This window comes from Leifsonia sp. McL0627, assembly GCF_058244615.1.
In genome coordinates, this window is the sequence record NZ_JBZCGM010000006.1 from 1 (window position 1) to 458027 (window position 458027).

Genomic DNA, 458027 nt, shown 5'->3' on the forward strand with positions numbered 1-458027 from the left:
CGAACAGGGCGGGGATGCGCGACGCGAACGCGATCACGAGGCCGACGACCACGACGGTCAGCGCGGCGGCGGTCAGGTAGACCGGTCGGCGCCTGTCCGGGCCGACCCTGCGCATCCACAGGGCGAAGCCGAGGACGACGGCGGTCGCCAGGAGGGCCACGATGACGGTGGAGGAGCGGGTGAGCGCGAGCGCCAGCACCGCGATCACCAGCCGGGTGATGCCCGTGCCCCTCCGCACGGTGCGGTCGGCGAGCTGGATGCCGAACACGATCAGCGCCAGCAGCGCCACCATCGCCAGCAGGTTGCTGTTCGTCGACGTGTTCGATTGCCCGCCGTGAAGAGCAGCCCCCTGCTCCAATAGAACGCGGACGGTTGCTTGCCCGGCGGGTAATGCGCCCAGAACGGCAGCACCGGGTGCCGCACGAACGCGGCCACGATGAACTCGAACAGCAGTGCGAGGCCGAGGATCCAGCGGAACGCGTTCGGGCGCGAGCGCGCAGCCACTGCGGCCAGTCGAGGCGGAGCGCCAGGAACACTGCGCCGATGGTCGTCGCGTGGCGGAGCGCGGCGCGCTCGCCCAGGATATGCCGACCACGCGATCGACACGGTCGCCAGCAGCAGGAAGAGGGCGAGCATCCTGGGCAGCCTGCGCCAGTGGAACGCCGGGCGCGTGCGCACCAGGATCACGATGCTGCCCGCCGCGAGCAGCCCGGCGAGCACGAAGTACCCTGGCCAGCTGATCAGGTTGCGCCAGAAGTCGCCGGCGAACAGCGTGAACAGCAGCAGCGTTGCGAACGCCGCGACACCCGACCCGGACGCAGCGGCGGCCACACGAGCCCTGATCGACGGAGCGGAAAGTGCAGGTCTGGTTTCGGAAGACTAGCGGACCGATATTCAGGCATTCGGTGTGGCGACGAACACGGTTCCGTCCCCGGAGATCGTGACCGCGGCCTCGTCGGGGGTGATCGAGAGCCCCCGACTGTCCGCGCCCGAGCGTCAGGCCGGCGTGTGCACCGGTCAGCTCCACCGAGCCGGCCGTGCAGATCGCGATGGCCGCCCCCGGCAGTTGGATGCTCGTGGTCGGGATCGCGGCTGTGGCCGCGCCGCCGACCGTGGCGTGGTCGAGGGCGAAGTCGGGCACGTCCGGACGGAACACGTCGACGCCGGGCGCAGGGTGCTCCGCGGCCATCGGTGTGGCCACGATGGGGCGGAAGTCCAGGATGCTCACCAGCTCCGGCACGTCGATGCGCTTCGGCGTCAGGCCGCCGCGCAGCACGTTGTCGGACGCGGCCATGAGCTCGATGCCGAGGCCGCGCAGATAGGCGTGGATGTTCCCGGCGGGCAGGTAGAGCACTTCGCCCGGTCGCAGGGTCGCCCGGTTGAGGAGCAGCGCGAGCACGATGCCGGGGTCGCCGGGGAACGCTTCTGCGAGCATTCGCACCGTGTCGGCGGCGACGGCGAGGTCGTCGCCCACTCCGGGTCCGGCTCGATGGCGATGGCCGTGGCGACGACGGCGCCGACGAGTTCGCCGACGGTCGGGTCGCCGCCGAGCAGCCACTCGGTCGCGCGACGCAAAACAGCGGTCGGCTCCCGGTCAGGGTCTCGGCGAAGGCGGAGACGACAGCGCGCTCGCCGTCGGCGGCGGTCTCCGCCAGCGCGGAGAACAGGGCGGCGCTGCGCTCGACGTCGCGGAACCCGCACAGCGCATCGAAGGTGTCGCTGAGCGCGTAGATGAGCTCCGGCTTGTGGAAGGGGTCCTTGTAGTTGGTTCTGGGGAGTCGAGCGGGATGCCGGCGGCGTTCTCCCTGGCGAACCCTGCTGCGGCCTGCTCCGACGACGGGTGCGCCTGCAGGGACAGCGGTCCGGCGGCGGCCAGCACCTTCAACAGGTAGGGGAGGTGCGCATCCGGTCGCCCGAGCGACGCCTGCGGGTCGGCGGCCGTCCAGGCGGCCAGGTCGGCCGCCCCTCCGGTCTGCGACGGATCGGCGATCACCGACGGCGAACCGGGATGAGCGCCGAGCCACAGCTCAGCCTCCGGCTTCCCGCTCGGTTCGGTGCCGAGAAGCCCGGCGATGGCGGTGGTGGAACCCCAGGCGTAGTCGCGGGGGGTATTGCCGATGCGCACAAACATCCGTCGTGGTCCCTTTCGATTCGTTAGACCAAACTACCAATCGCTTTTGCCCGCCCCGCCCGGCTGCTTAGGCTGGCGCTGGTCGCCCGCCGACCGTCACCCCGCCGTCCGACGCAATGGAGCAGCTATGGCCTTCGAGTCCCTCGCCAGCGATTTCTACGGATATGAGGACCTTCTCAGTACCCAGGAGAAGGACTTCATCGCGAACCTCCGTGCCTACCTCGAGGCCGAGGTGAAGCCGATCGTCAACGAGCACTGGGAGCGCGCGGAGTTCCCGCACCAGATCATCGAGGGCCTGCACAAGACGGGCACCATCGGCCTCGGCTTCCCCGACGGCCCAGTTCGAGAACTCGGCCGTGTTCCGCGGCTGGGTGGCGCTCGAGCTCGCCCGCATCGACGCCTCCGTCAGCACGTACGTCGGTGTGCAGAACGGCCTGGCGCTCGGCGCCGTCGGCGTGTGCGGCTCGGACGAGCAGCGCGCCGAGTGGCTGCCGAAGCTCGCCAGCGGAGAGGTCCTCGGCGCGTTCGGGCTGACCGAGCCGCTCTCCGGCTCCGACTCCCGCGCAGGGCCTCCGCACGATCGCCACCCGCGACGGCGACAACTGGGTACTCAACGGCTCCAAGCGCTGGATCGGCAACGCGACGTTCAGCGACATCACCATCATCTGGGCGAAGAGCGCTGAGGACGGCCAGGTCAAGGGCTTCATCGTCCCGACCTCCACCCCCGGATACACGGCGACGAAGATCGAGGGCAAGCAGTCCCTCCGCATGGTGCAGAACGCCGACATCACGCTGGAGAACGTGGTGGTCCCCGAGTCGCTGCGCTTGCAGAACGCGAACTCGTTCAAGGACACCGCCGCTGTGCTGCGGCTCAGCCGCCGAGGTCGCCTGGGCGGCGGTCGGCGTCGCCGTCGGCGCGTACGAGGCAGCGGTGAAGTACTCGAAGGAGCGCATCCAGTTCGGCAAGCCCTTGGGGTCCCACCAGCTCATCCAGGATCTGCTGGTCAAGTCGCTCGGCAACATCACCGCCTCGATCGCCCTCTGCACGCGGGTGTCGACGATGCTCGACGACGGCAAGCAGCGCGACGAGCACTCCGCGCTCGCCAAGGCGTTCGCCACCTCCCGGATGCGCGAGACCGTCGCGTGGTGCCGCGAGATCCTCGGCGGCAACGGCATCGTGCTCGATTACGACGTCATCCGCTTCTTCGCCGACGCCGAGGCCCTCTACTCGAACGAGGGCACCCGCGAGATGAACACCCTCATCGTCGGCCGCTCCATCACCGGCCAGGCCGCCTTCGTCTAGCCGGCCTTCGTCCAGCCCGACCCCTCCCGCCGCTCCCTGATGGCGTTGGCGGGGCCGATAGGCTGGGCGTTCGGCAGGACGACGCAGCCGAGCAGACGAGCGTATGAGGAGGACCGCGTGGCGTGGTTGGTGACCGGAGGAGCTGGATACATCGGCTCGCACATCGTGCGGGCCTTCCGTTCGGAGGGCATCGACGTCGTCGTGGTCGACGACCTGTCGAGCGGGCATGAGGAGTTCGTCCCTTCCGGCGTTCCGTTCTACCGCGGGACCATCCTCGACGGCGCGCTGCTCCAGCAGATCCTCGCCGAGAACAACGTCACCGGCGTCGTGCATGTCGCCGGCTTCAAGTACGCGGGCGTTTCCGTGCAGCGTCCGCTGCACACCTACGAGCAGAACGTGACGGCCACCGCCGTGCTGCTGGCCGCCATGCAGGAGGCCGGCGTCGACGCGATGGTCTTCTCGTCGTCCGCCGCCGTTTACGGCACCCCGGATGTGGACATCGTCACCGAGGGGACGCCCAAGAACCCCGAGTCGCCATACGGGGAGTCCAAGCTGATCGGGGAGTGGCTGCTGCGCGACCAGGGTGTCGCCGCCGCACTCCGACACACCAGCCTGCGCTACTTCAACGTCGTCGGCTCCGGCGACCCCGCGCTCCGCGACACCAGCCCGCACAACCTGTTCCCCCTGGTGTTCGACGCTCTGGCCGCAGGACGCACCCCGCGCATCAACGGCGTGGACTACCCGACGCCGGACGGCACCTGCGTCCGCGACTACATCCACGTCGCCGATCTGGCCGCCTCGCACGTCGCGGCGGCGAAACGACTGGATGCGGGGGAGGACATCGAGCCCGTCTACAACCTGGGCAGCGGCGACGGCGTCTCGGTCGGCGAGATCATGACGACCGTCGCGTCGGTGACCGGTATCGAGTTCACCCCAGAAGTGGGGCCGCGCCGCGCGGGAGATCCTGCCAGGATCGTCGCATCCGGTGAACTCGCCGCCCGGGATCTGGACTGGAGAATGCGCCACACCCTGGACGAGATGGTTCGCAGCGCCTGGGAAGCCCGCCAAGCGGCCTCCTGACCGCACTGCCAACCGTCGAACGGGGGTAGAACGGCCGGGCGTGTCGGGATTGTTGTCGACCGTCGGCGCGTCGCGAAGTCTCGACCTGGACTCAAGGCTTTACGATTTGCGACTTGACTCTTGGGAATGACAACGGTGTAATTATTCCAACACGTTGTCTGGCGTGTGCTTAGCAGTTAATGGGTGGGAGTCCGATATGACAGTTCCTGAATATCGCTCTGGAGTACCCGACGACTGGTTCATCGATCCGGTCAAACTCGGGGTTCCGGGAGTCCGGCCGAGTGTCGACGACGACAATCCGCTGGCCTGGCAGTCCGATTCGCTCTGCGCACAGACCGATCCCGAGGCGTTCTTCCCGGAAAAGGGCGGTTCGACCCGCGACGCCAAGAGGATCTGCACCTCGTGCGAAGTGCGCTCGCAGTGCCTCGAATACGCTCTCGCAAACGACGAGCGCTTCGGCATCTGGGGTGGTCTCTCCGAGCGCGAGCGTCGCAAACTCCGCAAGCGCGCCAGCTGACGATTCCTCGGTCTCTCGGCAGCTTTCTGCGCCGGTTTCCCCGCCCACGATCAGCGTGAACCCACCCGACTCCCAGGGCCGGTCGTGAATTCGCGCCGCGCCCGATCTGCCTCCACGAATCGACGCGACGCCAACCTAGGCTGACTCCCGATGTATCCGAGAGTCACTGCCATCGTCGTCGCCCAGGCCGGCGGCCCCCACCTTCAGCGCACTCTCGACGCCATCGCGGCCCAGACGAGACAACCGGACGCCGTGATCGCCGTCGATTGCGCGTCGACGGACGACGCCGCCAAGCTCTTCGCCGACTTCCATCCGACCCAGATCCTCTCCGTACAGGAGCGGCTGCCGTTCGGGGCCGCCGTCGCGACCGGCGTGCGGGTGACCGCGCCGCCGACGTCCGACCACGAGTGGCTCTGGCTGCTCGCGCAGGACACGGCTCCGGAGCCCGGCGCCCTCGAAGCGCTGCTCGGCGCCGTCGAGGTGTCGCCGTCCGTCGCGGTCGCCGGACCCAAGCTGGTCGACTGGGAGGACGCGTCGTTCATCCGCGAGTTCGGTGTGGCGATGACGCCGCTCGGCGCCGCGGTGCCACTGGTCGAGAACGAGATGGACCAGGCGCAGCACGACGGCCTCACCGACGTCCTTGGCGTCTCTTCCGCCGGCATGATCGTGCGCCAGACTGTCTGGGACAAGCTCGGCGGGTTCGACCCGGCGCTGCCGACCGCCGACGACGGCCTCGACTTCTGCACCAGGGTGCGCCTCGCCGGCTACCGGGTCTCGCTCGTCGCCCAGGCCAGGGTGGCGATCGCCGGGGACGGCATCGCGGGCCCCAATCTCTCACGCAAGTGGACCGTGCGCCGCCGCCTCACCAAGGAGCGTCGCGCAGCGCAGCTGCACCGCCGGATGGTCTACGCGCCGGCAGCGGCCGTGCCGTTCCACTGGCTCAGCCTGGTGCCGCTCGCGATCCTCCGCTCCCTCGGTCGCATCCTGCGCAAGGAGCCCGGCTCCGTCGGCGGCGAACTCGCCGCAGGATTCCGCGTCGCGTTCTCCGGGATGAAGGTGAGCAACGCGCGCAAGACGCTCGCCACGAACAAGACGGTCGGCTGGGCCGCCGTCGCGCCCCTGCGCATCCCGTTGGACGAGGTGCGGCGTGCGCGTGCGCTGAAACGCGAGGCGGCGCAGGTCGGCCAGCAGGGCGAACGCCAGGAGCTCGACTTCTTCGGAACGGGTGGAGGCTGGACGGTGCTCGCCGCGCTGGTCGTCGGCGTCGCGCTGTTCTTCCCGCTGTTCGGCAGCAGCGCGCTCACCGGGGGAGGGCTGCTTCCGCTGACCTCGTCGGTCGGGCAGCTCTGGGCGAACCTCGGCTACGGCTGGCGCGACATCGGGCTGGGCTTCACCGGGGCCGCCGACCCGTTCTCCGCCGTGCTGGCGGTGCTCGGTACGCTGACATTCTGGCAGCCGTCCATCGCCATCGTCGGGCTGTACTTCCTCGCGATCCCGCTCGCCGCTCTCGGCGCGTGGCTCGCCGCCGCCAGGCTCACCGCCAAGACGACGCTCCGCGTGTTCGCCGGGCTCGCGTACGCGTTCGCGCCGACCTTGCTGGTCGCGCTGCAGGGCGGCCGCCCGTCGGCCGTGATCGCGCACGTGCTGCTCCCGTGGCTGTTCTTCGCCGGGCTCGCGGCTCGCCGGTCGTGGGCGGCCAGCGCCGTCACCGCCCTCCTCGCCGCGGCGACGGCCGCCTGCGCCCCCGTCCTCATCCCGGCCCTCCTGGTGGCCTGGATCGCGGCCATCGCGTTCGGTGGACGAAGGGCGGCGCGCATCGCGTTCATCCCGTTGCCCGCCGTCGTGCTGTTCGCCCCGCTGGTCTGGCAGCAGATCAGCCGCGGGGCGTGGCTGTCGATCTTCGCCGACCCCGGAGTCGCACTGGATGCGCGCCAGACGCCCGCCTGGCAGCTCGCCCTGGGCTTCCCCGACGGAACGCTCGGCGGCTGGCACGACCTCGGCTCGGTGCTCTCGTTCCCGCTGCCGGAGGCGGCCCCGAACATCATCGTCCCGATCCTGCTCGCCCCGCTCGGCGTCCTCGCGATCCTCGCCCTGTTCCTCAAAGGGTCGAGCAGGGCCATCGTCGCGCTGCTCGTCGCCCTGGTCGGCTTCCTCACTGCTGTGGCGTCGCTGCACGTGCAGGTCGCCGTCGCCGGTTCGACCGTGGTCCCGATCTGGCCTGGCACGGCCGTCAGCCTGTACTGGCTCGGTCTGATCGGCGCCGCCGTCCTCGCTCTCTCCGCCATTGGACGCGCCGCGGTGTACCCGGCCTGGGTCGCGATCCTCACGCTCGCCATCGCCACCGTGCCGTCGGCCATCGGCATGCTCGACGGCCAGACGGACGTCGTCCAGAGCGACGGGCGCACGATGCCGGCGGTCGTCACGGCGAAGGCGGCGACGCAGCCGCGCACGGGGACCTTGCGGATCACCGCGCAGCCGAACGGCGGGATCGCGGCCGAACTCGTCCGTGGCTCCGGCCAGACCCTCGACGTGCAGAGCACGCTGAGTTCGACGGAGCGCACGCTCTCGCAGCAGCAGAAAGAGCTGGCGACGCTCGCGGGCAACCTGTCGTCGCAGAGCGGCTACGACGGCTCCGCCACCATGAAGAAGCTCGGCATCGACTTCGTGCTGCTCGCACCGGCCGCCAGACAGCTCGACCAGAAGTCCACGGAGCCTCTGCCGGTCAGCGAACCGGCGAAGGTCAGCAGGGTGCGTGCATCCACTGCACTCGACGCCAACCCGCTGCTCGCACCGGTCGGAGCGACCGTGAGCGGCCAGCTGTGGGCGTTCGACCGTGGCACTGCCGCAGAACCTGCTGCCGCGATCGTCCCGGCGGACGCCGGAGGGATTTGGCGCCCGATCGTGCTGCTGGTCCAGGGCATCATCGTCGGCATCGCGCTGCTGATGGCCATCCCGACCACGCGGTCGGCCGACCGCGTCGCCGAGCTGAACTCGCGTCGGCCCAAGCGCCGCCACGGCGAGGACGACGACGGCGTCGTGACGCCGGACGACGAGCCGGATCAGCCGAAGGACGGCGAGGAGAACGTGGCCGACGAGACGCTCTCGGAATACGAGGCGGAGCCGGACGACGAAGCGTCGGTTGAATCCACGGAGGAGGACGCCCAGGAGTCAGAGCCTGCGGTCGAGCCTGCGCCGGACGCCGAACCGGCGGACGAGCCTGCACCGGAGCCGGAGCCGGAGCCGGAGCCGGAACCCGAGCCCGCGCCGGAACCCGAGCCCGCACCCGAACCTGCACCGGAACCGGCCCAGGAGCCTGCTCCAGAACCAGAACCAGAACCAGAGCCCCAGAACCCCGAACCAGTGCAGGAGCCGCAGCCGAAGCCCGAGGACGTCCTCGTCCCTGCGACGCCGACCACCCTCGAGGAAGGCCTCGAAGAGACGATCATCCGCCCGCGTCGCGGAACGGAAGGAGGCGACCGTGGCTGATAAGCGTGGAATCGCCAGAGTCAGCATCCGCGTCGTCGCGGGCGTCGTCGGCCTGGGTGTGGCCGGCATCGCCATCGCCGGTGCATCGTTGCTTCCCATCCCGTCGTTCCAGATCTCCGCACCGGCTTCGACAGTGAAGCCCGTGCCCGCCGATCAGCAGCGCGTCTGCCCTGGGCCGCTGCTTGCACTCGCGGCGGACGCCACCGCGGCGACCACCGCTTCCCCCTTCGCCGCGCCGACCTCGACGTACGGGACGGACGGCGGCAGCATCCAGACCAGATCGCTGAAACCGGACTCCGACGGCTCTGACCCCTCCAAGGCTCCGCAGACGCTCACCGTCGCGACGCCGCCGGGCGCGAACACCCCTCCGCTCATCGCCGGCGCCCAGTCCCAGAACGCGACGACGGCCGACCTCGCCGGGCTGGCGACGACGGCCTGCGGCGAGGCGAACGCCGACAGCTGGCTCGTCGCCGGTTCCACGGCGCTCGGCCAGACCAGCCTGGTCATGCTCTCCAACCCGACCTCCGTGCAGGCGACCGTCAATCTCACGATCTTCGCCGAGACCGGTCCAGTGGATGCGCCGGGCGCGGCGGGCATCGTCGTTCCGGCCGGCACGCAGAAGGTGATCCCGCTCGCCGGGCTCGCGCCGTCGGTCGCAGCCCCCGTCGTCCATGTGCAGAGCACGGGCGGCCAGGTGCTCGCCTCGCTGCAGCAGAGCTTCGAGCAGGGCATCGACCCGCGCGGTGCCGAACTGACCGGTGCGACAGGGTCTCCGTCGCGCGTGCAGGTGATCTCCGGAATGACCATCGCCAACCTCGCCGCCATCGAGGGCGCGCAATCCGGTGAGAGCTACAGCTTCGGACCTGCCGGCCGTCCGGATCTTCGTGCCGGGCAGCACCGACGCCGACATCACGGTCGGCGCCGTCGGCGAGAACGGCACGGCCGCCGGCAACTCCTATGCCCAGACCGTCAAGGCCGGTGTCGTCGCCGAGATCCCGCTCGATCACCTGAAGGACGGCAACTACACCGTCACCGTGCGGTCGTCCGTCCCCGTCGTCGCCGCGGCGCGCACCTCGGTCGCCGGGGCGAAGTCGCAGGACTTCAGCTGGTTCGGATCGTCGCAGCCGATGGGCGACACGTTCCTCGCCGCCGTGCCGTCCGCTCCCGGCCCGATGGTGCACTTCGCCAACCCGGGCACCAAAGACCAGAAGGTGACCATCAAGGGCCGCTCCGGGGCTCCGGCGACCTTGACCATCCCCGCTGAGGGGGCGGCGAACGTCAAGGTCGGCGGCGGGATGTACACCGTCACGGGCGGCCACGGACTCTACGTGAGCGTCAGCTTCTCCGCCGATGGTCTGGCGAGCTCGTTCCCGCTCAACCCGCCTGGCCCGCTGGCCGCGCCGATCGAGGTGTACCCGCGCTAGCGCAGCGTCGGACCGTCAGAAGTGACGGTACCGATCCGGCGCCAGGTCCCACGGGTCTTTCCCCAGCAGCTCCGCGACGGCGCGGAACACGCAGCCCTCCACGAACATCCTGCGGTGCAGGTCGTCGTTGCGGTGCAGCTTCGTGAGGCGCTGGATGGGCACCCGGTAGAGCACGATGCGGCGCTGCGCGTGGTCGACGTGCCAGCGGTCGACGCCGTCGCTTCCCGTGTTGCCGATCGGTGTCGCCGCGACCTCGAAGTGCACGTCGGCGAGCTCGTTCGGCCAGACGCCTTTGAGGTAGTCGGCCGTGGAGGCGACGGTCATGTCGAAGAAGTCGATGCGGTTGTTCAGCATCGGCAGGTGCGGACCGGTGACGGGGCCTCTGGCTCCGCGCCCGTGCCTGCTGCGCCACCGGGAGGTGGCAGGCGGCTGGCTGCTTGAGCGGCGGTTGCGGGGCATGTCGCAATCCTACGTCGCCTGTGCTCGGGTATCCTGAGGCCGATGTTGAGCCGCCCGTGTTCCCGCGTGGCGTGTCCACGCGATGCTGTGGCCACGCTCACATACGTGTACGCGGATTCGATGGCCGTGCTCGGCCCGCTGAGCCTGAGCCACGAGCCGCACTCCTACGATCTCTGCGCCATCCACGCCGAGCGGATGTCCGCTCCGCAGGGCTGGCAGGTTGTGCGGCATCAGGTGTTCGGTGAAGTAGGTTATGGGGCGTGAGCACCAACACCGATACTCCGCACAACTCCTCGCTCGACGCCGTCGTGAAGACGTATGACATCCGTGGCCTCGTTGGCAAGGATCTGACCGAGGAGGTCGTCACCGCCATCGCGGCCGGCTTCGTCGACGAGGTCGGGGCTGCTGGGCAGGACGTCATCGTCGGACACGACATGCGCGACTCGTCTCCCACGTTCGCGGCCGCGTTCGCACGTGGTGCACAGGCCAGGGGAGCCAACGTCGTGTCGATCGGCCTGTGCTCGACGGACGAGTCGTATTTCGCATCCGGTGCGTGGGCGTCGGCCGCGGCCATGTTCACCGCGAGCCACAATCCCGCCACCTACAACGGCATCAAGCTCTCCCGCGCCGGCGCGCAGGGGCTCAGCATGAACACCGGGCTCGCCGGTGTGCGCGACCGCGCGGCCGTCTACCTGCACGACGGCGTCGACGCCGTGGACGAGCCGGGCGGCTTCCGCGAGGAGGACGTGCTCGCCGCGTACTCCGCCTACCTGCGTTCGCTGGTCGACCTCTCCGGCATCCGCCCGATCACCGTCGTGGTGGATGCGGGCAACGGCATGGGCGGACTGACCGTTCCCGCCGTGCTCGGCGAGGCGGCGGGCCTTCCCGCCCTTCCGCTCACGATCATCCCGATGTACTTCGAGCTCGACGGCACATTCCCCAACCACGAGGCCAACCCGCTCGACCCGAAGAACCTGGTCGACCTGCAGCGCGCCGTCGTGGAGCACGGGGCGGACATCGGCCTCGCCTTCGACGGCGACGCCGACCGCTGCTTCGTCGTGGACGAGAACGGGGACGCCGTCACGCCGTCCGCCGTCGCCGCGATCGTCGCGCTGCGCGAGATCGCGCGCGCCAGACGCGAGGACCCGGACGCCGAGATCACGGTCATCCACAACCTGATCACCTCCAACGTGGTCCCGGAGACGATCGAGGCGGCGGGAGCCACGCCGCTGCGCACCCGCGTCGGCCACACCCTCATCAAAGACGCGATGCGCGAATCCGGCGCCGTCTTCGGCGGAGAGCACTCCGCGCACTACTACTTCCGCGATTTCTGGAGTGCGGACAACGGGATGCTCGCCGCCATGCACCTGCTCGCCGAGTTCGGCGCCCAGGACCGGCCGCTGTCCGAGCTATCCGCCCGGTTCACCCCGTATCCGATGTCCGGAGAGATCAACTCGACGGTCGACGACGTCCCCTCCGCGTTCACGCGCGTGGTCGAGGCGTTCACCGGCCGGGCGGAGTTCGACGAGCTCGATGGGCTGACCGTCACCGGCTACGTCGGAGGCGACGAGCCGTTCTGGTGGTTCTCCGTCCGCCCGTCGAACACCGAGCCGCTGCTGCGGCTCAATGTCGAGGCGGCCGACCGGCCGACGATGGAGCGCATCCGCGACGAAGTGCTGGCGCTCATCCGCGCCTGACAGCGGGCATCCCGTCACACGACTGTGCGACGCGGGCACCGGATGCGACAATGGGGCAATGGCCACAACCACCGTCGCTGAATCCACCTCCACTCTTCCGTTCAAGGTCGCAGACCTCTCCCTCGCAGAGGCGGGGCGCCACCAGATCCGTCTGGCAGAGAACGAGATGCCCGGTCTCATGTCGCTCCGTGAGGAGTTCGGGGCGTCGAAGCCCCTGGCGGGCGCTCGCATCGCCGGCTCGCTGCACATGACCGTGCAGACCGCCGTGCTGATCGAGACACTTGTCGCTCTCGGCGCGCAGGTGCGCTGGGCCAGCTGCAACATCTTCTCGACCCAGGACGACGCGGCTGCGGCCATCGCCGTTGGCCCGAACGGCACAGTGGATGCGCCGGCCGGTGTCCCCGTGTTCGCCTGGAAGGGCGAGTCTCTGGAGGAGTACTGGTGGTGCACCCAGCAGATCTTCGACTGGACGACAGAGGCCTCGGCGGTCGGCGCCGACTGGACCGGCCCGAACCTGATCCTCGACGACGGCGGCGACGCCACCCTCCTCGTGCACAAGGGCCGCGAGTTCGAGCTCGCAGGTGCAGTGCCGGACGACGCGGCAGGCGACAGCCACGAATACCGCGTGATCCTCGCAGCGCTCCGCGCCTCCATCGCCGAGTCCGCCGACCGCTGGACCCGCGTGGCAGCCGACCTCCTCGGCGTCACGGAGGAGACCACCACCGGTGTCCACCGCCTCTATGAGCTCGCTCGCGACGGCCAGCTGCTCTTCCCGGCCATCAACGTCAACGACTCGGTGACCAAGAGCAAGTTCGACAACAAGTACGGCATCCGCCACTCCCTCCCGGACGGCCTCAACCGCGCCACCGACGTGCTCATCGGCGGCAAGATCGCCTTCGTCGCGGGCTACGGCGACGTGGGCAAGGGGGCGGCGGAGGCGCTGCGCGGCCAGGGCGCCCGTGTGATCGTCAGCGAAGTCGACCCGATCAACGCCCTCCAGGCGGCGATGGACGGCTATCAGGTGGCGCGCATCGAGTCCGTCGTCGACCAGGTCGACATCTTCATCACCGGCACCGGCAACCTCAACGTGATCACACTCGACCACATCCTGGCGATGAAGCATCAGGCGATCGTGGCGAACGTCGGCCACTTCGACAACGAGATCGACATGGCGGGCCTCGAATCGCTCGCGGGCGCCGAGAAGGTCGAGATCAAGCCGCAGGTGCACGAGTGGCGCCTGCCGAGCGGCCGCAGCGTCCTGGTGCTGTCGGAGGGCCGTCTGATGAACCTCGGCAACGCCACCGGCCACCCGAGCTTCGTGATGAGCAACTCGTTCACCAACCAGGTGCTCGCGCAGCTGGAGCTGTACGTCTCGCCGGAGAACTACCCGATCGGCGTCTACGTGCTCCCCAAGCACCTCGACGAGAAGGTCGCACGCCTCCACCTGGATGCGCTCGGCGTGGAGCTGACGACCCTGACCGACGAGCAGGCCGCATACATCGGCGTCAGCGTCGACGGGCCGTACAAGGTCGATCACTACCGATACTGATGACACTCACCTTCACCGACCGCGAGTTGCCGGGCGGCCTCACCCTGCGCGTGCGCAGGCCTGAGGACGCCCCGGCGCTCGCGGCAGCATACGTCGCCAACCGGGGCCACCTCGCTCCGTGGGAGCCGACCCGCACCGACGAGTTCTTCACCGCGGAGGCGCAGCGCAGGCACATCGAGAGGGCGCTTGCGCTCTACGGTGCAGGCACGGCCGTCCCGCTCATCATCGTGGACGGCGACGACGTCGCCGGGGGCTTCGACCTCAGCAGCATCGTGCACGGAGCCTTCGAGAGCGCGATGATCGGCTACTGGCTCGATCGCGCGCACACCAAGCAGGGGCTCGCCTCCGCCGCTCTCGGCGTCATCGTCGAGACGGCCCGCGACGACTTCGGGCTGCACCGCATCCAGGCCGCGACGCTGCTGCACAACCAGGCGTCGCAGTCCGTCCTGACGCGCTCCGGCTTCGAGCGCATCGGCGTCGCCCCGAACTACCTCAACATCGCTGGCCGCTGGCAGGACCACGTGCTCTTCCAGCGCATCCTGCACGACTGAGCCGCCTCCACCGCGCCCCACCAATCGAGTGGTCCCGAATCGCCGCAGCGCACACGTTGCGCACGGCAATTCGGGACCACTCGTTGCGTTAAGCCTCCGTGTCAGACCTCCGCGTATGCACGCACGGGGAACGTGCCGAAGGCCTCGACGGCAGGCGGGGCGGCCGTGAAGCGTGCGCCGCGCGCCGGAACGGACCCGAGGTTCGTCAGGTGCTCGACAACGTGGATGCCCGCCGCGAGCAGCAGGGAGTGCGCCGGGCGTTCGCCGCCGGACTCGGTGTCGTCGATGTTGAGAGAGTCGATGCCGACCAGGGTGACGCCCGCATCCACCAGGTGCTGTGCTCCAGCCTCGGTGAGGAACGGCGCTCCGTGCGCGTATTCCGGTCGGCCGAAGCGGGCATCCCAGCCGGTGTGCAGCAGCACGGCCGTCCCGGCCAGCGTGCGGTCGTGGAACACCGTCGCCGGGATGCCGCGCTCGCCCAGGTCGGTCAGGTGGAAGACCTCGGCTGGGAGGCCGACGAGCGTCGACAGGTCGAGCGACGCGAGGTCGCCGCCGTCCGCGTAGCGGTGGAACGGGCTGTCGAGGTAGGTGCCCGTGTTGCCGATCATGGTGATGATGTCCATTGCGAACTGGGTGCCGGGGGCGTACCTCGCAACGGAGTCCTCACGGGTCAGGTGCGGTGTGATCGTCGGCGCTGGCAGCCCGGGGTATGTGACGAGCCCGGCCCGGATGCGGTGACTCAGGTCGACGAGGCGCGCACGCTCCTGCACCGGCGCGGTCGACGGCTCCGGGCTGATCCCTCTGCTGCCCCTGTGCTGCTCCTCCACGATGGTGAGGCCGGACAGCCGCACCTCGCCGACGAGCGCGAGGCCGAGGTGCCGCACGAACAGTTCGGCGATCTCCTCCTCCGACTCGGCTGCGTCCGGCAGGTCGAGCCGGAAACCGTTGGTCTGCAGGCTGCCGCCGTTGACGAACGTCACCGTCGCATCGAAGTGGGCGCGGTATTCGGTCATAGTGCTCCTAGCGGATCGGGCTCAGCGGATCGGCCGAACGGGATGGGCTCGGCCGGATGTGCTCAGCGGTCGGGGAAGTCGTGCGGCAGCCCGTCGAGCAGCGGTTCGAGCCGTTGGAGGCGTTCCTGTTCGATGGCGAGGCCGGTGGCGTCGCGCTGACGGCGCAGCAGGGCGACGGCCACCAGGAACGTCTCCGCGTCGACAGGAGGGAGGGGGAGACGTACGCGGACGCCTCGGCCGCCAGCTCGGCACTCAGTCCGGCACGCGCGGTCGCCGTGAGCTGCGGCGCCTGGCGCACGAACTGGGCGATCCGGCGGGCGAGCCTGTCCGGCAGCTTCGCGACGTCCGCCGTGGCGGCCCAGCCGGCCAGATGCGGCGCGAGGAAGAGGGGGAGGGGGTCGGCCTTCGGCGCTCGCTCGTACTGGCTGTACGTGCCCGCCAGGAGGTCGCCGAGACGCTTCGACCTCGCGTTCAGGAGTCCGGTGAGGGCCGCAACGCCGCCGACGGTCATGAAGATCTCCAGCACGCCGACGAGCGCCCGGATGAACGCGTGCCGGAAGCCGATGGCGCCGCCGTCGTCGCGGACGATGCGCGCCCCGACCGCGAGCTTCCCGAGCGACTTGCCGTGACTCGCGAGCTCAACGGTCGTCGGGAGCACCACCATCCCGAATACCAGGATGAGCACGACGAGCGCCCGGCCCGCCGCCGCATCCAGCCCGCCACCCGTTGCGACGAGCAGCAGGATGCAGCCGAGCATGACGAGCATGTACGTCAGCCAGTCGATGGCGGTTCCTGCGGCACGGAGGATGTAACTGGCCGGTTTGACGTCGAGCGCGACGGCCTCGCCGGTGACGAGTTCGCGTTCGTCGTGGCCGGAGTACGTCTGCGCCGGTGCCGTCATGGCTATCATTCAAGCAGATGGATCTCGACGCATACACGGCAGCGCGCAGCGCGGACTGGGACAGACTCGCCCAGCTGGCAAAACGACGCCGTCTCGACGGCAAAGAGGCCGACGAACTGATCGACCTGTATCAGTCCGGTGCGTCCGACCTGTCGGCCATCAAGACCATCGCAGGATCCACGGCGACGGGCGACAGGCTCTCCCTCGCGCTCGCCTCCGCGCGCCTCAAATTCACCGGGGCGGGCGCGAACCTGTTCTCGATGCTTCCGCGGTTCTTCGTCTACCAGCTTCCCGCCGCCCTGTACCGCATCCGGTGGGTCGTGCTCGGCGTCGCCGTCGCGACCGTCGTGGTCGCGACGCTGTACGCGGTCTGGATCACGGGCAACCCGCAGGTGCTCGCCAACTTCGGCAGCGACGCGCAGCTCCGCCGCTATGTCGAGCACGACTTCATCGACTACTACTCGAACAACCCGGCGGCGTCGTTCTCCGGGCAGGTGTGGACCAACAACGCCTGGATCGCCGCCCAGTGCATCGCGTTCGGCATCACCGGCCTCTACGTGCCGTACGTGCTGCTGCAGAACGCCATCGGCGTCGGAACGGCGGCCGGGGTCATGTTCGCCTACGGGCGCGGCGACGTGATGTTCTCGTACATCCTCCCGCACGGGATGCTCGAACTCACGAGCGTGTTCGTGGCGGCGGCAGCGGGGCTGCGCATCTTCTGGGCCTGGATAGCACCGGGAGCCCGGACGCGCGCCCAGGCGCTCGCCGAGGACGGCCGTGCGCTGTTCACCGTGGCGGTCGGCTGCGCGATCTCGCTCTTCGTCTCCGGGCTCATCGAGGGCTTCGTGACGCCGTCGTCGCTGCCCGTTTGGGCGAAAATCGCGATCGGGGCGCTCGCGCTCGCCGCGTTCCTCGCGTACATGCTCGTCCTCGGCCGCCGCGCGGTGCGGCTGGGCGAGACCGGCGACCTGACCGAGTACGAGTCCGGCTCCCGTCGCGTGGTCGCTGGCTAGCAGCGTCGTCGCCGGCTAGCAGCGCCGTCGCCGGTCAGAGACGCCCGGCCGCCTTCAGCGCCAGGTACACGTCGCTGAGCGCCGGCGGAAGATCCTCCGGCGACCCCGTCACCACATCGGCCCCCAGCCGCTGGATGGCGGCGGTCACCCGGCTCACATCGAGGAGCGAGCGTTCGGCGGCGGCGGCACGGTACACCTCGTCGCGATTCCTCCGCTGTCCAGTCGCCTCGATGGTCTCCGGGTCGGTCACCGACGCCACCACCACGAGGTGCTTCTTCGTCAGCTGCGGCAGCACCGAGAGCAGCCCTCTGGATGCGCCGGGCGCCTCCACCGAGGTCAGGAGCACGACCAGAGAGCGCTGGCTGGTCACGGCGGCCACCTGAGCGGGGACGGCTGACCAGTCCATCTCGATCAGCGCGGGCTCGATGCCGGCCATCGCATCCACCATCCTGGACAGCAGTTCGGGGCCGCTCGCGCCCTGCACCCTGCCGCGCACTGCTCGGTCGTAGGCCAGCAGGTCGACCCGGTCTCCCGCCCGCGTCGCGAGGGCCGCCAGCAGCAGCGACGATTCGAACGCGGTGTCGATGCGCGGCTCGTCGCCGATCCTGGCCGCCGAGGTGCGTGCCGTGTCGATGACGATGACCACGCGCCTGTCGCGTTCTGGACGCCAGGTGCGCACCATCACGCGGGCACCCCGGCCGCTGTTCGGGTCGTGGCGCCTGGCCGTCGCCCGCCAGTCGATCGAGCGGACGTCGTCTCCGCGCACGTACTCGCGCAGCGAGTCGAACTCGGTGCCCTGTCCGCGCAGCATCACGCTGGTCATGCCGTCGAGCTCGCGCAGCCTCGCCAGCCGGGATGGCAGGTGCTTGCGGGCGTTGAATGGCGGCAGCACCCGGATGCGCCCCGGGGCGTCGAGCGTCGCCTGCCTGGCCCACAGGTGCAGCGGCCCCCACGAGCGAACGGTCACCTGGGCGACGCGGCGCTCGCCGCGGCGCCACGGGGTCAGCGTCGCCGTGATGCGCCGGCGCTCCCCGGCCGGGACGGAGACGCGCGTGCGGGACCTGTCGAGGCCTGCAGACGGCTCCCAGGCGTCTCTGACCGTTCCGTGGATGGCCCGGCGACCCGTGTTGGTCACGAGCAGCTCGCTCGTCGCCTCCGTTCCGAGCCTGACCCGCGATGGCAGCACCCTGCCGAGTGCGACGCGGCGCGGGGAGCCGGCGATCAGGAGGTCGAGCACGCCGAGGAGCACACAGAGCAGCAGCCAGCAGCCGAGCGCGAGGTAGGACGCGCCCTCTGCCGCGCCGAGCAGCACGACGGGGATCGCCCCGAGCGCGAGCAGGGCGACGAAACGTCCGGATACGGTCACGCGGCGGCCTAGATCGGAACCTGGACCTGCTGCACGATCGAGCGCAGGATCGCGTCGACGCCAACGCCCTCCAGCTCCGCCTCCGGGCGCAGCTGCACGCGGTGACGCCAGACGGGGAGGAGCATCGCCTGCACATGGTCCGGGGTGATCGAGTCGTAGCCGGAGAGCCAGGCCCACGCCTTCGAGGCCGCCAGCAGTGCCGTCGTGCCTCGCGGGCTCACGCCGAGCTTCACCGACGGGCTGATGCGTGTGGCGCGGGCGAGGTCGACGATGTAAGCGAGCACGTCGCCCGTCGCGCCGACGGCTCCCGCTGCGGCCCGCGCAGCGTGCAGTTCGGCGGCGCTCAGCGTCGGCGTCACCCCGGCGGCGGCGAGGTCGCGCGGGTTGAATCCCGCTGCGTGCCTGCGCAGCACCTCGACCTCGGTGTCGCGCGGTGGCACATCCAGGGTCAGTTTGAGCAGGAAGCGGTCGAGCTGCGCCTCGGGCAGTGCGTATGTTCCCTCGTATTCGATCGGGTTCTGCGTCGCGGCGACGATGAACGGGTCCGGCAGCTGGCGGCTGACGCCGTCGACGCTGACCTGGCGCTCTTCCATCGCCTCCAGCAGTGCGGACTGGGTCTTCGGGGGCGTCCTGTTGATCTCGTCGGCGAGCAGGATGTTCGTGAACACCGGTCCCTCGCGGAACTCGAAACCGCCGGTGCGTCCGTCGTAGACCAGCGAACCCGTCACGTCGCCAGGCATGAGGTCCGGCGTGAACTGGATGCGCTTCGTGTCGAGGCTGAGCGCCTCACTGAGCGCGCGCACCAGCAGCGTCTTCGCAACGCCGGGCACGCCCTCCAGGAGCACGTGACCTCGCGCGAGAAGCGCGATGATGAGCCCGGTGACGGCGCCGTCCTGGCCGACCACCGCCTTGCCGACCTCGGTGCGCACCCGTGCCAGGGCGTGCCGCAGGGCGGCGGAGTCCGCGGGAGCCTGCTGGACGGTCGGCTGCTGGAAGGCGGGCGGGGCCGCTGCCGTCTGCGGCGCAGCGGCGTGTGCTCCCGCGGGCTCGTTGCTGGGGATGGGCGCTCCGCTCGATCCTGTCGTGACGTCGGTCATGCATCCATTCTTCCGGTCGGCCCCGACGCTGCGGGGGTGACTGCTGCGGCGGTCGCTCGTTCGAGCGCCGCCAGGTCGTCGGACAGGGTGATCAGCTCGGCGTCCGTGCGGGGCACGGCGTCGATCAGTATCGTGCGTACGGTTGCTCTGTCGAGTCCCGTGACGGCGGCGACGGCGTCCGCGATCTCGGCAGCGGTCGCGGCGCGCGGCAAGCCGGCAAGCGTCGCCAGACGCCCGATGGCGCCGATCCGCAGCGCGTCCGCCGCACGAAGCCTGGCGGACGAACGCTGGTAGAGGCGCGCACGGCCTTCGCGGGTCTCGCCGGCGCGGACCACGACGGGCAGGTTCTCGACCACGAGCGGTCCGAAACGCCGCCCCCGCCAGAACGCGGCGGCGATGAACACGAGCAGGAGCAGGATCACGACCGGCGTGACCCACCCCGGCGTGAGCGCGCCGATGTCCGGCGGCCCGGTGACGGGACGGTCGGCGAGACTCGGGAGATACCAGACGAGCGTGTGGTGACCACCGAGCACGTTGAGGGCGAGCGCGGCGTTGCCGCCCCGGTCGATCCCGTCGTTCATCAGGATGCTCGCCGAGCCGATCAGGTAGACGGTCCGGCCGTCCGACGCCGACTTCACGAACGAGAACCGCTGGCCGCTCGTCTCGAAGCATCCGACGGCCGGGCTGCCTTCGATGTGGAACGAGCCTGCGACGCTCACATCGGACGTGGTGGACGTCGGGCGCGGGTCGATCCGCTCGGCGCGCACGGCCGCGGGAACGGAGCATCCCGCGGCGATCGGACCCTTCGCCGCCGGCGACCCTGCAGCCGACACACCGGGCGCGAGCCTGTTCAGCGCATCGAAGTCAGGCTCGACCAGGACGACGGTGCTCGCGACCGAGGTCAGCTCGTCGTATCCACTGGCGTCGAGGTTGCCGCTCGGATCGTAGACGAGCACGGTGGTGTCGTCGCTCGCCGCATCCTGCACCTGAGTCAGCGTGCTCGCGGTCCGAACGTCGACGCCCTGCCCGCGGAGCACCTGCGCCACCGCCTTTCCGCCGATCGGGCCGGCGTTCGCCGCATCCATCGGGATTCCGGCGGCCGAGTTCCGTCCGCTGAGGAGGGCACCGAGCAGCGCGATGACGACGGCGATGACCGCCAGCACGATCCACGGGATGCTGCGCCGGCCGACCTGACGGACGCCCGGGGAGACGGCGACGGCATCCTGCACGCCCGATGGCGTCCCGGGTTCCGATGGCTTCTGGGGTTCGAGCCCGCGCTCGAGCGTCTGCTGCGTCACCGCACGACCTCGTTCTGCGCGAAGGCCGGAGGACGCGCATCCTGAAGCTGCTGGTCGAGAGCCACGAGCTGCTGATAGTGCGCCTCGGTGCCGGGGCGTTCGAGGTAGCGCACGTCGTCGAACGCGCGGGCGGCGGAGAGGAGACGCTCCCGCTCCGCGGGCACAGCGCTCGCTGCACGGTGGGCGAACTCGGTCGCGGTCGTTCCAGGGCTCACCGTGATGAGCGTCCGCTCGTCGAGGCCCTGCGCGATGGCCCTGAACTGTTCCTCGATGGCGACGACCCAGTCGCCGGAGGCGGCGGCGGACGCCGCCGACCGCCGCAGCTCGGCCGCGGTGCGGGTGTCGTCGTCGCCGAACAGGGAGCGGCGGCCATCGGCCGTCCTCCTGTTGATGCGCGGCCGGCCGAAGATGAAGAACGCCGCGACGATCAGTCCGGCGATCACCAGCACGACGGCGAGCAGGAGCACAGGACCGGCGTTGCCCCCAGGACCCTGGAACAGCGAGGCGAGCCAGTCCTGGACTGCTTTCGACGCGAGGTCGAACCAGGTCGGTTTCGCGGTCTGGTATTCGGGCTTGGCGAGCTCATCCCCGATCCACTGCTTGGCGTCCGGCGAACTGGGGTCGACAGGGACGTCGGCGCGCAGCAGTGAGAGCACAGCGCCTGTCATGCGCCCGGCGGGGGAGGAGGGTACGAACCGGGAGGCGGATACGAGCCGGGCGCAGGCGGGTACGGAGCGGACGGCTGAGCGAAGACCGGAGCCGACAGGTACGGGTCCGGGGCGTCCTGGCCGGTCTGGCGCGCCTCCACGAAGCGGACGAGCTGCAGGTCGAGGCCCTCTTTGCGCATCCGGAGGTCGATGTAGATGAGAGCGACGACGGAGGTCTGCACCACGGCGAGGATCGCGCCGATGATGGCGCCGACGACGCTCCCGAGCAGATTCACGCCGATCTGGCTGGCGAACACCTGACTGAAGTCCGAGGCGTCCTGGGTCGACAGCGATGTCGGCGCGAAGAGCCCGCCGACGATGCCGCCGATGATGCCGAACGGGATCGAGATGACCTGTGCCACCGCGTAGACGATCACGGCGATCAGGGCGACGGTGCCGAAGGTCTTCCAGAAATAGCCGGCCGTGAGCCCCCACGAGCGTGCCATCGCGCGACGGATCGGGAGGCGTTCGAGCACGATCGCGCTCGGCACCAGGATGAGCTTGGTGTTCAGCCAGATGGCGAGGAACGCGAGGGCGAACAGGCCGACGATGATCACCAGGATCCCGCCGACAACGCCGGCGTTACCAGACAGGGCGAACAGCACGGCGGCGATCACGGCGACTAGGGAGACGGCGATCACCCAGGCGAGCGTGACGAGGAAGGTCCAGCCGATCAGTGCTCCGACGCGTCCGCGCACGATCTGCCAGATGCCGCGGAAGGTCAGTTTCTCTCCGACGGTGCCACGGGCGACCTCGCCGACGATCACGCCCTGCAGCAGCGCGCCGGAGATCGCATCGACGACCACGGAGACCAGACCGAGCACGATCGCGCCGCCGACGGCGCCAGCGGTGAGCGCGCTCCTGTCGCCGGCCGACGCGTTGATCGCCCTCTCCATCAGCAGGAAGATGCCGCCGAAGACGAGAACGCTCACGACGATCGACGGGATGCCCCGCAACAGCAGGGCGGCGCCGACGGTGATCTTGGGGTTGCGTCGCAGCGTCTGGAACGGCGCGCCGATGAGCGTGCCGAAGCCGAGCGGCCGCAGCGGGATGAGGCCTGGCTTGGGCGGGGGAGTCCAGCCGGGCTGCTGCTGGTAGCCGGGCGGCTGCTGGCCGTACGCGAAACCGGGCTGGCCCGGCTGCTGCTGCGCCCAGCCCGGCTGAGCGGGAGGCTGCTGACCCCATCCGGGCGGCTGCTGGCCGGATGGCGGCGGTCCCGGCGGCTGCTGCCCGTACGGCGGCTGCTGCGGCGGCTGCTGGCCGTACCCGGGCGCGTACTCGCCGTAGCGCGGTGCCTGCGGCTGCTCGCCGCCGCCCCCTGCGCCACCCTGCGACCCCGGTGCCTGCCAGTTCTGCTCGTCGGTCACGCGGTGCCCCTCTTTCCCGTGCGTAAGTCCGTGACCATGCTGGCACATCCGCGGCGCGAGCACTGCCCCGCCCACAGGGCACGTTCGGCTGGCTTTCACGGGTGACGCAGCAGTCTCGACTACGCTTGCACAGAGACTTCAGCGGTTACGGCCGCCCGAGAATGGTTGTGGGAAACTTCCGACATGAACAGTCGCATCCTGGTGGTCGACGACGACACCGCCCTCGCCGAGATGATCGGCATCGTGCTGCGCACCGAGGGATTCGACCCTGTCTTCTGTGAAGACGGCTCGCTGGCCGTCGACACGTTCCGCTCGTCCAAGCCCGATCTGGTGCTTCTCGACCTCATGCTGCCAGGACTCGACGGCATCGAGGTGTGCAGCCGCATCCGTGCGGAGTCCGGCACGCCCGTCATCATGCTCACAGCCAAGTCGGACACCGCGGATGTGGTCAAGGGGCTCGAATCGGGCGCGGACGACTACATGGTCAAACCGTTCAACCCGAAAGAACTCGTCGCTCGCATCAAGACCAGGCTGCGTCCCGCGTCCGCCGTCCCCGCCGCCGAGCAGTTGCGAATCGGCGACCTCGTCGTCGACGTCGCAGGCCACGAGGTCAAGCGCGGGGACACCCGCATCAACCTCACCCCGCTCGAATTCGACCTGCTCCTCGCGCTCGCGTCGAAGCCGCAGCAGGTGTTCACCCGCAAGATGCTGCTCGAACAGGTCTGGGGATACCACTACAAGGCAGACACCCGGCTGGTGAACGTGCACGTTCAGCGGTTGAGGGCGAAGGTCGAGCAGGACCCTGACAACCCCAAGATCGTGATGACCGTGCGCGGCGTCGGCTACCGCGCCGGCGCCGTCACCTAGCGCCGCACCGGCGGCCCGGATGCGCTACAGGTGGATGGACGGGCGGTGGTGGCGGGAGCTTCCATCGCAGGTCGTCGGCGTGTGGCGGCGCTCGCTGCAGGTCCGCACCGTCGCCATCACCCTGCTGCTGACCGGCATCGCGATCCTGGTGACCGGCATCTACATGGCGCTCAGCATCAGCAACGACCTCTACCAGTCGCGCCTCGACCAAGCGCTCCGTGACTCGAGCAGGGCCACGACCTCCGCGCAGTCGACGCTGAACGCCTCCGACGTCTCGGCGTCCGACTCCGGCAAGAACCTCCTGAACTCCACCCTGCAGACCGTGCAGGGGGCGACGTCGAGCAGGCTCATCGCCGCATACCGGGTGCCGGGGCAGGACGTCTCCGTCCCCGCTCCTCCCGACAGAGCCAGCCCCGGCCTGAACGGGGTGATCTCCGACCAGCTGCGCGCGCAGGTGCAGAACGGAGGGACGAAGCAGTTCTACCAGTCGGTCGCCCTCCCCGCCGGGAACGGGACGACGGACCCGGGAATCGTCGTCGGCACCCAGCTCACTCTGCCGAGTTACGGGCACTACGAGCTTTACATCGGCTACAACCTGCGCGACTCGGAGAACACGCTGGTGTTCGTGCAGAGCACGCTGCTGCTCGCCGGGTTCGCGCTCATCCTTCTTATCGGCGCGATCACCTGGGTGATCGTCCGGTTCGCCGTGCAGCCGATCAGGGTCGCGGCGGAGACCAGCGAACGGCTCGCCGCAGGCGACCTCGCCGTGCGTATCCCGGAACACGGGGAGGACGTGTTCGCGTCGCTGGCGCGCTCCTTCAACGGGATGGCGGACAGCCTGCAGAGTCAGATCAACCAGCTGGCGACGCTGTCGCAGCTCCAGCAGCGGTTCGTCTCCGACGTCTCGCACGAACTCCGGACCCCGCTCACCACCATCCGGCTCGCCGGTGACGTGATCTACGACCAGCGGGAGTCGTTCCCTCCGGCGACCGAGCGCACCGCCGAACTGCTGCACACCCAGATCGAGCGCTTCGACAGGTTGTTGTCGGACCTGCTCGAGATCAGCAGATACGACGCCGGCTCCGTCGCGCTCGAACCGGAGCCGACCAACCTGGTGCGGCTCGCCGACGATGTGGTGGACGAGTTGCGCACGCTGGCCGAGCAGAACGGCTCCGAGCTCCGATTGGATGCGCCGGGCGGCTACTTCGACGTCGGCATGGACCCGAGGCGCATCCGGCGGGTCGTGCGCAACCTCATCGGCAACGCCATCGAGCACGGAGACGGCAAACCGGTCGTCGTCACCGTCGACAGCAACGAGTCCGCCGTCGCCCTCACGGTGCGCGACTACGGGATCGGCATGAGCCAGCAGGACGTCAACCACGTGTTCGACAGGTTCTGGCGTGCAGACCCGTCGCGCAAGCGCACCATCGGAGGCACGGGTCTCGGCCTCGCGATCTCGCTGGAAGACACCACGCTGCACTCCGGCTGGCTGCAGGTCTGGTCGGCTCCGGGCTCCGGCTCGTGCTTCCGGCTGACACTGCCGCGCGTTCCTGGCAAGGAGATCGCGTCATCGCCGCTGCCGCTGCCGCCGACGGACGCCGGAGCGACGGATGCGGTGCGGACGGTTGCGGTGCCGGCCCCCGAGCTCACAGACAAGGGGGCGACAGCATGAGCGCCAGCAGCCCGATTCGCCGCGTTCTCACCGGAGTCGTCGCGGTGGTCGTCCTCTGTGTGCTCGCCGCCTGTGCGAGCATCCCGAGCTCGGGCCCCGTCCGCCAGGGCGGCCCCGTCGCGCAGGTGAACGATTCCCTCGACCTCGACTTCAACCCGTCTCCGCCGGAGAAGGGCGCGACCCAGCAGCGCATCGTCCAGGGCTTCATCGACGCGGCGTCCAGCCCCAAGAACAACTTCGACATCGCGAGGAAATACCTCACCAGGTCCATGTCGGCCAAGTGGAACCCTGATGAGTCCGTGACGGTCGACGACGGCCGCAACCGCACATACGACCACGAACTCAACCAGTGGAGCGTGTCGGTCAACCCCGTCGCGAACGTCGACAGCACCGGCGCGTACCATCCCGTGTCGAGCACGGCCCCCGTCGGGTTGCGCTACGAACTGCAGAAGCAGGACGGCGAGTGGCGCATCGCCGTCGCGCCGAACGGCGTCGTCATCGACGACCCGACGTTCCGCTCCGTGTACTCGCAGCAGCCGGTCTATTTCTTCAGCCCCGACTACGGCTACCTGGTTCCGGATGCGCGGTGGTTCCCCGCCCGCGTCGCCACGGCGGCGACCAGGGTCGCGAGCGCAGTGCTGGCCGGCCCATCCAAATGGTTGAGCGGCGCGGTGACGAGCGCGTTCCCGCAGGGGACCCAGCTGGCGCTGCCGTCGGTGACCACCTCCGGAGGCGTCGCGCGCGTCGACCTCAGTTCGGAGGCAGGGACGGCGGACACCCTCGCCTTGCAACGGATGCAGCTCGAACTGGAGCAGAGCCTCGGCAGTCTCGCGCAGAGCGTCGAGATCTCCATCGAGGGCAACCAGCAGCAGATCCCGCCGCTGAGCGATGCGAACGCGCCCATGCAGGATCCTCCCCTCGATTCGCACGCCATCGTCTACCGGCAGAACACGTTCGGCCTGCTGAGCGGTTCGAGCGTCACGGAGCTGAGCGGGATGAGCGACAAGATCGTCGCGCTGCAGCCGACCTCCGTCGCCCTCACGCCCGCCCGCGACGTGGCGGCCGTGCAGTCCCACGGGGCGGCGTACGCGGTCAAGAAGACCGCGGTGCCGCTGAAGGTGGATGTGCGCCCAGGGCTGATCGCCCCGGCCATCGACGCGGGCGGCTGGGTCTGGTCGGTGCCGCAGGCGACCCCCGGCGCGCTCGTGGCGTACGGCCAGGATGGGCAGGCGCACCCCGTCAAGACGGAGTGGCCGTCGGCGACGGCGATCATCTCCCTCGCGCTCTCCCGCGACGGGACGCGCGTGGTCGCGCTGCTCAGGAACGGCACGCAGACCCTCGTCGTCGCCGCCGGTGTCGTGCGCGGGGAGGCAGGAGTCCCTGTCAGCCTCACCGAGCCGATCGAGCTGGCGGTCGGTCAGGGCACGGCGCGCTCCATCGCCTGGACGGGCGAGCTGACCGTCGCCGTGCTCGGCAACACCACCGGGGATGCGACGTCGATCACGGAGCAAACGATCGGCGGAACGTCGACGACCACCGCTGGACCGGGCGGGGGGACGACCATCGTCGGTGCAGGCGGACTGTCCCGCTATCTCGTTCTCACGGCCGACGGATCGTTGCAGGCCCCGACCGGCACGGGCTGGCAGGCGCAGACGGACAAGGTCGGGGCTGTCGCCGTGCAGCTCGGCCAGCCCTGACGTACATCGCGTCGCGCGTCGCGTCGCGCAGCGCGCCCCTCCACAGCCGCGCCGACGCAGGCGTTCTCCACCGATTCGAGACGACGCGGCCGCCGCGGCTGCGGCAACGGCAGGCTCGACGCATGACATCGACACACCTGATCCGAGAATCCATCCTCGACGCGGCCGCGGTGCTGCTGCCGGTGCGCTGCAGCGGCTGCGGGCGTCCGGACAGGGGTGTGTGCGCGGAGTGCGCACGCGCGTTGCGTCCGGAGACGGTCGTCGCGGACGGGTCCGGGCTGCCGCTGTTCGCCGCCCTCGTCTACGAGGGGGTCGTGCGGCGGGTCCTGCTGGCGTTCAAGGACGGAGGGCGTACGGACGCTGCGGCCGCCCTTTCCGTCGCGTTGGGCGAGGCCGTCGTGGCCGCGCAGGCGAACGTCGCGCCGGACACGCGCTCCGCGCTCGTCCCCGTCCTCGTGCCGTCCACTCGCGCCGCTTTCCGGCGGCGGGGCTACCACCCGACCGCGCTCATCCTCCGGAGGTCGCGCATCCTGGTCCCCCCGCTCTGGCGTGCATTGCGTCTCACCAGGCAGACCGAGGATCAGGCGGGGCTCAACGCCCGCGAGCGTGCGGACAACAGACGGGGCAGCCTGATCGCGTCCGGCCGGCTGCGTCAGAGGGATTGCCTGATCGTCGACGACATCGTCACGACAGGCTCCACGGTGCGGGAGGCGGCCCGCGCGATCGACGCGGTGGGAGGTCGCGTGGTGGGCGCAGTAGCAGTCGCGCGCACGCCGCTGCGAGCCGCCTCGCCGACGTTGCCCTGATGCTCGGAGACCACACGGGAACTCTTCGGCAGATCGAGTACCTCTACCTGTTCACTTCCGAGGCGGACGGCACTACGGTGGTCGAAAAGGTGTGGATGACCCGCCCTTCGTGATCCGGGCGGACGGCACGCCGGAACAGGGAGGTCTCCATGGACATCAACATCATCGGACGCAACCTGGGTATCACCGATCGTTTCCGTGAATACGCGACTGAGAAGGCGGAAAAGGTCTCGCACCTCGCCGAACGCGCGATCTCGTTCGAGATCAAGGTCAGCCGCCACAACGAGAAGGTGGGAACCCAGAACGGCGATGATCGCGTCGAACTGACCCTCGTCGGCCCGAAGGCCGTCGTGCGGTCGGAGGCGACCGGGACCGACAAATACGCGGCGTTCGACATCGCCCTCGGCAAGCTCCTGGAACGGGTGCGCAGGGCGAAGGACCGTCGCAAGGTGCATCGCGGCCAGCACAGGCCCACGTCGCTCCGAGAGGCGAGCACGGACGGTTTCAGCACCGTCGGACTCGCAGCGGCCCCCGTCGCGGTACTCGATCAGGTGAGGACGGGCAGCGTTCCCGTCGTCTCCGATGATGCGGAGGGGGCGGCCGAGGCCGAGGACGACTACTGTCCCGTCGTGATCCGCAAGAAGGTGTTCGCTTCCGTCCCGATGACCGTCGACGACGCTCTGTATTACATGGAGCTCGTCGGCCACGACTTCTACCTGTTCATCGATCAGGAGAATCAGCGTCCGAGCGTCGTCTACCGTCGCAAAGGCTGGGACTACGGTGTGATCGCGTTGGACGACGACGCCGAAGAACTGCAGGAGGTCGCGACGGCCAGTCGCAAGCTCGGCGGCTGAGCCTCCGGCTCCAGCACCCCCGATCAGCGCCGATGGTGGCGGCCCAGGCGGCCGTCGCCATCGGCGCCTCGCTGTTCCGGAGGGCCCTCACAGGAACTACCCGTCGAACCCAACGGTGAAACAAGTACGATATGTCTAGCGTCGGCCGCGGCCGGCGGTTCGACGTGCGCCCGACTGGGCGACAGGCGACACCAGCCTGAACAATCAAAGTGGAGTGCATACGTGGCCTCAGTATTGGAAAAGGTCCTCAGGGTCGGCGAGGGTCGCACCCTTCGCCGTCTGGAGGCATACGCCAAAGCGGTGAACGCGCTCGAAGACGACTTCAGCGAACTCACCGACGAAGAGCTCATGCACGAGACCGTCGAGTTGCGGGAGCGGTACAGCAACGGAGAGTCGCTCGACGACCTCCTTCCCGAGGCGTTCGCCGCGGTCCGCGAAGCGGCGAAGCGCACGCTCGGGATGCGCCACTTCGACGTTCAGATCATGGGCGGCGCTGCGCTGCACCTCGGCAACATCGCCGAGATGAAGACCGGTGAGGGCAAGACGCTCGTCGCGACGACGGCCGCCTACCTCAACGCGATCTCCAGCCGTGGCGTCCACGTCATCACGGTCAACGACTACCTCGCCAGCTACCAGTCGGAGCTGATGGGGCGCGTGTTCCGTGCACTCGGCATGTCCACCGGCGTCATCCTCGCCGGCCAGACGCCGGAAGAGCGCCGCGAGCAGTACGCGGCAGACATCACGTACGGCACCAACAACGAGTTCGGCTTCGACTACCTGCGCGACAACATGGCGTGGCAGGCGAGCGACATGGTGCAGCGCGGTCACTTCTTCGCGATCGTCGACGAGGTCGACTCGATCCTCATCGACGAGGCGCGCACCCCGCTGATCATCTCGGGACCGTCGTCCGGTGAGGCGAACCGCTGGTTCAACGAGTTCGCCAACCTCGCCAAGAGGCTCGAAGCCGAGGTCGACTACGAGATCGACGAGAAGAAGCGCACCGTCGGTGTGCTCGAGCCCGGCATCGAGAAGGTCGAGGACTACCTCGGCATCGACAACCTCTACGAGTCGGCCAACACCCCGCTCATCTCGTTCCTCAACAACGCGATCAAGGCGAACGCCCTGTTCAAGCGCGACAAGGACTACGTCGTGATGAACGGCGAGGTGCTCATCGTCGACGAGCACACCGGCCGCATCCTGATGGGCCGCCGGTACAACGAGGGCATCCACCAGGCCATCGAGGCCAAGGAGGGCGTCGAGGTCAAGGCCGAGAACCAGACTCTCGCGACGGTGACCCTGCAGAACTACTTCCGCCTCTACAAGAAGCTGTCCGGCATGACCGGTACCGCCGAGACAGAGGCGGCCGAGTTCATGAGCACCTACAAGCTCGGCGTCGTCCCCATCCCGACGAACAAGCCGATGCAGCGGATCGACCAGTCCGACCTCGTCTACAAGAACGAGGAGGCGAAGTTCGCTCAGGTCGTCGAAGACATCGCGAAGCGCCACGAGAAGGGCCAGCCCGTCCTCGTCGGGACGACGAGCGTCGAGAAGAGCGAGTACCTGTCCAGGCTGCTCGCCAAGAAGGGCGTCCGCCACGAGGTCCTGAACGCGAAGAACCACGCCCGAGAGGCAGCGATCGTCGCGCAGGCCGGCCAGCTCGGCGCCGTCACTGTCGCCACCAACATGGCCGGACGTGGAACGGACATCATGCTCGGCGGCAACGCCGAGTTCATCGCCGTGGCCGAGATGAACTCCCGCGGCCTGTCGCCCGTCGACACCCCCGAGGAGTACGAGGCCGCCTGGGACGAGGTGTTCAACTCGGTGAAGGAGAAGGTCCAGACCGAGGCGGACAAGGTCGTCGACGCCGGCGGGCTCTACGTGCTCGGCACGGAGCGTCACGAGTCGCGCCGCATCGACAACCAGCTGCGCGGTCGTTCCGGCCGTCAGGGCGACCCGGGCGAGAGCCGCTTCTACCTGTCGCTGACCGACGACCTGATGCGCCTGTTCAACGCGGGCGCCGCCGAGTCGCTGATGGGCAGGGGCAACGTCCCGGACGACCTGGCGATCGAGTCCAAGGTGGTCAGCAGGGCCATCCGCAGCGCGCAGTCGCAGGTCGAGGCCCGCAACGCCGAGATCCGCAAGAACGTCCTCAAGTACGATGACGTCCTCAACCGCCAGCGTGAGGCGATCTACGGAGACCGCCGCCACATCCTCGAGGGCGACGACCTGCACGAGCGCACGCAGCAGTTCCTCACCGAGGTGATCGACGACATCCTCGACCAGCACACGGGCGAGGGCAACGGCGACGACTGGGACTTCGACGCCCTCTGGGCCGAGCTGAAGACGCTCTACCCCGTCGGCGTGACGATCGACGAGGTCATCACCGAAGCGGGCAACAAGGGCAAGATCAACCGCGACTTCATGCGCCGCGAGATCCTCTCGGACGCCCGGATCGCCTACCAGAAGCGCGAGGAGTCGCTCGGTTCGCCGGCGATGCGCGAGCTGGAGCGTCGCGTGGTGCTGTCGGTGATCGACCGCCGCTGGCGCGACCACCTCTACGAGATGGACTACCTGAAAGACGGCATCGGTCTGCGTGCCATGGCGCAGCGCGACCCGCTGGTCGAGTACCAGCGCGAGGGTTACGCGATGTTCCAGCAGATGATGGGCTCCATCCGTGAGGAGACCGTCGGCTTCCTGTTCAACCTGGAGGTAGAGGTCAACGAGGCCCCCGGTGAGGTCGAGGTTCCGACCGTCGCCGCCAAGGGCCTCGGTCGTGGCCAAGAGGACCCGCGCCTCAGCTACTCCGCGCCGAGCGACGACGGCGGCGTGGAGGTGCGCAACCAGCGCGGCCAGATCGAGCAGAGCGCCACGGCTCGCGCTCAGCGCACCCAGGCGCAGCTGAACGAGGCGTCCGCGCCGCCGGCGCAGGGAGCGACGCAGCGCGGAGCGTTCGGCCAGCGCGTCAGCGACAGCGACGAGCCGGCTCCGAGCAATCGCGCAGAGCGCCGCGCCCAGGGCAAGAAGGGCTGACACCCTCCCGTTCGCACGATGGCCGTCCCTTCGGGGGCGGCCATTCGCGCATCCGGTGCTCACAGCACGCTGAGGGCGCTCGCCCGCCAGCGCACCCCCACCGCGTCGAGCCGGATGGCGACGGCGCGGGAACGGTCGGGCTGATGGACCATCACCACCGCCTCGACGACACCCGCGCTCGGCCTGGCGATGATCGGTTCGCCCACCCAGACCCGTGGGCGTTGCACGGAGACGCCGCTGATGCGTCTGGTCTGCGCGGCGATCGTGGCGCGGCGGAGCAGGTGCACGAACACGGAATCGTTCACCCACCGGCCCAGCTGGTCGAGGTCTCGTGCGCCCGCCAGGACCTCGACGACGCAGAGCGCGAGGTTGGCCGCGAGCGGCGCCGGGTCCGGGAGTTCACCCTCGCCCGCGGCGGTCATCAGGTCGACGACAGGATGCGGGGTCGCCGAATGCCCGCGCAGGCGCTCGGTGGTGCTCTGCAGGACCCCCGTCGGTGCGACAGGCGTCGGGCCTGCGCGGTGGTGGTGGTCGAGTACGGTGCTCACAGGGATTCCCCTCATCGGTGGGCGCGGTTGCGCGGTGACTTCTTCGGCCGCGACGACGGGGGACCCTCCCCGCTCCGGCTTGTGCGTGGGTGACACTCAAGCAGGAGCATCCACCGGGAGTCCAGGGCTCCAACACGGGCTGTGGATAACATCCGTGATCGCATCCGGGGGATGCCTAGACTAGAGCCGTGTCGACGCTCAGTGATCTCGTGCAAGCCCATGGCCGCTCCTCGGAGGCCGATGTCGATTGGCTGCACGGCCTCGTCGGGGACTGGCAGCTCCTCGCCGACCTCGCCTTCGCCGACATCGTGCTGTGGGTGCCCACCACCGACGACGACTTCGTCGCCGTCGCGCACGCTCGCCCGTCGAGCGCCGCCACCCTCTTCTACCGCGACTTCGTCGGTCAGCGGATCAAGCCGGAGTGGCGGCAGCAGGTCACGGACGCGTTCCAGACCAAGAGGATCATCGACACCAACGCGCCGGACTGGTTCGAGGAGACACCCACCCGCGTGCTCGCGGTGCCCGTCATCCGCCGACTGAGCGTCAACTCCCCTCAAACGGCGGAGCAGCCCGTCGCCGTCATCACCAGGCACTCCAACCTCAGCGACGCACGCACTCCTGGCCGCCAGGAACTCACGTTCAACGCCTGCGCGAACGACCTCTTCAACATGATCGCCACCGGCGACTTCCCCGACCTCGGGGCGCCGAGCGGCCCGCGTCGTGGCGCGCCCCGCGCCTCCGATGGACTGATCAGGCTCGATGTGGACGGTGTGACCACCTTCGCCAGCCCGAACGCGCTCAGCGCCTTCAACAGGATGGGATTCACGGAGGAGCTGGAGGGGGAGTCGCTCGCCACGGTCACGACCAAGCTGCTGTCCGGCCGGATGACCGTCGACGAGTCGTTGCCGCTGGTCGTCACGGGGCGTGCCCCCTGGCGCACCGACATCGAGGCGCGGGGCGTCACGGTGTCTCTCCGGGCGATCCCGATCCGCAACAGGGGAGAGCGGATCGGTGCGATCGTGCTCTGCCGCGACGTGTCGGAGCTGCGCCACCAGGAGCGGGAGCTGATCACCAAGGACGCGACCATCCGCGAGATCCACCACCGGGTCAAGAACAACCTGCAGACCGTGGCGTCCCTACTGCGCATCCAGGCGCGCCGCACGCACTCGGAGGAGGCACGCGAGGCGCTCAGTCAGGCGATGCGCAGGGTCGCGGCCATCGCCGTCGTGCACGACACCCTCTCCACCGGGCTCAACCAGATCGTCGACTTCGACGAGGTGTTCGCCCGCGTGCTGCTGCTCGTCGCCGAGGTCGCCTCCAGCCACAACACGACCGTGCACCCCAAGTCCTCCGGCAGCTTCGGTTCGCTCCCCAGCGAGTACGCCACCCCGCTCGCCCTCGCGCTCACCGAACTCGTCACGAACGCCGTCGAGCACGGTCTCGCCGGGCGCGAAGGCCAGGTGGAGATCATCGCCGACCGCTCCGACGACACGCTCACAGTGAGGGTGGTCGACAACGGCTCCGGGCTCCCGGAGGGCAAGGTCGGAAGCGGGCTCGGAACGCAGATCGTCCGCACCCTCATCCAGGGCGAGCTCGGCGGCACCATCGACTGGCACACGATGATGGGCCAGGGCACCGAGGTGACCATCGAGGTGCCGCTCCGCTACCTCACGAAGTCATAGCGTCCCGCTTGCCGGCCCTGCGCATCCATTTGTCGCGCCGAAATGCGGGCAAAGGACGAAACGTTCTGCGGAATCGGCGTTTCTCGCGAGAAGTGCCATCGCGCCCGGGCGGAATGCGTCTCGACTGGACGGATCGCGCGCCCGTTTGACAGGGGCCGGGGCACTCGGGGCAGAATGGTCCGCCGTGACCGCCTCCACTCAGAACCCGCTCGCCTCCGCCCCGATCGACGGAAAGTTCTTCGACATGATCTCGTCGACGGCGAGTGACGTCGCCGACGGTGCTCCGACGCGCTTCCTCTACCGCGAGGAGGCCGGGGTGCTCTGGGGCGAGTACGTCGGGGACACGGTCGCCGTCGGGCGCTTCGTGGGGCGCAGGGAGGACGACGTGCTGCACGTGTCGTTCGTGCACCACGGGATCGACGGCAGCACCACGCAGGGGAGTGCGACGTCCACGATGTCCACGGACGACGACGGCAGGCTCCTCCTCACCGAGGAGTTCGCGACGCCGGACGGCGCGCAGCACGTCTCCGTGTGCCGCGAGGTCGTCTGACCGACTGGTCGGGGCGTCAGCGTCGCCGGCGGGGATCGGGGGTCGATCGCTCCGCCCGCTGGTCGCTCGTCCGCACGAATCTGGTCATTCCGTAGCGTTCCCCCGAGGTCTGCAGCGCATCCGATGTGTCCTTGGGCATGCGGAGCGACACCCTGGTCGCCTGTTCGTCCATCAGGAAAACCGTGACGGTCGCCTTGATCGACGGCCACTGCGCGAGCTTGGTCGCGACGAGGTTGTGGATGGCGGACACGCCGCTCGCCCTCACCAGGAGCATCGCGTCGTGCTCGCCGGTCATCACGGTGAAGTATTCCAGCTCCGGCAGCGTCTCCAGTCTGCTGCGGAAGTCGGCCCACTGACTCTGGCGCAGGGTGACGAAGACGAGGGCGGAGACGCTCAGACCGACGGCGGCAGGGTCGATGTCCGCGTGCACTCCGCGGATCACTCGGTTCTTCACGAGTGCTTCGTATCTGGCGTACGCGTTGGACCGCGAGATGCCGAGTTCCTCGGCCAGCGCGGCGATGGAGGTGCGCCCGTCTTCCCGCAAAAGTTCCAACATCCGGATATGCGTCTCGTCGAGTTCCATGCGCCCTCACATTCGTCCTCTGACCGGGCGAAATGCCCCGCGTGATGGAGATAATATGCCGTTTGTGCGGAAAGCGCAGCACTTTCGTCCGACATTTCGCGGCAAAGTTGACACACATTCATGGATGACAGTAATTTCGCAGCTAACCTTCCAACCAACTCAAAGGGGTCATCCGTGTCCCATTCCCTGCGTCGTGCCGCACTCGTCGGCATCGCAGTCGCCAGTGCTCTCGTCCTGAGCGCCTGCGGCGGCACCTCCAACAGCTCATCGTCGTCCGGCGGGAAGTCGATCGTGGTCGACGCCTCGTTCGACCTCAAGACCGCCGACCCCAACCGCGAGTACGAGACGACCGGCGGCATGGTCGCCCACGCGCTCTACCAGACCCTCCTCACCTTCAACGGCAGCGATGTCTCGAAGCCGGTCGACGGGCTCGCCAGCTACTCGATGTCGGCCGACAACAAGGTCCTGACCCTCACCATGAAGGGCGACTCGACCTTCTCGGACGGCTCCAAGGTCACCGTCGACGACGCCGTGTTCTCGCTGCAGCGCGTGCTCGGCATCAAGGGCAACCCGTCGTTCCTGCTCGATGGCATCACCGTGGCGAAGGCGTCGGACACGACGCTCACCCTCACCTCGGCCGAGCCGAACCCCGCCCTCCCGTACATCCTTCCGAACCCGGCGCTCGGCGTCGTGAACAAGAAGGTCGTCGAGAAGAACGGCGGAGCGGCGACCGCCGACGACAAGGCGGAGTCCTTCCTCAACAAGACCTCGGCGGGCTCCGGCCCGTACATGCTGGAGTCGTTCGACGCCGCCTCGCAGGTGGTGCTGAAGAAGAACCCGAAGTACGTGGGCACCGCCCCCGCCTACGACCGCGTCGTGCTGCGCAACGTGCAGGGTCCGACCCAGAAGCTGAACGTTGAGGCGGGCGACTCGCAGATCGCGCTCGACCTCAACCCCGACCAGGTCGCGGCGATCGACGCCTCCAAGGTCACCGTCATCTCGGCGGCGTCACGGTACACGATCTTCCTCCTGCTCAACCAGGACAAGGCGGTCGACCCATTCACGAGCAACCCCGACTTCCTCGACGCCGTCAAGAAGGGGATCGACTACGACAAGATCCTCGACCTGGCCGGCAAGGGCTCGGAGCGTCCGGGCGGCGTGATCCCGTCGATCTTCATCGGTGCGCTCAAGGCGTCGGACGGCAACCAGTTCGACCTCGCCGGCGCGAAGGCGGCGCTCGCGAAGTCCGGGTACAAGGGCGAGACCGTCAAGCTCAACTTCCCGAACGACATCACCGTGCAGGGACTGTCGCTGCAGTCGGTCGCCGAGTCCATCCAGGCGCAGCTGAAGACCGTCGGCGTCACCGTCCAGCTCGCACCTGCCCCTGTCGCCACCGAGCTGGATGCGTACCGCAACGGCAAGGAGCCCATGGGCCTCTGGTACTGGGGCCCGGACTTCCCTGACCCCTCGAACTACCTGGCGTTCACCCCCGGTGAACTGGTCGGCCTCCGCGCCGGCTGGGCGGCAGGCGCCGACCCGACCGTGAGCGACCTGGCAGCGAAGGCCACGGCCGCGACCGGCACGGAAGCGCGCACCGCTGCCTACCAGGCGCTGCAGAAGGCGCAGAACGCCTCAGGGCCGTTCATCCCGCTGCTGCAGCCTGCGCAGAACGTCGTGACGGCGAAGAGCGTCACGTCCCTGTCGCTCAACCCGCTCTGGACGATCGACTTTGCGGGCATCAAGTAAGACGCCTCCGGGCGAGCGCGAGAGGAACGCGCCGGCGGGGGTCCCCCCGCTGGCGCGTTACCTCGCGGTCAGGCTCGGCATCACCGTCCTGCTCATGTTCGGCGTGACGCTCGTCACGTTCACACTGACCAATCTCGTCCCCGCAGACCCCGTGCAGGCGGCGCTCGGCGAGCAGGCAGCGGCCGACCCGGCCATCGTGCAGCAGTTCCGCGAGGCCCAGGGTCTCGACAAGCCCCTGCCCGTCCAGTACCTCACCTATCTCGGCAACGTGCTCCACGGCAACCTCGGCACGTCGACGCAGACGCGCAACGCCGTCGCGTCCGACCTGTCCCGCGCATTTCCCGCCACGATCGAACTCGCGGTGACCGCGATCGTCATCTCGATCGTCCTGGGCATCGGTCTCGGTCTCATCGCTGCGCTCAAACGCCGCACCTTCTGGGATCAGCTCATCCGGGTGATCAGCCTCATCGGCGTCTCGATGCCGGCGTTCTGGCTGGCGCTCGTCGTCTATTTCGTCTTCTTCTACCAGCTGCACCTGTTCCCCGGATCGGGGCGGCTGGCTCCGACGGCCATCGCGCCGCCTCAGGTGACGGGCCTCTACACCGTGGATTCGCTGCTCGCGGGTGACCTCCCGACCTTCTGGGATGCGGTCTACCACCTCATCCTGCCCGCCTCCGTCCTCGCGCTGTACACGATCGGCCTGCTCACCAGGTTCGCGCGGTCCGCGGTGCTGGAGGTCCTGGACCTCGACTACGTGCGCGCCGCCCGCGCCAAGGGGCTGCCGGCGCACACCGTGGTGTTCCGCTATGTCCTCCGTGGCGCGCTGGTTCCGATCATCACCGTGGTCGGGCTCGCGTTCGGCTCGCTGTTGTCGGGAACCGTGCTCGTGGAGAAGATCTACTCCTGGCATGGGCTCGGCGAGTACGCGTTCTCCGCGGCGACCAAGCTCGATCTGCCGGCGATCATGGGCGTCGGCCTCGTGGTCGGCTTCGTCTACATCGGGCTGAACCTCGTCGTCGACATCGCGTACGGCCTCATCGACCCGAGAGTGAGGGCGGCATGACCCAGGACGTCCTGACCAGAGGCCTCCGGCGCCCGTTGCGCGCCAGATTGAACGTGCCTCGCGCGATGCGGACGCCGCTCGCCGTCACCGGGGGAGCGATCGTGCTCGTCTGGCTGTTCGTCGCGATCTTCGCGCCTTGGATCGCGCCATACGACCCGCTCGCCCAGAGTTTCACCAAGCTGCTCGCGCCGAACGCCGTCAACTGGTTCGGAACGGACGAGGTGGGCAGGGATGTGCTGTCCCGCGTCATCGCCGGATCGCGCGTCTCCATCCTGCTCGCGCTCCTGCTGGTGGCGTCGTCGCTCGTCATCGGCACGATCCTCGGAGCCATCGCCGGCTACATCGGCAAGGCGGCCGACGAGATCATCATGCGTATCGCCGACCTGGTGTTCGCGTTCCCGACGATCATCCTCGCCATGGTGATCGCCGCCTCCCTCGGGCCGAGCCTGACCAACGCGGTGATCGCCATGCTGATCGTGTCGTGGCCCGCATACGCCCGCGTCACCCGCTCGCTGGTCCTCGGCGCTCGCACGAGCGAATACGTGATCGCCGGGCGGCTACTGGGCAACAGCGCGGCGGTGTCGCTGTCGAAGGACATCCTGCCGAACATCATCGCCCCGGTCTTCGTGCTCGCGACCCTGGATGTGGGAACGGCGATCCTGCTCCTCTCCGGGCTGTCGTTCCTCGGCCTGGGCGCCGTGCCACCGACGCCGGACTGGGGTGCGATGGTCTCGTCCGGCGTCCTCAACTTCTCGTCCTGGTGGATCGCGGTGTTCCCGGGGCTCGCGATCCTGACGGTCGTGCTGGCGTTCAACTTCCTCGGGGACGCGCTGCGCGACTCTCTGGACCCGCGCACGGCCGAGAGCGTTCAGGGGAGGGCCCTGTGAGCGGGTTGAGCATCCGGAACCTGACGATGTCGATCGGCACGGGGGAGTCGGCCAAGCACATCCTGCGCGACATCGACCTCGAGGTGCCTGCAGGCCGCATCACGGGCCTGGCCGGCGAGTCCGGCTCCGGCAAGACGATGACGGGGCTCGCGGCCCTCGGGCTGCTGCCGGCCGGGTCGCGGACGGGTGGGACGATCGAGTTCGAGGGGCGCAACCTGCTTGACCTCCGCGGTCGGGCGCTGAACGAACTGCGCGGGTCCCGGGTCGCAATGGTGTTCCAGGACCCGACCGCGAGCCTGCACCCGATGCTGACGATCGAAGGGCAGCTCACCGACCATCTCCGCTCGCACCGCCGCCTCTCCAAGAAGGACGCCGTCGCGCGGGCCATCGAAACCCTCGAACTGGTCAAGGTGCCCGACCCGGCGGGGGCGTTGAAGAAGTATCCGCACCAGTTCTCCGGCGGCCAGCTGCAGCGCATCGCCATCGCGATGGCGATCATCTGCGGCCCGTCGGTGCTCGTCGCCGACGAGCCCACCACGGCGTTGGATGTGACGGTCCAGGCGGGCATCCTGAGACTGCTGCGCACGCTCTGCGACGAGCTGGACCTCGCCGTGCTGCTGGTCACCCACGACCTCGGAGTGATGTCTGCGCTGGCGGACACCGTCGCGGTGATGCGTCATGGCGAGATCGTGGAGCACGGCGACCGGTTCCAGATCATCACCGACCCGCAGAACGAGTACACGCGTGCGCTGATCGCTGCGCTGCCGAGCGCTGACCGCATTGACGGCACCGAAAGCGCCGACCGCACCGACCTGGAGGGCGAGGGCGTATGAGTCTCCTCGACATCGAAGACCTCGTTGTCACCTACAAACAGCCGGGGCGCGGACGGCTCACCGCTGTCGACGGCGTCAGCCTGCGGCTCGACACCGGTCAGGTGCTCGGCCTGGTCGGCGAATCCGGCTGCGGGAAGTCCACGATCGCCCGCGCGGTCTGCGGCCTCGAGCCGGTGCAGCACGGAAGCATCCACTTCGCCGGGCAGCCCGTGCGCCGGCTAGGACTGCGCAAGCGCGACAGAGCGCAGTTGCGCATCCAGATGGTGTTCCAGAACCCGTACGCCTCGCTGAATCCGCGGCGCACGATCGGGAGTCAGCTCACCGACGGCCTGCGCATCAACCCGGACCGGTCGGCGTGGACCGTGGCGTCGCTGCTGGAAGCCGTCGAACTGGATGCGTCGGCGGCGACCAAGCACCCGCACGCGTTCTCCGGGGGCCAGCGTCAGCGCATCGCCATCGCACGTGCCATCGCGACAGGCCCGGACCTGCTCATCGGCGACGAGCCGATCGCGTCGCTCGACGCGTCGCTGCAGGCCAGAGTCGCCGGGATGATGCGGACGCTCGCGATCGAGACCGGCGCCGCGCTCCTGTTCATCAGCCACGACCTCGCGATCGTGCGCGAGATCGCCGACGATGTCGCGGTGATGAGCGCCGGACGCATCGTCGAGCGCGGACCCGTCGCCCAGGTCTGGAACGACCCGCAGGCGAGCTATACGAAGCGGCTGCTCAGCGCCATCCCGAAGGTGGACGGTCTGGGCACACTGCCGGGCTGAGGCAGCCAGAACGGACGCAGTCCGAACAGAAGAAAGCCGAGGCCGCTCCCTCTACTGCTAGGTGTGTGAGGGAGCGCCTCGGCGGCGCCTCGTGTGGAGTGCGGTACTAAGAAGCCCGGCGGGCACGGGCGGCGCGGCGCTTGAGGGCGCGACGCTCGTCTTCGGAGAGGCCGCCCCAGACGCCGGAGTCCTGTCCGGTCTCGAGGGCGTACTGAAGGCAGATCTCCGTCACGGTGCAGCGAGCGCACACAGACTTGGCCTTGTCGATCTGATCGACGGCGGGCCCGGTGTTGCCGACGGGGAAGAAAAGCTCGGGGTCCGCGGTGAGGCAGGCAGCTTTGTCGCGCCAGTCCATGAAGATGTGCTCCTTGTTTGCTGAGTGTTCCCCGGCCGTGACGGCCTAGGATGCTTGTTTAAACAGCCGAGCTACAGGGTGATTGATCCATTGGGGGAAAGACCTGCCCACGACCCTGTGAGCGTTAACTCGACCTCGAATATGCTCCCATAGCGCATAATCTGAATCAATAGTTTTGTATGAGATAACGCTGTGAACACAAGCGAGAAATGAATGAGTGCTAGAGTTCCGCCCCCGGATGGGGACCAGTCCAACCGTTCCACCGGGCCCGTGAGCGAGGGCCCTGCAGGCGTCGGTTCCGCAGTCCAGCAACGCCCCCGGATGCTCATCGTGCTCGCCGTGCTGCTCTTCCTGGAGGCGGCGCTCGTTCATCGGAGTGGCCGTGTGGCTGCTCGTCGAGTTGCTCACCGAGACCCCGCGGTCGTTCGCGTCGGCCGTCGCCATCGTGGTGCTCGTCGTGCTCGCCGCGATCTGGGTCGTCGCGACCGCGATCGGGGCGCTCCGGGCTCAGAACTGGTCTCGCGCCTCCGCCGTGACCATCCAGATCCTGCAGATCGCGATCGCCATCGGGTCGTTCCAGGGGCTGTACGCCCGTCCGGACCTGGGCTGGGCGCTGCTCGTCCCCGCGGTGGTCGGGATCGTGCTCGCGGTGTCGCCGTCTGTCGTGAAGGCGACGACGCGCAACACGGCGCAACACGAATAGCGCGAAGGCGGGAACAAGTCGCACACTCGGATTGTTATGCCCGACATCGTGACTGAAACCTCCAGTGCCCCCCTCGCCTCCGCATCCACCATCGACGAAGCCCGTTCCGGCCACCAGGCGTGGCGGGAGTCGCGCCTCGCGTCCGTCGCATCGCCGACAGGCAATCTGAGCCTCATCGAGACCAGGTGGCTGCCGCAGGGCGACGAGACCACCGCTCAGGATGCACTGGCAGGCCTGCCGGAGACGGTCACCGCGACGGAGCTCACCCGCAGCAACCTCGACACAGGGGAGCCGGAGCGCGGCATCCGCCTCTGGGACGCGAACTCGCCGGCGATCCAGGCGTTCGAGACCGTCACGGCCTTCCCGTTCGACCCCGCGTGGGTCATCGAGGCCACGTTCACCCCTGTGGATGGCGCCCGCACCGTGCCGTTCGAGCACATCCGCGACAACGGAGGAACGCGCGACCTCGTCGTGCCCGGCGACATCACGTTCAGCAAAGACGGCGTCGAGTACACGCTGAGCGCGTTCGACGACGGCGGAACGCTGCTGCTCGTCTTCGGCGACCCGACCAACGGTGCAGAGGGCGAAGACGGCACATACGGCTCCGGCCGGTTCCTGTTCGTCCTGCATGACGGCGACAGGGCCGTCCTCGACTTCAACCGCGCATTCGTTCCGCCGTGCGGTTTCTCGGACCAGTACAACTGTCCGCTCCCTCCGCGCAACAACCGCTTCGGCGTCCCCGTGCGCGCTGGCGAGAAGGTCGTCGTGTTCCGCGGCGGCACGGCGCACTAGCAACACAGCGCACCAGCAACACAGCGCACCAGCAACACAGCGCACCAGCAACACAGCAACCGCAGTCCTGCATCCCTCCAACCCCCAGGAGAACTCCGTTGAGAAAGAAATCCCTTCTCGTCGTGCTCGCGACGACCGTCGCCGCCACGCTGGCGCTCGCCGGCTGCTCCGGTGCGTCGTCGTCGACCGGCGCTGACGCATCCATCGCCATCGGCTCGCTCTACGAGCCGGTCAACCTCGACAACACCGCAGGCGGCGGCCAGGGTGTGACGGAGGCCCTGAACGGCAACGTCTACGAGGGCCTGTTCAAGCTCACCGACGACGGCAAGGTCGAGCCGCTGCTCGCCACCAAGTACACCGCGAGCCAGGACGGGCTGACGTACACCTTCACGCTGCGCGACGGCGTGAAGTTCCACTCCGGCAAGCCGCTCACCAGTGCAGCCGTCAAGAGCAGCATCGAGCGCGTCACCGCGGCCGACTCGCAGTCGGCGCGCAAGTCGCAGCTCGCCGTCATCTCGAAGATCGACACCCCGGACGCCAAGACCGTCGTGATCTCGCTGAAGTCGCGCTCCATCTCGCTGCCGTACAACCTCAGCTACATCTGGATCTACGGCCCGGGCACCACGAACTACAAGACGGCGGAGGACGGCACAGGCCCGTACACGCTCGGCACCTGGAAGCGCGGCAGCTCGCTCAGCCTCGAGCGCTCGGCCGACTACTGGGGAACCAAGGCCAAGAACAAAGAGGTCGTCTACGACTACTTCACCGACGCCACCGCGCTCTCCAACGCGCTCCTGACCAACCAGGTGGATGTGGTCACCAGCATTCAGAGCCCGGATGCGCTGACCCAGTTCGAGGGCAACAAGGACTACACGATCACCAACGGCAAGTCGACCACGAAGGAGCTCCTCGCCTTCAACGACAAGGTCGCGCCGTTCAACAAGGCCGAGGTCCGTAAGGCCGTCTACTCCGCGATCGACACCAAGAAGCTGCTGAGCTCCATCTGGGGCAAGTACGGCACGCTGATCGGCTCGATGGTCCCGCCGAGCGACCCCTGGTACGAAGACCTCACGAAGGTGAACCCGTACGACGTCACGCTCGCCAAGAAGGAGCTGGCAGAGGCAGGCTTGCCGAACGGCTTCACGTTCACGCTCGACACCCCGACTTACGACCCGCACCCCGCTGTCGCCGAGTTCCTCAAGAGCGAGCTCGCCAAGGTCGGGATCACGGTGAACATCAACTCCATCTCGGCCGACCAGTGGTACACGAAGGTGTTCAAGAACCACGACTTCACGGCAACACTGCAGGAGCACGTCAACGACCGTGACGTGGTCTGGTACGGAAACCCGGACTTCTACTGGGGCTACGACAACCCGCAGGTCACCCAGTGGGTGAACGAGGCGGAGCAGGCCACCACCACGGCCGACCAGACCGCGAAGCTGAAGCTCGTCAACGAGCAGATCGCGAAGGACGCGGCCAGCGCCTGGCTGTACCTCTACCCGCAGATCGTCGTGGCGTCGAGCTCCGTGAGCGGCTACCCGGTCAACGGGCTCAACTCACAGTTCTACGCATACGACATCGTCAAGAAGTAGACAGGCGAGAGTTATCCACAGGATGCTCGGGGTGCCGTTCCGCGGCGCCCCGAGCATCTACCCTTGAAAACGTCATGGCCGTCTATCTTCTGCGTCGCTTCGCCTTCCTGGTGGTGTCGCTGCTGCTTGCCATGGTGGTCCTCTTCCTGCTGCTGAGGGTGCTGCCTGGCGACCCGTCCAACGCGCTGCTGTCCGTCAACGCAACGCCGGACCAGATCAAGGCCGCCCAGGAGCAGGTCGGCAGCGACCAGCCGCTGCTGCAGCAGTTCGTCACCTGGTTCGGTCAGATGCTGACGCTGAACCTGGGCCAGTCGTTCATCACGTCGCTGCCCGTCGCACCGGAGATCGCCTCCCGGCTGGCGGTGACCATTCCGCTCACGCTCATCTCGTTCGTGATCGCGCTGGCGCTCGCCCTCGTGATCGGCTTCGTCGCTGCATGGAAGTCGGACACCTGGTACGGCATCTCGCTGTCGGCCATCTCACAGCTCGGGATCGCGGTGCCCGTCTTCTGGGTGGGCATCCTGCTGGTCAGCGCGTTCTCGATCAACCTGCGCTGGTTCCCGTCCGGTGGCTTCCCACGCGACGACTGGGCCGACCCGGCCGCCGCGCTGTCGTCGCTCGCGCTTCCCGTGATCACGATCGCGGTGGTGATGAGCGCATCCATCGCCCGGTATGTGCGGAGTGCGACGCTCGACGTGATCGGCAGCGACTACCTGCGCAACTCGCGTGCCCTCGGCTCCAGCTTCGGGCAGGCGATGCGCAGGCACGGGATCCGCAACGGTGCGGTGCCCGTCATCTCGATCCTCGGCATCGAACTGGCCACGACCTTCCTCGGGGCGGTGGTGGTCGAGAGCGTCTTCACCCTGCCGGGGCTCGGGAGCATGCTGCTGCGCGCCATCCAGCAGCACGACTACCCGAACATCCAGGGCATCCTGTTCGTGAGCACCCTCGCCGTGCTGCTGATCGGCTTCGCGGCCGACCTCGTGCAGCGTCTCATCGACCCGCGCCTGCGGCAGAGCATCTCGGGCAACCGATGAGCGCGATCGTCGACCAGACCGCCGGGCACGCCGGTGAGAGCGGACCGGAGGTGCAGCAGCGGGAGCGCGTGCGGCGTCGCCGGTCGGCGACGCTCACGATCGGCATCGTGCTGGTCGGCATCGTGGTGCTGGTGGCGGTCGTGTCGTTCTTCTGGCTCCCGTACGCCCCGAGCGACACCTCGGGAGGCCGGCTGGAGAACCCGGATGCGTCGCACTGGCTCGGCACGGACAAGCTCGGCCGCGATCTCCTGTCGCAGCTGATGGTCGGCGCGCGCATCGCGCTCGCCGTCGGGATCGGCTCCGTCGCCATCGGCGCGCTGATCGGCATCACCCTCGGACTGCTCGCGGCGTTCGCGACCACCTGGGTGGACGACACGATCTCCGCGGCGCTCGACATCCTGATCGCCTTCCCCACCCTGCTGCTGGCGATGCTGATCGTCGCCGCCCAGGGCGCGTCGCTCGGCACGGCCATCCTGGCGATCGGGCTCGCCATGTCCGCCGTCGTCGCCAGGCTCACCCGCGTGCTGGCCAAGCGCGTGCTCTCGCAGCAGTACGTCACCGCGGCGCGCACGTCAGGCACGAGCTGGCTCGGCGTGGTCGGCAAGCACATCCTGCCCAACATCTGGCCGACGCTCAGCGTCAACCTCGCCCTGCAGTTCGGCGTCGCCGTGCTGGCCGAAGCGAGCCTGTCCTACCTTGGCCTCGGGGCTCCGCCGCCGAACGCCTCCTGGGGCCGACTGCTGCAGGAGGCGCAGGGCACAGTGGCCACCGCGCCGGTCGGGGCCATCGCGCCCGGTGTGGCGCTGGTCATCCTGGTGATCGGCGTGAACCTGGTCGCCGACGGTCTGCGCGACGTCGCTGACCCCACGAGGAGGCGATCGCGATGAGCGACGACGTGAAGCCCATTCTCGACGTGCGCGGGCTTGGCGTGGCCTCCGCCGACGGCACGCCGCTGGTGCAGGACGTGTCGTTCAGCGTCGCCGCCGGGGAGCGGCTGAGCCTGATCGGCGAGTCAGGCTCCGGAAAGTCGCTCACCTCGTTCGCGGTGAGCGGCCTGCTGCCGGCAGGGCTCGTCGCCTCCGGCAGCGCTGTGCTCGGCGGCGTCGAGGTGGTCGGAGCGAAGGAGCGCGACCTGGTGGCGCTGCGCGGCAGCGTCGCCTCGGTGGTCTTCCAGGAGCCGCTGACAGCACTCGACCCGCTGATGCGGCTCGGCAAGCAGGTCGCCGAACCGTTGCGCCGCCACCTCGGCCTGCGCGGGAAAGACCTCGATCGCGCCGTGCTCGACGCGCTCGCCGAGGTGCGCCTGCCGGAACCGGAGCGGATCGCCCGCGCATACCCGCACGAGATCTCGGGAGGGCAGCGTCAGCGCGTCGCCATCGCCGCCGCCCTCGCCTGCCGCCCGCAGTTATTGATCGCCGACGAGCCGACCACGGCGCTCGACGTCACCGTGCAGGAGGAGATCCTCGCGCTGATCGACGCGCTCGTCGCGGAGCGGCGCATGGCGCTCGTGTTCGTCAGCCACGACCTCGCCGTCGTCTCCCGGATGACCGAGCGCTCGCTCGTCCTCCGGGCCGGCCGCGTGGTCGAGACCGGAACCATCCGTCAGCTGCTCACAGCCCCGAGCGACCCGTACACGGTCGAACTCGTCGCCAGCGCACGCGAACTCGACCGAGCGCTGGAGGTGTCGTGAGCGCCATCCTGGAGCTTCGTGACGCGGGTTTCCGCTACCGCCGCGCATCCACTGCCGCGCTGGACGCCGTGTCGTTCGCCGTCGAGCCCGGCCGCAACGTCGGGCTCGTCGGCGAGTCCGGCGCCGGCAAGACCACCGCGCTGTCGCTCCTGCTCGGGCTGAGCAGCCCGACGAGCGGCGAACTGCTGTTCGACGGCGTCCCCCTCGACCGGCGCGACCGCAGCAGGATGCGCGCGTTCCGCCGCAGTGTGCAGACCGTCTTCCAGGACCCGTACTCGTCGCTCGACCCGCGCCAGAGCGTCGGGCGCATCATCGCGGAGCCGCTGACCAGCCTGAAGGTCGCCTCCGGTCAGGATGCGCGCGACCGCGTGGCGGACGCACTCGCCGCCGTCGGCCTCCCGGCGGAGGCGGCCGGTCGATACCCGCACGAGTTCTCCGGCGGTCAGCGGCAGCGCATCGCCATCGCGCGCGCCGTGGTCTCCCGGCCCCGGGTGCTGCTCGCGGACGAGCCGGTGAGCGCGCTCGACGTGACCACCCGCATCCAGATCATCGAGCTGCTCGGCGAATTGAGCGAACGCGATGGCATGACGGTGGTGATGGTGTCGCACGACCTCGGCGTCGTCGCGTCGCTCTGCGAGCAGACCGTCGTGCTCCGCAACGGCACGGTGGTCGAGCAGGGCGCGACCCGCGCCGTCCTCGGCAACCCGCAGAACGCGTACACGCAGCGACTCCTCGCCTCGGTCCCGCGCCTCCCCGCCTGACGCGCCGCTGGCGCTGCGCCGACCGCACCGGACCGCACCGGACCACTCGTGCGAAAGGTGCGGTGCGCGCGTCCCGCACCGCACCTTTCGCACGAGTCGCGGTGCGCCGGCCGCCGCGCGGGCGTGGCCGCGCCACACGGTACACGCCGCGCGCGGCGGCCGGAGTCGGTGGGGTCGCGCGTCAGCCGCGCGGCCAGACGGGCAGCACGTCGCGCTTCCAGGTGGCGTTCGTGACGCCGGCCCAGGAGGTGTACAGCGCTGTGAGGCCGGTCGCGAGGCCGAGCCAGCCGCCGAAGCGCGTTGCGGCTTCCGCTCCGGCGAGGTCGCCGATGGCGAGGGCGGCGAACGTGATCGTGAGGAGCACGAACACGGCGAGCGTCGCACCGTTGGTCTTGGCGGCGGCGACCGTCATGAGCGCCGTGAACAGCGTCCAGGCAAGCAGATAGGCGCCGACGCCGGCCGAGCCTGCGCGCTCGGCGACGTCCGGGTTGGTCTGCAGCCACCAGAACGAGAGCCAGAACGCCCCGTACGCAGTGAACGCCGTCGCCCCGAAGGTGTTGCCGCGGGCGAACTCCCAGAGTCCTGCCGCCGCCTGCGTGAGACCGCCGAAGAACAGGGCCATGCTCACCGCCGTCGCCCCCGCCTCGGGGAGCACACCGGCGTTCGCGAGGCTCAGCAGCAGCGTCGTGAGCGCGAACGCGGCAAGGCCGAGTGGCCCCGGGTCCGCAACCTCGACCCGCCCAGTGGGAAGGGGCGCAGGCGCAGCGGCAACAGGCGCAGTGGATGCGGTGGCCGGCTCGGCGGTGGGACTCATCGGGGACACTCCTTCGTGCGGGATGCGGAGCGTGGGCACCGCATCCCGACTCTAGAGTGCAGAATCAAGAATTGTAAATATTTGCAAACCTAGTCGAGACCGAGCTTCTTGCGGAGCATGGCGACGTGGCCCGTCGCCTTCACGTTGTAGAGCGGCAGCCGCACACTGCCGTCCGGGTCGACGACGAACGTCGAGCGGATGACGCCGGTGACGGTCTTGCCGTAGAGCTTCTTCTCGCCGTACGCGCCGTATGCCTGGTGCACGGCCAGGTCTTCGTCGCTCAGCAGCGGGAAGTTGAGGCCCTCCTGCTCCTGGAACTGCTTGTTCTTCGCCGGGGCGTCCTTGGAGATACCGATGACCTGGTAGCCGGCGGAGGCCAGCGAGTTGAGGTTGTCGCGGAAGTCGCACGCCTCCGTGGTGCAGCCGGGGGTCATCGCTGCCGGGTAGAAGTACACGATCACGTTCTTGCCCGCGTAGTCGCCGAGCGAGACGGTGGTGCCGTCCTGGTCGGTCAGGGTGAACGCCGGGGCTGCTTGGCCCGCTTCGAGTCGCACGTCAGTCATGCGACTATTCTCCCGCACGGTCGCCGCCGACGCGCGGGGCGAACGTGGCGAGGAGGCGCTGGAGCGAGTCCAGTCTGGAGCGGCCCGCCTCGCCGAGCGCTCCGGCCTCGACCGCTTCGATGATCGCGCAGTCCGGTGCGTCGGGCAGGTGCGTGCATCCACGGGGGCAGTCCTCCGCGAGTTCGGCCAGGTCGGTGAACGACTTGAGGATACTGTCCGTGTTGATGTGGCCGAGCCCGAACGAGCGGACGCCGGGGGTGTCGATGACCCAGCCGTAGCCCTCCGCGTTCTCCACACGCAGCGACACGGTCGACGACGAGGTGTGACGGCCGCGGCCGGTGACCACGTTGACGTGGCCGGTCGCCCGCATCGCGCCGGGCACGATCTCGTTGACCAGCGTCGACTTGCCGACACCCGAGTGCCCGACCACCACCGTGTCGTGCCCGACGAGCGCGGTTTTGATCGCATCCACCGGGATGTGGTCCTCGCGGCTCGTGAACACCGGCAGGTCGAGCCCGGCGAAGTTCTCCAGGAACGGCCCGGGGTCGGCGAGGTCGATCTTGGTCACGCACAGCATCGGCGAGATGCCAGCGTCGTAGGCGGCGACCAGGTAGCGGTCGACCAGGCGGGTGCGCGGCTCCGGGTTGGCGGCGGCCACCACGATGAGCATCTGGTCGGCGTTGGCGACGATCACGCGCTCGACCTCGTCGGTGTCGTCGGCGCTCCTGCGCAGCAGGGTGGTGCGCGGCTCGATGCGGACGATCCGGCCGAGCGTGCCGTCCTCGCCGGTCGTGTCGCCGACCACGGCCACCCGGTCGCCGGTCACGATGGCGTGCTTGCGCAACTCGCTGGCGCGGGCCGCCGTCAGCCGCCGCTCCTCCGGGGTGTTCTCGTCGAGGAGGACGGTGTATCTGCCGCGGTCGACGCCGAGGACCCTGGCGATCTGCGCGTCCTCGTGCTCTGGCCTGGTCTTGGTGCGCGGCCGGTTGCCTTTGGGGTTGGGACGGCTCCGGATGCTCGACTCGTCGAAGTCGGCGTACTCGTCGTCCTCATCGTCGTCGACGTCCCACCAGGATCCCGTGTTCTCCGTCACGCTGGGGCGGCGCCTTCCTCGACCAGGCGCGTCCACAGCTGGGTGAACTGGGGGAGCGTCTTCGCCGTGGTCGCCACGTTCTCGATCTCGACGCCGGGGACGACGAGGCCGATGATGGCTCCGGCCGTCGCCATCCTGTGGTCCTCGTAGCTGCGCCACACGCCGCCCGTGAGTGGGCGCGGCTCGATGCGCAGGCCGTCCTCCAGCTCGGTGACCGCGCCGCCGAGCCCGTTGATCTCCGCGAGGAGTGCCGCCAGCCTGTCCGTCTCGTGGTGCCGGATGTGCCCGATGCCGGTGATCTCGCTCGGGCCGTCGGCCAGGGCCGCGATGGCGACCAGCGCTGGGGCGAGCTCGCCGCCCGTCGTCAGGTCGAGCGTGACGCCCGGGATGCGCTCGCCGCCGGTGACCGTCAGCCGGTCGCCGTCGAGCGTGACCGTCGCGCCGAACAGGGCAGAAGCTCGGCGAGGCCGGCCCCGACCTGCGTGGTCTGCTCCGGCCATCCGGTGAACGTCACGGAGCCGCCGGTGACGACTGCCGCTGCCAGGAAGGGGGCGGCGTTCGAGAGGTCCGGCTCGATGTCGACGTCGCGCGCGGCGATCGTGCCCGGTGCGACGACCCAGCGGCCGACCTCTGGCGACTCGACGGTGACACCGCGAGCCGCGAGGGTCTCGATGGTCATCTCGATGTGCGGGAGGCTGGGCAGACGCTCGCCCGAGTGCGTGAGGTCCAGGCCATCGTCGAAGCGGCTGGCGGAGAGGAGCAGCGCGCTCACGAACTGGCTGGACGACGACGCGTCGATGGTGATCGCGCCGCCCGCCACTCTTCCCGTGCCGTGGACGGTGAACGGCAGGGAGCCGCGGCCGTCGTCGTTGATGTCGACGCCGAGGTCGCGCAGCGACGAGATGATGGACGACATCGGCCGGCCGCGCGCGGAGTCGTCCGCGTCGAACATCGTCGGGCCGAGTGCGAGGCCGGCGATCGGCGGCACGAAGCGCATCACCGTGCCCGCCTGACCGCAGTCGATGGTCGTGCTGCCGAGCAGTTCCTCCGCCGGTGTCACGAGCAGGTCGTCGCCGAACTCGCTCGCACCTTTCTTCGCCTCGATGCCGACGCCGAGCGAACGCAGCGCCTCGACCATGTTCTCGCTGTCGCGCGAGTGCAGCGGCGCGCGCAGCAGCGATGGCCCGTCTGCGAGGGCGGAGAGCACCAGCTCGCGAGCCGTCAGCGATTTGGAGCCGGGCAACGACACGGACGCGGTCAGCGGGCCGCGCGCGACGGGCGCAGGCCAGAGCGTGTTCGGCTCGTCGGCACGGTTGTCGCCGTACGGATCGAACTCGGGCGCGGAATATTTCGAGATCAGCATTGTTGACCAGATTATCCGCGTTTTCGATCGAAGGAAGGAAAGTCTGTGGCACTCGCGAGCACTGTCCTCGACTCTCCAAGCGTCTTCACACGCTCGGAACTAGACTTGCCCGTGATGACCACCGCAACTGACGACCTCGGTCCGCTCTTCGAAGAGCAGGCGCTGCAGTACATGGACCAGCTCTATGCTGCTGCCCTCCGCATGACCAGAAACCCGGCCGACGCGCAGGACCTGGTGCAGGAGACCTTCGTCAAAGCGTACGCGGCGTTCAACCAGTTCCAGCAGGGCACCAACCTGAAGGCCTGGCTGTACCGCATCCTCACCAACACCTTCATCAACACGTACCGCAAGAAGCAGCGCGAGCCGTACCAGGGCACCATCGACGAGCTCGAGGACTGGCAGCTCGGCGGCGCGGAGTCGACCACCGCATCCTCCAGCCGTTCGGCGGAGGCCGAGGCGATCGACCACCTGCCGGACAGCGCGGTCAAAGACGCGCTGCAGGCCATCCCGGAAGACTTCCGGATGGCCGTGTACTTCGCCGATGTCGAGGGCTTCTCCTACCAGGAGATCGCCGACATCATGAAGACCCCGATCGGCACCGTGATGAGCCGCCTCCACCGCGGCCGCCGGATGTTGAGGGAGCTTCTCGCCGACTACGCGCACGAGCGGGGACTCTCCGCCGTGCAATCACCCAGGAGCACGAAATGACCGACTGCGGCTGCGACAAGGCCAAACAAGACCTCGAGGAATACCTGCGCAACGAACTCCGCAGCGAAGATGCTGCAGACATCCGCGAGCACCTCGCCACCTGCACAGGATGCGCGGACGAAGCGCACCTGAGCGTCGTGCTCACCGAGGTGGTGCAGCGGGCGTGCAAGGAGACGGCGCCGGAGACCCTGCGCGCCGAGGTGCTGCTGCGCATCCGGAGCATCCAGGCCACTCACTGAGCCTGGGGCCCGCTTGTTCGGGGCTACGCCTCCTGCTGCACCTGGTGCAACAGGAACAGCCCGCCCAGCGGGTCGGTGACCTGCGCGAACCGGCCGAAGTCGCTGTCCCACGGGTCCCGGATCACGGTGCCGCCGAGTTCGACGACCCGCGCACACGACGCTTCGGCGTCGGTGACGCCGAAGTACACGACCCAGTGCGACGGGATGCCTTCCGGCAGCATCTTGTCCGCGTCGTAGACGCCGCCGGCCGGTGAGCCGTCCGGGCCGAACGTCGCGTACCGGAAGTCCGCGGTGTCCCCGAGTACCTGCGTCTGCCAGTTGAAGACCTTCGTGTAGAAGTCGACCTGCGCCGCGTAGCTGCGGGCGTAGAGCTCGTGCCAGGCCGGTCCGCCGACGTCGGCGACCAGCTCGAAGCCGCGGTGCGCCCCTGGCTGCCAGAGTCCGACCGCCGCGCCTCCCGGATCGGCGACCACGGCCATCCTGCCTTGGTCGCCCACGGTCATGGCGGGGGAGTACACCTCGGCGCCCGCCTCGACGGCGGCGCGTTCCAACGCATCCACGTCTTCGACGAGCAGGTAGGTGAGCCAGGTGTTCGGCTGCTCATCGCCCATCACGGCGCCGAGACCTGCGACGGCGTGGCCGTCTCTGCGGAAGGTGATGTACCCGCCGTACTCGCCGCCGCCCTCTTCCGCCGTCCAGCCGAACAGCGTGGAGTAGAAGTCTCTGGCCCGTGGGACGTCCGAGCTGGTGTAGTCGACCCAGCATGGTTCCCCGAGGCGGTGCGTCGTCACGACAGTCATGTCGTCAGCGTACGCGCGGCCGCCGCAAACGGCGAGGGGCGCCTCGCTCGCGCGAGACGCCCCTCCACAGGATCCGGGATGCGGTTACAGCGAGAGTGCCCGCTGGATCAGGATGCTCTGCTCCTGGGCGTGACGCTTGGCCGAACCGGCGGCGGGGGAGGCCGATGCCGCCCGCGAGATGACGCCGAGCGGGCGCGGGCCCAGCTTGGAGGTCTCGAGGATCATGTACGGCCAGGCGCCCTGGTTCTCCGGCTCGTCCTGCACCCACACCAGTTCGGCGTTGGGGTAGGAGTCGACGACCGCCTTGAGCTCGTCGGCGGGCAGCGGGTAGTACTGCTCGACGCGCACGAGTGCGATCTCCGGGTTGGGGTTCTTCTGCAGTTCGTTGGCGAGGTCGTAGTAGAGCTTGCCCGCCATCAGCAGGACGCGCTTGACGGCGCCCTTGTCGGTGATCCGTGCGTCGTCGATCACCGGCTCGAACTTGCCCTGGGTGAAGTCGCCGACCTCGCTCGACGCTCCACGCAGTCGCAGCATCGCCTTCGGGGTGAAGACGACGAGCGGCCGGCGCGGGCGGGCGTATGCCTGGCGGCGCAGCAGGTGGAAGTACGACGCCGGCGTCGACGGACGCGCGACGGTCATGTTGTTCTCCGCGCACAGCTGCAGGAAGCGTTCGATGCGAGCGCTCGAGTGGTCGGGGCCCTGACCCTCGTAACCGTGCGGGAGCAGCAGGACGAGCGAGGAGCGCTGGCCCCACTTCTGCTCCGCCGACGACACGAATTCGTCGATGATCGTCTGCGCGCCGTTCGAGAAGTCGCCGAACTGCGCCTCCCACAGCACCAGAGCGTCAGCACGCTCCACGGAGTATCCGTATTCGAAGCCCATGGCTGCGTACTCGCTGAGCAGCGAGTCGTAGATCCAGAACTTGGCCTGGTTGTCGCTGAGGTTCGCCAGCGGCAGCCATTCCTGGCCGTTCGTGCGGTCGTGGAACACCGCGTGACGCTGCACGAAGGTGCCGCGCCTGGTGTCCTGGCCCGCCATGCGAACCGGGGTGCCTTCGAGCAGCAGGGAGCCGAGGGCGAGCAGCTCGCCGAAGCCCCAGTCGATGCTGCCGTTGCGGCTCATGTCGCCGCGCTTGGCGAGGAGCTGCTGCAGCTTCGGGTGCACGCTGAACCCGGCGGGCGGGTTGTTGAACGCGTCGCCGATGAGCTGGATGACCTGGTCGGTGACCGCGGTCGTCTCTGGCTCCCCGACGTTGTCCTCCTGCTGGGCGGCGAGGGGTTCGAGGTCGGCGCCGGTGATGACCGGCGTGGAGTTGGTCTGCGCTGCGTGCGTCTCCATGAAGGCGCGCTCCAGGCGCTCCTGGAAGTCGCGGTGCGCCTGCTCGTACTCCTCCTCGGTGATGTCGCCGCGGCCGACGAGGGCCTCGGTGTACAGGCGGCGCACGGAGCGCTTGGCCTCGATGAGGTTGTACATCAGCGGCTGGGTCATCGAGGGGTCGTCGCCCTCGTTGTGACCGCGACGGCGGTAGCAGATGAGGTCGATGACCACGTCGCGCTTGAACTCCTGGCGGTACTCGAACGCCAGCTGGGCGACGCGCACGACGGCCTCAGGGTCGTCGCCGTTCACGTGGAAGATCGGCGCCTGGATGGTCTTCGCGACATCGGTCGAGTACACCGACGAGCGGGACTCGGCTGGCGGCGTGGTGAAGCCGACCTGGTTGTTGATGTTCACGTGGATGGTGCCGCCGGTGCGATATGCACGCAGCTGCGACATCTGCAGCGTCTCGGCCACGATGCCCTGGCCGGCCATCGCGGCGTCGCCGTGGATGACGACGGGCAGCGTGAGGAAGGTCATCGGCGGGCGACGGTCCTGCTTGGCGCGGACGATGCCCTCCAGGACGCCGTCGACGGCCTCCAGGTGCGACGGGTTCGCGGCGAGGTAGACCGGGATCTCTTCGCCGTTGGCCCCGCGGAAGGTGCCCTCGGTGCCGAGGTGGTACTTGACGTCGCCGGACCCCTGCACGGTGCGGGGGTCCTGGGTTCCCTCGAACTCGCGGAAGATCTGACCGTATGTCTTGCCTGCGATGTTGGTGAGCACGTTGAGGCGGCCGCGGTGCGCCATGGCGATGGCGACCTCGTCGAGGTTCTCCGTGGCCGCACCCTCGAGGATCGCATCCAGCAGCGCGATGGTGGACTCGCCGCCCTCCAGGCTGAACCGCTTCTGCCCGACGTACTTGGTCTGCAGGAAGGTCTCGAACGCCTCGGCCTCGTTCAGCTTGCCGAGGATGCGCAGCTGCTCGTCGTGCGACGGCTTCTCGTAGCCGCGCTCGACCTTGTTCTGGATCCACTTGCGCTGGGCCGGGTCCTGGATGTGCATGTACTCGATGCCGACCGTGCGGCAGTACGAGTCGCGCAGCACGCCCAGGATGTCGCGGAGCAGCATCTTGCGCTTGTCGCCGCCGAACTGGCCGGTGACGAACTCGCGGTCGAGGTCCCAGAAGGTGAGGCCGTGGCTGGCGATGTCGAGGTCGGGGTGCGTGCGCTGCACGTACTCGAGCGGGTCGATGTCGGCCATCAGGTGACCGCGGACGCGGAAGGCGTTGATCAGCTCCTGCACGCGGGCCGTCTTGTCGACGGCGCTCGCCAGGTCGACGCTGATGTCCGGAGCCCAGCGGATGGGCTCGTACGGGATGCGCAGCGCGGCGAAGATGTCCTCGTAGAAGGTGCGCTTGCCGATCAGCATCTCGTGCACGATCTTGAGGTACTCGCCGGAACCTGCGCCCTGGATGACGCGGTGGTCGTAGGTGCTGGTGAGTGTGATCGTCTTACCGATCGCGAGACCGGCGAGCGTCTTCTCGCTCGATCCCTGGAACTCGGCGGGGTATTCGAGGGCGCCGGCGCCGATGATCGCGCCCTGCCCCTTCATCAGACGGGGGACCGAGTGCACGGTGCCGATGCCGCCCGGGTTGGTCAGCGAGATGGTCGTCCCGGCGAAGTCGGCGGCGGTCAGCTTGTTGTTGCGAGCACGGACCACGAGGTCTTCGTACGCGGCGAGGTATTCGCCGAAGCCCATCGTGTCTGCACGCTTGATGCTCGGCACGAGGAGGGCGCGGGTGCCGTCCGGCTTCGGCAGGTCGATGGCGATGCCGAGGTTGACGTGCGCTGGAGCGACGACCGACGGCTTGCCGTCGACCTCGTCGTAGAAGACGTTCTGGCTCGGGAACTCCTTGAGCGCCTGGATGAGCGCCCAGCCGATCAGGTGCGTGAACGAGACCTTGCCACCTCGTGCGCGCTTGAGGTGGTTGTTGATGACGATGCGGTTGTCGATCATCAGCTTGGCCGGGATGGTGCGCACGCTGGTCGCGGTCGGGACCGTGAGCGACGCATCCATGTTGGTGGCGAGCGTCTTGGACATGCCGCGCAGCGGCGTGACCTTGTCCTGCGGCTCCGGGGCGCCGTCGTCGCCGGCGACGACCGTCTGCGGTGCCGTCACGGGGGCGTCGGCCGGAACGGGCTGCGGCTTCGGGGCGATGGAGGTGGTGCGGGCGACGGGCTGGGCGCCGATGACCGGGATGGGGGCCGTGACGGGGTGCGCTTCGCCGGCCGGGGTGGCCGGCTCTGCTGGGGTCGGGGCGGTGGGCTCCGCCGGAGTCGGAACCGTGGGTTCCGTCGGGGTTGGCGCCGTGGGTTCCGCGGGCGTCGGGGCGGGGGTCTCGCTGGGGGTGGGCGTCGAGGCCTCGGTGTCGTCTTTGACGGTCGGCTGGTAACTCTCGAGGATCGGCCACCATGACTTGTCGACCGAATTCTTGTCGACGATGAACTGCTCGTACAGTTCGTCGACGAGCCACTCATTGGCTCCGAATTCGCCCGACGATCCGTCGTCGGTTCCCACTCCTGTCAGTTGGCTCGACACAGCCGCTCGCCCACTCTCTCCATTGATTCTCGGTGCACAGGCAGCACGGTCACCGCCCGTTTCCATCCAGTCGTCAAGCCTAATCCCTTCGGGCAGCGGGTGCGGGCGTTCACCGGGGAGGGATACCGTTATTCCCATGCAGTTTTATGGAACGACCCCGCGCCACGATCTGACGTACTCCGACGTGTTCCTGGTGCCGTCGAGATCGAACGTGACGAGCCGCCTGGACGTGTCCCTCGCACCCAACGACGGGACGGGGGCGACCATCCCGATCGTGTCGGCCAACATGAACTCGGTGACGGGCAAGCGCCTCGCCGCCACCCTCGCCAGGCGCGGTGGACTCGGGGTGCTCCCGCAGGACATGCACCTGCAAGATCTGGACGACGCGATCCGCTGGGTCAAGGCCCAGCCCGTCGCCTTCGACACCCCATACTCCGCCTCACCGGAGGAGACGGTCGCCGACGCGCTTCAGCGGGTTCCCGCCGTCGAGGGCCACGGCATCGTCATCCACGGCGCGGACGGCGCATACCTCGGCTGCCTCGCGGCCACTCAGCTGGGCTCAGCGCTTCCGGATGCGCGCCTCGGCGACCTCCTGCACGGAGCCATCACCTCGCTCGACGCCGAAGACCTGCCGGACGGCCGCGCCGCCTTCGACGTGATGAGCGCTGCTGGACTCGAATTCGCCCCCGTGCTCGACCACGGCCGCATCGTCGGGACGCTCAGCAGGAAGTCCGCGATGCGCTCCACCATCTACCAGCCGGCGCTCGACGCGCACGGACGCCTGCGTGTCGCCGCCGCCGTCGGCATCAACGGCGACGTGGCGAGCAAGGCCAAGGCGCTCGCAGCCGCCGGGGTCGACGTGCTCGTCATCGACACGGCGCACGGCGACCAGGACGGGATGCGCCGCGCCATCCACACGGTCAAGGGGCTCGGTCTGGGACTGCCGATCGTCGCGGGCAACGTCGTCACCGAGCAGGCCGTGCGCGACCTCGTCGCCGCGGGAGCCGACATCCTGAAGGTGGGCGTCGGACCGGGCGCGATGTGCACCACGCGCATGATGACCGCCGTCGGCCGCCCGCAGTTCTCCGCTGTGCTGGAGACGTCCGAGGCGGCGAGGGAGCTCGGCGCCCACGTCTGGGCGGACGGCGGCGTCCGCTACCCCCGCGACGTGGCCCTCGCGCTCGCCGCGGGAGGGGCGTCGGTGATGATCGGCTCCTGGTTCGCCGGGACGATCGAGGCGCCGGGCCTCCTCGACAGGGATGCGAACGGCGGCCTCTTCAAGGAGAGCTGGGGGATGGCCAGCACGAAGGCGGTCAAGGGACGCTTCGAGCGTCTCGACGCGTACGAGCTGGCCAGGAAGACCCTCTTCGCGGAGGGCATCTCCAGCTCGCGCATCTACCTCGACCCGCTTCGGCCGTCCGTGGAAGACCTGCTCGACATGATCACGACGGGGGTGCGCAGCTCGTTCACCTACGCAGGCGCACGCTCGGTGCCGGAGTTCCACGAGCGCGCGCTGGTCGGCATCCAGTCGGCGGCGGGGTACGAGGAGGGCAAGGCCCTCCCCGTCTCCTGGTAGGTCAGCCGTCGCCCGCTACTGGCCGCTTCCTGACTGACCGCTGCCTGACTGACCGCTGCCGGATTGGCCGCTGCCGGACTGACCGCCGTTCTGGCCGAACCCGTTGCCGTTGCCGAACTGGCGGGGCACGAAGTTCTGCCCTGTGCCGGTTCCGAAGCCGGTGCGTCCGTGGTCGACGGCGTTCGCGGTGAAGAACCCGGCGAAGAACACGATGACGAGCACGGCCACCGCCCCGACGATCACGGCGGTGTTCTGCGCCCAGCGCGGCCACCGGTGAAGCACGTATCCGGATGCGCGCGCCGGCTGCTGCGGAGGCTGCGGCGCCTGCTGGTACGGCGGCTGCGGCGCCTGCTGGTACGGCGGCTGCGGCGCCTGCTGGTACGGCGGCTGCGGGGGAACAGGGGACTGCTGCGGGGGAACGGGCGGCCCGGGCTGCCAGGGCTGGCCGTTCGGTGCTCCGTACTCGGGGGAGGCTGAGGTCATGATGCTGTCCTTCTCGTCGTGCTTCTGTCCAGACGGAGCTGGACGTTCAGACCGGAGTGTGGACCTCGGCGCTCGGCGACCGCTATGAACGGATTATGGACGTGCTGGGAGCGCTGAGAACCCCGCGCACACACCGCTTTCCCGGAAACCCCGCCGGTATACTGAGCGGGAAATGGACGACCCTCCTTCTGCCAGCCCATTCGCCCCGGCGAGTTCCTTGACCTCGCCGCCCACCCGCGGTCTCCGACCCGAGCGGGGTGACCGCCGTGCTCTCTGAGTGGATCATGCTCGGCGTCGGTCTCCTGCTGACCGTCGGCACCGGCCTCTTCGTCGCGAGCGAGTTCGCGCTGGTCAACCTCGACCGCGGAGACCTGGAGGCACGCCGTGAGCGCGGCGAGTCCAGGCTCACGATGACCATCGCAGCGCTGAAGATCACCTCGACGCACCTGTCGAGTGCTCAGCTCGGCATCACGCTCACCACCCTGCTCACCGGTTACACGATGGAGCCGGCGATCAGCACGCTCCTGAATGGGCCGCTCACCTCGACCGGTCTACCAGAGGGCGCCGTCGCGCCGATCGCGACCACGGTGGCGATCGTCGTCGCGACGCTGCTGTCGATGATCCTCGGCGAGCTCGTGCCGAAGAACTTCGCCCTCGCCCTCCCGCGGGCGACCGCCAAAATCGTCATCCCGTTCCAGACGGTGTTCACCGCGATCTTCCGGCCGTTCATCGTGCTGCTCAACGGCACGGCCAACGGCGTCCTCCGCCTGTTCGGCATCGAGCCGAAGGAGGAACTCTCCGGGGCGCGCACGGCGGAGGAGCTGTCGTCGCTGGTGCGACGCTCGGCCAGCGCCGGTCTGCTCGAAGCGGACACAGCGACGCTGCTGAGCCGCACGCTCGCTTTCTCAAAGCACACCGCCTCCGACGTGATGACGCCGCGACCCCGCATCGCGACCGTGCAGCGCAGCGAGCCGGCGCAGGCCGTGCTCGACCTCGCGCGGGCGACCGGGTTCTCCCGGTTCCCCGTCGTCGACGACGACATCGACGACGTGGTCGGGTTCGTGCACGTCAAGCAGGCCGTCGCCGTTCCGCGCACGCGGAGAGAGCGCGTCCCCGTCTCCGCACTGCAGACGGATGCGCTGCGCGTGCCGGAGACCATGAACCTCGACACGCTCCTCGGCGAGCTTCGTGGCCGCGGCTACCAGATGGCCGTGGTCGTGGACGAGTACGGAGGCACGTCCGGGATCGCGACGCTCGAAGACCTGGTCGAGGAGATCGTCGGCGAGGTGGCCGACGAGCACGACCGCACCCGCGCGGGCGTCGTCCGCGGCACGGACTCGTTGACCTTCCCCGGCATCCTCCGCCCGGACGAGCTCCTCGAACGCGCGGGAGTGACAGTTTCGGACGACGGCCCGTACGAGACGGTCGCCGGCTTCGTGATGAACGAGCTCGGCCGCCTGCCGAAGGTGGGCGACGAGGTGCTGATCGACGGCGGGACCCTCCGGGTCGAACGACTGGAGGGCCGACGGGTGGACCGCATCCGGTACACGCCCGATCCTGTGCTCCCCGGCGAGGAGGTGAACGGCCATGAGTGATTGGGCCGGAATCGCCTGGCTGGTGGTGCTGTTGGCGATCAACGCATTCTTCGTCGGCGCCGAGTTCGCTGTCATCTCCGCCAGAAGGTCGCAGATCGAGCCGCTCGCCGAACGGGGCAAGCGCAGCGCCAAGACCGCGCTGTACGCCATGGAGCACGCGACGCTGATGCTCGCCACGACGCAGCTCGGCATCACCGTCTGCTCGCTGCTGATCCTGAACGTCTCCGAGCCCGCGATCCACCACCTGCTCGAAGTGCCGCTGCACGCGACGGGATGGTCGGACGACGTGATCGGAACGGTCGCTTTCATCGTGACGCTCGTGCTCGTGTCGTTCCTGCACGTGGTGTTCGGCGAGATGGTCCCGAAGAACATCTCGTTCTCGATGCCGGACAAGGCCGCGCTGCTGCTCGCTCCGCCGCTGGTCGCGATCGGCCGTGTCGTCAAGCCGATCATCGTCGCGCTCAACGCGACCGCGAACAGCGTGCTCCGGCTGTTCGGCGTCGAGCCCAAGGACGAGGCGGCGAGCACGTTCACACTCGACGAGGTGGCGAACATCGTCAACCAGTCGACCAGGGAGGGCGTGCTCACCGACAGGACCGGCGCGCTGACCGCCGCGTTCGAGTTCACCGAGAAGAAGGTGCGCGACGTCGCCCTCGGCCTCGACAAGCTCGTCGCGCTGCCCGCCCAGCCGACCCCGGCCGACGTCGAGAAGGCCGTGTCGAAGAATGGCTTCTCCCGGTACGTGGTGCTCGACGAGTCCGGTGAGCCGACCGGTTACCTGCACCTCAAGGACGTGCTCGACCTGGAGGAGACCGGGTTCGAGCTCCCGGTGCCGGCCAAGCGCATCCGGAGGCTGGTGACCGTGTTCGCGGAGAGTGACCTGGAGGATGCCCTGGCGACGATGCGACGCTCCGGCAGCCACTTGGCGCGGGTGGTGGACGCGGAGGGCCGCACGGTCGGGGTGTTGTTCCTGGAGGACATCATCGAGGAGCTCGTCGGCGAGGTGCAGGACGCGACCAGGCGTTCCTGATCGCTGCGGCCGGTAGAACCGCTCTTCCAGTTCCGGCGGCCGAACCGACGCGAGTAGCGTGACGAGCGGGAGTGGAAGAGAAGAGGAACACTCATGTTGGAGTCGTTGGCAACGTACTCCGTCCTTCCCGCCTCGAACCTGCAGCGTGCCACGGAATGGTTCCGCGACAAGCTCGAGCTCGAACCGGAGGAGACGGGCGAAGGAAGTGTCGTCTACGGCACAGGAACCGGCGCCAAGATCCAGGTCTACGAGACCGCGAACGCAGGCACCGCGCAGAACACCGCGATGGGCTGGATGGTCGACGACATCGAAGCGGCGGTCGACCATCTCCGCGGACGCGGCGTCGTGTTCGAGGAGTACGACTTCCCCGGACTGAAGACCGAGAACGGCATCGCGACCAACCCGACCGACCGGGCGGCGTGGTTCAAGGACAGCGAGGGCAACATCCTCTGCATCTCGCAGCACAATTGACGTTCGCCTGATCGCGCCCGACAGCGGCCGCTGCTACTCTTTTCCGAGACCGGACGAGAGCAAGAGGAGGTGGTACCTGTGAACGAAACGACGTGGGTGCTCCTCGCAGAGGTCACGGTCGGGCGATAGGTCGTCCGGGAGGGCCGCATCAGCGCACTCCCGAAAGGCACGACCATGAACATCACCTTCATCAACGAAAAGCGCATCGACGGCGACGTCCTCGAGCGCGAATTCACCATCGGCGACATCCCCGGCATCCTCTGGACTCCGGCGTCGGCCACTGACGCGACGCCTGTCCCACTGATCCTGCTCGGGCATCCGGGCGGACTGTCGATGATGCGGCAGCGCGTCACGGGACGGGCTCTCGCCTCGGCGGAGAACGGCTTCGCCTCCGCCACGATCGAGCTGCCCGGCAGCGGGGATCGGCCCCGCTCGGCGGACGCCGAGCAGGCCCGCGCCGACCTGCGCAGCGCCATTACGGCGGGGGAGCCGGTGGACGAGATCGTCGACCGACTCATCGTCCCGCTGGTCGAGAAGGCCGTGCCGGAGTGGCAGACCACTCTGGACGAACTCCTCGCGCTGCCGGAGATCGGCGGACCCGTCGGGTTCTCCGGTGGAGCGATCGCCATCCCCGTCCGGCTGGCGTCCGTCGACCCCCGGATCGTGGCCGCCGGCCTGTTCGCAGGCAGCTATCTGCCCCGCTCGATGTTCGACGAGGCTCGGCAGCTCACGATCCCGGTGCATATGCTGCTGCAGTGGGACGACCAGGGGAACGACAGGCAGCTGGCGCTCGACCTGTTCGACGCCTTCGGCTCCAGCGAGAAGACGCTCCAGGCCAACCTGGGCGGCCACACCGGCGTCCCGCCGTGGGCGGGGGAGGACGCGGCGAGGTTCTTCGTCCGCCACCTGAGCTGAGAGCCGGCCGGGCAGCCGGGCTCTCTCGACTGCCTGGCCAACGCTAGCGCCGCCGCGCTATCTCCGCCGCCGTGCTACCTCCGCCATTGGGCGCGGAGGTACTGCGGCGGCCAGTAGCCGATGTCGTAGCCGAGTTCGTGTGCGGCCCGCAGGGGGAAGTGCGGGTCGCGCAGGAGCTCGCGCGCCAGCATGACGGCGTCGGCGTGACCGTTCTCCACGATCTCGGCAGCCTGTTCCGGTGTGGTGATGAGCCCGACGGCGCTCACCTCGACTTCGGCGGATGAGCGGACGTGTTCGGCGAACGGCACCTGGTAGCCCGGCTGCAACGGGATGCGGATGCCGGTCTGGATGCCTCCGCTGGAGATGTCGAAGAAGTCGGCTCCCGCATCCTCGGCCCAGCCGGCGACGGTCGCCGTCTGCTGCTCGTCCCAGCCGCCCGGCGTCCAGTCGCTGCCGGAGAACCGCACGAACAGCGGGACGCCGTCGCCGATCTCTGCGCGCACGGCCTCCACGATGCGCAGGAGCAGCCGCGCCCGGTTCTCGAGGCTGCCGCCGTATTCGTCGCCGCGCTGGTTGGCGATGGGGGAGAGGAACTGGTGCACCAGGTAGCCGTGGGCCGCGTGCACTTCGAGCACCCGGAATCCGGCGTCGATCGCGCGGCGGGCGCCGGCGCGGAAGTCGTCGACGATCGCGTCGATGCCTGCGTGATCGAGCTCGGCAGGCGTCTCCAGATCGCCGAACGCGACAGGGGACGGCGCGACGGTCGGCCAGCCGCCCTCGCTGACGGGGACGCTGCCGCTGCGGTCTTCGTATCCCCAGGCCGGCCAGCTCGACGCTTTGCGGCCTGCGTGCCCGAGTTGCATGCCGGCGACGGCTCCCTGCGACTCGATGAACGCGACGATGGGCTTCCAGGCGTCGCGCTGTTCGTCGTTCCAGATGCCGGTGTCGCGGGGGGGAGATGCGCGCGGCGGGGCTCACCGCAGTGGCCTCGGTGAAGACCAGCCCGCTGCCTCCCGTGGCGAACGAGCCGAGATGCACGAGCTGCCAGGTCTGCGGGACGCCGGAGGCGTCGAGCACGGAGTACTGGCACATCGGGGAGGTCCAGATGCGGTTGCGCAGCGTCACGTCGCGCAGGGTCAGGGGGTCGAAAAGTGTTGCCATGCTGGTTCTAAGCCGCCAATGCCTCGAGATATGCCCGCAGGTCCGAGCCGGTGGTGAAGACGTGGCCGGCGATGCCGAGGTCTTCTGCCCCGCGCACGTTGACCTCTTTGTTGTCGATGAACACCATCTCGGCCGGGCCGATGCCCAGTTCGCGCATGACGTGCTCGAAGATGTCGGCGCTCGGTTTGATGGTGCCGAGCTCTCCACTGACGAACACCTGCTCGAACAGATCGCCGAGAGTGCCGTGCCGGAAGTATGAGCCGAAGTCGCGTCCCGCGTTCGACAGCAGCGCCATGCGGGTGCCGCCGTCGTGCAGGTCGACCAGCACATCCAGTGTGTCGTGATCGATGCTCAGCCAGCTGCGGAAGTCGGCCAGCCACAACCGGTGGATCTTCGCATCCCCCCACTGCTCGCCCAGCTCGCGCTCGATGCCGCGCCAGTATTGCTGGATGGTCATGGTGCCCTGGTCGAGGGCGTCCCTGTGCCGCCAGTACGCCGGCCAGAACACCTCGGCGTCACCGCCCGCCAGACCGGCGAGCACCTCCCTGTCCGCCTCGGACGGCGAGGTGGAGATGACCTCGCCGTAGTCGAACACGATGACCTTGCCGGGGATGCTGATGCCCATGAAACCGCCCTCTTTCCTTGCTCTTCAACCTATCGTGGAGTGAGCACGCGGTCGGCGGAGAGCGGAGGAACGGTGGATAACTGGCAGAGCTGGGGAGCTGTGGAGAGCGCGCGCTGGATCGCTGTCCCCGGCGACACGAGCGACAAGTACACGCGTGGGGTGCTCGGCGTCGTCACCGGCTCGGACCTGTATCCGGGCGCCGCCGTGCTCGGCGTCGAGGCCGCCGCCCGCACCGGGCTCGGGATGATCAGATACCTCGGTGCGCCGGGAGCGGCGGCCGAGGTCTTGCGCAGACGCCCGGAAGCCGTGACAGCGCCGGGCAGGGTGCAGGCGTGGCTGATCGGGTCGGGGATGGATGCGACGCAGCGACCGGCGGACGACGCCCACCGGCTCGCGGCGGCGCTCGCCGATGGCGCCCCGCTTGCGATCGACGCGGGGGCGCTCGACCTGGTCGGCAGAGCGAAGGGTCCCGTGGTCATCACGCCGCACTACCGCGAGCTCGCGGGCGTGCTCGCCAAGGTTGCCGACGACGACCCGGATGCGGTCACGGCCGACGACATCGCCGCCGACCCTGCTGGCTGGGCGGTGCGCGCCGCCGAGAGCCTCGGCGTCACCGTGCTGCTCAAGGGCCATACCACCCACGTCGCCGCACCGGGCGGGGCCAGGTACGCGGTGACGGCCGGTCCGTCGTGGCTGGCGACCGCCGGAAGCGGCGACGTGCTCGGCGGGGTGCTCGGTACGCTGCTCGCGACGCACGCCGACGAGATCGCGGCCGACGGGGCCGCCAGGCCCGCCGCAGACGGCGCATCCACGATGGCGTCCCTGGCCGCGACAGCGGCGTACCTGCACGGGAGGGCGGGCGCGCTCGCGTCGCGGGGCGGCCCGATCGTGGCGCTCGACATCGCCGAAGCGCTCCCGGAGGCGGTGCGCGAGCTGCTCGGCGGCGCGTCGGACCGTTAACCGGGGACGCCCCCGTGCCCGCTACGATGACCGCATGGGGATCGAGGCAGCACAGGCTCCGGCTCCGGCGTCCCCGACCACGGTCCAGCGCGTCGCCGCCAGTCCGCTGAGCCTGTGGATCGCCTTCCTGGTCGTGCACCTCGTGCTCGGCGGTCTCGCCCTCTCCGCCAACGGGATGGGGCTCGGCGACGTGTTCCTCGTCTACAAGCCGTGGGCGCAGCTCGCGGCGCAGGGCACCGACATCGTCGGGGTGCAGTCCGATTGGGTGTATCCGTTCGCCGCCCTCGTGCCGATCATGCTCCCGCTGCTCTTCGGGGCCGACAACTATGTGGGCGGTTGGCTCACGCTGGTGCTGCTGATGGATGCGGCGGCGTTCGCCGTGCTGATCGGCGGCAGGGAGCGTCGCCGGCTGGCCGCGGGATGGTGGTGGCTCGCCTTCCTCCTGCTGCTCGGACCGATCGCCGTCGGCCGGCTCGACGCGGTCTCCGTCTCGCTCGCCATCGTGGGAATGCTGTGGCTGATGCTGCACGAGCGCGCCGCTGTCGTCACCCTCACCATCGCCACCTGGATCAAGGTCTGGCCCGCCGCGCTCCTCGTCGCCGCCGTCATCGCGCTCCGCAGCCGGTGGCGCATCCTGGTAACGGGTGCTGTGACCAGCCTGCTGATCGTGATCGTCCCGCTCATCTTCGGTGCAGGGATGCACGTGTTCAGCTTCATCACGATGCAGACCGGTCGCGGACTCCAGATCGAGGCGCCGATCAGCACGATCTGGATGTGGCAGGCGGCGCTGCACGTGCCGGATGCGGTCGTGTACTACGACAGGAACATCCTCACCTTCCAGGTCACCGGAGCGGGCAGCGTCACGGCCGCCTCGCTGATGAACCCGCTGCTCGCCGTCTGCGCCGTCGTCGTCGCGCTGATCGGGGTGCGCTCGGTGCGGCGGGGGACGCCGGTGACGCGCATCCTGCCCGAACTGTCGCTCGCCCTGGTCAGCGCGTTCATCGCGTTCAACAAGGTCGGCTCGCCGCAGTACGTCGCCTGGCTGGCCGTGCCCGTGATCATCGGACTCGTCTACCAGGGCCGGGGGTTCCGCATCCCGGCCATCCTGGTCATGGTGACGGCCGCGTTCACCCAGCTGTTCTACCCGTACCTCTACGACTTCCTGCTAAGCGTGCAGCCGGCGATGGTCGCGGTGCTCACCGTGCGCAACCTCCTGTACTTCGTGCTGCTCGGCTGGGCGATCTGGGCACTGTGGCGGGGGCCGCGCGGCGGGGAGGCCGACGGGGACTCCGTGCCGGCGCACGCGTGGCCATTCAGGGAGAAGACGCAGGAGCCGGCGGACGACTCGGTGGCTAGGCTGTAGACGCGGCGCGAGGACGACGTCGCCGCGCGAGGAGGAATCATGCTGGTCGCGTTCTCGGTCGCACCGAGCGGGGGAGAGGGAGCGGACGCCTCCGTGCACGACGCGGTGGCTGCGGCCGTGCGGATCGTGCGTGAGTCCGGCCTGCCGAACCACACGGATGCGATGTTCACCACCATCGAGGGCGAGTGGGACGAGGTCTTCGATGTCGTCCGGCGCGCGACGGACGCCGTCGGTGTGTTCGGCACCAGGGTCTCGCTCGTGCTGAAGGCCGACATCCGGCCGGGGCACACCGGGGAGTTGACCGGCAAGGTCGAGCGGCTCGAAGCCGCCCTCGACCGCGAGGCGTGACGCCGTGACCATCTCCGACTGGGTGCTGTCGGTCTTCGTGGCGTTCTACCTGTACTGGCCCGTGGTCGCCGTCGCCGCGATCCTGATCATCGGTCCGCTGCTCGGGTTCGTGATCGTTGCAGTGGTCGGCGCGATCCGCACCGGTGTCGCCGGCCAGGAGGAGGACGATCAGGAGGCGACGGACGAGCTGTTCAGCGAGTTCGAGGGGCTGCGGGACGAGTTCGTTCCCGGCCGTACATCTGATCGAAACGATTCGATATAAACTATCCGGGTGAAGCAGACCCCCTCCGGAACCCGCGCGTGAGCGCCGCCGACGCCACGAAGACCTCCACGCCCGTCCTGACCCCTGCGCGCACGCGCCTCGCGCTGCTGGCGCTCGCCCTCGGCGGCTTCGGCATCGGCTCGACCGAGTTCGTGGCCATGGGGTTGCTGCCCAACATCGCGCACGACCTCCTGCCCGCCGTCTACGCGGCATCGCCCGCCGAGGCGAACGCGCAGGCCGGGTGGGCGATCTCCGCCTATGCGCTCGGCGTCGTGGTGGGGGCGCCGACCATCGCCGCGTTCGCCGCCCGGCTGCCGCGCAAGCAGCTGTTGCTCTGGCTGCTGGTCGCCTTCACGCTCGGCACGGTGGCGTCTGCGCTCGCGCCCACTTTCCAGCTGGTGCTCGTCGCCCGCTTCCTCAGCGCCCTGCCGCACGGCGCATACTTCGGGATCGCCTCCCTGGTCGCCGCCTCTCTGATGGGGCCGGGCAAGCGCGGGCAGGGTGTGGCGTTCGTGCTCTCCGGCCTGACCATCGCGAACGTGATCGGCGTCCCCCTCATCACCTGGCTCGGGCAGACGCAGGGCTGGCGTTCGGCCTACCTCGTCGTCGCGGCGATCTTCGCGCTCACCTTCCTGGCGGTCGCGATGCTGGTGCCGTGGCAGCCGGGCAACCCGAAGGCCACGATGGCCAACGAGCTGAAGGCGTTCAGCCGCCTGCAGGTGTGGCTGGCGCTTCTGATCGGCGCGATCGGCTTCGGCGGGTTCTTCGCCGTGTACACCTACGTGGCGCCGATGGTCACCACGGTCACCGGGCTCAGCGCGTCCTCTGTGCCGCTCGTCCTCATCTTGATCGGCCTCGGTATGACCGTCGGCAACCTCGTCGGCGGACGCGTCGCCGACCGCGCCCTCAAGCGCGGGATGCTCTCCTTCTTCGTCATCCTGCTGTTCGGGCTCGGCGCGCTGTACGTCACCGCGTCGAACGTGGTCGGCCTGCTCGTCTCGCTGTTCGTGATCGCCGCCGCCTGCAGCGCGATGTCCCCGACCATCCAGACCAGGCTGATGGATGTGGCGCACGAGAGCCAGTCGATCGCCGCCGCCCTCAACCACTCGGCGCTCAACATCGCGAACGCGGCGGGTGCATACCTCGGCGGCCTCACCATCGCGGCCGGGTTCGGCTACCTGTCGCCGATCGTGGTCGGCGCGATCCTCTGCGTCGCCGGCATCGCACTCGCGGTCGTGTCGTTCTCGATCGACCGCTCCAGGGAGCGACGCGGCGTCGACACCGGCGTCGTGCACGCTCAGCACCCGGACCCAGTGCCCGTCGACTGACCGGCGCGGGGCGCCGGGCGCGGGGCGCCGCGCGCAGGACGCGTCAGGCCGGGGCGCCCTCTGTTCGGCGCACGATCTCCGCGATCCAGAGCGGAGCGAACGGCGACGTGCAGCCCGGCGGCGTTGGATAGTCCTTGAGCACTTCGAGTCGTTCGCCGATCGCGATGGCGCGTGCGCGCAGCTCCGGCCGGTGGATGCCGATGGTCGCCAGAACCCCGTTCATATCCCATTGCAGCCGGTCGGGGGCGTCCACCAGCTCCGCCTCCACCGTGTCGAGGAGGCCGGGGAGGTCGAGGCCGTCCGGAGCGGTCGCCACCCGGTCGCTCGTGAGCTTCCAGCCGGCGCTCGCCACAACAGGATCGTCGTCTGAGAACCAGCTGACGCGCAGCTCTTCGACGTGCGGACTCTTCTTGACGACGTAGGAGAGGAGCCAGTCGTGCACCTTCGGCACGCGCGCGTCCCTGAGCATCGCATCCAGATCGGCCGCGGTGTATTCGCGCGGGCGGCCGATCAGGATGGCGACGAGCCTGGCAGGGGTCTCCCCGGTGTCCCAGAGTTCGCCGGAGAGCTCCTGGTCGGCCCCGACGCGTTTCGCGACGGCGCGCAGCTTCGTGAGGTTGACCCCGTGGTCGTCGCCGTGACGCTCGTTGACCGCCCTGACCTTCGGGTCTTCGAGCGCCGCTAGCTCGGCCAGCACATCGCCGACGGTGGCGGAGGTGGACGAACGTGACATGACCGAGATCCTATCCCGGTCACCTGCCGCGCGATTCGTGCCGAAAGTGCGGTCGCAGGCCAGCGCACCGCACTTTTTGCACGAGCGGTGCCCCCGTCAGGGGAACAGGAGCTAGTCGTTCTGCAGCAGGATGCCGTCTTGGATGGCGCGCTTGCGCAGGGCGACCTTGGTGCCGACGTCGTAGCCGGCGACGCGGTACTTCTCCCTGATGCGCTTGAGGTAGCTCTTCGCCGTCTCGTCGGAGATGCCGAGCTGGAACGCGACGGCCTTCACCGGCTCGCCTGCGCCGTACAGCGCCATGACGCGGCGCTCCTGGGCGCTCAGCTTCGGGGCGCCGCCGACCTCGCCGGAGTTCAGCGCGAGGTCGAGCTCGGCCGAGATGAACGACTCTCCCTTGCGTGCGGCGCGGATCGCCTCGACGATCATCTCCGCGTCCTCGCTCTTGACGAGGTAGCCGAGCGCGCCGGCCGCGATGGCCTCGCGTACGACGGCCGGCTCGGAGTACGTGCTCATGAGAACGGTGCGGACACCGGTCGTCTTCAGTGTCGACAGCTTCAGCGACACGGGGATGTTGTCTTTGAGATCGAGGTCGAGCAGGACGACGTCGACAGGGAACTCGGGATGTGTGAGCAGCTCCGGCCAGCTGGCGACGGCCGCGACCATGCGGATGTCGTCTGCGGCGCTCCGGATCCATTCGGTGAGTGCCCCGAGCAGCATCTTGTGATCGTCGACGATCGCGATTCTGATGGGAGGTGCCTCGGTCACGGGCTGCCTTTCTTGACGGTTAGGGGGGAACCGACGGAGTTACGGTCAGACGAGATCGGCGGAACTGTCACTCACGCTGGTGATCTCGACGCGCAGCGTCGAGCCCGAGAAGGTCTCGACGTACCGGCCCACCTTACGGATAGCTTGCCACGTGGCAGGGTCTACCCCGTTTCGCGGCACACCGGTGGTCGAGATCACGATGGATATTCTGGCACCCGGAGGGGGGTCGCCGTGTTCTGGCGCGCTGGGACGGTTCAGGTCGAGTGTCAGACTGCGCGGCTGCGACGCACCCTGGCGCACAGGGTCGCTGATCAGGAGCCACACCGCGGTGAGCAGTCCGTCGCGCTGATCGCGGGTCAGGCCGGCGGCGAGCCCGTCGCTGTCGGTCAGGGTCACGGCCGGTCCGAGCAGGGCGGACTCCGTCACGGCGTGGTAAAGCCAGGTCTCCTTGCGGCCCTGGATGAGGTGCAGACGCAGCTCCGTCGCGATGCTCGCGGCCGTCGAGGCTGTCTCCTCGTCCAGCGGGAGGGGCGTGCGACCGCTGGCGACGCCGTCGAGGAGCCGCTCGGCCGCGAGGTCGAGTCTGGCGAGCTCTTCCGATGCCAGCATTCCCACTGCGTAGCCGGGGGAGGAGACCGTGCTCTGCACCTGCACGAGGTCGAGCTCCAACTGAATGAGGGTGCGCAGGGAGCGCACGATCTGAACCCCGAGCAGCGGAGGGGCGACACTCAGTGCGATGGTGACGAACGCCGGTCCGAGCGCGGACAGGTCGTGCTGCCCGCGGAGGACGAACGCGGCAGCGAGCACGACGCCCAGGCAGATGGAGGCGATGACGATGTCCGCTGGGGGACGCGCCGCGACGCAGAGCAGCAACGCGGAGCCGACGGCGACGGCCGCGGTCGGCTGAGCGCCGGAGTCGCCTGGCCCCCACGTGCCGACGAGGTCGAGGAGCACCACCGCAGCCCAGACCCCGATGGCGGAGTAGAACATCCAATTGGGGAGCTCGTCCGGCAGCCGGGGGCGGACGGCGACGGCCACCACGAGCGTTGCGAGGAGACCGGCCCAGGCGATCAGGCTGAGCGGCAGGTTGGCGTATGCGCTCGTGTTCATCAGCATCACGGCGAGCTGGTACGCGATGAGTGCGAAGGCGGCGACGTTGAAGCCGATGTCGAGCCTGGCGCGACCGAGTGCGTCGCGCTCGCTGTCGCTTCCGACTCGGCGGGGGACCGTCTGTTCTGCCACGCGGCTCATTTCGGCACCTCGAGGACCACGGTCGTTCCGCTGCCGGGGGAGGAGAAGAGCCGGGCATTGCCTCCAACGTCGCGCAGCCTGGCGACGATCGACTCGGTGAAGCCGAGCCTGCCCTGCTCGATGCTCGTCACGTCGAAGCCCTTGCCTGCGTCGGTCACCATCGCACGCACGGTCGTCTCGTCGTCCGTGATCGTGACGTGAGCCTCGTTGACGCCGGAGTGCCTGCGCACATTCTCCAGACATTCGCCGAGGGCGAGCAGGAAGGCATCCAGGACGTCGCTCGGCAGGAGCACCTGGCCGGAGCCGTGCCAGTTCACTTCGAGACCCATCCGGCGGAAGCGCTGCTTGACCGATTCGAGCGTGTTGCCGAGCGTCGACTCCTCGACCGGTTTGAGTTTGTAGTCGCCGGAGCGCGTCGGGTCTGGGGTGAAGCCGAGCCGCAGCTGCCGCAGCAGCGCCGCATCCTCTCCTGCCTGCTCGCGGAGCGCGCTCGCGCTGACGCCGACCCCGGAGTGCGCGAGCAGGGTGAGGGTCGCCAGCACCGTGTCGTGCAGGAGTCTCGCTCCCTGGCGGCGGCGCGCCTCGGTTTCGCTCGCCTGGCGTTCCACCCGGTATGCGCGGCTCATCGTCGAGATGCGCGTCAGTGTCCTCGGAACGGTGCGGGACAGCCACACGCCCGTCGCCGTCAGCGCGACCCAGCCGGCGACCGTGAACAGGAGAGGCTCGGACAGCTGCGAGCCGCTCAGGACGAGGGTGGCCGACTCGGCGACGAGGGTGACGACGGAGGCGGCGATCAGCAGTCCGACGCGTGGGCGCGACGTCACCGTCGGGATCGCGACGCTCGCCACCGCTGCGCCGGCCAGCATTCCGACCGCGCTGAGCGCCGCAGGGCCGAGTGGAGCATCCGGGAGCAGGTTGAGCAGCACGATGGCGGCGCCCGCGATGACGATCACCGTCACCCAGAGCGTCGTGCGCGCGAGCGTCACGAGCTGGAACTGGGCGTAAGCCAGACAGGCGAGCAACACCACGGCCGCGAGATACAGCGGCAGCGGCAGCGTGCCGGGAACGCTCAGGCAGAACAGGGAGGTCGCGGTCGCCGTGAGGCCGACGTTCCTCGCCGTGATTGCGAGGAGTCGATCACGCTCCTTCTGGATGCGCGACATTCTCCTCCGTTCGGCTCAGGCGGCGAAGAGCCTGCGCAGCTGCTCGCTGACGGCATCGTCCTCGATGAGAAAACCGTCATGCCCGAAGTCCGACTCTATTACGACCGGCTCTGTTCCGTCGATGGTGGACGGGAGGTACGCGGCGATCTTCTCCTGGCCTTCGACGGGGAACAGCCGGTCGCTGTCGATGCCGACCACCAGCGTGCGGGCGGTGACGCGGGAAAGCGCTGCCGCCAATCCTCCTCGGCCGCGGGCGACATCGTGCGAGTTCATCGCCTGCACGAGCACGATGTAGCTGTTCGCGTCGAACCGCCTGGTGAACTTGTTGCCGTGGAAGTCGAGGTACGACTCGACGGCGAAGCGCCCGTTGTCGCCGAGCGGGCTGATCTCACTCTGCCAGGTGCGCTCGAACCGCGCGTTGAGCTCCGACGGGCTGCGGTAGTTGATCAGCGCCATCCGGCGGGCGAGCGCGAGCCCCTGGTGCGGGCCGTTCCCGTCGCCGGCGTCGTAGTAGAGGCCCCCGCGGAACAGCGGGTCCGTGCGCACCGCCTCGATCTGCACGGAGTTGAGCGCGACCTGGTCGGCCGTCGAGAACGGCGGGGCGGCGATCACCGCGAGCCGCTCGACGCGCTCCGGGTAGCTGACCGCCCACTCCAGGGCCTGCATCCCGCCCATCGAGCCGCCGACCACGCCTGCCCAGCGGTCGATGCCGAGCTCGTCCGCGAATGCGGCCTGCGCGTTCACCTGATCCCGGATGCTCGTGAACGGGAACCGCGGACCCCACTCCGTGCCGTCCGGAGCGATGGAGGCAGGCCCGGTCGTCCCCTGGCAGCCCCCCAGCATGTTGGGCGCGACGACGAAGAACCGGTCCGTGTCGATCGCCTTGCCAGGACCGATGATGCCCTGCCACCACCCGGCGGTCGGGTGTCCAGGTCCGGAGCTGCCCACCGCGTGGCTGTCGCCGGTGAGGGCGTGCAGCACCAGCACGGCGTTGTCCCGTTCCGCTGAGAGCGTGCCCCAGGTCTCGTAGGCGATCCGCACATACGGGATGCTCTCGCCGCTCTCGAAGGTGAACTCGCCGATCCCTGCGAACGACCGCGAACCGGCCGGATCGGATTCCTTCCAGGCGCCGCTCGCCGGCGGCTTGCCGAGGAGCGACCTCGCTTGGGCGTCCGTGATGAAACTCGACGGGGCCGTATCGGCGGATGTCTGCCACTCCATGTCTCCATACTGGCCGACCGGACCGGGAGCGCGGTCTGTGTTACGCGGGCGGCACGTGGTCCGGGTCCGCCTCGGGTTCATGGCGGCGGTCGCGGCCGTTCTCGTGGTCATCGTGCGCACCAGGCGGACGGAGACGCTGCGACTGCTCGGTGATGTACGAGACGATCGTCGCGCTCGCCGTACCGACGATCGCCACGCCGCCGAGCATCAGGATCACGGCCAGGATGCGGCCGGGCACCGTGATGGGGACGAAGTCGCCGTAGCCGACCGTTGCCATCGTGACGCAGGCCCACCACACCGCGTCGCCGAAGCTGACGATCGTGGCGTGCGGCGCATCCCGTTCCACCTGATACACCGCGAGGGCGATCACGTAGACGAACAGCACGACGGAGGAGCCGGCAACGATCAGCACACGCCTGCGCACGTGCGACGGCGACCGGCCGCGCAGCAACGGGATGCGGTGCAGCTCCCGGAGCAGCCGGAACGGCCGGGCGACGGGGAACAGCACGGACGCCAGATCGATCGGGTTCTTCCTGACGAACAGCCACTTCCTGCTGCTGAGGCTCAGCCGCACGACGTAGTCGACGAAGAACGCCGTCCAGACGACGAACAGCACGACGTCGAGCGTCGTCGCCAGCCAGGCCGGGCTCTTCGGCTCCAGGATCGACCACGAGTACGCGATCAGGAACAGGACGCTGGCGACGAGAAGCGGCCACGCCGTCCTGTTCTCCCAGCGGGTCCGCCGTTCGTCGCCGGTCATGTCAGTCGCCGCTGACCCGCAGCTCGCCCTTGTGGAATCGGTACGGCGCGGCCTGCGCAACCGGTTTGATCACGATCAGGTCGAGGTCGACGTGCCTGGGTCTCTCCAGGGCATCCACGATGGTCGCCGCGACGTCCTCCGCGGTCAGCGGCTCCGGAACGTCCGCATAGACCGCATCCCGTTTCTCCTTGTCTCCGCCGAACCGGACGAGGGAGAACTCCTCCGTCGCCACCATGCCGGGGGCGACCTCGATCACGCGGATGGGCTCGCCGTTCAGTTCGAGCCGCAGCACCTCGGTGAGGGCGTGCTCGGCGAACTTGGCCGCGTTGTAGCCGCCGCCGCCCACGTAGGCGGTGTGCCCGGCGATCGAGGTGAGGTTCAGGATGTCCGCGTGCCCTGTCGCCGCCGCCCCCGCACGCAGCAGGGGGAGCAGCGCGGTGATGACCCGTTTGGTCGCGATGACGTTGATCTCGTACATCCATACCCAGTCGTCGATGGACGACTTCTCGACGGAGTCGAGCCCGAGGGCGCCCCCGGCGTTGTTGACGAGGGCGTGGATGGGGCCGGTCGCCTCCAGGTGCGCGCGGAGCGCATCCACGTCGTCCTGCTTGGTGAGGTCGGCGGCGAACACCTCGGCCCCGGTCTCGGCGGCGATGGCGGCGAGCCGGTCGGCGCGGCGCGCGACCCCGACCACCTCCCAGCCGTTCGCCCTGAACAGCCGCACGGCGGCCTCCCCGATCCCCGAACTGGCACCCGTCACAACGACCCGTCTCGCACTCATGCGCCTATTCTTCACGGATTACGGCATGTTGCACGCGCGTTGCCCGCTGGGCGCGGCGCATCTAGCCTGTATTCGACGGCGGTGGCAGACCGCTCGACACCCATCCACCCGAAGGAGTGAGCCATGACCGACGCCGCCGACTGGCAGTTCGAGACCAAGCAGATCCACACCGGAGCAGCTCCGGACCCGGTGACGAACGCCCGCGCCACCCCGATCTACCAGACCACGTCGTACGTGTTCAACAACGCTGAGCACGCCAAGAACCTGTTCGCGCTCGCCGAGTTCGGCAACATCTACACGCGCATCCAGAACCCGACGCAGGCTGTCGTCGAGGAGCGCGTCGCAGCGCTCGAAGGCGGAACGGGCGCGCTGCTCGTCGCCTCCGGTCAGGCCGCTTCCACGTTCGCCATCCTGAACATCGCGCAGGCGGGGGACCACATCGTCTCCTCCAGCTCGATCTACGGTGGAACGTACAACCTCTTCAAGTACACGCTCGCCAAGCTCGGCATCGAGACGACCTTCGTGGAGAACCAGGACGACGCCGACGAGTGGCGTCGCGCCGTCCGCCCGAACACGAAGCTGTTCTTCGCGGAGACCATCGGGAACCCGAAGATCAACATCCTCGACATCGCCCTCGTCGCCGATGTCGCGCACGAGTCCGGCGTTCCGCTGATCGTGGACAACACCATCGCGACCCCGTACCTCATCCGCCCGTTCGAGCACGGTGCGGACATCGTCGTGCACTCGGCCACCAAGTTCCTCGGCGGTCACGGAACGGTCATCGGCGGCGTGGTCGTCGACGGCGGCAAGTTCGACTGGTCCGGAAACGCCGAGAAGTTCCCCGGCCTCACCCAGCCGGACCCGTCGTACCACGGCGCGGTCTACACGGCGGCGGTCGGTGACGGTCTCGCGTACATCATCAAGGCGCGCGTCCAGCTGCTCCGCGACCTCGGCGCCGCCATCGCGCCGGCCAGCGCCTGGCAGCTCATCCAGGGCATCGAGACGCTTTCGCTGCGTGTCGAGCGCCACGTGCAGAACGCGCAGGAGATCGCTGAGTTCCTCGAGAACCACCCGGATGTGGCCACGGTCAACTACTCCGGACTGCCCACCAGCCCCTGGTATGCGGCCGCCAACAAGTACGCCCCCAAGGGCGTCGGCGCCGTGCTGTCGTTCGAGCTCAAGGGCGGTGTGGATGCGGGCCGCGCCCTCGTCGACAACCTCACCCTGTTCAGCCACCTCGCCAACATCGGCGACGTGCGCAGCCTGGTCATCCACCCGGCGTCGACCACGCACTCGCAGCTCACCCCGGAGCAGCAGCTCACCGCCGGTGTCACGCCGGGCCTCGTGCGCCTCTCGGTCGGCCTCGAGAACATCGACGACCTGAAGGCGGACCTGCAGGCCGGCCTGACCGCCGCCCGCTCGGTCGTGGAGGCCGCGCGCGCGTAGTCTGCGCCACCCCGCGTATCCCGCTGTCCCAGCTTCCAGAATCGAGTGGTCCCGAATGGCCGCGTGCACAAAGTGCGCACGGCAATTCGGGACCACTCGTTTGTGACGGGACAGGCGTGGCGGAACCGGGCGGCCGCGACGGGACGGGAGGCGCGTCTCAGGCGCGCGCCGCGTCGACGCAGGCGCGGAGGAGTGCGACGGCCTGGAGCGCGTCGGCAACGACGAAGCGCTGACGGTCGCCCGCGCGGTCGAGCACGGCCCTGCGCAGCAGGTCGGCGTGCTCCGGCCAGCGCTCGGCGGCGAACGCGGCGGCGGCGGTCTTCGAGATGATCTCGCCGGTCTGCACGGTCGCGACCAGGCGCGCGGGTCCGAGCGCCACCCAGCGCACCGTCTCGGATCGCACGGGGGAGTCCGGCGCGCGCCCCGCCAGTTCGGCGACGACGCGGTCGCCGAACGGCTCCCAGTATTCGAGCAGGTTGGCTCGGGAGAACGCGATGGAGCCGGCTGCGGCATCCGGATGCCGGTCGGCGACGGGCGACCAGATCACGTCCCCTCCATCCGGGACGCCCTGCACCCCGTACTCGAGCTCACGCCAGGTCACCCAGCTGAGCTGAGCCCCGGCCTGCGCCGACACGAGCACGCCCTCGATCACCTGGGGCGCGGTCTCCAGCGAGTCCGGCCCGCGCGCGATCTCCGACTCGGTGAGGTAGACGCCGTCGATGTGGGGCTGGGAGGCGGCGTGCAGTCCGGCGAGCAGGTCCAGCTCGGGGAGCGGGTCGCGGGTGACGACGAAGACCACGTCGATGTCGCTCACGCCGTCGTGCCAGTCGTCTGTCACGGCCGATCCGGTGACGACCGCGCGGCTCACCAGCCCCGGCGCGATCGTGGCCTGTTCGAGGAGGAAGCGGGTGAGCGCTTCCGAAACGGTCGGGGGGAGGTGTGCATCCATGTCAGACCACCGGTGACTCCGCGGCGATGATTTCGGGGGTGCCCGCATCCGTTTCGGTGTCCGCGAACGCGAGCTTGGGGACGAAGAAGAGCAGCACGGCCGCGACGATGGCGCCGACTCCGCAGATCGTCCAGACGAGCATGTAGCCGAACAGGCTGGCGGCCGTCGCGGTGACGGTCGCCGCTCCGGTCAGCAGCACGACGCCGAACACGGCGGAGGCGAACGAGCCTCCGATGGTCTTCGTCGTGTTGGTGAGGGCGGTCGCGATCCCGGTCTGGCCGCGAGGAGCGGCAGCGGCGGCAGCGGCGGGGAGCGCCCCGACCAGTGCGCCGGAGCCGATGCCCGCGATGGCCATGTTGGTGAACACCTGCCACGTCTCGAAGTGGAACGGCAGGAACAGCAGGTAGCCGATGCCCACCAGGAAGGCGGCCACGATCAGCGTCACCCGCGGCGTCAGCCACGACGACACGATCGGGAACAGCACGGCGCCGACGATCATCGAGATCAGGTAAGCGCCGATCAGGATGCTGCGCTGACCGGCCGAGAGACCGAGCCCGTATCCGTTGACGGGGTCGGTTCCGGCGAACGTGCTGAGCGGCGCCTGGGCGCCCAGCAGGCTGATGCCGATGAGCCCGGCCGTAAGCTGCACCGGCCACATGTTGGGGCGCCGCAGCACGCGCAGGTCGATGGCGGGGTCGTCCTGCTTGAGCTCCCACCGGCCGAACGGGATGAACGTGAGGATGCCGACGGCGATCAGCGCCCACACCCACCAGGTGCCGACGCCGTTGAGGCGCAGGAACGTGAGGCCGGAGGTGATGAGCAGCAGGCCGAGAGTCAGGATGGTGAAGCCCACCGCATCCAATCGGCGGCCGGGGACGGACTCGGATTCCGGCACGCCGAACAGGATGGCGAAGAAGACGAGCGTCACCGCGATGGCGGGGACGATCAGCGTCAGTGTCACGTTGCCGCCGAACGCCTCGAAGAGCAGCCCCGCGCCGATCGCGCCGACGATCGCCCCGGCCTCCAGGGCGACGACGAGCAGCCCTGCCGCCCTGCGGGTCTGCGAGGCGGCTGTCCCCGTGCGGCGGCCGCGATCGAAGATCAGTGCGACCTCCAACGGAAGCCAGACGACGTAGAAGCCTTGCAGCGCGAACGCGATCAGGAAGGTGGTGAAGTTGCTGGAGAAGGCGAGCGCCCAGGTCGACAGTGCGGTGAGCACCGTGGCGATCAACAGGATGCGCTTGTGCCCGAACATGTCGCCGAGCTTCGCGAGCACCGGCACCACAAGCGCGGACAGCAGCAGTTGGGCCGCCTCGAACCAGTTGTAGTCGGCGTCGTGGATGCCGAGGTGCTCGACCACGTCGGAGATCAGCGGGACGTAGTATCCCTGCAGAATTCCGCTGGTCACCTCGACGAACGCCAGCCAGCCGATCAGCCCCGCCGTCACGCCGATCGCAACGGCGCCGCGGCGCCCCGTCCCTGTCCTCACCGACTCCATTTCTGGATGCTAACAGCGGGGCTGGCCGCTACGGTAGAAGGATGGCAGGCGAACTCGACGACTCAGGATCAGCCGTACTCCAGGAGACGGAACGGGAGGTTCTCGGCTGGCTCGAATTCGGTGAAGCCTCCCGGCATTTGGCGGGTGAGGTCGTCGAGTCGGGTTTCGAGCCGGATCTGGTCGTCGCGATCGCCCGCGGCGGCCTTCTTCTTGCCGGGGCGATGTCCTACGCGCTCGGCATCAAGTCGTGCGGCGCGCTGAACGTCGAGTTCTACACCGGGGTCGACGAGCGGCTGCCGGAGCCCGTCGTGCTGCCGCCGATGCTCGACCAGAGCGCACTGAACTCCAAGCGCGTCCTGCTCGTCGACGACGTGTCGGACTCCGGGAGGACGCTCGCCATGGTCGTCGACCTGATCGCCGCCTCCGGCGCCGAGGTGCGCACCGTGTGCCTGTACTCGAAGCCGCGCACCGTGCTCGACCCCGACTTCGTCTGGCGGCGAACCGACCGGTGGATCACCTTCCCGTGGTCGGCCCTGCCGCCCGTCACGGCCGGCGCCTGAGCGCCGCATCCTGAGCGCCGCATCCTGGGTGGACGTGCCGAAGTCGCTCGCCGAGCTGGCCGCCGACGGATCCATGGATCCCGGCTGGTCGGCCGCGCTCGCTCCGGTGGCCGACCGCATCGCCGCGATGGGCTCGTTCCTGCGCGCCGAGGTCGCCGCCGGGCGTCCGTACCTGCCGTCCGGAGACAACGTGCTGCGCGCGTTCCGCGCTCCGCTGTCGGAAGTTCGCGTGCTGATAGTCGGGCAGGACCCGTATCCGACGCCCGGGCATCCGATCGGCCTCTCGTTCGCGGTCGAGCGTCACGTTCGCCCGATCCCGCGCAGTCTGCAGAACATCTACCGCGAGTTGCGCGACGACCTCGGCGTCACCCCTCCGCCGCACGGCGACCTGAGCGCCTGGTCCGAGCACGGCGTGATGCTGCTCAACAGGGTGCTGACGGTGCGGCCGGGGGAGCCCGCGTCGCATCGCGGGAAGGGCTGGGAGGCGGTCACCGAGCACGCCATCCGTTGCCTGGTGGAGCGGGGGACGCCGCTCGTGTCCATCCTGTGGGGCAACGATGCGCGCACGTTGACGCCGCTGCTCGGCGGCAACCCGTCGATCGTGTCTGCGCATCCGAGCCCGCTGTCCGCGTCGCGCGGGTTCTTCGGCTCCCGTCCGTTCTCGCGGGCGAACGCGGAACTCGTGCAGCGCGGTGTTCAGCCCGTCGACTGGTCGCTCGAACAGTAGCCAGGCTGTAACGCACACGAAATGCAGCGCGCGTAGGCTTGTTCCGTGCTTGAAGAGGAATACCAGCCGCGCAGGGAGCTGCCGCGGCACCTGAGGAAGACGGAGCCCGCCGAGGCGCCGTTCGACTATGCGATCCGGGATGCGGTCCCCGCCGATCTTCCCTGGGTCCGCGAGATCTATAACCACTACGTCGCCAACAGCACGGTCACGTTCGACGAGGACGCGATGACGCTGCGCGAGTGGAAGAGCAAATTCGCCTACCTGCACAAGCTGAACATGCCGTTCATCGTCGCCGTCTCCCCGAACGGCCAGATCCTCGGCTATGCGCTCGTGTCCCCGTGGAAGCAGAAGCGGGCGTACCGGTTCACGGTCGAGAACTCGATCTACCTGGGCGCCGCCTCCACAGGCAAGGGCCTCGGACCTGTGTTGATGCAGGAGCTCATCGACCGCTCGAAGGCGGCAGGGCTCAAGGAGATGATCGCCGTCATCGCCGACAAGGGCGCGGAGGCGTCGATCAAGATGCACGAGAACTTCGGCTTCACCGAGATCGGCCGGATGGGCAGGGTCGGCTACAAGTTCGACAGGTGGCTCGGCACGGTGCTGATGCAGCGGTCGCTCAAATAACGGTTCTGCATCCACCAGGGCAGGAAGCGACTCCGCGCTGTACGCTGACCGCAGCGCCTCACGCGCTCGCATACTCCGGGGGGAATATATGAAGAAATCGTCGGCGTCCATCCTGATCGTCGCCGTCGCAGCGGCTCTGGCCATCACACTCACCGGATGCGCGCAACCAGCGCCGGCAGCGCCGCAGACCACGGCGATCGCGACACCGACGCCGTCGCCGACCGCGACGACGGCAGCCGTGCCGAGTGTCCGCGTGCAGACCACCTGCGATGCGCTCACGACGCAGGCGCTGCTGGACCAGTCTGCAGGCACGCACCTGCCCGTATCCTCGTTCGCGCCGGGCGCGAGCCCAACGAGTTACGCCGATGAGCGGATGGGCGTCCTCACCTGCACGTGGTCGACGGACGACCCGACCACCTACCAAGGACCGGCCGTGACGATCTCCGTCGTCCCCGGCGCCACCGAGGCCGGGTTCCAGGCCTATCGCACCGGTGAGGCCGTCGGGTCGCAGGACACCGCGTCGGCGGTCGGTCCTGAGGCGTACACGACCTGTCAGGGCGACCCCGTCATCCTGTGCGGCTTCCACGCGCTGCTGCCGGGGTATGGACTCGTCGGGACGGTCCACAGCAGCACCGCATCGACCGACGCGGTGCGGTCGGCCGTGGATGCGATGCTCGCCCAGAGCTACGCGGTGGTCGCGGCGCTCCCCGCGCCCGCGCCGGTTTGGCAACCGCCGAGCCCCGCGCTCCGTGGCGCTACGACCTGCGACGGGCTCGCGACGACGGCGCAGCTGTCGTCGACGACCGGCGTCGGCACTACCCACGTGGCGAAATCGGACGACGGTGAGTACTCGGGTTCGACCTTCGACATCGGCCACCAGGTCGGGTCGTACTGGTGTGACTGGGTCGAGGACGGCGGAGACACGAGCATCTCCATCGGCGTGCTCCCCGGCGGTGCGACCTATCTGCAGCACCTGCGCGGCAGTGATGCCTCCGCGCAGTCCGGCGTCGGCCAGGCCGCGTTCTGGGCGCCGAACGGTGCGCTCAACGTGGTGACCGACTCCGGTTGGCTTCAGGTCGGCGCGGGGGCAGACACGAACGGTGCCGCTCCGACCAAGGTCCAGCTCGTCGCGCTCGCCAAGCAGGTGATCGCCAACCTCGGCACCAGCTGACGGTCGGCCTGATGGCCGGCTACGCGTTCGACAGGTGGCTCGGCACTGTGCCGACGCGGCTGCCGCGCTCTGAGGGGTCCGCCTCGGCGCCGAGACCCACCTGCAGGGTGAACCGGGTGGAGAGTTCCGACCCGGCCTCCACGACCAACGGACCGAGCGCTTCGCCGTCCGGCCAGTACTCACGGCTGGCCGGTTCGATCGCGAAGCCGGACACGGCGCCCCACCACGGGAAGTGCTCCGTGCGGTGCTCCTGCCAGACGTGCGCGAACGGGAACAGCTCCGGATCCCAGTCGAGGCGGGCGAACGCCCCCGTCTCCGGGTTGTGCACGACCGCGGAGCCGAGTGCGCCGGACGGCTCCGTGCGGAAGCCGCCGCCGGAGACGCCGTCGGCGGGGAAGTCGAGGTCGAGGCGTCGGCCGGCGAGGTCCACCGTGGTCGCGGGGGAGACGAACACCTCGCCGAGCACCGGATGCTCCGTCCAGGTGATGCTCACCGGGACGGGGGAGACGTTGACGGCCGTCTGTTCCACTGTCAACGCGCCGTCGACGAGCGTGAACGTGCGCGTCACAGCCAGGGGGACGGTGCGCAGCAGCACGCCCAGCCTGCACGAGTTCTCGTCCGCCGCCTCGACGCGCCAGCGTCGCCAGGCGGCTTCGCCGTGGAACGGGTGGGCGACGCCGCCGCTCTCCCTGCCCTCTCCCGCGTTCGGGAGGAGGGTGTGCCAGCCGCCAGGGTATCGCCGGTGCCAGGTCTCGGAGGTCGACGGCGACGGATGGTCGTCCGTCCAGTCCTCGTCGGCCCACGGCGTGCGCAGGAGGTAGTCGGTCTCTGTCGCCCTGTCGGCCAGGGTGAGCACGGCGGCTCCCAGGACGCCGATCACGGCCCGGGTCGTGGCGGAGGTCAGCGTCACCACGGACGCGGTCCCGTCATCGATCGCACCGAGGGGGCGAAGGAGCCGTGGAAGATCGAGGACGCCGCACCGATCGCTCCGGCCGTGTCCTCCAGCACCGAGAGTTCGACGGCGACGTGGCGAGCACTGCGGGCGGTCGGAACACTGTTGACGGCCGCATCCAGGGCCGTCAGCACGATGTCGCGGAGCTCCGGCTCGAATGCCGGACCGCCGACCACCATGAGCGGCAGGTCGAGGAGGTCGATCAGCCCGACGGCGCCGCGCGCGATCACGTCGGCGACCCGGTGCGCGGCCGCCACAGCCTCCGGAACGCCGCGGCCGACCTCGCGGCACATCTCCGCATACGTCCTGGCCGGACCGCCGTAGCCGAGCTCCAGCGCGATCTCCGGGATGGCCGTGGTCGGATTGCACTCGCGCACCAGTGTCGGCCGGCCGAGGTCGTCGAGCTGGCCGATCTGGATGGCGGCGAGCTGGCCGAACTCGCCCGCGTTGGAACTGGTGCCGCGATAGATGTCGCCGTTCAGCACGAGCCCGGAGCCGATGCCGGTGCCGAAGTAGAGGTAGACGAAGTCGCTCGCCCTGCTGTTCTGCCCGATCCAGCGCTCGCCGATGGCGGCGGCCTCGCCGTCTTTCTGGACAATGACCCCGCAGTGCAGTCGCTCGGCCAGCATCCGGCGCAGGGGGACGTTCCGCCAGGCGCGTGAGAGCGGCAGTTCGAGCAGGTCGCCGCCGTTGGTGATCGGTCCCGGCGTCGCGACGCCCAGTCCGAGGAACGTGCTCCTGTCGATGCCGGAGGCCGTGACCATGTCTTCGACGTGCGCGCCGATGATCTCGACCAGCGCCTCGGGGGAGACCTGGCCGTCGAAATCCTCCGAGCGCCGCTCCACCACGGTGCCGTCGAGTTCGGCGAGCACGCAGGTGAGCCGCTCGGGGTCGACCAGCACCCCGGCCGCATGGGCGGCCTCCGGGCGCAGCCGTACAGGGGTGCGTGGCTTCCCGACCTTCTCGCTGCGGAGCTGCTCGCCCTCGGCCAGCAGCCCCCGCTCGATGAGGGTGCGCAGGATGCGCGACACCGACTGCTGCGTCAGACCGGTTCGCTCGGAGATCTCGGTGCGGCTGATCGAACCCGCCTGCCGGATGGTCTCGATGATCGTCGCCTCGTTGAACGTGCCGAGGTCGTATTGGTTGGCGCCGGGCCGCGGCCCAGCCCCCGAGTTCTGGATGCGGGTGCGCTGCGGGGAGCGCCCCGTGGATGTCGCTCCGTCGAGCAGGTCGGTCACGGGGCCTCCAGGGCGCCGTCAGGACGACGCACGCCCGCCGCCCACGCGTCGTGGCCGGACAGCTCGGCCGGATAGCGCGCCGCAGCGGCCTCGTCGAGGTCGATGCCCCACCCAGGAGCGTCGTTGGGAGTGAGCCATCCGTTCACGATTCGAAGCGTACCCGGGAACACCTCGTGCGTGCGCTCGTTGTAGACGTGGCCCTCCTGGATCCCGAACGCCGGGGAGACGACGTCGAGTGTGACGTTGGCGGCCGCGCCGATCGGCGAGGTGTCGCCTGGTCCGTGCCAGGCGGTGCGCACGCCGAAGATCTCCGCCAGGTCCGCGAGCTTCTTGGCGGGGGTGAGGCCGCCGATGTCGGAGACGTGGCTGCGGATCAGGTCGACCCCTCCTCCGCTGATCAGTCGGGCGGCGTCGGTGAACGACGTCGTCAGCTCGCCCACCGCGATCGGCAGCGGGGAGGCTGCGCGCACCTCCGGCAGACGGTCCCAGTGCTCGGGCGGCAGCACATCCTCCAGGAAGAACAGGCGATACGGCTCGAGGGCGCGCGCCAGCCAGATCGCGTCCTTCGGGGTCAGCCGGGAGTGCACGTCGTGCAGCAGCTCGATGTTCGCGGGGAGGCGGTCCCTGGCCGCCTCGAACAGCGCAGGAGTGCGGCGCAGATAGTCGCGGGCGCTCCAGCCGTTCTTGTACGGCGCATCCGGATACTCGGTCGGCACGCTGGGCGCGCCGTACCCGCCGCCGCCCGGTGTGGACTGCTGGAGCCGCACGAAGCGCTGGCCTGCCTCGATCAGTCGCTCCGCGTCGTCCAGGGTCTCGTCGATCGTGCGGCCGGACGCGTGCAGGTAGGTGTCGGCCGCGGCGCGGACCTTGCCGCCGAGCAGTTCGTACACGGGCATCCCCGCCCGTTTGCCCGCGATGTCCCAGAGCGCCTGGTCGACACCGGACACCGCGTTGTTGGTCACGGGGCCGCCGCGCCAGTACCCGGTGAACGAGATCAGCCGGGTGAGGTCGCCGATATCGCCGGGATACCGGCCGATCAGGAGGCGGGCGACGTGGTCGTTCACGAACGTCTCCACCGCCTTCCAGCGCTGGGTGAACGTCGCGCAGCCGAGGCCGTAGAGCCCCGGCACGTTGGTCTCCACCTTCACGACGACGAGCGCCGTGCCCTCCGGAGCTGTTGTGATGGCGCGCACAGAGGTGATGCGGATGTCTTCGCGCGGGGTCCAGGGGTTGGCGAAGGTGTCGGTCACGGTGGGCTCCAAGTCGTCGGGGGCGGTGGTCACTGGGGGTCGGGAAGGTCGAGTGTCGGCAGGTCGAGTTCGTGCTCGGCGCGGAAGCCGATCGTCCGCTCGGCGGTGGTGAGGTCGATCGGGACCTCCCGCCCGGCGAACGCGCGCGTGCGCAGCAGTCCGGGGGCGTACCGGTCGAGCAGGTCGTCCGTGCGGTACGGCACGATGGTGGTCGGCGCCGCCAGATAGAAGGCGTGGGCGCCGTGCACGTCGGCGGCGAGCCCCTGCCCGATGGCGGCGGCGGCGTCCCGCACGTCGAGGTACGACCATCCCTCGGTGAGAGAAGGACGCGGGTCGTCGGCGAGCTGCGCCGCCATCCGTTCGAGCACCTCCCGTGTGTTGGTGTGGGGGAGGCGCAGGGTGACCACATCCATGCCCCAGCGCCGCCACACCATGCGCGACGTGTTCTCGTCGTTGAGCTTCGAGAGCGAGTACCAGTCGGAGACGTCGGTGGGGATGTCCGTGTCCAGCGGCAGGTAGGCGGGCAACGCGCCGGAGTCGATGCCCTGCGGCAGCCCGTACCTGTTGATGCTCCCGGCGACGACCGCCCGCCGGATCCCGCGCTCCGCCGCCTGCGTCAGCACGGCGAAGGTCGAGACGACGTTGGTGCTGTACACGTCGTATGCGGGGGCGATGTCGCGGTGCGCCAGCGCGGCCAGGTGCACCACCGCATCCACGTCGGCGAGCGCTCGTGCGACGTCGTCCGGCGAGCGGGTGTCCCCGGCGACCACCCGGTCGGCGCCTTCCACGGCGTCGCCGTCCAGGGACATCGCCGTCACGGCGGCGCCGAGACCGGCCAGGTGCGCCGTCGCGACCCTGCCGATCCTGCCGGCCGCCCCCGTGATCAGGATGCGGCGGCCGTTCAGCGCGCTCATCCTTTGAGCCCGGAGGCGGAGCTGACCCCGCGCAGGAACTGCTTCTGGAAGATCACGAACAGGATGACCGGGATGATGATCGTCAGGAACACCGCCGCCATCTGCACCGAGAACGGCATCGCGCCGTTCGGCATGTTCGCGAGCGTCACAGACACTGGTTGCAGGTTCGGGGACGACAGCACGAGCATCGGCCACAGGTAGTCCTTCCACGACGCGACGATCGTCAGCAGCGCGACCACGCCGATGATCGGCCGGGAGAGCGGGATGATCAGCGTCGTGAAGACGCGGATCCCGCCGGCGCCGTCGATCTTGGCCGCCTCGATCAGCTCGCGCGGGATCGAGTCGAAGAACCGTTTGAGAACGATCACGTTGAACGCGCTCGCCCCGGCCGGGAGCCAGACTCCCCAGAAGGTGTTCTGCAGGTTCACGCCGATGACCGGCATCTTCAGGATGGTCAGGTACAGCGGCACGAGCGAGATCACGCCGGGCAGGAACAGCGTGGCGAGAACGGCTCCGGAGAGGATCGGCGCCCACTTCGGCCGCAGCGTGCTCAACAGGTACGCACCCGTCATGCTGACGAAGAGCGTCGCGACGGTGCTGCCCACCGCCACGATGACCGTGTTGCCGAGCGACGAGCCGATCTGGGCGCCGTCCCAGGCCTGGCCGATGTTGCCCCATTGGAAGGGCTTCAGCCAGATGCCCATCGGATCGCGCAGGATGTCCTGACTGGTGGAGACCGACGCGCGCGCCGACCAGGCCAGCGGCCCGAGCCCGGCGAACAGCAGGCCGATGAGCATGACGATCTGCAGCACCCACAGCCAGACGCGGACGGAGGGACGCTTGCGGTCGGTCACCGAGATCGCGCCGCGCTCGCGTTCCTCCCGCACCTTCGTCTTGCCTCGCCTGCGCGGGCGTACCGCCGCCGGCTGGTCGTCGATGGGGTCGACGATGACCCCCGTTCCTATGACGCTCATGATGGGCTCCACCTCTTGGTGACGTAGTAGTAGACGACCGACAGCAGGCAGAGGAAGAGTGCGAGGAGCACGCTCAATGCCGTCGCAGACCCGTAGTCGCCGTTCACGAAGGCGTACTTGTAGATCTTCAGCATCACGGTCTGGGTGGCGTTGTTCGGGCCGCCTCCGGTGAACAGGAACGGCTCTGTGAAGAGCTGGAACGTCCCGATCAGCTGGAGCAGCATCATGATGAAGATGATGTTGCGAAGCTGGGGGAGCGTGACGTGCCACAGTCGCGACCAGATGCCGGAGCCGTCGATCTCGGCCGCCTCGTACAGTTCGGTGTTGATGCCGCCGATCGCCGCCAGATAGATGATGGCGGTCGCGCCCGCCCCTGCCCAGGTCGTGTACAGCACCAGCGACGGCATCGCCATCGCCTCCGAGTTCAGCCAGGGGAACGGGCCCAGCCCGACCCAGCTCAGGATCGAGTTGAAGATGCCCTCGGAGGACGGGTCGTAGAAGAACTTCCACAACAGGATGCCCGCGACAGGAGGCACGACAGCCGGCAGATACGCCAGCAGGTTGTACGCCCAGCTGCCGCGGCGGAGCTCGTTGATGAACACCGCCAGGATGATCGGAACGGGGAAGCCGAGCACCAGGCCGAGTGCTGCGTAGTAGACCGTGTTGAGCGCGGCCTGCGGGAGCTCTGGATCGGTGAGCACGAACTGGAAGTTGTTCAGGCCGACCCAGCTGGCCACCGTCACGAGGTTCGTCTTCTGGAAGCTCATCACCAGGCCGCTGATCACAGGACCCCAGCTGAAGTAGAGGAACGTCAAGACGATCGGGACGGCGAAGAGCACGGCCACGAGCCCGCCGGAGCGGTACCAGCCGGTGAAGGTCATCCGGCGTCTGCGCCGGGGGAGACGGCCGGGGGCCGGTGACCCGGTGGCCGGTCGTTCGAGTGTCTGTGTCATTGTGTCGCTCGCTTTCGTTGGGGCGGCGGGGCGGAGCACGGCTCCGCCCCGCCGCCACGGCTCAGCGCTGCTGAGCCAGGTTCCTGTCGATCGCGGTCGATGCGCCGGACACGAGCTGCTTGATGTCGGCGTTCTGGTCGGTGAGGACCTTCTGCACCAGCGGGTCGAGGGTCGCGTAGGTGTTCTGCGCGTCCGCCGGCTCGGGGATGAGCTTCAGCTTCGAGTCGATGTACCCGGTGAACTGGTCGCGCGGCACGTTGATCTGGTCCTTGATCCAGCCGAGGTAGGTGTCGTAGACCGACTGGCTGACCGGCGGGAGGCCCGGCGTCCCCACCGCGGTGTTCGACGCGGCGTCCGCCGTGGCCGATGCGATGGCGAAGTCCTTGTCGAAGTACTTCTGGAAATTCATGTACTCGACCCAGCGCGCGGCGGCCAGCAGTTCGTTCGGCGATGCCTTGGCGTTGAACATGGCGATCGTGCCGCCTGTGAGCGTGCCGTGCTCGCCGTCCGCCTGCGGGAGGGCGCCCTGACCGTAGTCGGCCGGCTTCATCCCGTAGTTGTGGATGGCCTGGTCGAACGCATCCGGTGCCTGCATCACCATGCCGATCTTGCCGGCGGCGAACGCCTTGCGGACGTCGTCCTGGTTGTAGAGGAACTGACTGCCCATGGAGTTGTCCTTCCAGCGCATGTCGTGCAGCAGCTGGAGGGCGTTCTCGGTGGGCGCTCCCATCGTGGTCTTCTTGCCTGCGCTGTCGGTGACTGTGCCGCCCATGCTGTACGTCATCGTGGTGAGCATCCAGCCGCCGGTGTTGTTGGTGGTGAGCTGGGCGTAGCCCGCGACGTTCGGCACTTTCTCCGCGATGGTCTTGGCGTCCTGCCTGACCTCGTCCCAGGTGGTCGGCGGCTTGTCCGGATCGAGGCCGGCCTGCTGGAAGATCGCCCGGTTGTATGCGATGCCGACGGAGAACAGTCCGTATGGCACGGTGTACACGTCGCCCTTGTCGTTCTTCACGTTCTCGAGCGCGAGCGGGTTGAGCTTGTCGAGCAGGCCGATCTGCTTGAGGTACGGCGTCATGTTCGGCAGCTGCCCGTTGGCGATGAGCTGCTTGCTGTACGTGAGCGAGACGTTCATCGTCGTGGGGAGCGTGCCTCCGGCGAGCTTGGCCTGGAAGGTCTGCGCCTGCCAGTACTCGGTGGACGGCTTGACGGTGATGTTCGGGTAGAGCTTCTGGAACTCGTCGACCTTCTTGAGGAAGTTCTCCCTGTCCGCCTTCTTGTCCGCCGTCGGCTCGTCGCCGACCGTGATGGTGACCTTGGCTTTCGGGTCCGCTGTCGCGGACGCCCCTTCTGTGCCGCCGCTGGAGCAGCCGGCGAGTGCGATCAGGGCGGTCGCCGCTGTCACGGCGAGCCCGGCCCTCAGTACATGTTTCTTCATTGAAACCCCTAGTCGTGTGCTGTGCCGCCCAGGTCGACGGCTCGGTCGGGCCGCCACGTGCTGTCTCATCTGTGCGACCACGATCCCGCCGGGAGGGCGGGTGCTGTAAATATAAAACTCAGAGAGTTATTAATCAATGGGTGTGATCCGACGAAAGTTTTCGCGTTCCCGTGACACGCGGACGGACGCCGCACAGCCCCTTCGGTCGCACCCGTGACTAGGGTGTTTTCCGTGACCACCGTGACTCCGGACAACGGCCGCGTCGCCTCCGCCGCACCAGCGACGCCCGCGAACCTGCCGCTTCGCCAACGCCCCGTCGACATCTTCTTCCTGGTGATGTTCTCGCTGTTCATCGTGACCTGCATCATCAGCGACGCCATCCCGACGCTCGGCATCCCGCAGACGTCGACCACTCACAACCTGTTCGCGCAGTGGAACTACACGTACTCGTCGCAGTACGACCCGCTGTACCAGAACCCGCCGATCTGGCTGCGGTTCATCACCGGCACCTCGGCGTTCATCTACCTGCCGTTCTACGTGCTGCTCGTCGTCTGCCTGGTCAAGGGCTACAACTGGATCCAGCTGTACTGCGTGATCTACGCGACCATGATCATCAGCCTCACGGGCATCCCGATCTTCGGTGTCGAGTTCTTCGGCGACGCGGCCCAGCGCACGCCGCAGCCGCTCATCTTCCTGCTCTACAACGGCCCGTATGTGCTGGTTCCGCTGCTGCTGCTGATCAGGATGCGGAAGCCCCTGCCGTTCACGCGGAAGTTCTAGCCCCGCCCAGCTCCAGCAGGCCGACGCCGCCGATCACCAGCACGATCCCGGCGATCTGCACCCAGGTCAGCGACTCCTTAAAGAACACCCACGAGATGATCACGATCGCGACGACGCCCACCGCCGACCAGATCGCGTACGCGATCCCGAGCGGGACGCCGCGGCCGAGCGACAGCGAGAGGGCGAAGAACGAGGCGACGTACCCGACCACGACGATGACGTATGCCCACCAGCGGGGGTTGTCTCCCGACGTGAATTTGAGGAAGGTCGTCGCGACCACTTCCGTGGCGATCGCGATGCCGAGGTACAGGTAGCCGAGCACGAGACCCAACGTAGCGGGAGGACGGCCCGCTGGACCAGGTGATCAGCTCTTCGGCGTCGCCCTGCTGATGATGAAGTAGCCTGACACCGCCGCCAGCGCCGTCGGCACGAGCAGCCATGCCGCCACGCCGGTCGGCCCTGCCTCCGCGAACCAGGTCCCGACCGCCGGCCAGCTACCGGTGAGGGTGATGAGGGCGACGGCTCCGACGATGATCAGCACGAGCACCGCTCCGGCGACGAGCACGCCGTTCATCCGCCAGCGCATGTACAGCGTGCCGCTGCCCGAGCCGATGAAGAAGAAGAACAGCATCGAGGCGAACACGATGAACAGGCGGGCGAAGAACCCTCCTCCACCGAAGTAGACCGACGTGAACAGGTGGCCGCCGAGACCCCAGCCTCCGGTCGCCTCCTCCAACGATGACAGGATGGTGAACCCGATGGCGTACCCGGCGGCCAGCAGGATGAAGGTCAGCGCAGTGCCCAGATAGAAGTCGCGCCTGGTCACGCTGTAGCCGAGTGCGAACGGGAAGGTCATCGCGATCACCTGGATGCCGACCACGAGCATGTAGACGAAGATGTAGAACCCTCCGCCGCTCCACTGCGTCCCCTCCAGCGCGTGCGCGCGCTCTGCCGGGGCGGTCGCTGCCCAGATGATCCACCAGATCAGGTAGTTCACCAGCCAGATGAAGCCCATGATCATCACGGGCACCCAGATGGTGGTCCACTTGTTGACCAGATTCAGCTTCACCACTCGCCAGATGCGGTGGGCGGACGCGGGGGCGGTGCGGAGGTTCGCTGCCTCTGGTGCGATGGCGGTCATGCGCTCTGCTCGAATTCTGTCGCGGTGACGTTGGTCTTGCGGACGATGAGTTGCTGGAGGGACACCGGGCTCAACTCGAGCCCCGCCGCGGCGGCCTGAGCGCGCTCGGCCGGTGAGAGGCCGGCGACCGTGACCGAGGCGAGGCCGCCGATCCCGTCGCGGTGGAGGACGTCGCGTCCGGTGACGAACTGCTCGACGGCGCTGCGCTGGCCGACGACCGTGCTGGCCGATCCGCGCATCTCTTCGGCGTCCTCGTCGATCAGGATGCGCCCCTGGTCGATCACGATGACGTGTTCTAGCAGGTTGGCGACCTCGTCGATGAGGTGCGTGGACAGGATGACCGTGCGCGGGTGCTCCGCGTAGTCCTCGAGGAGGCGGTCGTAGAAGATCTGCCTGGCGACCGCATCCAAGCCGAGGTACGGCTCGTCGAAGAAGGTCAGCGGCGCCCGGGAGGCGAGGCCGACGATCACGCCGACGGCCGAGAGCTGCCCGCGGGAGAGCTTCTTGATGCGGCGGTCCACCGGAAGGCGGAAGTCGGCGATCAGCTGTTCGGCGAAGTCCGCATCCCAGTTCTCGAAGAACCAGGGTGCGCTGCGGAAGACGTGCTTCGGCTGGAAGTCGTCGGGGTAGCGCTGGCTCTCCTTGATGAAGCAGAGGTTCTGCAGCACCCTGGCGTTCTCCACCGGGCTCTCGCCGAACACCTGGATGTCGCCGGCGGTGGCGAAGTCCTGGCCGGTGAGGAGTTGCATGATGGTGGTCTTGCCTGCACCGTTGCGGCCGAGGAGGCCGTAGATCTTGTTGGGCTTGACCGTGAAGCTGATGTCGTCGATCGCGGTGAACGATCCGAAGCGCTTGGTGAGGCCGTCGACGTGCACGGCGGGCGCAATGGAGGTCGGTGTTGCTGTGGCGGTCATGCGCTGACTCCTTCCGTGGTGATCATGGCGGTGAGCTGGTCTGGTCCGATCCCGAGCTTCGCCGCTTCGGCGAGCAGGGGGCGGAGGTATTCGTCGCGGAACGCGTCGCGCCGCTTGGCGATGAGGCGCTCGCGGGCGCCGTCGGCAACGAACATGCCGATTCCTCTCTTCTTGTAGAGAATCCCGTCGTCCACCAGGATGTTGACGCCTTTTCCTGCGGTGGCGGGGTTGATGCGGTAGAACGCCGCGAACTCGTTGGTCGACGGCACTTGTGTCTCCTGCGGGTACACGCCGTCGAGGATGTCGTTCTCGATCTGCTCGGCGATCTGAACGAAGATCGGCTTTCCCTCTTCGATCATGTGTGCCTCCGACTTCTCTAACCTCATGGGTTAGTTACTGATGTAACTAACCAACCAGGCCTGCCCGGATCTGTCAAGACATTTCTTCCCTCGGGCGTCAACCCGAACGGGATAGCCTCGATGCATGGCCGAACTGCACGAGCTCACCGCTCTCGCCCTCTGGCAGGAACTGCAGAGCGGACGGGTCTCGCCTCGTGACCTCGCCGCGCACTACCTCGACCGCATCGACAGGCTCAACCCGCAGCTCGGCGCGTTCGTCACGGTCACCCGCGAGCAGGCGCTCGCCAGGGCGGACCGCGTGGCCGCCGAGGTGCCGAAGACCGCACCGCTCTGGGGTCTGCCATCCGGAGACAAAGACCTGTGGATGCGCGCCGGCGTCCGCACCGGGTTCGGCTCGCGCCTGATGGCCGACTTCGTGCCGGAGACCTCGGACGAGATCGTCGAGACCCTGGATGCGGCGGGCGCCGTCAGCCTCGGCAAGACGAACGCCCCCGAGTTCGGCCTGCCCGCATACACCGAATCGCTCGCCGCGCCTCCCGCCAGGAACCCGTGGGACCCGACACTCGGCTCCGGCGGTTCGAGCGGGGGAGCGGCGGTCGCGGTCGCGAGCGGGATGCTCCCGTTCGCGCCTGGCTCGGACGGCGGCGGATCGGTGCGCATCCCGGCGGCGGCCTGCGGGCTGGTCGGGCTGAAGCCGTCCAGGGGGCTCGTGCCCGCCGGAAGCGGCATCGACTCGCTCGCCGGCCTCGTGGTCGACGGCCCGCTCGCGCGGACAACGGCCGACGCTGCACTGCTCCTCGACGGCATGATCGCGAGACGTGACGGCCGCATCGACCACCACTACACGCTGCGCGCCCCATACGACGACGACGGCCCATTCCTCGGAACGGCCGTGCGCGGGGAGGGCCGCTTCCAGCTCGGCGTCATGACGACCTCGGCCTGGGATGACGCGTACGACATCACCATCGCGCCGGAGGCCACGGCGGCACTCGACGCCGCCGTGCAGGCGTTCAGCGCGATGGGTCACGGGATGGAGGAGACAGCGCTGGTCTCAGACCCCACCTATGCCCCGGCGTTCCGCACGATCTGGCAGGCCGGGGCCGCGCGCATCCCGGCAGAGGGGGAGGCGGAGGAACTTCTCGAACCACTGACGAAATGGCTGATGCACCGGGGGCGCGCGATCAGTGCAAGGGAGCTGAGCGAGGCGCTGTCCGCGCTGACCGCGTACGAGCGCTCCCTCATCCGGCAGCTGTCGAGCTTCGACGCCGTGCTCACCCCCGCGATGGCCATGACCCCGCGCCCCGTCGGCTGGTACGACCAGGAGGACGGCGAGCGGAATTTCGCCCAGCAGGTGCAGTACACGCCGTTCACCTCGATGCTGAACGTGTCGGGGCTGCCCGCCATCGTGCTGCCTGTCTCGCAGACGGCCGACGGCCTCCCGATGGGCGTCCAGCTGATCGGGCGGCCGGGCGGAGAGCGCACCCTGCTCTCCCTCGCCGCCCAGCTCGAACGCGCAGTGCGCTGGACCCTCCGCCGCCCGCCACTCTGGTGACGAAGCACTGGGAGGGCTGGGGGACGATTAGGTGACGGGGCCGGTGTACTTCTCGCCAGGGCCCTTGCCGATGGGGTCGGGGATGGGGGAGGCCTCGCGGAAGGCGAGCTGGAGGGAGCGCAGGCCGTCGCGCAGGCTGCGCGCGTGCTGGTCGCCGAGGTGCGCTGCGCTCGCCGTGACCAGGCCGGCGAGGGCGTCGATGAGCTTGCGGGCCTCGTCGAGGTCGGTCTGCGCATCCGGGTCGTCGGCCAGGCCGCATTTGACCGCCGCAGCGCTCATCAGGTGCACCGCGGTGGTCGTGATGACCTCGACCGCCGGGACTTCGGAGATATCGCGGGTGGCCGCGCTGATGTCGTCGGTGGGGTCGTCACTGAGGCCGTCGCCGGCGCCGAAGACATGGGATGTGTCGCTCACTGCTTTCCTCTGTTAGAATCGTTCGGGCTCCGGGACTTCTGTCCCGGTACGAAAGTGGAGATTCCTCCCACCCGCGCTTGACCGCTTCACTAGGTTACCGGGTTGTTGCACTCCGCCAACGCGCGCAAGCGCGGGGGTAGTCAGGGTGCTGTACCAGGCCTGCGAGAAATCGCAGGAATGCGTTGGTGCGTGGAAAATCCTCTTTCGCCGGTGTCGTCACCCGACGGGATCGTGGCCGCGAAGTATCGCTTGATCAGAGGAGAAAAGCATCAGCGATCCCCGTACCAATGACCGTATCCGCGTCCCGGAAGTTCGACTTGTCGGCCCCAGCGGAGAGCAGGTCGGCGTCGTCAAAATCGAGGTCGCCCTCCGTCTCGCGCAGGAAGCAGACCTGGATCTGGTTGAGGTTGCTCCCAACTCCAAGCCGCCTGTCGCGAAGATCATGGACTACGGCAAGTTCAAGTACGAGGCTGCGCAGAAGGCGAAGGAAGCCCGGCGCAACCAGGCGAACACCATCCTCAAAGAGGTGCGTTTCCGCCTCAAGATCGACAAGCACGACTACGAGACCAAGCGCAAGCGCGCCGAAGGCTTCCTGAAGGCCGGCGACAAGGTGAAGGCCATGATCCTGTTCAGGGGTCGCGAGCAGTCGCGTCCCGACCAGGGTGTCCGCCTTCTCCAGCGCTTCGCAGAAGATGTCGCCGAGTTCGGCTCGGTGGAATCCACCCCGACCATCGACGGTCGAAACATGGTTATGGTCATCGGCCCTCTGAAGAACAAGTCAGAGGCCAAGGCCGAGGCCAACGCACAACGTGCCGCCACGAAGGCGCGGGCTCAGGGCCGCGACTCCGAGGAGGTTGCTGACGCAGACGACTCTGCTCAGTCCGATGAGAGTTCGCCCGCCGAGGCGACGAACGAGGAGAAATAATGCCCAAGCAGAAGACACACTCCGGGGCCAAGAAGCGTTTCAAGATCACCGGTAGCGGCAAGGTCATGAAGCAGCAGGCCGGGATGCGCCACAACCTGGAGGTCAAGTCCAGCGACCGCAAGCGTCGCCTGAACCAGGACCAGGTCGTTCCCGAGGTGGACGCGAAGGTCGTCCGCCGCATGCTCGGCAAGTAACCCCACCCCGTCTTTAAGGAAGTAAAGAAGACATGGCAAGAGTAAAAAGGGCGGTCAACGCTCACAAGAAGCGTCGGGTCATCCTCGAGCGCGCAGAGGGCTACCGCGGACAGCGTTCGCGCCTCTACCGCAAGGCCAAGGAGCAGGTCACTCACTCGCTGGTCTACAGCTACCGTGACCGCCGTGCCCGCAAGGGTGACTTCCGTCGCCTGTGGATCCAGCGCATCAACGCTGCGAGCCGCGCGAACGGCCTCACATACAACCGTCTGATCCAGGGCCTGGGTCTCGCGGGTGTCGAGGTCGACCGTCGCATCCTCGCCGAGCTGGCCGTCAACGAGCCCGCCACGTTCGCGGCGCTGGTCCAGACCGCCAAGAAGGCTCTTCCCGCCGACACTTCGGCGCCGAAGGCTGCTGCCTAACCCGCACCACTTCCCGAGAACCCGGTCGACCTCCGTCGGCCGGGTTTTCGCATTCCCGGCTCCCCTCATCATCGAGCCGGGACTTATGTACGCGACACGCCGCTGCGAGCGTGCATAAGTCCCGACTCGATGATGTGGGGAGTGTGGGGAGTGTGGGGAGTGTGGGGAGTGTGGGGAGTCCGGGGCGGTGACCTCTAAGCTGGTGACATGCTTGACAACCCGCGCTCACCGCGCGTTCGCGCCGTTGCCAAACTCGCGAAGCGACCGGCCAGGTCGGAGACCGGACTATTCCTCCTCGAAGGCCCGCAGGCCGTCGCGGAGGCGCTCTCGTACCGCCCGGAGCTCGTGGTCGAGTTGTACGCGACGCCCACCGCGCTCGAACGCTACAGCGACATCGCCCAGACGGCGGTCGACGCGGGCGTCGACGTCGAGTTCGTCACCGAGCAGGTCCTGGATGCGATGGCCGACACGGTCACGCCGCAGGGCTTCATCGCCGTGTGCCGCCAGTTCCCCACCTCGGTGAAGGACATCTTCGCCGGGGAGCCGCGCCTCGTCGCGATCCTCGAAGAGGTGCGCGACCCGGGCAACGCCGGAACGATCATCCGCGCCGCGGACTCTGCGGGCGCCGACGCCGTCGTGCTCACCGGGCGCACCGTCGACCTCTACAACCCGAAGGTCGTCCGTTCGACCACCGGGTCGCTGTTCCATGTGCCTGTCGCCGTCGGTGCCAGCCTGGACGACGTCGTGCAGCGTGCGCACGCAGCGGGACTGCAGGTGCTCGCCGCCGACATCAAGGGCGAGGACCTCCTCGAAGCGCGCACCGACGGGCAGCTCGCCCGACCGACCGCCTGGGTCTTCGGCAACGAGGCCCATGGTCTGGCCGAGGAGGAGCTGCAGCTGGTCGACCGCGTCGTCACCGTGCCGATCTATGGCCGTGCGGAGTCGATGAACTTGGCGACCGCTGCGAGCGTCTGCCTGTACGAGTCGGCGTTCGCGCAGCGCTCGGCCGCCACCGACTGAGTCTTGATTAAAGCTTGCGTTATATAACGCAGACCTGATACGTTCGCGTCATGGACGCACTCGAAGCCATCGGAGACCCTGTCCGCCGGCGATTCGTCGAACTGCTCGCCCGCGGGGAGCAGCCCGCCGGGCACCTGGCCGAGCTGGCCTCCGGCGAGTTCGGGATCAGCCAGCCCGCCGCCTCCAGACACCTGCGGGTGCTGAGGGAGACGGGACTCGTCGTCGCGCGCGTGCAGGGAAAGCAGCGCGTCTACGCCCTGGACCCGGCAGGGATCGACGCCGCCGCCGCGTGGTTCGACGGCGTTCGCGCATTCTGGGATCAGCGGCTGGACGCCCTGGACACCGAGCTGGCGCGCGGACGGGCGGCGGCGCGAACGGACGGAAGGCAGGCATCATGACCATCTGGGGAGACATCGCGCTCGACGGCGCACGACGCACGGTGACGATCGAGCGCGAGTTCGCGGCGACCGTCCCTGGCCTCTGGAGCGCGCTCACCGAGCCGGCCAGGCTCCGCCGCTGGATCGGCGAACTCGAGCAGACCGACGACCGCTTCCTGCTCAGGATGGGCGGCCCCGACGCGGAGGCGGTGGCCACCGGCCGGGTGCTCGCCTGCGAACCGCAGCGGCGCATCCTGGTCGGCTGGCGGTTCAGTGGCGATGGCGGGACCGAGGCGGACACCGAGCTGGAGGCGACACTGGAGGCGGTGAGCCAGGACCGCTCGCGGCTCACCCTGCGGCACGCGCGGGTGCAGGCGCTGACGGCCGCGGACTACGGGGCCGGCTGGGAGGACATGCTCACGCACCTCGCGCGGGCTGTCGGGGAGGAGGCGTCGCCCGTGGGCGAGCGTCCGTATCTCGGCGAGGCGGCCGACGCCGCCGCATACGGGGCAGCGCTGGAGGAGTACCGCCGTGCAGAGGCTGCGCTTGTCCCTGCGACGATGCTTCGCGAGGGCGGCCGCTCCGGCGTGCACCTGGAAAGGCTGCTGGATGCGCCGATCGCCGAAGTCTGGGATGCGCTCACCCTGCCGCATCGGATCGGCCGCTGGCTCTGGCCGGTCGTGGCGTGGCCGGACGACCCGGAGCGCGTGCGCAGGCTCCGCCTCGGCGACGAGTTCCGGCTCGGCGACGAGAACGTTCCGGACGGCGTGCACGCTATGGAGGTGCTGGACTTCGACGAGGGACGCCTGCTCGGGTTCACCTGGGGGCCCGACCGGTCGGCCGTGCGCATCCGGTTGTCGGAGAGCGGCGACGGAACGCTGCTGGTGCTCGATCAGGAGGCGATCCCCGACGTGTTCGGTGCAGGCCGGATGCGCTCCGCCCCCGATTTCGCGGCGGGCTGGCACGCGCTCGTCGACGGTCTGACGCTGCTGCTCGCCGGGCTGACCGTGCCGCAGCAGGCCGGTCTGTGGGATGCGGCGTACGCCGTGTACGCGGAGGCGGACGCGCCCGAGTCCTGAAAGGTCAGGGCTCCGACGCGCCCGCCAGGCGCAGCGACTCAGGTGCGGTGACTCAGTGCGCGACGACCGGCTCGCTGTCCACCGGTGCGTCCGCCGACGTTCCGGATGCGCCGGTCGGGTTGCCGAGCGACGCCCCGTGTCCGCGGCGCCGGTAGAGCAGTCCGGAGAGCACCGCGCCGACCACGAAGAACCCTGCGCCCCACCAGTACGCGGTGGCGTAGCTGTGCACGGCGGCCTCAGCGGCGACCGACGGCGTGAGCGGGAGGTGCGAGGCCACGTAGTTGGTCGCTGCGGTCGCCGCGAGGGTGTTGAGCAGCGCCGTTCCGATCGACCCTCCGACCTGCTGGCTGGTGTTCACCATCGCGGAGGCGACGCCGGCGAAGTGCCTGTCGACCCCGAGCGTCGCCGTCTGGATCGCCGCCGGCATGATCGTGCCCATGCCGGTGCCGAGGATCATCAGCGCGGGGAGCACATCCGTCGCGTAGTTGGCGGTGACGCCGAGGTGGGTGAGGTAGACCATGCCGATGGCTGCGATGGTCATGCCGATCGGCACCATGACCTTCGGACCGAACCGGGGGACGAAGATGTTGGTCGACAGCTGCGCGGCCAGCACCAGCATCAGGATCATCGGCAGGAAGCCGAGCCCGGTCTGGATCGGGGTGAACTTCAGCGTGGTCTGCAGGTAGTAGGTGACGAAGAGGAAGATGCCGAACATCCCGACGCCCGCGATCAGGATCGAGCTGTACGACGCCCCGCGGTTGCGGTCGAGCACGATCGAGAGCGGGAGCAATGGATGCGCGGCCCTCCGCTGCCAGAGCACGAACGCGATCAGCAGCACAGCCGAGGCGGTGAGCAGCCCCCAGCTCTGCACCGAGTCCCAGCCGTCGGTCTCGGCGTTCGAGAAGCCGTAGACGAGGGAGAACAGTGCGGCCGAGACGAGGATCGTGCCCGGCACGTCGAGCTTGGGTCGCGGGCCGGTGCGCGCGACGGTGCTGACGAAGATGCTCGCGCCGATGATCGCGATGATCGCGATGAAGACGTTGATGTAGAGGTTCCAGCGCCAGTCGAACTGCTCGGTGAGGAATCCGCCGAGCAGGAGGCCGACCGCTCCTCCCGCTCCGGCGATGGCACCGAAGATGCCGAATGCGCGCGCACGCTCCTTCGGGATCGTGAACGTCGTGGTGAGCACGGCGAGGGCGGTCGGGGCGAGGAGCGCGCCGAACGCCCCCTGGAGTGCGCGGGCGCCCACGAGCATCCCGAAGGTGCCGGCCGCTCCGCCGAGCGCTGACGCGCCCGCGAAGCCGATGAGGCCGATGATGAACGCGCGTTTGCGTCCGATGAGGTCGGAGAGCCTGCCGCCGAACAGCAGCAGGCTGCCGAAGGCGAGGGAGTAAGCGGTGACGATCCACTGGCGGTCGGCGTTGCTGAAGCCGAGGTCGGCTTGGGCCGAGGGGAGTGCGATGTTCACGACGGTGGAGTCGAGGACCACCATGAGCTGCGCCAGGGCGACGGTGACGAGCGTCCACCAGCGGCGGGTCGAAACGGGAGGGGGAGTCTGGGACATGGAGGTCAGCATATACGAAACTAACCAGTTCCGGATCTCCTAAGTTCTAAAATTAACCTTACAATGGTCTGGATGGAAAGCAACATGACGAAGGAAGCCGCAATGACGCAGCTCGACACCGTTGAAGAGACGCAACAACCGCCCGCCAAGCTCGGCAGGAAGCGCGACCACACCCGCGACCCCGAAATCCTCGCCGCAGCGCTCGACGTGCTCGCCGAGACCGGCTACGAGCGGATGACCATGGACATGGTCGCGGCCCGCGCCAAGGCCGGAAAGGCCACGGTCTACCGCCGCTGGGGGTCCAAGGCGGAGCTGGTCATCGAGGCCGTCGCCTGCATGAAGCAGGCCGATGTCGACCTGACCGCGTTGCCGGACACCGGGACGCTGCGCGGGGACATGATCGCGATGATCAAGCCGCACAACCTCGTGGATGCGGAGAAGAAGCTCCGGGTGATGGCCGGGCTCATCTCCATGCTGGCCCAGGACCCCGACCTCGCCGAGGCGGTGAACGCCGCGATCGTCGAGCCCCGCGCCTCCGTCAACCGGTTCTTCATGCGCAGGGCGATCGAGCGCGGGGAGATCCCCGCAGACTGCGACATCGAGACGCTCGCGCTCGTCTCGCCGTCGATGGCGTCGTACCGCACGCTCATCCTGCACAAGCCGGTGAACAGGGAGTTCCTGATCGGGCTGATCGACGGCGTGCTGCTTCCCGCTGTCGGGCTTGGCCGTCATCCGGAATAGCTGGCCGGCCGGTTGGACTTAGCTGGCTAAACTTGGGTCTCGTGTCTGAAACCTCCGAAATCTCCGAAGCCTCTGTCGAGGCGGCGGTCGCGTCGGCTCTCGCTGCGATCGACGCAGCGGCCGACTCTGCGGCGCTCAAGGTCGTGCGCGCAGAGCACACGGCCGAAGGCTCGCCGCTCGCGCGACTGAACGCCGCCATCCGCTCCATCCCCAACGAGCAGAAGGCGTCCGCCGGCAAGCTCGTCGGTCAGGCGAGGGGCACGGTCAGCCAGGCGTTCGCCGCCAAAGAGGCGCAGATCGAGCGCGACGAGAACGAGGCACGGCTCGCGGAGGAGGCGCTTGACGTCACCGCCCTCCCCTCGCGCTGGACGCCGGGGGCCAGGCACCCGCTGTCGCTGCTGCAGGAGCGCATCGCCGACGTCTTCGTCGGCATGGGCTGGGAGCTGGCGGAGGGCCCGGAGCTCGAGAGCGAGTGGTACAACTTCGACGCCCTCAACTTCGACGAGGACCACCCGGCCCGGGCCATGCAGGACACCTTCTTCGTCGAGCCGACGAACGCGCACCTCGTGATGCGCACCCACACGTCTCCCGTGCAGCTGCGCGCGCTCCTCGGCAACGAGCTGCCGGTCTACCGGATCGCGCCTGGACGCGTGTTCCGCACCGACGAGTTCGATGCGACGCACCTTCCCGTGTTCCACCAGACGGAGGGCATCGCGGTCGACAAGGGGCTCACCATGGCGCACCTGCGCGGCACCCTCGACCACTTCGTGAAGACGCTGTTCGGCGACGAGGCCAAGGTGCGCCTGCGCCCCAACTACTTCCCGTTCACCGAGCCGAGTGCCGAGCTCGACCTCTGGCACCCCACCTTCAAGGGCGGAGCGCGCTGGATCGAGTGGGGCGGCTGCGGCATGGTCAACCCCAACGTGCTGCGCTCGGCGGGGATCGACCCAGAGGTGTACTCGGGCTTCGCGTTCGGGATGGGCGTCGAGCGGGCGCTGATGTTCCGCAACGACGTCAAAGACATGCGTGACATGGCCGAGGGCGATGTCCGGTTCTCTCAGCAGTTCGGAATGGTGGTCTGATGCGCGTCCCCCTGAGTTGGCTCGGCGAGTACGTCGACCTCGAGCCGGGAACGACGGCGGAGGACGTCCACGCCGCCCTCGTCTCCGTCGGGCTCGAAGAGGAGGAGATCCACTCGTTCGAGATTTCCGGTCCCGTGGTGGTCGGCGAGGTCCTCGACTTCATCGAGGAGCCGCAGAGCAACGGCAAGACCATCCGCTGGTGCCAGGTGCGTGTCGCGCCGGACGGTGAGCAGGCGGCGGACGGCGGCGACGCCGTGCACGGCATCGTCTGCGGTGCAGGCAACTTCTTCCCCGGAGACAAGGTCGTCGTGACCCTGCCGGGGTCCGTGCTGCCCGGACCGTTCCCGATCGCCGCGCGCAAGACCTACGGTCACATCTCCGACGGCATGATCGCTTCGGCTCGCGAACTGGGTCTCGGCGACGAGCACGACGGCATCCTGCGGCTGGCGACGCTCGGACTCGACCCGGAGGTCGGCTCCGACGCGATCGCGCTGCTCGGCCTCGACGACACCGCTGTCGAGGTCAACGTGACCCCTGACCGCGGATACGCGTTCTCCATCCGCGGCATCGCCCGCGAGTACTCGCACGCCACCGGAGCAGCGTTCCGCGACCCGGCGGACGCGGCGGGCATCCTGCCGTCCGGTGCGCACGCGCACGGGTTCAGCGTCGCCATCGACGACCGCGCCCCCATCCGCGGCCGCTCCGGCGCGTCGGTGTTCGTGACCAGGGTGGTCCGCGACGTGGACGGCTCCCGCCCGACACCGGCGTGGATGATCGCCAGGCTCAAGCTCGCCGGCATCCGGTCCATCTCGCTCGTCGTCGACATCACCAACTATGTGATGCTCGAACTCGGCCAGCCGATCCACGGCTACGACCTCGACAAGCTGCGCGGCGGCATCGTCGTGCGCAGGGCGCACGTGGGCGAGACGCTGGTGACGCTGGACGACCAGACCAGGACGCTCGACGAGGAAGACCTCGTCATCACCGACGAGTCCGGTCCGATCGGCCTCGCCGGGGTGATGGGCGGCGCCTCCACCGAGATCGGCGCGGACACCACGAACGTGCTGGTCGAGGCGGCCAACTTCGACCCGGTCTCGATCGCCCGCACCGCCCGCAGGCACAAGCTGCCGAGCGAGGCGTCCAAGCGCTTCGAGCGCGGCGTCGACCCGCGCGTCGCCGTCGCGGCGGCCGGTCGCGTCGTTCAGCTGCTCGAACAGCTCGCCGGCGGCCACGCCGACGAGCTCGGCTCCGTGCTCGACGCAGCGGAGGCGCCGGAGGCGATCCGTCTGCCCGGCCGGTACATCGCCTCGCTCGTCGGGGTCGAGTTCACCGACGACGAGGTGCGCGGAGCGCTCGCCGAGATCGGCGGAGCCGTCTCGCCGTCCGGCGACGATCTGCTCGTCGTGCCGCCCACCTGGCGGCCCGACCTCCGCGACAAGTCCGACCTCGCGGAGGAGGTGGCGCGCATCGTCGGCTACGACCGCATCCCGTCGGAGCTGCCCGTCGCGCCTCCCGGCCGCGGTCTCAGCCGCGAGCAGAAGCTGCGCCGCGCCGTCGCGCAGACGCTCGCCGACAACGGCGCAACCGAGATCCTGTCGTTCCCGTTCCTCAGCGAGAAGGCGAACGACCTGTTCGGCTCGCCCGTCGCGGGCGGCGTGCCGGCGGTCAAGCTGGCCAACGCTCTGGATGCGACGGCCCCGTACCTGCGCACGGCTCTGCTGCCGGGTCTGGTCGACGTGGCGAAGCGCAACCTCGCCCGCGGCCTGGTCGACCTGACCATCTACGAGCTCGGAACGGTCTTCCGGCCGTCCGGCGCGGCCATCGGCAGCGAGACGCTGCCTCCGGGCGCCGCGCTCCCGTCCGACGAGATCCTGGCCGGGCTGAACGCGGGCATCCCCGCGCAGCCGCGTCACCTCGCGGGGCTGGTGCTCGGGCACCCGGTGCTCAAGGGTCCGGGTCAGGAAGCGATTCCGGCCGGTGTCGCCGACGCGCTCACGATGGTCGCGCAGACCGCCGCGGCCGTCGGGCTCACGGTCGACCCCGTGCAGGGTACGCACCAGGCGATGCACCCCGGCCGCACCGCGCAGCTGATCGCGCGCGGTCGAGACGGAGAGGGAGTGCCCGTCGGCTATGCGGGCGAGCTGCTGCCCGCGCTGGCTGAGGACCTCGACCTGCCCCGCGTCGTGGCCGTGTTCGAGCTCGACCTGGATGCGCTGATCGCCGTGGCGCCCGCCGACATCGTCGCGGGCACCATCGCCGGGTTCCCCGCTGCGACGCAGGACCTGTCGCTCGTCGTCCCGGCCGAGACCCCGGCCGGTGACGTCAAGCGCGCGGTGCAGGACGGTGCAGGCGCGCTGCTCGAGCACATCCGGTTGGTGGACGACTACCGTGGTCACGGCGTTCCGGAGGGGCACAAGTCGCTGACGTTCGCCCTGCGTTTCCGCGCGGACGACCGCACGCTCACCGCGGCAGAGGCTTCCGAGGCCAAGCTCGCGGGCGCAGCGCGCGCCGCCGAGCTGCTCGGAGCGCACATCCGCGACTGACGCCCCGTGCAAAAGCGCGGCGCGATCCTCGTGCGAAAAGCGCGGTCCCACACGCTGGGACCGCGCTTTTTGCACGAATCGTGCGCGAGCCGGGCGCGGGGTGGCGAAGGTGAGTGCAACCGTGGGCAGCGGGATTGGTGCGGGGCGCCACGCTGACGATAGGGTTGGCGCATGCTTTCGGGTCTGCGCACTGACGACACGCGGCCGGCTCTTGCCGCCCGCGCCATGCGCCGACGCCTGCGCGACCGCCGAATCTAGGCGGCGCTGACCCGACCCTTCACGAGGGCCGACGTGGGTGCCGCCTTCACCGAGGCCCCCTGTCGTCCACTCAATAAGGTAGAAGCATGACTTTCCAGGTAGCCGTGGCCGGAGCATCCGGATACGCGGGCGGAGAGCTCCTCCGGATTCTCGCCGGTCACCCCGACTTCGAGATCCGCACTGTCACGGCGCATCAGAATGCCGGGCAGCCGCTCATCGCACACCAGCCCCACCTCCGTTCCCTCAGCCACCTCACCCTCGTCGAGTCGACGGCGGAGAACCTCGCCGGTCACGACGTGGTCTTCCTGGCCCTCCCGCACGGCAAGTCCGGCGAGATCGCCGCCCAGCTGCCCGCCGATACCCTCGTGGTCGACTGCGGCGCCGACCACCGCCTCGAGAGCCCGGAGTCGTGGGCCGCCTTCTACGGCGGCGAGCACTACGGCTCCTGGGCGTACGGCGTGCCTGAGCTGCCCGTCGGCGACGGCAAGCAACGGGATGCGCTGGCCGGTGCCAAGCGCATCGCCGCTCCCGGGTGCAACGCCAGCGCCGTCTCCCTCGCGCTCGCCCCCGGCATCGCCGCCGGGCTGATCGAGGAGGAGGACATCGTCGCGGTCCTCGCCGTCGGGCCGTCCGGAGCTGGCAAGAGCCTCAAGACCATGTACCTGGCCAGCGAGATCCTTGGCTCCGCCAACCCGTATGCGGTCGGCGGCACGCACAGGCACATCCCGGAGATCCAGCAGAACCTCCGCAAAGCGGGGGCCGCGCAGCCCACTGTCTCGTTCACCCCGGTGCTCGTGCCGATGTCGCGGGGCATCCTCGCCACCTCGACCGCCCGCCTCAAGCCCGGCGTCACGCCGGAGCAGGTGCAGAGCGCGTGGGAGGCCGCCTACGACGGCGAGCCGTTCGTGCAGGTGCTGCCCGCAGGTTCCGTGCCGCGCACAGCGGACGTGCTTGGCGCGAACACGGCGCTGATCGGCGTCGCGGTCGACCAGGGCACCGGCCGGGTCGTCACCGTTCTCGCGCTCGACAACCTTTACAAGGGAACGGCTGGCGCAGCCATCCAGTCCGCCAACATCGCCCTCGGTCTCGACGAGACCGCCGGCCTGACCGTGAACGGAGTGGCACCGTGAGCGTCACAGCAGCAGCCGGATTCGCCGCAGCGGGCGTCGCAGCCGGCCTCAAGGCCAGCGGCAAGCGCGACCTCGCGATCGTGCAGAACCTCGGACCGCTCACCGCGGCGGCGACGGTGTTCACCACCAACAGGTGCAAGGCCAACCCGGTCCTCTGGAGCGAGCAGGTCATCCAAGACGGCGTGGTCTCCGCCATCGTCCTCAACTCCGGCGGCGCCAACTGTTACACCGGCGCGCAGGGCTTCCAGACCACGCACGCGACCGCGGAGGCCGTCGCCGAGCAGCTCGGCGTCTCTGCCGGAGACGTGCTCGTCTGCTCGACCGGCCTGATCGGCGACCAGCTCGACCTCGGCAAGCTGACCGCCGGCGTCGTGGAGGCGAGCAGCGCGCTCGCTTCCGACGCGGGCCTCGCAGCGGCCGAGGCGATCATGACCACTGACACCAAGCCCAAGCAGGCCGAGCACCGCTCGCCCGCCGGGTGGACCCTCGGCGGCATGGCCAAGGGCGCAGGGATGCTCGCGCCCGGCCTCGCGACGATGCTCGTCGTGATCACCACCGACGCCGTGCTCGACTCCGCCCAGCTGGATGTGGCACTCCGGGCCGCCACGCGGGTCACCTTCGACCGGCTCGACTCCGACGGCTGCATGTCCACCAACGACACGGTCGCCCTGCTCGGGTCCGGCGCGAGCGGCGTCGCCGCGGACGAAGCCGAATTCGCTGAAGCGCTCACCGACGTGTGCCGCAACCTGGCCGAGCAGTTGCAGGCCGACGCCGAGGGCGCCTCCCACGACATCGCCATCGAGGTCGTCAACGCCGCGAACGAGGATGACGCCGTGATCGTCGGACGCGCCGTCTCGCGCAGCAACCTGTTCAAGGCCGCGATCTTCGGCAACGACCCCAACTGGGGACGCGTGCTCGCCGCGGTCGGAACGACGGATGCCGCCTTCGACCCGTACGGCATCGACGTCGCCATCAACGGCATCCAGATCTGCACGGCGGGGGAGCCGGACCAGCCCCGCGAGCTGGTCGACCTCACGCCGCGCGCCGTGCACATCCTGATCGACCTGCACGCGGGCGACGCGACGGCGACGATCCTCACCAACGACCTCACGCACGACTATGTGCATGAGAACAGCGCGTACGCCAGCTGATGACCGACTCAACGAATCCAGAGTCCGACGCGGCCGAGGCCGAGGAACGGCGGAGCGCATCCGCCAAGGCCGAGACGCTCATCGAGTCGCTTCCGTGGCTGAAACGCTTCCACGACCAGATCATCGTTGTGAAGTTCGGCGGGAACGCGATGGTCAGTGAGGAGCTGCAGCAGGCGTTCGCCGAGGACATGGTCTACCTCCGCTACGCGGGCATCCGCCCGGTCGTGGTGCACGGGGGAGGCCCGCAGATCTCCGCGATGCTCGACAGGCTCGGCATCGAGTCCGAGTTCCGCGGCGGCTACCGGGTGACGACGCCCGAGGCGATGGATGTGGTGCGTATGGTCCTCACCGGCCAGATCAATCGCGACCTCGTCAGCAACATCAACAAGCACGGTCCGCTCGCCGCCGGGATCTCCGGAGAGGACGCCGGGCTGTTCCAGGGCCGCAAGCGCGGAACGGTCGTCGACGGCGTCGAGGTGGATCTCGGGCTCGTCGGCGACGTGATCGGCGTGAACCCGGAGTCGGTGCACGCGCAGGTGGAGGCCGGGCGCATCCCGGTCGTGTCGTCCATCGCGCCGGACATCGACGACCCCGGGCACTCGCTCAACGTGAACGCCGATGCGGCCGCAGCGGCCCTCGCCGTCGCCCTCGGGGCGGCCAAGCTCGTCATCCTCACCGATGTCGCCGGGCTCTACAGCGACTGGCCGAACCGCGACTCCCTCCTGTCGAAGATCGACGCCGCCGAGCTGCGCGAACTGCTGCCGTCGCTCGAATCGGGCATGATCCCCAAGATGTCCGCCTGCCTCGACGCGGTCGACGGCGGTGTCGCGAAAGCGGCGATCATCGACGGGCGCATCCCGCACTCGATCCTGCTCGAAGTGTTCACCCAATCGGGGATCGGAACGGAGGTGGTGCCGTCATGAGCACCAGCACGACGACCGGCTGGACCGACCGGTTCGGCCACACCATGATGCGCACGCTCGCCACGCCCAAGCTGATGCTGGCGCGCGGAGATGGCTGCCGCGTCTGGGACGTGGACGGCAACGAATACCTCGACTTCCTCGCCGGGATCGCCGTCAACTCGCTCGGCCACGCGCATCCGGTGCTGGTGGATGCGGTGAGCCGCCAGATCGCGACCCTCGCGCACGTCTCCAACTACTTCGCCACCCCGCCGCAGCTGGAGCTCGCCGAGCGCCTGACCAGGATCACCGGTGCGGGCGACAAAGGCCGCGTGTACTTCTGCAACTCGGGCGCCGAGGCGAACGAGGCCGCCTTCAAGCTGGCCAGGCTCAACAAGTCGGGCGGTCACCGCACCCGCGTGCTCGCCCTGAACAACGCGTTCCACGGCCGCACGATGGGCTCGCTCGCGCTCACCGGCAAGCCGCCGATGCGCGAGGCGTTCGAGCCGCTTCCCGCCGGGGTCGAGCACATCGACACGACGATCGAGGCCCTCGAAGCCGCGATCGACGACAGGGTCGCCGCACTGTTCATCGAGCCGATCAAGGGCGAGGCCGGCGTGATCGACCTGCCGGACGGCTTCCTGAAGCGCGCCCGCGAGCTGACAGAGCAGCACGGCGCCCTGTTGGTCATCGACGAGATCCAGACCGGCGTCGGCCGCACGGGGCGCTGGTTCGCGTACGAGCACGCCGACATCCTGCCGGACGCCGTGACGGTAGCCAAGGGCATCGCAGGCGGCGTGCCCATCGGTGCGCTCGTCACGTTCGGCTGGGCGTCCGAGCTGTTCTCGCAGGGCCAGCACGGTTCGACCTTCGGCGGCAACCCGCTCGCCACCGCGGCAGGCAACGCCGTGCTCGGCGAGATCGAGCGCGCCGACCTCGTCGGTAATGCCGAGCGCCGCGGCGAGGAACTGCGGGCGATCATCCGCGGCTACGACTCCCCGCTGATCGGCGAGGTGCGCGGCCAGGGACTCCTGATCGGCATCGGGCTGACCGAGGGGGATGCGCACCGGCTGTCGGATGCGGCGCTCGCCAACGGCCTGATCATCAACGCCCCCAACGAGTCGAGCATCAGGCTCGCACCGCCTCTGATCGTCGGCGACGAGGAGCTCGCCGAGTTCCGCGAGCGTTTCGGCCGAGCCCTCGCCTCCATCCACACCACAGGAAAGAAATCATGACCAGGCATTTTCTGCGCGACGACGACATCACTCCCGCCGAGCAGGCCGAGATCCTCGACCTCGCGGTCCAGCTCAAGCAGGACCGCTTCGGCAGCAAGCCGCTCGCCGGCCCGCAGACCGTCGCGGTGATCTTCGACAAGTCGTCGACCCGCACGCGCGTCTCGTTCGCCGTCGGCATCGCCGACCTCGGCGGCAGCCCGCTGATCATCTCCACCGCGAACAGCCAGCTCGGCGGCAAGGAGACCCCGTCGGACACCGCCCGCGTCCTGGAGCGCATGGTGTCGGCGATCGTCTGGCGCACCTATGCGCAGTCCGGCCTCGAGGAGATGGCGAAGGGGACCACCGTTCCCGTCGTCAACGCCCTCTCCGACGACTTCCACCCGTGCCAGATCCTCGCCGACCTGCTCACCATCCAGGAGAAGCGCGGTGCGCTCGCCGGGCTCACCCTCACCTTCTTCGGCGACGGGGCGAGCAACATGGGCCAGTCCTATCTGCTCGGCGGTGTGACGGCCGGGATGCACGTGCGCGTCGCAGCCCCCGCCGGTTACCAGCCGAGCGCGGAGGTCGTCGCGGACGCGGAGGCCATCGCGGCGCAGACCGGCGGGTCTGTCGCGCTGTTCACCGACCCGGCCGAGGCGGCAGCGGGCTCCGATGTGATGATCACCGACACCTGGGTGTCGATGGGCAAAGAGGACGAGAAGGCGGAGCGCATCGCCGTCTTCGGCGGCTACCGCGTGGACGCCGCGCTGATGGCGCTGGCGAAGCCGGACGCCCTGTTCATGCACTGTCTTCCCGCCGACCGTGGCTACGAGGTCACGGCCGATGTGATCGACGGCCCCCAGTCGGTCATCTGGGACGAGGCGGAGAACCGCCTCCACGCCCAGAAGGCCCTGCTGGTCTGGCTGCTCGCGAAGAACGCCGCATAAGCGGCACTCCCTAGAATCTTTTACGAACCACAAGCTGAAGGAGAATCATGGCGGAACGTGTTGTTCTCGCGTACTCGGGCGGTCTCGACACCTCGGTCGGCATCGGCTGGCTGAAGGACGCGACCGGTAAAGAGGTCGTGGCCCTGGCGGTCGACGTCGGGCAGGGCGGAGAGGACATGGACGCCATCCGTCAGCGCGCGCTCGACTGCGGCGCCGTCGAGTCCATCGTCGTCGACGCGAAGGACGAGTTCGCCGACGACTACATCATGCCGGCGCTCAAGGCCAACGCGCTCTACCAGAAGCGCTACCCGCTGGTCTCCGCGCTCAGCCGTCCGGTGATCGCCAAGCACCTCGCGCAGACCGCGAAGGCGCTCGGCGCCGACAGCGTGGCCCACGGATGCACGGGCAAGGGCAACGACCAGGTCCGGTTCGAGGCTGCGGTCGCCGCCCTCGCCCCCGACCTCACGTCGCTCGCCCCGGTGCGCGACTTCGCGCTCACCCGCGACAAGGCCATCGTCTACGCGGCGGAGCACAACCTCCCGATCGAGCAGTCGAAGAAGTCGCCGTACTCCATCGACCAGAACGTGTGGGGCCGCGCGGTCGAGACCGGCTTCCTCGAAGACCCGTGGAACGCCCCGATCGAAGACCTGTACACCTACACCCAGGACCCGACGGTCACCCGCCAGCCGACCGAGGTCGTCATCTCGTTCAGCGAGGGCATCCCGGTCGCGATCGACGGCAAGCCGGTCACCCCGCTGCAGGCCGTTCAGCTGATGAACGAGGTCGCAGGCGGCCAGGGCGTCGGCCGCATCGACATCGTCGAGGACCGCCTGGTCGGCATCAAGAGCCGCGAGGTCTACGAGTCGCCTGCCGGCATCGCGCTGATCGCCGCCCACGAAGAGCTCGAGAACATGACCGTCGAGCGCGACGTGGCCCGCTACAAGCGCACGGTCGAGGCCAAGTGGTCGGAGCTCGTCTACGACGGCCTCTGGTTCTCCGGACTCAAGCGTGCCCTCGACGTCTTCATCGACGAGACGCAGAAGTACGTCACCGGCGACATCCGCCTCAAGCTGCACGCAGGGTCCGCGGTCGTCACCGGCCGCCGCAGCGACACCAGCCTGTACGACTTCAACCTCGCCACCTACGACACCGGAGACACCTTCGACCAGTCGCTGGCGAAGGGCTTCATCGAGCTGTGGTCGCTGCCGAGCAAGATCTCGGCCCGTCGCGACCAGGCTCTGTAAGGAGTACGGTGTCCGATCAGAACGATCAGCCGGCCGCAGGCAATCGCGCCGGCGAGGCGGGAGCCCTCTGGGGCGGCCGCTTCGCCGGCGGGCCGTCGCCGGAGCTCGCAGCGCTGAGCAAGTCCACCCAGTTCGACTGGCAGCTCGCCGCGTACGACATCGCCGGTTCGCGTGCGCACGCCCGTGCCCTCGCGGCGGCGGGCTATCTCGTGCCGGAAGAGCTCGACGGGATGCTCGATGCGCTCGACCGGCTGGATGCGGACGTCGCCTCCGGCGCGTTCGCGGCGCTCGAATCGGACGAGGACGTGCACTCCGCCCTGGAGCGCGGCCTGATCGAGCGCGCCGGAACGGAGCTCGGCGGCAAGCTGCGCGCCGGACGCAGCCGCAACGACCAGATCGCGACCCTCGTGCGGCTCTACCTGCGTGACCACGCCGGTGTCGTCGCCGAACGCCTGATCGCCTTGATCGACGCCATCGCCGCGCAGGCGGACGCGCATCCATCGGCCATCCTGCCAGGGCGCACGCACCTGCAGCACGCCCAGCCCGTTCTGCTCGCCCACCATCTGCTCGCGCACTGCTGGCCGCTGGTCCGCGACCTGGAGCGTCTGGCCGACTGGGACAAGCGCGCGAACGTCTCGCCGTACGGCTCCGGCGCCCTCGCCGGTTCGACACTCGGGCTCGACCCGCTGCTGGTCGCGCGCGACCTCGGTTTCGCCGCCAGCTCGGAGAACTCGATCGACGGAACGGCCGCCAGGGATGTGGTGGCCGAGTTCGCGTTCGTCTGCGCCCAGATCGGCGTCGACCTGTCCCGATTCGCCGAGGAGATCATCCTCTGGAACACGCGCGAGTTCGGCTTCGTCACCCTCGACGATTCGTACTCGACCGGTTCGTCGATCATGCCGCAGAAGAAGAACCCGGACATCGCCGAGCTCACCCGCGGCAAGGCCGGGCGTCTGATCGGCAACCTGACCGGCCTGCTCACCACGCTCAAGGGCCTCCCGCTCGCGTACAACCGTGATCTGCAGGAGGACAAGGAGCCGGTCTTCGACTCCGTCACGACGCTCGAAGTGGTGCTGCCGGCGTTCACCGGCATGGTGGCGACGCTGCACTTCCACACCGACCGGATGGCGGAGCTCGCGCCGCAGGGCTTCTCGCTCGCGACCGACGTGGCCGAGTGGCTGGTCAAGCAGCACATCCCGTTCCGGGACGCACACGAGATCACGGGCAACCTGGTCAAGTACGCCGAGGAGCGCGGCCTGGAGTTGAGCGACGTCGACGACGCCGGTCTCGCCTCCGTGTCGCCGCTGCTGACACCGGATGTGCGTGCAGTGCTGACCATCGACGGCTCCGTCGCCAGCCGCGACAACGTCGGCGGCACCGCCCCCGTGCGCGTCGCCGAGCAGCTCGCTGCGCTCACCGAGCGGGTGCGAACGCTGACCTCCGCCTTCGTCGCGGCCAGAAGGGATCTCGGCTGATGAGCGGGTCTCGACCGGACAAGAAGTCGCCGAAGTATCCGTGGATCATCCCGGCGATCGTCGTGGTCGCCGTGCTGGTGATCGTGGTCGGCCTCATCGTGACGGTCGTGGCCGGCGGCCGGATCTTCTGAGCGGCACTCTGTGATGACGGAGGGCGGCGACGCCGGGCTCTTCCGGCCGGACCGGGAGTTCTTCCTGGCGTCGTCGCTCGATGTCGCCCCCAGACTGCTCGGCGCCGTGCTGCGGCACGAGACGCAGGAAGGCACTGTCGGCCTGCGGATCACCGAGGTCGAGGCGTACATCGGCGACGGCCTCGACCCCGGCTCGCACGCCTTCCGCGGCCGCACCAAGCGCAACGCCGTGATGTACGGCGAGCCCGGCCACCTCTACGCGTACTTCACCTACGGGATGCACGTGTGCGCAAACGTCGTCTGCTCGCCGCCCGGTGAGGCATCGGCCGTGCTGCTGCGCGGGGCGGAAGTGGTGGAGGGCGACGAGCTCGCCGCCCTTCGCCGTTCCGGGCCCTCCGGCCGCGTCGTGCCCCGGCGCGACCTGGGGCGTGGACCTGCCAGGCTCGTCGTCGCCGCGGGGATCACGCTTGCCGACGACGGCGCCGACCTGTACGCCGCGCCGTTCTCGCTGCTGCTGCCGCGCATCCCGTTGCCGTTCGAGACGGGGCCGCGCACCGGGGTGTCAGGGGCCGGTGGGGGAGCGGCATTCCCGTGGCGCTATTGGCTGCCGGGCGAGCCGACGGTGTCTGCGTACAAGCGGCACCCGAAGTCGCACGACTAGAAGGGTCGCCGCCTCAGCCGGCCGCGACCCGGAACAGCACCGCGCACACGCACGCCCAGACCAGGCTGGTCAGCGTGCCGATGATGAACCGTTCCCGCGACTCGGCCACGTCCAGTTCGGTGAAGCGGCCGACGCCTTTGATGGCGACGAGCACGGCGATGGCCTCCGGGAAGCCGGCCATGATCGCGCCGGTCGTCGCGAAGCGTTCCAGGAAGCCGATGGTCGTGCCGCCGCGGAGCACCTCGCGAGTGCTGTCGATGCCGTCGAGGCGTTCGGGGACGACGATGCCGCCGTGCACCCCTTCGACCGTGGCCCGGGAGGCGAGGGCGAGCACGACCTGCGAGGCCGGTCCGCCTCCCGCCACGCTGAGGGCGATCGCGACGATGCCGATGAGCACCTGGAAGAGCAGGGGAGCGTGCTGGCCGGGCAGGAGCACGAACACGACGGCCAGGGCGAGCAGCCCGGAGGCGACGTAGACGAGCGGGCGTCGTGGCGAGCGGAGGGTCGCGACCATGCAGCACAGGGAGGCGATGGCCAGCACGAGAGTGGCCGACCAGGCGGCGATCGGTCCGATCACCCCGAACAGGGAGTGGATGGGGATGGTCGTCACGCTCTCTCCGTTCTCCGGCTGGACACGTCTGGCGCGGACACGGCGGTGTCGTCGGCGCGCTCGACCAGCCTAGTCAGCGCCGGGACGGCGGCCAGTTCGACACGGAGGTTCGCCGCGCGCGCCCTGTCATTGGCCGACTGCGGCGTGATGCCGAGCCTGGCGCCGGCTTCCGCCTGGGTGAGACCCGTCACGAGCAGGTCGTAGAGCTCCCAGCCTGCCTCCGATCGCCCGGCCCGGATGGTCAGGAGGAGGTTCAGCACGGCCTCGACATCGGCGGCCGATTGCTGGTCCGTGACCGATTCCGCTGCGAAGCGGGTGGTTGCGCGTTTCGCCCTGGTGACGGCCTCCCTGGCCGCGACGAACGCGTCCCCCGCCGCTTCGCGCGTCTCGGCCGGAAGCGGGGTGCGCACGGCGCCGATACCGAGGCCGACGCTCCACGCTCCGTGCCTGGTCAGCTCCAGGGTGAGGTCGACGGCGGCGTCCGGCGACGCCGTGAGGGCCTGGAGTTCGTCTCCGGCGTTGCGGTCGACGGGGAGTTCGAGGCGGCCGGTATATCGGTCGTTGAGGTCGTTCAAGGTCTGGGCGACGATGTCCTGGCGGTTTCTGCTGTCCACCTGGTCGGCGGTGATGACGTACATGCAGCGCTCCTTCCCATCAGGCCTGAGAACCTGATTCTGATAATATCAGGCCCACAGACCTGATTCAACCCTCATCAGGCCCACAGCCCTGATCCCGGTGGAGTCCGGCCCTCTCATCCCGCTGATAATCTGAGTGCGTGTCCGACTCCGAAACGCTCAACGCACAGACCAACGACCCGTCCTTCGACGACGTCTGGGATGAGCTGAAGTGGCGAGGGCTCATCCACGTCTCCACGGATGAAGCAGCGCTCAAACAGCTCCTCGCTGGCGAGCCGATCACCTACTACTGCGGGTTCGACCCCACGGCGCCCAGCCTGCACCTCGGCAACCTGGTGCAGTTGCTCACCATGCGCAGGATGCAGCTGGCCGGCCACCGGCCCCTCGGCCTCGTCGGCGGCTCCACCGGCCTGATCGGCGACCCGCGGCCGAGCGCGGAGCGCACGCTGAACACCAAGGAGACCGTCGCCGAGTGGGTCGGCTACCTGCAGGGGCAGGTCTCCCGCTTCCTCAGCTCCGAGGGCGACAACGCCGTGCGCCTGGTCAACAACCTCGACTGGACGGCCCCGCTGTCCGCGATCGACTTCCTCCGCGACATCGGCAAGCACTTCCGGGTCGGCACCATGCTCAAGAAGGACGCCGTCGCCACACGCCTCAGCTCCGACGAGGGCATCAGCTACACCGAGTTCAGCTACCAGATCCTGCAGGGCATGGACTTCCTGGAGCTGTACCGCGCATACGACTGCGTGCTGCAGACCGGCGGAAGCGACCAGTGGGGCAACCTCACCAGCGGAACCGACCTGGTCCGCCGCGTCGAGCACGTGCCCGTCCACGCCATCGGCACCCCGCTGATCCTCAACAGCGACGGCACCAAGTTCGGCAAGAGCGAGGGCAACGCCATCTGGCTGGATGCGTCGCTCACCAGCCCGTACGCCATGTACCAGTTCTGGCTGAACACCGACGACGCCGACGTGATCGACCGCCTCAAGGTGTTCACCTTCCTCAGCCGCGACGAGATCGCACGACTCGCAACGGCCGTCGCCGACGAGCCGTTCCGGCGAGAGGCGCAGCGCACGCTCGCATACGCGGTCACCAGCCTGGTGCACGGCGCTGCGTTGACGGACGCCGCCATCGCGGCCGCGCAGGCGCTCTTCGGCCAGGGCGAGCTGACGGCTCTGGATGCGGTGACGCTCGAGTCCGCGCTGCGCGAACTGCCGAACACCACCACCGCCCCGTCGGCGACCGTGACCCAGTCGCTGGTCGACACCGGACTCACCGCGAGCCTCGGCGAGGCCCGCCGCGCCATCGCGCAGGGCGGCGTCTACGTGAACAACGTGAAGGTCGAAGACGGGGAGACGCCGGTCGGCGACCTCGTGCTCCCCGGCAACGTCATCGTCCTCCGCCGCGGCAAGAAGACCCTCGCCGGCCTGTTCGTCGAGTAGCGGAGCGGGTCATTCCCGCGCGGGCGCACCGGCTCCCGTCGGCGTGTGCTCGCGCCCCCACGTCGCGAACGTGCCGTTCAGTTCGTACTCGCCGATGCTGCGCGCCCGCTGGCGTGCCGGGTTGTGCGAGGCGAGCGTGCGCGCGTTGCGCCAGTGCCTGTCGAGCCCGAAGCCGAGCCCGACGGCGCTCGCCCCTCCCACCTCGAACAGTTCCGTCGTCGCTTCCAGCACGATGCCCGGCAGGATCTGCTGCACCCGGAACACCCCCAGCGCCGCCTCCCGGAACGCCGCCCGCCGCGTCTCCAAACGAGTTGTCCCGAATTGCCGTGCGCGCACGTCGGCTTGCGGCAATTCGGGACCACTCGCTGCGCGGAGGACGTCGAGCTCGCGCGCAGCGGAGAGCACCAGGCGGCGGGCGGCATCCGCCGCGCTGCTGAGCTGTCCGACGACCTGCTGCACCAATGCGTCGTGGCGGGGGAGCGCCTCCCCGGCGAAGCCGAAGATGCGCCGCCTCGGCCGCACGAACTCGACGGTGTCGCGGAGGGCGGCCGCGGCGATGCCCGCCTGCACGGCGAGTAGCGTGAGCTGGAACACCGCGGCCACGTATTCGCCTGCTCCGTCGTCCTCGTCGCTCCAGCCGGCCACGTCGGCCTCGTCGATCGGCACAGACGCGAACACGGTGGTGCCGCTGCCGGTGAGCGGCTGCCCGAACCCGTCCCAGTCGTCGACGCTGGTGACCCCGGGATGCGACGCGTCGGCGAGCACGTTCACCCTGTCGTCGCCGAGACGGGCAGTCAGCAGGATCCAGTCGGAGTAGATGCTCCCGGTCGTGTAGTACTTCGTGCCAGACAACCGCAGACCGTCCGGTGTCCGTTCGACCTCCGTCGCGACCTCAGCGGTGTCGCTCCGTTCCGACTGTGCGTTGCCCACCAGGATCCCGGATGCGCTCCTCGCCAGCCACTGGTCGGCCCACGCGCGGTTGTCGTCCACGTGGAGGCTCTCGACGAAGCCGATGTGCCCCCGGAACACGTGCGCCAGGTTGGGGTCGATGGAGGCGAGGTGGACGAGCCGCTCGAACACGTCTTCCAGCGAGCCGCCTGCACCGCCGTGTTCGACCGGCACTCGGAGTGCCCCGAACCCCGCGTCGACCAGCCGCCGCACGGGCTCGTGCAGCAGCACGCGGTCGCGTTCGCGCTGCAGGGTCGTGCCGGTGAGCTCGGCGGTGAGGTCGTCGATCGCGGCGTCAAGCGCATCCACTGGACGGGTGAAGCCGACGCGCGATAGAGCGGGGACGGACAGGGCGGGGAGGGTGCTGGTAGCTGCCATGGACGGGGACGTTACGCACGGCCGGACCGCTGCGTCACGCGCCGTCGTCACGAAGCGTAAGGAACGTCACAAACCGCAATCCGGGCTCGACCGGCGCTCGGGGGCGCCGCGATAGTCGTCGCTCGTACCCCTCCCTGAAAGGACGACCGATGGCAACCTCGCCCCTCGAGACCCTCGGCGCACGAGCGCTGAGCCGACGCAACTTCTTGGCGGCGACCGCCATCGGCATCGCCAGCGCGACCATCCTGGCCGGCTGCGCCGCCGACGGGACGCCCGTCGTGGCGGGCTCGCGCGGCGGCACCCTGACCTACCTCGACCCGGAGATCCCGACCTCGGCGCAGGTGCAGGAGTCCGGCACCTGGCAGACCCGCGACCTCATCCAGAACCTGGCCGACCGGCTGATCAACCGCAACCCCAAGACATTCGAGCTCGAACCGTGGATCGCGGAGAGCTGGACGCAGTCGGCCGACGGTCGCGATTACACGTTCGTGATCCGTGAGGGCGTCACATACTCGGACGGCACGCCGCTCGACGTCGCCAGTGTGAAGAAGAACCTCGAATGGCAGGTGAACGGCGACAGCAAGAACGGCGTCTCGGCGAACAGCCAGTTCCCGCGCGCCATCGCCGTGACGACCGACCCGGTCAAGCGCGAGGTGCGCGTGCACCTCGACACCCCGTACGCGCCGTTCCTCAACGTCCTCACCTCGTGGAGTTCCGGTCTTGTGGCGAACGCGACCATCGACGCCCCGCACGACCAGCAGGTGAAGTACGTCAAGCTGGTCGGAAGCGGCCCGTTCCGTGTCTCGTCCGAGACATACGGCAAGCAGTACGTGCTCGAACGCCGCTCCGACTACGCCTGGGCTCCGGCGAGCGCGAAGAACCAGGGCGAGTCGAAGCTGCAGAAGATCGTCTGGGTGCCCACAGAGGACGACGCGGTCAGGCTCGGCGCTGTGCAGTCCGGGCAGGCGGGCATCCTGCGCTATGTCGAGCCGAAGGACGAGATCGCGCTCGCCAAGCAGAAGTACACGATCGTGGCGAAGTCGGGCGTCGGCCTGTCGAACCAGTGGTTCCTGCGCACGACCACCCCACCGCTCGACGACCTCCGGGTGCGCCAGGCGCTCTCGCACGCGATCGACCGCGAGCAGCTCCTGAAGGACATCTACACGAGCAGCTGGAGCGCGGCCACCAGCGTGCTCTCCCCGCACACCTTCGGGTACAAGGATGTCTCCGACTCGTTCGCGTACGACCCGACGACGGCGGAGCAGCTGCTCACACAGGCCGGCTGGACGGGCAAGGATTCGGCGGGCTACCGCACCAAGAACGGCACGCGCCTGCACCTCAAGACGTACATCGACGTGTACGACAACACCGGCAACGCGTTGTTCCAGGCCGTGCAGTCGCAGTTCAAGGAGCTCGGCATCGAGCTGGACCTGAACAAGCTCGACTACTCCAGCTACTGGGCAAAGGCGTTCGCCGACAAGGAGGTGGGCTTCCTGCGGGTCGGCTGGCCGCATCCCGACCCGACGGTCGGACTCGTCGAGTACTACAGCAAGGGCGGCTCCGACCTGTTGGGGCTGAAAGGTACGGACGCGACGCTGGAGAAGCTGCTCGCAGACCAGCTCGTCGCCGTGGACGACGCGCAGCGGTCGAGCCTCCTGCAGCAGACCCAGGACCACCTGATCACCGAGAAGGCGTATGTCATCCCCATCCTGAACGACAGCCAGGTGTTCGTGGTGCGGCCGGGGATCACGGGGTTCGAGCTCTCGGACGGTGCCCTGCCGCTGTTCTCGAACGTGAGCGTGCCGAGCTGATCATGCCATCCACCGGATATGTGCTGAGACGGGTCGGTCAGTCCGTCGTCGTCATCGCGATCGTGTATGCGCTCACGTTCGTCGCGCTCTTCGTCCTGCCGGGCGACCCGATCGACAACAAGATCAACAACCCGGTGAACCCGCTGCCGCAGTCGACAGCAGATGGGCTTCGCGCTTACTACAACACCGACAAGCCGGTGGTCGTGCAGTTCTTCCTGTCGGTGGCGCGGCTGCTCCGCGGCGACCTCGGCTACTCGCTCACCAACGGCAAGTCGGTCGCCGACCTGATCGGGCAGGCGCTCGGCCAGACCCTCCCGCTCGCGGCCCTCGCGCTGCTGTTCACCGTGGTGCTTTCGCTCGGCATCGCCCTGGCGGCGACGCTCGCGCCGTGGAAGCCGGTCAGGGATGCGGCCCGCGCGGTTCCCGTGCTGTCCATCTCCGCGCCGAGCTTCCTGGTCGGCTACGTGCTGATCGTGGTCTTCTCGTTCCAGCTCGGCTGGGTGTCGTCGATCACCGACCAGGGGTTCGTCTCGCTCATCCTCCCGGCGATCACCCTCGCGTTCGCGTCGAGCGGCGCGCTCAGCCAGGTGCTCATCCAGGGACTCGGGGATGCGGCGGCCCAGCCGTTCGTGACCGTGCTGACGGCGAAGGGGGTGTCGCAGGGCGGGATCGTGTTCCGGCACGTGCTCAAGAACGGCGCCATCCCGTCGATCACGCTGCTGGCGCTGATCGTCGGCGACGTGCTCGCAGGGTCGGTCATCGTCGAGACCGTGTTCAACAGAACGGGGCTCGGCTACTTCACATACACGAGCGTGCGGGACCAGGACACCCCGACCATCGAGGCCATCGTGCTCATCGTCTCGGCCGTGTACCTGTCCATCAACCTGATCACCGATCTCGTCTACCCGGCACTCGATCCGCGGATCGGACAGGGCGTCGCCGGACGGCCTGGTGCCGCACGACGCACGACGACCACGAACACGGAGGTGGCGGCATGACCGCGGAAGCGACCGTCACGACCACGAGGGCCGGGCGCGACGGACGCCGGTCCGCCGCCGCTGCCGGCCGGCTGCGCAGGATCGCCGCGCGCCTCGGCTGGGTCGACTGGATCGCCGTCGCGCTGCTGGTCGCGCTGCTCATCGCGCTGGTCGTGCCCGGGATACTCGCGCACGACGACCCGCTCGCTGCCGACCAGTCCAGCGTCCTCGCAGCGCCGAGCCCGCAGCACTGGCTCGGCACCGACTACCTCGGCCGCGATCTCTGGTCGCGCATCGTCTTCGGCACGGGCAGGACGCTGCTGGGGTCGGCGGTCGCAGTGATCGTCGGCCTCGGCGTCGGCACTCTTCTCGGGCTCGTCGCCGCGTCGGCCGGAGGATTCACCGACGCCGTGATCAGCCGCATCGTCGACGCGCTCCTGTCGATCCCCGGTCTGCTGCTGGCGATGGTGATCGTCGTCTCGCTGGGCTTCGGCAGCCTCAACGCCGCCATCGCTGTCGGGATCTCGTCGGTCGCGACGTTCACCAGGGTGATGCGGTCGCAGGTGCTGACGGTCAAGAACCTGCCCTTCGTCGAAGCGTCGGCACACATCGGGGGACGTCCGGCCTCCGTGCTCTGGCGGCACGTGTTCCCGAACTCGTTCTCGGCGGTGCTCTCGCTCGCCGCCCTGCAGTTCGGCACGGCCATCCTGTGGATCTCGGCGCTCAGCTTCCTCGGCTACGGCGCCCCGCCTCCCGAACCGGAGTGGGGACTGCTCGTCTCCGAGGGGCGCCAGTACATCACGTCGTCTCCGTGGCTCGTGGTGTTCCCCAGCATCGCCATCGCACTGACCGTGTGGGCGATCAACCAGCTCAGCAACACCGCGAGGAACGGACGGAACCGTGGCTGAACACGACAACACGCCTCTGCTGGAGGTGACCGACCTGCGCATCTCGTATCGCACGGGGCGCGCGGACGCCGAGGTCGTGCACGGCGTGACCTTCGCCTTGGCCAGAGGCGAGACGCTCGCCCTCGTCGGTCAGTCCGGCTCGGGCAAGACGACCATCGCCAGAGCCGTCTCCGGGCTTTTGCCGGACGCCGGGCTCGTCACCGGCGGCACGGTCGTCTTGAACGGCACGGACGTCACCGGGTTCCGGCGACGGGACTGGCGGCCGCTGCGCGGCACCACGATCGGCTACGTGCCGCAGGACCCGCTGAGCTCCCTCGACCCCCTCCAGAGGATCGGCGGGCAGCTGGCCGAAGCGATCCGCGTCGGCAGGCCGGGCATCCAGCGCGCCGAGGTCCGGGCGAGGGCAGTCGCGCTCCTCGACCGCGTCGGCATCCCCGATCCGGATGCGCGAATCGCGTCGTATCCGCACGAACTGTCCGGCGGTCAGCTGCAGCGCGTCCTCATCGCCATCGCCATAGCGGCCGACCCCGCCTTCCTGATCGCGGACGAGCCGACGAGCGCCCTCGACGTGACGGTGCAGAAGCGCATCCTCGACCTCATCGACGAACTGCGCACGGAGCGCGGCCTCGGCGTGCTGTTCATCACGCACGACCTGGCGCTCGCCTCCGAACGCAGCGACCACGTCGCCGTCCTGAACGGCGGCGAGCTGCTCGAACACCGCAGGGTCGAGCACCTGCTGACCGGCGCTCAGCACGAGTACACGCAGCGCCTGTTCGCGGACGTGCCTGCCGCGACACCGGACAAGTACGCGCACCTGCGGCTGGTCGGCCGGGACGAGCATCCACCGGTCATCAGCCTGCGCGACCTGGGCAAGGTGTTCCCGGCGCGCACGGCGAAGGGGACGGGTTCGGGCGGCGTGACCGCGCTCGACAGCGTGACCCTCGACGTCGCGGCCGGCGCCGTGCACGCGATCGTGGGGGAGTCCGGCTCCGGCAAGACGACGCTCGCACGGATCGTCGCCGGCCTCACCCCGTATTCGTCCGGCACGGTGACGGTGCACGGACGTGAGCTGCCGCGCGCGGCCTCCAGGTTCAACGAGCGGCCAGAGGATCTGCTGCTCGTCTACCAGAATGCGCTCGCCGCGGTCGACCCCCGGTACACGGTGGAGCAGATCATCGCGGAGCCGCTCCGGATCACGCGGACAGGCTCGGCGCGCACGCGTCGCACCCGCGTGCAGGAGGCGCTCGACTCCGTCGCGCTCCCGCAGACGGTGCTCGGCCGACGGGCGAACGAACTGTCCGGCGGGCAGCGGCAGCGCGTGGCCCTCGCGCGCAGCCTGGTCGTCGCCCCGCGCATCCTGGTGCTGGACGAGCCGACCTCCGCGCTCGACGTGAGCGTGCAGTCCCAGATCGTCGACCTGTTGTTCGCGCTGCGGACCGAACACGACCTGACCTACCTGTTCATCTCGCACGACCTCGGCCTGGTGGAGCAGATCGCCGACCACGTCTCCGTGCTGAGCAGGGGGAACTCGTCGAGTCCGGCCCGGCCGCCGAGGTGCTGGCCGACCCGCAGCATCCGTACACGCAGGAGCTCCTGGCCGCTGTGCCGGGGCGGGAGATCTTCGAACGGAGCGCCGTCGCGTACCGTTGAGGCTATGGATGCGACAGACAGGGGTGAGGACGGGCTCGTCTCGCGCCTCACCGTGATCGAGGAGCAGGCGCTGACCGCGCGGGCAGAGGCGTACGCGCAGGTGCACGACGAACTGCGCGATCAGCTCGAGGGCGGCGACGTGCAGCGCCATGGCTGAGTCCCGTCTCGATGTCGCGCTGGCGGCCAGGGGTATCGCGCGGTCCCGCACGCACGCGGCGACGATCATCGCAGGGGGACTGGTGACCGTTGACGGCAAGCCGGTGACGCGCGCCTCCCAGAAGGTGCGCGACGACCAGGTGGTCGCGGTCGCCGGGGCCGATCACTACGTCAGCAGGGGCGCCCACAAGCTCATCGGGGCACTGGAGGCGTTCGGCATCCCGGTCGAGGGACGCGTCGCGCTCGACGCTGGCGCCTCCACAGGCGGGTTCAGTCAGGTGCTGCTGGAGCGCGGCGCCGCCAGGGTGATCGCCGTCGATGTCGGCCACGGCCAGCTCTCACCGGTCGTCGCCGCCGACGAACGGCTCTCCTCGTTCGAGGGCATCAACGTGCGCGGGCTCACCGCGAGCAGCCTCGCCGGGCTGCTCGGAGAAGACCTCCGGCCGGATCTCGTCGTCGGCGACCTCTCGTTCATCTCGCTGACGCAGGTGCTTCCAGCGCTCGTCGAGACTGCGGAGGACGGCGCCGACTTCGTGCTGCTCGTCAAACCGCAGTTCGAGGTGGGCCGCACCGGCATCAAGGAGGGCATCGTGCGCGACGCCGCCCTGCGCTCCGACGCCGTCACCTCCGTGCTCTGGGCGGCATTCGACGTCGGACTCGGGACCGCCGGCTTCGTCGCGTCGCCGATCGCCGGCAGCCAGGGCAACCGCGAATACCTGGTCTGGCTGAACGCCTCCGGCGCCAACCCGACCGAGTGGCTCGCCGAGGTGCAGGCGGTCACCGCGCACTGAACAGCTGGTTCTCCACAGCTGAAAGCTTTCCCCAACCTGTCCCGCGCTCACACAGCCGGAGCGAAAACCGACAGAATGGGAAGACCGGTTTCCACCACCAGAACGGAGCGTGACGCGTATGGATGCACCCACCAGGTACATCCTCGTCGTCGCGCACACCGGTCGCCAAGATTCTCTCGAAGCAGGGGTGCAGGTCTGCTCCCAGCTGATCGAGGCCGGGGTCGTCCCCGTGCTCAGCGAAGACGAGCGCCGCGACGTCCTCGCGGCCAAGCCGAGCTTCGACGACGTGGCCGTGCTCGGTGTCGACGTGCAGCCGAGCGAGCTGGAGCTCGTCATCGTGCTGGGAGGCGACGGCACCATCCTGCGCGCGGCCGAACTGATCCGGGGGTGCTCCGCCCCGCTCCTCGGCGTCAACCTCGGTCATGTCGGCTTCCTCGCCGAGAGTGAGAGGGACGATCTGGCGCTCGCCGTGGCGCGCGGTCTCGCCAAGGACTACGAGGTCGAGGAGCGCATGACGCTCTCCGCGCGCGTCAAGCTCGGCAAAGAGGTCGTCTACGAGAGCTGGGCCCTCAACGAGGCCACAGTCGAGAAAGCCAGCCGCGAGCGGATGCTCGAAGTGGTCATCGAGGTCGACGGACGCCCGATGTCGAGCTTCGGCTGCGACGGCGTCGTGATGTCGACCCCGACCGGCTCGACGGCGTATTCGTTCTCCGCTGGCGGTCCTGTCGTCTGGCCGGGCGTCGCCGCCCTGCTGCTCGTGCCGCTCAGCGCGCACGCCCTCTTCTCCCGTCCCCTGGTGGTCGACGCCGACTCCTCGCTCGCGGTCGAACTGCTCGACCGGACAGACGGCGCCGGCATCCTCTGGTGCGACGGCCGCCGCGCGTTCGACCTCCCGCCCGGAGCGCGCGTCGTCGTGCGCCGGTCGCCCATCCCGGTGCGTCTCGCCCGGCTCCACCCCGGTCCGTTCACCGACCGGCTGGTGCACAAGTTCAACCTTCCCGTCACGGGATGGAGGGGACCGGCCGACCGTGACTGAGAACCGCGGAGGGATCGAGGAGATCTCGATCAGAGACCTGGGCGTCATCGCCGATGCCTCGCTGCCGCTCGGGCCGGGATTCACAGCGATCACCGGCGAGACCGGCGCAGGAAAGACGATGGTGGTGTCCGCGCTCGGGCTGCTGCTCGGCGAGCGTGCTGACACCGGAGCCGTGCGGCTCGGCAGTGCGCAGGCGTGGGTCGAGGGGCGCTGGCGGATCGCGGAGGACAGCGACGTCGTCGAGCGCGTCCGGGATGCCGGAGGGGACGTCGATCCTCTGGGCGCGGGCGGTGCAGAGCTGGTGCTCACGCGCTCGGTGTCGTCGGAGGGCCGGTCGCGGGCGATCGTCGGAGGGCGCAGCGCGCCGGTGAGCGTGCTCACCGAGCTGGGCGGCCAGCTGGTCGTCGTGCACGGTCAGTCCGACCAGATCCGGCTGCGGTCCGCCGTCGCCCAGCGCGAGGCGCTCGACCGGTTCGCCGGTCCGGAGTTCGCCGCAGCGGTCGACGCGTACGCACAGGTCTTCCACCGCTGGCGCGACAACAGCACCGAGCTAGGCGAGCTCGTCGCCGACCAGGAGCGACGCGCCAGGGAGGCGGAAGACCTCCGGATCGCGATGGCCGAGATCGAAGCCGTCGCACCGCAGGCGGGGGAGGACGACGAACTCGCCGAGCGCGCCGAACGGCTCTCCAACCTCGAAGAGCTGCGGCTGGCGGCGGCCGGTGCGCGCGAGCTGCTCTCTGCGGAGGAGTCGGAGGGCGTCGACGCGCTCGGAATCCTCGACAACGCCAGGCGGCAGCTGGAGCGCGTCTCCGAGCACGACAGCGCGCTCGTCGCCGTCGCCGAGTCCGTCGCGAACGCCAACTACCTGATCTCCGACGTCGCAGCCCAGCTCTCGACCTACCTGGCGACGCTCGACACAGACGGTGCGCGCGAGCTCGAACTGGTGCAGGATCGGCGCGCAGAGCTCGCGACCCTCGTGCGGAAATACGGCCCGACCCTCGACGACGTGATCGGCGCGCTCGACACCGGCAGCGCCAGGCTCCTCGAACTCGACGGAGACTCGGACAGGATCGAGGAGCTGCGCGCGGAGGTCGAGGCCGACGCCTCGCTCGCCGAGCAGCTCGCCGACGACCTCGGTGCGCGCAGGAGGGCGGCGGCCGAGCTGCTGAGCCGCGCCGTGTCCGACGAGCTGACCGCACTGGCGATGCCGGATGCGCAGGTCGTGGTCGACGTCACCAGGCGCGACGAGTTCACGGCGGCCGGTCGCGACCAGGTCACGATCCTGCTGCAGCCGCACTCGGGAGCCGAACCCCGGCCGCTCGGCAAGGGCGCGTCCGGCGGAGAGCTCTCCCGCGTGATGCTGGCGATCGAGGTCGTCATCGCGGGAACGGACCCGGTCCCCACCTTCATCTTCGACGAGATCGACGCAGGCGTCGGCGGAGCCGCCGCCATCGAGATCGGCCGCAGGCTGGCCAAACTGGCGGAGAGTTCCCAGGTGATCGTCGTCACGCACCTCGCGCAGGTCGCGGCGTTCGCCGGCAACCACCTCACCGTGGTGAAGGGCAGTGACGGCTCTGTCACCGCATCCAGTGTGCGGCAGCTGGGCGGAGACGAGCGGATCGCCGAGATGGCCCGCCTGCTCTCCGGCCTGCCGGACTCCGAGAGTGGACTGGCGCACGCGCGCGAACTGGTGGAGATGGCCGGGGCGTCGCGGTGAGATGCGCACCGAACATGCCGACCGTGGTGATAGCATAAAAGCCCGTGGTGGATAAAACAGACGCGGGCATTTCGAACGGCATTACCAAACACATTTTTGTGACGGGTGGTGTCGTTTCTTCGTTGGGCAAGGGCCTCACAGCGGCCAGCCTCGGCAACCTTCTCACTGCTCGCGGCCTCCGTGTCGTGATGCAGAAACTCGATCCGTACCTCAACGTGGATCCTGGAACGATGAACCCGTTCCAGCACGGCGAGGTCTTCGTGACGGACGACGGCGCAGAGACCGACCTCGACATCGGTCACTACGAGCGCTTCCTCGACATCAACCTCGGGCAGTCGGCCAACGTGACCACGGGGCAGATCTACTCCAACGTCATCGCCAAGGAGCGCCGAGGCGAATACCTCGGCGACACCGTGCAGGTCATCCCGCACATCACCGACGAGATCAAGCGCCGGATGCGCCTCCAGGCTCAGCCTGGACCGGACGGCGAGCCCGCCCCCGACGTGATCATCACCGAGATCGGCGGAACGGTCGGCGACATCGAGTCGCAGCCGTTCATCGAGTCAGCCCGTCAGGTGCGGCACGAGCTCGGCCGCAAGAACTGCTTCTTCGTGCACGTCTCCCTGGTGCCGTACATGAACGCCTCCGGCGAGCAGAAGACCAAGCCGACCCAGCACTCCGTCGCGGCCCTCCGCTCCATCGGCATCCAGCCGGACGCCCTCGTGCTCCGAAGCGACCGCCCCGTCTCCGAGTCCAACAAGCGCAAGATCGCGCTGATGTGCGACGTCGACGAGTCGGCTGTGGTGAACGCGATCGACGTGCCGAGCATCTACGACATCCCCACGATGCTGCACGACCAGGGCCTCGACGCGTACATCATCGACCAGCTCGGCCTCGACAAGGCCAACGACGTCGACTGGGACGGCTGGAGCGACCTGCTCGACGCCGTCCACGACCCGAAGCACGAGGTCACCATCGGCCTGGTCGGCAAGTACATCGACCTCCCGGATGCGTACCTCTCGGTCACCGAGGCGCTGCGAGCGGGCGGTTTCGCGCACAACACCAAGGTGCACCTCAAGTGGATCGCCTCCGACGAGTGCCAGACTCCGGAGGGCGCCGCGGCCCAGCTGAGCGACGTCGACGCGATCTGCGTGCCGGGCGGCTTCGGCGTCCGCGGCATCGAGGGCAAGCTCGGCGCGCTGCGGCTGGCCCGCGAGAACGGCATCCCGGCTCTCGGCCTGTGCCTCGGCCTGCAGTGCATGGTCATCGAATACGCCCGCCACGAGGCCGGCCTCGCCGGTGCGTCGTCGTCGGAGTTCGATCCGGACACCGAGTTCCCGGTCATCGCCACGATGGCCGAGCAGGTGGAGATCATCGCAGGTGGCGACCTCGGCGGCACCATGCGCCTCGGCCTCTACCCCGCGCTGCTCGCCGAAGGCTCGATCGTCTCCGAGCTCTACGGAGCGCCCGAGGCGTCGGAGCGTCACCGTCACCGCTACGAGGTGAACAACAACTATCGTGAGCAGATCGCCGACGCCGGCCTCTGGTTCTCCGGCACGTCGCCGGACGGCCACCTGGTCGAATACGTCGAGCTGCCGCGCGACGTGCACCCGTTCTACGTCGGCACGCAGGCCCACCCGGAGCTTCGGTCGCGGCCGAACCGCGCGCACCCGCTGTTCCGCGGGCTCGTCGGCGCCGCCCTCGACCGGCAGAAGGCCAGCATGTTGTTCGAAGTGGCCGCGGACGCCTGATGACGGCGGAGCCGACCGCGCAGGACCAGCTCACCGACGACCCGTTCTCCCCGGAGATCGTGGCGTCGGAGACGGTGTTCACCGGGCGCGTCTGGAATGTGCGGCACGAGACGTTCCGCTACAACGGCCAGGAGATCGGCCGTGACTTCGTCGACCACACCGGCGCTGTCGCGATCCTCGCGCTCGACGACCAGGACAGGGTGCTGCTGATCAAGCAGTACCGGCATCCTGTGCGCTACCGCGACTGGGAGATCCCGGCCGGTCTGCTCGACGTGCGCGGCGAGCATCCACTGGAGGCGGCCAAGCGCGAGCTGGCGGAAGAGGCGGACGTCGAGGCCGACGAGTGGAATGTGCTGTCCGAGTTCTACACGAGCCCCGGCGGAAGCGACGAGGCGATCAGGATCTACCTCGCCAGGGGGCTGCGGCCGACGGCCGAGGCGTTCCAGCGCGTCGACGAGGAGGCCGACATCGAGGTGCGCTGGGTGCCGCTCGACGAGGTGGTGGATGCGGTGCTCGCGCGCCGCGTCCAGAACCCGTCGCTGACGATCGGCGTGATGGCGGCGCACCTCGGCAGGCAGCGCGACTGGGCGCAGCTCGGGGCCGGCGACCTGCCGTGGCCGCGGCACCCGAAGCTCGGGGCATGACCGTCGAGACGGCCGCCGACTCCTATCTGCGGCACGTCTCGATCGAGCGCGGCCTGTCGGCGAACACCGTCGCCGCCTACCGTCGCGACCTCGGCGTGTACACGTCCTGGCTGACCTCCCGCGAGGTCACGTCACCGTCGGAGATCACAACACCGCTGATCTCCGAGTTCACCGTGCACCTCGGCTCGCGGGCGGAGTCTCCGCTGACCGCGTCGTCGCTGGCCAGGATGCTCTCGACCGTCCGCGGCTTCCACCGGTTCCTCCTCGACGAGGGCATCGTGGAGAGGGACGTCGCCCACGAGCTCAAGCCGCCGAAGCTCGCCAGCCGTCTGCCGAAGGCGATCAGCGTCGACCAGGTGTCGGCGCTGCTCGCCGCGACGGACGGCGACGACATCGCGTCGCTGCGCGACAAGGCGCTGCTCGAACTGCTGTATGCGACCGGCGCGCGCGTCAGCGAGGCCGTGAACCTCAACGTTGACGATGTCATCGACGACGACATCGTGCGGCTGACCGGCAAGGGCAGCAAGCAGCGCATCGTGCCGCTCGGCAGCTACGCCAGGACGGCTATCGACACCTACCTGGTGCGCGCTCGGCCAGCGCTGTCGCTGAAGGGCAGGGCGACGCCCGCTCTCTTCCTCGGGATGCGCGGCGCCAGGCTCTCCCGTCAGAACGCCTGGCTGATCATCCGGTCGGCGGCGGAGCGCGCGCAGCTCGGCGTCGAGGTCTCGCCGCACACACTCCGCCACTCGTTCGCCACGCACCTCCTGGCCGGGGGCGCTGACGTCCGCGTCGTGCAGGAGCTCCTGGGGCATTCGTCGGTCGCGACCACGCAGCTCTACACGCTGGTCACCGCCGACACGCTCCGCGACGTCTACACGTCGGCGCACCCCCGCGCGCGCTGAGCGCGCGATTCGTGCGAAACGTGCGGTGCACGCCGCGCGCACCGCACCTTTGGCACGAGCGGACAGCGGCGGTGCGGCCCGCGAGATGGGGGTTGCGTCGGTAGGATGGGCAACTGACGCAGGACGGCGACAAAGGGAACGAGGAACACGCAGGTGACGCGCAACGACGAGGTCAGAACCCAGCTTCCGGGCATGGATGACACGTCCATCGCCGTGGCCCTCGGACCGACGGGCCGCCCGCTGCGGCCGTTCCCGATCCCTCCGGTGCTGAAGGGCCACGGCCCGGCGCGCATCGTCGCGCTGTGCAACCAGAAGGGCGGCGTCGGCAAGACGACGACCAGCATCAACCTGGGCGCGACGCTCGCCGAATACGGCCGCCGCGTGCTCGCCATCGACTTCGACCCGCAGGGCGCGCTGTCCGCCGGGCTCGGGGCGCAGACGCACGACGTCACCACCATCTACGACCTCCTGCTGTCGCGCTCGAAAGACCCGGCAGAGGCCATCCAGAAGACCGGCGTGACCGGGCTCGACATCATCCCGGCCAACATCGACCTGTCCGCGGCCGAGGTGCACCTCGTCAACGAGGTCGCCCGCGAGCAGATCCTCGCGAGCGTGCTGCGCAAGGTGAGCGCCGACTACGACGTGATCCTGATCGACTGCCAGCCGTCGCTCGGCATCCTCACGGTGAACGCGCTGACCGCAGCGCACGGCGTGCTGATCCCGCTCGAGTGCGAGTATTTCGCACTGCGCGGCGTCGCCCTGCTGATCGAGACCATCGACAAGGTGCGCGAGCGTCTCAACCCGGCGATCGAGTTGGACGGCATCCTGGCCACCATGTACGACTCCCGCACGCTGCACTCGCGCGAGGTGCTCGAACGGGTCGTCGACGCGTTCGGCGACCAGGTGCTCGAGACGGTGATCTCCCGCACGGTGAAGTTCCCGGATGCGTCGGTCGCCGCCACCCCGATCACCCAGTTCGCGCCAGAGCACGCGGCGGCGGAGGCGTACCGCCAGCTGGCGAGGGAACTGATCGCGCGTGGCGCCGTCGCCTAGGTCCGCCGGCAGCGAGCACGAGGCGGACGCCGCCGACATCCGGGTGACCGCCGAGATCAGCGTCGCCGACGCCATCCCGTCGGCCGAGCCTGCCGCGCCGGCCGACCCGGCCGCTCCGGCGACGTTCCGCGTCGCCCTCGGCTCCTTCGAGGGGCCGTTCGACCTGTTGCTGTCGCTCATCGCCAAGCATGAACTTGACATCACCGAGATCTCGCTCAGCCGGGTCACCGACGAGTTCATCGCCTACCTGCGCGCGCTCGACTCGGAGGACAGCCTGGACGAGGCGAGCGAGTTCCTGCTTGTCGCCGCGACGCTGCTCGACCTCAAGGTGGCGGGGCTGCTGCCGCAGGGCGAGCTGGTGGACGCGGAGGACGTCGCCATGCTCGAAGCCCGCGACCTGCTCTTCGCCCGGCTGTTGCAATATCGCGCGTTCAAGGAGGCGTCCGCCTGGTTCCAGGCTGGGATGGAGGCGGAGGCCACCCGCCACACGCGCACCGTCCGGCTGGAGGACAAGTACCGGCAGCGCACGCCGGAGCTGGTGTGGACGCTGTCCGCCGACGACTTCGCCGCCATCGCGACCTTCGCGCTCACCCCGCGCGAGATCCCGGTGGTCGGGCTCGACCACCTGCACGCGCCGCTCATCAGCATCCGGGAGCAGGCTGCCTTCGTGGTCGGGATGCTGCGGTCGGGGGAGACCGTGTCGTTCCGGCAGCTGGTGGCCGGCGCCGACCTCAAGGGGGTCGTGATCGCCCGCTTTCTGGCGGTCCTGGAGCTGTACCGGCACGCGGCGATCGCGTTCGAGCAGCTCGAACCACTCGGTGAGTTGACGCTCCGCTGGACGGCGGAGCACTGGTCGGAGGAGAATCTGTCGAATTTGGGAGCGGACTATGACGGTTGAAGATACGGCGCAGGTGACCGAGGAGTCCCGTCCCGCCCTGCCGGACGGCGTCGCCGTCGAGCGTGCCATCGAGGCCATCCTGATGGTCGCCGACGAGCCGATGAGCGTCGTCGCCATCGCCACCGCCGTCTCCGTGCCGGTCAAGCGCGTCCGGGCGGCAGTGGATGCGCTGGTCGCCGACTTCGACGGAGCGGACGGCGGCGTGCGGCGCGGTTTCGAGCTGCGCGAGGTCGGCGGCGGCTGGCGCATCTATGTGCGCCCGGAGTTCGACCCGGTCGTCGCGGACTACGTCCTCGCCCAGAACCCCACGAAGCTGTCGCAGGCCGCGCTGGAGACGCTCGCCGTGATCGCGTACAAGCAGCCGATCAGCCGCGGAGCCATCGCGTCCATCCGTGCGGTCAACGTCGACTCGGTGGTGCGCACCCTGCTGGGTCGCGGCCTCATCACGGAGATGTTCACCGACAGCGAGACCGGCGCCATCAACTACGGCACCACAGACCTCCTGCTCTCCCAGCTCGGCATCAATTCGATCGACGAGCTGCCCAAGATCTCCCCGCTGCTGGCGGACGGAACGGATGGATTCGACGGCGATGTCCGATAGAGACCGCAACAACGCATACGCACAGCAGGCAGACGGAAGCCCGGAGGGCGAGCGGCTGCAGAAGGTCATGGCCGCCGCGGGCGTCGCCTCCCGCCGTGTCTCCGAAGACCTGATCTCGGCCGGCCGGGTGACCGTGAACGGCGAGGTCGTCACCGAGCTCGGCCGCAGGATCGACCCGCTCACCGATCTGGTGGCCGTCGACGGCTCCGCCGTGCAGCTCGACACCTCGCGCCGCTATGTGATGCTGAACAAGCCGGTCGGCGTGGTCAGCTCGATGCGCGACGAGCAGGGCAGGCCGGACCTGTCGCGCTTCACCGCTGACTTCCCCGAGCGCCTGTTCAACGTCGGGCGACTGGATGCGGAGACCTCGGGCCTCCTGATCCTCACGAACGACGGCGAGCTCGCGCACGTTCTCGCACACCCGAGCTTCGGCGTGACGAAGACGTACATCGCGCGGGTGCGCGGCGTCGTCACCCCGCAGACCATCGCAACGCTCACCCGCGGGGTGGAGCTGGAGGACGGCCCGATCGCCGCCGACAAGGCGCGCCTGCTGGAACGCAGCTCGGCGAGCAAGGACAGCCTCGTCGAATTGACCCTGCACTCCGGCCGCAACCGGATCGTGCGGCGCATGATGGCCGAGGTGGGACATCCGGTGATCGAGCTGGTCAGGCGTCAGTTCGGCCCGCTGCACCTCGGAACGCTGCGGGTGGGTCAGATGCGCGACCTGACTAAGGTGGAACTCGGCCAGCTCCTGACCATCTCGCGCCAGAAAGACACCGAGTGAACGACACCTCCTCCCGGCTCAGCGGGCCTGTCCGCGTGGTCGGCGCCGGGCTCCTCGGCGCGTCCGTCGGGCTGAGCCTCCGCGCCAACGGTGTGGATGTGCTGCTCGCCGATGCCTCTCCCGCCCACCTCCGGCTCGCCGCCGACTACGGTGCTGGGCGCGCGGACGACGGCACGACGACGCCGGCGCTGATCGTCGTGGCCGTGCCGCCGGACCTCGTGGCGCAGGTGGTGCTGGCCGAGCTGGCCGCGCATCCGGACGCGGTGGTCACCGATGTCGCGAGCGTTAAGGTCGCTCCGCTGTCCGAACTCGAAGCGTCGGGCGTCGACCTGTCCAGGTACGTCGGATCGCACCCGCTTGCCGGGAGGGAGCGCGGCGGCCCGAGCTCCGCGCGCGCCGACCTGTTCGTCGGTCGCCCGTGGGTGGTCTGCGCCAGGCCGGAGAATGACAGGGCCGCAGTCTCCCTGGTCGAGTCGCTCATCCTGGATCTCGGCGCGACGCCGATCGAGATGGGGCCGACCGAGCACGACGCCGCCGTCGCGCTCGTCTCGCACACCCCGCAACTCGTCGCGAGCCTGATGGCCAAGCGCCTCTCCGGCGCGACAGACGCCTCTCTCGCGCTCGCCGGTCAGGGCCTGCGCGACGTGACGCGCATCGCGGGCAGCGAACCCGAACTCTGGGTGCAGATCCTCGGAGCGAACGCGCCCGCCGTCGTGGAGATCCTGCACGCGTACCGCGACGACCTCGACAGGGTGCTCGTCGCGCTCGGCGACATCGACGCGTCCGGTGCCAGGCGCACCATCGCGGAGGAGATCGCCGGAGGCAACCTCGGCGTCTCCCGGCTGCCGGGCAAGCACGGCCAGGACAAGCGGTACTCCTCGATCGTCGTCATGGTCGACGACCGGCCGGGGGAGCTCGCCAGACTGCTCACCGAGCTCGGCGAGATCGGGGTGAACCTCGAAGACCTTCGACTGGAGCACTCGCCGGGAGCGCAGGTCGGTCTCGCAGAGATCGCCGTCCTGCCCGAGGTGCTGCAGCGCACGATCGACGACCTGACGGACAGAGGATGGAGGTTCGCCGGATGACAGCGACCCACGACACGACGGCAAGCGACAACGACCGGATCCCCACCGTCGTCGCCGTCGACGGCCCGGCCGGCAGCGGCAAGTCGAGCGTCAGCAAGGCCGCGGCCCGCTCCCTCGGCTTCGCCTACCTCGACACCGGAGCCGCCTACCGCGCGCTGAGCTGGTTCGTCGTCGCCCGCGAGCTCGACCCGACAGACTCGGACGCGGTGGTCGATGCGCTGCCGGACTTCGACTACCGCATCGGAACCGACCCGGACACCTACCAGGTGTTCGTCGGCGACCACGACGTCACCGACGCGATCCGGGAGCCGGAGGTGACCGCCGTCGTGAGCGCCATCGCCCGCGTTCCGGAGGTGCGGAGCTTCCTCACCGACCTGTTCCGACGCACCATGCGGCAGACCGAGAAGCCGGGCATCGTGGTGGAGGGTCGGGACATCACGACGGTGGTGGCGCCGGATGCTCCGGTGCGCATCCTGCTGACTGCCAGCGAAGCGGCTAGAATAGCCAGGCGTTCCGCGGAACTCGTCGGCCACTCCGCCGCCCATGTCGGTGAGCAGCTGCACCGCCGCGACCTGGCTGACTCCCGGGTCGTCGACTTCATGAACGCCGCCGACGGTGTGACCACCGTCGATTCAACCGATCTCGACTTCGAGCAGACCGTGGCCGCGGTCATCGACGTCGTACAGACCGAAATCCGGAAAGGCGCCTGACGCGCATGTCTGACAAAGAACTTGAGGAGCCCCAGGGCGCCGACGACCTCGTCGAGCGACTCTCGGAGCTCGACGAGGAGCTGGCAACGCAGCGCGCCGCCGCCCTCCGCACCGGGCTGGACGACTACGAGCTGGACGAGGGCGACCTCGACATCCTCGAGACCGTCAGCGAAGACCCCGACGCGATCACCTACCTCCCCGCCCTTCCGGTGCTCGCCATCGTGGGACGCCCCAACGTGGGCAAGTCGGCGCTGGTCAACCGCATCCTGGGCCGCCGCGAGGCCGTCGTTGAGGACACCCCCGGTGTCACCCGCGACCGCGTCTCGTACCAGGCGGAGTGGAACGGCCGCCGGTTCACGATCGTGGACACCGGTGGCTGGGAGCCGGACGCCAAGGGCATCGACGCCTCCGTCGCCGCCCAGGCAGAGATCGCGATCGACCTCGCGGACGCCGTGCTGTTCGTCGTCGACGCGAACGTCGGAGCGACGGCGACCGACGAGCATGTCGTGCGGATGCTCCGCAAGAGCGACAAGCCGGTCTTCCTCGCCGCCAACAAGGTAGACGACCTGCGCCAGGAGCCGCATGCGACCGAGCTCTGGTCGCTCGGCCTCGGCGAGCCGCGCCCGGTCTCCGCGCTGCACGGCCGCGGCGTCGCCGACCTGCTCGACGACATCCTGAAGAAGCTGCCGGAGGTCTCCGCCGTCGCCAAGCAGGAGGTCGGCGGTCCGCGCCGTGTCGCGATCGTCGGGCGACCGAACGTCGGCAAGTCGTCGCTGCTCAACAAGGCGGCCGGCGAGGAGCGCGTTGTCGTCAACGAGCTCGCGGGCACCACCCGCGACCCGGTGGACGAGCAGGTCGAGCTGGCGGGCAAGGTGTGGCGTTTCGTCGACACCGCCGGCATCCGCCGCCGCGTGCACCTGCAGCAGGGTGCTGACTTCTACGCGTCACTGCGCACCTCCACCGCGCTGGAGAAGGCGGAGGTCGCCGTCGTCGTGCTCGACGTGTCCGAGCCGATCAGCGAGCAGGACGTCCGCATCATCGACCTCGTCCTCGAATCGGGCCGCGCGCTCGTGCTCGCCTTCAACAAGTGGGACCTCCTGGACGACGACCGTCGCCGCTACCTGGAGCGCGAGATCGAGCAGGACCTCGCCCACGTGTCGTGGGCGCCCCGCGTCAATATCTCCGCGCGCACCGGTCGCCACCTGGAGAAGCTGGTGCCGGCACTGGAGCTCGCGCTCGAGTCGTGGGACACCCGCATCCCGACCGGCAAGTTCAACGCGTTCCTGGCCGAGCTCACGGCGGCGCACCCGCACCCCGTGCGCGGTGGCAAGCAGCCGCGCATCCTGTTCGGCACCCAGGCGTCGAGCCGCCCGCCGACATTCGTGGTCTTCACCACCGGCTTCCTCGACCCCGGATACCGTCGATACATCGTCCGCAGGCTGCGGGAGATCTACGGCTTCGAGGGCACGCCGATCACGCTCAACATGCGCGTGCGCGAGAAGCGCAAACGCTAAAGAACGTCGCTGACGGCGAAGCGGCCCGCTGCGGCCGCTTCGCCCAACGCCTCGAAGTCGGCGAGCGACTGGTCGGCGTACGCCATCGACCACGCGGTCATGGCCGCGGGCAGCACGTCTCCCTGCCCGATGTATCCGGCGATGAACGCGGCGGCCGGGCTGCGTGAGTGCGCCCTGGCGAGGATCGTCGCGCAGGTGCGCGAGTAGTCGAGGAACGGCACGTCGCCCATTCCCGGGATGTCGAACGACGCGTTCCTGTCGCGGAACTGCCGGACATAGAACCCGAAGCCCTCGAAATTCACGTAGCCGAGGAACGGGTCGGAGACCGCCTGCAGGATGCGCTGGCTCGCGGTGACGCGGTAGCCGTGGTGCCCGGCCAGCTTCGACCTGTCGATCCCGGCGACGTCCACGTGGGCCACGCCGCCGAACTGGTGCAGGACCGATTCCGTCGCCTCCTTCACCTGCAGCACGAGCGGTTCGCCGCGTGGACCGGTGAGCACCACGATGAAGCACCGGGTGCCGACACTGCCGACGCCGACGACGCGGCGGGCGATGTCGGTGACGGTGTACTGGTCGAGCAGCAGCGCGATGTCGGGGGAGACCGTCTCGCTGTAGAGCGCGAGCACCTCTCCGACGCTCTCCTCGATCTCGGCGGGGACGTGGGTGAGCCTGGGTGGGTTCTCCACGATCCGCCGAGAGCCGTCCTCCGCCAGCTCGGTGATGCGCGACACGACGTGCGCCGAGGTGCGCTTCTCCGTCTGCGCGACTGTCTTCTTCACCAGCTGCTGCGTCGCCTTGCCGTACTGGCGTCCACCGTGGATGGTGGCCGCTTCGAAGAAGCGCTGCGTCACGTCGAGCGCCAGCGAGGCGCGCAGCCCGTCCCGGTAGCTGGCCGCGGCGAGCAGGGCGGCCTCCTCGGCAGCGCCCTCCGTCGCGCCGCGGCCGCGGGCGGCGATGACGACGCTCGTGACGAGTCTCTTCAGGTCCCACTCCCATGGCGCGACGGTCGCCTCGTCGAAGTCGTTCAGGTCGAACACCAGGCGGCGCTCGGGGGAGGCGAAGATGCCGAAGTTGGCGATGTGCGCATCCCCGCAGGCCACGACGTTGGCGCCGGAGACGGCCCCACCCGCCAGGTCGGCGGCCTGCAGCGCAGCGGTGCCTCGGTAGAACGCGAACGGGTCCTGGAGCATCCTGGCCGTGCGCAGCGGGATGAGTCCTGGCAGGCGGACCGAGTTCTGCTGCTCGAGGATCGCGAGCGGGTCACGCCGCGCATCCGGGACGTACTCGGCGTGCGCTGACCGCGGAACGCGGTTCCTGGCATCCCGGCCGAGCTGATACTGATCCCGGTCGCTGGCGACCGGCTCATGGTCGTACCGCAGACGACCGGCGACGCTGTCCATTTCGTAACCATAGCGCTGTGCGCACGACATGACCACAAAGGGGGGTTTGTACCCCGGCTTGTCCTCACTATTGTGGACAGTGAGAGCTACCCGACCGCGCGACCCGAAAGCGCGGGCTCTCTACCTTTCAAGGACGCATACCCGATCATGAGTTCTACAAGTTCATACACCCCTGCCCGAAAACGCCAGTGGGGCGCAGAGCGCCGCACCGAACCACTGCCGACCGTCCACCCGAAACCCTCCGACCGCAAGGTCACCTGGAGCCGTGTCGCCATCGTCGCGACCGTGCTGTTCTGGGCGATCTACGTCGTCACCACCATCATCCGGCAGTTCCTCGTGCTCGGCACGCAGGACTTCCGGTTCACGATGGAGGCGATCGGTTACCTGATCGTCGTCACCTTCCTGACGTTCTCCGCACTGCTCTACCTGGTCGCCCGCCAGGGAGCGCTGCAGCGGTTCCAGAAGCACGTGCGGGTTCCCCGCGCCGAGCTGGACCGGCACTTCGCCGAGAACCAGCCCTCCATCACGGTCCTCGTGCCCTCCTATGCGGAGGAGCCAGAGGTGGTGCGGATGACGCTGCTCTCCGCCGCGCTGCAGGAGTTCCCGTCGATGCGCGTCGTGCTGCTGGTCGACGACAACCCCAACCCGAAAGACCAGGAGGTCGCGTCCAAACTCGCGGCCACCCGGAACCTCGGCACGGAGATCGCCGCGCAGCTCGCCGAGCCGCGCACCCGCTTCAGCGACGCCCTGCTGCACTACGAGCTGACCGAGAACGGCGCGTTCGCGACCGCCTCCGACGCGCTCGACCTCGCTGATCACTACGTCTGGGCGGCCGAATGGCTGCACGCCCAGGCGGACGCGCACGGCATCGAGGACCACGTCGACCTGTTCTTCGCCGACCAGGTGCTCCGCGCCCTCGGCGACGAGCTCGTGCTCACCGCCCAGGCGGTCGAAGCCGCCGTCGAGGAGGGCGCGTCCCTCAGCTCGGAGCGCATCGCGCAGCTCTACCGTCGCCTGGCGTGGACCTTCGACGCCGAGCTCGATGTGTTCGAGCGCAAGCAGTGGGCCTCCCTGTCGCACGAGGCCAACAAGGCGATGAACCTGAACGCGTACATCGGCCTGATGGGCGGGACGTACCGCCGCGAGGAGACGCCGGACGGCCCCATCCTGACTCCGGTCAGCTCGCGTCGCCCCGGCGACATCGTCATCCCGGACAGCGACTTCCTGCTGACCCTCGACGCCGACTCGATCCTGCTCCGCGAGTACTGCCTGCGCCTCACCTACCTGCTGCAGCAGCCGGACAACGCCAGCGTCGCCGTCACACAGACGCCGTACTCGTCCTTCCGTGGAGCGGGCACCCGCATCGAGCGTCTCGCCGGTGCGACCACCGACATCCAGCACATCCTGCACCAGGGGATGAGCTTCTACGGAGCCAGCTTCTGGGTGGGGGCGAACGCCGTCATCCGCAAGCGTGCACTCGAAGACATCGTCGAGACAGAGTTCGTCGGCGGGTTCGAGGTGCGCCGCTACATCCAGGACCGCACGGTCATCGAGGACACCGAGTCGAGCATCGACCTCGGCACCCATGGATGGACGCTCGTCAACTACCCGGAGCGCCTCAGCTACTCCGCCACGCCTCCCGACTTCGGCTCGCTCATCGTGCAGCGCCGGCGCTGGGCGAACGGCGGTCTGCTGATCCTTCCGAAGCTGTGGCGCCAGGTCCGTGAGCGCAAGCGTCGCGGCGAGGTCATCTCCCGCACCGAGCTCATGCTGCGCATCAACTACATGGCGTCGATCGCCTGGGCGAGCTTCGGCCTGATCTTCCTGCTGGCGTACCCGTACGACGGCCGTCTGCTCAGCCCGGTGGTCCTGCTCGCTGCCCTGCCGTACTTCATCGCGATGGCCAGCGACCTGCGCTACGCCGGCTACAAGGCGTCCGACGTCTTCCGGATCTACGGCTTCAACCTGATCCTGCTCCCGGTGAACCTCGCGGGCGTGCTCAAGTCGATCCAGCAGTCGCTAACCGGCAAGAAGATCCCGTTCGTCCGCACCCCGAAGGTGAAGAACCGCACGGCGTCGCCGCTGCTCTATGTCGTCACGCCGTTCCTCATCGTCGCGTTCTCGCTGTTCACGCTGTGGCGTGACGTCAACGCGCAGAACTGGGGCAACGCCGCGTTCGCCGCGTTCAACGCGACCCTCGCCATCTGGGCCATCGTCAGCTACATCGGCATCGGCAACGCGATCGTGGACATCTGGCTCGGTCTGACCAAGCCGCTCTACGTCGACAGGAACCGTAAGCGCGAAGACGCTGCCCCGGTCGAGGTGGCGGACGTGATCGACTGGCGTTCGGTGCTCTACCACGGCCACACCGGCGGAGACCTGCCGCACGTTGAGCGCGTCGCGCTCCCCGTCGGCGACAGCGAGAAGCAGGCCGCCTGATGTCGAAGAAGAGCACGCAGCTCAACCAGCAGCAAACAGCCCAGGATGCGCAGGCTCCCGCCGGTGGCAACACCGACGGCGGCCGCCGCCTCTCTCCTCTCCGCGTGATCGGTGCGGCGCTCGTCGCCGCGGTGGTCGTCAGCGTCGGCGTCGTCGGCTTCCAGTGGTGGAGCGCGAAGGCCGCCGTGGAGGCCCAGCCGTGGTTCGCGTCGTACGTCGACGTGACCGCCACCCCGCGGTTCGCGTTCGAGAACCTCGGCACCACCAAGACCAAGGACGCCGTCCTCTCTTTCATCGTCTCCGACTCCGCGTCGGCGTGCACCCCGTCGTGGGGCAACGCGTACACGATGGACCAGGCGCGCGGCTCCCTCGACCTCGACCGCCGCATCGCCAGGCTGCAGCAGCAGGGCGGCACGGTCGCCGTGTCGTTCGGCGGCCAGCTGAACGACGAGCTGTCCGTCGCATGCACCGACCCCGTGAAGCTGAAGGCCGCGTACGCGTCCGTCGTCGACCGGTACAAGGTCGGCACGATCGACCTCGACCTGGAGGGCGAAGGCCTCTCGGACGCCGACGCGAACGCGCGCCGCGCCTCCACCATCGCCGCTCTGCAGAAGGAGCGGAGGGCGGAGGGCAAGTCGCTCGCCGTCTGGCTGACGCTCCCCGTCGCCCCGAGCGGGCTGACCAGCCAGGGCACCGACGCGATCGCCGCCATGCTCAAGGCCAAGGTCGACATCGCCGGCGTCAACGTGATGACCATGGACTACGGGGCGGGCAAGCCGGCCTCGCAGTCGATGGCGTCCGCCGCTCAGGACGCGCTCACCGCCACCCAGCGTCAGCTCGGCATCCTGTACGACCGTGCCAAGTTGCACCAGAGCGACCCGAGCCTGTGGTCGAAGCTCGGCGCCACCCCGATGATCGGCCAGAACGACGTCGAGAAGGAGGTCTTCTCGCTCGCGGACGCCAAGACGCTCAACGCGTGGGCGGTCTCCAAGGGCGTCGGCCGGATATCGATGTGGTCGGCGAACCGCGACAAGACCTGCGGGTCGAACTACGTGGACACCACCGTCGTCTCCGACGCGTGCAGTGGCGTGAAGCAGGGCAAGCAGACCTTCGCTGGCCTGCTGTCCACAGGCTTCAACGGTCACATCTCGCTCGGCGAATCGGCCGTCACCACCCCCGAGCCCGTTTCGACCGCGACCAAGGACGACCCGGCGTCGTCCCCATACGCGATCTGGACCACGACCAACTCGTACCTCAAGGGCACGAAGGTGGTCTGGCACCACAACGTCTACGTCGCCAAGTGGTGGACGAAGGGCGATGTGCCGGACAACCCCGTTCTGAACGCCTGGGAGACCCCGTGGGACCTCGTCGGCCCCGTGCTCCCCGGCGAGACGCCCATCCCGCAGCCGACCGTGCCCGCCGGGACGTATCCGGAGTGGACCGGCGCCGCCCAGTTCGACAAGGGCGCGCGCGTCCTGTTCGACGGCGTCCCGTTCGAGGCCAAGTGGTGGACGCAGGGCGACAGCCCGGAGGCCGCCAGCTCCAACCCGGACGCGTCGCCGTGGGCCCCGCTCACGCAGGACGAGATCGACACCATTCTGGGCGGCGCCACCGCCGCTCAGTGAGACTCGGCGGCGGGATGCAGATTCCCCCCTGAACGCATCCCGTCGCCGACCAGACCCGGACCCCCGCTGCGGGGCGGAGGTTCTGGGCATCCAGTGGACACGGCACACTGTCGGGTCGTGTCCGCTGGCGAGAGTGCCGGTGCGAGCCGGGCGGACTTTCGGGTAGCGAGCCCGTGAGTGACCGCCGGCACTCTCGCATCCACCGCGGTGGGTACTGTTGAGGCGGGAAGGAGAGCGACGTGGGTCGTGTGACGATCTCGGGCCTCGCCGCCCAGTTGAAGCTGTCGAAGGCGTCGGTCTCCTATGCGCTCAACGGGCAGCCCGGCGTGAGCGACGAGACGCGCAAGCGCGTGCTCGATCTCGCCGCCGACCTGGGCTGGCATCCGAGCGCGAGCGCCCGCGCGCTGTCGCGGTCCCGCACCGACGCGATCGGCATCGTGCTGCGCCGCGATCCGAGCCTGCTGGGAACGGAGCCGTTCTACATGAGCCTGCTCGCCGGGGTGGAGAGCGTGCTCGCCGAGACCGACCAGGCGCTGCTGCTTCGGATGGTCGGAACCGGCGTCGGCCAGGACCTCGACACCTACCGGCGCTGGAGCGCGCAGGGCAGGGTGGACGGCGTGATGCTGTTCGACATCACGATCGACGACCCCCGGCCGGCCCTTCTCGACCAGCTCGGCCTCGACTTCGTGCTGCACGGCAACCGCGCAGACGTCGCGCCGGGCAGGGTGCTGCTCTACGACGCCCGGGGAGACTCCGCCCTGATGATCGGCGACCTTGCGCGGCTGGGGCACCGCAGGGTGCTGCACATCGCTGGCCCGCTCGAGTTCGAGCACGAGCTCGACCGGCGCAGCTCCATCGAGGCCGAGGCGTTCGCGCGCGGCATCAGCACGGTGTTCGCCTCCTCCGACTACTCGGTGGAGGCGGGGGAGCGCATCGTGGTCGAGCGGCTCGCCGCTGACGAGACCATCACCGCGGTCATCACCTCGAACGACATGCTCGCCCTCGGAGCCGCGACCGGCTTCGAGCGCATCGGCCGGCCGGACATCGCACTGATCAGCTGGGACGACTCGCTGGTCTGCCGCCTCGGCTCCCGCCCGATCACCGCGCTGGCCCGTTTTCCGGAGGAGCAGGGCAGGCGCAGCACGCGGATGCTGCTGGATGCGCTGGCCGGTGCCCCGTCCACCGTCACCACCGCGGCGCCGAGCGAACTCGTGGTCCGCTCCACGAGCATCCCGGCCACGTTGTAGCGGATCAGACGATGCAGAATCGTTTCTCGAACCCCCTTGACAACTGAACCGGTTCAGTTAGCGTAGTGGTCGTGGTGTGTGGCCACGACCAAGAGACAAGGGAGTCACTATGAAGAAACGCGCCATTCTCGCGGGCGCCATCGCCGCGGCCGTCGCGCTCATCGCGGCCGGCTGCAGCAGCTCAGGATCAGGCAGCTCGGCCAGCGGCTCGACCATCACATACTGGGCCAGCAACCAGGGGACCAGCCTCGACAACGACAAGCAGGTCCTCACCCCGGTGCTCGACGACTTCACCAAGAAGACCGGCATCAAGGTCAAGCTCGAAGTGATCGGCTGGAACGACCTGCAGACCCGCATCCAGACCGCCGTCACCAGCGGGCAGGGCCCTGACGTGCTCAACATCGGCAACACCTGGGCGGCATCGCTGCAGGCGACCGGCGCGTTCATGCCGTTCGACGACGCGAACATGAAGGCCATCGGCGGCTCCGACAAGTTCGTCAAGACCGCCCTCGAAACCGGTGGCGCACCGGGCAAGACCGTCACGAGCGTCCCGCTCTACGGCCTCGCATACGGCCTGTACTACAACAAGAAGATGTTCACCGACGCCGGCATCCAGGCTCCGACCAACTGGGAAGACCTCGTCACCGACGCCAAGAAGCTGACCACCGGCTCCACTTACGGCTTCTCCCTCGCAGCGGGCAGCTACACGGAGAACGCGCACTTCGCGTTCATCACCGCCGCGCAGAACGGCGCAGAGTTCTTCGACTCCAAGGGCAACCCGACGTTCACCTCGACGGGCGCGGTCGACGGCATCAAGCGCTACCTCGACCTGATGCAGACCGACAAGGTCGTCAACACCTCCAACGCGCAGTACGACAACGGCGTCCAGGCGGTGAACGACTTCGCGACGGGCAAGGTCGCGATGATCCTCAGCCAGAACAACGCCGACTCGTCGATCAACGCCAATGGCATGAAGACCGACGCATACGGTGTCGTCCCGTTCCCGACCCCCGCGGGCGGCAAGGACGTCGCCAGCCACGTCGCCGGCATCAACCTCTCCATCATGAAGAACACCAAGAACAAGGATGCGGCCCTCCAGTTCGTCAAGTACATGACGAGCGAGTCCGTCCAGACCACTCTGGGCAAGCCGTACGCCACCCTCCCGGTGCTCAACGGGGCGAAGGCCAACTTCACCGACAACGCCGAAGAGGCCGCCACCTTCCAGAAGATCTACAACACCATGTCCAAGCCGCTGCCGCTGGTTCCGGCAGAGGACCAGTTCGAGAACACGGTCGGCAAGGCCATGAACGACATGTTCGCGAAGATCGCCACCGGCGGCACCGTCTCCGACAGCGACATCAAGTCCGCGCTGCAGTCCGCGCAGGACCAGGTGAAGCAGTCGATGGGCGGCTAGGCACCTGACACCGGCACCCGGTGCGGGATGCGCGTGCACTGAGCCGCGCATCCCGCACCGGTTGCTCACCCCCAGCATCCACAGACCATCCTCCTGACCAGACAGAGGTCACCATGTCGACGACGACATCAGCAGACAGCCCGCGCGGCACGGGAGTGCTCGGAACGGCCGCGGCGCCAACCACGGCACCACCTCCCAAGCCCAAGCGCAAGCGCAACAAGGGGTGGTGGATCCCGCTCGCCCTGCTCGCGCCCGCCATCATCTTCGAGATCCTCATCCACGTCATCCCAATGATCACCGGCATCTGGATCAGCTTCGTGCAGCTCACGAAGTTCTACATCGCCGACTGGAGCGCCGCTCCGTTCGTCGGCTTCAAGAATTACGCGGTCGCCCTCGACTTCAACGGCTCGGTCGGCGCGGCCCTGCTCCAGTCGTTCCTGGTCACCTGCGGGTTCACCATCCTGGTGGTCGGCATCTCCTGGTCGCTCGGGATGTCCGCCGCCGTCGCCCTGCAGCGCAAGTTCTGGGGCCGAGGCTTCTTCCGCACCCTTTTCCTGGTGCCGTATGCGCTGCCGATGTACGCCGGCATCATCGCCTGGAAGTTCATGCTCCAGAAGGACACCGGAGCGGTGAACCACTTCCTCTACGACAATCTCGGCCTGCCAGGCGACAAGCCGTTCTGGCTGATCGGCGGCAACGCGTTCTGGTCGATCGTGATCGTCGCCATCTGGCGGCTCTGGCCGTTCGCGTTCCTCATGCTGATGGCCGGGCTGCAGTCCATCCCGGAGGAGGTGTACGAGGCCTCGGCGGTCGACGGCGCCAAGCCGGGCAGGCAGTGGGGTGCGATCACCCTGCCGATGCTGCGCCCGGTGAACACCGTGCTGCTGCTCGTGATGTTCTTGTGGACGTTCAACGACTTCAACACTCCGTATGTGCTGTTCGGCAATGCCCAACCCGCGGCGGGCGACCTCATCTCCTTCCACATCTACAACGCCTCATTCCTCACCTGGAACTTCGGCTCCGGGGCCGCGATGAGCGTCCTGCTGCTGATCTTCCTGCTGATCGTGACCGGCGCATATCTGCTCGTGCTGAACCGGAGGTCCCGTCGTGCGTGAGACAACATCCTCGAAAGCCTTCCGCTGGGTGGTCCTCGTCATCCTCACGATCTTCACCGCCGTGCCGGTCTACGTGATGATCACCTCCTCGATGAAGTCGCTGGCCGACGTGCAGGGCGCCTTCACCTGGTGGCCGACCCAGATCACCTTCCAGCCGTTCATCGACATGTGGTCGACGGTTCCGCTCGCGTCGTACTTCGTGAACAGCCTGATCGTCGCGGGCTCTGCGACCCTCCTGAGCCTCGTCATCGCGGTGTTCGCGGCGTACGCCGTCTCCCGCTACCGGTTCAAGGGCCGCAGCGTCTTCACCACCACTGTGCTGTCCACCCAGATGTTCCCCGGGGTGCTGTTCCTGCTCCCGCTGTTCCTCATCTTCGTGAACATCAACCAGGCCGTCGGCGTCCAGCTGGTCGGCACCCGGTTCGGCCTCGTGATCACCTACCTGACCTTCGCCCTCCCGTTCTCGATCTGGATGCTCGCCGGCTACTTCGACGGCATCCCGCGCGACCTCGACGAGGCCGCGATGGTCGACGGCAGCGGTCCGATGGGCGCCCTCTGGCACGTCGTGCTCCCCGCGGCGCGCCCCGGCCTGATCGCCGTCGCCATCTACTCGTTCATGACGAGCTGGGGCGAGGTGCTGTTCGCCTCTGTGATGACGACCGACGAGAACAGGACGCTCGCGGTCGGCTTGCAGCTCTACTCGACCCAGACGAACGTCTACTGGAACCAGATCATGGCCGCCTCGCTCGTGGTGAGCATCCCGGTCGTGGTGGCGTTCCTGCTGCTGCAGCGCTCGTTCGTCGCCGGGCTGACGGCGGGCGCCGTGAAGTAGCCGCCCGCGCATCCTGCACTTCTCGCTCGTCGCTCACTCTCCGTTCGTTTCGGAAGGAATCATGGAACGCCATTCCCCCCTGCTCACTGTCGACGGTGCGCCGGCCATCTGGCTCGGGGCCAACTTCTGGTCCAGGTCCGGCGGCCCGCTGATGTGGACCAGATACGACCCGGCCGTCGTGCGCTCCGAGCTCGCCGTCCTCGCCGAGCACGGCCTGAACATGACCAGGTCGTTCTTCTACTGGCCTGACTTCCATCCCACCCCGGACACCCTCGACGAGCAGTGCATCGCCAACTTCCACGACTTCCTGGATGCGCACGTCGCCGCGGGCATGACCACCGTGCCCACGTTCCTCGTCGGCCACATGTCCGGCGAGAACTGGGACCCAGCCTGGCGCGACGGCCGCGACCTCTACAGCGACATCTGGTTCGTCGGACGCCAAGCCTGGTACGTCCGCGAGCTGACCGCCCGCTTCGCCGAGCATCCGGCTGTCGCGGGCTGGCTGCTCACCAATGAGGTCCCGATCTACGGGGGAGAGGCGCCGCGCCCGATCGTGGACGCGTGGGCGTCGCTCCTGGTGGATGCGGTGCGCGCCGGGGAGGGACGCAGCCGGTCTCCGTCGGCGATGGAGCCTGGGGCATCGAGACCACCGGCCACGACAACGGCTTCTCCACCACCGACCTCGCCGCCTTCACCGACTTCGTCGGACCGCACGTCTACCGGATGGAGTCCGACCAGACCCGTCAGCACCTCAAGGCCGCATACATCGCCGAGCTCTGCCACATCGCCGGCCTCCCGGTGATCATGGAGGAGTTCGGCCTGACCAGCGACTTCGTCTCCCCATCCGGTGCTGCGTCGTACTACCGCCAGCTCCTCTACAACACGCTGCTGGCCGGGGCGACCGGTTGGATCGCCTGGAACAACACCGACTACGACGACCTGATCGCCCAGCGCCCCTACTCCCACCATCCCTTCGAGCTGCACTTCGGCATCACCGACTCGACCGGAGCCCCCAAGCCCCCGCTGCTGGAACTGGCCTCCTTCGCCGCCGACCTCGCCGCCATCGACGTCGCCTCCGTCACCCGCTCCCCAGTGGATGCGGCCATCGTCGTCCCCTCGCACCTCGCGGCCGACTACCCCTTCACCCAGGAGCCGGAGCGCGCCCTCATCGTGGCGACCGGCGAGCAGGCCTACGTCGCCGCCCACGAGGCGCACGTCCCCGTCGCCGTCGTGCGCGAGGCGGAAGACGGCGGCATCCCGTCCGGCTACGGCCTGTACCTGCTGCCGAGCGTGAAGCAGCTCTGCGGCCCCACCTGGAAGCAGCTGATCACTCTCGCCTCCGAGGGAGCGACCGTCTACGCCTCATACTGCGTCGGCGACATCGGCGTGCAGCGCGGCCCCTGGTGGGCATACACCGAGGAGCTGTTCGGCGTGCAGCGCGATTCGGCATACGGCCTCGTCTCCCCGGTGACCGACGACACGGTGACGGTGCGCTTCGTCGCCCCGTTCGGCACTCTTGAGCCCGGCACTGAGCTGACGTTCGCCGCAGCGGGCAACGCCCACTCCCGCTCCTTCCTCCCGGTGACCCCGACCACCGGAACTGTGATCGCCGTGGATGCGCACGACCGCCCGGTCATCGTCTCCCAGCCCCACGGAGCAGGCCACGCCATCCTCTCGACCTACCCGCTGGAGTACTTCGCCTCCGAACTCCCCGGCGTGAACCCCGAAGACACCTGGCGTCTCTACGACGCCCTCGCCGACGTCGCCGACGTCGAACGCGACGTCCGCCTCGACGACCCCCAGATCTTCACCGACACCCTCATCCACGCCGACGGCCGCCGCTTCGTCTTCTTCGTCTCCCAGCACCCCGACGAGGTCACGGTCACCCCACGCGTGGCCGGAACGCTGAACACCCTGTCCGGCGATCCCGCCGCGTCCGTGACGCTCCCCGCCTACGGTGTGGAGGTGCGCGAGCTGGTCTTCGAGTAGGTGGCGCTGGCACCCTGCGGGACACGCTAGTATGGACAAGTTGCTTTGGGGCTCCACCCTCAAAGCGACATTCGGGCTGTGGCGCAGCTTGGTAGCGCACTTGACTGGGGGTCAAGGGGTCGCAGGTTCAAATCCTGTCAGCCCGACCGGCAGGTCTTCGTGAAACTGTTCATGAAATCCACTCGAGAGAAAACCGCTCCGGAGATCCGGAGCGGTTTTCTCGTTTTCTAAGCGGAAGAGCAGACGCTCCGTCGATCGACTGCCAGTTTCAGTCGCTCAGGTTCGTGTTCTGTGCAGGTTCGCGCCGTCGTTACGGGTGGGTTGCGCCCTCTTGGACAGTAGTGAGGCGGCTGTGAGATCAGCGCCGCGAGGGCGGGCTGCTTGTCTTCAGGCGCCGCGACGAGGCTTTGCGTCAGGCGGCAGGGGCACGCCTTCTGGGTAGGTGTTGATGTCAGCGTGCGCAATCTGTCGTCCCGGGCTCGCGACTTCGTCGCCTTCGGCCGGGCGCCGCGGTGTGGAGATGGTCGCGTATGAAGGTGGCCACTTTGTCGAGGTGGAATGCGGTGATCACCATCGTCATCATTAGCTAGGCACCGGCGAGGCCGCGGACGCGGCGTCGATAGGAGCCCTCGAGGTCGTGCGTTACGCCGCGCGGTGTCGACGCGCTAGTCCGGATCGACATCAGTCCATCTGAGGTCGGCGATTCTCTAAAGTACGACCACAGTGGACTGCGAATGCGGCAGCGTACCTCTAGTACATGCAAGACGTTGTTCAGACGTGGGTCTGATGCATTTGATCGGCGGGTCGCCTCCAAACAAGTGTTGCTTGGCTGTCACGATTGGCTCATTCGCACGGACCGATGATCGTCGGGAAATGGAGAACGAGTGAGCCGCGCACGCAGCAAGCTGGCCCTCGGGCTTCAGGTCCTGTTGGGACTGGTTTTCGTCCTCGTCATCGTCGGACTCACCCTGCTCGCTGTCAACGCTTTCCCCTGGACGGTGACATGGGACCTCTGGACCGTCCTGACAGCGATCGGCACTGTAGGCGCGACCGTGGTCGCCACGGTTCTCGCTTTGCGTAGCTGGGAGCAAGAGAAGGACGCGACCGCGCGTTTCAGCTCAGCCTGGGTGACGGAAGAGTATCAATCGCGTGAGGACGGATCTGCGTACAAGCGACTAGTGCACCTGCACATCGCGAACGAGTCGAATGAACCGGTCTTCAATGCGATGGTCAACGTGCACATTGGGCGCGAGAGGACACCGCTCGGGCCGTTGGCTGCTCCGACACCGATCAGTGTGATTCCGCCCCGGCGGGAACTGACGTTCGACATTTCCGTACCGCTCCTCGCTCACTCGGATAGTTGGTACCCGAGAGCGACGCTCACATTCACCGACCCAAAAGGTCGACGCTGGCTTCGAGGACTCGACGGTGAACTGCGAGACGTCAGCACGCAACGGGTTCGTTGGTCCAAGGCGAGTAGGCCAGCCGACACAAAACAACTGGGCGCCCAGGAGAGCCTCTTCAACCCGATGTTCGTGGCGATGACCTTCCTTGGGGGCCTTCAGGACGGCGACACCAAGGTGGAGGACCTCTTCATTTTGCTCGCGCCCGAAGCTCCAGGCTGGGCAAATATCGACTGGGACAATATGCGAGCGGACTTGCTGAACTATCAGCCGACTTCAATGGTCGACTACCCTGCTCCGCGGATCGCGCGCGTAAAGTTATCTGGCGACAAGGCCCTTGAAGGGAAGCGAGTCGAGGGCAACGGAAAACCCCTCGAACTCGCCAACTACATTTTCCTTACCTTGACTCTGGACCCACATGTCGGATGGCGAATCTTCGGAGTCGGAGGAAACGTTCCACCTGACGCGATCTACTTCGGCGGAACGCTGTCCGAGGAGGTCACTCCATATGGAACAGTTGTTCCGCAAGCGGGGTTGTCGAATACGTCGGGTGTGTGCGATTCGCGGTAATAGCCTCATACTCGAAGGCATCCTGACGCTGGCGCGTCAGTGCGATGGCGCTCAACCTGCGCGCGTATCGGCTCGGGTGTTTTCGACTGGACCTACGGCACGCTTGCCAAGCAGCGTTCGATGGCTGGCTCCCGGCACGTTGAGCCTGGCTCCGATCTTCGCGCTGAGTCGTCGAGCCTGCTTACCCAAGTCATGAGCGATATGCGGGGCCGCGGCCAGGGGTTGTCGAGCTTGCTCGCCTTTCTCGAGGTGCGTGCACAGGACGGCCAAGACCTGATGCTCGGCATCGTGACGTTCGCCATTCAGGGCGACGGTGTTGGCCGTTAGCGAAGTACCACTGAGCTTCGGGATGCCTCGCTCGCGCCTGTCGCTGACCTCAATGCGCGGCACGGATCTCGCTGAGCGCACGCGGAGCCGACGCACGCTCTGAATCCCGTTCAGCCCGCGACGTCGGCTGTCGAGCGTGTCCTTGAAATGACTCTCGGCCGGATCCATCGTCCCGAACTGGGGTAAACCCTTTGTCCGGACGACCGGTATCGTTTGGATTCGAGGGACGCTCATTGCGGGATCTGCCACGTACGTATGGCTTCCTTTACTGAAAGCGGCCACGAAAAAATGACCGCGCGTGACCGACAAGCTTTGGGTGTCCTTTGAACGGTGTTCGGGATGGGTCCAGATAGGAGAGTAGTGACTCTTAGTGACGATCTAGCGGACTGGTTGGCGACGCGTCCGGATTGGCAGAAAGACGTTGCGGCGCGCTTCTGCCGCAGCGAGTCGTTGTCCGCTGAGGACGCATCCAACATTGCGGATCAACTGATTGCGGCAAGCTACCCCGTGGCCGCAAACATCGGGGTTGCCGACATTCCTGGCTCAACGACAGCGGGCGATCCCGTGAGCATGGTCAAGGTCACGGACGTTGAGGGTGTCAATGCGCTCGCCGGAGGCCAAACCCTCTCATTTGGTGCCGCCGGTCTTACCATCGTTTTCGGCAACAACGCCAGCGGGAAGTCTGGCTACGCTCGACTCATCCGTGAAGCCGTCACCGCTCGCGTCAAGACTGACCACCTCCTTGGTGACGTCTTCTCGGATGTTGACATCGCCCAGACGGCGAAAATCGTCTACCAGGTCGGTGCTGACGCAAAGAGCTGGAAGCTCGGTGAGACACAAACCGTCGAGTTGTCCCGGATCCGGTTCTACGACGAGGACTGCGGCGAGGCATATGTCACGGCGGCGTCGGAAGTCACCTACCGACCATCAGCACTTACGATTTTGGATCGACTATCCGATGCGTGCGAGACAGTTGCCGCTGAATTGAATCGCCGGCTTGGTGTCAACCAGACCGAGCGACCGCAGCTTCCCGTCCTCCATCCAGGAACTGCGGCCTCTGCGTTTCTGTCAGACATCTCGGCCACCACCTCTAAGGAGGCGATCGCGGAGGCTACCAATCTGGCTGAGGATCACGACGAGCAGCTTGTGAAGCAGTTAGCGGAGGAGGCGCGACTCAAGGGGAGTGACCCAAACAAGGAGAAGGAACGACTCGCGGCACTCGGACGCGACTGGTCGACGGTCGAGGTACACGCTAGGACGGTGGAAGACGCACTCGGTGATGAGGGGCAGCGCGCACTGAGAGATCTCCACCAGAAGACGATTCAGCTTCAGGAAGCTGCACGCATTGCATCAGCACGAACCTTCGACTCTGAGCCACTCTCCAGCGTCGGCTCGGAGACCTGGCGTTCGCTCTGGGAGGCTGCGCGCAAGTTTTCTCTGAGCGACGCGTACCATGAACACGCCTTCCCAGTCACGGACGGTGGCGCTGTTTGTGTGCTCTGCCAGCAGCCCTTGAGTGAGCAGGCCGCTGATCGACTCTCTCGCTTCGAGGCGTTCGTGGCAGACACAGCGTCACGTGACGCGGACGCGTTCGCCAAGGCACTCGCGATCTACAGAGCTAACTTCGCCGACCTTCAGACGCTTCCGGTCGCGGTCTCTGCTGCAATGAATCGACTGCAGGACGGTGGCGAGGCTGTCCAATCCGTGCTCGATTGGTTCGAAACCGGAACTCGCGCAGCTGCGGCGGCGGTTTCATGGCTGGATGGCAAAGAGGGCATAAGTCTTCTTGCGCTCACAGACCCGATCAGCGGTCGGGCGAACACGCGGGCACACGCACTGACGACGGAGGCGCGAGACATTGACGCGTCGACTTTTGCTCAAACGCTCAGCATGACGAGCAAGACGGTTGTCGAACTGCACGACGCAAAGACCCTCAGCGAGGCGAGAGCGGTCATCGAGGCCGAGGTGACACGGCTCACCCAGCGCAAAGTGATCGAAGACGTTCGTCGCCTCACCGCGACGAACGCGATTACGAACAAGCGCGGAGAACTGACCGAGACGTATGTGACCGCGGAGGTCCGGGATCATTTCACCCGAGAGACCGAGGGCTTGGACCTGCGCCGCGTCACCCTCAACCGAACCGGACGAGGTCGTAACTCCGCACTCGAACATCAGCCGAGGCTGCTCGGTTCGCGACGCAATGCAGATGTCGACCAGGTGCTTAGTGAAGGAGAGCAGACGGCGCTCGGCCTGGCGGGATTTCTTACCGAAGTCGAACTTGACGAGTCGCGCTCCAGCGTTGTCTTTGACGATCCTGTATCGTCCCTAGACGCGGAGCGGCGATCGAAAGTCGCTCGGCGCCTTGTCGAGCTGGCGAGCCAGCGACAGGTGATCGTATTCACGCACGAAATCACCTTCGTACACGCGTTGATCAAGGCGGCAAAGAGCAAGTCCGTCCCAGTAGCAATGCGGTCGATCCAACGCATGGGAGGGGCTCAGCCTGGTCTTGTCGTTGACCAGCTCCCCTGGGCCGCGAAGGACATCCCTGAACGCATCAACAAGCTTGAGGCAGACCTCGCCCAACTGAAGCGAGAGCGAGAGGGCCTGTCAGAGGACGACTACACGGAGCGGACGGCCCAGATCGCGGGACGACTGTCGGAGACCCTTGAGCGTGCGGTGAATCTGCATATCGTGAACGAACTCGTTGACCGTGGGACCAACGAGGTGCGCCCGACGATGCTTAAAATTCTTCCTCTTTTCACGCAGGAGGATCACGATGAGTTCCAGTCCACTTACGCGAAGACATCGAGCTGGGCAGCGCGACACGACAACGCGCCAGAAGAGAACTACGTCGCGCCGACTGTCGACGAACTTTGCGACGAAGTCTCTGGGCTCAAGGGATGGCACGCTCGGATCAAGCAGTACACGAGATGATGCCGAAGCCCCGGACCACGCGAATCTCGCGTGGTCCGGGGCTTTTTCTTTTGCCTGACGCTCTCGTTCGCCATCGTGCCCGTCGACGCGCGCGACAGCACACTACATCGCGGCGCTCATTCAACGCACAACGGCAGCGGCAGGATCCTTCGTTCCGCCCCGGCGATTGAGCGCCTCCAGGTCGCCTTCGCTCAGTCGCACCCTCGCCGCCGCCACGTTCTCCTCCAGATGCCCGATATCCCCGGTCCCAGGAATGGCCAGCACATTCGGCGCACGATGCAGCGACCACGCGAGTCTCACCTGCGCCGGCGAGAGTCCGAGGCGCCTGCCCACCAACTCGACCTCCGGGCTCTCACCTGCAATGGCCCCGCGCTCCCGCCCTTCCCCGGCGATCGCGAAGTACGGCACGAACGCGATCCCGAGCCGCGTGCACTCCGCGAGCAGTGCCTCCGATTCCGGTGTGGTGTTGCCGAGGCCGAATCGTGCCTGCACGCTGACGACCGGAGCGATCGTGCGCGCCTCCGCGAGTTGGTCCAGCGTCACGGTTGAAACGCCGAGCTCGCCGATCAGACCCTCCTCGCGCATCCCTGCCAGCGCTTCATAGTGTTCGCCGATCGACTTTTCCCCATAGACGCGGAGGGTGACGAGGTCGAGCCGGTCGAGGCCGAGCTGGCGCAGATTCTCTTCGACCTGGCCGCGCAACTGGTCGGGGGTGGCCCAGTCCAGCCAGTCGCCCGACGGCACCCGGCCCGGCCCGACCTTGGTGCCGATGACGAGTCCGGCACGGTAGGGGGCGAGCGCGGTGTTGATCAGTTCGTTCGCCGAGCGCAGTCGCGAGAAGTAGAACGACGCCGTGTCGATGTGGTTCACACCGAGTTCGATCGCGCGTTGCAGCACCGCGATCGACGAGGCGCGCGACCGAGGCTCGCCCAGGTCGAACGCCGCCGTGCCGGTGACGCGCATCGCGCCGAATCCGAGCCGGTTGACCGTGAATTGTCCGAGCTGCCAGGTTCCCGCCGCCGCCGCGGGCGCATCGTTCGTCGTCACCTCGGGATCGTATCGGCACGCCACGCCTCACGAGCCCACCGCCACCCAGCCCACAACGAAAGCCCCGGATGCACGCCGCCTTCCGCGCGCCTCCGGGGCCTCCCGATCGTGGTGCCGCCTACTCCGTCAGATCGACCACAGCCGCGCTCGGCGCGTTCGTCTGCACGGACTCGATCCCGTTCTTCGCTGAGGCCTTCGACTTGTAGCCTTCGGACACCGCGATGATCTCGCCGTTGCCTGCCTTCAGCCGGAAACGGTATTCGCCGTTGCTGGACTGGTAGATCTCAAACTTCCCGGCCATTGTTCGTCTCCTTCGTCGCCGCAGCGTCGGTGCTGTCAGACGAGCACACCCTATCGACGCCTGGGTGCCGCGTCGAGGCCCTATTTCCCGGTCAGCTGATCGACTCGTCCGGTCCAAACATCTCAACGTCACCCTCGCATCCCGAGCGCTAACGATATATCGTTGACTATCGTTACCGACCCGATTCGGAGGACATCATGAGTGCATCGTTCCCATCCGGAGGTTTCAACCCCGGCGCATCCGCGGACAATCTGTGGCAGACGCTCGAGCAGCTCCGCTCCGCGTTCGAGAAGCGCGTCACCACGCGCATGGGCCGCGGCGACGTCCGCGCCGCCGTGCTCGCTCTGCTCGCCGAGAAACCGATGCACGGATATCAGATCATCCGTGAGATCGAGGAGCGCAGCGGCGGCAGCTGGAAGCCGAGCGCCGGATCCGTCTATCCGACCCTGCAGCTTCTCGCCGACGAGGGACTCCTCACCGCCGAGGAGTCCAACGGCCGCAAGACCTACGCGCTCACCGAGGGTGGGCGAGCGGAGGCGGAGGCGGCAGGTCCGGCACCCTGGGAGTCCGAGGGCGCCGGCGACGGAGCGGGAAGTACCGGAGGCGGCGGCCCCGCAGGAATGATGGGCGGCCCCTTGCCCAAGGCCGGGTTCGACCTCGCGCAGGCAGCGGCCCAGGTGCGCCGCACCGGCACAAAGGAGCAGATCGACCAGGCGGTCGCCGTGCTGGATGAGGCTCGGCGCAAGCTGTACTCGATTCTCGCCCAGGACTGACGCGGGTGTCGTCGGTTCCTCCCGAACGCGCTGGCATCTCCGCGTCCAGCGCGGGCTCGACGCGTGCCCGCTACCGCCGCATCCTGCGGTTCGCCGGCTGGAATCTGGCCGTCACCTGGTGGTATGAACTCCTCCTGCCGCGCATCGGGCTGCAGTCCGTCGCGGACCGCACCCGGTCGAAGCGGATGCGGCGGTTCGCCCAGCGGTTCCACGTTCTCGCGGTCGAGCTCGGCGGCTTGATGATCAAGGTCGGCCAGTTCATGTCGTCCAGGCTCGACGTCCTCCCTCCGGAGATCACCACCGAGTTGCAGGGGTTGCAGGACGAAGTGCCGCCCGTTCCGTTCGCGGCGATCCGCGAGCTCGCGGAAGCCGAGTTGGGCATCCCGCTCACGCAGGCGTTTGCGGCGATCGACGAGGTGCCGGTCGCGGCCGCTTCGCTCGGCCAGGCGCACCGTGCACGGCTGTCCCCGATGGATGCGGCCGACACGGGCCTCGACGGCGTGGTGATCAAGGTCCAGCGCCCGGGCATCGGCGCGATCGTCGACGTCGACCTCGCCGCGCTGCGCAAGGTCGGCGGGTGGCTGAGCCGCGTGCGGCTCGTCTCCGACCGGGTGGACATGCCGGCGCTCGTCGAGGAGTTCGCGCTGACGAGCCTGGAGGAGATCGACTACCTGCACGAGGCGGCCAGCGCCGAGCGGTTCGCCGAGCAGTTCGCCGGCGACGCGCGGGTGGCTGTTCCCGAGGTCGTCTGGGAGCGGACGACCCGGCGCGTTCTCACGCTCGAAGACGTGACCGCGATCAAGATCACCGACGCGGCAGCACTGGATGCGGCGGGCATCGACCCGGCGAAGGTCGCCCCGGTCTTCGCCTCCGTCATGTTCGACCAGCTGTTCACGAACGGCTTCTTCCACGCCGACCCTCACCCCGGCAACATCTTCGTCACCCCGGTCGCGGGCACAGCGACAGTCGCCTTCGACTCCCCAGACTCTCCGGGCTCCGCAGACGACGCGACCTCCGCCCCTGCCTGGAAGCTGACCTTCATCGACTTCGGCATGATGGGCGAGGTCGGCGCCAGCACCCGCAGCGGCCTCCGCAAACTGCTGATCGCCGCCGCCTCCCGCGACGGCCGCGGCCTGGTGGATGCGATGCGCGACGTTGGCGTGCTGCTTCCGACCGCCGAAACCGGCGAGCTCGAGAAGGCGATGACGCACCTGTTCGCCCGGTTCGGCGGCATGGGGTTCGCCGAACTGCGCGAGGTGGATCCGCGCGAGTTCCGCGATTTCGCGGTGCAGTTCGGCGACGTGGTGCGTTCGCTGCCGTTCCAGTTGCCGGAGAACTTCCTGCTCATCATCCGTGCGATGTCGCTCACCTCAGGGGTGTGCAGCGCCCTCGACCCCGAGTTCAATCTCTGGGATTCCGTCGAACCGTATGCGGCGCAACTGCTCCGCGATGAACGCGGCAACGTCGTCCAGGATCTCGCGAAGCAGGCCGTCGAGATCGCCGGGATCGCGCTGCGACTGCCGAAACGGGTGGATGCACTCCTCGACCGCATCGACGACGGCTCGGTCGAGGTCCGTTCCCCGCGCCTGGAGCAGCGGGTGGCCGGGCTCGACCGCACGGCGCGACGGCTGATCTCCGCTGTCCTGTTCGCGGCGCTGCTGATCGGAGGGGCCGTCTTGCGCGCCCAGGATCAGGTCTTCGGCACCATCCTCATGGCCGTTTCCGTTCTCCCGCTGCTGCACGCCCTGTTCGCGGGGTGGCGTCGGCGTTGACCGCGCCAACGGACTGTCGGTTCGTCGGTCCGCGCCGTCGCGTCCCGGTCAAGCGCCGGGAAGCGCCGAGAACCGCCGTCACAGGCTGTCCGGGTCGAGGTTCAGCGTCGTCCCCGCGTACAGGAACTGATTGCCACCGTCGCCCGGAAGGTCCGGGTTCAGCCAGAGCACGTACTCGACCGGGATCTGGAAGCGCGCGGCCACATCCGACGGGTTGTCTCCCTGCGCGACCGCATACCGTTTCGGTGCACCGCTCGCGGTCGTCGCGGTGACTGACCCTCCGGCACCGGCTAGCGCGCCACTGTCGACCGGATGCACGTTCGACGGCCGCACAGGAACCGACCAGTGGATGCTGTTGACCGCCAGCACCTTGTCCGGCCCGAGCTCCACGGGCGTGCCGTCGGCGGAGGGCGCGGACGAGTACGTCACGAGCGTCCCCAGGTACGACGGCTGTCCGACGTTGCCGAGGAGGCTCGTCGACGGCGGAGCCTGCGCCGTGGTCGGTCCGCCGAGCTGGTGGTCTCCCACGCCGTGGTAGGTCAGGCCGTCTCCGACTTCGGGCGCGACGTCGATGAGCGTGACAGACACAGGGACAGGAACGGTCGAGGTGAACTTCGAGTACTCGGCGTTGTACGTGTTGTTGCCGTTCGCGACCATCCGATAGTGGAAGTGGATGCTCCCCTTCGGGGAGACGACATCGCCCTCGGCGACGACCGTACCCTGGGGGACGGGCGTCAGCGTCGCGGCAGGAACGGGGGGCGCGGACGGCGTGACCGTCGCGGAACCGACGGCTCCGGTGGCCGTGCCGCCCGGGGTTCTGCTCGGCGTGGGGGTGGCGTGCTTCGTCCGCGTCGGTGTCGCGACAGGCTCGGCGCCCGCGAAGAGTGCGCATCCGGCGAGCAGAGCAGGCACGATCACGGCGACGCCGAGCGCCGCCGCCATTCTCCTGCCGACAGTGCGGCCGATTCTCCGGCCGGCTCTCCGTCGTCCGCTCGCCTGCGCGCGGCCGTTCGTCCCCGTTTTCGTCATGCTTCCCCCTGTGTGGCTCCGTCGAGCCTAGCCGGAGGGGGAGCGGCGGCGACAGAGCGTCGCCGCCGCTTGCCGCCGCCGACCGCCAGGCGTCAGGCGCGGAGGAGTACCTTGCCGACGCGGCCCGCCGTGTCGCTCGCTGCCACGGCGGCCGCGATCTCGTCGAAGCCGAACGTGCCCGCGACAGGCAGTGTCAGAGTGCCGTCCGACACCCGGGCGATGAGCTCGGTGAACAGCTTCCCGCGCACGTCGGCCGGCATCTCGCGGCTGACGACGCTGCCCCAGAAGCCCTTCACGGTCGCCTGCTTGAAGATCACATCGCCCGACGCGAGTTCGAGGGTCGGCGACGCCATCGCGCCGAACACCACGAGCGTCCCGTTCACTGCAAGCGCCGACAGCACGTCGCCTGCCGACGACCCGCCGACCGAGTCGATGCCGACCGTGATCGGCGCCCCGCCGGTGATGGAGGCGAGTTCGTCGCGCCAGCCGTCGCCGTCGGTCGCGATGACCCGCTCGATCCCCTGGGTGCGGAGTTCGTCCACACCGGCCGCGCGACGCACGAGCCCGACCACGTTGATCCCGCGGGCGGCGCCGAGCTGGGCGACCATCCGCCCGACCGCGCCGTTCGCCGCGTTCTGCAGGAGCCAGTCGCCCTCCTTCAGGTCGAGGGAGTCGAGGAGGCTGAGCGCGCTGAACGGCATCGACACCAGCTGCGCGGCCGACGCGTCGGGCAGGGCGTCCGGCACGGGGATCAGCCCGGCTGCGTCGGCGACGAAATACTCTGCCCACACCCCGAACGTGCCACCGGTGACGACCCGCTGGCCGACAGCCAGCCGATCGACGCCGTCGCCGAGGGCATCCACGACGCCGACGGCCTCTGTCCCCGCCTGCGCCGGCAGGTCCGGCTTGAAGCCGTACGTGCCGCGCACCGTCCACAGGTCGTGGTTGTGGATGGGGGAGAGGAGCGTGCGAACCCGCACCTGTCCGGCGCCCGGCTGCGGGAGCGGCACCTCTTCGACGGCGAGCAGCTCGGCAGGGTCGCCGAATTCGTGGTGGATGAGTGCCTTCATGGTTTCCGTGCTCATGTTCAGTCCTCCGAGACCGTGATCGTGACGTCGATGTTCCCGCGCGTCGCATTCGAGTATGGGCACACCTGGTGGGCGGCGGTTGCGAGCCCCTGCGCCTGTTCAGCCTCGATGCCGGGGAGGACGACCTCTAGCAGCACGGAGAGCTGGTATCCGCCTTCGCCGTTCGGGCCGATCTGCACGCGGCCGCCGACCGACGAGTCGGTCAGCTTCACCTTCTGGCTGCGGGCCACGGCCTGCAGCGCGGAGTGGAAGCACGCGGCGTAGCCCGCGGCGAACAGCTGCTCGGGGTTGGTGCCTTCCCCGGAGCCCCCCATCTCCTTCGGGATGGCGAGGTCGAGCGCGAACGAGTCGTCGCTGGTGGCGACGCGGCCGTCGCGACCGGCCCCCGTTGCGAGAGCTTCTGCGGTGTAGAGGACGTTCATCTGTGCCTTTCGGTTCGTTCAGTGCTGCTCGACCTGGCGCTGCGCGCTCACGGCGTGCATCGTCTCGGTGAGCTGGTGGAGTGTGTCGATGAGTGCGGCCGCCGACTGCTCGTCCGGCAGTCCGGTGCCTGCGGCGATCCTGGCCGGGATGTGCGACAGGTCGGGGCGCAGTTCGCGTCCGCGGTCGCCGATCGTGACGGTGACGACGCGTTCGTCGGCGTGCCGGCGCTCGCGGGACACGAGTCCGGCCTTCTCCATCCGGCGCAGCAGAGGCGACAGCGTTCCCGAGTCGAGCTGCAGGTGGTCGCCGAGCGAGGTGACCGTCTGGTCGCCCTCGATCCACAGAGTCACCAGCACCAGATACTGCGGGTAGGTGAGGCCCCACGGTTCGAGCAGGGATCGGTAGGCCTGGGTCGTCGCACGGGTGGCGGCGTAGAGCGAGAAGCACACCATCTCATCGGTCACGGGCATGACAATCATGCTTGCACGCAATTGAGTTGTGCACAATCTATCTCAGGGGAGCCTCAGGAACGCCCGGGCGTGTCGCCCGAACTGGGGTACAAACACGTGTCCTCCATTTGACCCACAGACGGCACATTCTGGCTAGGCTCTGACCGAAACGCAGTCACGTCAACCCGAAGGACACGCTGTGAACCCGAACGCCATTTCCTACAACCGCGCCCACGACGACGCCCGACGGCAGCTCCGACGCCACGAACGCGATCTGCAGTGGGCCAAAGACCGCCGACGCCAGCAGGAGCGTGAGCTCGCAGAGGCCCGCGCTCTGCTCGCCGCCAACTGGCCGGCACTCATCTGGACCCAGCTGGTCGTCGCCGGCGTTCTGCTCGTCGCCGTCGCCGCGATGGTGTGGGGCGTGCTCAACTCCGGCCTCCTCGCCGGCGCCGGAATCGTGGCCGCGATTGGCGGCGCGATCGTCGCCGTGATCGTGCTCGCGGGGCTGGCCACCTCGCTGGGCAAGCTGCACGCTCGTCGCGACGCAGCGCGACGGCTGGTCCAGGTGCGGGATGCGCGCCTCGCGCACACGCAGTTCCACATCGAGGAGAGCCTGGGCTCCTTCATCGATGGCCACCAGGTCGCACGCGCCACGCGCTAGCAGCTAGTCCACCTCGATCCCCGCGGCCACCGCGACCTCACGGTATGCGGTGGCCAGCTGGGCGAGTGAATAGTGCGCGTTCAGCCCGCTCGGGCTCGGCACCACCCAGACAGTGGATGCGCCGAGCGTCCTGTCCTGTCGGCCAGGCACCGCGTGCGGTTCAGCGAAAGCAATCCGGTATGCGGTCACGCCGAGCAGCGCGATCACCCGCGGCCGGTATCGCTCGGCGGTCTGCTCGAGTCGCGTCCGGCCGGAGATGAGTTGCGCGTCGGTGAGCTCGGACGCCTTCGCTGTCGCGTAGTTCACGAGAGTGGTCAGCCCGACGCGACGCTCGGCGAGCTGGCCGAGGTCGCGGCTGCTGAAGCCGGCGGACGAGTCGATGACGTGGTCGGTGATCCCGGCCAGGTGCAGCGCTGGGAAGAAGCGGTTCCCGCGGTTCGCGAAGCTCGCCTGCATGGCGGCGCTCCGGAGTCCGGGATTGATGCCGGCGAAGACGAGGTCGACACCCTCGCTGAGGATGTCCGGCAGCGACGCTCCTCGATACGACTCCAGTTCGGCTCGCGTGAACCTCACCGGTCTGCCTCCCGCCGCTCGCGGATCAGCCGTGCGAGCACGGCGGCCTCGCTGATACCGGGATCCTTGGTCGCGGTGAGCAGGGTGAGTGTTCCCGCCTCGGCGATCTCGCACAGTCTCTGCAGCGCCGCGGACTGTTCCGGGCCGTCGAGCTCTGCGGTGTATCGCGCCTCGAACTCGGGGAAGCGATCGGGGATGTGCCCGTACCAGACGCGCAGGTCGGCCGACGGGGCGACCGCCTTGCACCACTCGTCGAGGTGCGCCCGCTCCTTGCTGACGCCGCGCGGCCACAAACGGTCGACGAGCACCCGAGTCTCGTCCGTCTCGCTCGGCCCTTCATAGATGCGACGAACTTGCACGCCGGGTTCTGCTGACATGGCTCGCTCCCTCCTGCACGACCGATCAGGATGCGCCGATCGCCGTGCCTCCACTGAACAGCATCCGCCCCTCTCGGAGAAGAGCCAGGAGCCGCGAAATGCGCCCGATCAGGCTGTTCATCCGGGCGGAATCCCCGGCGATCTTTGCGACGCGCCCGGGATGCGGGCGTGATTTGCGGGCCTTCGGGGTAGTGCGTAAAGTAATCACTTGTCACCCCAAAGGTGCGGGAGAGCGGAACTGCTCCCCGGCCTCAAGCGGGACCACATCCTAGGTTTTCCCAGCGGGTCAACCGAGGGTGGTTATCCTCCACTAGCTGAGCTGATCGTCATGCTCGGTCGAGTGATCGGATGTCTATCTCAGACATCCTGATCGCGGTCGGCCGATTTGACAAGATCGCTTCACGTGGTAGGTTAGACAGGTTGCCCCATTTTGACCGTGTGATGCGGGATGGTGGGTGCGTCCGATCCTTGAGAACTCAACAGCGTGCACATTGTCAAATGCCAAATAACCTCGTACCTGACTTCGGTTGGGTAAGAGATTCCTTTGGATTAGATACAGAATGTCAGTAGATATTCGAAACTAGTCAGATCAACTCGCGGGGAGAACAGGCCTATTCCGGTCCGCTTCTCGCACAATGTTTCCCGAGTCGTTTTGCGGCTCGTGGAGCTAAACGTTAATGGAGAGTTTGATCCTGGCTCAGGACGAACGCTGGCGGCGTGCTTAACACATGCAAGTCGAACGATGATCCTGGAGCTTGCTCTGGGGGATTAGTGGCGAACGGGTGAGTAACACGTGAGTAACCTGCCCTTGACTCTGGGATAACCTCCGGAAACGGAAGCTAATACCGGATATGACGCACGGAGGCATCTCCTGTGCGTGGAAAGAATTTCGGTCAAGGATGGACTCGCGGCCTATCAGGTAGTTGGTGAGGTAATGGCTCACCAAGCCTACGACGGGTAGCCGGCCTGAGAGGGTGACCGGCCACACTGGGACTGAGACACGGCCCAGACTCCTACGGGAGGCAGCAGTGGGGAATATTGCACAATGGGCGAAAGCCTGATGCAGCAACGCCGCGTGAGGGACGACGGCCTTCGGGTTGTAAACCTCTTTTAGTAGGGAAGAAGCGAAAGTGACGGTACCTGCAGAAAAAGCACCGGCTAACTACGTGCCAGCAGCCGCGGTAATACGTAGGGTGCAAGCGTTGTCCGGAATTATTGGGCGTAAAGAGCTCGTAGGCGGTTTGTCGCGTCTGCTGTGAAATCCCGAGGCTCAACCTCGGGTCTGCAGTGGGTACGGGCAGACTAGAGTGCGGTAGGGGAGAATGGAATTCCTGGTGTAGCGGTGGAATGCGCAGATATCAGGAGGAACACCGATGGCGAAGGCAGTTCTCTGGGCCGTAACTGACGCTGAGGAGCGAAAGCGTGGGGAGCGAACAGGATTAGATACCCTGGTAGTCCACGCCGTAAACGTTGGGCGCTAGATGTGGGGACCATTCCACGGTTTCCGTGTCGCAGCTAACGCATTAAGCGCCCCGCCTGGGGAGTACGGCCGCAAGGCTAAAACTCAAAGGAATTGACGGGGGCCCGCACAAGCGGCGGAGCATGCGGATTAATTCGATGCAACGCGAAGAACCTTACCAAGGCTTGACATATACGAGAACGGGCCAGAAATGGTCAACTCTTTGGACACTCGTAAACAGGTGGTGCATGGTTGTCGTCAGCTCGTGTCGTGAGATGTTGGGTTAAGTCCCGCAACGAGCGCAACCCTCGTTCTATGTTGCCAGCACGGAATGGTGGGAACTCATAGGAGACTGCCGGGGTCAACTCGGAGGAAGGTGGGGATGACGTCAAATCATCATGCCCCTTATGTCTTGGGCTTCACGCATGCTACAATGGCCGGTACAAAGGGCTGCAATACCGTAAGGTGGAGCGAATCCCAAAAAGCCGGTCTCAGTTCGGATTGAGGTCTGCAACTCGACCTCATGAAGTCGGAGTCGCTAGTAATCGCAGATCAGCAACGCTGCGGTGAATACGTTCCCGGGCCTTGTACACACCGCCCGTCAAGTCATGAAAGTCGGTAACACCCGAAGCCGGTGGCCTAACCCTTGTGGGAGGAGCCGTCGAAGGTGGGATCGGTGATTAGGACTAAGTCGTAACAAGGTAGCCGTACCGGAAGGTGCGGCTGGATCACCTCCTTTCTAAGGAGCATCTGGCATCCCGGTGTTGAAAGACGCTGGTGGTGTCCAGGCGCCAGATCGAGACGTTCGTTCTCGCTGGTAGCTCATGGGTGGAACATTGACAATGGTGTGGGACTGGTTGGTCCTGGACTCAGTACGCTCCTTCGGGGGTTGGAACGGGCTAGGGCAGGGATGTTCTGCACATGCACGCTGTTGGGTCCTGAGGGACCGGGCCTCGTCCGAATGGGCGGGAAACGAACCTCTGGACCTTTTCTTGTTGGCCATAACTGGGCCGGCGGAGAAGGTACCGCCCGTACTTTGAGAACTACACAGTGGACGCGAGCATCTTAGATTCGAGACTTTCGAGTCTCGGATCACAAAGGATTTTAGGAACACCTTTCGGGGGTTCCCACTAATCATTGGTCAATCTTGTGCCGGATTTATTCGGTGCAACGATCGATTCTAAAACTCATGTGATTTCAAGTTTCTAAGAGCAAACGGTGGATGCCTTGGCATCTGGAGCCGAAGAAGGACGTAGTAATCTGCGATAAGCCTCGGGGAGTTGATAAACGAACTTTGATCCGAGGATTTCCGAATGGGGAAACCCCGCTGGGCCCTTTGGGTGACCCAGTGACTCCCGCCTGAATATATAGGGCGGGTAGAGGGAACGTGGGGAAGTGAAACATCTCAGTACCCACAGGAAGAGAAAGCAAAAGCGATTCCGTTAGTAGTGGCGAGCGAAACCGGATCAGGCTAAACCGATCATGTGTGATAGCCGGCAGGCGTTGCATGGTCGGGGTTGTGGGACTTTTCTGCTGCTTCTGCCGAACAGTGAACGTTACAGATGAATATAGGCGAATGGTTTTGAAAGGCCAGTCATAGAGGGTGCCAACCCCGTAGCCGAAATGTTCTGATGGCGTGAAGAGTATCCCAAGTAGCACGGGGCCCGAGAAATCCCGTGTGAATCTGTCAGGACCACCTGATAAGCCTAAATACTCCCAGATGACCGATAGCGGACAAGTACCGTGAGGGAAAGGTGAAAAGTACCCCGGGAGGGGAGTGAAATAGTACCTGAAACCGTTTGCTTACAAACCGTTGGAGCCTCCTTGTAGGGGTGACAGCGTGCCTTTTGAAGAATGAGCCTGCGAGTTAGCGATATGTGGCGAGGTTAACCCGTGAGGGGTAGCCGTAGCGAAAGCGAGTCTGAATAGGGCGATTCAGTCGCATGTCCTAGACCCGAAGCGAAGTGATCTATCCATGGCCAGGTTGAAGCGACGGTAAGACGTCGTGGAGGACCGAACCCACTTCAGTTGAAAATGGAGGGGATGAGCTGTGGATAGGGGTGAAAGGCCAATCAAACTTCGTGATAGCTGGTTCTCTCCGAAATGCATTTAGGTGCAGCGTTGCGTGTTTCTTGCCGGAGGTAGAGCTACTGGATGGCCGATGGGCCCTAAAAGGTTACTGACGTCAGCCAAACTCCGAATGCCGGTAAGTGAGAGCGCAGCAGTGAGACGGTGGGGGATAAGCTTCATCGTCGAGAGGGAAACAACCCAGACCACCAACTAAGGTCCCTAAGCGCGTGCTAAGTGGGAAAGGATGTGGAGTTGCACAGACAACCAGGAGGTTGGCTTAGAAGCAGCCACCCTTGAAAGAGTGCGTAATAGCTCACTGGTCAAGTGATTCCGCGCCGACAATGTAACGGGGCTCAAGCACGCCACCGAAGTTGTGGCATTGACATTAGTGGTAGGCCTTCGTGGTCCAGCCGTGTTGATGGGTAGGAGAGCGTCGTGTGGCGAGTGAAGCGGCGGTGTGAACCAGCCGTGGACGCTACACGAGTGAGAATGCAGGCATGAGTAGCGAAAGACGGGTGAGAAACCCGTCCTCCGAAAGACCAAGGGTTCCAGGGCCAGGCTAATCCGCCCTGGGTAAGTCGGGACCTAAGGCGAGGCCGACAGGCGTAGTCGATGGACAACGGGTTGATATTCCCGTACCGGCGAAGAACCGCCCAAACTAATCCAGTAATGCTAAGTGTCTGAATCCCCGTGATCGAGGCCTTCGGGCTGAGACGTGTGGGCCTAGCACACGACCCTATGCTGGTGCGGTTAGCGTATTAACAGGTGTGACGCAGGAAGGTAGCCGAGCCGGGCGATGGTTGTCCCGGTCTAAGTGTGTAACCCGAGAGATAGGCAAATCCGTCTCTCATTCAGGGCCAGGCACGATGGTCGTTAAGTGACGAAATCGGTGATCCTATGCTGCCAAGAAAAGCATCGACGCGAGGTTCCAGCCGCCCGTACCCCAAACCGACTCAGGTGGTCAGGTAGAGAATACTAAGGAGATCGAGAGAATGGTGATGGAACTCGGCAAAATGCCCCCGTAACTTCGGGAGAAGGGGGGCCTGAGGCGTGAACGGACTTGCTCCGGGAGCGTTTGACGGCCGCAGAGACCAGTGGGAAGCGACTGTTTACTAAAAACACAGGTCCGTGCTAAGTCGCAAGACGATGTATACGGACTGACGCCTGCCCGGTGCTGGAAGGTTAAGGGAACGGTTAGCCGTAAGGCGAAGCTGGAATTTTAAGCCCCAGTAAACGGCGGTGGTAACTATAACCATCCTAAGGTAGCGAAATTCCTTGTCGGGTAAGTTCCGACCTGCACGAATGGCGTAACGACTTCCCAGCTGTCTCAACCGCGAACTCGGCGAAATTGCACTACGAGTAAAGATGCTCGTTACGCGCAGCAGGACGGAAAGACCCCGTGACCTTTACTACAGCTTGGTATTGATGTTCGGTGTGGCTTGTGTAGGATAGGTGGGAGACTGTGAAGCGGGCACGCTAGTGTTCGTGGAGTCATTGTTGAAATACCACTCTGGTCACTCTGGATATCTAACTTCGAACCGTAATCCGGTTCAGGGACAGTGCCTGGTGGGTAGTTTTTAACTGGGGCGGTTGCCTCCAAAAAGTAACGGAGGCGCCCAAAGGTTCCCTCAACCTGGTTGGCAATCAGGTGTCGAGTGTAAGTGCACAAGGGAGCTTGACTGTGAGACTGACAAGTCGAGCAGGGACGAAAGTCGGGACTAGTGATCCGGCAGTGGCTTGTGGAAGCGCTGTCGCTCAACGGATAAAAGGTACCTCGGGGATAACAGGCTGATCTTGCCCAAGAGTCCATATCGACGGCATGGTTTGGCACCTCGATGTCGGCTCGTCGCATCCTGGGGCTGGAGTAGGTCCCAAGGGTTGGGCTGTTCGCCCTTAAAGCGGTACGCGAGCTGGGTTTAGAACGTCGTGAGACAGTTCGGTCCCTATCCGCTGCGCGCGTAGGAAATTTGAAAGGATCTGACCCTAGTACGAGAGGACCGGGTTGGACGAACCTCTGGTGTGTCAGTTGTTCCGCCAGGAGCACCGCTGATTAGCTACGTTCGGGATGGATAACCGCTGAAAGCATCTAAGCGGGAAGCCGGCCTTGAGATGAGATTTCCATGCCTTCGGGCGAGAGGCTCCCAGCTAGACTACTGGGTTGATAGGCCGGATGTGGAAGTGGGGACTAAAGACCCACGGAGCTGACCGGTACTAATAAGCCGATAACTTGATAATCATTACTCACACACATGTTGTAAGGCTGGTGTGTGGGGCCATGAGATTGCTTGCGTCCACTATGTGGTTCTCGATGTACGGTCGAGAACCGAACCAATCAGCTGATTGGTCCGTTCACTTTGATACATCAATAGTGTTTCGGCGGCCATAGCGAGAGGGAAACGCCCGGTCACATTCCGAACCCGGAAGCTAAGACTCTCTGCGCCGATGGTACTGCAGGGGGGACCCTGTGGGAGAGTAGGACACCGCCGGACTCCTTTTAGAAAGAGCCACCCATTGTTGGGTGGCTCTTTCGTTTTAAGCGATTGTCGCCCAGGCGGCCGTTCATATATGCCGCCGAAGACATGAAGAAAGGGCCACCCGGTTTCGGGTGGCCCTTTTCTGCGTTCAGGGGCTACTTGTGGCGCGGCTTGCGGGCGGGACGGTCATCGTCGCGGGGAGCGCGGTCGTCGCGGTGGACGGTGCCGCCACGGCGGTCGGGTCGCAGCTCGATCAGCTTGCCGCCGATGCGTGTGCTCTCCAGCCGCTGCAAAACATCGCCAGGAAGGTCGGCGGGCAGTTCCACCAGCGAGAACGCGGGCAGGATCTGAATGGCGCCGAAGTCCTCGCGGCTCAGGCCGCCCTCATTGGCCAGTGCGCCGACGATCTGACGCGGCTCCACCTTCTGCCGGCGGCCGACCTCGAGGCGATACGACGCCATCGGCTTGCCGCTCGGGCGGCTGCGGCGCTCCGGACGCTGGGGCGTCCGCCCCTGTCGCCGCGGGAGTCGCGCGAATCGCGTCCGTCGCGGGTTCCCCTGTCACGGGAGTGATCGTCGCGCTCCACGCGGCGGGCCAGCTCGTCCTGAGGGGAGAGGAGCAGCGGCTCCTCGCCCTGGGCGACCACGGCGAGGGCTGCGGCGACATCGGCCTCCGGCACGTCGTGGTGTTCGACGTAGTGGGTGATGATGTCGCGGAAACGCGCGATGCGATCCTCCTGGCCCAGCGCCTCCGTGATCGCGTCGTCGAATCGCGCCAGGCGGGTGACATTGACGTCGTCGACCGTCGGCAGCTGCATCTGGGTCAGCGGCTGGCGGGTGGCCTTCTCGATGGCGGTCAGCAGCCGGCGCTCACGCGGAGTGACGAAGCTGATCGCTGCACCGCTGCGGCCGGCCCGGCCGGTGCGGCCGATACGGTGCACGTACGACTCGGTGTCGATGGGGATGTCGAAGTTGACGACGTGGCTGATGCGCTCGACGTCGAGACCGCGCGCGGCCACATCGGTGGCGACCAGGATGTCCAGCTTGCCGGACTTCAACTGGTCGACGGTGCGCTCACGCTGCGCCTGAGCGACGTCGCCGTTGATGGCGGCCGCGGAGTATCCGCGGGCCCGCAGCTTCTCTGCGAGCGTCTCCGTCTCGTTCTTGGTGCGGACGAAGACGATCATGCCCTCGAAGTTCTCCACCTCGAGGATGCGGGTGAGCGCATCCACCTTCTGCGGGTAGGAGACCATCAGGTAGCGCTGCGTGGTGTTCGCGGAGGTCGTGGTCTTGTTCTTGACCGTGATCTCTTCCGGGTCGTGGAGGTACTTCTTGGAGATCCGGCGGATCTGGGCGGGCATGGTCGCGGAGAAGAGTGCGACCTGCTTGTCGTCCGGGGTGTCGGCGAGGATCGTCTCGACGTCCTCGGCGAATCCCATCTTGAGCATCTCGTCCGCCTCGTCGAGCACGAGGTACTTGAGCTCGGAGAGGTCGAGGGTGCCCTTGGCCAGGTGGTCCATGATGCGGCCGGGGGTGCCGACGACGACGTGGACGCCACGGCGGAGCGCCGACAACTGGATGCCGTAGCCCTGGCCGCCATAGATCGGCAGCACGTGAACGCCGCGCAGGTGGGCGGCGTACTTCTCGAACGCTTCGCACACCTGCAGCGCGAGTTCGCGCGTCGGAGCGAGCACGAGGGCTTGCGGGGTCTTCTGGGAGACGTCGAGGCGCGACAGGATGGGCAGCGCGAACGCTGCCGTCTTGCCTGTTCCTGTCTGCGCGAGGCCGACGACATCGCGGCCGTCGAGGAGGAGTGGGATGGTCGCGGCCTGGATCGCGGACGGGGTCTCGTAACCCACGTCCTTGAGTGCCTTCAGCACAGCCCCGTCGAGTCCCAGCTCAGAGAAAGTCGTCGCGTCGCGGGCAGTGTCTGCCTCGTCCTGCGTGGTTTCCGGTGCTGTCATGCTTCAACGGTAGTCCTCAGAAGGGTCCGTTGCTCGCTGAGACCTGGCCATGTGGGCCGCAGAGGTCGAAGATGGCTGTGTGAACACCCCGGATGCACGGAGCAGGCGCCGGCCATGAACCCGGCGTCGAGGCGCGTCCAGCGGATCTATCTGACCCTGCTGCTCGGCAACACGCTGGCCGCGTCGTTCATCTGGGGCATCAACACACTGTTCCTGCTCGACGCCGGACTCAGCAACTTCGAGGCGTTCGCTGCGAACGCATTCTTCACAGCGGGCATGGTGATCTTCGAGATCCCGACCGGCGTCGTGGCGGACACGGTGGGACGGAAGGCGTCGTACCTGCTCGGCACGGTCACCCTGGCGGTGACGACGGCGCTGTACTGGATGCTCTGGGTGTGGCACGCGCCGTTCGTCTGGTGGGCGCTGGTGTCCGTGCTGCTCGGGCTCGGGTTCACGTTCTTCTCCGGGGCGGTCGACGCCTGGCTGGTCGATGCGCTCGCCTCCACCGGATACGCCGGAAGCCTGGAGGCGGTGTTCGGGCGGGGGCTCGTCGTCACGGGCATCGCGATGTTCGCCGGTTCGGTGCTCGGCGGCGTGATCGCGCAGGCGACGAACCTCGGCGTGCCTTTCCTGCTGCGGGCCGGCGTGCTCGTCGTCATGTTCGTGTTCGCGTTCGTCGTGATGAAGGACCTCGGGTTCACCCCGGACAAGTCGATGGGGCCGCTGAAGGCGACGAAGAACGTGCTCACGCAGTCGATCGACCACGGGTTGCGGAAGCGCTCGGTGCGGTACGTGATCCTGTCCGCGCCGTTCGCATCCGGTGTCGGCATCTACGCGTTCTATGCACTGCAGCCATACCTGCTCCAGCTCTACGGCGACCCGACCGCGTACTCGATCGCGGGGCTCGCCGCCGCGATCCTCTCCCTGGCGCAGGTGGCGGGCGGCGTGCTCGCGTCGCGCATCCGGGGGCTGTTCGCACGGAGGACCAGCACCGTCATCGGTGCCTCGCTCGCCAGCATCGTCGTGCTGGTGCTGCTGGGACTCACGAACGTGTTCTGGCTGGCGGTCGTGCTCCTCGTGGTGTGGGGGTTCGTGTTCGCGGTGGCCGGGCCGGTGCGGCAGGCATACCTGAACGACATGATCCCGTCGAAGCAGCGTGCGACCGTGCTCTCGTTCGACTCGCTGTTCGGGAGCCTGGGCGGGGTGTTCATCCAGCCGGCGCTCGGCCGGGCGGCGGACCTGTGGGGATACGGGACGTCGCTGGTGATCGGCGGAGCGGTGGAGCTGATCGGCATTCCCATCCTGTACCTCAGCAGACGCCAGCGCGATCCGGCCGACACGACCACGGTGCGTGGCGCGGGGGATGTGGTCACGCCCGAGGAGGTGGTAGCGCCGGAGGACGTAGTCGGCCCCGACGATGGGACGGGGCAGAGCGGGGCGCCGCGTGGATGACGGCGGTGCGCGAGCGGACGCGCCGGATGGGGGAGATCGGTGGGAGTCCGGTGACGCGTACGAGCGGTACGTCGGGAGATGGAGCAGGCGCTTGGCCGTGCCGTTCCTCGACGGGCTCGGCGTGGCGGACGGGCTCGACTGGCTCGATGTGGGTTGCGGCACCGGCGCTCTGACCGGCGCGATCATCGACACGCGTGCGCCAGCATCCGTCGTCGGAGTGGAGCCGTCCGCCGGATTCCTGGCGACGGCCGCCGAGAGGCTGAGAGGACGGGCCGAGTTGCTGCAGGGGAGTGCAGACGCGCTTCCGCTGGCCGACTCCTCCGTCGACGTCGTCGTGTTCGGGCTGGTGCTGAACTTCGTCCAAGATGCGCAGAGCGCCATCGCCGAAGCCGTCCGCGTCGTGCGGCCGGGTGGCGTGATCGCTGCGACGGTCTGGGACTATGCCGACGGGATGCAGTTCCTCCGGATCTTCTGGGACGTCGCTGCTGAACTCGACCGGGCGGCGGCCGCGCTCGATGAGGCGGTGCGGTTTCCGCTCTGCGACCCGGAGACGCTGCGGCAGGAATTCGCCGCCGCCGGGCTGACAGGCGTCACGGTGCGTGGGGTCGAGATTCCGACAGTCTTCGCCGATGTCGACGACTACTGGCGACCGTTCCTCGGCGGCCAGGGGCCGGCTCCCGGCTACGTCGCCGGGCTCGAACCCGCTGCTCGCGAACGGCTGCGCGACCACTTGATCGGCCACCTGCCGATCGGGGACGACGGGACGATCCCGCTGACCGCGCGCGCCTGGGCGGTCACAGCAGACGGGGGCTGGTAGGTCGCGGGCGACGGTGAGATGATGAGCCCGTCCGGTGCAACGACGGGGAGGTCGTGCAATGTGCAGATGGCTGGCGTATTCCGGAGGGCCGATCAATCCATCGACCCTGGTCCTCGACGCGCAGAACTCGATAGTGGCGCAGTCGCTCAACTCGTCGCTCGGAGCCGAACCGGTCAACGGTGACGGCTTCGGGCTCGGCTGGTATCCGAGCGGAGGGAAGCGCGAGGACACACCTGCGCTGTTCCACAGCACGGAACCGGCCTGGAACGACGTCAACCTGCGGGAGGTGTCGACGGCGATCGAGAGTCCGATGTTCTTCGCGCACGTCCGCGCGGCGACGCATCCACCCGTGCAGCAGTCCAACTGCCACCCGTTCCGCTACGAGCACTGGATGTTCATGCACAACGGGGCGATCGCCGAGTTCCCGAAGGTCAAGCGCGACCTGACGCTCGCGGTGGACCCTGCGCTGTACCCGTCCATCCAAGGGACGACGGATACGGAGGTGCTGTTCCACCTCGCGCTGACCTACGGACTGCGCGACGACCCGATCGCGGCCGTCGGCGCCGCCATCCGGAAGGTGGAGGAGGTCGGCCACGCGCACGACATCCCGTTCCCGATGCAGGGCACCATCGCTGTGGCGGACGGATCGACCATCTGGGCGTTCCGCTACTCCACGCAGCACCAGACGCGGTCGCTGTTCCATGCGGTCGACATCCCGACGCTCCTCGCGATGTACCCGGACATGGAGCAGTTCAGGATCTTCGACCGCAGCGCGCATCTCGTCGTCTCCGAGCCGCTCAATGACCTGCCGGGGGTGTTCCTCGAAGTGCCGGAGTCGACAGTGGTGGTCCTCGACGGGACCGGGTATCACCACGAGCCGTTCCTCGACGACGAGTCGAGGCCGGCCGAGCCCGACGTGTCTACTGCGTCCGTCGCGTCTGCAGCGGGGTCGCCGGTGGCGCACGGCTAGACTCCACTGCATGCCGCAGACCACCGCGACCACGCTTCTCCGCTGGATCTCCGACGACCGCATCAGCAGTGCGTACGAGCACTACGTCGTGGAGGACTCCGACCGCTGCATCGCCCTCTGGCAGCCCGCCGGAACGGTCGGCACTGTCGCGGTCGGCGAACGCGGAGGGCCGCGCGGACGCAACATGGTGCCCGGCGGCTGGGGTGGGACGTACACCGAGCACACCTGGACGGGCGACGGGGTGCTGCGCGTGCACGTGCCGGGCGAGCCGTGGTCGACCTGGCGGTGGCTCACGGCCGATGGCTGGACCGAACACGCCTACGTGAACCTCGAAGCTCCGTGGGTGCGCACGCCGCTCGGCTTCGATACGGCCGACTGGATCCTGGACGTGATCGCCGAACCGGACGGCAGCCACAGCCTCAAAGACGAGGACGAGCTCGAATGGGCGGCCGAGACGGGCAAGTTCGACGCGGCGAAGATCGCCGCCGTGCACGACGCCGGGCGCCGCGCCGTCGCTGCGGTCGCCTCCCAGGCCTTCCCGCTCGCCGCCGACTGGACCGCCTGGTCCCCGCTGCCCGCCGCCCCGCTCGCCCTCACTCCCGGCTGGGAGCGCCTCTAGGACTCGGGGAGGTGGTCTTTGGGGAGCTTGCGGACCTTGGCCCGGCGGCGGCGGCGCTCGGGGATCATGGAGCGCATCTCTTCGAGCTTGCCGAAGCAGAGGAGGCGGTCGCCGGCCTCCAGCTCGACGTCGCCGCGCGGGTTCGGGATGACGTTCGCGCCGCGGTGCAGGGTGAGCACGGTGATGTCGCGCTCGCCGAGGCCGGAATCGCGCATCCGCTTGCCGACCAGGTCGGCGTTGCCGTGCACCACCAGCTCGGCCACGCCGTAGCCGGTCGAGACACTGAGTCGCTGACGCACGTCGATCTCGGGGAACGCGACCTGGTTGTCGATGAAGTCGATGATGGCGCCCGCAACATCCAGCTTGGTGGCGGTCTCGATGCCTTCGAGGCCGGGGGAGGAGTTGACCTCCATGACCAGCGGGCCGTCGTTGCCTTCGAGCATGTCGACACCGGCCACGCGGAGTCCCATGATCTGCGCGGAGCGGACTGCGGCCAGCTCGTACTCCGGCGTCAGTTCGACGGGCTCGACCGAACCTCCGCGGTGCACGTTGGAGCGGAACTCGTCGCCGTTGGCCCGGCGGCGCATGGCGGCGACGACGCGGTCGCCGACCACCAGAGCCCGGATGTCGCGCCCGCGGCTCTCCGAGATGAAGCTCTGGATGAGCACGTTCTGCTTGGTCGAGTGCAGCGTCTCGATGATGGCCTCGGCGATCTTCGCATCCGGTGCCAGGATGACGCCGATGCCCTGCGTGCCCTCCAGCAGCTTGATGACGACGGGCGCGCCGCCCACCTTCTCGATGGCCAGGCGCACGTCGGCGCGGCTGTGCACGAACGCGGTCGCGGGCATCCCGATGTTGTGCCGGGACAAGATCTGCGTTGCCCGCAGCTTGTCGCGGGAGTTGGTGATGCCGTTCGCGGTGTTGGGCGTGTAGACGTCCATCTGCTCGAACTGACGGACGACCGCCGTGCCGAAGTAGGTGATCGAGTTGCCGATGCGCGGCAGGATCGCGTCGTAGTCGGACAGCAGTTTTCCGCGGTACTGCAGGTCGGGCTCGTCGCCGGAGAGGTCGATCGCGAAGCGCAAAGTATCGAGCACTTTCACCCGGTGCCCGCGTTGCAGAGCGGCCGCTCGGAGCCGCTGAGTGGAGTACGCCTGCGGGGCGCGCGAGAGGATCGCGAGTTTCATCGGGGGTGTCCTGCCAAGATGGTGGGGTGAAAGACGACCTCCATTCAAGCACCATCGTGGGCTGGCGCGAATGGGTGAGCCTGCCCGATGTCGGCGTTCCCTGGATCAAGGCCAAACTCGACACCGGCGCGCGCAGCTCCGCGCTGCACGCGTTCGACATCGAGGAGCTTCCGGCGGAGGCGGACGGCACGCGTGATGGCGCTGGCGACAGCGCCGGACACGGCGTCGACCGGGTCCGGTTCAGCGTGCGGCCGTGGCAGCGGTCGGAAGACGACGTGGTGACCGTGGAGTATCCCGTGCACGACCGCAGGACAGTGCGCAGTTCGTCCGGTCACGCCGAGGAGCGCATCGTCGTGCTCGTGGACGTGCACCTGTTCGGCAGGACGGTCACGGCGGAGACGACGCTCAGCAACCGCGATCAGATGGGCTTCCGGATGCTCATCGGGCGCGAGGCGCTCCGACAGGGTTTCGTCGTCGACCCTGGAAAGTCGTTCCTGGCCGGCCGGGCGCCGCGCGTGGTGCGGCGGCGCAACAGGGGCAGGGAGTAGTCGCTCAGGCCACCAGCGGTGCGAGCGTGCGTGCGAGGGCGACGGCCCGTGCTGTGATGGCCTCTGCCTCCTCTTCCGCTCCGGCGTCCGCCCACTCGCGGAGGGCGATCCGGATGCTGCCGATGCAGGCGACGACGAGGAGTTCCGCCTGAACCTCCGCAGGGACGGGGCTGTCCGCCTCCACCAGTCGCTCGCGGACCAGGAGGGTGGCGAGCGTGCCGACGAGTCCGGTGCGCAATTCGTCGAGGCGGCGCATCCTGTTCTGGATCAGTCCGGGGTTCCGGGAGGCGATGAGCATCCTGGACGCGTGCAGCTCGGGGTCTGACGACGACGGCAGGCCCCTGACGAGCGTCGTCACGATGCATTCGACGATGCTTCCGGGGCCGCTTCCGTCGCCGCTTCCGTCGTAGGTGCGCTCCAGGTGCTCCGCGACCAGGTCGGCGTCGCCCCACGCGTGCCGGATTCCGAACAGGGCGTCTTCTTTGCAGTCGAAGTAGTTGAAGAACGTGCGGTGCGACACCGGGACCACGGCGCAGATCTCGTCGATCGTCACGTCGTCGATGTCCCGGTCGAGCATGAGACTCACGGCTGCGCGCTCGAGGCTCGCCCGCGTCTGCGCCTTCTTGCGCTCGCGGAGACCGGGTTCGGCGGATGGTGAGAGAACCTTCATAAACAGAATTATTGCATTGCTGCACGAAATTAGTTGATATCAGTCACCTAGTTCTATATGGTTGCTCTTCGTCAACTAATTGTGAAGGAAGAACATGTCACGCTCTCTCACTCGAGAGGAAGAGGCTCCGGCGGCAGCGATGTCGCACCGGCAGGTCCTCGAAGCACTGTCCGGTCTGCTGCTCGGGATGTTCGTCTCGATCCTCGCGGGCACCGTCGTCTCCTCGTCGCTGCCGCGCATCATCTCCGAGCTCGGCGGCGACCAGTCCGCCTTCACCTGGGTGGTCACCAGCACCCTCCTCGCGACCACGGTCTCGACGCCCATCTGGGGCAAGCTCGCCGACCTGCTCAACCGCAAGCTGCTCATCCAGCTGGCGCTCGGGCTGTTCGTGCTCGGCTCCGCGCTCGCCGGGTTCTCGCAGAACCCCGAAATGCTCATCACGTTCCGTGTCGTGCAGGGTCTCGGCGCCGGCGGTCTGACCGCCCTCAGCCAGATCATCATGGCCGACATCATCAGCCCCCGCGACCGTGGGCGCTACATGGGACTCTTCGGCGCGATCATGGCCGTCGGCACGATCGGAGGCCCGCTGATCGGCGGGCTCCTCACCGACTCCATCGGGTGGCGCTGGAACTTCTTCGTCGGCGTTCCCGTGGCGATCCTCGCGATCATCCTGCTGCAGCTGACCCTGCGCCTGCCGAAGCGGCCGAAGGGCAAGGTGAAGATCGACTACCTCGGCGCCGTGCTGATCGCCGGCGGCGTCTCCCTGCTGCTCATCTGGGTGAGCATGGCCGGAACCCAGTTCGACTGGTGGAGCTGGACGACCGCGTGGATGGTCGGGGCCTCCGTGCTCATGCTCGTCGGCGCCGTGGTCACCGAGCTCCTGGTGAAGGAGCCGATCATCCCGCTGACGCTGTTCAAGAACCGCACGTTCACCCTCGCGGTGATCGCATCCATCTCGGTGGGTGTCGCGATGTTCGGCACGTCGGTGTTCCTCAGCCAGTACATGCAGCTCGCCCGCGGTGCGACGCCGACCCAGTCCGGTCTGCTGACGCTGCCGATGATCGGCGGCCTGCTGATTTCCTCGATGGTGGTCGGCAGCCTGATCAGCCGCTTCGGGAAGTGGAAGCCGTACATGGTCGTCGGTTCGATCATGCTCACCGTCGGCCTGTTCCTGATGAGCACGATCGAGTACGACACGAACTATGTAGTCGTCTCCGTCTACATGTTCGTCCTCGGCGCCGGCGTCGGTATGGTCATGCAGAACCTGGTGCTGATCGTGCAGAACACGGTCGACCCGTCCCAGCTCGGCGTCGCGAGTTCCTCCGTCGCGTTCTTCCGCAGCCTCGGCGGCACCGTCGGCGTCTCGGTGATGGGAAGCGTCCTCGGCTCCAAGGTGGTCACGATGCTCGGGGAGCGCCAGCACGACCTGCAGGTGGCGATCGGAAAGCTCGGCGCCGCTGGAGCGGAGGTGGCGAAGTCGCTGCAGAGCGGGACACTGCCCGAGGTCAACAAGCTGCCCGAGGGCGTGCGCGTCATCATCGAGTCCGTCTACGGCCAGGCCGTCGCGGACATCTTCCTGATCGCGGTGCCGCTGGCGATCGTCACCATCGTGGCGATCATCTTCCTGCCGAACATCAAGCTCGGTACGCAGACGGCGCTCGAGAAGATGCGAGAGCGTACAGGCCACTCCAGTGCCGAAGAGGCGGAGGAGAACCTTGTCGAGGTCGCTGAGGCGCTGATCGCCGCGCCGGTCACCGGCTCGTTCGGAGCGGTGCGCTCCGGCGGGGACGACAGCCGCGTCGCCGACGCCGACTTCTCAGAGGAACGGCGCTAGCAGGTCGGTTATGATCGCGGCCATGAGCAACGTGGAACGGGTGGTGGCGCCGCACGGCGCCGCCATCCGCGCGAACGACGAGGCCATCGCCTCGGTCGAGGAACAGTTCACCCTCCTCTTCAGCAGGGTGAGCGCCGGGATGCGCGACAGGGCCGCCAGTGTGCATCCGGAGTTGCAGCCGGTGGGCTTCAAAATCCTCAGCACGCTGGCACGAACAGGGCCGACGCACGCGGGGGCTCTCGCCGGGATGCTGTACACGGACAAGAGCGTCGTCAGCCGCCAGGTGCGCATCCTGGAGGAGCTGGGGCTCGTCGAACGGCGGGTCGACCCGGAGGACAGGCGCGCGAGCTACCTCGTGGCGACGATCGCCGCCATCGAGAAGGTCAACGAGGTGCGGGCCAGCGACCAGCAGTTGCTCTACAGCAACCTGCGCACCTGGGACCGCGCCGACGTCGAGCAGCTCGCCTCCCTCCTCGCCCGCGTCACCAGCCCCGCCCGCTGACTCCCACGCTCGATTGCTTGGGGACAGGGGAGGGGCGGTCGTAGCATGAGGGATGGGCAACCCCGTCGTGCACTTCGAGATCATCGGACCTGACCCGGATGCGCTGCGTGCGTACTACGCGGCGCTGTTCGGCTGGGACGCGCCGTCCGGAGCGCCGGTGGCCGCCGAGGTGTCCGATCAGGACGCATACTCGTTCATCGACGCACCGGGCGATGGTGCCATTCCCGGCGGCATCGGGGGAGGGCCGTCGTGGTCGCCGCGGGTGAGCTTCTACGTCGGGGTTCCGGATGTCGAGACCGCGCTGCGCGACGCGGAACGGCTCGGCGGAACGCGCGTGCTCGGCCCGGTGCGGAACGAGGGCACCGGCGTGGTCGTCGGCCACTTCACCGATCCGGCTGGCAACCTCCTCGGAGTCGCGGGCCCGCAGTGACGCCGGGCCAGCAGCTACGCCGGTCAGCTGCAGAGGGCGACGCCCGCTGACGTGAGGATGACCGAGCGGTTCTGCTCGGCGAGCGCGTCGGAGTATTTGCCGGAGGCGTCCGTCTCGCTCTTCCAGCCGCACCAGTCGTAGCCGACGCCGGCCGTGGTGAGCAGGGACGCGGGGACGCCGAGCTGCACGAGGGCAGCCTTCACGGCATCCGCACGCTTCAGCGAGAGCGCGGTGTCCGCGGTGTTATTCGTCGCTTGATCCTTCGAGGCGGTTCCGGTGACGGTGATCGCCTGCCCGTTCTGCTCGATCGACGGGACGAGCTGGCCGAGGACACTCTGCGCCTTCGCCGGGTCGGAGAAGGTCGCCGTGTCTTTGGTGAACAGGAGATCGCTGTTGCGGATGACGATCGGGTGCGTCCAGTCGGTCTTCGTCTGCACGGCCTCGACGGGCACGGCGGAGACGGCGGGAAGGCCGGATGCGGCAGCACCGGAGGCGGGCTCCGGCAGCAGGGACAGGGTGCCGCCCGCTGCCTTCACGATCGCCGTCCAGATGGCAGCGAGGTTGCTGCGGGCGGGGATGGTCAGCGGGGTCTGTGCTCCGGCGACGTCGCCCATCCCCGACCAGTAGACGGTCACGCCCTTGAGGTCGGTGGGCAGGAGGCCGCGGGACTGCAGGTCGCTGACCACCTGGGCGGGGTCGGCGTAGAGCACACCGCTGGCGGAGAAGTTCAGAGGGTCGGTGGTCTGGAGTCCGCTGCCCACGACGAGGACGCCCATCGGGTTGGAACCGAGATTGCGGGCGGCCTGGTCGATCGAGGACAGGAAGTCGACCTCCGGTGCTGACGACTTGAGACCGTTGATGTACGCGGTGATCTGCGTGAGCTTGGTGCGCTGATCGTTCTGGCAGACCACCGCATCCTGGGCCGTGGAGCCGATGACGGTCGTGCCCATCACCTGCGGAGAGCCGGACGGGACCACGACGGTCACGCTGCCGTTGCTCTTGCCGACCGCTTCGAGCTGCGCGACGGCGGAGGTCGGCAGGTTCGTGACGGGCGCGTTCGCTGTGCTTCCGGCGACGACGCCCATGTTGCGCTTCTGCGACTGGTCGCAGGATGCGCCTGCCGCCGTCGCGGAGGCGCACGCGGTCAGGCCGGCGCCCAGGGCGACGACCGACGCGACGGCGACGACCGCCCGGAGGTAGCGAGCCCTGACGAGGTGTCGGGAGGTCACGAAATGGTCCTTTCGGGAGGGAGCAGGGGGAGGGAGAGGCGGCGGTGCGTCAGTCGGTGAGCTGACCCGGCTGGGTGGCCTGGCCGAGCTCCGCGTCGCTCAGCCGCTTGGCGCGCAGCTCCCGGATGATCTGGCTGGTGCTCTCCGGGTCGCGCTCATGCTGCGCGAGCCGAGTCGCGAGCTGGGCACGGAGCACGTCGACGCGGGAGGCGAAGGTGATCCTGGCACCGGTGTACCTCGCGCCGTCCGCTGCGGCCAGGTGCGAGGCCTGGATGGTCTCCTCGCGGGCAGCGACCGCCTCGCCGAGCAGGCGGTCGCGGTAGCGGCGCAGCTCGTCGACGTGGGAGTGCGCCTTCTCCGACGCGCTGAGCAGTGGGCGGGTGGTGAGCCACGCGACGATGAAGCTGATCGCACCGGAGGTGGCGAGCACGCCGAGCATGAGGAACGCCATGATCGTGTCCGGCGCTGTCCAGGAGAACCCAGCGGCAGCGGGGGCGGCGGAACCGCCGACCAGGCCGGTCAGTCCGCCGGCGTTCTGCGCGTCGATGCCCGCCTTGATCCTCGCAACGGTGATCGCGCCGAGCAGGGCTACCCAGATCAAAGTCAGGAGAACGGCGGCGATCGACCACCGCCTGTCCATCACTCCGGCCTGGATGCGGCGCATCACGATGGCGACCACGTGCGGAAGCGTCACGACGGCGAGCGAGATGCCCAGCGTGATCACGTACATCTGCAGGCCGATCGACCCGTACTGGCTGTCGTTGCGCAGCAGCAGGGTCAGCGCCTGCGACAGCAGGACGTAGTCGACCGTGATCATCCCGAGGAGGAGCAGGTAGACGAGCACGTGCGCGAAGCGCGACATGTGCCCGACGCGGGGACGGATGCGCGGGGGTTTCGCGACGATGTCTCTGGCCATGATGTGTCTCCTCTCTTTCTCAGGCGTAGTTGTGCAGGTCGGGGTCGTGGCTGGTGAGGCGTGCATCCAGTCGTTCCGCAGCCACCTCTGCGCGCTTCAACTGGTGCTCCGTGCGCTCGATGGAGCCGCGGATCAGCTCCTCGCGCTTCTGTGACTCGCTGACCCTGGCGGCGCAGGCGGCGAGATTGCGGGTGCGCTGGCGCTCGATCTCGGCGACGCCGCCGCGCTCGAAGGCGGCGAGCTCGTGCTCGAACACCTCCAGGGTCTCGACGTCGACGGCCGCGCGCATTCTGCGCAGCCGCCAGAACAGGCGCCGGCGGAGGCGGCCGGTCTTCGGGACGGAGTAGTCGGCGGGCAGCCGATCACGCTTGGACATCGTTTCTCCCCTGCCAGAGTTCGAGAAGCCTGGTGTTCTCTTTGGTGGTGAGCCAATCGGAGCGTCGGAGTACGGGCGCCCTGTCGAGCGACTGATCCGCGGCGAGCTCGCGGCGGTATGCGCCCCAGTAGACGGCGAGCATCTCGTCCGAGTGGTCGAAATAGCGGTTCGCGCGCAGCTTCGCCGCCGTGTACCGCGAATGGATGAGGGCGGACAGTTCGTCGACGCGACGCTTGGCCCGCTTGATGCGGCGTTCCAGTCTGCGCAGCTCCTCGAAGCCGGGGCCAGAGCCGTTCGCGATGAAGTCGCGGTCGTCGAGCGAGATACCTCCGGTGAGCCTGTCGTAGTCCGACAGGTCGCTGTCGAGCGCCCGCGACAGCACGCGGTACTCGGTGAGTTCCCTGTCGATGCGCGAGAAGAAGCGCTGCTCCTCGCGCCGGGCGTACGCCTCGGCGTGCGACTGCATGGCCTGCACGTGCGGTGTGGTCTGCTCGCCGGGGACCGCATCCCGTGCGGCTCCCGACTGCGCGGTCGCCGCATCCAGCCTGGCCTGCGCTTCGAGGCGGCGACGCGCGAGAACGCCGACGCGGAACGGCCGGCGGCCGGCACGCGGCGATGGCAACGACCGTGTCGTCATGCGTTTCCCCTCCGTACAGTGAAGCCGACAGTTCGGCGGACCTCGAAGGTTACGCACGCTGTCTGGCAATGGCCTAGGGGAATGTCGCATGTCAGCCGATAGTGATCCGTGCCGAACCATCCATTGCGGCCGTGTGCGCGGGGGGAACATACTGAGCGTGCATCCGGTCGGAGAGGAACATCCGGCAGAGCGGGGAGCCGCATGAAGAAATGGTCGGTGGTCATCGTCTTGGGAGCCGCCCAATTCGTGATGGTGCTCGACGGCACGGTGATGAACGTATCGATCTCGACCGTCGTCGAAGACCTGCACACCACGGTGGCGGACATGCAGGCGGCGATCACGTTCTACACGCTCACGATGGCGGCGTTCATGCTGCTGGGCGCGAAACTCGGCGACGTGCTGGGCAGGCGCAGAGCGTTCGTGATCGGGTCGTGCGTCTACGCGGTGGGATCGTTGCTGACCGCGCTCAGCCCGAACATCGTGGTGCTGTTCATCGGCTGGTCGGTGATCGAAGGCCTCGGCGCCGTACTCGTCATCCCCGCCATCGCGGCGCTCATCGCCGACAACTACCGCGGGCACGACCGGATGACCGCGTACGCGATCATCGGCGCCGTCTCCGGGGCCGCGGTCGCAGCCGGGCCGCTGATCGGCGGATTCGTGACCACCTACTTCAGCTGGCGGTACGTCTTCGTCGCCGAGGTGGTCATCATGGCCATCGTCGTGATCTTCTCCCGCGTGGTGCGCGAGACGAGCGGACGAACCCCGACGCGGATCGACGTCCTGAGCGTCGTGCTGTCGGCGCTCGGACTGGTGGGCGTGGTCTACGGGATGCTGCAGAGCAAGACCTGGGGCTGGCTGATCCCGGTGCACTCGCCCGTGGTCGGCGGCGTTCCGGTCAATCCGCTGGGGATCTCGCTGACGGCCTGGTTCATCCTGGCGGGCGGGGTGCTGCTCGTGCTGTTCGCGCGTCGGCAGCAGCGGCTGGTCGCGACGGGTCGGGCGCCGCTCGTGCACATCGACATGTTCGCCATCCGGCAGCTGCGGAGCGGCCTGAGCGTGCTCGGTGCGCAGTACGCGGTGACGGCCGGGCTGTTCTTCATGGTGCCGGTCTATCTGCAGATGACGCTCGGTCTGGATGCGCTCTCCACGGGGCTCAAGATCTTCCCGCTGTCGATCTCGCTCATCCTGTTCTCGGTGATCGGGACGACTCTGGCGCGGATCTGGTCGCCGCGGCGCATCGTGCGGGTGGGGCAGCTCATCCTGGTGCTGGCCTCCCTGGTGCTGCTCGGTTCTGTCACGGCCGACCTGCGGAACTGGATCTTCGGAATCGGGATGTTCCTGGCCGGGAGCGCGCTCGGCCTGCTGGCTTCGCAGCTCGGCAACGTGAACATGTCGAGCGTCGGCGAGAAGCAGTCCAGCGAAGCGGGCGGCCTGCAAGGGGTGTTCCAGAACCTCGGCTCGTCGCTCGGGACCGCGCTCATCGGGTCGTTGCTGATCGCAGCCCTCGCCTCGTCGTTCGCGAGCGGCGTCGCGGGCAGCAGTCTGCCGAGCAGCGTGCAGTCGACGGTCGCGGAGCGGACGGACGGCGGCGTCGAGATCGTTCCGGCGGACAGTGTGCAGAAGATCGGCGAGGACGCCGGGCTGTCGAAGGACCAGGCGAACACGCTGGAGTCGATCTACCGGGACTCCCAGCTGACGGCGCTGCGGATCTCGTTCTTCGGGCTCATCGCGATCTCTCTCGGAGCGCTGGCGTTCTCCCGCGGCATCCCGAACGAGGTGCCGGGGCGGAAGAAGGAGGAGGAGGAGCAGCAGCAGCCGGTCAGCTGAACGCCTGCATCCCGAGCACGCCGAGGAGCGCCAGCTTCTCCGCGCCGTCGCTGCGGGGAGGCGCGGTGAGGACCAGCAGGCACTGCGACTGATCCTCGGTGAACAGCACCTGGCAGTCCAGCTCGATCGGGCCGAGCTCTGGATGCACCAGCGTCTTGTGATCCTCGAAGCGGTTGGCCACCTCGTGCCTGTCCCACAGCGCGGCGAACTCTTCGCTCTCGCGCTGCAACGTTCGCACCAGCTCCCCGGCCTGCGATGCCGCGCCCATCGCGCCGTACGCGACCCGGAGGGAGGCGACCTGCGCCCTGCTCTGCCTGTCCCGATCGTCCTCCGGGTAGTGGATGCGTTCGGTCTTCGGTTGCGTGAACCAGCGATACGCCTCGAACCGTTCGATGCCGGTGAACCCCGACCGGTCGCCGAGGAGCGCCGCGGAGAGCCGGTTCTGCACCAGGGTCTCGCCCAGGTTCGACAGGATCAGCGCCGGGGTGTCGTCGAGCCGGTCGAGCACCCGCAGCAGCGCGGGGGCGACGTGCGAGGCTCCGCTGAGACGGTCTGGCGGGTTGTGGCCGGCGGCGCGATAGAGATAGTCGCGCTCGTCGCCGCTCAGCCGCAGGGCGCGCGCGAGGGAGGCGAGCATCTGCTCACTCGGCTGCGGACCCCGCTGCTGTTCGAGCCTGGTGTAGTAGTCGGCCGACATGTTCGCCAGCTGCGCGACCTCCTCACGCCGCAACCCGGGCGCTCTGCGGCGTGCACCGGATGCGAGGCCGACATCGGAGGGCTGGAGCTCCTCGCGGCGTCTGCGGAGGAAATCGGCGAGGGAAGCGCGGTCCATGCTTCCATCATCCGCCGTCGCCGCTCGCGCAACCAGGGATCGGCGATCCCCCGATGACCGCTCTCTGCCACGATGTGCGGCGTCCGCCGACACTCGAGACATGAACATCACAGGAAACACCGTCTTCATTCCCGGCGCGACGAGCGGGATCGGCCTCGCCATCGCCGTCGCGCTGCACGCCAGAGGCAACACCGTCATCGTCGGAGGACGCCGTGCGGAACTGCTGGAACGCATCGCCCAGGAGCACCCCGGCATCGACACCGTCCTGATCGACACGACAGACCCCGAGAGTGTCCGGTCGGCGGCCGCGGACGTGATCGCCGCGCATCCGGAGCTCAACGCGCTGGTGGCGATGGCCGGAATCATGCGGGTCGAGGACTGGCACACGCCGGCCGGGTTCCTCGCGTCTGCCGAGGCGACCGTGACCACCAATCTGCTCGGGCCGATCCGGCTGATCGCCGCGTTCGTCGACCACCTGCGCAGCACCCCGGATGCGACGATCGTCACGGTCTCGTCCGGGCTCGCGTTCGCGCCGCTCGCGGCCACGCCGACATACAACGCGACCAAGGCCGCCATCCACCAGCTGAGCGAGAGCATCCGGTTGCAGCTGGCGGACACGACAGTGAAGGTCGTCGAGCTGGTGCCCCCGGCCGTGCGCACCGCGCTGCTGCCCGGGCAGGAGGAGAGCCCGGTGGCGATGCCGCTCGACGAGTTCGTCGCCGAGACGATGACGCTGCTGGAGACGCAGCCGGAGGCGCACGAGCTCCTGGTGGAGCGGGTGAAGTTCCTCCGCTTCGGGGAGGCGCGCGGAGACTACGACACGGTCGTGGCAGCGCTCAACGCCTCGGACCCGCACGGGAAGAAGGAAGACGCGCGGGCTTAGTCGCGGTCGGCGCGCTCGACCGCGAGGCCCAGCCAGGCGGCGAGGTCGGCGATCTCGGCGTCGACCGCCTCCGCGGTCGCCGGACCGAACGTCTCGTCCTCGTGCACGGCGGAGACGCGGAGCACGCCCGCCTTCCTGTCGGCCGTAGCGTCGAGCTTGCCCACCAGGGCGTCGCCGCACAGGATCGGCAGTGCGAAATACCCCCAGCGGCGCTTCGCCACCGGCTTGTACATCTCCAGCAGGTATTCGAACCCGAAGACCTCGAGCGTGCGGACTCTGTCGTGGATCAGCCGGTCGAACGGGGAGAGCAGCGCGGTGCGGCCGGCGAACGGGACACCGGAACCGAACGCATCCAGTGCGTCGGGGTCGGCCCGCCACAGCCGGGAGCTGCCCTCGATCTCGACCGGCACGCCGGCTTCACCGACCATCGCGGCGCGCGCGACGCCCTGCGAGCGCAGGCGGTTCTTGTCCCGGATGCGCTTGGCCTCCTCTTCGGGAACGATCTCGAGCCCTGCCGGGAAGACACGCGCTGCGATGTCCCAGGTGCGCTGTCGGCCGAGGCGTCCTGAGACGGCGATCTCGCCTCTGGCGGAGAGGAATTCGAGCATCCTGGTGACGTTCTGGCCGTGCGTCCACCCGGTGGACTCCCACGGAACCGCTGCGGTGTCCGGGATATCGCGGGAGAGAAGCGGACCGGAGTCGGAGAGAAGGGTGAGCACCTGCGCGCGGAATGCGGCATTCGACTCCAGCCAGGCGTGCACGCGGCTGCCGTCGCTCGGCCACCGAGACATCGCATCCAGGTGCAGGCCGAGCGTGGACGTGGGGCGCAGCATGGCGATGGGCGGCGTGCTCGGATCGTCCTGCGCCTTCTGCTCGAAGAGAGTGCGATCGGACTCGACGGCGCGTTGCAGGTTCTCCGGTCGGTAGGACGAGCCGAGGCGCGTCCAGGCGATGAGGTCGGCGCTCGGCGCGACGGCGGCGGTCGGGTCGAGCTGCAGCAGGGTGAGCTGCTCGACGAGCGGGACGAGCTCTGTCGGCCGGTCGGCGTCGAGCCGCTGCGCCGTCACCGCGATCCTGCGCGCGTCCGCACGACTCAGCCGCGCGACCGCCATCAGCCCTGGTGGCCGGCGTCGGCCAGCTCGTCCACGATGTGCTCGAACAGGGCGGAGGAGATGAGGTGCCGTCGCAGCGCGGTGCCTGCAACCTCCATCGGGCCGCCGGCGCCCTGGGCTGCACCGGGGCCGACCGGGATGCCGTCGAGCGGGACGGGCGGGATCTCGCGCAGCAGGGCGACGAGTTCGATCTCATCGAGCTTCCCGGCGCCGTACGCCTCGAAGAGGCGACCGGAATACGCTCCGGCGTCCCGGAGCGCTGTGATGCGGGCGCCGACCTCGTTGAGATAGCCGAGCTTCCTCCACTCCAGGATATTGGCGTGCGCTTTGCGCGCGGCGTTCGCGACGGCGGACTGCGCCTGCGTCGGCGGAGTCGACAGCGGCACCCTGGCGCGGAAGGCGGCGAGCGGGAGATCGCTGAACCTCACGAGGAAGCGGGCGGCGTCGTGCTCGACCGAGATGGTGTCAGGGTCGGCGTGCATGGGTGAGCGGAGCGCTGACGCCACAGCGTCGTACAGCGCCCTCGCCTTGGCATTCGCGACGCCATTCCTGGAGCCGGCGCGACCTTCCATCCCTCAAGGTTAACGCGACACGGGCGTGCGAGCATGCGCGCCACGGGGTTTGCGCCAGGCGGAGGAGCGTGCGATGCGGACTCCCGCCGGGCGACGCGGCGGTCTAGCGTTGGCTGCATGGTCACGGAACTCACCCTCAACAACGGCGTCACGATGCCTGCCCTCGGTTTCGGCGTCTTCCAGAGCCCTCCGGAAGAGACGACAGCGGCGGTTGAGACAGCCCTGGCGACCGGATACCGCCACGTCGACACGGCGGCGGCGTACAACAACGAGCGGGAGGTGGGTGAGGGCATCCGCCGCTCCGGGATCGACCGCGCGGAGGTGTTCATCGAGACGAAGGTCTGGGTGAGCGACTACGGACACGACGAGACACTCCACGCCTGGGAGAAGGCGACGGGCAAGCTCGGCGTCGACACGCTCGACCTGCTCATCCTGCACCAGCCGGCGACCGACCGCTTCGAGAAGACGATCGCGGCGTACCAGGCGCTGGAGTCGCTGCTGGACGACGGGAAGGTGCGCGCCATCGGTGTCAGCAACTTCATGCCGGACCACCTCGAAAGGCTGCTCGCCGAGACCACCGTCGTCCCCGCCGTGAACCAGATCGAACTGCACCCGTACTTCACGCAGCCGGCGGTGCAGGAGGCGGACGCGCGGAACGGCATCGTCACCCAGGCCTGGTCTCCGATCGGCGGGATCACCTTCTATCCGGGGTTCGGCGACGAGCGCAGAAGCGTGATGGAGGATGTGACGATCAACCTCATCGCCGCCGACCACGGCAAGACGCCCGCCCAGGTCATGCTTCGCTGGCACTTGCAGAGCGGGCGCTCCGCCATCCCGAAGTCGACGAACCCGGGAAGGATCGCCCAGAACTTCGACGTGTTCGACTTCGAACTGAGCGCGGACGAACTGGCGAGGATCGACGCGCTCGACACGGGGGAGCGCAGCGGACCGGATCCCGACACCCCGCGTCCTGCGATGTTCGACCGGGTGATCCCGGAGGCGTGAGGCCTGGTTCGTCGTATTCGCGGCCGTTCGCCGCTCCTGGGAATACCGGCGCCCCCGCAGTGTTGAACTTGAGTGCAGTCAACTCAACTTTCAACACACAGGAGATCTCGTGCCCGAAGACTTCACCCCGGACAGTGACGGCGGCAACTCGTTCGATGAGTTCCTCGCCCGTTACCTCGCGGGTGAGCGCGCGCGCAGCGCACGCTCCATCGACATCAGCCGGTTCCTGAGCCGGCGCACGCAGGAGACCCTCGCCGAGGCCGGCCGGTTCGCACTCGAACACGGCCACCGCGAGCTGGACGCCCTGCACATCCTCCACGTCATGGCGCTGGAGGACCCGGCGGCCGAGGCCATGCGTCGCATCGGCGTCGACCCCCAGGCGGTCGCCGCGGCAGCGGAGCAGCGCCTTCCGCAGACGGGCGACCCCGTCGACGTGGACGCCGCATCCATCACCCCGTCCGCGCAGCGGGCGCTGTTCCACGCCTACCAGGTGGCCCGCGCATCCGGATCGACGTACATCGACCCTGAGCACCTGTTCTTCGCCCTCGTGATCGTCCAGGACGCACCGGCCGGTCAGGTGTTGCAGGCCGCGGGCGTGACCCCGGACGCGCTCACCTCGGCTATGCGCCAGACCGCGGACGTCGACGCCGGCACGAACGCATCCGGCCAGCAGGGGGAGGACGCCAACGCCTCCACCACCCCGATGCTCGACAGGTTCGGAACCGACCTCACTGCGCTCGCCCGCGACGGCGAGCTCGACCCGGTGATCGGGCGACTCGACGAGATCGAGCAGACCATCGAGATCCTGTCGCGTCGCACCAAGAACAACCCGGTGCTGGTCGGAGAGGCCGGGGTTGGCAAGACCGCGATCGTCGAAGGGCTCGCCAGCGCGATCGTCGCAGGCGACGTTCCTGAGCAGTTGCGCGACAAGCGCGTCGTCGCCATCGACCTCGCCGGGATGGTGGCGGGCACCCGCTACCGCGGAGACTTCGAGGAACGCCTCACGAGGCTGATGGACGAGATCAGTGCAGAGACGGACGAACTCATCGTGTTCGTCGACGAACTGCACACCGTCGTCGGTGCTGGGGGTTCCGGCGAGTCCGGCGGCATGGACGCGGGCAACATCCTGAAGCCGCGCCTGGCCAAGGGCGACCTGCACCTGGTCGGCGCGACCACCCTCAAGGAGTACCGCCGCGTCGAGAAGGACCCGGCGCTCGAACGCCGCTTCCAGCCGGTGACCGTCGGTGAGCCGAGCGTCGAGGACGCGGTGCTCATCCTGTCCGGGCTCCGGGGAGCGTACGAGGAGCACCACGGTGTGCGCTACACCGACGAGGCGATCCGCGCCGCCGTCGAACTGTCCGCCCGCTACGTCTCCGACCGGTTCCTGCCTGACAAGGCGATCGACCTCATCGACCAGGCCGGAGCGCGGTTGCGGCTGCGCCTCGGCAAGCGCGTCGACACGACCGAGCTGATGGCGACCCTCGCCACCCTGGAAGCGGAGAAGAACTCCGCCGTCACGGCGGAGCACTACGAGGAGGCCTCGCGTCTGCGCGACGAGATCGAAGCGGTGCAGCGCAGCCTCGACTCGCTCGGCTCCGCTCCGCGACCGGATGCGGTGGTGGACGAGCCGGAGATCGCGGCCGTCATCTCGCGGGCGACGGGCATCCCGGTCAGTCGCATCGGAGAGGCCGACCGTGAGCGTCTCGCCAAGCTCGAAACGGAACTGCACGAGCGCGTGATCGGTCAGGACGACGCGGTCGTCGCCGTCGCCAAGGCGGTCCGCCGCAACAGGACAGGACTCGGAGACGAACGCCGCCCCGTCGGCAGCTTCCTCTTCCTCGGCCCGACCGGCGTCGGCAAGACCGAACTCGCGAAGGCGCTCGCCGCCTCCCTGTTCGGAGACGAGAAGGCGATGCTGCGCTTCGACATGAGCGAGTTCGGCGAACGCCACACGGTAGCCCGCCTGGTCGGCGCCCCTCCCGGATACGTCGGATACGACGAGGCGGGACAGCTGACAGAGCGCGTCCGCCGCAACCCGTACTCGGTGGTCTTGTTCGACGAGATCGAGAAGGCGCACCCCGACGTGTTCAACCTGCTGCTGCAGGTGCTCGACGACGGCCGCCTCACCGACGGCCAGGGCAGGACCGTCGACTTCCGCAACACGGTCGTCATCATGACCTCGAACCTCGGCTCGGAATTCCTCGCCTCCCGCAGCGGAGCCCTCGGCTTCGTGCCCGTCGGCGGAGACGCCTCAGCGGCAGGGTTCGCGTCGGAGAAGGACCTGCGCGACCGCGTCATGGGCAAACTCCGTGAGGCGATGCGGCCCGAGTTCCTGAACCGCATCGACGAGATCGTTCTTTTCCGCAAGCTCGACGCCGCGCAACTGCGCGACATCGTGCGGCTGCTGGTCACGGCGACGGCATCCCGTCTCGGTGCGCGCTCCATCGCCTTCGAGGCGACGGATGCGGCGGTGGAGTGGATCGCGGACGCGGGCTACGAACCGGAGTACGGCGCGCGGCCGCTGCGCAGGGTCATCCAGCGTGAGGTCGACGACAGGATCGCGGAACTGATGGTCAGCGGAGAGCTGGTCGACGGCGGCGCGGTCACCGTGGATGCGGTGGACGGGCAGCTGCGTGTGGCGGCTGCGGTGCGCGGCGCCCACGCTGCGGAGTGGATGCCGCGCGCGGCGTAGGCCGGTCCGTGTGTGCGAGAGGCGGCGTCCCTGACGGGGCGCCGCCTCTCTGCGTGTCCGCGCCGGGTCAGAAAAACAGGGCGAGAAGGTGCCAGCTGAAGAGCCCGAGCGCGGCGACGCCCAGGACGAGGCCGATGATCGACGTGACCCGGCCCGTGTAGTGCACGGAGCCGGACAGCTCCGCCGACTTCGCCATGCCGATCGCGGAGAAGACGATGCCGAGGATGCTGGGGATCGCGAACAGGTTGACGATGAAAGCGACCAGCGAGAGCACGAGGCCGACATAGGCCATCGGGTTGTTGCCGCGCACCTGGCGGTCCTTCTCGCCGCGTGTGATCCGGGTGGCCGGCTCCCGCGCGTACACGGACTGGCCGGGGCGTTGCGGGTACGGCTGCTGGTAAGTGGGCTGCTGATACGCGGGCTGCTGGTGCGCGAGTTGCTGCGCGGGCACCTGGAACGCGGGCGGCTGCGGCTGATCGGGGTGCGGGCGGGTGTGCTCCGTCCAGCCGGCGCCGGACCACCAGCGCACCATCCGTCCATCGGAAGGGTCCGGATACCAGCCCTGTGCAGGTGTTGTCACGGTGCCCCCTCGATCGTGCGATGCCGGACCACTCTAGGGTCCTGGCGGCGCCCGCCCCAGACCCCAGCCCGGGTGACGCTCACTCGTGCCGAACCTGCGGTCAGCGCGCACGAGACCGCACGATTCGCACGAGTCGTCGGGGCACACGTCATGAGAGGCACTGCACCGCACAGCAACGCGCCACAATAGAGCCATGTCCGAGCTCACGTCGACCGGCCTCAGTCACAGACTGCTCCGGATGCGCGGTCGCGATCCGGAGGAGCGGCACCGGGCGGCGACACCGTTGGAGCTGCTGTTCGACCTGACGTTCGTGGTCGCCTTCGGGCAGGCGGGCGATCAGCTGTCGCACCTGGTCGCCGGGGGTCAGATGCTGCCGGGGGTCGGGGCGTTCGCGTTCGCCATGTTCGCGATCTGCTGGGCGTGGATCAACTTCTCCTGGTTCGCGTCGGCGTACGACACCGACGACTGGTTCTACCGTGTCACCACGATGGTGCAGATGATCGGCGTCGTCGTGCTCGCGCTCGGTCTGCCGGCGATGTTCGCGTCCGTCGAGCACGGGAACGCGTTCGACAACGGCGTCATGGTCGCCGGTTACGTCGTGATGCGGTTCGCGATGGTCGCCCAGTGGCTGCGTGCCGCCGCGCAGGACGAAGAGCGCAGGAGCGTCGCGCTCACCTACGCGGGGTTCGTCACAGCGGCTCAGATCGGCTGGGTGCTGCTGGCGTTCGCCGCCGTTCCGTTCGGGACCGTCCTCATCCTGGCGCCGCTGCTGTTCGTCGTCGAGCTCGGCGGCCCGATCGTCGCCGAGGTGAAACTGCGCGGGACGCCGTGGAACGCCGGACACATCGCCGAACGGTACGGGCTGCTCACGATCATCGCACTCGGCGAGGTGCTGTTCGGCACGGTCACGTCGGTGGCGGCGCTGGTGGCGGAGCAGGGCTGGAGCGTCGACGCGGTGCTCGTGGTCGTGGCGGGCGTCGGGCTGACGTTCGGGCTGTGGTGGACGTATTTCATCATCCCGTCGGCGGCGATCCTGCGTAGACACCGACGGCGCGCGGTGGTCTGGGGGTACAGCCACATCGTGCTCTACGCCTCCATCGCCGCGACGGGAGCCGGGCTGCACGTGGTCGCGTACCTGGTGGAGGGGAAGGCGGTGATCGGGGAGGCCGGCGCGATCCTCAGTGTCGCCATCCCGGTGCTGGTTTTCTCGATCGTGCTGTTCCTGCTCTACACGTACCTCGTGCACGAGGGGGACCCGCTCCACATCGGACTGTTCGCCGGGACGGTCGGGATGCTCGCGGCCTCCGTGATCGTGGCCGCGGCGGGAGGGCCGATCGGGGTGAGTCTCGTGCTGGTCACGTTGTCGCCCGGCGTGGTCGTGGTGGGCTACGAACTGGTCGGATTCCGGCACCAGGAGGCGGCGCTGGCCAGACAGGCGGCAGACGAGCTGGAAGCCGAAACCGTGGTGGACGGCGACGCCTCAACCTGAGTGCGGCGGACACGAAGCCTGAGAACACCGACAGGCAACCTGTGCGCGCGTCAGACGTTTCTTAGTGTTCCGATGAAACGCTGGGCCGATGCCTACCCGACCTCCGTTCCGTGACCGCCCGCGGTTCGCCGCGCTCTCGCGACGATTCGACCCGCTGCGGCGCTACGAGATCAGGCCGGCGCGCTCGCGGGCCGGCCTTTTCCTGCAGTTCGGGGTCGTCGCGCTCATCGCCGCTGTCCTCACTTCCGCTTTCGTGCTCCCCGGTTTCCTGGGAGTCGGCCAAGCGGCAGCTGCAGGCGCGAACGCGTTCGAGGCGCTGCCCTCGAACCTCGCGATCCAGCCGTTCGCGCAGAACACCACCGTGTACGCGAAGAAGGGCGGGGTGGATGTTCCGATCGCCTCGTTCTATGCGCAGAACAGGCAGGACGTCGCCTGGAACGACGTCGCGCAGACCGTGAAAGACGCAACCGTCGCCGCCGAGGACCCCCGGTTCTACTCCGAGGGCGCCGTCGACCTCCTGGGAACCGTGCGCGGCGCGTTGTCGACCGTGAGCGGCAGTTCGGTGCAGGGCGGATCGTCGATCACGCAGCAATACGTGAAGAACGTCGAGGTCGAGCGCTGCGACGCCCTCACCGACGCGAAGAAGCTGCAGGCCTGCTACACAGACGCCGCCGGCGTCACCCTGCAGCGCAAGGTGCAGGAGATGCGGTACGCGGTCGGGTTGGAGAAGAAGTACTTCAAGCAGCAGATCCTGCTCGGCTACCTCAACGTCGTCGGCTTCGGCGGGACGGTGTACGGGGTCGAGGCTGCGGCCCACTACTACTTCAACACCACCTCCGCCCAGCTGACGCTCCCCCAGGCGGCGACCCTCGTCGCCATCCTCAACAACCCGTCCAACCTGCGCATCGACCAGCCGGGAAACAAGGACAACGGTGCGGCCGACGGATACAAGGCCACCAAGGAACGGCGAGACTACGTGCTCGATCGCATGGCGATCAACCACAAGATCACCACGGCGGAACGCGACGCTGCCAAGAAGACCCCTGTGCAGCCGACCATCACGCCGACGACCTCCGGATGCGCAGCGGCCGCCCAGTACAACGCGGCGTTCTTCTGCGACTACGTGCGGGATGTGGTCCTCAACGACCCCGCATACGGCGCCACCACCGACGCCCGCTGGGCGACCCTGAACCGCGGTGGGCTCAAGATCTACACGAGCCTGAACCTCGACCTGCAGGCGGTCGCGCAGCAGTCGCTCAGTGCTTATATCCCGCCGTCGATGGCGGGGATCGACCTCGGCGCCTCCAACGTCTCGATGGAGCTCGGAACGGGCAGGATCGTGACGATGGTCGAGAACAGGGCATTCAACAACACCGACCAACCGCAAGACGGCACGACGGCGGTGAACTACAACACCGACGAGGCGTACGGCGGATCGCAGGGCTTCCAGACCGGGTCGACGTTCAAGGCGTTCGACCTGGCGGCCTGGCTCGAAGCCGGCAACAGCCTCTACGACACGATCAACGCCACCCAGCACGACTTCCCGACGTCCGACTTCACCAACAGTTGCGGCGACATCAACGGACCGGACTGGTCCGTCACCAACGACGAGGGCTCGGCCAGCAGGCTGTCCGTGCTCTCCGCGACGGCGGAGTCCGTGAACACCGCGTTCGCGAAGATGGGCACCCAGACCGACCTGTGCTCGATCCTGAACGCCGCGAAGTCGTTGGACGTGCATCCCGCGTCGTCGAGCAACCCACTGACCTCCGTGCCGTCGATGATCCTCGGCACCAACTACCTGGCTCCGCTCACGATGGCGACCGCGTACGCAGGCATCGCCAACAATGGCGTGGTCTGCACGCCGGTGGCGATCGACAAGGTGCTGAACGCCGACGGCTCTGCGCACAAGGTCAGCCCGACCACCTGCACGCAGGGACTGCAGCCGAACATCGCGGCCGGGGTGACATACGCTCTGCAGGGCGTGATGCGCGGCGGCGGCACCGGCGCGAGCGCCAACCCATACGACGGCACGCCGATCATGGGCAAGACGGGAACGACGGACAACTCGCTGCAGAACTGGCTCGTCACCTCCACCAGCAAGGTGTCGACCGCCACCTGGGTCGGCAACGTGTCAGGATCGACCCCGCTGCGCAGCCTCTACTTCAACGGCGTCGGCGGAGGGAACGTGAAGTTCTCGATCGCCCAGCCGATCCTCGCCGCGATCGACGGCCTGTACGGCGGGAGCGATTTCACCAAGCCGTCCAACGCCGTGCTCTACGGCGACCAGGTGACGATCCCGGATGTGTCCGGCAAGACGCCGGCGGAGGCCCAGTCGCTGCTCCAAGGCCTCGGGCTGGACGCGACGATCGACACCACCACCCCGGTGGACTCGTCCCAGCCGGCAGGCACCGCGGCGGGAACGAACCCCGCGGCGGGCACGTCGGCCAACAAGGGCAGCTCGGTGACGGTGCAGATCAGCAACGGCCAGCAGGCGAACATCCCGAGCGGGCTGGTGGGCAAGACCGAGAGCGAGGCGAGGAAAGCGCTGAGCGACGCCGGCTTCACGAACGTGACCGTTCAGAAACCGACCGGCGGCGGTGCGGGAGGCAAGGCGGCCGCCGCGCTGCGCGTGACCGCCGTCAATCCTGCGGAGGGCACGCCGGCCACGAAGAACACGGCGATCGTCCTGACGCTCGGCTGAGAGTGACGCACAATGGATGCGTGGGAGCCGACAGCGGGAGGGAGCGCGCGACGTGTCCGTCGTGCGGCGCTGAGGCGAACGCAATGCGCAACCCGTACTACGGTGCGGGGCTCGCGGTCCACGAGCTGATCGTCGAGTGCCCGCAGTGCGGTGTCGGCTTCCTCGACACGGCGCAGAGGGCGGCCGCCGATGCTCCGGCGCGGCGCAGAGGGTTCGGCGCCCTGCTGCGCGCGCTGTTCGGACGCTAGCGCGGAACCGCCAGCGTGCGGTGGTCCTCCAGCTCGGGGAACGCCGCGAGCACCATGTCGACCAGGCCGTCCAGCGGACGCGTGAGCGGGTCCGTCGCAGGGAGCCCGAGTTCGAGCTCGTGCGCGTCGATGGCCAGGGTGATCTCCGCGTCCGTCATCCCCTCGTGGTTGATGGTGACCCCGATGACGCGGGTGGGGGCGAACGACTCGATGAGGCGGATCTCCTCCGCGGCCGTCGGCATCGGCATCATCGGGAAGTCGTCGAGCATCACGCGAGCCGGTGCGTGCTGCAGGATGACCGCATCCGGTCGGCTGCCACGCAGGATGTATGCGCTGGTCAGGTAGGCGGGGTGGCTGAGCGCGCCCTGGCCCTCGATCACGATCACGTCGGGGTGCTCGTCGTCGAACGCGGCGACCACCTCGTTCTCCACCTCGCCGGAGAGGAACTGCGGAACGCTCGCGTCGAGGGCGACAGCGTACTTCGCACCCTGGATGAGGGCCGTCTGGCCCGTTCCGACCATCACGGCTTTGATGCCTCTGGCGTTCAGTGCCTGCACCAGCAGGGTGCTCGTGGTCCGCTTGCCGACGGCGCCGTCCGTCCCGAGCACCGCGATGCGGGGGCAGGACACGTCGAAGATCCTTCCGGAGAACAGGTGCATCTCGCTCTTCGGCTTGGGGCGGCGCACGTCGGTGATGGTCACACCGGCGAGAAGCGCAGCGGCCGCGAACTCCGGTTCGTCGTCCAGGAACTCGTGCAGGCCGTTGACGAGGTTCATGCCTCGGGAGACGCCGTCGAGGAGTGCGGTGCGGTGCCGCACGGAGAGCATCCCGTCGGCGGGGGCCAGCCCGACGATCAGGTTGTCGGGGACGGACCCGGCGTGCGCGACGGCCTCCGCGATGGTCGCGAGGACGGGGATGCCGTTCGGTGCCCCGTCGAGCACAATGCCGGAGTCCTCGCCTGCGTGGCGGCTGTCGACGACGCTGAGGATGTCGTACCGGCCGGAGTGACGGACGAGACCGTTCGCCGTCTTGCCGTCCTGCTCGCCGAAGAGGCCCTCGCAGTAGACGACGGCCGTGGTGGATGCAGGCAGGGACGCGGGCATGGGGATGCTCCTCTGATAGCACAGAGGAGGCGACGGGTTCGAGGCGGAGCCTGAGCGGCTCGACGTTCACGAGGCGTCTTCCCTGAAAGCCGGCTCGGTGCCGGCCTCCGCACCATAGCAGGCGGGACTGGTGCCGCTCCCAGGCCGGAGGCCGTTCGGGGTCAGCTCGCTGCGCCCCTGGTCTCCAGCGGGTTCTCTGCGAGCTTCCGCACGACGCCGTTCGCCACGATCCTGGCGGCCTGCGTCGTGGGTTTCCGCGTCGCCTGGTCCTGCACACACGCGCCGAACTCGGCGGCGATGGTCAGCCGCGGGTATGCGGTGAGCACCTCGCGCTGAAACGCGAGGGGGAGCGTGTCCGCCCCGACGCCGGAGATGTCGAGTCCGGTGGCGATCTCCAGGAGGTGGCCCTCCGCATCCAGTGCAGGGTCGACCTTCGGCCAGTTGTGGCGCACGATCACGTCGTGTACGCGCTGCCGCCGCTCGACCGGCCAGCCGGCTCCGGCCGTGAGGGCGGCGGCAACGTGTCCTCCCGCATCCTCGTAGCTCAGGGTGTGGTTGTCGAATGCTTCGATCAGCCCGATGTCGTGCAAGAGCGCCGCGACGTAGAGCAGCTCGCGATCGATGTCGGCGCTGCCGTCGCGCTCGGCGAAACCGACCGCCCACAGCCACGACCGGATGCAGTGGTTCAGCATGGCGGGCGTTTGCCGTTCTGCGGCGAAGGCGTGGGCGGCGCGCGCCGCCTGGGTGTCCGGGGGAGTGACGTCGGCGAGGTGCATACGCCCATCCTGCCGGGTTCGCCGCCGATCGTGGGCCCACTGTCGGCGGCAGCAGCTAGTCTTTTATGACTGAGACATAAATACCTCGATGACACGTGCTGAGGTTTTACAGGAAGGAAGCGCATGAGTGCGAAGCCCACGTCGGCGTTCCGACGCGACATCCAGGGACTGAGGGCGCTCGCTGTGGTCGCGGTGATCCTGGACCACCTGCTGCACTGGCCGCGCGGCGGCTTCGTCGGGGTGGATGTGTTCTTCGTGATCTCCGGCTTCCTCATCACCGGTCTGCTGCTGCGCGAGCACCAGCGGACGGGGCGCATCTCCTTCTCCGCGTTCTACCGCAATAGGGTCAGGCGCATCCTTCCCGCCGCGGTCATCGTGCTCGTCGCCTCGGTGGGGGCGGCATACCTGCTCTACAGCACCGAGCGGTGGCTCGGCGTGGTCAGTGACGGCGGCTGGGCGGCGCTGTTCGCCGCGAACTGGAACTTCGCCGTCGTCGGCACGGACTACTTCGGTCACGGCGCGCCTGTCTCGCCGCTGCAACACTTCTGGTCGCTGGCGGTCGAGGAGCAGTTCTACGTGGTCTGGCCGGCGGTGATGGTGGTGGTGCTCGCCCTCCTCGCGCGGTATGGCGCCGCGCGTCCCCGGGTCGCGTCGTTCGCCCTCGGCGGTGTGCTGCTGGCGATCGTCGTCGCGTCGTTCGCCTGGGCGCTGCGGGAGAGCGCGGCCTCGCCGACGTTCGCGTACTTCTCCACCTTCTCCCGGGCGTGGGAACTCGGGGTCGGCGCACTGCTCGCGCTGGTCGGCAAAAGGCTGGCGCGCGTGCCGCGGTGGGGTGCGCACGTGTTGTGCGTCGCCGGTCTCGCCGGGATCGTCGCCTCCGTGGCGTTCATCGGGAGCGACCTGCCGTTCCCCGGGCCATGGGCGCTGCTGCCCGTCGTCTCGACGGCCGCGGTGATCACCGCGGGCTCGGGAGGGCGACTGCGGTCGGCCTGGCTGCTCACGAACCCCGTCTCCCGCTACATCGGCGACATCTCGTACTCGCTCTACCTCTGGCACTTCCCAGTGATCATCATCGGAGCGAGCCTGATCGGCGACGGACTGTGGCAGGCCGGTGTGCTCACGCTCGTGTTCACTGTGCTGGCCGTCTACTCGTTCCACCTGGTCGAAGATCCGATCCGCCGATCGGAGTGGTTGAAGACCGCGTGGTGGACCGCGCCGACCGCGGGCAGCCGTCACGCGAGCGGACAGCGACAGCGGAGCATGGGCAGGACGCTGGCGACGCTGAGCTTCCTCGCGATCACGGCGCTCGCCACGACGGGGCTCGCTGTCGCGAAGGGCGGAGCGGTGACGAGTGCCTCGGCATCGGCTGCGCAGGGGGACGGAGCGGCCGGGGGCGGTTCAGCCGGCGGTGCCGGGGCGAGCGGGGAGTCAGCGGAGGGGGCTGCCGAGGCGGCGCCGGACGCCGAGTTGCAGGCCGTGCAGGCGGAGTTGGCCGCGGCGCTGACCGCGACGAGCTGGCCGGCGCTGACCCCGTCGATCGACGATGCGCTCACCGGTGAGCTCGCGGCCGACGACGTGGTGGCGTGCGGTGTCGCCACGAAGATCGACGAGAGCCGCTGCACCTGGGGCGACCCAGCCGCACCGAAGACGGTGCTGATCGCAGGCAACTCCATCGCGGTCGGGCTCGTCACCACTTTCGTCGACGCACTGCGTGAGCATCCGGACTGGAAGGTGATCTCATACGCGAGGATCGCCTGCCCGTTCGGTAATCCGGCCAAGAACGGAGATGCCATCCCCGACGGATGCGCGGAGCGCTCCGACGCCGTGGTCGACGCGGTGAACCGGCTCGCCCCCGACCTGGTTGCGATCGCCGGAGTCAGTGACGTCGCCGGAGTGGGAACGAAGCTCTCCGCCATCACGGCCGACACGACGATCGCGCTCGTGACCATGCCCATCGCCGACAAGCCGGCCAACTCGTGCTACACCAGGCTGAACAGTCCACAGGACTGCATCAGCACGCCGGAGGCAGTGCGCGGAAAGAGTATCCATCAGCGGCTCGTGAACACGGCACCGGAGTCGCGGCTGGTGATCGACACCACGAACTGGTTCTGCGTCGAACGGAGATGCCCGCCGTTCTCCGGAGCGACGCTGACGAAGTCCGACGCCCTGCACATGACGCGCGAGTACGCGCTGCGGCTCGGGCCCGTGCTGCGGGAGGCGCTGGCGGCGGCGGGCGTGCTTGAGGCGGGTCCTGTGGCGTCGTGATCGTGTGGCGCGAGCTGCTGAACTGTTTGTCGTCATTTATTATGTAAAATGTTGAAGTTGTGTTCTTGATATGAATTGCAATCAGGTCGGATGGGGTGGTTGATGGGCAAGAAGGTTTCGGTCGATACGGACCGGCTGCGGGATGGCGCGCGGAAGCTGTCGACGGGGGCGCACTCTCCGCAGGTTCCGGCGTTCATGGCGGGTGACTTCGGTTCGGCGAGAGCGGATGCGGGTTTTGTGGAGTTCGACCGGTATTGGTCCACGGGGCGGTCCGCGCTCACGCAGAACACGGATGCTCTGGTAACGGTGTTGCGGTCAGTGGCCTCGACGGCGGCCGAGCGGGATGCGGACAGTGCCCGAGGGTTCCGGGCGGGTGCGCATGCGTTCTAGGTTTCGGGATTGGTCGCCGTTGGTGTTCGACGCGGATCCGACGCCGGGGAATGTGGATGCGGTGGTGGCGTGGATGTCGTCATTGCAGGCGCACTCGGAGTGGTCCCGGGCTCGGGCGGACCTGGTGAACGATGTGCTGGGGCTGGTCGACGTGTCGGTGTGGTCGGGGCTCGCGGCGGACGCGGTCCGGGGCCGGTTGCGGTTGGTCGTGGACGGGGCGCGTGTCGCCTCGGCCCGGCACGGGGAGGCCGGGGTCGTGGCGAAGACGTGGGCGGAGGCGCTGTTCTCGGCCCAGTACGCCGCCGATCAGGCGTTGCATGCGGCGGAAGAGGCTGAGCGGGATATCGCCGTGTTGCAGGCCGCGATCAGTGCACTGGTGGGGGATCATGCCGGGTTGCTCGATCAGCTGATGGTGTTGCAGCGAGCGTCCTCGTCGGAGCACCCGCCGACGGGGACGGAGCTGTTCGCGGCGCGGGAACGGGACGAGGAACTGCAGGAGGAGTTGGCGAGGTCCCGGCACCGGTTGGAGGATGCGGAGTGGCGTCTGGCGCAGGCGCGGGCGAACGGGCAGGACGCGCAGCGCGAGCATGAGGGGGCGGAGGCCGTGTTCGTGCGCGGGCTGGAGGCCGCCCGGACCGGCGCGATCGCCCACTCCACCGTTCCGGAGTTGACCGTGTTCGGTTCCGGGGTGGGCAGGCTCGCCGTCATCGACGTCGCCGCCCGGCCCACCGGGGTCGCGTTGATGACGTTGCTGCATCAACTCACCCCGGCCGAGTTGACGCTGTTGCTGGCCGACAACCCGGCACTGGTGCAACAGTTCTGGGACAACCCGCCCAACCCGGAGGTGGTTGCGGGTTGGTGGAATGGCCTCACCCCGGCGGTGCAGGCGGCGTTGCTGTCGACGGCGCCAGGGCTGTTCGGCAACCTGCCCGGGATGCCCTACAAGGACCGGAACACCGCGAACCGGATCAGCCTCGCCGACGCGCGGAAGCACCCCGACCTCACCGCCGATCAGCGCGCCGTGCTCGACAAGATGGAGTCGGCACTGGATGCGCCTGCCGATGGTGTTCCGGTGCAGTTGGTGGCGTTCAACTTCTTCAGCGAACCGCCGATGGTCGCCGTCGGCTACGGCGACCTCGACACCTGCCAGAACACCACCTGGTGTGTCGGCGGGATGGACTTCGGCGCGAAAGACGCCCTCGCCGGCTGGTCCGACGCCGCCAGGAACCTCTACCTCGCCCAAACGAGACTCGGTGTCGATCAGCCGGGGGTGATCGCGTGCCTGGAGTATGACAACCCGGACCTTGTCGGGGTGAACAACAGTGCTGCGGCGAAGAAGGGGGCGCCCCGGTTCGCGGCTGAACTCGACGGGAACGCCGCCACCCGTGACGTCTTCGGGTCAGGGGCCGCGCCGATCACGGTCACTGCCCACTCTTACGGCAGCACCATGGCCGCCATCGCGCTCACCCAAACCCACATTCGGGTTGACGCGTTCGTGATGGTCGGCTCCGCTGGGCTCGTTACTTCCGAGGTGCCGTCCCTGGCGGCGCTTCACGCGAATCACGTCTACACCACCGCCGCCACCGCCGACCAGCTCGCGCCGTTCGGCGCGTCCGTGTCCGGGCGGGCTGAGCCCAACCCCGACGTCGCGTATCCGGGCACTCGCACCATCGGTGGGGCTGAAGCGTTCTCCTCCGACGGCGACGGGAAGCACCTGGAACGGGTCGACGGACACAACCCCCTCGGCAAGGAGGGGGCAATCAGCAACAGCGGATTCCTCAACGCCGTCCCCTCCGAAGGACACGGCTACTACGACCGCAAGACCCAGTCGCTGAACAACATCGCTGCGACCACGACAGGACAACCCGGCAAGGTCAGCGGCGGACTGTCCGACACCACCCCAGCGGCCGACCGGCACAACCTCGCAGAACCTGCGATCCCCTACTTCCAATCCTGAGACACCCGATGACCCTCACCCCTACCCGCACGACGGCTGTCCTTGTTGCCATCGCCATCACGCTCACCCTTGGAGGTTGCGCCATGACCACCCCACCCGACCCCGGACCGCAGAAGACCGGACAACAACTCCGGACCCAACTCATCGCCGACGCCAACGCCGCAATCACCGCCTCCGGCCTCCCCGACGGATGGGCATACGGCCCCGAGCCCGGCGCCCGACCGTGGAACCCGGACACGAAAGAATTCCGGGGCTCGAGTTGCTCCACCGCCAACGGCGAAACGCGCCGACGCTACGACATCGGTCTCTTTCACGAGTCCGTGGGCGATCCGCTGGCCTTCGTGCAGATGATGGGGGACTACTGGAAAGACCAGGGCTACATCGTCTCCCTCGTCGGCGACCCGATCACCGCCCCTGCCAGCGAGCGCTACGCCGAGAACCGGGCCGACCGCGCCGACGGCTCCCTCGCCGCAGGAGCGGCCGCGCAGAACCACCACTTCATCATCGACATCTTCACCGAGTGCTCCACCGATCGCACCCTCAAGCTGCTCGCCGGACCCCACGGCTATCGCGAATTCGACATGCTCGACCCCAGCCCGTACTACCCCACCAACAGCCCGACCATCACCCCATACCCCGACCACTGACCAGGCAGCGATCGAAACCCACGGCGGCTCGCGACACCCAGCAGGCCGGAAAGCCACGATGAAGCACACTGCTGCCGCACTAGCCATCGCCATCACGCTCACCCTTGGAGGTTGCGCCATGACCACCCCACCCGATCCCGGACCGCAGAAGACTGGACAACAACTCCGCGCTCAACTCATCGCCGACGCCACCGCCGCAATCACCGCCTCCGGCCTCCCCGACGGATGGGCATACGGCCCAGAGCCCGGCGCCAGACCGTGGAACCCGGACACGAAGGAATTCCGGGGCTCCAGTTGCTCCACCGCCAACGGCGAGACACGCCGACGCTACCTCGTGCCGCTCTATCACCCGCCCGTCGGGGATCCGGTGGCCTTCGTGCAGATGATGGGCGACTACTGGACACAACAGGGCTACATCGTCTCCCTCGTTGGTAACCCGGTCACCGCCCCTGCCAGCGAGCGCTTCGCCCTGAACCGGGCAGACCGTGCTGACGGCTCCCTCGCCGCAGGAGCGGCCGCGCAGAACAACTACTTCGTCCTCACGTTGTACACAGAGTGCTCCACGGACCCCACCCTCAAGCTGCTCGCCGGACCCACCGGATACCGGGAATTCGACATGCTCGACCCCGACCCGTACTACCCCACCAACAGTCCGACCGTCACCCCATACCCCGACCACTGACCCCAGGCACGATTCGGAGGCTGTCCTGAGCACGAGGTCTTCGCGTCTCGCGCTCAGAGACCCGGGTGGCCTGTTGGCCGGGCGAAGCGTGCGGAACTACACCTCGGCCGGATGCACCACCGTGATGCCGGTCGGGGACGCCGTGTCCGAGGTGGGGAGCATGGCCGCGCCGATCTCCAGGGTGACCGCGCCGCCCAGCAGGTCTTGCGGGCGGAGGGCTCCGGCTGCGACGAGGTCGAGCATCCCTGGGTAGTCGGCGGCGGACATTCCGTGGCTGCCCAGGAGGTCGAGCTCCCAGGCGAGGACCCGGTCCAGGGGAAGGACGGGCAGCTGGTCGGCGGAGAGGAGGCCGATCTGCACGTGGCGTCCGCGGCGGCGCAGCGACAGGACGGCGTCGGTGCTCGTGGACGCGGAGCCGACGGCGTCGAAGGTCACGTCGGCTCCGCCGTCGGTGAGGTCGGCGATCACGGACGGGGTGTCGCTGCCCGCGGTGACGACGTGCTCGGCGCCGAGGCGCGCCGCGAGGTCGAGGGCGGCGGGGCTGCGGTCGACCGCGACGACCCTCGCGCCGAGGGCGCGCGCGATCATCACAACGCTCAGGCCGACGCCGCCGGCGCCGTACACGGCGACCCACTCGCCGGGGCGCACGTCAGCGCGCGCCCGTACGGCCCGGTATGCGGTGGCGAAGCGGCAGCCGAGGCTGGCGGCGGCGTCGTCATCCAGGCTGTCCGGCACGGCGACCAGGTTGAGTTCGGCTGCCCGGATGGTGACCAGCTCGGCGTGCGAACCCCAGTGCGTGAAACCCGGCTGCGTCTGGTCCGGGCACACCTGGGACTGGCCGGCGAGGCACCAACGGCACACGCCACATCCATTGACGAACGGTGCAGTGACCCTGTCGCCGACCCGCCAGCCGGTCACGCCGTCGCCGAGGGACGCGATCGTCCCGGCGAACTCGTGTCCGGGAACCTGCGGCAGGTGCACGGTGTCGTCGTGGCCTACCCATGCGTGCCAGTCGCTTCGGCAGAGCCCGGACGCGCCCACCCTGATCACCGCGCCGCCGGGAGGGGCGACCGGGTCTGGGAGGTCGCGCACCTCGACAGGTCCGCCGAAGCGGTCGTAGACCATCGCTCTCATGCGTTGCTCCGCGTGCCGAGCAGGTCGGGTCGTGGTGTCATGGCTGGCTCCTTCGATACGGGATGCGGGCTACGGGATGCGGTGGGTCGGGGTGCGGCGGCGTCGCGGGATGCGGCAGCCCGGTCAACCGCGCACCGCGCGGCAGGCGAGATGGACGGCGAGCCGGGTCTCGGGGTCGGTCAGGTCGAGGCCGAGGAGGTCCTGGGCGCGGGCGATACGCGTGGAGACGGTGTTGCGGTGCAGGTGGAGGGCGTCGGCGGTCGCCGCGATGCCGGACTCGTGGTCGAGGTAGGCGGTGAGCGTTTCGAGCAGTTCTGGCGCGCGGGTGCGCAGCGGCGCGAGCAGCGACTCCGCGGCGGGGACGAACGTGTCGTTCTCCGTCCAGCTCAGCAGCAGCTGTTCGAGGCCGAGCGCGTCGATGCGGACGAACCAGCCGGTCGCCGAGCGGTTGACGGCGATGCGGGCGGCGTCGGCGGCGCCGTCGATGGTGGTGGCGAGCCCGGCCGCACCGCTCTCGACCGCCCCGATGCCGGTGGCGACGTTGAACGCGCGGCGGGCGGAGGCGTGCAGAGCGCGGAGGGCGGACACGGCGCCCTCGACCTGGCTGGGCGCGGGAGGGGCGGAGAAGGTCAGCCAGCCCGTCACGCCGCGGCCGCTGGTGACGGCGTGCGAGTCGGTCTGCACGCCAGCCAGTTCGCGCGTGACGAACCGGAGCAGCTGGAAGGTGTCGACGCGCGTGCGGCCGACGATGCGGAATCCGAGGTGGTATCCGGCCGTCCGCCAGCCGCGGTCGAGCATCCGCTGGTCGCGCTCGGCGTCCCTGGTGTCGCGTTGCTCGAGGAAGTCGCGGAGCAGGTCGGCGGCGACGGCGGCGTCGTTGACGTCGGCCACCTCGTCGATCAGGATGCGCGCGGCGACGGCGGGCATGGCGACCTCGGCGGCGACCGCGAGGGCGGTCAGCTGCACCTGATTCAGCCCGCTGCCGAAGAACGCCAGGCGGAGGCCAGCTCTGGTTGAGCTGTCGACGTGGACGGAGGCGGCGGAGGCCGGCGCTGAGCCTGGCGCGCCCGTCCCGTTGTCGACGGTGACCGTGTCGACCCACGGGCCGAAGTCGATGGCGGCGTGCACCGCATCCGGGAGTTCGCCGCCCGCCTGGAGCAGCACGCCCTCCGCGTCGATCAGGGCGATGCCGTGCCCGACGCTGGCGGACAGGTGGCGCAGCAGGTCGGCGAGCCCGGCCGCGTGGTACTCGATCGACTGGGCCACCTGGCGCACGTAGCCGAGGGTGAGCGCGTCCCTGCCCTCCAGCAGCAGCCAGCACGCCTTCGCGAGCGCCATCGGGTCGTCGACGTGCAGCAGGGCGAGGCCCACGCGTTGCGCCAGCGTGCGGCTGCCCTCCCCGAACAGGTCTGCGTTCTGCACGGCGAGGGCGCGATAGCCGCGATCCCGGATGCGCCGGATCAGCGCATCCTGCTGCCATGGCGCCGATGGTGGCTCGATGGTGAGGATGGCGAGGCCGCCCGCGCCGTCGGCCGGGAGCCTGGACTCGGCCGAGTCGACGACGACGTCGCTCCAGACGATCGTCGGATCGGCGGCGGCGACAGGGCGCAGACCGCCGTTGGCCGGGTGCGCGAGGAGTGCGCGGAGGTCGATGGTCTGGCTCACGCGGCCGCCTCCAGGCCGTCGATGCCGAAAGCGGAGGGGGTGACCTGACGGAGCCTGTCGGGGGAGGAGGTCCACCACTCGGGGGCGGGGAGTGCGAGGAGGGCGACGTGCCTGGCGATGGTGAGGCCGTCGACCTGGAGGATGTCGCGCGAGATCGAGTCGATGGTGACGATGATCTCCGGCGACGACGCTTCGAGCGCGCCGTCGCGCAGCACGGCGAGGACCTCGGAGCGCGCGACCAGCCGGAGCAGGGTGCCGTCGTCGGCGGTGACCTCGACGGCGGACGAGTACGCGTCGGACGGCGCGGCCTCGACGGCCGCGATCCGGCCGGTCCCGAGCATCCGCCCGCCGAGAAGCGTGGCCAGTTCGTCGAGCGGTGCGCCGGCGGCGGCGTCGAACGCCGTGCCGAGGGCGAGCGCCCGCTCGTAGCCTCCGAGCACGGCGTGCTCGGTCAGGTCGCCGACGGTGAAACCGGCGATCAGGACGGCGGCGGCGCCTCCCGCCTGCACGATGGCGCCGCGCACCAGGCTCTCGACGTCGGCGGCGCGATCCGTCTCGATGAGGACGACGCCGCCCGCGCCGGAGCCGCACACGGTGACGGTACCTGGCACCCTGTCGACGAACAGCGACAGCTGGTCGAGCCGGGGGAGTGCCCTGCCCATGAAGTCGGCGTCCACCACCGGCAGGCGGGCGGCGATGGTCAGCGGGGTCAGACCATTCAGACCGGCGCCCTCCAGCGGGCACACCGCCCCGGCTCGTACGCCGGTCCAGCGTTCGGCGGCGTCGATCAGCTCGCCGAACGGGTCGGCGCCGGGGAGGCGCTCCGTCAGCAGGTAGGTGGAGCCCGCGAATGCGGCGGCGACGCAAGGCGTCGCGGGGTCGATGCCGTCGACCGGATGCACGGTGAGCGGCCAGTCCGCGTCCGTCAGCATCAGCTCCAGCATGGTCGTCGTGCCACCGCCGCCGGAGCCGAGCAGCGAGAACCCTCTGGACAGCGGCGACAGGTCACCGCGCTGGAGGGTTCTCGCCATGCGTCAAGCGTAGACGCGGGAGGGCGCGGCGTCGTCGCGTTCCTGCGCCGCTGTGACGGTCGGCGCCGACAGGGTCTCCACCGGCACGAACGGCTCGGTGAGACCGAACGCGGTCGGCCCGAATGCCGCGAGCGCTTCCGGCGTGCGCATCATCGCCGGAGTGGAGATTCCGAGCACCCGCACCCGCTGGCCGTAGCGCAGGCCCTCGGTGGTGATCGGCTCTCCGGATTCGATGTCGACCACGCAGATCAGGTCGGGGACGATGGCGACGACCACCTCGCCGCGGTGGGCGATCAGGTTCTCGTTCTGGAACCGGATCTCGAGGGTGTCGTCTTCGTCGCCCAGGGAGGAGATCGTCGCGCGGCCCTTCGCGAAGCCTTCGGTCGTGCGTCGCTCCACATCGATGACCTTGCCGGCGAAGAGCTCGCGCACCTCGGAGTACAGGGTCGTCGACAGTGTGGTGGCGATCGCCTCGAACGGCGAACGGTGCTCCTCCCTGGCTTCGCGGATGGCCCGGCCGAGCGCCAAGGCCATCGAGATCGTGCGCGGGACGGCCGTGCGCTTGACGTCGGCTCCGCTCATCGCGTATTCGGCGATGTGGCCGACGCCGCCCAGCCGGATGGTGACGCCGCGCGCCAGCCACTCCATCTGCCTGTCGTCGTCCCCGGTGTCGATGATCACCCGCTCGCCCCGCTCTCCGGCGAGGGCGAGCGGGGAGCCGTGGACGCCGTAGACGGCGAAGGTCTCCATCGAGAGCTCGGGGAACGCGCGTCCCATGCCGTCCGCATCCACCACAGGCAGGCCGGTCTCCGCGGCGACGATCAGCGGGATCATCGAGTTGATGCCCCCGCACTCGATCGGCATGGTCGCGTCGGCGGTGCGGCCGAGGTGCTCCTCCAGGGTTCGGAGAGCCAGGGTCGGCTCCGTGCCGGCCGGGATCTTCTCGATCATCACCGTCGGCGCGCCCATCTGGGCGGTCGGGATGACGAACAGGTCGTCGGCGAGCTCGTCCGGGTCGAGGATGGTGATCGCTCCGTCGCCGAGGACGCGCTCCACCAGCATCTTGCCGATGTACGGGTCACCGCCTCCTCCGGTGCCGAGGAGGGTGGCACCGCGGGCGAGGTCGGGCAGGTCTGCCGCGGTCAGCTGCCAGCTCATGCAAGCACCTCTACGAGCCCGTCGGCCGTCTCCGTCGTCCCGTCGAAGCGGTGCGAGGGGACGTCGTAGCCGAAGTAGCCCGGGCCGACCATCGCGAGCGCGTCGGCCGTGTGCCAGCGCGGGTCGCTCGGAGCGGCGACGACACGCACGCGCTGGCCATAACGCAGGCCTTCGGTGGTGATCGGCTCTCCCGAGTCGTGATCGAGCACGATGATGAGGTCGGGGGTGGTCACCAGGACCTCGCCGTCCGCCTCCGCCATCAGGTGCTCGTTCTGGAACGACAGCGTCAGGGACGTGCTCTGGTTCTCGATCCTGGCGGTGCCTCTCGCGAACCCGGAGGTGGTCCCGCGGTGCACATCCACCACCTTGCCCGCGAAGAACTCGCGGCCGCCGAGCAGTTCGACGGTGCGGCCGACCGCGTCCTCCTTGGCTGCGCGGGCGTCCTCGATCCCGGTGCCGATGGCGATGCAGTGCTGCAGGGAGCCCCGCACCAGCGCCTCGCGGGCGACGGCGCCCTCCATCGGGAAGCCGGAGATCATGATGGAGCAGCCCATCTCGACGCAGGCGACGCGGGCGATGCGCTCCGTCCAGTGGTTGTCGACCGTCTGCAGCACGCCGATGTTCCCCTTCTCGTCGCTGAAGGCGAGCGGGGAGGCGGTGACGCCGTAGAGGGTGGGGAGGACCATCTGCAACTCAGGGAAGGCGCGGCCCATGCCATCGCCGTCGATCAGCGGCAGCCCGAGCGCAGCGGCTGCCGCGACCGGGATGGTCGAGTTGACCCCGCCGACTTCCGCACAGGCGATGTGCGTGACCGGACGGCCGAGATAGGTTCCGAGGGCGGCGACCGGGGCGACGACCTCGTCGAGGCTCGGCAGCTTCTCGACCATCACGGTCGGAGCGCCCATCATGGCGACGGTCAGCACGAGGGCGTCGTCAGGGACCTCGTCCAGGGTCACGACAGTCACGGGACCGTGCTCGGCGAGCGCCTGGCGGGCCAGCAGGGAGCCGATGTACGGGTCGCCGCCTCCGCCCGTTCCGAGGACGGCAGCGCCGCGCGCGAGGGCGGGGACGAGGTCGGCGGTCAGTGTCCAGCTCATACCCGCACCCCCATGTCGAGATCGCCGACGGCCTTGACCCTGATCCGGGTGGCGTTGCCGGGGAGGTAGGGGATCGGCACCTCGTCGAAGTCGACGATCGAGACCGACTGCGGGGAGGCCCCGGCGGCGATGGCCTTGTCGACGGCCTCCGCGCGCACCTCGGCGATGGCCTGCTCCCGGCGGCCGGGCTCGATGGCGTAGACCTTGTCGATCTCGCCGCCGACCTGGGCGATGGATGCGCCGATCGCGTTGGCCACCGCGTAGTTCTCCGGGCGGTGCACCGTGCCGAACATCGGCAGCTCGTCCGGCAGCAGGATGGACCCGCCCCCGACAGCGACGACGGCGATGGGGTCCGGCGAGGTGCGCATCCGGTCGACGGCCTCGGCGACCCGCTCGGCGATCCGGTCGAGGACGCGGGCGACGAAGGTGGGGTCGAGGTGCGCGACGAGCGCCGGATCGCCGATCACGGCGCGGCCGGCGGCGACCGCGATGTCGGTGGCGGTGAGGGTCGATCCGCCGAAGACGAGCGCCTCGGTGCTGAGCCGGTAGCCGACCGACTCCGGGCCGACCTCGCCGGTCTCGGTGTTCACGATGCTGCCGCCGCCGATGCCGATGGACAGCACGTCGGGCATCCGGAAGTTGGTGCGGACGCCGGCCACCTTGACCTCGTTGGCCGTCTCGCGCGGGAAGCCGTTGACCAGCAGGCCGATGTCGGCGGTGGTGCCGCCGATGTCGACGACGGCGCAGGTGTCGAGACCGCTGGTGAGGGCGGCGCCGCGCATCGAGTTGGTCGGGCCGGACGCGAAGGTGGCGACCGGGTAGAGGCGCACGTAGTCCTCATCCATCAGGGTGCCGTCGTTCTGGCTGAGGAAGATCGGCGCGTCGATGCCCTGCGCCCGGACGGCGGCGGTGAGGCCGTCGACGATCTCCGAGGCGAGCTCGCGGAGCGCTGCGTTGATGATGGTCGCGTTCTCGCGCTCCAGCAGGCCGATCCGGCCGATCTCGTGGGAGAGCGAGATCGCGACGTCGTCGCCGAGGACCTCGGCGACGATCGCAGCGGCCTGGGTCTCCACGTCGTGGTTGACCGGGCTGAACACCGAGGAGATGGCGACGGAGCGGACGCCGTGCTCGGCCATGTCGACGGCGAGGCGGGTGAGCTCCTCCGGGTCGAGCGGCGAGATGGGGCGGCCGTCGAACTCGTAGCCGCCGTGAGCGAGGTAGCCGCGGGCGCCGATCGCGTTCTTGAGCGGCTCCGGCCAGTCGACCAGCGGTGGGAGGGCGCGGGTGGCTGGAAGCCCGAGGCGGAGGGCAGCGGTCGGAGCGAGACGCTTCGCTTCGACCAGGGCGTTGATGAAGTGGGTGGTCCCGATCATCACCGCGCTGATGTCCGCGCCGTCGAAGTGCTGCGCCGACCGAAGCGCGGCGATGGCCTGCACGATCCCTGTCGTCACATCCGGGCTGGTGGAGTTCTTGGTGCCGGCCAGCGTCTGCTTGCCGTCCATGAGCACTGCGTCGGTGTTCGTTCCGCCGACGTCGATGCCGATATGCATAGTTCCCGCTTTCTCCGTGGTGCTGGTGGTGCTGAGGTGCTGAGGTGCCGAGGTGCTGAGGTGCTGAATTCAGTTGGTGGGGAGGGCGTCGGCCGGCGACGCGCCTGCGGTCTCTGGCGCCGCATCCGGCTGGATGGTGGTGGCACGGCCGACCCCGCGCACCCAGCCGAGCTTGCCCGCGACCGTGTAGAGCACGATCGAGAGCACGAGCGACAGCAGCGCAGGGATGCCCCAGGTGACGAAGTATCCGACGACGGCCGAGATGATCCAGATGATGATCGTGGCCGGGACGACGCGCGGCGCGGTCAGCGGGAGGCGGCCGGAGGCGCGGGTCTCGTCGAGGTCACCGCGCCAGCGCTTCACGATGAAGTACTCGGCCACCATGATGCCGGCGATCGGCGGGAACGCGACGCCGAGGATGATCAGGAACCCGGTGAACTGCGACAGGATGCCCGCCGCGGCGAGGATCGAGCCGACGATGCCGAGCACGATGGTGGTGCTGACCCGGTTGAGGTTCTTCGAGAACGCCGTCGAGATGAAGTTCACCAGGCCCAGCGTGGACGAGTAGAGGTTCCAGTCGTTGATCTTGAGCGTGCCGGTGATCACGATGATCAGACCGACGAACCCGATCGACGACGTGACGATGGCGACGATGTCACCGGATGCCGCAGCGTGGGCCAGCAGGACGCCGGCCAGCCCGATCACGAACTCGCCGAGGCTGACGCCGACCACGGTCTGCTTGATCACGTCCGCCTTCGAGCGGTTGAAGCGGGTCATGTCGGCAGTGATGATCGCGCCGACGATGAGGCCGCCTGCGACGATGCCGGTCCCGGTCCAGACGCTCATCGTCGGGCCGGGGGCGGGCGAGGTGAGCAGGTCGGTGAACGAGTGCTTGGTCAGCTCGCTGATGACCGACCAGCCGACCAGGATGAGGAACAACGGCACGGTGATGTTGGCGAGCCACTGCATCCCGACGAAGCCGAAGCTGACGATGGCCGTCACGGCGAGGCCGAAGATCAGGCTCCACGCCCAGGTCGGCATGACGCCGGGCATCAGTACGTCGAGCGACTGGGCGGAGATGGCACTCTGGATGCCGAACCAGCCGATCAGGCTGATTCCGATGGCGAGCCCGACCAGGGAGGCGCCGATCTCGCCGAAGCCGGTCCACCGGGCGAGAAGGGCCGTGTTGAGGCCTTCCTTCTGTCCGATGATGCCGACGATGCACATGATGACCTCGAGGATGAGCGAGCCGAGCAGCAGGGCGAGTGCCGCCTGGCCGAAGGTCATGCTGTATCCGAGGGTGGCGCCGAGGAGGAACTGCGAGAGGGCCGACACCTGGCCGAAGCGCTGGACCGCGATGCCGAACCAGGGCTTGCGTGCATCGGGGGAGACCCGACTGAGAGCGAAGTCGTCGGCAGGTGCTGTGCGTGCCATGAGGGGAGTCCTTTTGACGGGGGTTGGGTTGGCGAACAGATTATGTCGCCGCCCCGCCCGTCGCGATGTGCATTCTGCACTGATTGATGCGCGGCAGGTGCAGGATGCACATCCGGTGGTCAGGCCGTCAGGATCTGCACGGCAGGCACATCCGCCGCCGCCCACTCGAGCGCCGCGAGTTCGGTCGTGCGAACCCAGAGCAGGGCGTCGTGATCGGTGCTGGTCGTCGGCGGCTCGCCGGTGAGCTCTGCGCGGAAACAGGCGAGATCGATCGCGCGGCCGGCCGACGTGGTGACGCTGCGGTCGAGGAGCTCGCCGATCAGGATGTCCACGCCCAGCTCCTCGCGAATCTCCCGCAGCAGAGCGGCCTCCTGGCTCTCGCCGGGCTCGACCTTGCCGCCGGGGAACTCCCACAGCCCGGCCTGGTCTTTGCCCGGGGCGCGACGGCAGGCGAGAACGCGCCCGTCGCGCACGAGAACGGCCGCCACCACTTCGAGGGGTTCCACACCTCCATCCTGCCCCTCCCGCGCGGAAACCGCCGGACCGCGACCGGCGGTGCGGCAGCATCCAGGACGGCATCGTGCTCGCACTGAACACGATCACGGGAGCGGCCGGCGTCAGCGGGTGAAGGTGCCGACGCCCTCGTCGTCGTAGCGTTCGAACACGAACGAGGCGCTCCTGCCGCCTGCGGGTGGCGAGAAGGCGATCGAGGAGACGGAGCCCGCTGGTGCGTTCTCGGAGTCGAGTGGGGTGACGAATTCGTTGCCCGTCCAGTGCTTCAACGTATAGACGGTGTTCTTCGGGCCGAGGGTGACGGTGAGCGTCCCTCCGGTGTCCGCGACCGTTGCCGGGCCCGTGTACGGGTTCTGGTAGGTGCCGACGTAGGCGCTGAGGGGCGCGGCGGGGGTGGGATCGGCCGGCGGAGCCTGGCCGACGAGGGTGCCGATCGGCTCGTTCATGTGGGCGAAGCCGTTCCGGTACAGGGTGGCCCAGTCGGTGCGGGCCTTGCCGTACTGCACCAGGTCGAGGAACTTCATGGCCAGCGTCTCCGCCGTGCCGTCGGCCGCGGCGTTGACCAGCACGACGATGCCGACGTCGGCGGACGGGAGCAGGACGAACGTCGTCCCCGCCCCCAGCGCGAACGCGCCCGAATGGCTCACGGTGGTGCGGCCGGACGCGGCGACGCCGACGTTGAAGCCGTAGCCGTACTGGCCAGGCCTGGTCTCGGCGTTCGCGATCGGGCCGGTGACGATCTGCGGGGAGATCGCGGGGAGCAGCGCCTTCTGGTCGACGATCTTGTGGCCGCCGTACTTCCCGCCGTCGAGGACCATGGCCATCCACTTGGTCATGTCATTGACGGAGGAGCTGACGCCGCCGGCCGGAGACTGCGCATCCGGTTGCCGCTGGTACTTGGCCTCGTACTGGCCGTCGACGAGCACGTGCGGAACGGCGCGGTCGGTCCTTGCGATGTAGTCGGAGAAGCGGGAGCTGGTGGAGGTCATCCCGAGCGGGCCGTAGATGTCCTTCTGCGAGAGCGACTCCCAATCGGTGCCGGCGGCGTCGGCGACCGACTGCGCGGCGGCGGTGATGCCGAAGTTCGTGTACGTCCACTGCGCCCGGAACGGGTCGAGCGGCAGATAACGCAGGCGCGAGAGCACCTCGGCGCGGTCGTAGCCGAGCTCTTCGAGGTCGTCGCCCGCGTGGTCGGGCAGGCCGGAGCGGTGCGCGTAGAGATCGGCGATGGTCGCGTGGGTCGACACGTACGGGTCGGCCAGTTCGAACGAGGTGAGGTGGGTCTGCACCGGGGTGTTCCAGGCCACAGTTCCCTTGCCCACCTCGTCGGCGACGACGGTCGCGCCGACCGGCTTCGAGAGGGAGGCGAGCTGGAAGACGGTGTCGGCGTCGACGGGCTCCTTCTCGCCGACCTTGCGGACGCCGTAGCCCTGGGCGAAGACGGTCTTGCCCTGGTAGGTGACGCCGACGGCGAGTCCGGGAACGCCGGACGCCGACAGTGTTGAGGCAGCGAGCGCCGGGAGCTGCTCGATGGCCGCGGCGATGGCGCCGTCCGCGATCGGCACCCCGGCGTCTGCCCCTGGATCCGTGCCCAGCCCGCTCGACCCGGCTGTCGGCGTGGCGGACGGCGCGGCCGAGGCCGTGCACCCGACCATCGCGACGACAGCCAACGCAGCAATAGTGACCGACCCCACCCGTCGCATACTCACGCTCGCACTCTAGTGGGTCAGGGGATGCGCGCGGGAGGGGGAGGCGGGGCGGTGGAGGCGCGGACGATGAGGTGGGGGGCGACGGAGGCGGGAGCGAGCGTGGTGGCCGGGTCGGCGATGTAGCGGAGGAGGTGGGAGACGGCGAGACGGCCCATCTCGGCGAACGGCTGCGCGACGGTCGTGAGCGAGGGCGAGCAGTACTCGGCGAGGGCGATGTCGTCGACGCCGATGACCGAGACGTCCTCCGGGATGCGCTTGCCCAGCTCGTGGAAGGCGCGGATCACCCCGAACGCCATCTCGTCGCTCGACACGAACACCGCCGTGACGTCCGGGATGCGGCCGAGGATCAGCCCGTTCTGATAGCCGGAGGCCGGCGACCAGTCTCCTTTGAGCTCCGGCGGGGGAGCGATGCCCGCTGCGTCGAGGGTGCTGCGCCAGCCCTCGCTGCGGCTCACCGCATCCAGCCACTCGGTGGGGCCGGAGACGTGCCAGACGGTCTCGTGCCCGAGGTCGAGCAGGTGCTGGGTCGCGAGCCTGGCCGCCTGCGACTGGTCGACGGCGACGACCTCGGTGGTGGAGGTGCGCGAGCCGTCGATGGTGATGGTCGGGATGGCCTTGGTGAGCTCTTCGATGCCGCGGGTCACCTGGATCAGCGGCAGCGCGAGGATGATGCCTTCGACGTTCTGTTCGGCGAGCCTGGACATCGCATCCTCGATTGCGACGGGCTCCAGCGACGGACTCGTGGCGGCGCTCACCGCGTAGCCGGCGTCCCGGGCTGCCTGCTCCAGCCCGGAGGTCACGGCGATGCGCGAGTACGAGGTTGTCTGCAGCAGCACGATGCCGATGGTTCTGCTGTGCCCGGAGGATAGGATCCCTGCCGCTTTGTTCTTGCGGTAACCGAGCTGTTCGACGGCGGCGAGCACCCTGGCGCGGGTCTTCTCTTGCACGTTGGGGTGCCCGCTGAGGGCGCGGGAGACGGTCTGGGCGGAGACGCCGGCCATCCGCGCGACGTCGGTCATGCCCGGCGGCTTGGCCGCCGTTCCCGGTGGCTTCGCTGCTGCATCCCGGACGTCGGCGTTGCTCATGGTCTCGATGATAGCGGGCGCATCTGCGTATTCGCGCAGTTTCCCGGTGGTTTCGATCAATTTGGTTACTCATGTTGTTATCGCTATCAATTCTGTGCGACACTCACTTCTCGAACCCGCTGAGGGGTCTGTGATCAAAGGAGAGGCAGTGAAGAAGTCAGCAGCAATCCGTTTGGCGGGCGCGGCGGGGGCGGTCGCGCTCGGTCTGATGTCGCTCGCCGGGTGCTCAGGCACCTCCGGCTCGAGCGAAGCGAGTCCGGCGACCGTGACGTTCTGGGGCTGGGCGCCCGGCTACGCCGACGCAGTCAAGGCCTTCAACGCATCGCACAAGGATGTGACGGTGAAGTACCAGGAGGTGCAGCCCGGCTCCAAGGGCGGCTACCAGAAGATGCTCAACGCGGTCACAGCGAACAACGCGCCGTGCCTCGCACAGGTCGGCTACGAGACCCTGCCGAGCTTCGCGGCGCAGGGCGCGCTCGACGACGTGTCGCAGTATGCGAACGATGACAAAAAGGACTTCCAGCCGGCCGCGTGGAGCTCCGTGAGCATCGGCGACGCCGTCTACGGCGCCCCCGTCGACACCGGCCCGATGGGCCTGTTCTACAACAAGGAGCTGTTCGACTCGCTCGGCCTCGCCGCCCCCACCACCTGGGACGAGTACAAGGCGGACGCGGAGAAGATCCACGCCTCCGACCCGAAGAAGTTCATCTCCTCGCCGTACCTCGACTACGACTACGCCGGATTCGCCTGGCAGACCGGCGCGAAGTGGTTCTCCGTCGACGGTGACGCCTGGAAGGTCTCGATGGCCTCCGACGCCAACGTGAAGGTCGCGGACTACTGGCAGAGCCTCGTCTTCGAAGGCCTGATCAGCAGCGCCCCGATGTACGACCAGGCCTGGTACACCGGTCTCGGCGACGGCAGCATCGCCACCGTCGTCGGCGCGGTCTGGCAGGCGGGCGTGATCAAGGGCGGCGCGGCCGACGGCTCCGGCAAGTGGGCTGTTGCCCCGATGCCGCAGTGGAAGGCGGGCGACGACCAGGTCGGCAACGCCGGAGGATCGGCGACGGCGGTGCTGAAGGGCTGCAAGACGCCCGAGGCGGCGTGGGAGTTCGCGCACTGGCTGAGCACCGACAAGACCACGTACAACACGCTGGTGCAGAAGGCGGGCCTCTACCCGGCCGCCACCGCGCTCACCGACCTGCCTGCGCTGTCAGAGGGCGACCCGTACTTCGGCGGCCAGAAGATCTTCGACGTGTTCGCGAAGGCGGCGCCGCAGGTCAACCAGGACTGGACCTGGGGACCGGTCATGACCAAGACCGCCGCCGACCTCGACGACGGTCTCGGCAAGGCGTGGGCGGGTCAGGGCACCATCGCCGACGCGCTGAAGACCGCGCAGGACAAGACCGTGGCCGAGCTGAAGAAGCAGGGCCTGAAGGTCTCCGAGTAGCAACCGATGGATGCGGTGGGCCGGTCACGACGACGGCCCGCCGCATCCCTTCGTGGAGGAGCACGCGCATCCGGCGTGCGGAGAGAAGGAACCGTGACCGACCTGGCCGTCGCCGAGCATCGAGCGACCACCGCCACCAGCGCGCCGCCGCCGCCAACCGGGCGCGGGCGCGGACGGGCGCGCACGCGCCGCTCGTTCGACTGGCGCGCTCCGCTGCTCTTCCTCGGGCCGTTCTTCGTGCTCTTCCTGGGGATGTACATCGCCCCGATCGTCTACGCGTTCGTCAGCAGCCTGTTCACGGTGAAGCGCTCCGGCCTCGGCCTCACCGCTCCGACGCAGGTGTTCGATCCGTTCGCGAACTACGCGCACGCGTTCTCCGACCCGGACTTCGTGGCGTCGCTCGGCCGCGTCGCCCTGTTCGGCGTAGTGCAGGTGCCGCTCATGCTCGGCCTGGCGCTCGCGCTCGCGCTGCTGATCGACTCGAAGTCTGCACGTGGCAAGGGCTTCTTCCGCCTGTCGAGTTTCCTGCCGTATGCGATCCCTGGCGTGAGTGCCGCCCTGGTCTGGTCGTTCATGTACTCGACGACGTCGAGCCCGATCAACCACCTGCTCGAACCGCTGGGCATCCAGCTGCCGTTCTTCGACGACGGCACGGTGCTGTGGTCGGTGGCGAACATCGTCACCTGGAGCTGGACTGGTTACAACATGATCATCATCTACGCGGCGTTGCAGTCCATCCCGGCCGAAGTGCTGGAGGCAGCGAAGCTCGACGGCGCCTCCGCGTTCCGCACGGCGTGGAGCGTGAAGATCCCGATGGTTCGCAGCGCGATCGTGCTCACCGCCGTCTTCTCGATCATCGGCTCTGCGCAGCTCTACAACGAGCCGACGGTGCTGCAGCCCATCTCGGGCGGCTCCGTCTCGTCCACCTTCACCCCGATCATGTCGGCGCAGGCCGCGGTCGGGGCGGGCAACTATCCGTATGCGGCGGCGCAGTCGGTCATCCTCGCGGTGCTCGTCGGCGTGATCTCGTTCGTGTTCTTCCGCCTCACCAGCAAAGGAGAGAAGGCGTGACCGTCCTCAGCACTCGCGGCACCCGGAGCGCCCGGGGCATCCGGAGCACCCGCGGCATCCGGAGCAGGAGGGACACCAGCCAGCTCAGCCGCACGGTCGTGATGGTGCTCCTCGCGCTCTCCACCGTCTACTTCCTCTTCCCGCTGTGGTGGCTGCTGGTCGCGGCGACCAAGCCGTTCGGTGAGCAGTTCTCCGGCAGCGGCCTCTGGTTCGACGGGTTCGGCCTGTTCGACAACCTCGCGCGCCTCACCGCCCAGAACGACGGCATCTTCTGGCAGTGGATGCTCAACAGCCTGCTCTACTGCGGCGTCGGCGCTGCGATCGGCACGGTCCTCTCCGCGATGGGCGGGTATGCGCTGGCGAAGTACGACTTCCCCGGCCGGGGTGCGGCGTTCGGCGTGATCCTGGCCGCGGTGCTCGTGCCGAAGATCCTGTTCACCCTGCCGCTCTACCTGATGTTCTCCGGGGTGCACCTGATCAACAACCCGCTCGCCGTGCTGCTGCCGAGCATCGTCAGCCCGTTCGGCGTGTACCTGGCGCGCGTGTTCGCCGCCCAGTCGGTGCCGGACGAGGTGATCGAGGCCGGGCGGCTCGACGGCGCGAGCGAGTTCCGCATCTTCCGCGCCATCTCCACCAAGATGATGCTGCCGGCCCTGGTGACGATCTTCCTGTTCCAGTTCGTGGACATCTGGAACAACTACCTGCTTCCCGCGATGGTGCTCGGCGACGACCACATGCAGCCGGTGACGGTGGGCCTGGTCGGCTGGAACGCGAGCCACGTCGCCGTGCCGCCGCCGCTCGTGGTGATCGGCTCGCTGGTCTCCGTGGTGCCGCTGATCATCGCGTTCCTGGCGCTGCAGCGGTTCTGGCGGGCGGGGATGACGGCGGGAGCGGTCAAGTGACGGTCGCGACGTCGACTGCGGCGGTGCTGAGTTACGAGGACGGCACGCTGCTGCGCGCCGGTGAGCCGCACACGGTGCTGTCCGGGTCCATGCACTACTTCCGCGTGCATCCGGAGCAGTGGAGGGACAGGCTGGAGCGGCTGGCCGCTCTCGGTCTGAACACGGTCGACACGTATGTGGCGTGGAACTTCCACCAGACGCACGCCGGCCGTCCGGCGTCGTTCGACGGCTGGCGCGACCTGGAGGCGTTCGTCCGGCTGGCCGGCGAGGCCGGCCTCGACGTGATCGTGCGGCCGGGACCGTACATCTGCGCGGAGTGGGACAACGGCGGCCTGCCCGCGTGGCTCACCGGCAGGGTCGGGATGCGCTCGCGCAGCTCGGAGCCGTCGTTCCTGGCCGCCGTCTCCGCCTGGTTCGACGACCTCATCCCGCGCCTGGCGCACTTGCAGGCGTCCAACGGCGGCCCGATCGTGGCCGTGCAGGTGGAGAACGAGTACGGCAGCTACGGCGACGATGCCGGCTACCTGAGCTGGCTGCGCGACGCGCTGGTCGAACGCGGCGTGACCGAGCTGCTGTACACCGCCGACGGGCCGACGGACCTCATGCTCGACGGGGGAAGCATCCCCGGGGTGCTGGCCACGGCGACCTTCGGGTCGCGTGCGGCGGAGGCGTCGCGACTGCTGCGCTCGCGGCGCGACGGCGAACCCTTCCTCTGCGCCGAGTTCTGGAACGGCTGGTTCGACCACTGGGGCGAGCTGCACCACGTGCGAACGGTGCCGAGCGCGGCCGCGACGCTCGACGAGATCCTGGATGCGGGCGGCTCGGTCAGTCTGTACATGGCGCACGGCGGCACCAACTTCGGGCTGTGGGCCGGAGCCAACCACGACGGCAGGTTGCAGCCGACCATCACGAGCTACGACTCGGATGCGCCGGTGGCGGAGCACGGGGCGATCACCGAGAAGTTCCACACGTTCAGGTCGCGGTTCGCGGCCGTGCGCGGGGGAGTGCTGCCTCCTGTGCCCGCCGACCCGCGCATCCTGTCGCCGCGCACGGTCGTCGCCGAACCGGGCGCCGGACTGCTCGACGCGCTCGCCGCGGTTGCGGTCACGGCGACGACCGTGGTGCCGCCCAGCTTCGAGGAACTGGGGATCGCCTCCGGGCTGGTGCTGTACCGGGCGACGCCCGTGCTGCCGCGCGGGGAGAACACGATCACGGTGCGGGGGCTGCACGACCGCGCGCAGGTGTTCGTCGACGGTGTGCTCTGCGGCACGCTGGACGCCGACGGCTCGGTGAGCGTTCGCGGCGCGGGGGAAACGGTTGAGCTCCAGCTTCTGGTGGAGAACCAGGGGCGCATCAACTATGGGCCGCTGCTCGGGCAGGGCAAGGGCATCCTGGGCGGCGTGCAGATCGGCAGGCGGCTGGTGCACGGCTGGACTGCGCGCGCGCTGCCGCTGGACGAATGGCCGGCGGAGGAGGTCGAGCGGCGCGTGAGCGCCGGGCGTGCGCAGGAGGCAGGTGCTGCCGGATTCTCGACGGCGCGGTTCGTGCTCGGCGACGGCGAGAGAGCCGACGCGTTCCTCGCACTCCCCGGCTTCGGCAAGGGATTCGTGTGGGTGAACGGGTTCCTGCTCGGCCGGTACTGGGAGATCGGCCCGCAGGTCACGTTGTACGTCCCGGCGCCGCTGCTCGTCGACGGCGCGAACACAGTGACGGTGCTCGAACTGGAACACTCGGGCGACCGCATCGAGTTCCTCGACGGACCGGAGCTGGGGCCGGAGGAGGAGTACGTGGAGACGTTCTAGCCGAGCAGGGCGACGCAGGGGCAGACTGGAGACATGACGATGGAACGGATCCTGACGGAGCTCAGAGGCTACGACGGCGTGCTGGAGCTCGCTCCCGGAGCGGGCAGCGGGCACCCGGAGATCTCGTGGGGCGACCACTACTTCTACTACGCGCCGGACGGCGAGGTGCCGACCAACCGGCAGCCGTACGCGACCATCATCACCAAGGACTATCCGGACGACACCGCCTCACGACTGGATGCGCCCGATCGGCAGCGGCTGAACATCCACGTCGGTGCGGCGGCGTTCGCTGCGCTCCTCGGCTATCCGCCGGAGTCGATCGGCGGTGAGGAGGTGGACTACGGCGCGACGGACGTGTTCCTCCCGCATCCGCTGTACGGCGCATACGGCTGGGTGTCGATCGTGAATCCGGGCGTCGCGACGACCGATCGCGTCCTGGACGTGCTCGGCGAGGCGCACCTCGCCGATCGGCGCAGAGTCGAACGGCGCAGAGTCGAACGGCGGGAAAACGCGGTAGGCGGCGGGCGGCCCTCGGACGACTGAGCGGGGAGCCGCATCCCGCTGGGGTGTCGGAGCCGTGCGGCAGGATGAAGGAGTGCACGCATCAGAGAGTCCCGCCGTCCTCCTCGTCATCGACCTGCAGCGCGGGGTGATCGCCGACTGCTTCGACGCCGACGGGGTCGTGCGCCGCACCGCAGCGCTCGTCGACCGGGCCAGGGACGCACGTGTGCCGATCGTCTGGGTGCAGGACGAGGGCGACTTCGCGCACGGCAGCCCGGAGTGGGGGCTGGCCGACGGACTCTCGCGCGCGCTGGGAGAGCCGCTGGTGCGCAAGACGCACCGCGACTCCTTCGCGGGCACCGGCCTGGACGACCTGCTCGACGACCTCGACGTGACCCGCATCGTCGTCGCAGGCGCACAGTCGGACTACTGCATCCGCACCACGACGCAGAGCGCCGCCGTGCGCGGATACGACGTCACTCTGGTCGGCGACGCCCACACCACGACGGACGCGGAGTGGGACGGGGTGCGCATCACCGCCGAGCAGATCATCGCGCACACGAACCTGTACTTCTCCGGGCTGCGCTACCCCGACCAGAACTTCGACGTCGTGGCCGCGGCCGACGTGGAGCTCTGAGGTCCCTTCAGGGTGTCCAGCGCAGCTGGATGATCTCGTGCGCGTCGGACTGGTAGTACACGTTCTGACTCGCGTTGTCCGGCTCGACGAACGCCTGGACATCGCTGTTGCTCGCGAACGATTGCGCGGCCGCCGAGGTCAGTTCGTTCACATGCCAGCCCGTCGCATCCCACCACAGCTCATGGATGTATTCGTCCTTGCCGCGGTAGACGACATGCTGCGTCGCGATCGGCTGACGGGGCTGCGACTCGAACGCGTAGCCGAACGGGTGCGAACCGAGTGCTGCGAGCGACGCCCCGGTGGAGGCCGTGAGGTCGTTGTGGTGCCAGCCGGTCGCATCCCACCACAGCTCGTTGACGTGCTGGTCGATGCCGACGTAGTTCACGTGCTGTGTGCCGTCGCCGCGGAGCACATAGCCCCGCACGATGTCGCAGCCGCCGGTGGGAGGCGCCCCGGCGGCCTCGGTGAGATCGTTCCAGTGCCAGGCCGACGCATCCTGCCAGTATTCGAGGATGTGGCCCGCCTCGGTGCGTGCGAGGACGTGCGCCGTGCCCTGCGTCTCGAACGAGTATCCGGTCGGCGCGGCGATGGCGGCCGTCTCCGGGCTGCCGGTCGCGGCATCGAGGTCGATGGCGTGCCAGCCGTTGGTGCTGTTCGACAGCTGGTGGATGTGCGAGTCCGTCCCGCGGTAGACCACGCGCTGGGTGCCGTTGTAGTGCGTCTCGAACCCGTACGGCGCCGACTGGGTGCGTACGGATTGGGCCGCATCGGTGAGGTCGTTGTGCTGCCAGCCGTCACCGGCCCACCACAACTCGTGCACGTGGCCGTCGAACCGGATGCCCTGGTAGACGATGTGCTGCGAGCCCTCGGTGGCGAAGATGTAGCCGTTGGCGATGGTCGCGACGCCCGGTGCACCTGCCTCGCTGGTCAGGTCTTTGACGCTCCAGTCGTCACTGTTGGAGCAGTACAGCTCGTAGAGGTGCCCGTTGTCGCCGCCGTCGTCGGTGAAGCCCTGGAAGACGACGTGTCTGGTGAACTGCGCGAACAGGTAGGCGGTCGGTTCGTAGACCGCGAGAGGGGTGCCCGCTGTGCGGGCGGTGAGGTTTCGGGTGATCCAGCCCATGATTTCCGCTCCGATCGTGTGGTGCAGCGTCGGCGGAGGTCGGCGTTGTCGCGACCAGCCAACTCCTGCCCCACCCTCCGCGCATCCGTGCCACCCCCGAAACAATCGAGTCGGGACTTATGTACGCGACACGCTGGCGTGTCGCGTACATAAGTCCCGACTCGATTGCTGGGGGACCGGGGGGAGGGAGGACGGGGCTAGACCTGGGCTCCGAGCTTGAAGCCGGCGGCGATGTCGCCCTCGCGGGTGTAGGAGAAGCCGTCGGCGCCGATGGTGACCTCCAGCTCGGAGTCGTCGGTGCGGGCCGTCAGCGGCTGGGGGTTGCCGTCGAGGTCGAGGACGAGGGACGCGTCGGTGTACCAGGACGGAACCACGGGGTTGCCCCACCAGTCGCGGCGCTGGTTGTCGTGCACATCCCAGGTGACCACGGGGTTGTCCGGGTCGCCGGTGTAGTAGTCCTGGGTGTAGATCTCGACACGGTGGCCGTCGGGGTCGCGCAGGTACAGGTAGAACGCGTTCGAGACGCCGTGACGGCCGGGCCCGCGCTCGATCGCGTCGCTGCGGCGGAGGGCGCCGAGCTTGTCGCAGATGGCGATGATGTTGTGCTTCTCGTGCGTGGCGAACGCGACGTGGTGCATCCGGGGACCGTCGCCGCCGGTCATGGCGGTGTCGTGCACGGTGGGCTTGCGGCGCATCCAGGCGGCATAAGTGGTGCCGGCTTCGTCCTGGATGTCCTCTGTGACGCGGAAGCCGAGGTCTTCCATGTACTTGACGGCGCGCGGGACGTCCGGCGTCACCTGGTTGAAGTGGTCGAGACGGACCAGCGCGCCCGGCGTGTAGAGGTCGTAGCGCCAGGCGAGACGTTCGACGTGCTGCACGTCGTAGAAGAACTCGTACGGGAAGCCGAGCGGGTCCTCGACGCGGACGCTGTCGCCGACGCCCTGGGTGAACCCGGAGGCGCGGCGCTCGACGCGGCAGCCGAGCTCGGTGTAGAACTCGACGGCGCGGTCCAGGTCTTCCGGGGTGCGGACGCGGTAGGCGAAGGCGGCGACGGCGGCGATCGGTCCCTTGCGGAGCACCAGGTTGTGGTGGATGAACTCCTCGAAGCTGCGCAGGTAGACCGCGTTCTCGTCCTCCTCCGTGACGACGAGGCCGAGCACGTCGACGTAGAAGTCGCGGCTGGCCGCCAGGTCGGTGACGACGAGCTCCATGTACGCGCAGCGGAGGATGTCCGGCGGGGTCGCCGTGGGGGTGGGGATGAAGTCGGTGGACATCGGGGTGGTTCGCTTTCTCTTCGTTGAGGGGGTGAGTGCAGTTGGGGTGAGTGCAGTGAGGGTCAGTTGGCGCCGAAGCGCGCGGTGTGCACCGCGCCGAGCGTGATGTGCACGGCCTGCTGGTCGGTGTAGAAGTCGATCGAGCGGTAGCCGCCCTCGTGGCCGAGGCCGGACGCCTTCACGCCGCCGAACGGGGTGCGCAGGTCGCGGACGTTGTGCGAGTTGAGCCACACCATCCCGGCCTCGATGTTCTGGGCGAAGGTGTGTGCGCGCTTGAGGTCGCTGGTCCAGAGGTAGGCGGCGAGGCCGTAACGGACGCCGTTCGCGAGCTCAAGAGCCTCCTCGTCGCTGTCGAACGGGGTGATCGCGACGACAGGGCCGAAGATCTCCTCCTGGAAGATCCGTGCCTCCGGCGCCACGTCCGCGAACACGGTGGGCGCGACGTAGTTGCCGGTGTCGAAGCCCTCCGGGCGCCCGCCTCCCGCGAGCAGGCGGCCCTCCTGCTTGCCGATCTCGACGTAGCTCATCACCTTGTCGTAATGCTCGGGGTGGACGAGCGCGCCGACCTCGGTCTTCGGGTCGTGCGGGTCGCCGACGATGATGTTCTGGGCGCGGGCGGCGTAGCGGGCGCAGAAGTCGTCGTAGATGCTCCGCTCGACCAGGATGCGACTGCCGGCGGTGCAGCGCTCGCCGTTCAGCGAGAACACGCCGAACAGGGTCGAGTCGATCGCGGCGTCGAGGTCGGCGTCGGCGAAGACGACGGCGGGGGACTTGCCGCCGAGCTCCATCGACAGGCCCTTGAGGAACGGCGCGGCGTTGCCGAAGATCAGCTGGCCCGTGCGGCTCTCGCCGGTGAACGAGATGAGCGGGACGTCCGGGTGCTTCACCAGCGCGTCGCCAGCCTCCTCGCCGAGACCGTTGACGAGGTTGAAGACGCCGTCCGGGACTCCTGCGCCGCGGAAGATCTCCGCCCACAGGCTTGCGGACAGTGGGGTGAACTCGGCGGGCTTGAGCACGACGGTGCAACCGGAGGCGAGGGCGGGGGCGAGTTTCCAGCTCTCCAGCATGAACGGCGTGTTCCACGGCGTGATGAGACCGGCGACGCCGATCGGCTTCCTGTTCACGTAGTTGAGCTGCGAGCCGGGCACCTTGAACGCGTCGTCGGCCTGGGCGACGATCAGGTCGGCGAAGAACCGGAAGTTCTCCGCAGCACGCTGGGCCTGCCCGAGCGCCTGGGTGATGGGGAGGCCGGTGTCGAACGTCTCCAGTTCGGCGAGGCGTGCATCCTGGGCTTCGACGGCGTCGGCGATGCGGTTCAGGATGCGGGCGCGCTCACGCGGCTTCATGCGCGGCCACGGGCCGTCGGTGAACGCGCGGGTCGCTGCGGCGACGGCGAGGTCGATGTCCTCCTTCTGACCGGCGGCCGCGGTGACGTACGTCTGGTTCGACACGGGGTCGAGCACGTCGAAGGTCTTGCCTGAGACGCTGTCGACGAACCGGCCGTCGATGAAGTGCTGGATGGTGTCCGGCAGGTTCTCCGGGATGTAGTGCTGCGCCATGATGCGCGCCTCCTTCGGCGTGGTGATGGGTCGGTGGTACGCGTGGATCGGTCAGTGCTGGGGGTGCTTGTGCTCGTCCTGGTAGTGCTGCATGGCATCCAGGGTCGCCAGGCGGTGGCGCCGGGCGGCCAGCTCGATCTCCAGGGGCTCGGCGCCCTGCTCGATGAGCGTCAGGATCTGCTCGTGCTCCGCGACGGACTCGCGGGCGCGGCCAGGCACGAACCCGAAGGTGGAGTCGCGCAGCACGTTCAGGCGGTTCCAGCCGCGGTGCACCAGATCCAGGATGTGCGGGTTCGGGCACTCCTCGAACAGCACGGAGTGGAAGTCCTTGTTCAATTGCGTGAACCGGTGCGGGATGAAGTCGTCGAGGCACGCGATCATCTCGCGGTTGATCGACCTGGCGCGGTGGAGATGGTCGCCGTTCAGCAGGGGAGCGGACAGCTGCGTCGCGGCGCCCTCGACCAGGGCGAGGGTCTCCATCGTGTACGTGTACTCGGTGTCCTGGAGCAGGGCGACCTGCGCTCCGACGTTCTTCTCGAACGTCACCAGCCCTTCGGCCTCCAGCCGGCGGATCGCCTCGCGCACGGGCACGACGCTGATGTCGAGCTCCCCGGCGATCTGGCCGAGCACGAGCCGGAAACCGGACACGTACCTGCCGTCGTCGATGCGCTGCCTGATCCAGTCGTACGCGAGCTGGGATTTGCTCGGCGTCGCCGTCTTGGCGCTTCCTACTGCTGTGTCAGCCACGCGCGGTACCTGTCCTTCCATGCGGCGTTCATCGGGAACAGGCCGTCGATCTTCTCACCGGCAGCGACCTGCTCGGCAATGAACTCCTCTTCGCGCTCCTGGGCGACCGCATCGGCGGCGACCTCCTCGACCAGTCCGGTCGGGATGACGATCAGGCCGTCCGCGTCCCCGACGATCACGTCGCCGGGCTGCACGGCCGCGCCGCCGCAGGCGACGGTGATGTCCGCATCCCACGGCACGTGCTTGCGGCCGAGGACGGCGGGGTGCCCGCCGGAGTGGTAGGTGGGGATGTCGAGGGCGGCGACGATGGCGAGGTCGCGCACGCCGCCGTCGGTGACGATGCCCGCGGCGCCGGTCACCTGGGCGCGGAGCGCGAGGACGTCGCCGACGGTGCCGCTGCCGCGCTCGCCGCGGGCCTCGATGACGAGGACGTCGCCGGGGCCGAGGGCGTCGAACGCGCGCTTCTGCGCGTTGTACCCGCCTCCGTGCGACGCGAACAGGTCTTCGCGGTTCGGGAGGTAGCGGAGCGTCTTGGCGCGCCCGACCAGTTTCGTGTCCGGCCGGGTGGAGGTGAGGCCGTCGATGGAGACGTTGTCCAGCCCGCGCTTGCGGAGCTGGGAGCTGAGGGTGGCCGTGGAGACGCTGGCGAGTGTGGCGCGGAGTTCGTCGGTCAGGACGAACGGGGCAGCCGGGGGAACAGGAGGAGTAGCCCACGCCTCCGACCGCTGCAGGTCGTCGACCGCCGGCTTGGTGCCGAAGTCGCCGAACGGGACGGTGCCCTCGGTGATGCGGGTGACGAGGCGGCCGGTGCTCGGCGCCTCCGGAGCGGTGGGCGCGTCGACCTCGACCTCGACCACGTCGCCGGGTTGCGTCACGGACGATCCGGCCGGGGTTCCGGTGAGGACGACGTCGCTCGGTTCGAGCGTGAGCAGCTGGGAGAGGTCGGCGACGAGCTGGCCGAACGGGAAGAGCAGGTCGTCGGTCGTGCCCTCCTGCACCAGTTCGCCGTTCAGCCAGGTGCGCACGCGGAGCGCGTCCGGGGAGACGGCGGAGGCCGCGATGACGCCGGGGCCGAGCGGGGTGAAGCCGTCGCCGCCCTTGGAGCGGACGTTGGAGCCCTTGTCGGCCGCGCGCAGATCGTAGACGCCGAAGTCGTTCGCCGCTGTGACACCGGAGACGGCTGCCCAGCCGTCCTCGGGGGAGACGCGGCGGGTCGTGCGCCCGATGATCAGCGCGATTTCGCCCTCGAAGGCGAGCAGTTCGGTGCCCGCCGGGCGTTCGAGGTCCGCGCCGGAGGCGGAGACGGAGGAGGCCGGCTTGAAGAAGTAGGAGGGCGTGGCGGGCGTGCGTCCGCGCTGCGCTGCACGGGAACGGTAGTTCAGGTGCACGGCGATGATCTTGCCTGGGCGGCTGATGTCGCTCACGGGATGGTTCTCCTCGTCATCGGGGACTGTATCTGAGATTGTATACGATCCGTGAATGGTTCGCCAGAGCGGATCAGTAGCTCGTGCGGACGGTGTCGGAGCCGCCCCCGATGAACCGGTCGGCGAGGCCCTCGGACGCCCGCGCCAGCAGGGCGACGTCGGCGCCGACCAGCACCCAGCGGGCGCCGGCGGCCAGGTAGCGGTCGGCGGCGGCCGGGTCGAACGCGTTCACGCCGACCGGCTTGCCCGCCGCAACACCGGCGGCGATGGCCGTCTCGACGGCGGCGACCACGTCCGGATGCGTCTGCTGGCCGAGCAGCCCCATCGAGGCTGCCAGGTCGGCCGGCCCGACGAGCAGGCCGTCCACGCCGTCCACCGCAGCGATCTCGGCGACCGCGGCCAGCGCATCCACTGTCTCGATCTGAACGTACAACGAGACCAGGCCGTCGGCGCGGGCCAGGTAGTCGTCGATCCTGTTCCAGCGGGCCGAGCGGGCGAGCGAGCTGCCGACACCGCGCACTCCGGCGGGCGGGTAGCGGACGGCGGCGACCATCGCGGCGGCCTGTTCTGCGCTGTTCACCATCGGGATGAGCAGGTTCTGCGCTCCGAGGTCGAGCAGCTGCTTGACGATCACCGTGTCGCCGATCGGCGCCCGCACCAGCGGGGAGACCGGATACGCGGCGACGGCCTGCAACTGCGCCAGGATCGATTCGAGGCCGGTGGGGGAGTGCTCGGCATCGATGAGCACGATGTCGAGTCCAGCACCAGCACAGATCTCTGCGACGAGGGCGCTGCCCGAGCACGACCAGATGCCGAACTGCGGCCGGGTGGCGGTGCGCAGCCGATCGGCGAGCGTGGGGGTGGCGTCTAGACGAATCGGCATGTGATGGCTCCCAGGGTTCCGTAGTCTGCATGGACGGTGTCGCCGCGCTCCACCCACATCGGGCGGGTGAACGATCCGGCGAGGACGATCTCGCCGGCTTCCAGCGTCGTGCCGTGGGCCGCGAGCTTGTTCGCGAGCCAGGCGACGCCGGATGCCGGGTGGTTGAGGACCGCGGCGGCGACGCCGGACTCCTCGATGGTCTCGTTTCGGTAAAGGAGGGCGGACACCCAGCGCAGGTCGACCGCATCCACGGCCACCGGGCGGCCGCCGACGACCATGCCGCCCATCGCGGCGTTGTCGGAGATGGTGTCGACGATGGTTCGGCCGGCCATCTCGATGCGCGAGCTGAGGATCTCGAGGGCGGGCACGACGTACTTCGTGGCGTCGAGCACGTCGTAGAGCGTGCAGTGCGGGCCGGTCAGCGCTTCGCCGAGGACGAAGGCGAGTTCGACTTCGATGCGCACGTTGGAGTACGCGTCGAACGGGATGACGGCTCCGGTCTCGAACACCATGTCGTCGAAGATCACCCCGTAGTCCGGTTCGGTGATCCCGGTGGCCTGCTGCATCACTTTGGAGGTGAGGCCGATCTTGTGGCCGACGAGCCGGCGGCCGGCGGCGATGCCGCGGTCCTTCCATACGTTCTGGACCGCGTACGAGTCTTCGACGGTCATCTCCGGGTGTCGCGCGGTGAGCAGGGGGACCGTGCCTCTGTCGCGCTCTGCGGCCGCCAGTTCGTCCGCGATCGCGTGGATTGTCGAGTCTTCCAGCACCTGTCGGTCCCTTCGTCGTCGGAGGTTCCGCCCGCGGGGGCGGCCATGGGGGAATCGTATATCATCCCGTACATCTTCGCGATTTCGCGGACGGGACGAGTCGTGAAAAGCTCGTCTCACCCCGTTTTTCTCCACAGGTTGTTTTTCTTGTCAACAACTGTAGAATTACCGCCACGACACAGCGATGTGTAGCCAACCTCGGTTGACGACCGGATCAGTAACTGCTGTGTCGTACGCCTGCGCAGCGTTCGACGAATTACCTCCTGCCTTGCCAACCGAGAGAAGAAGACATGAAGAAAGCAATGATCGCGGTGGCCGTAGCCGCCGTGACCGCGCTTGCGTTGACCGCATGCGGCTCCGGGGGAAGCGACACGAAGACGACGACCGGCGCCGCCGGTGGCCCGCTCAACATCGGGAACTTCGCCGATGTGACCAGCTGGGACCCGTCCCTCGCCGACATCGGATTCGACGGCCCGTACCTGTCGGCGGTCTACGACCCGCTGGTCAGCGTCGACGGCGACGGCAAGCCCACCCCCGCGCTCGCCACCTCCTGGAAGGTCTCCGACGACTTCCTGAAGGTCACCATGACCCTCCGCACCGGCGTGAAGTTCAGCGACGGCGAGGCCTTCGACGCGGCAGCAGCGGTGAAGAGCCTCGACTATCTGAAGAAGGGCGCACGCTCCGGCGAGGCATACCAGAGCGTCTCGAAGTTCGTGGCGGTCGACGCCAAGACCCTGGAGATCGACCTCACCAAGCGCGACGACACCCTGCTCTACTTCATGGGCATCGGCCGCAGCTGGATGATGGCGCCCAAGGCCATCGCGGCCGGGACGCTCGCGAAGACCCCCGAAGGCTCCGGCCCGTACACGCTGGAGACGTCGAGCGTCGCCGGCTCCGAGTACCACTTCAAGAAGGTCGCGAACCACTGGGACGCGAAGCAGTTCCCGTTCGACCCGCTGGCGATCTACCCGATCCAGGATGCGACGGCCCGCGACAACGCGATGGCCTCCGGTCAGATCAACGTGAACTACGCAGACGACACCGCGCTCAAGCAGGCCAAGGAGAACAACTGGAACGTCGCGGCCAAGGTCTCCGGCTGGGTCGGGCTGCAGTTCACCGACCGCGCCGGTGAGAAGTTCAAGCCGCTCGGCAACGAGAAGGTGCGCCAGGCGCTGAACTACGCGTTCGACGGCGCGAGCATCCTCAAGTCGGTCGGCAGTGGAGCGGGAGCGGTGTCCAACCAGGTCTTCCCGGACGGCACCCCCGGCAACCTGAAGAGCCTGAACAGCAAATACAAGTTCAGTATCGACAAGGCCAAGTCGCTCCTCGCCGACGCCGGCTACGCCAACGGCTTCGAGCTGCACATGCCGATGTCGCAGGTGTTCCAGGTCTGGCAGCCGGTCGTCGACCAGACCTTCGGCCAGCTTGGCATCAAGGTCACCTGGGACGACATGCAGTACATGGACTACCAGAAGAACGCACCGACGTACCCGATGTTCGTCTCCTTCCTCGCGATGGACTCGAACCCGGTCGCGACGGTGCAGCGCATGATCAACCTGCCGCAGTGGTTCAACCCGACGCCGCAGGTCGACCAGTTCCCGGATGTGCAGGCCCAGGTCGAGAAGGTCCTGGCCGCAGACCCGAGCAAGCAGACCGCCGAGATCGAGAAACTGAACACGCTCGTGACCGGCAAGGCGTGGTTCGACGTCTGGTACCAGGCGAACAACAGCTACGTCTCCACCTCGAACATCTCCATCACCCCCGTGACCGGAATGATGTTCCCGACCCTGAGTCAGATCTCCGTCAAGGGCTGACGCCCCACCGGCGGGCCGCGTGAGAGCGCGGCCCGCCTTCCCCTTCCTCCCCGCACCCACCCCTTCCGTCTCCGACAGGACAAGACATGATCAGATTCACGGTCAAGAGGCTCGTCTCCGGCGTGATCCTCCTGCTCGTCGTGGCGACGGGAACGTTCTTCCTCGCCCACGCCGCCATCGGCGATCCGACCGCCGGGCTCCTCGGCTCGTCGGCGACCCCGGCCCAGCAGGCTGCGCTCGCGGCGAAGATCGGCACCGACCGTCCGCTGCTCGTGCAGTTCTGGGAGTGGGCGTCGCACGCCGTGGTCGGCGACTTCGGCACGTCGTGGCGCAACTTCCAGCCCGTGAACGCGCAGATCGCGATCAAGCTCCCCGTCACGCTCTCCGTCGTGACGGCGGCGACCATCCTCTCGGCCGTGTTCGGCGGCCTGTTCGGAGTGCTGGCGGGCCTCCGCCCCGGCTCGATCCTGGACAAGATCATCAAGGCGGCGTCCGTCATCCTGTTCGCGCTCCCCGGCTTCTGGGTGAGCCTGGTGCTGGTGATCTGGTTCGCCGTGAACCTGCACTGGTTCCCCGCGGTCGGCTATGTGCAGCCGTCGCTCAGCCTCGACGGCTGGCTGCGCTCGATCACCCTCCCGTCGATCGCGCTCTCGCTCGGGGCCATCGTGATGATCGCGGAGCAGCTGCGCAACGCGATCATCACCGCTGACAACCAGGACTACATGCGCACCCTGCGCAGCCGCGGGCTGTCCCAGCGGCGGGTCGTGGTGCACCTGATCAGGAATGCGGCCCCCGCCTCCCTCACCGTGCTCGCCCTGATGTTCGTCGGTCTGCTCGGCGGCGCGATCGTGGTGGAGCAGATCTTCTCCCTGCCGGGCATCGGAGCGCTCACCAGCGGTTCGTCGCAGAACGGCGACATCCCCATCCTGCTCGGCATCACCGTCGTCACGGTCGTCTTCGTGGTGATCGTGAACTTCGTCCTCGACGTGGCGCTCGGCTGGATCAACCCGAAAGCGCGAGTGCAATGACGACTCCGACCGAAGTGATCATCGACCCGCGGGCAGGCCGCAGGGGCTCCACCTTCGTGCGCTTCCTCCGGCGTCCGGCGGGCGCGATCTCGTTCGCCGTGCTGGTTCTCGTGGTGCTGGTGGCGTTCTTCGCCCCGCTGCTGTCGCCGCACGACCCCAACTTCGTCGACCTCGCGCTGACGAAGGCGCCGCCGAGCCCCGCGCATCCACTGGGTGGGGACAGCGCGGGCCGGGATGTGCTGAGCCGCCTGATCTGGGGAACGCAGTCGACCCTGTGGGGCGCGTTCGTCACCATCCTGGTCGCGGTGATCGTCGGCGTCCCCGCCGGTCTCGCCGCCGGATACTTCGGCCGGTTCTTCGACAGGGCGGCCACCTGGGTGAGCGACGCGCTGCAGGCCATCCCGGCGATGATCATCCTGCTGATTGTGGCGGCGGGCACGCGCAACGACTTCACGGTGCTGATGGCGACGCTGGGCGTGTTCATGGCGCCCGGATACTTCCGCCTCACCCGCTCGACCGTGCTCGCCGTCCGCAACGAACCGTATGTGGACGCCGCCAAGGTCTCCGGCCTCGGCAACGCGCGGATCATGTCGCGGCACATCGTCAAGGCGGTGTACGCGCCCGTGATCATCCAGACGGCGCTCACCGCCGGGATGGCGATGGGCATGCAGGCGGGTCTCCAGTTCCTCGGCATCGGCGGGGCCAAGACGCCCGGCTGGGGCGCGATGATGAACGAGGGCTTCCGCAACATGCTGACCAACCCTCTGCTGCTGCTCTGGCCGTCGCTCGCGCTCGGCATCACCATCGCGGCCCTCGCCGTTCTCGGCTCGACGCTCGCCGACGTGGTGAGCGTGCGGACGCCGGTCGGACGCAGGAAGAAGCGCTCGCGGCGTCGCTCGGGTTCCGGCGCGGGTGCGGAGGCGGAGACGATCACGTCGTCCACAGGCTCCATTGCGCACAAGTCGGCCGACTCGGCCGTGCAGCTGCAGAACCTGCGGGTGAACTACGCGACCCCGGATGGCGGCACGGTCGAGGTGGTGCACGGCATCACGCTCGACGTCGCGCCCGGCGAAGTGCTCGGCATCGTGGGCGAGTCCGGTTCCGGCAAGTCGCAGACGGTGTTCTCCATCCTGGATCTGCTCCCCGCCGGCGGCGAGTACAGCGCCGACGCCCTGTGGATCGGCGGAGCCGACGTGACGCGGATGCCGCACAAAGACCGCCAGAAGCTGCTCGGGCATGAGGTGGGATACATCCCGCAGGAGCCGATGTCGAACCTCGACCCGTCGTACACGATCGGCTACCAGCTGACCGAGCCGCTGCGCTCCGTGCACAAGCTGTCGAAGGCCGACGCGAAGGCGCGGGCGCTGGCGATGCTGGAGAAGGTCGGCATCGTGGACCCGGCGCGCGTGATGAAGTCGTACCCGCACCAGCTCTCCGGAGGCATGGCGCAGCGCGTGCTCATCGCCGGGGCGATCGCGGGCAAGCCGTCCGTGCTGGTCGCCGACGAGCCGACGACGGCACTCGACGTGACCGTGCAGGCCGAGGTGCTCGAACTGCTGCGCGAGCTGCAGCAGGAGTACCGGATGGCGCTCGTGATCGTCACCCACAACTTCGGCGTCGTCGCCGACATCTGCGACAGAGTTGTGGTGATGCGCGACGGCGGCATCGTGGAGGTCGGGACGGTCGACCGGATCTTCTCCCGCCCGTCCGACCCGTACACGGCCGAACTGATCGCCGCATCGCTCGACGGGGCGGCCAGCCGCTTCCAGCTGGATGCGTCGCTCGCCGCAGCCTCAGACGCCACCGACCCGGCGGAACCCACCGACCCGCGAAAGGCGGTCCTCGCATGACACCCCCCGTGCATCCCGCGCCGTTGCTGACGGCGGAGAACGTCGTGGTCGACTACGGCACCAGGCGGGGCTCGTTCCGGGCGCTGAAAGAGGTCTCCATCGACGTCGGCGCTGGAGAGTGCGTCGGCCTGGTGGGGGAGTCCGGCTCCGGAAAGTCCACGCTGGGCAAGGCGATCCTCGGCCTCGTGCCCGTCACCAGCGGCACGATCCGGTTCGACGGCGAGGACATCACCCACCTCAAGGGCGCCAAGCGCCGGGAGCTGGCGTCGAGCATCCAGGTGGTCTTCCAGGACCCGTACGGCTCGCTGAACCCGGCCATGACCATCGGCGACATCCTCGCCGAGCCGCTCGCGACCGCGGGCACGAGCCGGCGGGAGGCGCGCGCGACGGTGTCCGAGATGCTGGAACGCGTCAAGCTGCCGTCGAGCGTGATCGAGCGATACCCGAAAGAGTTCTCGGGCGGCCAGCGGCAGCGCATCGCCATCGCGCGGGCGCTGGTGCGGAAGCCGCGGCTGATCGTCTGCGACGAGCCGGTGAGCGCGCTCGACCTGACGACGCAGGCGACGATCATCGACCTGTTCATCGAGCTGCAGCGCGACACCGGCGTCTCGTACTTGTTCGTCTCGCACGACCTCGGGGTGGTGCGCAGGATCTGCCACCGCGTCGCCGTGATGTACCGCGGGGAGATCGTGGAGACCGGTGATGGAGAGCAGGTCACCAGTGCCCCGCAGCACCCGTACAGCAAGCGGCTGCTGATGGCGTCGCCGGTCGCCGACCCGGCCGGTCAGGCCGCCAGGCGGGCCGCATGGCTGAAGCTGCGCGAGCAGGCGGCGTGAGCGGGGTGGGATCGAACGGCGCGCCGGAGCAGAGCAGAGGGTACGAAGACTTCGACGGCGTCGTCGCCGAGGTGGCCAGCGCCTCCACCCCGTCGTGGCCCGAACGCGTGCGGGCGGAGGACGGCGCGCCGAACGTGATCGTGGTGCTGCTCGACGATCTGGGGTTCAGCGATCTCTCGCCGTTCGGCAGCGAGATCGACACCCCGGCCGTGCAGGCGCTCGCCGAGAGCGGCTACCGGTTCACGAACTACCACTCCACCCCGGTCTGCTCGCCCGCCCGCGCCGCTCTGCTGACCGGGCTCAACCCGCATCGGGCGGGCTTCGCCTCCGTCGTGCACGCCGATCCGGGATTCCCCGGCTACGTGATGGAGATCGCGGACGACGTTCCGACCATCGCCGAATCGTTCCGTGCCTCCGGATACGCGACGTTCATGGTCGGCAAGTGGCACCTCACGACCGAGTCCAAGATGCACGACGGAGCCGACAAGGCGCCCTGGCCGGTGCAGCGCGGCTTCGACCGCTACTACGGGTCGATGGACGGCTTCACCACGCTGTTCCACCCGCACCGGCTGGTCAGCGACAACAGTCCGGTCACCGTCGACGAGTTCGGCGACGACTACTACCTGACCGACGACCTCACCGACCGCGCGATCGGGATGATCCGCGGGCTGCGGGCGAACGATGCGGACAAGCCGTTCTTCCTGTATTTCGCCCACCACGCGGTGCACGGTCCGATCCAGGCCAAGCCGGACGATATCGCGAAGTACCGCGGCGCGTACGAGAGCGGCTGGGACCACATCCGGTCGGAGAGGTTCGCCCGTCAGGTGCGCGACGGGCTGTTTCCGCGCAGCACGGTTCCGGCTCCGCGCAACGAGGAACCGCTCGCGCCCGTGACGGCGTGGGACGACCTCACCGACGAGCAGCGCGCGCTGTTCGCCCGCTACATGGAGGTGTATGCGGCGGCCGTCGACAACGTCGACCAGAACCTCGCCAGGCTCGTCGCCGCGCTGAAAGAGAGCGGCGAGTACGAGAACACGATCATCGTCGTCGCGTCCGACAACGGCGGCACAGGCGAAGGCGGGACGGAGGGCACCCGCAGCTACTTCAGTCAGTTCGTGCAGCTCGCCGGACTCCCGGCCGGCTGGGAGCGGGATGTGGACCGCGACCCCGACCTGATCGGCGGTCCCCGCGTGTTCGCGCACTACCCGGCCGGATGGGCGTACGCGTCGAACACGCCGTTCCGGCTCTACAAGGGTGCGACGTACGAGGGCGGCATCCGGGTGCCGCTGGTGGTCTCCTGGCCCGCCGGGCTGCCGCGGGGTGCGTCGGACGACGGCGTGCGCGACCAGTACACCTACGTCACCGACCTCGGCCAGACGCTGTTGTCGCTCGCCGGAGTCGCGCCGCTCGCCGCACGGGCCGGGCTCCCGGCCAAGGAGGTCGACGGCGTGCCGTTCGACGCGGTGCTCCGGGACGCGTCGGCGCCGCCCGTGCGCACCGAGCAGTACTCCGAATTCGCGGGCAACCGGGCGTTCGTCAGCGGACGCTGGAAGATCGTCACCGACCATCGCTGGGCCGACGCGTTCACCGACGCCGAATGGCGGCTCTACGACCTCGCCGCCGACCCGACCGAGCTGACAGACCTGGCGGCTGCGCATCCGGAGCGGGTGGCGGAGCTGGCGGAGACGTGGCGGGCGGCCGGGTGGTGGAACACGGTGTTCCCGCTCGGCGACGACGGCTCGCTGTTCACGCACCGGCCGTCGACCGAGCTCGACCTGGAACGGCCGGTGACGCTGTACCCCGGCACGCCGACGCTCGAACGGTTCCGGGCGAGCAAGCTCACCAAACTGCGCAGCTTCGACGTGGAGGTGCGCGCCGACCTGGCGTCCGGCGACGGCACGCTCGTCGCCCACGGCGACCAGGGCGGCGGGTACGCCCTGCGGGTCGAGGACGGGGTGCTGCACGTCGTGTACAACGAGTACGGGCGGATGCACCGGGTGGCGGTGCCGCTGGAGGCGCTGGGCGGCGGCGACGTGACGCTGCGCTTCGAGGCGCTGCCGGGCATCCGGTGGCTGATCGGTGTCGAGGCGGCCGGCGAGCGCGTGGCCGAGTTGGGCCCGGTGCTGCAGCTGGTCGGGATGGCGCCGTTCACCGGCATCAGCGTTGGCGTCGACCGCGGCAGCCCTGTGGACTGGGAGCTGTACGAGCGGCGGAGGTCGTTCCCGTTCGCGGGCGCTCTGCACTCCGTGCGCTACGTGCCCGGCCCGAAGTCCCCGGAGAACCCCGAGGTCATCATCCCGATCGAGCGCGAGATCGCGCGCATCTACGAGTAGCGCCGCTCGCTACCCGCGCCGTCACGAACGAGTGGTCCCGAATTGCTGTGGGGCGAATGCGCTCGCGGCAATTCGGGACCACTCGTTCGTGGGAGCGGCGGTCTGGCCCGGCTAGTAGTGCAGCCAGACCGACTTCGTCTCGGTGTACGCGTCGATCGCCCAGGGGCCCATCTCGCGGCCCCAGCCGCTCGCCTTGTAGCCGCCCCAGGGGGCTGCCATGTCCGGGATGGACGGCATGTTCACGAAGACCGCCCCGGCCCGGATGCCGTTGGCGAGGCGCTGCGAGGTGGCGATGTCTTTCGTCCAGACGGTCGCGGCGAGGCCGTATTCGGTGTCGTTGGCGCGGGCGATGATCGCGTCGAGCTCGTCCTCGTCCTCGTAGCTGGTGACGGAGAGGACCGGTCCGAAGATCTCGTCGTGCATGATCGTCATCTCATCGGTGACGCCCGCGAACACCGTCGGGGTGAAGAAGTAGCCGTCGCCGTCGACGCGCGTGCCTCCGGTGATCAGCTCGGCGCCCTGCTGCCGGCCGACCTCCACCAGCCGCTCCACATGGCCGAGGTGCTTGGCCGAGACGAGCGGGCCGAGGTCGACGCCCTCCTCCAGACCGTTGCCGAGCCGCAGTCCGGAGACGCCGCCCGCGAGCTTCTCGACGAACTCCGCCTCGCGCTTCTTGTCCACGTAGAAGCGCGTGTACGCGGCGCAGACCTGCCCGGAGTTCAGGATGCTGCCGGCGATGTTGCCGCCGACGGCCGCGTCGATGTCGGCGTCGGCCGCGATGATCGACGGCGCCTTGCCGCCGAGCTCCAGCGTGAGGCGCTTGAGGTTGGAGTTCGCGCTGGCGTGCGTGATGATCCGCCCGACCGCGGTGGAGCCTGTGTATGACAGGTGGTCGACATCCATGTGTTCGCTGAGCAGCGCTCCGGTCGCGCCGTCGCCGGTCACGAGGTTGACGACACCGCTCGGGATGCCCGCCTCGGCGCACAGCTCCACCAGCCGGATGCTCGTGAGCGGGGTGACTTCGCTCGGCTTGATGATCACGGTGTTGCCGGTGGCGAGCGCCGGGGCGAGCTTCCAGGCCAGGATCATCAGCGGGAAGTTCCACGGCGTGACCAGGGCGTTCACGCCGACCGGCTCGCGGCGCGTGTAATGCAGGGTGTCCGGGAACGAGACTGGGTTGACGGTGCCCTGGATCTTGGTGACCCAGCCTGCGTAGTAGCGGAAGTGCTCGGCTGCTCCTGTCACGCTGACCATCTTGGAGATGCCGAGCGGCTGCCCCTGGTCGCGGGTCTCCAGGGCGGCGAGCTCGTCGTGGTGCTCGTCGATCAGGTCGGCGAGGCGGAACAGCAGCGCCGCCCGCTGGATCGGCAGGAGCCCGGCCCATTCGGCTTTCCCGAGGGCGGCGCGGGCTGCGGCGACGGCCGCATCCACGTCGGCACTGGATGCGGTGCCCACCTCCTCGATGACCTGCTCGGTGGCGGGGTCGACGGTGGCGATGGCGCCGCCGGACGCCTCCGTCCACTCGCCGTCGATGAACAGTTTGGTGGCCACTTCGTGCTCCTTTGCGTAGCCGGGACGAGACGTGTGGCCGGCCGTTGACGGACGCCCACGCAAGCAGTATCCGTGGGCGCGCTGCACGGTGTCTTGACCGGTGCGGCACGAGCGTTGTCGGTGAGCGAATGGTCGGGCGTGAGCCGTTCCGCCGCGCGCGCGTGGCGTGCGAGCCTCGGGGAAGAAACTCGGGGGGAGAACTCGAGGGACGCTCGAAGGAGAGGACACCCGTGGCCGAGAACCATGATGCGCGCAGCGTGATCGTCATCGGAGCAGGTTCGGCCGGCTCGGTCGTCGCCAGGAGGCTGGCGGATGCCGGTGTGGCCGTGACCGTGCTGGAGGCGGGCGGCGAGGACAGCAACCCGGCCATCCACGACCCGAGCAGGATGGGCGAGCTGTGGCACAGCGCGGACGACTGGGACTACTTCACGGTGCCGCAGGAGCACGCGGCCGGACGCAGACTGCACCTTCCGCGCGGCAAGGTGCTCGGCGGCTCGCACGCGCTCAACGCGATGATCTGGGTTCGCTGCGCGCCGGCCGACTTCGACCACTGGGCGTCGCTCGGCAACGACGGCTGGGCGTGGAGCGACGTGCTCCCGGTGTACAAGGCCATCGAGCGCTTCTCCGGTGGCGCCTCCGAGCTGCACGGCGCCGACGGCCTGCTGGACGTGACGGACGACTACGCCCTGGACCCCATTCAGCAGTCGATCGTCGACGCGGCGGTGGAGGAGGGGCTGGAGCACAACCCCGACTACAACGGCGACCACCTGGACGGCGTCTCGCAGCAGCAGATCACGGTGCGCGACGGCCATCGCCTCAACACCTACCTCGCTTACCTCAAGCCGGTGCGCGACCGGGTGGACGTGCGCACCGGCTGCTGGGTGCACCGGCTGCTGATCGAGCCGGGCGACGACGGTGTTCCGCGCGTGGTCGGCGTGGAGTTCGAGCAGGACGGCGAGGTGCAGCAGCTCCGCGCCGACGAGGTCGTGCTGTGCGCAGGCGCACTCGACTCGCCGCGCATCCTGTTACGGTCGGGCATCGGTCCGGCGGACGAACTCTCCGCGGTCGGCATCGAGCCGGTGGTGGACCTGCCGGGCGTCGGCAAGAACCTGCACGACCACCTGCTCTCCCCGGTGATCTTCACCACCGAGCGCGAGGTCGGTGCGCCGCGGGCGGGGGTCTCTGTGACGCAATCGCACCTGTTCTGGAAGTCTGACGAGAGCCTCGAGGTGCCGGACACCCAGCCCATCCACTTCTCTGTCCCCATGTACCAAGACGGCATGACCGGCCCCGCCGACGGCTTCACCCTGATGGCCGGGATCGTCTCGCCGAAGGCACGCGGCAGCGTGACGCTGTCCGGCCCTGGCCCGCGCGACCCGCTGCTGATCGACCTGGATGCGCTGGGTCACGCCGACGACGTGGCCTCACTGGTCGCGTCGGTGCGGCAGTGCCGCAGCATCGGCGCCCGGCCGGCCCTGGCGGCGTGGGGAGCGGCCGAGCTGTACCCAGGCGCCGCGGTCGGCGACGGCGACGACCTGGCAGACTACGTCCGCTCCACCGCCGTCACCTATCACCACCAGGTCGGCACCTGCGCGATGGGCGTGGATGCTCAGGCCGTGGTGAGTCCGCGGCTGCGGGTGCACGGCGTCGAAGGGCTGCGGGTGGCCGACGCGTCGATCATGCCGCGCGTGACGACGGGGAACACCAACGCGCCGAGCGTGCTGATCGGCGAGAAGGCCGCCGCGTTCATCCTCGCGGGGGAGTGAGCGGGGGCGTGAGCACCCGCGTCGGCGCGGGCGTGAGTGCCCGGCCGACGACCAGTGCCGCGACCACGCCGGAGACGGCGGCGGCGATCGCGATGGTGAGCGCCATCGCGATCGCCGTCGAACCGCCGAGCGAGGCGAACGGCCCGACCAGCGGCCCGACCGTGAACGTGACCGTCCCGAGCACGGCCGCCGCCGTCCCGGCCCGCGCGGAGTGCGCGCCGAGGGCGAGCGTCGTGCCGTTCGGCCCGCCGACACCGGACGAGAACAGGAACAGCGCGAGCGCCGAGAGCACGCCGGGCAGCCCCCAGCCGAGCAGCACGGACACCAGCAGCAGGATGGCGGCCGCCGCGGTCGCGAGCTGACCGGTCAGGTACATCCGTGCCGGTCCGAGCCTCCGCACGAGCAGCCGGCTGAGCTGCGCGCCGAGCAGATTGGCGAGCGCGTTGATCGCGAAGAACAGGCTGAACAGCTGCGGGCTCAGCCCGAACTGGTCCTGCAGCACGAAACTCGACATCGAGAGGTAGGCGAAGAAGGCCGTCCCTCCCGCAGCCGCCGCGATCACGATCGCCACGAACAGCCGGTCGTGCAGCAGCGTGCCGAGGTGCGAGGCGGTCGTGCGCAGCCCGCCGCTGTGCCGCATCCCGGGTGGCAGCGTCTCCTTCAGTCCGAGGAACGCGAGCAGGAACAGGGCGAGGCCGATGCCGGTGAGCACGCCGAAGATCCCGCGCCAGTCCATCACGATGGCGAGCGTTCCGCCGACCACAGGCGCGACGATCGGGGCGGAGGCGCTGACCACGGCGAGCATCGACAGCATCCTGGACAGTTCGACGCCGCTGTACAGGTCGCGCGCGACGGCCATCGTGATCACCAGCCCCGCCGATCCGGCCAGCCCCTGCAGCAGCCGCGCGACGAGCAGCACCTGGATGTTCGGGGCCAGCACGCAGGCCAGCGAGAGCAGCGTGAACAGCGCGACGCCGACCAGCAGCGGGCGGCGTCGACCGTAGCGGTCGCTCAGCGGACCGGCGACCAGCTGCCCGACGCCGAGGCCGATCATGCAGACCGACATCGTCGCCTGGGCGAGCGCGTCGCTGGTGCCGAGCGACGACGCGAGCTGCGGAAGCTGCGGCAGGTAGAGGTCCATCGACAGCGGCCCGAATGCTTCGAGCAGGCCGAGCACCAGGATGCTCCTCCGCACGCTCATCACCGGTACGGCCGCCGCGATCCCGGTCACGGCCGGGTGGGGTGTTGCGGGTGTTGCGAGCGCAGCGGCGCGCCCAGCGTGCGGCGCAGCCAGCTGTCCCTCGCTTCGATGGCCGCCTTCGACACCAGGGCGTCGGGAGAGAAGCCGGAGAAGCCGTGGTACGCGCCGGACCAGACGTGCAGCTCAGCGGTGCCGCCCGCTGCCCAGATCCTGCTCGCGTACGCGATCGACTCGTCGCGGAACACCTCGGCGGCCCCTACCTCGATGTAGGCGGGCGGCAGGCCGGAGAGGTTGCTCGCGCGAGCGGGTGCCGCATACGGCGACACCGCGTCGGTGAACCGGTCCGCGCCGAGGATCGCGTCCCACGCTGTGTCGTTGTTGTTGCGGTCCCAGGCGCCGATGCCGTCGTACTGCCGGGAGGAGACGGTCTCGTTGCGGTCGTCGAGCATCGGGCAGTTGAGGAGCTGCCCGGCGAGAGCGGGACCGCCCCTGTCCCTCGCCATCAGTGCGACGGCCGCGGACAGCCCGCCGCCCGCGCTCGCGCCGGAGACGATGATGCGCGCCGGGTCGACGCCCAGCTCGTCCGCGTGCGCGGCGAACCAGACGAGCGCCGCGTAGCAGTCCTCCCCGGCCGCCGTGCCCGGATGTTCGGGAGAGAGCCGATACTCGACGGCGACGCCGACGGCGCCGTACTGCTCGGAGAGGTCGATCAGCTCCCCGGTGCCGAAGAACCGCGTGCCGAGCACCTGCCCGCCGCCGTGGATGCTCAGCACGCCCGGCGCATCCGGAGCCTGCTGGGTGGGGCGCACGATGGTGACCTCGACGTCGGGCGCTCCGGGTGGGCCGGGGATCGTCCGGTGATCGGCCGTCGCCGCGCGGCCGGAGAGCTGCGCGTCGATCGGCGGGATGATCGTGGCGAAGTGCGCCCGGTTGGCGAGGATCGTGTCCGCCCGCAACGGGATGCGCTCGACCAGGTCGAGGAAGGCGGTGAGACCCGGTTCCAGGGCGGGGTCGTACGGCACGGGGGTGTGCGTCGCTGTGTCGTGGCTCGTGGGGTCGTGCGTCGCGGGGGTGCTCGTCGCGGGGCTGCTCGTCGCGTTGGGCGTCATCGCTGTCCTTTCGAGGTGGCGGTCGAGTCCGTCAGAGACCGAGGATGCGGCGCAGCCAGGAGAACCGGGAGGCGAGTGCCGCCCTGGTCAGCTCGCTCTGCGGCGCGTACATGTCGAACCCGTGGAAGCCGCCGGACCAGACGTGCAGTTCAGCGGTGCCGCCGACGGCCCAGATCCGGGAGGCGAATTCCACGTCTTCGTCGCGGAACGGCTCGGCAGCCCCCACCTCGATGAACGCGGGAGGGAGCCCGGCCAGGTCGGTCGCGCGGGTCGGGGCGGCATACGCGGACGCTTCCCGGCTGTACGCGAGCTCCTCGCCCAGCACGCACTCCCAGGCGAGCAGGTTCGCCTCGCGCGTCCAGGTGCCGACACCGGCGTACTGGTGGCTCGACACGGTGGTGTTGGTGTTGTCGAGCATCGGGCAGAGCAGCAGCTGTCCAGCGATGGCGGGCCCGCGGCGGTCGCGGGCGAGCAGGGACACCGCGGCGGAGAAGCCGCCGCCCGCGCTGCCGCCCATCACCACGATGCGATCGGCGTCGACTCCGAGCTCGGCGGCGTGCTCCGACAGCCAGGCGATCCCGGCGTAGCAGTCCTCCACCCCGGCCGGGAACGGGTTCTCCGGGGCGAGCCGGTATTCCACGTTCACGGCGACGACGCCGAGTTCGGCGACCAGCTCGACCATCCGGGCTGTCTCCCAGCTGCGGTGACCGACGATCATCCCGCCGCCGTGGATGTTGTAGAGGGCGGGCAGAGCGGGTTTCGTGGCGTCGTGGCCGCGGGGGACGAGCACCGTGAGTTCGATGTCGGGCGCTCCCGCCGGGCCGGGGACGACCAGCTCGAAAGTGTCGATCGGGAGGTCGCCGATGACCTCCTCCGTGCTCGGGAACATCGTGGCCGCGCCGTCGCGGGAGAGGTGGAGAGTCTCGCGGCTGAGGGCGGGCTGCGGGTTCTGGGCGAGCGCGTCGAGCACGGGGGCGATCTCCGGATCGAACGGGACGCGGGCGACGGGGGTGCTCTGTTCTGCGATGGTCATGCGTGCTCCTGGGGTCGGTGTGCGGCGTGTGGTGTACGGGGTGCGGTGACGGTTTCGTGCCGGGTGTCCCGGTCACGGCCCTTCCGGGTCGACGACGCCCTTGTCCGCCCAGAACGGCTCGACCCTGGCGCGCAACTCCGCCGCGCCGACGCGCTCGACCAGGGCGACCGCCTCCAGGTTCTGCTGCACCTGCTCCAGACGGCTCGCGCCGAACAGCGTGGTGGTCGTGGCCGGGTGGGTGAGGGTGAACGCGACGGCGAGCTGCGCAGGGGACGTCCCCAGCTCGTCGGCGACGGCCGAGAACGCGGGGACGTCCGCGACGATGCGCTCCCTGATCGAGCCGGGGTCGCGGCCGACCTCGCGGCCTGGGGCGACGTTGCCGGCGAGGATGCCGCCCTCCATCACGTCGGAGGCCTGCATGGTCAGCCCCTGCGCGAACAACCGCGCGAACGGTTCGCCGTCCGGGATGGAGCGGCGGGCGACGCTGTATTTGAGCTGCGCCAGTTGCGGCCCTGGCACGCCTTCTGCGGCTGCGATGTCGATCAGCGACTGGATGTTCGTGGCCGACCAGTTGTTGACGCCCCACGCCCGGATCAGCCCGGCGTCGGTGAGCGCCGCCAGGTCGAGCACGAGGTCCCGCAACTCCAGGTCGTCCCTGCGCAGGTCGCCCAGGATCACCAGGTCGGCGTACTCGCTGCCGACGCGGAACAGGGCGTGCTCCAGTTGCGGGCGGAAGCCGTCGTCGCCGAACCCTTCGAGCCACAGTTTCTCCGACAGCAGGAAGTCCTCCCGCTGCAGGCGCGCCGCCCGGACGATCGCGGAGAACAGCACGTCCGTGAACACCGGGGGCTGCATCCCGCGGAACCCGTAGACGCCGACGTCGAACAGGTTCACGCCGTGCTCGACGGCGAACGAGACCATGTCGACCGCGTCGGCGAAGTCCATCCGGTCGTAGGTGTGCCACGATCCGAGCGAGAGCACGGAGGCGTGGAGGCCGGACGTGCCGATCGGGCGCCGGGGGATGGGGGTGGTGCCGGGGGTGGTGTCCGTCGTCGTCATGACAGTTCCTTCGTCGTCGTTGTCGTTGTCTTCGTCGTCGTCGTGCTGTCAGCCGATGCGGGGGTCGATGACGGCTTTGATCTCGCCGAGTCCGGCCATCGCCGCGACCTTCTCCGACACCTCCGCCAGCCCGACGGGCGCGCTGAACAGCTCGTCCCAGGGCAGGCGGTCCGCGAAGCTGCGGAAGAACTCGATGGCGCGGTAGTAGTCGGCGATGTCGCCGTTCAGCGAGCCGACGACCGTCAGCTCCTTGCCCATGATCGTGCTGAGCGACACCGGATCGCCGGTCGGGCCCGTGCTCCCCACCACCACGAACGTGCCGCGCTGCGCCGCCATCGCGACCGCCTCCGGCCCGACGCTCGGAGCCCCGGCGAGGTCGATCACCAGATCGGCGCCCTGGCCGTCTGTCAGCTCCAGCACCCGCTGGATGGTCGCCTCCGAGCCGCCCGCGATGTCGACAACGTGGTCGGCGCCGAACCGCTGCGCCGCCGCGAGCCGGTCGGCCGGAGCGCCGACCGTGATCACGGTCCCGGCGCCGGAGAGGTGCGCGACCGCCGTCGCGAAGATGCCGAGGGCGCCCGAGCCCTGCACGACGACCCTGGATCCAGGGCGCACCCCGCCGGCGCGGTGGAAGGCGCGCAGCACGGTCTTGGCCGCGCATCCCGCCATCGACGCCCAGGTGTCCTCGACCTCCTCCGGGATCAGCAGCTTGGCGGCGCCGGGGGTGACGTATGCATAGTCGGCGAGCCCGGCGGTCGCGAACGGAGGAACGTCGGAGCGTTGCAGGAAGCCGTAGCCGCGCTTCGAGCAGGCCACCGGCTCGCGCAGCACGGTGCAGCCGAAGCACTCGCCGCAGGTGGACTCGGACCAGCCGATCCTGTCGCCGACGCCGAGGGGGCGACCGAGCGCATCCCTGGTGCCTTCTCCCGTGGCGACGACCTCGCCGACCATCTCGTGGCCGAGGATCATCGGCAGCATTCCGGGAAAGGTCATCTTTCCCGACCAGATCTCGATGTCGGTGCCGCACAGCGTTGCACACCGGATGCGCACCAGGGCGGCGCCGGGTTCGAGCGTCTCGGGGAGCGGGACCTCCTGCAGGGTCAGCGGCTCGCCGTGTGCCGTGAGGACGGCCGCGCGGGTGCTGCCCGGGATGCTGGTCGGGGTGCTGCCCGGGATGCTGGTGCCGTGATTCGCCATCGAAGTCTCCAATCCGTTCGACGGTCTCCGGTGGCTGCACTGCGCATCCGGTCGTCGATGTGGGTTATTCTACATACGTTGACCAAAATAGCGAGCCCTCTCAAGGAGGAGAAGTGCAGCGACGCGACACCCCAGACCCCAGCGCAGACCTCGTGCTGCGCGGCGGCACCGTGCACACCCTCGACGAGGACGACACGACCGGCACAGCCATCGCCATCCGCCACGGCCGCATCCTGAGGGTCGGCAGCGACGCAGACGTGACCGCCTCCATCGGCCGCCGCACCCGCGTGATCGAACTCGACGGGCGGGCGGTGCTGCCGGGGATCAACGACTCGCACCTGCACGCGACCTGGCTCGGGGCGATGTGGCCGAACACGGTGTTCGGCGGGATGGGGGCCGATGCGTCCAGCGCTTCCGCTCCGTCAGCGGCGCCGTCCGCCGCGACCGCCGCCGCACCTGCACCCGCGCCGGTCGACGGCGACCCGCACGACACCTCGCACTCCGCGCCGCTGGTCAGCACGCGTGCCGAGCGCCGCGCAGCGATCCTCCGCGCGGGCGAACTGATCGCCTCCCTCGGCATCACGAGCTACACCGAGCCGGGAATCGGCCCAGGCGAGGACGGCGGCGCGACCGGCTGCTTCGCCCAGGACGTGTTCGAGGCCTACGTCGAACTCGAAGCGGAACGGCGCCTCACCGCCAGGGTGAACGTGCTCGCTCTGTTCGGCGTCCTCGACGGTCCGAGTACCCTGCGAGACGTGACGGCCGGTCTGCGTGCGCTCGACCGTGAGACGACGCGTCCGGCCTGGCTGCGGGTGGCCGGGGTGAAACTGTTCGCCGACGGCATCCCGCCGATGCACCAGGCCTGGACCCGCCACCGCTACCCGGACGGCACCTCCGGCGGCCTTCTCGTCGCCGGCCTCGACGCCGACGAGCGCGAGGACAACCTGCGCAGGATGATCGTCGAGGCCAACCGCCTCGGCTACCAGGTCGGCATCCACGCCACCGGCGACCGCACCATCGACGCCGCCGTCGACGCCGTCGGCGACGCGATGCGCGAGAGCAGGATGGAGCTGCGGCACTACATCATCCACGGCGACCTGGTGAGTCCTGGCGCGCTCGCGCGCATGGCCGCCCTGGGGATGGGGTTGAACGTGCAGCCGGGGATCGCGGTGAAGACGGCCGGATGGCTGGCCGCCGTGCTCGGCGACGAGGTCGCGGCGGCGGCGTGGCCGATCGCCGCCGCCCAGCGCGCCGGCGTCTCCGTCTCGCTCAGCTCGGACGCCCCCATCCTCGCACCGGACTGGCGGCAGGGCATCGCGGACGCGGACGCCTGGCTGGGCGCCCCCGCCAGCGGGCCGACCGCCGAGAGCGACAGGATGCGCGCACTGCTTCGCGGCTACACGGTCGCGCCGGCGCGTCAGGACGGCGCGGAGCCGTGGAAGGGGACGCTCGAACCGCGCAAGGTCGCGGACCTGTGCGTGCTGGAGGCCGACCCGCTGCACGTCGCGGCGGCGGAGCTTCCGCGCGTGGGCGTCGACCTCACGGTCGTGGACGGAGAGATCGTGTACGAGCGGACACCGGTGTACCAGGACTGACAAACCGGGTACCAGGACTGACAAGAAGGACGGCGTGCGTCGCGAGGCGCAACGCACGCCGTCCTGCCTCTCACCGTCAGACCAGCAACTGCCCGCCGTCCACCGCGAGGCTCGTTCCGGTGATGTGCGCAGCGCCCGGCCCGGCCAGGAACAGCACGGCGGGCGCGATGTCGTCCACCTCCGCCAGCTTCCCCAGTGGGATGCGCGACGCCCAGGCCGCGCGCTCCGGCGAGCCTTCGGGCATCCCGAGTTGCAGCATGGGCGTGAGGACCGGCCCTGGCGCGACCGCGTTGACCCTGATCCCGGCGGCGGCGAGTTCGATCGCCGCCCAGCGGGTGATCGAGTCGACCGCCGCCTTGCTCGACTCGTATGCGCCCATCCCGGGCGTCGGCTGGCGTCCGCCGATCGAGGAGATGTTGACGATGGCGCCGCGGGTGCCCGCCGCCGTCATGTGACGGGCGACCGCCTGGGTCACCGCGAAGGTGCCGAGGATGTTGACGCGCACGATGGCGTCGTAGTCGGAGACGCTGAGGTCGGTGAGGCGTCCGTGCACCGACAGGATGCCCGCGTTGTTGACGAGCACGTCGATGCGGCCGTGGTCGGCGGCGATCTCCTCGACCGCTGCCGCGACGGCGGCCTCGTCGGTGATGTCGAGAGCGATGGCGGAGGCGCCGATCTCGCTCGCGACGCGGCCGACGGTGTCGGCGTCGACGTCGGCGAGCACGACGCGGTCGCCGTTCTGGAGGAAGGCTTCGGCGATGCCGCGGCCGATGCCGCCGCCTCCACCGGTGATGAGCACAGTGCGGGTTTCGGTCACGGATCTCTCCTTGTCAGGCATCGCGCCACCACGTCATGGCGCCGAATGCAGTTATATTATACAAACGTAGAAAAAAGCGAAGCTGCTTCAGGAGGCCAGTCGTGTCATTCACCGGTACCGTCCCCACCCGCACGCTCGGCCCGGGAGGACCCGAGGTGCCCGTGTTCGCCCTCGGATCCTGGAACACCTGGGACCGGATGGAGTTCGACGATGCGGTCTCCCTCATCCGTCGTGCCCACGGGGTCGGCGCCGCGTTCTTCGACGTGGCGCACTACAACATGGGCCCGCACGCCGAGAACGCGAAGACCGACCTGATCTTCGGCGAGGCGGTCCGCGCATCCGGACTGACCAGGGACGATTACCTGCTCTGCGGGAAACTCTGGCTCTGGGAGTACCCGGCGACGACGTTCGCTGACCAGCTCGCCACCTCCCTCGACCGCATCGGCGTCGACGGGGCCGACCTCGTGGTGGTCGGCGACTACTTCGGCGAGGTGGATGTGCGCGCCATCGTCACCGACGTGGCCGCCCAGATCGCGGCCGGACGGTTCGACGCCTGGGGTGTCAACAACTGGGCCATCGACGACGTGCGCCTCGCCATCGACTTCGCGCGCGACGAGGGGCTCACGCCGCCGACGTTCGCGCAGCTCAAATACGGCCTGGTGCGGCGCACGATGGCGGAGGGCTCGCACTACGGCGAGCTGTTCCGCTCCGGCGCGCTCGCCCTTCAGGCGTCCGACGTCTTCGAGGGCGGCATCCTCGCGGGCAAGCTCGCGCCGTCCCGCAAGATCGGCGCGGACGTCGGCGGCATCCGGGAGCGGATCGTCGCCGCGTACCCGCGCGTGCAGGAGATCGCGGCCTCGCTCGGCGCGACGCCGACGCAGCTGGGGCTCGCGTTCGTGCTCGCGCATCCGGCGACGGCGAACGTGCTCTTCGGCGTGAGCCGCGCGGAGCAGCTGGAAGACAATCTGGGTGCGCTGGAAGTGCTCGACCGGGTCGGGGCGGACGCGCTGCGCGCGGCGACGGAGGAGCTGTGGCTGGACCGCGCGGTGAGTGCGGACGGGACGTGGAGCGTGTAGCGTTCGCCCGCCGCGGGTGCGCCGCTGAACGGCGGCGCACCCGGTCAGGGGCGTCAGTCCGCCAGGAACGCCACCGCGGCATTCCGGAACTCGGCACTGTCCAACGCGCCCCGGTGGTCGCCGGGCACGCGCAGGATGTTCGCCCCTGGCACGGCGGCGACCAGGTCGTCGATGCCACCCGACATCGGGTCGTCGGCTCCGGCGACGAACAGGGTCCGCACATCGGGTGCGCCGTCCTGGGGCGCGAACGGTTCGGAGCCGAGCCCGGCGATGAGGGCGATCAGGGATGCGGTGTCCCTGCCGGGCACGGTGACCATGGCGGCCATCATCCCGGTGAGCGGATCGGTGGGAGCTTCCCTGCCGTCGACGGTCCGACGCAACGCACCCACATCCACGGCGGCGAACGGCTCGAAGGGGCTCAGGCCGCCGAGCACCAGGCGGCGCACCCGGCCAGTGGATGCGGCGGGCAGCTCCCACGCGAGCCGCGCGCCGAGGGAGTACGCGACCACATCCACCTGGTCGGCTCCGAGGGTGTCGATGGCCGCGACGAGTGCCGCGATCACCGCGGTGGTGGTCGCGGCGTCGTCCGTGACGGCGGGGGAGTCGCCGTGGCCGGGGAGGTCGACGATGTGGGTCGTGCGCCCGGCGTCGGCGAAGGTCTGCGGCCATCCGGTGCCGGCGAAGTCGTCGGCTCCGCTCGACGCGAAACCGTGCAGGAGGATGACGGGCGGCAGCGTGCTGCCGGGCGCGATCGTGGAGCGGATGGCGAGGGGCGAGGTGGTCATGCTGGTCTCCCTTGACGTGTGACGGCGCCGTTGCGAACGTTTTTCTATGTTAGTAGAAAATAAACGTCAACGTCTGTAGAGTCAGGGGAGAATCGCCAAGACAGTGCCGTCCCCGCGACGAGCCACGACAGAAAGAGCGTGACAAGTGACCTCAACCCGTGCAGCAACGCCCGACGCGATCGTCGACATCGCCATCGGATTCATGGGCGCCAAACAGCTGTTCGCCGCCAGCCGCGTCGGGCTGTTCTCCGCGCTCTCGGACGGCCCGCTGGATGTCGCGGGGCTCGCGTCCGCCACCGGCGTCTCCGAGCGGCAGCTCCGCATCCTGGCCGACAGCATGGCCGCGCAGGGGCTGCTGACCAGGACCGATGGCCGCTACGCACTGAGCGCCGACGCCGCCGCCTACCTGACCGGAGACCGCGCCGAGCTCGACCTCACCCCGTTCCTCGCGTTCCTCAACGCCACCAGCTACCCGCAGTGGCTCGGCTACGACTCCACGGTCGACACCGACGACGCCGGGACGCTCGACCTGGACGACGCCGGCTGGGGAGCGTTCCTCGACGGTGTCATGACGTACAACGAACTGCACGCGGCGATGCTCGTGCGGAACTTCGACTTCACCCCGTACCGCAACGCGCTCGACCTCGGCGGGCTGAGCCCGGCGTTCGCGGTCAACGCGATGCGCGCGAACCCGGAGCTGCACACGCGGTTCGTGTTCGACCCGCAGTCCGTCCCGTCCATCCAGGCGGCGGTGGAGGCGGCGGGGCTCGCCGAACGGTCGGTCGTCGAGGGCGCGGAGACGGCGACGGCCGACCCAGGGGGAGAGCACGACCTCGTGCTGGTCAACCACGTCATCCATCGCTTCGACGCCGACGAGAACCGCGGCATCTTCCAGCGCGCCCGCGCCGCGGCGGCGCCGGGTGCAACCCTGGTGGTCCTCGACTTCTACCTGGACGACGACGAGGAGCAGCGCAAGATCGACGCACTGCACGCCGGGGAGTACTTCAACATCGACGGAACCGTGGTCTACCCGGAGTCGGTCGTGAGGGAGTGGCTGGAGGCTGCGGGCTGGACGCCCAGGGGCACGGTCGCCCTGCCGGGCAGCCCGCGCATCCTCATCGCAGACGCAGCCTGACCTGCTCTGCAAGGAAGAGCCGCCCACCGGCCTGTGCCGGTGGGCGGCTCTTCGCCGTTCGAGGCGGAGCGGGACGTCCGCTGTGGCTCGTCTGGCCGGGCGCGCGGGCTACGCCGTCGTGATGCGCTGGAAGAACGCGTCGAGCTGCGCTTCCAGCAGGTCGGGCGTCGAGAGCTGCGGGGCGATCAGGCTCATCACGTTCGCGCCGACGTTGATGAGGACGATCTCGTCGACGAGCTGTTCGTCCGGGGTGGAGGTGCGGATGTCGCCGTCCGCTCTGCCCTGCTCGATGTAGGTGAGGAGGCCGCCGCGCCAGCTGGTGAGGTGCGACAGGTAGGCCTGGTGCAGATCGTCGTTCGACATCGCGCGTTCCCAGAAGCTGAGGAGCACCCGGCCGGCAACGATGGCCTCTTCCGTGAGCGGTGCGGACGCGTAGACGATCGCGCGCAGTGCTGCGAGCCCTGTCGCGTCGCCGACGGCAGTGGCGACGCCTTCGCTCATCATGCCGAGGGCGCGGTCGTATGTGCCCTGGATGATCTCGTCCTTGCCGGGGAAGTAGTGCTTGAGCGCCCCGTTGGCGAAGCCGGCCTCGCTCGCGATCTCGCGCATCGTCGCCGCCTCGAGGCCGCCTTTCACGATGAGCGCCCAGGTCACATCGATGATGTCGGAACGGCGTTGATCGTGGTCGATCACCTTGGGCATTCGGCTCCCCTCAAGACGTGCGCTGACCGGTCACGATGGCGTCGTCGGCCAGCACAGCTGTCGGCCAGAACAGACGTCGGCCAGAACAGCAGCATAGTCAACAAGTGTAGGGTAACCGCTCGCCCGCGCCGCGGACGGCGCCCTCAGCCGCGGGAGAAGACCTGTTCGCCCTCGAAGTACGTCGCCTGCACGGTGACCAGGTGGAGCTCGTGGGCGGGCACGGCGAACGGGTCGCGGTCGAGCACGACGAAGTCGGCCGACTTGCCCGGCTCGATCGAGCCCGTCACGTCGCCGAGGCCCATCGCGGTCGCGCCGTTGACGGTGAACACCGCGATGGCCTCGTCCAGCGTGATGGCCTGCTCGATCCCGAGGACGCCGGAGCGCTGCCCCGACGGGTCGGCGCGTGTCACCAGGCCCTCGATGCCCTCCCAGGCGTTCGGTGTCTCGCTCACCGGCCAGTCCGACCCTCCGGCGACGAGCGCGCCAGAGTCGATCAGCGCGCGGTTCGGCTGGAGCCCAGCGACCTCCTCGGCCGGACGCACCGTGCTCAGCGCGTCGGCGATCACGCCGGGGAACCACAGGAAGGGCGAGATGTCGGCCGACACCCCCAGTTGCGCGAACCGGGGGAGGTCGTCCGCCGCAATGAACTGTCCGTGGGCGATCTGGTAGAGCGGCGCGGTGTGGCCCTCCGCGCGGATCGTCTCCACCGCATCCAGGACCATCCGCACCGCGGCGTCTCCCGAGCAGTGGATCTTGGCGGAGATGCCCTGCGCGGCGGTCCGGCGCAGCCAGTCGAGCAGTTCGCCGGCGGGCATCGTGGTGGTTCCGTGGAAGTGCGCGCCGTGCGCGTCCGAGGGAAGGTACGGCTCCAGGAAGGCCCCGCTGTGGGCCGGAGGCGTGCCGTCGAGGAAGATCTTGATGAAGTCCGGCCGGTGGTGCTCGCCGGTGAGTTCGGCGCGGTGGGCGATCAGCGCATCCCCGAGTTCGGTGTATCCGAAGATCTGGTCGTTGACCGTCATCGACGACACCACCCAGGCGCTCAGCTCTCCGCGGTCGTCGAGTGCTTTGAGCGCACGCATCTGGTCGAGCGAGATCGCCGCATCCTGGAACGTTGTGATCCCGTAGGAGTGCACGATCTCGATGGCGCGCGCCGACGACTGCTGCTGCTGGGCGGCGTTCAGCGCGACGACCGGTTGCGCCACCTCCTCCACCAGCAGGCCGGCAGCTTCGAGCAGGACGCCGCTCGGTTCGCCCGTCTCCGGGTCGCGCACGATCACGCCGCGGTCCGGGTCCGGGGTGGAGGCGTCGATCCCGGCCAATTCCAGGGCCCGCGAGCTGACCCACCGGTTGTGGTGGCTGTCGTCGGTGAGGAGCACGGGACGGCCCCCGGCCGCTTCGTCGAGCCCGCGCCGCGCCTGGGCGTGCCCGAGCAGGTCGAGGAGTCCCGTGCCCCAGCTGCTGCCGACGATCCACTCGTCGGGTTCCTTCGTCGCCGCGTACGACCGTACGGCGTCGAGGATCTCGTCGTAGCCGGCGCCGTTCGAGAAGGTCAGCTCGAACAGCTCGGCCCGCCCGGCGTGCGCGTGGTGGTTGTGCACGTCGACCAGCCCGGGCATCACGAACGCGCCGCCCGCGTCGATCACCCGGGTCTCCGGACCGCGCAGCCGCGCGACGTCGTCCGCCGAGCCGACCGCGACGATCCGGCCGCCGCGCACGGCGAACGCCTCCGCGCGCGACCGCTCGGCGTCGACCGTGTGCACGGTCGCGTTCGTGACGAGCAGGTCGGCCTGCCCGGGTTCTCCGCCGTCGACCGTGCTCATCGCGTGACGGCCGGGTCGTACTGGTCGGGGTGCACCGTGTTGCTCAGCAGCCGCCCGTACGCTCCGAAAGTGAAGTGCGTCGGCACTTCGCCGGACTCGTCGAGCCCGAACAGCACGCCGTGCGACCGGATGGAGCGCACGTTGCGGTGGTCGGCGATGGTGACGGACGCGCACGGGATGACCTTCTCGCGCCAAGTGAACACGTAGATGCCCGGACGGATCTCCCAGACCGAGTTCTCGTCGGTGTCGGCGAGTCCCTTCTCTGGACCGGCGAGGCACTGCCAGCTGTACCACTGCGGGCTCAGGTAGACGTGCTCGTACGCGTGCTGGCTGCTGTACACCCACATCACCCGGCGCCCGATGAGCGCCGTGGTCGGGGCAGGCTCCGCGCCCGCCGTCTCCGCGCCCTCGATGAGCGACGGGACGAACAGCTGCCGCACCGCCGTGTTGCCGGGGAACTGGTCGCCGATGGCCTGGATGATCGACAGCGCGCGGCCGTTCGTCAGGTCGATGACAAGCGATACGGCCTCGTTCGGCTGGTGCTGGTGGTGGAACTGCGCGAAGTAGAGGCCGTTGTCGACCTCGAATGCTTCGTACGGGTCGGTGCCGGAGGAGGCGGGGATCGCATCCGTGGCCCCCGGCTGGTACTCCCACTCGACGGTGTCCGCGCCGAACCGGTGCACGATCCGCGTGCCGCGCTCGTCGACGAGCGCGACCGTCTGCCCGGCGAGCGCCGCCGTCGGCTCCGCCTTGTTGGCGTCGAAACCGGGGGCGAGTCCGTCGAGCGGCAGCCAGGTGGAGGTGTCAGACAGGGTGAGGTCGCTCATGGTGTCTCCGTTCAGTGGTGCAGGGTTCGGTGAAGCAGGTCAGGGAGATAGGGGGAAGTGTCAGTGCTCGCAGGTGCACTCGCCGCCGCCGCCGTCGGCGCCGCCGCCACCGCAGCACGACGACGCAGCAGCGCCGTCTGGCAGGTCGAGGGCCGGGTTGCGGTCGAGGAAGCCGTACGGCTTGAACAGGAACCCGGAGTAGTCGACCGGCATGATCGGCCAGTCCTCGGGTCGCGGGATGTGGGTGGGCCCGAACACGTGCCACAGCACGATGTCGGTCTCCTCCAGGGAGCGGTCGGCCGCCGTCCAGGCGGGCAGTCCGGCTCCACCGGCATGCGCGTTCGGGTAGTCGCCGGCCGGGAAGCGCTCCGCCGGGTCGAACGCGGTCGCCCACAGGTGCTTGGTGGCGAAGGTCGCACGCCCGAACACCGTCGACTCCGGCTGTGCCATCAGCGTCGCGCCCGGCTGCGGGATCAGGTGGTAGGCCGTCGGCTTGCCGACCAGGTTGCGGCGTTCGGCGCTCGTGACCTCCCAGACGCGCGAGGTCGGCGCGTTCGCCAGCCGCCCGGACTCCTTCTCGCTCCGGATGGGCGTGGTCGTCCAGGTGAACGCGTTGCCGTATGGATTGTCGTCGCCGATCGGGATGCCGACCACGTCGACCTCCGCGAGCGAGTTGCGCTCGCCGTCGACAGCGACGTCGAGCCGCGCGCAGAACAGGTGCTGGTGCACCGGCGCGAACAGCCCGGGCGCGATCTCGGTGGCGTGCGGGTCGTCCGTACCGGGGATCCCCGCTCCGGCGAACACGATGCCGGTGGCCTTGGCCTCCACCTGGATGGTGCCGTCGAGGTAGAAGTACCAGAAGAACCCGTAGTCGTAGTTGCCGATGGTGGAGAAGTACGACACCACGAGTCGGCGCGAGCGGCGCACCTCAGCCTTGCCGTTGAGGTCGGTGTGCTTCCACAGCACTCCGTAGTCCTCCTCATGCATGCAGACGACCTGCGGAATGGTGACCGGGTGGCCGTGGTCGTCGGCGACCACTCCGTCGAAGTAGTGGATGACCCCAAGGCAGTCGCAGCCGAGCGTGAGGCTGTTGGCGTTCTTGCCGAGCAGGTACTCCCCGGCGTCGAAGTAGCTGATCCAGAAGCGCGTCGCGGTGGTGTCGCCGTACGGCACGACCATCTCGGGCACGGACGCCCTGGCGAGCACCGGCCTGTCTTCCTCGCCGTCGCGGAAGGTGACCTGGTTGAGCACCAGCCCCTCCCTGGCGTTGAAGCCGACGCGGAACTTCCAGTTCTCCCAGCTCACGGCCTGCCCGTCCACCTGGAAGCTCGGCCCTTCCGGTTGCGTGATCTCGATGGGCTTGAGCGAGGTGCGGGCGGGCCCGACCGTGGCGGCGTCGTAGTTGCCGTCGAGCGCGGGGACGGGCACGTCGCCCTCGTCCTCCACCCTGATCACCTCGCCCTTCGTGAGGTCGATGTGCACGATCAGTCCCTCGACGGGATGCGACCAGGGGGAGTCCTCCAGGCTCGACCGCAGGAAGGTCAGCGACCGGATGGCGCGACGCCCCACCTCGTCGGCCCTGTTGAAGTGCCCGGGGGCGAGCGGGGCGCAGAAGGCCAGCTCGATGCGGTCGGCGAGCCCGCGGCGGGTCATCGCCGCCTGCCACTCCGGCGACGCCTTCGCGATCCGCTCCGCCGCCTCGTACTCCTCGAAGAGATACTGCGGCTGACCGTAGGGAGCCGACCCGGTCGACAGCGGTGTGCGGCTGACGATCTCGGACGTCGTCACCGACACCACGACCTCCGCAGACTCACCGGTGGCCGTGTCCAGCAGCACGAACAGGATGCGCCGCTCCACCGCATCCCCTGGCCGGAAGGAGGCGACGGCCTCCTTCGACGGCTCGACGGGCAGCACGGATGGGAACCGGGTGCTCGGCCCGATGAGGCCGGCGGCGTCGAGGATGTCCCGACCGCGTGAGAGCTCCGCGGCGGTCAGCGGATCGAGGGGGTGCACGACCGTGGTCGGGGCGGTGGACGTGCTGCTGTGGTGGTGCGCGGACATGAGCATCCTTCTGGTGGTGGTCTGTTCAGTATCGAAGTCGTACTCCATCCTGGGGAACGTGCGGACCGCCGATGTTCGTTTTGAGTCAAGTTGTGTGCAGTTGAAGCCAAGGCCAACCTGTGGAGGGATTGGCAACATCGCAGTAGCCGCGGCGAAACCTGCGCCGCGCCGACCGAGGAGTACCCCGTGACCTCCACCGAACAGGCAGACACCGTCGTCGCCTCGCCGACCGCGCGCCCACGTCGTCTCGGCGTCCCCGCCGTCACGTTCATGATCATCGCGGCGTCCGCCCCGCTCACCGTGCTGGCGGGAGGCGTCACCACCACGTTCGCCGTCACCGGCGTGACCGGGGTGCCGCTCTCCTTCCTCATCCTCGGCGTCACCCTCGCGATCTTCGCGGTCGGCTACGCGGCGATGAGCCGGTTCGTCACCAACGCCGGCGCCTTCTACTCCTACGTCGCCCGCGGCATCTCCCGTCCGGCGGGCGTCGGCGTCTCGATCGTCGCCCTCGTGTCGTACAACGCCATGCAGATCGGCGTCTACGGACTGTTCGGCTTCCAGGTGTCGTCCCTGCTGAACGCGAAGTTCGGCTGGGATGTGCCCTGGTGGGTGCCGATCCTGGTCTGCATCGCCCTGATCGCCGTGCTCGGCGTCAACAGGGTGGACCTGTCGGCCAAGGTGCTCGGCGTGCTGGTCGCCCTCGAGTTCGTGGTCGTCATCGTCTATGACGTGGCGGCGTTCATCGTGGCGCCGGAGGGCGTCAGCGGCGAGGCGCTCAGCCCGTCGAGCCTCTTCGTCACCGGCATCGGAGCCGTCTTCGCCTTCGGCATCGCCGCCTTCATGGGATTCGAGTCCGCCGCGATCTACGGCGAGGAGTCGAAAGACCCGAAGCGCACCATCGCCCGCGCCACCTACACCGCCGTCGGCATCATCGCCCTGTTCTACGCACTGTCGTCCTGGGCGATGACGGTCGGCTCCGGACCGAGCAAGGTCATCGAGGATGCGACCAAGCAGGGCCCCGACCTCATCTTCACGTTCCTCTCCACGAACGTCGGCGTCGTCATCAGCGACATCGCTCAGCTGCTCTTCGTCACCAGCCTGTTCGCCTCCCTGGTCAGCTTCCACAACGCGGTCGCCCGCTACTTCTTCTCGCTCGGGCGCGAGGGGGTTCTGCCCGGCTGGCTGTCCAGGGTGCGTGCGCGCAGCGGAGCACCGTGGGCCGGGTCTGTGACGCAGACTGCGCTCGCCGTGGTCGTCATCGTCGTGTTCGCCATCGCGAGCATCGGCTGGGTGCCGCCGCAGGGCGCTCCCGCCGCACTGTTCCCGGTGCTGACGCTGTTCTCCTGGCTCACCAACAGCGGCGCGATGGGGCTGGTGCTCCTGATGGCCGTGGTCTCGGTGGCCGTGATCGGCTTCTTCCTGCGCGACCGCCGCGGCGTCGGCGTTTGGCAGCGCCTCGTCGCCCCGATCGTCTCCGGTGTCGCGCTGCTCGTGGTGTTCGTGCTCATTCTGGTGAACTTCAACGTGCTGCTCACGAGCGACCCGACCGCGCCGCCGACCGCCACCACATTCATCCTGCCCGCCATCGTGATCGTGCCCGGCATCCTCGGGATCGTCTGGGGCGTGATCCTCAAGAAGCGCAACCCGAAGGTGTACCGGCAGATCGGTCACGGCACCGAGGAGACCGGTGCGCCGGAGCTGGTCGCGGAAGACTGATGGAACTGCAACTGGCCGGCCGCTCCGTCCTCGTGACCGGAGCGGCCAGCGGCATCGGCCGGGCCTGTGCGCTCGCGTTCGCCGCGGAGGGCGCGGCCGTGGCGTTGCTCGACCGGGATGCGCGCGGGCTGGCCTCTGTGGAGCGGGAGTTGCGTGCATCCGGAGCTGGTGCCGTGGTCGCCGTGCCTGTCGACGTGACCGACGAGGAGTCGGTGTCGGCAGCCGTCGCCGCAACAGCAACCGCACTCGGCACAGTGGATGCGGTGGTCACCTGCGCCGGCATCTCCGGCCCGTTCGGCTCGCCGGTCGACGAGATCGCGCTGACGGACTGGAACGCCGTGCTCGCCGTCAACGTCACCGGCCCGTTCCTCGTCGTGAAGCACGCGCTGCGGCATCTGCGCCGGGCGGAATCGCCGGCCATCGTGCTGCTCGCGTCCGACTCCAGCTTCGTCGCTGCCTCAGGGATGGTGCCGTACAACGCCTCCAAGGGCGCTGTGCTGCAGCTGATGCGGGCGCTGTCCGTCGACCTCGCTGCGGACGGCGTCAGGGTGAACGCCGTCTGCCCGTCCATCGTCGACACCCCGATGGCGCGCGCCGATCTCGGCGTCGAGCCAGGCGGCTTCGCGTCGGCCGACTTCCCCGTGCAGAGCGCAGATGAGGTCGCCAAGCATGTGCTGTACCTCGCGTCGCCCGCATCCCGACCGGTGAACGGGCACGCGCTCGTCTCCGACTTCGGGTACCTGGCGCGCTCGTCCTTCCCCGCGTAACACGCGAACCGACCACAGCGAGAAAGCAGGCCGCCGTGCCGTTGAGCAGAGCATCCGTCGACGGCAAGGTCGTCGTCATCACCGGGGGAGGCACCGGCATCGGCGCCGCGACCGCCCGCCGGTTCGCAGCGGAGGGCGCGCACGTCGTGCTCGTCGGGCGGCGCAGGGAACCGTTGGAGGCGGTCGCGGCGGAGACCGGCGGCCTGGCCGTGGTCGCCGACGCGAGCCTCCGGGATGATGCGGAAGCCGCCGTGCGTCAGGTCGTGACCGAACTCGGACGCATCGACGTCGTGGTCGCGAACGCGGGCGGTCACGGGCTCGGGACGGTCGACGAGACCGACGACGCCGCCTGGGAGCTGTCTTTCCGCACCAACGTGACGACGGCGTTCGTGCTCGCGCGCGCCGCCCTGCCGCACCTGGTCGAGTCGCACGGGCAGATCGTGGTCGTGTCGTCGCTCGCCGGGCTGTTCGCCGGTCCGGGGGTCGCCGGATACACCGTCGGCAAGCACGCGCTGATCGGGCTCACCCGGTCGCTCGCGCGCGACTACGGGCGCTACGGCGTGCGCGTCAACGCGGTGTGCCCCGGCTGGGTGCAGACGCCGATGGCCGACGAGGAGATGGACGACTTCGCCCGCCAGGCCGGGTTGTCGAGCCGCGAGGAGGGCTACCGTGTCGTCACGGCCGCCGTTCCGCTCGCGCGCCCGGCCCAGCCCGAGGAGATCGCCTCCGTCATCCGCTTCCTCGGCTCCGCCGACTCCTCCTATGTCACCGGCGCCACCATCGTCGCCGACGGCGGCGCCCACATCGTCGACGTCCCCACCATCCCCCTCGACGCCTAACTCCCGCTCCCCAGCAATCGAGTCGGGACTTATGTACGCGACACGCCGGCGTGTCGCGTACATAAGTCCCGACTGATTGCTGGGGGACGGGAGGAACGGGCCGGGGTCAGCCTCCGAGGTAGGCGCGGTGGAGGAGCTGGGGGGAGGCCTGCAGGGCGGCGGAGGGGCCGGCGTAGGTGACGCGGCCCCCGGAGACGACGGTGGCGTCGGCGGCGACGCCGAGCGCGAGGTGTGTGAACTGCTCCACGAGCAGCACCCCGACACCGGATGCGGCGAACTGGGTGATCAGCGGAAGCAGCCGCATGAACACCACAGGCGCGAGGCCGAGCGACATCTCGTCGATCAGCAGGAAGCGCGGCTTCGACGCGAACGCCCTGGCGAGCACCACCATCTGCTGCTCACCGCCCGACAACAGCCCGGACGCGCTGTTGCGCCGCTTCTCCAGCTCGGGGAACTGCGCCAGCGCCTCGTCGACACCCTGCTGAGATCCGGCGGTGAGCCGGATGTTCTCCTGCACGGTCAACGACGGGAAGATCGCCCGCCCCTGCTCGATGTGCACGATCCCGCGCCGGGCGCGCTGCACGCGGGTCAGTTTGGCGATCGACTCGCCGTCCACGCTGATCGTCCCTCCGCTCGCCGCGACGATGCCGGAGACGGACTCCAGCAGGCTGGTCTTGCCCGCGCCGTTCGGCCCGACGAGCGCTGTGATCGCACCAGGCACCACACGCAGACTCACCTCGCTGATGACGGGGCCGGCGCCACGGCTGACCGTGACGGAATCCAGGACGAGCTCGTTCTCAGTGGCCGCGTTCACAGCATCTCCGTTTCACCCATGTACGCCTTCATGACGGCGGGGTCGGCGAGCACCTCCGCCTGTGGTCCTCCGGCGAGCACTTCGCCGAAGTCGAGCACGGTGATCGTCGAGCAGACTGAGCGCACCAGGTCGAGGTCGTGCTCGATCAGCACGATGGACATCCCGAAGCGTGCCGGTGCCTGCAGCAGTCTGGCTCCGAGTTCGACGTGCTCCTCGTGCGAGAGACCGGCCGCCGGTTCGTCCAAGATCAGGATGCGCGGCTTGGCCAGCACGTTCGCCGCGACTTCCACGAGTCGCCGGGTGCCCACGTCCACGTTCTGCAATCTGGTGCCGGCGGTGGGGCAGCCGAAGAACGCTAGCGTCTCGTCGACCTCTGCGGCGGTGACGCGGCGACGGGCGACGAACCGCACGTAGGCGTCGACGGTGAGCGTCGGCGGCACCCTGTCCTGCTGGAACGTGCGGCGAAGCCCGAGCCGAGCACGCGCCGTCGCGGACTGCCCGCGCAGGTCGCGCCCGTCGAGGCGCACCGTTCCGGTGTGCTGCGGGAGGAAGCCGGTCACCGCGTCGACGAAGGTCGACTTGCCTGCGCCGTTCGGTCCGATGAGCCCCATGACCGTGTTGGCTGGAACCGCCAGGCTCACGCCGTTCAGCGCCTTCACCTGCCCGAACGCCACGCCCAGGTCTTCGACCACGAGCACCGGAGGCAGGGAGAGGTCTGGGGCAGGGGGAGCGGCGACCACCGCATCCCGAGTGGACGCGGCATCGGCGTCGGCATCCGGCTGCCCGTCAGCACCGCTCGACCCCAGCGGCGCAGCGACCTCCACCGGATGCCGCACCGCCTGCCGCTTCCACCAGGCGTTCCGGATGCTCTGCCCCAGGTTCGACCCGCTGGTCAGCGCCTGCACTCCGAGCACGCCGAAGATCACGAAGCCCCAGTCCTGCGGCACGCCCCAGCGCTTCAGCAGCTCGGGCACGGCGATCCAGACGATGCCGCCGAAGATCGCCATGTCGATCAGGTACGCACCGGACATGATCGCCAGCACGTAGAGCGCCAGCGACTGGATGGGCGTGAAGCTGCTCGCGAACGGCAGCCCCACTTGCCCGGCGATCAGGCCGCCGCTCACCCCGCCGAGGGTGGCGCTGACGGCGAACGCGGTGAGTTTGGAGCTGCGGACGCTCGCGCCGACGGACGCCGTCCCGCGCTCAGAGAACGCGACCGACTTCCAGCTGGATCCCCACCTCCCGTTCTGCAGGAAGTACACACCGACCCCGCAGACCACGAGCACGAGCACGCTGAAGAAGAAGTACGAGCGGTCGTCGCTGAACGCGTCCGGCCGCAGCACGGAGACGCCGTCGGTCGAGCCGGGGAACTGGATCTGCACGAGCGTCACGTCTGCAGCGGCGGCGAAGCCGAGCGTGACGACCGCGAGGTTCACCCCGCGCAGCCGCAGTGCCGGCAGACCGACGAGGATGCCGACCACGCCAGCGGCCAGCCCACCGAGGATCAGCCAGACGATGAAGCCGCCCGGTGCGTTCAGGACGTTGAGCAGCGAGACGATCCACGCGCCGACCGCCGCGAACGTCAGCTGGCAGAGGGCGATCATCCCGGCGCTGCCTGTCACGATGCCGAGACCGAGGATCGCGATGGCGGCGACGACCGCGCTCACCGCGAGGAAGACGAAGTAGCCGGAGAGCGAGACGCTGAGCACGTATCCGGCGGCGAGGCCGACCGCTCCGACGATGAACGGCAGGGCGATCCGTGCCGCGGGGGTGCCGCTAACGCGCCGCATCCCACACCTCCTTGCGCTGCGTCCACAGCAGGAATCCGATGATGAACAGGAACGGCAGGAAGTTCCGGATGAACGACACCTGGTCGATCTGCGCCACGAGCCCGCTGAGCAGTCCGAGCACAAGCCCGCCGATCACCGCGAGGTCGAGCCGCCGGAACGCGCCGAGCAGGGCGGCGGCCGACGCGGGCACGATGAGCATCGACAGGCTGGTCGCGTCGTTCGACTGCGACGGGGCGACGATGATGATGACCAGCGCCGAGATGAGTCCGGTGACCGCCCACACGGCAACGCTCAGCGGCCGGGCCGGGATGCCGATCAGCTCGGCCGTCGTCGGCCGTTCGGACAGCGCGCGGAGCTTGGTGCCGATCGAGGTTCGCGTGAGCACGAGTCGGCAGGCGAGGGCGACGACCACCGCGAGCACGACCGTCGCGACCGTGACCTGGCTGACCACCACCCCGCCGATCGAGAACGCAGGACCGGACAGGATCGGGCTGAACGGCTGCGGCTTGTTGCCGAACAGGATGAACGACAGCGAGATGAGCAGCAGCAGCGGCCCGACCGTGACGGCAGAGCGCGTCGTGGTGTCGGCCTCCGGCAGCCAGGTGGCGATGATCAGTCCGATCAGCGCGCTGAGCGCACCGCCGATGAGCACGCCGATCAGGGAGCCGAGCCAGATCGGCAGCCCGGCGTTGCCGACCAGCCAGACGGCCACGAAACCGCCGAACATCCCGGTCGCGGCCTGCGAGAAGTTGACGACCCGCACCAGGCGGGACATCAGGGTGAGGCACACCGCGAGCACGGCGTACAGTCCGCCGGCGGCGAGGCCGGCGAGGGCGCCCTGCAGCATCCGGGCTCCTTTCAGAAACAGTGGATGCGGGGCTCGCCTCCGAACAGGAGGCGAGCCCCGCGGTGGGTTACTTCTTGGGGATCTTGATCCAGTCGTCCCCGTTCAGCTCCCAGGCGTTCTTGCCTGTCACGAGCTTGATCGGCCAGCCTGCGGTGTTGCCGTCGTGGACCTTCGCCGTTCCGAACTGGTACGGCGTGCCGACCATCGGGTTGGTGATCGCGCTCATGTCGTGCAGCGCCTTGGTGACGGAGTCGCGGGTGATGTCGCCCTTGATGCCCTGGGCGACCTGGATGAAGTACTTGGCAGCCAGGTAGCCTCCCTGCGAGAACGAGGTGAGCGGGATGTTGTTCTTCGTCATCAGGTCGCGCCAGTCTTTGTTGATGTCACTGGACGCGTCGGTGAACGGGTAGAACTCGGCCGGAACGTAGATCCCGGCTCCTGCGTCGCTGACCGCCTTGGCGAAGTTGTCGCTGTAGACGCTGGTCAGGTAGAGCCAGTTGACGTCTTTCCAGCCCTGCGCGTTCGCGGCCTTGACCTGCGCGATGGCGTCCGGCTCGACCGGGTTGATCGCGAGGGCCTTGCAGCCGGCGTCCTTCGCCTTCACGATGTACGGCGTGTAGTCGCTCGCGCCGTACGGCACTGTGTCGTCGATGTAGAGCGGCTTCTTGCCGGTGATCTCGGTCCACTTGTCGATGGCCTTCTGGTAGGCCGGACGGGTGCTTCCCGCGATCTCCAGCAGCACGCAGATGTTGTCGAGCTTCGCGACCTCCGAGCCCCAGTACAGGGTCAGGGTCATGTCGTTGAACGGTCCGACGTTGGCCGGGGAGATGTTGGGGCTGTCGAAGCAGCCGGTGTCCACCCCGACACCCGGGATGCTGAGGACCTTCTGCTGCTCGTAGTACTTGGCGTTGATCTCGCACTCGATCAGGCTCGCCGAGCCGACCATGGCGACGGCCTCGTCGCTCCCGACGATCTCGCGGGCGTTGGCCGACGCGGTCGCCGGATCGCCCTTGTCGTCGAGCGACTTGTACTCGATCTTGTGGCCGTTGATCCCGCCCTTGGCGTTCTGGTCGGCGAAGACCGCCGCCGCGGCGAGGGACGCCTCGGGGAACGTCGCCGGACCGCTCTTGGTGTTGACCGATCCGACCACGATCGGGGCCTTGCCGTCGCCGCTGCCGCCGCCTGCGCTGCAGCCGCTCAGCACGAGTGCTGCGGATGCTGCGAGCGCCGCGGTGGCGTAGAACAGGTGTTTCCTCATGCGCTTCCCTGCCTCTCGGGTTGCGCCACGACCACTTCGTCGTGGCATCTTGACCTGAAACCTATGGCCGGGTGCAGCCCCGGCAGTTGCCTGTGGCTGCACCCTTCTTGCCCGTGCGTGCTCTCCCGCCGTCAGCCGACGGCGTCCATCACGCGTGCGGTGTCGGTGAACTGCTCGAACGCCACGACCTTCCCGTCCGCGAGTCGCCAGACGTGGGCGACGCGGGCCTCGAAGTGTTTGCCGGTGGCCCGGTTGGTTCCGCTGTACGTGCCGAGCCCGACGATGGTGTCTCCGCCGTCGATCAGCTCGGTGATCGCGGCCGTGTACCCGTCCCAGTCCGCGCCGATGCGCTCGAAGACGCCGGCGCGCACCTCATCGGGGCCGATGTGCGTCCCCGCGTACGGGAAGCCGGCCATTTCGGTCCAGCGGGCGTCGGCGGCGAGCGGGGCGAGCATCCCGTCGATGTCGCCCGCGTCCGAGGCGGCGTAGTGGGCCGCGATGATGTCGTGGTTGCTGGTCATGCTGGTGCTCCTGTCAGTGGATGCGCGGGTCAGTGGATGCGCGGTTCTGTGGACGCGCGGGTCGGTGGATGCGGTCAGACCGGCTGGGCGTCCGGGTACGACACCGAGCCGAGCGGGTAGATGTGGCCGCCCGCCCGCGAGTGCTCCGACTCGCCCGCCCCGTTCAGGCCGAGGAAGATCCCGGTGGTGCGCAGGTCGTAGCCGAGGTCGTGCAGCCAGACGCTCGCGACGGCGATCCGGAATTCGCGGAAGCAGAACAGGTAGAGCCCGTCGGCGAACTTCCACACCGTCGACAGGTCCATGTCGCCGTGGCCGCGCTGCACGCCCTCCAGGCACTGCCAGGCGTAGCGCTGGGACGACACGTAGACGTGCTCGTAGAGGTGCTCCGGGCTGTACCGGTAGATGTTGCGCTTGCCGATCAGGTCGCGGGAGGGGCCGGGGACGTCGCCGGTCGGCTGACCGCCGTCGGTGACGGCCGCGTGGAAGGTCTGCCGGACGCGAGGCGTACCCTCGACGTCCTCCTCGCCGATCACGGAGTGTGCGACGAGCGCACGGTGTGTGCTGGTCGAGTAGACGACTGTGATCGCCTCACGCTCCACGCTGGTCAGGGGGAGGTTGACGAAGACGACGTCGTCGCGCACGGCGACCGCGTCGTACGGGTCTCGGCCGCCGTTGCCCTGCCAGGCCCAGGTGACCGCATCCTGATCGAAGGCGAGCGTCAGTGCAGTGCCGTCGTCGAGGGTGAGTGCGAGCCTGGTGCCCGCGAGGTCGGTGTTCGGCAGCCGGTAGGTGTCGATGCCCGCCGCGAACTCGTCGTAGGTGCGCCACTCGTCGGTTTCAGGGTCGAGTGGTGCCGGATCGAGTGGTGCCGGATCGAGTGGCGCCGGATCGTGCTGAAGGTCAGTCATCGTGTTCCTTTCGTTGGATCGTGGGTGGGCGTCTCAGCGCAGGGAGTATCCGCCGTCGATGAGCAGGTCGGTGCCGAAGCAGTAGCCCGCGTCGTCGGAGAGCAGGTAGAGGGTTCCTGCGGCGATCTCGTCGATCGTCGCGAAGCGTCCTGGAACCGTGTTCGGCAGCCACTGCGCGTGAAGCGCGCTGTCGCCGTCGAGGAACGGCGTGGACACGTAGCCGGGGGAGACGGTGTTGACCCGCACGCCGCGCGATCCCCACTCCACCGCCAGCGAGCGCACCATCGCCGTCACGCCCGCCTTCGCCGTGTTGTAGTGCACGGTGCGCTGCGGCACGTTGACGACCCGGTTGCCCGACATGGAGGCGACGGCCACCATGCTCCCTCGTCCGGCGCGCAGCATGGCGGGCGCGAACGCCTGCAGTGTCAGGAACACCCCGCGCAGGTTCACGGCGAGCACGGTGTCGAACTCCGCGATCGGCAGCTCCTCCGCTGCGGTGTCCGACCCGCGGATGCCCGCGTTCGCCACGACGTGGTCGATGCGTCCTCCGGTGAGCGACAGCAGGTCGGCGGCCGCCTGGGCGACCCTGTCGGCGTCGGACACGTCGCACTGGATGTGCTCGCCGATCCCTCCGCTCTCCAGGTCGAGCCCGAAGACGGTGGCGCCTTCCGCAGCCAGCGTGGATGCGATGCCCTGGCCGATCCCGCTGGTGGTCCCGGTCACGGCCACCACGCGCCCGGCGAACCGCTCGGGTGCCACGCCGCTCATCGGGCCGTCACCCCGACGCTCGGGTCGATCACGGCCTTCAGCACGCCGCCGTCGCGCTTCTCGATCACGTCGTACGCGGCGCGCACCTCGTCCAGTCCGAACCGGTGCGTGACCAGTGACATGTAGTCGAAGTCGCCGCGTTCGAGCATCCGGATCGCGGGTTCGAACCCTCCGGCCGACAGGAACGACGGCAGCAGGTCGATCTCCCTGGTGAGCAGGTCCTCGTCGGCGAGGAAGGTGACAGGGGCCGCCGCTCCGCACGCTCCGGCCAGGACCACCCGGCCGCCCCGGCGGACCAGCCGCACCGCCTGCTGCTGCGCAGCTGTCGCGCCCGCGATCTCGATCACCACGTCGGCCAGCCGTCCGTCGAGCTCCGCGCGCACGGCGGCCACGGCGTCGGTCTCCCGCGAATTCACGACGGCGTCGGCGCCGAACCGCGTGGCGAGGTCCAGTCGGCTCGCACGGGTGCCGACCACGATCACGCGGCCCGCTCCCGCCGCCCGCGCGGCGGCCGCAGCGAGGATGCCGACGGGGCCCGGCCCGATCACCACCACGCTCTCGCCGGGCGAGACGCGTCCGCGTGCGATGGCCCGGTTGGCGACGGCGAGCGGTTCGACCAGCACGGCGCTCTCCCAGGGCAGCGCATCCGGCAGCCGGTGCACCACGGCCTCGCGTGGCACGTACAGGTGCTCCGCGTATCCGCCCCAGAGACCGGGAGCGACCGTGCGCGGGATGTTCACCCCGAGCTGGCGGCCGTGCGGGAGCCCGGAGGCCGGATCGTCGGCTTCGCACAGGTTGTAGCGGCCTTCGCGGCAGCGGGCGCAGACCTGGCAGGGCAGCAGCATCTCGACAGCGATGCGGTCCCCGACTGTCAGCCCGCGCGTGGCCGCCGCCGCCTCGCCGATGGCGGCGACCTCTCCGACGAACTCGTGGCCGGGCACGAGCGGGAACGGGTCGCCGATGTGCCCGGCGAGCAGGTGCAGGTCCGTCGCGCACACCCCGACGAGCGCGACACGCAGGATCAGCGCATCCGGTGCGGGGTCAGGCAACGCCTGCTCGGCGGTCTCGATGACGTCTGCTGCGGGGAAGACGACCTGACGACTGGTCGCTGGGAGGGCGGTGCCTGGCATACGGTGTCCGTTTCCGCCCGCGCTGCGTCGCGCGGGTCGCACCCATCCTCCGCAGCCGCCACCACCCCGGACAACGCCTGCCGCGCAATCATGCCCCGACCGTCAAGCCCCGTTCCCTCCCCGACAAAAGCGCGCCCCGCGCGCGCCCCGCGCGCGCCCCGCGCGCGCTCCCGTGCGCCGCCCGGCAAACGAGTGGTCCCGAATTGCCGCAAGCACACGTGTGCGCACGGCAATTCGGGACCACTCGATGGAGGCAGGCGCGACGCGCGGGCAGGTGGGGCGCGCCAGACACGCGGGCGCGAGGCGGGCGGGAGTGGGTCAGGCGGCGCGGCCGGAGGCGCGCAGTTCGCTCGGCGACTCCGCGTACGTCGCCTTGAAGACCCGCGAGAAGTGCGCCGCGTCAACGAACCCCCAGCGGGCGGCGATCGCCGCCACGGGACGGTCGCCGTAGAGCGGGTTGAGCAGGTCGCGCCGGCAGCGTTCGAGCCGCCGGGTGCGGATCCACGACGACACTGTCGTCCCCTGCTCACGGAACAGTCCGTGCAGGTGCCTGGTCGAGATGAAGTGCGCCGCCGCGATCTGGGTCGGGCCGAGGTCGGTCGAGGCGAGGTTCGCATCGATGTAGCCCCGGATGCGCTGCATCAGCGCCTGATGCGTGTTGCCTTGCCCGCTGGCCACGTCGAGTTCGCTGGAGAACATCGTGGTCACCAGGTCGAGTGCGCTGTGCGCCAGGCGCGCGCCGGTCGCGCCGTTCAGCTGCTCCAGGTTGCCGACCAGCTGCGCGAGGAACGGCACGATGATGCTGCCGACACCGCTCTTGCCGCTCATCTTCACTGCGGTCAGCTGGGCGACGACGTCCGGCGGCAGGTCGATGAGGTGCTTCGGGAACATGACCACCATCGTCCGGAAGTCGTCGTCGAAGACCAGCGAGTACGGCCGGTGCGTGTCGTAGACGGCCAGGTCGCCCGGCTGGAGCACGGCCTCCCTGTTGTCCTGGATGAGCAGGCCGGTGCCGGAGAGCTGCAGGCTGAGCTTGAAGTAGTGGCGGTCGGAGCGCGCGATGAGCTCCGGCGTGCGCTCGACCACGTGTTCGGCGGCGCTCACCTCCGAGACGTGCACCTCGTCGGCGTCGGCCGACCGGATGCGCCCCCAGAACGGGTCGGGGCGCGAACTGGTCACGTGCAGCGGCACGAACGATTCGGACACCGCCGTGCGGAACTCGCTGAAGTTCCTGGCGATGGATGTGGTCACGCGGTTTGCGCGCGGTTGGCTGACGGCCTGCATAGTCGGGTTGAGCACGGGGTTACCTCACCTGAATCGGGACGACACTGTATACGATCCGTGATACGGATCGTAGCACGCCCGTCAGGACAGGTCGGCGGCGACCGAACGGGCCGCGTCGACCAGGCGCGCGCCGATCGCGGCCTCGTCCCGGCCACCTGCGACGTACACCACCGCGAGCGCGGCGGAGGGCTGCCCAGGCACGGTGAGCGGCACGGCGACGGACGCGAGCCCCGGGATCACCTCGTCGTGGCTGGTGGCGTACCCGCGCTCGCGCGCAGCGGCGGCCTCGGCCCGGGGATGCTCGTCGCCGAGCCCGGCCCATTGGGCGTCGGTCAGCGCCGACTGGATGGCGATCCCCGGTGCACCGGACGCCAGCGGGTGCCTGGTGCCGGGCCGTTGCGCGACGGTCGCATGCGCGTGCGCAGGCTCGACGCTCACCAGCGTCACGACTTCGTGCCGGTCGAGCACCGCGAGGAACGTCGTCATGACGAGCTCGTTGGCGACGGCGGTGAGCGCGGGGAGCGCGGCGGACTGCAGGTCGCGCGACACCGACCTGGCGAGCGTCGCCATCCGCGGGCCGAGCTGCACGGCGCCGCCCGCATCCCGCACCACCAGCCCGTGGTCCTCCAGGGTCCGGAGGATGCGGTACGCGATGGACCGGTGCACCCCGAGTCCGTCTGCGAGCGCCTGGATGCTCAGCGGCCGGTCCGCCTCCGCGAGCATTTCGAGCATCCGGATGCCGCGGGACAGCGTCTGCGAGTGCGGCGCTGGGGTGTCGGATGCTGTCGCCATCCGGCCATTCTCGCGCATCGGGCGGCAACCGTGCGGAGGCGGGCGCGCGCCAGGCGGCCCGGGGCGTCCGCGGCACGGAACGCCCGCGGCACGGAACGCCCGCTGCCTGCGCCGCGGCTGCCTACAGCAGCGTCTCGATCCCGAGCCTGACCACGTCGCCGAGGCCGACGCCCTCCTTCGCCCGCACGGCGCCCTTGATCGCGACGATGTACGACCCGTCCGCCGACTCGGGGAACACCGAGGTGGACCAGCGGGAGCCGCCGAGCGTCACCATCACCTTCACCGATCCGAACCCGGCCGGTGGATGCGGCTGCAACCGGATGTCCTCCGATACCTCGAGCGGAAGCCGCGCGAACACCCACAGGTCGCGCCGGGCCTCCCACCGCCACAGCTCCGCCTCGAACTCGTATCGCACACCAGCCATGTGACTACTCTGCCGCAGAGCGCGGTTCGCCGCGAGATACCAGTAACTGCGCGCCTCCGCGGCGATTCCCGTACAGATACTGGCGTCTCGCCGAAGCGGGGCGCGCATCCTGTGGAGGAGGGTGTGGAACGTTTGACACAATGGGAGGGCAGGGCGGCGTAGCTCACCCGGTTCCGCCTGCGACCAGAGGAGAGGGATGCGCCGCAGAGGGATGCGCTGGCCGAGCTGTCGCCCGCGCACGGTCACGCCGCGCACCCGGCCGTTCGACGAGGCCGCGCTCCGGGAACCGGCTCCGCCGACCCTGGAGCAGTCGGTGGAGGAAGGGATGCTCCTCGCCGACTACGCCACCAGGATGGCGGTGAAGAACCACATCGTCGTCGACACCATCCAGCAGGACAACCCGTTCGATCCGGCCAGGCACACGGCGCAGGCGGCGGAGATGCTGCGCGAGCTCGCCGACGAGCAGGACCAGGCGGCCGCGCGGGCGGAGGAGGCCAGGCTCTCCGTGGCCGGGCTGGGCGGAGACGCGACGCATCCGCACGACTACCGCGACGTCGACAGCGGCAACCTCGCGCTGCGCGAGGCGGCGGGCACGACCCTGGCTGCGGCACTCCGGGCCAGGGCCGACTCCGAGGAGGAGCTGCTCCGCATCGTGGAGCGCGCGCGGCAGGACGCCTGGGACGAGGTCAGCCGCGCCATCCAGGCCGGGCTCGACGCTTTCTCCGGCGTCGAGGCGCTGAAGGCGAACTACGAGAAGGAGCGTCCGGACCGGCTGCGACTGCTGATCTGGCGCGACCTCGCCAAGCTCGAGGAGGAGCGCGGCGGCTACTGACCGCCCCGCAACGAGACGGGCGGAACGAGGTCGGCGACCTCCGCGCGCAGCCACCTGTCACCGGATGCGCGTTTCTCCCGCCTGGTCGTGAACCGGTAGAGGAACATCCTGGCCCGCACCGCCCGCGGCGGGCTCCCGCCGAACGGGTCGGAGCGGAGGAGCCGCAGCGTCGGCCTGTCCGCTTCGAGCAACCGCAGCAGGAACATCTCGAACCATTCGGTGTCGCGGGAGCCGAGCGCGAGGAACCACATCAGCCAGTCCAGCCGCAGGTGGTACGGCGCGAACTGGCGGGGGAGCCGCGTCACGTCCCCCGGCTTCCCCTTGAACGCGTACTCCTGCCAGCGTGCATCCGGATCGTGCGGGTCGTCCGTCGTCCCCTCCACGATCACCTCGTAACGTTCCTGCGTGACCGTGCCGAACGCCCCGTACGCGTTCACCAGGTGCCACCGGTTGAAGCTCGCGTTCATCAGCTGCCGGTGCGCGAACAGGTTGCGAAGCGGCTGCCAGCTCAGCCCGACGATCAGGATGCTCGCCACCAGCACCACGGCCGCGTACCAGCCGGGCACACTGTCCGCTCCGAACGCGCCCACCTGCGCGCCGCCGAAGACCCATGAGAACGCGGCATCGTCGACCGCGGAGAAGGCGAGCACGATCGTGATGACGTTCAGCCAGGCGAAGTTGCCCGTCGCCACCAGCCAGAGCTGCGTGAGGATCACGACGGCCGCCGCGATGCTCGCTACCGGCTGCGGCGCGAACAGCAGCCACGGCACGATCAGCTGGGCGAAGTGGTTCCCGAGCACCTCGAACCGGTGGAACCACTTCGGCAGCAGGTGCGCCGTGCGGCTCAGCGGATTCGGCATCGGCTGCGTCTCGTGGTGGTAATAGAGGGCGGTCAGGTCGCGCCAGGAACGATCGCCGCGCATCTTGATCATCCCGGCGCCGAATTCGAGCCGGAACACCAGCCAGCGCAGCAGGAAGACGATGGTCACCGGGGGAGCGGTGTCGAGCGCGCCGAGCAGGGCCACCGTGAAGCCGGCCTCGCAGAGCAGGCTCTCCCAGCCGAACCCGTAGAACGTCTGGCCGATGTTCACGATCGACAGGTAGAGGAACCAGACCACGAGGAAGACGGGCAGGAACACCCAGGTCGGCGCGAGCTGCACGACGCCGGCGACGATCAGCAGCGAGAGCGCGGCACCCGTCCAGGCGACGGCGAGGAGCATCCGGTCCGAGTACCGCCAGCGGAACAACGTCGGCTGCCGTGAGGCGTACCCGCTCTGCAGGAAGCGCGGGGCCGGGAGCAGCCCGTGCTCACCGAGCAGGGCGGGGAACTGGTTCGCCGCCGACACGAACGCGATCAGGTAGATGGCGGCGACGCCGCGCTCCAGGATCTCCCGCGCGATCGTGTAATCGCCGGCGGCGAGCCACCCGAGAACGTCCATGCGCACCACCTCGCCTGGGGACGCGAATCACGATACGCCGGGGTCTCCCGGCGGTCCAGGCGTGGTGGGACGTCAGGCGGCGAGCTCCGCGTCCAGGCTGATGGCCCGGTGGTCGGAGGCGCCGCGCGGCAGCACATCCACCCGCGCGATCTCGAACCCGGTGGAGGTGACGAAGTCGAAGTATCCGGTGAAGAACTTGTAGCGCAGGTAGGTCGGCTCGCTGCTGCGGCTGAGCGCGTAACCGGCCGTCGTCAGGTGCCGTTCCAGCCCGCGGATGAACCAGGGGTAGTTGAAGTCGCCGACCATCACCGACGGGATGTCCGCCGCCAGCGACCGCATCCCGGCGTGGGCGGCGGCGATCTGCTTGCGCCGCAACGAGTTGGATGCGGTGAGCGGGGCAGCGTGGAACGACCCGACCAGCACGTCCTCGTCGGTCTCCCTGTCGTGCAGGCGCACAGCGAGCAGTCGCTCGTTCGCCGGGGCGAGAACGCGGTCGTGGACCGACTTCTGCACGGCGAACACCTGGCTGTCGAGGATGTCGTAGCGGCTCTCGCGCACGTACACGGCGAGGCCGAGCCGGTTGGTCTTGGTCGTTCCGGCGAGGACCAGGTGGTGCAGGCGCTCCGGCAGCGCCTCGCTGTCGCATTCCTGCAGGCAGAGCGCATCGACGTCGTAGGTGGCCGCGATGTCGGCGAGCTCGTGACCTGCCGCGTGTTTGCGGAGGTTGTAGCTGACGATCTTCAGGGGGACTCCTCGGTTCTGGCACGCCCCCGTCATCGGAGTCGTGTGAAGACATTCTCACCCACATCGGAGCCTGGACGAGCAGCGACGCCGCATCGCACACGGAATTCACACGACTGTCATCAACACGGCGCGGACCGGTACGGTGTGAGCATGGCAGGCGACGCAGTTGTCATCACGGTCCCGGGTCCGCAGGGCGACCGGGAGGTGAGGATCTCCAGTCCAGGCCGGGTTCTGTGGCCGGAACTCGGCATCACCAAGCTCGATCTCGCGAACTACTTCGTGGCGGTCGGCGACGCGTTCGTGCGCGCGAACGGCGACAGGCCGGTCTCGTTGCAGCGCTTCCCGGAGGGGATCGACGGCGAGCAGTTCTTCTCGAAGAACCCGCCGAGAGGCGCCCCGGATTTCGTGCGGTCGGTGATGGTCGTCTATCCGAGCGCCCGGTCGCATCCACAGTTCGTGATCGACGAACCGGCGGCGGCAGTGTGGGCAGTTCAGATGAACACGGTGGTGTTCCACCCGTGGCCGTCGCGCGCAGAGAACTCGGACAATCCGGACCAGCTGCGCATCGACCTCGACCCGCAGCCGGGCACCGACTTCCGGGATGCGATCCCCGCTGCCGTCGAACTGCGCGCCGTGCTCAGCGAGGCCGGTCTGGATGCGTTCATCAAGACCTCGGGCAACCGCGGCCTGCACGTGTTCGCGCCGATCGAGCCGACCCACGAGTTCCTGGATGTGCGGCACGCGGTGATCGCGGCAGCCCGCGAACTCGAACGGCGAATGCCGGAGAAGGTCACGACGGCGTGGTGGAAGGAGGAGCGCGGCGAGCGGATCTTCGTCGACTTCAACCAGGCCAACAGGGACAGGACGATGGCGGGCGCATACAGCCCGCGCGCTCTCGCGCACGCCCCGGTGGCGACGCCGATCACCTGGGACGAGCTGGACTCGACCGACCCGCGCACGCACACCGTTCTGACCATTCCGGAGCGGCTGGCGACCGTCGGCGACCCGTGGGAGACGTTCGGCGACAAGCCGGGGACGATCGACGTGCTCCTCGACTGGTGGCAGCGCGACCTGGGCAACGGCCTCGGCGAGCTGCCGTTCCCTCCCGACTACCCGAAGATGCCGGGGGAGCCGCCGCGCGTGCAGCCGAGCCGCGCGAAGAAGGCGTGACAGGCGGGACAGGCGGGACAGTGCTGCGGGTCGCGGCTAGCTGAGGACGTCGCCCAGATCGTAGGCGATCGGCCGGTCGAGCTGGTCGTATGTGCAGGAGCGCGCATCCCTGTCCGGGCGCCAGCGCTCGAACTGGGCGGTGTGGCGGAACCGCATCCCCTCCATCTGGTCGTAGCGGACTTCGAGCACGCGCTCCGGCCGCAGGCGCACGAACGACACGTCTTTGCCGGACGAGAACCTGCTGCGCTCCGTCTCGCCCGTCACGGTCTGCCCGTCTTCGTCGCGGAGCACGAGCGGGTCGAGTTCGTCCACCAGTTCGAGGCGGCGCTTGTCGGTGAAGGCCGAGACGCCGCCGATGTTGCGCAGTTCGCCGTCCGCGCCGTAGAGGCCGACCAGCAGCGATCCGACGCCGCGACCGCTGGTGTGGATGCGGTAGCCGAGGGCGACGACGTCGGCCGTGCGGTGGTGCTTGATCTTCAGCATCGTTCGCTTGTTCTGCGCGTACGGCGCCGCGAGCGGTTTCGCGACCACGCCGTCGAGGCCTGCGCCCTCGAACTCGACCAGCCATTTCCGTGCCAGCTCGACGTCCGTGGTGGTCCTGGTGAGCTCGATCGGGGCTGGCAGCCCGCCCGCGAAGTCTTCCAGGGCGGCGCGTCGCTCGGAGAACGGCTTGTCGAGGTAGGACTCGCCGCCGAGGGAGAGCAGGTCGAACGCCACGAACGTGGCCGGCGTCTCCGCGGCCAGCAGTTTCACGCGGCTCGCCGCTGGGTGGATGCGCTGGGATAGCGCCTCCCAGTCGAGCCTCTGCCGCCCCGGTTCCCCGGTCGGCACGACGATCTCGCCGTCGAGCACGCACGGTCCAGGCAGGATGCGGGTGAACGCCTCGACCAGTTCGGGGAAGTAGCGGGTGAGCATCTTCGACCCTCTGCTGCCGATCTCGACGCTGTCGACCACGCCGGGCTCCGAGCCGGTGGCGTAGACGATGGCGCGGAACCCGTCCCATTTGGGTTCGTAGCTCAGGCCGCCCTCGACTTTGTCCGGGTCGGGGACGGCGGGGACCGCCTTCGCCAGCATCGGTGCGATCGGGTTCGTGGCCGTTGGCTCCATGAGTCGATCATGCCGTGTCGGGCCGGACGGCGGAACCCTTGCCGTCCCGGAACAGGATGGTGGTCTGCTGTCGGCTCGCTGGGCGTCCGCTCGGAGCGCTTCTCGGTTAGGTAAGGCTCGCCTATACTGGGGGCACAATGTACCGTCCCGATCACGCGAACCACACCGCGACCACCGCCCATCACGACGACCGTGTGCAGTTCCTGGTCGTCGGCGATGAGTCGTCGCTGACGGAGCTGGAAGCCGAGCTGGCGTTGCTGCCGCTGTGCGCCCGCGGCCGCGTCTTCGTCGAGGTGGAGGACGCAGCCGACGTCGTCGAGCTGGCGACCCCGATGCGCATGACGGTCACCTGGCTCACCCGCAGCGACCGCAGTGGACGCCCGGGCACCGGCGAGCGTTGCGCTAGGGGGGAGGCGGCCACTCGCGCCGTCCGCGCTTGGACGGCGGAGATGCTCTGCGACGGACCGGGCGAGACCCGCGTCATCCTCACCGGCGGCTACGCCGTCGTCTCCGAGGTGCGCGATCACTTGCAGTCGGTCGTCGGCATGTCCGCCGACGCAATCGTGGCGCCCGCCTACCACTAGCGCCGCGCGCGGCCGCCATCACACCGTGGTGGCCACTCCCACCAGCTGCTCCGTGATCGTCCAGAGGTCGCGGCCGAGCTGGGCGTCTTTCGCTTGCGCCGTCGTCGCCCCGTTCGCCTTGAGCCTGTCGAAGTATGTGCCGCTCGGGGCGCCGACCGGCGGTTCGGCGGCGAGGCGGATCAGGGGAGCCGCCCCTTCTTCCACGGGGATGCCGTAGCCGCCACGCGTGACGAAGGCGCCGAACCGGATGAGCGGCGACGTCCTCCCGAAGTTGGTCGCGATCGTGCCGGGATGGAAGGAGAAGGCGTCGACGCCGGTTCCGGTGAGGCGTTCCGCCAGCTCGCTGATGAACAGGATCGTCGCCAGCTTGGCCGTGCCGTACGCGCGCCAGCCGCCCATCCACGGGCGCTTCTCGAAGTCGAGGTCGTCGAGCCGGAGGTGGCCGAAGCGGTTGGCGAGACTGGCCGTGGACACCACCCGGACGTCCCGGCCTGCGGCGGCCGTCTGTTCGAGCCGCGGCCGCAGCAGGTGGGTGAGGAGGAACGGGGACAGGTGGTTGGCCTGAATGGTGCGCTCGTGCCCGTCCACGGTGAGCTCGCGCTTGGCGTTGAGCCCTCCGGCGTTGTTGGCGAGCACGTCGATGGTGTCGTAGCGGTCGAGCAGTGCTGCGGCGAGCGCGCGCACGTCGTCGAGCCTCTCGAAGTCGGCGAGGAACGGGGTCGCCCCGATCTTCTCGGCGACGGCACGGGTGCGCTCCGGGTTGCGGCCGACCACGGCCACTTCATTGCCCTGCTCGGCGAGCCGCTGAGCGGCGACCACCCCGATGCCGGAACTCGCCCCGGTCAGGACGATCGTGCGCCGATAGCCCTCGTCTCGCCCGGCTCCGTCGTCTTCCGCCGTCATCGGTAGCCACCCTTCTCGAGGCCGGCCTCGATCTCGTATCGGTTCTTCAGCGGATCGCGTCCGGCGAAGAGGTAGAGCAGCGGGAACGCCATGCCGTAGCGCTGCCATTGCCGTTTGTGCACGGACTCGTGTTCGAGGACGTCGTCCGATACATTCTGCGCCGTGAGGTAGCAGCCGCCCACGCACGAACCGCCGCGGCCGAAGGTGCGCTGCGGCATTCCGCGGAACACGAACAGCCCCGCGCGACGCTCGACGCGTCCTGTGCTCCAGATGAACCCCCAGACGAGTCCGACCGTGGTCGCGTAGAGATAGCCGAGCCAGCTGATCGGGGAGTCGAACAGCAGGCGGGTGACGATGCGCATCCGTTACTCCGTCGGCCGGCCGTAGGTCTCGAGCAGTCGCAGCCAGACCTCGCTGAGCGTCGGGTATGACGGAACGGCGTGCCACAGCCGGGAGAGCGGCACTTCGCCGACGACCGCGATGGTCGCGGAGTGCAGCAGCTCGCCCACGTCCTGCCCGACGAACGTCACGCCGAGGATGACCTGACGATCTTCGTCGACGACCATCCTGGCCTTCCCGACGTAGTTGTCGGCGACGATGCTCGCCCCAGCCACGCCGCTGATCTCGTAGTCGACCACCCTGGTGCGGTAGCCGGCCTTCTCGGCGGCGGCAGCGGTGAGCCCGACGGACGCGACCTCCGGATCGGTGAACGTGACCTGCGGTACCGACTGGTGGTCGGCCGTGGCGACATATGTTCCCCACGGCTCCATCGGCACCGTCGCGCCTTTCGCCCTCGCGGCGATCGCGTCGCCCGCCGCACGCGCTTGATATTTGCCCTGGTGAGTGAGCAGGGCGCGGTGGTTCACGTCGCCGACCCCGTAGAGCCAGCCGCCGTCGACCGGCTCTCCGCTGCTGTCGACGACCCGCATCGTGTCGTCGACCGTCAGCCAGGCGCCGCCTTCGAGCCCGAACGCTTCCAGGCCGAGCCCCGCCGTGTGCGGGATGCGCCCCGTCGCCACGAGCAGTTCGTCGGCCTCGATGGTGCTGCCGTCGTCGAGGGTGACCAGGAAGCCGTCGTCGTCCGTGCGCTCGACCAGCGTCGGCGAGACATCCAGGTGCAGTTTCGCGCCGAGCTCGCGGAGGGAGTCGGCGACGAGCTCGCCGGCGAACGGCTCGTTGCCGCCGAGCAGTCCGCTGCGCGAGATGAGGTGCACCTCTGTTCCGAATCCGGCGTAGGCCGTCGCCATCTCGACGCCGACGACGCCTCCGCCGAGGATCGCCAGTGACACGGGGACGCGCTGGACACTCGTGGCGTCCCTGCTCGTCCACGGCTCGCTCGCGCGGAGCCCTGGAACGTCGGGCAGGAGCGCTGCCGATCCCGTACAGACGGCGACAGCGTGGCGGGCGGTGAGCACCGTCACCGTGCCGTCGTCGGCCGTCACGGTGACCTCGCGGGCGGCGGTGATGACGGCGTGCCCTCTGACCAGGTCGATGCCGGCCCCGTCGAGCCATTTCACCTGCCCGTCGTCCTTCCAATCGCTCGTCATCACGTCGCGGCGTCGGAGCACGGCCTCGACGTCGAGCGGCCCGGTGACGGCTTCGCGCGCACCGCCGACCTTCTGCGCCGCCCGCAGCAGAGCGCCGCTGCGCAGCAGCGCCTTCGACGGCATGCACGCCCAGTATGAGCACTCGCCTCCAACGAGCTCCGCCTCGACGATGACGGTGCGCATCCCGCCCTGCACCGCCCGGTCAGCGACGTTCTCTCCCACCGCTCCCGCGCCGATCACGATGACGTCGTACTCCGTGCCGCTCATGCTCTCTCCTGTCGATTCATCCGTGCTGGTGCCGGTGATGCTGGGTCGTGGGCTCAGCGCCCGACGAACTCCGCCTCTGTCCTGGTGAGGAACGCCTGCATGCCGATGCGGGCGTCCTCGCTCGTCGCCAGGCGGACGAGTGCCGGCTGCAGCTCGGCCTCCGCGGCGGCGTCTCCGTCGCGCACCGCGCGCTTGGCGTTGGCGAGCGCCGCCTGCACGGCCAGCGGCGCCTGCGCAGCGATCCGCTCCGCGATGGCGAGCGCCCGCTCGAACTGCTCTCCGTCGTCGACGAGCTCCTGCACCAGTCCGATGCGGTGGGCCTCCTCGGCGTCGAAAGCGTCTCCGGTGAGGATGTACCGCATCGCGTTGCCCCAGCCGACGGCCCGCGGGAACCGGATCGTGGCGCCCCCGAACGGCAGGATGCCGCGCGAGACCTCGATCTGGCCGAACGTGGTGGACCGGGCGGCCACGGCGATGTCGCTCGCCAGGATCAGCTCGATGCCGAGCGTGAGGCAGGTGCCGTGCACCGCGATGACGACCGGCTTGGTGAGCTGCTGGCCGGACACCTGCCACGGGTTGATGCCGTCCGGTCCCTCGATGACGAGGCCGTCGGCTCCGATGCGCGGACCGACGTCTGCGAGATCGAGCCCCGCGGTGAAATGATCGCCGACCGCGTAGACGAGGCCGACGCGCAACTCCGGGTCGCGCTCCAGCACGCCGTAGGCGTCGGCGAGCAGGCTGAGCAACTCGAAGTCGGCGGCGTTGCGCTTCTCCGGACGGTTGAATCCGATGAGCAGGATGTGGCCCCGCCGCTCGGTGATGATCTTGGGTTCGGTCATGTCTCCCAAGCTACCTCCGCGGTCAGGACCCGTCATCCGCCTGTCGCTGATCTGTGGAGAGATGGCGGGCGGCGCCGGTTGTGGAGGAACCGCCTCCCGTCGCCGCATCCAGTCGCCCGGTGAGCGCCCCGAGGATGCGCAGGATCACCGCCATGTCGTGCCCGGCCGCGTCCGGGGACTCCGGGGCGAACTCGGTGATCGCCGCCCCGGCGAGCGCGAACCGGACGCGCAGCGCGCGCACCGCGTCGCACAGCACCTCCGGCTGCACACCGAACGGCTCCGGATACCCGACGCCGCTGATGGTCGCCGGATCGAGCACGTCGAGGTCGATGTGCAGGTAGACCGAGGTCGCCCCCGTCGCCTCGACGGCGGCGACGATCACCGATGGGTCTTCGAGTTCGGCCGGTCCGAGCATCCGGATGCCCGCCTCGTCGATGTACGCGGACTCCCCGTCGTCGATCGCACGCGTTCCGGCGAGGAGGACGTTCCCGGGGGAGAGCAGCGACGCTCCGGAGGACGCGAGTCCGTCCGGGGCGTCGCCGAGGAGCGCGCGCACGACCATCCCGTGGAACGCACTCGACGGCGACGACGCGACATCGTTGATGTCCGCGTGCGCGTCGAACCAGACGAGCGCGACCGATCCGGGGTCTGCGCCCGCCACCGCGTGCTGAACGCTCGCGAGGTCGGCCGCGCAGTCGCCGCCGATCGTGACCACCGGAGCTTCGAGCAGCATGAGCTCCGCCGCGGCGGCGTCGCGCACCGTCGCGATGGCGGAGAACCGGTGGACGCCCGTCCCGAGCGACTCGCCGGCGGCAGCAGGCACCTGCACCACCGTCGTCGCTGCGGCGGGCAGGTCGCCCCTGATCGCCTCGGCGCCGTCGATCAGCCGCATGGCCCGCGACGAGCCTGAACCCTGCCACTGCGGCACGACCAGGAAGGATGCTCCGCTCATCCGAGCCACTCAGCCCGTTCGCTGTCCGTCACTGGCCCGGAGTGTACGGTGCGGACGACGCAGGGTCGGCGGTCACAGCGGCCGGAGCCGGTGCCCCGCCGGTCTTGAGGGCGGCGAGGCGCGCCTCGACCTCCGTCATCTCGCCGAGGTCGTCGAGCTGGTTGAACTGCGCGTCCAGGCTCGACGCCGCGAGCTCGGACGCTCCACGGACGCGCGCCTCCTCGCGGCGGATCTTGTCCTCGAACCGTCCGACCTCGCTGGTGGGGTCGAGGATGTCGACGCTCTTGACCGCATCCATCACCTGCGACTGCGCCTGCGCGCTCTTGGCCCTGGCGATCAGCTCGGAGCGCTTGCTCTTGAGCTGCTCCAGCTTGGTCTTCATGCCGTTGAGCCCGGACTTGAGCTTGTCGACGACCTCGGTCTGCGAGGCGATCTGCGGCTCGGCGGCCTTGGCCTCGTTCTCGGACGAGATCTGCCGCTGCAGCGCGACCTTCGCGAGATTGTCGAACTTGTCGGCGTTCGCGGCGTCACCTCCCGAGCGGTAGGTGTCCGCCTGCTTGCTCGCCGCGAGAGCCTTCTGCCCCCACGTCGCTGCGGCCTCGACGTCTTCGGCGTGGTCGTCTTCGAGCAGCCGGAGGTTGCCGATCGTCTCTGCGATGGCGCTCTCGGCGTCGGCGATGCTGTTCGTGAAGTCGCGGACCATCTGATCCAGCATCTTCTCCGGGTCTTCCGCCTGGTCGATGAGCGCGTTCACGTTCGCCTTCAGCAACTGTGAGATCCGGCCGAAAATGGACTGTTTTGCCATCGTTTCTTCCTTTCGCTTGAGGCCCCCGGTCAGGCGCCCTAGAACCTTCCACCCCCTCGGCGCGAGCGTGTGCCGCCCCCGCCGAAACTTCCGGAGCTGAACCCGCCGCCGCCTCCGCCGCGGCTACCGCCTCCGCCGCCGCCGAACGGGCCCCCGCCGCCCCCGCCGCCACCGAGGACGGAGTTGATCAGGATGCCGCCGAGGATCGCGCCCATCGCGCCGTTGCCGCCGCTGCTCCCGCCGCCGAAGCCGCCGGAGCCGCCGAACATCCCGCCGAGCCCTCCGGAGTCCGGCTGGAACCCGCCGACGTCGCTCTGAGCGAGCTGCGTCGCCTCTTCGGCGAGTTGAGCTGCGCGCTGGGCCTGCGCGAGAGCGGTGACAGGGTCGGTGACCGCCGTGGACTCCGCCTGCACGACCAGCCGTCCGGCTTCGGCGAGCCTGGTGCGAGCCTCCGGGCCGACGGCCCCGCGGCGCGCTGTGATGAAGTCTTCGCAGGCTGACACCCGCGATTTCGCGGCGAGGAGCGTCTGCTGCAGGGACGTCTGCGCGCGCTGGGCCTGCTGGCGTGCATCCCGGACGCTCTGCAGCACGCCGTCGATGCCCTGGTTGGCGGCGGCGAGGCGCTGCGCGATCTCCAGCGGGTTGATCTTCCCCGCCGCGATCTTGGCCTTGACGTCGGTGAGCGTCTGCTCGGTGGCGGCGACCGAACCGGCGACGGAGCCGGAGGCGTCGCCCGCCGCCGCGATCGTGCGCGCCTCGGCGAGGTCGCTCTCCAGCTCGGCGATGGTGGCGTCGATCGTCTGCTGCGCCGTGCCGAGGTCGGCGCCGACCTTGTCGACCGCGTCGAGGAGCAGCTTGGCCTGATCGACCGACTCCTCCGCGGCGCGGACGCCGATGGCGGCCGCGCTGGTGTCGCCGGCGTCGCTCTTCTGCTTCGCCGCGGCGAGCGCCGTGCCGACGAAGGTGAGCCGTTCCGTGGCCTGGGCGATGTTGTCGTGCACCGTCGCGAGCGACGCGTCCGTGTACTTCGCCGACAGCTCCGAGAACGTCGACGCCGACTGGTCCACCCTGGCGCGCACGGCCTCGGCCGCCGCCTGCACGTCCGCGGTCGCCTGCGGGATGCGCTTCTCCAGCGCCCGCAGTTCGTCGAACGCGTCCGCCTGCTTGTCGAGCGCGTCGTTCGCCGCCTGGCAGAGCTGCACGATCTGCGCGTTCCAGTCGCGCGTCTGCTGTTCCGTGTCCGGTTCGGCGTCGTCGAGCTTCTGTTTGAGGAGGAAGGCGTCCCTCAGCTGCGCTTTCGCCGCATCCAGTGCCGCCTGGAACGGCACGACCGACTCCGCGCCGTACTGCGCCGTCGCGAAACCGAGCTCCTCCTCGCTGGTGCGGATGGCGTCGTCGGTCTGCACGAGGGCGGATCCCGCGCGGCGTTGGAGGTCGACGAGCGGGATGGTCTGCAGTTCGGTCTGCTGCGTGTGCGGCGCACCGGCTGCGACCTTCTTGCGCGTCCGCGACCGCACGACGAAGAAGATGACGACGCCGATCACGATGACGGCGATGATGAAGATCCAGAAGAACGCGGCCCCGCCGCCGCCGCCGACCGCGTCGCCGAGGCCCGTTGCGGCGGCGATGGCCGCGCCGGAGTAGTCGCCCGTGCGGAGCTTCGGCTCGATGTCGTTGGTCTCGATCTGCGTCAGCTGGTCGGTCGAGACCGGCCCTGCGTCGTCTCCGGAGAGGTAGTACGCCCGCCCGTCCGTCGCGACCGCGAGCAGGTAGTCGGACGGCCCGAGGTTGTTGCGCGCGGCCGTCTCGTTGGCCCAGTCCGCCGCATCCGTCGGGTTGGTGAACCGGTCGACGTAGACCACGTAGAGGTCGATCTTATGGTCCTTGTACAGCGTGTCGGTGGCCGCCTCGATGGCAGACACCTGCGAGGTGACCACCCCGGCCTGATCGACGACGTGACCGTTGCCCAGATCCACCGGATCTTCGGCGCTCGCCATCGACGCCGTCCCGAAGACCAGTCCGATCGTCAGCAGGAACGCGCCAAGCGTGCGTCGTCGGTGCATCTACTCACTCTCTCGAGTCGGTGGTACCAGCCGAGTCTATTGGGGGGTCTCGGGGCCGCGCCAGGGCCGCGCATCCGGTGACTGTTTCACCCTGTTACGCACGGGATGCGGACGGGAGCGCGTCCCGAACAGAATGGTCGAGGCAGTCACCGACGGGAGAGGAGCGGACATGGGCATTCAGGGTCGCTCGCTCGCGGTCGTCGAGGCCACCCGTTTCCGCGGCCACGACCCCGCGTACCACGCCTATGTTCAGCTACTCGTCGGGGCCGTCATCACCGAGGCCGAGACGCAGGGCTGGACCGTCACGAGGCTCGCAGCCGACGACGGAGTGGATGCGCTGCTCGCCCGGACAGACACCGCCGACGCCATCGTGGTGATGGGCGGAGAGGACATCGCCCCGGCCTTCTACGGCGGACGCTCCGGATACCCGGGGGAGAGCCGCCACCTGGAGACGGCGGACGCCGCGCAGCTCGCGCTCGTGCGTCGCGCCGTCGAGCGCGAGACGCCGCTCCTCGGCATCTGCCGCGGCCTGCAGATCCTGAACGTCGCCTTCGGCGGCACCATCCTGCAGCACCTCGGCGACGACGGCGTGCACAGGAACCACGGCGTGCCCGTCCACGAGATCATGGCAACGCATCCGGTGCTCGTCGACGAGGACAGCCGCACGGGCGACCTGCTCGGCGCGACCACCGTCGACGTGCAGAGCGCCCACCACCAGGCAGTGGATGCGGTGGGCTCCGGCCTCCGCGTCACCGCGCGCGCCGCCGACGGTCACGTCGAGGCGCTCGAGCACGAGACGGCGCCCGCGATCGCCGTGCAGTGGCACCCGGAAGACCCCGGAGCCCCTGCCGGTCAGCTCGCCGCGCTCCTCGGCGCGTTGCGCCCAGCGCGCGCCGCCGTCACGCTCGCCGCCTGACCCGCCGCGTCAGCTCGCGCCGGGGACCGGCCAGCCGGCCTCGCCGACGAGGGGGACGAACGCCACGGCTCCGAGGTTCGTCTCGACCAGCGCGCCGTCGTCGCCGCGGGTGAACGCGGCGAGGTGCTGTGCGCCGCCCGGATGCCCGATCGGCATGACGATGCGGCCGCCCGGCGCGAGCTGGTCGAGCCAGCTCCGCGGGACGGACGGCCCCGTCGCGGCGGCGACGATCACGTCGTACGGTGCGCCGGCCGCCCAGCCGAGCGTGCCGTCCCCGGTGACCACCGTGACGCGGTAGCCGAGCGCCTCCAGGGTCGCCGCGGCCGTGATCGCGAGGTCGGCGTGCCGTTCGACGCTGACGACGCGGTGCCCGAGCTCCGCGGCGACGGCGGCCGCGTATCCGGAGCCCGTCCCGATGTCGAGCACGGCGTCCTCCGGTCCGATCCGCGCCGCCGCGAGCATCAGCGCGACGATGTACGGCTGCGAGATCGTCTGCCCGTCGCCGATCGGCAGCGGGTGGTCGTCGTACGCGTACCTGGCCTGCTCGTCGGGCACGAACAGGTGGCGGGGCACGCGTCGCATCGCGTCGACGACCCTCTGGTCCTCGATCCCGCGGGGGACGAGCTGCCGCTCGACCATCCGCCTGCGTTCGTCGGCGAATTCGCTGTTCGTAGTGCCCATTGAACCACCGGCCGTCGCCCTGCGCACTCCGCCTCGACCGAGTGGTCCCGAATTGCCGTGTGGCCACGTGCGCGCACGGCAATTCGGGACCACTCGATGGATGCGCGGGGCGGCATCGCGAGACGCGCGCGACAGGCGCGACGCGCGCGACCGGCGCGACGCGCGCGACCGGCGCGACACGTCAGCCCGCGACGGGGAGCGCGGCCTGCCGCGACGCGAGCTGCTCGCGCGCGACCGTGAGCGCTGCGGCGTCCGCCCCCGCCGCCTCGAGCGCGAGCAGCCCCGCCCCGAGGATCGGGGCGGCCGTCACCAGTTCGATGTGCGCCAGCGGCGCCCGCTCGGCCAGCCCGGCCGACACCGCCGCCAGCAGCCGCTCGTCCCGCGAGCCGATCACGCCGCCGCCGAGCACCACCGGCACCGGGCGGTCCAGCAGGTCGAGCCGCCGCAGCGTCGTCGCCGCGAACACGACGATCTCCTCCGCCTGCCGGTCGACGAGCGACCCGGCGACCGCGTCCCCGGCCTTCGCCGCGTCGAACACCGACGGCGCGATGCGCGACAGGTCGCTGTTCGGGATGCGCCCGAAGTGCAGCGCCTCGATGACGTCCGTGACGCCCTCCAGACCGTACACAGCCGGGATGTCCGACGTCAGTCTGGTCGCGGGCCCGCGCCCGTCGACCGCGCGCGCAGCGTGCCACAAAGCCTGCTCCCCGAGGTGCCATCCTCCGCCCCAGTCGCCGGACATCATCCCGAGCGACGGGTAGCGCACCACCCGCCCGTCCGCCCGCACCCCCACGCAGTTGATCCCGGTGCCGCAGACCACGGCCACCGCATCCTGGTCGTTGGTGCCCGCGCGGAGCAGCGCGAACAGGTCGTTGTCGACCACAGCGTCCGCCCAGGCGAACCCGGCGATCCCCTCCCGGAACTCTGCCACCTCCGCCGGCAGGTCGAGCCCGGACAGGTAGATGTTCGCCGCGGCGATCGGCCGGTCGCCGGTCTGGGCGAGCAGCTCCTCGATCAGCCCGTCGACCAGGGCGGCCGCCTCGCTCATCCCGATGATGTGCGGACTCGATGTGGTGCCCCGCGCGCTCGCGATCACAGTCCCGTCGAGTTCGATGGCGACGGCGTCGGTCTTCGACCCTCCACCGTCCACCGCGATGACGAGCGGGCGCCTGTCGCTCACTTCGCCCACGAGAGGTGATCCTTGTTGCCCGCGATGAGCAGGTCGGTGAGCTTCTCCGCCCTGTCGTACTGCCCGACCAGTGGATGCGCGAGCATCGCCCGCACCACCCGCTCGCGTCCGCCGTGCACGGCCGCGTCCAGCGCCAGCCGCTCGTAGCCTGCGACGTGCGAGACGAGCCCGCGGATGTCGTCCGGCAGCGGGTCGATCGGCAGCGCGGTGACGCCGTTCGCGCCGACGGTCGCCGGGACCTCGATCACGTGGTCGTCCGGCAGGAACGGCAGCGAGCCGTTGTTGCGGAGGTTGACCACCTGGGTGTCTCCGCGGTCGCTGGTGAGCGACGCGATGAGGTCGACGGCGGCCTCCGAGTAGAAGGCGCCTCCCCGCTTGGCGAGCGCGTCCGGCTTGGTGTCGACGGCCGGGTCCGCGTACAGCTCCAATAGTGCGCGCTCGACCTCCTGCACGGCCTGCGCGCGTGTGGGGGAGCCGAGCTGTTCGCGCAACACCTCGTCGTGCGCGTAGTAGTAGCGCAGGTAGTAGCTGGGCACGTTGCCGAGCATGCTGATGAGGGATGCGGGGAGCTCGATCTCCGAGGCCAGTTCGGCCAGGTGCGTCGAGAGGAGGGCGGGGAGCGCATCCCTGGTGCCGGCTTCGTCCGTCACGTATGCCGCGCGCTCCCAGGTGAGGTGGTTGAGCCCCACGTGTCCGAGCGTGACCTGCGTGTGGTCGACGCCGAGCAGGCTCGCGAAGCGGCGCTGGAAGCCGATGGCCACGTTGCAGAGGCCGACCGCGCGGTGGCCGTTCTGGAGCAGCGCGCGGGTGACGATGCCGACCGGGTTGGTGAAGTCGACGATCCAGGCGTCCGGCTTGGCGTGCTCGCGCACCACGTCGGCGACGCTCAGCACCACGGGCACGGTGCGGAGCGCCTTGGCGAACCCGCCGGGGCCTGTCGTCTCCTGACCGATGCAGCCGCACTCGTGCGGGAACGTCTCGTCGCCGTGCCGGGCGTTCTGGCCGCCGACGCGCAGCTGGATGAGCACGGCGTCGGCGTCGGAGACGCCAGCGACCAGGTCGTTCGTCGGGACGATGCGGCCGGTGTGACCGGCGGCGCGGAACATCCGCTCGCTCATCCCGCCGACGAGCCGCAGCCTGTCCGGGTCGGTGTCGACGAGCCACAGCTCCTCGATGGGGAGGACGTCGCGCATCCTGGCGAACCCGTCGATGAGTTCGGGAGTGTAGGTGGATCCTCCACCGACGACTGCGAGTTTCACTGCTATCCCTTCACGCCTGTGAGTGTGATGCCCTCGACGAATACGCGTTGGGCGAAGAAGAAGATGAGGACGACGGGGATGGTGACGAGCATCGTCATCGCCATCGTGAGTCCCCAGTCGGTGCCGTGCACACCGCGGAACGACGCGAGGCCGTAGGCGACCGGCCAGGATGCCGGGTTCTCCGACGTGTAGAGCAGGGGACCGTAGTAGTCGTTCCACGAGTTGAAGAACATGAAGATGGCCGTCGCTGCGATGCCCGGCTTCGCCATCGGCAGCACGACCCGCCAGAGCACGCCGAACTCGCCGTTGCCGTCGATCCGTGCCGCGTCCGCGTACTCGCTCGGGATGGTGAGGAAGAACTGGCGGAGCAGGAAGATCGAGAACGCGTCGCCCAGCAGGTTCGGCAGGATCAGCGGCCAGAGCGTCCCCGTCAGGTTCAGCTGCGACCACATCACGTAGATCGGGATGGCTGTGACCTGCGGAGGCAGCAGCATCGCGATAATGATCACCGTGAACAGCGCACCGGAGCCGCGGAACTTGATCTTGGCCAGGGCGTAGGCCGCCGGAACGCTCGACACGAGCATGAAGACGGTGGCGAGGATCGCATACAGTGCCGAGTTGCCGAACCACTGCAGCAGTGGAACGGTCGTGAACACCTTGATGTAGTTGTCCCACTGGAACGGCTGCGGCCAGATCGAGGCGGTCAGCGTCTGCTCGCTCGACATCAGCGAGGTCAGGAACACGAACACGATCGGCGCGGCGAACAGGATGCCGAGCGCGACGAGCACGATGTGCTCGGCGATCCAGGCGAAGACGCGGCGACTGCGCAGCGAGCGCGGGGTCGGGATGCGTCCCTGCCGCTTGGCCGGGGCGGCCGGCGGCTTGGTCAGGGTTGCGGAGGTCATTGTGCGCCTTCCGGGGTGAACGCCTTGAAGCGGCGCAGCAGGAGGATGAGGATGACGGCGGCGACGACGAACAGCAGCACCGCGAGGGCGGAGGCGTAGCCGAGCTGATACGTGCCGAAGCCGCGGACGTAGAGCCACTGCGTGTATGTCAGCAGGGAGCCGTCCGGGTAGCCGAGGTTGTTGCTGATGCCCTCGCCGATCACGGCCTTGCCGGAGGCGACCCCGGAGGCGACGGCCGCCTCGGTGAAGTACTGGATGGCCGCGATCACCCCGGTGACCACCGAGAACAGCAGCACGGGCGCGATGCTCGGCATCGTCACGTAGCGCACCTTCTGCAGGCCGTTCGCGCCGTCGAGGGACGCAGCTTCGTATTGCTCCTTCGACACGTCGAGCAGGGCGGCGAGGAAGATGATCATGATGTCGCCCATCACCCACACTCCAAGGAGCACGAGCGACGGCTTCGACCAGGCAGGGTCGTTGAACCAGAGCGGTCCCTGGATGCCGAAGAACTTCAGTATCTGGTTCACCGGGCCGGTGCCCGGGTTGAACAGGAACACGAACGCCACGACGCTCGCCACCGGCGGCACGAGGGCCGGCAGGTAGAACAGCGTCCGCCAGAACCCGGATGCGCGTTTCGCCCTGGCGAGGAGCCCGGCGATCAGCAGTGCGAACGCCACCTTCACCGGCACCCAGATCACCACGAACCACAGCGTGTTGAGGGTGGCCTGCCAGACGTTCGGGTCCTGCGTGAACAGGTACTGGTAGTTGCGCAGGCCGATCCACTGCGGAGACGACACGAGGTCGAACCGGGTGAACGAGTAGTACACGGACGCGATCAGCGGGTACACGAAGAAGATCACGAGGCCGAGGAGGGCCGGCGCCAGCAGCGCCAGCGTGACGAGCTTGCGCTTGGTGCGGGCCCGCGAGGGGCGGACGCGTGCCGCCCGCCCCTCCCGGATTGCCGTTGACGTCATGACTACGGACCAGTGGTGAGCGCGAGCGCGTCGTTGATCTGCTTGTCGACGTTCTTGAGGCCTGCCTGCAGGTCGCCGCCCTGGCTCTGGTACTTGTTCCAGAAGTCCTGGAACGACTGCTGGTATCCGGCGCCCAGCGGGCTGGCCGGGGTGGTGGCGACGTTCTTGTTCGAGGCGACGTCGAGGAAGGTCTTGTACTGCTCGGAGACTTCGAGCTTCGGAGAGTTGAGCGCGTCCTTGGTCGTCGGCACGTTCTTGAGGCCGTTGGCGAGCTTGACGACCGCATCCGTGTCTGTCGTCAGGTACTTCAGCAGCGCCCAGGCGAGCTCCGGGTTCTTGGAGCCCTTCGAGATGCCGATGATGTTGCCCGTCATGTATCCGCCGCCGTACAGCTCGGTGTGGTCGTCGGAGGTCGGGAACGGCGCGGTGCCGTAGTTCAGCTTCTTGGCCTGGTCGGAGATGAACGCCGTGCGGTACTCGCCGTCCATGTTCATGGCGACCTGGCCGGTCTGGAACGCGTTGTCGGCGGAGAACTCCTGGCCGAGACCGGAGGTGAACGTGTTCAGCTTGTCCCAGCCGATCTTGTCCACGAAGGCCTTCTGCCACTCCATCAGCTCTGTCCAGCCGGGGCTGGAGCTGATCGCGCTCGTGCCGTCGGCCTTGAGCCAGTCGGCGCCGGCCGCCGGGCCGTAGTGCGCTGCGGCGTTCTCGTACCAGCCCATGGTCGGGTTGAAGCCGAGGGTCTTGATCGAGCCGTCCGGGTTGAACGTCGTCAGCTTGGTGGCCATCGTCTCCAGCTCGGACAGCGTCTTCGGCGGGGCGGTGAAGCCGGCGGCGGAGAGCAGGTCCTTGTTGTAGTAGAGGCCGTAGACGTCGGCGAGCATGGGCATCGCGCAGCGCGTCCCCTTGAACTCGGTGTACGACTTCACGGTGTCGGAGAACTGGCTCATGTCGACGCCGTCGCGCTCGATCACCTTGTTGAGGCTGCGGAAGGCGCCGTTGGAGCAGAAGTTGCCGACGATGTCGGTCGAGTACGAGAGGCCGACGTCGACCTTGCTGCCGGTGGCGATGGCCTTCTGCAGCTTCTCGTCGTCCTGGCCGGCGTGCACCTCGACCTTGACCTTCGGGTTCTTCTTCTCGAAGTCGTCGACCACGGACTGGATGACCTTCGCCTCCCTGTCGGAGAAGAAGTGCCAGAACGAGACGGTGCCGGAGAGCTCTTTCGGCGTGCTGCTGTCGAAGGTGGTGCTGCTGCCGCCGCCGGAGCAGCCGGCGAGGGTCAGCGCGGCCGCCGCGGCGACCGCGACGGTGGCGATGATGTGACGTTGACGGTGTTTCACGGGTGGTTTCCTCACTGATTCCGGTTCGTGATGCGTTCGTTGGACAGATGGTGCGACGGGTTGGATTGCGGGTTGGGCGGTGCTGTTCGGTTGTTCCGGTGGAGCATTGCCAGGTCTCCGCGCTAGGCGGAGATCCTCGACACTTCGGCGAAGAGCGCGTTGCGCACCTCCGCGAGCAGGTGTTCCCGCGCGCCGCGGAGCACGGGATGCGCAGGCACCCCTGTCGCGACGACGGTCGACGACCCCCAGGATGCGCGGAGCTCGGCGCTGACGAGCTCCGCGAGCTTGTCGCCGCCCGCGAGCCCGGTCGGGCCGCCGAGCACGACCAGTTCAGGGTCGAGGAGGGCGAGCACGGGGACGACCCCGACAGCGATGCGCGGTGCCAGTTCGGCGAGCAGAGCATCCCGGATGGGGGAGGTGGGGATGGCCTCGACGGTCGCGGTGTATTCGGCCTGCGGCATCCCGAGCGCTGCGGCGAGACGCGCGACGGTGGGTCCACCGATCAGGTCCTGCAGGTCGTGGGCGTCGTGATCGAGTTCGGCGGCGGCACGGGGGATGGGCAGGTAGCCGATCTCACCGGCGCCTCCGGAGGCTCCGCGGTGGACGGAGCCGCCCTGGTCGACGGAGAGGCCGAGGCCGTCTCCCATCCAGAGCAGCGCGAAGCCGCCGGTGTCGCGGCCGACGCCGTCTGTGCGCTCGGCGATGGCGGCGAGGTTCACGTCGTTGTCGATGTGCACGGCGATGCCGAGCGCGTCTTCGAGGTGCGAGGTGATGCCCTGCTTGGGCCAGCCGGGCAGCGTCTCGATGAAGGTCAGCTCGTCGGTGCGAGGGTCGACCGCGCCCTGCACGCCGATGCAGACGGCGCTGACGGTGTCGCCGGCGACGCCAGCGGCTTCGCAGGCGGCGTCGATCGCGCCGCGCACGTCGGACTCCGGCGTGCGGTCCGCGTCCGTCACCCGCAGCGGGGTGGCGGCGATGGGATGCTCGGTCCCGCTGGCATCGACGACGGTCGACCGGATGGTCGTCGCGTCGATGTCGATGGCGACGCCCAGAACGCGGTCGGTGCGCACGGCGTAGCTGGCCGCGTTCGGGCCGCGTCCACCTGACACCTCGCCGACCGCATGGATGAGACCGGCGGTCTCCAGCCGGGACACCATCTGGGCGGCGGTCGGCTTGGAGAGGCCGGAGAGCTCGCCGATCCTGTTGCGGGTCAGGACGCCGTGCTCGAGCAGCAGGGACAGGGCGGTGCGGTCGTTGGTCTCGCGGAGCCAGGAGGGGGTTCCCGGCACTGGTCGTGTGGCCATTCGCGCACATCCCTTCGTTGGAACAATCGTGCGGGTTGAATGTATCAGTAAAGTTTCTTAATAGTAAAGAGCATGTTTCGATGTCGGACGCGGTCGGCATACTTTGTGGAACCGGTGACCGACGGAGAAGGAGCATCATGACCGAACGACCGACGCCCATCGACCCACCCCAGCTGTTTGCGAGCCCCGCGTTCGCGCAGGGGATGCTCGCCCCGGCGGGGCGGACCCTCTACGTCGGAGGGCAGAACGGCACGGACGCGGAGGGGACGCTCCTCGACGGATTGAAGGCGCAGACGGAACAGGCGCTCCGCAACCTCCTGGCGGTGCTCGCCGAAGCCGGAACCGGCCCGGACTACGTCGTGAAGCTCACGATCTACCTCGCGGTCGGCATCGACGCGGGGGAGGCGTACGCCGCGACGGGCGCGGTCTGGGGTGCGCACCGGACGGCCGTCACGGTGCTGTCTGTCACGCCGGCGCGGCCGGGTGCACTCGTCGAGATCGACGCAGTGGCGGTGCTACCGGACTGAGCCGGCGCTGTCGCGCTCAGCCCAGGGCGCGCGCGTGCTCCACGAGCCGGTCGAACGCCGCATCCAGGTCGGGGTCGAGCCGCTGGCGGGAGGCGTCGGCGAGGAACCACTCCACGATCTCGCCCGCGCCCTTCGCGAACGGGATGCGCGCACGGAACTCCGGCACCAGCGCTTTGACCTTGCTGTTGTCGAACACCATGGAGTTGGCCTTGTCTCCGATCAGTCCCGGGCCGAGCTCGGGGACGACGGCCGCGATCGACTCGCTCGCCACGTGCACCAGTTCCGCCTCGACGCCGAGGCCCTCCGCCAGGTACGAGTAGATCTCGTTCCAGGTCGGCGCCTCGTCCGAGGTGATGTGGAACGCCTCGCCGACCGCTTCCGGGCGGCCGAGCAGCCCGACGTACGCGACGGCGAAGTCGGTGTTGTGCGTGATGGTCCAGAGGCTGGTGCCGTCGCCGTGCACCACGACGGGCGCTCCTCGCCGCATCCTGGCCAGGTCGGTCCAGTGCCCGCTCGTCGGGATCGACGTGCGGTCGTACGTGTGTGATGGGCGCACGATCGTGACCGGGAAGTTGCGCTCGCGGTACGCCTCGACCAGCAGGTCCTCGCACGCGATCTTGTCTCGGGAGTACTGCCAGAACGGGTTGCGCAGCGGCGTCGACTCCGTGACGGGCAGCCGGGACGGCGGCGTCTGGTACGCCGAGGCCGAACTGATGAACACGTACTGCCCGACGCGGCCCTCGAACAGCCGGAAGTCGGTCTGGATGTGCTCCGGCGTGAAGGCCAGGAACTCCGACACCACGTCGAAGCTGCGCTCTCCGAGCACGGCGTGCACGCTTTCCGGGTCCCGGATGTCGGCGTGCAGCACCTCCACCCCGTCCGGCAGCGGCCTGAGGCTCGATGCGCCGCGGTTGATCACCGTGACCTCGTGGCCTTCCTCGAGGGACCGAACGACACTGGCGGAGCTGATGACCCCCGTGCCGCCGATGAAGAGTGACCGTGTCGCTGCCATGCGTGCTCCTCGCTTCGTCGTCGACTTCCCCCGAGCACTCAGCGTAGCCCGCGCGTACACTCCTGGGCACACCCGATCCCCGAGAAGGAGCCCCCGTGTTCGTCCTCCGTTCCTGGCCGGGACTCGCCGTCGCCTGCGTGCTCGCCATCATCGCGGCGGTGGTGGTCACCGCCGTGCTCGGCGTCGTCTTCCGCGCCATTGCACGCCGCGCTGCTTGGGCTGCGCTCCTGATCGTGCGGGTCCGCATCCCGTTCCGCATCCTGTTGACGGTGATCGTCCTGTGGATCGCCGTCGCCGTCACTCTGCCACCGGAGGTGTCGCCCGGCTGGCGGGCGGCGATCCAGCACACGTTCCTGATTCTCACGATCGCGGCGGGCGTGTGGTTCGCGGCGGCGCTGGCGGTGTTCGTCGAAGACCTCGGTCTCGCCCGCTACCGCCTGGATGTGCCGGACAACCGCTACGCGAGGAAGGTGCGCACGCAGGTGCTCATCATCCGGAGGCTGACCATCGTGGCGGCTGTGGTCGTCGGTCTCGGCGCGATCCTCCTGACCTTCCCGGCCCTGCAGGCGGCGGGGGCGAGCATCCTGGCCTCGGCGGGAGTCATCGGCATCATCGCCGGTGTGGCGGCGCAGTCGACGCTCGCCAACCTGTTCGCCGGCCTGCAACTCGCGTTCAGCGACGCCATCAGGATCGACGACGTCGTGGTCGTGGAGCAGCAGTGGGGGACCATCGAGGAGATCACCCTCACCTATGTCGTCGTGCACATCTGGGACGACCGCCGGCTGGTGCTGCCGTCCAACTACTTCACCACCAAGCCGTTCGAGAACTGGACGCGGCAGCACAGCGAGCTCCTCGGCTCGGTCGAGTTCGACCTGGACTGGCGGGTGTCGCCGGGAGGCATGAGATCGGAGCTGAACAGGGTGCTCGCCTCGACCGATCTCTGGGACGGCCGCACCGGTGTGCTGCAGGTCACCGACGCCGTCTCCGGCTGGGTGCGGGTGCGCGTGCTGGTGACAGCCAGGGATGCGCCGACCCTGTTCGACCTGCGCTGCCTGGTCCGCGAGCGCCTGATCGACTGGCTGCAGCGGTACAGCGCCGCCTCCCTTCCGAGGACCCGCGTCGAGATGGTGGAGCCGCCTGAGCAGCTTCCCCCGCCGCCGCGCGCCAGGGAGCAGCAGGAGGCCGGTCTGTTCCACGGCACGCCCGAAGGCGAGCAGAGGGCGGCGCAGTTCACCGAGTCCATCCCGATCGTCCGCCAGGACGAGCAGGGCGTGGACGAGGCCGCCGACGGCGACGTGCCCCGGCGGTGATCTGAAGGGACGCATCCATTGCCAGCGAACCCACAGTTTCACCGGGACCAACCATCCGGTCCCGCGTGTTCTATCCACTGACGGCGCAGCAGCCAGCTGTGGCCGAACCCCGTCGAGGAGGATCACGTGTCACACGATTACAGCAAAAGCCAGGATGCAGTCTCCCGCCTGACCCCCGAGCAGTACGCCGTCACGCAGCGCGAGGCGACAGAGCCCGCTTTCCGCAACGAGTTCTGGGACAACAAGGAGGCGGGTCTGTACGTCGACATCGTCTCCGGGGAGCCGCTGTTCGCTTCGGTGAACAAGTACGACAGCCGCTCGGGCTGGCCGAGCTTCACGGTGCCGGTCGACCCGGCCAACATCGTCGAGAAGCGGGACAGGGCCTTCGGGATGGTGCGCACCGAGGTGCGTTCCGCTCACGGAGACAGCCATCTCGGCCACCTGTTCGACGACGGCCCCGCCGAGGCGGGAGGATTGCGTTACTGCATCAACTCCGCCGCCCTCCGTTTCATCCCGCTCGCCGACCTCGACACCGAGGGCTACGGCGACTACCGTCACCTGTTCGAGAATGAGGAGGTCACCCGATGACCGACGCAACACCCACCACCCCCGCCACTCCCGCCACGGAGAAGGCCGTCCTCGCCGGAGGCTGTTTCTGGGGCGTCGAAGACCTGATCCGCAAGCGCCCCGGCGTGCTCGACACCCGTGTCGGCTACACCGGAGGCGACGTGCCGAACGCCACATACCGCAACCACGGCACCCACGCCGAGGCGCTGGAGATCATCTTCGACCCGTCGAAGATCAGCTACCGCGACCTGCTGGAGTTCTTCTTCCAGATCCACGACCCGTCCACCAAGAACCGGCAGGGCAACGACGTCGGCACCAGCTACCGCTCGGCGATCTTCTATGAGAACGACGAGCAGCGCCGTGTCGCAGAGGACACCATCGCCGACGTCGACGCGTCCGGCCTGTGGCCCGGCCCCGTCGTCACCGAGCTCGCGCCCGCCGGCCCGTTCTGGGAGGCCGAGCCGGAGCACCAGGACTACCTGGAGCGCATCCCGTGGGGCTACACCTGCCACTACGTGCGTCCGGGCTGGAAGCTCCCGCACCGCGAGGAGGTCGCCGGCTGACCGCCGCGCACCACGCTGAACGTGCGAGAGGCCGTCCCTGTCGGGACGGCCTCTCGTCGTTTCTGTTCCTCTGGGTTTCTGTCCCTCGAGGAGGATGGGTGCCCCCAGTAGGATTTGAACCTACGGCCTTCTGCTCCGGAGGCAGACGCTCTATCCCCTGAGCTATGGGGGCCAGGGTGCTCATCCAGGCTAGCATCCCGCGCGCGCACCCGACGACGCTCGCGCGACTCGTGCGGCCAGCCCAGGATGCGCTACTTCGGGATGTTGCCGAGCACCGACTGCATGAGGGGCGCGGCGTCGCCCGGCTCGAAGAACGCGGTGGACTCCGCGACGATCCAGTACGGGCCGCGGAAGACCTGCACCTGACCGGGGGTCGCCTGCTTGAAGTATCCCTCGACCTCCGGAGGGACGCCGTACGTCGGCACCGGCGTCGCCGCGGTCACTGCGGCGTTCTTGAGGCCTTCGAGCGCACTCGCGGGAGGCTGGGCGACCGCGATCTCGATCACGTCGCCGCTCGTCTGGTTGAGCCACGCGCAGGTGACGCCCTTCCAGTCGGCGATCTGCTTCTCCAGGCTGCCGTCTTTCGGTGCGTAGCCGGGGTAGACGCCGAAGTTGGGGTTGAACGCGTACACCTGGTCGGGCGTGAACACCTGGTCGCAGGTGAGGGTGACGGGCGTCGGCGGGTCTGTCGGCGTCGGGGTTGCGCTCGGCGTCGGAGCCGACGTTCCTCCCGCGTTCGTCGCGACGGGCGGCTTCGTCGCGTCACCGGACCCCTTCGACGACCCTGCGCACGCGCTCAGGGTCAGGGTGCAGGCGAGGATCGCCGTGACGGCTGCGGCGGCTCGGAGGGCGGAGCGGTGGGACTTGGCCATGCGTGTTCGTTTCTCCGTCGGATGGTCGGGATGCGATGCGAGAGGGATGCGCAGCGGCGCACATCGCGACGACCCTATCAAGAGAGGTAGTGAGCACCGTGGTCGTCGCCCGTTCGTTAGGCAATCGATGCAGCCCGTGCCCGGTAGAATCGTTCTTCGTGACTCCTGCTGACCTCTCCGCCGCCCTGCTCGACATCGTGACCACCGTTGTCGACCGGCGACGCCAGGACGGCGCGGGCACCGACGTCGTCGTGACCATCGACGATGTCCCGCTGGAGCGCCCGAAGAACCGTGAGCACGGCGACTGGGCGTCGAACGTCGCCATGCGCCTCGCCAAGAAACTCGGAGCCAACCCGCGCGAGCTCGCCACCGAGATCGCCGAGGCGGCCGCCTCGATCGACGGCGTCGCCTCCGCCGAGGTCGCAAGGCCCGGGTTCATCAACTTCCGGCTGGATGCGGCTGCGGCCGGCCAGCTGGCCAAGGTCATCGTCGAAGCGGGTGACCAGTACGGCAACGGCCACCTCTACGACGGCCTGACCGTCAACCTGGAATTCGTCTCCGCCAACCCGACCGGCCCCATCCACATGGGCGGCGTGCGGTGGGCGGCCGTCGGCGACAGCCTGGCGCGCATCCTGCAGGCCGAGGGCGCAGACGTCACCCGCGAGTACTACTTCAACGACCACGGCTCGCAGATCGACCGGTTCGCTCGCAGTCTGCTCGCCGCGCACCTGGGCGAGCCGACGCCGGAGGACGGCTACGGCGGCGCGTACATCGGCGACATCGCCGCGCAGGTCGTCGAGCGGTACGACGGCGACATCTCGGCTCTCTCCCGCGACGAGCAGCAGGAGGTGTTCCGCCGCATCGGCACCGAGCTGATGTTCGCGGAGATCAAGGCGAAACTGCACAGCTTCGGCGTCGACTTCGACGTCTACTTCCACGAGGACTCCCTGCACGAGTCCGGCGCCGTCGAGCGCGCCATCGAGCGGCTGCGCGAGCAGGGTCACATCTTCGAGGAGGACGGCGCCATCTGGCTCCGCACCACCACGTTCGGCGACGACCGCGACCGCGTCGTCATCCGCTCCAACGGCGAGCCCGCATACATCTCCGGCGACCTCGGCTACTACCTCGACAAGCGCGAGCGCGGGTTCGAGCAGAACCTCATCATGCTGGGCGCGGACCACCACGGCTACGTCGGCCGCATGATGGCGATGGTGGAAGCGTTCGGCGATGTCCCCAACGTCAACCTGCAGATCCTGATCGGCCAGATGGTCAACCTGATGCGCGACGGCGAGCCGGTCAAGATGTCGAAGCGGGCGGGCACCATCGTCACCCTCGACGACCTGGTGGATGCGGTGGGCGTCGACGCAGGGCGCTACGCCCTGGTGCGCTCGTCCAGCGACTCCCAGCTCGACATCGACCTCGACCTGCTCAGCAAGCGCAGCAACGAGAACCCCGTCTTCTACGTGCAGTACGCCCACGCGCGCACCTGCTCCGTCGCGACGAACGCCGCGGCGGCGGGCGTCGACCGCAGCGCGTTCGCGCCAGAGCTGCTCACCCACGAGAGCGAGTCGGCGCTGCTCGGCGGCCTGCAGGAGTTCCCGCGGATCGTCGCCCAGGCGGCCGAGCTGCGCGAACCGCACCGCGTGGCCCGCTACATCGAGGAGCTGGCCGGGCTCTACCACACCTGGTACGCGGCGACCCGCGTCATCCCGCTCGGCGACGAGCCCGTCACCGACCTGCACCGCACCCGCCTGTGGCTGAACGACGCCACCGGCCAGGTGATCCGCAACGGTCTCGGCCTCGTCGGCGTCTCCGCGCCGGAGCGAATGTGAGCGCTGCATGACTGACCAGCAGCCCACCGAGACGATCGTCCAGTCCACAGAGACGACCGAGCCGCCGACGCGCAGGCGGACGCTGCGCCTGGTGCTCTGGATCGTCATCCCGATCGTCGCGCTCGTCGCCGTGTTCTTCATCGCGGACGCCATCGTGCGCGCTGTGGCGGAGCAGCGGATCTCCGCCGAGGTGGAGAAGAGCCTGCCCGCCGAGGTGAGGGGTGACATCTCCACCCACATCGGCGGCGTGTCCGTGCTGCAGCAATACCTCAGCGGCCGGTTCGAGAAGGTCGTGCTCGACGCGCCCGCGCTGAGCGTCAACGGCTCGCCGATCGCGGCCACGATCACGGCATCCGGCGTCCCCTCCGACTTCTCGAAGCCGGTGCAGAGCATCGACGGTTCGCTCACCATCTCGCAGTCGTCGCTGAACAAGCTCGTCACCGTCCCCGGTGTCGACGGCGACCTCGCCCTCGGCGCTGGAACCCTGAGCTACAACGGAACGGCGTCCCTTCTCGGCCTGCCGATCGGCTACACCGTGACGGTCGCCCCCGAAGCGGCGGGCAAGACCGTCAACCTGCAGCCGGTGGATGCGAAGGTCACCACCGGCGGCGGCACCGGCGCCCTCGACCTGTCCACGCTCGTCAAGGCGCTGACCAGCAGGGGCCCCATCCCGGTCTGCGTCGCCCAGTATCTCCCGGACGGCGTCCTGGTGAACGACATCGCGATCACGAAGGGCACCGCGACAGTGAAGCTGAACGCCGAGCAGTTCGTGGTGAACGAGAAGTCGCTGCAGAGCAAGGGCAGCTGCTGACCATCCCGTCGTAACACGGATGAATCCACCACCGGACCCCCGATAGACTTCCGGTACTTCTCCACCGGCTTCAGGGACCAATCCGGGTCCGCTCGCCTCCGAGAGACCCCCACTCGAATCATTCCGTGAGGTTTTCCCTGTGGCTATCAACGAACGCATGGCTTCTGCGTCCAATCCACTCGCCCCCGACTGGCTCGCTGTGCCCGGCGACGCCAACGACATCGCTCCGCACCTGTGGTCGCGGACTGTCCACAGAGAAGACGGCGAGCTCGTCGTCGGAGGGGTGACGGCCACCGAGCTGGCCGCCCGCTACGGCACGCCTGTGTACATCGTCGACGAGGCGGAGGCGCGTGAGCGGGCCGCCGAGGTCCGTTCGGCTCTGGTCGGTGCCTTCGAGGCGGTCGGCGGCTCCGCGAAGGTCTACTACGCCGGGAAGGCGTTCCTCAGCATCGAGGTCGCCCGCTGGATGGCGGACGCCGGCCTCAACATCGACGTGTGCAGCGGTGGGGAGCTCGCCGTCGCCCTCGCCGCGGGTGTCTCGCCGGACCGGATGGGCTTCCACGGCAACAACAAGTCGCTCGCCGAGATCGACAGGGCTGTCTCCCTCGGCATCGGGACGATCGTCATCGACAGCCTGCAGGAGATCGAGCGCGTCGCCGACGCCGCAGACAGGCACGGGCGCATCCAGTCGGTGCGGCTGCGCGTCAACAGCGGCGTGCACGCACACACTCACGCGTTCCTCGCGACGGCGCACGAGGATCAGAAGTTCGGGATCGGGCTGGCCGCCGCGGCCGACGCCGTCGCGCGCATCCGGAGCCACGGGTCGTTGAACTTCCTGGGGCTGCACTGTCACATCGGCTCGCAGATCTTCGGGTCGGACGGTTTCGCGGAGTCCGCCGCCCGGCTGCTGGCCGTGCACACCGAACTGCTGGCCGGAGGTCCCGTGCCCGAGCTGAACCTTGGCGGCGGCTTCGGCATCGCGTACACGGCGGCCGACGACCCGGCGCCGATCGGGGAGCTCGCGACCACCATCGCGCAGACCGTCGCCGCACGCTGCGCCGAGCTCGGCATCCCGCTCCCTGTCGTCGCGTTCGAGCCGGGCCGCACCATCATCGGCACGGCGGGGCTCACCCTCTACACCGTGGGCACCACCAAGGATGTGCCTGTCGCGTTCCAGGATGACGGCGAGACCGCGATCCGCCGCTACGTGAGTGTCGACGGCGGCATGAGCGACAACGCACGCACCGCGCTCTATGGCGCCGAATACTCCGTGCGCATCGCGGGCAGGTCGTCGGAGGCGCCGGCCGAGCTGGTGCGCATCGCCGGCAAGCACTGCGAGAGCGGCGACATCGTCGTCGACGCCGACTACCTTCCCGGCGACGTCACTCCGGGCGACCTGCTCGCCGTCCCGGCGACGGGCGCATATTGCTGGTCGCTCGCGAGCAACTACAACTTCGTCGGCCGGCCGCCGGTGATCGCCGTGCGCGACGGTGCGTCGCGGGTGATCGTGCGCGGTGAGACCGAGAACGACCTGCTGTCGAGAGACGCAGCATACGAGGGAGCCAACGCATGATCGAGTACCGCAACCTCCGGGTCGCCCTGCTTGGTGCAGGCTCCGTCGGAGCGCAGGTGGCGCGGCTGCTGCTGGAGCAGGGCGACGAGTTCGCCTCCCGGGTCGGCGCGAAGCTCGAACTGGTCGGCATCGCCGTGCGCGACGTGGATGCGCCGCGCGACGTCGACCTTCCGCGCGAGCTGTTCACGACGGACGCCGTCTCCCTCATCCTCGGCGCCGACATCGTCGTCGAGCTGATGGGCGGCATCGAGCCCGCCCGCGGCTACGTGCTGCAGGCGCTCAACTCCGGTGCGGACGTCATCACGGCGAACAAGGCGCTGATGGCGACGCACGGGCCCGAACTGTTCGAGGCGGCCGAGCAGGTGGGCGCGCAGCTCTACTACGAGGCGGCCGTCGCTGGCGCCATCCCGATCATCCGGCCACTGCGCGACAGTCTCGCGGGGGACAGGGTCAACCGCATCCTCGGCATCGTCAACGGCACCACCAACTTCATCCTCGACCGCATGGATGTACACGGCGAATCGCTGCAGGACGCACTCGCCACCGCGACGGACCGCGGATACGCCGAGGCAGACCCGACGGCGGACATCGGCGGGTACGACGCAGCGCAGAAGGCCGCGATCCTCGCGAGCCTCGCCTTCCACACCACCGTGCCGCTCGAATCGGTCTACCGCGAGGGCATCACCGCCGTCACCAAGTCGCAGGTCGACGCGGCCCGCGAGGGCGGCTCGGTCATCAAGCTGCTCGCGATCTGCGAACGCCTCACCGACCCGGAGACGGGCGAAGAGGGCGTCTCGGCCAGGGTCTACCCGGCGCTGATCAGCCGCGACCACCCGCTGGCCGCTGTGCACGGAGCCCACAACGCCGTGTTCGTGCAGGCCGCAGCGGCCGGTGACCTCATGTTCTACGGCGCAGGTGCCGGGGGAGTGGAGACGGCGTCCGCCGTTCTCGGAGACCTGGTCTCCGCCGCCCGCCGCCACGTCGTCGGCGGCCCAGGCGTCGCGGAGTCGACGCACGCGGCGCTGCCGGTGCTCGACATCGGCCGCGTCGTCACCCGCTACCAGATCACCCTGGATGTGGCGGACCAGCCCGGCGTGCTCGCCGCGGTCGCGCGCATCCTGAGCGATGGCGGAGTGAGTGTGGAGACGGTGCAGCAGTCTGTGCCGAGCACCACGGGGCCCGTTCCGCTTCCCGGTGTCGTCATCGCGGGTAACGCCCCGGTTCACGGTCCGGGCGCGCCCACCGCTACCCTGGTTATCGGCACCCACGAGGCCGAGGAGGCCGCACTTGCGGCCACCGTGGAGGCTCTCGCGGCGAGCGACGCCGTGACAGCCATCTCATCCGTACTCCGAGTCGAAGGATCGTAATGCCCGAGAAAGCGAATAGTCGTCAGTGGCGGGGCGTCCTGCGTGAATACGCGGACCGCCTGAACATCAGCGATGCCACTCCGATCGTGACGCTCGGCGAGGGCGGCACCCCGCTGCTGCCCGCCCCTGCGCTCTCCGCGCGCACGGGTGCGAACGTCTTCGTCAAGTTCGAGGGCATGAACCCGACAGGCTCCTTCAAAGACCGCGGCATGACGATGGCGATCTCGAAGGCCGTCGAGCACGGCGCGAAGGCCGTCATCTGCGCCTCCACCGGCAACACCTCGGCGTCGGCCGCCGCCTACGCGACGCACGCGGGCATCCAGGCCGTCGTGCTGGTGCCGGAGGGCAAGATCGCGATGGGCAAGCTCAGCCAGGCCATTGCGCACAACGCGCAGCTGCTGCAGGTGCAGGGCAACTTCGACGACTGTCTCGACATCGCGCGCGAACTCGCCACCAACTACCCGGTCCACCTCGTCAACTCGGTCAACCCCGACCGCATCGAGGGACAGAAGACGGCCGCCTTCGAGGTCGTCGAGGTGCTCGGAGACGCTCCGGACTTCCACTTCGTCCCCGTCGGCAATGCGGGCAACTACACGGCGTACCACCGCGGATACACCGAGGAGCTGCAGCGCGGAGAGGCCACCAAGCTGCCCAGGATGTTCGGCTTCCAGGCCGCGGGCAGCGCACCGATCGTGCTCGGCCAGCCGGTGAAGAACCCCGACACCATCGCCACCGCCATCCGGATCGGCAACCCTGCGTCGTGGGAGCTCGCGCTCAACGCCCGCGACGACAGCGACGGATACTTCGGCGCGATCTCCGACGAGCACATCCTCGAAGCCCAGCGCATCCTGTCGGCCGAGGTCGGCATCTTCGTCGAGCCCGCGTCCGCGATCAGCGTCGCCGGACTCCTCGAGCGCTCGGCGGCCGGTGTCATCCCGGCCGGCGCAACGGTCGTCCTCACGGTCACCGGTCACGGACTCAAGGACCCGCAGTGGGCGCTCCGCACGGCAGACGGCTCCGACGTGCAGCCCACGGTCGTCCCCGTCGACACCTCCGCCATCGCCGACGTGCTCGGTCTGGTGGCGAGCGAAGGGTCGAACGCGTGACCTTCCAGGCCGCCGACCTGCGCGGACGCGCGGTCACGGTCAAGGTCCCTGCGACCAGCGCCAACCTCGGCCCCGGTTTCGACACGCTCGGTCTCGCCCTCGCTCTCTACGACGAACTGCAGGTGTCGGTCCGCGACGAGCCGGGCGCGACGGTCGAGGTCATCGGCGTCGGCGCGGGTGAGGTGCCGACGGACGAGACGAACCTTGTCGTGCGGGCCATCGCGCACACTTTCGCCTCGGTCGGCCACCCGCTGCCCGGTCTCAGCCTCGTCGCGCGCAACAACATCCCGCACGGCAGGGGGCTCGGCTCGTCCGGCGCCGCCATCGTGTCCGGCATCATGGCGGCCAAGGGGCTGCTCGACGGCATCGTCGAGTTCGACTCCCAGGGCCTCCTCGCGCTCGCGAACGACATGGAGGGCCACCCGGACAATGTGGCTCCCGCGCTGTTCGGCGGCCTGACGATCGCCTGGGTGACCCCGGAGGTCCCCGCTTCAAGAAGCTGATCGTGCACCGCGGCGTCTCGCCGCTCGTGCTCGTGCCGGAGCACGTCATGTCGACGGCGCTCGCCCGCAGCCTGCAGCCGCAGTCCGTGCCCCACGAGGACGCGGTCTTCAACGTCTCCCGCTCGGCCCTGCTGGTCGCGGCCCTCATCCAGAGCCCGGAACTGCTGCACGCCGCGACGGAGGACAAGCTTCACCAGAGCTATCGTGCCTCGGCCATGCCGGAGACCAACCGGCTGATCACGCTGCTGCGCGAGAACGGCTTCGCTGCTGTCGTCTCCGGTGCCGGGCCGTCGGTCCTCGTGCTCTGCAGCGACCCGAGCCAGCGGCTCGCCGCCGCCGAGCTCGCCGCGGCGCAGTCGGAGACGCCGTGGCAGGCGCTCATGCTCGCCGTGGACTTCAAGGGGGCGACGGTCGCTCAGCTCGCCGCGAGAACAGTGGACACGCCGGTCGCGTAGCGTCAAAAGCGCACCCGCAACAGTGGTAAACTGTGCCTGCACCCGCAGAGACCTCACCAATGAGCGAATCTGATCTTCGGGTGATTTCTAGCAATCATGCCGTCACTCCTACCTGTGCACCCGAGTACCTTTCGGTGACACCGCAGAAAAGGTAGTTCATGTGACGAGTGCTCCAGACGACGGCGAGAATCGCACGTCGGGGGAAAGGAATCCTCTTCAGTGACTGATGTCGAACTCCACGCCGGGGGCGTGGACACCAGCGACCTGACCTCCCTCAAGGTGGCAGAGCTTCAGGCTCTCGCCTCCCAGTTGGGACTTCAGGGAGCAACCAAGCTTCGCAAGGGCGAGCTCGTGGCGGCCATCGCCGCGGCGCGTGCGGAGGCCGCGGGTTCCGCGACCGACGCCGCTCCTGCTGCCGAACCGGCAGCGGAGAACGCCCGTGCAGCATCCCAGGTGCTCATCGAGCCGCTCATCGCCGAGCCGGCCTCTTCGGAGCCGCACGTCGGTGAAGCTGTGCTTCCCGCGACCGCTCCGGCGGAGCAGGCGCCGCGCCGCCGCGGTTCGCGCCGCGCATCGAGCGCCGACGGCACCGGGATCGCAGCGGGAACGCACGTGAACACCGGCGCCACCGGCGTCGAGTCCCTCATCCCCGATGTGGATGCGCTGCTCGACTCCGCGCTCGCCAACCGCGAGTCCGCCGCCCAGCAGGCCACCGCAGACGCCGATAAGCCGGCCGAGCAGGCCCAGGGCCAGGGGCGCAACAACCGCCGCCGCGGTCGCAACCAGGGCGCAGAGCAGAACGCTCAGCAGGAGCAGGGCGAGAAGTCCGAGCCCGCCGCATCCCAGGATGCCGCAGACACTCAGGGCGTCGCTCAGGGCGACGCGCAGGGCGACGGCGAGCAGCAGCCCCGTCAGGGCCGCAACCGCAACAGGAACCGCAACAAGAACGCGCAGGGTCAGGGCGACGCCCAGCAGGGCCAGGGTCAGCAGGGCCAGGGTCAGCAGGCCCAGGGTCAGCAGGCCGACCGCGACGAGAAGCAGGGCGCGCAGGGCCAGAACGGCCAGCAGAACCGCAACGCCCAGCAGAACCGCAACAGCCAGGACGGCCGCAACAGCCAGGACGGCCGTAACGGACAGCAGAGCCGCAACGACCAGGACCTTCAGGACGGCGACCGCGCAGGCCGCAGCCGTTACCGCGACCGCAAGCGTCGCGGAGGCGTCGGCACCGACGAGCTGGAGCCGGAGATCAGCGAGGACGACGTCCTCATCCCGGTCGCGGGCATCCTGGATGTGCTCGACAACTACGCGTTCGTGCGCACCTCCGGCTACCTGCCTGGTTCGAGCGACGTCTACGTCTCCCTCGGCCAGGTCAAGAAGTACAACCTGCGCAAGGGCGACGCCGTGGTCGGCGCCATCCGCCAGCCGCGCGAGGGCGAGAACAACACCCGCCAGAAGTACAACGCGATCGTCAAGGTCGACTCGATCAACGGCCAGAGCATCGAAGAGGCCGCCGGCCGCGTCGAGTTCGGCAAGCTGACCCCGCTCTACCCGCAGGAGCGCCTGCGCCTCGAGACGGAGCCCGGCAAGCTGACGCAGCGCATCATCGACCTCGTCGCCCCGATCGGCAAGGGTCAGCGCGGCCTGATCGTCGCGCCGCCGAAGGCCGGCAAGACGATCGTCATGCAGCAGATCGCCAACGCCATCACCACGAACAACCCTGAGGTACACCTCATGGTCGTCCTGGTCGACGAGCGTCCTGAAGAGGTCACCGACATGCAGCGCACGGTGAAGGGCGAGGTCATCGCCTCGACCTTCGACCGTCCGGCTGAGGACCACACCACGGTCGCCGAGCTCGCCATCGAGCGTGCCAAGCGCCTGGTGGAGCTGGGTCACGACGTCGTCGTGCTGCTCGACTCGATCACCCGTCTGGGGCGTGCGTACAACCTGGCTGCTCCGGCATCCGGTCGTATTCTGTCCGGCGGTGTCGACGCCTCGGCGCTGTACCCGCCGAAGCGGTTCTTCGGCGCTGCGCGCAACATCGAGCACGGCGGATCGCTCACGATCCTCGCCTCTGCTCTGGTGGAGACCGGGTCCAAGATGGACGAGGTCATCTTCGAGGAGTTCAAGGGCACCGGCAACATGGAGCTCCGCCTGTCGCGCCAGCTGGCAGACAAGCGCATCTTCCCGGCCGTGGATGTCAACGCCTCCGGCACCCGCCGCGAAGAGATGCTGATGGGCGCCGACGAGGTCAAGATCACCTGGAAGCTGCGTCGCGCCCTCGCCGGCCTCGACCAGCAGCAGGCGCTCGAGATCGTGCTCGGCCGCCTCAAGGAGACCTCGAGCAACGTCGAGTTCCTGATGCAGGTGCAGAAGTCGATGCCGGCTGCCCCGGCCAACGGCCACGGCACCGCGCACTCGCACGGCCACGAGAACGACCACCGCTAGCTGAGAAGTGCCCGCCGGCGTCGCCACCTGGCGACGCCGACGGGCACTTTTCCGTTCCCGGACACGCTCCTCCCCACTCAGAAAGAAGACGCCATGTTCGAATCGGTGAACAGCCTGATCGCCGAGCACGACGACCTGCAGGAGCAGCTCGCCGACCCGGAGCTGCACGGTGACCCCGTGCGCTCCAAGAAGGTGAACCGTCGCTACGCGGAGCTCAGCCGCATCGTCGCCTCGTATAACCAGTGGAAGCAGCTCGAGGACGACCTCGCCGCCGCCAGGGAGCTGGCTGCGGAGGACGAGGCGTTCGCCGAGGAGATCCCAGGCCTCGAGGCGAGCCTGGAGGAGTCGGGGGAGAAGCTGCGCAGGCTGCTGATCCCGCGCGACCCCAACGACAGCCGCGACGTGATCATGGAGATCAAGATGGGCGAGGGCGGCGCGGAGTCAGCGCTGTTCGCCGCCGACCTGCTGCGGATGTACCTGCACTACGCGGAGTCGAAGAAGTGGAAGACCGAGATCCTGGAGCAGACCTCCAGCGACCTCGGCGGCATCAAAGACGTGCAGCTCGCCATCAAGGGCTCGTCGAGCGACCCGGCGGAGGGCGTCTGGGCACACCTCAAGTACGAGGGTGGCGTGCACCGCGTGCAGCGGGTGCCGGCGACCGAGTCGCAGGGGCGCATCCACACGTCGGCGGCCGGCGTGCTCGTCTTCCCCGAGGTGGACGAGCCGGAGGAGGTCGAGATCAACCAGAACGACCTCAAGATCGACGTCTACCGGTCGAGCGGCCCCGGCGGCCAGTCGGTGAACACGACCGACTCCGCCGTGCGCATCACGCACCTCCCGACCGGCATCGTCGTCGCCATGCAGAACGAGAAGAGCCAGCTGCAGAACCGCGAGGCCGGGATGCGCGTGCTGCGCGCCCGCGTGCTCGCCCGCCAGCAGGAGGAACTGGATGCGGAGGCCGCTGCCGTCCGCAAGAGCCAGATCCGCACGATGGACCGCTCGGAGCGCATCCGCACGTACAACTTCCCCGAGAACCGGATCGCCGATCACCGCACCGGCTACAAGGCCTACAACCTCGACGCCGTCATGAACGGCGCCCTCGAACCGGTCATCGAGTCGTGCATCCACGCCGACGAGGAGTCCCGCCTCGCCGACCTCGGCACCGACTGAATAATCGAGTCCGGACTTATGCACGCGACACGCCAGCGTGTCGCGTGCATAAGTCCGGACTCGATTGCTTGAGGGCCGGAGCGGGAGCTCAGATGTAGATGGCGGGGTCGAGGAAGTCGTCGCCGGGGATCTGCTCGTGGCCGGTGCGCGGGCGCGCGCGGGCGGGAACGCCGGTGAGTACGGAGCCCTCGGGGGCGTCGTGGATGACGACGGCGTTCGCGCCGATGACGGTGTGCGCGCCGATCGTGATCGCGCCGAGCACCTTCGCACCCGCCCCCACGATCACGCTGTCGCCGATGGTGGGGTGCCGCTTGCCGTGACCGCTGCCCTTCCCGCCGAGCGTGACACCGTGGTACAGCATCACGTCGTCGCCGACGAAGGTGGTCTCTCCGATCACCACGCCCATCCCGTGGTCGATGAAGAAGCGACGGCCGATGGTCGCGCCGGGGTGGATCTCGATGCCGGTCAGGAATCGGGTGAACTGCGACAGGAACCTGGCCGGCATCTTCAAGCCGTTGCGCCACAGCCGGTGCGCGACGCGGTACGACCACACCGCGTGCAGGCCCGAGTACGCCGTGAAGACTTCGAAGCCGCTGCGCGCGGCCGGATCGTGCTTGCGCGCGTTGGCGATGTCCTCGCGGACGCGGGAGATGAACGCCAAGATCAGTCCAGCAGGTCGGCCCAGAGCGGGGTCGAGATGTAGCGCTCACCGGTGTCCGCGACGATGACGACGATCGTCTTGCCCGCGTTCTCCGGCCGCTTGGCGAGCTCGAGGGCCGCCCACACGCTCGCACCGGAGGAGATCCCGGCCAGGATGCCCTCCTCGCTGGCGAGCCTCTTGGCGATGTCGAGCGCGTCGTCGAACGACGCGTCGATGACCTCGTCGTACACCGTGGTGTCGAGGACCTCCGGGACGAAGTTCGCGCCGATGCCCTGGATCTTGTGCGGGCCGGGCTTGCCGCCGTTCAGGATGGGGGAGTCGATCGGCTCGACCGCCACCACGGTCACGTCCGGCTTCCGCTCCTTGAGCACCTGGCCGACGCCCGTGATCGTGCCGCCGGTGCCGATGCCCGCGACGAAGATGTCGACGTCTCCATCGGTGTCCGCCCAGATCTCCTCGGCCGTCGTCGCCCGGTGGATGGCCGGGTTGGCCTCATTGGCGAACTGCTGCGCCCAGATGGCGTTATCGGTGCTCGCGACGAGCTCCTTGGCTTTCTCGACCGCTCCGCGCATCCCGTCGGGGCCGGGCGTGAGGACGATCTCGGCACCGAACGCGCGCAGCAGCACGCGGCGCTCCTTGCTCATGGTCTCCGGCATGGTGAGGATGACCTTGTAGCCGCGGGCCGCTCCGACCATCGCCAGCGCGATGCCGGTGTTGCCGCTGGTGCCCTCCACGATGGTGCCACCGGGGCGCAGGGCTCCCGCCTTCTCGGCGGCGTCGATGATCGCGACGCCGATGCGGTCTTTGACACTGCCCGCCGGGTTGTAGAACTCCAGCTTCGCCAGCACGGTGGCGCCCGCACCCTCCGCGATGCGATTGAGCTTCACGAGCGGGGTCTTGCCGACCGCCTCGGTGATGTTGTCGTAGACGTGACGTGTCATGGCTCTTCCTCGTTGACGCTGGTGGACGGTGTGAAAGCGTTACAACTCTATTCCCCGCACCGGTGACAGTGGCCTGTGTGACGCTGCTCGACGTGCCGTATGCTCGACGGGCCATGTCATCCGAAGTATCCTCGTCCTCGTCCGCTGAGTCGTCATCCGTGCCGTCTTCGCCGCTCACCGTGCGCGCCGTCCGCGACGAGGTCGCAGCGCTGCTCGCGCGCGCCGGCGTCCCCGACCCTGAGGTGGACGCCGACCTGCTCGTCGGCCACGTCATCGGCGAGGGCCGCGGACGCGTCCAGGCGCTCATCTACCTGGATGCGACGGTCCAGGATGCGGACGTCTCCCGTCTCCGGGAGCTCGCCGCCCGCCGCGCCGCCCGGGAGCCGCTGCAGCACATCACCGGCACCGCACCGTTCCGCTCCCTGGAGCTGGCGGTCGGTCCCGGCGTGTTCGTGCCCCGTCCGGAGACGGAGCAGGTCGTGCAGTTCGCGATCGACGCGCTGCGCGCCGTTCCGAGCGCTGAGCCGATCGGCGTCGACCTCGGGACGGGGAGCGGCGCCATCGCGCTGGCGATGGCGACGGAGGTGCCGCACGCGCGCATCCACGCTGTCGAGAACTCGCCGGAGGCGTTCAGCTGGGCCAAGCGCAACGTGGAGGAGTCCGGCGCGACCAACGCGAGTGTCGTGTTCGTCGACCTCGCCGACGCCTTCCCTGAGCTGGACGGCACGGTCGACGTGGTCATCTCGAACCCGCCGTACATTCCGGCCGAGGCGATCCCACGCGACCCGGAGGTGCGGCTCTACGACCCGCCCGCCGCGCTCTACGGCGGGGCGGACGGCCTGGATGTGGTGCGCACCATCTCGCACGTCGCCCAGCGGCTGCTGCACCCTGGCGGAACGCTCGTGTTGGAGCACGGCGAGCTGCAGGGCGCAGAGATCCGCGCGCTGCTGACGGCCGATGGATGGCGCGGGGCGGCGACGCACCGCGACCTCACGACGCGCGACCGCACCACCACCGCGATCCGGTAGCGGCTTCAGCCTCGCTTCGCCGCCTCTTTCGCCGCTTCCTTCGCCAGCCGTTCGCGCACCTTGGCGATCACCTCGCGCTCCCGCTTCCGCGCCTCGCGCACCCGCGACTCCGCCTCTCTGCGCGCCTTCGTCGCCTCCCGGATCGCCTTGTCGTTCGGCACGGGCTCCGGCCGCGGCTCGTACGCGGTGACGTCTTCGCCGCTGCGCCGAGCATCCACATAGTGCGCGATCCCGTCCAGGATGCGTTCCAGCCCGAACGCGAAGTCGTCCTGCTCATCCTCGCCCTCTGCGTCGGCGTAGACCCCGGAGCGCACGAGCGGCGCGAGGTACGGGAACCGCTCCGGCGTGACGAGCTCGGCCAGCGCCTCGGTGAACGCCTCGCCGTATTTCGGCGGCCCTGAGACCTCGCGTGACCGCGTCACATCCCGTTCGACGACGCCCACTGCGCGCGCATACGAGCTCAGCAGCAGCGCGGTCGACATCTTCTCCGGCTCGGTGAGCGGCAGGTCTTTCATCACCCGGAGCCCCCAGTCGAGCACCGCGAGGTTGTTGGGCATGAGCGGCATCCCGGAGATCGGGATGTCCGGGAACCACGGGTGCGCCTCGATCACCTGGATGCTCGCCATCGCCCAGAGCCGCAGCCCGCTGCGCCAGTCGGTGTCTTCCTCTTCGGACGGGATCGGCACAGCGCAGACCGTGTCCTGCATCAGGGCCAGGACGTCGTCTTTGCTGGTGACGTAGCGGTAGAGCGACATCGTGGTGAAGCCGAGCGTCGTGGCGATCTTGCTCATTGAGACGGCGGGGAGGCCTTCGTCGTCGGCGATCTGGATCGCGGCGTCCACGATGCGCTCGATGCTCAGTTCGCGTTTCGGTCCGCGCTGCGGGCGCTCGGCGACGCCCCAGCTGAGCGCCACTGCTCGGGGGAGTGCTTCTTCGACGGCATCGGCCATGTCGCGCCCTTTCGGTTGTTGACACCCATCCTAGAACTGTGTATACCTTAAACAAAACCGTATGCACCATAAACAGTTTGCGTCGTACTCAGTTCGAGGAGGCGCAGAAAGGAACCGATCATGACAGCTCAAGCGATCCGGATCGCCGGCCTCCGGAAGTCGTTCGGCGACCAGCGGGTGCTGGACGGCATCGACCTCGACGTCGCAGCGGGAAGCGTGTTCGCGCTGCTCGGACCCAACGGCGCAGGCAAGACGACGCTCATCAACATCCTGTCCACCCTGGTGGCTCCGGATGCGGGGGAAGCGTCGGTCTGCGGACACGATGTGGTCACGGGCAGGGAAGGCGTGAAGCGCTCGATCAGCCTCACCGGCCAGTCCGCGGCCGTCGACGACGTGCTGACGGGGGAGGAGAACCTCCGCATGATGGCGAGGCTCTCCGGATACTCGCCGGCGGGCGCCCGCCGACGCACGGCGGAGCTGATCGAGCGCTTCGACCTCGCCGACGCGGCCCGCAAGCGGGTCAAGGCGTACTCCGGTGGGATGCGCCGCCGCCTCGACCTCGCACTCAGCCTGGTGGCGACGCCGCCGGTCATCTTCCTCGACGAGCCGACCACCGGCCTCGACACCCGCAGCAGGCAAGCCCTCTGGGCGACGATCCTGGACCTCGCCGCACAGGGCATCACGATCTTCCTCACCACGCAGTATCTGGACGAGGCCGACCAGCTCGCCGACCGCATCGCCGTGATCGACCACGGCATCGTCGTCGCCGAGGGCACGGCGGCCGAACTCAAGGCGCGCGTCGGGGGAGAGGTCGTCGAACTCAGGAACGCGGACGACGAGATCGTCCGAGAACTGCCGACGGATGGCAGTGTTCATGGACTCCGCTCCGCCATCGACCAGCTGGATGCGGCGGCCGTGCCCGGCGCGAGTGTCAGCATCCGCAAGCCGAGCATGGACGACGTGTTCCTCGCGCTCACCTCCGGCGGCGCATCCACTGCCGGAACCGCACCCACCGCATCCACTGCATCCACCGCATCCACCGCGTCCCGCACCGCTGAAGAACTGGAGGTCACCCGATGACTGTCGCCCTGGAAACCCGCCAGAACCACACGCCGAACCACACCCCGGTCGCCGCCGTCGACCGTTCCGTCTCCCGGCTGACGAGCACGGTCGTCTTCATCGGACGGAGCCTGCGCCACACCGTGCGCAACGTCGAAGCCCTGACCATGGCGATCCTGTTGCCGATCATGCTGATGCTGCTGTTCACCTACGTGTTCGGCGGCGCGATCGACCAGGGTGGCGACTATGTGAACTACGTGGTGCCAGGCATCATCCTGCTCTGCGCGGGCTTCGGATCGTCGAGCACCGCGGTCGACGTCGCCGACGACATGACCAACGGCATCGTCGACCGGTTCCGCACCATGCCGTTGCACGCCAACGGGGTCATCACCGGCCATGTTGTCGCGAGCCTCGTGCGGAACCTGCTGGCGACGGGCGTCGTGATCGGCGTCGCCCTGGCCGTCGGGTTCCGGCCGACCGCGAACGTCGCGGAGTGGCTCGGGGCGATCGGGGTCGTCGCCCTGTTCATCCTGGCGATCACCTGGCTCTTCGCCGCCATCGGCCTCGCGGCCAAGAACCCGACGGCCGCGAGCGGCTACGGCTTCGCGCTGCTGTTCCTGCCGTACCTGTCGAGCGCGTTCGTCCCGACCGACACCATGCCGAGCTGGCTGCAGTGGATCGCTGACAACCAGCCGATCACGCCGGTCATCGAGACCATCCGCGCGCTCCTCTTCGGCACCGACGCCGGCACCCGCCCCCTCTGGGCGCTCGGCTGGTGCCTGGCGATCATCGCAGCCTCGTACCTCTGGGCCGCCATCCAGTTCCGCCGCAAGGCCGGCCGCCGCTGACCTGCCCCCGCTCCCTGATCATCGAGTCGGGACTTATGTACGCGACACGCCGGCGTGTCGCGTACATAAGTCCCGACTCGATGATCAGGGGGCGCAGGTCAGGAGCGGGGGCGGGCGGCGAAGGTGTGGATGGCGTCGAGGAGACCGGGGACGTCGAAGCTTCCGTCGGGAAGCTTGGTGAAGTGGAAGGCGTGCATCCCGGCCTCGCGGGCGCCCTCGACGTTGGCGAGAGCATCATCGAACAGGATGGCGTCGCCGGGGGCCACACCGAAGCGGCCGAGCGCGCGGGTGTAGATGCGCCGCTCCGGCTTGCGGGCGCCGAGGACGGCCGAGACCAGGTCGTTGCCCTGCAGGACGTCGACGATCTCCGGCGTCAGCACCGGAAGCGAGTCCCTGAACGGGATGGGGTTGTTGGACAGCAGGGACACCGTGCCGAGGGCCGCCGCCTCGTGCAGGGCGTCGATCGAGCCCTGGATCGGCGTCATGGCGGCCTTCCTGGCCTCCTGCCACTGTTCGAGGGTGAGGCGCGCACCCGTCACGTCGGCGAACGCATCCAGGTATTCGGCGCTGGTCGAATACTCGCCGATCTCGGCGGCGCGCTCGTGGCCGCCCGCCCACCAGGTCGAGGCCAGCTGATACTGGCTCACACCGCTCAGCCGGGACAGCGCCGGCAGGCGCTTGTGGAAGTCGTAGTCGTAGAGGGTCTTGTCGCAGTCGAAGAAGTAGACATCCATCACCACAAGTATCGACCTTCCGACAGGGAACGCACTGATCGCTCAACTATCATGGTTGCGACATGGCTCCCATCTACGACTGCTCGGTCGACTCAGAACTCCTCACCGGCATGAGGCTGGCCCGCGCCGCTATCGGGCGGGGCGAGCTCGTCGTCATCCCGACGGACACGGTGTACGGCGTCGCCGCCGACGCCTTCAACCCTGCCGCCGTCCAGCGACTGCTGGATGCGAAGGGTCGCGGCCGCCAGTCGCCTCCACCCGTCCTCATCCCGGGCATCCCCACGCTGGCCGCTCTCGCGGAAGAGGTCCCGCAGGCGGTGACCGACCTGGTCCAGGAGTTCTGGCCCGGCGGGCTCACCGTCGTGCTCCCCGCCCAGCCGTCGCTCGTCTGGGACTTGGGGGAGACCCGCGGAACCGTCGCGCTGCGCATGCCGAGCGACACCATCGCCCTCGAACTGCTCTCCGAGACGGGCCCCCTCGCCGTCTCGTCCGCCAACCTCACCGGCCGCCCTGCTGCCCGCACCGCCGCGGAAGCAGAGGCCATGCTCGCCGACTCCGTCTCCGTGTACCTCGACGGAGCAGAGGCGGGCGCCGGCTACGACCGCGTCGACGGCAGGGACAGCTCGTCCACCATCGTCGACGCGACAGCGCTCGCCGCGGGAACGGGAAAGCTCCGCATCCTGCGTCACGGCGTGATCTCGGCGGAGCAGCTCCGTGCCGTCGTGGGCGACCAGCTCGCCGACGACCACGTGGAGGAGCCCACCGAGACGCCATCGGACGCCTGAGCCGTGACCCTCCTCCTCGCGCTCGCCCTCATCTCGGCCGTCATCACGTTCGGGATGTCGCTCGTCGTCTACAAGCTGAGTCTCAAATACCGCCTGTACCCCAAGATCCGGGCACGGGATGTGCACACCAGGCCCACCCCGCGGCTCGGCGGCATCGCGATGTTCCTCGGCATCCTGGTCGCGTTCGGCGTCGCCTGGCTGCTGTCGAGCCAGTTCGGCGTGCTGTCGCTGATCTTCTCGGACTCTGGGCCGATCCTCGCCATCCTGGGCGCTTCCCTGCTGATCGTCGTGATCGGCGTCGCGGACGACATCTGGGACCTCGACTGGATGACCAAGCTCGCGGGGCAGTTCGTCGCGGCGGGCCTCGTGGCCTGGCTCGGCGTGCAGATCTACTCCCTGCCGATCGGCGGGCTGACGGTCGGCTCGCCGGTGATGAGCATCATCATCACGCTGTTCGCCATCGTGCTCGTGATGAATGCCATCAACTTCATCGACGGTCTGGATGGACTGGTCGCCGGCGTCGCGCTGATCGCCAACGGGTCGTTCCTCGTCTACACCTACCTGCTGCAGCGCGAGATCAGCCCGCAGAACTACTTCAGCCTGGCCGGGGTCATCGCGGCCATCCTGGTCGGAGCGTGCGCGGGGTTCCTGCCGCTCAACTGGCACCCGGCGAAGATGTTCATGGGAGACGCGGGCGCCCTCCTGATCGGGCTGCTCATGGCGACCTCGGCCATCTCGGTCACCGGAACGATCAACCCGGAGGCGCTGCAGACGCTCGGGAAGTCGTCGCTGGTCCCCGCGTTCATCCCGATCATCCTGCCGTTCGCCGTTCTCATCGTCCCGCTGCTCGACTTCGGGCTCGCCGTCATCCGGCGCCTCCGCGCGGGGAAGTCGCCGTTCAGCGCCGACCGCAAGCACCTGCACCACCGGCTCCTCGACATGGGGCACACGCACCTGCACGCCGTGCTGATCTTCTACGGCTGGACGGCCGTGCTGTCGATCGGCTGCCTGCTGTTCTTCTTCGACCCGTACTGGATGGCGATCGTGTTCATCGCCGTCGGCCTGGTGGTCTGCGCCGCATTCACCCTCGCCCCGCTCAGCCGCAGGAAGGCCACAGAGGCCGCCGCGGAGCTCACACCGGCCGGCACGGACGAAGCGGACGCCACGGCTCGCTATGACCAGCTCGACGTCGCGAGCGAGCGCGCAGCCGCGCCGACGGCGCCGACGCCCGCACGCTCCAACCGACCCCAGACCCCACTCAGCAAGGAGACCCGATGACCGACCACGAAGGCGGCGCCCCCGCCGACGGCCGGCCCGCCGACCCGACCACTCCCGCCGCACCAGCGACACCCCCGACTCCGGCCGCTCCGGCCGCACCCGTGCAGCACGCGCAGCCGTCATCGACGCCGATCCTCAAAGACGTGCTGAAGTACGGGCTCATCCTCGCGCTGGTCATCGCCGTCGTCGGCGCGATCCTCGGCGGCGTCTTCGCCGGCTGGATCGGCGTCACCAGCGCGCTCATCGGCACCCTGATGGCCGTCGTCTTCCTCAGCATCACCGCCCTGAGCATCCTGATCGCCAACAAGTTCGTCGGCACCGACCTGTTCGTCGGCCTGTTCTTCGGGATCGTGCTCGGCGGCTGGCTGCTGAAGTTCGTGCTGTTCCTGGTGCTGGCGTTCGTGCTCAGGGACCAGCCGTGGATCAACCCCGTCGTGCTCTTCCTCAGCCTCATCGCCGGGGTGATCGGGTCGCTCGTCGTGGACATGATCGTCGTCTTCCGGTCGCGGGTTCCGTACGCCAGCGACGTGTCGCTGCCCGGCGAGAAGCACTGATCCGTGTCCGATTCGTTACCCTGCGAAAACTCTTGTAGAGTTGTGGTGATTCCCCACCCGCATAGCGCCTCAGGCTCCAATCGGCGCATGATCCCGGGTGTCCAAATGTTCGTCGCTGCGAGAGCTTTGGCTCGACGCCCCGAAACAGGAGATAGCGCTGTTAGCTAACGCTGTGAACCTGCTGGTCCAGACCGCGAGCTCCGATGATGGTAGCTTCCACGGTCCGTCGATCGATGAGTTCTTCCCGCCCGCCATTTTTTCCATCGGTTCCTTCGAGGTCAACCGGATCATGGTCATCCGCTTCATTGCGGTCCTGGCCATCGTCCTGATCTTCGGACTCGGCACACGTCGCATGAAGATCGTCCCAGGGCGCTTCCAGTCGATCGTCGAGATGGGCCTCGACTTCGTCCGCGTCAACATCGCGGAAGACCTCCTCGGCAAGAAGGACGGCCGCCGCTACCTGCCGCTGCTGACCGCGATCTTCTTCATGGTTCTGTTCATGAACCTGACCGGCATCATCCCCGGTCTGAACATCGCGGGAACGTCCGTCATCGGCGTCCCCCTGGTGCTCGCGATCGTCGCGTACGTCGCGTTCATCTACGCCGGCGTCAAGGCCAGCCCCGGCAACTTCTTCAAGAACTCGCTGTTCCCGCCCGGGGTGCCGAAGGCGCTGTACATCATCGTCACGCCGATCGAGTTCATCTCGACCTTCATCCTGCGTCCGATCACGCTGACGCTCCGACTCCTGATGAACATGGTCGTCGGACACCTCCTGCTCGTGCTGTTCTTCAGCGCGACGGCATTCTTCCTCTTCACGGCCGGCAGCTGGTGGTCGCTCTTCGGAGTGGGCACCATGGCCTTCGGTCTCGCATTCACCCTGTTCGAAATCCTGGTTGCAGTCCTCCAGGCCTACGTCTTCGCACTGCTCACGGCTGTCTACATTCAGCTCGCAGTCGCCGAGGAGCACTAATAACGTTCCGCGCACTCGCACGGAACGCCATCACGGAAGGAAACACATAACGTGGACATCGCTGCTATCTCCGGCAACATTGCCACCGTTGGATACGGTCTCGCGGCCATCGGCCCGGCCATCGGCGTCGGCATCGTCGTCGGCAAGACGATCGAGGGCGTCGCTCGCCAGCCCGAGCTCGCCGGCCGTCTCCAGGTTCTGATGTACATCGGTATCGCATTCACCGAGGCGCTCGCGTTCATCGGTATCGCTACCTACTTCATCTTCACCACCGGTCAGTAATCCTCTTTAACTCTCTTCAGTAAGGAGGAACGATGCTCTACGGTTTGGTTCACACCGCCGCGGAGGCTGCGCAGCGCAATCCGCTCATCCCCGAGTGGTACGACATCGTCGGTTCGCTCATCTGCTTCTTCATCATCCTGTACTTCTTCTGGAAGCTCGTGCTTCCGCGGATGAAGAAGCTGCTCGACGAGCGTGCAGAGGCGATCGAAGGCAACATCGCGAAGGCCGACGAGGCTCAGCACAAGGCGGAGGCGCTCCTCGAGGAGTACACCGCCCAGCTGGCCGACGCGCGTGCCGAAGCGGCGAAGATCCGCGAGCAGGCTCGCACCGACGGACAGAAGATCGTCGCAGAGGCGAAGGACAACGCAACGGTCGAGGCCGCCCGCGTCACCTCCAACGCCCAGGCGCAGATCGAGGCAGAGCGCCAGTCCGCCGTCGTCGCTCTCCGCAGCGAAGTCGGCTCGCTCGCCATCGACCTGGCATCCGGTGTCATCGGCGAAGCGCTCAACGACGACAAGAAGTCCCAGGCGATCGTCGACCGTTTCCTGGCCGACCTCGACGCCAGCGAAAAGGCAGGGTCGAGCAAGTAATGGGAAGCGCCTCCAGAGAAGCACTGGCCAGGTCCGTGTCGGCTCTCGCCGATCAGGGCTCCAAGGCCGATCTGGCGACGGCCGAAGACCTGTTCGCCGCAGGACGAGTCGTCGCAGACTCCGCCCAGCTCCGAGCGGTCGTCAGTGACCCATCGGCAGACTCGGCGGGAAAGACCGCGCTCGTGCAGCGCGTCTTCGGCTCGCTCTCGGCTCCAGCAGTCGAGCTGCTCGGCGTCATCGCCGCCGAGCGCTGGTCCGGTCAGGACGACGTCCTGGCCGCGATCGAAGAGCTCGGTGTCCGGTCGATCGCCCAGTCGGCACCGGACGGTGTCGACATCGCAGCGGAGCTGTTCGCGTTCGGGGGAGCCGTGACCTCCAACGCGCAACTCGAGCTCGCTCTCCGCAGCAAGCTCGCCGACCCCGCGTCGAAGGCCGCGCTCGTCGAGCGTCTGCTCGACGGCAAGGCCTCCGTCCAGACGGTCGCCATCGTGCGCCAGCTGGTGCTGCAGCCGCGTGGCCGCAGCATCCGCGAAGGTCTTCGCGAAGCGGCTCGCGTCGTCGCAGCCCAGTCAGGGTTGACCGTCGCGACGGTGTTCACCGCGAAGCCGCTCCCCGCAGCGCAGGCCGAGCGCCTGCAGCAGGGACTCGCAGCGAAGTACGGACAGAAACTCAAGATCAACCAGGTCGTCGACCCCACCGTCCTCGGTGGACTGCGTGTGCAGATCGGCGACGACGTGATCGACGGCAGCATCGCCTCGCGCATCACCGATTTACGACTTCAGCTGGCGGGCTGACCGCCCCAAGATAGGGAACAACGATGGCAGAACTAACGATCAGCCCCGACGAGATCCGGGACGCGCTCAAGGACTTCGTCAACAAGTACGAGCCCACGAAGGCCGCGACCACTGAGGTCGGACACGTCATCGACGCGTCCGACGGCATCGCGCACGTCGAGGGACTCCCCGGCGTGATGGCGAACGAGCTCATCCGCTTCAGCGACGGCACCCTGGGCCTGGCCCAGAACCTCGACGAGAACGAGATCGGCGTCGTCGTCCTCGGCGAGTTCGAGGGCATCGTCGAAGGCATGGAGGTGACCCGCACCGGCGAGGTCCTCTCCGTCCCCGTCGGCGACGGCTACCTCGGTCGCGTCGTCGACCCGCTCGGCAAGCCGATCGACGGCCTGGGCGAGATCGCCTCGGAGGGTCGTCGTGCGCTCGAACTGCAGGCGCCTGGCGTCATGCAGCGCAAAAGCGTGCACGAGCCCCTGCAGACCGGCATCAAGGCCATCGACGCCATGATCCCCGTCGGCCGCGGCCAGCGCCAGCTCATCATCGGCGACCGCCAGACCGGCAAGACGGCTATCGCGATCGACACGATCATCAACCAGAAGGCCAACTGGGAGTCTGGCGACGTCAACAAGCAGGTCCGCTGCATCTACGTCGCGATCGGCCAGAAGGGCTCGACCATCGCCTCGGTGAAGGGCGCGCTCGAGGATGCGGGCGCGATGGAGTACACCACCATCGTCGCGGCTCCCGCGTCCGACCCGGCCGGCTTCAAGTACCTCGCTCCGTACACCGGCTCGGCCATCGGCCAGCACTGGATGTACGGCGGCAAGCACGTCCTCATCATCTTCGACGACCTGTCGAAGCAGGCTGAGGCCTACCGCGCCGTGTCACTCCTCCTGCGTCGTCCGCCGGGACGCGAGGCATACCCGGGCGACGTGTTCTACCTGCACTCCCGTCTGCTCGAGCGTTGCGCCAAGCTTTCCGACGAGCTGGGCGCCGGTTCGATGACCGGTCTCCCGATCATCGAGACCAAGGCGAACGACGTCTCGGCGTACATCCCGACCAACGTGATCTCGATCACCGACGGCCAGATCTTCCTCCAGTCCGACCTCTTCAACGCCAACCAGCGTCCGGCGGTCGACGTGGGCATCTCGGTCTCGCGAGTCGGTGGCGACGCGCAGGTGAAGTCGATCAAGAAGGTGTCCGGCACGCTCAAGCTCGAGCTCGCCCAGTACCGCTCGCTCGAGGCGTTCGCGATGTTCGCGTCCGACCTCGACCAGGCCAGCCGTCGTCAGCTCGCCCGTGGCGCACGCCTCACCGAGCTGCTCAAGCAGCCGCAGTACTCGCCGTTCCCGGTGGAGGAGCAGGTCGTCTCGATCTGGGCCGGCACCAACGGCAAGCTCGACGAGGTCGCTGTCGAAGACGTCCTGCGTTTCGAGGCAGAGCTTCTGGACCACCTCCGTCGCAACACGGACGTCCTGAACGTGCTCCGCGAGACCAACCAGCTCTCCGACGAGACCGTCGCGACGCTCGAGGCAGAGGTCGACAAGTTCAAGCTCGAGTTCCAGACCGGTGAGGGCAAGCCCCTCGCTTCGGTCGGGCGCGAAGAGTTCGAAGCGATCGCCGAAGAGGATGTCAACCAGGAGCGCATCGTCAAGGCGAAGCGCTGAGCCGCGGCATCGCCCGGCGACAGCAGATAGTTACCTAGGAGAGACATGGGAGCGCAACTTCGGGTCTACCGGCAGAAGATCAAGTCTGCCCAGACGACCAAGAAGATCACTCGGGCCATGGAGCTGATCTCCGCCTCACGCATCCAGAAGGCGCAGGCGCGAGTCGCCGCTTCGTCGCCGTACGCCCGCGCCATCACGCGCGCGGTGTCGGCGGTGGCGACGTACTCGAACGTCGAGCACGTCCTGACCACGGAGCCGGAGAAGATCGAGCGCGCAGCGATCGTCATCTTCTCGTCAGACCGCGGACTCGCCGGCGCGTTCAACACGAACGTGCTCAAGGAGTCGGAGAAGCTCGCAGAGCTGCTTCGGAGCCAGGGCAAGGATGTCGTCTATTTCCTGGTCGGACGCAAGGCGAGCGGATACTTCAGCTTCCGCCGCCGCGGGTTCGAGCGGATGTGGACGGGCGGAACCGACGCCCCGGAGTTCGAGCAGGCCAAGGAGATCGCGGACGCGATCCTCGAATCCTTCCTGCGCGACGCGGCCGACGGCGGCGTGGACGAGATCCACGTCATCTACAACCGCTTCGTGAGCATGCTGACGCAGGAGCCGGAAGTGGTCCGTCTGCTTCCGCTCGAGGTCGTGGAAGGTGTGGAGGAGCCCGGCGACAAGCAGATCCTCCCGCTCTACGAGTTCGAGCCGGATGTCGGCACCGTGCTCGACTCACTCCTCCCGGTGTACATCGAGAGCCGCATCTTCAACGCCATGCTGCAGTCCGCAGCGTCCAAGCACGCTGCAACCCAGAAGGCGATGAAGTCCGCGAGCGACAACGCTGACAAGCTCATCACCGACTACACCCGTCTGGCGAACAACGCGCGCCAGTCCGAGATCACCCAGCAGATTTCCGAGATCGTCGGCGGTGCGGACGCACTGAGCTCCGCCAAGTAACTCGGACGACACACGTTTAGCAAACGAGAAGAGAAGACACCATGACTACCGCAACCGCCGAAGCTCAGGCTTCGACCGCGCAGCCGGCCGGCGTCGGGCGTATCGCCCGCGTCACCGGTCCTGTCGTCGACATCGAGTTCCCCCACGACTCGATTCCTGGCATCTACAACGCGCTCAAGACGACGATCACGATCGGCGAGGAGTCGACCGAGATCACCCTCGAGGTCGCACAGCACCTCGGCGACGACCTCGTCCGTGCCATCGCGCTCAAGCCGACCGACGGCCTGGTCCGCGGCGGAGAGGTCCGCGACACCGGCGCACCCATCTCGGTGCCCGTCGGCGATGTGACCAAGGGCAAGGTGTTCAACGTCACGGGCGACGTTCTCAACGCAGAGCCCGGCGAGACCATCGAGATCACCGAGCGCTGGCCGATCCACCGCCAGCCCCCGGCGTTCGACCAGCTCGAGTCGAAGACGCAGCTCTTCGAGACCGGCATCAAGGTCATCGACCTCCTCACCCCGTACGTGCAGGGTGGAAAGATCGGCCTCTTCGGTGGTGCGGGCGTCGGCAAGACCGTCCTCATCCAGGAGATGATCCAGCGCGTCGCGCAGGACCACGGTGGTGTGTCGGTGTTCGCCGGTGTCGGCGAGCGCACCCGTGAGGGCAACGACCTCATCCACGAGATGGAGGAGGCGGGCGTCTTCGACAAGACCGCCCTCGTCTTCGGCCAGATGGACGAGCCGCCGGGAACGCGTCTCCGTGTCGCGCTCTCCGCGCTGACCATGGCGGAGTACTTCCGCGATGTCCAGAAGCAGGACGTGCTGCTCTTCATCGACAACATCTTCCGCTTCACGCAGGCCGGTTCCGAGGTCTCCACGCTGCTCGGCCGCATGCCGTCCGCCGTGGGTTACCAGCCGAACCTCGCCGACGAGATGGGCGTCCTCCAGGAGCGCATCACCTCGACCCGTGGACACTCGATCACCTCGCTGCAGGCGATCTACGTCCCCGCCGACGACTACACCGACCCGGCGCCGGCGACCACCTTCGCCCACCTCGACGCCACCACGGAGCTGTCGCGTGAGATCGCGTCGAAGGGTCTGTACCCGGCCGTCGACCCGCTGACCTCGACGTCGCGCATCCTCGACCCCCGCTACTTGGGCGAGGACCACTACCGCGTCGCCACCACGGTCAAGCAGATCCTCCAGAAGAACAAGGAACTGCAGGAGATCATCGCCATCCTCGGTGTCGACGAGCTCTCCGAGGAAGACAAGATCACGGTGTCGCGTGCGCGCCGCATCCAGCAGTTCCTCTCGCAGAACACCTACATGGCGAAGAAGTTCACCGGTGTCGAAGGTTCGACGGTTCCGCTGAAGGACACCATCGAGTCGTTCGACGCCATCGCCAAGGGCGAGTTCGACCACGTGGCGGAGCAGGCGTTCTTCAACGTCGGCCCGATCACCGATGTCGAAGAGAAGTGGGCTCAGATCCAGAAGGAGAACGGCTAACAATGGCTGTCCTCAATGTCAGCGTCGTCGCCGCCGACCACGAAGTGTGGTCGGGCGAGGCGAGCATGGTCGTCGCGAAGACGGTCGAGGGTGAGATCGGTATTCTCCCCGGCCACGAACCGCTGCTCGCCATCCTCGCCTCCGGCGAAGTGCGTGTGACCCTGAACGGAGGGGAGTCGATCAAGGCGCAGGCCGACGACGGCTTCCTCTCCGTCGAGAACAACACGGTCACGGTGGTGGCCCGTCAGGCGGAGCTCGTCTGACATGGCCGAGCAACCCGTCACCGTCGACCGTCAGTTCGGCGACGTCCGCGTCCCCATCCTGATCGCGATGGCGGGTCTGCCCGGTTCGGGCAAGTCGACGCTCGCCGAGATCATCGGCGCGCGTCTCGGCGCCACCACGGTGTCCGTCGATCCCATCGAAGCGTCCATCCTGCGTGCCGGCATCGACTCCGACCAGCCGACGGGCCTCGCGGCCTATCTGGTGGCGGAGACGATGGCGGAGCAGGTGCTGCAGTCCGGCCACTCGGTGATCGTGGACGCGGTCAACGCTGTCGAGCCCGCACGGCTGCAGTGGCGCGACCTCGCGGAGCGATCCGGCGTGAAGCTGCGCGTGATCGAGGTCGTCTGCTCCGACGACGAACTCCACCAGTCCCGGCTGGCCAAGCGTGAGGGACTGACGGCGGCGTATGCCGTGGAGCAGAGCGTCGACGAGTACGACGAGTGGAGGGGCGCGTGCGCCACTCTGCCCCGTGTCACGATCGACACGGCCTCGCCCCTCGGCCAGAACGTCGAGATCGCGCTCGACTTCCTGGTGGCCTAGGTTGCTCATCCTCCTTCCGCCCTCCGAAACCAAGCGTGACGGGGGAGCGGAAGCCCCGCTCGACCTCGACCGGCTGCGCTTCGCCGCGCTGAAACCGGTTCGCAGAAACGTCCTCGCCGCCGTCGCGGCGCTCTCCAAGAACCGCGCGCACAGCATCTCGGCTCTGAAGCTCGGCCCCAAGCAGGCGGGCGAGGTCGATCGCAACCGCGCGATCCGGTCCTCCGCGACGATGCCCGCGCTCAGTCGCTACACCGGCGTGCTCTACGACGCTCTGGATGCGCACACACTGACTGCCGAGCAGTGGGCTTTCGCGGGTTCCACGGTCGTGGTGCAGTCGGCACTGCTCGGCCCGGTCGCGGCAACGGATCTGATCCCGGCCTACCGGTTGTCCTTCGACTCGCGCCTGTCGCTGGAGAAGGGCGTGCCGAACCTCAAGAAGAGGTGGGCGCCCGCAGCGGGGGCGGTGTTCGACGCGCATCCCGGTCTCATCGTCGACCTGCGCTCGGAAGGGTATGCCGCGCTCGGACCGCTCCCTGCGCGTCCGGATGCCCACTATGTGCGCGTGCTCGCCAGGGACGCTGGCGGTCACGTTCGTGCGCTCAACCACTTCAACAAGCAGGCCAAGGGGCTGCTCACCCGTGCACTGATCGAGGCGGGCGCCGATTTCGCGACGACGGGCGAGCTGCTCGCCTGGGCTGCTGCCGAGAGTTACGAACTGCGGGCGGCGGGCGACGGCTCGACGGCACTGGAGCTGATCGTTCCCGAGGTGGCGGGGGAGCCCGGCAAGCTGATGGCCGTTCTGCGCTGAGTTTCGCCGTGGCGGCCGCGAGCTGCCGCTGTGCGCTGTGCGCTGTGCCCTGTGCTGCGGTGGCTTGCGTCGCGGCGCGCTGTGGGCTGTGCCCGGGCTGGGACGATGTCGAGATTGTGCGTTAATCGGTGGTGGAGTTTCTAAAACTGAGATATGCTCAATCTAGGTGAAGCTCTCAGAAAGCTTCGCATCGGGCAATGCGAGCAGGAGGAGGAGCCAGCCAGCCGAGGTGGTCGGGGGCGTTCATTGTTGAACGGCCTCCTGGCCTCGCCTATCAGTCGGGCCGACGCAACGGAAACCCGGCGTGATCCCCTCACGCCGATCTCCCAGGCCGGATGCGCGATGACACAACAGATTCCGCCTGCGGTCGGGCACGTGCGGACGTGACATCGCCAGCGAGATCCGGTGCTTCGAAAAAGAGTGCCGTCGTCGGCCCGACCCCCCCTTCTTGCTGGTGGGTTTCACCCAGCCCGGACCCTGACGGGCCCGGGCGTCCAACCTGCCCGGACGTCCAAACTGACACGGCGCCCGTGTCAGGCCGCGCGGAAACATCCTTCGAAGTGGTCGTCGACCATCCCGGTGGCCTGCATCAGCGCGTACATGGTTGTGGGCCCGACGAAGCGGAACCCGCGGCGGCGGAGCTCCTTGCTCAGGGCGGTGGACTCCGCCGTCACCGCAGGGACCTCGGCCCAGGCACGCGGACGAGGCCTGGCGGAACCGTCGGGGGCGAAGCTCCACATGAGCTCGTGCAGCGGAACGTCGAGCTCGAGCGTTGCGCGCGCGTTCGAGATGGTGGCCTCGATCTTGCCCCGGTGGCGGATGATTCGCGCATCCTGGAGTAGTCGCTCGATGTCGGACTCCGTCATGGCGGCGACGGCGGACGGCTCGAACCCGTGGAAGACCTCGCGGAACGCCGGGCGCCTCCGGAGAATGGTGATCCACGAGAGGCCGGCCTGAAAGCCCTCGAGGCACAGCTTCTCGTAGAGGGCGCGGGAGTCGTGCTGCTCGCGGCCCCACTCCTCGTCGTGGTAGCGGCGGTACTCCGCGTCGTTCGCGGACCAGGAGCAGCGCGCGAGGCCGTCGTCGCCGACGATGACCGCGACGCCGGCCGGACTGGCCGGTGTAACAGGCGCCGCCGTCGCCTGGGCGGAAAGGGAGGAAGAAGGGGAAGGAACGGTGGACTGTTCGTCGGTGGGCGCGGTGCTCATGCGGCCAGCATGATCCCTTCGTGCGTGAGAAGCCACAGCTTGGTGGGGATGCCGTCGCCACCGCTGTATCCCGTGATCTTGCCGCTCGACGACAGCACGCGGTGGCAGCCGACGATGATCGGGATGGGGTTGGCTCCGACGGCGCCGCCGATCGCGCGCCCCGAACCGGGGCGACCGATCTCGAGGCCGAGCTCGCCGTAGGACGTGAACGTGCCGAACTCGAGCTCCGAGAGCCGCTCCCACACGGCGACCTGGAACGCCGTGCCGGCGAACGTGACCGGAAGGTCGAAGTCGTGGCGGTCGCCGGCGAAGTACTCCCGCAGTTGCTCCTCCGCACGTTCGAGCACCTCGGTGGTGCGCTCCTGATGCTCCTCAAGGGGGAGGTGGCCCGATCGTTCGATGGAGAGGGAGGTGATGGCGTGACCGTCGCTGGTCAGCTCGATGCGGCCGATGGGACTCGGCATCCGTGTGAGGTAGGCGAAGGAAGTGCTCATGTGAAGACTCTACGGGGGACCGCCGACGGTCACTCGCGGAAAACGGACATGGGGGATAAGTCGTCTTCGGGCGTCGGCTGTGTAGGGATCGGCTGTGCTGCCTAGACTCGGAGCATGGCAGAAATCGACTACCGTCCCCTCGGGAACTCAGGGCTCATCGTCTCGACCATCGGCCTCGGCTGCAACAACTTCGGACGCGAAGGAACAGCATCCGAGACCCAGGAGGGAACGGACGCCGTGATCGGCGCCGCGATCGACGCGGGCGTCACCCTGTTCGACACCGCGGACATCTACGGCAAGGAGCGCGGCCTCTCCGAAACGCTGATGGGGAAGTCCCTCGCCGGCAAACGCGACCAGATCGTCCTCGCCACCAAGTTCGGGATGGACATGGCGGGCAGCAACGGGCCGGACTGGGGGGTCCGCGGGTCGCGCCGCTACATCCGGCTCGCCGTCGAGGCGTCACTGCGGAGGCTGCGCACCGACTGGATCGACCTCTATCAGCTGCACCAGCCGGACACCACCACGCCGATCGAGGAGACTCTGTCGACCCTCGACGACCTCATCTCCGAGGGCAAGATCCGGTACATCGGCCACTCGAACCTTGCAGGCTGGCAGATCGCGGAGGCGGAGTTCACCGCGGAGCTGAACGGGCATCCGAAGTTCATCTCGTCGCAGAACGAGTACAGCCTGCTGGTCAGGGATGCCGAGCGCGAGGTGCTCCCGGCCGTCAACCAGTACGGGCTCGGCTTCCTGCCGTACTTCCCGCTCTACAATGGCCTGTTCACAGGCAAGTTCTCGCGCGACGGCGGCCCGTCGGACAGCCGCATCATGATGATCAGGCGCCACCTCGTCGACAACGCGCCGTGGGATGTCATCGAGCGCTACCAGGCGTTCTGCGACGAGCGCGGGGTGACGATGCTCGCCGCGACTTTCGCGTGGCTTCTCGCCCAGCCCGGCCTCACCAGCGTCATCGCCGGCGCGACCAAGCCCGAGCAGATCACCGCGAACGCCGAAGCTGCGACTGCCTGGCGTCCCACCGCCGACGACCTCGCCGCCATCTCTGACCTCTTCGCGCCCGCCGCCTGACTCCAACGCTCGCCCCGGAGCGCGGGCGCCGTGTTGTTCGCCGTGGGCGAACGGCATGATCGTTGTGAGTGAGTACTCACTCCGCGTAGGATCAGCGCGTGGATCTGACGGAAGACGACCTGAAACGCCCGTCGCGCGCGCAGCCGCTCAGTCAGGAGGACAGGCGCGCGATGATCATCGACGCTGTCATCCCGCTGCTGGTCGAACACGGCCGGGGGATGACGTCGAAGCAGATCGCCGAAGCCGCCGGGATCGCGGAAGGCACCATCTTCCGGGCGTTCGGCGACAAGGAAACGCTGGTCCAGGCTGCGATCGACAAATACCTCGATCCCGAGCCGCTCCGGGATGCGCTGCGTGCCATCGACCCCGCCCTCCCGTTCGAGCACAAGATCCGCGCCGTGGTCTACCTGCTCCGCGAGCGATTCGAGAGCGTCATGCGCATCATGGCCGTCGTCGGACCGCAGCGGCCGCCCGTCCCGCAGGAGCGCGGTCACTTCGCGGCCATCATCGGGCGTCTGCTCGAACCGGAGGCCGACCGGCTGAACTGGCCGCCCGAACGCGTCGCCCACCTCCTGCGGCTCATCAGCTTCTCCGCAGCCTTCCCCGCGCTCAACGACGGACTCGAATTCAGCGTCGACGACCTCGCTCGCTTCGCGATGGTCGGCATCGCCGGTCAGCCCATCGACCCCATCACCTCGGCGTCCGACCTCGTGCCGGACACCGCACCCGCCCCGCAGTCCGCATCGTAGGAGAATCCATGTTGCTCAAACTCCTCGGCCGGTTCCTCCGGCCGCACTGGCCGCTCCTCGTCGGGGTGGTGTTCTTCCAGCTCGCGCAAGCGCTGCTGTCCCTGTGGCTGCCGACGCTGAACGCCGACATCACCGACAACGGCATCGCCAAGGGCGACACCAACTACATCATCTGGGTCGGCGCCGGGATGCTCGGGGTCACCCTCGTGCAGGTCGCCTGCTCCATCACCGCCGTCTACTTCGGGGCGAAGGTCGCGATGAGGGTCGGCCGCGACCTGCGCGGCTCGATCTTCCAGAAGGTCGGCGAGTTCTCCGAGCGCGAGGTGTCGAAGTTCGGCGCCCCGTCGCTGATCACCCGCAACACGAACGACGTGCAGCAGGTGCAGATGCTCGTTCTGATGACCTGCACCCTGCTCGTCTCCGCCCCGATCCTCGCGATCGGCGGCATCATCCTGGCGATGCAGCAGGACATCCAGCTGTCGTGGCTGATCGCGGTGAGCGTCCCCATCCTGTTGGTGGCCGTCGGCCTCATCATCACGCGCATGGTGCCGTTGTTCCGCAAGATGCAGGAGCGGATCGACCGTGTCAACCGGGTGCTGCGCGAACAGCTCACCGGCATCAGGGTGGTGCGTGCGTTCGTGCGGGAGGACATCGAGTCCAGCCGGTTCAGGAAGGCGAACGAGGACGTCACGGACACCGCGTTGCGAGCCGGGCGCCTGTTCGCGCTGATGTTCCCGATCGTGATGCTCGTGCTCAACGTGTCGAGCGTCGCCGTGATCTGGTTCGGCGGGTTCCGCATCCAGGACGGGTCGATGCAGATCGGCACGCTGACGGCGTTCCTGCAGTACCTCATGCAGATCCTGATGGCCGTGATGATGGCGACGTTCATGGCCGTGCTCGTGCCGCGCGCCGCCGTCTGCGCCGACCGCATCGGGGAGGTGCTCGGCACGGAGTCCTCCGTGCGCATCCCGAGCTCGCCTGTCACCGAGCTAGACGCGCACGGGACGCTGGAGTTCGTCGACGTCGGGTTCTCCTATCCCGGCGCCGAGCAGCCGGTGCTGAGCGATGTGACCTTCCTCGCGAAGACGGGCCAGACCACCGCGATCATCGGCAGCACCGGATCGGGTAAGACCACACTGGTCAACCTCATCCCGAGACTGTTCGACGCCACCAGCGGGCTCGTTCTGGTGGACGGCGTCGACGTGGCGGAGCTCGACCCCGACCTGCTCTGGTCGCGCATCGGGCTCATCCCGCAGAAGCCGTACCTGTTCTCCGGAACAGTCGCCTCGAATCTCCGCTATGGCAAGCCGGACGCGACGGACGATGAGCTCTGGCAGGCGCTGGAGATCGCGCAGGCGCGCGACTTCGTCGACGCGATGCCGGAGAAACTGGATGCGCCGATCTCCCAGGGAGGCACCAACGTCTCCGGCGGGCAGCGCCAGCGGCTCGCCATCGCACGCGCCCTGGTGAAGCGTCCGGAGATCTACGTGTTCGACGACTCGTTCTCCGCCCTCGACACGGCGACGGATGCGCGGCTGCGACAGGCGCTGTCCCGCCAGGTGTCCGACGCGACCATGATCGTCGTCGCCCAGCGGGTGTCCACCATCGTGGACGCCGACCAGATCATCGTGCTGGAAGACGGCCGCGTGGTCGGCCGCGGAACGCACGACGAACTCCTTGAGACCAACGAGACGTACGCGGAGATCGTGTCGTCGCAGCTCACCGCGGAGGAAGCAGCATGAGCGACAGCACCGAAACCGAGGACCGCGCCCCCGCACGCCCGCCCGCGCGTCGTGGCGGCCCGGGGGGCGGCGGCCCGTTCGGAGGAATGCAGGGACCGGTCGAGAAGTCGCTGAACTTCGGCCCCTCCGCCAAGCGCCTGGTCGGCCGGCTGCGGCCGGAGGCGATCGGCATCACGTTCGTCACGCTGCTCGCCGTGGTGAGCGTCGTGTTCGCCGTGCTCGGGCCGAAGCTGCTCGGCAACGCGATCAACCTGGTGTTCGCCGGGTCGCTGTCGTCGCAGTTCCCGAAGGGCGCGACCCAGGAGCAGGTGATCGCGGGCCTGCGTGCTTCGCACCAGGACCAGCTGGCCGATCTGCTCTCCGGCACCACGTTCACGCCGGGTGCCGGGATCGACTTCACCGCCGTCGGCCATGTGCTGATGTGGGTGCTGGCGCTGTACATCCTGTCGTCGGTGTTCAGCTACCTGCAGGCGTACGTGCTGAACGGCATCACCCAGCGCACCGTGTACCGGCTGCGTGAGGAGGTCGAGGCGAAGATCCACCGCCTTCCGCTCAAGTACTTCGACGGGATGCAGCGCGGCGAACTGCTCAGCCGGGTCACCAACGACATCGACAACATCTCGCAGACCCTGCAGCAGACGATGAGCCAGCTGCTCACGTCGCTGCTGACCGTCATCGGCGTGATCGTGATGATGTTCGTGGTCTCGCCGCTGCTCGCGGTGATCGCGCTCATCACCATCCCGCTCACGCTCATCATCACCACGGTGATCGCCAAGCGGTCGCAGAAGCTGTTCGTGGCTCAGTGGAAGAACACCGGCGAGCTGAACGGCCAGATCGAGGAGGCGTTCACCGGTCACGCGCTGGTGAAGGTGTTCGGCCGTCACCGCGAGGTGGAGGAGCAGTTCCGGCTGAAGAACGAGGAGATGTACCAGGCGAGCTTCGGCGCGCAGTTCATCTCAGGCATCATCATGCCGGCGATGATGTTCGTCGGGAACCTGATGTACGTCGTGATCGCCGTGGTCGGTGGACTGCAGGTGGCGAGCGGCGCGATGCAGCTCGGTGACGTGACCGCGTTCATCCAGTATTCGCGGCAGTTCACCCAGCCGCTCACGCAGCTGGGCTCGATGGCCAACCTGCTGCAGTCCGGCGTCGCGTCGGCCGAGCGGGTGTTCGAGCTGCTGGATGCGGACGAGCAGTCGAAGGACCCGGTTGAGCCGCAGAGCCCGCAGGGCACGAAGGGTCGCCTGGCGTTCGAGGACGTGTCATTCCGCTACACGGAGGACAAGCCGCTCATCGAGGATCTGTCGCTCGTCGCCCAGCCTGGCCAGACGGTCGCGATCGTCGGTCCGACCGGCGCTGGCAAGACCACACTGGTGAACCTGATGATGCGGTTCTACGAGCTGGACTCCGGCCGCATCACCCTCGACGGCGTCGACATCGCCTCGATGACCCGCCTCGACCTCCGCAGCCGCATGGGCATGGTGCTGCAGGACACCTGGCTGTTCAACGGCACGATCCGCGAGAACATCGCATACGGGCGACCGGATGCGTCAGAGGAGGAGATCATGGATGCGGCGCGTGCCACATACGTGGACCGCTTCGTGCACTCGCTCCCTGACGGCTACGACACGGTGCTCGACGACGAGGGCGGCAACGTCTCCGCTGGCGAGAAGCAGCTGCTGACGATCGCGCGGGCGTTCCTCGCCCGGCCGAGCGTGCTCATCCTGGACGAGGCGACGTCGTCGGTCGACACCCGCACCGAGGTGCTGGTGCAGAAGGCGATGGCGGCGCTGCGCTCCGACCGCACGTCGTTCGTGATCGCGCACCGCCTGTCCACGATCCGGGATGCGGACCTCATCCTGGTCATGGAGGCCGGCCGCATCGTCGAGCAGGGCACTCACAACGAGCTGCTCGCAGCGGGCGGCGCCTACTACACCCTCTACAACGCCCAGTTCGCCGCCCCGGTCTCCGACGAGGCCTGAGCCGCGCAGCAATCGAGCCGGGACTTGTGCACGCTACGCCTCGGCGTGTCGCGTGCATAAGTCCCGGCTCGATTGCTTGGGGCGGGGCGTCAGTGGCCGGTGAGGGGAGCCATCAGTCGGGCGGCGACGGAGGGGCGGCCGGTGAGGCGCTCCTCGAGGTCGGCGAGTTCGGTGCCGACGAGACCGGCGTTCGCTCCGGCGAAGCGCAGCGGCTCGGGCTCCCAGCGCGGGGAGCGGTGGCCGACCCAGGGGAGCGCGGTGAGTGCGGTGCGGGTGCCGCCGAGGAGATCGGCGACCGTGCGCCCGGCGAGGTTTGTGGTGCTGAGGCCGTCGCCGACGTAGCCGCCCGCCCACGCTTCGCGCGCATCCCGGTCGTAGCCGACGCTCGCGTGCCAGTCGCGCGGGACGCCGAGCGGGCCGCCCCAGTGGTGGGTGATCCGCGCACCCGCCGCATCCGGGAACAGGTCGACCAGGGCGCGCGCGAGGTGATCGCGCACGCGGGGCGCGCGGTCGTATTCGGGCAGGATCGTGCTGCCGAGGTGGTAGCGGGCGCCACGGCCGCCGAACGCGAACCGGTTGTCGGCCGTGCGCTGGCCGTAGATGATCAGGTGCCGGAAGTCGGCGAAGGTCTGGCCGTGCTCGATGCCGATGCTGTCCCAGACGTCGTCGGAGAGCGGTTCGGTGGCGATCATCAGCGAGTACAACGGCAGGATGCGGCGTCCCACCTGGGGCAGCTGCGAGCCGTAGCCTTCCGTCGCGTTCACGACCGTGCCGGCTCGGACCGTGCGTACCAGGCCCCCGGACACCGCCGTGACGACGCCGTCCGTCCAGGAGAGGACCTCGGTCTTCTCCGCGATGGTCGCGCCGCGGGACTCGACGACGCGGGCGAGGCCGCGAACCAGCTTGGCCGGGTGGACGCGCGCGCAGTCCGGCGTGAACGTCGCGGCCACCGCATCCGTTGCCCCGAAGCGGCTCCGCACCGTGTCCGTGCCGAGGATCGAGACGGTGTCGACGCCGAACTCTTTCGCCTCGGCGTATTCGGCGCGGGCAGAGGCGAGCTGCACTCGGGAGCGTGCGAAGGTGACCGTGCCGCCGCGGACGTAGTCGCAGTCGATGCCCTCGGCGGCGGCGACACGACCGACCTCGCCGACGGTGTCGATCATCGCCCGGCGCTGGGCGACGGCCGCGGCGAACCCGTAGCGGGCCTGCAGGGCGGACGCCGACCACGGGAAGAGCGCGGAGCACCAGCCGCCGTTGCGTCCGGAGGCGCCGAACCCGGCGACCTCCTTCTCCAGCAGCACGATCCGCAGCGACGGGTCGGCCTCCTGCAGGTAGTACGCCGTCCACAGCCCCGTCAGCCCAGCGCCGACGATCGCGACGTCCGCCTCCAGATCGTCACTCAGCCCCGGCCTGGCGCGAAACCCGTCCTCCTCCGCCTCGATGGACGCGAACCAGAACCCCACCCGCTCATACGACACAGCGCATCCTCTCTCGCAAAAGAAACGAGTCCGGACTCATTCACGCGAAACGCCGGGCGAAGCGTGAATAAGTCCGGACTCGATGGTGTGGTTACCGGTGGTTCTCGGCCTCGGTGAGGACGGACTCGAGGATCTGGCGGATCTCGGTGAACTCCGACGGGCCGATGGTGAGCGGCGGGGCGAGCTGGACGACGGGGTCGCCACGGTCGTCCGCACGGCAGTACAGCCCGGCGTCGAACAGCGCCTTCGACAGGAAGCCGCGCAGCAGGCGCTCCGACTCGTCGTCGTCGAACGTCTCCTTGGTGGCCTTGTCCTTCACCAGCTCGATGCCGAAGAAGTAGCCGTCGCCGCGCACGTCGCCGACGATCGGCAGCGCGAGCAGCTTCTCCAGCTCAGCCCGGAACAGCGGGGAGTTCTCGCGGACGTGCTCGTTGAGCTTCTCCTCCTCGAAGATGTCCAGGTTCTCCATCGCGACCGCGGCCGAGACCGGGTGACCGCCGAACGTGTAGCCGTGGTAGAACGACGTGTTGCCGTGCTTGAACGGCTCGTACAGCTTGTCGCTGATGATCGTCGCGCCGATGGGGGAGTATCCGCTGGTCATCGCCTTGGCGCAGGTGATCATGTCCGGAACGTAGCCGTACTCGTCGCAGGCGAACATGTGGCCGATGCGGCCGAAGGCGCAGATGACCTCATCGCTGACCATCAGCACGTCGTACTTGTCGCAGATCTCGCGCACGCGCTGGAAGTATCCGGGAGGCGGCGGGAAGCATCCACCGGAGTTCTGCACGGGCTCGAGGAAGATCGCCGCGACGGTCTCAGGACCCTCGAACTGGATCATCTCCTCGATGCGGTTCGCCGCCCACACACCGAACTGCTCGATGTCGTCGGTCGGCGCACCCATCTCGCCCGCACGGTAGAAGTTGGTGTTCGGCACACGGAAGCCTCCGGGCGTCAGCGGCTCGAACATCTCCTTCATCGCGGGGATGCCGGTGATGGCGAGCGCGCCCTGCGGGGTGCCGTGGTAGGCGACGGCGCGGGAGAGCACCTTGTGCTTGGTCGGGCGGCCCTGCAGCTTCCAGTAATACTTGGCCAGCTTGAAGGCGGTCTCGACCGCCTCGCCGCCGCCGGTGGAGAAGAACACGCGGTTCAGGTCGCCCGGCGCGTAGTGCGCGAGCCGGTCGGCCAACTCGATGGCGTTCGGGTGCGCGTACGACCAGATCGGGAAGAACGCGAGTTCCTCCGCCTGTTTGGCGGCCGCGGCGGCGAGGCGCTTGCGGCCGTGGCCGGCGTTCACCACGAACAGCCCGGAGAGGCCGTCGATGTATTTGCGGCCGCGGGAGTCGTAGATGTGGTGGCCCTCGCCGCGCGTGATGATGGGGACACCGTGTCCGTCCTCCATCACCGACTGGCGCGCGAAGTGCATCCAGAGGTGGTCCTTCGCCTTGGCCTGGAGGGCATCCTTGTCGGCCGCCGAGATGGCGGGGTTGTCTGTGGTGAGTGTCATCGTGTTCCCCAGTTGTAGAACTGTTTGTGGAGTTTGAGATATACGAACGTCTCGGTCGACAAGACGCCTTCGATGGTCCGGATCTCGGAGTTGAGCATGGTGATCAGGTCCAGGTCGTTCTCGCAGACCACTTCGGCGAGGATGTCGAACGTCCCCGCCGTAAGGACCACGTAGTCGACAGAGGGCATCGCTGCCAGCGTGTCGGCCACTTTCCTGGTGTCGCCTGTCACCCGCACGCCGATCATCGCCTGCCGGTAGAACCCGAGTTGCATCGGGTCCGTGACGGCGACGATCTGCATGACGCCCGACTCGGTCAGCTTCTGCACGCGCTGGCGCACCGCCGCCTCGCTGAGACCGACGGCTTTGCCGATCTCCGCGTATGAGCGACGGCCGTCCACCTGCAGCTGCTCGATGATCGCCTTGGAGACGTCGTCGATCTGTACAGGCTTGGCGGCAGGGACTGCCCGAGGGGAACTCATGGAGCGATTCTGTCAGTGAGAAGGGGTTCAGGCAAGCGAATCCGCACGAATCTGTACCGTTTTCTATCGAAATCAGTAGACTTCCGGCATGACAACGCGAGAACTCCGTAATTTCGTCAACGGCTCGTACGCCGATTCCCGATCGTCGGAGCGCATCCAGCTCGTCGACCCCGCCACCGAGGAGGTGTACGCCACGTCGCCGGTGTCGACGACGGAGGACGTCGCCGACGCATACGCAGCAGCCCAGGATGCGTTCGAGGTGTGGGGCGAGACCACTCCCGGTGAGCGGCAGCTCGCCCTGTTCAGGATCGCCGATGCGATGGAGCAGCGCGCCGAGGAGTTCGCCGACGCCGAATCGCAGGACACCGGGAAGCCGCGCGCGACCCTCGTCGACGACGAGATCATGCTTTCCGTCGACCAGATCCGCTTCTTCGCCGGAGCCGCCCGCAACCTCGAGGGCAAGTCGGCCGGCGAGTACATGAAGGACCACACGTCGTTCATCCGCCGCGAGCCGATCGGCGTGGTCGGCCAGGTGACGCCGTGGAACTACCCGCTCAACATGGCCGTCTGGAAGTTCGCTCCTGCTCTCGCCGCCGGGAACACGACGGTGCTGAAGCCGTCGGACACCACCCCGCTCTCCACCCTGCTGCTCGCCGAGGTCGCGGCCGAGTTCCTCCCCGCCGGCGTGCTCAACGTGGTCACCGGAGACCGCACGACGGGCGCCGCGATGACGGCGGACCCCATCCCGCAGCTCATCTCGATCACCGGCTCCGTCCGGGCAGGGATGGAGGTGGCCCGCGCCGCCTCGTTCGACCTGAAGCGCGTGCACCTGGAGCTCGGTGGCAAGGCGCCGGTGATCGTGTTCGACGACGCCGACATCCAGAAGGCCGTCGAGGGCATCGTCGCCGCCGGATACTTCAACGCCGGCCAGGACTGCACGGCGGCGACCCGCCTGCTGGTGCAGGAGGGCATCCACGACGAGTTCGTCGCGGCGCTCGCCGCGTACGCCCGCGACAACGCGAAGACCGGTGCTCCGCGTGAGGACGGCATCCTGTTCGGTCCGGTGAACAACGCCAACCAGCTCGCGCAGGTCAGCGGCTTCATCGACAGGCTGCCCGACCACGCGACGGTCGAGCTCGGCGGGCACCGCCAGGGATCGACCGGCTACTTCTACGAGGCGACGATCGTCTCTGGTCTCCGCCAGGACGACGAGGCCGTGCAGAACGAGATCTTCGGTCCGGTGCAGACGGTGCAGAAGTTCACGGACGAAGACGAGGTGCTGCGCTGGGCGAACGGCGTGCAGTACGGTCTGGCGTCGTCCGTCTGGACGAAGGACCACAGCCGCGCCATGCGGTTCGCCAAGAACCTGGACTTCGGATGCGTGTGGATCAACACGCACATCCCGATCGTCGCCGAAATGCCGCACGGAGGGTTCAAACACTCCGGCTACGGGAAGGATCTGTCGATGTACGGGTTCGAGGACTACACGCGGATCAAGCACGTCATGTCCTACATCGGGTGACACTCTTTTTCCCCGTCTGAAATGCAGACATTGCAACATCGGGGATATCTGCTTAGCGTCGTCGTATGGTCTGGCTGAGAATCCTCGTCCGCGCAACCGGCGTCCTGGCACCGCTCGCTGCGCTGGCGGGGTGCTCGGCGGCTGAGAAGCAGGCTGAACACCATGTCACCGGCCCGTGGGCCAGTGAGATCGCGGCGATGTTCGATGAGTCGACCTCCGAATTCGTTCGCGGAGTGCTCGAAGACGGGGTGATCTCCGATCGAGAGGTTGCTGAGATGCGCGATCGGTACGAACGGTGTCTCTCCGCGTCCGGCATCGTGTTGACGAGCTTCGCGCACGACGGGGCGACCGAGATCACGTTTCCGCCGACGGTGAGCCCGGAGCGAGCGCACGACACGATGGCGGAATGCTCGAGGAGTTCCGGCGAATATCCGATCGGCGCTCTGTCGTCGTGGATGCAGCGCAATCCTGAGCATCGGGACGAGGACACGATCATGGCGGAGTGCCTGGTGGCGCACGGCGTCGTGCCCTCCGACTATCGCGCAGCCGACTACGCAGTGGACACCACCTCCGGGTCGTGGCCCTTTCAGGAGCAGAGCAATGGCCGCGACGCACTGGAAGCATGCGTCGCCGATCCGTTCGGCCTCGTCGTCGGGCGCTGAGCTGCGCACCTTCGCGCCTGCTGACCCTCGCAACTCCCGCGGTCGGCCCGCGGGGCGGATTACACTCGGATCAAGCACGTCATGAGCTACATCGGCTCGTAACCCACCACGTCGACATCCTCGGGAGGATCCTCGGTGTCTCCCGGATACGTCAGGTACGCGCCGGTCGCGGGCCCGTCGAGGTGGTTGCTGATCGCTGGACGCCGTTTCGTCGCGGCCGTGGAGAGTTCGGCGGCCGACTCGATCGTGGACGCGGTGTGGTGGCTGGCCGACTCCGAGCTGGCGACCATCGAGTCCGTCGTCGGCGCGTTCCCGCTGGTGGGTCCGGATGCGGTCCGCTCGTTCGCCGTCGCCGAGCTCACGGAGCCGAATGCGGCAGGAGAGGTGCTGGTGACCGCCGTCGTGCGCGGTTCGGCGGCCATCGACGTCTTCTCGGTCGGCGGGTCCAGGAGGTTCTCCTCCGGGGGTGTCCAGCCGTGGGTGCTGGCCGAGTTCCGGTCGGTGATCGGGCTGGTTATCGGCGCCGACGACCTGCCGACAGGTCCTGTCGCCCGGCTCAGTGTCGGGTCGCTGCCGGTCGGACTCGGGGTGGTCGACGGAGAGCTGCTCACCTGGACGCTGTCGCCGATCGAGCGGGTGGAGCGCACCGCGCCCGGCCGTTTCGCCGGATCCGTCAGCCAGGCGCAGCAGCCCGGCCAGGCGCAGCAGCCCGGCCAGGCGCAGCAGCCCGGCCAGGCGCAGAAGCCCGGCCAGGAGCAGGGCGAGCAGGACCTCGGCCTGGTCTCCGACGAGACCATCATCAGGGCCAGGCGCGGTGCGAGCATCTTCGCCCACGAGACGGAGGCGTCGCCGGCCGGCCCCGCCGTCCCTGCCGGTCACGAGCTGCCGGGCGCCGTCGACATCGAGCCGCCGTCGGACGCGTCCGACACGCCCGAGCCGTTCGCGACCACGTGGACGGACGACGCCGCAACGCCGACAGAACCCGTCACCCTCCCTCCCGCGCCCGCGAAGTATGCGATCCGGCTCGGATCAGGGGAGGTGTTCCAGCTCGACCTGCCCGTCCTGATCGGCAGGAGGCCGACCGCCCCGCGGATTGACGCGGGCGCGCCTCCCCGCCTGGTGGCGGTCGCGTCGCAGGCGCACGAGGTGTCGTCGACGCACGTCAGAATCGAGCAGGAGGGCGACGCCGTCGTCGTCACCGATCTGCGTTCCACCAACGGCACGGTCATCACGGCTGCGACAGGAGCGGAGTCGCGACTGCGGCCCGGTCAGTCGCTCGTCGTCCTCGCCGGTGCCACCGTCGCGATCGGCGACGGTAATATCATCGAGATCACTGCCGTCGGCGGACGCACCGATGGTGACGCATCCGCCGAACCGACTAGAAGAGGACGCGAGTGACCCAGATCGGTCGCAGCAACAGACGCCACACCGTGGTCGTGCCTGGCGATGCTGACGCGCACATCAGTCTCGCCTGGGCGGCATTGAGTGATAAAGGCTATCGACGCTCCGTCAACGAGGACAGCCTGCTTGCCCGCTCGCCGATCTTCTCCGTCGCCGACGGAATGGGCGGCCACACCGCAGGCGACTTCGCGAGCACGGCGGTCGTCACCCGGCTCGCCGAGCAGGTGTCCGTCGACTTCATCGGCCAGGAGGCGCTCACCAGCGCCCTGCGCGCCGCTGTCGACGACATGGGCCGTGGCGTCGGCCACACCGACCTCGGCACCGGCACGACGGTGACCGGGATCGCTCTGACGCTCGTCGACGGAGCGCCGTACTGGCTGGTGTTCAACATCGGCGACTCCCGGGTGTACAGCTACCACGAGGGCACGCTCGAGCAGGTCACCGTCGACCACTCGATCGTTCAGGAACTGCTCGACTCCGGAGCCATCACGCCCGCCGAGGCGGAGGTGCATCCGCACAGCAACGTGATCACCAGGGCCGTCGGGTTCAACGAAGATCCTGTGCCGGACTTCTTCCTCATCCCGATCGTCGCCGGTGCGCGACTCCTGGTCTGCTCCGACGGCCTCACCAAAGAGCTGACAGAGCACGGCATCCGGTACTTCCTCGGCGAGGGGGCGTCGCCGCTCGACGCCGCCCAGCAGCTGATGGATGCGGCGCTCGGCAACGGCGGCAGGGACAACGTGACCGTCGTGGTCGTCGACGTCCTCGCGACGCCGGAGAGCGGACCGCACGGCGATGCCGTGTCGAGGCGGGCGGCGCGCCGCCACTGACCCCCGAGTTGGGGGTACGTATCCTGTCCCCAGTCCGGGCCCTCGCCCGCTGTGCTCCGGAGGCGCTGCCTACAATTGGGGGACCGTTTTGTGCTTCGACCGACCCGGGAGGCGATATGGCCCGGCGCTTGCCGTCTCAGCCGCCTAATCTGCCTGGGTTCTCGTATGTCCGCGTCCTCGGCTCCGGCGGGTTCGCCGACGTGTTCCTCTACGAGCAGAACATGCCACGCCGCCAGGTCGCCGTCAAGGTCATGCTCGCCGAGGTGGTGACCAGCCAGGTCAAGCAGATGTTCCAGGCCGAGGCCAACCTGATGGCCCAGCTCAGCACGCACCCGTCGATCCTCACCGTGTACCAGGCGAGCGTGTCGGCCGATGGGCGTCCCTACCTCGTGATGGAGCTGTGCTCGTCGGCGATCGGGCAGCGCTACCGGATGGAGCCGCTGTCGGTCGCCGAGGCGCTCAGCATCGGCGTGCGCATCGCCAGCGCCGTCGAGACGGCGCACCGCGCCGGTGTGCTGCACCGGGACATCAAGCCGTCGAACATCCTGACCACCGCATACGGGCATCCGGTGCTGAGCGACTTCGGCATCGCGGCGACCCTCGGCGAGGCGGAGGTGACCGAGGCGATCGGCCTGTCCATCCCGTGGTCGGCGCCGGAGGTGCTGCTCGACGAGACCAGTGGCACCATCGCCAGCGAGATCTGGGCGCTCGGGGCGACCATCTACTCCCTCCTCGCCGGCCGTTCGCCGTTCGAGGTGGCCGGCAAGGAGAACACCTCCTCCGAGCTGATCCATCGGATCACGAAAGGGCGGCCGCAGCCTATCGACCGCGTGGATGTTCCCCCCAGGCTGGAGCAGGTGCTGCAGAAGGCGATGGCGAAGAAGCCGTCGGCCAGGCAGCGCAGCGTCATCGAGTTCATCCGGGAGCTGCAGGCGGTCGAGACGGAGCTGGGGCTGCCGCAGACGCCGATCGAGGTCGCGATGGACGATTGGGCCCTGGCGACGGCGGACGACCCGGAGGACAGGACCCGCGTCAAGGGGCTCGTCACCGTCGACCCGTCCTCGCGCAGGCGGCGCAGGAACGCGTCGTCGGCGACGGTGCTGCGCGCGCCGACCAGGACGGTCGTCCGCGAGAGTGCAGGCAGTATGCCGAGCACCACTGCGCCGCGGCCCACGCGCTGGTCGCGCGCGCTCGTGCTCTCGCTCGTCGCGTGCGCCGTGCTGGTGGTGGCGCTGGCCGTGACGGCGACGTTCGTGCTGGTGCGGGTGTCGTCGAGCGGTGAGATCCCGACGGTGCGCGACCTTTCCGGCAGTGTCTCCTCCGGCACCATCGTCTTCAGCTGGACCGACCCAGGTCTGCAGCCGGACGACACATATCAGGTGGCCGTCGGCGACGAGCCACCGAGCAGTCAGCACGCCACCGAGTTCCGGGTGGATGCGAAGCCGGGCGAGACCGTCTGCGTCACCGTCACCGTCAACAGGGACGGCAAGACGGGCGCGCCGAGCGGCCAGAAGTGCGTGCAGAGGGCGGAAAGCCCGTGATCGGGGCCTGGATCGCGGCGCACAAGTCGCTCGTCGCCACGGCGACGAGCAGCACGGCTGTCGTCGCGCTCGTGACGACGCTCGCCGTCGTCTCCGGAGGTTACAGCGCCCAGCATCTGCAACTCAGCGATGCGGCGGTCTGGGTGTCGAGCGACGCCAAGAAGTCGCTCGGGCGGGCGAACACCGAGATCGACAAACTCAACTCGGTCGTGACGGGCACCGGCGAAGCCGTCGACGTGGTGCAGGACGGCTCGAACGTGCTGCTGCTCGACCGGGAGACGAACACGCTCGCCGTCGTCGACCCGGCGACGAGCGAGGCGGGCAAGTCCGTCGCGCTGCCTCCGCGGTCGCCGCGCGTCGACCTCTCCGGCGACCACGTGTCGTTGCTGTCCCAGGCGACGGGACAACTCTGGCTCACGACCGTTTCGCAACTCGACCAGTTCAATGCAGGCTCCGGCTCGACCATCGACCTGGGAGGACGGACTGTCGCCGCGATGGATCCGTCCGGCGCGCTCTACGCCTACCTTCCTGACACGAAGACGGTGACCAGGATCGACGTGACGGGGGCCGAGCCGTCGACCACCTCGCAGAAGGTCCCGGCGAAGGGGGACGGCGCCACCGCCGCCATGACCGTGGTGAACGGCACCTGGGCGCTGTTCGATCCCGACGCGCGGTCGCTGTATCTGCCGGGGAGGACGGTCGATCTCTCCGGGATGCTCTCCACCGGCGACGATCCCGTGGTGCAACAGCCGTCCGCCTCCGGCAACGCGGTCTGGATCGCGACGAATTCTGGACTGATCCGGGTTCCGCTCGACGGTGCGAAGCCGTCCAAGGCGTTCTCCGGCGCCTCCGGTGCTCCCGCCGCTCCGACGACGCTCGGCGACTGCACATACGCCGCGTGGAACGGGGGAGCGGCGTGGAGGTCGTGCGACGCGTCAGGCACGGGCGAGCGCTCGACGCTGAAGGACGTCCCGTCCGGTGCGGCCCTCTCCTTCCGGGTGAACCGGGGCAGGGTGGTGCTGAACGACGGCAAGACCGGCGTCTCCTGGGCGGTGCAGAGCGGCAACACCCGCATCGACAACTGGGATGAGCTCGTCGCCAAGAAGACCACCAAGGAACTCGTCGACCAGTCGAGGCAGGATACGACGCCGCAATACGAGAAGCAGCAGCAGCCTCCCGTCGCCGTCGACGACCAGTTCGGTGCGCGCCCAGGGCGTGTGACGCCGCTGCCGGTCCTGCTGAACGACTACGACCCGAACGGCGACGTGCTCACGATCGACTCGTTCACGAGCATCCCGGCGCAACAGGGGACGCTGGAGCTGACCAACAGCAACCAGCAGTTGCAGATCACGCTGCCGGAGACGGCGAGCGGGACGATCGCGTTCGACTACACGATCTCCGACGGCCGGGGAGGCACCGCGTCCGCGCACGTCGTGGTCACGGTCCGCCTCCCGACCGAGAATTCGCCACCGGTCTGCGTCAGGGCGGCGAAGGCCGTCGTGCAGGCGGGCGGCAGGGTCACCAGCTCGGTGCTGGGCGAATGCTACGACCCGGATGGCGACTCATACTTCCTCGCGGGGGCGACGGTCCCCGGCCCCGACACGGTGACGTTCACACCGCAGGGCCAGGTCGCGTTCAACGACCACGGGCAGGGCGGTGACCTCAAAGACGTGAACCTGGTGGTGTCGGATGCGCTCAGCCAGGGCACGGGGACGCTGGCCGTGACCGTGCGTGCGCCCGGCCAGGTGCCGATCATCGCCGACCCGTTCGCCGTCCTGGCCTATCAGGGGCAGGAGGTGACGGTGCAGCCGCTCGCGCACGTGCGCGGCGGCAACAACACCGTGCGGTTGAGCAACGTCCCGAGCAAGGCGGATGCGACGATCACGCCCGACTACCAGGGCGGCACCTTCCGGTTCGATTCCGATCAGGTCGGCACCCACAACATCGAGTACACGGTCTCCGACGGGGTGGTCACCTCGACCGGCACGGTCCGCATCGACGTGAAGGCGCCTCCCGGCGCGAAGACCGCACCCATCGCCGTGCCGCACACCGCGTTCATCCGGGAGCAGACCACACAGGATGTGGACGTGCTGTCCACGGACATCGACCCGTCCGGCGGCGTGCTGCTCGTCACCGGCGTGACGGCGCCGCCGCCGAGCAGCGGCATCAGGGTCGAGATCCTCGGCCAGCGCACCCTGCGGGTGACACTCAACCGGCCCCTGGACGCGCCGGTGGACTTCCACTATCAGCTGAGCAACGGGCTCGCGGACGCCGTCGGCACGGTGACCGTGGTGCAGCTTCCCCCGCTGACCGTCCACCAGCCGCCCATCGCCGCACCGGACAGCGTCTCCGTGCGTGTCAACGACGTCGTGGACATCCCCGTGCTCGCCAACGACATCCAGCCGGACGGCGACGCGCTCACGCTCGACCCGACCCTCGCGACCCCGCTGCCTTCCGGCGCCGGTCTGCTGTTCGCGAGCGGAAGCCAGCTGCGCTACCTCGCCCCGTCGAAGCCGGGCAACTTCACCGCCGCATACAAGGTCGTCGGCGAGGACGGCCAGTGGGCGACCGCCGAGGTCACCATCGCTGTGCGCGAGCGCGACGAGGCGACCAACAACCCGCCTGTGCCGAAGACGGTGACGGCGCGCGTGCTCGCCGGTGACACGGTGCGCATCACGATCCCGCTGTCCGGCATCGACCCGGACGGCGACTCCGTGCAGTTCATCGGCCAGGAGTCCAACCCGCAGAAGGGCGCGGTGATCGCCTCCGGACCGGACTGGATGGACTTCCAGGCCGGCGACTACTCTGCGGGCACCGACACCTTCAGCTACGCGGTGGTGGATGCGCTCGGTGCCAGGGCCACGGGGACGGTCAGGGTGGGCATCGCCCCCCGTGTGGACGGCGCGCGCAATCCGGTCGCCGTCGAGGACGACGTGACGACCAGGCCGGGGAAGACCCTGAACATCCAGGTCCTCGCCAACGACAGCGACCCGGACGGGAGCCCGCTGACGGTGACGAAGATCGTGTCGCTCGACGGCAAGGCCACGGCGAAGATCAGCGGCGACATCGTGGTCGTCACCGCGCCGAAGGCCGAGGGCACCTACGGGTTCATCTACACGATCCAGAATCAGCGTGGAGGGACGAGCGAGAACTTCGTCCGTGTCACGGTGAGCAAGAACGCGCCTCCCGCCCGGCCGATCGTCTCCGACACGTCGCTCGGGCTGTCCGACATCCTCGGCAAGCAGAGCGTCAACGTCAACGTGCTGGCGAACGTCTTCTTCGCCGACGGCCCCGTTTCCAGCCTGAAGCTGCAGCTCGTGCCCGGCTACGGAACGAGCGCCCAGGTCACCGCCAACAAGCGGATCAGGATCACGATCGGCGCGAAGAGCCAGATCATCCCGTTCAAGGTCAGCAATCCGGACGACGAGTCGATCTCCGGGTACGGGTTCGTGCATGTCCCCGGGTACAACGACGCGCTGCCCCAGGTGAAGAAGGGCGCGCAGGATCTCACGGTGGTCAGCGAGAAGTCGCTGACGATCCACTTGAACGACTACATCGTCGCCGTCGGGGGGCGCAAGGTGCGGCTGACGGATGCTGCGACGGTGCGCGCCACGCACGCGAACGGCGACGACCTGGTCGTGAACAACGACACCCTGCAGTACACCAGCACCTCGCGCTACTTCGGTCCGGCCTCCATCTCGTTCCAGGTGACGGACGGAACGTCGGCCGGCGACCCGAACGGCAACGTCGCCACCATCGTCCTGCCGATCCAGGTCACACCGCGGGAGAACCAGCCTCCGGTCTTCACCGGGGCACTGATCGACTTCGAGCCCGGCCAGACGAAGACGGTCGACCTGACCAAGCTGACCAGCTATCCGTACGCGAAAGACCAGAACGAGCTGGTGTTCAGCGTGCAGGACCCGAAGCCGGACGGCGTGTCCACCTCGCTGGACGGCCGCAAGCTGACCATCTCGGTCTCCGCCGGAACGGCGAAGGGCGCCCATCCGTCGATCTCCATCGGGGTGCGGGATGCGGTGAACGCCGGCCAGGCGGGACGCATCGACCTCAACGTCGTGCCGTCCACCCGGCCGTTGGCGAGTCCGCAGCCGGACAGGGTGATCGCTCCGCGCGGGCAGACGACCACGGTCGACGTGCTCGCGAACGACTCGGCGACCAACCCGTTCCCCGGCAAGCCGCTGCGCGTCATCGGGGTGCGCGGCGTCGGGAGCAGCGACCTGCCGAGCGGCGTGACCATCACTCCGAGCGCCGACAATGCGACGCTGAGCATCCAGGTGTCGTCGACGGCAGCTCCGGCGGACGCGACCGTGCAGTACGAAGTCGCCGACGCGACCAACGATCCTGACCGGTACACCTGGGGCACCGTGACGGTGTCGGTGCAGGACAAGCCGGAGCCCGTGTCGAACGTTCAGATCACCGCGTTCGCCAACCAGGCGCTGACGGTCGCGTGGATTCCCGGAGCGTTCAACAACTCGCCGATCACCGGCTTCGAAGTGACCGTCGCGAACGCCGGGACGGGGCAGGTCGTCTCCACCACGGCGTGCGCGACCACCACCTGCACGGTGCCGACTCCCGGCAACGGCCCGACCAACGCCGTGACGATCACCGTGCGCGCGAAGAACGCGCTCGGCCTGTCCGACCCGACGGCGTACACCGAACCGGTCTGGTCCGACGTGATCCCGGCTGCGCCGGCCGGGCTGTCCGCGGCGCCGCTCGATCATGGGCTGCGGATCAGCTGGACCAAGCCGGCCGACGTGCCAGGCGCGAGCCCGATCAGCTCCTACCAGGTGTCGCTCGGCGGTCAGACCTCGTCGCTCGCGGTCCAGCGCGGCGACGCGCCGGGGACGAAGTACTCGCTGAACCTCACAGACGGCAGCATCGCGAACGGCGCAGCCATCGGCTTCGCCGTGTCGTCCCTCAACGACTTCTACGCTGGGCGCACCAGCTGGAACCAGAGTCAGAGCAGCGGTGTGCCTGCCGGTGCGCCGCTGCTGGCAGGCCCGGCGCCTTCCGCGACGCCGAGCCTGACGGACGGCTCGACGGCGACGCTCAGCTGGCCGACCGTCTTCGGCGACAACGGCAAGGCGATCACGACCTACTTCGCCGGGGTCTTCCAGGGTTCGGCGATGCCGTCGTGCAGTGTCAGCGGTGTGGAGACCGGCAACCCGGTGCTGCAGGTCGATCCCCGGTCGTCGTCGTTCGTGTACACCGGTGGCACCAGCACGACCTTCCAGGGGCTGCAGCCGAACACCGCGTACAACTTCGTGGTCTACGCGTACAACGGCCAGGGATGCACACGGAGCGCCGTCGTGACGGCCACGCCTCGTCAGGCGCCCGGCACCCCGACGGCGGTGAGTGTGTCCGGCCCGGTGTCGAGCTCGGGAAGCACGTACGACTTCCACGTCGACGGCGTGACCTACCGCGCCGGCAGCGGGACGAACCCGGTCGTCTTTTACCGCCTGACCGGCGCGGGGGTGAACGAGACCGGAACGCTCACCGGTGGCACGTCGGGGCTGCTGACCGGGCAGAACCAGTTCCACTACGGCACGCCGCTGACGCTCACGATCACGAAGGTCTGCGAGAACTACCCGGACGGCACCAGCCTGTGCAACCCGCAGGGCGACCCGCAGGTCAGCGTCCAACTCGGCGTCGCCGTGTCGACCGCGATCGGCGGCGCGCGCTTCGATCCAGCCACGAACACCTACAGCTGGACGCAGTGGCCGACAGGCTCGTACGACGCCGTGACATACAGCTGCGACGGCGTCACCCAGATGCCGATGCCTGCTGTCGGGCAGACGGCCTCCTGCACGGCCCTCGACCCCAGCGCGGCGCTGACGATCTCGGTGACCGTCGGCGGAAGCATATACACGCAAAGCTACGCGAGTGCTTCCCTCCCGCAAGGCTAGGAGCAGCCATACTGAATGACGACGCTCGCCACCCCAGAGCGGCACCGACCGCACTCCACCCCACCGAACCCGCAGAGAGGCCACGCATGACTATGACCCCGGAGCAGGCGACGTGGTTCTCCGGCGTGTTCGAGCGACTGGTGTCGAACATCGACAGGGTGCTGCTCGGCAAGGCGCACATCATCCGGCTCTCCCTCACGGCGCTGTTCAGCGAGGGGCACCTGCTGCTGGAGGACTTCCCAGGCACGGGCAAGACCTCGCTCGCCCGCGCCATTGCGCAGAGCGTCCGCGGCACGAGCAACAGGGTGCAGTTCACCCCCGACCTGCTCCCCGGCGACATCACCGGCGTCAACATCTTCGACCAGCGCACCGGAGCGTTCGAGTTCCACCGCGGACCCGTGTTCGCGAACATCGTGCTCGCCGACGAGATCAACCGCGCGAGCCCCAAGACGCAATCCGCCCTGCTCGAAGTGATGGAGGAGGAGCAGGTGACGGTCGACGGCGTCCGCCACCAGGTCGGTGCGCCGTTCATGGTCATCGCGACGCAGAACCCGATCGAGCAGGCGGGGACGTACCGGCTGCCGGAGGCGCAGCTCGACCGGTTCCTGATGAAGGCCTCGATCGGCTACCCGGACCACGAGGCGACCCTGCGCATCCTGGAGGGCGCTGAGCACCGCGCCCACGAGGTCGTCGTGCCGGAGGTGATCTCGGCGGCCACCGTCGTCGAGATGGCCGGGCTGGCCCGCACGGTGCACGTCGATGCGACGATCAACGATTACGTCTCGCGCCTGGTGGATGCGACCCGCACGGCCGACGAGATCCGTCTCGGCGTCAGCGTGCGCGGCGCCCTCGCGCTGGTGCGCGCCTCCAAGACGCTTGCGGCGTCGTCCGGCCGATACTACGTCACCCCGGACGACGTGAAGGCGCTGGCGGAGCCGGTGCTCGCCCACCGCCTCGTGCTCGATCCGGAGGCGGAGTTCGAGGGCGTCTCCCCGTCGAGCGTCGTCGCGCAGATCCTGATCGAGACGCCGCCGCCAGGGGATCGGGTCGCCGTGTGACCAACACCGTCAGTCGCACCCAGGCGGAGCTCACCAACGCCAGGGCGAAGATCGTCGGCACCAGGGACGGCTTCCTGGCCGACACGATCGTGCTCGTCGTGCGGTCGACCACGGCCGCGTGGCGCGCCGTGGCCGGTGTCGCAGGCAGGGTCGGCGCGGTCGTCACCCCACTCGGCTGGGCGCTCGCGATCGTCGCCGTCCTCGGGCTGACCTCCGGGTACGTGTACGGCTGGCTGGAGGCCGTCGTCATCGGCTGGAGCGCCGTCGCGCTGCTGGCTGTCGCCTCCGGCTACCTGGCCGGGCGCAACGCATACCGAGTGCAGCTCGCGCTGCCGTCGAACAGGGTCGTGGTGGGCGAGAAGGCTCCCGGCGAGGTGACGGTGCTGAACCCGGGCCGCCGGAGGCTCGCGAGTGTGCGGGTCGAGGTGCCGGTCGGTCACGGTCTGGCCGAGTTCGCGTCTCCGTCGCTCGGAGGAGGGGAGGAGCACTCCGACGTGTTCCTCGTCCCGACCACGCGCAGGGGCATCGTGCCGATCGGCCCGGTGCGCACGGTCAGAGCCGACCCGGTGGGCGTCGTGCGGCGCGAGATGGTGTGGGCGGAGTCGCTCGACCTGTTCGTGCATCCGCGGACCATCGCCATCCCGAGCATGAGCACGGGGTTCGTCCGCGACCTGGAGGGCGCACCGACGCGCGACCTGACCGCGAGCGACATCGCCTTCCACGCCCTGCGCGAGTACGTCCCCGGCGACGAGCGCCGCAACATCCACTGGAAGTCGACGGCGAAGACCGGCAGCTACATGGTGCGGCAGTTCGAGGAGACGCGGAGGAGCCACCTGCTCGTCGCTCTCAGCCTGTCGAGCGCCGACTACGGCAACGAGGAGGAGTTCGAGCTCGCGGTGAGTGCCGCCGGCTCGCTCGGCGTGCGGGCGATGCTCGACTCGCGCACTGTCTCCGTCGTCGCGAGCGCAAGGACGCCCGACTTCGCGAAGAAGATCGTGCACACCGTCCGCCGCCTCAGCATCGTCAACAGGGGCAGGCTGCTCGACGATCTCGCCGGGGTCGAGACGGCGCCGACCGCACTGCGTCTGCCCGAGCTCGCCCAGATCGCGGCCGAGGAGTCGACGGGCACCTCCATCGCCTTCCTGATCTGCGGCTCCACGCTGACCGCCACGCAGCTGAGGGCCGCCGCATCGCACTTCCCGCTGGGCGTCGACGTCGTCGCCGTCGTCTGCGACGAGGGGGCTGTTCCGGCCCTCCGCCGGGTCTCCGACCTGAGCGTGCTCACCATCGGCTACCTCGAAGACCTGCAGAAGAGCCTCGCGAAACGGATGGCGACCTGATGGCGGGCAGGCGCGGGGTGCGCGTGGGCGGTGTCGCGATCGACACCGCGTTCGCCGTGCTGGCGACCGGACTCGCCGCCTTCTCGTTCTGGCCGGTCTACCAGTCCGTGTCGTTCGCGGTGATGCTCGGCGTCACGCTGATCGCCGGGGCCGCGATCGCCGTGCTCGGGGCGGTGTTCCGCTGGCCGAGCATCGTGATCGCCCCGGTCGTGGTCGTCGTGTACCTCGGGCTGGGCGTCCAGCTGGCCGTGCCGGGCGAGGCGACGGCCGGCGGCTTCCTGCCGACGGCTGCGGGGTTCGTCGATCTCGTGCAGGCCACCTGGCTGAGCTGGAAGCAGCTCGTCACCATCTCGCTTCCCGTCGGCTCCTATCAGGCGCTCCTCGTCCCCGCGTTCATCCTGACGCTGATCGCCGTCGTGGCGACGGTGTCGACCGCGCTGCGCGCGAAACGGGGGGAGCTGGCGGCGATCCCGCCGATCCTGCTGATGCTGGCGGGCATCCTGCTCGGCTCCGGCACCGCCGCCGTCCCGCTCTGGCTGGCGTTGACGTTGTTCGCCGTGCTGCTCGCGTGGATGATCCGGTTCCGGCTGCGCAGGCGGGTGGAGTCGATCCGCACCCTCACCGAGCAGAGCGGGGTCGTCGTCGAGTCGGCCCGCGACCGCAGGCTGACCGTCGGCCGCACCGTCGTCGGCGCCGCGATCATCGTCGCCGTCGCAGCGGCGGCAGGGACGGCGGCCTCCGTGCTCGTGCCACCGGCCGGAACACGGAATGTGGTCAGGACCGCCGTCGAGCAGCCGTTCGACCCGAGGTCGTACCCGAGCCCGCTGAGCGGCTTCCGGTCGTATCTGGAGCCGGCGCGCGCCGACCAGCCGATGCTGACCGTCGAGGGCCTGCCCTCCGACCGGCGACTGCGCATCGCCACCCTGGACACCTACGACGGGGTGACGTATTCGGTGGGAACCGACGCGATCAGCAGCGCCTCCGGATCGTTCACCCGCGTGCCGTACCGGATGGCTCAGGAGGGCGTCGACGGCACGCACGACACCATCTCGGTGACCGTGCGCGACTACCGCGGCCCGTGGATCCCCGGCAGCGGCCAGCTTCAGCAGATCACATTCCACGGCTCGTCGGCGCCGACGCTCTCCGGCGCGTTCTTCTACAACGACGTCACCGGCACCGGCGCCGTCACCAGCCACCTCGCCTCCGGGGACAGCTACACCATGGATTCGGTGGTCAAGCCAGAGGTCACACCCGCCGGTCTCACCGGAGCCCAGCCGGGGAGCGCGATCGTCCCGAAGCCGGCGATCATCCCCGACGAGCTCGCGCAGACCCTGCAGAAATACACGGCGGGGCTGACATCGCCCGGCGCGAAGCTGGCCGCCGTCCTCGACGGGCTCGCAACGGACGGCTACATCAGCCACGGCATCGGACCGAACGAGCCGCCGAGCCGTTCCGGCCACGGGGCAGACAGGATCACGGAACTCCTCACGAACATCCCGATGCTCGGCGACCAGGAGCAGTATGCGGTCACGGCGGCGCTGATGGCCAGGCAGCTGGGCTTCCCCGCCCGCGTCGTCGTCGGTTTCCTCGCACCCAAGGACCAGGCGACCTCGGCGAGTGTCACGCTCACCGGCTCGGACATCTCGGCCTGGATCGAGGTGCAGACGACGAAGGGCTGGGTCACCGTCGACCCGACCCCGCCCGTGCGTCCCGTTCCGCCGAAGCAGCCGGACCAGCCGACGCAGATCACGCGCCCGCAGACCAACGTGCAGCCGCCGGTCGACGACACGCCGGCCCAGCGCGACGATCCGCCGCAGGCGCAGGTCGACAAGAGCAACACTCCGCAGCCCAACCCTGTTCTGGATGCGCTCATCGCCGTGCTCACGATCGTCGGCTGGGTGGTTCTCGGCCTCGCCATCGTCGCCGCGCCCTTCCTCGCCGTGCTCGCCGCGAAGTGGCGGCGCAGAACGCTGCGCCGCCGTGCGCCGACGTCGGTCGAGCGCATCGCGGGCGGGTGGCGCGAGTTCGCGGACACCGCCGTCGATCACGGGTACGAACCGCCCCCCGCCGCCACGCGCAAGGAGTTCGCCGGGACCATCGGCGGCTCACGGGCGAGCGCCCTCGCGTCGGTCGCCGACCGTGCCGTCTTCAGCCCGATCGCCCCCACCCAGGAGGAGGCGGACACGGTGTGGAAGGCCGTCGACGAACTGCGCGGCCAGCTGGGCGCGCGCGACACACGGTGGAAGCGGTTGCTTGCGGCGGTTTCGCTGCGCTCGCTCGGCTACCGTGGGTGGAAGGGCAACGGAAGGAAAGGCAGACGATGAACTGTCGGGTGTGTGGCAGTGAGTTGTCGGACGGGACCCTGTTCTGCGGCAACTGCGGAAGTTCGGTGACCGCGGCGCGCGTGCGCCCTCCCGCCGTCGCGGACAAGCGGCCGTCGGACACGTCCATCGTCGAGCGGCTGCCGAAGCCCGCCGTCGCCGGCCGGTTCCCGAGTGCGGCGTTCGAGGACGCGGAGCCCGTCCTCGTCGAGGACATCGAGTCGGCGCCTCCTGTCGAGCAGGCGCCCGTCTCGTACACGCTCAGCTTCTCGACAGGGCCGAGCGTCGAGGTGTCCGGCAGCGGGCTGATCGGGCGACGCCCGATCACGCAGCCGGGCGAGCAGGTCGACCAGCTGATCGCCGTCGACGACCCTGCGAGGAGCGTCTCGAAGACGCACCTCGAGTTCGGCGTCGAGGCGGGGGAGCTGTGGATCTGCGACCGGTACTCCGGCAACGGCACGGTCGCGCATCCACTGGGCGGCGTCGCGCGGCTCTGCGAGGCCGGACGCCGCTACCGCGTCACGCGCGGCACCCGCGTCGAGATCGGCGACCAGTGGTTCGACGTCAGCTGACCCCGCTGACATCGCTGACAGGAACGAGTGGTCCCGAATCGCCGTAGGCGCACCTGTCGGCGCGGCAATTCGGGACCACTCGATTTCGGGACGGGACCGGGTCGGGCCGGGCCGGGCCCGGGTCAGGCGAGCGCGTCGGCGACGCTTGAGGCCTGGAGGCCGTGCGCCTCGGCGACGGCGGCGTTGGTGACCGAGCCGGCGTGCACGTTCAGGCCGAGGGCGAGCGACGCGTCGGCCGAGAGCGTCGCGCCAGCCGCGGTTGGCGATCGCGCGTGCGTACGGCAGCGTCGCGTTGGTCAGCGCGTACGTCGAGGTGTGCGGCACCGCGCCCGGCATGTTGGCGACGCAGTAGAACAGCGACTGGTGCACCGTGAACGTCGGGTCGGCGTGCGTGGTGGGGTGCGAGTCGGCGAAGCAGCCGCCCTGGTCGACCGCGATGTCGACGAGCACGCTGCCCGGCTTCATCCTGGACACCAGTTCGTTGCTGACCAGCTTGGGCGCCTTCGCGCCCGGCACGAGCACCGAGCCGATGACGAGGTCGGAGGCGACGACGGCCTTGTCGATCTCGAAGCTGTTCGACGCGATGGTCTTGATGCGGCCGGAGTAGAGCGCGTCCAGTTCGCGCAGGCGGGCGATGTTGGTGTCGAGCACCGTCACCTCTGCGCCGAGTCCCACGGCGACCGAGATCGCGTTCGTGCCTGCGACGCCGCCGCCGAGCACGGTGACGACGGCGGGGTGGGTGCCGGGGACGCCGGGGACGAGCAGGCCGGGGCCGCCGTTCGGCTTCAGCATCGTGTTGGCGCCGACGATGGGGGCGAGACGGCCGGCCACCTCGCTCATCGGGGCGAGCAGGGGAAGCGCACGCGACGGCAGCTGCACGGTCTCGTAGGCGATGGCGGTCACGCCGGAGTCGATCAGCGCGCGGGTGAGTGACTCCTCCGCTGCGAGGTGCAGGTAGGTGAAGAGCACGAGCCCCTGACGGAAGTGCGCGTACTCGCTCTCGACCGGCTCCTTGACCTTGAGCACCAGGTCGGCGATCTGCCAGGTGGAGGCGGCGTCCGGCAGGATCGTCGCACCGGCGTTGGCGTAGAACTCGTCCGGGATGGACGAACCGACTCCCGCTTCGGTCTCGACATACACCTCGTGCCCGTTCGCGACGAGGTCGTGCACGCCGGCCGGGGTGATCGCCACCCGGAACTCGTTGTTCTTGATCTCGCGGGGGATCGCGACCTTCATGGGGCTCCTTAACACGTCGACGTGGTGGTTCGAAACTCACCCTAACCCGAATCGACCGACGATTTCGACTGTCTTTCGGACGTATTTGTGCTGATTTCGTGAATTCTCACGGAACGAGGGACCGATTTCGCCAGCACGCCACCTCTCGTCACGGGCCGACGACGGTTTCCCCGCCGAAATCCGCGTTTCGGAACTGATTTCGTGAAGATCATGTTTCGGAATGGACGTTTTGGCCACCGAATGATGCGCGGCGCACCGGCACTGTGCCAATATCGACCAACCGCAGGCACGACGATGTGCGCGGCGGACTGTTGTGCGTGATCGTGTTCGACCCCGAAGGAGCACCACTCGTGAATTCCAGGCAGCTTCCGCAAGACCCGATGATCCAGCAGCTGGTGCAGGCCGCCCGGCGATCGCAACTCACCAGGCGAGGTCTGCTCGCCGGTGCGGGCGCGAGCGCAGCGGCCCTCGCCCTCGCCGCGTGCTCCACCGGTGGCGCGTCGAGCAAACCGACAGCGGCCAAAGACGTCTCAGCGACCGACAAGACGATGACCTGGGCCAACTGGCAGGCCTATCTCGACCAGGACGACAAGGGCAACTACCCGACCCTCGTCGCCTTCGAGAAGCAGACAGGCCTCAAAGTCAAATACGACGTGGCGGTCGACGACAACAACACCTATTACGCCAAGGTCAAAGACCAGCTCGCGCTCGGCAAGGACATCGGCGCCGACACCGTCTGTCTCACCGACTGGATGGTCGCCCGCCTCATCCGGTTCGGCTACGTCCAGAGCTTCGACGAGTCGGCCATCCCGAACAAGAAGAACCTCTCGCCAGCCCTCCAGGATGCGGACTTCGACCCTGGACGCAAGAAGTCCCTTCCGTGGCAGAGCGGCTTCGCCGGGATCTGCTGGAACAAGACCAAGCTGCCGAACGGCCTGAAGTCCATCGACGACCTGTGGAAGCCGGAACTCAAGGGCAAGGTCGGCGTGCTGAGCGAGATGCGCGACACAATGGGCCTCCTCCTGCTGCAACAGGGCGTCGACATCTCCAAGACGTTCAGCGACGACGAATACAACAAGGCGATCGACAAGCTGACCAAGGAGGTCAGCGACGGCCAGATCCGCAACATCAAGGGCAACTCGTACCTCAACGACCTGAAGAGCGGCGACACCCTCGCCGCGATCTGCTGGTCGGGCGACATCACCCAGCTGAACGCCGAGGCCGGTGACAACTGGGAGTTCATCCTGCCCGAGGCGGGCGGCACCCTGTGGAGCGACAACTTCGTCATCCCGATCGGCTCCCCGCGCAAGGCCAACGCCGAGAAGCTGATCGACTACTACTACCAGCCCGAGGTCGCAGCAGAGGTCGCCGCCTGGGTGAACTACATCACCCCGGTCGTCGGCGCCAAGGACGCCGCGATCAAGATCGACCCCGACCTCGCGAACAACCAGCTCATCTTCCCCGACGACAGCACCCTCTCGAACGCGCACATCTTCCGCACCCTCACCCCGGCCGAGGAGCAGAAGTACCAGGCGGCGTTCCAGAAGGTCATCCTGGGCGCCTGATGGCACGCGGAGTGTTCGCCGAGTCCGGCGCCGACCTGCAGCTGGTCGGGATCAAGAAGCGTTTCCCGGGGTTCACGGCGATCGAGAACCTCGACCTCACCATTCCGGCCGGCTCGTTCTTCGCGCTGCTCGGCCCCAGTGGATGCGGCAAGACCACCACCCTGCGACTCGTCGCCGGACTCGAGGAGCCGACGGCCGGCCAGATCATCATCGGCGGCAAAGACGTCACCAGGACCAAGCCGTTCCAGCGTCCCGTCAACACGGTGTTCCAGAGCTATGCCCTGTTCCCGCACATGACGATCCTGGAGAACGTCGCGTTCGGCCTGCGCCGCCGCAAGATCGGCGATCCGGTCGCGAAGGCGCACGAGGCGCTCCGGCTGGTCGAGCTCGACCACCTCGCCTCCCGCCGCCCTGCGCAGCTCTCCGGCGGCCAGCAGCAGCGCGTCGCCCTCGCCCGCGCCGTGGTGAACCGCCCGGCGCTGCTGCTGCTCGACGAACCGCTCGGCGCGCTCGACCTCAAGCTGCGCCGCCAGATGCAGCTGGAGCTCAAGTCGATCCAGACTGAGGTCGGCCTCACCTTCGTGCACGTCACTCACGACCAGGAGGAGGCCATGACCATGGCCGACACCGTCGCGGTGATGAACAAGGGCGAGATCGAGCAGATGGGCGCTCCCGCTGTGCTCTACGAGCTGCCCGCCACGGTGTTCGTCGCCAACTTCCTCGGCCAGTCCAACCTGTTCGTCGGCCCGATCGTCGACAGCGGCGGAGACATCCTGGGCGTCGATGTCGCCGGTCAGCGCATCCAGGTTCCGCGGTCGAGGGCGCAGCGGCACAGCGGCGACGTCACGGTCGGCGTCCGCCCGGAGAAGCTCACCCTGCACACCGACCCGTCCACGGTCCCGTCCGGAGCGAACACCATCGGGCCCGGCCGCGTGATCGACGTGTCGTTCAGCGGCGTGAGCACCCAATACCTCGTGGACGTGCCCGGCGCCGGGACGATCGTCGTGTTCGCCCAGAACCTCACCAGCGGGCCGGTCTCGTCGCTCGGCGGCGAGGTCTGGATCGCCTGGGACCCGTCGCACACCTTCGTGCTCGCCGACGAGCCCCCGGCAGACGGGCGGTTCTCCGACGACACGGACACCCAGATGATCGCAGCGCAGGCCAAGGAGCGCATGCTGACGGAGCTCGAGGAGGCCTGATGGCGCTCGCTGCCTTCTCGACGGCCGCGCCGCCGACCCAGGATCAGGAGCCCGCCCAGCGGCGCAGGAGCGGCATCGCCCTGGTGCTGCTGCTGCCGGGCATCCTGTACCTGGTGCTGTTCTTCCTCACGCCGCTGGTGTCGCTCATCATCACGTCGTTCCAGACGCCGGTGGTCGACGGCGACATCGGCCAGTATCAGGCCGCCTTCCAGTGGCAGAACTACACGGATGCGATCGCGGAGTACTGGCCGCAGATCATCCGCTCGTTCGTCTACGCGCTCATCGCGACCGCGGCGGCCCTGGTGATCAGTTACCCGCTCGCCTACTTCATCGGCGTGAAGGTGCGGAAGTACCCCCTGGCGCAGAACCTCCTGATGACGCTCGTCATCGCGCCGTTCTTCATCAGCTTCCTGCTCCGCACGCTGGCCTGGAAGCAGCTCCTCTCCGACGACTCCTGGTTCACCAGTTCGCTGAAGGCGCTGTCGATCCTGCCGCCGGACGCGCACGTGACGGGCACGGCGTTCTCGGTCATCTTCGGTCTGACGTACAACTTCATCCCGTTCATGACCCTGCCGCTCTACGCCACGCTCGAACGACTGGATGTGCGCTACCTCGAGGCGGGCTCCGACCTGTACGCGAGCGCGTGGACGACCTTCCGCAAGGTCACCATCCCGCTGTCGATGCCCGGCATCGTCTCCGGGACACTGCTGACGTTCATCCCGGCGGCCGGCGACTACATCAACGCGTCGCAGGACTTCCTCGGAGGTGCGGACACGTCGATGATCGGAAACGTCATCGAGACCAACTTCCTGGTGCTGCAGAACTATCCGACGGCCGCGGCGATGTCGGTGGTGCTGATGGCGGTCATCCTGGTGATCGTCGGCGTCTACGTGAAGCGCAGCGGAACGGAGGACCTGCTGTGAGATCCTTCCGGTTCAAGGGCCTCGGCCTCGGCGTCTACGCGTTCCTCGCGCTGGCGTTCCTGCTCATCCCGATCGTCTACACGTTCATCTACTCGTTCAACGACGCGCTCAAGAACAACATCGCCTGGCGCGGGTTCACCCTGCACAACTGGACGAACGTGTGCGACGCAGCGGGGATCTGCGACGCGTTCATGGCGAGCATCATCATCGGAATCATCTCGACGGTCGTCGCGACGGTGCTCGGCACGATGATCGCCATCGCGCTGATGCGCTACCGGTTCCGGTTCCGGTCGCAGACCAGCCTGCTGCTGTTCCTGCCGATGGCGAGCCCCGAAGTGGTGCTCGGCGCGGGCCTTGCCGCGCAGTTCCTCAGCCTGAGCGTGAACAAGGGCTTCGGCACCATCATCATCGCCCATGTCATGTTCTGCATCAGCTTCGTGGTGGTCACGGTCAAGGCGCGCGTCGCGAGCCTCGACCCGGCGCTGGAGGAGGCTGGGCGCGACCTGTACGGCTCGCCGAACGCCGTGTTCTGGCGCATCACCTTCCCGCTGCTGCTGCCGGGCATCCTGTCGGCTGCGCTGTTGTCGTTCTCGCTCAGCTTCGACGACTTCATCATCACCAACTTCAACGCGGGCGCCGTCACCACGTTCCCGATGTACATCTACATCGCGGCGTCGCGCGGCATCCCGGCCCAGGCCAACGTGATCGCGTCTGCCGTGTTCATCATCACGATCCTCGTGGTGCTGATCACCCAGCTCTCCGCTGCGGCGCGCGCGAAGCGGTTGGCCAAGAGCGTGGGCTGACCGCCTGCTCCAGACCCCCGAAGGCGCAGACCCCCGAACCCACAGACCCCCGAACCCACAGACCCCCACAGGCGCAACGGCCCGACAGCACCCGGCTGCCGGGCCGTCGCGTCGTTCAGAACAGTGCGCCTGGCCCGCGCAGCACTCCGGATGCGCCCGCGGCGGCCAGGATAGCGGCCAGCGTCGCGAGCGAGACGCAGAAGAAGACCGCGTCGGTCGCGCCGAGGGCCACCGGCCGCCAGACCGTCCGCGGCGACCGGCCCAGCCCGCGGAGCTCGAGGGTGTGCGCGACGCGCTCGCCGCGGCGGATCGAGCCGACCAGCAGCGCGAACACGGCGGCGCCCAGGCGGCGCAGGCGCGCCCGCGGACGGCCGCGCCTGCCGAGCGGGCTGCGCACCAGTTGCGCCTGCCGGATGGTCGTCCACTCCGCACCGAGATCCTGCAGCATCCTGTATCCGGCGAGCACGGCGTATGTGACACGGATGGGCAGTCTCGCGTGCTGATGCAGGCTGTTCACGAGCGCGACGCCATCCGTCGAGACGAGGAAGGCGACGGCGAGCAGCCCGGTGAGCATCGTGCGTCCGGCGAGCGCGAGCCCGACGGCGACGCCCTCCGCGGTGACCCTGAGCATCCCGGCCTGCCACAGCACGTCGCCCGGCCGCGTGAACACGTTGACGACGAACACGCTGAACGCGAAGAGCAGGAACGGCGCGAGAGCGCGCGCGAGCCGGAGGACGCGCATCCTGGCCCCGATCGTCGTCGCGACGAACGCCACGGCGAAGAGCACGACCGGCGTGACGGGGTCGAGCACGAACATCACGGCGAGCGACACGATTAACATCAACAGCAGCTTGACGGCCGGGTTGCGTCTGGCCAGCGGCGAGTCGACGATCTCGCGCACGAACGCCGCCGTCACGCCGCCACCCGTGTCTTGTCCAGGGCGGCGACAGCCCCGCGCAGCTGGGCAGGCGTCTCGCAGCGTTCGGCGAACCAGCGCAGCAACCGCGATGGATGCACGCCCGCCGCGTCGAGTACGTCGCGCCGCCGGAGGGCGGTGAGCAGGTCGCCGTCGTACACGACGCCGCCGCCTTTCCCGTCCGCGCCGCTTGTCCCGTCCCCGCCGCCCGCGATCATGATCACGCGGTCGGCGACGGCGGCGACCAGCCGCAGGTCGTGGCTCGCGAACAGCACACCGCGTCCGGCCTCCGCCGTCTCGCGGAGCACATCGGCGACCGCAGCGGTGTCCCGCCGGTCGAGCCCGAAGGTCGGTTCGTCGGCCAGCAGCACGGGACGCCCGTGGGCGAGCATGGCCGCGAGGCTCAGCCGCCGCTTCTCCCCGCCGGACAGCTGATGCGGATGCCGGTGGGCGAGCGCGTCGAGGCGGTGTCTGGCAAGAGTGCGCTGCACGTCCGGCAGGTCGCGCGCCTCCAGACCGTGGACGAGCTCGCGCTCGACGGTGCCAGCGACGAACTGGTGCTCCGGATTCTGGAAGACGAGTGCAGGCCGTTCGCCGTCGACGACCCCGGCCAGCGGACGGAGCAGCCCGGCGAGCGTGCGCAGAACTGTCGACTTGCCCGCGCCGTTCGCACCGAGGAGGGCGACGATCTCGCCGGAGCGCAGCGTGAGGTCGACGCCGGAGACGACAGGGGAGCCCGGCCGTCCCACGGCGAGACTGCGCGCCGTCAGCAGCGCCTCGCCGTTCGGCCGCGTCGCGCTCTCCGCCGCCCGCCGATCCGGGATGCACGACGCCAGGAACGCGTCGAACGTCCCGTCCTCCACCCGTCCGGCCAGCCTGGTCACCGCTTGCAGCTCGGTGTCGAGCGGCAGCCAGCAGCCGAGCGCGTGCAGGGCGGCGGCGTTCGCCGCGAGCACGGCGTCCGTCGGCCCGTCCATCAGCACCGAGCCGTCGTCCCCGAACGCCACCGCCCGCTCCGGCAGGCCGGCCACCCCGGCGTCTCCCGCGAACTCGTCGAGCCGGTGTTCGACCAGCACGACGGTCGGCCGGGTGTCACGCACCGCATCGTCGACCGTCTGCCGCACCGCACGGACGCCGCGCGCATCCAGCATCGACGTCGGTTCGTCGAGCAACAGCACCGATGGATGCGCGACCACGGCGGCAGCGAGCGCGACCCGCTGCAACTCGCCGCCGGACAGCTCGGCCGTCGCGCGCCCGGCCAGCTCTGCGGCCCCCGCAGTGCGGAGGGCGCCGAGCACCCGGCCGTGGATCTGCGCGGGAGGGACCGCCGCGTTCTCCAGCACCAGCGCGAGTTCCGCATCCACCTGCGGCAGACAGACCCCGGCGGACGGGTCCTGGCCGACGACACCGAGCACGGGGGAGCGGTCGACCACCGATGTCTCCTCCGTGACGGCGTCGCCGATCCGCACCGTGCCGTCGAGCACGGCGTTGACGCTGTGCGGGATGCCGCCGGAGAGCACCTGGAGCAGCGTCGACTTGCCGGAGCCGGACGGCCCGAACACCAGGACGCGCTCCCCGGCCGCGATCCGGAGGTCCACCCCGCGCAGCACGGGGTGCTCGCGGCGCGGATACCGGACGGCGACGCCGTCGAGGGTGATCACCGTGCGACCGCCGCGTCCCGTCCGATGGCGAAGTTGTCCACGGCGCCCGTGCGTGCAACCGCCCGCACCAGCACCTTCGCCAGCACGCCGCCGATGATCGCACCGGAGAGCACCTGGATGATCAGCCTGGTCCAGAACAGGTCGGTGCCGTACCAGCCGGAGCGGAAGGCGGAGTAGAAGAACACGGCACCGGCGCCGAGCGCGCCGGAAAGCATGTACCTGGCCCAGCCGAACCGCCGGTAGCGGCCGACCGCGAACGGCAGCTCGCTTCCAGCGCCCTGGATGGCGGCGGCGATCAGCAGCGTCGGGCCGACGGCCGAGCCGAGGAACACGACCTCGATCACCGAGGCGATGACCTCGGACAGCACACCGGCGAACGGCCTCCGCACGATCGCGACGGCGAGCGGAGCGACCAGCAGCCACCCGCCGAGGAGCACGTGCTGCACCAGGTCGCCGAACGGCCCGGCCAGCGCGGACAGGGCGATCCAGCCCTGCACCAGCGCCCAGTACAGGAACCCGAAGACGACGCCGAGGACGACGACCAGCATCAGATCCCGCAGCGACCACCTGGTCCGGATGCGCCGGGCGCTCTGGACGGTCTCGCCGCTCTGGACGGTCTCGCCGCTCTGGACGGTCTCGCCGCTCTGGACGGTCTCGCCGCTCATCGGGCGTCCTCCGCCCGGCGTGCGACGCTCGGGCTGTTGACCGAGATGGTCGCGTGCGTCGTGACGTGCGCGACGGTGCGGCCGACGGCCGCCCAGGTCGCCGTGATCGTCTGCACGATGGCGGCCACGTCGCCGGAGAGCCTGGTCACGTAGTGGTCGCTGCCGACGTAGGTGCCGCTCGCCTTCGCGTCCTGGATGGCGGCGTAGATGTCGCGCATGTGGTCGGCGGTCCGCTCCGGCGTTCCCTGGTCGTCGAGCGGGTAGAGCGCCCACTGGGCCACCGCCTCCACGCCGGTCGGCGCCAGCTGGACGGCGGCGTCGGCGAACACCGGAGGCCGCTCCGGGCGCTCGCAGGTCACCTCGCCTGGACAACCGCGGGAGAGCATCACGGTGGCGACCACGTGGTGCCCGCCGCGGGCCGCAGCCGCGACGAGGCCGCTGAAATAGCGCGCGATGTCCTGCTCCGCGCCGGTGACCCAGGTGCTGATCGGGTCGGTCTCGACGGTCAGGCCGTGCGCCTGCGTCGCGGCGAGGGCGCCGAGGATGATGTCGACGTAGTCGTCGCTCATCACCGAGAGGGTGATGCGGCCGCCGACGCCGAATTCGCGCGGCTCGATGGACGCAGTGGTGGTGCGCGTGATGGTGGTGGTGTCGTGCACTGTCGTGCCCTTCCTGTCGGAGATGGGGCACGGGAAACACCGTCGCGATATGGCGGCGGCGTGCGAGAATTCAGCCTCCCTGCGCTGGCATGATCCAGATCAGGTTCGACGGTCGAAGCGTGTGACGCTTCCTCTCAGCCCGGTTCACCGGACTCCCGTGTTCGTGACCACATTAGCGTGGTCACGAACACGGGATGCAACACGGATGCGCGTCAGACGTACGAGGCGCGGATCTCCCCGACCTGCACACCACGGCCGAGCACGGCCAGGTCCAGCCGCGGCACGAGCGCGTCGACCGCCTGGCGGTCCACGGCGCCCGCGTCGGCGAGCAGCGACAGGGCGACGATGGTCGCGGCCCGCAGGCTGCCGTCGAGCACCTTGAGCGCGACGGTGCTGCCGTCCGGCGCCGCCATGACCATCACGCCCTCCGCGCCCAGCTTCGCGAAGATGCCGAGTTCGTCGATCACGATGGTGTTCGCGCGTCCTGGCCCGTCGATGGCCCAGCCGTTCGCCAGCACGGCGTTCTTGAGGCTGGCCGCGTTGCGGTACAGCGCGAACGGCGAGCCGTCCGACGCGGTCGCGATGCGCTGGATGCCGCGGGCGAGGGTGCTGAGCGCCATCGCGAAGACGGGCGCGCCGCAGCCGTCGACGCCGGTCGCGACGACCTTGTCCCCGGTGAGCCGCTCCACCACATCCCGCACCAGCTGCTGCATGGGGTGCTGGGCGTCGAGGTAGCTCTCCGTGGGCCAGCCGTTGACCATGCAGGCCAGCAGCATCGCGGCGTGCTTGCCGGAGCAGTTCATGAACAGCGGGCGCTTCTGCTCGCCCGACCGGATCGCCTCATCCCTGGCCGCCGAGTCGAGCGGCCAGTCGTTCGGGCAGAGCAGGGCGTCCTCGGTGAGCTGCGCCTGGGCGAGCAGCCCGCGCACCACGGACAGGTGGGCCGGCGTGCCTCCGTGGCTGGCGGTCGCGAGCACGGCGGCAGCGCCCTCCAGCGGAACCCCGGCTCCCATGACGGCGATGGCCTGGAACGGCTTGAGGCTCGACCGGGGGAACACCGGGGCGTCGGGCGCTCCGAGCGATCGGACGACCGAGCCGTCCGGGCCGAGCACGATCGCCGAGCCGAGGTGGCGGGATTCGACGAACCCGCTGCGCTCGACGACCGCCAGCTCGACGGCCTCCGCTCCGGTGAAGACGGCGGGGCTCACAGCGCGGCGAAGGCGTCGTCGAGCACCTGGACGGCGTCGGCGATCAAGGCGTCGGAGACGGCCAGGCTCGGCAGGAACCGCAGGACGTTGCCGTAGGTGCCCGCGGTGAGCACGAGCACGCCCTGCTGTGCCGCGTATGCCGAGATGGCGTTGACGGCCGCGGCGTTCGGCTCCTTGGTGGTGGCTCCGGTTCCCGGCTGTACGAGCTCGATCGCCAGCATCGCGCCGATGCCGCGCACGTCGCCGATGATGTCGTACTTCTCCTGCAGCGCGAGGAGCGCCGGCTTGAGTGCGTTCTCGATGCGCTTGCCCTCGGCGAGCAAGTGGTTCTTCTCGATCGACTCGAACACGGCGACGGCGGCTGCGGCGGCGACCGGGTTGCCGCCGAACGTTCCGCCGAGACCGCCGGGCTGGGCGGAGTCCATGATCTCGGCACGGCCGGTGACGGCCGCGAGCGGCAGGCCGCCCGCGATGCCCTTGGCGCTCAGCACCAGGTCGGGGACGAGACCGAAGTGCTCGCTGGCGTAGTAAGCGCCGGTGCGGGCCATGCCGCTCTGGATCTCGTCGGCGATGAAGACGACGCCGTTGGCCGTGCACCACTCCTGCAGCGCGGGCAGGTAGCCGTCGGCCGGGACCATGAAGCCGCCCTCGCCCTGGATCGGCTCGACGACCAGGCAGGCCAGATCGGACGCGCCGACGACCTTCTCCAGGTACGCGATGGTGCGTGCGGCCGCCTCGGCGCCGCTGAGGCCGTCGTGGTACGGGTACGAGCTGGGGGCGTGGTAAACGTCACCGGCGAACGGACCGAAGCCCGTCGCATACGGCATGGCCTTGAAGTTCATGGCCATGGTGAGGTTGGTGCGGCCGTGGTACGCATGGTCGAGCACGGCGACGGCGCGGCGGCCGGTGTGCTTGCGCGCGATCTTGACGCCGTTCTCCACGGCCTCTGCGCCCGAGTTGACCAGGACGGTCTTCTTGGCGTGGTCGCCGGGAGTGTGCTCGCCGAGCAGTTCGGCGACGCGCACGTACTCCTCGTACGGGGTGATCGTGAACAGGGTGTGGATGACGTCCTGCAGCTGAGCGGCGGCGGCATCCACCACGGCTGACTCGGTGTGACCCACCGTCGTGACGCCGATTCCGGCGCCGAAGTCGACGAACTGGTTTCCGTCGACGTCGACCAGGATGGCGCCGTTCGCCTTGGCGATGTAGACGGGGAGGGTGGACGAGACGCCTGTCGGGACGACGGCCAGGCGTCGCTGGTGCAGTTCCTGGGACTTCGGGCCGGGTACGGCCGTGATGATGCGGCGTTCTTGCGCAACGCTGTAAACGGGCGCGCTTGTGCTCAGAGTGTCGGTCATGATGCATCGAGTTTAGCTCTGGTGACAGAATCGGACCATGAAGCTCGAGCACAGCTACGCGATCGACCTGGAATGGACCGGCAACAGGGGCAGCGGCACCAGCGGCTACAAGGACTACGGGCGCGAGCACGTCGTCAGGGCCGAGGGGAAGCATCCGGTCGAGGGATCGGCCGACCGCGCGTTCTTCGGCGACAGGGACCGCTGGAACCCGGAGGAGCTGCTGCTCGCCGCGCTCAGCCAGTGCCACATGCTCAGCTATCTGGCCGAGGCGGCGCGGGCAGGCCTTGTCGTGGTCGGGTACACGGACGCCGCCACCGGCGTGATGGAGCAGACCGCCGATGGGGGAGGGCACTTCACCAGCGCGACGCTGCGCCCGCTCGTCACGATCGCCGATCCGGCGCAGGCCGAGCTCGCGGAGGCGCTGCACGCCCCCGCCGCCGCCAAGTGCTTCATCGCCGCCTCGGTGAACTTCCCGGTCCACCACGCCCCGGACACCCTCACCCTCGCCTGACGAGCGACTGCTGCGGGCGCTAGCGGCGCTCGGGGTTGAGGGCGCGCTTGACGCGCTCCACGGTGTTCGCCGGGGGAGCCTCGTTGTACTTCTCGGCCAGTTCCTGGCCGGTGAGGGCGTGGATCGCGGTCATGATCTCGTCCGTCGCCTGACGCCGGGCCCGCCCGGACTCGGCACTGCCGTAGTGCGCCAGGTCGAGGGGTTCGCCGAACTTCACTGTGATCTTCCGGATGCGCGGGATCTTCGCGCCGACCGGCTGCAGCTTGTCGGTGCCGATGAGCCCGACAGGAACGACCTTCGCGCCGGTGGTGAGCGCGAGCCAGGCGACGCCGGTGCGCCCTTTATACAGGCGGCCGTCGAGCGAGCGCGTGCCCTCCGGGTAAACGGCGAACGCCGCGTCCGTCTCCAGGATGCGCTTGGACTGCTCCAGCGCATCCTGTGCGGCCTGCCCTGCCCCGCGCTCGACGCCGACAGCGCCGATGGCCGTGAAGAACGTGCGCGAGAGCCAGCCCTTGAAGCCGGTGCCCTCGAAGTAGTGCGACTTGGCGAGGAACTGCACCCGCCGAGGTGCCATCAGCGGGATCACGATGCTGTCGATGAACGACAGGTGGTTGCTCGCCAGGATGATCCTGCCGGTGCGCGGCACGTTCTTGCGGCCGATGATCGTCGGCCGGTAGAGCAGCCGTGCGATCGGTGCGATGACCGTGCGCCCGAGCAGGTAGACGAAACCGGGCGTCTTCACCGCGGTCGTCCCAGCGTCGGGTTCGATCTCTGTCACGGGTACGAGCGTAGTCGCGGATGTATTCCGCGAGCGGTATGCGGCGGACGGGTGTCGCTCAGCCTCCGCTGAGGGGACGGAGCGGCGCACACCCGAAACCGCCTTCGTAGATCAGGCACTCCGGGATGAAGCCGGTGAATCTCACGGCGAGCGGAGAGCCGAACCAGGCGTTGTACAGGCGAGAGAAGTTGAGGTTGCCGAACGTCGAGCACGCGCCGGCCGGTCCGGTCGGCTTCGCCAGCGTCGCCGCGTTCGGCTGATACGGCGTGTAGTTGTACAGATTGGCGGTGGCCTGGTTGGCGATCTTCACCGTGCTCGTGCCGCATGCCGCATTCGGGTGGTACTGGATGGCGTTCTTCCCGATCTGGTAGCGCCAGTCGCCGGGATGCACGGTGTACTCCCGGAACTGCCACGCCGCGCGGTAGACCTGGTTGAAGAACCCGAAGAACTTCTTGTCGCACTCCGCGGTGTCCGGGCAGGCGTAGCCGGTGGCCTTCTGATAACCGGATGCACTCGGTGCGGTGAGCAGGGACTGCTCCTTCTGCAGCAGCACCAGCAGCACCCGCGGGCTGATCGTGCAAGCGGATGCGACCCTGGCGATGATGCTGCTCGCCCGCTCGTCCCGCTGGCCACGCAGGGCTGTGCAGCGGTCTTTCGACACTGCGACGTCCGGGGTGTCGACCCGATAGTGCGACAGGCAGGGGACGCCGTCGGCGGGCTTGCAGGTGCGCGCGTCCAGGAACTCCTGGATGTCGGCCTGCGTCATCGCGTCCGGGTTGAAGAAGCTGTCGTCGCTGATAATGTCGCCTGGATCGAACGACGCCTGCTTCTGGGTGGACACCGGTTCGGCGAACGCGCCGACGGCGGGCAGCATCGTGAAGATCGCGGCGAGGGCGACGACCCCCGCGATGGCGCGCCACCGTCGGCGAAGGATTCCCACGTCAGGCTCAGCCGAAGGTCGCGAGTGCTTCTTCGATCACGGTCGCCGCGTCGTCGATGAGCTCCTCGCTGATCACGACCGACGGCAGCAGGCGGAGGACGCTGTCCCAGCTTCCGGCGTCGAGCGGGATGACCCCGTTCGATGTGGCGTGCGCGAGCACGGCCTTCAGCGCCTCCGGGTTGGGGGTCTTCGTGCCGGGGATGACGAGCTCGATGCCGAACATCGCTCCCTTGCCTCGCACCTCGCCGACCACGGCGAACTTCTCCGCCCAGTCGCCGATGCGCGCCCAAAGGGCCTTCTCGACCCGCTGCGCCTCGGCGAGCAGGTCCTCCTTCTCGAAGACGTCGAACACGGCCAGCGCGGCAGCGGTGGAGACGGGGTTGCCGCCGAACGTGCCGCCGATGCCGCCCGGCTGGACCGCATCCATGATGTCGGCGCGGCCGGTGACGGCGGCGAGCGGGAAGCCGCCGGCGATGCCTTTCGCGCTGGTCACGAGGTCCGGCACGACGCCGTGGTGCTCGATCGAGTACCAGGTTCCCGTGCGGCCGATGCCGGCCTGGATCTCGTCGGCGACGAACACGATGCCGTTCTCCGTGCAGAACTCGGACAGCCGCTTGAAGTAGCCGGGGGCGGGGATGATGATGCCGCCGTCGCCCTGGATCGGCTCGACGAACAGTGCGGCGAGCTCTGTCGCGCCGATGTGGGTGTTGATGTAGTCGATGGTCCGCTCTGCGGCTTCTTCGCCCGTCATCCCCTCCGGGTCGCGGAAGGGGTAGCTGATCGGGACGCTGTAGATCTCGCCGGGGAACGGCCCCATGCCCGCGCGCTCCGGCCAGGGGCGGTACGTCATGGCCATGGTGAGGTTGGTGCGGCCGTGGAACGCGTGGTCGAGCGCGGCGATGGCGCGACGGCCGGTGAACTTGCGGGCGATCTTCACCGCGTTCTCCACGGCTTCTGCTCCCGAGTTGACCAGGATGCTGTGCTTCTCGAAGTCGCCAGGCGTGATTTCGGCGAGCTTCTCCGCGACCTTGATGTAGTTCTCATACGGCGTGACGGTGAACAGCGTGTGGGTGAGCTTCGACGCCTGCTCGAACGCAGCAGCAGCAACCTCAGGATGCGCGTGGCCGATGGTGGTCACGCCGATGCCGCAGCCGAGGTCGATCAGCCGGTTGCCGTCCACGTCGACCAGGATCGCGCCGGATCCCGACTCCATGTAGATGTTCGCGAGGGTGCCTGCACCGCGGCTGACCGATGCGACCCTGCGCTCCTGCAGCTCGATGGAGCGAGGGCCGGGGAGAGCGGTGACGATGTTGCGGGTCTGCGGAACGGAGAATTCGCGAGTCATGTGTTCCATCGTATGCGGCGCTCGCTGTCAGGTTGGGCAAAGGAGGATGAGGCAGACTGGGGAGCCCTGCCCGCATTCCGGAAAGAATCACTGTGCGCAAAACCCTTTCGATCGTCACCGCCGCTCTCGTCGTGGCCGGTCTCGCCGCCTGCAGCGCGGGCTCGCCGACGAGCACCGCAACCCCGGCCGCGAACGCCTGCCAGAACGTGAAGGCGGGCGACGCATCCAAGTCGATCAAGGTCACCGGCGACTTCGGCGCGACGCCGAAGGTCACGATCCCGACGCCGCTGAAGACGACGGACCTCGAGCGCAGCGTGGTCATCAAGGGCAACGGCGCCGAGGTGAAGGGCGGCGACTCGATCGGAATCGCGCTCGCCGCATACAACGGCACCACGGGCAAGGAGATCACCCCCGCAGCCGGGTTCGACGGCCAGCCGTCGCAGTCGATCAAGGTCGACGACAAGGCGTTCGTGCCCGGTCTCGTCCGCGCCGTCGAGTGCCTCCCGCTCAAGTCGCGCGTGGTCCTCACCGCCACCACCAAGGAGGCGTTCGGCGACGTCGACGTCTCCTCCCTCAAGCTCAAGGCGACCGACCCTGTGGTCTTCGTCGCCGACCTGATCGACAAGGAGCCGACCAGGGCGAACGGCAAGTCCGTCACGCCTCCCGCCGGCTTCCCGACGGTGAAGCTCGGCGCGGACGGCGCTCCGACGGTCACCATCCCGAAGGCAGACCCGCCGACCGAGACGAAGATCGGCGTGCTCAAGCAGGGCGACGGCGCCGTGGTGAAGGCCACCGACTCTGTCACCATTCAGTACTCCGGCCTCCTGTGGCGCAACGGCCAGGTCTTCGACTCGACCTGGACCAAGGGTCAGCCGTACACCAGTGTCGCCTCCCAGTTCGTTCCCGGCTTCACCAAGGCGCTCGTCGGCCAGAAGGTCGGCTCGCAGGTCATCGTGGTCATCCCGCCGGCTGACGGCTACGGCTCGGCGGGCAACGGCGACATCAAGGGCACCGACACGATGGTGTTCGTGGTCGACATCCTGAAGTCGGTCGGTTGAGACTCGGCGCTTAGCCCGTCCGCGGCCCACAGTCCGTAGGCTGGTCCCGTGCGCAGAGTAGTCATCCTCGGTTCCACCGGTTCGATCGGCACGCAGGCGATCGACGTCATCGCGGCGAATCCCGACCGCTTCACCATCGTGGGGCTGTCGGCCGGCCGCAACGCCGAGCAGCTGGCCGGCCAGGCCGAGCGGTTCGGGGTGGCGGAGACGGCGCTCGGCGCCGACGACTCCGAACGTCTGGTGCGCTCTGTCGAGGCCGACGTGGTGCTGAACGGCATCACAGGCTCGGTCGGACTCGGGCCGACGCTCGCCGCGCTGGAGACGGGGGCGAGCCTCGCGCTCGCCAACAAGGAGTCGCTGATCGTCGGCGGCGCGCTGGTGAAGGCGGCGGCGGCGCCCGGGCAGATCGTCCCGGTCGACTCCGAGCATTCTGCCATCGCGCAGGCGCTGCGGTCCGGCGCTCAGAGCGAGGTGCGGCGGCTGGTGCTGACCGCATCCGGCGGCCCGTTCCGTGGCCGGAGCCGTGCATCCCTCGTGGACGTCACGCCCAGGGAGGCGCTTGCGCACCCCACCTGGGACATGGGGCTCGTCGTCACCACCAACTCGTCCACGCTCGTCAACAAGGGGCTCGAGGTGATCGAGGCGCACCTGCTGTTCGACGTGCCGTACGAGCAGATCGAGGTGACCGTGCATCCGCAGTCCGTCATCCACTCGATGGTGGAGTTCGTGGACGGGTCCACGATCGCGCAGGCGTCTCCGCCGGACATGCGCCTGCCGATCTCGCTCGGCCTCGACTGGCCGAACCGCGTGCCGGGGGTCGGCGTGCCGCTCGACTGGTCGACGGCGCACAGCTGGACGTTCGAACCGCTCGACGGCGAGGCGTTCCCGGCCGTCGCGCTCGCGAAGCGCGTCGGCGTCGAAGGCGGAACGTACCCGGCCGTGTTCAACGCCGCCAACGAGCAGGCCGTCGCCGCGTTCCATGCCGGTGCCATCGGCTACCTCGACATCGTGGACACCATCGAGCGGGTCGTGGATGCGCACCGCCCGGACGGAGAACTCACCCGCGAGAGCCTCGCCGAGGCCGAACGCTGGGCGAGGGAGGCCGCCGACCGGCTGATCGCGGGCTGACCGGCGCACGCACATAGCGTTCCCCCGGCTGGTTCCAAGCTGCGCGCTATTACTCTGTAGCCGTGGAATCCGTGCTGCTCTTCATCCTCGGCGTCGTCATCATCCTGGTGGGCGTCGCACTGTCGATCGCGCTGCACGAGATCGGGCACCTGGTGCCCGCCAAGCTGTTCGGCGTCAAGGTCACGCAGTACATGATCGGCTTCGGCAAGACGCTGTTCTCGTTCCGCCGCGGTGAGACCGAGTACGGCGTGAAGGCCATCCCGCTCGGCGGCTACATCTCGATGATCGGGATGTTCCCCCCAGGCAAGGACGGCGGCGCCGGCCGCAACGCGACCACCGGCTTCATGCAGTCGATGGCGCAGGACGCACGGTCCGCCAGCGCCGAGACCGTGATGGTCGGCGAGGAGAATCGCACCTTCTACCGGCTGCCGGTGTGGAAGCGCATCGTCATCATGTTCGGCGGTCCGTTCATGAACCTGCTCATCGGCGTCCTGCTGTTCGGCGTGCTGCTGGTGGGCTTCGGATCGCCGCAGCAGTCCACCACCGTGGCGAGCGTGAGCCAGTGCGTCATCGCCTCCAGCAGCAAGCAGCAGACCTGCCAGTCGAGCGATCCCGTCGCTCCGGCCGCTGCGGCCGGCATCAAGCCGGGCGACACCATCGTCAGCATCGACGGAACCCCGATCACCAGTTGGGCGCAGTCCACCAAGATCATCCGCGAGTCCGCCGACCGCTCGCTCGCCGTCGTCATCAAGCGCGACGGCGCGGAGAAGACCCTCTCCGTCACCCCTAAGACCAACGCCGTCGCCAAGACCGACGCCTCCGGGGCCGTGATCAAGAACGCGGACGGCACCGTCGCCACCGTGACGGCCGGGTTCGTGGGCATCGGCTCGCTGCAGGAGCTCGTGCCTCAGCCCGTCACGGCCGTGCTGCCCGCCGTCGGCGCGCAGACCGGCGCCGTGGTCGGCGTGATCATCCACCTGCCGCAGCGCATGGTCGACGTCTGGAACGCGGCGTTCGGCTCAGGGGAGCGCGACCCGAACGGGCCGGTCAGCCTCGTCGGCATCGGGCGAGCGGCCGGTGAGCTCACCGCTCTGGACGGCGTGCCGGTGATCGACAAGGTCTACACGATGATCGGGATCCTGGCATCGCTGAACATCGCCCTGTTCGTCTTCAACCTCATCCCGTTGCTGCCGCTCGACGGCGGTCACATCGCGGGTGCGGCCTGGGAGGGCATCCGGCGCTCGTTCGCCAAGCTGTTCAAGAAGCGCGACCCAGGGCCGGTGGACATGGCCAAGCTGATGCCGCTGACCTTCGCCGTCGTGATCGTGCTCGGCGGGATGAGCGTGCTGCTGATGTACGCGGACATCGTCAAGCCGATCAACCTCTTCGGCTAGGGGACGCACACCCCGCGCCCAGCCGGTTCCCACCGGGCCGCGTAGGATTGGGGACGTGGCAGCTATCAACCTGGGGATGCCGAAGGTTCCCGAAACACTCGCACCCCGTCGCAAGTCCCGTCAGATCAAGGTCGGCAAGGTCCTCGTCGGCGGAGACGCTCAGATCAGCGTCCAGTCCATGACGACGACGCCGACCACCAACATCAACGCGACCCTCCAGCAGATCGCCGAACTCACCGCGTCCGGCTGCGACATCGTGCGTGTCGCCGTCCCGAGCAGGGACGACGCCGAGGCGCTGCCGATCATCGCGAAGAAGAGCCAGATCCCGGTCATCGCCGACATCCACTTCCAGCCGAACTACGTATACGCGGCGATCGACGCCGGTTGCGCGGCCGTCCGTGTCAACCCGGGCAACATCCGCAAGTTCGACGACCAGGTCGGCAAGATCGCCGCAGCGGCGAAGGCCGCCGGCGTCTCGCTGCGCATCGGCGTCAACGCCGGATCGCTGGAGCCGAGCCTGCTGCAGAAGTACGGCAAGGCCACTCCAGAGGCACTCGTCGAGAGCGCCGTCTGGGAGGCGAGCCTGTTCGAGGAGCACGACTTCCACGACTTCAAGATCTCGGTCAAGCACAACGACCCGATCGTCATGGTCAAGGCATACCGCCTGCTCGCCGAGCGAGGCGACTGGCCCCTCCACCTCGGCGTGACGGAAGCCGGCCCGGAGTTCCAGGGCACCATCAAGTCGGCCACCGCGTTCGGCATCCTGCTCTCCGAGGGAATCGGAGACACCATCCGCGTCTCGCTCTCCGCGCCCCCGGCGCAGGAGGTCAAGGTGGGTCTGCAGATCCTGCAGTCGCTCAACCTGCGCGAGCGCAAGCTCGAAATCGTGTCGTGCCCGAGCTGCGGGCGCGCCCAGGTGGATGTCTACAAGCTCGCCAACGACGTCACCTCCGGGCTCGAAGGCATGAGCGTGCCCCTGCGCGTGGCGGTCATGGGCTGTGTCGTCAACGGTCCTGGCGAGGCGCGCGAGGCGGACCTCGGTGTCGCCTCCGGCAATGGCAAGGGCCAGATCTTCGTCAAGGGAGAGGTCATCAAGACCGTTCCGGAGGCGGAGATCGTGCAGACGCTGATCGCCGAGGCCAACCGGCTCGCGGCCGAGATGCCGGACGCGACATCGGGCGAGCCGACCGTCACGGTCGGCGCTCACTAGGGCGGCGCCCACAAGGTCCGCTGGTCGCGGTCGCGCATCCACAGCGTCGTCATAGGCGACCCATAGCGTCGCGGCCTATCGTGCCGTTATGAGCTTTTCCCGGGCGGTCAGACTGTCGGCTTTCGCCGCAGGGCTGTCACTCGCTTTCGTGTCGGCGGCATCCGGTGCACAGGCGGCCCCGACGATCGTCTCGCGTGTGACGGACGCGTCGGCGGATGGACCGGTGGTGGTCGCGATCGGCGACTCGATCATGGAGGGGCACGGCCTCGACCCGGCGCAGGCGTGGCCGGCGCTGCTGGCGGGGGAGGACGACTGGCGCCTCACCAACCTGGCGAGCGACGGATCCGGATTCGTGACCGTCGGCGACAACGGCGACACGTTCGCCGACCAAGTGCACGCCGCGGTGTCGCTGCGTCCGTCGGTGGTCATCGTGTCCGGCAGCAGCAACGACCTCGGCGAATCGGATGCGGCGATCGCCCGCGCGACGGATTCGGCGCTCAGCGCACTCCGGGCGGCACTGCCTCACGCCGAGATCATCGCGGTCAGCCCGGTCTGGAACGACACGGCAGAACCGGATCAGCTCCGCACGATCGACCAGGATGTGGTCAAGACGGCAGCGTCCATCGGCGCCGTCGACCTCGACATCGGCCAGCCGCTCGACGGGCAACGGGAACTGGTGCAGAGCGACGACGTTCATCCGACAGCCGAAGGCCAAGTGGCGATCGCCGCCGCCGTTGCGCGGGCGCTCGGGCACGCCGGCGCCTAGGCGTCAGACCACCACCAGCTCCACCCGGCCGTTCGGGATGCTCACCGACAGCAACCGGACCGGAACCACCGTTCCCGGCAGCACGGCGTCCGGGCGCGGCATCGACGCGACCACGGCAGGCTCTGTGAGCTGCACCGTCATGTCGCCGTTCCTGATCGCGAGCACGGTCGCTTCGAACTCGTCGCCGATCCTGTCGCTGAGCAGCGCGGCCTCCACCCTGTCGACGCTGGCGGCGCCGAGCTGCGACGCCACCCTGGACGACGTGCCCATGATCGCCGGAAGCTCGCCGAGCGACGCCGTCGCCCACTCAGGAACAGGGGTTCCGGCGCAGAGCGCTTCGCAGATCACGAGCACCCAGCGGTCGACGAGCCTGCGCAGCGGCGCCGTCGCGTGGGCGTACGGGGCGGCGACGGCCGACTGCCGCGGATCGTCGGGGGCCGTGCCGTCCATCACCACATAGCCTGCGCCGCGGAACAGCCCTGTCGCCGCCTGCATCACAGCGAGGGCGCGGGGGTCGTCGTGGTCCAGGGTGCGCAGATACTCGCCGTAGGAGACGTCCTGGGGCCAGGGGAGACCCAGCGCGGCCGTCTGCGCACGGAACGCGGCGACGGCGTCGTCGCCGGGCGGCGGCATCGTGCGCAGGATGCCGATCCGCGCGTCCAGCATCAGGCGCGCCGCCGCCATGCCCGTCAGCAGCGAGATCTGCGCGTTCCACTCCTCGACGGGGAGCGGAGCGCGTCGTTCGAGCGTGTACGCGCCGTCGCGGAGGACGATCTCCTCATCCGGTGCGTTCAGGCTCGCGCCGCCGCGGTCGCGCTCGCACTGGATGCGCAGCAGACCGACCTCTTTCAGCAGCGCGAGGGTCTCGGGGCCGGCGCCGTCTGCGTCGATGGCGCCCTGGGCCTCCGCGTACGTCCACTGCCGACGCGACCTGACCCTGGCGCGCGCGACCTCGACCGAGCGCTGCTGCCCGTCGGCGCCGAGCGTCAACTCCCAGACGAACGCGCCGCGATCCACCCCGGAAGCAGCGAACCGGCGTGCTCGCCGATCGCCGCCGGGTGCAACGGGATGCGCCCGTCCGCCGCGTAGATCGTCTGCCCGCGCCTGCGCGCCTCGCCGTCGACCGCGCCACCCGGACGCACGAGGGCCGGAACATCGGCGATCGCATAGCGGACCAGGAAGCCCTCTCCCGTCCGCTCGATCTGCACGGCCTGGTCGAGGTCGGTCGAGCCGTCCGGGTCGATGGTGATGAACTCGACATCGGTCAGGTCGCGGCCCGGCAGGAGCAGCGTGCCCGCCGCGTCCTCCGCCTCGACCACGACGGGAGCGGGGAACGCCTCGGGGAGATCGAGAGACGAGCGGAGCGCTGCGAGCGCCGTCGCCAGCTCGCTCTGCGCGGCGGAAGCGGTGACGTGCGTTCTGCGGTCCGGCATGGGGTCAGCCTATGCCGGGCCGCCGACGCGGAACGGGGCTGGGCGGAACGGGGCAGGCGTGCATCCGGGTCGGCGTGCATCCGGTCGGCGTGCATCCGGTCGGCGCGCATCCGGAATCGGGGCAACATCGGCCGTCGCCGCCTCCGTCTAACATGGAACGGTGCCTACACGCCTGACGAACTACTTCCTCCGCACCCTCCGTGAAGACCCCTCCGACGCCGAGGTCACCAGCCACAGGCTGCTGGTTCGCGCCGGATACATCCGGCGCCAGGCGCCAGGCATCTTCGCCTGGCTGCCGCTCGGCCTTCGCGTGAAGGCGAAGATCGAGGCGATCATCCGCGAGGAGATGTCCGCCGCAGGAGCGCACGAGGTGCACTTCCCCGCCCTGCTTCCGCGCGAGCCGTACGAGGTCACCGGTCGCTGGGAGGAGTACGGCGACGGCCTGTTCCGTCTCAAGGACCGCAAGGGCGCCGACTACCTGCTCGCGCCGACGCACGAAGAGGCGTTCACGCTGCTGGTGAAAGACCTGTACTCCAGCTACAAAGACCTGCCGCTGGCCATCTACCAGATCCAGGACAAGTACCGCGACGAGGCACGGCCCCGCGCCGGCCTCCTGCGCGGCCGCGAGTTCACGATGAAGGACGCGTACACGTTCGACTACACGGACGCCGGGCTCGACGTCAGCTACCAGGCGCAGCGCGACGCGTACGAGCGCATCTTCACCAGGCTCGGGCTGTCGTACGTGATCGTGCAGGCCGACGCCGGTGCGATGGGCGGATCGCGCAGCGAGGAGTTCCTGCACCCGACCGTCGTCGGCGAGGACACCTTCGTGCGCTCCGACGGCGGATACGCGGCCAATGTGGAGGCGTTCACGACCGTCGCCCCCGCCGCACGCTCCTACGAGAAGCTGACGCCGCAGGAGGTGCTCGACACCCCTAACACGCCGACCATCCAGACCCTGGTAGACGTCGCCAACGAAAAGCACCCCCGGCCGGACGGCCGGCTGTGGACGGCGGCGGACACGCTCAAGAACGTCGTGCTGGCTCTCACGCACCTGGACGGAACGCGCGAGCTGGTCGTCGTCGGCCTGCCCGGCGACCGCGAGGTCGAGCTGAAGCGTGCAGAGGTGGCGTTCGCGCCCGCCGAGGTGGAGCCCGCCACAGAGGCCGACTTCGCGAAGCACCCCGGGCTCGTGAAGGGGTACATCGGACCGTGGGGCGCCGACGGCGCCGTGCTCGGCGAAGAGTCGACGACAGGCATCCGGTTCCTGGTCGACCCGCGCGTGTCAGACGGCTCAGGCTGGATCACCGGCGCGAACGTCCACGGCAAGCACGTCTTCGGGCTCGTCGCCGGGCGTGACTTCGCCTGGGACGGCACCGTGGAGGTCGCCGACGTCAAGCCGGGCGATCCTGCGCCGGACGGCTCCGGCCCCGTCGAGCTCGCCCGCGGTATGGAGATCGGCCACGTCTTCCAGCTCGGCCGCAAGTACGCGGAAGCGCTCGGACTCAAGGTGCTCGACGAGAACGGCAAGCTGGTCACGGTCACGATGGGCTCGTACGGGATCGGCGTCACGCGCATCCTGGCGATCATCGCCGAGGAGAACAACGACGAGAAGGGCCTGATCTGGCCGGAGTCCGTCGCGCCGTTCGACGTGCACGTCGTCGCCGCCGGACGCGACCAGCTCGCGTTCGACGTCGCAGAAGAGGTGACGGCGAGCCTGGAGGCAGCCGGCCTGGACGTGCTGCTGGACGACCGGCCCAAGGTCTCGCCCGGCGTGAAGTTCGGCGACGCCGAGCTGATCGGCGTTCCGCACGTGCTCGTCGTCGGCCGCGGCGCGGCGGACGGCGAGGTGGAGCTGTGGAACCGCGCCACCGGCGCGCGCGCCACGCTGCCGATCGCCGACGCGCTCGCGTCGCTCACGTCGCCAGAGTCGCTCGCCGCGCGAGGCGCCTAGCCGTCGACTCGTGCGAAAAGTGCGGTCGAGCACGCTGTGACCGCACTTTTCGCACGAGTCCACAGGCGTGGTTATCCCCAGAAACACGGGATGCGCGCCGCGCTCCGCCGCGGACGGCGATCGTGGATGCATGACTCAGGCACACGCGCTCCCGCAGGAATTACATAACGCACCGTTCGGCACCCGCACGGCCATCGCCGGCGGCGTCACTCCGCGACGGCTGCGGGCGCGAGACGTGCACCATCCGTTCCACGGGGTGAACCGCACGAGCGAGGCGCACGCCCTGATCGACCGTATCCGCACCTATCACGCGCGGATGCTGGCCGGACAGGTGTTCAGCCACGAGACGGCGGCGGCCCTGTATGGGTTCCCGCTGCCGGATGGTGAGCGCCACGCGGAGCTGCACGTGAGTGTCCCGTTCCCGCGAACGCCTCCGCGCGCCGTCGGCGTGCGCGGCCACAGCATCGCGGGAGTTGAACCGTGCACGGCGCGCGGGATGCCCGTCTGCTCAGCCGTACAGGTCTGGCAGCAGCTCGGCGCCTCGCTGTCCGGAGAAGAGCTGGTCGCGATCGGCGACCATATCGTGGGTGCGCGAGCCCGGGATGCGCTGGCGACCGCCGACGAACTCCGAGCCGCCGCTGCGGCGACCAGGACGGCGGGGGCGTCCGCGATGCGGTGGGCTGCCGAGCGCATCCGGTTCGGGGCGGACTCGCGTCCGGAGAGCCTGCTGCGGCTGGCTCTGGCCGAGGCGGGGCTGGGGGAGCCGGCAGTGAACCCGCCGGTGCTGCTCGGTGGGCGGCTGGTGCACCCGGACCTGGTGTACTTCGGGCAGCAGGTGGTGCTCGAATACGAGGGCGACGGCCACCGCACGGACGCTGCGCAGTGGCACGCCGACATCGCGCGGCATGAGGCGATGGTCGTCGACGGATGGCGCGTCGTCCGCGTCACGCGCCGCGATCTGTTCGTGGACCGCCCCGCGTTCCTGCAGGGTGTGGGACTCGTGTTGTCGGCTCGTGCGAAAGGTGCGGTCGGGACGCCGTCCACCGCACCTTTCGCACGATTCGAGCCCGGCTAGCCCGCCGAATGGCGGCTAGAGGCGGACGGCGACGGCCCGCACACACCAGAAGACGCCGTAGGCGATCAGGCCGACGGCGATCAGGATGAGAAGGAAGACGCCGAACGGGAGCTGCGTGAGCGACTTCAGCGCTCCGTCGAGGCCGCCGGACTTGCCGGGGTCGTACGTCACCGCACTGGTGACGACCAGTCCGCCGACGATGCCGAGGGCGACGCCCTTGGCGATGTAGCCGATGCGGCCGAGGGTCGTCGTGACGCCGGCCAAGGCGTTCGGCGGCAGGCGCAGGCCCCGCTCGAAGCGGTGGGTGACGCCGTTGACGATGAAGCCGATCCCGACGGCCACGATCGCGAGACCGATCGCGGCGAGGACGAAGACACCGCCGGGCAGTGCGAGCAGACGCGCGCTCGCGGTCTTCTCGGATGACGATGAGTGGGAGCCGCCGCCGGAGGCGATGGAGATCGCCGTCACGGCGAGCACCGCATAGACGACGCCCTTGGCGATCTCGGTCACCTTCTGGATCGCCTTGTGCGCCACGACCGTCTGCAGGATCTGCCACAGCGCGAGCGCGATCAGTCCGACGATCACCGCCCACACCACGAAAAGCCCACCCGGCACGGCCACGAGCGCCTGCAGGGCACCCGACTGGTCGGCATTGCTGCCGCCGCCCGCGCCGAACGCGACGGCCAGAGCGATCACGCCGATCAGGATGTGCAGGATGCCGATGGCCGCATTTCCGACCCTGGCGAGGATGCGGACCGCCGGGTTGCGTTCGACGCGTCTGGCGGCAGACGTGGGGGAGGTCATGTATCGGAACGGTACCCCCGTTCCGGCAGGTCGGATCATCGGGTACCGTAGTTAGTCGAGTCCGTCGCGCTGAACGCGGCGGCGAGATCTGAATAGAGGAGGCCGGCATGGACATCGACCTCAGCGTCTTGCGTCTCATGGAACGCGAGCGAGAGATACCCTTCGACGAGCTGGTGCAGATCATCGAGCAGGCGATTCTGACCGCCTACCTGAAGCACACGGACCAGGCCGACCACCGCCACGGGCACACGACGGAGGAGCCGCCGGCAGCGCGCGTGCACCTCGACCGCAAGACCGGTCACGTCTCCGTGTTCGTCCCTGAGCTGGACGACGAGGGCAACGTCATCGGCGAGGCGGAGGACAGCCCGAGCGACTTCGGTCGCATCGCGGCGTTCGCCGCCAAGCAGGTCATCAACCAGCGCCTCCGCGACATCGCGGACGACGCCGTGCTCGGCGAGTTCCGCGGCAGGGAGGGCGACATCGTCGCCGGCGTCATCCAGCAGGGGCCCAACCCGCGGATGATCCACGTCGACCTCGGCAGTGTCGAGGCGATTCTGCCTCCGGAGGAGCAGGTGCCAGGCGAGGAGTACACGCACGGGTCGCGCATCCGGGTGTACGTGACGAGTGTGTCGAAGGGGCTGAAGGGTCCGCAGATCACGGTCTCCCGCACGCACCCCGCGCTCGTGCGCAAGCTGTTCGCGCTCGAGGTCCCGGAGATCGCGAGCGGTGTCGTCGAGATCGTGTCGCTCGCCCGCGAGGCAGGGCACCGCACCAAGATCGCCGTCCGCGCGACCGAGCCGGGTGTGAACGCCAAGGGCGCGTGCATCGGCGAGCTCGGACAGCGTGTCAGGGCCGTCACCGCGGAGCTGAACAACGAGAAGATCGACATCGTCGACTACTCGCCGGACCTCGCCACGTTCGTGTCGAGCGCTCTGTCGCCCGCGAAGGTCACCAGCGCGTTCGTCATCGACGAGTCGCTCAAGGCCGTCCGTGCGCTCGTGCCCGACTACCAGCTGTCGCTCGCCATCGGCAAAGAGGGGCAGAACGCTCGTCTCGCCGCGAAACTGACGGGCGCGAAGATCGACATCCAGCCCGACTCGATCCTGGACAAAGAATGAGGTCGGGATGGATGGCGATGCCCGACTCGATCCTGGACAAAGAATGAGGTCGGGATGGATGGCGATGCCCGACTCGATCCGCGACAAGGAGTAGTCGCGCCCGACCTCGGTTGTGCGCGGGTGTAGGATGGAAGCTGTTAGAACGTGCGTCGGATGCCGTTCTCGCGCTCCCCGATCCTCTCTTCTGAGGGTCGTCGCCCAGAACTCGAAAATCGTGGTGGACCATTCCGCCACGCTTTCTGGGCGAGGTGCGTGGCTGCATCCGGTCGTCGAGTGTCTCGACAAAGCCCTGCAGAGGCGCGCCTTCGGGCGGGCCCTCAAGGTCGACGGAATGCTCGATACGACGGCCATCCAGGCCGCACTTGAAGAGAACAGGCTGAACGGCACAGTGAACTCAAATGAGTGACAACTAATGAGCGGCTCGAAATGAGACCCGTCCGTAACTAACGGTCTGCCCTGCTAGGGGTAGACCCCCTAGACAGGAGAATTGTGGCTGCAAAACCACGCGTACACGAGGTCGCTACCGAACTCGGCGTCGACAGCAAGATCGCACTTGCAAAATTGAAAGAGATGGGCGAGTTCGTCAAGGGCCCGTCCTCCAGCATCGAACCGCCGGTGGCGCGCAAGCTTCGCGCAGCCCTCGAGGCGGACGGCTTCACGGCCGACAAGGCTGCCGCGGCAGCAACGGAGCACAAGGCGGCCGCGCCGAAGTCCTCGGCTCCGACGCCGGGCGCGACGCGTCCGTCGTCCGCTCCGAACCCGGGCGGCACCGCACCCAAGCCGGCAGCACCCCTGTCCGTCGCCGAGCGCCAGGCGCTCGCTGAGCAGAAGGCGGCGGCTGAGAAGGCCGAAGCCGACAAGGCAGCAGCAGACGCCAAGGCGGCGGCCGAGAAGGCAGCGCCGGCCGAGGCGGAAGCAGCGGCACCGGCCGACGCCCCGTCGGACGCCGTCAAGCCGAACACCCCGCGTCCTGCAGGCGGAAACGCCGCAGGAAGCAGCAGCATCCCGCGTCCGGGCGCTCCGCGTCCGGGCAACAACCCGTTCGCGTCCAACCAGGGCATGGGCCAGCGTCCGAGCGCTCCTCGTCCGGGCAACAACCCGTTCGCGAGCTCGCAGGGCATGGGCCAGCGTCCGTCGCCGGGTAACATCCCGCGTCCGACGCCCCCGCGTCCCGGTTCGCCGCGTCCCGGCGCTCCCGGAGCAGGCGGCAATCGCCCCGGCCAGCGTCCCGGCGGAGCAGGCGGAAGCCGTCCCGGCTTCCAGCAGCGCCCGGGTAGCGGCGGTGGAGCAGGAGCCGGCGCAGGCGCCGGTGGTGGCTTCCAGCGTCCAGGCGGCGGCTTCGGCGGCCCGCGTCCCGCGGGTGGCGGCGGCGGTCGTGGCCGCGGACCGGGCGGTGGAACCGCTGGTGCGTTCGGTCGCGGTGGCGGCAAGAGCAAGGCCCGCAAGTCGAAGCGCGCCAAGAGGCAGGAATTCGAGCTGAGGGAAGCTCCGTCGCTGGGCGGCGTGAGCGTACCCCGTGGCGACGGCAACACCATCGTCCGGCTGCGCCGCGGTGCATCCATCTCGGACTTCGCCGACAAGATCGACGCGAGCCCCGGCAACCTGGTCACCGTCCTGTTCCACCTCGGTGAGATGGCCACGGCGACCGAGTCCCTCGACGAGGCCACGTTCGGCGTGCTGGGCGAAGAGCTCGGCTACAAGGTGCAGATCGTGTCCCCGGAGGACGAGGACAAGGAGCTGCTCGAAGGCTTCGACATCGACCTCGACCAGGAGCTCGAGGACGAGACAGACGAAGACCTTGAGATCCGTCCCCCCGTCGTCACCGTCATGGGTCACGTCGACCACGGTAAGACGCGTCTTCTCGACGCGATCCGCAACGCGAACGTCGTTGCGGGCGAGGCCGGCGGCATCACCCAGCACATCGGTGCCTACCAGGTGTGGACCGAGCACGAGAACATCGAGCGCGCCATCACCTTCATCGACACCCCTGGTCACGAGGCGTTCACCGCCATGCGTGCCCGTGGTGCGCAGGTCACCGACATCGCGATCCTCGTGGTCGCGGCGGACGACGGCATCATGCCGCAGACCATCGAGGCGCTCAACCACGCTCAGGCGGCCGGTGTGCCGGTCGTGGTCGCGGTGAACAAGATCGACAAGCCGGACGCCAACCCGGCCAAGGTGCGCCAGCAGCTCACCGAGTTCGGTCTGGTCGCCGAGGAGTACGGCGGAGACGTCATGTTCGTCGACGTGTCTGCGCGGAACAACATCGGCATCCAGGACCTTATGGACGCCGTGCTGCTCACGGCGGACGCCGGGCTCGACCTGCGCTCCAACCCCAACAAGGATGCGCGCGGTATCGCGATCGAGGCCAAGCTCGACAAGGGCCGCGGTGCTGTTGCGACCGTGCTCATCCAGTCGGGAACGCTGCGCGTCGGAGACTCGATCGTCGCCGGTACGGCTTACGGCCGCGTCCGTGCGATGGTCGACGAGAACGGCGACGCCGTTCACGAGGCGTACCCGTCGCGTCCGGTGCAGGTTCAGGGTCTCTCGAGTGTTCCGCGAGCCGGTGACACCTTCCTCGTCACCGAGGAGGACCGCACCGCCCGTCAGATCGCCGAGAAGCGAGAGGCTGCCGAGCGCAACGCCATGCTGGCGAAGTCGCGCAAGCGCATCTCGCTGGAAGACTTCACCCGTGCTCTGGAAGAGGGCAAGGTCGAGGCGCTCAACCTCATCATCAAGGGCGACGTGTCCGGTGCCGTAGAGGCGCTGGAGGAGTCGCTCATGAAGATCGAGGTCGACGACTCGGTCCAGCTCCGCATCCTGCACCGCGGCGTCGGCGCGATCACCGAGTCGGACATCGACCTGGCGACCATCGACAACGCGATCGTGATCGGCTTCAACGTCCGCCCGGACGTCAAGGCCCGCGAGCGTGCCGCCCGCGAGGGTGTGGATGTGCGCTTCTACTCGGTCATCTACAACGCGATCGACGACATCGAAGAGCTCGCTCAAGGGCATGCTCAAGCCGGAGTTCGAAGAGATCCAGTCCGGTGTGGCCGAGATCCGCGAGGTGTTCCGCTCCTCCAAGTTCGGCAACATCGCCGGTGTCATCGTCCGCTCCGGAACGATCACGCGCAACGCGAAGGCGCGCGTCATCCGCGACGGCGTCGTGGTGGGGGACAACCTCGCCATCGAGTCGCTGCGCCGGTTCAAAGACGACGTCACCGAGGTGCGCACGGACTTCGAAGCCGGTATCGGCCTCGGCAAGTTCAACGACATCCAGATCGGCGACGAGATCGAGACGACCGAAATGCGGGAGAAGCCCCGCGTCTAGGCATGGACACGAGGTCCGGAGGGTTCGCCTTCCGGGCCTCGTCCCATCCCAGGCTGGTGGCATCACAGCAGTGAAGGAGAGACAACATGGCTGATCCGGCACGCGCGAGGAAGCTCGCGGACAGAATCAAGGTCATCATCGCCAAGCGGCTCGAACGCGGCGTCCGCGATCCCCGCATGGGCTTCGTGACGATCACGGATGTGCAGGTGACAGGCGACCTGCAGCACGCGTCGGTGTTCTACACGGTCTACGGCACCGACGAGGAACGCGCGGACACCGCAGCCGCCCTCGCGGCGGCGACCGGAATGCTGCGCAGCGAGGTCGGCAAGAACATCACGGCACGGCTGACGCCGTCGCTGGAGTTCATCCTGGATGCGATCCCGGAGAACGCGGCCCACATCGAAGACCTGCTGCGCGAGGCGCGGCAGCGCGACACCGAGGTGGCCGGCCTGGCCGCCGGCGCAGCATACGCCGGCGACGAAGACCCCTACGTCAAGCCCCGCGAAGACGAGGACGACGAGGACTAGTTCCCCCCGCCCCTAGCCCCAAGCAATCGAGCCCGCAGTGGTTCCCGTTATCCGAGCCGGATACCGAGACGAACTGGGGGCTCGATCGCGGTTAAGGGAGGGTATAGCCGGAGCCGGTGGGGGAGCGGACGGCGAGACCGTCGGCCAGGAGGCCGGCGAGCGCGCGGTCGCGCTGCGCGGCGTCCGGCCAGACGGACTCGATCTCGGCCGGTGTGACCGGGATGTGGGAGGCGCGCAATTCGGCGAGGATCAGGCCGCGCACCTGGCGGTCGCTGCCCTCGTACTTCTTCTGCACGGCCTTCGTCGGGCCGTCGTAGGCGGGGTAGCCCGCCTGCCGCCACGCGCACAGGTCGGCGAGCGGGCAGGCGTCGCAGCGCGGCGTCCTGGCGACGCAGACGAGAGCGCCGAGCTCCATCATCCCGGCGTTGAAGGCGGCGGCTGCCGCGCGGTCGGCGGGGAGCAGCGCCTCCATTGCCGTGAGGTCGCGCTTGGACGGCGGGGGCGGTTCGCCCTGGCCGTCGACGGCGCGCGCGATGACCCTCCGGATGTTCGTGTCGACCACCGGATGCCGGTCGCCGTACGCGAACACCGCGACGGCGCGCGCGGTGTAATCGCCGATCCCCGGGAGGGCGAGCAGCGCATCCACGTCGTCGGGGACGATGCCGCCGTGCCGCTCGGTGATGGCGACGGCGCAGGCGTGCAGCCAGAGCGCGCGGCGCGGGTAGCCGAGCGACTGCCAGGCGCGCACGGCCTCTCCGGGCGGGACGGCGGCGAGGTCGGCGGGGGTGGGCCAGCGGGTCAGCCACTCCTCCAGGCGCGGGATGACACGACTCACCGGGGTCTGCTGCAGCATGAACTCACTGACCAGGGTGCCCCAGGCGGTGAAGCCGTCCCTGCGCCACGGCAGGTCGCGGCGGTTGGTGTGGAACCAGTCGATGACGGAGGCGGAGAACGAGTTCTGCTCCGCATCCACCATGATCCCAGCGTAATCGGTGCGTCGGCGGCCTAGGCTCGTGCCATGAAGCTTCCACCGACGCCGCGCGTCCTGTTCCTCCGCGAACTGGTCGGCGAGGTGACGCGCAGTTACGGTCACGGCCGCACGATCGTGGCCGTGGACGGCGTCGAGGACACCGGGACGTTCGCCCACGATTTCGCCGAGGTGTTCCGCGAGGCGGGTTACGACACGTTCCGGGCGTCGATGGATGACTTCCACCGGCCGCGCGCCGACCGCACCAGGCTCGGCCCGGAGTCCGCGCTCGACTACTACCGCGGCGCGTTCGACTACGTCACGTTCCGGCGGGTGCTGATCGACCCGTACCGGATGGCGGGGAGCACCGGGTTCCAGACGGCGGCGTTCGACGAGCGACGGGATGTGCCTGTCGAGAGCCGGTGGGAGACGACCGGCCAGGATGCGGTGCTCGTGGTCGACGGCGAGTTCCTGCTCCGGCCGGAACTGCGCGGCATCTGGCATTACTCGGTGGCGCTGGTGAACACGCCTCAGGACCCGATCTACGAGAACGACGCGGAACCGAGGGTGTGGGCGAGCGCGCTGGTGGACGACAGCGACCCGGCGCTGCCCAAGCGGGTGTTCGCGGACAGCTGCTAGCCCACCCGTCGGTCAGCGCTACAGGACCGCGCGCATCCGGTCGATCACGGCGGCCGGTTCGATGAAGGCGCGGGTGCGCTCCACCTCGTGCACCAGGCCGACGATGGCGGCGTTGATCGGCGCTTCGCGTCCGAGTTCGTGGGCTTCGCCGACGACGGCGCCGTTGAGGTAGTCGATCTCGGTGAGCTGGCCGCGCCGGATGCTCTGCAGCGTCGATCCGGGGTTGGGGGTGGCGCCCATCCGGCGCTTCATCGTCAGGAGAACGGCCTGCCCCGCCCACAGCGGGGAGGCGGCGACGAATCGCAGGATGCCGTTGCTGAGCCCCTGGATGCTGCCGTACCGGATGCCGCGGTCGAAGCCGACCCGCACCGCCTCGCGCATGCTCGCGGTGACGATGCGGCGGAGTCCGCGGTCGGCGATCGCATCCTGGGCGCTGAGCCCAGTGATGGCGGGCATGGCGTTGATCTGGTTGACGATGAGCTTGGTCCACTGGGCGCCGTCGAAGTTGTCGACGGCGAAGGTCGGCATGGCGGCGTCGAGGACGCGCGTGGCGAAGACCGCGGCCTCCGGCGGCTCTCCGCTTCCCGCGCCGAGGTAGGTGTTGGCCGCGGTGGTCACCGTGACGCGGCCGGGGGAGAGGAAGCTCGCGGCGTAGAGGGCGAGTGCGCCGACGCAGTCGGAGCCGGGGAGCATCGTCGCGGCCTGACACAGACCGCTGAGGCCGTTCTGCACGACGACCACGGGGATGCCGCCGAGGAGGTGCTGATTCTCGCGGATGGCGGCCGCCGCATCCTGTGCTTTGGTGCAGAGGAATGCGAGCTCCGGCTGGGTGCGCAGGAGCTCGTCGGCGTCGACCCTCGCGGTGTGGGAGCCCCAGGCTCCGTCGAGGCGGAGGCCGTCCGCGCGGATCGCGGCGAGCTGGGCGCCGCGCGCCGTGACCTCGACCTGGTGGCCGACGCGGTCGAGCAGCGCTGCGATCGTGCCGCCGATGGCTCCTGCTCCGATGACGCCGATCCGCATCCCCTCAGCCTATCCGCGAACGAGTGGTCCCGAATTGCCGTGTGCGCACGTTGCGCACGGCAATTCGGGACCACTCGATGCTGGCGGGAGGCGCGGTTGGGCCTACTCGACGAGGGCGGCGGCCTCCGGGGAGCCCTCGGCGGCGGCGGCCTCCGTGATCTCGTGCTCCGGGTCCGGGGCGGCGCCACGGCGGCGGCGGATGATGCCGGAGGGGAGGAAGAGCGAGATCACCGCGGCGAGGGCGAGGACACCGGCCCCGACCCAGACGGCCGGGATGGCCGCATCCACGTAGCCGGTCGGGGTGAGCGTGCCGCCCGCTCCGGTGAAGACGGCGGTGAGGACGGCCACGCCGAGGGCGACGCCGATCTCGCGGAGGGTGGAGTTGGTGCCCGATGCTTTCGCGTGGTCGTCCGGCTTCATGTTGGCGAGCACCGCGGTCGAGCTGGGGGCGAAGACGAGACCCATGCCGATGCCGGCGAGCGCGAACGGCGGCCACATGGCCGAGTACGCGATGTCGGCGGAGAGGGTCGAGGCGATCCAGCCCATCGCGACGGCCAGCAGCGTCAGGCCGACCAGGATGGGCAGCCGGGTGCCGGTGCGTCCGGAGACGAGGCCGGTGAGCGGGGCGACCACCATCGGGGCGAGCGTCCACGGCATCGTCATCACACCGGCTTCGAGCGGGGTGTGTCCCTGCACCACCTGCAGGAACTGGATGAGGATGAACACCGCCCCGAAGATGCCGAAGCTGAACGTCACACCGACGAGGTTCGCCACGGTGAAGCTGCGGTCGCGGAACAGTCGCAGCGGCAGCAGCGGGGCGGAGGCGCGTCCCTCCCAGAACACGAACGCCAGGAGCAGCACCGTGCCGGCGATCAGCGAGCCGAGCACCTCGAAGCTGTCCCAGCCCGCGTCGTTGCCACGGACGATGCCGTAGACGATCCCGAGGACGCCCGGACCGGCGAGCAGGAGGCCGACGATGTCGGCGCGCACCCGCTTGCCGAAGCTGTTCGGCAGGGCGGCGAGCACGAGCGGCACGGCGATGATGCCGAGCGGCACGTTCAGCCAGAAGATCGCCTGCCAGTTCCAGCCCTGCACTACTGCGCCGCCGATCAGCGGTCCGGTGGCGACGCCGAGGCCGGAGATGCCGCCCCAGATGCCGATGGCGGCCGGGCGCATCTTGAGGCTGACGCTGCCCGCGAGCAGGGTGAGGGAGAGCGGCATGAGCGCTGCGGCACCGACGCCCTGCACTGCGCGGGCCAGGATGAGCATCGTCGGGTCGGTGGCGAGGGCGCTGGCGGCGGAGGCGAGCGTGAAGATGACGATGCCGCTGAGGAAGACGGTGCGGCGGCCGAACCGGTCGCCGAGTGCGACGGCCATCAGCATGAAGGTGGCGAAGCTGAGGGTGTACGCGTTGATGACCCATTGCAGCTGCTCGATGGAGGCGCTGAGGTCCTTCGCGATCACGGGCAGGGCGCTGGTGACGACGAGGTTGTCGAGGGTCGCCATGAACATCGGGAGCGATGCGGCGACGATGGCCAGCCAGATCGGGATGCGGCGGGTGGTGGAGGGGGACGACATGCTGCACATCCTGTCGATGTCGCTGGAATGTTGTTATCGGATGATTACAACACGGTCGACATTAGTAATCAACTGATAACCTGTCAAGCGTGACCGACAAGATCAGTGAACGAATCCCGGCCGGGGAGCGGAAGAGCAGATCCTCGCCGCCGCCAGCCTCGTCTTCGGGGAGCGCGGCTATTTCGGGGCGACCACCGACCAGATCGCGAAGGCGGCCGGCATCAGCCAGCCATACGTGGTGCGGATGTTCGGCAGCAAGGAGAACCTCTTCGTCGAGGTGCTCTCCGCGCGCTCGACAAGCTCCTGGTCGCGTTCACGGAGACCATCGACGACTGGAAGGCCGACGGTTCGCCCGACGACCAGATCGGCCGTCTGCTCGGCACCGCGTACGTCAACCTGATCGAAGACCGCGGGCTGCTGCTGTCGCTGATGCAGGCGTTCAGCATGGGACACGACCCCGTCATCGGCGAGAAGGCCAGGAACGGCTTCATCGCGATCTACCGCCTGCTGCGCGACGACGCGGGCTTCGACCCCGAGCGCGTGCGCACCTTCCTCGCGGAGGGCATGCTGCTCAACACCCTCCTCGGTCTGCGCCTGCCGGAGAAGTACGGCCTGGACGAGGCGGCGACCGAACTGCTGGAGTGCACCTTCCAGACCAAGTTGCAGCTGGTGCTCGACGTCGTCGGCGAGAAGAGCGCATGACGGGCTCCGGCATCCTGCTCGTCGACAAACCGCAGGGCTGGACGAGTCACGACATCGTCGCGCGCACCAGGCGCCTGGCCGGCACGCGCAAGGTGGGGCACGCCGGCACGCTCGACCCGATGGCGACGGGACTCCTGATCGTCGGCCTCAACTCGTCCACGCGGCTGCTCACGTACATCGTCGGCACCGACAAGGAATACCTCGCGACCATCCGCCTCGGCGCGTCCACCACGACAGACGACGCGGAAGGCGAGATCGTCGACGAGGCGGCACCGGATGCGGTGGCAGCGGTCACCGACGACGCCATCCGCTCCGGCGTCGCTGCCCTCACCGGCGAGATCGAGCAGGTGCCCAGCTCGGTGAGCGCGATCAAGGTCGACGGCAAACGCGCGTATGCGCGGGTGCGAGCGGGAGAGGAGGTCGTGCTGAAGGCGCGGCCGGTCACCGTCTCCGAATTCGAGGTGCTCGACCAGCGGAGGCTGCCGGCGGCGATCGACGTCGACGTGCGCGTGGTCTGCTCGTCCGGCACGTACATCCGGTCGCTCGCCCGCGACCTCGGCGCCGGTCTCGGCGTGGGAGGGCACCTCACGGCGCTGCGGCGGACCAGGGTCGGCTCGTTCCGCGTGGAGGACGCAACGCCGATAGAGTCGCTCGACGTCGCCTCGGCGCTCGTCCCCGCCGTCGACGCGGCCACGACACTGTTCGAGCGGTTCGACCTCACGGAGCAGGAGGCCATCGACCTGACCCACGGGAAACGCATCCACGTGGCTGACAGGGAGAATGGGGAGGGTGTGCCGCTCGCGGCCATCGCACCGACCGGCCACCTGGTGGGACTCATCGAGTTCCGTGGAAAGGAAGCAAGAACCCTCGTGAACTTCCCGACAGACGAGATCGCCACCGCATGATCGAGTGGTTCACGGCGGTCCAGGTGATCGTCGCCGTCGTCGCCGGCCTGCTCTGCATCGTGCTCGGATTCGCCGGTCGTCTGCCCGGCGACGTCAGCATGGGCGCCGTCGCGCTCGTGGAGGTGCTGCTGGTGGCCCAGCTGGTGGTGACCATCGTCGCGCCCCTGGTCGGCAACGAGCCGAGCGGCAGCCTGCCCGAGTTCTACATCTACCTGATCTCCGCGCTCATCCTGCCGTTGGCTGGAGGGTTCTGGGCGCTGATCGAGCGCAACAAGTGGTCGACCGTCATCCTGGGCGGCGTCTGCCTCGCGATCGCCGTGATGGTGTACCGGATGGGCCAGATCTGGTTCGTGCAGGGCGCCTGAACCCAGCCAGGGATGCGCTGTGCAGGAGCAACCGCGCGGCGAGAATAGAATCGTAGGCGATGTCACACCACCACACCATGTCCGCACGCGCGCACTCGGAAGACCCGGCCCCCAAGCGGCGGATCACCGGCATCGGGCGCGTGCTCGTCTTCGTCTACGGCGTGCTCGCGCTCGCGGCCACCGGACGCAGCGTCTTCCAGATCATCGACCGCTTTCACGAGGCGCCGGTGGCGTTCACCCTGTCCGCGCTCGCGGCCGTCGTGTACATCCTCGCGACCATCGCCCTCGTCGCTCCCGGCCGCACCTGGTACCGCGTGGCCTGGATCACCATCACCTTCGAGCTGGTCGGCGTGCTCGTCATCGGCTCGCTCAGCCTGTTCGCCCCCGAGACGCTCGGGCTGCACGACATCGACCCGTTCGGACGCGACGCGACGGTCTGGTCGGTCTACGGCATGGGCTACCTGTTCATCCCGCTCGCGCTGCCGATCCTCGGCCTGATCTACCTGCGCGGGCACCGTCCGCGCGAGGTCGCCGCGAAGCCGGGCGCCGGAGCCGCGTCGTGAAGGTCTTCCGTTCCGTCGACGAGATCCCGGAGGGCTTCGGCCCGAGCGCGGTGACGATCGGCAAGTTCGACGGTGTGCACACCGGTCATCGCGCGGTCATCGGCCGGCTCTGCGAGGTCGCGTCCGCCGGAGGGCTCACCCCCACCGTCATCACCTTCGACCGCAACCCGCTCGAACTGCTCGCGCCGGAGAAGTGCCCGACGGCGCTCGTCAGCGTGGAGCAGAAGCTCGACCTGCTCGCGGGCACCGGCGTCGAGGCGACCCTGATCGTTCCCTTCGACCGTGCCCTCGCCGACCTCGGGCCGGAGGAGTTCGTCCAGCACATCCTGGTCGGGAGGCTGCACGCGGCCGCCGTCCTGGTCGGAAGCGACTTCCGGTTCGGTTCCCGGGGAGCGGGGAACGTCGACCTGCTGCGCGAACTGGGCGAGAAGTACGGCTTCGTGGTGCACCTCATCGACGACGTTCGGCCGGAGCACGGCCGCCGCGTCTCCTCCACCTGGATCAGGGAACTGCTGGCAGACGGAGACGTGGCGCACGCCGGCGAACTGCTCGGACATATCCCGACACTGCGCGGTGTCGTCGTGCACGGGGCGAAACGCGGGCGCGAACTCGGGTACCCGACGGCGAACCTGTCCCCGGAGTCCGAAGGGCTCATCCCCGCCGACGGCGTCTACGCGGGATGGCTCACCGACGGCGGCGAACGCTACCCGGCCGCGATCTCGGTCGGCAACAACCCGACCTTCGAGGGAGTGCCGCAGCGGCAGGTCGAGGCATACGTCCTCGACCGCGAACTCGACCTGTACGACCACCACGTGGAGATCTCGTTCGTCGAGCGCATCCGGGGCATGGTCGCATACTCCGGCGTGGAGCCGCTGATCGCGCAGATCACAGCCGACGTCGACACGGCCAGGAGCATCCTGCAGCCCGAGACCTCCTCCTGATGGCGCAGCCGGAGGCGCGACCGCTCTGGCACGGTCGCGCGATCGCCCTCGTCGGCATCCTGCTCGTGGCCAGCAACCTGCGCACCGCCGTCGCCGCCCTGTCGCCGATCTTCGCGGAGATCCGCACCGACTTCGCCGTCACGAGTGTGGGCGTCGGGCTGCTCGGGATGCTCCCGCCGATCTTCTTCGCGCTGTTCGGGCTGCTCGCGCCCTCGCTGACCCGCCGGGCCAGCCTCGAAGGCGTGATGATCGGGGCGCTCTGCGTGATGCTGCTCGGGCACATCCTGCGCGCGACGGCCGGGTCGTTCGCGATGCTGGCGATCGGCTCGGCTGTGACGTTCGCGGGCATGGGCGTCGGCAATGTGCTGCTGCCTCCGCTGGTGAAGCGGTACTTCCCCGACCGGATCGGGCTCGTCACCGCGCTGTACGCGACCGTGATGTCGGTGAGCACCCTGCTGCCGCCGCTGGTCGCCGTGCCGGTGGCCGACGCAGCAGGCTGGCACGTCTCGGTGGGGATGTGGGGCGTGATCAGCCTGCTCGCGATCCTGCCGTGGCTGCGGATCGTCCTCACCAAGCGACCGGCGCATCCGGTGCACGACGTCGAGGTGGAGGGCGCAGAGCGCACCATGCTCGGCAAGGTGTGGCACGCGCCGCTCGCCTGGGCCATGGCGGTGGTGTTCGCCGCGTCGAGCCTCAACGCGTACGCGATGTTCGCCTGGCTGCCGGAGATCCTGCACGACGTGGCTGGGTCGACGCCGGTGGAGGCGGGCGCGCTGCTGTCCCTGTACGCGGCCATGGGCATCCCGGCCGGGCTGCTGGTGCCGCTGCTGGCCGCCAGGATGCGGAACGTCGCGCTGCTGCTGTATGCGGGCGTCGCGTTCTTCGTGATCGGGTATCTGGGGCTGATCCTCGCGCCGGGGGCGGCGACCTGGCTGTGGGTCGTGTTCGCCGGTCTCGGGCCGCTGCTGTTCCCGCTCTGCCTGGTGCTGATCAACGTGCGCACGCGCACCCACGATGGCTCGGTGGCGCTGAGCGGCTTCACGCAGGGGCTCGGCTACACGCTCGGCGCGCTCGGCCCGCTGACCGTCGGCCTGCTGCACCAGCTCACCGGCGGCTGGACGGCCGCCCTCATCGTGCTCATCGGCACCGCTCTCGCCGCCGCCCTGGCGGGCGCCGTCGTCGCCCGTCCGCACGCCCTCGAAGACCACTTCCGCCCCTAAAGGTCGAGTCGGGACTTATGTACACGACACACCGGCGTGTCGCGTGCATAAGTCCCGACTCGATTGCCGGGGGACGCGGGTCAGGGGAGGAGGTGGGCCCGGTGGATGAGGGCGGCGGCGCCGATGAGGGGGCCCTCGGAGGAGAGGGCGGAGGGGACGATGCGGACCTTGCGCACGTAGGGAAAGTAGTGCGCGTCGATGACGCGGCGCATGTGGTCGAAGAGGTCGGGGGTGGAGTGCGAGAAGCCGCCGCCGATGGCGACGAGCTCCAAGTCGAGCAGTGCGGTCGCTGAGGCGATGGCGCGGCCGACGGCCTCGCCGGTGCGCGCGATGGCCTGGTGCGCCACGGGGTCGCCAGCGGCGTAGGCTGCAGCGAGTTCCTCGCCGGTCGTGCCGGTGAAGCCGTGCCGTCTGGCCCAGGAGACGGTGTGCGGCCCGGAGGCGATGGCTTCGAGGGCGCTCGGGTTGCCGAAGGTGTCGTCTCCCACGAGCTCGCCGACCTCGACGTGGCCGATGTGACCGGCGTTCCCGGTCGGCCCGGTGATGACGCGGCCGCCGACGATGAGGCCGCCGCCGATGCCGGTAGAGACCACCATCCCCATCACGTTGTCGACGCCCTGGGCGGCTCCCACCCAGTGCTCGGCGAGCGTGATCGCGACGCCGTCCATCTCCAGGGTCACCGGGATGTCGAGCCCGCTGTCTGCCACGACGCCCGCGATGAAGTCGCGCATCGGGTAGTCGCGCCAGTGCGGCACGTTCAGCGGCGACACCAGCCCCCGGATGCGGTCGATCGGTCCTGCGCAGCCGATGCCGGCGCCGATCACCTCGGCGTCGGCGGGCACGGCGGCGATGGCGTCGCGGACGACGCCTCCGACCGATGCCTCCAGATCGGCGACCGTGGCCGTGCGGCCGGTCGGCCGGCGGAAGCGGGACGATTCGACCAGGCGGCCGTCCGCATCGACGAGCGCGGCTTCGACTTTGGTTCCGCCGAAGTCGACGGCGAGGGCGAGGGGTGTCAGCACGGTCTTTACCCTAAACGAAACCACCTATGCTCATATGAGCAACATGCGCGCAAGCGTTGCTCAGGCGCGCATCCGGTTCCTAAGCTGGAAGGGTGGCCATGAACGACTCCGATGAAATCCTCGCCGTCAAAGCCGCTGAGCTGTACTACGAGGCCGGGAAGACCCAGGACAAGATCGGTCTCGCTCTCAGTGTCAGCCGGTGGAAGGTCGGGCGACTCCTCGTCGCCGCGCGCGAGCACGGTTTCGTGCGCATCGAGATCGTGCACCCCAGCGCCCGCCGCTTCTCGCTGGAACGCGAACTCTGCGGTTTCTACGACCTGGCCGACGCCGTCGTCGTCCCCTCGCTCGATACCGACTCGGATGTGCAGGCCCGGGTCGCGCAGGCCGCCGCCGACTACCTCACCACCCTCCGTCCCGTCCCGCGCACCCTCGGCGTGAGCTGGGGCCGCACTCTGCACGCCGTCGCCGCGCGCCTCCGACCCGGCTGGGCCGTCGGGGTGAACCCGGTGCAGATCAACGGCAGCGTGTCCAGCACGCGCCAGGCCACGGCGGCGGCGGACACGGCTGTCGTGATCGCCAGGAAGGCGCAGGGCACCGCGACGCTGCTGCCCAGCCCGGCGATCTTCGAGCACGCGGCGACCAGGCGCGCTATCGAGGCCGACCGGTCGGTGCAGAGCGTGCTCGCGCTGGCAAGAAGCGCCTCCGCGTACCTGTTCAGCGCCGGTGTCGTCGACACCAGCTCCGTGCACGTCGACTCGGGATACCTGACGGCGGACGACGTCGCCTCCCTGGCCGCTCGCGGCGCCGTCGGCGACATCGTCGGCCGGTTCATCACCGAGGACGGCCAGGTCGCCGATCCCGACCTCGACGGCAGGACGCTCGGGATCTCGCTCGACGAACTGCGCGCAGCGCGCACCAGCATCGCCGTGATCGCGGGGGAGACCAAGCACAGGGTCGCTCACGCCATCGTGTCGAGCGGCCTCTGCACCACCATCATCACGGACGAATCCACCGCGAACCACCTGCTCGGCCGCACAGCGGCGAGCTGACAGAAGGAGTGACGTGACCATCGAAACGACGCCGCCCGTGCGCAACCTCGCACCGGCGGCCCGGGCTGTGGAGGTGCTCGGAGGCGACTTCACCGAGGCTTCCCTGCGCCGCTACCTGAACGGCATCCCCGGAGTCGACGCGGTCGGCCTCGAACAGCGCGCGGCTGGACTCGGCACGCGCTCCATCAAGACCACCAGCAAGGCCTGGGCGCTCGACAAGATCATCGAGCTGATCGACCTCACCACGCTCGAAGGCGCTGACACGCCCGGCAAGGTCAGGTCGCTCGTCGCCAAGGCACTCACGCCGGACCCGAGTGACCTCACGGCTCCTCGGCCTGCGGCCGTCTGCGTGTACGGCGACATGGTTCCGTACGCGGTCGAGGCGCTCGGTGCCTCCCATGCCGGTCGCTCGGGCGGGGCGCCGGGGAGCGTCAACGTCGCGGCGGTCGCGACTGCGTTCCCCAGCGGGCGTGCGTCCCTGGCGGTCAAGCTGGCGGACACGGCGGACGCCGTCGCGGCCGGTGCGGACGAGATCGACATGGTCATCGACCGCGGAGCGTTCCTCTCCGGGCGGTACGGGCTCGTCTTCGACGAGATCGTCGCCGTCAAGGAGGCGTGCCGCCGCGCGGACGGCTCGTCCGCCCACCTCAAGGTGATCCTGGAGACCGGGGAGCTGAACACGTACGACAACGTGCGCCGCGCCTCCTGGCTGGCGATCCTCGCGGGTGGCGACTTCATCAAGACCTCGACAGGCAAGGTGTCGCCCGCCGCGACGCTGCCGGTCACTCTGCTGATGCTCGAGGTCGTGCGCGACTGGCACAAGCTGACGGGTGAGGAGATCGGCGTGAAGCCGGCCGGAGGCATCCGTTCGTCCAAAGACGCCATCAAATACCTCGTGACGGTCGCAGAGACGGTCGGCGAGCACTGGCTGCAGCCGCACCTGTTCCGGTTCGGCGCCTCCAGCCTGCTGAACGACGTGCTGCTGCAGCGCCAGAAGCTGAGCACCGGGCACTACTCCGGCGCCGACTACGTCACGATCGACTGAGCCAGAAGAGACCAGAAGGCAGACACAATGAGTTTTCTCGAATACGCACCAGCGCCGGAGTCTCGGGCCATCCTGAACCTGCGCGACCAGTACGGCCTGTTCATCGACGGCGAGTTCGTCGAGGGCAACGGCACCCCGTTCCAGACCATCTCCCCGGCCACCGAGGAGCGCATCGCAACCATCGCGACCGCGAACACCGCCGACGTGGATGCGGCCGTCGCCGCCGCCCGCCGAGCATACGAGCGCGTGTGGTCGAAGATGAGCGGCAGCGACCGCGGCAAGTACCTGTTCCGCATCGCGCGGCTCGTGCAGGAGCGCGCCCGCGAGCTCGCCGTGGCGGAGAGCCTCGACAACGGCAAGCCGATCAAGGAGAGCCGCGACGTCGACGTCCCCCTGGTCGCCGCCTGGTTCTTCTACTACGCCGGATGGGCGGACAAGCTCGATCACGCCGGTCTCGGCCCGGCGCCCCGCGCGCTCGGCGTCGCCGCGCAGGTCATCCCGTGGAACTTCCCGCTGCTCATGCTCGCGTGGAAGATCGCTCCGGCCCTCGCCGCCGGCAACACCGTGGTGCTGAAGCCCGCGGAGACCACCCCGCTGACCGCGCTGCTGTTCGCCGAGATCGTGCAGCAGGCCGGCCTCCCCGCCGGCGTCGTCAACATCGTCACCGGCGCCGGAGAGACCGGGCGCGACCTGGTCAACCACCCGGATGTGAACAAGGTCGCCTTCACCGGCTCCACCGCCGTCGGCCGCGAGATCGCCCGCTCGGTCGCTGGCACCGACAAGAAGCTCACCCTGGAGCTCGGCGGCAAGGCGGCGAACATCGTCTTCGACGACGCCCCGATCGACCAGGCCGTCGAGGGCATCGTCAACGGCATCTTCTTCAACCAGGGCCACGTCTGCTGCGCAGGCAGCAGGCTCCTCGTGCAGGAGAGCATCCACGACGAGGTGGTCGACCGGCTGAAGAACCGCCTGTCGACGCTGCGCCTCGGCGACCCGCTGGACAAGAACACCGACATCGGTGCGATCAACAGCGCAGAGCAGCTGGCGCGCATCCGGGAGCTGTCGGACATCGGGGAGGCGGAGGGCGCCGACCGCTGGACGGCCGACTGCGCCATCCCGGAGAACGGCTTCTGGTTCGCGCCGACGATCTTCGACAACGTCTCGACCAGCCACCGGATCGCCCGCGAGGAGATCTTCGGGCCGGTGCTGTCGGTGCTCACGTTCCGCACGCCCGCCGAGGCCATCGCCAAGGCGAACAACACCCCGTACGGCCTCTCCGCCGGCATCTGGAGCGACAAGGGCAGCCGCATCCTGGCTGTCGCCGACCAGCTCCGCGCCGGCGTGATCTGGGCGAACACCTTCAACCGGTTCGACCCGGCCAGCCCGTTCGGCGGCTACAAGGAGTCCGGCTTCGGCCGCGAGGGCGGCCGCCACGGCCTCGGCGCGTACCTCACGCCGGGCCGCGCACTTCCCGCCGCGCTGACCTCCGCATCCACCACGACCCGCAAGGGAGCGAAGAAATGAGCCGCCTGACCGTGTCGAAGACGTACAAGCTCTACATCGGCGGCAAGTTCCCGCGCAGCGAGTCCGGGCGCACATACGAGGTCGTCTCGGCGAAGGGCGTCTTCCTGGCCAACGCCGCCAAGGCGTCCCGCAAAGACGCTCGGGATGCGGTGGTCGCCGCCCGCGGAGCCCTCAGCGGCTGGGCGGGAGCGACCGCATACAACCGCGGCCAGGTGCTGTACCGCATCGCCGAGCTGATGGAGGGTCGCCGGGCGCAGTTCGTCGACGAGATCCAGCAGACCGAGGGCGTCTCCGCTGCAGCGGCGGGTGCACAGGTGGACGAAGCGATCGACCGCTGGGTCTGGTACGCGGGCTGGGCGGACAAGTTCGCGCAGGTCGTCGGCAACGCCAACCCGGTTTCCGGGCCGTACTTCAACATCTCGGTGCCGGAGCCGACCGGCGTCGTCGCGATCGTCGCGCCGCAGGACACCGGGCTGCTCGGCTTCGTGAGCGCCGTCGCCCCGGCTCTGGTCGCGGGCAACACCGTGGTGGTCGTCGCCAGCGAGCGCTTCCCGCTCTCGGCGATCAGTCTGTCCGAGGTGCTGGCGACGAGCGACGTGCCGGGTGGCGTGGTGAACATCCTGACCGGTTCGCCGGCCGAGATCGCGCCGTGGCTGGCGTCGCACGCCGACGTCAATGCGCTCGACCTGGTCGGTGCAGGCGCGCTGGAGTGGGTGGACCTGCAGATCGCCGCTGCGGACACGCTGAAGCGCGTTTTGGCGCCGGAGAACGGCCTGGACGCCGCGACGCCGTCGCTCGACCGGATCGCGTTCTTCACCGAGACGAAGACGGTCTGGCACACCAAGTCGCTGATCTGAGCCCAGCCAGACGACGCATCCACAAGGGGTGTACCGCAGCCTCGCGCAGCGGTACACCCCTCGCGTCTTTCAGCTTCGTGGGGGAGGATGACAGAAAGACTTAGGAGGTCCGCATGACGGATCAGGGGATGTCGGGTATGGGTCCGACCGCCCTCGTCGGAGACAGTCTCACGCAGGGCGGGGACTGGCAGGCGTGGTTGCCGGGGGAGACCATCTACAACTTCGGGGTCGGGGGAGACACGACGGACGACGTGGTCGCCCGTGTGTGGGATGTGATCAACGCGCAGCCCGCGGTGGTCGTGCTGATGATCGGCACGAACGACCTGGCCTGGCGGCGCTCGGTGGAGCATGTCGTGCGCAACGTGGAGACCATTCTGGTGACGCTGCGCAGGGAGTTGCCGGAGGCGCGCATCCTGGTGCAGTCGGTGCTGCCGCGCGGTCACGAGTTCGCGGACCAGATCCGCGACATCAACCGGCACCTGTGGCAGTTCGCGCCGACGGTGCACGCGGGTTGGCTCGACTTGTGGCCGGCCTTCGCGCTCGACGACGGCGAACTGAACCCGGTGTACAGCGACGACCGCCTGCACCTGAACGACGACGGCTACCGCGTCTGGGTCAACGAGCTCGTCCCGGCCCTCGAGCGCCTGCGCCAGCTCCCTCCGTCGAGCCGCTCCATCACCCTCCCCGACCTCGGCGGAGCCGCCTGATCATCGAGCCGGGAGTTATGCACGCGACACCCGGCGTGTCGCGTGCATAACTCCCGGCTCGATTGCTTGGGCGGGGGTCAGCGGGCGCGGAGCAGGGTCTCGTAGAAGCGGATGCCGCGCAGCCAGGTGGCCACGTGGATGCGCTCGTTGCGGGCGTGCAGGGTGCCGCGTTCCTCGGTGCTCATCTCGAACGGGGTGAAGCGGTAGACGGCGTCGCTGATCGTCGTGAAGTGGCGGCTGTCGCTCGCGCCGAGCATGATGTACGGCGTCACCACCGCCTCCGGATGCACGGCCTCGATGCTGCGCGCGACGGACTCCCACTCCTGGCCGGTCGTCGGAGACACCGGGGACGGCTCGCTCGCGTCGACCGCCTCGATGCGCACCAGCGGGTCGTGGATCGCCTTCCGGAGGTGTGTGAGCGTCTCGGCGACGCTCGACCCGACCGCGATCCGCACGTTCACGACCGCCTCGGCGGTCTCCGGCAGGGCGTTGGCCGCGAGGCTGCCGCTCAGCTGGGTGACGGCCGTGGTCGTTCGCACGATCGCGCGCGTCTCGTCGCTGACCCGGCCGAGCACAGCGACGAGCGCGGGCTTCAGTGTGCGGGCGCGGGTGAACACGGCACGCAGCGGCCCGGTCGCGTGGGCGCCGAGCGTCTCCACCATCTGCAGGTTGGTCTCGGTGAGCCTGGCCGGGAACGGTTTGGCGTTCAGCCGCGTGATCGCGCGCGCCAGCCGGACCGTCGCCGTCAGCTTCGGCGGGGTGGAGGCGTGGCCGCCGTTCTGCTCGACGGTGAGCCGGACGCTGGTGATGCCTTTCTCGCTCACGCCGACGACGGCGATGGGCTTGGCGACGCCGGGGAAGATGTCCTCGACGACCGCTCCGCCCTCGTCGACCACCAGAGCGGGGCGCACGCCGCGCTCGGCCAGCGCTGCGACGATCGCCTTCGCGCCGGAGCCGACCGTCTCCTCGTCGTGCCCGAAGCTGAGGTACACATCCGCCGCGGGCCTGAAGTCCGCGGCGACCAGCGCATCCACTGCTTCGAGGATGGCGACGAGGGCGCCCTTGTCGTCGAGCGTGCCCCTGCTCCAGAGCACGCGGCGGTCGCCGTCTCCGACGATCTCCGCGCCGAACGGCGGGTGCTCCCAGCCCTCCGCGGTGGCGGGGACGACGTCGTAGTGGGCCATCAGGACGGTGGGCGGCCCGTCGCCCGCGCCGCGCCAGCGGTAGAGCATGGAGTGGCCGTGCAGCTCGCGGTCCAGCGTCGCGTGCAGTGCAGGGTAGAGCTCGGGCAGCGTGGCGACGAAGAGGTCGAACGCCTCCCAGTCCGTCTGTTCGACGGCGTTGCGCGACATGGTCGGGATGCGCAGGAGGGTGCGGAAGCGCTCGACGGCGGTGTCGTCGCTGCCCGTGTCGTCGCGGCCCGGCTCCTGGCTCACTCGCCCGCCGCCCGGCGGAACGCGGCGAGGGCGTCGTCGGAGAAGAGCACGAACCTGACCTGTTCGACTGGCCCGAACGATGCAGCGAGCACAGCGCGCACGGTGCTGACCGCTATGCGCGCCGCGTCGTCCATCGGCCAGCCGTATGCGCCGGCCGAGATCGCGGGGAAGGCGACGGAGGTCGCGCCGACCTCGCGCGCGACCCGCAGCGATGACCGGTATGCGTTCTGCAGCAGTTCGGTGCGGTCCTCCGTGGCTGACCAGACGGGTCCCACCGTGTGGATGACCCAGGTGGCGTCGAGGTCGCCGGCCGTGGTCGCGACGGCCTGGCCGGCCGGGAGGCCGTCCGGCAGGGACGTCGCGCGCAGCTCGCGGCAGGCTTCGAGGATGGCGGGGCCGCCCCGGCGGTGGATGGCGCCGTCGACGCCGCCTCCGCCGAGCAGCGAGCTGTTGGCGGCATTGACGATCGCGTCGACGTGCTGGTCGGTGATGTCGCCCTGGACGATCCGGATGAGGTCGTCCACGGCTAGCCCCTGTTGTTGGAGAGTTCGTAGACCTTCAGCAGTTCGACGATCGCGTCGTCGCGCTGGCTGCCGCCCTCTTCGAACATTTCGGAGACGTGGGTCTTGAGGTGGTTCTCGACGAGCAGTTTGTTGAGCGAGCCGAGCGACTTCTGGATGGCGAGCGACTGCGTGATGATGTCGATGCAGTAGTCCTCGTTCTCGATCATCTTCTCCAGGCCTCTGAGCTGGCCTTCGAGGATGCGCGTGCGGTGCATGGCGCGTTTCTTGATGTCTGCGATCACCGCTCCAGGATACCTCCCCGATCCCACATACCCCTATGGGGTATGTGTTACAGTCGAAGACATGGAAACGAGCTACGACATCCAGGGCATGACCTGCGCGCACTGCGCCAACGCGGTGAGCGCCGAGCTGGGCGCGATCGACGGCGTCACGGCGGTCGCGGTCGACGTCGCCGCAGGCACAGCGACGGTCACCAGCGACACCGCACCGGCCCTGGATGCGGTCGTGAGCGCCGTGGAAGAGGCCGGATACGCCGTCGCCCACCCGCGTCAGCTGCCCCTGCTGTGAGCGCCCCTGCCGCGGCTCCCGTCGGCGCCGCCGACGTGCAGCTCGACCTCGCCATCGACGGCATGACCTGCGCGAGCTGCGTCGCCCGCGTGGAGAAGCGTCTCGGCCGGATCGACGGGGTGACCGCCAGTGTCAACCTCGCCACCGAACGCGCCCGCGTCACCGTCCCGGCGGCCCTCGACCCCGCGCTGCTGGTGGCAGAGGTGCAGAAGGCGGGCTACGGCGCGCACGTCATCGAGAAGGCAGAGCCGCCGGCCGCCGCCGACTCGGGTGCTGCGCTGCGCATCCGGTTGCTGGTCAGTGCGGCGCTGACGATTCCTGTGGTGCTGCTCGCGATGATCCCGGCCTGGCAGTTCTGGGGCTGGCAGTGGGTGTCGCTGGTGCTGGCGACGCCCGTCGTGCTCTGGGGTGGTTGGCCGTTCCACCGCTCCGCCGCCGTGAACCTGCGGCACGGGGCGGCGACGATGGACACGCTCGTCTCGCTCGGCACAGCGGCCGCCTACCTCTGGTCGCTCTGGGCGCTCGTGTTCGGCACGGCGGGCGAGCTCGGGATGCGCCATCCGTTCAGCCTGCTGGCCGAGCCGGGCAGCGCCTCCGGGGCCATCTATCTCGAAGTCGCTTCCGGTGTCACGACCTTCCTGCTGCTCGGACGCTTCGTGGAGGAACGCTCGAAGCGGAGGGCGGGCGCCGCCCTGCGCGACCTGCTCCACGCGGGCGCGAAAGACGTGGCGATTCTCGCGGACGACGGAACCGAGCGTCGCGTCCCCGTGGCAGACCTGGCGGTCGGCGACCGCTTCGTGGTGCGGCCGGGGGAGCGCATCGCGGCGGACGGAGTCGTCGCGGACGGCGGCGCAGCCGTCGACACGAGCGCGCTGACCGGGGAGTCCGTGCCTGTGGAGGTCGCGCCGGGCGACAGCGTGGCGGGCGGGACCATCGCCCACGCCGGGAGCATCGTCGTGCGCGCCTCCCGGGTCGGCGGCGACACGCAGCTGGTCAGGATGGCGAAGCTTGTCGAGGAGGCCCAGCTCGGCAAGGCGGCCGTCCAGCGGCTGGCCGACCGCATCTCCGGCGTCTTCGTCCCCGTGGTCATCGTCATCGCCCTGGCGACGTTCGGTGTCTGGATGCTCGTCGGCGGGGGAACCTCGGCGGCGATCTCCGCGGCGGTCGCCGTGCTGATCGTCGCCTGCCCGTGCGCGCTCGGGCTGGCGACGCCCACCGCGCTGCTGGTCGGCACGGGGCGCGCCGCCCAGCTCGGCATCCTGATCACCGGACCGGAGGTGCTGGAACGCACCGGACGCATCGACACGATCGTGTTCGACAAGACCGGCACGCTCACGACCGGGGTCATGACGGTCACCGGCGTGGTGGCGGCCGACGGTTTCGAGGAAGCCGAGGTGCTCAGGCTCGCGGCGTCAGCGGAACGCGGCTCCGAGCATCCGATCGGCCTGGCCATCGCCGCCGCAGTGGATGCGCACGCTCCCGTCTCCGAGTTCCGCGCCGTCGCCGGGTTCGGCGTCACCGCACGCGTGGACGGGCGGCGCGTCGGCGTCGCGCGGGTGGACGGGGACGCCGCCCTGCCGGGCGCACTCGCCGGGGCGCTCCGCGCCTCGCGCGCTGCCGGCGCGACGGCGGTGCTCGTGACCGTTGACGACGCTCCGGCCGCCGTGCTCAGCGTCGCCGACCCGCTGCGCGCCGATGCGGCGGAGGCGATCAGGCTCGTGCGCGAGCTGGGCATCGAACCGGTGGTCTTGAGCGGAGACCACGAGGACACGGTGCGCGCCGTCGTTGCTCCGCTGCGCATCCAGCGGGTGGTCGGGGGCGCGACGCCGGAGGGCAAGGCCGCGGCGATCGCGCTGCTGCAGGCGGACGGGCACTCGGTGGCGATGGTCGGGGACGGCGTCAACGACGCGGCGGCCATCGCGGCGGCCGACCTGGGGATCGCGATGGGGTCAGGCTCCGACGTGGCGATCGAGGCGGGGGACCTGACCCTGCTGCGCTCCGACCCCGTGCTGGTGGCCGACGCGATCCTGCTGTCGCGGAAGACGGTGGCGATCATCAGGGGGAACCTGTTCTGGGCGTTCGCGTACAACGTGGCGGCCCTGCCCGTCGCGGCGCTCGGGCTGCTGAACCCGATGATCGCCGGGGCCGCGATGGCGTTCTCCAGCGTGTTCGTCGTCTTGAACAGTCTGCGGCTGCGCCGGTTTACCGGACGAACGGTTTCTTTGTAAAACGGCGTCATATTCCGCCCAGGGGATGCATCACTACCAGTGACCCCGGAGGTGTTCTGAGCATTCTCCCGGCGCGCCGTCAGCATTCACCCCTGAACGGGGGGTGGGGGAGGACATACTGCCGGGTCTATCCTCCAGCTAGGGGTTGAGAAATATTCGTTTTACAGGAAAGGCCCGACTTTGCTGAAGAACCTCAGCCCGCTGCTGTCCGGTGCGCTGTTAAGTGCCCTGGATTCCATGCACGATGGCGACATGCTTACCCTTGTCGGCAGCGGCTACCCAGAAAAAGAGATCGTTTCACCCGTCATCCATCTAGGAGAAGTGACCACTGAAGCCGCCGCAGACGCGATCCTCAGTGTGTTCCCTCTCGACAACGACGATCCGTCGCCGATCGTGTTCCTCGATCTCGCCGGTGAACCGTACGATGTCCCAGACGTGGCGTTCGCGGTGAACGGCATCGCCTCCGATGCCGAACTCCGTCGCGTGCCCATGACCCGTCTGGAGCTCGGCGACTTCGTCGAGCTCGCCCGCCGATCCGTGGTGACCGTGAGCGTGGGGTCGGACGCCCCACCCTGCGCGTTCCTGCTGCGGAAAGGACCCTGCTGAATCACACGCACAGCTGAACGTGGGCGTGCCGGTGAGCTTCGTGCACACCGGCACGCCCCACCAGGCCCGACCTGGATTCCGCTGGTGGATTCTGCGCCTGACCCGCTGCCGTAGACTCGGTGACCGTGTCCCGCTACCCCACACCGCCGGCGTTCAACCGCGCGGCACTCGCTCCCGGACTGCTCGGTGCGATCGTCCTGATCGGCGGCCTCGCCCTGATCGGGGGCGGCTGGTACCTCTACCTGCAGTATGCGGTGAGCATCCTCGCGCTCATCCTCTGCGTGTTCGCCGGCCAGGCGAAGCAGTGGTGGTGGTTCGCGGGCCTCATCCCGCTCGCGGTGATCTGGAACCCGATCTGGCCGATCACGTTCGACGACGTCGTGCTGCGGGTGCTGCACCTCGCCGGAGCCGTAATCTTCGTCGCCGTCGCCGTGACCGTGAAGATCCCCGTCGATCAACGTCGCTGATTCGCGCAACCTCGCGTAAACTGGTGTGCGCGCCGCAGTTCCATGCACGGCGCATCTCCGGCGCTCACCGCGGCGGGCGGGACCATTCGGTTCCCCGCTCGATCGCTGCGCCGGCCCTCACGCCATACGGCGTCCGCTCTTCGTCAGCGCGCGACGCTCCCACTGGAGGACCATGTCTCGTTCCGGTCAACGCACCAGCCCGTCGCGCCAGCAGCAGCGACGCAACCGCCATGCGAACAACGACGGGCTGATCCCCGTCCTCGCGCGCAAAGTGCGGGAGGTGGAGGCGAAGGCCGCGGACGGCAAGAAGCTCGGACCGACCAACCGCACCAAGTTCCAGGTCATCGCCTTCCTGATGCGCGAGGAGCGGGCCCGCGCCAAATCGGACCCCGAGCTGAGCGACGCAGCGCGCGCCGAGCAGCTGAAGCGCCTCGACGGCATCGCGACGATCCTCGCGAAGACCGCCGCGCGCGACACCTCGCTGATCTCCCTGCTGGAGAGCGAGTCGCCGCCCACCGCGACGGCGCAGACCATGCGCCGCGACTGGCTGCTCGAATCGGGCACCGAGCTCACGCCGGACGACCTGATCATCACGGTCGAGCGTCCCGTCGTCAAGCAGGACAGCGTCATCACCCCGGAGCTCGCGGAGAAGCAGGTCGTCCCGCAGTCGGTGCGCGCCAGGCAGCTGTCCAATCCGTTCCTCGCCCCCGACTTCTCCAAGGCGGGCGCCGCGCAATCCGCGCCGAGGCGCCGCCTCGACTCGTGGGAGCTGCTCGGGCCGCTGTTCAAGTCGTTCGAGTACGGCGCGGGCGGCCAGGCGGCGAGCATGGAGCTTCCCCCGGCCCCGGCCATCGACAGGTACTCTCCTCCCGGCCTCGAACTGATGCACCACCAGGCGCGTTTCGTGGAGAGCGTCCGGCTCGGCCACCGTGGCTTCCTGCTCGCCGACGAGCCCGGTCTCGGCAAGACGGCGCAGTCGGTGCTCGCGGCCTCCGTGGCCGGCGCGTACCCACTGCTCGCCGTCGTCCCGAACGTCGTCAAGATGAACTGGGCGCGCGAAGTCGAGCGCTGGACGCCGCACCGGAGGGCCACGGTCATCCACGGCGACGGCGAAGGGCTGGACGCGTTCGCCGACGTGGTCATCGTAAACTACGAGGTGCTCGACAGGCACCTCGCCTGGCTCAGCACGCTGGGCTTCAAGGGCATGGTGGTCGACGAGGCGCACTTCATCAAGAACCTGCACTCGCAGCGCTCGAAGTACGTGCTCGGCCTGGCGGATGCGATCAGGAAGACGGGCGACCCGCTGATGCTCGCCCTCACCGGAACGCCGCTGATCAACGACATCGACGACTTCAGGGCCATCTGGCAGTTCCTCGGCTGGATCGACGGCAACAAGCCGACGCCGGAGCTGATGCAGAAGCTGGAGGAGACCGAGCTGACGCCGGCCGACTTCGGCTTCTACGCCGCCGCGCGCGAAGCCGTCATCGACATGGGCATCGTGCGCCGCCGCAAGATCGACGTGGCCGCCGACCTGCCGAGCCGCCGCGTGGTCGACCTGCCGGTCGAGCTCGACGACGACCTCGGCCGCAGCATCCGCCAGGCCGAGAAGGAGCTGGCGGCGCGCCTCGTCCAGAAGTTCCGTCGCGCCTCCGCCGCCGGTCGTCCCGACTCGTTCGACGGGGACGACGACGCGCACCGCAAGCACCTCATCCGGCTCGTCGCGCAGTCGGAGCTGGAGGACTCGAAGTCGTCGAAGAGCGGAGACAACGTCTTCACGATGGTCCGCAAGATCGGCCAGGCGAAGGCGGGGCTCGCCTCCGACTACGCCGCCCAGCTGGCGCGCTCGGTCGGCAAGGTGGTGTTCTTCGCCAAGCACATCGACGTGATGGATGCGGCGGAGGACGCCTTCGCCGCCCGCGACCTGAAGACGATCTCGATCCGCGGAGACCAGACCGCCATCGCCCGCCAGAAGGAGATCGACGCGTTCAACAACGACCCGGACGTCGCCGTGGCCGTGTGCTCGCTGACCGCCGCCGGCGTCGGGCTCAACCTGCAGGCCGCCTCCAACGTGGTGCTCGCCGAGCTGTCCTGGACGGCGGCGGAGCAGACGCAGGCGATCGACCGCGTTCACCGCATCGGCCAGGAGGAGCCGGTCACCGCGTGGCGCATCATCGCGGCGCAGACCATCGACTCCAAGATCGCGGAGCTGATCGACGCCAAGCAGGGCCTCGCGGCCAGGGCGCTCGACGGCTCGGACGTGGAGCCCGGCTCGGCCGACTCCGTGCAGCTGGATGCGCTCATCCACCTGCTGGAGGACGCGCTCGGCTAGGCGCAGAGGTCGGTGCTAGGCGGCTCTGCTAGGCGCAGACGGCATCAGGCGATGTCGGCGTCGTCCGGGTCGAGGGGGACGGGGCGGTCGTCGTCGGGGACCAGGTCGTCGTCGGCGTCACCGGCGTCGATCGGCAGGTCGTCCTCGTCGCGGATGACGGGCTCAGGCTCGTAGTCGCCCTCCTGCGCCTCGCGGAAGTCGTCGAGGTCGTCGTCGCCGCTGCGCGTGTCGCTCTCGCTCATGCACCGAGGGTACCTCTCGCACCCGCCCGCGGTCGAGGGTCCCGCCCGGTCAGACGAGGTCGATGACGAAGAACGGCCCCCGCTCGTCGTGCACGATGCGCGCGCTGCCGGCGAACCCCGCGAAATCTTCCGTCCCTGTGCCTGGCACGACGTATCCGAACGCCGACGGGTCGCCCGGGTGCTGTAGCGCGCCGTGGTGCACGGTGAACGAGCCGCTGCGGCCGTCGGGCAGCGTCCCCGTCACCCGCTCGGCGGCCAGGTACCCGCGGCTCTCCTCCGTGCCCGACGACACGAAGTGCGCGACCGATTCGCCGACCAGGCCCTCGGTGTACGTCTTCCGCATCGTGACCGCCCCGACCCACTCCCCGTCGATGCCAGGCAGGTCGGCAGGGTCCCATCCGGTGACCTCGAATCGGGCGGTGATCGTCTCGTGCTCGCTCATGCCATCACCCTAGACAGCAGAGGTGTCCCTGTCTGGAAATTTCGCGACAGAGCGAAACTGCACTAGACAGGGGGGATGCCGAAGCACGCTCAGCTCGAGATCGAACGCAAGTACGACGTCGACGAGACAACGGCGCCCCCTCTCCTCATCGGGGTCGGCGCCGTCGCGACGGAGTCGGAGCCGGAGACGGCGGAGCTGGTCGCCACCTACTTCGACACCGCAGACCTCACGCTCGCGCGGTCGAAGGTCGCCCTGCGCGTCCGCCGCGGGGGAGCCGACCAGGGCTGGCACGTCAAGCTGCCGGCCGAGGAGGGCCGCACCGAGCTGCACTGGGCGCTGACCGACGACGACGCACCACCCGCCGAGCTGGTCGCGACCATCGCAGAGCTGGTCCAGGATGCGCACATCGCCGCCGAAGCGCTCGTCGCTGTCGCACGGGTCACCAACACCCGCGTCACGGTCGTGCTGCAGGATGCGGCCGGTTTCGACCTCGCCGAGCTGTGCGACGACCACGTGACGAGCGAGAACCTCCGCGCGGGAGGATCTCAGTCGTGGCGCGAGTGGGAGGTCGAATTGCTGAGCGGAGCACCGGACACCCGCGCAGGCCGCACGGCGCTGCTCGACGAGATCGAGCAGCGACTCCTCACGGCGGGCGCCGTCGTGTCCGCGAGCTCGTCCAAGCTGCAACGCGCGCTCGGCCTGTAGCCGTCCGGCGCTGGGCTACCGGAGCCCGGTGCTCGGCGTTCGGGCGTTTTTGTACTGGCGACCGGTGTCGGGCATGATTCACACGTAGCGAAAATCATCCAGGGAGCAGCATTTTGAAGATCGGCATCCTCACCAGTGGCGGCGACTGTCCAGGACTGAACGCGGTCATCCGCGGCGCCGTCCTGAAAGGCGACCGCGTCCACTCCTCGGAGTTCGCCGGTTTCCGTTACGGCTGGCGCGGCGTGGTCGACGGCGACATCATGCCGCTCGACCGCCACAGTGTGCGCGGTCTCTCCCGCCAGGGCGGCACGATTCTCGGCTCCAGCCGCACCAACCCGTTCGAGGGCGAGAACGGCGGACCGGAGAACATCCAGCGCATGATGGATGAGCACGGCATCGACGCGATCATCGCGATCGGCGGAGAGGGCACGCTGACCGCGGCCCGTCGCCTCACCGACGCCGGCCTCAAGATCGTCGGCGTCCCGAAGACCATCGACAACGACCTCGCCGCCACCGACTACTCCTTCGGCTTCGACACCGCCGTCGAGATCGCCACGGAGGCCATCGACCGTCTCCGCACCACGGCCGAGTCGCACCAGCGCTGCATGGTGGTGGAGGTCATGGGTCGCCACGTCGGCTGGATCGCCCTGCACTCCGGCATGGCAGGCGGCGCGCACGCCATCCTCATCCCGGAGCAGCCGCAGTCGATCGAGCAGATCGTCGAGTGGGTCGAGTCGGTGCGCGACCGCGGTCGCGCGCCCGTCCTGGTCGTGTCGGAGGGCTTCCACCTCGACACGATGGAGGAGGCGCACTCGCACAAGGGCCTGGATGCGTTCAACCGTCCCCGTCTCGGCGGCATCGGCGAGATGCTCGCCCCGATGATCGAGGAGCGCACCGGCATCGAGTCGCGCGCCAGCGTGCTCGGCCACATGCAGCGCGGAGGCGTTCCGAGCGCCTACGACCGCGTGCTCGCCACGCGCCTCGGCATGGCGGCGATCGACGCGGTCTACGAGGGACGCTGGGGCTCGATGGTGTCGCTGCGCGGCACGGACGTGGTCAACGTGTCGATCGCGGACGCGACCGGCGGCCTCAAGACAGTGCCGCAGGCGCGCTACGACGAAGCGGCCCTGCTCTTCGGCTGAGCCGTTCGCCCAGGCGGGCAACTAGACTCCTCGCACAGAGCGTGAGGAGTCGGTGTGCCCAGGTTCGTGCAGTTCGAGGAGTTCGGTTCCCGTGACGTCCTGCGACTCGTCGACAGGCCACGGCCGTGGCCGGGCCCAGGCGAGCTCGTCGTCCGGGTGATGGCGGCCGGTCTCAACGCGATGGACTACAAGATCTACCGGGACGAGCAGTCGGCGACGCGTTTCGGCGTCACCGTGCCGAGCGGGCTCGGGCAGGACTTCTCCGGCTTCGTCGAAGAGGTCGGTGATGGCGTCACCGGGTTCACCGTGGGCGAGGCTGTCTTCGGCAGCGCGCCGTTCCGCACCTTCGCCGACTTCGCCGTCGTTCCCGCGGACGGAGCGGTCGTGCACAAGCCGGACGCGCTGACGTTCGAGGTGGCAGGGTCTCTCGCGACGGTGGGCCGAACGGCAGCGGCGACCACCGCATCCCTGGGCCTGGGCGAAGACGACACCGTGCTGGTGAGTGCGGTCGCCGGTGGCGTCGGCATCCTCGCCGCCCAGCTCGCCGTCCGCTCTGGGGCGACCGTGATCGGCACCGCGAGCGAGGAGCACCACGCCTACCTGGAGGCGCTCGGGGTTGTGCCCGTCGCCTACGGGGACGGGCTGATCGAACGGGTGCGCGACGTGCTCGACGGCGGCGCGCTGACCGCGGTGCTCGACAACCACGGTCCGGAGACGATCGACGCCGGGATCGAACTCGGCGTCCCCGTCGAGCGCATCAACACCATCGCGGCGTTCGGCCCCGCTGCGCGCGGCGCGAACACGGTCGGAGGGAGGGCAGCAGGCAACGAGGAGCTGACCTGGTTGGCCGGGATGCTCGCCGAAGACCAGTGCGTGCTGCCGATCGACTCGATCTTCCCGATCGAGCGGGTGATCGAGGCGTTCGCCCGGCTGGAGGGCGGTCACCTACGCGGGAAGATCGTGCTGGTCACCGACTGACGCTCCGGAACGGGATGCCGCTGGGATTCTTTGACTCTGGGAATCGGGAGGGCGCACGCCTAGACTCGCGCTCAGGCCACCGATGAGCCGCGAGGTCCCACGAGAACGCAGGGAGCATCCGATGATCGCAGACGACACCGCACGGCAGTTGCGGGCGGCCGGCCTCCGCTGGCGTCCCCAGGCGGGTGACACCTTCGCGATCGACAGGGAGGAGCTCACCGGCGACCGGTTCACGGTGAGCGACATGACCATCGAGCCGCACGAGTTCGACACGGGGACGATCCTCGGGTTCAACGGCACCACCAAGTGGGCGCTCGACTCGCTCGCGGTGGAGGACGCGCTCTGGATCCCGCGCGAGGACCAGCTGCGCGAGCTGCTCGGCGCGGCCTTCCTGCACCTGGCGCGCACGGCGGACGGCTACCGGGTCACGATCCAGCTCGGCGGGGACGAGCGGATGTTCGAGGCGGAGGAGCCCGCAACGGCGTATGCTCAGGCGCTGCTGTCGCTGATCGGCGCGTCGGTGTCCTAGCGGCAATGTCCTGAGGGGCGGTGTCCTGAGCGGCGGTGCTGCTCAGGCGAAGATCGAGGCGTCCAATTCCTCCACACTGCGTACGCCCGCCAGCCCCAGCGTGATGTCGAGCTCGGCGATCGTGTTCCGGAGTAGTTCGCGAACGCCGGCCTCACCGGCCAGGGCGAGCGCGTACACGTACGGCCGCCCGATGGCCACCGCCCTGGCGCCGAGCGCGAGCGCGACCACCGCGTCCGCCCCGCTGCGCACGCCGCTGTCGAACAGGACGGGGAGGCGTCCGGCCACCGCGGCGACGACGCGGGGGAGCGCCTCCAGTGCCGGCTGCTCGTTGTCGATCTGGCGTCCGCCGTGCGTCGACACCTGCACGGCGTCCATTCCCGCGTCGACGGCGCGGGAGGCGTCGTCCGGGTGCAGCACTCCCTTCAGGACGATCGGCAGCCTCGTGCGCTCGCGCAGGAACGCGAGGTCGGCCCAGGTGAGCGCCGGATTCGCGAACACGTCGAGGAACGTCTCGATGGCGGCCAGCGGCTCCGGCGAACGCAGGTTGTCGCGCACACGGCCGGGATGGTGGCGCAGGATGCTCGCGAACGACGCGATCGTGGCGGGCGTCACCCGGGTGCGTTCGCGGGGCCGACCCTCCGCGATCCGTTTGCGCACCAGGCGCAGGAACACCGGGTCGCTCGTGTACTGCGCGATGCCTCTTCCTCGGCTGAACGGCAGATAGCCGAGGTCGAGGTCGCGCGGCCGCCAGCCGAGCACGTGCGTGTCCAGGGTGACGACGATGGCCTCGCAGCCCGACCGCTCCGCCCGGGAGACCAGGCTCTCCACCAGCTCGTTCGACGAACTCCAGTAGAGCTGGAACCAGCGGCTCGCGCCAGGGGTCACCGCCTCCATCGCCGCAGCGACCGCCTCCATCGGCGTCGACGCCTGGTTGGAGAGCACCGCGGGGATGCCGAGGGCGGCGGCGGCTCTGGCGGCCCCGGCGTCGGCCGATGGATGCGCCAGGTCGAGTACCCCGATCGGCGCGAGCAGCAGCGGGGTCGCGCGGCGCTTCCCGAACAGCTCGATGCCGAGGTCGCGTGCCGACACGTCGCGGAGCACGCGCGGCACGATCCGGTGGCTGGCGAACGCGGCGGTGTCTGCGCGGTCCGTGCGCTCAAGCCCGGCGGAGCCGGCGACGTATGCGAACGCAGCGCGCGACATGCGGCGCTGCGCCGCCCGCTCGAGCCCGTCGAAGCCGACGGGGATGCGCGGGGTGCGCCCGGAGACCCCGGCCCGGTAGATCGCCGACTGTGCTTCCCGCCCGACGCTCTCTGTCATCCGCAGAAACCTGTCATCCCCACATTCTGCCCCGCCGCGCCCGTGTGTCAGCGGGGGCGGCGTCCGCCGCTGCGGCGCGGGGGTTTGCGCGGGCCGGAGGTGGGGCGCTTGCCCTGCTTGCCCTGTTTGTTCGCGGGGCCGTTCGGGCCTGTGGCGGCGCGCTGGGGCTTCTTGGCGTCTTGGGCGGCGTCGGCCTCGGCGGCGGCGACGTCCGGGTTGCGCGAGCTGTGGGCGGTGCGGCCCCGCACGATTCCGATGAACTCGTCGACCAGCTCGTGCTGCGCCTCCCTGGGCCAGGCGAGGCCGACCCTGCTCTGTTCCGCGTCTTCCAGTTTCAGCGCGACCACGTCTTTGCGGCGCAATGCCTTGGCGACGGACTGCGGCATCACAGCGATGCCGTCCCCGGCCGCGATGCTGCGGAACATCGCCTCGGACGGCACGCCCTCGACACGTGGCACGCCGTCGAGGTCGGCCAGGTGGAGCTTTTTCTCCAGCGTGAGCAGGTGCTCATGGTGCATCGCGACGACGATGTCCTCGGCATAAAGCGGGATCAGGTGCAGGCCGTCGGTGTCGACCGGTTCGCGCACGAACGCCATGTCCGCGCCGCCCGTTTCGACGGCTTCTCGCTGTTCAGCATCCGCCACGCGGGTCACGATGAGTTGCACCTCCGGGTGCCGCTGCTCGAAGACGCGGGTCCATTTGCCGACGGTCACGCCGAGGGGGAAGACGATCGTGAACGGTGACGGCATCCTCTGAGGGTATCGAACGGATACCCTTGAAACCATGAGCGCCCAGAAGAAGCCCCAGACGATGAAGGCGGCGACCGCCGCGAAGAAGCTGGGGATCTACCTCCCGGCAGCCCCAGCAGAGTTCCAGGACGGCGAGATCACCCGCACCGAGTTCGACGAGCTCGCCGCCAACCCGCCGGAGTGGCTGGTCTCGCTGCGCGCGAATGGACCGCATCCCAGGGATGTCGTCGCCCACAAGCTCGGGATCTCCAACTCCGGTCTCGCCCGCTCAGGGGTCGACGAGGCGTTCACCACCGCGCAGATCAAGTCGCTGCTCGAGGAGCCGCCGGCGTGGCTCGTCACCGAGCGCGCCACCCAGGCCGCCGTCCACGCCGAGAACGCCCGCGTCAAGGCCCGCAACGCCGAGCGCGCCGCCCGTACCGACTAGCCAACACGCGCCCGTACTTTCGCACGAAGAGCGCGACTAACCCTGGGCTCGCTTGTCGGGGGAGGTTGGCGACGCGGAGTGGCGCGTGGCGGCTCTGGCGATGAGTTCGGGGCCGGTGACGAGGGCGCGACGCCACGGGGCGACGCCGTCGATCTCGATCTGGAGCGAGAAGCTCAGGACCGTCCGGATGAGGACGATCAGCGCGAGCACGACGGCGTCGGTGAGCGACGGGGTCGACGTGACGGTGCGGACGAGGTCGGCGGCGACCAGCACCTCGAGGCCGAGCAGGATGACGCCGCCGAAGCTCTGGCGCAGGGTCGTGAACGCCGTCGCCCCGCTGCGCGTCCGCACCCAGGCGGCGATCGAGATGGCGACGGCGACAAGGAAGCCGATGGCCATGGCCGAGACGCCGACCACCTCGAACGAGATGGCGATCGTCTCGAAGAACGCGTGACCGAACATGCGCTCATGCTCCCACAGCGCGCCCACGGACGGTGGCGGCACGCGCAGCCGGATCCGTCGCCGCCGCAGCCGTACCCGTCACCGCCGGATCAGGAGACGTGCACCGCCGGCCGCCGCTTCACGTCGCGCTCGGCCTCGCGCAGCACCTCGCGGGTCACTGGGGCGACCTCGCCGACGCCGGTGATGAGGAAGCGGAACATGTTCGAGATCGGGTTGCCTTCCGTCCACTCGAAGTAGATGGTCGGCACGATGCCGGTGACGTCGCGGATCTCCAGCAGCACCGCGGCGATCGTGTTCGGCACGTTGCCTGCCTTCACCTGCAGCACCCGGTAGCCGTGCTTGACGACGCCCTGCACCACCAGGTCTTCTTCGAAGTCGGACGAGTCGGAGCGGTACACCTCGAGGAAGATGGTGCGCGACCGCTGCGGGATGTGGCTGTACTTGCGTTCGTCTTTGTTCTTCTGGTCGTACTCCGTGTTCGTGTCGACGTCCGGTTCGTGCGAGATGATGCGGATCTCGCCCTCCTCGGCGTCTTCGAGCACGAAGTCGAGCGCCGTCACATCGAGGGTGACGGAGGTGGCGCGCAGCTGGAACGAGCGGCCGATGCGGGACACGATTGAGATCACCAGGATGCCGATGATGAACAGGCTCGCGATGCGCAGGCCGTCCGGGCGTTCGAAGATGTTGACGACGGTCGTGTACACGAAGATCACCGTGATGATCCCGAACGCGATGGTGCGTTTCCGCTGCTTCTTCCTGCGCGCCGACAGGGCGACGGCGAGGGAGGCGGAGGTGATCAGCACCAGGACGCCGGTCGCGTACGCGCCGCCCTGCGCATCCACGTCGGCTTGGAAGACGATGGTGATGAGGAACGCGATCAGGATGAACACCAGCACCAGTGGGCGCACGGCGCGCGCCCACTGCGGCGCCATGCCGTAGCGCGGCAGATAGCGCGGCACGAGGTTGAGCAGCCCGGCCATCGCCGATGCCCCGGCGAACCACAGGATGAGGATGGTGCTGATGTCGTAGACCGTGCCGAACCCGCTGCCCAGGTATTCGTGGGCCAGGTAGGCGAGCGCACGGCCGTTCGCCTGCCCGCCGGACTGGAACTCCTTCTGCGGGATCAGCAGCGTGGTGGTGAAGCTCGATGTGATGAGGAAGCAGCTCATGATGATGGCCGCGGTGGTCAACAGACGGTGGGCGCCACGGATGCGGCCCTGCGGGTGCTCAGGGTCGTCTCCCGGCTTGCCCTTGATCTGCGGCATGACGGCGACGCCGGTCTCGAACCCGGACAGGCCGAGGGCGAGTTTCGGGAACACGAGCAGGGCGATTCCCACCACCATCAGCGGATTGCCGTGCTGGGTGTTGAGCGCCTGCCACCAGTCGTCGATGGCGGTGGCGTGCTGGAAGACCTCGACGATCGACGTGGCGACGACGACCACGTTCAGGGCCAGATAGACGGCGACCAGCACCACGGCGATCCCGATGGCCTCTTTGAACCCCTTGAGGAACACGGCGCCAAGCAGCGCGAGCAGGAAGAGCGTGATACCGACCTGGTTGCCGTGGAACCAGGCGGGCGTGTACGGGTTCTCGATCGCGTGGGCCGTGGCGTCGGCGGCGGACAGTGTGATCGTGATCATGAAGTCGGTCGCGGCGAAGCCGAGCAGCACGAGCACGAAGAGTTTGCCTGCCCACCACGGCAGCAGCCGTTCCAGCATGGCGATCGAGCCGGAGCCCTTGAAGCTCTCCCTCGCCACCCTGCGGTACACCGGGAGCGCGCCGAGCAGCGTCAGCGCGACGAGGACGAGGGTTGCGAACGGCGAGACGAGCCCGGCGGCGAGGGCGGCGATGGCCGGCTGGTAGCCGAGGGTGGAGAAGTAGTCGACACCGGTGAGGCACATGACCTGCCACCACGTGTGCTGGCGTTCCGGCTTGCGGCCGTGTGGTCCCTGGTGGGTGCCGCGCTCGTCGACCAGGCCGGAGAGCAGCCAGTGCCGGAACGCCCCACCGGATGCGCGGGACGCCGTTTCGTGCGCCTGCCCGGGAACGGGTGTCTGGCTTGCCGGAGTGCGACCGATCGGCGCCTGCTCCGCAGGAGTGCTGGACATCGGGTTCCTTCGTTCTCGCGCAGATCGTCGCGCATCATGAATTGTACGCATTGGGAGAGCGCGCAACGGCACGGGAATGACGCTGTTCTCGAAGAGTTATCCGGCCGCGCTACCAGGCCGAATTGCGGTAGTCCTTCAGGAAGACGCCGTACAGGTCTTCTCCCGCCTCGCCGCGCACGATCGGGTCGTACACCCGCGCTGCGCCGTCGACTAGGTCGAGCGGGGCGTGGAAGCCCTCTTCCGCCAGGCGCACCTTGGTGTAGTGCGGGCGCTCGTCGGTGATCCAGCCGGTGTCGACGGCGGTCATCAGGATGCCGTCCGTCTCGAACATCTCGCCGGCGCTGGTGCGGGTGAGCATGTTCAGCGCCGCCTTGGCCATGTTGGTGTGCGGGTGGCCCGGCCCCTTGTAGCGGCGGCCGAACACGCCCTCCATCGCCGAGACGTTGACGATGTACGCCCGCCCTGCCTCGGCCGCCGCCATGGAGGCGCGCAGCCGGCTGATCAGGAGGAACGGGGCTGTGGTGTTGCAGAGCTGCACCTCCAGCATTTCCAGCGGGTCCACATCCTGAACGGCCTGCGTCCAGCTGTTGACGGTGTGCACGTCCGGCACGAGGCCGCCAGCGTCGATGGCGGTGCCGTCCGCGTGCTTGGCGAGCGACGACGAGCCTGGGGCCATCGCGAGCGCGGCCAGCTCGTCAGCGGTCAGAGCCCCGGCGCCGGCGAGCTCGGCGACCGTACCGGACACGTTCGCCGCCGACAGCAGTGGATGCGCGGCCACGGACGCCTCCAGGGCGTGCGGGTGCGGGTCTGCCGTGTGCCCGAACGTCTCCATCTCGGGCAGCGGGCCGTCCGGCAGCGGCTGGGTCTCCGCCTCGGCGAGCAGCGAGTACGCGCCCGCGGAGCGGCGGACGGTCTGCGCCGCGTTGTTGATCAGGATGTCGAGCGGGCCGTGTGCGGCGACGGAGTCGGCGAGCGCGATCACCTGGGCGGGGTCGCGCAGGTCGATTCCGACGACGCGCAGGCGGTGCAGCCAGTCGGAGGAGTCCGGCAGCTGGGAGAAGCGGCGGACCGCATCCCTCGGGAACCGGGTGGTGATGGTGAGGTGCGCGCCATCGCGCAGCAGGCGGAGCGCGATGTGCATCCCGATCTTGGCGCGGCCGCCGGTGAGGAGGGCGCGCTTGCCTGTGAGGTCGGTGCGGGCGTTTCGCTTGGCGTGGCTGGTGGCGGCGCAGTCCGGGCAGAGCTGGTGGTAGAAGGCATCGACCAGCGTGTAGTGCTGCTTGCAGATGTAGCACGCCCGCGACTTGAGCAGCGTGCCGGCGCTGGCCCCCTCGGAGGCCGTGGTCAGGTCGAGTCCGCGGGTCTCGTCGTCGATGCGGTCCGGGGCGCCGGTCGCGGTCGCGGCGACGACGGCCTTGTCCGCCTCGGCGACGGCGCGCCGGATCTCTTTGCGCCTGGCCTGCTTGACCGCCTTGAACATGTGGGCCGTCGCACGGCGCACGGTGATGAAGTCGGGGTGCTCCTCGTCGAGCTCGTGCAGGTTCTCGAGCACGCGGAGGGCGGCGGCGAGGTCGGCGGGATCGACGCGGGGCGCGTCGGCGGAGGGCGGGTCGGTCTGAGGGTCGGGGGAGTCGGGGAGCACCGGAGAATTCTACGCGGTGGCGGCTGGGCGCACTTCCAGCCAGCGGAGTCCGCGCAGGTCGACGCACACCCGTTCGCGTTCCTCGACGGCGACCAGGAGCACGTCGCCGCAGACCGAGCAGCGGATCACGAGTCCGTGGTCGTTCGGGTAGACCCTGGCGACGGCGACGACGGCCTCGTCGCCGCAGCTCGCGCACCGGCCGACCGCGCTGGTGATGTCGCCAGCGAACACTTCGGAGAGGAGTCCGGCCGCGGCGTTCCCGTCGAGGTAGTTCAGCTCGGTCCGATCTGACCCGTCCGTCATGATGCTCCTCCGATCCCGCCGTAGCGTTCCGTCCTGATCCGCGCAGGGTCGTGACCGGCGTCGACCAGCCAGCCGGAGACCGTCTCGACGAACGCGGTCGCCCCACAGAGGTAGAAGGTGGGGGAGGCGTCCACCGCCGGCGCAGCCATCGCCAGCGCCTCGGCCGTCAGACGCCCGGCGGGCACCGGCCAGCCCGGCGGGGTGCTGCGCGTGTACACGTAGTCGACGCTCAGCGGGGCCGCAGCATCCTGCGCGAGTGTCGCGAGCTCGTCGCGGTAGTACACGGCCTCGGGGGAGCGAACGGAGTAGAGCAGCCGGAACGGCGCCGCGCTCGCCGCAGCGGCGTGCGCCCGCGCCATCGCCATCAGCGGCACCACCCCGGAGCCGCCCGCGATCAGCTGGATGGGCGTCAGCTCGCCCGGCCGCCAGACGAACCAGCCGCCGACCGGGCCGCGCACCTCCACCTGGTCGCCGATCATCACGCCGCGCACCAGGTACGGCGAGACCTCGCCGTCTGCGAGCTCCTCGACGGTCAGTTCCAGTTCGTCGTCCGGCAGCGCCGACGCGATCGAATACGAGCGCACCGCCTGGTAGCCGTCCGGCGCGGTGAGCCGGACGTCGACGTGCTGGCCGGCCAGGTGGCCGTGCAGCCCCGGGATGCGCAGCCGCAGCGTGCGCGCGGTCGGCGTCTCGAAGCGGGCGGCGACCACGTCCGCGACGCGCCAGGCCGTGCTCACCAGTAGCGCTCTTCCTTCCAGGGGTCCCCGTACATGTTGTAGCCGTTGCTCTCCCAGAAGCCCGGCTGGTCTTGCGGGAGCATCTGCAGGCCGTTCACCCACTTGGCGCTCTTCCAGAAGTACAGGTGCGGCACCAGCAGCCGCGCAGGGCCGCCGTGCTCCGGCGCCAGGTCGGCGCCGTCGAACGAGTGCGCGATCCACGCTTTGCCGTCGAGCAGGTCGGCGAGCGGGACGTTGGTGGTGTAGCCGCCGTAGGAGTGCGCCATCGTGTACTCGAACTCGGTGTCGATTCCGTCGAACAGGGTGTCGAGGGCGACGCCTCTCCACGACGTGCCGAGCTTCGACCAGCTGGTGACGCAGTGGATGTCGGTGCTCACGTCCTCCTGCGGCAGGGCGAGGAACTCGTCCCAGCTCCAGCGGTGCACGTCCCCCTTCTCCGTGGTGATGGTGAACGCCCACTCGTCGTGGCCGATGCGCGGCGTCGGCCCGGCGGAGAGCACGGGGAAGCCGTCGGTCAGGTATTGGCCTGGTGGAAGCCGGGTGTCCTCGGTGCGGCGCTTGCCGAGGAATCCGGAGGAGATGATTCCCATGCGCGCAGCCTATTCCTCGCCATGCTTCGCGGTCTATGGTGTCCGCTCCCGGTCTATGGTGTTGGAATGACCGTCGTGAATCTCGGCACACCTCGGAGCGCAGCTCTGCACGCGGAGCCGAGTCTCGCCGGGCGCCCGGACGTCGCGGGGCTCGTCGACCGCTTCGGCAGGGTCGCCCGCGACCTGCGGGTCTCGGTGACCGAGAAGTGCTCGCTGCGCTGCACGTACTGCATGCCGGAGGACGGCCTGCCGAGCATCCCGCGCGACGACCTGCTGACCGCGCCGGAGATCGCGCGGCTCGTGCACATCGGGGTGCGCGACCTCGGCATCACCGAGGTGCGCTTCACCGGTGGGGAGCCGCTGATGCGCGCCGACCTCGCCGAGATCATCGGACTGTCCGCGCAGGCCGCGCCGGGAGTCGACCTTTCGATCACGACCAACGGGATCGGGCTGGACCACCGCATCCGGAGCCTGGTGGATGCGGGACTCACCAGGGTGAACGTGTCGCTCGACACGGTGGACAGGGAGCATTTCGCCCGGCTGACCAGGCGCGACAGGCTTCCCGCCGTGCTCGCCGGCATCCACGCTGCCCACGCCGCAGGGCTCACCCCGCTGAAACTCAACGCCGTGCTGATGCGCGACACGCTCGACGGCGCTGCCGACCTGCTGGCCTGGGCGATCGACAACGACTGCCGGCTGCGCTTCATCGAGCAGATGCCGCTCGACGCCGACCACACCTGGATGCGCGACAACATGGTGCAGGCCGCCGACCTCCTCGACGTGCTCGGCGCCCGCTTCACGCTCACCGAGGCCGGACGAACCGACCCGTCCTCCCCGGCCGAGGAGTGGCTGGTGGACAGGGGGCCGGCGACGGTCGGCATCATCGCGTCGGTGACGCGCACGTTCTGCGCCGCCTGCGACCGCACCAGGATCACGGCGGAGGGCACGGTGCGCTCCTGTCTGTTCGGCGACGACGAGACCGACCTGCGCGCGCTGCTCCGCGGAGGGGCGGACGACGCCGAGATCGCCCGCTGGTGGCGCGGCGCGATGTGGGGCAAGCAGGCCGGGCACGGGATCAATGCGGCGGGGTTCGTGCCGCCCGTGCGGAGCATGGGGGCGATCGGTGGCTGAGCTGGCCGAGCGGGCTGAGCTGGCAAAGCAAACGGACCCGGCTGACGGCGCCACGGTGCTCGTGCGGTACTTCGCCGCGGCCGAGGAGGCGGCGGGGCGGCGCGAGGAGCGCATCCACCTGCCGGAGCCGACGCTCGGGGCGTTGCGGGCCGACCTGCTCGACCGGTACGGGGAGCCGATGGAGAAGGTGCTGCGGTCGGGGTCGTTCCTGGTGGACGCGGTCGTTTCCAGAGACCCGGCGCGCGCCATCGCCGGGACGGTGGATGTCCTCCCGCCGTTCGCGGGCGGCTGAGGCATCCCATCCACTAGGTTGGTGGGACAGGTGGGGCTGAGAACGAGGGGGTGTCCATCATGAGTGATCTGATGAACGAGTTCGCGATCGAGCAGAGGCGGCGCACGAGGTTCGCGCTGCTCGTGGTCGGCGTGTGCGTCGCCGGGGTCGGGACGTGGCTGCTCGGCCCGCTCGGCGTGGTGATGATCGGGATGGGCAACGCTGCGGGCTGGGCGGTCGTCGTTGCCGCCGCCGTGCTGCTCGCCGCGATGATCGTCGCGATCGTGTTCGCTGTGCGCATCCGGGTGGTCAGGACGAGTCAGCCCGGCAAGGCGAACCCGCGGTTCGACGAGCCTGAGCCGTCGCGCAACCCGAACGGCGGCAACGCCATGATCGGTTCGGGAATCGGCGGGCACTGAGTCCGCGCGTTCTCGTCAGGCCGGATAGACGCTCACGTCGTCCGGCGCGACCATCAGCGTGACTGGAGTGCCCGGCGCGAGCCGGAGGTCCGCGACCTGCGACGCGGGGACGAGCGCAGGGAACCGGTCCGTGCGCACGAGGACGAGACCGCCGCGCGGTTCGAGGTCGGCGACAACGGCGGGAAGGGTGTTCGCGGAAGTCACCGCTTGCTCCGACGCGAGCACGCGCACGGTGGAGGGGCGGATGGCCGCGGCCACGCGGTCGCCGTCGGCCGGATGCCCGGTGGCCGTCCCGTCGAGCGCGAGCCCGTCGTCGGTGACGATCCCGAAGGCGGTGCGCCGCCCGCTCAGCAGCGTCACCCCGGTCAGTTCGGCGGTGAACGCCCGCCGCGGCCGGTCGAGCACGTCACGCGCAGGACCGTCGTCGACGATCCGGCCGTCATGCAGCACGATCACGCGGTCGGCGAGCAGGTACGCGTCGAGCGCGTCGTGGCTGACGATCACCGCGGTGCGCCCGGCCAGTGCCCTGGCGAGCGTCTGCCGCACCTCGCCGGTGACGGAGACATCCAGCGCGGAGAGCGGCTCGTCGAGCAGCAGCAGCCGGGGCTCGGCCGCGAGCGCGCGGGCGACGGCGACGCGCTGCGCCTGCCCGCCGGAGAGTTCGTCCGGACGGCGGTCTGCGAAATCCTCCACGCCGACCGTCCTCAGCCAGCCGTCCGCGGCCGTGCGCGCAGCAGTCCGGGATGCGCGACCCGCGCGGGGACCGAACTCCACGTTCTGCCGCACGGTCAGGTGCGGGAAGAGCAGCGCTTCCTGCGCGAGCAGGGCGACCCCGCGCCGATGCGGCGGGGTCCAGGCGCCTGGCAGATCGAACAGCACGTCGTCGCCGAGCGTCGCCCGGCCGGAGTCGGGGCGGACGAGGCCCGCGAGCATCCCGAGCAGGGTGGACTTGCCGGCGCCGTTCGGCCCGAGGACGGCGACGGTCTCGCCATCGGCGATGGTCACGTCGAGGTCGACGCCGCGCTCGGCGAGCGTCGCGCGCATCCGGAGGGCGCCGTCGCTCACGATGCCGCCCTCCTGCGCCGCTGGGCAGGCTCGCCGGCGCCGTGCGCGACGGCGACCACCAGCACGGCCACCACGATGAGCACGAGCGAGAGGGCGACGGCCGCATCCGGATCGGTCTCGCGTTGCAGATAGATCTCCAGCGGCAGGGTGCGCGTGACGCCCTGCAGACTGCCCGCGAAGGTCAGCGTCGCACCGAACTCGCCGAGGGCGCGGGCGAACGACAGGATCGCGCCGGACACCAGGGCGGGCAGCACGAGCGGGAGCGTCACCCGGAACAGCACGGTCGCAGGCCGCGCGCCGAGGGTCGCTGCGACCGCCTCGTAGCGTGTTCCGGCCGTGCGCAGCGCTCCCTCCAGGCTCAGCACCAGGAACGGCAGCGCGACGAACGTCTGCGCGAGCACGACGGCAGTCGTCGAGAACGCGACGTCGAGCACCCCGCCGAGCAGGCCGCGGCGACCGAACAGGTAGAGCAGGGCGAGACCGCCGACCACGGGAGGCAGCACGAGGGGGAGCAGCACGACGGCGCGCACCACCCGCTGCCCGGGGAACGGGACGCGGGCCAGCACGGTCGCCATCGGCACGCCGAGCACCACGCAGAGGGCGGTGGCCGCGACGGAGGTGCGGAGGCTCAGCCAGAGCGCATCCTGTGACGATTGCGAGGTGATCAGCGGGATGAACTGCCCCCAGTCGACCCTGACCAGCATCGCCACGAGCGGCAGCAGCACGAACAGGACGCCGATGACGGCCACCGCGACGATCCAGGCGGGAACGTCGAGGCGGCGTGGCGGTGCCGCCGATGCCGCCGATGCCCGCGGCGCACCCGGTGCAGCCGAAGCTGCCACGCCTACGGCGCCCCGAAACCGGCGGCGGCGAGAACGGCGCGGCCCTTCGTGCCGGTGACGAAGTCGACGAACGCCGTCGCGCCCACGGGGTTCGCGGCCGCGGTGAGCGCGACGATCGGGTAGGTGTTGACCGTCTTCGCGGCCTCGGGGAACGGGACGGAGTCGACCTTGCTGCCCGCGCCCTTCACATCGGTGACGTAGACGATGCCGGCGTCGGCCTCGCCGGACTCGACCTTGCCGAGCACATCGGTGACCGACGACTCCTGGCTGACCGGGGTGAGCGTCACCCCGCTGGACGCCTCCACCTTGGCCGTCGCCGTCCCGCACGGCACCTGCGGAGCGCAGACGACGGTCTTGACGCCCGGCTTCGCCAGGTCGGCGAACGCGGTGATCTTCGCCGGGTTGCCCGGCGGCACGGCGATGGCGAGCACGTTGGTGGCGAAGTCGATCGGCTGGCCGTTCGCCAGCTTCGCGGTGGTGACCTTCGCCATGTTGGCCTCGTCGGCGGAGGCGAAGACGTCGGCGGGCGCCCCCTCGGTGATCTGCGACACCAGGTCGGACGACCCGGCGAAGCTGAAGGTGACCTTCGCGCCCGGGTGCTCGGCCTCGAACGCCTGCCCGAGCTTCGTGAAGGTCGCGGTGAGCGACGCGGCGGCGAACACGGTGACCGTGCCGGTGACGGGGTCAGCCGTCGGTGAGCCGGTGGAGGCGGTGGGTTGCGACCCGGAGGACGAGCATCCGGTCAGGGCGATGGCTGCTGCGACGACGACGGCTGCTGCCGCGGTGAACCGGAGGCGCACGGGGTCAGTCCTTTCCGAGAGGGGTCTCGACGATCACGGTGGTGGCTTTCACGACGGCGACGGCCACGGAGCCGAGCTCCAGGCCGAGTTCACGCACGGCCTCGCTGCTCATCAGCGAGACGACGCGGTGCGGGCCGCACTGCAACTCCACCTGCGCCATCACGGTATCCACGACGATGTCGGTCACGATGCCGACGAAGCGGTTGCGGGCGGAGCGGGCGACCCCGGACGGGTCGGTGGGTAGCACCGCGTTCTGCTTGGCGAGCTGCGCCAGCTCGAAGCCGTCGACCACCGCCCGACCCGCGTCGTCCTTCGCGCTGCTGAGCACCCCGGCGTCGATCCACCGGCGCACAGTGTCGTCGCTCACGCCCAGATAGAGCGATGCGTCCTTAACCCGAATCTGCGGCACATTCCACACCCTATCCCCGCACCTGCGGCTCCCGCAGCCATCGAGCCGGGACTTATGCACGCGACACGCCGGTCTGGGGCGTGCATAAGTCCCGACTCGATGGCTTCGGTCGGAGGGGGAGGTAAGGCGGCGGAAGAGTTAGAGGCCGACCCACTCGGAGACGCCGTCGGCGAAGTGCTGGCGCTTCCAGATGGGGACGCGGGTCTTGATGAGGTCGACGAGGGCGGCGCAGGCGCCGAACGCCTCAGCGCGGTGCGGGGCGGCGACCGCGGCGATGAGCGCTGGATCGCCGATGGTCAGCGAGCCGACCCGGTGCTCGGCGGCGACCCGCAGACCGGTGCGGCCCGCGATCTCCTCGCAGCACTCGCGGAGGAACCGCTCGGCCTCCGGATGCGCACGGTAGTCGAGCGAGACGACGCCGCGGCCTCCGTCGTGGTCGCGCACGATGCCCTGGAACGACACGACGGCGCCGGATTCGGACCGCCAGACGAACTCCTCCACCGCCGCACCGTCGAGCGGATCGGCGCTGATGACCGCATACACGTCGCTCATCGGGTGTGATCGCCTCCGCGCAACTGGTCGAGCAGGTGCGGGAGCAGCCCGTCGAGCACGGCGAGCCCGTCCGCGACCCCGCCGCGCGAGCCGGGCAGGTTGACCACGACGGTCGCTCCGGCGATCCCGGCGACGCCCCGGCTGATGGCGGCGAGCGGCGTGCTCTCCGCTCCGCGCGCCCGGAGGGCTTCCGCGACGCCGGGGAGCGCCCGGTCGAGCACGGCTGTCGTCGCCTCCGGCGTGCGGTCGGTGGGGGAGACGCCCGTGCCGCCGGTGGTGAGGAGGACCGCGGGGCGGGCGCGCACCGCCTCCCGGATGGCCGCGCCGATGTCGGCGTCGGCGACCACCCGCACCTCGGCGGGCAGGCGGCGCTCGGCGAGCCAGGCGGCGATGACGGGGCCGGTGGTGTCCTCCGCCTCACCGGCGGCGGCGCGGGTGGAGGAGACGATGACGATGCCGGCAGCACCGGATGCGGCAGCACCGGATGCGGCGCCAGCGGCACTCGCCGACGCGTCCGTCCTCCGCCACTCGCCGCGCTTGCCACCCGACTTCGACAGCAGCTGCACGTCGGTGAGCGTGGCGGCGGGGTCGACCGCCTTGATCATGTCGTGCAGCGTGAGACCGGCCACCGCGACCGCCGTCAGCGCCTCCATCTCGACACCGGTGCGTCCGTGGGTGCGGGTGGTGGCCTGGATGTCGATGACCCCGGCCTCAGCGTCCAGCGAGAACTCGATGTCGACCGCCGAGAGCGGCAGCGGGTGGCAGAGCGGGATCAGTTCGGAGGTGCGCTTGGCGCCGCCGATCCCGGCCAGCCGTGCCGTGGCGAGCACATCCGCCTTCGGCAGGTCGTCCGCACGGACCAGCCGCACCACGTCCGAGCGGGTGACCACGCGTCCGCGCGCCACCGCCTCCCTGTCGGTCTCCGGCTTGCCGCCTACGTCGACCATCCTGGCCCGTCCGTCGCCGTCGATATGGCTCAGTCCGCCCCGGTCGTCCGCGTTGCTCATAGTCTCCACACTGTCACGTCCGCTCCTGCAGGGAGGCTTTCTGTCGCTGTCGGCACGTCGATCAGCACGTCGGCCCTGGCCATGGCTGCGACGAGGTGCGAGCTGGGTCCTGCGACCTGCTCGACCGTGCCGTCCGGCAACCGTCTGCCGCGCAGGAACTGCCGTTTGCCGGGCACCGACCGCACGGCAGACGCGAGCGGGGCGTGTTCCGACCCGGAGCCTGGCAGCCCGGCCGACGCGCGCAGCAGGTCGCGCAGGAACACCGTGAAAGACACCTGCGTGCTCACCGGGTTGCCGGGGAAGGAGAGCACCGGCACGCCGTCGACGACGGTGGTCGCCTGCGGCCCTCCCGGCTGCATCGCGACGGTCACCACCTCCGCTCCGCGCGGCTCCAGCACCTCTCGCACCACCTCGAACGCGCCCTTCGAGATGCCGCCGGAGGTGACGACGAGGTCGCTCACCGCGACGGCGGCCAGCAGCGCGTGCTCGAACTCGTCCCTGTCGTCGGTCGTCGCCGTGCGCACGGAGACGACGGCTCCGGACTCCTCGACCAGTGCGGCGAGCGCGACGCCGTTCGCGTCGAACACCTGCCCGAACGCGGCCGTCGCCCCGCCGGAGACGAGTTCGGCGCCGGTGGTCAGGATGCCGACCCTCAGCAGGGCGCGCACCTCCACCGTCTCCACCCCGGCCGCTGCGAGGGCGGCCAGGTGGCGCGCGGCCAGCCGGGTGCCGGCATCCACCAGGGTGTCGCCGCGGCGCAGATCGCTGCCGCGGTCGCGCACATACTCGCCAGGGCGGCGCGAGCGAGCGATCTCGACGACGGCGCCGGACAGGTCGTCGTCGCGGCCGAGCACCAGTTCGGTGTCCTCGACGGGCACGACGGTGTCCGCGCCGCTCGGCACGGGTGCTCCGGTCATAATGCGCACGGCGGTCCCCGGCGTGAGGATCACCGGGACGGTGTGGCCCGCGGGGATGTCGCCGCTCACCTCCAGGGCGACCGGTGCGCGCTCGATGTCGGCGGCGCGCACCGCGTAGCCGTCCATCTGCGAGTTGCGGAACAACGGCAGGTCGACGTCGGAGCGCACCTCCGCGGCCGTGACCCGGCCGGAGGCGGCGGCCAGCGGAACCGACTCGCTCGCGCCGCCCGACACGAGCGGCTCGACCAGCCTGGCGATGATCTCGGCGTGCTCCTCGACGGTGCGCGGTGGCGTCATGGTCTCAGTATCGCGCCAGGCCGGCGTCGATGTCTCTGGCCCAGGCGTCGATGCCCCCTGCGAGCACGACCCCGGATGCCCCGGCCTCCGCCAGACGCGCCCGCGCGGTCTCCGCCCGGATGCCGTGGTGGCAGACGATCACGAGCGGGTCGCCGCCGAGCCGCGCTGCGACCCCAGCCGGATCGTCGACCACGACCCCAAGCGGGACGAGCAGCGAGCCCGGGATCTCGGCGATGTCCGCCTCCCAGGGCTCGCGCACGTCGAGCAGCGTGTGCGGCTCACCGGCGAGCAGCCTGGCGTGCAGTTCGGTGGGGGAGATGGTGTCGGTCACTCCGCAGAACTCCTCATAGTCGATCAAGCCGGTCACCGGTTCGGCGGCCGGGTCGCGTTCGTAGGCCAGTTCGCGCAGGTCGCCGCGCAGTGCGTCGTGCACCAGCACCCGGCCGAGCAGCGGCGTGCCCGTCCCGGTGACGAGCTTGATCGCCTCGCCCGCCATCAGGCCGCCGATCACCGCGCAGACCGAGGGGAGAGCCCCCGCCTCCGCGCAGCTCTCCACGCTCCCCGCCTCCGGCGGCACCGGGAATAGGTCGCGATACTGCGGCCCGTACGCCGCCCAGCTCACCCCGACCTGGCCGCCGAACTGGTGCACGGCGCCCCAGACCACGGGGAGCCCGGCCAGCACGGCGGCGTCGTTCACCAGGTAGCGGGTGGGGAAGTTGTCGCTGCCGTCGAGCACCAGGTCGAACCCGTCCAGGATGCGCTCGGCGTTCTGCGCGGTCAGCCGCTCGCGGAACAGCACCAGCTCGGTCTCCGCGTCGAGCGCGCGCACCGCGTCGGCGGCGGAGTCGACCTTGCTCCTGCCGACGTCGGCCGGGGTGTGCACGGTCTGCCTGGGCAGGTTGCTCTGCTCTACCCTGTCGTCGTCCACGATGCCGATGGTTCCGAATCCTGACGCGGCCAGCACAGGGAGCACAGCGCTACCGAGCCCGCCCGCCCCGACCACGAGCACCCGGGAGTTGCGGAGGCGGCGCTGGGCGAGCATCCCGAAGCCGGGCAGTTGTGCGGTGCGGGCGTAGCGGGCCTCGCGCTCCGGCGTGAGCTCTGGACCCGGTTCGACGAGCGGAGGTGTCCCCATGCCGCTAAGGCTACGTCAGTGTCGGCAGGCCGCGTCAGTGTCGGCGGGCAGGTCAGTGTCGCCGGCCAGGTCAGTGTCGCCCGAGTCGTCAGGCGACGGTGACGGAGATGGAGTGCAGGCCGGTGGCGCCGTTGGGAACGACGTCGGCGACCTTGGAAGTCTGCACCGTGCCTTTCGCGTCCGTCGCCCGCACCCGGATGGTGTGGGAGCCCTTCGTGGCGGGCCACGCGTACTTCCACTGCCGCCAGGTGTCGATCGAGATGGCGTCGGCGAGCGTCGCCTCGTGCCACTCTCCGCCGTCGATCTGCACGTGCACGGCACTCACGCCGACGTGCTGCGACCAGGCGACGCCCGCGACCGCGACGGTGCCCGCCGGGACCTGACGTCCGGAGGAGGGGACGTCGATGCGCGACGACAGCTTCACCGGGCCCAGCTGCGACCAGCCGCGGTCGGTCCAGTACGAGGTGGCCTTGTCGAACCTCGTCACGTTCAGCTCGACGACCCACTTGGTGGCCGACACGTAGCCGTAGAGGCCGGGCACGACCATCCGGACGGGGTAGCCGTGCTCCAGAGGGAGCGGCTGCCCGTTCATCCCGACGGCGAGGATCGCGTTCCGCTCGTCGGTGAGCGCCTCGATCGGGGTGCTGGCGGTCCAGCCGTCCTGGCTCTTCGACAGCACCATGTCGGCTTCGGGCTTCGGCTTCGCGCGGGCCAGCAGGTGCCGGATGGGGTAGCCGAGCCAGGTGGCGTTGCTGATCAGGTTGCCGCCGACCTCGTTGGAGACGCAGGTGAGCGTGGTGGTGGACTCCTCCAGCGGCAGCTTCAGCAGTTCGGCGAAGCTCAGCTCGACCTCGTTCTCGACGAGTCCGGTGATGCGCAGCTTCCAGGTGGAAGGGTCGATGCCCGGGATCTGCAGGGCGGTGTCGATGCGGTAGAAGTCGGCGTTCGGGGTGACGACCGGCGAGAGCCCGGCGATGTCGAACGATGCGGCCGCCGGAACGGGCGGGGCGACGACGGCCGGTTTCGGCAGGTGGAAGGCCGCGCGGGCTGCGGCGGCGGTGCGGTATCCGGTCGCGACGACCTGCCCGACGATCACGGCGACCGCGCCGCCCGCCGCGGTGAGCCCGGTCGCAGTGAGGAAGCGGCGCCGCGTCACTGCGCCGTCCGGCGCGATCCTGGTGGGCGTCGTGCCCCGCAGCAGGTTCGCCAGGGCGCCGAGCACGAGAATCCCGACGACAGCCGTGACCAGGGAGGGGGCCGCATCCAGCAGCCCCGCACCGGAACGCGTGAGGGCTGCGAACACGCCGACCGCCCCGCCGACGCCGATCAGGATGCGCCCGAGCGGTGGCCTGCGCAGCTCCAGCCAGCCGGCCAGGGCGCCCGCGAGGAGCACCACGATCGCCAGCGACACGATCAGCACGGCCTTGTCGCCCGTGCCGAACACCGAGATGACCGCCTCTTTCAGCCAGGCGGGCACCAGGTCGATCACGAGCGCGCCGACCACGAGCACGGGGCTGCCGTTCTGCACGAGGAACGCGCTGACGAGTTCCCCCGCGCCGACACCGGCGAGCACGCTCGCCACCCCGGCAGCAGCCGAGCGCCAGAACGACACCATGGCGTGAGGCTAGGCGCGGAAGCTGTGACGATGTCGAGTGTGCGGTGAACGTGGGAGGCTTGGGGAACGATGTCAGAACGCAGTCAGCTCCGCGTCGGGACGATCCCCGGCTACACCGGTCCACACAGCGTGGACGACGACGCCGTCTACGACACCTTCGTGTCGTGGGTGGAGGCGGGTGGCATCACGCTGTACCCGGCTCAGGACGAGTCGGCGATCGAGGTGATCGCCGGGGCGAATCTCATCCTGAGCACACCGACAGGCACGGGCAAGTCACTCGTCGCCGTCGGCGCCCACTTCACCGCGCTCGCCCGCGGGGAGCGCAGCTTCTACACCGCGCCGATCAAGGCGCTGGTTTCCGAGAAGTTCTTCTCCCTGGTCGAGATCTTCGGCGCGGAGAACGTCGGCATGATGACAGGCGACTCCGCCGTCAACGCCGATGCGCCCATCATCTGCTGTACCGCGGAGATCCTGGCGAACCTCGCCCTGCGCCACGGGGAGGACACCCCCGTCGGCCAGGTGGTCATGGACGAGTTCCACTTCTACGCCGACCCCGACCGCGGCTGGGCCTGGCAGGTGCCGCTGCTCACCCTGCCGCGCACCCAGTTCGTGCTCATGTCGGCCACCCTCGGCGACGTCACGGCGCTCGCCGACGACCTCACCAAGCGCACCGGCCGCGAGACGGCGACCGTCACCGGTGTCGAACGCCCGGTGCCGCTGCACTACTACTACGAGGTCACCCCGGCGCACGAGACCGTCGAAGACCTGCTCAGCACCGGCCAGGCGCCCATCTACATCGTCCACTTCTCCCAGCTCGCCGCCCTCGAGCGCGCGCAAGCCCTGTCGAGCGCGAAGATCGCGAGCAGGGAGCAACGGGATGCGATCGCCGAGCTGATCGGCGAGTTCCGGTTCACGACATCGTTCGGCAAGACCCTCTCCCGGCTGCTGCGCCAGGGCATCGGCGTGCACCACGCCGGGATGCTCCCCAAATACCGCAGGCTCGTCGAGCAGCTGGCGCAGCGCGGGATGCTCCGGGTGATCTGTGGCACGGACACCCTCGGCGTCGGCATCAACGTCCCCATCCGGACCGTGCTGCTGACCGCGCTCACCAAGTTCGACGGCACCAGGATGCGCCAGCTCAACGCCCGGGAGTTCCACCAGATCGCCGGACGCGCTGGGAGGGCGGGCTACGACACCGCCGGTACGGTCGTCGCCCAGGCGCCGGAGCACGAGTCGGAGAACCTCAAAGCCATCGAGAAGGCCGGAGACGACCCCAAGAAGCGCCGCAAGATCGTTCGCAAGAAGGCGCCGGACGGCTTCGTCTCCTGGGGTGAGCCGTCGTTCAGGAAGCTGATCGAGGCGGAGCCGGAGACGCTGACCTCGTCGATGCAGATCACCAGCGCGATGCTCATCAACGTCATCGCCCGCGGCGGAGACGTGTTCTCGCACGTCCGCGCCCTCGTGTTCGACAACCACGAGCCGTGGAAACGCCAGCTCGCGCTCGCCCGCCGCGCGCTCGGCCTCTACCGCTCCCTGCTCACCGCCGGGGTCGTCGAGAACGTGGACGGCCGCATCCAGCTGACCGTCGACCTGCAGCCGAACTTCGCCCTCAACCAGCCGCTGTCCCCGTTCGCGCTCGCCGCGTTCGAACTGTTCGACCCCGAGTCGCCCGAGTACGCCCTCGACATCGTCTCGGTGGTCGAGGCGACCCTCGACGACCCGCGTCCCGTGCTGTCGGCGCAGCAGTTCCAGGCGCGCGGCGAGGCGGTCGCGGCCATGAAGGCGGACGGCGTGGAATACGACGACCGGATGGAGGCGCTGGAGCAGGTCACGCATCCGCAGCCCCACGCCGAGCTGCTGGCAGCCGCCTTCTCCACCTACGCGGCCAGCCAGCCGTGGGTGGCCGACTTCGAGCTCAGCCCCAAATCGGTGGTGCGCGACCTGTACGAGCGGGCGATGACGTTCGGCGAGTACATCGCGCTCTACAAGCTCGCCCGTTCAGAGGGCGTCGTGCTCCGCTACCTCTCCGACGCATACCGGGCGCTCGGCCAGACGGTCCCCGCCGACCTCCGCACCGACGACCTCCGCGATCTGATCGAGTGGCTCGGCGAACTGGTCAGGCAGGTCGACTCCAGCCTCCTCGACGAGTGGGAGGAGCTCATCCACCCGGATGCGGACGCACACGCGGCGTCGGCGGGGGCGATCGCGCCGCCCGCACCGCGGAACGTCACCACCAACCGCCGCGCGTTCTTCGTCCTGGTGCGCAACGAGCTTTTCCGCCGGGTGCAGCTGGCGGCGCTCGACAAGGTGCAGGAGCTCGGCGCGGTGGAGGTCGAGGCGGCCGGGCTGGCGGGTCTCGCGACTCCGGCGTTCACCGAGGTGGACTGGGATGCGGCGCTGGAGGCGTACTACGCCGAGCACGACGAGATCGGCACCGACGCGGCAGCCAGGTCGGCGGCGATGATCATCGTCGACGAGACGGCGGCGGCGACCGACGGCGTCTGGAAGGTGCGGCAGATCTTCGCCGACCCGGCCGGGGACCACGACTGGGGGATCAGCGCCGAGGTGCTGCTCCCGGCCTCCGCGGAGGCCGGGGTCGCGGTGGTGTCGGTGACCGGCGTCGGGCGGTTGTGACTTTCGTCACTCCACGTGGTGCCGTCGCTCCAGCGCAGCGCCCTCCACGTCGACGTTCGGCATCATCCGGTCGAGCCACTTCGGCAGCCACCAGGCCGAGCGCCCGAGCAGGTGCATCAACGCCGGCATCAGCAGCATCCGCACGACGAACGCGTCGACCAGCACGCCGAACGCCAGGCCGAACCCGATCGACCGGATCATCGTCGAGTCGCTGAACACGAAGCCGCCGAAGACCGAGATCATGATCAGGGCCGCCGCGATCACCACGGTGCGACCGGCCCGCAAGCCCTTCGCCACCGCCAGCCGTGCCGAAGCCCCGTGCACGTACGCTTCGCGCATCCCGGACGCCAGGAACAGCTGATAGTCCATCGCGAGGCCGAACAGGATGCCGACCAGGATCACCGGCAGGAAGCTCAGGATGGGGCCGGTGTGAATGCCGAGCGCGTCCGCGCCCCAGCCCCACTGGAACAGGGCGGTGATGGCGCCGTAGGTCGCGAACAGCGACAGGATGAAGCCACCCGTGGCGATCAGCGGCACCAGCAGCGACCGGAACACCAGGATCATGATCAGTAGTGACAGCCCGACCACCACCAGCAGGTAGAGCGGGAGGACGTCGGCGAGGTTCTGCGAGATGTCGAGGTTGATCGCCGTCTGGCCCGAGACGCCCAGGTGGATGTCGCCGTTCACCGTTCCGAGATCGCGGAGGGAGCCGACGAGCTTCTCCGTCGAGACGCTGTTCGGGCCTTCGGCCGGGACGACCTGGAAGGCCATCAGCCGGTGGTCGTCGGACACGGCGATCGGCGCGACGGCGACCACGTCCTTCTGGTCGGCCAGCGTGCGGGCGATGTCGAGCTGGGTGGAGGTGACCTTGTCGTCCGGCAGCCCGGCCGGGATGTTCGCGGTGACCAGCAGCGGGCCGGTCGCGCCGTCCCCGAACGCCGCAGCGGTCTGCTCGAACGCGTTGTACGTGGTGGAGGCGACGGGCTCGGAGGAGCCGTCCGGCAGGCCGACGCGCATCGACAGGGCCGGGATGGCGATCACCAGCAAGGCGGCGGCGGTCGCGATCACCGTGATGACCGCGCGCCAGGTCGACATCGGCTTGGCGGCGGTGTCGTCGTGGTGCACCTGCCCGATCTTCGTGCGGGCGCGCTTGGAGAGCAGCCGGGTTCCGAGCAGGCCAAGGATGGCCGGGGTCAGCGTGATCGCGATGAGGACGGCCAGGACGACGGCGACAGCGCCGACCGTGCCCATCAGGCCGAGGAACGGCACGCCGGTGACGTTCAGGGCGAGCAGCGCGACGACGACCGTGGTGCCGGCGAAGACGACGGCGTTGCCGGACGTGCCGTTCGCGAGGCCGACGGACTCGTGCGCCTCAGCCCCTTCCAGCAGCTGGCGTCTGTGCCGTTTGACGATGAACAGCGAGTAGTCGATGCCGACCGCGAGGCCGAGCATGATGGCGAGCACGGGAGTGACGGACGCCATATCGACGACGCCGGAGAACGCGAGAGAGCCGAGGGCGGCGACCGCCACGCCGAACAGCGCCGTCACGAGAGGGAGGGCGGCCGCGATCAGCGAGCCCAGCACCACCACGAGGACGATCGCAGCGAACACCACGCCGACCAGTTCGCCGATGCCGACGATCTGCGGAACGCCCTGGGCGATGTCCGTGGAGAACGACACGGTCACGCCGTCGACCGGCTTCGACTCGAAGTGTGTGATGACCGCCTGCTTGGAGTCCTCGGACAGTTCCAGCCGGGGCTTGGTGAACGCCACGTTCACGAGAGCCGTCGCTCCGTCCTTCGACACCACCCGGATGCCGTCGGACAGCTTCAGGAGCTCCGCGCCCTGCGCGAGTTCGGTCTGCTTCGCCGTGATGGTGGCGCGATTGGCGTCGATGGTCTGCTGCTGCGCATCGAGCTGCGTTGTCGGCATCCCGGCCGCCTGGAGTTGCTGCTTCGCCGCATCCAGATGCTGCTGACCGGCGTCGAGCTGCGCCGTCGCCTGCTTCAGCTGGGCCGTGCCCGCATCCACCTGGGCCTGCTTGTCCGCGCGATCCGCTTCGGTGCTGAACGGGTCGATGACGTTGGAGACGTCGGGGAGGCCATCCGCGCCGGCGGCGAGTGCGCTGATCTGCTTGCGCTGCCCGGCCGAGAACTCCGAGCCGTCGTTCGTGTGGAACACCACGGTGCCGGACGCGCCTGCGTAGTCGGGGAGCTTCTTCGTCAGCTCGTCGACAACGGCTCCGGATGCGGTCCCAGGCACGTCGAAGCTGGTCGTCAGGCCCTTGAACCCGATCAGGAAGCCGCCGACAGCGATACCGAGGATGACGAGCCAGGCGATGACCACCCGCCAGGCGCGGCGCGCGGAGAACTTCCCGAGTCTGTACAGCAGTTCGGCCATGGTGTCTGTCCCTTTCGTGGCGTCCGCGTCGATAATACGCAACGGTCCGTCTCGATAAATGCAGGTAAGCTGTGAGCCATGCCGGAAGGACGACGAGGGGCTCCCCGCAGCGAGGCGGCGAGGCTCGCGATCCTCGAGGCGACGGCGGCGCTGTTCGCCGAACGCGGCTACGACCACCTCAGCATCGAGGGCATCGCCGCGCGAGCCGGGGTCGGAAAGCAGACCGTCTACCGCTGGTGGTCCGGCAAGAGCGAATTGATCGCCGAGTGCCTGCTGGAGGGCATGTTGCTGCCGGACAGCTTCGTCCTCGCCGACACGGGCGACCTCAGAGCGGACATCACCGCGTGGCTCACGGAGGTCCTCTCCGTGCTGGAGAGCGCGACGGGCGAGGGGCTGTTCCGCTCTCTGATCGCCGCGGCGACGGCCAATGCCGAGGTCGGCAGCCGGTTGCGCGAAGCCCTCGCAGACCCCCGGCTCTTCTCCGCGCGCCTGCGTACCGCCCGCGCCGAGGGTGAGCTGCGCGCCGACCTGCCCATCGACGACGTCAGCGAGACCCTGATCGGCGCCCTGATCTTCCGCGCGCTGGCCAGGGATCCTTCTGACCCCGGATTCGCGGAGCGCCTCGTCGATCTCGTCCTCTGCAAACGGCCGGACGCGGCCCGGTCGCGTTGACCTGCATCCCGGCGAAGTTGACCTGACTGTTCTGGCGTGTGAGGATTTTCGTGGTTGCGAAACAGCGCCAGGTCACTTGCATGAAATCCTGATGAACTCTCGCAGGGTGGACTGTGTCCCGACACGAGAAAGAAACCGGTGGATCTCACCCTCATCGTCGTGCTGGTCATCGCACTGGCCCTGTTCTTCGATTTCACCAACGGCTTCCACGACACCGCGAATGCGATGGCCACCCCCATCGCAACGGGTGCGATGAAGCCGAAGGTCGCCGTTGCTCTGGCGGCCATCCTGAACCTCGTCGGAGCGTTCCTCTCCACCGAAGTGGCCAAGACCATTTCCGGCGGCATCATCAAGGAGGGCGACGGTGGTGTGCTGATCACCCCGGAGTTGATCTTCGCCGGACTGGTCGGGGCGATCATCTGGAACATGGTGACCTGGCTACTCGGTCTGCCGTCGTCGTCCAGCCACGCGCTGTTCGGCGGGCTGATCGGCGCTGCCCTGGTCGGCGCTGGGCTCGGCTCCGTCGACTTCCTCGTCGTGCTCGACAAGGTGATCCTGCCCGCGCTGATCGCGCCGGTCACGGCCGGTGTCGTCGCGTACAGCGCCACCAAGCTGGCCTACTGGATCACGCGTCGCTACGACGGCAGGCCGGATGGTCGTGGCGGCTTCCGCTACGGACAGATCTTCTCGTCGTCCCTGGTCGCCCTCTCGCACGGCACCAACGACGCCCAGAAGACCATGGGCGTCATCACCCTCACTCTCATCGCTGCTGGCGTCCAGACCGCGGGCTCCGGCCCGGAGCTCTGGGTGGTCGTCTCCTGCGCCCTCGCCATCGCGATCGGCACATACTCGGGCGGCTGGCGCATCATCCGCACGCTCGGTCGCGGACTCACCGAAGTGAAGCCGGCACAGGGCTTCGCCGCTGAGACGAGCACGGCGGCGACCATCCTCGCCTCCAGCCACCTCGGCTTCGCGCTCTCCACCACGCAGGTGGCGTCCGGGTCGGTCATCGGCTCCGGCCTCGGCCGCCGTGGGGCGTCCGTCCGGTGGGGGACTGCCGGCAGGATCGCGCTCGGCTGGCTGCTCACCCTTCCGGCGGCCGGCATCGTCGGCGCGTTCTCCGCCTGGCTGGTCGACTTCGGCCCCATCGGCCTCGCGATCGACGCCGTCGCCGCCGTCATCGTGATCGTGCTCATCTTCCGGCTCTCCAACCGCAACAAGGTCGACAGCGACAACGCGGTCGCTCCCACCCCGGTGCAGGGAGCCAGCGAGGTCGCGGCTTCCGGACGCGCCGTCAGGATCAAGAAGGTCAAGCCGCTCAAAAAGCCGCGCGGCAAGGAGAAGGAGTCAGCATGATCGACTGGTTCGCCTTCCTGATCGTCTTCGCCGCCTCCATCATCGGAGCGTGCGTCGTCGTCGCCCTCTACGCCCTCGGCACGCGCCTGCTCGCGGTGGCCGGGCGCGCACTGTTCGTCGAGCCCGTCGAGTTCACCGACGCGATCACCGTCATCTCTCCCGAGGAGGCGGCCCGCGCGCTGAAGAAGGCCGCCAAGGCCCGCAAGAAGAACCCGCTCTCCGACGCGCAGAAGCGCTGGGCGCTCGCGGGAGCCTACACCTGCTTCGTCGGCTGTGGGCTTGCGGTGCTCTACGGGCTGTATCTGATCATCCCGTTCTTCCACCAGTAAGCACTCGTGCCAGTCGAGTAAGCACTCGTGCCAGTCGAGCGCGCCGATCGGTTGCGCCCGGGCGACTGGATCGTACAGCTCTGGATTGCGCCGCTCTCGTTATCGTTGTCGGCGTCGCTGCTGCGCTGGCAACTCGAGCAGAGTGATCGTAGTCGCTGGGAAGGGTTCAGCGTTCGCGGGGAAGGGGAGCGCCCTCGGGGAACGCTGTCACGCCTTGTGACGGGGTGAGGGTCACGAGTCCGTCGCCGTCGTTCATCGCGTAGACGATGATGCGGTCGGGGGTCGCCAGTGCGTCGCCCGCCGCGTATCCGTCTCCGCCGTCGCACGGGTCGGCGCGGGAGCCGAGGCGCACGCTGCCTCCGGATGCGCTGCCCTTGAGGACGTCGTCGGCCGCGAACCGGTACGCCCGCACTGCTCCGAATTCTGTCGCGATGGTGCCGTCCCTCCCCGTCACGCGTCCGACGGCGACGAAGTCGGCCTGCCGGTATGCGACGACAGGGTCGGAGAAGTCCGCCCAGCTCGGGCAGGCCCGAACGCCGGACGAGCACCCGGTGAGCGCTGACGCACCAAGGCAGAGCACGCCGAGAACGCAGAGCGCGCTGAGCACACCTGCCCGTCGCCGACGCCGGGTGAGGAGGGGCGTCGTCGTCCTGTCCACGTGCTCATCATGACGCACGCGGCGGGCTGTCGGGTGGGCTCAGATCGAGGAGTATCCGCCGGCGATCAGGATGTTCTCGCCTGTCACCATCGCCGCCTGCTCGGAGGCGAGGTAGCCGATCAGGCCCGCGACCTCTTCCGGTTGCGCGAATCGTCTGGCCGGGATCTGCAGCTTGAGCGCCTTCGAGGGCGGTGCCCGGCCGCGCGCCGCGGACGTGCTCGACTCGTGCAAAAAGCGCGGTCCCGGCATCCGGGACCGCGCTTTTCGCACGAGGAAGCGGCTCGCCGCTAGTCGGTGCCGCGCAGGCGCGCCACCGTGCGCATCAGGTGGTAGACGACGATCGCGGCGATCGTCCCGAGCGCGATGCCGTTGAACGTCAGCTGCCCGAGGTTCAGGGTGAAGTTCGCGATGCCGATGATGAGCGCCGTCGCCGCGGTGAACTGATTGACCGGCTTCGAGAAATCGACCTTGTTGTCCAGCCAGATCTTCACGCCGATGACGCCGATGAGGCCGTACAGGGCGGTCGTCACGCCGCCGAGCACCCCGGCAGGGATCGTGTTGATGACGGCGCCGACCTTGGGGGAGAGGCCGAGCAGCACGGCCACGATGCCGGCGACCCAGTATGCGGCTGTCGAGTACACGCGGGTCGCGGCCATCACGCCGATGTTCTCGCCGTAGGTCGTCGTGCCGGAGCCGCCGAAGAAGCCCGCGACAGTCGTCGCCAGGCCGTCGGCGAACAGCGCGCGGCCGGTGAGCTTGTTGACGGACGGGTCCGTCAGCTGGGCGACGCCGCGGATGTGGCCGACGTTCTCCGCCACCAGCACCAGCACGACCGGCAGGAAGGCGGGGAGGATGCCGAAGGTTGCTCCCGGGTTCTCAAACGGGTTCGCAGGGAACGCGAACGTCGGGAAGCCCAGCCACTTCGCCTCGGCCACTTTGGAGAAGTCGACCTGCCCGGCGATCACGGCGGCGACGTAGCCGACGACCACGCCGATGAAGATCGACAGACGACCGAGCATCCCCCTGAACAGGACGGTGCAGAGCAGGACGGCCAGCAGGGTGATGATCGCCGTCCACGGCGCCTTGACGAAGTTGTCCCGGGCGGCCGGCGCCAGGTTGAACCCGATCAGGGCGACGATCGCTCCCGCGACCACCGGGGGCATCAGGGCGTCGATCCAGCCGGTTCCGGTCAGGATGACGATCCCGCCGACGATGGCCAGCAGGATGCCGACGGCGACGATGCCGAACAGGGCCCCGCCCATCCCGTTGCTGGCTGTTGCGGCGGTGATCGGCGCGATGAACGCGAACGACGAGCCCAGGTAGCTCGGCAGCTTGTTGCGGGTGATCAGCAGGAACAGGATGGTGCCGATCCCGGAGAACAGCAGCGTGGTGCTCGGCGGGAAGTGCGTGAGGACGGGCACGAGGAACGTCGCGCCGAACATCGCGACGACGTGCTGGGCGCCGAGGCCGATCGTCCGGGGCCAGGTGAGCCGCTCCCCGGGGAGGACGACGGCCGAGGCCGAGACGTTCTTTCCGTCACCGTGAAGTTTCCAGGGCAGGGGCATGGCGCATCCTTCGCGTCGTAGCGGGCGTTGCGGGCGTCTAGGCTTGACTGCGCGCATTCGCGCAGAAAACCCCTCCGAGATACTACGGGAGATGAACGTGTCCGCATCGCCAACGAACACCGCGCCAGCGCCGACCTTCAAGGGACGGCTCGACCGGTTCTTCGAGATCAGCGCCAGAGGCTCGAACTGGGCGACAGAGCTGCGCGGCGGCGTACTGACCTTTGTGACGATGGCGTACATCGTCATCCTGAACCCGCTGATCCTGGGCGGCACGGAAGATGTGGCTGGCCACTCGCTGCAGGGAACGCAGCTGGCAGCCGTGACCGCGCTGAGCGCCGGGGTGATGACCGTGCTGTTCGGTCTCGTCGCGCGCCTGCCGTTCGCGTTCGCCGCGGGCCTCGGCATCAACTCGTTCCTCGCCGTCAACGTGGTGAAGATCCTCACCTGGCAGGAGGCGATGGGCCTCGTCGTCATCAACGGGATCATCATCGTGATCCTCGCGGCGACCGGGCTGCGGCGCCTCATCTTCAACGCCGTCCCTCAGCAGCTGAAGACGGCGATCACCGTCGGCATCGGCCTCTTCATCGCGTTCATCGGCTTCGTCGACAGCGGCTTCGTGCGCAGCACCAACCAGTCGTCCCCGCCCGTGCAGCTGGGGGAGGCCGGATCCATCGCGACCGTGCCGACCGTCATCTTCCTGATCGCGCTCGTCATCATGGCCGTGCTGATGGCGCGGAAGGTGAAGGGAGCCCTGCTGATCGGCATCGTCGCGGCGACCATCCTCGCGATCATCGCCGAGGCGATCTTCCACGTCGGCCCGTCGCTCGGCAAGAACCCGGCGGGCTGGAACCTCACCGTCCCGCAGCTGCCGACCTCGCTGGTGGCGCTGCCGGACCTCAGCCTGGTCGGCCAGTTCGACGTGGTCGGCTCGTTCGGCCGCATCGGCGCACTCGCGGCGATCATGCTCATCTTCACCCTGGTGTTCACCAACTTCTTCGACGCGATGGGCTCGATGACCGGCCTCGCCCGCAGCGCAGGCCTCGCCAAGGAGGACGGCACGTTCCCGCGACTGCAGCCCGCACTCATCGTCGAGGGCGTCGGCGCGATCGTCGGCGGTGGCGCATCGGCGTCGTCGAACACGGTGTTCGTCGAGTCGGCCTCCGGCATCGGCGAGGGCGCGAAGACCGGCTTCGCCAGCGTCGTCACCGGCGTGCTGTTCCTGCTCGCGATGTTCTTCACCCCGCTGACCCAGGTGGTGCCGCTCGAGGTCGCCGCGGCAGCGCTCGTCATCGTCGGTGCGCTGATGGTCGTGCAGATCAAGCACATCGACTTCACCGAGTTCTCGGTCGTCCTCCCGGTGTTCCTGACGATCATCGTGATGCCGCTGACGTACTCGATCGCGAACGGCATCGGCGTCGGCTTCATCAGCTGGGTGCTGGTGCGCTCGCTGGCGGGCAAGGCGCGCGAGATCAGCCCGCTGCTCTGGATCGTGGCCGCCGGATTCCTCGTCTACTTCGCGCGCGGCCCGATCGAGGCGATCCTCCCGCACTAGCGGAAGTCAGGGTGACCCCTGAGCGGAATCGGGGGATAACCGGATGGCGGGGTCGCGCATCCGCCAGTTGACTGGGATGACACCAACCGAGGAGAACCAGCACACATGACCAACGTCGCATACCGGGCCCCCGCCAAGACGCTCAGCATCACGAGCTTCGTGCTCGGGCTCGCGTCCATCCTCTTCTCGTGGACGTTCGTGGCCCCGCTCGCCGGGCTCGTCGTCGGCATCCTGGCGCTCGGCCGCGAGCCGTACGGCAAGTCGTTCGCCGTGTGGGGCATCGTCCTCAATGCGATCATGCTCGCCGGAGCCGTCTTCGTCGCACTGGCCGCGTTCGTCGGCTTCGGTGTCAGCCTCGCGTTCCTCCCCTTCGCCTGGCTCTAGTCGGCAGCCATCGGGCGCCGTCACGATGGAGCCAGGGGTTTGGGACAATAGGGGCGTGGAAGAAGAAAAGCAGCAGCAGGTCGGCCGGCAGCGCAGTTTCGTGACGCGGGGGCGCAAGACCGAAGGGCAGACGCGCGCGATCGACGAGCTCTGGCCGGTGTACGGCGTCGAGTTCGACGGCGCGCCCATCGACCTGGATGCGGTGTTCGGCCGCAGCGCGCCGCGCGTGGTCGAGATCGGCTTCGGCAACGGCGAGAACCTGCTGACGCTCGCCGAGCGTCACCCGGACACCGACTTCCTCGGCATCGAGGTGCACGGCGCAGGCGTCGGCCGGGTGCTCGGCGAGATGCGCACCCGCGGAATCGAGAACATCCGGATCATGCGGCATGACGCCGTCGAGGTGTTCGAGCACAGCCTCGCCGAGCACAGCATCGACGAGGTGATGATCTACTTCCCTGATCCGTGGCCGAAGGTCCGCCACCACGGTCGCCGCATCGTGCAGCCGGACGTCGCGACCCTGATCGTGCGCGCCCTCGCGCCCTCCGGCGTCCTCCGCCTCGCCACGGACTGGGAGCCGTACGCCGAGCACATGGTCGCCGTCCTGGATGCGGAGCCCGGCCTGGTGAACGTCGCAGGGGAGGCGCAGTTCATCCCTCGCCCGGACGACCGCCCCGTCACCAAGTTCGAGCGCAGGGGAGAGGGCCTCGGACACGCGATCTTCGACCTGGAGTACCGCCCGGCCGCGCATCCGTAGGATGGCCGCATGACACCTGCGCAGACCGCTGTCGACCTCCGAGGTTCCTTCGATCGCGGCATCACCAAACCGCTGGCCTGGCGGCTCGCCCAGCTGAAGGCCATGCGCAGGATGCTCACCGAGCGCTCGGTGGAGTTCGAGGACGCGCTGCTGGCGGATCTCGGCAAGAATCCGACCGAGTCGCAGATCGCTGAGCTGGGCTTCGTGGTGGGCGAGATCGATCACATGACGCGCCACTTGCGAAAGTGGCTGCGGCCGAAGAGGGTCGCCGTTCCCGGCGCTCTGCTGCCCGCCAGCGCCTCCGTCGTTCGAGAGCCGGTCGGGCTGGTGCTGGTCATCGCCCCGTGGAACTATCCCGTGCAGTTGCTGCTCGCACCCGTGGTCGGCGCGATCGCCGCCGGAAACGCGGTGGTGCTGAAACCGAGTGAGCTGGCACCGGCGACCTCCGCTGCGATGGCGAGGCTCATCCCGGAGTACCTCGACACGCGGGCCGTCGCCGTGGTCGAGGGCGGCGTCGAGGAGACGACCGAACTCCTCGCGCAGCGCTGGGACCACATCTTCTACACCGGCAACGGTCGTGTCGGGCGCATCGTCGCCGCTGCTGCCGTCGCAAACCTCACCCCTGTCACCCTCGAACTCGGCGGCAAGTCGCCCGTCTACGTCGACGACACGGTCGATGTGGATGCGGCGGCCAGCCGCATCGCCTGGGGCAAGTTCATGAACGCCGGGCAGACCTGCGTCGCCCCCGACTACATCCTGGCAACGAAGGCCGTCGCCCCGCGCCTGGCGGCCGCGCTGGCCCGCGCCGTCACCGAGCTCTACGGCGCCGACCCGGCGATCAGTCCCGACTACGGCCGCATCGTCGACGACCGGCAGTTCCAGCGCCTCACCACCCTGCTGGATGCGGGCAGCACGGTGACGGGCGGAACGCACGACGCCGCGTCCCGGTATTTCGCGCCGACCGTGCTCTCCGGCGTCCCGCGCGACGCCCCGGTGATGCGGGAGGAGATTTTCGGCCCCATCCTGCCAATCGTCACGGTCGACGGGCTCGAAGACGCCATCCGGTTCATCGTCGCCGGTGACGCGCCGCTCGCTCTGTATGTGTTCAGCGAGAACGCGAAGGTGCGCAAGCGCTTCCTCACGGACACGAGTTCGGGCGCCGTCGGCTTCGGAGTGCCCGCCGCGCACCTGGTGGTCGCCGGACTGCCGTTCGGCGGGGTGGGCGAGAGCGGCATGGGCGCCTATCACGGCGAGCGTTCGCTGCAGACGTTCAGCCACGAGAAGGCGGTCCTGCGGAAGTCGCTGAAACCGGACACCCTGCGGTTGATCTACCCGCCGTACACCGAGGCGAAAGACAAATTCGCGCGCGGCCTGCTCCGCAAGCTCGGCTGAACCGTTTCGCCTTCTGAGTCCCCAGGCTCACGGGGTAGGCTCGTATGGTCGGCGGCCACGAACGGCCGGCATATCAGTCATGCCACCGAACAACGAGAGGCAACGGAGCCAACCGGTGAACACCCCCACAGCAATGATGGACGAACCGAAAACCCACCCGATTCCTGTGATAGACGCGTCGGAGAACGTCTCAGACGTCCCGACCCCGACCGTGGACGGCGGACCCGTCCGCATCGAGTCGGACTCCCTCGGCAGCCGCGAGGTCCCGGCTGACGCGTACTGGGGGGTGCACACGTCGCGCGCGCTGGAGAACTTCCAGATCGCCAAGCGGCCCATCTCCGTCTATCCAGACCTGATCGTCGCGCTCGCCAGCGTCAAGCAGGCCGCCGCCCGCGCGAACCTGGAGATCGGCGTGCTGGACAAGCACAAGGCCGCCCTGATCGACCAGGCCTGCCAGCTCATCATCGACGGCAAATACCACGACCAGTTCGTCGTCGGCGTGATGCAAGGTGGCGCCGGCACGTCGACCAACATGAACGCCAACGAGGTCATCGCCAACGTCGCGCTCGAGCTCGACGGCCACGCCAAGGGCGAATACCAGATCATCAGCCCGATCGACGACGTCAACCGCAGTCAGAGCACGAACGACACGTACCCGACGGCCATCAAGATCGGCCTCACCTTCGCGCTCGCGCACCTGCTCGACGAGCTCGCCCAGCTCCGCGACGCGTTCGCCAAGAAGGGCGAAGAGTTCCGCCACGTCCTCAAGGTGGGTCGTACGCAGCTGCAGGATGCGGTCCCGATGACCCTCGGGCAGGAGTTCCACGGCTTCGCGACCACGCTCACCGAAGACCACGCGCGCCTCACAGAGACCAAGTGGCTGCTCGCGGAGATCAACCTCGGCGCCACCGCGATCGGCACCGGCATCACGGCGGACCCCGGATACGCGGCTGCGGCCGTCCGGCACCTCAACGTGATCACCGGGCTCAACCTGGAGACCGCGCCCGACCTCATCGAGTCGACCAGCGACGCCGGCGCGTTCATGTCGTTCTCCGGTTCGCTCAAGCGCAGCGCGATCAAGCTCTCGAAGATCTGCAACGACCTTCGTCTGCTCTCCAGCGGCCCGCAGGCCGGTTTCGGCGAGATCAACCTCCCGCCGCGCCAGGCCGGGTCGAGCATCATGCCCGGCAAGGTCAACCCTGTCATCCCCGAGGTCGTCAACCAGGTCGCGTTCTCGGTCGCTGGGGCCGATGTGACGGTGACGATGGCGGCGGAGGGCGGTCAGCTCCAGCTGAACGCGTTCGAGCCTGTCATCGCGCATTCGCTGCTCCAGTCGATCACCTGGATGACGCAGGCGTTCCACACCCTGCGCGTGAACTGCGTCGACGGCATCACCGCCAACGAGGAGCGCCTCGGCGCGATGGTGGGTTCGTCGGTCGGCGTCATCACGGCGCTGATGCCGCACATCGGATACTCGGCGGCTGCTGCGCTGGCCAAGACCGCCCTGCTGACCGGCGGCAACGTCGCCGACCTCGTCGTCGAGGCCAAGCTGATGAGCCGCGAAGACGTCACCAGGCTGCTGTCGCCCGCGCGACTGAGCGGCCTCGAAGTGATCACCACGGCCATCCCGATCATCGACGTCGACAAGGCGTAACGACACGCTCCGGCCCCGCCAGGCTCGCGCGCGTCAGTCGGTGCGCGCTGTCTCCGCCCGCTCTGCGCGGTGGAACAGCGCCACCATGTCGCGTGCGAGCTGGTGCGGCGCCGTCTCGCACGGGCTGTGACCTGTGCTGTACACGGCGAGGGTCGCGCCGAGCGCCTGCGCGTTCGCCGCGTGCAGGTGGGTCGGCCACAGGTCGTGGTTGCCGGTCGCAACCAGCATCGGGATGCGCGTCCCCGCGACCCCGCCACGCACATCCGGAACCCGTTTCATCAGCCCGACGATGTCGTCGACCGACGAGCGCCTGGTGAGGTCGAAGCGGGAGCGGACGAACGCCAGCCGAGACGGCGGCACCTTGTTCTTGTTCGTGACGATGCCCCAGATCATCAGCCCTGCGCCCTGACGGCCACCGAGGAACCAGCTCAGCCAGCCGATGACCCGAACCCCGCGGAACGCCTGTCCGGGCTCCGGCGGCGTGGTCAGCAGCGTGAGGCTGCGGAACAGCCCGGGATGCTCCACCAGCGCGAGCTGCGCGAGCACGCCGGCGAACGAGTATCCGAGCACGTGCGCCGGTGCTCCGGCCTGCAGGAACGCCACGATGTCGGTGACCAGCAGTTCGTAGGTGTAGTGCCCGCCGGGCACGGGACCGGCGTCCGCCGACTCGTACTGCCCGGCCAGGTCGAAGCTCTCGACGTGGTATCCGGCGGCGACGAGAATCGGCGCCAGCAGGTAGAAGTCCTCTTTGGACCCCGTCACGCCGGGGATCAGGACGACGCGCGGGTCGGCCGGATCGCCGAGCGAGACGACCGCGAGCTCTCCGCTGGGGGCCGCGAATCGGGAGAAGACGGCTCCCACCGGCGCGACGGACCAGTCGATGTCGGGGATCCCGGCATCGAGTCGTGCGGCGTCGTCGTCGCCTCCGGCGACCCCTGGTCGCCTCTCACCGATGGACACCCTTCCACGCTAGCCGACACGCCGGACGTTTCGTGCGAACGGCGCATTTTCGTGACCTGGCCTCACGACCGATAAGTTGGGGAGGTGAGATTCTCGCACCTCAGCTCCACCACAGATCCAACGCCGCGTCTTGCGGCCGTCATCGGCGACGGCGCCCTCTTCCTCGAGGAGGTGATGGACCCGGCCCCGCGCGATCTGCAGGAGTTGATCGAGCTGGGAGACGAGACCCTCGCGCACGTCAAGGCGGTCGTCGACAACGCGCTCGCCCAGCACACGAGCCTCACCCCGGTGAGGGAGCTGCGGCACGCCTCCGCTGTGCTCCGCCCTCCGACCGTCATCGCGATCGGCGCGAACTACGCCGCCCACGCCGCCGAGCTGGCGTTGCGCTCGGAGAAGGCGGCCACCATCTTCTCGCTCTGGCCCAACTCGCTCGCCGGTCACGGCGGCACGACGAGCTGGCCGGAGGATCTGACGACGCAGGTCGACTACGAGGCGGAGCTCGGCGTCATCATCGGCAAGCCGGCCAGGGACGTGTCGGTCCAGGATGCGCTCGACTACGTCTGGGGATACACGGTCGTCAACGACATCACGGCCCGCGACCTGCAGTTCTCCGAGGCCCAGTGGTCGCGCTGCAAGTCGTTCGACGGCTTCACGCCGAACGGTCCCGTCGTCGTCACCGCCGACGAGATCCGCGATCCGCAGGATCTGTGGCTGACGACGAACGTCGACGGCACGATCCTGCAGGATGCGTCGACCGCCGACATGGTGCGCTCGGTCGCCGAGATCGTCTCGTACCTGTCGAAGTCGGCCACGGTGCAGCCCGGCACGCTCATCTCGACCGGCAGCCCGGGCGGAGCCGGATACTCGCGCACGCCTCCGGTGTTCCTGAAGGACCACTCGACGGTGACGGTTTCGATCGGCGGCATCGGCTACCTCACGACATACTGCCGCGTCACCTAGGACGTCGGCCGGCGTCGCCGTCCACTCAGGCGATCGCGCCAGGAGCTTCGTCCGCGTGCTCGTCCTCCCAGCGGCGGCGGGCGGCGCGGCGCCGCCACGGCGACTCCTCCGGCAGGTGCATCCTGAGGGTGCCGAACGCCCAGGACAGCCGCCGGCCGAACCCGCGCCAGGTGCTGAACGGGCGGGCCGAGATGCCGACCGTCAGCCGCTCGTCGTAGCGCACGAGCTGGTCGGGGTCGAGGTGGATGGCGAGGTCGAGGTCGTCGTGGATCTCTCGCATCCCGCGGTGGACGCGGCCGCGCACGCGCTCCCAGACCTCACGGCGCATGGCGAAGTTGGAGCCGAAGATCGGCGGATGCCCGAGCCAGATCTCCATCGACCAGAAGTAGCCGCCGATGTAGAGCGCCTGGCCGAGCCCCGCGATGATCGTGTTGCCGTCGTAGAAGATGCCCGGCCCGGTGAGCACGCCGATCTCCGGGGCGTCCACGAACTCGGCCTCGATGTGCAGCAGCCAGTCGACCGGAGGCCGCGAGTCGGCGTCGAGCCTGGCGATGATGTCGGTGGTCGCCGCGTCGTACCCGGTGGATGCTGCCGGCCAGATCCCGCGCTGCGACTGTTCGAGCACGCGTGCGCCCTTCGCCTGGGCGACCTGCGCGGTGTCGTCTGTGCTGCCGTTGTCGACGACGATGATCTCGTCGGCCCGCCGGAGTTGCGCGGCCAGATCGTCGAGGCAGCGCGCGAGCATCTCCGCGTCGTTCAGGGCCGGGATCACGACCGCGATGGTGGGCACCAGCGAGATCCCCTCCTCCAGCGAATGCGTGTAATACGTCTCCGAGCCTACGCCTGAGCGGCCCTCCAGAGGTGCATTCCCGCATAGCTTCGCCACGGCGCCCACCGTGCCCCGTATGTTGCGAGGGCACGCTGTTCGTCCGGGAGGCCGAGGCGTGCGGCGCCCTGCCGGATCGCAAGGTCGCTGGTCAGCAGGATGTCCGGGCTTCCGAGCACGCGCATCGCGATGTATCCCGCCGTCCACGGGCCGATCCCCGGCCGGGCGGTGAGGCGCGACTCGAGTTCCTCCCGCGACTCGCCGACGTCGATGACGAGGTCGCCGGACGCGATGGCCGCCGCCGTGTCCACGATGGTGTCGATGCGTCTGGCCGGTCCGCGGAGCACCGCCCTGCCGTGCTCGGCGATGTCGGCGGCGGTCGGGAAGAGGCGGGTGAAGCCGCCGAGGTCGATCGGGCGTCCGATGGCGTCGGTGAGCCTGGTCAACGCCGTGCGTGCCGCAGGAACCGAGATCTGCTGGCCGATCAGCGCGCGGAAGACGATCTCCTCCGCGTCGACGGCGCCGGGCACTCTGCGCCCGGGCGCCGCCGCGACGCTGGCGGCGAGAGCAGGGTCGGCGGAGAGGGCGTCGTCGATGGCGGCAGCGTCCGCATCCAGGTCGAGCAACCGGCGGACGCGTGCGACCAGCGGGGCGAGGTCGGCGACGTCGGCGAGGGTCGCGTCACACTCGACGAACGGCGCTGTCGCGGTGCCGCCGAGGGTGAGCCGGACGACGGCAGGGCCGTGGGGGAGCGCGAGTGCGCGGGAGTATGTCCCGCCGTCGCCGGCCTCGACAGGGGCCTCCACACCGGCGATCGACCGCGCGCCGAGGAAGCCGAGGACGGCTGCACCGTCGAACGGTGCTCTGGCGGGGAGTCTGAGGCTCAGGGTTGCGGCTCCCGATTCGCCGTCCGATGCGTGGCTCATCCGGGAGGCCGGCCTGTTCTTCGCCGACGTGCGGATCGTGCCGGGCGTCGTGCGATAGATGTCGGACATCGTCTCGTTGAACTGGCGCACACTGGTGAACCCGGCCGCGAACGCGACGTCGGTGATCGACAGGTCGGTTCCCGCCAGCAGGAGCCGCGCCGTCTGCGCCCTGTGCGCCCTGGCGAGTGCGAGAGGGCCGGCCCCCAGTTCGGACGCCAGCACGCGGCCCAGGTGCCGCGGCGTGTATCCGAGGCGCCGCGCGAGCCCTGGGACACCCTCGCGTTCGACCGTGCCGTCCGCGATCAGGCGCATGGCGCGCGCCGCGAGATCGTCGCGCGTGTTCCACTCCGGGGAGCCGGGCACCGCATCCGGCAGGCAGCGCTTGCAGGCCCGGAGTCCGGCCTCGTGCGCGGCGGCGGCGGTGAGGTAGAAGGTGACGTTGCCCGGTTTCGGCGAGACGGCCGGGCAGCTCGGGCGGCAGTAGATGCCGGTGGAGTGCACCCCGGTGATGAACTGGCCGTCGAACCGCGTGTCCCTGGCGCTCATCGCGCGGTATCGCTCGGCGAAGACCGGGTCGGCCAGCTTGTCTGTTTCGCGGTTCATGTCTCCAGCCTCGCACCACCCGCCGACGAAGAATAGCGGAAAACGGACACTACCCGCGTTCAATAAGCTGAAAGGCATGGACGTACTGGAGTGGCTGTCTGCCGCCATCGGAGAAGAAGCCGTTGCAGCCGGCGTAATCAGCACCGATCGGGATGCGCTCGACGCCGCCCGCACGGACCGCTCCGGCTGGATCGCGGACGGACGCCCGCTCGCGGTGGTCAACGCCACGACCGTCGAGCACGTGCAAGCGACCATGCGCGCGGCGAGCGAGTTCCGCATCCCGGTCGTCCCGCGTGGGGCGGGCACCGGGCTGGCCGGAGGGGCGAACGGCACCGACGGCGCGATCGTGTTGAGCGTCGCCGGGATGAACCGCATCATCGAGATCTCCGCCGACGACGAGCTCGCCGTGATCGAGCCGGGCGTGATCAACGCCGACCTCAACGCGGCGCTCGAACCGTTCGGCCTGTTCTTCGCCCCGGACCCTGCGAGCAAGGCGATCGCGACGGTCGGCGGCAACATCGCCACCAACGCCGGAGGGCTGCTCTGCGCGAAGTACGGCGTCACGCGCGAGGCCGTCCTCGCCCTCGACGTCGTGCTCGCGGACGGACGCCTGATTTCGATGGGTCACCGCACCGTCAAGGGCGTGACCGGCTTCGACCTCACGGCGCTGTTCGTCGGCTCGGAGGGAACGCTCGGCGTCATCGTCGGCGCGACGGTGCGCGCCCTTCCGATCCCGGCGGGGGAGCCGATGACCATCGGGGCGCTGTTCCCGGATGTGCGGTCAGCGGCGGCGGCATCGGCGCGGGTCACCGCCTCCCGGCTCCGCCCCGCTGTGATGGAGCTGCTCGACAGTGCCTCCCTGGAGCGCATCTCCGCGTATCTCGGCGAGGACACGATCGCCGCCGCGTTCGGTGCGACGGGAGGCGGCAGCTACCTGCTCGTGCAGTTCGACGGACCGAGTGCGCAGGCGGATGCCGGCGCAGCAGCCGAGCTGGTCCGCGCGTCGGGCGGCACCGTCCGCGTCGCAGCGGATGCCGCAGACGGCGAACACCTGCTGGAGATCCGGCGCGCCTTCCACCCGGCGCTCGCGGCCACCGGCGAGGTGCTCATCGAGGACGTCTCGGTTCCCCGCTCGCGGATGCCGGAGATGTTCGACGCGATCGAGCGCATCTCCGAGAAGTACGGCCTCCCCATCCCGACCGTCGCGCACGCGGGAGACGGCAACCTGCACCCCAACTTCGTCTACACCGGCAGCGACGTGCCTCCGGTGGTCTGGGAGGCGGCCAACGAGCTGTTCCGCACGGCGATGGACCTCGGCGGCACGCTCACCGGCGAACACGGCGTCGGCGTCCTGAAACGCCGCTGGCTGGCCGACGAGCTCGGCCCGGACTCCTACGACCTGCAGGTCAAGCTCAAGTCGGTCTTCGACCCCCTCGGCATCCTCAACCCCGGCAAAGTCTTCGGCTGACGCGAGCGTCCTACGCATCCCCTCCCAGGAACTAGTGGTCCCGAATTGCCGTGCGGGAAAGGGCCGCACGGCAATTCGGGACCAGTCAGGGGGCGGGGAGGGACGCCGGCCAGTGGCTGCGCGTCAGCGCACCCCGGCGGGGAGCAGGGCCGCGACGTCCGCGTAGCCGTGCGCCTCGGTGTGCGACGGGACGTCGAACACGCGTGCGGCCTCGTCCGCCTGGTCGAACGCCTCCCAGCCGGGAGCACCCGACCGGATGAAGGCGACGGCGGCGCCGTGCACGTCGTCGGCGAGCGCCTGCGGCGGCTGTGCCCCCGCGATGACGTCCACGCGCTCGGCCGCCAGGCAGTCGAAGAAGAACGGCACGTCGAGGCAGTGGCAGGAGGAGCCGATGCTCGGCGACGACCAGGAGAACCGGTAGAGCCAGGTCGGCGCTCCCACCCTGGCGCGGTCCGTGGCGACCGACACGGCCGGCGCGCGGAAGACGCGGTCGGTGATGTACTGGCCGAGCGTGTCCGCGGTGTCCAGCGAGGCGTGGCTGTCCGCGTACGCGGCGGCCGCGTCCTCCGGCAGCCCGAGCTGTCCGAGGGCGACGGTGGCCGGGACGGCGGCCAGCGCCTCCTTCAGCGTCGCGGTCGCCATCGTGAACTCGTTGTCGGTGGCCCCGAGCACGAGCGGTACGGCGGCCCCCGGTCCAGAGGTCAGCGCCTCAGCGGTCGGCAGCGGAACGAGATCGCCGTCGACGACGGGACCCCAGACCAGTCCGCCGCTCGCCAGCTGTGCGAGCGGGGCGAGCGGGTTGTCGTCGGCCGCATCCGTCTCGGCCGTCGGCGACGCGATCTGCGCCTGCAGCCCGAGCACGGTCATCTCGTCGAGCGACGACAGCCCGGCGACCGTCGGCTCGACGCCGCCGAGCGCCGCGAGGCTCCGGCCGATCTCTTCCGCCCTGGCGAGCGGGAGGTCGCTCGTCGCGCCGGAGATGCAGAACACTCCGCGGAACAGCCCGGATGCGCGGGGAACGCCGAGCAGGGTCAGCACGGCCCCTCCGCCAGCCGACTGTCCGGCGATGGTCACTGCCGACGGGTCGCCGCCGAACGCGGCGATGTTGTCCCTCACCCACTCGAGCGCCAGCACCCAGTCAAGCACGCCGCGGTTGTGCGGGGCGTCCTCGATCCAGCCGAACCCGTCGAAGCCGAGCCGGTACGACACCGAGACGGTCACGACGCCGTCGCGGTTGAACGCCGCGCCGTCGTACCAGGGGCTCGCGGGGGAGCCAGCGACGTACCCGCCGCCGTGGGTGTACACGAGAACGGGGAGGAGTGCATCCGGTTGTGCCGGCGCCGGGGTGAAGACGTTCACGTTCAGTGTCGACTCGCCCGCGATCGACGGCTCGGGGATGAGGGTGATCTCGGAGAGCGCCGTGCGCTGTGGCGTCGCGCCGTAGGCCGTCGCATCGAGCACGCCCTCCCAGGGCGCGTGCGGAACGGGCGCGGCGAACCGGAGGTCGCCGACCGGCGCCTCGGCGAACGGGATGCCGAGGAAGGCGGCGGAGTCGTCGCGCCAGACCCCGCGGACACGTCCGGCGGTCGTGGCGACCTCGGGCGCGCTGCCGTTCGGGGTGCGCAGGGTGGTGGTGGGTTCTGTCATGGGTGTTTCCTTCCTCAGCGAACGCTCTTGATGGGGATGAGCACGAGCGCCGCGAGCGCGACGGAGATCATGCCGAAGATGAACAGGGCCGGGTAGCCGCCGAGCGCGCTGATCAGCAGAGCCGCGATCGCGGGGCTGAGCGCCTGCGGGATGTTCGTGGCGACGTTCAGGATGCCGAGGTCTTTCGCGGCGGCGACGCCTCCTCCGGGCAGCACCTCGGTCATCAGCGCCGTGTCGCACGCCATGTAGAGGCCGAAGCCGAAGCCGTTGACGGCGCTCATCACGAGCATCCCGGTGATGTCGGGGGCGATCAGCGGGATGGCGAGTCCGATGATCATCAGCACGCTGGCGATGTAGATGAACACCTTGCGGCGGCCGAGCTTGTCGCTTAGCCAGCCGGCGAGGGCGACGGAGACGACCGTGGTGACGAGCGACGCGATGCTGAGCAGGCCGATGGCGGAGTTGGCCTCCGTGATCGACATCCCGATGTAGTCGGTGAGGATGAAGAGCTGGTAGCCGAAGGTCACGAAGTAGCCGAGGATGAACAGGAACCGGGCGGCGAAGGCCCAGGCGAAGTCCGGGTTGGTGCGCGGGTTGATGAAGAAGCCGGAGAAGAACTGCTTCCAGCTGAACGGCGGGTGCTCCGCATCCTTGCTGGAGTAGTCCCGGTTCAGCAGCACGAACGCCAGGGTGAGGACGAGCACGGCGATGCCGAACACCGTGTATCCGACGCCGACGTTGGAGGCGAGCTGCCCGGCGACGAGCACGCCGATCGTGCCGCCCGCCATGGTGCCGATGCCGACCATTGCAGAGGCCATTCCGCGCTTGTTGCGCGGGAATCGGTCTGGCGTGATCGCGCTGAGCGGCCCCTGCAGGGCGTTGAGGGAGACCTGGATGATGACCCAGAAGATCGTGATCCAGAGGATCGAGCTGAGTGAGCCGAATCCCGCGAGGAAGATCGCGCCGACCGCGGCGCCGATGATCATCCAGGGCGCCCTCCTGCCCATCCGGGAGCGGGTGCGGTCGCTGAACGCGCCGACGATGGGCTGCGCGAACAGCGTGAACACGAACGACACCGTGGTGACGATGGCGAGGTTCTCGATCTTTCTGGACGGGTCGATGGCCTGCACCTGGTTGGGCAGCAGCACGGCGATCAGGCCGGAGTACGTCGCGAAGAGCGCGAGCGAGGTGATCGCGAGCGACGGGAGCAGACGGCGGGTCGCCGTGGGGGAGGTCGCCGT

Annotated in this window: 413 protein-coding genes, 2 tRNA genes, 3 rRNA genes, 11 pseudogenes and 1 riboswitch (1 of these 430 running past the window's edge); of the genes and pseudogenes, 242 read left to right on the forward strand and 187 right to left on the reverse strand. The window is 68.8% G+C overall.

The window, feature by feature from the left end:
• Both AC37TH_RS16035 and AC37TH_RS16040 read right to left on the reverse strand, forming a co-directional pair.
• A pseudogene (locus AC37TH_RS16035) lies at positions 1-292 on the reverse strand (O-antigen ligase family protein); the annotation flags it as partial.
• Complete coding sequence (locus AC37TH_RS16040; protein ID WP_490765350.1) at positions 271-831, reverse strand: hypothetical protein; 561 nt, start codon at positions 829-831, stop codon at positions 271-273. The pseudogene AC37TH_RS16035 and the gene AC37TH_RS16040, both read right to left, overlap by 22 nt.
• Positions 832-1037: 206 nt before the next feature.
• On the opposite strand from AC37TH_RS16040, the gene AC37TH_RS16045 reads away from it, so the two are divergent.
• Complete coding sequence (locus AC37TH_RS16045; protein WP_490765351.1) at positions 1038-1322, forward strand: hypothetical protein; 285 nt, start codon at positions 1038-1040, stop codon at positions 1320-1322.
• A 272-nt stretch (positions 1323-1594) separates the two neighbouring features.
• On the opposite strand, the gene AC37TH_RS16050 is transcribed toward AC37TH_RS16045, so the two are convergent.
• Positions 1595-2125, reverse strand: a complete 531-nt coding sequence (locus tag AC37TH_RS16050; RefSeq protein WP_490765352.1) for a type I phosphomannose isomerase catalytic subunit — start codon at positions 2123-2125, stop codon at positions 1595-1597.
• 133 nt (positions 2126-2258) lie between these two features.
• Here AC37TH_RS16050 and AC37TH_RS16055 point away from each other — a divergent pair.
• The 6 genes and pseudogenes from AC37TH_RS16055 (at position 2259) to AC37TH_RS16080 (ending at position 9941) form a co-directional block, all read left to right on the forward strand.
• Positions 2259-3434: pseudogene (locus AC37TH_RS16055) on the forward strand (acyl-CoA dehydrogenase family protein).
• A 117-nt stretch (positions 3435-3551) separates the two neighbouring features.
• A complete protein-coding gene (gene galE, locus AC37TH_RS16060) occupies positions 3552-4514 on the forward strand; it encodes a UDP-glucose 4-epimerase GalE (protein ID WP_490765353.1) in 963 nt (320 codons plus the stop codon).
• 196 nt (positions 4515-4710) lie between these two features.
• The gene (locus tag AC37TH_RS16065) at positions 4711-5031 is read left to right on the forward strand and encodes a WhiB family transcriptional regulator (RefSeq protein ID WP_490765354.1); all 321 of its coding nucleotides are present in this window, start codon (positions 4711-4713) and stop codon (positions 5029-5031) included.
• Positions 5032-5181: 150 nt separating this feature from the next.
• On the forward strand, positions 5182-8517 hold the full coding sequence (locus AC37TH_RS16070; protein WP_490765355.1) for a glycosyltransferase family 2 protein: 3336 nt from the start codon (positions 5182-5184) through the stop codon (positions 8515-8517).
• Between the two features lie 142 nt (positions 8518-8659).
• Positions 8660-9268, forward strand: a pseudogene (locus AC37TH_RS16075) (DUF5719 family protein); the annotation flags it as partial.
• A gap of 91 nt (positions 9269-9359) precedes the next feature.
• Complete coding sequence (locus tag AC37TH_RS16080; RefSeq protein ID WP_490765356.1) at positions 9360-9941, forward strand: DUF5719 family protein; 582 nt, start codon at positions 9360-9362, stop codon at positions 9939-9941.
• A gap of 15 nt (positions 9942-9956) precedes the next feature.
• On the opposite strand, the gene AC37TH_RS16085 is transcribed toward AC37TH_RS16080, so the two are convergent.
• A complete protein-coding gene (locus AC37TH_RS16085) occupies positions 9957-10400 on the reverse strand; it encodes a metallopeptidase family protein (RefSeq protein WP_085371336.1) in 444 nt (147 codons plus the stop codon).
• Between the two features lie 42 nt (positions 10401-10442).
• Between AC37TH_RS16085 and AC37TH_RS16090 the strand changes: the two genes are divergently transcribed.
• From AC37TH_RS16090 to AC37TH_RS16105, 4 genes are read left to right on the forward strand one after another with little or no spacing between them, the layout of a single operon-like run.
• Complete coding sequence (locus tag AC37TH_RS16090; RefSeq protein ID WP_490765357.1) at positions 10443-10664, forward strand: DUF3499 family protein; 222 nt, start codon at positions 10443-10445, stop codon at positions 10662-10664.
• Positions 10661-12097, forward strand: a complete 1437-nt coding sequence (locus AC37TH_RS16095) for a phosphomannomutase/phosphoglucomutase (RefSeq protein WP_490765358.1) — start codon at positions 10661-10663, stop codon at positions 12095-12097. The genes AC37TH_RS16090 and AC37TH_RS16095 overlap by 4 nt, the downstream gene beginning before the upstream one ends.
• Positions 12098-12155: 58 nt before the next feature.
• The gene (gene ahcY / locus AC37TH_RS16100; RefSeq protein ID WP_490765359.1) at positions 12156-13646 is read left to right on the forward strand and encodes an adenosylhomocysteinase; all 1491 of its coding nucleotides are present in this window, start codon (positions 12156-12158) and stop codon (positions 13644-13646) included.
• Positions 13646-14197, forward strand: coding sequence for a GNAT family N-acetyltransferase (locus AC37TH_RS16105; protein ID WP_490765360.1), 552 nt, complete (start codon positions 13646-13648; stop codon positions 14195-14197). Before ahcY ends, AC37TH_RS16105 begins: the two co-directional genes overlap by 1 nt.
• A gap of 101 nt (positions 14198-14298) precedes the next feature.
• Here AC37TH_RS16105 and AC37TH_RS16110 read toward each other — a convergent pair whose 3' ends face one another.
• Complete coding sequence (locus AC37TH_RS16110; RefSeq protein ID WP_490765361.1) at positions 14299-15210, reverse strand: cyclase family protein; 912 nt, start codon at positions 15208-15210, stop codon at positions 14299-14301.
• A gap of 7 nt (positions 15211-15217) precedes the next feature.
• Positions 15218-16111, reverse strand: coding sequence for an RDD family protein (locus tag AC37TH_RS16115; protein WP_490765362.1), 894 nt, complete (start codon positions 16109-16111; stop codon positions 15218-15220).
• Positions 16112-16128: 17 nt separating this feature from the next.
• Here AC37TH_RS16115 and AC37TH_RS16120 point away from each other — a divergent pair, with 17 nt between their 5' ends.
• Positions 16129-17124 (forward strand): stage II sporulation protein M, encoded by a 996-nt coding sequence (locus tag AC37TH_RS16120; RefSeq protein WP_490765363.1) that lies wholly within the window; start codon positions 16129-16131, stop codon positions 17122-17124.
• 34 nt (positions 17125-17158) lie between these two features.
• Here AC37TH_RS16120 and AC37TH_RS16125 read toward each other — a convergent pair whose 3' ends face one another.
• From AC37TH_RS16125 to AC37TH_RS16145, 5 genes are read right to left on the reverse strand one after another with little or no spacing between them, the layout of a single operon-like run.
• A complete protein-coding gene (locus AC37TH_RS16125; RefSeq protein WP_490765364.1) occupies positions 17159-18490 on the reverse strand; it encodes a DUF58 domain-containing protein in 1332 nt (443 codons plus the stop codon).
• 8 nt (positions 18491-18498) lie between these two features.
• The gene (locus tag AC37TH_RS16130) at positions 18499-19587 is read right to left on the reverse strand and encodes an AAA family ATPase (protein WP_490765365.1); all 1089 of its coding nucleotides are present in this window, start codon (positions 19585-19587) and stop codon (positions 18499-18501) included.
• Positions 19584-20885, reverse strand: coding sequence for a DUF4350 domain-containing protein (locus AC37TH_RS16135; RefSeq protein WP_490765366.1), 1302 nt, complete (start codon positions 20883-20885; stop codon positions 19584-19586). The genes AC37TH_RS16130 and AC37TH_RS16135 overlap by 4 nt, the downstream gene beginning before the upstream one ends.
• Entirely contained in the window at positions 20882-21553 is a 672-nt protein-coding gene (locus tag AC37TH_RS16140) for a DUF4129 domain-containing protein (protein ID WP_490765367.1), read from the reverse strand. Before AC37TH_RS16140 ends, AC37TH_RS16135 begins: the two co-directional genes overlap by 4 nt.
• Positions 21550-22959, reverse strand: a complete 1410-nt coding sequence (locus AC37TH_RS16145; protein ID WP_490765368.1) for a hypothetical protein — start codon at positions 22957-22959, stop codon at positions 21550-21552. Before AC37TH_RS16145 ends, AC37TH_RS16140 begins: the two co-directional genes overlap by 4 nt.
• Before the next feature lie 183 nt (positions 22960-23142).
• Here AC37TH_RS16145 and mtrA point away from each other — a divergent pair, with 183 nt between their 5' ends.
• The 6 genes from mtrA (at position 23143) to secA (ending at position 31885) form a co-directional block, all read left to right on the forward strand.
• Positions 23143-23826, forward strand: coding sequence for an MtrAB system response regulator MtrA (gene mtrA, locus AC37TH_RS16150; protein ID WP_490765369.1), 684 nt, complete (start codon positions 23143-23145; stop codon positions 23824-23826).
• A gap of 19 nt (positions 23827-23845) precedes the next feature.
• Positions 23846-25498 carry an MtrAB system histidine kinase MtrB gene (gene mtrB / locus AC37TH_RS16155; protein ID WP_490765370.1) on the forward strand — a complete coding sequence of 551 codons (1653 nt, stop codon included), beginning with the start codon at positions 23846-23848 and terminating at the stop codon, positions 25496-25498.
• Positions 25495-27195 carry an LpqB family beta-propeller domain-containing protein gene (locus tag AC37TH_RS16160; RefSeq protein WP_490765371.1) on the forward strand — a complete coding sequence of 567 codons (1701 nt, stop codon included), beginning with the start codon at positions 25495-25497 and terminating at the stop codon, positions 27193-27195. Before mtrB ends, AC37TH_RS16160 begins: the two co-directional genes overlap by 4 nt.
• A 122-nt stretch (positions 27196-27317) precedes the next feature.
• Positions 27318-28001 (forward strand): ComF family protein, encoded by a 684-nt coding sequence (locus AC37TH_RS16165; protein WP_490765372.1) that lies wholly within the window; start codon positions 27318-27320, stop codon positions 27999-28001.
• Between the two features lie 149 nt (positions 28002-28150).
• On the forward strand, positions 28151-28855 hold the full coding sequence (gene hpf, locus AC37TH_RS16170) for a ribosome hibernation-promoting factor, HPF/YfiA family (RefSeq protein ID WP_490765373.1): 705 nt from the start codon (positions 28151-28153) through the stop codon (positions 28853-28855).
• Between the two features lie 222 nt (positions 28856-29077).
• Positions 29078-31885, forward strand: a complete 2808-nt coding sequence (gene secA, locus AC37TH_RS16175) for a preprotein translocase subunit SecA (RefSeq protein ID WP_490765374.1) — start codon at positions 29078-29080, stop codon at positions 31883-31885.
• 59 nt (positions 31886-31944) lie between these two features.
• Here secA and AC37TH_RS16180 read toward each other — a convergent pair whose 3' ends face one another.
• Positions 31945-32433, reverse strand: a complete 489-nt coding sequence (locus AC37TH_RS16180; RefSeq protein ID WP_490765375.1) for an Rv3235 family protein — start codon at positions 32431-32433, stop codon at positions 31945-31947.
• Positions 32434-32621: 188 nt separating this feature from the next.
• On the opposite strand from AC37TH_RS16180, the gene AC37TH_RS16185 reads away from it, so the two are divergent.
• Both AC37TH_RS16185 and AC37TH_RS16190 read left to right on the forward strand, forming a co-directional pair.
• Positions 32622-34115, forward strand: a complete 1494-nt coding sequence (locus AC37TH_RS16185) for a sensor histidine kinase (protein ID WP_490765376.1) — start codon at positions 32622-32624, stop codon at positions 34113-34115.
• Positions 34116-34299: 184 nt separating this feature from the next.
• On the forward strand, positions 34300-34665 hold the full coding sequence (locus AC37TH_RS16190) for an avidin-fold protein (RefSeq protein ID WP_490765377.1): 366 nt from the start codon (positions 34300-34302) through the stop codon (positions 34663-34665).
• A gap of 16 nt (positions 34666-34681) precedes the next feature.
• Here AC37TH_RS16190 and AC37TH_RS16195 read toward each other — a convergent pair whose 3' ends face one another.
• Complete coding sequence (locus AC37TH_RS16195; protein ID WP_490765378.1) at positions 34682-35248, reverse strand: Lrp/AsnC family transcriptional regulator; 567 nt, start codon at positions 35246-35248, stop codon at positions 34682-34684.
• Between the two features lie 174 nt (positions 35249-35422).
• Here AC37TH_RS16195 and AC37TH_RS16200 point away from each other — a divergent pair, with 174 nt between their 5' ends.
• Genes AC37TH_RS16200 through AC37TH_RS16220 form a run of 5 tightly spaced genes read left to right on the forward strand, consistent with a single transcriptional unit; the run spans position 35423 to position 40550 of the window.
• Positions 35423-36994, forward strand: a complete 1572-nt coding sequence (locus AC37TH_RS16200; RefSeq protein WP_490765379.1) for an ABC transporter substrate-binding protein — start codon at positions 35423-35425, stop codon at positions 36992-36994.
• Complete coding sequence (locus AC37TH_RS16205; protein ID WP_490765380.1) at positions 36978-38057, forward strand: ABC transporter permease; 1080 nt, start codon at positions 36978-36980, stop codon at positions 38055-38057. The genes AC37TH_RS16200 and AC37TH_RS16205 overlap by 17 nt, the downstream gene beginning before the upstream one ends.
• Positions 38054-38944: an ABC transporter permease gene (locus tag AC37TH_RS16210; RefSeq protein ID WP_490765381.1), complete on the forward strand. Its 891-nt coding sequence runs from the start codon at positions 38054-38056 to the stop codon at positions 38942-38944. The genes AC37TH_RS16205 and AC37TH_RS16210 overlap by 4 nt, the downstream gene beginning before the upstream one ends.
• A complete protein-coding gene (locus AC37TH_RS16215) occupies positions 38941-39777 on the forward strand; it encodes an ABC transporter ATP-binding protein (RefSeq protein WP_490765382.1) in 837 nt (278 codons plus the stop codon). Before AC37TH_RS16210 ends, AC37TH_RS16215 begins: the two co-directional genes overlap by 4 nt.
• Positions 39774-40550: an ABC transporter ATP-binding protein gene (locus tag AC37TH_RS16220; protein ID WP_490765383.1), complete on the forward strand. Its 777-nt coding sequence runs from the start codon at positions 39774-39776 to the stop codon at positions 40548-40550. Before AC37TH_RS16215 ends, AC37TH_RS16220 begins: the two co-directional genes overlap by 4 nt.
• Before the next feature lie 106 nt (positions 40551-40656).
• On the opposite strand, the gene AC37TH_RS16225 is transcribed toward AC37TH_RS16220, so the two are convergent.
• Complete coding sequence (locus AC37TH_RS16225; protein WP_055890939.1) at positions 40657-40905, reverse strand: WhiB family transcriptional regulator; 249 nt, start codon at positions 40903-40905, stop codon at positions 40657-40659.
• Positions 40906-41287: 382 nt separating this feature from the next.
• Between AC37TH_RS16225 and AC37TH_RS16230 the strand changes: the two genes are divergently transcribed.
• The 7 genes from AC37TH_RS16230 (at position 41288) to AC37TH_RS16260 (ending at position 47480) form a co-directional block, all read left to right on the forward strand.
• Positions 41288-41608 carry a hypothetical protein gene (locus AC37TH_RS16230; RefSeq protein ID WP_490765384.1) on the forward strand — a complete coding sequence of 107 codons (321 nt, stop codon included), beginning with the start codon at positions 41288-41290 and terminating at the stop codon, positions 41606-41608.
• Between the two features lie 36 nt (positions 41609-41644).
• Complete coding sequence (locus AC37TH_RS16235; protein WP_490765385.1) at positions 41645-42400, forward strand: DUF1684 domain-containing protein; 756 nt, start codon at positions 41645-41647, stop codon at positions 42398-42400.
• Between the two features lie 98 nt (positions 42401-42498).
• Positions 42499-43992 carry an ABC transporter substrate-binding protein gene (locus AC37TH_RS16240; RefSeq protein ID WP_490765386.1) on the forward strand — a complete coding sequence of 498 codons (1494 nt, stop codon included), beginning with the start codon at positions 42499-42501 and terminating at the stop codon, positions 43990-43992.
• Between the two features lie 74 nt (positions 43993-44066).
• Positions 44067-45029 carry an ABC transporter permease gene (locus AC37TH_RS16245; RefSeq protein WP_490765387.1) on the forward strand — a complete coding sequence of 321 codons (963 nt, stop codon included), beginning with the start codon at positions 44067-44069 and terminating at the stop codon, positions 45027-45029.
• Positions 45026-45916: an ABC transporter permease gene (locus AC37TH_RS16250; protein WP_490765388.1), complete on the forward strand. Its 891-nt coding sequence runs from the start codon at positions 45026-45028 to the stop codon at positions 45914-45916. Before AC37TH_RS16245 ends, AC37TH_RS16250 begins: the two co-directional genes overlap by 4 nt.
• Positions 45913-46719 carry an ATP-binding cassette domain-containing protein gene (locus tag AC37TH_RS16255; RefSeq protein ID WP_490765389.1) on the forward strand — a complete coding sequence of 269 codons (807 nt, stop codon included), beginning with the start codon at positions 45913-45915 and terminating at the stop codon, positions 46717-46719. The genes AC37TH_RS16250 and AC37TH_RS16255 overlap by 4 nt, the downstream gene beginning before the upstream one ends.
• Complete coding sequence (locus tag AC37TH_RS16260) at positions 46716-47480, forward strand: ABC transporter ATP-binding protein (protein ID WP_490765390.1); 765 nt, start codon at positions 46716-46718, stop codon at positions 47478-47480. The genes AC37TH_RS16255 and AC37TH_RS16260 overlap by 4 nt, the downstream gene beginning before the upstream one ends.
• 181 nt (positions 47481-47661) lie before the next feature.
• Here the strand turns inward: AC37TH_RS16260 and AC37TH_RS16265 are convergent, their stop codons facing one another.
• The 4 genes and pseudogenes from AC37TH_RS16265 to aroA form a co-directional block, all read right to left on the reverse strand.
• On the reverse strand, positions 47662-48294 hold the full coding sequence (locus tag AC37TH_RS16265; protein ID WP_490765391.1) for an acetate uptake transporter: 633 nt from the start codon (positions 48292-48294) through the stop codon (positions 47662-47664).
• Positions 48295-48383: 89 nt separating this feature from the next.
• Positions 48384-48857, reverse strand: a complete 474-nt coding sequence (gene bcp, locus AC37TH_RS16270) for a thioredoxin-dependent thiol peroxidase (protein ID WP_490765392.1) — start codon at positions 48855-48857, stop codon at positions 48384-48386.
• Positions 48858-48861: 4 nt separating this feature from the next.
• Positions 48862-49950, reverse strand: a complete 1089-nt coding sequence (gene rsgA / locus AC37TH_RS16275) for a ribosome small subunit-dependent GTPase A (RefSeq protein ID WP_490765393.1) — start codon at positions 49948-49950, stop codon at positions 48862-48864.
• Positions 49947-51313: pseudogene (gene aroA, locus AC37TH_RS16280) on the reverse strand (3-phosphoshikimate 1-carboxyvinyltransferase). The gene rsgA and the pseudogene aroA overlap by 4 nt, the downstream one beginning before the upstream one ends.
• A 114-nt stretch (positions 51314-51427) precedes the next feature.
• Here aroA and AC37TH_RS16285 point away from each other — a divergent pair.
• Both AC37TH_RS16285 and rsrA read left to right on the forward strand, forming a co-directional pair.
• Complete coding sequence (locus tag AC37TH_RS16285; protein WP_490765394.1) at positions 51428-52021, forward strand: sigma-70 family RNA polymerase sigma factor; 594 nt, start codon at positions 51428-51430, stop codon at positions 52019-52021.
• Complete coding sequence (rsrA, locus tag AC37TH_RS16290) at positions 52018-52260, forward strand: mycothiol system anti-sigma-R factor (RefSeq protein ID WP_490765395.1); 243 nt, start codon at positions 52018-52020, stop codon at positions 52258-52260. Before AC37TH_RS16285 ends, rsrA begins: the two co-directional genes overlap by 4 nt.
• 23 nt (positions 52261-52283) lie before the next feature.
• Here rsrA and AC37TH_RS16295 read toward each other — a convergent pair whose 3' ends face one another.
• Entirely contained in the window at positions 52284-53060 is a 777-nt protein-coding gene (locus AC37TH_RS16295) for a VOC family protein (protein ID WP_490765396.1), read from the reverse strand.
• An 84-nt stretch (positions 53061-53144) separates the two neighbouring features.
• Complete coding sequence (locus AC37TH_RS16300) at positions 53145-56972, reverse strand: multifunctional oxoglutarate decarboxylase/oxoglutarate dehydrogenase thiamine pyrophosphate-binding subunit/dihydrolipoyllysine-residue succinyltransferase subunit (RefSeq protein WP_490765397.1); 3828 nt, start codon at positions 56970-56972, stop codon at positions 53145-53147.
• Between the two features lie 136 nt (positions 56973-57108).
• Here AC37TH_RS16300 and guaB1 point away from each other — a divergent pair, with 136 nt between their 5' ends.
• Positions 57109-58548, forward strand: a complete 1440-nt coding sequence (gene guaB1 / locus AC37TH_RS16305) for a GMP reductase (RefSeq protein ID WP_490765398.1) — start codon at positions 57109-57111, stop codon at positions 58546-58548.
• Positions 58549-58563: 15 nt separating this feature from the next.
• Here the strand turns inward: guaB1 and AC37TH_RS16310 are convergent, their stop codons facing one another.
• A complete protein-coding gene (locus AC37TH_RS16310) occupies positions 58564-59031 on the reverse strand; it encodes a hypothetical protein (protein ID WP_490765399.1) in 468 nt (155 codons plus the stop codon).
• A gap of 284 nt (positions 59032-59315) precedes the next feature.
• Here AC37TH_RS16310 and AC37TH_RS16315 point away from each other — a divergent pair, with 284 nt between their 5' ends.
• The 4 genes from AC37TH_RS16315 (at position 59316) to AC37TH_RS16330 (ending at position 63042) form a co-directional block, all read left to right on the forward strand.
• The gene (locus tag AC37TH_RS16315; protein ID WP_490766068.1) at positions 59316-60626 is read left to right on the forward strand and encodes a hemolysin family protein; all 1311 of its coding nucleotides are present in this window, start codon (positions 59316-59318) and stop codon (positions 60624-60626) included.
• Positions 60619-61656 (forward strand): hemolysin family protein, encoded by a 1038-nt coding sequence (locus tag AC37TH_RS16320; RefSeq protein ID WP_490765400.1) that lies wholly within the window; start codon positions 60619-60621, stop codon positions 61654-61656. Before AC37TH_RS16315 ends, AC37TH_RS16320 begins: the two co-directional genes overlap by 8 nt.
• 93 nt (positions 61657-61749) lie before the next feature.
• Entirely contained in the window at positions 61750-62127 is a 378-nt protein-coding gene (locus AC37TH_RS16325; protein WP_490765401.1) for a VOC family protein, read from the forward strand.
• Positions 62128-62301: 174 nt separating this feature from the next.
• Positions 62302-63042 carry an alpha/beta hydrolase gene (locus AC37TH_RS16330; protein ID WP_490765402.1) on the forward strand — a complete coding sequence of 247 codons (741 nt, stop codon included), beginning with the start codon at positions 62302-62304 and terminating at the stop codon, positions 63040-63042.
• 74 nt (positions 63043-63116) lie between these two features.
• Here the strand turns inward: AC37TH_RS16330 and AC37TH_RS16335 are convergent.
• Together AC37TH_RS16335 and AC37TH_RS16340 are read right to left on the reverse strand one after the other, a co-directional pair.
• A pseudogene (locus AC37TH_RS16335) lies at positions 63117-64203 on the reverse strand (NADH:flavin oxidoreductase/NADH oxidase).
• Positions 64204-64210: 7 nt separating this feature from the next.
• Positions 64211-64828 (reverse strand): HAD family hydrolase, encoded by a 618-nt coding sequence (locus AC37TH_RS16340; RefSeq protein WP_490765403.1) that lies wholly within the window; start codon positions 64826-64828, stop codon positions 64211-64213.
• Positions 64829-64900: 72 nt separating this feature from the next.
• On the opposite strand from AC37TH_RS16340, the gene AC37TH_RS16345 reads away from it, so the two are divergent.
• The 5 genes from AC37TH_RS16345 to AC37TH_RS16365 are packed head-to-tail and all read left to right on the forward strand — an operon-like array spanning position 64901 to position 69089.
• Positions 64901-65788 (forward strand): ADP-dependent NAD(P)H-hydrate dehydratase, encoded by an 888-nt coding sequence (locus tag AC37TH_RS16345; RefSeq protein ID WP_490766069.1) that lies wholly within the window; start codon positions 64901-64903, stop codon positions 65786-65788.
• A gap of 34 nt (positions 65789-65822) precedes the next feature.
• Entirely contained in the window at positions 65823-67151 is a 1329-nt protein-coding gene (locus tag AC37TH_RS16350) for a hypothetical protein (RefSeq protein ID WP_490765404.1), read from the forward strand.
• A gap of 39 nt (positions 67152-67190) precedes the next feature.
• Positions 67191-67499 (forward strand): thiamine-binding protein, encoded by a 309-nt coding sequence (locus AC37TH_RS16355; protein ID WP_490765405.1) that lies wholly within the window; start codon positions 67191-67193, stop codon positions 67497-67499.
• 4 nt (positions 67500-67503) lie between these two features.
• Positions 67504-67761 (forward strand): hypothetical protein, encoded by a 258-nt coding sequence (locus tag AC37TH_RS16360; RefSeq protein WP_490765406.1) that lies wholly within the window; start codon positions 67504-67506, stop codon positions 67759-67761.
• 38 nt (positions 67762-67799) lie between these two features.
• Positions 67800-69089: an MFS transporter gene (locus tag AC37TH_RS16365; protein ID WP_490765407.1), complete on the forward strand. Its 1290-nt coding sequence runs from the start codon at positions 67800-67802 to the stop codon at positions 69087-69089.
• 43 nt (positions 69090-69132) lie between these two features.
• Here the strand turns inward: AC37TH_RS16365 and AC37TH_RS16370 are convergent, their stop codons facing one another.
• From AC37TH_RS16370 to AC37TH_RS16400, 7 genes are all read right to left on the reverse strand, one after another.
• Entirely contained in the window at positions 69133-69822 is a 690-nt protein-coding gene (locus AC37TH_RS16370; protein WP_490765408.1) for a DNA alkylation repair protein, read from the reverse strand.
• A 111-nt stretch (positions 69823-69933) separates the two neighbouring features.
• A complete protein-coding gene (locus AC37TH_RS16375) occupies positions 69934-70587 on the reverse strand; it encodes a response regulator (RefSeq protein WP_490765409.1) in 654 nt (217 codons plus the stop codon).
• Positions 70588-70632: 45 nt separating this feature from the next.
• Positions 70633-71838: a hypothetical protein gene (locus tag AC37TH_RS16380; protein WP_490765410.1), complete on the reverse strand. Its 1206-nt coding sequence runs from the start codon at positions 71836-71838 to the stop codon at positions 70633-70635.
• The gene (locus tag AC37TH_RS16385) at positions 71835-73001 is read right to left on the reverse strand and encodes a sensor histidine kinase (protein WP_490765411.1); all 1167 of its coding nucleotides are present in this window, start codon (positions 72999-73001) and stop codon (positions 71835-71837) included. The genes AC37TH_RS16380 and AC37TH_RS16385 overlap by 4 nt, the downstream gene beginning before the upstream one ends.
• 15 nt (positions 73002-73016) lie before the next feature.
• A complete protein-coding gene (metX, locus tag AC37TH_RS16390) occupies positions 73017-74222 on the reverse strand; it encodes a homoserine O-acetyltransferase MetX (RefSeq protein ID WP_490765412.1) in 1206 nt (401 codons plus the stop codon).
• Positions 74223-74262: 40 nt separating this feature from the next.
• Positions 74263-74982 carry a potassium channel family protein gene (locus tag AC37TH_RS16395; protein ID WP_490765413.1) on the reverse strand — a complete coding sequence of 240 codons (720 nt, stop codon included), beginning with the start codon at positions 74980-74982 and terminating at the stop codon, positions 74263-74265.
• A 1-nt stretch (position 74983) separates the two neighbouring features.
• Positions 74984-75763, reverse strand: coding sequence for an SDR family oxidoreductase (locus tag AC37TH_RS16400; RefSeq protein ID WP_490765414.1), 780 nt, complete (start codon positions 75761-75763; stop codon positions 74984-74986).
• 123 nt (positions 75764-75886) lie between these two features.
• On the opposite strand from AC37TH_RS16400, the gene AC37TH_RS16405 reads away from it, so the two are divergent.
• Positions 75887-77209 carry a bifunctional o-acetylhomoserine/o-acetylserine sulfhydrylase gene (locus tag AC37TH_RS16405; RefSeq protein WP_490765415.1) on the forward strand — a complete coding sequence of 441 codons (1323 nt, stop codon included), beginning with the start codon at positions 75887-75889 and terminating at the stop codon, positions 77207-77209.
• Between the two features lie 157 nt (positions 77210-77366).
• Here the strand turns inward: AC37TH_RS16405 and AC37TH_RS16410 are convergent, their stop codons facing one another.
• Both AC37TH_RS16410 and AC37TH_RS16415 read right to left on the reverse strand, forming a co-directional pair.
• Complete coding sequence (locus AC37TH_RS16410) at positions 77367-78158, reverse strand: aminoglycoside adenylyltransferase domain-containing protein (protein WP_490765416.1); 792 nt, start codon at positions 78156-78158, stop codon at positions 77367-77369.
• A gap of 1 nt (position 78159) precedes the next feature.
• Entirely contained in the window at positions 78160-79656 is a 1497-nt protein-coding gene (locus AC37TH_RS16415; protein WP_490765417.1) for an MFS transporter, read from the reverse strand.
• Positions 79657-79697: 41 nt separating this feature from the next.
• On the opposite strand from AC37TH_RS16415, the gene AC37TH_RS16420 reads away from it, so the two are divergent.
• From AC37TH_RS16420 to AC37TH_RS16435, 4 genes are all read left to right on the forward strand, one after another.
• The gene (locus AC37TH_RS16420; RefSeq protein ID WP_490765418.1) at positions 79698-80216 is read left to right on the forward strand and encodes a phosphoribosyltransferase; all 519 of its coding nucleotides are present in this window, start codon (positions 79698-79700) and stop codon (positions 80214-80216) included.
• Between the two features lie 73 nt (positions 80217-80289).
• Positions 80290-80943 (forward strand): uracil-DNA glycosylase, encoded by a 654-nt coding sequence (locus tag AC37TH_RS16425; protein ID WP_490766070.1) that lies wholly within the window; start codon positions 80290-80292, stop codon positions 80941-80943.
• Between the two features lie 45 nt (positions 80944-80988).
• Positions 80989-81567, forward strand: a complete 579-nt coding sequence (locus tag AC37TH_RS16430; RefSeq protein WP_490765419.1) for a GNAT family N-acetyltransferase — start codon at positions 80989-80991, stop codon at positions 81565-81567.
• 88 nt (positions 81568-81655) lie between these two features.
• Entirely contained in the window at positions 81656-82738 is a 1083-nt protein-coding gene (locus AC37TH_RS16435) for a hypothetical protein (RefSeq protein WP_490765420.1), read from the forward strand.
• Positions 82739-82757: 19 nt separating this feature from the next.
• On the opposite strand, the gene AC37TH_RS16440 is transcribed toward AC37TH_RS16435, so the two are convergent.
• From AC37TH_RS16440 to AC37TH_RS16470, 7 genes are all read right to left on the reverse strand, one after another.
• Positions 82758-83651, reverse strand: coding sequence for a hypothetical protein (locus AC37TH_RS16440; RefSeq protein ID WP_490765421.1), 894 nt, complete (start codon positions 83649-83651; stop codon positions 82758-82760).
• Positions 83645-84928 (reverse strand): ROK family transcriptional regulator, encoded by a 1284-nt coding sequence (locus AC37TH_RS16445; protein ID WP_490765422.1) that lies wholly within the window; start codon positions 84926-84928, stop codon positions 83645-83647. Before AC37TH_RS16445 ends, AC37TH_RS16440 begins: the two co-directional genes overlap by 7 nt.
• Complete coding sequence (locus AC37TH_RS16450) at positions 84925-86178, reverse strand: enolase C-terminal domain-like protein (protein WP_490765423.1); 1254 nt, start codon at positions 86176-86178, stop codon at positions 84925-84927. Before AC37TH_RS16450 ends, AC37TH_RS16445 begins: the two co-directional genes overlap by 4 nt.
• A 29-nt stretch (positions 86179-86207) precedes the next feature.
• Positions 86208-87092: an NAD-dependent epimerase/dehydratase family protein gene (locus AC37TH_RS16455; RefSeq protein ID WP_490765424.1), complete on the reverse strand. Its 885-nt coding sequence runs from the start codon at positions 87090-87092 to the stop codon at positions 86208-86210.
• Positions 87089-88066 (reverse strand): carbohydrate ABC transporter permease, encoded by a 978-nt coding sequence (locus AC37TH_RS16460; protein ID WP_490765425.1) that lies wholly within the window; start codon positions 88064-88066, stop codon positions 87089-87091. Before AC37TH_RS16460 ends, AC37TH_RS16455 begins: the two co-directional genes overlap by 4 nt.
• Complete coding sequence (locus tag AC37TH_RS16465; protein WP_490765426.1) at positions 88063-89019, reverse strand: carbohydrate ABC transporter permease; 957 nt, start codon at positions 89017-89019, stop codon at positions 88063-88065. Before AC37TH_RS16465 ends, AC37TH_RS16460 begins: the two co-directional genes overlap by 4 nt.
• Positions 89020-89080: 61 nt before the next feature.
• Positions 89081-90454, reverse strand: coding sequence for an extracellular solute-binding protein (locus AC37TH_RS16470; protein WP_490765427.1), 1374 nt, complete (start codon positions 90452-90454; stop codon positions 89081-89083).
• Positions 90455-90685: 231 nt separating this feature from the next.
• Between AC37TH_RS16470 and AC37TH_RS16475 the strand changes: the two genes are divergently transcribed.
• Positions 90686-91234: a DUF2781 domain-containing protein gene (locus AC37TH_RS16475; RefSeq protein ID WP_490765428.1), complete on the forward strand. Its 549-nt coding sequence runs from the start codon at positions 90686-90688 to the stop codon at positions 91232-91234.
• Here AC37TH_RS16475 and AC37TH_RS16480 read toward each other — a convergent pair.
• Genes AC37TH_RS16480 through AC37TH_RS16495 form a run of 4 tightly spaced genes read right to left on the reverse strand, consistent with a single transcriptional unit; the run spans position 91218 to position 93648 of the window.
• On the reverse strand, positions 91218-91556 hold the full coding sequence (locus tag AC37TH_RS16480) for a DMT family transporter (protein WP_490765429.1): 339 nt from the start codon (positions 91554-91556) through the stop codon (positions 91218-91220). The two genes, AC37TH_RS16475 and AC37TH_RS16480, sit on opposite strands and share 17 nt — an antisense overlap.
• 42 nt (positions 91557-91598) lie before the next feature.
• Positions 91599-92375: a hypothetical protein gene (locus tag AC37TH_RS16485; protein ID WP_490765430.1), complete on the reverse strand. Its 777-nt coding sequence runs from the start codon at positions 92373-92375 to the stop codon at positions 91599-91601.
• The gene (locus AC37TH_RS16490) at positions 92372-93289 is read right to left on the reverse strand and encodes an ABC transporter ATP-binding protein (RefSeq protein ID WP_490765431.1); all 918 of its coding nucleotides are present in this window, start codon (positions 93287-93289) and stop codon (positions 92372-92374) included. The genes AC37TH_RS16485 and AC37TH_RS16490 overlap by 4 nt, the downstream gene beginning before the upstream one ends.
• Positions 93286-93648 carry a GntR family transcriptional regulator gene (locus AC37TH_RS16495; protein WP_490765432.1) on the reverse strand — a complete coding sequence of 121 codons (363 nt, stop codon included), beginning with the start codon at positions 93646-93648 and terminating at the stop codon, positions 93286-93288. Before AC37TH_RS16495 ends, AC37TH_RS16490 begins: the two co-directional genes overlap by 4 nt.
• A gap of 124 nt (positions 93649-93772) precedes the next feature.
• Here AC37TH_RS16495 and AC37TH_RS16500 point away from each other — a divergent pair, with 124 nt between their 5' ends.
• Entirely contained in the window at positions 93773-95200 is a 1428-nt protein-coding gene (locus AC37TH_RS16500; protein WP_490765433.1) for an amidase, read from the forward strand.
• 27 nt (positions 95201-95227) lie between these two features.
• Here AC37TH_RS16500 and AC37TH_RS16505 read toward each other — a convergent pair whose 3' ends face one another.
• On the reverse strand, positions 95228-95551 hold the full coding sequence (locus AC37TH_RS16505) for a DUF1844 domain-containing protein (protein WP_490766071.1): 324 nt from the start codon (positions 95549-95551) through the stop codon (positions 95228-95230).
• Between the two features lie 331 nt (positions 95552-95882).
• On the opposite strand from AC37TH_RS16505, the gene infC reads away from it, so the two are divergent.
• The 6 genes from infC to AC37TH_RS16535 all read left to right on the forward strand — a co-directional run bounded on the left by infC (position 95883) and on the right by AC37TH_RS16535 (position 99628).
• Positions 95883-96539: a translation initiation factor IF-3 gene (gene infC, locus AC37TH_RS16510; protein WP_490766072.1), complete on the forward strand. Its 657-nt coding sequence runs from the start codon at positions 95883-95885 to the stop codon at positions 96537-96539.
• Positions 96539-96733: a 50S ribosomal protein L35 gene (gene rpmI, locus AC37TH_RS16515; RefSeq protein WP_490765434.1), complete on the forward strand. Its 195-nt coding sequence runs from the start codon at positions 96539-96541 to the stop codon at positions 96731-96733. Before infC ends, rpmI begins: the two co-directional genes overlap by 1 nt.
• 32 nt (positions 96734-96765) lie before the next feature.
• A complete protein-coding gene (rplT, locus tag AC37TH_RS16520; protein WP_055891081.1) occupies positions 96766-97152 on the forward strand; it encodes a 50S ribosomal protein L20 in 387 nt (128 codons plus the stop codon).
• A gap of 207 nt (positions 97153-97359) precedes the next feature.
• Positions 97360-98172, forward strand: coding sequence for a TrmH family RNA methyltransferase (locus tag AC37TH_RS16525; RefSeq protein WP_490765435.1), 813 nt, complete (start codon positions 97360-97362; stop codon positions 98170-98172).
• Positions 98173-98222: 50 nt separating this feature from the next.
• Positions 98223-98570 carry an ArsR/SmtB family transcription factor gene (locus AC37TH_RS16530; protein ID WP_490765436.1) on the forward strand — a complete coding sequence of 116 codons (348 nt, stop codon included), beginning with the start codon at positions 98223-98225 and terminating at the stop codon, positions 98568-98570.
• The gene (locus AC37TH_RS16535; protein ID WP_490765437.1) at positions 98567-99628 is read left to right on the forward strand and encodes an SRPBCC family protein; all 1062 of its coding nucleotides are present in this window, start codon (positions 98567-98569) and stop codon (positions 99626-99628) included. The genes AC37TH_RS16530 and AC37TH_RS16535 overlap by 4 nt, the downstream gene beginning before the upstream one ends.
• Before the next feature lie 52 nt (positions 99629-99680).
• On the opposite strand, the gene AC37TH_RS16540 is transcribed toward AC37TH_RS16535, so the two are convergent.
• A complete protein-coding gene (locus tag AC37TH_RS16540) occupies positions 99681-101192 on the reverse strand; it encodes an MFS transporter (protein ID WP_490765438.1) in 1512 nt (503 codons plus the stop codon).
• 102 nt (positions 101193-101294) lie between these two features.
• On the opposite strand from AC37TH_RS16540, the gene AC37TH_RS16545 reads away from it, so the two are divergent.
• From AC37TH_RS16545 to AC37TH_RS16600, 12 genes are all read left to right on the forward strand, one after another.
• On the forward strand, positions 101295-101933 hold the full coding sequence (locus tag AC37TH_RS16545) for a TetR/AcrR family transcriptional regulator (protein WP_490765439.1): 639 nt from the start codon (positions 101295-101297) through the stop codon (positions 101931-101933).
• A 41-nt stretch (positions 101934-101974) separates the two neighbouring features.
• On the forward strand, positions 101975-103015 hold the full coding sequence (gene pheS, locus AC37TH_RS16550; RefSeq protein WP_490765440.1) for a phenylalanine--tRNA ligase subunit alpha: 1041 nt from the start codon (positions 101975-101977) through the stop codon (positions 103013-103015).
• Positions 103015-105558 carry a phenylalanine--tRNA ligase subunit beta gene (pheT, locus tag AC37TH_RS16555; protein WP_490765441.1) on the forward strand — a complete coding sequence of 848 codons (2544 nt, stop codon included), beginning with the start codon at positions 103015-103017 and terminating at the stop codon, positions 105556-105558. Before pheS ends, pheT begins: the two co-directional genes overlap by 1 nt.
• A gap of 344 nt (positions 105559-105902) precedes the next feature.
• Positions 105903-106946, forward strand: coding sequence for an N-acetyl-gamma-glutamyl-phosphate reductase (argC, locus tag AC37TH_RS16560; RefSeq protein WP_490765442.1), 1044 nt, complete (start codon positions 105903-105905; stop codon positions 106944-106946).
• Entirely contained in the window at positions 106943-108097 is a 1155-nt protein-coding gene (gene argJ / locus AC37TH_RS16565; RefSeq protein WP_490765443.1) for a bifunctional glutamate N-acetyltransferase/amino-acid acetyltransferase ArgJ, read from the forward strand. The genes argC and argJ overlap by 4 nt, the downstream gene beginning before the upstream one ends.
• Positions 108097-109020 carry an acetylglutamate kinase gene (argB, locus tag AC37TH_RS16570; protein ID WP_490765444.1) on the forward strand — a complete coding sequence of 308 codons (924 nt, stop codon included), beginning with the start codon at positions 108097-108099 and terminating at the stop codon, positions 109018-109020. Before argJ ends, argB begins: the two co-directional genes overlap by 1 nt.
• Entirely contained in the window at positions 109017-110231 is a 1215-nt protein-coding gene (locus AC37TH_RS16575) for an acetylornithine transaminase (RefSeq protein ID WP_490765445.1), read from the forward strand. Before argB ends, AC37TH_RS16575 begins: the two co-directional genes overlap by 4 nt.
• Positions 110228-111157: an ornithine carbamoyltransferase gene (argF, locus tag AC37TH_RS16580; RefSeq protein ID WP_490765446.1), complete on the forward strand. Its 930-nt coding sequence runs from the start codon at positions 110228-110230 to the stop codon at positions 111155-111157. Before AC37TH_RS16575 ends, argF begins: the two co-directional genes overlap by 4 nt.
• Positions 111158-111204: 47 nt before the next feature.
• Positions 111205-112401, forward strand: coding sequence for an argininosuccinate synthase (locus AC37TH_RS16585; protein ID WP_490765447.1), 1197 nt, complete (start codon positions 111205-111207; stop codon positions 112399-112401).
• Between the two features lie 8 nt (positions 112402-112409).
• Positions 112410-113876, forward strand: a complete 1467-nt coding sequence (gene argH, locus AC37TH_RS16590) for an argininosuccinate lyase (protein WP_490765448.1) — start codon at positions 112410-112412, stop codon at positions 113874-113876.
• Positions 113876-114007 carry a hypothetical protein gene (locus AC37TH_RS16595; RefSeq protein WP_490765449.1) on the forward strand — a complete coding sequence of 44 codons (132 nt, stop codon included), beginning with the start codon at positions 113876-113878 and terminating at the stop codon, positions 114005-114007. The genes argH and AC37TH_RS16595 overlap by 1 nt, the downstream gene beginning before the upstream one ends.
• Before the next feature lie 13 nt (positions 114008-114020).
• A complete protein-coding gene (locus AC37TH_RS16600) occupies positions 114021-114668 on the forward strand; it encodes a DNA-3-methyladenine glycosylase (protein WP_490766073.1) in 648 nt (215 codons plus the stop codon).
• Between the two features lie 13 nt (positions 114669-114681).
• Here the strand turns inward: AC37TH_RS16600 and AC37TH_RS16605 are convergent, their stop codons facing one another.
• Positions 114682-115278: a hypothetical protein gene (locus tag AC37TH_RS16605; RefSeq protein ID WP_490765450.1), complete on the reverse strand. Its 597-nt coding sequence runs from the start codon at positions 115276-115278 to the stop codon at positions 114682-114684.
• Positions 115275-115916: a DNA-binding protein gene (locus AC37TH_RS16610; RefSeq protein WP_490765451.1), complete on the reverse strand. Its 642-nt coding sequence runs from the start codon at positions 115914-115916 to the stop codon at positions 115275-115277. Before AC37TH_RS16610 ends, AC37TH_RS16605 begins: the two co-directional genes overlap by 4 nt.
• Before the next feature lie 137 nt (positions 115917-116053).
• On the opposite strand from AC37TH_RS16610, the gene tyrS reads away from it, so the two are divergent.
• The gene (tyrS, locus tag AC37TH_RS16615) at positions 116054-117355 is read left to right on the forward strand and encodes a tyrosine--tRNA ligase (RefSeq protein WP_490765452.1); all 1302 of its coding nucleotides are present in this window, start codon (positions 116054-116056) and stop codon (positions 117353-117355) included.
• A 9-nt stretch (positions 117356-117364) separates the two neighbouring features.
• Here tyrS and AC37TH_RS16620 read toward each other — a convergent pair whose 3' ends face one another.
• A complete protein-coding gene (locus tag AC37TH_RS16620; protein ID WP_490765453.1) occupies positions 117365-118681 on the reverse strand; it encodes an acyl-CoA dehydrogenase family protein in 1317 nt (438 codons plus the stop codon).
• Positions 118682-118830: 149 nt separating this feature from the next.
• Here AC37TH_RS16620 and AC37TH_RS16625 point away from each other — a divergent pair, with 149 nt between their 5' ends.
• From AC37TH_RS16625 to der, 18 genes and pseudogenes are all read left to right on the forward strand, one after another.
• Positions 118831-120492 carry an ABC transporter substrate-binding protein gene (locus tag AC37TH_RS16625; RefSeq protein WP_490765454.1) on the forward strand — a complete coding sequence of 554 codons (1662 nt, stop codon included), beginning with the start codon at positions 118831-118833 and terminating at the stop codon, positions 120490-120492.
• A gap of 2 nt (positions 120493-120494) precedes the next feature.
• Complete coding sequence (locus AC37TH_RS16630; protein WP_490765455.1) at positions 120495-121490, forward strand: ABC transporter permease; 996 nt, start codon at positions 120495-120497, stop codon at positions 121488-121490.
• Positions 121487-122377 carry an ABC transporter permease gene (locus AC37TH_RS16635; RefSeq protein ID WP_490765456.1) on the forward strand — a complete coding sequence of 297 codons (891 nt, stop codon included), beginning with the start codon at positions 121487-121489 and terminating at the stop codon, positions 122375-122377. The genes AC37TH_RS16630 and AC37TH_RS16635 overlap by 4 nt, the downstream gene beginning before the upstream one ends.
• Positions 122378-122462: 85 nt before the next feature.
• Positions 122463-123698 (forward strand): annotated as a pseudogene (locus AC37TH_RS16640) (ATP-binding cassette domain-containing protein); the annotation flags it as partial.
• A 233-nt stretch (positions 123699-123931) separates the two neighbouring features.
• Positions 123932-124027 carry a hypothetical protein gene (locus AC37TH_RS16645; RefSeq protein WP_490766074.1) on the forward strand — a complete coding sequence of 32 codons (96 nt, stop codon included), beginning with the start codon at positions 123932-123934 and terminating at the stop codon, positions 124025-124027.
• A 149-nt stretch (positions 124028-124176) separates the two neighbouring features.
• Entirely contained in the window at positions 124177-124974 is a 798-nt protein-coding gene (locus AC37TH_RS16650; RefSeq protein WP_490765457.1) for a TlyA family RNA methyltransferase, read from the forward strand.
• A 118-nt stretch (positions 124975-125092) separates the two neighbouring features.
• Positions 125093-126010 (forward strand): NAD kinase, encoded by a 918-nt coding sequence (locus tag AC37TH_RS16655; protein WP_490765458.1) that lies wholly within the window; start codon positions 125093-125095, stop codon positions 126008-126010.
• Positions 126003-127727, forward strand: coding sequence for a DNA repair protein RecN (recN, locus tag AC37TH_RS16660; protein WP_490765459.1), 1725 nt, complete (start codon positions 126003-126005; stop codon positions 127725-127727). Before AC37TH_RS16655 ends, recN begins: the two co-directional genes overlap by 8 nt.
• A gap of 80 nt (positions 127728-127807) precedes the next feature.
• Entirely contained in the window at positions 127808-129478 is a 1671-nt protein-coding gene (gene pyrG / locus AC37TH_RS16665; protein WP_490766075.1) for a CTP synthase, read from the forward strand.
• Positions 129478-130122, forward strand: coding sequence for an NUDIX domain-containing protein (locus AC37TH_RS16670; protein ID WP_490765460.1), 645 nt, complete (start codon positions 129478-129480; stop codon positions 130120-130122). The genes pyrG and AC37TH_RS16670 overlap by 1 nt, the downstream gene beginning before the upstream one ends.
• Complete coding sequence (xerD, locus tag AC37TH_RS16675; RefSeq protein ID WP_490765461.1) at positions 130119-131024, forward strand: site-specific tyrosine recombinase XerD; 906 nt, start codon at positions 130119-130121, stop codon at positions 131022-131024. The genes AC37TH_RS16670 and xerD overlap by 4 nt, the downstream gene beginning before the upstream one ends.
• Before the next feature lie 192 nt (positions 131025-131216).
• A complete protein-coding gene (locus AC37TH_RS16680; protein WP_490766076.1) occupies positions 131217-132077 on the forward strand; it encodes a ParA family protein in 861 nt (286 codons plus the stop codon).
• 73 nt (positions 132078-132150) lie between these two features.
• Positions 132151-132975, forward strand: a complete 825-nt coding sequence (locus AC37TH_RS16685; RefSeq protein WP_490766077.1) for a segregation and condensation protein A — start codon at positions 132151-132153, stop codon at positions 132973-132975.
• Positions 132965-133576: an SMC-Scp complex subunit ScpB gene (gene scpB / locus AC37TH_RS16690; protein ID WP_490765462.1), complete on the forward strand. Its 612-nt coding sequence runs from the start codon at positions 132965-132967 to the stop codon at positions 133574-133576. The genes AC37TH_RS16685 and scpB overlap by 11 nt, the downstream gene beginning before the upstream one ends.
• The gene (locus AC37TH_RS16695) at positions 133566-134360 is read left to right on the forward strand and encodes a pseudouridine synthase (RefSeq protein WP_490765463.1); all 795 of its coding nucleotides are present in this window, start codon (positions 133566-133568) and stop codon (positions 134358-134360) included. Before scpB ends, AC37TH_RS16695 begins: the two co-directional genes overlap by 11 nt.
• The gene (locus tag AC37TH_RS16700) at positions 134357-135445 is read left to right on the forward strand and encodes a prephenate dehydrogenase (protein ID WP_490765464.1); all 1089 of its coding nucleotides are present in this window, start codon (positions 134357-134359) and stop codon (positions 135443-135445) included. Before AC37TH_RS16695 ends, AC37TH_RS16700 begins: the two co-directional genes overlap by 4 nt.
• Positions 135442-136155, forward strand: a complete 714-nt coding sequence (gene cmk / locus AC37TH_RS16705; protein ID WP_490765465.1) for a (d)CMP kinase — start codon at positions 135442-135444, stop codon at positions 136153-136155. The genes AC37TH_RS16700 and cmk overlap by 4 nt, the downstream gene beginning before the upstream one ends.
• A 5-nt stretch (positions 136156-136160) precedes the next feature.
• The gene (gene der, locus AC37TH_RS16710) at positions 136161-137669 is read left to right on the forward strand and encodes a ribosome biogenesis GTPase Der (protein WP_490765466.1); all 1509 of its coding nucleotides are present in this window, start codon (positions 136161-136163) and stop codon (positions 137667-137669) included.
• Here der and AC37TH_RS16715 read toward each other — a convergent pair.
• Positions 137666-139069, reverse strand: a complete 1404-nt coding sequence (locus AC37TH_RS16715; RefSeq protein ID WP_490765467.1) for a DUF2252 domain-containing protein — start codon at positions 139067-139069, stop codon at positions 137666-137668. The two genes, der and AC37TH_RS16715, sit on opposite strands and share 4 nt — an antisense overlap.
• 147 nt (positions 139070-139216) lie before the next feature.
• On the opposite strand from AC37TH_RS16715, the gene AC37TH_RS16720 reads away from it, so the two are divergent.
• From AC37TH_RS16720 to AC37TH_RS16770, 11 genes are all read left to right on the forward strand, one after another.
• A complete protein-coding gene (locus AC37TH_RS16720; protein WP_490765468.1) occupies positions 139217-141508 on the forward strand; it encodes a glycosyltransferase family 2 protein in 2292 nt (763 codons plus the stop codon).
• Complete coding sequence (locus tag AC37TH_RS16725) at positions 141508-143133, forward strand: chitinase (protein ID WP_490765469.1); 1626 nt, start codon at positions 141508-141510, stop codon at positions 143131-143133. Before AC37TH_RS16720 ends, AC37TH_RS16725 begins: the two co-directional genes overlap by 1 nt.
• 239 nt (positions 143134-143372) lie before the next feature.
• Entirely contained in the window at positions 143373-144380 is a 1008-nt protein-coding gene (locus AC37TH_RS16730; protein WP_490765470.1) for a LacI family DNA-binding transcriptional regulator, read from the forward strand.
• Between the two features lie 109 nt (positions 144381-144489).
• The gene (locus tag AC37TH_RS16735; RefSeq protein ID WP_490765471.1) at positions 144490-145794 is read left to right on the forward strand and encodes an ABC transporter substrate-binding protein; all 1305 of its coding nucleotides are present in this window, start codon (positions 144490-144492) and stop codon (positions 145792-145794) included.
• A 113-nt stretch (positions 145795-145907) separates the two neighbouring features.
• Complete coding sequence (locus AC37TH_RS16740; RefSeq protein ID WP_490765472.1) at positions 145908-146909, forward strand: carbohydrate ABC transporter permease; 1002 nt, start codon at positions 145908-145910, stop codon at positions 146907-146909.
• On the forward strand, positions 146902-147741 hold the full coding sequence (locus AC37TH_RS16745) for a carbohydrate ABC transporter permease (protein WP_490765474.1): 840 nt from the start codon (positions 146902-146904) through the stop codon (positions 147739-147741). The genes AC37TH_RS16740 and AC37TH_RS16745 overlap by 8 nt, the downstream gene beginning before the upstream one ends.
• A gap of 561 nt (positions 147742-148302) precedes the next feature.
• Positions 148303-149730, forward strand: a complete 1428-nt coding sequence (locus tag AC37TH_RS16750; protein WP_490765475.1) for a glycoside hydrolase 5 family protein — start codon at positions 148303-148305, stop codon at positions 149728-149730.
• Between the two features lie 72 nt (positions 149731-149802).
• Positions 149803-149876: transfer RNA gene (locus AC37TH_RS16755), tRNA-Pro, on the forward strand.
• 738 nt (positions 149877-150614) lie between these two features.
• Entirely contained in the window at positions 150615-151703 is a 1089-nt protein-coding gene (locus tag AC37TH_RS16760) for a hypothetical protein (protein WP_490765476.1), read from the forward strand.
• A 39-nt stretch (positions 151704-151742) separates the two neighbouring features.
• Entirely contained in the window at positions 151743-152030 is a 288-nt protein-coding gene (locus AC37TH_RS16765; RefSeq protein ID WP_490765477.1) for a hypothetical protein, read from the forward strand.
• A gap of 360 nt (positions 152031-152390) precedes the next feature.
• A complete protein-coding gene (locus AC37TH_RS16770) occupies positions 152391-154964 on the forward strand; it encodes an AAA family ATPase (RefSeq protein ID WP_490765478.1) in 2574 nt (857 codons plus the stop codon).
• A 120-nt stretch (positions 154965-155084) separates the two neighbouring features.
• Here the strand turns inward: AC37TH_RS16770 and AC37TH_RS16775 are convergent, their stop codons facing one another.
• A complete protein-coding gene (locus AC37TH_RS16775) occupies positions 155085-156011 on the reverse strand; it encodes an aldo/keto reductase (RefSeq protein WP_490765479.1) in 927 nt (308 codons plus the stop codon).
• Positions 156012-156129: 118 nt separating this feature from the next.
• Positions 156130-156312, reverse strand: a complete 183-nt coding sequence (locus tag AC37TH_RS16780) for a YegP family protein (RefSeq protein ID WP_490765480.1) — start codon at positions 156310-156312, stop codon at positions 156130-156132.
• A 197-nt stretch (positions 156313-156509) separates the two neighbouring features.
• On the opposite strand from AC37TH_RS16780, the gene AC37TH_RS16785 reads away from it, so the two are divergent.
• Positions 156510-157085: a PadR family transcriptional regulator gene (locus AC37TH_RS16785; RefSeq protein WP_490765481.1), complete on the forward strand. Its 576-nt coding sequence runs from the start codon at positions 156510-156512 to the stop codon at positions 157083-157085.
• A gap of 5 nt (positions 157086-157090) precedes the next feature.
• Entirely contained in the window at positions 157091-158857 is a 1767-nt protein-coding gene (locus tag AC37TH_RS16790) for an ABC1 kinase family protein (protein WP_490765482.1), read from the forward strand.
• Between the two features lie 78 nt (positions 158858-158935).
• Here AC37TH_RS16790 and AC37TH_RS16795 read toward each other — a convergent pair whose 3' ends face one another.
• The 4 genes from AC37TH_RS16795 to AC37TH_RS16810 all read right to left on the reverse strand — a co-directional run bounded on the left by AC37TH_RS16795 (position 158936) and on the right by AC37TH_RS16810 (position 161867).
• Entirely contained in the window at positions 158936-159886 is a 951-nt protein-coding gene (locus AC37TH_RS16795) for a LysM peptidoglycan-binding domain-containing protein (RefSeq protein ID WP_490765484.1), read from the reverse strand.
• Positions 159887-159978: 92 nt separating this feature from the next.
• The gene (locus AC37TH_RS16800; RefSeq protein WP_490766078.1) at positions 159979-160956 is read right to left on the reverse strand and encodes a zinc-binding dehydrogenase; all 978 of its coding nucleotides are present in this window, start codon (positions 160954-160956) and stop codon (positions 159979-159981) included.
• Positions 160957-160973: 17 nt separating this feature from the next.
• On the reverse strand, positions 160974-161396 hold the full coding sequence (locus AC37TH_RS16805; protein WP_490765485.1) for an organic hydroperoxide resistance protein: 423 nt from the start codon (positions 161394-161396) through the stop codon (positions 160974-160976).
• Positions 161397-161414: 18 nt separating this feature from the next.
• Positions 161415-161867, reverse strand: coding sequence for a MarR family winged helix-turn-helix transcriptional regulator (locus tag AC37TH_RS16810; RefSeq protein ID WP_490765486.1), 453 nt, complete (start codon positions 161865-161867; stop codon positions 161415-161417).
• Between the two features lie 178 nt (positions 161868-162045).
• Between AC37TH_RS16810 and AC37TH_RS16815 the strand changes: the two genes are divergently transcribed.
• Positions 162046-162510: a hypothetical protein gene (locus AC37TH_RS16815; protein WP_490765488.1), complete on the forward strand. Its 465-nt coding sequence runs from the start codon at positions 162046-162048 to the stop codon at positions 162508-162510.
• A 3-nt stretch (positions 162511-162513) separates the two neighbouring features.
• Here the strand turns inward: AC37TH_RS16815 and AC37TH_RS16820 are convergent, their stop codons facing one another.
• Positions 162514-163083, reverse strand: a complete 570-nt coding sequence (locus AC37TH_RS16820; RefSeq protein WP_490765489.1) for a mismatch-specific DNA-glycosylase — start codon at positions 163081-163083, stop codon at positions 162514-162516.
• The gene (locus AC37TH_RS16825) at positions 163080-163460 is read right to left on the reverse strand and encodes a DUF488 domain-containing protein (protein ID WP_490765490.1); all 381 of its coding nucleotides are present in this window, start codon (positions 163458-163460) and stop codon (positions 163080-163082) included. The genes AC37TH_RS16820 and AC37TH_RS16825 overlap by 4 nt, the downstream gene beginning before the upstream one ends.
• Positions 163461-164134: 674 nt before the next feature.
• Here AC37TH_RS16825 and AC37TH_RS16830 point away from each other — a divergent pair.
• The 3 genes from AC37TH_RS16830 to rrf all read left to right on the forward strand — a co-directional run bounded on the left by AC37TH_RS16830 (position 164135) and on the right by rrf (position 169478).
• Positions 164135-165658: ribosomal RNA gene (locus tag AC37TH_RS16830) — 16S ribosomal RNA — on the forward strand.
• Positions 165659-166114: 456 nt separating this feature from the next.
• Positions 166115-169224: ribosomal RNA gene (locus tag AC37TH_RS16835) — 23S ribosomal RNA — on the forward strand.
• Positions 169225-169361: 137 nt separating this feature from the next.
• A 5S ribosomal RNA gene (gene rrf / locus AC37TH_RS16840) occupies positions 169362-169478 on the forward strand.
• The 16S, 23S and 5S rRNA genes sit together here, the layout of an rRNA operon.
• A 140-nt stretch (positions 169479-169618) precedes the next feature.
• Here the strand turns inward: rrf and AC37TH_RS16845 are convergent.
• A pseudogene (locus tag AC37TH_RS16845) lies at positions 169619-171426 on the reverse strand (DEAD/DEAH box helicase).
• Between the two features lie 114 nt (positions 171427-171540).
• Between AC37TH_RS16845 and AC37TH_RS16850 the strand changes: the two are divergent.
• From AC37TH_RS16850 to AC37TH_RS16865, 4 genes are all read left to right on the forward strand, one after another.
• Positions 171541-172878, forward strand: coding sequence for an MFS transporter (locus AC37TH_RS16850; protein WP_490765491.1), 1338 nt, complete (start codon positions 171541-171543; stop codon positions 172876-172878).
• Positions 172879-172975: 97 nt separating this feature from the next.
• Positions 172976-173695, forward strand: coding sequence for a class I SAM-dependent methyltransferase (locus AC37TH_RS16855; RefSeq protein WP_490766079.1), 720 nt, complete (start codon positions 172976-172978; stop codon positions 173693-173695).
• 58 nt (positions 173696-173753) lie between these two features.
• Positions 173754-174665: a class II glutamine amidotransferase gene (locus AC37TH_RS16860; RefSeq protein WP_490765492.1), complete on the forward strand. Its 912-nt coding sequence runs from the start codon at positions 173754-173756 to the stop codon at positions 174663-174665.
• A gap of 10 nt (positions 174666-174675) precedes the next feature.
• Positions 174676-175284 carry a ribonuclease FAU-1 family protein gene (locus AC37TH_RS16865; RefSeq protein WP_490765493.1) on the forward strand — a complete coding sequence of 203 codons (609 nt, stop codon included), beginning with the start codon at positions 174676-174678 and terminating at the stop codon, positions 175282-175284.
• On the opposite strand, the gene rimK is transcribed toward AC37TH_RS16865, so the two are convergent.
• Complete coding sequence (gene rimK, locus AC37TH_RS16870) at positions 175281-176471, reverse strand: 30S ribosomal protein S6--L-glutamate ligase (RefSeq protein ID WP_490765494.1); 1191 nt, start codon at positions 176469-176471, stop codon at positions 175281-175283. The two genes, AC37TH_RS16865 and rimK, sit on opposite strands and share 4 nt — an antisense overlap.
• Before the next feature lie 26 nt (positions 176472-176497).
• Here rimK and AC37TH_RS16875 point away from each other — a divergent pair, with 26 nt between their 5' ends.
• Positions 176498-177019: an ATP-dependent zinc protease family protein gene (locus tag AC37TH_RS16875; RefSeq protein ID WP_490765495.1), complete on the forward strand. Its 522-nt coding sequence runs from the start codon at positions 176498-176500 to the stop codon at positions 177017-177019.
• Between the two features lie 4 nt (positions 177020-177023).
• Here the strand turns inward: AC37TH_RS16875 and AC37TH_RS16880 are convergent, their stop codons facing one another.
• Positions 177024-177689: a TetR/AcrR family transcriptional regulator gene (locus tag AC37TH_RS16880; protein WP_490765496.1), complete on the reverse strand. Its 666-nt coding sequence runs from the start codon at positions 177687-177689 to the stop codon at positions 177024-177026.
• A gap of 94 nt (positions 177690-177783) precedes the next feature.
• Here AC37TH_RS16880 and AC37TH_RS16885 point away from each other — a divergent pair, with 94 nt between their 5' ends.
• From AC37TH_RS16885 to AC37TH_RS16895, 3 genes are read left to right on the forward strand one after another with little or no spacing between them, the layout of a single operon-like run.
• Positions 177784-179523 carry an MDR family MFS transporter gene (locus AC37TH_RS16885; protein WP_490765497.1) on the forward strand — a complete coding sequence of 580 codons (1740 nt, stop codon included), beginning with the start codon at positions 177784-177786 and terminating at the stop codon, positions 179521-179523.
• Positions 179524-179545: 22 nt separating this feature from the next.
• Complete coding sequence (locus tag AC37TH_RS16890; RefSeq protein WP_490765498.1) at positions 179546-180025, forward strand: MarR family winged helix-turn-helix transcriptional regulator; 480 nt, start codon at positions 179546-179548, stop codon at positions 180023-180025.
• Positions 180026-180077: 52 nt separating this feature from the next.
• Complete coding sequence (locus AC37TH_RS16895) at positions 180078-180455, forward strand: VOC family protein (RefSeq protein ID WP_490765499.1); 378 nt, start codon at positions 180078-180080, stop codon at positions 180453-180455.
• A gap of 23 nt (positions 180456-180478) precedes the next feature.
• On the opposite strand, the gene AC37TH_RS16900 is transcribed toward AC37TH_RS16895, so the two are convergent.
• From AC37TH_RS16900 to AC37TH_RS16915, 4 genes are read right to left on the reverse strand one after another with little or no spacing between them, the layout of a single operon-like run.
• Positions 180479-181684 carry an OmpA family protein gene (locus tag AC37TH_RS16900; RefSeq protein ID WP_490765500.1) on the reverse strand — a complete coding sequence of 402 codons (1206 nt, stop codon included), beginning with the start codon at positions 181682-181684 and terminating at the stop codon, positions 180479-180481.
• Between the two features lie 49 nt (positions 181685-181733).
• A complete protein-coding gene (locus AC37TH_RS16905; RefSeq protein ID WP_490765501.1) occupies positions 181734-182600 on the reverse strand; it encodes a hypothetical protein in 867 nt (288 codons plus the stop codon).
• A gap of 19 nt (positions 182601-182619) precedes the next feature.
• Positions 182620-182976, reverse strand: coding sequence for a hypothetical protein (locus tag AC37TH_RS16910; protein WP_490765502.1), 357 nt, complete (start codon positions 182974-182976; stop codon positions 182620-182622).
• Positions 182963-183613, reverse strand: coding sequence for a hypothetical protein (locus AC37TH_RS16915; RefSeq protein WP_490765503.1), 651 nt, complete (start codon positions 183611-183613; stop codon positions 182963-182965). Before AC37TH_RS16915 ends, AC37TH_RS16910 begins: the two co-directional genes overlap by 14 nt.
• A gap of 201 nt (positions 183614-183814) precedes the next feature.
• Here AC37TH_RS16915 and AC37TH_RS16920 point away from each other — a divergent pair, with 201 nt between their 5' ends.
• Positions 183815-185440, forward strand: coding sequence for an MFS transporter (locus AC37TH_RS16920; protein WP_490765504.1), 1626 nt, complete (start codon positions 183815-183817; stop codon positions 185438-185440).
• Here the strand turns inward: AC37TH_RS16920 and AC37TH_RS16925 are convergent.
• Positions 185433-186272: a helix-turn-helix transcriptional regulator gene (locus AC37TH_RS16925; RefSeq protein WP_490765505.1), complete on the reverse strand. Its 840-nt coding sequence runs from the start codon at positions 186270-186272 to the stop codon at positions 185433-185435. The two genes, AC37TH_RS16920 and AC37TH_RS16925, sit on opposite strands and share 8 nt — an antisense overlap.
• A gap of 100 nt (positions 186273-186372) precedes the next feature.
• Between AC37TH_RS16925 and AC37TH_RS16930 the strand changes: the two genes are divergently transcribed.
• Positions 186373-187155 carry an SDR family oxidoreductase gene (locus AC37TH_RS16930; RefSeq protein ID WP_490765506.1) on the forward strand — a complete coding sequence of 261 codons (783 nt, stop codon included), beginning with the start codon at positions 186373-186375 and terminating at the stop codon, positions 187153-187155.
• On the opposite strand, the gene AC37TH_RS16935 is transcribed toward AC37TH_RS16930, so the two are convergent.
• Entirely contained in the window at positions 187152-188267 is a 1116-nt protein-coding gene (locus AC37TH_RS16935; RefSeq protein WP_490765507.1) for a DNA glycosylase AlkZ-like family protein, read from the reverse strand. The genes AC37TH_RS16930 and AC37TH_RS16935 overlap by 4 nt on opposite strands.
• On the reverse strand, positions 188267-188839 hold the full coding sequence (locus AC37TH_RS16940) for a hypothetical protein (RefSeq protein WP_490765508.1): 573 nt from the start codon (positions 188837-188839) through the stop codon (positions 188267-188269). Before AC37TH_RS16940 ends, AC37TH_RS16935 begins: the two co-directional genes overlap by 1 nt.
• Before the next feature lie 117 nt (positions 188840-188956).
• Between AC37TH_RS16940 and AC37TH_RS16945 the strand changes: the two genes are divergently transcribed.
• Together AC37TH_RS16945 and AC37TH_RS16950 are read left to right on the forward strand one after the other, a co-directional pair.
• Positions 188957-189844, forward strand: coding sequence for an aldo/keto reductase (locus AC37TH_RS16945; RefSeq protein WP_490765509.1), 888 nt, complete (start codon positions 188957-188959; stop codon positions 189842-189844).
• 109 nt (positions 189845-189953) lie between these two features.
• A complete protein-coding gene (locus AC37TH_RS16950; RefSeq protein WP_490765510.1) occupies positions 189954-192536 on the forward strand; it encodes an ATP-dependent Clp protease ATP-binding subunit in 2583 nt (860 codons plus the stop codon).
• Positions 192537-192603: 67 nt separating this feature from the next.
• Here the strand turns inward: AC37TH_RS16950 and AC37TH_RS16955 are convergent, their stop codons facing one another.
• Positions 192604-193116 (reverse strand): DUF2510 domain-containing protein, encoded by a 513-nt coding sequence (locus AC37TH_RS16955; protein WP_490765511.1) that lies wholly within the window; start codon positions 193114-193116, stop codon positions 192604-192606.
• A 193-nt stretch (positions 193117-193309) separates the two neighbouring features.
• Between AC37TH_RS16955 and AC37TH_RS16960 the strand changes: the two genes are divergently transcribed.
• The 3 genes from AC37TH_RS16960 (at position 193310) to AC37TH_RS16970 (ending at position 197554) form a co-directional block, all read left to right on the forward strand.
• Positions 193310-194605 (forward strand): low temperature requirement protein A, encoded by a 1296-nt coding sequence (locus AC37TH_RS16960; protein WP_490765512.1) that lies wholly within the window; start codon positions 193310-193312, stop codon positions 194603-194605.
• 88 nt (positions 194606-194693) lie between these two features.
• A complete protein-coding gene (locus AC37TH_RS16965) occupies positions 194694-197306 on the forward strand; it encodes a transglycosylase domain-containing protein (RefSeq protein ID WP_490765513.1) in 2613 nt (870 codons plus the stop codon).
• Between the two features lie 83 nt (positions 197307-197389).
• Positions 197390-197554, forward strand: a complete 165-nt coding sequence (locus tag AC37TH_RS16970) for a hypothetical protein (RefSeq protein ID WP_490765514.1) — start codon at positions 197390-197392, stop codon at positions 197552-197554.
• Here the strand turns inward: AC37TH_RS16970 and AC37TH_RS16975 are convergent.
• Positions 197551-198657, reverse strand: coding sequence for an N-acetyltransferase DgcN family protein (locus tag AC37TH_RS16975; protein ID WP_490765515.1), 1107 nt, complete (start codon positions 198655-198657; stop codon positions 197551-197553). The two genes, AC37TH_RS16970 and AC37TH_RS16975, sit on opposite strands and share 4 nt — an antisense overlap.
• Positions 198658-198818: 161 nt before the next feature.
• A complete protein-coding gene (locus tag AC37TH_RS16980; RefSeq protein WP_490765516.1) occupies positions 198819-199433 on the reverse strand; it encodes an HD domain-containing protein in 615 nt (204 codons plus the stop codon).
• Positions 199434-199556: 123 nt separating this feature from the next.
• Here AC37TH_RS16980 and AC37TH_RS16985 point away from each other — a divergent pair, with 123 nt between their 5' ends.
• The 5 genes from AC37TH_RS16985 to AC37TH_RS17005 all read left to right on the forward strand — a co-directional run bounded on the left by AC37TH_RS16985 (position 199557) and on the right by AC37TH_RS17005 (position 205374).
• Positions 199557-201698 carry an acyltransferase family protein gene (locus tag AC37TH_RS16985; protein ID WP_490765517.1) on the forward strand — a complete coding sequence of 714 codons (2142 nt, stop codon included), beginning with the start codon at positions 199557-199559 and terminating at the stop codon, positions 201696-201698.
• Between the two features lie 102 nt (positions 201699-201800).
• Positions 201801-202088 carry a hypothetical protein gene (locus tag AC37TH_RS16990; RefSeq protein WP_490765518.1) on the forward strand — a complete coding sequence of 96 codons (288 nt, stop codon included), beginning with the start codon at positions 201801-201803 and terminating at the stop codon, positions 202086-202088.
• A gap of 22 nt (positions 202089-202110) precedes the next feature.
• Positions 202111-204045 carry an alpha/beta hydrolase gene (locus AC37TH_RS16995; RefSeq protein ID WP_490765519.1) on the forward strand — a complete coding sequence of 645 codons (1935 nt, stop codon included), beginning with the start codon at positions 202111-202113 and terminating at the stop codon, positions 204043-204045.
• A gap of 83 nt (positions 204046-204128) precedes the next feature.
• On the forward strand, positions 204129-204692 hold the full coding sequence (locus AC37TH_RS17000) for a hypothetical protein (protein WP_490765521.1): 564 nt from the start codon (positions 204129-204131) through the stop codon (positions 204690-204692).
• Positions 204693-204810: 118 nt separating this feature from the next.
• A complete protein-coding gene (locus AC37TH_RS17005; RefSeq protein WP_490765522.1) occupies positions 204811-205374 on the forward strand; it encodes a hypothetical protein in 564 nt (187 codons plus the stop codon).
• A gap of 96 nt (positions 205375-205470) precedes the next feature.
• Here the strand turns inward: AC37TH_RS17005 and AC37TH_RS17010 are convergent, their stop codons facing one another.
• The 10 genes from AC37TH_RS17010 to AC37TH_RS17055 all read right to left on the reverse strand — a co-directional run bounded on the left by AC37TH_RS17010 (position 205471) and on the right by AC37TH_RS17055 (position 217750).
• Positions 205471-206508: a zinc-dependent alcohol dehydrogenase family protein gene (locus tag AC37TH_RS17010; RefSeq protein WP_490765524.1), complete on the reverse strand. Its 1038-nt coding sequence runs from the start codon at positions 206506-206508 to the stop codon at positions 205471-205473.
• A gap of 123 nt (positions 206509-206631) precedes the next feature.
• Entirely contained in the window at positions 206632-208173 is a 1542-nt protein-coding gene (locus AC37TH_RS17015) for a PucR family transcriptional regulator (protein ID WP_490765525.1), read from the reverse strand.
• Positions 208170-209204: a DUF917 domain-containing protein gene (locus tag AC37TH_RS17020; RefSeq protein WP_490765526.1), complete on the reverse strand. Its 1035-nt coding sequence runs from the start codon at positions 209202-209204 to the stop codon at positions 208170-208172. Before AC37TH_RS17020 ends, AC37TH_RS17015 begins: the two co-directional genes overlap by 4 nt.
• A 3-nt stretch (positions 209205-209207) precedes the next feature.
• A complete protein-coding gene (locus AC37TH_RS17025) occupies positions 209208-210362 on the reverse strand; it encodes an S-methyl thiohydantoin desulfurase family protein (RefSeq protein WP_490765527.1) in 1155 nt (384 codons plus the stop codon).
• A complete protein-coding gene (locus tag AC37TH_RS17030; RefSeq protein ID WP_490765529.1) occupies positions 210359-211459 on the reverse strand; it encodes an S-methyl thiohydantoin desulfurase family protein in 1101 nt (366 codons plus the stop codon). Before AC37TH_RS17030 ends, AC37TH_RS17025 begins: the two co-directional genes overlap by 4 nt.
• Entirely contained in the window at positions 211456-213009 is a 1554-nt protein-coding gene (locus tag AC37TH_RS17035) for a hydantoinase/oxoprolinase N-terminal domain-containing protein (protein ID WP_490765530.1), read from the reverse strand. The genes AC37TH_RS17030 and AC37TH_RS17035 overlap by 4 nt, the downstream gene beginning before the upstream one ends.
• A 69-nt stretch (positions 213010-213078) precedes the next feature.
• Positions 213079-214443 carry a purine-cytosine permease family protein gene (locus AC37TH_RS17040; protein WP_490765531.1) on the reverse strand — a complete coding sequence of 455 codons (1365 nt, stop codon included), beginning with the start codon at positions 214441-214443 and terminating at the stop codon, positions 213079-213081.
• 119 nt (positions 214444-214562) lie between these two features.
• Complete coding sequence (locus AC37TH_RS17045) at positions 214563-214949, reverse strand: (deoxy)nucleoside triphosphate pyrophosphohydrolase (RefSeq protein ID WP_490765532.1); 387 nt, start codon at positions 214947-214949, stop codon at positions 214563-214565.
• Positions 214950-215060: 111 nt separating this feature from the next.
• The gene (locus AC37TH_RS17050; RefSeq protein WP_490766080.1) at positions 215061-216659 is read right to left on the reverse strand and encodes a serine hydrolase; all 1599 of its coding nucleotides are present in this window, start codon (positions 216657-216659) and stop codon (positions 215061-215063) included.
• Between the two features lie 23 nt (positions 216660-216682).
• Positions 216683-217750, reverse strand: coding sequence for a LacI family DNA-binding transcriptional regulator (locus tag AC37TH_RS17055; RefSeq protein WP_490765533.1), 1068 nt, complete (start codon positions 217748-217750; stop codon positions 216683-216685).
• 148 nt (positions 217751-217898) lie between these two features.
• Between AC37TH_RS17055 and AC37TH_RS17060 the strand changes: the two genes are divergently transcribed.
• The 6 genes from AC37TH_RS17060 to AC37TH_RS17085 all read left to right on the forward strand — a co-directional run bounded on the left by AC37TH_RS17060 (position 217899) and on the right by AC37TH_RS17085 (position 224110).
• Positions 217899-219197 carry an extracellular solute-binding protein gene (locus AC37TH_RS17060; RefSeq protein WP_490765534.1) on the forward strand — a complete coding sequence of 433 codons (1299 nt, stop codon included), beginning with the start codon at positions 217899-217901 and terminating at the stop codon, positions 219195-219197.
• A gap of 93 nt (positions 219198-219290) precedes the next feature.
• Positions 219291-220268, forward strand: a complete 978-nt coding sequence (locus AC37TH_RS17065) for a carbohydrate ABC transporter permease (protein WP_490765535.1) — start codon at positions 219291-219293, stop codon at positions 220266-220268.
• Complete coding sequence (locus tag AC37TH_RS17070) at positions 220265-221170, forward strand: carbohydrate ABC transporter permease (protein ID WP_490765536.1); 906 nt, start codon at positions 220265-220267, stop codon at positions 221168-221170. Before AC37TH_RS17065 ends, AC37TH_RS17070 begins: the two co-directional genes overlap by 4 nt.
• Entirely contained in the window at positions 221167-222972 is a 1806-nt protein-coding gene (locus AC37TH_RS17075; protein ID WP_490765537.1) for a glycoside hydrolase family 35 protein, read from the forward strand. The genes AC37TH_RS17070 and AC37TH_RS17075 overlap by 4 nt, the downstream gene beginning before the upstream one ends.
• A 33-nt stretch (positions 222973-223005) precedes the next feature.
• On the forward strand, positions 223006-223515 hold the full coding sequence (locus tag AC37TH_RS17080; protein ID WP_490765538.1) for a DUF6194 family protein: 510 nt from the start codon (positions 223006-223008) through the stop codon (positions 223513-223515).
• A gap of 52 nt (positions 223516-223567) precedes the next feature.
• Positions 223568-224110: an isochorismatase family protein gene (locus tag AC37TH_RS17085; protein ID WP_490765539.1), complete on the forward strand. Its 543-nt coding sequence runs from the start codon at positions 223568-223570 to the stop codon at positions 224108-224110.
• A 7-nt stretch (positions 224111-224117) separates the two neighbouring features.
• Here the strand turns inward: AC37TH_RS17085 and AC37TH_RS17090 are convergent, their stop codons facing one another.
• From AC37TH_RS17090 to hpaH, 7 genes are all read right to left on the reverse strand, one after another.
• On the reverse strand, positions 224118-225233 hold the full coding sequence (locus AC37TH_RS17090) for a PLL family lectin (protein WP_490765540.1): 1116 nt from the start codon (positions 225231-225233) through the stop codon (positions 224118-224120).
• Between the two features lie 197 nt (positions 225234-225430).
• Entirely contained in the window at positions 225431-226507 is a 1077-nt protein-coding gene (gene hpaD, locus AC37TH_RS17095; RefSeq protein WP_490765541.1) for a 3,4-dihydroxyphenylacetate 2,3-dioxygenase, read from the reverse strand.
• A gap of 62 nt (positions 226508-226569) precedes the next feature.
• On the reverse strand, positions 226570-228066 hold the full coding sequence (gene hpaE / locus AC37TH_RS17100; RefSeq protein WP_490765542.1) for a 5-carboxymethyl-2-hydroxymuconate semialdehyde dehydrogenase: 1497 nt from the start codon (positions 228064-228066) through the stop codon (positions 226570-226572).
• 51 nt (positions 228067-228117) lie between these two features.
• Positions 228118-228813 (reverse strand): GntR family transcriptional regulator, encoded by a 696-nt coding sequence (locus AC37TH_RS17105; protein ID WP_490765543.1) that lies wholly within the window; start codon positions 228811-228813, stop codon positions 228118-228120.
• A complete protein-coding gene (locus AC37TH_RS17110) occupies positions 228795-230237 on the reverse strand; it encodes a fumarylacetoacetate hydrolase family protein (protein ID WP_490765544.1) in 1443 nt (480 codons plus the stop codon). Before AC37TH_RS17110 ends, AC37TH_RS17105 begins: the two co-directional genes overlap by 19 nt.
• Positions 230238-230310: 73 nt before the next feature.
• Positions 230311-231120, reverse strand: a complete 810-nt coding sequence (locus tag AC37TH_RS17115; RefSeq protein WP_490765545.1) for an aldolase/citrate lyase family protein — start codon at positions 231118-231120, stop codon at positions 230311-230313.
• Positions 231105-231890, reverse strand: a complete 786-nt coding sequence (hpaH, locus tag AC37TH_RS17120) for a 2-oxo-hept-4-ene-1,7-dioate hydratase (RefSeq protein WP_490765546.1) — start codon at positions 231888-231890, stop codon at positions 231105-231107. The genes AC37TH_RS17115 and hpaH overlap by 16 nt, the downstream gene beginning before the upstream one ends.
• A 290-nt stretch (positions 231891-232180) precedes the next feature.
• On the opposite strand from hpaH, the gene AC37TH_RS17125 reads away from it, so the two are divergent.
• From AC37TH_RS17125 to AC37TH_RS17145, 5 genes are all read left to right on the forward strand, one after another.
• Complete coding sequence (locus AC37TH_RS17125) at positions 232181-233704, forward strand: ABC transporter substrate-binding protein (RefSeq protein WP_490765547.1); 1524 nt, start codon at positions 232181-232183, stop codon at positions 233702-233704.
• Positions 233705-233790: 86 nt separating this feature from the next.
• Complete coding sequence (locus AC37TH_RS17130) at positions 233791-234732, forward strand: ABC transporter permease (RefSeq protein WP_490765548.1); 942 nt, start codon at positions 233791-233793, stop codon at positions 234730-234732.
• Positions 234729-236582, forward strand: coding sequence for a dipeptide/oligopeptide/nickel ABC transporter permease/ATP-binding protein (locus AC37TH_RS17135; RefSeq protein WP_490765549.1), 1854 nt, complete (start codon positions 234729-234731; stop codon positions 236580-236582). Before AC37TH_RS17130 ends, AC37TH_RS17135 begins: the two co-directional genes overlap by 4 nt.
• On the forward strand, positions 236579-237418 hold the full coding sequence (locus AC37TH_RS17140; protein WP_490765550.1) for an ABC transporter ATP-binding protein: 840 nt from the start codon (positions 236579-236581) through the stop codon (positions 237416-237418). The genes AC37TH_RS17135 and AC37TH_RS17140 overlap by 4 nt, the downstream gene beginning before the upstream one ends.
• Positions 237388-239751: an arylsulfatase gene (locus AC37TH_RS17145; protein ID WP_490765551.1), complete on the forward strand. Its 2364-nt coding sequence runs from the start codon at positions 237388-237390 to the stop codon at positions 239749-239751. The genes AC37TH_RS17140 and AC37TH_RS17145 overlap by 31 nt, the downstream gene beginning before the upstream one ends.
• Positions 239752-239862: 111 nt before the next feature.
• On the opposite strand, the gene AC37TH_RS17150 is transcribed toward AC37TH_RS17145, so the two are convergent.
• Positions 239863-241302: an aldehyde dehydrogenase family protein gene (locus AC37TH_RS17150; protein WP_490765552.1), complete on the reverse strand. Its 1440-nt coding sequence runs from the start codon at positions 241300-241302 to the stop codon at positions 239863-239865.
• 230 nt (positions 241303-241532) lie between these two features.
• On the opposite strand from AC37TH_RS17150, the gene AC37TH_RS17155 reads away from it, so the two are divergent.
• Positions 241533-243068 (forward strand): GMC family oxidoreductase, encoded by a 1536-nt coding sequence (locus AC37TH_RS17155; RefSeq protein ID WP_490765553.1) that lies wholly within the window; start codon positions 241533-241535, stop codon positions 243066-243068.
• On the opposite strand, the gene AC37TH_RS17160 is transcribed toward AC37TH_RS17155, so the two are convergent.
• The 5 genes from AC37TH_RS17160 to AC37TH_RS17180 form a co-directional block, all read right to left on the reverse strand.
• Positions 243049-244299, reverse strand: coding sequence for a multidrug effflux MFS transporter (locus tag AC37TH_RS17160; RefSeq protein ID WP_490765554.1), 1251 nt, complete (start codon positions 244297-244299; stop codon positions 243049-243051). The two genes, AC37TH_RS17155 and AC37TH_RS17160, sit on opposite strands and share 20 nt — an antisense overlap.
• Positions 244296-245378, reverse strand: coding sequence for an alpha/beta hydrolase (locus tag AC37TH_RS17165; protein ID WP_490765555.1), 1083 nt, complete (start codon positions 245376-245378; stop codon positions 244296-244298). The genes AC37TH_RS17160 and AC37TH_RS17165 overlap by 4 nt, the downstream gene beginning before the upstream one ends.
• A 31-nt stretch (positions 245379-245409) precedes the next feature.
• Complete coding sequence (locus tag AC37TH_RS17170; RefSeq protein WP_490765556.1) at positions 245410-246411, reverse strand: alpha/beta hydrolase; 1002 nt, start codon at positions 246409-246411, stop codon at positions 245410-245412.
• 72 nt (positions 246412-246483) lie between these two features.
• Entirely contained in the window at positions 246484-247470 is a 987-nt protein-coding gene (locus AC37TH_RS17175) for an aldo/keto reductase (protein ID WP_490765557.1), read from the reverse strand.
• Between the two features lie 48 nt (positions 247471-247518).
• A complete protein-coding gene (locus AC37TH_RS17180) occupies positions 247519-248667 on the reverse strand; it encodes a zinc-binding dehydrogenase (RefSeq protein ID WP_490765558.1) in 1149 nt (382 codons plus the stop codon).
• Positions 248668-248780: 113 nt separating this feature from the next.
• Between AC37TH_RS17180 and AC37TH_RS17185 the strand changes: the two genes are divergently transcribed.
• Positions 248781-250262, forward strand: coding sequence for an amidohydrolase (locus AC37TH_RS17185; RefSeq protein WP_490765559.1), 1482 nt, complete (start codon positions 248781-248783; stop codon positions 250260-250262).
• A gap of 76 nt (positions 250263-250338) precedes the next feature.
• Here AC37TH_RS17185 and AC37TH_RS17190 read toward each other — a convergent pair whose 3' ends face one another.
• Positions 250339-251079, reverse strand: a complete 741-nt coding sequence (locus AC37TH_RS17190; RefSeq protein WP_490765560.1) for an SDR family NAD(P)-dependent oxidoreductase — start codon at positions 251077-251079, stop codon at positions 250339-250341.
• A 101-nt stretch (positions 251080-251180) separates the two neighbouring features.
• Here AC37TH_RS17190 and AC37TH_RS17195 point away from each other — a divergent pair, with 101 nt between their 5' ends.
• Positions 251181-252155, forward strand: a complete 975-nt coding sequence (locus tag AC37TH_RS17195; protein WP_490765561.1) for an aldo/keto reductase — start codon at positions 251181-251183, stop codon at positions 252153-252155.
• 53 nt (positions 252156-252208) lie between these two features.
• Here AC37TH_RS17195 and AC37TH_RS17200 read toward each other — a convergent pair whose 3' ends face one another.
• Positions 252209-252940 carry an alpha/beta fold hydrolase gene (locus AC37TH_RS17200; protein ID WP_490765562.1) on the reverse strand — a complete coding sequence of 244 codons (732 nt, stop codon included), beginning with the start codon at positions 252938-252940 and terminating at the stop codon, positions 252209-252211.
• Between the two features lie 145 nt (positions 252941-253085).
• Here AC37TH_RS17200 and AC37TH_RS17205 point away from each other — a divergent pair, with 145 nt between their 5' ends.
• On the forward strand, positions 253086-254075 hold the full coding sequence (locus AC37TH_RS17205; RefSeq protein ID WP_490765563.1) for a methyltransferase: 990 nt from the start codon (positions 253086-253088) through the stop codon (positions 254073-254075).
• Between the two features lie 108 nt (positions 254076-254183).
• Here AC37TH_RS17205 and AC37TH_RS17210 read toward each other — a convergent pair whose 3' ends face one another.
• The 4 genes from AC37TH_RS17210 to AC37TH_RS17225 form a co-directional block, all read right to left on the reverse strand.
• Entirely contained in the window at positions 254184-254777 is a 594-nt protein-coding gene (locus AC37TH_RS17210) for a TetR/AcrR family transcriptional regulator (protein WP_490765564.1), read from the reverse strand.
• 143 nt (positions 254778-254920) lie between these two features.
• Complete coding sequence (locus AC37TH_RS17215; RefSeq protein ID WP_490765565.1) at positions 254921-256597, reverse strand: amidohydrolase; 1677 nt, start codon at positions 256595-256597, stop codon at positions 254921-254923.
• Positions 256594-257424 carry a molybdenum cofactor biosynthesis F family protein gene (locus tag AC37TH_RS17220; protein ID WP_490765566.1) on the reverse strand — a complete coding sequence of 277 codons (831 nt, stop codon included), beginning with the start codon at positions 257422-257424 and terminating at the stop codon, positions 256594-256596. The genes AC37TH_RS17215 and AC37TH_RS17220 overlap by 4 nt, the downstream gene beginning before the upstream one ends.
• Before the next feature lie 60 nt (positions 257425-257484).
• On the reverse strand, positions 257485-259485 hold the full coding sequence (locus AC37TH_RS17225) for a primary-amine oxidase (protein WP_490765567.1): 2001 nt from the start codon (positions 259483-259485) through the stop codon (positions 257485-257487).
• A gap of 270 nt (positions 259486-259755) precedes the next feature.
• On the opposite strand from AC37TH_RS17225, the gene AC37TH_RS17230 reads away from it, so the two are divergent.
• From AC37TH_RS17230 to AC37TH_RS17240, 3 genes are read left to right on the forward strand one after another with little or no spacing between them, the layout of a single operon-like run.
• A complete protein-coding gene (locus AC37TH_RS17230; RefSeq protein ID WP_490766081.1) occupies positions 259756-261201 on the forward strand; it encodes an APC family permease in 1446 nt (481 codons plus the stop codon).
• Positions 261201-261968 carry an SDR family NAD(P)-dependent oxidoreductase gene (locus AC37TH_RS17235; protein ID WP_490765568.1) on the forward strand — a complete coding sequence of 256 codons (768 nt, stop codon included), beginning with the start codon at positions 261201-261203 and terminating at the stop codon, positions 261966-261968. The genes AC37TH_RS17230 and AC37TH_RS17235 overlap by 1 nt, the downstream gene beginning before the upstream one ends.
• A gap of 35 nt (positions 261969-262003) precedes the next feature.
• Complete coding sequence (locus AC37TH_RS17240) at positions 262004-262807, forward strand: SDR family NAD(P)-dependent oxidoreductase (RefSeq protein ID WP_490765569.1); 804 nt, start codon at positions 262004-262006, stop codon at positions 262805-262807.
• A 106-nt stretch (positions 262808-262913) separates the two neighbouring features.
• Here AC37TH_RS17240 and AC37TH_RS17245 read toward each other — a convergent pair whose 3' ends face one another.
• The 11 genes from AC37TH_RS17245 to AC37TH_RS17295 all read right to left on the reverse strand — a co-directional run bounded on the left by AC37TH_RS17245 (position 262914) and on the right by AC37TH_RS17295 (position 273343).
• Positions 262914-263621 (reverse strand): ABC transporter ATP-binding protein, encoded by a 708-nt coding sequence (locus AC37TH_RS17245; RefSeq protein WP_490765570.1) that lies wholly within the window; start codon positions 263619-263621, stop codon positions 262914-262916.
• A complete protein-coding gene (locus tag AC37TH_RS17250) occupies positions 263618-265411 on the reverse strand; it encodes a branched-chain amino acid ABC transporter ATP-binding protein/permease (protein WP_490765571.1) in 1794 nt (597 codons plus the stop codon). The genes AC37TH_RS17245 and AC37TH_RS17250 overlap by 4 nt, the downstream gene beginning before the upstream one ends.
• Positions 265398-266258: a branched-chain amino acid ABC transporter permease gene (locus AC37TH_RS17255; protein ID WP_490765572.1), complete on the reverse strand. Its 861-nt coding sequence runs from the start codon at positions 266256-266258 to the stop codon at positions 265398-265400. Before AC37TH_RS17255 ends, AC37TH_RS17250 begins: the two co-directional genes overlap by 14 nt.
• A 67-nt stretch (positions 266259-266325) precedes the next feature.
• Positions 266326-267516 (reverse strand): ABC transporter substrate-binding protein, encoded by a 1191-nt coding sequence (locus AC37TH_RS17260; protein WP_490765573.1) that lies wholly within the window; start codon positions 267514-267516, stop codon positions 266326-266328.
• A gap of 131 nt (positions 267517-267647) precedes the next feature.
• Positions 267648-268037, reverse strand: a complete 390-nt coding sequence (locus AC37TH_RS17265) for a nuclear transport factor 2 family protein (RefSeq protein ID WP_490765574.1) — start codon at positions 268035-268037, stop codon at positions 267648-267650.
• Between the two features lie 74 nt (positions 268038-268111).
• Positions 268112-268945 carry a MoaF C-terminal domain-containing protein gene (locus tag AC37TH_RS17270; protein WP_490765575.1) on the reverse strand — a complete coding sequence of 278 codons (834 nt, stop codon included), beginning with the start codon at positions 268943-268945 and terminating at the stop codon, positions 268112-268114.
• Between the two features lie 33 nt (positions 268946-268978).
• Complete coding sequence (locus tag AC37TH_RS17275) at positions 268979-269713, reverse strand: SDR family NAD(P)-dependent oxidoreductase (protein ID WP_490765576.1); 735 nt, start codon at positions 269711-269713, stop codon at positions 268979-268981.
• Positions 269710-270843 carry a zinc-dependent alcohol dehydrogenase gene (locus AC37TH_RS17280; RefSeq protein ID WP_490765577.1) on the reverse strand — a complete coding sequence of 378 codons (1134 nt, stop codon included), beginning with the start codon at positions 270841-270843 and terminating at the stop codon, positions 269710-269712. The genes AC37TH_RS17275 and AC37TH_RS17280 overlap by 4 nt, the downstream gene beginning before the upstream one ends.
• Before the next feature lie 318 nt (positions 270844-271161).
• Positions 271162-272127: an AraC-like ligand-binding domain-containing protein gene (locus AC37TH_RS17285; protein ID WP_490766082.1), complete on the reverse strand. Its 966-nt coding sequence runs from the start codon at positions 272125-272127 to the stop codon at positions 271162-271164.
• Between the two features lie 81 nt (positions 272128-272208).
• Positions 272209-272919, reverse strand: a complete 711-nt coding sequence (locus AC37TH_RS17290; RefSeq protein WP_490765578.1) for an IclR family transcriptional regulator — start codon at positions 272917-272919, stop codon at positions 272209-272211.
• A 121-nt stretch (positions 272920-273040) separates the two neighbouring features.
• Entirely contained in the window at positions 273041-273343 is a 303-nt protein-coding gene (locus AC37TH_RS17295) for a DUF1905 domain-containing protein (RefSeq protein ID WP_490765580.1), read from the reverse strand.
• Between the two features lie 196 nt (positions 273344-273539).
• Between AC37TH_RS17295 and AC37TH_RS17300 the strand changes: the two genes are divergently transcribed.
• Positions 273540-274175 carry a hypothetical protein gene (locus AC37TH_RS17300; RefSeq protein ID WP_490765581.1) on the forward strand — a complete coding sequence of 212 codons (636 nt, stop codon included), beginning with the start codon at positions 273540-273542 and terminating at the stop codon, positions 274173-274175.
• Here the strand turns inward: AC37TH_RS17300 and AC37TH_RS17305 are convergent.
• Both AC37TH_RS17305 and AC37TH_RS17310 read right to left on the reverse strand, forming a co-directional pair.
• A complete protein-coding gene (locus tag AC37TH_RS17305; RefSeq protein ID WP_490765583.1) occupies positions 274169-275614 on the reverse strand; it encodes a lipase maturation factor family protein in 1446 nt (481 codons plus the stop codon). The genes AC37TH_RS17300 and AC37TH_RS17305 overlap by 7 nt on opposite strands.
• Positions 275615-275686: 72 nt before the next feature.
• Complete coding sequence (locus tag AC37TH_RS17310; protein ID WP_490765585.1) at positions 275687-276391, reverse strand: endonuclease/exonuclease/phosphatase family protein; 705 nt, start codon at positions 276389-276391, stop codon at positions 275687-275689.
• A 117-nt stretch (positions 276392-276508) separates the two neighbouring features.
• On the opposite strand from AC37TH_RS17310, the gene ligD reads away from it, so the two are divergent.
• Positions 276509-277528 carry a non-homologous end-joining DNA ligase gene (ligD, locus tag AC37TH_RS17315; RefSeq protein ID WP_490765586.1) on the forward strand — a complete coding sequence of 340 codons (1020 nt, stop codon included), beginning with the start codon at positions 276509-276511 and terminating at the stop codon, positions 277526-277528.
• Between the two features lie 36 nt (positions 277529-277564).
• Here the strand turns inward: ligD and AC37TH_RS17320 are convergent, their stop codons facing one another.
• Positions 277565-278635 (reverse strand): ATP-dependent DNA ligase, encoded by a 1071-nt coding sequence (locus tag AC37TH_RS17320; protein WP_490765587.1) that lies wholly within the window; start codon positions 278633-278635, stop codon positions 277565-277567.
• A gap of 137 nt (positions 278636-278772) precedes the next feature.
• Here AC37TH_RS17320 and AC37TH_RS17325 point away from each other — a divergent pair, with 137 nt between their 5' ends.
• Positions 278773-279219: an SIP domain-containing protein gene (locus tag AC37TH_RS17325; protein ID WP_490765588.1), complete on the forward strand. Its 447-nt coding sequence runs from the start codon at positions 278773-278775 to the stop codon at positions 279217-279219.
• An 18-nt stretch (positions 279220-279237) separates the two neighbouring features.
• On the opposite strand, the gene AC37TH_RS17330 is transcribed toward AC37TH_RS17325, so the two are convergent.
• From AC37TH_RS17330 to AC37TH_RS17360, 7 genes are read right to left on the reverse strand one after another with little or no spacing between them, the layout of a single operon-like run.
• The gene (locus AC37TH_RS17330) at positions 279238-280122 is read right to left on the reverse strand and encodes an SDR family NAD(P)-dependent oxidoreductase (protein ID WP_490765590.1); all 885 of its coding nucleotides are present in this window, start codon (positions 280120-280122) and stop codon (positions 279238-279240) included.
• On the reverse strand, positions 280119-280484 hold the full coding sequence (locus AC37TH_RS17335) for a Fe-S oxidoreductase (protein WP_490765591.1): 366 nt from the start codon (positions 280482-280484) through the stop codon (positions 280119-280121). Before AC37TH_RS17335 ends, AC37TH_RS17330 begins: the two co-directional genes overlap by 4 nt.
• A gap of 3 nt (positions 280485-280487) precedes the next feature.
• Entirely contained in the window at positions 280488-281936 is a 1449-nt protein-coding gene (locus AC37TH_RS17340) for a dihydrolipoyl dehydrogenase family protein (protein WP_490765592.1), read from the reverse strand.
• A 53-nt stretch (positions 281937-281989) separates the two neighbouring features.
• Positions 281990-282775, reverse strand: a complete 786-nt coding sequence (locus tag AC37TH_RS17345; protein ID WP_490765593.1) for a crotonase/enoyl-CoA hydratase family protein — start codon at positions 282773-282775, stop codon at positions 281990-281992.
• A 22-nt stretch (positions 282776-282797) separates the two neighbouring features.
• Positions 282798-283727, reverse strand: a complete 930-nt coding sequence (locus AC37TH_RS17350; RefSeq protein WP_490765595.1) for an arginase family protein — start codon at positions 283725-283727, stop codon at positions 282798-282800.
• Between the two features lie 28 nt (positions 283728-283755).
• On the reverse strand, positions 283756-284532 hold the full coding sequence (locus tag AC37TH_RS17355) for a PspA/IM30 family protein (RefSeq protein WP_490765596.1): 777 nt from the start codon (positions 284530-284532) through the stop codon (positions 283756-283758).
• Between the two features lie 38 nt (positions 284533-284570).
• Positions 284571-286595, reverse strand: a complete 2025-nt coding sequence (locus tag AC37TH_RS17360) for a TPM domain-containing protein (RefSeq protein WP_490765597.1) — start codon at positions 286593-286595, stop codon at positions 284571-284573.
• A 169-nt stretch (positions 286596-286764) separates the two neighbouring features.
• Here AC37TH_RS17360 and AC37TH_RS17365 point away from each other — a divergent pair, with 169 nt between their 5' ends.
• A complete protein-coding gene (locus tag AC37TH_RS17365) occupies positions 286765-287511 on the forward strand; it encodes a gamma-glutamyl-gamma-aminobutyrate hydrolase family protein (RefSeq protein WP_490765599.1) in 747 nt (248 codons plus the stop codon).
• A gap of 9 nt (positions 287512-287520) precedes the next feature.
• On the opposite strand, the gene AC37TH_RS17370 is transcribed toward AC37TH_RS17365, so the two are convergent.
• The 7 genes from AC37TH_RS17370 to AC37TH_RS17400 form a co-directional block, all read right to left on the reverse strand.
• The gene (locus AC37TH_RS17370) at positions 287521-288192 is read right to left on the reverse strand and encodes a protein-L-isoaspartate(D-aspartate) O-methyltransferase (RefSeq protein WP_490765601.1); all 672 of its coding nucleotides are present in this window, start codon (positions 288190-288192) and stop codon (positions 287521-287523) included.
• A 181-nt stretch (positions 288193-288373) separates the two neighbouring features.
• Positions 288374-289381 (reverse strand): N-acetylglucosamine kinase, encoded by a 1008-nt coding sequence (locus tag AC37TH_RS17375; protein WP_490765602.1) that lies wholly within the window; start codon positions 289379-289381, stop codon positions 288374-288376.
• Positions 289369-290640, reverse strand: a complete 1272-nt coding sequence (locus tag AC37TH_RS17380) for a 6-phospho-beta-glucosidase (protein WP_490765603.1) — start codon at positions 290638-290640, stop codon at positions 289369-289371. The genes AC37TH_RS17375 and AC37TH_RS17380 overlap by 13 nt, the downstream gene beginning before the upstream one ends.
• 2 nt (positions 290641-290642) lie before the next feature.
• Positions 290643-291545, reverse strand: coding sequence for a carbohydrate ABC transporter permease (locus AC37TH_RS17385; protein WP_490765604.1), 903 nt, complete (start codon positions 291543-291545; stop codon positions 290643-290645).
• Positions 291542-292519 (reverse strand): carbohydrate ABC transporter permease, encoded by a 978-nt coding sequence (locus AC37TH_RS17390; RefSeq protein ID WP_490765605.1) that lies wholly within the window; start codon positions 292517-292519, stop codon positions 291542-291544. Before AC37TH_RS17390 ends, AC37TH_RS17385 begins: the two co-directional genes overlap by 4 nt.
• Before the next feature lie 2 nt (positions 292520-292521).
• Positions 292522-293859 carry an ABC transporter substrate-binding protein gene (locus AC37TH_RS17395; RefSeq protein WP_490765606.1) on the reverse strand — a complete coding sequence of 446 codons (1338 nt, stop codon included), beginning with the start codon at positions 293857-293859 and terminating at the stop codon, positions 292522-292524.
• A gap of 122 nt (positions 293860-293981) precedes the next feature.
• Positions 293982-295163, reverse strand: a complete 1182-nt coding sequence (locus AC37TH_RS17400) for an ROK family transcriptional regulator (protein WP_490765607.1) — start codon at positions 295161-295163, stop codon at positions 293982-293984.
• A gap of 137 nt (positions 295164-295300) precedes the next feature.
• On the opposite strand from AC37TH_RS17400, the gene AC37TH_RS17405 reads away from it, so the two are divergent.
• Positions 295301-295690: a RidA family protein gene (locus AC37TH_RS17405; protein WP_490765608.1), complete on the forward strand. Its 390-nt coding sequence runs from the start codon at positions 295301-295303 to the stop codon at positions 295688-295690.
• Positions 295691-295706: 16 nt separating this feature from the next.
• Here AC37TH_RS17405 and AC37TH_RS17410 read toward each other — a convergent pair whose 3' ends face one another.
• A complete protein-coding gene (locus AC37TH_RS17410; RefSeq protein WP_490765609.1) occupies positions 295707-296702 on the reverse strand; it encodes an SDR family oxidoreductase in 996 nt (331 codons plus the stop codon).
• 95 nt (positions 296703-296797) lie between these two features.
• On the opposite strand from AC37TH_RS17410, the gene AC37TH_RS17415 reads away from it, so the two are divergent.
• The 3 genes from AC37TH_RS17415 to msrA all read left to right on the forward strand — a co-directional run bounded on the left by AC37TH_RS17415 (position 296798) and on the right by msrA (position 299142).
• A complete protein-coding gene (locus AC37TH_RS17415) occupies positions 296798-298012 on the forward strand; it encodes a mechanosensitive ion channel family protein (protein WP_490765610.1) in 1215 nt (404 codons plus the stop codon).
• Positions 298013-298138: 126 nt separating this feature from the next.
• Complete coding sequence (gene msrB, locus AC37TH_RS17420) at positions 298139-298600, forward strand: peptide-methionine (R)-S-oxide reductase MsrB (protein ID WP_490765611.1); 462 nt, start codon at positions 298139-298141, stop codon at positions 298598-298600.
• Positions 298597-299142, forward strand: a complete 546-nt coding sequence (msrA, locus tag AC37TH_RS17425) for a peptide-methionine (S)-S-oxide reductase MsrA (protein ID WP_490765612.1) — start codon at positions 298597-298599, stop codon at positions 299140-299142. The genes msrB and msrA overlap by 4 nt, the downstream gene beginning before the upstream one ends.
• 99 nt (positions 299143-299241) lie before the next feature.
• Here msrA and AC37TH_RS17430 read toward each other — a convergent pair.
• A tRNA-Arg gene (locus AC37TH_RS17430) sits at positions 299242-299314 on the reverse strand.
• Positions 299315-299393: 79 nt separating this feature from the next.
• Positions 299394-300014 carry an iron ABC transporter ATP-binding protein gene (locus AC37TH_RS17435; RefSeq protein WP_490765613.1) on the reverse strand — a complete coding sequence of 207 codons (621 nt, stop codon included), beginning with the start codon at positions 300012-300014 and terminating at the stop codon, positions 299394-299396.
• 158 nt (positions 300015-300172) lie between these two features.
• On the opposite strand from AC37TH_RS17435, the gene argS reads away from it, so the two are divergent.
• From argS to prfA, 8 genes and pseudogenes are all read left to right on the forward strand, one after another.
• Entirely contained in the window at positions 300173-301846 is a 1674-nt protein-coding gene (argS, locus tag AC37TH_RS17440; RefSeq protein WP_490765614.1) for an arginine--tRNA ligase, read from the forward strand.
• A gap of 7 nt (positions 301847-301853) precedes the next feature.
• A complete protein-coding gene (locus AC37TH_RS17445) occupies positions 301854-302657 on the forward strand; it encodes an LmeA family phospholipid-binding protein (protein ID WP_490765615.1) in 804 nt (267 codons plus the stop codon).
• A gap of 157 nt (positions 302658-302814) precedes the next feature.
• Positions 302815-304230: a diaminopimelate decarboxylase gene (lysA, locus tag AC37TH_RS17450; RefSeq protein WP_490765616.1), complete on the forward strand. Its 1416-nt coding sequence runs from the start codon at positions 302815-302817 to the stop codon at positions 304228-304230.
• Positions 304227-305597 (forward strand): homoserine dehydrogenase, encoded by a 1371-nt coding sequence (locus tag AC37TH_RS17455; RefSeq protein ID WP_490765617.1) that lies wholly within the window; start codon positions 304227-304229, stop codon positions 305595-305597. Before lysA ends, AC37TH_RS17455 begins: the two co-directional genes overlap by 4 nt.
• A complete protein-coding gene (gene thrC, locus AC37TH_RS17460; protein ID WP_490765618.1) occupies positions 305597-306703 on the forward strand; it encodes a threonine synthase in 1107 nt (368 codons plus the stop codon). The genes AC37TH_RS17455 and thrC overlap by 1 nt, the downstream gene beginning before the upstream one ends.
• A pseudogene (gene thrB / locus AC37TH_RS17465) lies at positions 306700-307661 on the forward strand (homoserine kinase). Before thrC ends, thrB begins: the two are co-directional and overlap by 4 nt.
• A 219-nt stretch (positions 307662-307880) precedes the next feature.
• Positions 307881-310106, forward strand: coding sequence for a transcription termination factor Rho (rho, locus tag AC37TH_RS17470; RefSeq protein ID WP_490765619.1), 2226 nt, complete (start codon positions 307881-307883; stop codon positions 310104-310106).
• 93 nt (positions 310107-310199) lie between these two features.
• Entirely contained in the window at positions 310200-311276 is a 1077-nt protein-coding gene (prfA, locus tag AC37TH_RS17475; protein ID WP_490765620.1) for a peptide chain release factor 1, read from the forward strand.
• An 88-nt stretch (positions 311277-311364) separates the two neighbouring features.
• On the opposite strand, the gene epsC is transcribed toward prfA, so the two are convergent.
• The gene (gene epsC / locus AC37TH_RS17480) at positions 311365-311937 is read right to left on the reverse strand and encodes a serine O-acetyltransferase EpsC (protein WP_490765621.1); all 573 of its coding nucleotides are present in this window, start codon (positions 311935-311937) and stop codon (positions 311365-311367) included.
• Positions 311938-311939: 2 nt separating this feature from the next.
• Complete coding sequence (cysK, locus tag AC37TH_RS17485; RefSeq protein WP_490765622.1) at positions 311940-312878, reverse strand: cysteine synthase A; 939 nt, start codon at positions 312876-312878, stop codon at positions 311940-311942.
• A 113-nt stretch (positions 312879-312991) separates the two neighbouring features.
• Here cysK and prmC point away from each other — a divergent pair, with 113 nt between their 5' ends.
• Positions 312992-313906: a peptide chain release factor N(5)-glutamine methyltransferase gene (prmC, locus tag AC37TH_RS17490; protein ID WP_490765623.1), complete on the forward strand. Its 915-nt coding sequence runs from the start codon at positions 312992-312994 to the stop codon at positions 313904-313906.
• Between the two features lie 5 nt (positions 313907-313911).
• Here the strand turns inward: prmC and AC37TH_RS17495 are convergent, their stop codons facing one another.
• The gene (locus AC37TH_RS17495) at positions 313912-314856 is read right to left on the reverse strand and encodes a TetR/AcrR family transcriptional regulator (protein WP_490765624.1); all 945 of its coding nucleotides are present in this window, start codon (positions 314854-314856) and stop codon (positions 313912-313914) included.
• A 120-nt stretch (positions 314857-314976) separates the two neighbouring features.
• On the opposite strand from AC37TH_RS17495, the gene AC37TH_RS17500 reads away from it, so the two are divergent.
• Complete coding sequence (locus AC37TH_RS17500; protein ID WP_490765625.1) at positions 314977-315936, forward strand: ATP-binding cassette domain-containing protein; 960 nt, start codon at positions 314977-314979, stop codon at positions 315934-315936.
• Positions 315933-316763, forward strand: a complete 831-nt coding sequence (locus AC37TH_RS17505) for an ABC transporter permease (RefSeq protein WP_490765626.1) — start codon at positions 315933-315935, stop codon at positions 316761-316763. The genes AC37TH_RS17500 and AC37TH_RS17505 overlap by 4 nt, the downstream gene beginning before the upstream one ends.
• A 98-nt stretch (positions 316764-316861) precedes the next feature.
• Here the strand turns inward: AC37TH_RS17505 and AC37TH_RS17510 are convergent, their stop codons facing one another.
• A complete protein-coding gene (locus tag AC37TH_RS17510; protein ID WP_490765627.1) occupies positions 316862-317497 on the reverse strand; it encodes an HAD family hydrolase in 636 nt (211 codons plus the stop codon).
• A 62-nt stretch (positions 317498-317559) separates the two neighbouring features.
• On the opposite strand from AC37TH_RS17510, the gene AC37TH_RS17515 reads away from it, so the two are divergent.
• The 13 genes from AC37TH_RS17515 (at position 317560) to AC37TH_RS17575 (ending at position 328491) form a co-directional block, all read left to right on the forward strand.
• Positions 317560-318282 carry an L-threonylcarbamoyladenylate synthase gene (locus tag AC37TH_RS17515; protein WP_490765628.1) on the forward strand — a complete coding sequence of 241 codons (723 nt, stop codon included), beginning with the start codon at positions 317560-317562 and terminating at the stop codon, positions 318280-318282.
• Between the two features lie 3 nt (positions 318283-318285).
• Positions 318286-319560, forward strand: coding sequence for an MraY family glycosyltransferase (locus AC37TH_RS17520; RefSeq protein ID WP_490765629.1), 1275 nt, complete (start codon positions 318286-318288; stop codon positions 319558-319560).
• Positions 319557-320114, forward strand: a complete 558-nt coding sequence (locus AC37TH_RS17525) for a Cg1360 family ATP-synthase-associated protein (RefSeq protein ID WP_490765630.1) — start codon at positions 319557-319559, stop codon at positions 320112-320114. The genes AC37TH_RS17520 and AC37TH_RS17525 overlap by 4 nt, the downstream gene beginning before the upstream one ends.
• A gap of 172 nt (positions 320115-320286) precedes the next feature.
• A complete protein-coding gene (gene atpB / locus AC37TH_RS17530) occupies positions 320287-321084 on the forward strand; it encodes a F0F1 ATP synthase subunit A (protein WP_490765631.1) in 798 nt (265 codons plus the stop codon).
• 51 nt (positions 321085-321135) lie between these two features.
• The gene (atpE, locus tag AC37TH_RS17535) at positions 321136-321366 is read left to right on the forward strand and encodes an ATP synthase F0 subunit C (protein ID WP_085369378.1); all 231 of its coding nucleotides are present in this window, start codon (positions 321136-321138) and stop codon (positions 321364-321366) included.
• Positions 321367-321398: 32 nt separating this feature from the next.
• Positions 321399-321956 carry a F0F1 ATP synthase subunit B gene (locus AC37TH_RS17540; protein ID WP_490765632.1) on the forward strand — a complete coding sequence of 186 codons (558 nt, stop codon included), beginning with the start codon at positions 321399-321401 and terminating at the stop codon, positions 321954-321956.
• Entirely contained in the window at positions 321956-322750 is a 795-nt protein-coding gene (locus AC37TH_RS17545; RefSeq protein WP_490765633.1) for a F0F1 ATP synthase subunit delta, read from the forward strand. Before AC37TH_RS17540 ends, AC37TH_RS17545 begins: the two co-directional genes overlap by 1 nt.
• A 23-nt stretch (positions 322751-322773) precedes the next feature.
• Entirely contained in the window at positions 322774-324411 is a 1638-nt protein-coding gene (gene atpA / locus AC37TH_RS17550; protein WP_490765634.1) for a F0F1 ATP synthase subunit alpha, read from the forward strand.
• 45 nt (positions 324412-324456) lie between these two features.
• The gene (locus AC37TH_RS17555) at positions 324457-325356 is read left to right on the forward strand and encodes a F0F1 ATP synthase subunit gamma (protein ID WP_490765635.1); all 900 of its coding nucleotides are present in this window, start codon (positions 324457-324459) and stop codon (positions 325354-325356) included.
• Between the two features lie 41 nt (positions 325357-325397).
• Complete coding sequence (gene atpD, locus AC37TH_RS17560) at positions 325398-326861, forward strand: F0F1 ATP synthase subunit beta (RefSeq protein ID WP_490765636.1); 1464 nt, start codon at positions 325398-325400, stop codon at positions 326859-326861.
• Positions 326862-326863: 2 nt separating this feature from the next.
• Positions 326864-327124: a F0F1 ATP synthase subunit epsilon gene (locus AC37TH_RS17565; protein ID WP_055892062.1), complete on the forward strand. Its 261-nt coding sequence runs from the start codon at positions 326864-326866 to the stop codon at positions 327122-327124.
• 1 nt (position 327125) lies between these two features.
• Positions 327126-327683, forward strand: a complete 558-nt coding sequence (locus AC37TH_RS17570) for a P-loop nucleotide/nucleoside kinase family protein (RefSeq protein ID WP_490765637.1) — start codon at positions 327126-327128, stop codon at positions 327681-327683.
• A gap of 1 nt (position 327684) precedes the next feature.
• Positions 327685-328491 (forward strand): YaaA family protein, encoded by an 807-nt coding sequence (locus AC37TH_RS17575; protein ID WP_490765638.1) that lies wholly within the window; start codon positions 327685-327687, stop codon positions 328489-328491.
• Positions 328492-329024: 533 nt separating this feature from the next.
• Here AC37TH_RS17575 and AC37TH_RS17580 read toward each other — a convergent pair.
• Positions 329025-329699 carry a DNA-3-methyladenine glycosylase I gene (locus AC37TH_RS17580; RefSeq protein ID WP_490765639.1) on the reverse strand — a complete coding sequence of 225 codons (675 nt, stop codon included), beginning with the start codon at positions 329697-329699 and terminating at the stop codon, positions 329025-329027.
• On the reverse strand, positions 329696-330193 hold the full coding sequence (locus AC37TH_RS17585) for a methylated-DNA--[protein]-cysteine S-methyltransferase (RefSeq protein WP_490765640.1): 498 nt from the start codon (positions 330191-330193) through the stop codon (positions 329696-329698). Before AC37TH_RS17585 ends, AC37TH_RS17580 begins: the two co-directional genes overlap by 4 nt.
• Positions 330194-330307: 114 nt before the next feature.
• Between AC37TH_RS17585 and AC37TH_RS17590 the strand changes: the two genes are divergently transcribed.
• The 4 genes from AC37TH_RS17590 (at position 330308) to AC37TH_RS17605 (ending at position 335752) form a co-directional block, all read left to right on the forward strand.
• Positions 330308-331279: an aldo/keto reductase gene (locus AC37TH_RS17590; RefSeq protein WP_490765641.1), complete on the forward strand. Its 972-nt coding sequence runs from the start codon at positions 330308-330310 to the stop codon at positions 331277-331279.
• A gap of 98 nt (positions 331280-331377) precedes the next feature.
• The gene (locus AC37TH_RS17595; RefSeq protein ID WP_490765642.1) at positions 331378-332028 is read left to right on the forward strand and encodes a TetR/AcrR family transcriptional regulator; all 651 of its coding nucleotides are present in this window, start codon (positions 331378-331380) and stop codon (positions 332026-332028) included.
• A gap of 8 nt (positions 332029-332036) precedes the next feature.
• Positions 332037-333770: an ABC transporter ATP-binding protein gene (locus tag AC37TH_RS17600; RefSeq protein WP_490765643.1), complete on the forward strand. Its 1734-nt coding sequence runs from the start codon at positions 332037-332039 to the stop codon at positions 333768-333770.
• A complete protein-coding gene (locus tag AC37TH_RS17605) occupies positions 333767-335752 on the forward strand; it encodes an ABC transporter ATP-binding protein (protein ID WP_490765644.1) in 1986 nt (661 codons plus the stop codon). Before AC37TH_RS17600 ends, AC37TH_RS17605 begins: the two co-directional genes overlap by 4 nt.
• 89 nt (positions 335753-335841) lie before the next feature.
• On the opposite strand, the gene AC37TH_RS17610 is transcribed toward AC37TH_RS17605, so the two are convergent.
• The 3 genes from AC37TH_RS17610 to AC37TH_RS17620 all read right to left on the reverse strand — a co-directional run bounded on the left by AC37TH_RS17610 (position 335842) and on the right by AC37TH_RS17620 (position 339213).
• Positions 335842-337230: an NAD(P)/FAD-dependent oxidoreductase gene (locus tag AC37TH_RS17610; protein ID WP_490765645.1), complete on the reverse strand. Its 1389-nt coding sequence runs from the start codon at positions 337228-337230 to the stop codon at positions 335842-335844.
• 91 nt (positions 337231-337321) lie between these two features.
• The gene (locus AC37TH_RS17615; RefSeq protein ID WP_490765646.1) at positions 337322-338734 is read right to left on the reverse strand and encodes an aspartate aminotransferase family protein; all 1413 of its coding nucleotides are present in this window, start codon (positions 338732-338734) and stop codon (positions 337322-337324) included.
• Complete coding sequence (locus AC37TH_RS17620) at positions 338731-339213, reverse strand: Lrp/AsnC family transcriptional regulator (protein ID WP_490765647.1); 483 nt, start codon at positions 339211-339213, stop codon at positions 338731-338733. Before AC37TH_RS17620 ends, AC37TH_RS17615 begins: the two co-directional genes overlap by 4 nt.
• Positions 339214-339301: 88 nt before the next feature.
• On the opposite strand from AC37TH_RS17620, the gene AC37TH_RS17625 reads away from it, so the two are divergent.
• The 10 genes from AC37TH_RS17625 to AC37TH_RS17670 all read left to right on the forward strand — a co-directional run bounded on the left by AC37TH_RS17625 (position 339302) and on the right by AC37TH_RS17670 (position 356384).
• Positions 339302-340735 (forward strand): gamma-aminobutyraldehyde dehydrogenase, encoded by a 1434-nt coding sequence (locus AC37TH_RS17625; protein ID WP_490765648.1) that lies wholly within the window; start codon positions 339302-339304, stop codon positions 340733-340735.
• Positions 340736-340800: 65 nt separating this feature from the next.
• A complete protein-coding gene (locus AC37TH_RS17630; protein ID WP_490765649.1) occupies positions 340801-341397 on the forward strand; it encodes a hypothetical protein in 597 nt (198 codons plus the stop codon).
• Positions 341398-341532: 135 nt separating this feature from the next.
• Positions 341533-342795, forward strand: a complete 1263-nt coding sequence (locus AC37TH_RS17635) for an FHA domain-containing protein (RefSeq protein ID WP_490765650.1) — start codon at positions 341533-341535, stop codon at positions 342793-342795.
• Positions 342792-343628 (forward strand): protein phosphatase 2C domain-containing protein, encoded by an 837-nt coding sequence (locus AC37TH_RS17640; protein ID WP_490765651.1) that lies wholly within the window; start codon positions 342792-342794, stop codon positions 343626-343628. The genes AC37TH_RS17635 and AC37TH_RS17640 overlap by 4 nt, the downstream gene beginning before the upstream one ends.
• A 128-nt stretch (positions 343629-343756) precedes the next feature.
• Positions 343757-345169 carry a serine/threonine-protein kinase gene (locus AC37TH_RS17645; RefSeq protein WP_490765652.1) on the forward strand — a complete coding sequence of 471 codons (1413 nt, stop codon included), beginning with the start codon at positions 343757-343759 and terminating at the stop codon, positions 345167-345169.
• A complete protein-coding gene (locus AC37TH_RS17650; protein ID WP_490765653.1) occupies positions 345166-351093 on the forward strand; it encodes an Ig-like domain-containing protein in 5928 nt (1975 codons plus the stop codon). Before AC37TH_RS17645 ends, AC37TH_RS17650 begins: the two co-directional genes overlap by 4 nt.
• Positions 351094-351179: 86 nt before the next feature.
• A complete protein-coding gene (locus tag AC37TH_RS17655; RefSeq protein ID WP_490765654.1) occupies positions 351180-352151 on the forward strand; it encodes an AAA family ATPase in 972 nt (323 codons plus the stop codon).
• Positions 352148-353491, forward strand: a complete 1344-nt coding sequence (locus AC37TH_RS17660) for a DUF58 domain-containing protein (RefSeq protein ID WP_490765655.1) — start codon at positions 352148-352150, stop codon at positions 353489-353491. The genes AC37TH_RS17655 and AC37TH_RS17660 overlap by 4 nt, the downstream gene beginning before the upstream one ends.
• Entirely contained in the window at positions 353491-355815 is a 2325-nt protein-coding gene (locus AC37TH_RS17665) for a transglutaminase TgpA family protein (RefSeq protein WP_490765656.1), read from the forward strand. The genes AC37TH_RS17660 and AC37TH_RS17665 overlap by 1 nt, the downstream gene beginning before the upstream one ends.
• A 65-nt stretch (positions 355816-355880) precedes the next feature.
• Positions 355881-356384, forward strand: a complete 504-nt coding sequence (locus AC37TH_RS17670) for a hypothetical protein (RefSeq protein WP_490765657.1) — start codon at positions 355881-355883, stop codon at positions 356382-356384.
• Positions 356385-356506: 122 nt separating this feature from the next.
• Here the strand turns inward: AC37TH_RS17670 and ald are convergent.
• Positions 356507-357620, reverse strand: a pseudogene (gene ald, locus AC37TH_RS17675) (alanine dehydrogenase).
• Between the two features lie 380 nt (positions 357621-358000).
• On the opposite strand from ald, the gene AC37TH_RS17680 reads away from it, so the two are divergent.
• The 4 genes from AC37TH_RS17680 to AC37TH_RS17695 are packed head-to-tail and all read left to right on the forward strand — an operon-like array spanning position 358001 to position 362110.
• A complete protein-coding gene (locus AC37TH_RS17680; RefSeq protein WP_490766083.1) occupies positions 358001-359185 on the forward strand; it encodes an ABC transporter substrate-binding protein in 1185 nt (394 codons plus the stop codon).
• Positions 359185-360384 carry an ABC transporter ATP-binding protein gene (locus AC37TH_RS17685; RefSeq protein ID WP_490765658.1) on the forward strand — a complete coding sequence of 400 codons (1200 nt, stop codon included), beginning with the start codon at positions 359185-359187 and terminating at the stop codon, positions 360382-360384. Before AC37TH_RS17680 ends, AC37TH_RS17685 begins: the two co-directional genes overlap by 1 nt.
• Positions 360384-361307, forward strand: coding sequence for an ABC transporter permease (locus AC37TH_RS17690; protein WP_490765659.1), 924 nt, complete (start codon positions 360384-360386; stop codon positions 361305-361307). The genes AC37TH_RS17685 and AC37TH_RS17690 overlap by 1 nt, the downstream gene beginning before the upstream one ends.
• Positions 361304-362110 (forward strand): ABC transporter permease, encoded by an 807-nt coding sequence (locus AC37TH_RS17695; protein ID WP_490765660.1) that lies wholly within the window; start codon positions 361304-361306, stop codon positions 362108-362110. The genes AC37TH_RS17690 and AC37TH_RS17695 overlap by 4 nt, the downstream gene beginning before the upstream one ends.
• A gap of 115 nt (positions 362111-362225) precedes the next feature.
• Here the strand turns inward: AC37TH_RS17695 and AC37TH_RS17700 are convergent, their stop codons facing one another.
• The 6 genes from AC37TH_RS17700 to gabT all read right to left on the reverse strand — a co-directional run bounded on the left by AC37TH_RS17700 (position 362226) and on the right by gabT (position 368577).
• The gene (locus AC37TH_RS17700; protein WP_490765661.1) at positions 362226-363026 is read right to left on the reverse strand and encodes an energy-coupling factor transporter transmembrane component T family protein; all 801 of its coding nucleotides are present in this window, start codon (positions 363024-363026) and stop codon (positions 362226-362228) included.
• Positions 363023-364687 (reverse strand): ABC transporter ATP-binding protein, encoded by a 1665-nt coding sequence (locus AC37TH_RS17705; RefSeq protein WP_490765662.1) that lies wholly within the window; start codon positions 364685-364687, stop codon positions 363023-363025. The genes AC37TH_RS17700 and AC37TH_RS17705 overlap by 4 nt, the downstream gene beginning before the upstream one ends.
• Positions 364684-365352: an ECF transporter S component gene (locus tag AC37TH_RS17710; RefSeq protein WP_490765663.1), complete on the reverse strand. Its 669-nt coding sequence runs from the start codon at positions 365350-365352 to the stop codon at positions 364684-364686. The genes AC37TH_RS17705 and AC37TH_RS17710 overlap by 4 nt, the downstream gene beginning before the upstream one ends.
• Entirely contained in the window at positions 365349-366011 is a 663-nt protein-coding gene (locus tag AC37TH_RS17715; RefSeq protein ID WP_490765664.1) for a YkoF family thiamine/hydroxymethylpyrimidine-binding protein, read from the reverse strand. Before AC37TH_RS17715 ends, AC37TH_RS17710 begins: the two co-directional genes overlap by 4 nt.
• 59 nt (positions 366012-366070) lie before the next feature.
• A riboswitch (TPP riboswitch) is annotated at positions 366071-366180 on the reverse strand.
• 43 nt (positions 366181-366223) lie between these two features.
• The gene (locus tag AC37TH_RS17720) at positions 366224-367219 is read right to left on the reverse strand and encodes an asparaginase (RefSeq protein ID WP_490765665.1); all 996 of its coding nucleotides are present in this window, start codon (positions 367217-367219) and stop codon (positions 366224-366226) included.
• Positions 367216-368577 carry a 4-aminobutyrate--2-oxoglutarate transaminase gene (gene gabT / locus AC37TH_RS17725; RefSeq protein WP_490765666.1) on the reverse strand — a complete coding sequence of 454 codons (1362 nt, stop codon included), beginning with the start codon at positions 368575-368577 and terminating at the stop codon, positions 367216-367218. Before gabT ends, AC37TH_RS17720 begins: the two co-directional genes overlap by 4 nt.
• A 37-nt stretch (positions 368578-368614) precedes the next feature.
• On the opposite strand from gabT, the gene AC37TH_RS17730 reads away from it, so the two are divergent.
• The gene (locus tag AC37TH_RS17730) at positions 368615-369088 is read left to right on the forward strand and encodes an OsmC family protein (RefSeq protein ID WP_490765667.1); all 474 of its coding nucleotides are present in this window, start codon (positions 368615-368617) and stop codon (positions 369086-369088) included.
• A gap of 19 nt (positions 369089-369107) precedes the next feature.
• Here AC37TH_RS17730 and AC37TH_RS17735 read toward each other — a convergent pair whose 3' ends face one another.
• The 3 genes from AC37TH_RS17735 to AC37TH_RS17745 are packed head-to-tail and all read right to left on the reverse strand — an operon-like array spanning position 369108 to position 372160.
• Positions 369108-369866, reverse strand: coding sequence for a lysophospholipid acyltransferase family protein (locus AC37TH_RS17735; protein ID WP_490765668.1), 759 nt, complete (start codon positions 369864-369866; stop codon positions 369108-369110).
• Positions 369867-369924: 58 nt separating this feature from the next.
• Complete coding sequence (locus AC37TH_RS17740) at positions 369925-370806, reverse strand: hypothetical protein (RefSeq protein WP_490765669.1); 882 nt, start codon at positions 370804-370806, stop codon at positions 369925-369927.
• A 7-nt stretch (positions 370807-370813) separates the two neighbouring features.
• Positions 370814-372160: an aminotransferase class III-fold pyridoxal phosphate-dependent enzyme gene (locus AC37TH_RS17745; RefSeq protein ID WP_490765670.1), complete on the reverse strand. Its 1347-nt coding sequence runs from the start codon at positions 372158-372160 to the stop codon at positions 370814-370816.
• Between the two features lie 83 nt (positions 372161-372243).
• Here AC37TH_RS17745 and AC37TH_RS17750 point away from each other — a divergent pair, with 83 nt between their 5' ends.
• The 5 genes from AC37TH_RS17750 to AC37TH_RS17770 all read left to right on the forward strand — a co-directional run bounded on the left by AC37TH_RS17750 (position 372244) and on the right by AC37TH_RS17770 (position 377707).
• Positions 372244-373209 carry an FKBP-type peptidyl-prolyl cis-trans isomerase gene (locus tag AC37TH_RS17750; protein ID WP_490765671.1) on the forward strand — a complete coding sequence of 322 codons (966 nt, stop codon included), beginning with the start codon at positions 372244-372246 and terminating at the stop codon, positions 373207-373209.
• Between the two features lie 48 nt (positions 373210-373257).
• Positions 373258-374337, forward strand: coding sequence for a 1-deoxy-D-xylulose-5-phosphate reductoisomerase (locus tag AC37TH_RS17755; RefSeq protein ID WP_490765672.1), 1080 nt, complete (start codon positions 373258-373260; stop codon positions 374335-374337).
• A gap of 62 nt (positions 374338-374399) precedes the next feature.
• Positions 374400-375731 carry a M50 family metallopeptidase gene (locus AC37TH_RS17760; protein WP_490765673.1) on the forward strand — a complete coding sequence of 444 codons (1332 nt, stop codon included), beginning with the start codon at positions 374400-374402 and terminating at the stop codon, positions 375729-375731.
• A 55-nt stretch (positions 375732-375786) separates the two neighbouring features.
• On the forward strand, positions 375787-376941 hold the full coding sequence (ispG, locus tag AC37TH_RS17765; protein WP_490765674.1) for a flavodoxin-dependent (E)-4-hydroxy-3-methylbut-2-enyl-diphosphate synthase: 1155 nt from the start codon (positions 375787-375789) through the stop codon (positions 376939-376941).
• Positions 376942-377029: 88 nt separating this feature from the next.
• The gene (locus AC37TH_RS17770; RefSeq protein WP_490765675.1) at positions 377030-377707 is read left to right on the forward strand and encodes an SGNH/GDSL hydrolase family protein; all 678 of its coding nucleotides are present in this window, start codon (positions 377030-377032) and stop codon (positions 377705-377707) included.
• A 3-nt stretch (positions 377708-377710) separates the two neighbouring features.
• On the opposite strand, the gene AC37TH_RS17775 is transcribed toward AC37TH_RS17770, so the two are convergent.
• Together AC37TH_RS17775 and AC37TH_RS17780 are read right to left on the reverse strand one after the other, a co-directional pair.
• The gene (locus tag AC37TH_RS17775; RefSeq protein ID WP_490766084.1) at positions 377711-377977 is read right to left on the reverse strand and encodes a hypothetical protein; all 267 of its coding nucleotides are present in this window, start codon (positions 377975-377977) and stop codon (positions 377711-377713) included.
• A gap of 132 nt (positions 377978-378109) precedes the next feature.
• A pseudogene (locus tag AC37TH_RS17780) lies at positions 378110-379140 on the reverse strand (RNB domain-containing ribonuclease); the annotation flags it as partial.
• Positions 379141-379300: 160 nt separating this feature from the next.
• Between AC37TH_RS17780 and AC37TH_RS17785 the strand changes: the two are divergent.
• Both AC37TH_RS17785 and AC37TH_RS17790 read left to right on the forward strand, forming a co-directional pair.
• The gene (locus tag AC37TH_RS17785; protein ID WP_490765676.1) at positions 379301-381094 is read left to right on the forward strand and encodes a proline--tRNA ligase; all 1794 of its coding nucleotides are present in this window, start codon (positions 379301-379303) and stop codon (positions 381092-381094) included.
• 130 nt (positions 381095-381224) lie between these two features.
• Positions 381225-382169, forward strand: coding sequence for an endonuclease domain-containing protein (locus AC37TH_RS17790; RefSeq protein WP_490765677.1), 945 nt, complete (start codon positions 381225-381227; stop codon positions 382167-382169).
• Positions 382170-382184: 15 nt separating this feature from the next.
• Here the strand turns inward: AC37TH_RS17790 and AC37TH_RS17795 are convergent, their stop codons facing one another.
• Complete coding sequence (locus tag AC37TH_RS17795) at positions 382185-382973, reverse strand: DUF1206 domain-containing protein (protein WP_490765678.1); 789 nt, start codon at positions 382971-382973, stop codon at positions 382185-382187.
• A 107-nt stretch (positions 382974-383080) separates the two neighbouring features.
• Here AC37TH_RS17795 and nusA point away from each other — a divergent pair, with 107 nt between their 5' ends.
• The 4 genes and pseudogenes from nusA to rbfA all read left to right on the forward strand — a co-directional run bounded on the left by nusA (position 383081) and on the right by rbfA (position 387949).
• A complete protein-coding gene (gene nusA / locus AC37TH_RS17800) occupies positions 383081-384091 on the forward strand; it encodes a transcription termination factor NusA (RefSeq protein WP_490765679.1) in 1011 nt (336 codons plus the stop codon).
• A gap of 127 nt (positions 384092-384218) precedes the next feature.
• Positions 384219-384497 carry a YlxR family protein gene (locus AC37TH_RS17805; protein ID WP_490765680.1) on the forward strand — a complete coding sequence of 93 codons (279 nt, stop codon included), beginning with the start codon at positions 384219-384221 and terminating at the stop codon, positions 384495-384497.
• Positions 384498-384580: 83 nt separating this feature from the next.
• Positions 384581-387422, forward strand: a pseudogene (gene infB / locus AC37TH_RS17810) (translation initiation factor IF-2).
• 86 nt (positions 387423-387508) lie between these two features.
• The gene (rbfA, locus tag AC37TH_RS17815) at positions 387509-387949 is read left to right on the forward strand and encodes a 30S ribosome-binding factor RbfA (protein ID WP_490765681.1); all 441 of its coding nucleotides are present in this window, start codon (positions 387509-387511) and stop codon (positions 387947-387949) included.
• 91 nt (positions 387950-388040) lie between these two features.
• Here rbfA and AC37TH_RS17820 read toward each other — a convergent pair whose 3' ends face one another.
• Positions 388041-388925, reverse strand: coding sequence for an HhH-GPD family protein (locus AC37TH_RS17820; RefSeq protein WP_490765682.1), 885 nt, complete (start codon positions 388923-388925; stop codon positions 388041-388043).
• A 42-nt stretch (positions 388926-388967) separates the two neighbouring features.
• On the opposite strand from AC37TH_RS17820, the gene AC37TH_RS17825 reads away from it, so the two are divergent.
• Positions 388968-389555, forward strand: coding sequence for a nucleoside/nucleotide kinase family protein (locus tag AC37TH_RS17825; RefSeq protein WP_490765683.1), 588 nt, complete (start codon positions 388968-388970; stop codon positions 389553-389555).
• Between the two features lie 18 nt (positions 389556-389573).
• Here AC37TH_RS17825 and AC37TH_RS17830 read toward each other — a convergent pair whose 3' ends face one another.
• Positions 389574-390575: a ketopantoate reductase family protein gene (locus AC37TH_RS17830; RefSeq protein WP_490765684.1), complete on the reverse strand. Its 1002-nt coding sequence runs from the start codon at positions 390573-390575 to the stop codon at positions 389574-389576.
• A gap of 102 nt (positions 390576-390677) precedes the next feature.
• The gene (locus tag AC37TH_RS17835) at positions 390678-392153 is read right to left on the reverse strand and encodes a DHA2 family efflux MFS transporter permease subunit (RefSeq protein ID WP_490765685.1); all 1476 of its coding nucleotides are present in this window, start codon (positions 392151-392153) and stop codon (positions 390678-390680) included.
• A gap of 139 nt (positions 392154-392292) precedes the next feature.
• Between AC37TH_RS17835 and AC37TH_RS17840 the strand changes: the two genes are divergently transcribed.
• The 7 genes from AC37TH_RS17840 to AC37TH_RS17870 are packed head-to-tail and all read left to right on the forward strand — an operon-like array spanning position 392293 to position 396849.
• Positions 392293-392553: a TetR/AcrR family transcriptional regulator gene (locus AC37TH_RS17840; RefSeq protein WP_490766085.1), complete on the forward strand. Its 261-nt coding sequence runs from the start codon at positions 392293-392295 to the stop codon at positions 392551-392553.
• A gap of 44 nt (positions 392554-392597) precedes the next feature.
• Positions 392598-392855: a hypothetical protein gene (locus AC37TH_RS17845; RefSeq protein ID WP_490765686.1), complete on the forward strand. Its 258-nt coding sequence runs from the start codon at positions 392598-392600 to the stop codon at positions 392853-392855.
• Positions 392852-393760, forward strand: a complete 909-nt coding sequence (truB, locus tag AC37TH_RS17850; RefSeq protein ID WP_490765687.1) for a tRNA pseudouridine(55) synthase TruB — start codon at positions 392852-392854, stop codon at positions 393758-393760. The genes AC37TH_RS17845 and truB overlap by 4 nt, the downstream gene beginning before the upstream one ends.
• Positions 393757-394125, forward strand: coding sequence for a hypothetical protein (locus AC37TH_RS17855; RefSeq protein WP_490765688.1), 369 nt, complete (start codon positions 393757-393759; stop codon positions 394123-394125). Before truB ends, AC37TH_RS17855 begins: the two co-directional genes overlap by 4 nt.
• Positions 394126-394184: 59 nt before the next feature.
• Complete coding sequence (locus AC37TH_RS17860; protein WP_490765689.1) at positions 394185-394688, forward strand: hypothetical protein; 504 nt, start codon at positions 394185-394187, stop codon at positions 394686-394688.
• Positions 394685-395629, forward strand: a complete 945-nt coding sequence (locus AC37TH_RS17865; RefSeq protein WP_490765690.1) for a bifunctional riboflavin kinase/FAD synthetase — start codon at positions 394685-394687, stop codon at positions 395627-395629. The genes AC37TH_RS17860 and AC37TH_RS17865 overlap by 4 nt, the downstream gene beginning before the upstream one ends.
• The gene (locus AC37TH_RS17870) at positions 395629-396849 is read left to right on the forward strand and encodes an MFS transporter (protein WP_490765691.1); all 1221 of its coding nucleotides are present in this window, start codon (positions 395629-395631) and stop codon (positions 396847-396849) included. The genes AC37TH_RS17865 and AC37TH_RS17870 overlap by 1 nt, the downstream gene beginning before the upstream one ends.
• 80 nt (positions 396850-396929) lie before the next feature.
• Here AC37TH_RS17870 and AC37TH_RS17875 read toward each other — a convergent pair whose 3' ends face one another.
• Positions 396930-397868: an ROK family protein gene (locus AC37TH_RS17875; RefSeq protein WP_490766087.1), complete on the reverse strand. Its 939-nt coding sequence runs from the start codon at positions 397866-397868 to the stop codon at positions 396930-396932.
• 101 nt (positions 397869-397969) lie between these two features.
• On the opposite strand from AC37TH_RS17875, the gene AC37TH_RS17880 reads away from it, so the two are divergent.
• The 5 genes from AC37TH_RS17880 to AC37TH_RS17900 all read left to right on the forward strand — a co-directional run bounded on the left by AC37TH_RS17880 (position 397970) and on the right by AC37TH_RS17900 (position 403053).
• Positions 397970-398920 carry a sugar-binding transcriptional regulator gene (locus AC37TH_RS17880; RefSeq protein ID WP_490765692.1) on the forward strand — a complete coding sequence of 317 codons (951 nt, stop codon included), beginning with the start codon at positions 397970-397972 and terminating at the stop codon, positions 398918-398920.
• A 13-nt stretch (positions 398921-398933) separates the two neighbouring features.
• Positions 398934-399965, forward strand: a complete 1032-nt coding sequence (deoC, locus tag AC37TH_RS17885; RefSeq protein WP_490765693.1) for a deoxyribose-phosphate aldolase — start codon at positions 398934-398936, stop codon at positions 399963-399965.
• 27 nt (positions 399966-399992) lie between these two features.
• Positions 399993-401489 (forward strand): aldehyde dehydrogenase family protein, encoded by a 1497-nt coding sequence (locus tag AC37TH_RS17890; protein WP_490765694.1) that lies wholly within the window; start codon positions 399993-399995, stop codon positions 401487-401489.
• Entirely contained in the window at positions 401486-402346 is an 861-nt protein-coding gene (locus AC37TH_RS17895; RefSeq protein ID WP_490765695.1) for an aldehyde dehydrogenase family protein, read from the forward strand. Before AC37TH_RS17890 ends, AC37TH_RS17895 begins: the two co-directional genes overlap by 4 nt.
• Before the next feature lie 113 nt (positions 402347-402459).
• A complete protein-coding gene (locus tag AC37TH_RS17900; protein WP_490765696.1) occupies positions 402460-403053 on the forward strand; it encodes an SGNH/GDSL hydrolase family protein in 594 nt (197 codons plus the stop codon).
• 77 nt (positions 403054-403130) lie between these two features.
• On the opposite strand, the gene AC37TH_RS17905 is transcribed toward AC37TH_RS17900, so the two are convergent.
• Genes AC37TH_RS17905 through AC37TH_RS17915 form a run of 3 tightly spaced genes read right to left on the reverse strand, consistent with a single transcriptional unit; the run spans position 403131 to position 405294 of the window.
• A complete protein-coding gene (locus tag AC37TH_RS17905; protein WP_490765697.1) occupies positions 403131-404489 on the reverse strand; it encodes a M20/M25/M40 family metallo-hydrolase in 1359 nt (452 codons plus the stop codon).
• Complete coding sequence (locus AC37TH_RS17910) at positions 404486-405013, reverse strand: O-acetyl-ADP-ribose deacetylase (protein ID WP_490765698.1); 528 nt, start codon at positions 405011-405013, stop codon at positions 404486-404488. The genes AC37TH_RS17905 and AC37TH_RS17910 overlap by 4 nt, the downstream gene beginning before the upstream one ends.
• Positions 405014-405015: 2 nt before the next feature.
• The gene (locus tag AC37TH_RS17915; RefSeq protein WP_055892256.1) at positions 405016-405294 is read right to left on the reverse strand and encodes a metal-sensitive transcriptional regulator; all 279 of its coding nucleotides are present in this window, start codon (positions 405292-405294) and stop codon (positions 405016-405018) included.
• Between the two features lie 61 nt (positions 405295-405355).
• Between AC37TH_RS17915 and AC37TH_RS17920 the strand changes: the two genes are divergently transcribed.
• From AC37TH_RS17920 to AC37TH_RS17940, 5 genes are all read left to right on the forward strand, one after another.
• Complete coding sequence (locus tag AC37TH_RS17920; RefSeq protein ID WP_490765699.1) at positions 405356-405580, forward strand: heavy-metal-associated domain-containing protein; 225 nt, start codon at positions 405356-405358, stop codon at positions 405578-405580.
• Positions 405577-407808 (forward strand): heavy metal translocating P-type ATPase, encoded by a 2232-nt coding sequence (locus tag AC37TH_RS17925; protein WP_490765700.1) that lies wholly within the window; start codon positions 405577-405579, stop codon positions 407806-407808. The genes AC37TH_RS17920 and AC37TH_RS17925 overlap by 4 nt, the downstream gene beginning before the upstream one ends.
• 180 nt (positions 407809-407988) lie before the next feature.
• A complete protein-coding gene (locus tag AC37TH_RS17930) occupies positions 407989-408414 on the forward strand; it encodes an RbsD/FucU domain-containing protein (protein WP_490765701.1) in 426 nt (141 codons plus the stop codon).
• 125 nt (positions 408415-408539) lie between these two features.
• Positions 408540-408881 (forward strand): DUF6804 family protein, encoded by a 342-nt coding sequence (locus tag AC37TH_RS17935; protein WP_490765702.1) that lies wholly within the window; start codon positions 408540-408542, stop codon positions 408879-408881.
• Positions 408882-409053: 172 nt separating this feature from the next.
• Positions 409054-411210, forward strand: coding sequence for a DEAD/DEAH box helicase (locus tag AC37TH_RS17940; protein ID WP_490765703.1), 2157 nt, complete (start codon positions 409054-409056; stop codon positions 411208-411210).
• 44 nt (positions 411211-411254) lie between these two features.
• Here AC37TH_RS17940 and AC37TH_RS17945 read toward each other — a convergent pair whose 3' ends face one another.
• Both AC37TH_RS17945 and AC37TH_RS17950 read right to left on the reverse strand, forming a co-directional pair.
• Complete coding sequence (locus AC37TH_RS17945) at positions 411255-411452, reverse strand: hypothetical protein (RefSeq protein WP_490765704.1); 198 nt, start codon at positions 411450-411452, stop codon at positions 411255-411257.
• A 49-nt stretch (positions 411453-411501) separates the two neighbouring features.
• The gene (locus tag AC37TH_RS17950) at positions 411502-411894 is read right to left on the reverse strand and encodes a DUF3224 domain-containing protein (RefSeq protein WP_490765705.1); all 393 of its coding nucleotides are present in this window, start codon (positions 411892-411894) and stop codon (positions 411502-411504) included.
• Positions 411895-411969: 75 nt separating this feature from the next.
• On the opposite strand from AC37TH_RS17950, the gene AC37TH_RS17955 reads away from it, so the two are divergent.
• The 4 genes from AC37TH_RS17955 to AC37TH_RS17970 all read left to right on the forward strand — a co-directional run bounded on the left by AC37TH_RS17955 (position 411970) and on the right by AC37TH_RS17970 (position 415248).
• On the forward strand, positions 411970-412599 hold the full coding sequence (locus AC37TH_RS17955; protein WP_490765706.1) for a CYTH domain-containing protein: 630 nt from the start codon (positions 411970-411972) through the stop codon (positions 412597-412599).
• 113 nt (positions 412600-412712) lie between these two features.
• Positions 412713-413741, forward strand: coding sequence for a 6-phosphofructokinase (locus AC37TH_RS17960; protein WP_490765707.1), 1029 nt, complete (start codon positions 412713-412715; stop codon positions 413739-413741).
• Positions 413742-413795: 54 nt separating this feature from the next.
• The gene (locus AC37TH_RS17965; RefSeq protein WP_490765708.1) at positions 413796-414719 is read left to right on the forward strand and encodes an NADP-dependent oxidoreductase; all 924 of its coding nucleotides are present in this window, start codon (positions 413796-413798) and stop codon (positions 414717-414719) included.
• A gap of 121 nt (positions 414720-414840) precedes the next feature.
• On the forward strand, positions 414841-415248 hold the full coding sequence (locus tag AC37TH_RS17970) for a cupin domain-containing protein (protein ID WP_490765709.1): 408 nt from the start codon (positions 414841-414843) through the stop codon (positions 415246-415248).
• Between the two features lie 42 nt (positions 415249-415290).
• On the opposite strand, the gene AC37TH_RS17975 is transcribed toward AC37TH_RS17970, so the two are convergent.
• Entirely contained in the window at positions 415291-416568 is a 1278-nt protein-coding gene (locus AC37TH_RS17975; protein ID WP_490765710.1) for an alpha-hydroxy-acid oxidizing protein, read from the reverse strand.
• 47 nt (positions 416569-416615) lie between these two features.
• The gene (locus AC37TH_RS17980) at positions 416616-417317 is read right to left on the reverse strand and encodes a LysR family transcriptional regulator substrate-binding protein (protein WP_490765711.1); all 702 of its coding nucleotides are present in this window, start codon (positions 417315-417317) and stop codon (positions 416616-416618) included.
• A 34-nt stretch (positions 417318-417351) separates the two neighbouring features.
• On the opposite strand from AC37TH_RS17980, the gene AC37TH_RS17985 reads away from it, so the two are divergent.
• Positions 417352-417744: a DUF5997 family protein gene (locus tag AC37TH_RS17985; RefSeq protein WP_490765712.1), complete on the forward strand. Its 393-nt coding sequence runs from the start codon at positions 417352-417354 to the stop codon at positions 417742-417744.
• Positions 417745-417780: 36 nt separating this feature from the next.
• Here the strand turns inward: AC37TH_RS17985 and AC37TH_RS17990 are convergent, their stop codons facing one another.
• From AC37TH_RS17990 to AC37TH_RS18015, 6 genes are all read right to left on the reverse strand, one after another.
• On the reverse strand, positions 417781-418248 hold the full coding sequence (locus tag AC37TH_RS17990; RefSeq protein WP_490765713.1) for a DUF1622 domain-containing protein: 468 nt from the start codon (positions 418246-418248) through the stop codon (positions 417781-417783).
• A gap of 47 nt (positions 418249-418295) precedes the next feature.
• Positions 418296-420314 carry an APC family permease gene (locus AC37TH_RS17995; protein ID WP_490765714.1) on the reverse strand — a complete coding sequence of 673 codons (2019 nt, stop codon included), beginning with the start codon at positions 420312-420314 and terminating at the stop codon, positions 418296-418298.
• Positions 420315-420423: 109 nt separating this feature from the next.
• Positions 420424-421956, reverse strand: coding sequence for an SDR family NAD(P)-dependent oxidoreductase (locus AC37TH_RS18000; protein WP_490765715.1), 1533 nt, complete (start codon positions 421954-421956; stop codon positions 420424-420426).
• Positions 421957-421965: 9 nt separating this feature from the next.
• Positions 421966-422259: a DUF6510 family protein gene (locus tag AC37TH_RS18005; RefSeq protein ID WP_490765716.1), complete on the reverse strand. Its 294-nt coding sequence runs from the start codon at positions 422257-422259 to the stop codon at positions 421966-421968.
• Positions 422256-422996, reverse strand: a complete 741-nt coding sequence (locus tag AC37TH_RS18010) for a ferredoxin reductase (RefSeq protein ID WP_490765717.1) — start codon at positions 422994-422996, stop codon at positions 422256-422258. The genes AC37TH_RS18005 and AC37TH_RS18010 overlap by 4 nt, the downstream gene beginning before the upstream one ends.
• Positions 422993-423586, reverse strand: coding sequence for a sulfite oxidase-like oxidoreductase (locus AC37TH_RS18015; protein ID WP_490765718.1), 594 nt, complete (start codon positions 423584-423586; stop codon positions 422993-422995). Before AC37TH_RS18015 ends, AC37TH_RS18010 begins: the two co-directional genes overlap by 4 nt.
• A 66-nt stretch (positions 423587-423652) precedes the next feature.
• On the opposite strand from AC37TH_RS18015, the gene moaA reads away from it, so the two are divergent.
• Genes moaA through AC37TH_RS18030 form a run of 3 tightly spaced genes read left to right on the forward strand, consistent with a single transcriptional unit; the run spans position 423653 to position 425407 of the window.
• Positions 423653-424717: a GTP 3',8-cyclase MoaA gene (gene moaA / locus AC37TH_RS18020; RefSeq protein WP_490765719.1), complete on the forward strand. Its 1065-nt coding sequence runs from the start codon at positions 423653-423655 to the stop codon at positions 424715-424717.
• Position 424718: 1 nt separating this feature from the next.
• Entirely contained in the window at positions 424719-425009 is a 291-nt protein-coding gene (locus tag AC37TH_RS18025; RefSeq protein ID WP_490766088.1) for a MoaD/ThiS family protein, read from the forward strand.
• Between the two features lie 59 nt (positions 425010-425068).
• Entirely contained in the window at positions 425069-425407 is a 339-nt protein-coding gene (locus AC37TH_RS18030) for a hypothetical protein (protein ID WP_490765720.1), read from the forward strand.
• Positions 425408-425422: 15 nt separating this feature from the next.
• On the opposite strand, the gene AC37TH_RS18035 is transcribed toward AC37TH_RS18030, so the two are convergent.
• The 9 genes from AC37TH_RS18035 to AC37TH_RS18075 all read right to left on the reverse strand — a co-directional run bounded on the left by AC37TH_RS18035 (position 425423) and on the right by AC37TH_RS18075 (position 434046).
• Positions 425423-426472, reverse strand: coding sequence for a sulfate/molybdate ABC transporter ATP-binding protein (locus AC37TH_RS18035; RefSeq protein WP_490765721.1), 1050 nt, complete (start codon positions 426470-426472; stop codon positions 425423-425425).
• Positions 426469-427230 carry an ABC transporter permease gene (locus AC37TH_RS18040; RefSeq protein WP_490766089.1) on the reverse strand — a complete coding sequence of 254 codons (762 nt, stop codon included), beginning with the start codon at positions 427228-427230 and terminating at the stop codon, positions 426469-426471. The genes AC37TH_RS18035 and AC37TH_RS18040 overlap by 4 nt, the downstream gene beginning before the upstream one ends.
• Before the next feature lie 86 nt (positions 427231-427316).
• Positions 427317-428114, reverse strand: a complete 798-nt coding sequence (gene modA / locus AC37TH_RS18045) for a molybdate ABC transporter substrate-binding protein (RefSeq protein ID WP_490765722.1) — start codon at positions 428112-428114, stop codon at positions 427317-427319.
• Between the two features lie 4 nt (positions 428115-428118).
• Positions 428119-428523 (reverse strand): TOBE domain-containing protein, encoded by a 405-nt coding sequence (locus AC37TH_RS18050; protein WP_490765723.1) that lies wholly within the window; start codon positions 428521-428523, stop codon positions 428119-428121.
• Positions 428524-428661: 138 nt separating this feature from the next.
• Entirely contained in the window at positions 428662-429075 is a 414-nt protein-coding gene (locus AC37TH_RS18055) for a molybdenum cofactor biosynthesis protein MoaE (RefSeq protein WP_490765724.1), read from the reverse strand.
• On the reverse strand, positions 429072-430082 hold the full coding sequence (moaCB, locus tag AC37TH_RS18060) for a bifunctional molybdenum cofactor biosynthesis protein MoaC/MoaB (protein ID WP_490765725.1): 1011 nt from the start codon (positions 430080-430082) through the stop codon (positions 429072-429074). The genes AC37TH_RS18055 and moaCB overlap by 4 nt, the downstream gene beginning before the upstream one ends.
• Positions 430079-431296 (reverse strand): molybdopterin molybdotransferase MoeA, encoded by a 1218-nt coding sequence (locus AC37TH_RS18065; RefSeq protein WP_490765726.1) that lies wholly within the window; start codon positions 431294-431296, stop codon positions 430079-430081. The genes moaCB and AC37TH_RS18065 overlap by 4 nt, the downstream gene beginning before the upstream one ends.
• A 4-nt stretch (positions 431297-431300) precedes the next feature.
• On the reverse strand, positions 431301-432431 hold the full coding sequence (locus AC37TH_RS18070; RefSeq protein ID WP_490765727.1) for a ThiF family adenylyltransferase: 1131 nt from the start codon (positions 432429-432431) through the stop codon (positions 431301-431303).
• An 88-nt stretch (positions 432432-432519) separates the two neighbouring features.
• Entirely contained in the window at positions 432520-434046 is a 1527-nt protein-coding gene (locus AC37TH_RS18075; RefSeq protein WP_490765728.1) for a molybdopterin-dependent oxidoreductase, read from the reverse strand.
• A 69-nt stretch (positions 434047-434115) separates the two neighbouring features.
• On the opposite strand from AC37TH_RS18075, the gene AC37TH_RS18080 reads away from it, so the two are divergent.
• Positions 434116-436680: a DEAD/DEAH box helicase gene (locus AC37TH_RS18080; protein WP_490765729.1), complete on the forward strand. Its 2565-nt coding sequence runs from the start codon at positions 434116-434118 to the stop codon at positions 436678-436680.
• 6 nt (positions 436681-436686) lie between these two features.
• Here the strand turns inward: AC37TH_RS18080 and AC37TH_RS18085 are convergent, their stop codons facing one another.
• A complete protein-coding gene (locus AC37TH_RS18085) occupies positions 436687-439080 on the reverse strand; it encodes an MMPL family transporter (RefSeq protein ID WP_490765730.1) in 2394 nt (797 codons plus the stop codon).
• A gap of 78 nt (positions 439081-439158) precedes the next feature.
• Here AC37TH_RS18085 and AC37TH_RS18090 point away from each other — a divergent pair, with 78 nt between their 5' ends.
• From AC37TH_RS18090 to AC37TH_RS18100, 3 genes are all read left to right on the forward strand, one after another.
• Positions 439159-439752, forward strand: coding sequence for a TetR/AcrR family transcriptional regulator (locus tag AC37TH_RS18090; protein ID WP_490765731.1), 594 nt, complete (start codon positions 439159-439161; stop codon positions 439750-439752).
• Between the two features lie 138 nt (positions 439753-439890).
• Positions 439891-441108, forward strand: a complete 1218-nt coding sequence (locus tag AC37TH_RS18095; protein ID WP_490765732.1) for an inorganic phosphate transporter — start codon at positions 439891-439893, stop codon at positions 441106-441108.
• On the forward strand, positions 441105-441437 hold the full coding sequence (locus AC37TH_RS18100) for a peptidase (RefSeq protein ID WP_490765733.1): 333 nt from the start codon (positions 441105-441107) through the stop codon (positions 441435-441437). The genes AC37TH_RS18095 and AC37TH_RS18100 overlap by 4 nt, the downstream gene beginning before the upstream one ends.
• 166 nt (positions 441438-441603) lie before the next feature.
• Here the strand turns inward: AC37TH_RS18100 and AC37TH_RS18105 are convergent, their stop codons facing one another.
• Genes AC37TH_RS18105 through AC37TH_RS18115 form a run of 3 tightly spaced genes read right to left on the reverse strand, consistent with a single transcriptional unit; the run spans position 441604 to position 443660 of the window.
• Entirely contained in the window at positions 441604-442095 is a 492-nt protein-coding gene (locus AC37TH_RS18105) for a hypothetical protein (protein ID WP_490765734.1), read from the reverse strand.
• A 39-nt stretch (positions 442096-442134) separates the two neighbouring features.
• Complete coding sequence (locus tag AC37TH_RS18110) at positions 442135-442326, reverse strand: SDR family oxidoreductase (RefSeq protein ID WP_490765735.1); 192 nt, start codon at positions 442324-442326, stop codon at positions 442135-442137.
• Positions 442327-442382: 56 nt separating this feature from the next.
• Positions 442383-443660, reverse strand: a complete 1278-nt coding sequence (locus AC37TH_RS18115) for a uracil-xanthine permease family protein (RefSeq protein WP_490765736.1) — start codon at positions 443658-443660, stop codon at positions 442383-442385.
• 91 nt (positions 443661-443751) lie between these two features.
• Between AC37TH_RS18115 and AC37TH_RS18120 the strand changes: the two genes are divergently transcribed.
• From AC37TH_RS18120 to AC37TH_RS18140, 5 genes are all read left to right on the forward strand, one after another.
• Positions 443752-445212, forward strand: coding sequence for an NCS2 family permease (locus tag AC37TH_RS18120; protein WP_490765737.1), 1461 nt, complete (start codon positions 443752-443754; stop codon positions 445210-445212).
• Positions 445213-445317: 105 nt separating this feature from the next.
• Positions 445318-445596 carry a hypothetical protein gene (locus tag AC37TH_RS18125; protein ID WP_490765738.1) on the forward strand — a complete coding sequence of 93 codons (279 nt, stop codon included), beginning with the start codon at positions 445318-445320 and terminating at the stop codon, positions 445594-445596.
• Positions 445597-445651: 55 nt separating this feature from the next.
• A complete protein-coding gene (trmB, locus tag AC37TH_RS18130; RefSeq protein WP_490765739.1) occupies positions 445652-446350 on the forward strand; it encodes a tRNA (guanosine(46)-N7)-methyltransferase TrmB in 699 nt (232 codons plus the stop codon).
• Positions 446351-446359: 9 nt separating this feature from the next.
• A complete protein-coding gene (locus tag AC37TH_RS18135) occupies positions 446360-447742 on the forward strand; it encodes an aldehyde dehydrogenase family protein (protein WP_490765740.1) in 1383 nt (460 codons plus the stop codon).
• Positions 447743-447878: 136 nt separating this feature from the next.
• Complete coding sequence (locus AC37TH_RS18140; protein ID WP_490766090.1) at positions 447879-449396, forward strand: aspartate ammonia-lyase; 1518 nt, start codon at positions 447879-447881, stop codon at positions 449394-449396.
• 33 nt (positions 449397-449429) lie between these two features.
• On the opposite strand, the gene AC37TH_RS18145 is transcribed toward AC37TH_RS18140, so the two are convergent.
• Positions 449430-450356 (reverse strand): alpha/beta fold hydrolase, encoded by a 927-nt coding sequence (locus AC37TH_RS18145; RefSeq protein ID WP_490765741.1) that lies wholly within the window; start codon positions 450354-450356, stop codon positions 449430-449432.
• Positions 450357-450440: 84 nt separating this feature from the next.
• On the opposite strand from AC37TH_RS18145, the gene AC37TH_RS18150 reads away from it, so the two are divergent.
• The gene (locus AC37TH_RS18150; RefSeq protein ID WP_490765742.1) at positions 450441-451316 is read left to right on the forward strand and encodes a fumarylacetoacetate hydrolase family protein; all 876 of its coding nucleotides are present in this window, start codon (positions 450441-450443) and stop codon (positions 451314-451316) included.
• A gap of 25 nt (positions 451317-451341) precedes the next feature.
• Here AC37TH_RS18150 and AC37TH_RS18155 read toward each other — a convergent pair whose 3' ends face one another.
• Together AC37TH_RS18155 and AC37TH_RS18160 are read right to left on the reverse strand one after the other, a co-directional pair.
• On the reverse strand, positions 451342-452106 hold the full coding sequence (locus AC37TH_RS18155) for a glycosyltransferase family 2 protein (protein WP_490765743.1): 765 nt from the start codon (positions 452104-452106) through the stop codon (positions 451342-451344).
• Positions 452107-452153: 47 nt separating this feature from the next.
• On the reverse strand, positions 452154-453671 hold the full coding sequence (locus AC37TH_RS18160) for an AlkA N-terminal domain-containing protein (RefSeq protein ID WP_490765744.1): 1518 nt from the start codon (positions 453669-453671) through the stop codon (positions 452154-452156).
• A gap of 76 nt (positions 453672-453747) precedes the next feature.
• Between AC37TH_RS18160 and AC37TH_RS18165 the strand changes: the two genes are divergently transcribed.
• A complete protein-coding gene (locus tag AC37TH_RS18165; RefSeq protein ID WP_490765745.1) occupies positions 453748-455139 on the forward strand; it encodes an FAD-binding oxidoreductase in 1392 nt (463 codons plus the stop codon).
• A 123-nt stretch (positions 455140-455262) separates the two neighbouring features.
• Here the strand turns inward: AC37TH_RS18165 and AC37TH_RS18170 are convergent, their stop codons facing one another.
• Both AC37TH_RS18170 and AC37TH_RS18175 read right to left on the reverse strand, forming a co-directional pair.
• Positions 455263-456786: a carboxylesterase/lipase family protein gene (locus tag AC37TH_RS18170; protein WP_490765746.1), complete on the reverse strand. Its 1524-nt coding sequence runs from the start codon at positions 456784-456786 to the stop codon at positions 455263-455265.
• Between the two features lie 14 nt (positions 456787-456800).
• Positions 456801-458027, reverse strand: the 3' portion of a protein-coding gene (locus AC37TH_RS18175) for an MFS transporter (protein WP_490765747.1). It continues 57 nt past the right edge of the window; 1227 of the gene's 1284 nt are visible here — the last part of the coding sequence; its start codon lies beyond the right edge, outside the window — the gene reads right to left on this strand; its stop codon occupies positions 456801-456803.

Excerpts from the sequence above, each read along its gene's own strand:
- AC37TH_RS16065 (WP_490765354.1), top strand. The coding sequence starts at position 4,711 with ATGACAGTTCCTGAATATCGCTCTGGAGTACCCGACGACTGGTTCATC.
- AC37TH_RS16070 (WP_490765355.1), top strand. The coding sequence starts at position 5,182 with ATGTATCCGAGAGTCACTGCCATCGTCGTCGCCCAGGCCGGCGGCCCC.
- AC37TH_RS16085 (WP_085371336.1), bottom strand. The coding sequence starts at position 10,400 with ATGCCCCGCAACCGCCGCTCAAGCAGCCAGCCGCCTGCCACCTCCCGG.
- AC37TH_RS16090 (WP_490765357.1), top strand. The coding sequence starts at position 10,443 with ATGTTGAGCCGCCCGTGTTCCCGCGTGGCGTGTCCACGCGATGCTGTG.
- ahcY (WP_490765359.1), top strand. The coding sequence starts at position 12,156 with ATGGCCACAACCACCGTCGCTGAATCCACCTCCACTCTTCCGTTCAAG.
- AC37TH_RS16105 (WP_490765360.1), top strand. The coding sequence starts at position 13,646 with ATGACACTCACCTTCACCGACCGCGAGTTGCCGGGCGGCCTCACCCTG.
- AC37TH_RS16110 (WP_490765361.1), bottom strand. The coding sequence starts at position 15,210 with ATGACCGAATACCGCGCCCACTTCGATGCGACGGTGACGTTCGTCAAC.
- AC37TH_RS16115 (WP_490765362.1), bottom strand. The coding sequence starts at position 16,111 with ATGACGGCACCGGCGCAGACGTACTCCGGCCACGACGAACGCGAACTC.
- AC37TH_RS16120 (WP_490765363.1), top strand. The coding sequence starts at position 16,129 with ATGGATCTCGACGCATACACGGCAGCGCGCAGCGCGGACTGGGACAGA.
- AC37TH_RS16130 (WP_490765365.1), bottom strand. The coding sequence starts at position 19,587 with ATGACCGACGTCACGACAGGATCGAGCGGAGCGCCCATCCCCAGCAAC.
- AC37TH_RS16140 (WP_490765367.1), bottom strand. The coding sequence starts at position 21,553 with ATGACAGGCGCTGTGCTCTCACTGCTGCGCGCCGACGTCCCTGTCGAC.
- mtrA (WP_490765369.1), top strand. The coding sequence starts at position 23,143 with ATGAACAGTCGCATCCTGGTGGTCGACGACGACACCGCCCTCGCCGAG.
- mtrB (WP_490765370.1), top strand. The coding sequence starts at position 23,846 with ATGCGCTACAGGTGGATGGACGGGCGGTGGTGGCGGGAGCTTCCATCG.
- AC37TH_RS16160 (WP_490765371.1), top strand. The coding sequence starts at position 25,495 with ATGAGCGCCAGCAGCCCGATTCGCCGCGTTCTCACCGGAGTCGTCGCG.
- AC37TH_RS16165 (WP_490765372.1), top strand. The coding sequence starts at position 27,318 with ATGACATCGACACACCTGATCCGAGAATCCATCCTCGACGCGGCCGCG.
- hpf (WP_490765373.1), top strand. The coding sequence starts at position 28,151 with ATGGACATCAACATCATCGGACGCAACCTGGGTATCACCGATCGTTTC.
- AC37TH_RS16195 (WP_490765378.1), bottom strand. The coding sequence starts at position 35,248 with ATGGAACTCGACGAGACGCATATCCGGATGTTGGAACTTTTGCGGGAA.
- AC37TH_RS16210 (WP_490765381.1), top strand. The coding sequence starts at position 38,054 with ATGACCCAGGACGTCCTGACCAGAGGCCTCCGGCGCCCGTTGCGCGCC.
- AC37TH_RS16220 (WP_490765383.1), top strand. The coding sequence starts at position 39,774 with ATGAGTCTCCTCGACATCGAAGACCTCGTTGTCACCTACAAACAGCCG.
- AC37TH_RS16225 (WP_055890939.1), bottom strand. The coding sequence starts at position 40,905 with ATGGACTGGCGCGACAAAGCTGCCTGCCTCACCGCGGACCCCGAGCTT.
- AC37TH_RS16235 (WP_490765385.1), top strand. The coding sequence starts at position 41,645 with ATGCCCGACATCGTGACTGAAACCTCCAGTGCCCCCCTCGCCTCCGCA.
- AC37TH_RS16245 (WP_490765387.1), top strand. The coding sequence starts at position 44,067 with ATGGCCGTCTATCTTCTGCGTCGCTTCGCCTTCCTGGTGGTGTCGCTG.
- AC37TH_RS16250 (WP_490765388.1), top strand. The coding sequence starts at position 45,026 with ATGAGCGCGATCGTCGACCAGACCGCCGGGCACGCCGGTGAGAGCGGA.
- AC37TH_RS16255 (WP_490765389.1), top strand. The coding sequence starts at position 45,913 with ATGAGCGACGACGTGAAGCCCATTCTCGACGTGCGCGGGCTTGGCGTG.
- AC37TH_RS16265 (WP_490765391.1), bottom strand. The coding sequence starts at position 48,294 with ATGAGTCCCACCGCCGAGCCGGCCACCGCATCCACTGCGCCTGTTGCC.
- bcp (WP_490765392.1), bottom strand. The coding sequence starts at position 48,857 with ATGACTGACGTGCGACTCGAAGCGGGCCAAGCAGCCCCGGCGTTCACC.
- AC37TH_RS16285 (WP_490765394.1), top strand. The coding sequence starts at position 51,428 with ATGACCACCGCAACTGACGACCTCGGTCCGCTCTTCGAAGAGCAGGCG.
- rsrA (WP_490765395.1), top strand. The coding sequence starts at position 52,018 with ATGACCGACTGCGGCTGCGACAAGGCCAAACAAGACCTCGAGGAATAC.
- AC37TH_RS16295 (WP_490765396.1), bottom strand. The coding sequence starts at position 53,060 with ATGACTGTCGTGACGACGCACCGCCTCGGGGAACCATGCTGGGTCGAC.
- guaB1 (WP_490765398.1), top strand. The coding sequence starts at position 57,109 with ATGCAGTTTTATGGAACGACCCCGCGCCACGATCTGACGTACTCCGAC.
- AC37TH_RS16310 (WP_490765399.1), bottom strand. The coding sequence starts at position 59,031 with ATGACCTCAGCCTCCCCCGAGTACGGAGCACCGAACGGCCAGCCCTGG.
- AC37TH_RS16315 (WP_490766068.1), top strand. The coding sequence starts at position 59,316 with ATGCTCGGCGTCGGTCTCCTGCTGACCGTCGGCACCGGCCTCTTCGTC.
- AC37TH_RS16320 (WP_490765400.1), top strand. The coding sequence starts at position 60,619 with ATGAGTGATTGGGCCGGAATCGCCTGGCTGGTGGTGCTGTTGGCGATC.
- AC37TH_RS16325 (WP_490765401.1), top strand. The coding sequence starts at position 61,750 with ATGTTGGAGTCGTTGGCAACGTACTCCGTCCTTCCCGCCTCGAACCTG.
- AC37TH_RS16330 (WP_490765402.1), top strand. The coding sequence starts at position 62,302 with ATGAACATCACCTTCATCAACGAAAAGCGCATCGACGGCGACGTCCTC.
- AC37TH_RS16340 (WP_490765403.1), bottom strand. The coding sequence starts at position 64,828 with ATGGGCATCAGCATCCCCGGCAAGGTCATCGTGTTCGACTACGGCGAG.
- AC37TH_RS16350 (WP_490765404.1), top strand. The coding sequence starts at position 65,823 with ATGGGGATCGAGGCAGCACAGGCTCCGGCTCCGGCGTCCCCGACCACG.
- AC37TH_RS16355 (WP_490765405.1), top strand. The coding sequence starts at position 67,191 with ATGCTGGTCGCGTTCTCGGTCGCACCGAGCGGGGGAGAGGGAGCGGAC.
- AC37TH_RS16370 (WP_490765408.1), bottom strand. The coding sequence starts at position 69,822 with ATGTCACGTTCGTCCACCTCCGCCACCGTCGGCGATGTGCTGGCCGAG.
- AC37TH_RS16380 (WP_490765410.1), bottom strand. The coding sequence starts at position 71,838 with ATGAGCCGCGTGGCAGAACAGACGGTCCCCCGCCGAGTCGGAAGCGAC.
- AC37TH_RS16385 (WP_490765411.1), bottom strand. The coding sequence starts at position 73,001 with ATGTCGCGCATCCAGAAGGAGCGTGATCGACTCCTCGCAATCACGGCG.
- metX (WP_490765412.1), bottom strand. The coding sequence starts at position 74,222 with ATGGAGTGGCAGACATCCGCCGATACGGCCCCGTCGAGTTTCATCACG.
- AC37TH_RS16395 (WP_490765413.1), bottom strand. The coding sequence starts at position 74,982 with ATGACCGGCGACGAACGGCGGACCCGCTGGGAGAACAGGACGGCGTGG.
- AC37TH_RS16400 (WP_490765414.1), bottom strand. The coding sequence starts at position 75,763 with ATGAGTGCGAGACGGGTCGTTGTGACGGGTGCCAGTTCGGGGATCGGG.
- AC37TH_RS16405 (WP_490765415.1), top strand. The coding sequence starts at position 75,887 with ATGACCGACGCCGCCGACTGGCAGTTCGAGACCAAGCAGATCCACACC.
- AC37TH_RS16410 (WP_490765416.1), bottom strand. The coding sequence starts at position 78,158 with ATGGATGCACACCTCCCCCCGACCGTTTCGGAAGCGCTCACCCGCTTC.
- AC37TH_RS16415 (WP_490765417.1), bottom strand. The coding sequence starts at position 79,656 with ATGGAGTCGGTGAGGACAGGGACGGGGCGCCGCGGCGCCGTTGCGATC.
- AC37TH_RS16420 (WP_490765418.1), top strand. The coding sequence starts at position 79,698 with ATGGCAGGCGAACTCGACGACTCAGGATCAGCCGTACTCCAGGAGACG.
- AC37TH_RS16425 (WP_490766070.1), top strand. The coding sequence starts at position 80,290 with ATGGATCCCGGCTGGTCGGCCGCGCTCGCTCCGGTGGCCGACCGCATC.
- AC37TH_RS16435 (WP_490765420.1), top strand. The coding sequence starts at position 81,656 with ATGAAGAAATCGTCGGCGTCCATCCTGATCGTCGCCGTCGCAGCGGCT.
- AC37TH_RS16455 (WP_490765424.1), bottom strand. The coding sequence starts at position 87,092 with ATGAGCGCGCTGAACGGCCGCCGCATCCTGATCACGGGGGCGGCCGGC.
- AC37TH_RS16460 (WP_490765425.1), bottom strand. The coding sequence starts at position 88,066 with ATGAGCGTCATAGGAACGGGGGTCATCGTCGACCCCATCGACGACCAG.
- AC37TH_RS16465 (WP_490765426.1), bottom strand. The coding sequence starts at position 89,019 with ATGACACAGACACTCGAACGACCGGCCACCGGGTCACCGGCCCCCGGC.
- AC37TH_RS16470 (WP_490765427.1), bottom strand. The coding sequence starts at position 90,454 with ATGAAGAAACATGTACTGAGGGCCGGGCTCGCCGTGACAGCGGCGACC.
- AC37TH_RS16485 (WP_490765430.1), bottom strand. The coding sequence starts at position 92,375 with ATGACCGCCATCGCACCAGAGGCAGCGAACCTCCGCACCGCCCCCGCG.
- AC37TH_RS16490 (WP_490765431.1), bottom strand. The coding sequence starts at position 93,289 with ATGACCGCCACAGCAACACCGACCTCCATTGCGCCCGCCGTGCACGTC.
- AC37TH_RS16495 (WP_490765432.1), bottom strand. The coding sequence starts at position 93,648 with ATGATCGAAGAGGGAAAGCCGATCTTCGTTCAGATCGCCGAGCAGATC.
- AC37TH_RS16500 (WP_490765433.1), top strand. The coding sequence starts at position 93,773 with ATGGCCGAACTGCACGAGCTCACCGCTCTCGCCCTCTGGCAGGAACTG.
- rpmI (WP_490765434.1), top strand. The coding sequence starts at position 96,539 with ATGCCCAAGCAGAAGACACACTCCGGGGCCAAGAAGCGTTTCAAGATC.
- rplT (WP_055891081.1), top strand. The coding sequence starts at position 96,766 with ATGGCAAGAGTAAAAAGGGCGGTCAACGCTCACAAGAAGCGTCGGGTC.
- AC37TH_RS16525 (WP_490765435.1), top strand. The coding sequence starts at position 97,360 with ATGCTTGACAACCCGCGCTCACCGCGCGTTCGCGCCGTTGCCAAACTC.
- AC37TH_RS16530 (WP_490765436.1), top strand. The coding sequence starts at position 98,223 with ATGGACGCACTCGAAGCCATCGGAGACCCTGTCCGCCGGCGATTCGTC.
- AC37TH_RS16535 (WP_490765437.1), top strand. The coding sequence starts at position 98,567 with ATGACCATCTGGGGAGACATCGCGCTCGACGGCGCACGACGCACGGTG.
- AC37TH_RS16540 (WP_490765438.1), bottom strand. The coding sequence starts at position 101,192 with ATGTCCCAGACTCCCCCTCCCGTTTCGACCCGCCGCTGGTGGACGCTC.
- AC37TH_RS16545 (WP_490765439.1), top strand. The coding sequence starts at position 101,295 with ATGACGCAGCTCGACACCGTTGAAGAGACGCAACAACCGCCCGCCAAG.
- pheT (WP_490765441.1), top strand. The coding sequence starts at position 103,015 with ATGCGCGTCCCCCTGAGTTGGCTCGGCGAGTACGTCGACCTCGAGCCG.
- argC (WP_490765442.1), top strand. The coding sequence starts at position 105,903 with ATGACTTTCCAGGTAGCCGTGGCCGGAGCATCCGGATACGCGGGCGGA.
- argB (WP_490765444.1), top strand. The coding sequence starts at position 108,097 with ATGACCGACTCAACGAATCCAGAGTCCGACGCGGCCGAGGCCGAGGAA.
- AC37TH_RS16575 (WP_490765445.1), top strand. The coding sequence starts at position 109,017 with ATGAGCACCAGCACGACGACCGGCTGGACCGACCGGTTCGGCCACACC.
- argF (WP_490765446.1), top strand. The coding sequence starts at position 110,228 with ATGACCAGGCATTTTCTGCGCGACGACGACATCACTCCCGCCGAGCAG.
- AC37TH_RS16585 (WP_490765447.1), top strand. The coding sequence starts at position 111,205 with ATGGCGGAACGTGTTGTTCTCGCGTACTCGGGCGGTCTCGACACCTCG.
- AC37TH_RS16595 (WP_490765449.1), top strand. The coding sequence starts at position 113,876 with ATGAGCGGGTCTCGACCGGACAAGAAGTCGCCGAAGTATCCGTGGATC.
- AC37TH_RS16600 (WP_490766073.1), top strand. The coding sequence starts at position 114,021 with ATGACGGAGGGCGGCGACGCCGGGCTCTTCCGGCCGGACCGGGAGTTC.
- AC37TH_RS16610 (WP_490765451.1), bottom strand. The coding sequence starts at position 115,916 with ATGTACGTCATCACCGCCGACCAGGTGGACAGCAGAAACCGCCAGGAC.
- AC37TH_RS16620 (WP_490765453.1), bottom strand. The coding sequence starts at position 118,681 with ATGGCAGCTACCAGCACCCTCCCCGCCCTGTCCGTCCCCGCTCTATCG.
- AC37TH_RS16625 (WP_490765454.1), top strand. The coding sequence starts at position 118,831 with ATGGCAACCTCGCCCCTCGAGACCCTCGGCGCACGAGCGCTGAGCCGA.
- AC37TH_RS16630 (WP_490765455.1), top strand. The coding sequence starts at position 120,495 with ATGCCATCCACCGGATATGTGCTGAGACGGGTCGGTCAGTCCGTCGTC.
- AC37TH_RS16635 (WP_490765456.1), top strand. The coding sequence starts at position 121,487 with ATGACCGCGGAAGCGACCGTCACGACCACGAGGGCCGGGCGCGACGGA.
- AC37TH_RS16650 (WP_490765457.1), top strand. The coding sequence starts at position 124,177 with ATGGCTGAGTCCCGTCTCGATGTCGCGCTGGCGGCCAGGGGTATCGCG.
- AC37TH_RS16655 (WP_490765458.1), top strand. The coding sequence starts at position 125,093 with ATGGATGCACCCACCAGGTACATCCTCGTCGTCGCGCACACCGGTCGC.
- AC37TH_RS16670 (WP_490765460.1), top strand. The coding sequence starts at position 129,478 with ATGACGGCGGAGCCGACCGCGCAGGACCAGCTCACCGACGACCCGTTC.
- xerD (WP_490765461.1), top strand. The coding sequence starts at position 130,119 with ATGACCGTCGAGACGGCCGCCGACTCCTATCTGCGGCACGTCTCGATC.
- AC37TH_RS16680 (WP_490766076.1), top strand. The coding sequence starts at position 131,217 with ATGGATGACACGTCCATCGCCGTGGCCCTCGGACCGACGGGCCGCCCG.
- scpB (WP_490765462.1), top strand. The coding sequence starts at position 132,965 with ATGACGGTTGAAGATACGGCGCAGGTGACCGAGGAGTCCCGTCCCGCC.
- AC37TH_RS16695 (WP_490765463.1), top strand. The coding sequence starts at position 133,566 with ATGTCCGATAGAGACCGCAACAACGCATACGCACAGCAGGCAGACGGA.
- cmk (WP_490765465.1), top strand. The coding sequence starts at position 135,442 with ATGACAGCGACCCACGACACGACGGCAAGCGACAACGACCGGATCCCC.
- der (WP_490765466.1), top strand. The coding sequence starts at position 136,161 with ATGTCTGACAAAGAACTTGAGGAGCCCCAGGGCGCCGACGACCTCGTC.
- AC37TH_RS16715 (WP_490765467.1), bottom strand. The coding sequence starts at position 139,069 with ATGGACAGCGTCGCCGGTCGTCTGCGGTACGACCATGAGCCGGTCGCC.
- AC37TH_RS16720 (WP_490765468.1), top strand. The coding sequence starts at position 139,217 with ATGAGTTCTACAAGTTCATACACCCCTGCCCGAAAACGCCAGTGGGGC.
- AC37TH_RS16725 (WP_490765469.1), top strand. The coding sequence starts at position 141,508 with ATGTCGAAGAAGAGCACGCAGCTCAACCAGCAGCAAACAGCCCAGGAT.
- AC37TH_RS16735 (WP_490765471.1), top strand. The coding sequence starts at position 144,490 with ATGAAGAAACGCGCCATTCTCGCGGGCGCCATCGCCGCGGCCGTCGCG.
- AC37TH_RS16740 (WP_490765472.1), top strand. The coding sequence starts at position 145,908 with ATGTCGACGACGACATCAGCAGACAGCCCGCGCGGCACGGGAGTGCTC.
- AC37TH_RS16780 (WP_490765480.1), bottom strand. The coding sequence starts at position 156,312 with ATGGCCGGGAAGTTTGAGATCTACCAGTCCAGCAACGGCGAATACCGT.
- AC37TH_RS16785 (WP_490765481.1), top strand. The coding sequence starts at position 156,510 with ATGAGTGCATCGTTCCCATCCGGAGGTTTCAACCCCGGCGCATCCGCG.
- AC37TH_RS16795 (WP_490765484.1), bottom strand. The coding sequence starts at position 159,886 with ATGACGAAAACGGGGACGAACGGCCGCGCGCAGGCGAGCGGACGACGG.
- AC37TH_RS16800 (WP_490766078.1), bottom strand. The coding sequence starts at position 160,956 with ATGAAGGCACTCATCCACCACGAATTCGGCGACCCTGCCGAGCTGCTC.
- AC37TH_RS16805 (WP_490765485.1), bottom strand. The coding sequence starts at position 161,396 with ATGAACGTCCTCTACACCGCAGAAGCTCTCGCAACGGGGGCCGGTCGC.
- AC37TH_RS16810 (WP_490765486.1), bottom strand. The coding sequence starts at position 161,867 with ATGCCCGTGACCGATGAGATGGTGTGCTTCTCGCTCTACGCCGCCACC.
- AC37TH_RS16825 (WP_490765490.1), bottom strand. The coding sequence starts at position 163,460 with ATGTCAGCAGAACCCGGCGTGCAAGTTCGTCGCATCTATGAAGGGCCG.
- AC37TH_RS16850 (WP_490765491.1), top strand. The coding sequence starts at position 171,541 with ATGAACCCGGCGTCGAGGCGCGTCCAGCGGATCTATCTGACCCTGCTG.
- AC37TH_RS16860 (WP_490765492.1), top strand. The coding sequence starts at position 173,754 with ATGTGCAGATGGCTGGCGTATTCCGGAGGGCCGATCAATCCATCGACC.
- AC37TH_RS16865 (WP_490765493.1), top strand. The coding sequence starts at position 174,676 with ATGCCGCAGACCACCGCGACCACGCTTCTCCGCTGGATCTCCGACGAC.
- rimK (WP_490765494.1), bottom strand. The coding sequence starts at position 176,471 with ATGAAACTCGCGATCCTCTCGCGCGCCCCGCAGGCGTACTCCACTCAG.
- AC37TH_RS16880 (WP_490765496.1), bottom strand. The coding sequence starts at position 177,689 with ATGAAGGTTCTCTCACCATCCGCCGAACCCGGTCTCCGCGAGCGCAAG.
- AC37TH_RS16885 (WP_490765497.1), top strand. The coding sequence starts at position 177,784 with ATGTCACGCTCTCTCACTCGAGAGGAAGAGGCTCCGGCGGCAGCGATG.
- AC37TH_RS16890 (WP_490765498.1), top strand. The coding sequence starts at position 179,546 with ATGAGCAACGTGGAACGGGTGGTGGCGCCGCACGGCGCCGCCATCCGC.
- AC37TH_RS16895 (WP_490765499.1), top strand. The coding sequence starts at position 180,078 with ATGGGCAACCCCGTCGTGCACTTCGAGATCATCGGACCTGACCCGGAT.
- AC37TH_RS16905 (WP_490765501.1), bottom strand. The coding sequence starts at position 182,600 with ATGGCCAGAGACATCGTCGCGAAACCCCCGCGCATCCGTCCCCGCGTC.
- AC37TH_RS16910 (WP_490765502.1), bottom strand. The coding sequence starts at position 182,976 with ATGTCCAAGCGTGATCGGCTGCCCGCCGACTACTCCGTCCCGAAGACC.
- AC37TH_RS16915 (WP_490765503.1), bottom strand. The coding sequence starts at position 183,613 with ATGACGACACGGTCGTTGCCATCGCCGCGTGCCGGCCGCCGGCCGTTC.
- AC37TH_RS16920 (WP_490765504.1), top strand. The coding sequence starts at position 183,815 with ATGAAGAAATGGTCGGTGGTCATCGTCTTGGGAGCCGCCCAATTCGTG.
- AC37TH_RS16925 (WP_490765505.1), bottom strand. The coding sequence starts at position 186,272 with ATGGACCGCGCTTCCCTCGCCGATTTCCTCCGCAGACGCCGCGAGGAG.
- AC37TH_RS16930 (WP_490765506.1), top strand. The coding sequence starts at position 186,373 with ATGAACATCACAGGAAACACCGTCTTCATTCCCGGCGCGACGAGCGGG.
- AC37TH_RS16935 (WP_490765507.1), bottom strand. The coding sequence starts at position 188,267 with ATGGCGGTCGCGCGGCTGAGTCGTGCGGACGCGCGCAGGATCGCGGTG.
- AC37TH_RS16940 (WP_490765508.1), bottom strand. The coding sequence starts at position 188,839 with ATGGAAGGTCGCGCCGGCTCCAGGAATGGCGTCGCGAATGCCAAGGCG.
- AC37TH_RS16945 (WP_490765509.1), top strand. The coding sequence starts at position 188,957 with ATGGTCACGGAACTCACCCTCAACAACGGCGTCACGATGCCTGCCCTC.
- AC37TH_RS16960 (WP_490765512.1), top strand. The coding sequence starts at position 193,310 with ATGTCCGAGCTCACGTCGACCGGCCTCAGTCACAGACTGCTCCGGATG.
- AC37TH_RS16965 (WP_490765513.1), top strand. The coding sequence starts at position 194,694 with ATGCCTACCCGACCTCCGTTCCGTGACCGCCCGCGGTTCGCCGCGCTC.
- AC37TH_RS16970 (WP_490765514.1), top strand. The coding sequence starts at position 197,390 with ATGCGCAACCCGTACTACGGTGCGGGGCTCGCGGTCCACGAGCTGATC.
- AC37TH_RS16975 (WP_490765515.1), bottom strand. The coding sequence starts at position 198,657 with ATGCCCGCGTCCCTGCCTGCATCCACCACGGCCGTCGTCTACTGCGAG.
- AC37TH_RS16980 (WP_490765516.1), bottom strand. The coding sequence starts at position 199,433 with ATGCACCTCGCCGACGTCACTCCCCCGGACACCCAGGCGGCGCGCGCC.
- AC37TH_RS16985 (WP_490765517.1), top strand. The coding sequence starts at position 199,557 with ATGAGTGCGAAGCCCACGTCGGCGTTCCGACGCGACATCCAGGGACTG.
- AC37TH_RS16990 (WP_490765518.1), top strand. The coding sequence starts at position 201,801 with ATGGGCAAGAAGGTTTCGGTCGATACGGACCGGCTGCGGGATGGCGCG.
- AC37TH_RS17000 (WP_490765521.1), top strand. The coding sequence starts at position 204,129 with ATGACCACCCCACCCGACCCCGGACCGCAGAAGACCGGACAACAACTC.
- AC37TH_RS17005 (WP_490765522.1), top strand. The coding sequence starts at position 204,811 with ATGACCACCCCACCCGATCCCGGACCGCAGAAGACTGGACAACAACTC.
- AC37TH_RS17010 (WP_490765524.1), bottom strand. The coding sequence starts at position 206,508 with ATGAGAGCGATGGTCTACGACCGCTTCGGCGGACCTGTCGAGGTGCGC.
- AC37TH_RS17020 (WP_490765526.1), bottom strand. The coding sequence starts at position 209,204 with ATGGCGAGAACCCTCCAGCGCGGTGACCTGTCGCCGCTGTCCAGAGGG.
- AC37TH_RS17025 (WP_490765527.1), bottom strand. The coding sequence starts at position 210,362 with ATGAGCTGGCAGCTGACCGCGGCAGACCTGCCCGACCTCGCCCGCGGT.
- AC37TH_RS17030 (WP_490765529.1), bottom strand. The coding sequence starts at position 211,459 with ATGAGCTGGACACTGACCGCCGACCTCGTCCCCGCCCTCGCGCGCGGC.
- AC37TH_RS17035 (WP_490765530.1), bottom strand. The coding sequence starts at position 213,009 with ATGCATATCGGCATCGACGTCGGCGGAACGAACACCGACGCAGTGCTC.
- AC37TH_RS17040 (WP_490765531.1), bottom strand. The coding sequence starts at position 214,443 with ATGGCACGCACAGCACCTGCCGACGACTTCGCTCTCAGTCGGGTCTCC.
- AC37TH_RS17050 (WP_490766080.1), bottom strand. The coding sequence starts at position 216,659 with ATGCGACGGGTGGGGTCGGTCACTATTGCTGCGTTGGCTGTCGTCGCG.
- AC37TH_RS17055 (WP_490765533.1), bottom strand. The coding sequence starts at position 217,750 with ATGAGCAACGCCGACGTCCGGGATGCAGCAGCGAAGCCACCGGGAACG.
- AC37TH_RS17080 (WP_490765538.1), top strand. The coding sequence starts at position 223,006 with ATGACGATGGAACGGATCCTGACGGAGCTCAGAGGCTACGACGGCGTG.
- AC37TH_RS17090 (WP_490765540.1), bottom strand. The coding sequence starts at position 225,233 with ATGGGCTGGATCACCCGAAACCTCACCGCCCGCACAGCGGGCACCCCT.
- hpaD (WP_490765541.1), bottom strand. The coding sequence starts at position 226,507 with ATGTCCACCGACTTCATCCCCACCCCCACGGCGACCCCGCCGGACATC.
- hpaE (WP_490765542.1), bottom strand. The coding sequence starts at position 228,066 with ATGGCGCAGCACTACATCCCGGAGAACCTGCCGGACACCATCCAGCAC.
- AC37TH_RS17115 (WP_490765545.1), bottom strand. The coding sequence starts at position 231,120 with ATGCCGATTCGTCTAGACGCCACCCCCACGCTCGCCGATCGGCTGCGC.
- AC37TH_RS17125 (WP_490765547.1), top strand. The coding sequence starts at position 232,181 with ATGAAGAAAGCAATGATCGCGGTGGCCGTAGCCGCCGTGACCGCGCTT.
- AC37TH_RS17130 (WP_490765548.1), top strand. The coding sequence starts at position 233,791 with ATGATCAGATTCACGGTCAAGAGGCTCGTCTCCGGCGTGATCCTCCTG.
- AC37TH_RS17135 (WP_490765549.1), top strand. The coding sequence starts at position 234,729 with ATGACGACTCCGACCGAAGTGATCATCGACCCGCGGGCAGGCCGCAGG.
- AC37TH_RS17140 (WP_490765550.1), top strand. The coding sequence starts at position 236,579 with ATGACACCCCCCGTGCATCCCGCGCCGTTGCTGACGGCGGAGAACGTC.
- AC37TH_RS17145 (WP_490765551.1), top strand. The coding sequence starts at position 237,388 with ATGGCTGAAGCTGCGCGAGCAGGCGGCGTGAGCGGGGTGGGATCGAAC.
- AC37TH_RS17165 (WP_490765555.1), bottom strand. The coding sequence starts at position 245,378 with ATGACGCCCAACGCGACGAGCAGCCCCGCGACGAGCACCCCCGCGACG.
- AC37TH_RS17170 (WP_490765556.1), bottom strand. The coding sequence starts at position 246,411 with ATGACCATCGCAGAACAGAGCACCCCCGTCGCCCGCGTCCCGTTCGAT.
- AC37TH_RS17175 (WP_490765557.1), bottom strand. The coding sequence starts at position 247,470 with ATGACGACGACGGACACCACCCCCGGCACCACCCCCATCCCCCGGCGC.
- AC37TH_RS17180 (WP_490765558.1), bottom strand. The coding sequence starts at position 248,667 with ATGGCGAATCACGGCACCAGCATCCCGGGCAGCACCCCGACCAGCATC.
- AC37TH_RS17200 (WP_490765562.1), bottom strand. The coding sequence starts at position 252,940 with ATGACCACCTCGCCCCTCGCCATCCGCTCCACGATCGCGCCCGGCAGC.
- AC37TH_RS17210 (WP_490765564.1), bottom strand. The coding sequence starts at position 254,777 with ATGCCCAAGGTGATCGACCACGATCAACGCCGTTCCGACATCATCGAT.
- AC37TH_RS17215 (WP_490765565.1), bottom strand. The coding sequence starts at position 256,597 with ATGAGCACGGTCGACGGCGGAGAACCCGGGCAGGCCGACCTGCTCGTC.
- AC37TH_RS17220 (WP_490765566.1), bottom strand. The coding sequence starts at position 257,424 with ATGAGCGACCTCACCCTGTCTGACACCTCCACCTGGCTGCCGCTCGAC.
- AC37TH_RS17225 (WP_490765567.1), bottom strand. The coding sequence starts at position 259,485 with ATGTCCGCGCACCACCACAGCAGCACGTCCACCGCCCCGACCACGGTC.
- AC37TH_RS17230 (WP_490766081.1), top strand. The coding sequence starts at position 259,756 with ATGATCATCGCGGCGTCCGCCCCGCTCACCGTGCTGGCGGGAGGCGTC.
- AC37TH_RS17235 (WP_490765568.1), top strand. The coding sequence starts at position 261,201 with ATGGAACTGCAACTGGCCGGCCGCTCCGTCCTCGTGACCGGAGCGGCC.
- AC37TH_RS17250 (WP_490765571.1), bottom strand. The coding sequence starts at position 265,411 with ATGCGGCGCGTTAGCGGCACCCCCGCGGCACGGATCGCCCTGCCGTTC.
- AC37TH_RS17255 (WP_490765572.1), bottom strand. The coding sequence starts at position 266,258 with ATGCTGCAGGGCGCCCTCGCCGGCCTCGCCGCCGGCGGACTGTACGCC.
- AC37TH_RS17260 (WP_490765573.1), bottom strand. The coding sequence starts at position 267,516 with ATGAGGAAACACCTGTTCTACGCCACCGCGGCGCTCGCAGCATCCGCA.
- AC37TH_RS17265 (WP_490765574.1), bottom strand. The coding sequence starts at position 268,037 with ATGACCAGCAACCACGACATCATCGCGGCCCACTACGCCGCCTCGGAC.
- AC37TH_RS17270 (WP_490765575.1), bottom strand. The coding sequence starts at position 268,945 with ATGACTGACCTTCAGCACGATCCGGCGCCACTCGATCCGGCACCACTC.
- AC37TH_RS17275 (WP_490765576.1), bottom strand. The coding sequence starts at position 269,713 with ATGAGCGGCGTGGCACCCGAGCGGTTCGCCGGGCGCGTGGTGGCCGTG.
- AC37TH_RS17280 (WP_490765577.1), bottom strand. The coding sequence starts at position 270,843 with ATGCCAGGCACCGCCCTCCCAGCGACCAGTCGTCAGGTCGTCTTCCCC.
- AC37TH_RS17285 (WP_490766082.1), bottom strand. The coding sequence starts at position 272,127 with ATGCAGGCCGTCAGCCAACCGCGCGCAAACCGCGTGACCACATCCATC.
- AC37TH_RS17290 (WP_490765578.1), bottom strand. The coding sequence starts at position 272,919 with ATGGCGACAGCATCCGACACCCCAGCGCCGCACTCGCAGACGCTGTCC.
- AC37TH_RS17295 (WP_490765580.1), bottom strand. The coding sequence starts at position 273,343 with ATGGCTGGTGTGCGATACGAGTTCGAGGCGGAGCTGTGGCGGTGGGAG.
- AC37TH_RS17300 (WP_490765581.1), top strand. The coding sequence starts at position 273,540 with ATGCGCCGCAGAGGGATGCGCTGGCCGAGCTGTCGCCCGCGCACGGTC.
- AC37TH_RS17305 (WP_490765583.1), bottom strand. The coding sequence starts at position 275,614 with ATGGACGTTCTCGGGTGGCTCGCCGCCGGCGATTACACGATCGCGCGG.
- AC37TH_RS17310 (WP_490765585.1), bottom strand. The coding sequence starts at position 276,391 with ATGACGGGGGCGTGCCAGAACCGAGGAGTCCCCCTGAAGATCGTCAGC.
- ligD (WP_490765586.1), top strand. The coding sequence starts at position 276,509 with ATGGCAGGCGACGCAGTTGTCATCACGGTCCCGGGTCCGCAGGGCGAC.
- AC37TH_RS17320 (WP_490765587.1), bottom strand. The coding sequence starts at position 278,635 with ATGGAGCCAACGGCCACGAACCCGATCGCACCGATGCTGGCGAAGGCG.
- AC37TH_RS17325 (WP_490765588.1), top strand. The coding sequence starts at position 278,773 with ATGTACCGTCCCGATCACGCGAACCACACCGCGACCACCGCCCATCAC.
- AC37TH_RS17330 (WP_490765590.1), bottom strand. The coding sequence starts at position 280,122 with ATGACGGCGGAAGACGACGGAGCCGGGCGAGACGAGGGCTATCGGCGC.
- AC37TH_RS17335 (WP_490765591.1), bottom strand. The coding sequence starts at position 280,484 with ATGCGCATCGTCACCCGCCTGCTGTTCGACTCCCCGATCAGCTGGCTC.
- AC37TH_RS17340 (WP_490765592.1), bottom strand. The coding sequence starts at position 281,936 with ATGAGCGGCACGGAGTACGACGTCATCGTGATCGGCGCGGGAGCGGTG.
- AC37TH_RS17345 (WP_490765593.1), bottom strand. The coding sequence starts at position 282,775 with ATGACCGAACCCAAGATCATCACCGAGCGGCGGGGCCACATCCTGCTC.
- AC37TH_RS17350 (WP_490765595.1), bottom strand. The coding sequence starts at position 283,727 with ATGAGCGGAGCATCCTTCCTGGTCGTGCCGCAGTGGCAGGGTTCAGGC.
- AC37TH_RS17355 (WP_490765596.1), bottom strand. The coding sequence starts at position 284,532 with ATGGCAAAACAGTCCATTTTCGGCCGGATCTCACAGTTGCTGAAGGCG.
- AC37TH_RS17360 (WP_490765597.1), bottom strand. The coding sequence starts at position 286,595 with ATGCACCGACGACGCACGCTTGGCGCGTTCCTGCTGACGATCGGACTG.
- AC37TH_RS17365 (WP_490765599.1), top strand. The coding sequence starts at position 286,765 with ATGGGCATTCAGGGTCGCTCGCTCGCGGTCGTCGAGGCCACCCGTTTC.
- AC37TH_RS17370 (WP_490765601.1), bottom strand. The coding sequence starts at position 288,192 with ATGGGCACTACGAACAGCGAATTCGCCGACGAACGCAGGCGGATGGTC.
- AC37TH_RS17385 (WP_490765604.1), bottom strand. The coding sequence starts at position 291,545 with ATGACCTCCGCAACCCTGACCAAGCCGCCGGCCGCCCCGGCCAAGCGG.
- AC37TH_RS17390 (WP_490765605.1), bottom strand. The coding sequence starts at position 292,519 with ATGACGTCAACGGCAATCCGGGAGGGGCGGGCGGCACGCGTCCGCCCC.
- AC37TH_RS17400 (WP_490765607.1), bottom strand. The coding sequence starts at position 295,163 with ATGGCCACACGACCAGTGCCGGGAACCCCCTCCTGGCTCCGCGAGACC.
- AC37TH_RS17405 (WP_490765608.1), top strand. The coding sequence starts at position 295,301 with ATGACCGAACGACCGACGCCCATCGACCCACCCCAGCTGTTTGCGAGC.
- AC37TH_RS17410 (WP_490765609.1), bottom strand. The coding sequence starts at position 296,702 with ATGGCAGCGACACGGTCACTCTTCATCGGCGGCACGGGGGTCATCAGC.
- msrA (WP_490765612.1), top strand. The coding sequence starts at position 298,597 with ATGACCGACGCAACACCCACCACCCCCGCCACTCCCGCCACGGAGAAG.
- AC37TH_RS17435 (WP_490765613.1), bottom strand. The coding sequence starts at position 300,014 with ATGGCCAAGTCCCACCGCTCCGCCCTCCGAGCCGCCGCAGCCGTCACG.
- AC37TH_RS17445 (WP_490765615.1), top strand. The coding sequence starts at position 301,854 with ATGACTGACCAGCAGCCCACCGAGACGATCGTCCAGTCCACAGAGACG.
- lysA (WP_490765616.1), top strand. The coding sequence starts at position 302,815 with ATGGCTTCTGCGTCCAATCCACTCGCCCCCGACTGGCTCGCTGTGCCC.
- AC37TH_RS17455 (WP_490765617.1), top strand. The coding sequence starts at position 304,227 with ATGATCGAGTACCGCAACCTCCGGGTCGCCCTGCTTGGTGCAGGCTCC.
- thrC (WP_490765618.1), top strand. The coding sequence starts at position 305,597 with ATGCCCGAGAAAGCGAATAGTCGTCAGTGGCGGGGCGTCCTGCGTGAA.
- prfA (WP_490765620.1), top strand. The coding sequence starts at position 310,200 with ATGTTCGAATCGGTGAACAGCCTGATCGCCGAGCACGACGACCTGCAG.
- cysK (WP_490765622.1), bottom strand. The coding sequence starts at position 312,878 with ATGACACGTCACGTCTACGACAACATCACCGAGGCGGTCGGCAAGACC.
- prmC (WP_490765623.1), top strand. The coding sequence starts at position 312,992 with ATGTCATCCGAAGTATCCTCGTCCTCGTCCGCTGAGTCGTCATCCGTG.
- AC37TH_RS17495 (WP_490765624.1), bottom strand. The coding sequence starts at position 314,856 with ATGGCCGATGCCGTCGAAGAAGCACTCCCCCGAGCAGTGGCGCTCAGC.
- AC37TH_RS17500 (WP_490765625.1), top strand. The coding sequence starts at position 314,977 with ATGACAGCTCAAGCGATCCGGATCGCCGGCCTCCGGAAGTCGTTCGGC.
- AC37TH_RS17505 (WP_490765626.1), top strand. The coding sequence starts at position 315,933 with ATGACTGTCGCCCTGGAAACCCGCCAGAACCACACGCCGAACCACACC.
- AC37TH_RS17510 (WP_490765627.1), bottom strand. The coding sequence starts at position 317,497 with ATGGATGTCTACTTCTTCGACTGCGACAAGACCCTCTACGACTACGAC.
- AC37TH_RS17515 (WP_490765628.1), top strand. The coding sequence starts at position 317,560 with ATGGCTCCCATCTACGACTGCTCGGTCGACTCAGAACTCCTCACCGGC.
- AC37TH_RS17525 (WP_490765630.1), top strand. The coding sequence starts at position 319,557 with ATGACCGACCACGAAGGCGGCGCCCCCGCCGACGGCCGGCCCGCCGAC.
- AC37TH_RS17540 (WP_490765632.1), top strand. The coding sequence starts at position 321,399 with ATGCTCTACGGTTTGGTTCACACCGCCGCGGAGGCTGCGCAGCGCAAT.
- AC37TH_RS17545 (WP_490765633.1), top strand. The coding sequence starts at position 321,956 with ATGGGAAGCGCCTCCAGAGAAGCACTGGCCAGGTCCGTGTCGGCTCTC.
- atpA (WP_490765634.1), top strand. The coding sequence starts at position 322,774 with ATGGCAGAACTAACGATCAGCCCCGACGAGATCCGGGACGCGCTCAAG.
- AC37TH_RS17555 (WP_490765635.1), top strand. The coding sequence starts at position 324,457 with ATGGGAGCGCAACTTCGGGTCTACCGGCAGAAGATCAAGTCTGCCCAG.
- atpD (WP_490765636.1), top strand. The coding sequence starts at position 325,398 with ATGACTACCGCAACCGCCGAAGCTCAGGCTTCGACCGCGCAGCCGGCC.
- AC37TH_RS17565 (WP_055892062.1), top strand. The coding sequence starts at position 326,864 with ATGGCTGTCCTCAATGTCAGCGTCGTCGCCGCCGACCACGAAGTGTGG.
- AC37TH_RS17570 (WP_490765637.1), top strand. The coding sequence starts at position 327,126 with ATGGCCGAGCAACCCGTCACCGTCGACCGTCAGTTCGGCGACGTCCGC.
- AC37TH_RS17580 (WP_490765639.1), bottom strand. The coding sequence starts at position 329,699 with ATGAGCACCGCGCCCACCGACGAACAGTCCACCGTTCCTTCCCCTTCT.
- AC37TH_RS17585 (WP_490765640.1), bottom strand. The coding sequence starts at position 330,193 with ATGAGCACTTCCTTCGCCTACCTCACACGGATGCCGAGTCCCATCGGC.
- AC37TH_RS17590 (WP_490765641.1), top strand. The coding sequence starts at position 330,308 with ATGGCAGAAATCGACTACCGTCCCCTCGGGAACTCAGGGCTCATCGTC.
- AC37TH_RS17600 (WP_490765643.1), top strand. The coding sequence starts at position 332,037 with ATGTTGCTCAAACTCCTCGGCCGGTTCCTCCGGCCGCACTGGCCGCTC.
- AC37TH_RS17605 (WP_490765644.1), top strand. The coding sequence starts at position 333,767 with ATGAGCGACAGCACCGAAACCGAGGACCGCGCCCCCGCACGCCCGCCC.
- AC37TH_RS17615 (WP_490765646.1), bottom strand. The coding sequence starts at position 338,734 with ATGACACTCACCACAGACAACCCCGCCATCTCGGCGGCCGACAAGGAT.
- AC37TH_RS17620 (WP_490765647.1), bottom strand. The coding sequence starts at position 339,213 with ATGAGTTCCCCTCGGGCAGTCCCTGCCGCCAAGCCTGTACAGATCGAC.
- AC37TH_RS17625 (WP_490765648.1), top strand. The coding sequence starts at position 339,302 with ATGACAACGCGAGAACTCCGTAATTTCGTCAACGGCTCGTACGCCGAT.
- AC37TH_RS17630 (WP_490765649.1), top strand. The coding sequence starts at position 340,801 with ATGGTCTGGCTGAGAATCCTCGTCCGCGCAACCGGCGTCCTGGCACCG.
- AC37TH_RS17655 (WP_490765654.1), top strand. The coding sequence starts at position 351,180 with ATGACTATGACCCCGGAGCAGGCGACGTGGTTCTCCGGCGTGTTCGAG.
- AC37TH_RS17665 (WP_490765656.1), top strand. The coding sequence starts at position 353,491 with ATGGCGGGCAGGCGCGGGGTGCGCGTGGGCGGTGTCGCGATCGACACC.
- AC37TH_RS17680 (WP_490766083.1), top strand. The coding sequence starts at position 358,001 with ATGATCCAGCAGCTGGTGCAGGCCGCCCGGCGATCGCAACTCACCAGG.
- AC37TH_RS17685 (WP_490765658.1), top strand. The coding sequence starts at position 359,185 with ATGGCACGCGGAGTGTTCGCCGAGTCCGGCGCCGACCTGCAGCTGGTC.
- AC37TH_RS17690 (WP_490765659.1), top strand. The coding sequence starts at position 360,384 with ATGGCGCTCGCTGCCTTCTCGACGGCCGCGCCGCCGACCCAGGATCAG.
- AC37TH_RS17710 (WP_490765663.1), bottom strand. The coding sequence starts at position 365,352 with ATGAGCGGCGAGACCGTCCAGAGCGGCGAGACCGTCCAGAGCGGCGAG.
- gabT (WP_490765666.1), bottom strand. The coding sequence starts at position 368,577 with ATGACCGACACTCTGAGCACAAGCGCGCCCGTTTACAGCGTTGCGCAA.
- AC37TH_RS17730 (WP_490765667.1), top strand. The coding sequence starts at position 368,615 with ATGAAGCTCGAGCACAGCTACGCGATCGACCTGGAATGGACCGGCAAC.
- AC37TH_RS17745 (WP_490765670.1), bottom strand. The coding sequence starts at position 372,160 with ATGGAACACATGACTCGCGAATTCTCCGTTCCGCAGACCCGCAACATC.
- AC37TH_RS17770 (WP_490765675.1), top strand. The coding sequence starts at position 377,030 with ATGAGCTTTTCCCGGGCGGTCAGACTGTCGGCTTTCGCCGCAGGGCTG.
- AC37TH_RS17775 (WP_490766084.1), bottom strand. The coding sequence starts at position 377,977 with ATGGGCACGTCGTCCAGGGTGGCGTCGCAGCTCGGCGCCGCCAGCGTC.
- AC37TH_RS17790 (WP_490765677.1), top strand. The coding sequence starts at position 381,225 with ATGACTCAGGCACACGCGCTCCCGCAGGAATTACATAACGCACCGTTC.
- AC37TH_RS17795 (WP_490765678.1), bottom strand. The coding sequence starts at position 382,973 with ATGACCTCCCCCACGTCTGCCGCCAGACGCGTCGAACGCAACCCGGCG.
- nusA (WP_490765679.1), top strand. The coding sequence starts at position 383,081 with ATGGACATCGACCTCAGCGTCTTGCGTCTCATGGAACGCGAGCGAGAG.
- AC37TH_RS17805 (WP_490765680.1), top strand. The coding sequence starts at position 384,219 with ATGGAAGCTGTTAGAACGTGCGTCGGATGCCGTTCTCGCGCTCCCCGA.
- rbfA (WP_490765681.1), top strand. The coding sequence starts at position 387,509 with ATGGCTGATCCGGCACGCGCGAGGAAGCTCGCGGACAGAATCAAGGTC.
- AC37TH_RS17820 (WP_490765682.1), bottom strand. The coding sequence starts at position 388,925 with ATGGTGGATGCGGAGCAGAACTCGTTCTCCGCCTCCGTCATCGACTGG.
- AC37TH_RS17825 (WP_490765683.1), top strand. The coding sequence starts at position 388,968 with ATGAAGCTTCCACCGACGCCGCGCGTCCTGTTCCTCCGCGAACTGGTC.
- AC37TH_RS17830 (WP_490765684.1), bottom strand. The coding sequence starts at position 390,575 with ATGCGGATCGGCGTCATCGGAGCAGGAGCCATCGGCGGCACGATCGCA.
- AC37TH_RS17835 (WP_490765685.1), bottom strand. The coding sequence starts at position 392,153 with ATGTCGTCCCCCTCCACCACCCGCCGCATCCCGATCTGGCTGGCCATC.
- AC37TH_RS17845 (WP_490765686.1), top strand. The coding sequence starts at position 392,598 with ATGGGACACGACCCCGTCATCGGCGAGAAGGCCAGGAACGGCTTCATC.
- truB (WP_490765687.1), top strand. The coding sequence starts at position 392,852 with ATGACGGGCTCCGGCATCCTGCTCGTCGACAAACCGCAGGGCTGGACG.
- AC37TH_RS17855 (WP_490765688.1), top strand. The coding sequence starts at position 393,757 with ATGATCGAGTGGTTCACGGCGGTCCAGGTGATCGTCGCCGTCGTCGCC.
- AC37TH_RS17860 (WP_490765689.1), top strand. The coding sequence starts at position 394,185 with ATGTCACACCACCACACCATGTCCGCACGCGCGCACTCGGAAGACCCG.
- AC37TH_RS17870 (WP_490765691.1), top strand. The coding sequence starts at position 395,629 with ATGGCGCAGCCGGAGGCGCGACCGCTCTGGCACGGTCGCGCGATCGCC.
- AC37TH_RS17880 (WP_490765692.1), top strand. The coding sequence starts at position 397,970 with ATGAACGACTCCGATGAAATCCTCGCCGTCAAAGCCGCTGAGCTGTAC.
- AC37TH_RS17890 (WP_490765694.1), top strand. The coding sequence starts at position 399,993 with ATGAGTTTTCTCGAATACGCACCAGCGCCGGAGTCTCGGGCCATCCTG.
- AC37TH_RS17895 (WP_490765695.1), top strand. The coding sequence starts at position 401,486 with ATGAGCCGCCTGACCGTGTCGAAGACGTACAAGCTCTACATCGGCGGC.
- AC37TH_RS17900 (WP_490765696.1), top strand. The coding sequence starts at position 402,460 with ATGACGGATCAGGGGATGTCGGGTATGGGTCCGACCGCCCTCGTCGGA.
- AC37TH_RS17920 (WP_490765699.1), top strand. The coding sequence starts at position 405,356 with ATGGAAACGAGCTACGACATCCAGGGCATGACCTGCGCGCACTGCGCC.
- AC37TH_RS17940 (WP_490765703.1), top strand. The coding sequence starts at position 409,054 with ATGTCTCGTTCCGGTCAACGCACCAGCCCGTCGCGCCAGCAGCAGCGA.
- AC37TH_RS17945 (WP_490765704.1), bottom strand. The coding sequence starts at position 411,452 with ATGAGCGAGAGCGACACGCGCAGCGGCGACGACGACCTCGACGACTTC.
- AC37TH_RS17950 (WP_490765705.1), bottom strand. The coding sequence starts at position 411,894 with ATGAGCGAGCACGAGACGATCACCGCCCGATTCGAGGTCACCGGATGG.
- AC37TH_RS17955 (WP_490765706.1), top strand. The coding sequence starts at position 411,970 with ATGCCGAAGCACGCTCAGCTCGAGATCGAACGCAAGTACGACGTCGAC.
- AC37TH_RS17970 (WP_490765709.1), top strand. The coding sequence starts at position 414,841 with ATGATCGCAGACGACACCGCACGGCAGTTGCGGGCGGCCGGCCTCCGC.
- AC37TH_RS17975 (WP_490765710.1), bottom strand. The coding sequence starts at position 416,568 with ATGACAGAGAGCGTCGGGCGGGAAGCACAGTCGGCGATCTACCGGGCC.
- AC37TH_RS17980 (WP_490765711.1), bottom strand. The coding sequence starts at position 417,317 with ATGCCGTCACCGTTCACGATCGTCTTCCCCCTCGGCGTGACCGTCGGC.
- AC37TH_RS17985 (WP_490765712.1), top strand. The coding sequence starts at position 417,352 with ATGAGCGCCCAGAAGAAGCCCCAGACGATGAAGGCGGCGACCGCCGCG.
- AC37TH_RS17995 (WP_490765714.1), bottom strand. The coding sequence starts at position 420,314 with ATGTCCAGCACTCCTGCGGAGCAGGCGCCGATCGGTCGCACTCCGGCA.
- AC37TH_RS18005 (WP_490765716.1), bottom strand. The coding sequence starts at position 422,259 with ATGACGGACGGGTCAGATCGGACCGAGCTGAACTACCTCGACGGGAAC.
- AC37TH_RS18015 (WP_490765718.1), bottom strand. The coding sequence starts at position 423,586 with ATGGGAATCATCTCCTCCGGATTCCTCGGCAAGCGCCGCACCGAGGAC.
- moaA (WP_490765719.1), top strand. The coding sequence starts at position 423,653 with ATGACCGTCGTGAATCTCGGCACACCTCGGAGCGCAGCTCTGCACGCG.
- AC37TH_RS18030 (WP_490765720.1), top strand. The coding sequence starts at position 425,069 with ATGAGTGATCTGATGAACGAGTTCGCGATCGAGCAGAGGCGGCGCACG.
- AC37TH_RS18055 (WP_490765724.1), bottom strand. The coding sequence starts at position 429,075 with ATGAGCGACGTGTATGCGGTCATCAGCGCCGATCCGCTCGACGGTGCG.
- moaCB (WP_490765725.1), bottom strand. The coding sequence starts at position 430,082 with ATGAGCAACGCGGACGACCGGGGCGGACTGAGCCATATCGACGGCGAC.
- AC37TH_RS18065 (WP_490765726.1), bottom strand. The coding sequence starts at position 431,296 with ATGACGCCACCGCGCACCGTCGAGGAGCACGCCGAGATCATCGCCAGG.
- AC37TH_RS18070 (WP_490765727.1), bottom strand. The coding sequence starts at position 432,431 with ATGGGGACACCTCCGCTCGTCGAACCGGGTCCAGAGCTCACGCCGGAG.
- AC37TH_RS18075 (WP_490765728.1), bottom strand. The coding sequence starts at position 434,046 with ATGGTGTCGTTCTGGCGCTCGGCTGCTGCCGGGGTGGCGAGCGTGCTC.
- AC37TH_RS18080 (WP_490765729.1), top strand. The coding sequence starts at position 434,116 with ATGTCAGAACGCAGTCAGCTCCGCGTCGGGACGATCCCCGGCTACACC.
- AC37TH_RS18085 (WP_490765730.1), bottom strand. The coding sequence starts at position 439,080 with ATGGCCGAACTGCTGTACAGACTCGGGAAGTTCTCCGCGCGCCGCGCC.
- AC37TH_RS18090 (WP_490765731.1), top strand. The coding sequence starts at position 439,159 with ATGCCGGAAGGACGACGAGGGGCTCCCCGCAGCGAGGCGGCGAGGCTC.
- AC37TH_RS18100 (WP_490765733.1), top strand. The coding sequence starts at position 441,105 with ATGATCGACTGGTTCGCCTTCCTGATCGTCTTCGCCGCCTCCATCATC.
- AC37TH_RS18115 (WP_490765736.1), bottom strand. The coding sequence starts at position 443,660 with ATGCCCCTGCCCTGGAAACTTCACGGTGACGGAAAGAACGTCTCGGCC.
- AC37TH_RS18120 (WP_490765737.1), top strand. The coding sequence starts at position 443,752 with ATGAACGTGTCCGCATCGCCAACGAACACCGCGCCAGCGCCGACCTTC.
- AC37TH_RS18125 (WP_490765738.1), top strand. The coding sequence starts at position 445,318 with ATGACCAACGTCGCATACCGGGCCCCCGCCAAGACGCTCAGCATCACG.
- AC37TH_RS18135 (WP_490765740.1), top strand. The coding sequence starts at position 446,360 with ATGACACCTGCGCAGACCGCTGTCGACCTCCGAGGTTCCTTCGATCGC.
- AC37TH_RS18140 (WP_490766090.1), top strand. The coding sequence starts at position 447,879 with ATGGACGAACCGAAAACCCACCCGATTCCTGTGATAGACGCGTCGGAG.
- AC37TH_RS18160 (WP_490765744.1), bottom strand. The coding sequence starts at position 453,671 with ATGAACCGCGAAACAGACAAGCTGGCCGACCCGGTCTTCGCCGAGCGA.
- AC37TH_RS18165 (WP_490765745.1), top strand. The coding sequence starts at position 453,748 with ATGGACGTACTGGAGTGGCTGTCTGCCGCCATCGGAGAAGAAGCCGTT.
- AC37TH_RS18170 (WP_490765746.1), bottom strand. The coding sequence starts at position 456,786 with ATGACAGAACCCACCACCACCCTGCGCACCCCGAACGGCAGCGCGCCC.